Origin of the sequence: Pseudomonas sp. B28(2017) (assembly GCF_002113025.1) — a bacterium.
Taxonomy (GTDB): Bacteria; Pseudomonadota; Gammaproteobacteria; order Pseudomonadales; family Pseudomonadaceae; genus Aquipseudomonas.
Window position 1 is genome coordinate 111,834 of record NZ_NEJH01000003.1, and the last position, 451,601, is coordinate 563,434.

General features: G+C 60.2%; 420 protein-coding genes, 1 other RNA gene, 5 pseudogenes and 1 riboswitch (2 of these 427 cut by a window edge). Of the genes and pseudogenes, 225 read left to right on the top strand and 201 right to left on the bottom strand.

The annotated features are described in order from the left end of the window. The 21 genes and pseudogenes from yidC to CAF65_RS09860 form a co-directional block, all read left to right on the top strand. On the top strand, positions 1–86 hold the end of the coding sequence (gene yidC / locus CAF65_RS09760) for a membrane protein insertase YidC (protein ID WP_085716108.1). It extends 1,594 nt beyond the left edge of the window; 86 of the gene's 1,680 nt are visible here — the last part of the coding sequence; its start codon lies off the left edge, out of view; its stop codon occupies positions 84–86. Positions 87–165: 79 nt separating this feature from the next. Next, positions 166–1,536 carry a tRNA uridine-5-carboxymethylaminomethyl(34) synthesis GTPase MnmE gene (mnmE, locus tag CAF65_RS09765; RefSeq protein ID WP_085716109.1) on the top strand — a complete coding sequence of 457 codons (1,371 nt, stop codon included), beginning with the start codon at positions 166–168 and terminating at the stop codon, positions 1,534–1,536. A gap of 550 nt (positions 1,537–2,086) precedes the next feature. Then, positions 2,087–3,985 carry a tRNA uridine-5-carboxymethylaminomethyl(34) synthesis enzyme MnmG gene (gene mnmG / locus CAF65_RS09775; RefSeq protein WP_085716111.1) on the top strand — a complete coding sequence of 633 codons (1,899 nt, stop codon included), beginning with the start codon at positions 2,087–2,089 and terminating at the stop codon, positions 3,983–3,985. Then, positions 3,982–4,626 carry a 16S rRNA (guanine(527)-N(7))-methyltransferase RsmG gene (gene rsmG / locus CAF65_RS09780; RefSeq protein ID WP_007969895.1) on the top strand — a complete coding sequence of 215 codons (645 nt, stop codon included), beginning with the start codon at positions 3,982–3,984 and terminating at the stop codon, positions 4,624–4,626. The genes mnmG and rsmG overlap by 4 nt, the downstream gene beginning before the upstream one ends. An 18-nt stretch (positions 4,627–4,644) precedes the next feature. Next, positions 4,645–5,442, top strand: coding sequence for a ParA family protein (locus CAF65_RS09785; protein ID WP_007969897.1), 798 nt, complete (start codon positions 4,645–4,647; stop codon positions 5,440–5,442). A gap of 9 nt (positions 5,443–5,451) precedes the next feature. Then, positions 5,452–6,324 carry a ParB/RepB/Spo0J family partition protein gene (locus tag CAF65_RS09790; protein ID WP_085716112.1) on the top strand — a complete coding sequence of 291 codons (873 nt, stop codon included), beginning with the start codon at positions 5,452–5,454 and terminating at the stop codon, positions 6,322–6,324. 148 nt (positions 6,325–6,472) lie between these two features. Continuing rightward, positions 6,473–6,880, top strand: a complete 408-nt coding sequence (locus tag CAF65_RS09795; RefSeq protein WP_007985054.1) for a F0F1 ATP synthase subunit I — start codon at positions 6,473–6,475, stop codon at positions 6,878–6,880. A gap of 16 nt (positions 6,881–6,896) precedes the next feature. After that, positions 6,897–7,766 (top strand): F0F1 ATP synthase subunit A, encoded by an 870-nt coding sequence (atpB, locus tag CAF65_RS09800; protein ID WP_085716113.1) that lies wholly within the window; start codon positions 6,897–6,899, stop codon positions 7,764–7,766. Between the two features lie 133 nt (positions 7,767–7,899). After that, the gene (atpE, locus tag CAF65_RS09805; RefSeq protein WP_003097235.1) at positions 7,900–8,157 is read left to right on the top strand and encodes a F0F1 ATP synthase subunit C; all 258 of its coding nucleotides are present in this window, start codon (positions 7,900–7,902) and stop codon (positions 8,155–8,157) included. 58 nt (positions 8,158–8,215) lie between these two features. Next, the gene (locus tag CAF65_RS09810) at positions 8,216–8,686 is read left to right on the top strand and encodes a F0F1 ATP synthase subunit B (RefSeq protein WP_007969903.1); all 471 of its coding nucleotides are present in this window, start codon (positions 8,216–8,218) and stop codon (positions 8,684–8,686) included. 12 nt (positions 8,687–8,698) lie between these two features. After that, positions 8,699–9,235: a F0F1 ATP synthase subunit delta gene (locus CAF65_RS09815; protein ID WP_085716114.1), complete on the top strand. Its 537-nt coding sequence runs from the start codon at positions 8,699–8,701 to the stop codon at positions 9,233–9,235. 21 nt (positions 9,236–9,256) lie between these two features. Next, positions 9,257–10,801, top strand: coding sequence for a F0F1 ATP synthase subunit alpha (gene atpA, locus CAF65_RS09820; RefSeq protein WP_085716115.1), 1,545 nt, complete (start codon positions 9,257–9,259; stop codon positions 10,799–10,801). 50 nt (positions 10,802–10,851) lie between these two features. Beyond that, positions 10,852–11,712, top strand: coding sequence for a F0F1 ATP synthase subunit gamma (atpG, locus tag CAF65_RS09825; RefSeq protein WP_085716116.1), 861 nt, complete (start codon positions 10,852–10,854; stop codon positions 11,710–11,712). Between the two features lie 27 nt (positions 11,713–11,739). Next, entirely contained in the window at positions 11,740–13,116 is a 1,377-nt protein-coding gene (gene atpD / locus CAF65_RS09830) for a F0F1 ATP synthase subunit beta (RefSeq protein ID WP_085716117.1), read from the top strand. 45 nt (positions 13,117–13,161) lie between these two features. After that, positions 13,162–13,587, top strand: a complete 426-nt coding sequence (locus CAF65_RS09835; RefSeq protein WP_057397313.1) for a F0F1 ATP synthase subunit epsilon — start codon at positions 13,162–13,164, stop codon at positions 13,585–13,587. A gap of 113 nt (positions 13,588–13,700) precedes the next feature. Next, on the top strand, positions 13,701–15,068 hold the full coding sequence (glmU, locus tag CAF65_RS09840; protein WP_085716118.1) for a bifunctional UDP-N-acetylglucosamine diphosphorylase/glucosamine-1-phosphate N-acetyltransferase GlmU: 1,368 nt from the start codon (positions 13,701–13,703) through the stop codon (positions 15,066–15,068). A gap of 229 nt (positions 15,069–15,297) precedes the next feature. Further along, positions 15,298–16,074 carry a DeoR family transcriptional regulator gene (locus CAF65_RS09845; protein WP_085716119.1) on the top strand — a complete coding sequence of 259 codons (777 nt, stop codon included), beginning with the start codon at positions 15,298–15,300 and terminating at the stop codon, positions 16,072–16,074. A gap of 1 nt (position 16,075) precedes the next feature. Continuing rightward, positions 16,076–17,908, top strand: coding sequence for a glutamine--fructose-6-phosphate transaminase (isomerizing) (gene glmS / locus CAF65_RS09850; protein WP_085716120.1), 1,833 nt, complete (start codon positions 16,076–16,078; stop codon positions 17,906–17,908). Between the two features lie 555 nt (positions 17,909–18,463). Continuing rightward, positions 18,464–19,096 (top strand): hypothetical protein, encoded by a 633-nt coding sequence (locus tag CAF65_RS27890; protein ID WP_143492091.1) that lies wholly within the window; start codon positions 18,464–18,466, stop codon positions 19,094–19,096. 119 nt (positions 19,097–19,215) lie between these two features. Then, entirely contained in the window at positions 19,216–19,953 is a 738-nt protein-coding gene (locus tag CAF65_RS09855) for a hypothetical protein (protein ID WP_085716121.1), read from the top strand. A 235-nt stretch (positions 19,954–20,188) separates the two neighbouring features. Then, positions 20,189–20,423: pseudogene (locus CAF65_RS09860) on the top strand (MFS transporter); the annotation flags it as partial. 294 nt (positions 20,424–20,717) lie between these two features. On the opposite strand, the gene CAF65_RS09865 reads toward CAF65_RS09860, so the two are convergent. From CAF65_RS09865 to CAF65_RS09905, 9 genes are all read right to left on the bottom strand, one after another. Further along, positions 20,718–21,548: a hypothetical protein gene (locus CAF65_RS09865; protein WP_085716122.1), complete on the bottom strand. Its 831-nt coding sequence runs from the start codon at positions 21,546–21,548 to the stop codon at positions 20,718–20,720. Further along, on the bottom strand, positions 21,545–23,137 hold the full coding sequence (locus CAF65_RS09870) for an AAA family ATPase (protein ID WP_085716123.1): 1,593 nt from the start codon (positions 23,135–23,137) through the stop codon (positions 21,545–21,547). The genes CAF65_RS09865 and CAF65_RS09870 overlap by 4 nt, the downstream gene beginning before the upstream one ends. After that, on the bottom strand, positions 23,124–24,659 hold the full coding sequence (locus CAF65_RS09875) for a restriction endonuclease subunit S (protein WP_218191718.1): 1,536 nt from the start codon (positions 24,657–24,659) through the stop codon (positions 23,124–23,126). The genes CAF65_RS09870 and CAF65_RS09875 overlap by 14 nt, the downstream gene beginning before the upstream one ends. 82 nt (positions 24,660–24,741) lie before the next feature. Then, complete coding sequence (locus CAF65_RS09880; RefSeq protein WP_085716125.1) at positions 24,742–26,337, bottom strand: N-6 DNA methylase; 1,596 nt, start codon at positions 26,335–26,337, stop codon at positions 24,742–24,744. 4 nt (positions 26,338–26,341) lie between these two features. Continuing rightward, complete coding sequence (locus CAF65_RS09885; RefSeq protein ID WP_218191719.1) at positions 26,342–26,773, bottom strand: helix-turn-helix domain-containing protein; 432 nt, start codon at positions 26,771–26,773, stop codon at positions 26,342–26,344. Positions 26,774–26,891: 118 nt separating this feature from the next. Further along, positions 26,892–27,917 carry a DUF2955 domain-containing protein gene (locus CAF65_RS09890; protein WP_085716127.1) on the bottom strand — a complete coding sequence of 342 codons (1,026 nt, stop codon included), beginning with the start codon at positions 27,915–27,917 and terminating at the stop codon, positions 26,892–26,894. Continuing rightward, positions 27,907–29,025, bottom strand: coding sequence for an HlyD family secretion protein (locus CAF65_RS09895; protein WP_085716128.1), 1,119 nt, complete (start codon positions 29,023–29,025; stop codon positions 27,907–27,909). The genes CAF65_RS09890 and CAF65_RS09895 overlap by 11 nt, the downstream gene beginning before the upstream one ends. Next, positions 29,018–30,529 (bottom strand): efflux transporter outer membrane subunit, encoded by a 1,512-nt coding sequence (locus CAF65_RS09900; RefSeq protein ID WP_085716129.1) that lies wholly within the window; start codon positions 30,527–30,529, stop codon positions 29,018–29,020. Before CAF65_RS09900 ends, CAF65_RS09895 begins: the two co-directional genes overlap by 8 nt. A 14-nt stretch (positions 30,530–30,543) precedes the next feature. Continuing rightward, the gene (locus CAF65_RS09905; RefSeq protein ID WP_085716130.1) at positions 30,544–31,674 is read right to left on the bottom strand and encodes an AI-2E family transporter; all 1,131 of its coding nucleotides are present in this window, start codon (positions 31,672–31,674) and stop codon (positions 30,544–30,546) included. 576 nt (positions 31,675–32,250) lie between these two features. Here CAF65_RS09905 and CAF65_RS09910 point away from each other — a divergent pair. The 5 genes from CAF65_RS09910 (at position 32,251) to CAF65_RS09930 (ending at position 39,396) form a co-directional block, all read left to right on the top strand. Continuing rightward, positions 32,251–33,153: a LysR family transcriptional regulator gene (locus CAF65_RS09910; protein ID WP_085716131.1), complete on the top strand. Its 903-nt coding sequence runs from the start codon at positions 32,251–32,253 to the stop codon at positions 33,151–33,153. A gap of 119 nt (positions 33,154–33,272) precedes the next feature. Continuing rightward, positions 33,273–33,899: a glutathione S-transferase family protein gene (locus tag CAF65_RS09915; RefSeq protein WP_085716132.1), complete on the top strand. Its 627-nt coding sequence runs from the start codon at positions 33,273–33,275 to the stop codon at positions 33,897–33,899. A gap of 63 nt (positions 33,900–33,962) precedes the next feature. Beyond that, a complete protein-coding gene (locus tag CAF65_RS09920) occupies positions 33,963–35,993 on the top strand; it encodes a pyridoxamine 5'-phosphate oxidase family protein (RefSeq protein WP_085716133.1) in 2,031 nt (676 codons plus the stop codon). Between the two features lie 108 nt (positions 35,994–36,101). Further along, a complete protein-coding gene (locus CAF65_RS09925; protein ID WP_085716134.1) occupies positions 36,102–37,298 on the top strand; it encodes a DUF3142 domain-containing protein in 1,197 nt (398 codons plus the stop codon). Beyond that, entirely contained in the window at positions 37,285–39,396 is a 2,112-nt protein-coding gene (locus CAF65_RS09930) for a hypothetical protein (protein ID WP_085716135.1), read from the top strand. Before CAF65_RS09925 ends, CAF65_RS09930 begins: the two co-directional genes overlap by 14 nt. A gap of 3 nt (positions 39,397–39,399) precedes the next feature. Here CAF65_RS09930 and CAF65_RS09935 read toward each other — a convergent pair whose 3' ends face one another. After that, the gene (locus CAF65_RS09935) at positions 39,400–40,029 is read right to left on the bottom strand and encodes a LysE family translocator (RefSeq protein ID WP_085716136.1); all 630 of its coding nucleotides are present in this window, start codon (positions 40,027–40,029) and stop codon (positions 39,400–39,402) included. A 145-nt stretch (positions 40,030–40,174) separates the two neighbouring features. On the opposite strand from CAF65_RS09935, the gene CAF65_RS09940 reads away from it, so the two are divergent. Next, positions 40,175–40,648: an Lrp/AsnC family transcriptional regulator gene (locus tag CAF65_RS09940; RefSeq protein ID WP_007969928.1), complete on the top strand. Its 474-nt coding sequence runs from the start codon at positions 40,175–40,177 to the stop codon at positions 40,646–40,648. Between the two features lie 126 nt (positions 40,649–40,774). Here CAF65_RS09940 and lpdA read toward each other — a convergent pair whose 3' ends face one another. Next, the gene (gene lpdA, locus CAF65_RS09945; RefSeq protein WP_085716137.1) at positions 40,775–42,175 is read right to left on the bottom strand and encodes a dihydrolipoyl dehydrogenase; all 1,401 of its coding nucleotides are present in this window, start codon (positions 42,173–42,175) and stop codon (positions 40,775–40,777) included. A gap of 214 nt (positions 42,176–42,389) precedes the next feature. Here lpdA and hflK (CAF65_RS09950) point away from each other — a divergent pair, with 214 nt between their 5' ends. The 5 genes from hflK (CAF65_RS09950) to cfaB all read left to right on the top strand — a co-directional run bounded on the left by hflK (CAF65_RS09950) (position 42,390) and on the right by cfaB (position 49,754). Next, positions 42,390–44,348 carry a protease modulator HflK gene (hflK, locus tag CAF65_RS09950; RefSeq protein WP_085716138.1) on the top strand — a complete coding sequence of 653 codons (1,959 nt, stop codon included), beginning with the start codon at positions 42,390–42,392 and terminating at the stop codon, positions 44,346–44,348. After that, on the top strand, positions 44,345–45,388 hold the full coding sequence (gene hflC, locus CAF65_RS09955) for a protease modulator HflC (RefSeq protein ID WP_085716139.1): 1,044 nt from the start codon (positions 44,345–44,347) through the stop codon (positions 45,386–45,388). The genes hflK (CAF65_RS09950) and hflC overlap by 4 nt, the downstream gene beginning before the upstream one ends. Next, entirely contained in the window at positions 45,385–46,443 is a 1,059-nt protein-coding gene (gene hflK, locus CAF65_RS09960; protein WP_085716140.1) for a protease modulator HflK, read from the top strand. The genes hflC and hflK (CAF65_RS09960) overlap by 4 nt, the downstream gene beginning before the upstream one ends. After that, complete coding sequence (locus tag CAF65_RS09965; protein WP_085716141.1) at positions 46,440–48,350, top strand: cation-translocating P-type ATPase; 1,911 nt, start codon at positions 46,440–46,442, stop codon at positions 48,348–48,350. The genes hflK (CAF65_RS09960) and CAF65_RS09965 overlap by 4 nt, the downstream gene beginning before the upstream one ends. Positions 48,351–48,569: 219 nt before the next feature. Next, complete coding sequence (cfaB, locus tag CAF65_RS09970) at positions 48,570–49,754, top strand: C17 cyclopropane fatty acid synthase CfaB (protein WP_085716142.1); 1,185 nt, start codon at positions 48,570–48,572, stop codon at positions 49,752–49,754. Here cfaB and cls read toward each other — a convergent pair. Beyond that, the gene (gene cls, locus CAF65_RS09975; protein WP_085716143.1) at positions 49,751–51,190 is read right to left on the bottom strand and encodes a cardiolipin synthase; all 1,440 of its coding nucleotides are present in this window, start codon (positions 51,188–51,190) and stop codon (positions 49,751–49,753) included. The genes cfaB and cls overlap by 4 nt on opposite strands. Before the next feature lie 132 nt (positions 51,191–51,322). Here cls and CAF65_RS09980 point away from each other — a divergent pair, with 132 nt between their 5' ends. Beyond that, positions 51,323–51,844: a DUF3617 domain-containing protein gene (locus CAF65_RS09980; protein WP_085716144.1), complete on the top strand. Its 522-nt coding sequence runs from the start codon at positions 51,323–51,325 to the stop codon at positions 51,842–51,844. Between the two features lie 142 nt (positions 51,845–51,986). Here the strand turns inward: CAF65_RS09980 and CAF65_RS09985 are convergent, their stop codons facing one another. The 6 genes from CAF65_RS09985 to folE2 all read right to left on the bottom strand — a co-directional run bounded on the left by CAF65_RS09985 (position 51,987) and on the right by folE2 (position 56,932). Next, positions 51,987–52,865, bottom strand: a complete 879-nt coding sequence (locus tag CAF65_RS09985; protein ID WP_085716145.1) for a His/Gly/Thr/Pro-type tRNA ligase C-terminal domain-containing protein — start codon at positions 52,863–52,865, stop codon at positions 51,987–51,989. A gap of 195 nt (positions 52,866–53,060) precedes the next feature. Further along, positions 53,061–53,621: a carbonate dehydratase gene (locus CAF65_RS09990; protein ID WP_085716146.1), complete on the bottom strand. Its 561-nt coding sequence runs from the start codon at positions 53,619–53,621 to the stop codon at positions 53,061–53,063. Further along, positions 53,618–54,493 carry a metal ABC transporter substrate-binding protein gene (locus CAF65_RS09995; RefSeq protein ID WP_085716147.1) on the bottom strand — a complete coding sequence of 292 codons (876 nt, stop codon included), beginning with the start codon at positions 54,491–54,493 and terminating at the stop codon, positions 53,618–53,620. The genes CAF65_RS09990 and CAF65_RS09995 overlap by 4 nt, the downstream gene beginning before the upstream one ends. Positions 54,494–54,504: 11 nt before the next feature. Beyond that, entirely contained in the window at positions 54,505–55,371 is an 867-nt protein-coding gene (locus tag CAF65_RS10000; protein ID WP_085716148.1) for a metal ABC transporter permease, read from the bottom strand. Then, positions 55,371–56,039, bottom strand: a complete 669-nt coding sequence (locus tag CAF65_RS10005) for a metal ABC transporter ATP-binding protein (protein ID WP_085716149.1) — start codon at positions 56,037–56,039, stop codon at positions 55,371–55,373. The genes CAF65_RS10000 and CAF65_RS10005 overlap by 1 nt, the downstream gene beginning before the upstream one ends. After that, entirely contained in the window at positions 56,036–56,932 is an 897-nt protein-coding gene (gene folE2 / locus CAF65_RS10010; RefSeq protein WP_085716150.1) for a GTP cyclohydrolase FolE2, read from the bottom strand. The genes CAF65_RS10005 and folE2 overlap by 4 nt, the downstream gene beginning before the upstream one ends. An 86-nt stretch (positions 56,933–57,018) precedes the next feature. Here folE2 and CAF65_RS10015 point away from each other — a divergent pair, with 86 nt between their 5' ends. Next, the gene (locus CAF65_RS10015; protein WP_085716151.1) at positions 57,019–57,870 is read left to right on the top strand and encodes an N-acetylmuramoyl-L-alanine amidase; all 852 of its coding nucleotides are present in this window, start codon (positions 57,019–57,021) and stop codon (positions 57,868–57,870) included. On the opposite strand, the gene CAF65_RS10020 is transcribed toward CAF65_RS10015, so the two are convergent. Continuing rightward, positions 57,867–58,244 carry a glutamine synthetase gene (locus tag CAF65_RS10020; protein WP_085716152.1) on the bottom strand — a complete coding sequence of 126 codons (378 nt, stop codon included), beginning with the start codon at positions 58,242–58,244 and terminating at the stop codon, positions 57,867–57,869. The two genes, CAF65_RS10015 and CAF65_RS10020, sit on opposite strands and share 4 nt — an antisense overlap. Before the next feature lie 142 nt (positions 58,245–58,386). Here CAF65_RS10020 and zigA point away from each other — a divergent pair, with 142 nt between their 5' ends. Further along, complete coding sequence (zigA, locus tag CAF65_RS10025; RefSeq protein ID WP_085716153.1) at positions 58,387–59,592, top strand: zinc metallochaperone GTPase ZigA; 1,206 nt, start codon at positions 58,387–58,389, stop codon at positions 59,590–59,592. A gap of 15 nt (positions 59,593–59,607) precedes the next feature. On the opposite strand, the gene CAF65_RS10030 is transcribed toward zigA, so the two are convergent. After that, positions 59,608–59,964, bottom strand: coding sequence for an NADH:ubiquinone oxidoreductase (locus CAF65_RS10030; RefSeq protein WP_085716154.1), 357 nt, complete (start codon positions 59,962–59,964; stop codon positions 59,608–59,610). Positions 59,965–59,991: 27 nt separating this feature from the next. Here CAF65_RS10030 and CAF65_RS10035 point away from each other — a divergent pair, with 27 nt between their 5' ends. Beyond that, complete coding sequence (locus CAF65_RS10035) at positions 59,992–60,963, top strand: GTP-binding protein (protein ID WP_085716155.1); 972 nt, start codon at positions 59,992–59,994, stop codon at positions 60,961–60,963. Positions 60,964–60,967: 4 nt separating this feature from the next. Here CAF65_RS10035 and CAF65_RS10040 read toward each other — a convergent pair whose 3' ends face one another. Next, positions 60,968–61,381 carry a DUF3301 domain-containing protein gene (locus tag CAF65_RS10040; protein ID WP_085716156.1) on the bottom strand — a complete coding sequence of 138 codons (414 nt, stop codon included), beginning with the start codon at positions 61,379–61,381 and terminating at the stop codon, positions 60,968–60,970. A gap of 119 nt (positions 61,382–61,500) precedes the next feature. Between CAF65_RS10040 and pdxY the strand changes: the two genes are divergently transcribed. Next, positions 61,501–62,373: a pyridoxal kinase PdxY gene (gene pdxY / locus CAF65_RS10045; protein WP_085716157.1), complete on the top strand. Its 873-nt coding sequence runs from the start codon at positions 61,501–61,503 to the stop codon at positions 62,371–62,373. A gap of 55 nt (positions 62,374–62,428) precedes the next feature. Here the strand turns inward: pdxY and CAF65_RS10050 are convergent, their stop codons facing one another. Then, positions 62,429–62,911, bottom strand: a complete 483-nt coding sequence (locus CAF65_RS10050; protein ID WP_007934430.1) for an acyl-CoA thioesterase — start codon at positions 62,909–62,911, stop codon at positions 62,429–62,431. 287 nt (positions 62,912–63,198) lie between these two features. Here CAF65_RS10050 and CAF65_RS10055 point away from each other — a divergent pair, with 287 nt between their 5' ends. Further along, the gene (locus tag CAF65_RS10055) at positions 63,199–64,962 is read left to right on the top strand and encodes a cation:proton antiporter (protein ID WP_085716158.1); all 1,764 of its coding nucleotides are present in this window, start codon (positions 63,199–63,201) and stop codon (positions 64,960–64,962) included. Positions 64,963–64,984: 22 nt separating this feature from the next. On the opposite strand, the gene CAF65_RS10060 is transcribed toward CAF65_RS10055, so the two are convergent. The 4 genes from CAF65_RS10060 to uvrD all read right to left on the bottom strand — a co-directional run bounded on the left by CAF65_RS10060 (position 64,985) and on the right by uvrD (position 69,398). Beyond that, positions 64,985–65,392, bottom strand: a complete 408-nt coding sequence (locus CAF65_RS10060) for an SMI1/KNR4 family protein (protein ID WP_007995855.1) — start codon at positions 65,390–65,392, stop codon at positions 64,985–64,987. A gap of 272 nt (positions 65,393–65,664) precedes the next feature. Further along, positions 65,665–66,543 (bottom strand): Tim44 domain-containing protein, encoded by an 879-nt coding sequence (locus CAF65_RS10065; protein WP_085716159.1) that lies wholly within the window; start codon positions 66,541–66,543, stop codon positions 65,665–65,667. 179 nt (positions 66,544–66,722) lie between these two features. Beyond that, positions 66,723–67,163, bottom strand: coding sequence for an EamA family transporter (locus CAF65_RS10070; protein ID WP_007989639.1), 441 nt, complete (start codon positions 67,161–67,163; stop codon positions 66,723–66,725). A gap of 51 nt (positions 67,164–67,214) precedes the next feature. Beyond that, positions 67,215–69,398 (bottom strand): DNA helicase II, encoded by a 2,184-nt coding sequence (gene uvrD, locus CAF65_RS10075; protein WP_085716160.1) that lies wholly within the window; start codon positions 69,396–69,398, stop codon positions 67,215–67,217. A gap of 256 nt (positions 69,399–69,654) precedes the next feature. On the opposite strand from uvrD, the gene CAF65_RS10080 reads away from it, so the two are divergent. From CAF65_RS10080 to CAF65_RS10090, 3 genes are all read left to right on the top strand, one after another. Continuing rightward, complete coding sequence (locus tag CAF65_RS10080) at positions 69,655–72,525, top strand: bifunctional diguanylate cyclase/phosphodiesterase (protein WP_085716161.1); 2,871 nt, start codon at positions 69,655–69,657, stop codon at positions 72,523–72,525. Between the two features lie 199 nt (positions 72,526–72,724). Beyond that, positions 72,725–73,591, top strand: coding sequence for a transcriptional regulator HexR (gene hexR, locus CAF65_RS10085; RefSeq protein WP_007954250.1), 867 nt, complete (start codon positions 72,725–72,727; stop codon positions 73,589–73,591). Positions 73,592–73,716: 125 nt separating this feature from the next. Further along, positions 73,717–73,926: a PA3496 family putative envelope integrity protein gene (locus CAF65_RS10090; RefSeq protein WP_085716162.1), complete on the top strand. Its 210-nt coding sequence runs from the start codon at positions 73,717–73,719 to the stop codon at positions 73,924–73,926. Here the strand turns inward: CAF65_RS10090 and CAF65_RS10095 are convergent. After that, positions 73,868–74,830, bottom strand: a complete 963-nt coding sequence (locus tag CAF65_RS10095; protein WP_085716163.1) for a LysR family transcriptional regulator — start codon at positions 74,828–74,830, stop codon at positions 73,868–73,870. The two genes, CAF65_RS10090 and CAF65_RS10095, sit on opposite strands and share 59 nt — an antisense overlap. A 190-nt stretch (positions 74,831–75,020) precedes the next feature. Between CAF65_RS10095 and CAF65_RS10100 the strand changes: the two genes are divergently transcribed. The 4 genes from CAF65_RS10100 to CAF65_RS10115 all read left to right on the top strand — a co-directional run bounded on the left by CAF65_RS10100 (position 75,021) and on the right by CAF65_RS10115 (position 80,171). Beyond that, a complete protein-coding gene (locus CAF65_RS10100) occupies positions 75,021–76,436 on the top strand; it encodes an acetyl-CoA carboxylase biotin carboxylase subunit (protein ID WP_060540229.1) in 1,416 nt (471 codons plus the stop codon). Between the two features lie 11 nt (positions 76,437–76,447). After that, positions 76,448–78,256 carry a sodium-extruding oxaloacetate decarboxylase subunit alpha gene (oadA, locus tag CAF65_RS10105; RefSeq protein ID WP_085716164.1) on the top strand — a complete coding sequence of 603 codons (1,809 nt, stop codon included), beginning with the start codon at positions 76,448–76,450 and terminating at the stop codon, positions 78,254–78,256. A gap of 287 nt (positions 78,257–78,543) precedes the next feature. After that, positions 78,544–79,896 (top strand): HipA domain-containing protein, encoded by a 1,353-nt coding sequence (locus tag CAF65_RS10110; RefSeq protein ID WP_085716165.1) that lies wholly within the window; start codon positions 78,544–78,546, stop codon positions 79,894–79,896. Continuing rightward, positions 79,893–80,171 carry a helix-turn-helix domain-containing protein gene (locus CAF65_RS10115; RefSeq protein ID WP_085716166.1) on the top strand — a complete coding sequence of 93 codons (279 nt, stop codon included), beginning with the start codon at positions 79,893–79,895 and terminating at the stop codon, positions 80,169–80,171. Before CAF65_RS10110 ends, CAF65_RS10115 begins: the two co-directional genes overlap by 4 nt. Before the next feature lie 73 nt (positions 80,172–80,244). Here CAF65_RS10115 and CAF65_RS10120 read toward each other — a convergent pair whose 3' ends face one another. From CAF65_RS10120 to CAF65_RS10130, 3 genes are all read right to left on the bottom strand, one after another. Beyond that, on the bottom strand, positions 80,245–80,916 hold the full coding sequence (locus CAF65_RS10120; protein ID WP_085716167.1) for a GNAT family N-acetyltransferase: 672 nt from the start codon (positions 80,914–80,916) through the stop codon (positions 80,245–80,247). A gap of 77 nt (positions 80,917–80,993) precedes the next feature. Beyond that, complete coding sequence (locus tag CAF65_RS10125) at positions 80,994–81,440, bottom strand: GNAT family N-acetyltransferase (protein WP_085716168.1); 447 nt, start codon at positions 81,438–81,440, stop codon at positions 80,994–80,996. A 10-nt stretch (positions 81,441–81,450) separates the two neighbouring features. Next, positions 81,451–82,074: an FMN-binding negative transcriptional regulator gene (locus tag CAF65_RS10130; protein ID WP_057712705.1), complete on the bottom strand. Its 624-nt coding sequence runs from the start codon at positions 82,072–82,074 to the stop codon at positions 81,451–81,453. A 92-nt stretch (positions 82,075–82,166) separates the two neighbouring features. On the opposite strand from CAF65_RS10130, the gene CAF65_RS10135 reads away from it, so the two are divergent. Then, positions 82,167–83,720, top strand: coding sequence for a PLP-dependent aminotransferase family protein (locus CAF65_RS10135; RefSeq protein ID WP_085716169.1), 1,554 nt, complete (start codon positions 82,167–82,169; stop codon positions 83,718–83,720). A gap of 62 nt (positions 83,721–83,782) precedes the next feature. On the opposite strand, the gene CAF65_RS10140 is transcribed toward CAF65_RS10135, so the two are convergent. The 6 genes from CAF65_RS10140 to aspA form a co-directional block, all read right to left on the bottom strand. Beyond that, positions 83,783–84,883, bottom strand: a complete 1,101-nt coding sequence (locus tag CAF65_RS10140; RefSeq protein ID WP_085716170.1) for a polyamine ABC transporter substrate-binding protein — start codon at positions 84,881–84,883, stop codon at positions 83,783–83,785. A gap of 11 nt (positions 84,884–84,894) precedes the next feature. Continuing rightward, entirely contained in the window at positions 84,895–85,926 is a 1,032-nt protein-coding gene (locus CAF65_RS10145) for a histone deacetylase family protein (RefSeq protein WP_085716171.1), read from the bottom strand. Positions 85,927–86,096: 170 nt separating this feature from the next. Further along, a complete protein-coding gene (locus tag CAF65_RS10150; protein ID WP_085716172.1) occupies positions 86,097–87,092 on the bottom strand; it encodes an AraC family transcriptional regulator in 996 nt (331 codons plus the stop codon). A 104-nt stretch (positions 87,093–87,196) separates the two neighbouring features. Next, positions 87,197–88,201, bottom strand: a complete 1,005-nt coding sequence (locus CAF65_RS10155; protein ID WP_085716173.1) for an asparaginase — start codon at positions 88,199–88,201, stop codon at positions 87,197–87,199. Positions 88,202–88,280: 79 nt separating this feature from the next. Next, positions 88,281–89,732 (bottom strand): sodium:alanine symporter family protein, encoded by a 1,452-nt coding sequence (locus CAF65_RS10160; RefSeq protein ID WP_085716174.1) that lies wholly within the window; start codon positions 89,730–89,732, stop codon positions 88,281–88,283. A 498-nt stretch (positions 89,733–90,230) separates the two neighbouring features. Beyond that, a complete protein-coding gene (aspA, locus tag CAF65_RS10165) occupies positions 90,231–91,655 on the bottom strand; it encodes an aspartate ammonia-lyase (RefSeq protein WP_085716175.1) in 1,425 nt (474 codons plus the stop codon). A gap of 180 nt (positions 91,656–91,835) precedes the next feature. Here aspA and CAF65_RS10170 point away from each other — a divergent pair, with 180 nt between their 5' ends. The 5 genes from CAF65_RS10170 (at position 91,836) to CAF65_RS10190 (ending at position 95,522) form a co-directional block, all read left to right on the top strand. After that, on the top strand, positions 91,836–92,753 hold the full coding sequence (locus tag CAF65_RS10170) for a LysR substrate-binding domain-containing protein (RefSeq protein ID WP_085716176.1): 918 nt from the start codon (positions 91,836–91,838) through the stop codon (positions 92,751–92,753). Positions 92,754–92,959: 206 nt separating this feature from the next. Then, complete coding sequence (gene purE, locus CAF65_RS10175) at positions 92,960–93,451, top strand: 5-(carboxyamino)imidazole ribonucleotide mutase (RefSeq protein WP_007971731.1); 492 nt, start codon at positions 92,960–92,962, stop codon at positions 93,449–93,451. Between the two features lie 11 nt (positions 93,452–93,462). Then, positions 93,463–94,545: a 5-(carboxyamino)imidazole ribonucleotide synthase gene (locus CAF65_RS10180; protein WP_085716177.1), complete on the top strand. Its 1,083-nt coding sequence runs from the start codon at positions 93,463–93,465 to the stop codon at positions 94,543–94,545. Positions 94,546–94,652: 107 nt separating this feature from the next. Further along, positions 94,653–94,898, top strand: coding sequence for a GlsB/YeaQ/YmgE family stress response membrane protein (locus tag CAF65_RS10185; protein ID WP_085716178.1), 246 nt, complete (start codon positions 94,653–94,655; stop codon positions 94,896–94,898). 87 nt (positions 94,899–94,985) lie between these two features. Continuing rightward, entirely contained in the window at positions 94,986–95,522 is a 537-nt protein-coding gene (locus CAF65_RS10190; RefSeq protein WP_085716179.1) for a DUF3299 domain-containing protein, read from the top strand. Positions 95,523–95,593: 71 nt separating this feature from the next. Here the strand turns inward: CAF65_RS10190 and CAF65_RS10195 are convergent, their stop codons facing one another. Together CAF65_RS10195 and CAF65_RS10200 are read right to left on the bottom strand one after the other, a co-directional pair. Then, on the bottom strand, positions 95,594–96,493 hold the full coding sequence (locus CAF65_RS10195; RefSeq protein WP_085716180.1) for a D-hexose-6-phosphate mutarotase: 900 nt from the start codon (positions 96,491–96,493) through the stop codon (positions 95,594–95,596). A 67-nt stretch (positions 96,494–96,560) separates the two neighbouring features. Further along, on the bottom strand, positions 96,561–96,965 hold the full coding sequence (locus CAF65_RS10200; RefSeq protein WP_007942704.1) for an acyl-CoA thioesterase: 405 nt from the start codon (positions 96,963–96,965) through the stop codon (positions 96,561–96,563). A gap of 367 nt (positions 96,966–97,332) precedes the next feature. Here CAF65_RS10200 and CAF65_RS10205 point away from each other — a divergent pair, with 367 nt between their 5' ends. The 8 genes from CAF65_RS10205 to CAF65_RS10240 all read left to right on the top strand — a co-directional run bounded on the left by CAF65_RS10205 (position 97,333) and on the right by CAF65_RS10240 (position 108,044). Next, positions 97,333–98,631, top strand: a complete 1,299-nt coding sequence (locus CAF65_RS10205; protein ID WP_085716181.1) for an MFS transporter — start codon at positions 97,333–97,335, stop codon at positions 98,629–98,631. 256 nt (positions 98,632–98,887) lie between these two features. Further along, complete coding sequence (locus CAF65_RS10210) at positions 98,888–99,889, top strand: phosphate ABC transporter substrate-binding protein PstS family protein (RefSeq protein ID WP_085716182.1); 1,002 nt, start codon at positions 98,888–98,890, stop codon at positions 99,887–99,889. A 161-nt stretch (positions 99,890–100,050) separates the two neighbouring features. Continuing rightward, complete coding sequence (locus CAF65_RS10215) at positions 100,051–102,333, top strand: ABC transporter permease subunit (protein ID WP_085716183.1); 2,283 nt, start codon at positions 100,051–100,053, stop codon at positions 102,331–102,333. 15 nt (positions 102,334–102,348) lie between these two features. Beyond that, entirely contained in the window at positions 102,349–104,019 is a 1,671-nt protein-coding gene (gene pstA, locus CAF65_RS10220; RefSeq protein WP_085716184.1) for a phosphate ABC transporter permease PstA, read from the top strand. A gap of 134 nt (positions 104,020–104,153) precedes the next feature. Beyond that, positions 104,154–104,987, top strand: coding sequence for a phosphate ABC transporter ATP-binding protein PstB (gene pstB, locus CAF65_RS10225; RefSeq protein WP_085716185.1), 834 nt, complete (start codon positions 104,154–104,156; stop codon positions 104,985–104,987). Between the two features lie 113 nt (positions 104,988–105,100). After that, a complete protein-coding gene (phoU, locus tag CAF65_RS10230; protein WP_085716186.1) occupies positions 105,101–105,862 on the top strand; it encodes a phosphate signaling complex protein PhoU in 762 nt (253 codons plus the stop codon). Positions 105,863–106,030: 168 nt separating this feature from the next. Next, the gene (locus CAF65_RS10235; RefSeq protein ID WP_085716187.1) at positions 106,031–106,939 is read left to right on the top strand and encodes a response regulator; all 909 of its coding nucleotides are present in this window, start codon (positions 106,031–106,033) and stop codon (positions 106,937–106,939) included. A gap of 208 nt (positions 106,940–107,147) precedes the next feature. Continuing rightward, a complete protein-coding gene (locus CAF65_RS10240) occupies positions 107,148–108,044 on the top strand; it encodes a peptidoglycan DD-metalloendopeptidase family protein (RefSeq protein ID WP_085716188.1) in 897 nt (298 codons plus the stop codon). A 119-nt stretch (positions 108,045–108,163) separates the two neighbouring features. Here CAF65_RS10240 and CAF65_RS10245 read toward each other — a convergent pair whose 3' ends face one another. From CAF65_RS10245 to phoB, 3 genes are all read right to left on the bottom strand, one after another. Continuing rightward, positions 108,164–109,504 carry a hemolysin family protein gene (locus CAF65_RS10245; protein WP_085716189.1) on the bottom strand — a complete coding sequence of 447 codons (1,341 nt, stop codon included), beginning with the start codon at positions 109,502–109,504 and terminating at the stop codon, positions 108,164–108,166. Positions 109,505–109,615: 111 nt separating this feature from the next. Continuing rightward, positions 109,616–110,902: a phosphate regulon sensor histidine kinase PhoR gene (phoR, locus tag CAF65_RS10250; RefSeq protein WP_256578634.1), complete on the bottom strand. Its 1,287-nt coding sequence runs from the start codon at positions 110,900–110,902 to the stop codon at positions 109,616–109,618. Between the two features lie 80 nt (positions 110,903–110,982). Next, positions 110,983–111,672: a phosphate regulon transcriptional regulator PhoB gene (gene phoB / locus CAF65_RS10255; protein WP_003229608.1), complete on the bottom strand. Its 690-nt coding sequence runs from the start codon at positions 111,670–111,672 to the stop codon at positions 110,983–110,985. A 153-nt stretch (positions 111,673–111,825) separates the two neighbouring features. On the opposite strand from phoB, the gene CAF65_RS10260 reads away from it, so the two are divergent. Further along, complete coding sequence (locus CAF65_RS10260; protein ID WP_085716191.1) at positions 111,826–112,209, top strand: hypothetical protein; 384 nt, start codon at positions 111,826–111,828, stop codon at positions 112,207–112,209. An 89-nt stretch (positions 112,210–112,298) separates the two neighbouring features. Here CAF65_RS10260 and ubiA read toward each other — a convergent pair whose 3' ends face one another. Both ubiA and CAF65_RS10270 read right to left on the bottom strand, forming a co-directional pair. Further along, positions 112,299–113,189, bottom strand: a complete 891-nt coding sequence (ubiA, locus tag CAF65_RS10265; protein WP_085716192.1) for a 4-hydroxybenzoate octaprenyltransferase — start codon at positions 113,187–113,189, stop codon at positions 112,299–112,301. After that, on the bottom strand, positions 113,189–113,752 hold the full coding sequence (locus CAF65_RS10270; protein ID WP_085716193.1) for a chorismate lyase: 564 nt from the start codon (positions 113,750–113,752) through the stop codon (positions 113,189–113,191). The genes ubiA and CAF65_RS10270 overlap by 1 nt, the downstream gene beginning before the upstream one ends. Before the next feature lie 199 nt (positions 113,753–113,951). Here CAF65_RS10270 and CAF65_RS10275 point away from each other — a divergent pair, with 199 nt between their 5' ends. The 4 genes from CAF65_RS10275 to CAF65_RS10290 all read left to right on the top strand — a co-directional run bounded on the left by CAF65_RS10275 (position 113,952) and on the right by CAF65_RS10290 (position 116,373). Beyond that, positions 113,952–114,122, top strand: a complete 171-nt coding sequence (locus CAF65_RS10275; protein WP_007995385.1) for a rubredoxin — start codon at positions 113,952–113,954, stop codon at positions 114,120–114,122. 18 nt (positions 114,123–114,140) lie between these two features. Continuing rightward, the gene (locus tag CAF65_RS10280; RefSeq protein WP_085716194.1) at positions 114,141–115,289 is read left to right on the top strand and encodes an NAD(P)/FAD-dependent oxidoreductase; all 1,149 of its coding nucleotides are present in this window, start codon (positions 114,141–114,143) and stop codon (positions 115,287–115,289) included. A gap of 194 nt (positions 115,290–115,483) precedes the next feature. After that, positions 115,484–115,759, top strand: coding sequence for an HU family DNA-binding protein (locus tag CAF65_RS10285; protein ID WP_085716195.1), 276 nt, complete (start codon positions 115,484–115,486; stop codon positions 115,757–115,759). 242 nt (positions 115,760–116,001) lie between these two features. Further along, a complete protein-coding gene (locus tag CAF65_RS10290; protein ID WP_057395891.1) occupies positions 116,002–116,373 on the top strand; it encodes a hypothetical protein in 372 nt (123 codons plus the stop codon). Between the two features lie 153 nt (positions 116,374–116,526). Here the strand turns inward: CAF65_RS10290 and CAF65_RS10295 are convergent, their stop codons facing one another. From CAF65_RS10295 to exbB, 6 genes are all read right to left on the bottom strand, one after another. Beyond that, on the bottom strand, positions 116,527–117,930 hold the full coding sequence (locus tag CAF65_RS10295) for an aminoacyl-tRNA deacylase and HDOD domain-containing protein (RefSeq protein WP_085716196.1): 1,404 nt from the start codon (positions 117,928–117,930) through the stop codon (positions 116,527–116,529). Positions 117,931–118,008: 78 nt separating this feature from the next. Further along, positions 118,009–120,084, bottom strand: coding sequence for an ATP-dependent DNA helicase RecG (gene recG / locus CAF65_RS10300; protein ID WP_085716197.1), 2,076 nt, complete (start codon positions 120,082–120,084; stop codon positions 118,009–118,011). A gap of 9 nt (positions 120,085–120,093) precedes the next feature. Beyond that, entirely contained in the window at positions 120,094–121,023 is a 930-nt protein-coding gene (locus CAF65_RS10305; protein ID WP_008018277.1) for a hydrogen peroxide-inducible genes activator, read from the bottom strand. Between the two features lie 190 nt (positions 121,024–121,213). Further along, positions 121,214–121,963 (bottom strand): energy transducer TonB, encoded by a 750-nt coding sequence (locus CAF65_RS10310; RefSeq protein WP_085716198.1) that lies wholly within the window; start codon positions 121,961–121,963, stop codon positions 121,214–121,216. Beyond that, positions 121,960–122,388, bottom strand: a complete 429-nt coding sequence (gene exbD / locus CAF65_RS10315; RefSeq protein WP_085716199.1) for a TonB system transport protein ExbD — start codon at positions 122,386–122,388, stop codon at positions 121,960–121,962. Before exbD ends, CAF65_RS10310 begins: the two co-directional genes overlap by 4 nt. Positions 122,389–122,394: 6 nt before the next feature. Further along, on the bottom strand, positions 122,395–123,354 hold the full coding sequence (gene exbB, locus CAF65_RS10320; protein WP_085716552.1) for a tonB-system energizer ExbB: 960 nt from the start codon (positions 123,352–123,354) through the stop codon (positions 122,395–122,397). Between the two features lie 188 nt (positions 123,355–123,542). Between exbB and CAF65_RS10325 the strand changes: the two genes are divergently transcribed. Beyond that, the gene (locus CAF65_RS10325) at positions 123,543–124,400 is read left to right on the top strand and encodes an SDR family oxidoreductase (RefSeq protein ID WP_085716200.1); all 858 of its coding nucleotides are present in this window, start codon (positions 123,543–123,545) and stop codon (positions 124,398–124,400) included. A gap of 71 nt (positions 124,401–124,471) precedes the next feature. On the opposite strand, the gene CAF65_RS10330 is transcribed toward CAF65_RS10325, so the two are convergent. The 6 genes from CAF65_RS10330 to CAF65_RS10355 form a co-directional block, all read right to left on the bottom strand. Continuing rightward, positions 124,472–125,212 carry a hypothetical protein gene (locus CAF65_RS10330; protein ID WP_085716201.1) on the bottom strand — a complete coding sequence of 247 codons (741 nt, stop codon included), beginning with the start codon at positions 125,210–125,212 and terminating at the stop codon, positions 124,472–124,474. A gap of 67 nt (positions 125,213–125,279) precedes the next feature. Further along, complete coding sequence (locus tag CAF65_RS10335; RefSeq protein ID WP_003229509.1) at positions 125,280–125,660, bottom strand: RidA family protein; 381 nt, start codon at positions 125,658–125,660, stop codon at positions 125,280–125,282. A gap of 37 nt (positions 125,661–125,697) precedes the next feature. Continuing rightward, positions 125,698–127,803, bottom strand: a complete 2,106-nt coding sequence (gene spoT, locus CAF65_RS10340) for a bifunctional GTP diphosphokinase/guanosine-3',5'-bis pyrophosphate 3'-pyrophosphohydrolase (RefSeq protein WP_085716202.1) — start codon at positions 127,801–127,803, stop codon at positions 125,698–125,700. Positions 127,804–127,860: 57 nt separating this feature from the next. Next, positions 127,861–128,124 (bottom strand): DNA-directed RNA polymerase subunit omega, encoded by a 264-nt coding sequence (gene rpoZ, locus CAF65_RS10345; protein WP_007921129.1) that lies wholly within the window; start codon positions 128,122–128,124, stop codon positions 127,861–127,863. A 167-nt stretch (positions 128,125–128,291) separates the two neighbouring features. Next, complete coding sequence (gene gmk, locus CAF65_RS10350; protein WP_003229498.1) at positions 128,292–128,912, bottom strand: guanylate kinase; 621 nt, start codon at positions 128,910–128,912, stop codon at positions 128,292–128,294. A gap of 12 nt (positions 128,913–128,924) precedes the next feature. Next, on the bottom strand, positions 128,925–129,788 hold the full coding sequence (locus tag CAF65_RS10355; protein ID WP_085716203.1) for a YicC/YloC family endoribonuclease: 864 nt from the start codon (positions 129,786–129,788) through the stop codon (positions 128,925–128,927). 268 nt (positions 129,789–130,056) lie between these two features. On the opposite strand from CAF65_RS10355, the gene rph reads away from it, so the two are divergent. Continuing rightward, the gene (gene rph, locus CAF65_RS10360) at positions 130,057–130,779 is read left to right on the top strand and encodes a ribonuclease PH (RefSeq protein ID WP_057395880.1); all 723 of its coding nucleotides are present in this window, start codon (positions 130,057–130,059) and stop codon (positions 130,777–130,779) included. A gap of 28 nt (positions 130,780–130,807) precedes the next feature. Then, positions 130,808–131,176: a DUF4870 domain-containing protein gene (locus CAF65_RS10365; RefSeq protein ID WP_007996522.1), complete on the top strand. Its 369-nt coding sequence runs from the start codon at positions 130,808–130,810 to the stop codon at positions 131,174–131,176. Between the two features lie 75 nt (positions 131,177–131,251). On the opposite strand, the gene CAF65_RS10370 is transcribed toward CAF65_RS10365, so the two are convergent. Then, complete coding sequence (locus CAF65_RS10370; protein ID WP_003229491.1) at positions 131,252–132,031, bottom strand: exodeoxyribonuclease III; 780 nt, start codon at positions 132,029–132,031, stop codon at positions 131,252–131,254. An 81-nt stretch (positions 132,032–132,112) separates the two neighbouring features. Between CAF65_RS10370 and pyrE the strand changes: the two genes are divergently transcribed. After that, positions 132,113–132,757: an orotate phosphoribosyltransferase gene (pyrE, locus tag CAF65_RS10375; RefSeq protein ID WP_027616815.1), complete on the top strand. Its 645-nt coding sequence runs from the start codon at positions 132,113–132,115 to the stop codon at positions 132,755–132,757. Positions 132,758–132,842: 85 nt separating this feature from the next. Here pyrE and argB read toward each other — a convergent pair whose 3' ends face one another. From argB to coaBC, 4 genes and pseudogenes are all read right to left on the bottom strand, one after another. After that, on the bottom strand, positions 132,843–133,748 hold the full coding sequence (gene argB, locus CAF65_RS10380; RefSeq protein WP_007996521.1) for an acetylglutamate kinase: 906 nt from the start codon (positions 133,746–133,748) through the stop codon (positions 132,843–132,845). A gap of 17 nt (positions 133,749–133,765) precedes the next feature. Then, positions 133,766–135,142: pseudogene (locus CAF65_RS10385) on the bottom strand (phosphomannomutase/phosphoglucomutase); the annotation flags it as partial. A gap of 265 nt (positions 135,143–135,407) precedes the next feature. Further along, positions 135,408–135,863 carry a dUTP diphosphatase gene (dut, locus tag CAF65_RS10390; RefSeq protein ID WP_007975171.1) on the bottom strand — a complete coding sequence of 152 codons (456 nt, stop codon included), beginning with the start codon at positions 135,861–135,863 and terminating at the stop codon, positions 135,408–135,410. Between the two features lie 5 nt (positions 135,864–135,868). Then, positions 135,869–137,077 carry a bifunctional phosphopantothenoylcysteine decarboxylase/phosphopantothenate--cysteine ligase CoaBC gene (coaBC, locus tag CAF65_RS10395; RefSeq protein WP_085716205.1) on the bottom strand — a complete coding sequence of 403 codons (1,209 nt, stop codon included), beginning with the start codon at positions 137,075–137,077 and terminating at the stop codon, positions 135,869–135,871. A 135-nt stretch (positions 137,078–137,212) separates the two neighbouring features. On the opposite strand from coaBC, the gene radC reads away from it, so the two are divergent. Next, on the top strand, positions 137,213–137,887 hold the full coding sequence (radC, locus tag CAF65_RS10400) for a DNA repair protein RadC (RefSeq protein ID WP_085716206.1): 675 nt from the start codon (positions 137,213–137,215) through the stop codon (positions 137,885–137,887). A gap of 124 nt (positions 137,888–138,011) precedes the next feature. Here the strand turns inward: radC and CAF65_RS10405 are convergent, their stop codons facing one another. Next, the gene (locus CAF65_RS10405; RefSeq protein WP_085716207.1) at positions 138,012–139,598 is read right to left on the bottom strand and encodes an ABC transporter substrate-binding protein; all 1,587 of its coding nucleotides are present in this window, start codon (positions 139,596–139,598) and stop codon (positions 138,012–138,014) included. Between the two features lie 446 nt (positions 139,599–140,044). Between CAF65_RS10405 and rpmB the strand changes: the two genes are divergently transcribed. Together rpmB and rpmG are read left to right on the top strand one after the other, a co-directional pair. Next, positions 140,045–140,278, top strand: a complete 234-nt coding sequence (gene rpmB / locus CAF65_RS10410) for a 50S ribosomal protein L28 (RefSeq protein ID WP_003177273.1) — start codon at positions 140,045–140,047, stop codon at positions 140,276–140,278. Positions 140,279–140,289: 11 nt separating this feature from the next. Next, positions 140,290–140,445, top strand: coding sequence for a 50S ribosomal protein L33 (rpmG, locus tag CAF65_RS10415; RefSeq protein WP_003177274.1), 156 nt, complete (start codon positions 140,290–140,292; stop codon positions 140,443–140,445). Positions 140,446–140,623: 178 nt separating this feature from the next. Here the strand turns inward: rpmG and CAF65_RS10420 are convergent, their stop codons facing one another. After that, positions 140,624–140,986 (bottom strand): cupin domain-containing protein, encoded by a 363-nt coding sequence (locus tag CAF65_RS10420; protein ID WP_057395874.1) that lies wholly within the window; start codon positions 140,984–140,986, stop codon positions 140,624–140,626. A 222-nt stretch (positions 140,987–141,208) separates the two neighbouring features. Here CAF65_RS10420 and CAF65_RS10425 point away from each other — a divergent pair, with 222 nt between their 5' ends. Together CAF65_RS10425 and CAF65_RS10430 are read left to right on the top strand one after the other, a co-directional pair. Beyond that, the gene (locus CAF65_RS10425; protein ID WP_085716208.1) at positions 141,209–142,702 is read left to right on the top strand and encodes an aldehyde dehydrogenase; all 1,494 of its coding nucleotides are present in this window, start codon (positions 141,209–141,211) and stop codon (positions 142,700–142,702) included. Positions 142,703–142,888: 186 nt separating this feature from the next. After that, positions 142,889–144,034: an MFS transporter gene (locus CAF65_RS10430; protein WP_085716209.1), complete on the top strand. Its 1,146-nt coding sequence runs from the start codon at positions 142,889–142,891 to the stop codon at positions 144,032–144,034. Here the strand turns inward: CAF65_RS10430 and CAF65_RS10435 are convergent. Together CAF65_RS10435 and CAF65_RS10440 are read right to left on the bottom strand one after the other, a co-directional pair. Beyond that, complete coding sequence (locus tag CAF65_RS10435) at positions 144,031–145,605, bottom strand: phospholipase D family protein (RefSeq protein ID WP_085716210.1); 1,575 nt, start codon at positions 145,603–145,605, stop codon at positions 144,031–144,033. The two genes, CAF65_RS10430 and CAF65_RS10435, sit on opposite strands and share 4 nt — an antisense overlap. A 60-nt stretch (positions 145,606–145,665) precedes the next feature. Beyond that, on the bottom strand, positions 145,666–147,099 hold the full coding sequence (locus tag CAF65_RS10440) for a PLP-dependent aminotransferase family protein (RefSeq protein WP_085716211.1): 1,434 nt from the start codon (positions 147,097–147,099) through the stop codon (positions 145,666–145,668). Positions 147,100–147,278: 179 nt separating this feature from the next. Here CAF65_RS10440 and CAF65_RS10445 point away from each other — a divergent pair, with 179 nt between their 5' ends. Further along, entirely contained in the window at positions 147,279–147,524 is a 246-nt protein-coding gene (locus CAF65_RS10445) for a DUF1127 domain-containing protein (protein WP_085716212.1), read from the top strand. Positions 147,525–147,669: 145 nt separating this feature from the next. Here CAF65_RS10445 and CAF65_RS10450 read toward each other — a convergent pair whose 3' ends face one another. Then, positions 147,670–148,998: an FAD-dependent oxidoreductase gene (locus tag CAF65_RS10450; protein ID WP_371919005.1), complete on the bottom strand. Its 1,329-nt coding sequence runs from the start codon at positions 148,996–148,998 to the stop codon at positions 147,670–147,672. A 126-nt stretch (positions 148,999–149,124) separates the two neighbouring features. On the opposite strand from CAF65_RS10450, the gene CAF65_RS10455 reads away from it, so the two are divergent. Further along, positions 149,125–149,478 carry a YkgJ family cysteine cluster protein gene (locus CAF65_RS10455; RefSeq protein WP_085716214.1) on the top strand — a complete coding sequence of 118 codons (354 nt, stop codon included), beginning with the start codon at positions 149,125–149,127 and terminating at the stop codon, positions 149,476–149,478. A gap of 122 nt (positions 149,479–149,600) precedes the next feature. On the opposite strand, the gene CAF65_RS10460 is transcribed toward CAF65_RS10455, so the two are convergent. Then, positions 149,601–150,089: an Lrp/AsnC ligand binding domain-containing protein gene (locus tag CAF65_RS10460; RefSeq protein ID WP_007975155.1), complete on the bottom strand. Its 489-nt coding sequence runs from the start codon at positions 150,087–150,089 to the stop codon at positions 149,601–149,603. A gap of 157 nt (positions 150,090–150,246) precedes the next feature. Here CAF65_RS10460 and dadA point away from each other — a divergent pair, with 157 nt between their 5' ends. The 6 genes from dadA (at position 150,247) to CAF65_RS10490 (ending at position 156,510) form a co-directional block, all read left to right on the top strand. Continuing rightward, positions 150,247–151,551, top strand: a complete 1,305-nt coding sequence (dadA, locus tag CAF65_RS10465; protein WP_085716553.1) for a D-amino acid dehydrogenase — start codon at positions 150,247–150,249, stop codon at positions 151,549–151,551. After that, positions 151,523–151,876, top strand: a complete 354-nt coding sequence (locus CAF65_RS10470; protein WP_057712756.1) for a RidA family protein — start codon at positions 151,523–151,525, stop codon at positions 151,874–151,876. Before dadA ends, CAF65_RS10470 begins: the two co-directional genes overlap by 29 nt. A 99-nt stretch (positions 151,877–151,975) precedes the next feature. Then, on the top strand, positions 151,976–153,049 hold the full coding sequence (gene alr / locus CAF65_RS10475) for an alanine racemase (RefSeq protein WP_085716215.1): 1,074 nt from the start codon (positions 151,976–151,978) through the stop codon (positions 153,047–153,049). Between the two features lie 128 nt (positions 153,050–153,177). Continuing rightward, complete coding sequence (locus tag CAF65_RS10480; protein ID WP_008023455.1) at positions 153,178–153,726, top strand: cupin domain-containing protein; 549 nt, start codon at positions 153,178–153,180, stop codon at positions 153,724–153,726. Between the two features lie 182 nt (positions 153,727–153,908). Beyond that, complete coding sequence (locus tag CAF65_RS10485) at positions 153,909–154,331, top strand: cytochrome c5 family protein (protein ID WP_046038983.1); 423 nt, start codon at positions 153,909–153,911, stop codon at positions 154,329–154,331. A 256-nt stretch (positions 154,332–154,587) separates the two neighbouring features. Continuing rightward, positions 154,588–156,510, top strand: a complete 1,923-nt coding sequence (locus CAF65_RS10490; RefSeq protein WP_085716216.1) for an acetyl-CoA hydrolase/transferase C-terminal domain-containing protein — start codon at positions 154,588–154,590, stop codon at positions 156,508–156,510. Positions 156,511–156,638: 128 nt separating this feature from the next. Here CAF65_RS10490 and CAF65_RS10495 read toward each other — a convergent pair whose 3' ends face one another. After that, a complete protein-coding gene (locus CAF65_RS10495) occupies positions 156,639–157,211 on the bottom strand; it encodes a xanthine phosphoribosyltransferase (RefSeq protein ID WP_057712760.1) in 573 nt (190 codons plus the stop codon). Between the two features lie 55 nt (positions 157,212–157,266). Beyond that, the gene (rep, locus tag CAF65_RS10500) at positions 157,267–159,276 is read right to left on the bottom strand and encodes a DNA helicase Rep (protein ID WP_085716217.1); all 2,010 of its coding nucleotides are present in this window, start codon (positions 159,274–159,276) and stop codon (positions 157,267–157,269) included. 264 nt (positions 159,277–159,540) lie between these two features. On the opposite strand from rep, the gene CAF65_RS10505 reads away from it, so the two are divergent. Further along, positions 159,541–161,214 carry a bifunctional diguanylate cyclase/phosphodiesterase gene (locus CAF65_RS10505; RefSeq protein WP_085716218.1) on the top strand — a complete coding sequence of 558 codons (1,674 nt, stop codon included), beginning with the start codon at positions 159,541–159,543 and terminating at the stop codon, positions 161,212–161,214. Positions 161,215–161,259: 45 nt separating this feature from the next. Here the strand turns inward: CAF65_RS10505 and CAF65_RS10510 are convergent, their stop codons facing one another. Then, positions 161,260–162,657, bottom strand: coding sequence for a NorM family multidrug efflux MATE transporter (locus CAF65_RS10510; protein ID WP_085716219.1), 1,398 nt, complete (start codon positions 162,655–162,657; stop codon positions 161,260–161,262). Between the two features lie 158 nt (positions 162,658–162,815). Here CAF65_RS10510 and CAF65_RS10515 point away from each other — a divergent pair, with 158 nt between their 5' ends. Next, positions 162,816–163,736 carry a LysR substrate-binding domain-containing protein gene (locus tag CAF65_RS10515; RefSeq protein ID WP_008022081.1) on the top strand — a complete coding sequence of 307 codons (921 nt, stop codon included), beginning with the start codon at positions 162,816–162,818 and terminating at the stop codon, positions 163,734–163,736. A 124-nt stretch (positions 163,737–163,860) separates the two neighbouring features. On the opposite strand, the gene CAF65_RS10520 is transcribed toward CAF65_RS10515, so the two are convergent. From CAF65_RS10520 to CAF65_RS10570, 11 genes are read right to left on the bottom strand one after another with little or no spacing between them, the layout of a single operon-like run. After that, positions 163,861–165,324, bottom strand: coding sequence for a VWA domain-containing protein (locus CAF65_RS10520; protein WP_085716220.1), 1,464 nt, complete (start codon positions 165,322–165,324; stop codon positions 163,861–163,863). Between the two features lie 57 nt (positions 165,325–165,381). After that, the gene (locus CAF65_RS10525; RefSeq protein WP_085716221.1) at positions 165,382–165,888 is read right to left on the bottom strand and encodes a hypothetical protein; all 507 of its coding nucleotides are present in this window, start codon (positions 165,886–165,888) and stop codon (positions 165,382–165,384) included. Between the two features lie 4 nt (positions 165,889–165,892). After that, entirely contained in the window at positions 165,893–166,630 is a 738-nt protein-coding gene (locus CAF65_RS10530) for a hypothetical protein (RefSeq protein WP_085716222.1), read from the bottom strand. A gap of 34 nt (positions 166,631–166,664) precedes the next feature. Further along, positions 166,665–168,209, bottom strand: a complete 1,545-nt coding sequence (locus tag CAF65_RS10535; RefSeq protein ID WP_085716223.1) for an SUMF1/EgtB/PvdO family nonheme iron enzyme — start codon at positions 168,207–168,209, stop codon at positions 166,665–166,667. After that, on the bottom strand, positions 168,199–169,422 hold the full coding sequence (locus CAF65_RS10540) for an ABC transporter permease (RefSeq protein ID WP_085716224.1): 1,224 nt from the start codon (positions 169,420–169,422) through the stop codon (positions 168,199–168,201). Before CAF65_RS10540 ends, CAF65_RS10535 begins: the two co-directional genes overlap by 11 nt. Further along, entirely contained in the window at positions 169,406–170,107 is a 702-nt protein-coding gene (locus CAF65_RS10545) for an ABC transporter ATP-binding protein (RefSeq protein ID WP_085716225.1), read from the bottom strand. Before CAF65_RS10545 ends, CAF65_RS10540 begins: the two co-directional genes overlap by 17 nt. Positions 170,108–170,117: 10 nt before the next feature. Further along, a complete protein-coding gene (locus CAF65_RS10550) occupies positions 170,118–172,097 on the bottom strand; it encodes a vWA domain-containing protein (protein WP_085716554.1) in 1,980 nt (659 codons plus the stop codon). Between the two features lie 11 nt (positions 172,098–172,108). Continuing rightward, entirely contained in the window at positions 172,109–173,134 is a 1,026-nt protein-coding gene (locus tag CAF65_RS10555) for a hypothetical protein (protein WP_085716226.1), read from the bottom strand. Positions 173,135–173,137: 3 nt separating this feature from the next. Next, positions 173,138–175,849 carry a putative virulence factor gene (locus CAF65_RS10560; RefSeq protein ID WP_085716227.1) on the bottom strand — a complete coding sequence of 904 codons (2,712 nt, stop codon included), beginning with the start codon at positions 175,847–175,849 and terminating at the stop codon, positions 173,138–173,140. Then, complete coding sequence (locus CAF65_RS10565) at positions 175,846–178,911, bottom strand: virulence factor SrfB (protein ID WP_085716228.1); 3,066 nt, start codon at positions 178,909–178,911, stop codon at positions 175,846–175,848. The genes CAF65_RS10560 and CAF65_RS10565 overlap by 4 nt, the downstream gene beginning before the upstream one ends. A gap of 17 nt (positions 178,912–178,928) precedes the next feature. Then, entirely contained in the window at positions 178,929–180,308 is a 1,380-nt protein-coding gene (locus CAF65_RS10570) for an SrfA family protein (protein ID WP_085716229.1), read from the bottom strand. Between the two features lie 266 nt (positions 180,309–180,574). Between CAF65_RS10570 and CAF65_RS10575 the strand changes: the two genes are divergently transcribed. Next, positions 180,575–181,786 (top strand): aldose 1-epimerase family protein, encoded by a 1,212-nt coding sequence (locus CAF65_RS10575; protein ID WP_085716230.1) that lies wholly within the window; start codon positions 180,575–180,577, stop codon positions 181,784–181,786. A gap of 7 nt (positions 181,787–181,793) precedes the next feature. Here CAF65_RS10575 and CAF65_RS10580 read toward each other — a convergent pair whose 3' ends face one another. Both CAF65_RS10580 and CAF65_RS10585 read right to left on the bottom strand, forming a co-directional pair. Further along, on the bottom strand, positions 181,794–183,287 hold the full coding sequence (locus CAF65_RS10580) for a YifB family Mg chelatase-like AAA ATPase (protein ID WP_085716231.1): 1,494 nt from the start codon (positions 183,285–183,287) through the stop codon (positions 181,794–181,796). A gap of 271 nt (positions 183,288–183,558) precedes the next feature. Continuing rightward, positions 183,559–183,819 carry an accessory factor UbiK family protein gene (locus tag CAF65_RS10585; RefSeq protein ID WP_057398697.1) on the bottom strand — a complete coding sequence of 87 codons (261 nt, stop codon included), beginning with the start codon at positions 183,817–183,819 and terminating at the stop codon, positions 183,559–183,561. A gap of 420 nt (positions 183,820–184,239) precedes the next feature. Here CAF65_RS10585 and glnK point away from each other — a divergent pair, with 420 nt between their 5' ends. The 4 genes from glnK to sutA all read left to right on the top strand — a co-directional run bounded on the left by glnK (position 184,240) and on the right by sutA (position 187,015). Then, entirely contained in the window at positions 184,240–184,578 is a 339-nt protein-coding gene (glnK, locus tag CAF65_RS10590; protein ID WP_002555808.1) for a P-II family nitrogen regulator, read from the top strand. 35 nt (positions 184,579–184,613) lie between these two features. Continuing rightward, positions 184,614–185,951 (top strand): ammonium transporter, encoded by a 1,338-nt coding sequence (locus CAF65_RS10595; protein WP_085716232.1) that lies wholly within the window; start codon positions 184,614–184,616, stop codon positions 185,949–185,951. A 213-nt stretch (positions 185,952–186,164) separates the two neighbouring features. Then, positions 186,165–186,590 (top strand): secondary thiamine-phosphate synthase enzyme YjbQ, encoded by a 426-nt coding sequence (locus tag CAF65_RS10600; protein WP_085716233.1) that lies wholly within the window; start codon positions 186,165–186,167, stop codon positions 186,588–186,590. 101 nt (positions 186,591–186,691) lie between these two features. Beyond that, positions 186,692–187,015 (top strand): transcriptional regulator SutA, encoded by a 324-nt coding sequence (gene sutA, locus CAF65_RS10605; protein WP_007980816.1) that lies wholly within the window; start codon positions 186,692–186,694, stop codon positions 187,013–187,015. A 100-nt stretch (positions 187,016–187,115) separates the two neighbouring features. Here the strand turns inward: sutA and CAF65_RS10610 are convergent, their stop codons facing one another. The 6 genes from CAF65_RS10610 to CAF65_RS10635 are packed head-to-tail and all read right to left on the bottom strand — an operon-like array spanning position 187,116 to position 191,729. Then, positions 187,116–187,823, bottom strand: coding sequence for an HAD family hydrolase (locus tag CAF65_RS10610; RefSeq protein ID WP_085716234.1), 708 nt, complete (start codon positions 187,821–187,823; stop codon positions 187,116–187,118). Next, positions 187,820–188,719, bottom strand: a complete 900-nt coding sequence (gene xerC / locus CAF65_RS10615) for a tyrosine recombinase XerC (RefSeq protein WP_085716235.1) — start codon at positions 188,717–188,719, stop codon at positions 187,820–187,822. Before xerC ends, CAF65_RS10610 begins: the two co-directional genes overlap by 4 nt. Positions 188,720–188,721: 2 nt before the next feature. Beyond that, positions 188,722–189,447, bottom strand: a complete 726-nt coding sequence (locus CAF65_RS10620; RefSeq protein ID WP_085716236.1) for a DUF484 family protein — start codon at positions 189,445–189,447, stop codon at positions 188,722–188,724. A 13-nt stretch (positions 189,448–189,460) separates the two neighbouring features. Next, positions 189,461–190,291 (bottom strand): diaminopimelate epimerase, encoded by an 831-nt coding sequence (gene dapF / locus CAF65_RS10625; RefSeq protein WP_008015513.1) that lies wholly within the window; start codon positions 190,289–190,291, stop codon positions 189,461–189,463. 4 nt (positions 190,292–190,295) lie between these two features. Beyond that, entirely contained in the window at positions 190,296–191,543 is a 1,248-nt protein-coding gene (lysA, locus tag CAF65_RS10630) for a diaminopimelate decarboxylase (RefSeq protein ID WP_008015512.1), read from the bottom strand. A gap of 9 nt (positions 191,544–191,552) precedes the next feature. Next, entirely contained in the window at positions 191,553–191,729 is a 177-nt protein-coding gene (locus CAF65_RS10635) for a lipoprotein (protein ID WP_007992225.1), read from the bottom strand. Between the two features lie 307 nt (positions 191,730–192,036). Between CAF65_RS10635 and cyaY the strand changes: the two genes are divergently transcribed. The 3 genes from cyaY (at position 192,037) to rnk (ending at position 193,135) form a co-directional block, all read left to right on the top strand. Further along, positions 192,037–192,369 carry an iron donor protein CyaY gene (cyaY, locus tag CAF65_RS10640; RefSeq protein ID WP_085716237.1) on the top strand — a complete coding sequence of 111 codons (333 nt, stop codon included), beginning with the start codon at positions 192,037–192,039 and terminating at the stop codon, positions 192,367–192,369. A gap of 4 nt (positions 192,370–192,373) precedes the next feature. Then, positions 192,374–192,598, top strand: coding sequence for a DUF1289 domain-containing protein (locus tag CAF65_RS10645; RefSeq protein WP_085716238.1), 225 nt, complete (start codon positions 192,374–192,376; stop codon positions 192,596–192,598). Positions 192,599–192,724: 126 nt separating this feature from the next. After that, the gene (gene rnk / locus CAF65_RS10650; protein WP_085716239.1) at positions 192,725–193,135 is read left to right on the top strand and encodes a nucleoside diphosphate kinase regulator; all 411 of its coding nucleotides are present in this window, start codon (positions 192,725–192,727) and stop codon (positions 193,133–193,135) included. A 7-nt stretch (positions 193,136–193,142) separates the two neighbouring features. On the opposite strand, the gene CAF65_RS10655 is transcribed toward rnk, so the two are convergent. The 3 genes from CAF65_RS10655 to CAF65_RS10665 all read right to left on the bottom strand — a co-directional run bounded on the left by CAF65_RS10655 (position 193,143) and on the right by CAF65_RS10665 (position 196,948). Continuing rightward, positions 193,143–195,986, bottom strand: coding sequence for a class I adenylate cyclase (locus tag CAF65_RS10655; protein WP_085716240.1), 2,844 nt, complete (start codon positions 195,984–195,986; stop codon positions 193,143–193,145). Between the two features lie 193 nt (positions 195,987–196,179). Further along, positions 196,180–196,425, bottom strand: a complete 246-nt coding sequence (locus tag CAF65_RS10660; protein ID WP_085716241.1) for a TIGR02647 family protein — start codon at positions 196,423–196,425, stop codon at positions 196,180–196,182. Positions 196,426–196,651: 226 nt separating this feature from the next. Next, the gene (locus tag CAF65_RS10665; RefSeq protein WP_085716242.1) at positions 196,652–196,948 is read right to left on the bottom strand and encodes a hypothetical protein; all 297 of its coding nucleotides are present in this window, start codon (positions 196,946–196,948) and stop codon (positions 196,652–196,654) included. Positions 196,949–197,072: 124 nt separating this feature from the next. Between CAF65_RS10665 and CAF65_RS10670 the strand changes: the two genes are divergently transcribed. After that, complete coding sequence (locus tag CAF65_RS10670) at positions 197,073–197,732, top strand: glutathione S-transferase family protein (protein ID WP_085716243.1); 660 nt, start codon at positions 197,073–197,075, stop codon at positions 197,730–197,732. A 133-nt stretch (positions 197,733–197,865) separates the two neighbouring features. Here CAF65_RS10670 and argH read toward each other — a convergent pair whose 3' ends face one another. Further along, positions 197,866–199,260, bottom strand: coding sequence for an argininosuccinate lyase (argH, locus tag CAF65_RS10675; RefSeq protein ID WP_007978825.1), 1,395 nt, complete (start codon positions 199,258–199,260; stop codon positions 197,866–197,868). Positions 199,261–199,707: 447 nt separating this feature from the next. Here argH and CAF65_RS10680 point away from each other — a divergent pair, with 447 nt between their 5' ends. From CAF65_RS10680 to CAF65_RS10710, 7 genes are all read left to right on the top strand, one after another. After that, a complete protein-coding gene (locus CAF65_RS10680) occupies positions 199,708–200,454 on the top strand; it encodes a LytTR family DNA-binding domain-containing protein (protein ID WP_085716244.1) in 747 nt (248 codons plus the stop codon). 138 nt (positions 200,455–200,592) lie between these two features. Next, the gene (hemC, locus tag CAF65_RS10685) at positions 200,593–201,534 is read left to right on the top strand and encodes a hydroxymethylbilane synthase (protein ID WP_085716245.1); all 942 of its coding nucleotides are present in this window, start codon (positions 200,593–200,595) and stop codon (positions 201,532–201,534) included. Further along, the gene (locus tag CAF65_RS10690) at positions 201,531–202,298 is read left to right on the top strand and encodes a uroporphyrinogen-III synthase (RefSeq protein ID WP_085716246.1); all 768 of its coding nucleotides are present in this window, start codon (positions 201,531–201,533) and stop codon (positions 202,296–202,298) included. The genes hemC and CAF65_RS10690 overlap by 4 nt, the downstream gene beginning before the upstream one ends. 16 nt (positions 202,299–202,314) lie before the next feature. After that, positions 202,315–203,475 carry a uroporphyrinogen-III C-methyltransferase gene (locus tag CAF65_RS10695; RefSeq protein ID WP_085716247.1) on the top strand — a complete coding sequence of 387 codons (1,161 nt, stop codon included), beginning with the start codon at positions 202,315–202,317 and terminating at the stop codon, positions 203,473–203,475. Then, positions 203,472–204,710, top strand: coding sequence for a heme biosynthesis protein HemY (locus tag CAF65_RS10700; RefSeq protein WP_085716248.1), 1,239 nt, complete (start codon positions 203,472–203,474; stop codon positions 204,708–204,710). The genes CAF65_RS10695 and CAF65_RS10700 overlap by 4 nt, the downstream gene beginning before the upstream one ends. 263 nt (positions 204,711–204,973) lie before the next feature. Beyond that, positions 204,974–205,525, top strand: a complete 552-nt coding sequence (locus CAF65_RS10705; protein WP_085716249.1) for a disulfide bond formation protein B — start codon at positions 204,974–204,976, stop codon at positions 205,523–205,525. Between the two features lie 177 nt (positions 205,526–205,702). Then, positions 205,703–206,161, top strand: coding sequence for an Rsd/AlgQ family anti-sigma factor (locus CAF65_RS10710; RefSeq protein WP_057712794.1), 459 nt, complete (start codon positions 205,703–205,705; stop codon positions 206,159–206,161). A 59-nt stretch (positions 206,162–206,220) separates the two neighbouring features. Here CAF65_RS10710 and CAF65_RS10715 read toward each other — a convergent pair whose 3' ends face one another. Next, positions 206,221–206,886, bottom strand: a complete 666-nt coding sequence (locus CAF65_RS10715; protein WP_085716250.1) for an FKBP-type peptidyl-prolyl cis-trans isomerase — start codon at positions 206,884–206,886, stop codon at positions 206,221–206,223. Positions 206,887–207,078: 192 nt separating this feature from the next. On the opposite strand from CAF65_RS10715, the gene CAF65_RS10725 reads away from it, so the two are divergent. Next, the gene (locus CAF65_RS10725) at positions 207,079–208,182 is read left to right on the top strand and encodes an AlgP family protein (protein ID WP_085716252.1); all 1,104 of its coding nucleotides are present in this window, start codon (positions 207,079–207,081) and stop codon (positions 208,180–208,182) included. Here CAF65_RS10725 and CAF65_RS10730 read toward each other — a convergent pair. Further along, a complete protein-coding gene (locus tag CAF65_RS10730; RefSeq protein WP_085716253.1) occupies positions 208,179–208,643 on the bottom strand; it encodes a TIGR02444 family protein in 465 nt (154 codons plus the stop codon). The two genes, CAF65_RS10725 and CAF65_RS10730, sit on opposite strands and share 4 nt — an antisense overlap. Before the next feature lie 50 nt (positions 208,644–208,693). Here CAF65_RS10730 and CAF65_RS10735 point away from each other — a divergent pair, with 50 nt between their 5' ends. From CAF65_RS10735 to CAF65_RS10755, 5 genes are all read left to right on the top strand, one after another. Next, positions 208,694–210,604, top strand: coding sequence for an ATP-binding cassette domain-containing protein (locus CAF65_RS10735; RefSeq protein ID WP_085716254.1), 1,911 nt, complete (start codon positions 208,694–208,696; stop codon positions 210,602–210,604). After that, the gene (locus CAF65_RS10740) at positions 210,604–211,185 is read left to right on the top strand and encodes a mechanosensitive ion channel family protein (RefSeq protein WP_085716255.1); all 582 of its coding nucleotides are present in this window, start codon (positions 210,604–210,606) and stop codon (positions 211,183–211,185) included. Before CAF65_RS10735 ends, CAF65_RS10740 begins: the two co-directional genes overlap by 1 nt. A gap of 135 nt (positions 211,186–211,320) precedes the next feature. Then, complete coding sequence (locus tag CAF65_RS10745; RefSeq protein ID WP_085716256.1) at positions 211,321–211,953, top strand: LysE family transporter; 633 nt, start codon at positions 211,321–211,323, stop codon at positions 211,951–211,953. 162 nt (positions 211,954–212,115) lie between these two features. Further along, on the top strand, positions 212,116–214,014 hold the full coding sequence (locus CAF65_RS10750) for a cytochrome c/FTR1 family iron permease (RefSeq protein ID WP_085716257.1): 1,899 nt from the start codon (positions 212,116–212,118) through the stop codon (positions 214,012–214,014). Between the two features lie 104 nt (positions 214,015–214,118). Beyond that, on the top strand, positions 214,119–214,574 hold the full coding sequence (locus tag CAF65_RS10755; RefSeq protein WP_085716258.1) for a YaiI/YqxD family protein: 456 nt from the start codon (positions 214,119–214,121) through the stop codon (positions 214,572–214,574). A 53-nt stretch (positions 214,575–214,627) separates the two neighbouring features. On the opposite strand, the gene elbB is transcribed toward CAF65_RS10755, so the two are convergent. Next, positions 214,628–215,296, bottom strand: coding sequence for an isoprenoid biosynthesis glyoxalase ElbB (gene elbB, locus CAF65_RS10760; RefSeq protein ID WP_085716259.1), 669 nt, complete (start codon positions 215,294–215,296; stop codon positions 214,628–214,630). A 115-nt stretch (positions 215,297–215,411) separates the two neighbouring features. Here elbB and CAF65_RS10765 point away from each other — a divergent pair, with 115 nt between their 5' ends. After that, entirely contained in the window at positions 215,412–216,647 is a 1,236-nt protein-coding gene (locus CAF65_RS10765; RefSeq protein WP_085716260.1) for a sterol desaturase family protein, read from the top strand. On the opposite strand, the gene CAF65_RS10770 is transcribed toward CAF65_RS10765, so the two are convergent. Continuing rightward, positions 216,628–217,260 (bottom strand): DedA family protein, encoded by a 633-nt coding sequence (locus CAF65_RS10770; protein WP_085716261.1) that lies wholly within the window; start codon positions 217,258–217,260, stop codon positions 216,628–216,630. The genes CAF65_RS10765 and CAF65_RS10770 overlap by 20 nt on opposite strands. Before the next feature lie 207 nt (positions 217,261–217,467). On the opposite strand from CAF65_RS10770, the gene hemB reads away from it, so the two are divergent. Both hemB and ppk1 read left to right on the top strand, forming a co-directional pair. Continuing rightward, on the top strand, positions 217,468–218,481 hold the full coding sequence (hemB, locus tag CAF65_RS10775; RefSeq protein ID WP_085716262.1) for a porphobilinogen synthase: 1,014 nt from the start codon (positions 217,468–217,470) through the stop codon (positions 218,479–218,481). 18 nt (positions 218,482–218,499) lie between these two features. Further along, positions 218,500–220,722, top strand: coding sequence for a polyphosphate kinase 1 (ppk1, locus tag CAF65_RS10780; RefSeq protein ID WP_085716263.1), 2,223 nt, complete (start codon positions 218,500–218,502; stop codon positions 220,720–220,722). A 107-nt stretch (positions 220,723–220,829) separates the two neighbouring features. Here the strand turns inward: ppk1 and ppx are convergent, their stop codons facing one another. The 5 genes from ppx to CAF65_RS10805 all read right to left on the bottom strand — a co-directional run bounded on the left by ppx (position 220,830) and on the right by CAF65_RS10805 (position 225,386). Beyond that, positions 220,830–222,332: an exopolyphosphatase gene (gene ppx / locus CAF65_RS10785; RefSeq protein ID WP_085716264.1), complete on the bottom strand. Its 1,503-nt coding sequence runs from the start codon at positions 222,330–222,332 to the stop codon at positions 220,830–220,832. A gap of 206 nt (positions 222,333–222,538) precedes the next feature. Next, positions 222,539–223,276 carry an amino acid ABC transporter ATP-binding protein gene (locus CAF65_RS10790; protein WP_085716265.1) on the bottom strand — a complete coding sequence of 246 codons (738 nt, stop codon included), beginning with the start codon at positions 223,274–223,276 and terminating at the stop codon, positions 222,539–222,541. After that, positions 223,263–223,913 (bottom strand): amino acid ABC transporter permease, encoded by a 651-nt coding sequence (locus CAF65_RS10795; RefSeq protein ID WP_085716266.1) that lies wholly within the window; start codon positions 223,911–223,913, stop codon positions 223,263–223,265. The genes CAF65_RS10790 and CAF65_RS10795 overlap by 14 nt, the downstream gene beginning before the upstream one ends. Further along, positions 223,910–224,578, bottom strand: coding sequence for an amino acid ABC transporter permease (locus CAF65_RS10800; RefSeq protein ID WP_085716267.1), 669 nt, complete (start codon positions 224,576–224,578; stop codon positions 223,910–223,912). The genes CAF65_RS10795 and CAF65_RS10800 overlap by 4 nt, the downstream gene beginning before the upstream one ends. 22 nt (positions 224,579–224,600) lie before the next feature. Further along, positions 224,601–225,386 carry a transporter substrate-binding domain-containing protein gene (locus CAF65_RS10805; protein WP_085716268.1) on the bottom strand — a complete coding sequence of 262 codons (786 nt, stop codon included), beginning with the start codon at positions 225,384–225,386 and terminating at the stop codon, positions 224,601–224,603. 256 nt (positions 225,387–225,642) lie between these two features. Here CAF65_RS10805 and CAF65_RS10810 point away from each other — a divergent pair, with 256 nt between their 5' ends. The 6 genes from CAF65_RS10810 to CAF65_RS10835 all read left to right on the top strand — a co-directional run bounded on the left by CAF65_RS10810 (position 225,643) and on the right by CAF65_RS10835 (position 231,797). Then, positions 225,643–226,350 (top strand): FadR/GntR family transcriptional regulator, encoded by a 708-nt coding sequence (locus CAF65_RS10810; protein ID WP_085716269.1) that lies wholly within the window; start codon positions 225,643–225,645, stop codon positions 226,348–226,350. Between the two features lie 121 nt (positions 226,351–226,471). Then, the gene (gene trxA, locus CAF65_RS10815; protein WP_003206727.1) at positions 226,472–226,801 is read left to right on the top strand and encodes a thioredoxin TrxA; all 330 of its coding nucleotides are present in this window, start codon (positions 226,472–226,474) and stop codon (positions 226,799–226,801) included. Positions 226,802–227,049: 248 nt separating this feature from the next. Continuing rightward, positions 227,050–228,309 carry a transcription termination factor Rho gene (rho, locus tag CAF65_RS10820; RefSeq protein WP_003206716.1) on the top strand — a complete coding sequence of 420 codons (1,260 nt, stop codon included), beginning with the start codon at positions 227,050–227,052 and terminating at the stop codon, positions 228,307–228,309. A 141-nt stretch (positions 228,310–228,450) separates the two neighbouring features. Then, complete coding sequence (ubiD, locus tag CAF65_RS10825; RefSeq protein WP_085716270.1) at positions 228,451–229,917, top strand: 4-hydroxy-3-polyprenylbenzoate decarboxylase; 1,467 nt, start codon at positions 228,451–228,453, stop codon at positions 229,915–229,917. After that, positions 229,917–230,885: a CDP-6-deoxy-delta-3,4-glucoseen reductase gene (locus CAF65_RS10830; protein ID WP_085716271.1), complete on the top strand. Its 969-nt coding sequence runs from the start codon at positions 229,917–229,919 to the stop codon at positions 230,883–230,885. The genes ubiD and CAF65_RS10830 overlap by 1 nt, the downstream gene beginning before the upstream one ends. Before the next feature lie 243 nt (positions 230,886–231,128). After that, a complete protein-coding gene (locus CAF65_RS10835) occupies positions 231,129–231,797 on the top strand; it encodes a gamma-glutamylcyclotransferase (protein WP_085716272.1) in 669 nt (222 codons plus the stop codon). On the opposite strand, the gene glpT is transcribed toward CAF65_RS10835, so the two are convergent. Together glpT and CAF65_RS10845 are read right to left on the bottom strand one after the other, a co-directional pair. Beyond that, the gene (glpT, locus tag CAF65_RS10840; protein ID WP_085716273.1) at positions 231,773–233,122 is read right to left on the bottom strand and encodes a glycerol-3-phosphate transporter; all 1,350 of its coding nucleotides are present in this window, start codon (positions 233,120–233,122) and stop codon (positions 231,773–231,775) included. The two genes, CAF65_RS10835 and glpT, sit on opposite strands and share 25 nt — an antisense overlap. Positions 233,123–233,325: 203 nt before the next feature. Then, positions 233,326–234,303 carry an NADPH:quinone oxidoreductase family protein gene (locus CAF65_RS10845; protein ID WP_085716274.1) on the bottom strand — a complete coding sequence of 326 codons (978 nt, stop codon included), beginning with the start codon at positions 234,301–234,303 and terminating at the stop codon, positions 233,326–233,328. 150 nt (positions 234,304–234,453) lie between these two features. Here CAF65_RS10845 and CAF65_RS10850 point away from each other — a divergent pair, with 150 nt between their 5' ends. Further along, positions 234,454–234,861 carry a flagellar basal body-associated protein FliL gene (locus tag CAF65_RS10850; RefSeq protein ID WP_085716275.1) on the top strand — a complete coding sequence of 136 codons (408 nt, stop codon included), beginning with the start codon at positions 234,454–234,456 and terminating at the stop codon, positions 234,859–234,861. Between the two features lie 142 nt (positions 234,862–235,003). Here CAF65_RS10850 and CAF65_RS10855 read toward each other — a convergent pair whose 3' ends face one another. After that, the gene (locus CAF65_RS10855) at positions 235,004–235,456 is read right to left on the bottom strand and encodes an EVE domain-containing protein (RefSeq protein ID WP_085716276.1); all 453 of its coding nucleotides are present in this window, start codon (positions 235,454–235,456) and stop codon (positions 235,004–235,006) included. A gap of 195 nt (positions 235,457–235,651) precedes the next feature. Here CAF65_RS10855 and CAF65_RS28455 point away from each other — a divergent pair, with 195 nt between their 5' ends. Further along, a complete protein-coding gene (locus CAF65_RS28455; RefSeq protein WP_178076680.1) occupies positions 235,652–235,807 on the top strand; it encodes a hypothetical protein in 156 nt (51 codons plus the stop codon). Positions 235,808–235,842: 35 nt separating this feature from the next. On the opposite strand, the gene CAF65_RS10860 is transcribed toward CAF65_RS28455, so the two are convergent. The 5 genes and pseudogenes from CAF65_RS10860 to CAF65_RS28700 form a co-directional block, all read right to left on the bottom strand. Then, complete coding sequence (locus CAF65_RS10860) at positions 235,843–236,448, bottom strand: 5-formyltetrahydrofolate cyclo-ligase (protein ID WP_008015434.1); 606 nt, start codon at positions 236,446–236,448, stop codon at positions 235,843–235,845. Positions 236,449–236,534: 86 nt separating this feature from the next. Then, a non-coding RNA gene (gene ssrS, locus CAF65_RS10865) (6S RNA) lies at positions 236,535–236,713 on the bottom strand. Between the two features lie 30 nt (positions 236,714–236,743). Next, complete coding sequence (locus tag CAF65_RS10870; protein ID WP_015097304.1) at positions 236,744–237,061, bottom strand: cell division protein ZapA; 318 nt, start codon at positions 237,059–237,061, stop codon at positions 236,744–236,746. Then, positions 237,058–237,267 (bottom strand): TIGR02449 family protein, encoded by a 210-nt coding sequence (locus CAF65_RS10875; protein WP_007982902.1) that lies wholly within the window; start codon positions 237,265–237,267, stop codon positions 237,058–237,060. Before CAF65_RS10875 ends, CAF65_RS10870 begins: the two co-directional genes overlap by 4 nt. Positions 237,268–237,292: 25 nt before the next feature. Then, a pseudogene (locus tag CAF65_RS28700) lies at positions 237,293–237,427 on the bottom strand (outer membrane lipoprotein carrier protein LolA); the annotation flags it as partial. 34 nt (positions 237,428–237,461) lie between these two features. Between CAF65_RS28700 and CAF65_RS10885 the strand changes: the two are divergent. The 9 genes and pseudogenes from CAF65_RS10885 (at position 237,462) to gcvH (ending at position 246,542) form a co-directional block, all read left to right on the top strand. Further along, positions 237,462–238,019, top strand: a complete 558-nt coding sequence (locus CAF65_RS10885) for a YecA family protein (protein WP_085716278.1) — start codon at positions 237,462–237,464, stop codon at positions 238,017–238,019. Positions 238,020–238,045: 26 nt separating this feature from the next. Then, positions 238,046–239,380 carry a Xaa-Pro aminopeptidase gene (gene pepP / locus CAF65_RS10890; protein ID WP_085716279.1) on the top strand — a complete coding sequence of 445 codons (1,335 nt, stop codon included), beginning with the start codon at positions 238,046–238,048 and terminating at the stop codon, positions 239,378–239,380. Then, complete coding sequence (gene ubiH, locus CAF65_RS10895; protein WP_085716280.1) at positions 239,377–240,564, top strand: 2-octaprenyl-6-methoxyphenyl hydroxylase; 1,188 nt, start codon at positions 239,377–239,379, stop codon at positions 240,562–240,564. Before pepP ends, ubiH begins: the two co-directional genes overlap by 4 nt. Positions 240,565–240,602: 38 nt before the next feature. Then, positions 240,603–240,713 (top strand): annotated as a pseudogene (locus CAF65_RS28705) (tetrameric acyl-CoA thioesterase); the annotation flags it as partial. Positions 240,714–240,722: 9 nt separating this feature from the next. Continuing rightward, positions 240,723–241,940: a 2-octaprenyl-3-methyl-6-methoxy-1,4-benzoquinol hydroxylase gene (locus CAF65_RS10905; RefSeq protein WP_178076687.1), complete on the top strand. Its 1,218-nt coding sequence runs from the start codon at positions 240,723–240,725 to the stop codon at positions 241,938–241,940. Between the two features lie 176 nt (positions 241,941–242,116). After that, complete coding sequence (locus tag CAF65_RS10910) at positions 242,117–243,121, top strand: extracellular solute-binding protein (RefSeq protein ID WP_085716282.1); 1,005 nt, start codon at positions 242,117–242,119, stop codon at positions 243,119–243,121. 128 nt (positions 243,122–243,249) lie between these two features. Continuing rightward, positions 243,250–244,866 (top strand): iron ABC transporter permease, encoded by a 1,617-nt coding sequence (locus CAF65_RS10915; protein WP_085716283.1) that lies wholly within the window; start codon positions 243,250–243,252, stop codon positions 244,864–244,866. Positions 244,867–245,020: 154 nt separating this feature from the next. Next, positions 245,021–246,103, top strand: coding sequence for a glycine cleavage system aminomethyltransferase GcvT (gene gcvT, locus CAF65_RS10920; RefSeq protein ID WP_085716284.1), 1,083 nt, complete (start codon positions 245,021–245,023; stop codon positions 246,101–246,103). Between the two features lie 49 nt (positions 246,104–246,152). After that, a complete protein-coding gene (gene gcvH, locus CAF65_RS10925; protein WP_085716285.1) occupies positions 246,153–246,542 on the top strand; it encodes a glycine cleavage system protein GcvH in 390 nt (129 codons plus the stop codon). A gap of 47 nt (positions 246,543–246,589) precedes the next feature. Here gcvH and CAF65_RS10930 read toward each other — a convergent pair whose 3' ends face one another. Next, entirely contained in the window at positions 246,590–247,732 is a 1,143-nt protein-coding gene (locus CAF65_RS10930) for a DegT/DnrJ/EryC1/StrS aminotransferase family protein (protein WP_085716286.1), read from the bottom strand. A gap of 155 nt (positions 247,733–247,887) precedes the next feature. Here CAF65_RS10930 and gcvP point away from each other — a divergent pair, with 155 nt between their 5' ends. After that, positions 247,888–250,761: an aminomethyl-transferring glycine dehydrogenase gene (gene gcvP, locus CAF65_RS10935; protein ID WP_085716287.1), complete on the top strand. Its 2,874-nt coding sequence runs from the start codon at positions 247,888–247,890 to the stop codon at positions 250,759–250,761. Positions 250,762–250,955: 194 nt separating this feature from the next. Here the strand turns inward: gcvP and CAF65_RS10940 are convergent, their stop codons facing one another. From CAF65_RS10940 to CAF65_RS10960, 5 genes are all read right to left on the bottom strand, one after another. Continuing rightward, a complete protein-coding gene (locus CAF65_RS10940; RefSeq protein ID WP_085716288.1) occupies positions 250,956–251,273 on the bottom strand; it encodes a DUF2388 domain-containing protein in 318 nt (105 codons plus the stop codon). Positions 251,274–251,341: 68 nt separating this feature from the next. Then, a complete protein-coding gene (locus CAF65_RS10945) occupies positions 251,342–251,791 on the bottom strand; it encodes an NfeD family protein (RefSeq protein ID WP_085716289.1) in 450 nt (149 codons plus the stop codon). A gap of 8 nt (positions 251,792–251,799) precedes the next feature. Beyond that, positions 251,800–252,720, bottom strand: coding sequence for an SPFH domain-containing protein (locus tag CAF65_RS10950; RefSeq protein WP_085716290.1), 921 nt, complete (start codon positions 252,718–252,720; stop codon positions 251,800–251,802). Between the two features lie 82 nt (positions 252,721–252,802). Beyond that, positions 252,803–254,587, bottom strand: a complete 1,785-nt coding sequence (locus CAF65_RS10955) for a GspE/PulE family protein (RefSeq protein WP_085716291.1) — start codon at positions 254,585–254,587, stop codon at positions 252,803–252,805. Positions 254,588–254,677: 90 nt separating this feature from the next. Beyond that, positions 254,678–255,016: a hypothetical protein gene (locus CAF65_RS10960; protein ID WP_085716292.1), complete on the bottom strand. Its 339-nt coding sequence runs from the start codon at positions 255,014–255,016 to the stop codon at positions 254,678–254,680. 125 nt (positions 255,017–255,141) lie between these two features. Between CAF65_RS10960 and CAF65_RS10965 the strand changes: the two genes are divergently transcribed. Next, positions 255,142–255,606, top strand: a complete 465-nt coding sequence (locus CAF65_RS10965) for an Lrp/AsnC family transcriptional regulator (RefSeq protein WP_008015415.1) — start codon at positions 255,142–255,144, stop codon at positions 255,604–255,606. A gap of 97 nt (positions 255,607–255,703) precedes the next feature. On the opposite strand, the gene CAF65_RS10970 is transcribed toward CAF65_RS10965, so the two are convergent. Next, positions 255,704–257,071, bottom strand: coding sequence for an inorganic triphosphatase (locus CAF65_RS10970; protein ID WP_085716293.1), 1,368 nt, complete (start codon positions 257,069–257,071; stop codon positions 255,704–255,706). Positions 257,072–257,228: 157 nt separating this feature from the next. On the opposite strand from CAF65_RS10970, the gene argE reads away from it, so the two are divergent. Both argE and argA read left to right on the top strand, forming a co-directional pair. Next, positions 257,229–258,377: an acetylornithine deacetylase gene (gene argE, locus CAF65_RS10975; RefSeq protein WP_085716294.1), complete on the top strand. Its 1,149-nt coding sequence runs from the start codon at positions 257,229–257,231 to the stop codon at positions 258,375–258,377. A gap of 259 nt (positions 258,378–258,636) precedes the next feature. Next, positions 258,637–259,935 carry an amino-acid N-acetyltransferase gene (argA, locus tag CAF65_RS10980; RefSeq protein WP_007978929.1) on the top strand — a complete coding sequence of 433 codons (1,299 nt, stop codon included), beginning with the start codon at positions 258,637–258,639 and terminating at the stop codon, positions 259,933–259,935. A 57-nt stretch (positions 259,936–259,992) separates the two neighbouring features. Here argA and tauA read toward each other — a convergent pair whose 3' ends face one another. Further along, positions 259,993–260,982 carry a taurine ABC transporter substrate-binding protein gene (tauA, locus tag CAF65_RS10985; RefSeq protein WP_085716295.1) on the bottom strand — a complete coding sequence of 330 codons (990 nt, stop codon included), beginning with the start codon at positions 260,980–260,982 and terminating at the stop codon, positions 259,993–259,995. Between the two features lie 364 nt (positions 260,983–261,346). Between tauA and CAF65_RS10995 the strand changes: the two genes are divergently transcribed. The 10 genes from CAF65_RS10995 to coaA all read left to right on the top strand — a co-directional run bounded on the left by CAF65_RS10995 (position 261,347) and on the right by coaA (position 271,712). After that, the gene (locus CAF65_RS10995; protein WP_085716297.1) at positions 261,347–262,687 is read left to right on the top strand and encodes an OprD family outer membrane porin; all 1,341 of its coding nucleotides are present in this window, start codon (positions 261,347–261,349) and stop codon (positions 262,685–262,687) included. A gap of 412 nt (positions 262,688–263,099) precedes the next feature. Then, positions 263,100–264,443 (top strand): OprD family porin, encoded by a 1,344-nt coding sequence (locus tag CAF65_RS11000; protein WP_085716298.1) that lies wholly within the window; start codon positions 263,100–263,102, stop codon positions 264,441–264,443. Positions 264,444–264,734: 291 nt separating this feature from the next. Further along, entirely contained in the window at positions 264,735–265,373 is a 639-nt protein-coding gene (locus CAF65_RS11005) for a peroxiredoxin (protein ID WP_085716299.1), read from the top strand. Positions 265,374–265,701: 328 nt separating this feature from the next. Continuing rightward, positions 265,702–266,295 (top strand): NADPH-dependent FMN reductase, encoded by a 594-nt coding sequence (gene ssuE, locus CAF65_RS11010; protein WP_085716300.1) that lies wholly within the window; start codon positions 265,702–265,704, stop codon positions 266,293–266,295. An 89-nt stretch (positions 266,296–266,384) separates the two neighbouring features. Continuing rightward, positions 266,385–267,350: a sulfonate ABC transporter substrate-binding protein gene (locus CAF65_RS11015; protein ID WP_085716301.1), complete on the top strand. Its 966-nt coding sequence runs from the start codon at positions 266,385–266,387 to the stop codon at positions 267,348–267,350. A gap of 25 nt (positions 267,351–267,375) precedes the next feature. Continuing rightward, entirely contained in the window at positions 267,376–268,524 is a 1,149-nt protein-coding gene (gene ssuD, locus CAF65_RS11020) for an FMNH2-dependent alkanesulfonate monooxygenase (RefSeq protein WP_085716302.1), read from the top strand. 9 nt (positions 268,525–268,533) lie between these two features. Further along, the gene (gene ssuC, locus CAF65_RS11025) at positions 268,534–269,316 is read left to right on the top strand and encodes an aliphatic sulfonate ABC transporter permease SsuC (RefSeq protein ID WP_085716303.1); all 783 of its coding nucleotides are present in this window, start codon (positions 268,534–268,536) and stop codon (positions 269,314–269,316) included. Next, positions 269,313–270,119, top strand: a complete 807-nt coding sequence (ssuB, locus tag CAF65_RS11030; RefSeq protein ID WP_085716304.1) for an aliphatic sulfonates ABC transporter ATP-binding protein — start codon at positions 269,313–269,315, stop codon at positions 270,117–270,119. The genes ssuC and ssuB overlap by 4 nt, the downstream gene beginning before the upstream one ends. Before the next feature lie 33 nt (positions 270,120–270,152). Beyond that, the gene (locus tag CAF65_RS11035) at positions 270,153–270,368 is read left to right on the top strand and encodes a molybdopterin-binding protein (protein ID WP_007967989.1); all 216 of its coding nucleotides are present in this window, start codon (positions 270,153–270,155) and stop codon (positions 270,366–270,368) included. Positions 270,369–270,758: 390 nt separating this feature from the next. Further along, complete coding sequence (gene coaA, locus CAF65_RS11040; protein WP_085716305.1) at positions 270,759–271,712, top strand: type I pantothenate kinase; 954 nt, start codon at positions 270,759–270,761, stop codon at positions 271,710–271,712. A gap of 32 nt (positions 271,713–271,744) precedes the next feature. Here coaA and CAF65_RS11045 read toward each other — a convergent pair whose 3' ends face one another. From CAF65_RS11045 to CAF65_RS11055, 3 genes are all read right to left on the bottom strand, one after another. After that, the gene (locus tag CAF65_RS11045; protein WP_085716306.1) at positions 271,745–272,383 is read right to left on the bottom strand and encodes a TetR/AcrR family transcriptional regulator; all 639 of its coding nucleotides are present in this window, start codon (positions 272,381–272,383) and stop codon (positions 271,745–271,747) included. Between the two features lie 91 nt (positions 272,384–272,474). Next, the gene (locus CAF65_RS11050) at positions 272,475–273,227 is read right to left on the bottom strand and encodes a carbonic anhydrase (RefSeq protein ID WP_085716307.1); all 753 of its coding nucleotides are present in this window, start codon (positions 273,225–273,227) and stop codon (positions 272,475–272,477) included. A gap of 203 nt (positions 273,228–273,430) precedes the next feature. Then, positions 273,431–274,807: a glutamine synthetase family protein gene (locus CAF65_RS11055; RefSeq protein ID WP_008015393.1), complete on the bottom strand. Its 1,377-nt coding sequence runs from the start codon at positions 274,805–274,807 to the stop codon at positions 273,431–273,433. 278 nt (positions 274,808–275,085) lie between these two features. Between CAF65_RS11055 and CAF65_RS11060 the strand changes: the two genes are divergently transcribed. The 8 genes from CAF65_RS11060 (at position 275,086) to CAF65_RS11095 (ending at position 283,851) form a co-directional block, all read left to right on the top strand. Further along, a complete protein-coding gene (locus tag CAF65_RS11060; protein ID WP_085716308.1) occupies positions 275,086–275,445 on the top strand; it encodes a gamma-glutamyl-gamma-aminobutyrate hydrolase family protein in 360 nt (119 codons plus the stop codon). A 38-nt stretch (positions 275,446–275,483) separates the two neighbouring features. Beyond that, the gene (locus CAF65_RS11065) at positions 275,484–276,842 is read left to right on the top strand and encodes a glutamine synthetase family protein (protein ID WP_085716309.1); all 1,359 of its coding nucleotides are present in this window, start codon (positions 275,484–275,486) and stop codon (positions 276,840–276,842) included. A 59-nt stretch (positions 276,843–276,901) separates the two neighbouring features. Then, positions 276,902–278,266 (top strand): aspartate aminotransferase family protein, encoded by a 1,365-nt coding sequence (locus tag CAF65_RS11070; RefSeq protein WP_085716310.1) that lies wholly within the window; start codon positions 276,902–276,904, stop codon positions 278,264–278,266. Between the two features lie 171 nt (positions 278,267–278,437). After that, positions 278,438–279,547 carry a polyamine ABC transporter substrate-binding protein gene (locus CAF65_RS11075; RefSeq protein ID WP_085716311.1) on the top strand — a complete coding sequence of 370 codons (1,110 nt, stop codon included), beginning with the start codon at positions 278,438–278,440 and terminating at the stop codon, positions 279,545–279,547. Between the two features lie 187 nt (positions 279,548–279,734). Continuing rightward, complete coding sequence (locus CAF65_RS11080; protein ID WP_085716312.1) at positions 279,735–280,832, top strand: polyamine ABC transporter substrate-binding protein; 1,098 nt, start codon at positions 279,735–279,737, stop codon at positions 280,830–280,832. 72 nt (positions 280,833–280,904) lie between these two features. Continuing rightward, positions 280,905–282,047: an ABC transporter ATP-binding protein gene (locus CAF65_RS11085; protein WP_008015388.1), complete on the top strand. Its 1,143-nt coding sequence runs from the start codon at positions 280,905–280,907 to the stop codon at positions 282,045–282,047. 35 nt (positions 282,048–282,082) lie between these two features. Continuing rightward, positions 282,083–282,964 carry an ABC transporter permease subunit gene (locus CAF65_RS11090; RefSeq protein WP_371919006.1) on the top strand — a complete coding sequence of 294 codons (882 nt, stop codon included), beginning with the start codon at positions 282,083–282,085 and terminating at the stop codon, positions 282,962–282,964. Continuing rightward, on the top strand, positions 282,961–283,851 hold the full coding sequence (locus CAF65_RS11095) for an ABC transporter permease subunit (protein ID WP_085716314.1): 891 nt from the start codon (positions 282,961–282,963) through the stop codon (positions 283,849–283,851). The genes CAF65_RS11090 and CAF65_RS11095 overlap by 4 nt, the downstream gene beginning before the upstream one ends. A 154-nt stretch (positions 283,852–284,005) precedes the next feature. Here the strand turns inward: CAF65_RS11095 and CAF65_RS11100 are convergent, their stop codons facing one another. Continuing rightward, positions 284,006–286,405 carry a penicillin acylase family protein gene (locus CAF65_RS11100; protein ID WP_085716315.1) on the bottom strand — a complete coding sequence of 800 codons (2,400 nt, stop codon included), beginning with the start codon at positions 286,403–286,405 and terminating at the stop codon, positions 284,006–284,008. Between the two features lie 85 nt (positions 286,406–286,490). Next, a complete protein-coding gene (locus CAF65_RS11105) occupies positions 286,491–287,090 on the bottom strand; it encodes a DUF6436 domain-containing protein (RefSeq protein ID WP_085716316.1) in 600 nt (199 codons plus the stop codon). 96 nt (positions 287,091–287,186) lie between these two features. On the opposite strand from CAF65_RS11105, the gene CAF65_RS11110 reads away from it, so the two are divergent. Further along, positions 287,187–288,134 (top strand): alpha/beta hydrolase, encoded by a 948-nt coding sequence (locus CAF65_RS11110; protein WP_085716317.1) that lies wholly within the window; start codon positions 287,187–287,189, stop codon positions 288,132–288,134. A gap of 59 nt (positions 288,135–288,193) precedes the next feature. On the opposite strand, the gene CAF65_RS11115 is transcribed toward CAF65_RS11110, so the two are convergent. After that, complete coding sequence (locus CAF65_RS11115; protein WP_085716318.1) at positions 288,194–288,946, bottom strand: DUF2059 domain-containing protein; 753 nt, start codon at positions 288,944–288,946, stop codon at positions 288,194–288,196. A gap of 108 nt (positions 288,947–289,054) precedes the next feature. Between CAF65_RS11115 and CAF65_RS11120 the strand changes: the two genes are divergently transcribed. Then, entirely contained in the window at positions 289,055–289,687 is a 633-nt protein-coding gene (locus CAF65_RS11120) for a 2OG-Fe(II) oxygenase (protein ID WP_085716319.1), read from the top strand. Between the two features lie 2 nt (positions 289,688–289,689). After that, the gene (locus CAF65_RS11125; protein ID WP_085716320.1) at positions 289,690–290,175 is read left to right on the top strand and encodes a DUF523 domain-containing protein; all 486 of its coding nucleotides are present in this window, start codon (positions 289,690–289,692) and stop codon (positions 290,173–290,175) included. A gap of 73 nt (positions 290,176–290,248) precedes the next feature. On the opposite strand, the gene CAF65_RS11130 is transcribed toward CAF65_RS11125, so the two are convergent. Beyond that, positions 290,249–290,833, bottom strand: coding sequence for a transporter substrate-binding domain-containing protein (locus CAF65_RS11130; protein WP_085716321.1), 585 nt, complete (start codon positions 290,831–290,833; stop codon positions 290,249–290,251). Between the two features lie 135 nt (positions 290,834–290,968). Here CAF65_RS11130 and CAF65_RS11135 point away from each other — a divergent pair, with 135 nt between their 5' ends. After that, positions 290,969–291,394 (top strand): DUF4399 domain-containing protein, encoded by a 426-nt coding sequence (locus CAF65_RS11135; protein ID WP_085716322.1) that lies wholly within the window; start codon positions 290,969–290,971, stop codon positions 291,392–291,394. Between the two features lie 126 nt (positions 291,395–291,520). Here the strand turns inward: CAF65_RS11135 and serA are convergent, their stop codons facing one another. Further along, a complete protein-coding gene (serA, locus tag CAF65_RS11140) occupies positions 291,521–292,750 on the bottom strand; it encodes a phosphoglycerate dehydrogenase (protein ID WP_007995536.1) in 1,230 nt (409 codons plus the stop codon). Between the two features lie 362 nt (positions 292,751–293,112). Between serA and CAF65_RS11150 the strand changes: the two genes are divergently transcribed. From CAF65_RS11150 to CAF65_RS11165, 4 genes are all read left to right on the top strand, one after another. After that, positions 293,113–294,507, top strand: coding sequence for an FAD-binding oxidoreductase (locus CAF65_RS11150; RefSeq protein ID WP_085716324.1), 1,395 nt, complete (start codon positions 293,113–293,115; stop codon positions 294,505–294,507). A 37-nt stretch (positions 294,508–294,544) separates the two neighbouring features. Further along, entirely contained in the window at positions 294,545–295,210 is a 666-nt protein-coding gene (locus CAF65_RS11155) for a fumarylacetoacetate hydrolase family protein (RefSeq protein WP_015097256.1), read from the top strand. A gap of 191 nt (positions 295,211–295,401) precedes the next feature. Continuing rightward, positions 295,402–296,328 carry an SdiA-regulated domain-containing protein gene (locus tag CAF65_RS11160; RefSeq protein ID WP_085716325.1) on the top strand — a complete coding sequence of 309 codons (927 nt, stop codon included), beginning with the start codon at positions 295,402–295,404 and terminating at the stop codon, positions 296,326–296,328. Between the two features lie 118 nt (positions 296,329–296,446). Then, positions 296,447–297,364, top strand: a complete 918-nt coding sequence (locus CAF65_RS11165; protein ID WP_085716326.1) for an SdiA-regulated domain-containing protein — start codon at positions 296,447–296,449, stop codon at positions 297,362–297,364. 128 nt (positions 297,365–297,492) lie between these two features. Here the strand turns inward: CAF65_RS11165 and rpiA are convergent, their stop codons facing one another. Beyond that, positions 297,493–298,167: a ribose-5-phosphate isomerase RpiA gene (gene rpiA / locus CAF65_RS11170; protein WP_085716327.1), complete on the bottom strand. Its 675-nt coding sequence runs from the start codon at positions 298,165–298,167 to the stop codon at positions 297,493–297,495. 273 nt (positions 298,168–298,440) lie between these two features. Here rpiA and ilvA point away from each other — a divergent pair, with 273 nt between their 5' ends. Together ilvA and CAF65_RS11180 are read left to right on the top strand one after the other, a co-directional pair. After that, positions 298,441–299,955, top strand: coding sequence for a threonine ammonia-lyase, biosynthetic (gene ilvA, locus CAF65_RS11175; protein ID WP_085716328.1), 1,515 nt, complete (start codon positions 298,441–298,443; stop codon positions 299,953–299,955). Positions 299,956–299,994: 39 nt separating this feature from the next. Continuing rightward, positions 299,995–300,420, top strand: a complete 426-nt coding sequence (locus tag CAF65_RS11180; protein ID WP_085716329.1) for a DUF2269 domain-containing protein — start codon at positions 299,995–299,997, stop codon at positions 300,418–300,420. A gap of 120 nt (positions 300,421–300,540) precedes the next feature. Here the strand turns inward: CAF65_RS11180 and CAF65_RS11185 are convergent, their stop codons facing one another. Continuing rightward, on the bottom strand, positions 300,541–301,197 hold the full coding sequence (locus CAF65_RS11185; protein WP_085716330.1) for an HAD family phosphatase: 657 nt from the start codon (positions 301,195–301,197) through the stop codon (positions 300,541–300,543). A gap of 143 nt (positions 301,198–301,340) precedes the next feature. Here CAF65_RS11185 and CAF65_RS11190 point away from each other — a divergent pair, with 143 nt between their 5' ends. Next, entirely contained in the window at positions 301,341–301,820 is a 480-nt protein-coding gene (locus tag CAF65_RS11190; RefSeq protein WP_003229203.1) for an RNA pyrophosphohydrolase, read from the top strand. Between the two features lie 22 nt (positions 301,821–301,842). After that, complete coding sequence (ptsP, locus tag CAF65_RS11195; RefSeq protein WP_085716331.1) at positions 301,843–304,122, top strand: phosphoenolpyruvate--protein phosphotransferase; 2,280 nt, start codon at positions 301,843–301,845, stop codon at positions 304,120–304,122. Positions 304,123–304,249: 127 nt separating this feature from the next. Here ptsP and CAF65_RS11200 read toward each other — a convergent pair whose 3' ends face one another. Then, a complete protein-coding gene (locus tag CAF65_RS11200) occupies positions 304,250–304,999 on the bottom strand; it encodes an NRDE family protein (RefSeq protein ID WP_085716332.1) in 750 nt (249 codons plus the stop codon). A gap of 134 nt (positions 305,000–305,133) precedes the next feature. Here CAF65_RS11200 and CAF65_RS11205 point away from each other — a divergent pair, with 134 nt between their 5' ends. The 3 genes from CAF65_RS11205 (at position 305,134) to CAF65_RS11215 (ending at position 307,832) form a co-directional block, all read left to right on the top strand. Continuing rightward, positions 305,134–305,916 carry a sulfite exporter TauE/SafE family protein gene (locus CAF65_RS11205; RefSeq protein ID WP_085716333.1) on the top strand — a complete coding sequence of 261 codons (783 nt, stop codon included), beginning with the start codon at positions 305,134–305,136 and terminating at the stop codon, positions 305,914–305,916. An 83-nt stretch (positions 305,917–305,999) separates the two neighbouring features. Beyond that, on the top strand, positions 306,000–306,812 hold the full coding sequence (gene lgt / locus CAF65_RS11210) for a prolipoprotein diacylglyceryl transferase (protein WP_085716334.1): 813 nt from the start codon (positions 306,000–306,002) through the stop codon (positions 306,810–306,812). Positions 306,813–306,860: 48 nt separating this feature from the next. After that, positions 306,861–307,832: a thymidylate synthase gene (locus tag CAF65_RS11215; protein WP_085716335.1), complete on the top strand. Its 972-nt coding sequence runs from the start codon at positions 306,861–306,863 to the stop codon at positions 307,830–307,832. 124 nt (positions 307,833–307,956) lie between these two features. Here CAF65_RS11215 and cadR read toward each other — a convergent pair whose 3' ends face one another. Beyond that, the gene (gene cadR / locus CAF65_RS11220) at positions 307,957–308,406 is read right to left on the bottom strand and encodes a Cd(II)/Pb(II)-responsive transcriptional regulator (RefSeq protein WP_057398803.1); all 450 of its coding nucleotides are present in this window, start codon (positions 308,404–308,406) and stop codon (positions 307,957–307,959) included. A 93-nt stretch (positions 308,407–308,499) separates the two neighbouring features. Here cadR and CAF65_RS11225 point away from each other — a divergent pair, with 93 nt between their 5' ends. The 7 genes from CAF65_RS11225 to CAF65_RS11255 all read left to right on the top strand — a co-directional run bounded on the left by CAF65_RS11225 (position 308,500) and on the right by CAF65_RS11255 (position 317,583). Continuing rightward, a complete protein-coding gene (locus tag CAF65_RS11225) occupies positions 308,500–310,761 on the top strand; it encodes a heavy metal translocating P-type ATPase (protein ID WP_085716336.1) in 2,262 nt (753 codons plus the stop codon). A gap of 16 nt (positions 310,762–310,777) precedes the next feature. Beyond that, positions 310,778–311,641, top strand: a complete 864-nt coding sequence (locus tag CAF65_RS11230) for a LysR family transcriptional regulator (RefSeq protein WP_008020013.1) — start codon at positions 310,778–310,780, stop codon at positions 311,639–311,641. Between the two features lie 229 nt (positions 311,642–311,870). Continuing rightward, positions 311,871–312,947, top strand: coding sequence for a putative 2-aminoethylphosphonate ABC transporter ATP-binding protein (locus CAF65_RS11235; protein WP_085716337.1), 1,077 nt, complete (start codon positions 311,871–311,873; stop codon positions 312,945–312,947). Continuing rightward, on the top strand, positions 312,947–314,671 hold the full coding sequence (locus tag CAF65_RS11240; protein ID WP_085716338.1) for a putative 2-aminoethylphosphonate ABC transporter permease subunit: 1,725 nt from the start codon (positions 312,947–312,949) through the stop codon (positions 314,669–314,671). Before CAF65_RS11235 ends, CAF65_RS11240 begins: the two co-directional genes overlap by 1 nt. Positions 314,672–314,721: 50 nt before the next feature. Further along, complete coding sequence (locus tag CAF65_RS11245; RefSeq protein WP_085716339.1) at positions 314,722–315,747, top strand: putative 2-aminoethylphosphonate ABC transporter substrate-binding protein; 1,026 nt, start codon at positions 314,722–314,724, stop codon at positions 315,745–315,747. A gap of 145 nt (positions 315,748–315,892) precedes the next feature. Further along, on the top strand, positions 315,893–317,026 hold the full coding sequence (locus CAF65_RS11250) for a TIGR03364 family FAD-dependent oxidoreductase (protein ID WP_085716340.1): 1,134 nt from the start codon (positions 315,893–315,895) through the stop codon (positions 317,024–317,026). Continuing rightward, on the top strand, positions 317,026–317,583 hold the full coding sequence (locus tag CAF65_RS11255) for a phosphonate degradation HD-domain oxygenase (protein WP_085716341.1): 558 nt from the start codon (positions 317,026–317,028) through the stop codon (positions 317,581–317,583). Before CAF65_RS11250 ends, CAF65_RS11255 begins: the two co-directional genes overlap by 1 nt. A 128-nt stretch (positions 317,584–317,711) precedes the next feature. On the opposite strand, the gene CAF65_RS11260 is transcribed toward CAF65_RS11255, so the two are convergent. After that, positions 317,712–319,088 carry a GTPase/DUF3482 domain-containing protein gene (locus CAF65_RS11260; RefSeq protein ID WP_085716342.1) on the bottom strand — a complete coding sequence of 459 codons (1,377 nt, stop codon included), beginning with the start codon at positions 319,086–319,088 and terminating at the stop codon, positions 317,712–317,714. Then, positions 319,081–320,451, bottom strand: a complete 1,371-nt coding sequence (locus CAF65_RS11265) for a DUF2868 domain-containing protein (RefSeq protein WP_085716343.1) — start codon at positions 320,449–320,451, stop codon at positions 319,081–319,083. Before CAF65_RS11265 ends, CAF65_RS11260 begins: the two co-directional genes overlap by 8 nt. 85 nt (positions 320,452–320,536) lie before the next feature. On the opposite strand from CAF65_RS11265, the gene CAF65_RS11270 reads away from it, so the two are divergent. Beyond that, a complete protein-coding gene (locus CAF65_RS11270) occupies positions 320,537–321,049 on the top strand; it encodes a dihydrofolate reductase (protein ID WP_085716344.1) in 513 nt (170 codons plus the stop codon). A 107-nt stretch (positions 321,050–321,156) separates the two neighbouring features. On the opposite strand, the gene CAF65_RS11275 is transcribed toward CAF65_RS11270, so the two are convergent. Then, complete coding sequence (locus CAF65_RS11275; protein WP_085716345.1) at positions 321,157–322,548, bottom strand: L-cystine transporter; 1,392 nt, start codon at positions 322,546–322,548, stop codon at positions 321,157–321,159. A gap of 240 nt (positions 322,549–322,788) precedes the next feature. On the opposite strand from CAF65_RS11275, the gene CAF65_RS11280 reads away from it, so the two are divergent. Further along, the gene (locus CAF65_RS11280; protein ID WP_085716346.1) at positions 322,789–323,844 is read left to right on the top strand and encodes a phosphorylcholine phosphatase; all 1,056 of its coding nucleotides are present in this window, start codon (positions 322,789–322,791) and stop codon (positions 323,842–323,844) included. 202 nt (positions 323,845–324,046) lie between these two features. On the opposite strand, the gene ilvD is transcribed toward CAF65_RS11280, so the two are convergent. Continuing rightward, entirely contained in the window at positions 324,047–325,888 is a 1,842-nt protein-coding gene (gene ilvD / locus CAF65_RS11285; protein WP_085716347.1) for a dihydroxy-acid dehydratase, read from the bottom strand. Between the two features lie 281 nt (positions 325,889–326,169). Further along, positions 326,170–327,366 carry a class I SAM-dependent rRNA methyltransferase gene (locus tag CAF65_RS11290; RefSeq protein ID WP_085716348.1) on the bottom strand — a complete coding sequence of 399 codons (1,197 nt, stop codon included), beginning with the start codon at positions 327,364–327,366 and terminating at the stop codon, positions 326,170–326,172. Between the two features lie 176 nt (positions 327,367–327,542). Between CAF65_RS11290 and CAF65_RS11295 the strand changes: the two genes are divergently transcribed. Then, positions 327,543–328,412: an HDOD domain-containing protein gene (locus CAF65_RS11295; RefSeq protein ID WP_085716349.1), complete on the top strand. Its 870-nt coding sequence runs from the start codon at positions 327,543–327,545 to the stop codon at positions 328,410–328,412. Between the two features lie 42 nt (positions 328,413–328,454). Continuing rightward, a complete protein-coding gene (gene mutM, locus CAF65_RS11300) occupies positions 328,455–329,267 on the top strand; it encodes a bifunctional DNA-formamidopyrimidine glycosylase/DNA-(apurinic or apyrimidinic site) lyase (protein ID WP_085716350.1) in 813 nt (270 codons plus the stop codon). A 124-nt stretch (positions 329,268–329,391) separates the two neighbouring features. On the opposite strand, the gene CAF65_RS11305 is transcribed toward mutM, so the two are convergent. The 5 genes from CAF65_RS11305 to CAF65_RS11330 all read right to left on the bottom strand — a co-directional run bounded on the left by CAF65_RS11305 (position 329,392) and on the right by CAF65_RS11330 (position 334,194). Continuing rightward, positions 329,392–329,643: a YfhL family 4Fe-4S dicluster ferredoxin gene (locus tag CAF65_RS11305; RefSeq protein WP_003176712.1), complete on the bottom strand. Its 252-nt coding sequence runs from the start codon at positions 329,641–329,643 to the stop codon at positions 329,392–329,394. Between the two features lie 220 nt (positions 329,644–329,863). Continuing rightward, complete coding sequence (coaD, locus tag CAF65_RS11315) at positions 329,864–330,343, bottom strand: pantetheine-phosphate adenylyltransferase (protein ID WP_007939322.1); 480 nt, start codon at positions 330,341–330,343, stop codon at positions 329,864–329,866. 115 nt (positions 330,344–330,458) lie between these two features. After that, positions 330,459–332,054 carry a GMC family oxidoreductase gene (locus tag CAF65_RS11320; protein ID WP_085716352.1) on the bottom strand — a complete coding sequence of 532 codons (1,596 nt, stop codon included), beginning with the start codon at positions 332,052–332,054 and terminating at the stop codon, positions 330,459–330,461. Positions 332,055–332,189: 135 nt separating this feature from the next. Further along, a complete protein-coding gene (locus CAF65_RS11325; protein WP_085716353.1) occupies positions 332,190–332,735 on the bottom strand; it encodes a twin-arginine translocation pathway signal protein in 546 nt (181 codons plus the stop codon). A 28-nt stretch (positions 332,736–332,763) separates the two neighbouring features. Continuing rightward, positions 332,764–334,194 (bottom strand): coniferyl aldehyde dehydrogenase, encoded by a 1,431-nt coding sequence (locus CAF65_RS11330; RefSeq protein WP_085716354.1) that lies wholly within the window; start codon positions 334,192–334,194, stop codon positions 332,764–332,766. Positions 334,195–334,339: 145 nt separating this feature from the next. On the opposite strand from CAF65_RS11330, the gene CAF65_RS11335 reads away from it, so the two are divergent. After that, positions 334,340–335,011, top strand: coding sequence for a TetR/AcrR family transcriptional regulator (locus tag CAF65_RS11335; protein WP_085716355.1), 672 nt, complete (start codon positions 334,340–334,342; stop codon positions 335,009–335,011). Positions 335,012–335,045: 34 nt separating this feature from the next. Beyond that, entirely contained in the window at positions 335,046–335,900 is an 855-nt protein-coding gene (locus tag CAF65_RS11340; RefSeq protein WP_085716356.1) for a sulfurtransferase, read from the top strand. A 55-nt stretch (positions 335,901–335,955) separates the two neighbouring features. Here the strand turns inward: CAF65_RS11340 and CAF65_RS11345 are convergent, their stop codons facing one another. The 5 genes from CAF65_RS11345 to CAF65_RS11365 form a co-directional block, all read right to left on the bottom strand. Beyond that, positions 335,956–336,798 (bottom strand): AraC family transcriptional regulator, encoded by an 843-nt coding sequence (locus CAF65_RS11345; RefSeq protein WP_085716357.1) that lies wholly within the window; start codon positions 336,796–336,798, stop codon positions 335,956–335,958. 3 nt (positions 336,799–336,801) lie between these two features. Next, entirely contained in the window at positions 336,802–337,800 is a 999-nt protein-coding gene (locus tag CAF65_RS11350) for a hydrolase (RefSeq protein WP_085716555.1), read from the bottom strand. A 56-nt stretch (positions 337,801–337,856) separates the two neighbouring features. Further along, the gene (gene rsmD / locus CAF65_RS11355; RefSeq protein ID WP_085716358.1) at positions 337,857–338,471 is read right to left on the bottom strand and encodes a 16S rRNA (guanine(966)-N(2))-methyltransferase RsmD; all 615 of its coding nucleotides are present in this window, start codon (positions 338,469–338,471) and stop codon (positions 337,857–337,859) included. Positions 338,472–338,607: 136 nt separating this feature from the next. Further along, positions 338,608–340,098, bottom strand: coding sequence for a pitrilysin family protein (locus tag CAF65_RS11360; protein WP_085716359.1), 1,491 nt, complete (start codon positions 340,096–340,098; stop codon positions 338,608–338,610). Continuing rightward, positions 340,091–341,446 carry a pitrilysin family protein gene (locus CAF65_RS11365; RefSeq protein ID WP_085716360.1) on the bottom strand — a complete coding sequence of 452 codons (1,356 nt, stop codon included), beginning with the start codon at positions 341,444–341,446 and terminating at the stop codon, positions 340,091–340,093. The genes CAF65_RS11360 and CAF65_RS11365 overlap by 8 nt, the downstream gene beginning before the upstream one ends. Before the next feature lie 343 nt (positions 341,447–341,789). Between CAF65_RS11365 and ftsY the strand changes: the two genes are divergently transcribed. From ftsY to rpoH, 4 genes are all read left to right on the top strand, one after another. Then, positions 341,790–343,253, top strand: coding sequence for a signal recognition particle-docking protein FtsY (gene ftsY / locus CAF65_RS11370; protein ID WP_085716361.1), 1,464 nt, complete (start codon positions 341,790–341,792; stop codon positions 343,251–343,253). Then, positions 343,250–343,921: a cell division ATP-binding protein FtsE gene (ftsE, locus tag CAF65_RS11375; RefSeq protein ID WP_007975383.1), complete on the top strand. Its 672-nt coding sequence runs from the start codon at positions 343,250–343,252 to the stop codon at positions 343,919–343,921. Before ftsY ends, ftsE begins: the two co-directional genes overlap by 4 nt. Continuing rightward, entirely contained in the window at positions 343,918–344,940 is a 1,023-nt protein-coding gene (gene ftsX, locus CAF65_RS11380) for a permease-like cell division protein FtsX (RefSeq protein WP_085716362.1), read from the top strand. Before ftsE ends, ftsX begins: the two co-directional genes overlap by 4 nt. A 112-nt stretch (positions 344,941–345,052) precedes the next feature. Further along, positions 345,053–345,907: an RNA polymerase sigma factor RpoH gene (gene rpoH, locus CAF65_RS11385; RefSeq protein ID WP_085716363.1), complete on the top strand. Its 855-nt coding sequence runs from the start codon at positions 345,053–345,055 to the stop codon at positions 345,905–345,907. A 202-nt stretch (positions 345,908–346,109) separates the two neighbouring features. Here the strand turns inward: rpoH and mtgA are convergent, their stop codons facing one another. Then, positions 346,110–346,832 (bottom strand): monofunctional biosynthetic peptidoglycan transglycosylase, encoded by a 723-nt coding sequence (gene mtgA / locus CAF65_RS11390; protein WP_085716364.1) that lies wholly within the window; start codon positions 346,830–346,832, stop codon positions 346,110–346,112. Between the two features lie 74 nt (positions 346,833–346,906). On the opposite strand from mtgA, the gene CAF65_RS11395 reads away from it, so the two are divergent. The 4 genes from CAF65_RS11395 to trmB all read left to right on the top strand — a co-directional run bounded on the left by CAF65_RS11395 (position 346,907) and on the right by trmB (position 349,149). Then, positions 346,907–347,287: a DUF423 domain-containing protein gene (locus CAF65_RS11395; RefSeq protein ID WP_085716365.1), complete on the top strand. Its 381-nt coding sequence runs from the start codon at positions 346,907–346,909 to the stop codon at positions 347,285–347,287. A gap of 71 nt (positions 347,288–347,358) precedes the next feature. Beyond that, positions 347,359–347,559, top strand: a complete 201-nt coding sequence (thiS, locus tag CAF65_RS11400) for a sulfur carrier protein ThiS (RefSeq protein WP_007953386.1) — start codon at positions 347,359–347,361, stop codon at positions 347,557–347,559. Between the two features lie 60 nt (positions 347,560–347,619). Beyond that, positions 347,620–348,414 carry a thiazole synthase gene (locus CAF65_RS11405; protein WP_008019974.1) on the top strand — a complete coding sequence of 265 codons (795 nt, stop codon included), beginning with the start codon at positions 347,620–347,622 and terminating at the stop codon, positions 348,412–348,414. Positions 348,415–348,423: 9 nt separating this feature from the next. Then, a complete protein-coding gene (trmB, locus tag CAF65_RS11410; protein WP_085716366.1) occupies positions 348,424–349,149 on the top strand; it encodes a tRNA (guanosine(46)-N7)-methyltransferase TrmB in 726 nt (241 codons plus the stop codon). Between the two features lie 141 nt (positions 349,150–349,290). On the opposite strand, the gene CAF65_RS11415 is transcribed toward trmB, so the two are convergent. The 10 genes from CAF65_RS11415 to CAF65_RS11460 all read right to left on the bottom strand — a co-directional run bounded on the left by CAF65_RS11415 (position 349,291) and on the right by CAF65_RS11460 (position 356,209). Beyond that, positions 349,291–349,614 carry a DUF3392 domain-containing protein gene (locus CAF65_RS11415; RefSeq protein ID WP_008019970.1) on the bottom strand — a complete coding sequence of 108 codons (324 nt, stop codon included), beginning with the start codon at positions 349,612–349,614 and terminating at the stop codon, positions 349,291–349,293. Positions 349,615–349,623: 9 nt separating this feature from the next. Beyond that, positions 349,624–350,826: a radical SAM family heme chaperone HemW gene (hemW, locus tag CAF65_RS11420; protein ID WP_085716367.1), complete on the bottom strand. Its 1,203-nt coding sequence runs from the start codon at positions 350,824–350,826 to the stop codon at positions 349,624–349,626. Next, complete coding sequence (rdgB, locus tag CAF65_RS11425) at positions 350,823–351,419, bottom strand: RdgB/HAM1 family non-canonical purine NTP pyrophosphatase (RefSeq protein WP_085716368.1); 597 nt, start codon at positions 351,417–351,419, stop codon at positions 350,823–350,825. Before rdgB ends, hemW begins: the two co-directional genes overlap by 4 nt. Further along, complete coding sequence (locus tag CAF65_RS11430; protein ID WP_085716369.1) at positions 351,416–351,850, bottom strand: DUF4426 domain-containing protein; 435 nt, start codon at positions 351,848–351,850, stop codon at positions 351,416–351,418. Before CAF65_RS11430 ends, rdgB begins: the two co-directional genes overlap by 4 nt. Positions 351,851–351,876: 26 nt before the next feature. Then, the gene (gene metW / locus CAF65_RS11435; protein WP_057398144.1) at positions 351,877–352,497 is read right to left on the bottom strand and encodes a methionine biosynthesis protein MetW; all 621 of its coding nucleotides are present in this window, start codon (positions 352,495–352,497) and stop codon (positions 351,877–351,879) included. 7 nt (positions 352,498–352,504) lie between these two features. Beyond that, positions 352,505–353,644: a homoserine O-acetyltransferase gene (locus CAF65_RS11440; RefSeq protein WP_085716370.1), complete on the bottom strand. Its 1,140-nt coding sequence runs from the start codon at positions 353,642–353,644 to the stop codon at positions 352,505–352,507. A gap of 110 nt (positions 353,645–353,754) precedes the next feature. Next, positions 353,755–354,051 (bottom strand): DUF167 domain-containing protein, encoded by a 297-nt coding sequence (locus CAF65_RS11445; RefSeq protein ID WP_085716371.1) that lies wholly within the window; start codon positions 354,049–354,051, stop codon positions 353,755–353,757. Positions 354,052–354,055: 4 nt separating this feature from the next. Beyond that, positions 354,056–354,646 carry a YggT family protein gene (locus CAF65_RS11450; protein WP_085716372.1) on the bottom strand — a complete coding sequence of 197 codons (591 nt, stop codon included), beginning with the start codon at positions 354,644–354,646 and terminating at the stop codon, positions 354,056–354,058. Between the two features lie 10 nt (positions 354,647–354,656). After that, a complete protein-coding gene (gene proC / locus CAF65_RS11455; protein WP_085716373.1) occupies positions 354,657–355,475 on the bottom strand; it encodes a pyrroline-5-carboxylate reductase in 819 nt (272 codons plus the stop codon). A 35-nt stretch (positions 355,476–355,510) separates the two neighbouring features. Continuing rightward, entirely contained in the window at positions 355,511–356,209 is a 699-nt protein-coding gene (locus tag CAF65_RS11460) for a YggS family pyridoxal phosphate-dependent enzyme (RefSeq protein WP_085716374.1), read from the bottom strand. A gap of 56 nt (positions 356,210–356,265) precedes the next feature. On the opposite strand from CAF65_RS11460, the gene CAF65_RS11465 reads away from it, so the two are divergent. Then, complete coding sequence (locus CAF65_RS11465; protein ID WP_085716375.1) at positions 356,266–357,300, top strand: type IV pilus twitching motility protein PilT; 1,035 nt, start codon at positions 356,266–356,268, stop codon at positions 357,298–357,300. 85 nt (positions 357,301–357,385) lie between these two features. On the opposite strand, the gene CAF65_RS11470 is transcribed toward CAF65_RS11465, so the two are convergent. Beyond that, on the bottom strand, positions 357,386–358,006 hold the full coding sequence (locus tag CAF65_RS11470; RefSeq protein WP_085716376.1) for a C40 family peptidase: 621 nt from the start codon (positions 358,004–358,006) through the stop codon (positions 357,386–357,388). Between the two features lie 251 nt (positions 358,007–358,257). On the opposite strand from CAF65_RS11470, the gene CAF65_RS11475 reads away from it, so the two are divergent. After that, positions 358,258–358,677, top strand: coding sequence for an NINE protein (locus tag CAF65_RS11475; RefSeq protein WP_085716377.1), 420 nt, complete (start codon positions 358,258–358,260; stop codon positions 358,675–358,677). Positions 358,678–358,771: 94 nt separating this feature from the next. On the opposite strand, the gene CAF65_RS11480 is transcribed toward CAF65_RS11475, so the two are convergent. The 9 genes from CAF65_RS11480 to gshB form a co-directional block, all read right to left on the bottom strand. Next, positions 358,772–359,170, bottom strand: a complete 399-nt coding sequence (locus CAF65_RS11480) for a hypothetical protein (RefSeq protein ID WP_085716378.1) — start codon at positions 359,168–359,170, stop codon at positions 358,772–358,774. 62 nt (positions 359,171–359,232) lie between these two features. Then, the gene (locus CAF65_RS27910) at positions 359,233–359,448 is read right to left on the bottom strand and encodes a hypothetical protein (RefSeq protein WP_143492093.1); all 216 of its coding nucleotides are present in this window, start codon (positions 359,446–359,448) and stop codon (positions 359,233–359,235) included. Between the two features lie 322 nt (positions 359,449–359,770). Then, positions 359,771–361,042 (bottom strand): dihydroorotase, encoded by a 1,272-nt coding sequence (locus CAF65_RS11485; RefSeq protein WP_085716379.1) that lies wholly within the window; start codon positions 361,040–361,042, stop codon positions 359,771–359,773. After that, a complete protein-coding gene (locus tag CAF65_RS11490) occupies positions 361,039–362,043 on the bottom strand; it encodes an aspartate carbamoyltransferase catalytic subunit (RefSeq protein WP_085716380.1) in 1,005 nt (334 codons plus the stop codon). The genes CAF65_RS11485 and CAF65_RS11490 overlap by 4 nt, the downstream gene beginning before the upstream one ends. 27 nt (positions 362,044–362,070) lie before the next feature. Continuing rightward, a complete protein-coding gene (gene pyrR, locus CAF65_RS11495) occupies positions 362,071–362,574 on the bottom strand; it encodes a bifunctional pyr operon transcriptional regulator/uracil phosphoribosyltransferase PyrR (RefSeq protein WP_008019953.1) in 504 nt (167 codons plus the stop codon). Positions 362,575–362,653: 79 nt separating this feature from the next. Next, positions 362,654–363,091 (bottom strand): Holliday junction resolvase RuvX, encoded by a 438-nt coding sequence (ruvX, locus tag CAF65_RS11500; RefSeq protein WP_085716381.1) that lies wholly within the window; start codon positions 363,089–363,091, stop codon positions 362,654–362,656. Beyond that, a complete protein-coding gene (locus CAF65_RS11505; RefSeq protein ID WP_043302493.1) occupies positions 363,091–363,663 on the bottom strand; it encodes a YqgE/AlgH family protein in 573 nt (190 codons plus the stop codon). The genes ruvX and CAF65_RS11505 overlap by 1 nt, the downstream gene beginning before the upstream one ends. 103 nt (positions 363,664–363,766) lie before the next feature. After that, positions 363,767–364,666, bottom strand: coding sequence for an energy transducer TonB (locus tag CAF65_RS11510; RefSeq protein WP_085716382.1), 900 nt, complete (start codon positions 364,664–364,666; stop codon positions 363,767–363,769). A gap of 64 nt (positions 364,667–364,730) precedes the next feature. Then, the gene (gene gshB / locus CAF65_RS11515) at positions 364,731–365,684 is read right to left on the bottom strand and encodes a glutathione synthase (RefSeq protein ID WP_085716383.1); all 954 of its coding nucleotides are present in this window, start codon (positions 365,682–365,684) and stop codon (positions 364,731–364,733) included. A 268-nt stretch (positions 365,685–365,952) separates the two neighbouring features. Between gshB and pilG the strand changes: the two genes are divergently transcribed. From pilG to madM, 15 genes are all read left to right on the top strand, one after another. After that, positions 365,953–366,357, top strand: coding sequence for a twitching motility response regulator PilG (gene pilG / locus CAF65_RS11520; protein WP_085716384.1), 405 nt, complete (start codon positions 365,953–365,955; stop codon positions 366,355–366,357). Between the two features lie 57 nt (positions 366,358–366,414). Beyond that, positions 366,415–366,780: a twitching motility response regulator PilH gene (gene pilH / locus CAF65_RS11525; protein ID WP_085716385.1), complete on the top strand. Its 366-nt coding sequence runs from the start codon at positions 366,415–366,417 to the stop codon at positions 366,778–366,780. A 10-nt stretch (positions 366,781–366,790) separates the two neighbouring features. After that, entirely contained in the window at positions 366,791–367,330 is a 540-nt protein-coding gene (locus tag CAF65_RS11530; protein WP_085716386.1) for a chemotaxis protein CheW, read from the top strand. A 65-nt stretch (positions 367,331–367,395) separates the two neighbouring features. Continuing rightward, positions 367,396–369,456: a methyl-accepting chemotaxis protein gene (locus tag CAF65_RS11535; protein ID WP_085716387.1), complete on the top strand. Its 2,061-nt coding sequence runs from the start codon at positions 367,396–367,398 to the stop codon at positions 369,454–369,456. Between the two features lie 37 nt (positions 369,457–369,493). After that, the gene (locus CAF65_RS11540; RefSeq protein ID WP_085716388.1) at positions 369,494–375,418 is read left to right on the top strand and encodes an Hpt domain-containing protein; all 5,925 of its coding nucleotides are present in this window, start codon (positions 369,494–369,496) and stop codon (positions 375,416–375,418) included. Next, the gene (locus tag CAF65_RS11545) at positions 375,411–375,869 is read left to right on the top strand and encodes a chemotaxis protein CheW (RefSeq protein ID WP_085716389.1); all 459 of its coding nucleotides are present in this window, start codon (positions 375,411–375,413) and stop codon (positions 375,867–375,869) included. Before CAF65_RS11540 ends, CAF65_RS11545 begins: the two co-directional genes overlap by 8 nt. 188 nt (positions 375,870–376,057) lie before the next feature. Beyond that, a complete protein-coding gene (gene mdcA / locus CAF65_RS11550; RefSeq protein WP_085716390.1) occupies positions 376,058–377,728 on the top strand; it encodes a malonate decarboxylase subunit alpha in 1,671 nt (556 codons plus the stop codon). Further along, positions 377,728–378,618 (top strand): triphosphoribosyl-dephospho-CoA synthase, encoded by an 891-nt coding sequence (locus CAF65_RS11555; protein WP_085716391.1) that lies wholly within the window; start codon positions 377,728–377,730, stop codon positions 378,616–378,618. The genes mdcA and CAF65_RS11555 overlap by 1 nt, the downstream gene beginning before the upstream one ends. Next, positions 378,618–378,917 carry a malonate decarboxylase subunit delta gene (locus tag CAF65_RS11560; RefSeq protein ID WP_085716392.1) on the top strand — a complete coding sequence of 100 codons (300 nt, stop codon included), beginning with the start codon at positions 378,618–378,620 and terminating at the stop codon, positions 378,915–378,917. The genes CAF65_RS11555 and CAF65_RS11560 overlap by 1 nt, the downstream gene beginning before the upstream one ends. Then, complete coding sequence (locus CAF65_RS11565) at positions 378,910–379,761, top strand: biotin-independent malonate decarboxylase subunit beta (protein WP_085716393.1); 852 nt, start codon at positions 378,910–378,912, stop codon at positions 379,759–379,761. Before CAF65_RS11560 ends, CAF65_RS11565 begins: the two co-directional genes overlap by 8 nt. After that, positions 379,758–380,561 (top strand): biotin-independent malonate decarboxylase subunit gamma, encoded by an 804-nt coding sequence (gene mdcE, locus CAF65_RS11570; RefSeq protein WP_085716394.1) that lies wholly within the window; start codon positions 379,758–379,760, stop codon positions 380,559–380,561. Before CAF65_RS11565 ends, mdcE begins: the two co-directional genes overlap by 4 nt. Continuing rightward, positions 380,555–381,175, top strand: a complete 621-nt coding sequence (locus CAF65_RS11575) for a malonate decarboxylase holo-ACP synthase (RefSeq protein ID WP_085716395.1) — start codon at positions 380,555–380,557, stop codon at positions 381,173–381,175. Before mdcE ends, CAF65_RS11575 begins: the two co-directional genes overlap by 7 nt. After that, positions 381,172–382,083 (top strand): malonate decarboxylase subunit epsilon, encoded by a 912-nt coding sequence (gene mdcH / locus CAF65_RS11580; protein WP_085716396.1) that lies wholly within the window; start codon positions 381,172–381,174, stop codon positions 382,081–382,083. The genes CAF65_RS11575 and mdcH overlap by 4 nt, the downstream gene beginning before the upstream one ends. Positions 382,084–382,144: 61 nt before the next feature. Continuing rightward, positions 382,145–382,561: a malonate transporter subunit MadL gene (gene madL / locus CAF65_RS11585; RefSeq protein WP_085716397.1), complete on the top strand. Its 417-nt coding sequence runs from the start codon at positions 382,145–382,147 to the stop codon at positions 382,559–382,561. 1 nt (position 382,562) lies between these two features. Continuing rightward, positions 382,563–383,327 carry a malonate transporter subunit MadM gene (gene madM, locus CAF65_RS11590; protein ID WP_085716398.1) on the top strand — a complete coding sequence of 255 codons (765 nt, stop codon included), beginning with the start codon at positions 382,563–382,565 and terminating at the stop codon, positions 383,325–383,327. Between the two features lie 103 nt (positions 383,328–383,430). Here madM and CAF65_RS11595 read toward each other — a convergent pair whose 3' ends face one another. Continuing rightward, the gene (locus CAF65_RS11595; RefSeq protein ID WP_085716399.1) at positions 383,431–384,345 is read right to left on the bottom strand and encodes a LysR substrate-binding domain-containing protein; all 915 of its coding nucleotides are present in this window, start codon (positions 384,343–384,345) and stop codon (positions 383,431–383,433) included. Between the two features lie 131 nt (positions 384,346–384,476). Here CAF65_RS11595 and CAF65_RS11600 point away from each other — a divergent pair, with 131 nt between their 5' ends. After that, positions 384,477–385,094 carry a hemolysin III family protein gene (locus CAF65_RS11600; RefSeq protein ID WP_057398173.1) on the top strand — a complete coding sequence of 206 codons (618 nt, stop codon included), beginning with the start codon at positions 384,477–384,479 and terminating at the stop codon, positions 385,092–385,094. A 2-nt stretch (positions 385,095–385,096) separates the two neighbouring features. Here CAF65_RS11600 and CAF65_RS11605 read toward each other — a convergent pair whose 3' ends face one another. Further along, the gene (locus tag CAF65_RS11605) at positions 385,097–386,008 is read right to left on the bottom strand and encodes a LysR family transcriptional regulator (RefSeq protein ID WP_085716400.1); all 912 of its coding nucleotides are present in this window, start codon (positions 386,006–386,008) and stop codon (positions 385,097–385,099) included. 109 nt (positions 386,009–386,117) lie between these two features. On the opposite strand from CAF65_RS11605, the gene CAF65_RS11610 reads away from it, so the two are divergent. The 3 genes from CAF65_RS11610 to CAF65_RS11620 are packed head-to-tail and all read left to right on the top strand — an operon-like array spanning position 386,118 to position 388,669. Next, on the top strand, positions 386,118–387,359 hold the full coding sequence (locus CAF65_RS11610) for a D-amino acid dehydrogenase (protein ID WP_085716401.1): 1,242 nt from the start codon (positions 386,118–386,120) through the stop codon (positions 387,357–387,359). A gap of 27 nt (positions 387,360–387,386) precedes the next feature. Next, positions 387,387–387,737, top strand: coding sequence for a RidA family protein (locus CAF65_RS11615; protein ID WP_085716402.1), 351 nt, complete (start codon positions 387,387–387,389; stop codon positions 387,735–387,737). Positions 387,738–387,766: 29 nt separating this feature from the next. Continuing rightward, the gene (locus tag CAF65_RS11620) at positions 387,767–388,669 is read left to right on the top strand and encodes a transporter substrate-binding domain-containing protein (RefSeq protein ID WP_085716403.1); all 903 of its coding nucleotides are present in this window, start codon (positions 387,767–387,769) and stop codon (positions 388,667–388,669) included. Position 388,670: 1 nt separating this feature from the next. Here the strand turns inward: CAF65_RS11620 and CAF65_RS11625 are convergent, their stop codons facing one another. Continuing rightward, the gene (locus CAF65_RS11625) at positions 388,671–389,390 is read right to left on the bottom strand and encodes a 16S rRNA (uracil(1498)-N(3))-methyltransferase (RefSeq protein ID WP_085716404.1); all 720 of its coding nucleotides are present in this window, start codon (positions 389,388–389,390) and stop codon (positions 388,671–388,673) included. Between the two features lie 143 nt (positions 389,391–389,533). Further along, a complete protein-coding gene (locus CAF65_RS11630; RefSeq protein ID WP_085716405.1) occupies positions 389,534–390,940 on the bottom strand; it encodes an adenosylmethionine--8-amino-7-oxononanoate transaminase in 1,407 nt (468 codons plus the stop codon). 223 nt (positions 390,941–391,163) lie between these two features. On the opposite strand from CAF65_RS11630, the gene CAF65_RS11635 reads away from it, so the two are divergent. The 3 genes from CAF65_RS11635 (at position 391,164) to CAF65_RS11645 (ending at position 394,345) form a co-directional block, all read left to right on the top strand. Further along, entirely contained in the window at positions 391,164–392,906 is a 1,743-nt protein-coding gene (locus CAF65_RS11635) for a flavin monoamine oxidase family protein (protein ID WP_085716406.1), read from the top strand. Between the two features lie 261 nt (positions 392,907–393,167). After that, positions 393,168–393,719, top strand: a complete 552-nt coding sequence (locus CAF65_RS11640; RefSeq protein WP_085716407.1) for a cytochrome b — start codon at positions 393,168–393,170, stop codon at positions 393,717–393,719. Between the two features lie 32 nt (positions 393,720–393,751). After that, a complete protein-coding gene (locus CAF65_RS11645; RefSeq protein ID WP_085716408.1) occupies positions 393,752–394,345 on the top strand; it encodes a YceI family protein in 594 nt (197 codons plus the stop codon). A 179-nt stretch (positions 394,346–394,524) separates the two neighbouring features. Here the strand turns inward: CAF65_RS11645 and CAF65_RS11650 are convergent, their stop codons facing one another. From CAF65_RS11650 to ahcY, 4 genes are all read right to left on the bottom strand, one after another. After that, entirely contained in the window at positions 394,525–396,381 is a 1,857-nt protein-coding gene (locus tag CAF65_RS11650) for a DEAD/DEAH box helicase (RefSeq protein ID WP_085716409.1), read from the bottom strand. A gap of 223 nt (positions 396,382–396,604) precedes the next feature. Next, entirely contained in the window at positions 396,605–397,420 is an 816-nt protein-coding gene (locus tag CAF65_RS11655) for an ABC transporter substrate-binding protein (RefSeq protein ID WP_085716410.1), read from the bottom strand. A 193-nt stretch (positions 397,421–397,613) separates the two neighbouring features. Next, positions 397,614–398,459 (bottom strand): methylenetetrahydrofolate reductase [NAD(P)H], encoded by an 846-nt coding sequence (gene metF / locus CAF65_RS11660; protein WP_085716411.1) that lies wholly within the window; start codon positions 398,457–398,459, stop codon positions 397,614–397,616. A gap of 159 nt (positions 398,460–398,618) precedes the next feature. Beyond that, complete coding sequence (gene ahcY, locus CAF65_RS11665) at positions 398,619–400,028, bottom strand: adenosylhomocysteinase (RefSeq protein ID WP_085716412.1); 1,410 nt, start codon at positions 400,026–400,028, stop codon at positions 398,619–398,621. A 23-nt stretch (positions 400,029–400,051) separates the two neighbouring features. After that, positions 400,052–400,154, bottom strand: a riboswitch (S-adenosyl-L-homocysteine riboswitch). A 198-nt stretch (positions 400,155–400,352) separates the two neighbouring features. On the opposite strand from ahcY, the gene CAF65_RS11670 reads away from it, so the two are divergent. The 3 genes from CAF65_RS11670 to CAF65_RS11680 all read left to right on the top strand — a co-directional run bounded on the left by CAF65_RS11670 (position 400,353) and on the right by CAF65_RS11680 (position 402,157). Further along, positions 400,353–400,754, top strand: a complete 402-nt coding sequence (locus CAF65_RS11670; protein ID WP_008019918.1) for an acyl-CoA thioesterase — start codon at positions 400,353–400,355, stop codon at positions 400,752–400,754. Between the two features lie 136 nt (positions 400,755–400,890). Then, positions 400,891–401,724: an EamA family transporter gene (locus tag CAF65_RS11675; RefSeq protein ID WP_085716413.1), complete on the top strand. Its 834-nt coding sequence runs from the start codon at positions 400,891–400,893 to the stop codon at positions 401,722–401,724. Between the two features lie 49 nt (positions 401,725–401,773). After that, positions 401,774–402,157: an MAPEG family protein gene (locus CAF65_RS11680; RefSeq protein WP_008019915.1), complete on the top strand. Its 384-nt coding sequence runs from the start codon at positions 401,774–401,776 to the stop codon at positions 402,155–402,157. A gap of 116 nt (positions 402,158–402,273) precedes the next feature. On the opposite strand, the gene CAF65_RS11685 is transcribed toward CAF65_RS11680, so the two are convergent. After that, the gene (locus CAF65_RS11685) at positions 402,274–403,458 is read right to left on the bottom strand and encodes a murein transglycosylase A (RefSeq protein ID WP_085716414.1); all 1,185 of its coding nucleotides are present in this window, start codon (positions 403,456–403,458) and stop codon (positions 402,274–402,276) included. Between the two features lie 128 nt (positions 403,459–403,586). On the opposite strand from CAF65_RS11685, the gene CAF65_RS11690 reads away from it, so the two are divergent. After that, on the top strand, positions 403,587–404,036 hold the full coding sequence (locus CAF65_RS11690; RefSeq protein WP_085716415.1) for a cytochrome c: 450 nt from the start codon (positions 403,587–403,589) through the stop codon (positions 404,034–404,036). 130 nt (positions 404,037–404,166) lie between these two features. On the opposite strand, the gene CAF65_RS11695 is transcribed toward CAF65_RS11690, so the two are convergent. From CAF65_RS11695 to CAF65_RS11710, 4 genes are all read right to left on the bottom strand, one after another. Continuing rightward, entirely contained in the window at positions 404,167–404,562 is a 396-nt protein-coding gene (locus CAF65_RS11695; protein ID WP_085716416.1) for a DUF1090 domain-containing protein, read from the bottom strand. 97 nt (positions 404,563–404,659) lie between these two features. Further along, the gene (gene ligB, locus CAF65_RS11700; protein ID WP_085716417.1) at positions 404,660–406,339 is read right to left on the bottom strand and encodes an NAD-dependent DNA ligase LigB; all 1,680 of its coding nucleotides are present in this window, start codon (positions 406,337–406,339) and stop codon (positions 404,660–404,662) included. Positions 406,340–406,527: 188 nt separating this feature from the next. Continuing rightward, entirely contained in the window at positions 406,528–407,718 is a 1,191-nt protein-coding gene (gene metK / locus CAF65_RS11705; protein ID WP_085716418.1) for a methionine adenosyltransferase, read from the bottom strand. Positions 407,719–407,736: 18 nt separating this feature from the next. Further along, positions 407,737–408,732: a metalloregulator ArsR/SmtB family transcription factor gene (locus CAF65_RS11710; RefSeq protein WP_085716419.1), complete on the bottom strand. Its 996-nt coding sequence runs from the start codon at positions 408,730–408,732 to the stop codon at positions 407,737–407,739. Positions 408,733–408,993: 261 nt separating this feature from the next. Here CAF65_RS11710 and tkt point away from each other — a divergent pair, with 261 nt between their 5' ends. From tkt to fba, 6 genes are all read left to right on the top strand, one after another. Further along, a complete protein-coding gene (gene tkt / locus CAF65_RS11715; RefSeq protein WP_085716420.1) occupies positions 408,994–410,991 on the top strand; it encodes a transketolase in 1,998 nt (665 codons plus the stop codon). 117 nt (positions 410,992–411,108) lie between these two features. Then, entirely contained in the window at positions 411,109–412,167 is a 1,059-nt protein-coding gene (gene epd, locus CAF65_RS11720; protein WP_008019900.1) for an erythrose-4-phosphate dehydrogenase, read from the top strand. Positions 412,168–412,191: 24 nt separating this feature from the next. Further along, on the top strand, positions 412,192–413,355 hold the full coding sequence (locus CAF65_RS11725) for a phosphoglycerate kinase (protein WP_085716421.1): 1,164 nt from the start codon (positions 412,192–412,194) through the stop codon (positions 413,353–413,355). Positions 413,356–413,390: 35 nt separating this feature from the next. Continuing rightward, the gene (locus CAF65_RS11730; protein WP_085716422.1) at positions 413,391–413,612 is read left to right on the top strand and encodes a hypothetical protein; all 222 of its coding nucleotides are present in this window, start codon (positions 413,391–413,393) and stop codon (positions 413,610–413,612) included. Between the two features lie 56 nt (positions 413,613–413,668). Next, the gene (locus tag CAF65_RS11735) at positions 413,669–413,998 is read left to right on the top strand and encodes an MliC family protein (protein WP_085716423.1); all 330 of its coding nucleotides are present in this window, start codon (positions 413,669–413,671) and stop codon (positions 413,996–413,998) included. Positions 413,999–414,233: 235 nt separating this feature from the next. Beyond that, positions 414,234–415,298 carry a class II fructose-bisphosphate aldolase gene (fba, locus tag CAF65_RS11740; protein ID WP_007981624.1) on the top strand — a complete coding sequence of 355 codons (1,065 nt, stop codon included), beginning with the start codon at positions 414,234–414,236 and terminating at the stop codon, positions 415,296–415,298. A gap of 183 nt (positions 415,299–415,481) precedes the next feature. Here fba and CAF65_RS11745 read toward each other — a convergent pair whose 3' ends face one another. After that, positions 415,482–416,150 (bottom strand): polysaccharide lyase family 7 protein, encoded by a 669-nt coding sequence (locus tag CAF65_RS11745; protein ID WP_085716424.1) that lies wholly within the window; start codon positions 416,148–416,150, stop codon positions 415,482–415,484. Between the two features lie 323 nt (positions 416,151–416,473). Between CAF65_RS11745 and CAF65_RS11750 the strand changes: the two genes are divergently transcribed. From CAF65_RS11750 to CAF65_RS11760, 3 genes are read left to right on the top strand one after another with little or no spacing between them, the layout of a single operon-like run. Next, on the top strand, positions 416,474–418,597 hold the full coding sequence (locus CAF65_RS11750) for a bifunctional diguanylate cyclase/phosphodiesterase (RefSeq protein WP_085716425.1): 2,124 nt from the start codon (positions 416,474–416,476) through the stop codon (positions 418,595–418,597). Between the two features lie 45 nt (positions 418,598–418,642). Further along, positions 418,643–419,149, top strand: a complete 507-nt coding sequence (locus CAF65_RS11755; RefSeq protein WP_085716426.1) for a M48 family metallopeptidase — start codon at positions 418,643–418,645, stop codon at positions 419,147–419,149. A 50-nt stretch (positions 419,150–419,199) separates the two neighbouring features. Beyond that, positions 419,200–419,496: a helix-turn-helix domain-containing protein gene (locus tag CAF65_RS11760; RefSeq protein ID WP_085716427.1), complete on the top strand. Its 297-nt coding sequence runs from the start codon at positions 419,200–419,202 to the stop codon at positions 419,494–419,496. A gap of 124 nt (positions 419,497–419,620) precedes the next feature. Here CAF65_RS11760 and CAF65_RS11765 read toward each other — a convergent pair whose 3' ends face one another. After that, complete coding sequence (locus CAF65_RS11765; protein WP_085716428.1) at positions 419,621–420,073, bottom strand: GNAT family N-acetyltransferase; 453 nt, start codon at positions 420,071–420,073, stop codon at positions 419,621–419,623. Between the two features lie 257 nt (positions 420,074–420,330). On the opposite strand from CAF65_RS11765, the gene CAF65_RS11770 reads away from it, so the two are divergent. Beyond that, entirely contained in the window at positions 420,331–421,068 is a 738-nt protein-coding gene (locus tag CAF65_RS11770; protein ID WP_085716429.1) for an ABC transporter substrate-binding protein, read from the top strand. Positions 421,069–421,140: 72 nt separating this feature from the next. On the opposite strand, the gene yccS is transcribed toward CAF65_RS11770, so the two are convergent. The 9 genes from yccS to betI form a co-directional block, all read right to left on the bottom strand. Next, positions 421,141–423,324 carry a YccS family putative transporter gene (gene yccS, locus CAF65_RS11775; protein WP_085716430.1) on the bottom strand — a complete coding sequence of 728 codons (2,184 nt, stop codon included), beginning with the start codon at positions 423,322–423,324 and terminating at the stop codon, positions 421,141–421,143. Positions 423,325–423,545: 221 nt separating this feature from the next. Continuing rightward, positions 423,546–424,724, bottom strand: coding sequence for an NAD(P)/FAD-dependent oxidoreductase (locus tag CAF65_RS11780; RefSeq protein WP_085716431.1), 1,179 nt, complete (start codon positions 424,722–424,724; stop codon positions 423,546–423,548). A gap of 148 nt (positions 424,725–424,872) precedes the next feature. Further along, entirely contained in the window at positions 424,873–426,210 is a 1,338-nt protein-coding gene (dbpA, locus tag CAF65_RS11785; protein WP_230853210.1) for an ATP-dependent RNA helicase DbpA, read from the bottom strand. Positions 426,211–426,315: 105 nt separating this feature from the next. Then, on the bottom strand, positions 426,316–427,743 hold the full coding sequence (gene mdtD, locus CAF65_RS11790) for a multidrug transporter subunit MdtD (protein ID WP_085716432.1): 1,428 nt from the start codon (positions 427,741–427,743) through the stop codon (positions 426,316–426,318). Between the two features lie 126 nt (positions 427,744–427,869). Continuing rightward, positions 427,870–429,207 carry a TldD/PmbA family protein gene (locus CAF65_RS11795; protein ID WP_085716433.1) on the bottom strand — a complete coding sequence of 446 codons (1,338 nt, stop codon included), beginning with the start codon at positions 429,205–429,207 and terminating at the stop codon, positions 427,870–427,872. Continuing rightward, a complete protein-coding gene (locus tag CAF65_RS11800) occupies positions 429,207–430,649 on the bottom strand; it encodes a TldD/PmbA family protein (protein ID WP_085716434.1) in 1,443 nt (480 codons plus the stop codon). Before CAF65_RS11800 ends, CAF65_RS11795 begins: the two co-directional genes overlap by 1 nt. Positions 430,650–430,949: 300 nt before the next feature. After that, the gene (gene betA / locus CAF65_RS11805) at positions 430,950–432,650 is read right to left on the bottom strand and encodes a choline dehydrogenase (RefSeq protein WP_085716435.1); all 1,701 of its coding nucleotides are present in this window, start codon (positions 432,648–432,650) and stop codon (positions 430,950–430,952) included. A gap of 178 nt (positions 432,651–432,828) precedes the next feature. Beyond that, complete coding sequence (betB, locus tag CAF65_RS11810) at positions 432,829–434,301, bottom strand: betaine-aldehyde dehydrogenase (RefSeq protein ID WP_085716436.1); 1,473 nt, start codon at positions 434,299–434,301, stop codon at positions 432,829–432,831. A gap of 62 nt (positions 434,302–434,363) precedes the next feature. Continuing rightward, positions 434,364–434,957: a transcriptional regulator BetI gene (betI, locus tag CAF65_RS11815; RefSeq protein ID WP_085716437.1), complete on the bottom strand. Its 594-nt coding sequence runs from the start codon at positions 434,955–434,957 to the stop codon at positions 434,364–434,366. 380 nt (positions 434,958–435,337) lie between these two features. Here betI and CAF65_RS11820 point away from each other — a divergent pair, with 380 nt between their 5' ends. Continuing rightward, positions 435,338–437,278, top strand: coding sequence for a BCCT family transporter (locus CAF65_RS11820; protein WP_256578637.1), 1,941 nt, complete (start codon positions 435,338–435,340; stop codon positions 437,276–437,278). A gap of 198 nt (positions 437,279–437,476) precedes the next feature. Here the strand turns inward: CAF65_RS11820 and choV are convergent, their stop codons facing one another. From choV to CAF65_RS11835, 3 genes are all read right to left on the bottom strand, one after another. Further along, positions 437,477–438,655, bottom strand: coding sequence for a choline ABC transporter ATP-binding protein (gene choV, locus CAF65_RS11825; RefSeq protein WP_085716439.1), 1,179 nt, complete (start codon positions 438,653–438,655; stop codon positions 437,477–437,479). After that, positions 438,652–439,497 carry a choline ABC transporter permease subunit gene (choW, locus tag CAF65_RS11830; protein WP_085716440.1) on the bottom strand — a complete coding sequence of 282 codons (846 nt, stop codon included), beginning with the start codon at positions 439,495–439,497 and terminating at the stop codon, positions 438,652–438,654. Before choW ends, choV begins: the two co-directional genes overlap by 4 nt. Positions 439,498–439,563: 66 nt before the next feature. Next, positions 439,564–440,511 carry a choline ABC transporter substrate-binding protein gene (locus CAF65_RS11835; RefSeq protein WP_085716441.1) on the bottom strand — a complete coding sequence of 316 codons (948 nt, stop codon included), beginning with the start codon at positions 440,509–440,511 and terminating at the stop codon, positions 439,564–439,566. Between the two features lie 435 nt (positions 440,512–440,946). Between CAF65_RS11835 and CAF65_RS11840 the strand changes: the two genes are divergently transcribed. Together CAF65_RS11840 and CAF65_RS11845 are read left to right on the top strand one after the other, a co-directional pair. Further along, positions 440,947–442,323: an L-serine ammonia-lyase gene (locus CAF65_RS11840; protein WP_085716442.1), complete on the top strand. Its 1,377-nt coding sequence runs from the start codon at positions 440,947–440,949 to the stop codon at positions 442,321–442,323. A 541-nt stretch (positions 442,324–442,864) separates the two neighbouring features. After that, entirely contained in the window at positions 442,865–443,968 is a 1,104-nt protein-coding gene (locus CAF65_RS11845; RefSeq protein ID WP_007975492.1) for a GlxA family transcriptional regulator, read from the top strand. A 101-nt stretch (positions 443,969–444,069) separates the two neighbouring features. Here CAF65_RS11845 and CAF65_RS11850 read toward each other — a convergent pair whose 3' ends face one another. From CAF65_RS11850 to CAF65_RS11875, 6 genes are all read right to left on the bottom strand, one after another. Next, complete coding sequence (locus tag CAF65_RS11850; RefSeq protein ID WP_007995656.1) at positions 444,070–444,336, bottom strand: hypothetical protein; 267 nt, start codon at positions 444,334–444,336, stop codon at positions 444,070–444,072. A gap of 365 nt (positions 444,337–444,701) precedes the next feature. Then, positions 444,702–445,865, bottom strand: a complete 1,164-nt coding sequence (locus tag CAF65_RS11855; RefSeq protein ID WP_085716443.1) for a gamma-butyrobetaine dioxygenase — start codon at positions 445,863–445,865, stop codon at positions 444,702–444,704. Positions 445,866–445,878: 13 nt separating this feature from the next. Next, positions 445,879–446,355, bottom strand: coding sequence for a thioesterase family protein (locus CAF65_RS11860; protein WP_085716444.1), 477 nt, complete (start codon positions 446,353–446,355; stop codon positions 445,879–445,881). A 124-nt stretch (positions 446,356–446,479) separates the two neighbouring features. After that, entirely contained in the window at positions 446,480–447,445 is a 966-nt protein-coding gene (locus CAF65_RS11865) for an L-carnitine dehydrogenase (protein WP_085716445.1), read from the bottom strand. Between the two features lie 52 nt (positions 447,446–447,497). Next, complete coding sequence (locus tag CAF65_RS11870) at positions 447,498–448,385, bottom strand: 3-keto-5-aminohexanoate cleavage protein (protein WP_008019488.1); 888 nt, start codon at positions 448,383–448,385, stop codon at positions 447,498–447,500. Between the two features lie 94 nt (positions 448,386–448,479). Then, the gene (locus tag CAF65_RS11875) at positions 448,480–449,424 is read right to left on the bottom strand and encodes a choline ABC transporter substrate-binding protein (RefSeq protein ID WP_085716446.1); all 945 of its coding nucleotides are present in this window, start codon (positions 449,422–449,424) and stop codon (positions 448,480–448,482) included. 209 nt (positions 449,425–449,633) lie between these two features. Between CAF65_RS11875 and CAF65_RS11880 the strand changes: the two genes are divergently transcribed. After that, positions 449,634–450,578 carry a GlxA family transcriptional regulator gene (locus CAF65_RS11880; RefSeq protein ID WP_085716447.1) on the top strand — a complete coding sequence of 315 codons (945 nt, stop codon included), beginning with the start codon at positions 449,634–449,636 and terminating at the stop codon, positions 450,576–450,578. Between the two features lie 128 nt (positions 450,579–450,706). Here CAF65_RS11880 and CAF65_RS11885 read toward each other — a convergent pair whose 3' ends face one another. The 3 genes and pseudogenes from CAF65_RS11885 to CAF65_RS11895 all read right to left on the bottom strand — a co-directional run. Continuing rightward, the gene (locus tag CAF65_RS11885; protein ID WP_085716448.1) at positions 450,707–451,123 is read right to left on the bottom strand and encodes a DUF3010 family protein; all 417 of its coding nucleotides are present in this window, start codon (positions 451,121–451,123) and stop codon (positions 450,707–450,709) included. A gap of 33 nt (positions 451,124–451,156) precedes the next feature. Beyond that, the gene (locus CAF65_RS11890; protein ID WP_085716449.1) at positions 451,157–451,480 is read right to left on the bottom strand and encodes a helix-turn-helix domain-containing protein; all 324 of its coding nucleotides are present in this window, start codon (positions 451,478–451,480) and stop codon (positions 451,157–451,159) included. Continuing rightward, positions 451,464–451,601: pseudogene (locus CAF65_RS11895) on the bottom strand (type II toxin-antitoxin system RelE/ParE family toxin); it runs 118 nt beyond the window's last position. Before CAF65_RS11895 ends, CAF65_RS11890 begins: the two are co-directional and overlap by 17 nt.

Below are 451,601 nucleotides of genomic sequence, written 5' to 3' on the forward strand. Positions count from 1 at the left end.
ACTGGGTAGTGAACAACTGCCTGTCGATCGCCCAACAGTGGTACATCACACGTAAGATCGAAGCGGCTACCAAAGCAGCTGCCTGATTTACACTGTGGATAACCACTCAAAACGCCCCCTAGTGGGGCGTTTTGCTATCTGTCACTTTTGTCTGGATACCGGTTTATGAGCGTTCCTCGTGAAACCATCGCAGCCGTCGCCACCGCTCAAGGTCGCGGCGGTGTAGGCATCGTGCGTATTTCCGGGCCGTTGGCCAGTGCTGCGGCCAAGGCCTTCAGTGGTCGCGAACTCAAGCCGCGATTTGCCCACTATGGTCCGTTTCTCGGTGAAAACGGCGAGGTGCTGGATCAGGGCATCGCGCTGTATTTTCCAGGGCCAAACTCGTTCACCGGCGAAGATGTGCTGGAACTCCAGGGTCATGGCGGCCCGATCGTTCTGGATATGTTGCTCAAGCGCTGCCTTGAACTGGGTTGTCGTCTCGCCCGACCGGGGGAATTCAGTGAGCGCGCCTTCCTCAACGACAAACTGGACCTCGCTCAGGCCGAGGCGATTGCCGACCTGATTGAAGCCAGTTCCGCCCAGGCTGCGCGAAACGCGTTGCGCTCCCTGCAGGGTGCATTCTCGTCACGTGTGCATAACCTCACCGAGCAACTGATCGGCCTGCGAATCTATGTCGAAGCGGCCATCGATTTCCCGGAAGAGGAAATCGACTTTCTCGCCGATGGCCACGTCCTGAGCATGCTCGACAAAGTTCGCGACGAGTTATCCACCGTCATGCGCGAAGCCGGGCAGGGCGCCTTGCTGCGAGACGGTATGACCGTGGTCATTGCCGGCCGTCCGAATGCCGGTAAATCCAGCCTGCTCAATGCACTGGCCGGGCGTGAAGCGGCGATCGTGACCGAAATTGCCGGCACCACCCGGGATGTGCTTCGGGAACATATTCACATCGATGGTATGCCCCTGCATGTGGTGGATACCGCCGGACTGCGCGATACCGATGACCATGTGGAAAAAATCGGTGTCGAGCGAGCCTTGAAAGCCATTGGCGAAGCGGACCGGGTGCTGCTGGTGGTCGACGCCACGGCTCCGGAAGCCCTCGATCCATTCGCACTATGGCCGGAATTTCTCGAAATCCGTCCCGATCCCGCGAAAGTGACCCTGATCCGTAACAAGGCCGACCTTACGGGCGAAGCCATTGCCATCGAGGTCAGCGACGATGGCCACGTCACCATCAGCCTGAGCGCCAAGTCCGGTGGTGTCGGCCTGGAGCTGCTGCGCGACCACCTGAAGGCCTGCATGGGCTACGAGCAAACGTCCGAAAGCAGTTTCAGTGCTCGCCGGCGACACCTGGAGGCGCTAGGTCATGCCAGTGCTGCTCTCGAACATGGTCGCGCCCAATTGACCCTGGCCGGTGCCGGTGAGTTGTTGGCCGAGGATCTGCGCCAGGCTCAGCAATCGCTGGGAGAAATCACCGGCGCCTTCAGCTCTGACGATCTGTTGGGGCGAATTTTCTCCAGCTTCTGCATCGGTAAGTAGCCCTCCTGTTGTTCACAGACAGGCCATTCGCGCCTGTCTGCTCCCTCCTTTTCTGAATAATCCTTCCAGTGCCGAGCGGAATTTGTCTGCTTGAGCGGAATTCCTGCACCTGAATTTCGCGCAAACAGGACTTTTCTGTGGATTAAGCCCTGTGAATAAACGCCGCTAAGGTCAGTTGATAACAGGGCCCGAAAACTGAACATAACCGCCTCTGTGGATAACAACCCCTTTCATCCACAGGCTTACACCGGTTATCCAAGGGCCTCATTGGCACATGAACACAGGGTTTTGAATCTCTGTACACATTGAAAATAAAGGGCTGTGTAGATCTATCCACAGAAAGGCATGTGCATAGAAATAAACATAAAAACAAAGATTTAATAAATTTCTCTCTTTTTAATTTCTATAACTCCGACTTTTCCACAGCTGGTTAAATTTTGTGCAAAGGGTTCTTTAGGAGGGGCGAAGTCCCTATACTTGTCGACCAGGTCCGAAAACCTGAGCTCAAACTATTCCTGAATTACCTACTTAAGCAGGCACGAGGTGCGTGGTGGATTTCCCTTCCCGTTTTGAAGTGATCGTCATCGGCGGCGGTCATGCCGGTACCGAGGCAGCACTGGCCTCAGCACGTATGGGGGTTAAAACCCTGTTGCTGACGCATAACGTGGAAACCCTCGGTGCCATGAGTTGCAACCCGGCCATTGGCGGGATCGGCAAAAGCCACCTGGTCAAGGAAATCGATGCCCTCGGCGGCGCGATGGCCATGGCTACCGATAAAGGCGGCATCCAGTTTCGCGTGTTGAACAGCCGTAAAGGCCCCGCTGTGCGAGCAACCCGCGCACAGGCAGACCGGGTTCTGTACAAGGCCGCTGTCCGCGAAATCCTGGAAAACCAGCCGAACCTGTGGATATTTCAACAGGCTGCAGACGATCTGATCGTCGAGCAGGAACAAGTCCGTGGTGTTGTTACCCAGATGGGCCTGCGTTTCTTCGCAGATTCCGTGGTATTGACCACCGGCACGTTCCTCGGTGGACTTATCCACATCGGTTTGCAGAATTTTTCCGGTGGTCGTGCCGGTGATCCACCATCGATCGCGCTGGCTCATCGTCTGCGTGAACTGCCATTGCGTGTGGGTCGTTTGAAAACCGGTACTCCACCGCGTATCGACAGCCGGTCTGTGGATTTCTCGGTGATGACCGAACAACCGGGCGATACACCGATCCCGGTGATGTCGTTCATGGGCAACAAGGAACAGCATCCACAGCAGGTAAGTTGCTGGATTACCCACACGAATGCGCGCACCCACGAAATCATTGCCGCGAACCTCGACCGTTCGCCGATGTATTCCGCTGCCGGTGAGATCGAAGGCATCGGCCCGCGTTACTGCCCGTCAATCGAAGACAAGATCCATCGCTTTGCCGACAAGGAAAGCCACCAGGTCTTCATCGAACCGGAAGGCCTGACGACAAACGAGCTGTATCCGAACGGGATATCCACATCCCTGCCGTTCGACGTGCAACTGCAGATCGTGCAATCGATCCGCGGCATGGAAAACGCGCACATCGTGCGACCGGGCTACGCCATCGAGTATGACTACTTCGACCCGCGTGACCTGAAGTACAGCCTGGAAACCAAAGTCATTGGCGGGCTGTTCTTCGCCGGGCAAATCAACGGCACCACCGGTTACGAAGAAGCCGGCGCCCAAGGTCTGTTGGCTGGAACCAACGCTGCACTGCGTGCACAAGGCAAAGAAGCCTGGTGCCCGCGTCGCGACGAGGCCTATATCGGCGTATTGGTCGACGACCTGATTACCCTCGGTACCCAAGAGCCGTACCGGATGTTCACCTCCCGTGCCGAATACCGTCTGATTCTGCGTGAAGACAACGCCGACCTGCGCCTGACCGAAAAAGGCCGCGAACTGGGCCTGGTGGATGACGTGCGTTGGGCGGCTTTCTGCAAGAAACGCGAAAACATCGAACTGGAAGAGCAGCGTCTGAAAAGTACCTGGGTTCGCCCGGGCACTGAACAAGGCGATGCGATCGCAGAAAAATTCGGCACGCCGCTGACGCACGAATACAACCTGCTCAATCTCTTGAGCCGTCCGGAAATCGACTACGCTGGTCTGATCGAAGTGACCGGTGACGGGGCAGAAGATCCACAGGTGGCCGAGCAGGTCGAGATCAAGACCAAATACGCCGGTTACATCGATCGTCAACAGGACGAAATCGCCCGCTTGCGAGCCAGCGAGGATACCAAACTGCCTGTGGATATCGATTACACGAATATTTCCGGTCTCTCCAAAGAGATCCAGAGCAAGCTCGGTGCGACCCGTCCAGAGACTTTGGGCCAGGCTTCGCGTATCCCGGGCGTAACGCCGGCAGCCATTTCGCTGTTGATGATTCATTTGAAAAAACGCGGCGCGGGCCGTCAGTTGGAGCAAAGCGCTTGAGTTCGTTGGTCACTTCGCAACATGCAGAAGAGTTATCCACAGGCGCCCGCCAGCTTGGCGTCACGCTGACAGAAACCCAGCACGCGCAACTGCTGGGCTATCTGGCCCTGTTGATCAAATGGAACAAGGCTTACAACCTCACCGCCGTGCGTGATCCGGACGAAATGGTGTCCCGTCATCTGCTTGACAGTCTGAGCGTGATGTCATTCATCGAAAACGGACGCTGGCTTGACGTCGGCAGCGGCGGCGGCATGCCTGGCATCCCGTTGGCCATCCTGTTTCCAGAGTCCCAAGTGACCTGCCTGGACAGCAACGGCAAGAAAACCCGCTTTCTGACTCAGGTCAAACTCGAACTCAAACTGGATAACCTGCAAGTTATCCACAGTCGCGTCGAAGCGTTCCAGCCTGCCCAGCCATTCAATGGGATCATCTCCCGTGCGTTCAGCAGCATGGAAAACTTCAGCAACTGGACTCGCCACCTCGGCGATAGCGAAACACGCTGGCTGGCAATGAAGGGCGTTCATCCGGCCGATGAGCTGGTAGCATTGCCGGCAGACTTCCACCTCGATAGCGAACACGCCCTGGCCGTACCTGGTTGCCAAGGCCAACGCCATCTGCTGATACTGCGCCGCACGGCATGATTGGGAACACAAGCAAGAATGGCTAAGGTATTCGCGATTGCGAACCAAAAGGGTGGCGTGGGTAAAACCACCACCTGCATCAACCTCGCAGCATCCCTGGTCGCGACCAAGCGCCGGGTGCTGTTGATCGACCTTGATCCACAGGGCAACGCCACCATGGGTAGCGGTGTGGATAAACATGGCCTGGAAAACTCGGTCTATGACCTGCTGATCGGCGAATGTGATCTGGCCCAGGCCATGCACTTCTCTGAACACGGTGGTTACCAGTTGTTGCCGGCCAACCGCGACCTCACCGCGGCCGAAGTGGTGCTGCTGGAAATGCAGATGAAGGAAAGCCGTCTGCGCAGCGCGTTGGCGCCGATCCGGGAAAACTACGATTACATCCTGATCGACTGCCCGCCGTCGCTGTCGATGCTGACCCTCAACGCACTGGTTGCCGCCGACGGGGTAATTATCCCCATGCAGTGCGAGTACTTCGCACTCGAAGGCTTGAGCGACCTTGTGGATAACATCAAGCGTATCGCTGAACTGCTGAATCCGAACCTCAAGGTCGAAGGCCTGCTGCGTACGATGTACGACCCGCGCCTGAGCCTGATGAACGATGTCTCGGCGCAGCTCAAGGAACACTTCGGCGAACAGCTCTACGACACCGTCATTCCGCGCAACATCCGTCTGGCCGAAGCACCAAGCTACGGCATGCCGGCGCTGGCGTACGACAAAGCATCGCGAGGCGCCGTTGCCTATCTGGCATTGGCGGGCGAAATGGTTCGTCGTCAACGCAAAAACTCACGCATCGCCGCTGCTCAGGCAACTTAAGGAATCCCCATGGCCGTCAAGAAACGAGGTCTCGGACGTGGACTGGATGCTCTGTTGAGTGGTCCGACTGTCAGCTCGCTGGAAGAACAAGCGGCGCAAGCCGATCAGCGTGAGCTGCAACACCTTCCCCTGGATCTGCTCCAGCGCGGCAAATACCAGCCGCGACGTGACATGGACCCGCAGGCGCTCGAAGAGCTGGCGCAGTCGATCAAGGCCCAGGGCGTCATGCAGCCCATTGTGGTTCGCCCGATCGGCAGTGGCCGTTTTGAAATCATTGCCGGCGAACGCCGCTGGCGCGCCAGCCAGCAAGCCGGGCAGGAAACCATCCCGGCGATGGTTCGCGATGTACCCGATGAAACAGCGATCGCCATCGCCCTGATCGAGAACATCCAGCGCGAAGACCTGAACCCGATTGAAGAAGCGGTAGCCCTGCAGCGCTTGCAGCAGGAATTCCAGCTGACTCAGCAACAGGTGGCCGAAGCCGTGGGCAAGTCCCGGGTGACCGTGTCTAACCTGCTGCGGCTGATCTCCTTGCCGGAAGTCATCAAGACCATGTTGTCCCACGGCGACCTGGAAATGGGTCATGCCCGTGCTTTGCTCGGTTTGCCGGACAATCAACAGGTTGAAGGGGCGCGACATGTTGTCGCACGCGGACTGACCGTGCGCCAAACCGAGGCACTTGTTCGCCAGTGGTTGAGTGGCAAACCGGAGCCTGTCGAACCGGTAAAACCGGACCCGGATATCGCCCGCCTCGAGCAGCGCCTGGCCGAGCGCCTAGGCTCTGCGGTGCAGATTCGCCACGGTAAGAAGGGTAAAGGGCAGTTGGTGATTGGTTACAACTCCCTGGATGAGCTTCAAGGCGTACTCGCACATATCCGCTGAAACATTTCCTCATGTAGCGCGCAATCGGAAATCACTACCTGACAGTTGAATAGGGGCTGAACCGCCCCTATACTCTGCGCGCATTTTGTCGGCACAAATTATGCCAAGTTATTGAATTTCGGCAGCCGGCCATTGGAGAGCAAAAGTGATGGAAACCCGCACGCCAAACCGCTTGCCGTTCCATCGACTGGCAGTTTTTCCGGTGTTAATGGCTCAATTTGTCGTTCTGCTCATTGCCGCTTTGGCGCTCTGGCAACGGTATGGAGTCGTTGCCGGGTACTCGGGACTTTGCGGAGGCCTGATAGCCTTGCTTCCCAATGTTTATTTCGCTCACAGGGCATTTCGGTTTTCCGGCGCCCGGGCAGCTCAAGCCATCGTCCGGTCATTTTATGCCGGCGAGGCGGGCAAACTGATTTTGACGGCGGTGCTTTTTGCATTGACGTTCGCAGGTGTGAAGCCATTGGCGCCGCTGGCTGTATTCGGCGTCTTCGTGCTGACCCAACTGGTCAGCTGGTTCGCTCCCCTGCTGATGAGAACAAGACTTTCGAGACCTTAGGGCGTTTGAGGCAACCATGGCAGAAACAACCGCTTCGGGCTATATCCAGCACCACTTGCAGAACCTGACCTTCGGTCAGCACCCTACCGGCGGCTGGGGCTTTGCCCACACCGCAGCAGAAGCCAAGGAAATGGGCTTCTGGGCTTTCCACGTCGATACCCTCGGCTGGTCGATCGCATTGGGTCTGATCTTCGTTCTTCTTTTCCGCATGGCGGCAAAGAAAGCGACTTCCGGTCAGCCAGGTGCTTTGCAGAACTTCGTTGAAGTTTTGGTCGAATTCGTCGATGGCAGCGTGAAAGACAGCTTCCATGGCCGTAGCCCGGTGATTGCACCGCTGGCACTGACCATCTTCGTCTGGGTGTTCCTGATGAACGCCGTCGACCTGGTACCGGTCGACTGGATTCCTCAGCTGGCCATCCTGATCTCCGGCGACCACCACATCCCGTTCCGCGCCGTGTCGACCACCGACCCGAACGCTACTCTGGCCATGGCCTTCACAGTGTTCGCGCTGATCATTTTCTACAGCATCAAGATCAAGGGCCTCGGTGGCTTCATCGGCGAGCTGACCCTGCACCCGTTCGGTAGCAAGAACATCTTCGTTCAAGCCCTGCTGATCCCGGTGAACTTCCTGCTGGAATTCGTGACCCTGGTCGCCAAGCCGATCTCCCTGGCTCTGCGTCTGTTCGGCAACATGTATGCCGGTGAGCTGGTCTTCATTCTGATTGCTGTGATGTTCGGCAGCGGTCTGCTCTGGCTCAGTGGCCTGGGCGTCGTTCTGCAGTGGGCGTGGGCTGTGTTCCACATCCTGATCATCACCCTGCAGGCATTCATCTTCATGATGTTGACCATCGTCTACCTGTCGATGGCGCACGAAGAAAACCATTAAGGCCAGTCTCGACTAGTCTGATGTCCTTCCCGGTCAAACGGGAAGGGGCTCCTTACCGGGCCTCTGAAACGATTTGTTTTACCGCTTTAATCTAAAAAACCTAAACCATACGACGTAAAAGTCGGGAGGAAAGATGGAAACTGTAGTTGGTCTAACCGCTATCGCTGTTGCACTGTTGATCGGCCTGGGCGCACTGGGTACCGCAATTGGTTTCGGCCTGCTGGGCGGCAAGTTCCTGGAAGGCGCAGCGCGTCAGCCAGAAATGGTTCCAATGCTGCAAGTTAAAATGTTCATCGTTGCCGGTCTGCTCGACGCCGTAACCATGATCGGTGTTGGTATCGCTCTGTTCTTCACCTTTGCGAACCCGTTCGTTGGTCAAATCGCTGGCTAATTACTCGGATCTTCCGGGTAATTTGGTGTGATGGACAACGTAACTGCGAGGTGTTGGCGTGAACATTAATGCGACCCTGATTGGCCAGTCCGTTGCGTTCCTGATTTTTGTACTGTTCTGCATGAAGTTCGTATGGCCTCCGGTCATCACGGCACTGCACGAACGTCAAAAGAAGATCGCTGATGGTCTGGACGCTGCCAGCCGAGCAGCTCGCGACCTGGAGTTGGCCCAAGAGAAAGCGGGTCAGCAACTGCGCGAAGCGAAAGCTCAGGCAGCTGAAATCATCGAGCAAGCCAAGAAACGCGGTACCCAGATTGTCGACGAAGCCCGTGAACAGGCTCGCGTCGAAGCTGACCGTGTGAAGGCTCAGGCTCAGGCCGAGATCGAACAGGAGCTGAACAGCGTCAAAGACGCGCTGCGCGCCCAAGTGGGTAGCCTGGCCGTTGGCGGTGCTTCGAAGATCCTGGGCAAGGCAATCGATCAAAACGCGCACGCAGAGCTGGTTAACCAACTGGCTGCTGAAATCTAAGCGAGGGCGATCATGGCAGAACTGACCACGTTGGCCCGACCTTACGCTAAGGCGGCCTTCGAGCACGCTCAGGCCCACCAGCAACTGGCCAATTGGTCAGCCATGCTCGGCCTGGCAGCAGCGGTGTCGGAAGACGACACCATGCAGCGCGTGCTCAAGGCCCCGCGACTGACGAGCGCAGAAAAGGCCGCCACGTTCATTGACGTGTGCGGCGACAAGTTCGATGCCAAGGCACAGAATTTCATCCACGTTGTTGCCGAAAACGAGCGCCTCCTGCTTCTGCCGGAGATCGCCGCTCTGTTCGACCTGTACAAGGCCGAGCAAGAGAAATCGGTAGACGTAGAAGTGACCAGTGCTTTCGCATTGAACCAAGAACAGCAAGACAAACTCGCCAAGGTTCTCAGTGCACGACTCAACCGGGAAGTGCGCCTGCAAGTCGAGGAAGACAGTTCCCTTATCGGGGGCGTTGTCATCCGCGCCGGCGACCTGGTTATCGATGGCTCGATTCGCGGCAAAATCGCGAAACTGGCCGAAGCATTGAAATCTTGAGTTTGAAGGGGCAGCAGAGCAATGCAGCAACTCAATCCTTCCGAAATTAGTGAAATTATCAAAGGCCGCATCGAAAAGCTCGATGTGACCTCCCAAGCCCGTAACGAAGGCACTGTCGTCAGCGTATCTGACGGTATCGTGCGGATTCACGGTCTGGCCGACGTTATGTACGGCGAGATGATCGAGTTTCCGGGCGGCGTCTTCGGTATGGCCCTCAACCTGGAGCAAGACTCCGTAGGTGCCGTTGTGTTGGGCGCATACACCAGTCTGGCTGAAGGCATGAGCGCCAAGTGCACTGGCCGCATCCTGCAAGTTCCGGTTGGTAAGGAGCTGCTGGGTCGCGTTGTCGACGCATTGGGTAACCCAGTTGATGGCAAAGGCCCGCTGAACAACACCGAGACCGACGCGGTCGAGAAAGTTGCTCCAGGCGTGATCTGGCGTAAGTCGGTAGACCAGCCTGTACAGACTGGCTACAAGGCTGTCGATGCCATGATCCCTGTCGGCCGTGGCCAGCGTGAGCTGATCATCGGTGACCGTCAGATCGGTAAAACCGCTCTGGCGATCGACGCGATCATCAACCAGAAAAACAGCGGCATTTTCTGCGTATACGTGGCAATCGGTCAGAAACAATCGACCATCGCCAACGTTGTTCGCAAGCTGGAAGAAAACGGCGCCCTGGCCAACACGATCATCGTGGCTGCCAGTGCTTCGGAATCTCCTGCGCTGCAATACCTGGCTCCGTACTCCGGTTGCACCATGGGCGAATTCTTCCGCGACCGCGGTGAAGACGCGCTGATCGTTTATGACGATCTGTCCAAGCAAGCAGTGGCTTACCGCCAGATTTCCCTGCTGCTGCGCCGTCCACCAGGTCGTGAAGCTTACCCAGGCGACGTGTTCTATCTCCACTCCCGTCTGCTGGAGCGCGCATCCCGCGTTTCGGAAGAGTACGTAGAGAAGTTCACCAACGGCGCAGTGACCGGCAAAACCGGTTCCCTGACCGCACTGCCGATCATCGAAACCCAGGCTGGCGACGTTTCTGCGTTCGTTCCGACCAACGTGATTTCCATCACCGACGGTCAGATCTTCCTGGAGTCGGCCATGTTCAACTCGGGCATCCGCCCTGCAGTGAACGCCGGTGTTTCGGTATCCCGTGTGGGTGGTGCCGCTCAGACCAAGATCATCAAGAAGCTGTCCGGTGGTATCCGTACCGCTCTGGCTCAGTACCGTGAACTGGCGGCATTCGCCCAGTTCGCTTCTGACCTGGACGAAGCGACCCGTAAGCAACTTGAGCATGGTCAGCGCGTAACCGAGCTGATGAAGCAGAAGCAATACGCGCCAATGTCGATCGCCGACATGTCGCTGTCGCTGTATGCCGCTGAGCGTGGGTTCCTGACTGACATTGAAAACGCCAAAGTCGGCAGCTTCGAGCAAGCGCTGATTGCTTACTTCAACCGCGATCACGCCGAATTGATGGCGAAGATCAACGTGAAGGGTGACTTCAATGACGAAATCGACGCTGGCCTCAAAGCCGGTATCGAGAAGTTCAAGGCCACCCAAACCTGGTAAGCCGCAGCGGGGGCCGCGAGGCTCCCGCTTGCTAACCTGATAGGTGTTACATGGCAGGCGCAAAAGAGATTCGCAGTAAGATTGCGAGCATCAAAAGCACGCAAAAAATTACCAGCGCCATGGAAAAAGTGGCGGTCAGCAAAATGCGCAAGGCACAAATGCGCATGGCTGCTAGCCGTCCTTATGCGGAGCGCATCCGCCAGGTTATTGGTCATCTGGCCAACGCCAACCCGGAATATCGCCACCCGTTCATGATCGACCGTGAAGTAAAACGCGTCGGTTATGTCGTAGTGAGCAGTGACCGTGGTCTGTGTGGTGGCTTGAACACCAACCTGTTCAAGGCTCTGGTCAAGGACATGGCGGTAAACCGCGAAAACGGCGTCGAGATCGATCTGTGTGTGGTTGGTAGCAAGGGTGCGGCTTTCTTCCGCAACTTCGGCGGTAACGTCGTTGCAGCTATCAGTCACCTGGGTGAAGAGCCGTCGATCAACGATTTGATCGGCAGCGTCAAGGTGATGCTGGATGCCTATCTGGACGGCCGTATTGACCGCCTGTCCGTGGTGTCCAACAAGTTCGTCAACACCATGACGCAAACGCCTACCGTGGAGCAGTTGATTCCACTGGTGGCAACCCCGGATCAGGAACTCAAGCACCACTGGGACTATCTCTACGAACCGGACGCCAAAGAGCTGCTTGACGGCTTGATGGTGCGTTACGTGGAGTCGCAGGTCTACCAGGCGGTGGTCGAGAACAACGCAGCTGAACAAGCTGCGCGGATGATCGCGATGAAGAACGCTACCGACAACGCCGGTGATTTGATCAGCGAATTGCAGCTGGTCTACAACAAGGCGCGTCAGGCTGCGATCACCCAAGAGATCTCGGAAATCGTCGGCGGCGCTGCCGCGGTTTAACGGTTCAAATATTCAGAGGATCCAGCTATGAGTAGCGGACGTATCGTTCAAATCATCGGCGCCGTTATCGACGTGGAATTTCCACGCGACAGCGTACCGAGCATCTACGACGCCTTGAAAGTTCAAGGCGCCGAAACCACTCTGGAAGTTCAGCAGCAGCTGGGCGACGGCGTGGTTCGTACCATTGCGATGGGCTCGACCGAAGGCTTGAAGCGCGGTCTGGACGTCAACAACACTGGCGCAGCCATCTCCGTACCGGTCGGTAAAGCGACCCTGGGCCGGATCATGGACGTACTGGGCAACCCGATCGACGAAGCTGGCCCGATCGAAACCGAAGAGCGTTGGGGCATCCACCGCGCTGCGCCGTCGTTCGCAGAGCAGGCAGGCGGCAACGACCTGCTGGAAACCGGCATCAAGGTTATCGACCTGGTTTGCCCGTTCGCCAAGGGTGGTAAGGTTGGTCTGTTCGGTGGTGCCGGTGTAGGCAAAACCGTAAACATGATGGAACTGATCCGTAACATCGCCATCGAGCACAGCGGTTATTCCGTGTTCGCCGGTGTGGGTGAGCGTACTCGTGAGGGTAACGACTTCTACCACGAGATGAAGGATTCCAACGTTCTGGACAAAGTGGCACTGGTTTACGGTCAGATGAACGAGCCGCCGGGAAACCGTCTGCGCGTAGCCCTGACCGGTCTGACCATGGCCGAGAAGTTCCGTGACGAAGGTAACGACGTTCTGCTGTTCGTCGACAACATCTATCGTTACACCCTGGCCGGTACCGAAGTATCCGCACTGCTGGGCCGTATGCCTTCGGCGGTAGGTTACCAGCCGACCCTGGCTGAAGAGATGGGCGTGCTGCAAGAGCGCATCACTTCGACCAAGCAAGGTTCGATTACTTCGATCCAGGCGGTATACGTACCAGCGGACGACTTGACCGACCCGTCGCCAGCGACCACCTTCGCCCACTTGGACGCCACCGTCGTTCTGTCCCGTGACATCGCTTCCCTGGGTATCTACCCGGCGGTAGACCCACTGGACTCGACTTCGCGTCAGCTGGACCCGAACGTGATCGGCAACGATCACTACGAAACCGCTCGCGGTGTACAGTACGTTCTGCAGCGTTACAAGGAACTGAAGGACATCATTGCGATCCTGGGTATGGACGAGCTGTCGGAAGCTGACAAGCAGTTGGTAAACCGTGCTCGTAAGATCCAGCGCTTCTTGTCGCAGCCGTTCTTCGTGGCTGAAGTCTTCACTGGTTCTCCAGGCAAATACGTTTCCCTGAAAGACACCATTGCTGGCTTCAAAGGCATCCTCAACGGTGACTACGACCACCTGCCAGAACAAGCGTTCTACATGGTTGGCGGCATCGAAGAAGCGATCGAGAAAGCCAAGAAACTGTAATCCCGGCGCCCGGCAACGGGCGTTCATTTAGGTTGAGGCAATCAGATGGCTATGACAGTCCATTGCGACATCGTCAGCGCGGAAGGGGAAATCTTTTCCGGTCTGGTCGAGATGGTGATTGCGCACGGTGCACTGGGTGATCTTGGTATCGCCCTGGGTCACGCGCCGCTGATCACTAATCTGAAGCCAGGTCCGATCCGCCTGGTCAAGCAGGGTGGGGAAGAGGAGGTGTATTACATCTCCGGTGGTTTCCTCGAGGTTCAGCCGAACATGGTCAAGGTTCTTGCCGACACCGTGCAACGTGCTGCCGACCTGGACGAAGCCTCCGCTCTGGAAGCCGTCAAGGCTGCCGAGAAGGCTCTGCACGACAGAGGCGGGGAGTTCGACTACGGTTCTGCTGCCGCACGCCTGGCCGAGGCTGCAGCTCAGCTGCGCACCGTCCAGCAGATCCGCAAGAAGTTCGGCCATTAAGGCTGCACTTGTTGTGTGATTGATTAAAAAGGGTAGCCTCGGCTACCCTTTTTTCTTTTCCGATTTTTACAACCCGGTCGCAGCCGCTGACCACCCAGGATTGGTAGCCAGTCATGTCTCTCGAAATCGTTATTCTCGCTGCTGGCCAAGGCACGCGCATGCGTTCTGCTTTGCCGAAAGTCTTGCACCCGATTGCCGGCAACTCCATGCTCGGTCATGTTATCCACAGCGCCCGGCAACTTGATCCACAGCGCATTCATGTGGTGATCGGTCATGGTGCCGATGCCGTACGCGAACGCCTGGCGGCGGATGACCTGAACTTCGTCCTGCAGGATAAACAGCTGGGCACCGGTCATGCCGTCGCTCAAGCAGTGCCGTTCATTGAGTCCGACACCGTGCTGGTGCTCTACGGCGATGTGCCGTTGATCGAAGTCGACACCCTGCAGCGCCTGCTCAAGCAGGTGGGTCCACAGCAGTTGGGCTTGCTGACCGTCGAACTGGATGACCCGACCGGTTACGGCCGTATTGTTCGTGATGCCGCTGGCAAGGTTGCGGCCATCGTCGAACAGAAAGATGCCAATGACGCCGAACGCCAGATCACCGAAGGCAATACCGGCATTCTGGCGCTGCCTTTTGCCCGTCTTGGCGACTGGATGAGCCGTCTGTCCAACAACAACGCCCAGGGTGAGTACTACCTGACCGACATCATTGCCATGGCAGTGAGCGATGGTCTGGTGGTGGCCACCGAGCAACCGCACGACGCCATGGAAGTGCAGGGTGCCAACGACCGCAAGCAACTTTCCGAACTGGAGCGGCATTATCAATTGCGCGCCGCTCGTCGTTTGATGGCTCAAGGTGTGACGCTGCGCGACCCGGCTCGTTTCGACATTCGTGGTGAAGTCACGGTCGGGCGCGACGTACTCATCGACATCAACGTGATTCTCGAAGGCAAGGTCGTCATTGAGGATGACGTGGTGATCGGCCCGAACTGCGTGATCAAGGACAGCACCCTGCGCAAAGGCGTGGTCATCAAGGCCAACAGCCATATCGAAGGTGCCATTCTGGGTGAAGGCAGCGATGCCGGCCCGTTCGCGCGTCTGCGTCCAGGTAGCGTGCTGGAAGCCAGGGCGCATGTGGGTAACTTCGTCGAGCTGAAAAACGCCCACTTGGGCGAAGGCGCCAAGGCCGGTCACCTGACTTACCTGGGCGATGCCGAAGTGGGCGCGCGCACCAACATCGGTGCCGGCACCATCACCTGCAACTACGACGGCGCCAACAAGTGGAAAACCGTGTTGGGCGAAGATGTGTTCATTGGTTCCAACAACTCGTTGGTAGCGCCTGTGGATATCTCGGATGGCGCGACCACTGCGGCCGGTTCGACCATTACCTCGACTGTGGATAAATCCCAGTTGGCGATTGGGCGTGCTCGCCAGAAGAACATCGATGGCTGGAAGCGGCCGGAGAAAATCAAGAAGGGCTGAGTTATCCACAATCCCTTGCAGGAGCGAGCCTGCTCGCGATGGACGTCAACGATGACGAGGTCAGTCTGAATAAAAGCTGCGCCTCTAAGTCCATCGTCGGAACGCCGCCCCGAGCCGAGCTCGCTCCTACAGGTTATCCACAGCTCTTTTTATCGCATGGCGCTTGACGAAGTTTCGCTGATAGGTTCTGATTGCTTCCGATATCTTTCGAAACGAAACTTACCAGCTCATGTCGAAGCGCAACACACCTCAGCGTCGTCACAACATCCTCGCCTTGCTCAATCAGCAGGGCGAAGTCAGTGTGGATGAGTTGGCCAAGCGCTTCGAAACGTCAGAAGTTACGATCCGCAAGGATCTGGCGGCACTTGAAAGCAATGGCCTGTTGCTGCGTCGTTACGGCGGGGCGATCACCATGCCTCAGGAGCTGGTGGCCGACCTGGGTCAGCCGGTTTCCAAGTACAAACAAGCCATCGCCCGTGCCGCCGTCGCGCGGATCCGCGAGCATGCGCGCATCATTATCGACAGTGGCAGTACCACCGCCTCCATGATCCCGGAACTCGGGCAGCAACCCGGTCTGGTGGTGATGACCAACTCGCTGCACGTCGCCAATGCCCTGAGCGAACTTGAGCACGAACCGGTGCTGTTGATGACCGGTGGCACCTGGGACCCGCATTCCGAGTCCTTTCAGGGGCAGGTTGCCGAGCAGGTACTGCGCTCCTACGATTTCGACCAGCTGTTTATCGGCGCCGATGGCATCGATCTGGTTCGCGGTACAACTACCTTCAACGAACTGCTCGGACTGAGCCGGGTCATGGCCGAAGTCGCCCGTGAAGTGGTCGTGATGGTGGAGGCCGACAAGATCGGCCGCAAGATTCCCAACCTGGAGCTGCCCTGGAGCAGCGTCCATACCCTTATTACCGATGAACGCCTGCCACTTGAGGCTCGCGATCAGATTCAGGCCCGCGGCATCACTTTGGTTTGCGCGGCTGTCAGTCAGGAGAAATAGCATGTGTGGAATTGTCGGCGCAGTCGCAGAACGTAATATCACCGCCATCCTCGTCGAAGGCCTGAAACGTCTCGAATACCGTGGGTATGACAGCGCTGGCGTGGCGGTCTACACCAACGATGAAAAACTCGAACGCCTGCGTCGTCCGGGCAAGGTCAGTGAGCTGGAGCAGGCATTGGCCACCGAGCCGCTGGTCGGTCGTCTGGGCATCGCCCACACGCGCTGGGCCACCCACGGTGCACCGTGCGAACGCAATGCCCACCCGCATTTCTCCGGTGACCTGTCAGTGGTGCACAACGGCATCATCGAAAACCACGAAGCCCTGCGTGAACAACTCAAGGCCCTGGGCTATGTGTTCACCTCGGACACCGACACCGAAGTCATCGCGCACCTGCTGAACCACAAACTCAAGGATCTGCGCGATCTGACCGTGGCCCTCAAGGCGACCGTCAAAGAGTTGCACGGTGCTTACGGCCTGGCAGTGATCAGCGCGCAGCAACCGGATCGCCTGGTTGCGGCCCGCAGCGGCAGCCCGCTGGTGATCGGCCTGGGTCTGGGGGAAAACTTCCTGGCATCCGACCAGTTGGCCCTGCGTCAGGTCACCGACCGTTTCATGTACCTGGAAGAAGGCGATATCGCCGAAATCCGCCGCGACAGCGTGCAGATCTGGGACGTTGACGGCAAGGCCGTCGAGCGCGAGGCCGTGCAATATCGCGACGGCGCCGAAGCCGCTGAAAAGGGCGAGTTCCGCCACTTCATGCTCAAGGAAATCCACGAGCAACCGTCCGTGGTGCAGCGCACCCTGGAAGGTCGCCTGAGCCAGAACCAGGTGCTGGTACAGGCATTCGGCCCACAGGCGGCCGAGTTGTTCGCCAAAGTGCGTAACGTACAGATCGTCGCCTGTGGCACCAGTTACCACGCCGGCATGGTCGCGCGTTACTGGCTCGAAGAGCTGGCTGGCATTCCGTGCCAGGTCGAAGTCGCCAGCGAATTCCGCTACCGCAAGGTGGTGGTGCAGCCGGACACCTTGTTCGTGACCATTTCCCAGTCCGGCGAAACCGCCGACACCCTGGCCGCGCTGCGCAACGCCAAGGAGCTGGGCTTCCTCGCCAGCCTGGCGATCTGCAACGTCGGTATCAGCTCGCTGGTGCGTGAATCCGATCTGACCCTGTTGACCCAGGCCGGTCGCGAAATCGGTGTGGCATCGACCAAAGCCTTCACCACTCAACTGGTTGGCCTGTTGTTGCTGACGCTTTCCCTGGGTCAGGTTCGTGGCACTCTGGACAAAGGTGTCGAAGCGACGCTGGTCGAAGAACTGCGTCGTTTGCCAACCCGTCTGGGTGAGGCGCTGGCCATGGACAGCACCGTGGAAAAAATCTCCGAACTGTTCGCCGAGAAACACCACACGCTGTTCCTCGGCCGTGGCGCGCAGTTCCCGGTAGCGATGGAAGGGGCACTCAAGCTCAAGGAAATCTCCTATATCCACGCTGAAGCCTATCCGGCCGGCGAGCTGAAACACGGTCCGTTGGCGCTTGTGGATAACGACATGCCAGTGGTGACCGTGGCACCGAACAACGAACTGCTGGAGAAGTTGAAGTCCAACCTTCAGGAAGTCCGCGCCCGTGGTGGTCAGTTGATCGTCTTTGCTGACGAGAAAGCCGGCATGACCAACGGTGAAGGCACCCACGTGGTGCACATGCCGCACATCCACGACATCCTGTCGCCGATTCTCTACACCATCCCGCTGCAGCTGCTGTCGTACTACGTTGCCGTACTCAAAGGCACCGACGTTGACCAGCCGCGCAACCTGGCGAAATCGGTCACCGTGGAATAAGTTATCCACAATGAAAAACCCCTGCTTTCAGACAATAAAGTCTGTCTCGCGATAATAAAAACTGTCTCACTGGTCGGAGGGTCACACACAGGCGACCCTCCCCGCAGCCGACGCAACCCGCCTCTGGTGACTCCACATTTGGATTTTTGCCTTTAAGTGCAGTGTCGCGGTTAGGAGCGCTTAGTTCGCAAGAAAGTGAAGTTATCTTAAAAATTCAAGACGATGAAGCTCTGAATTCATTTGTCTCAAGGAATCGGCTTGTTTTACGTCAGGAAATATACAGCGAAGACCAACTTAAACTTATAAATGGAAAATATTAGTGAAAGAGCGATCTCATTCTCATCGCGTCCGCATTGGGCTGGACAGGCTGTTACGGATTTAACAAACTACTACGTTTACACACTAGTTATTTTAAAACGGCCTTACTGATGCATCGCGTAGGCCGAGCCTATCTGCGGACACATTACAAAAATAGGGATGACTGTAGTCTTGATGTTTACGTTAAAGATCAAGCCATTGCTCTGAGTGTCGAGTGCGTAAAAGATGATTTAGAAAATGGAGGTTATTCGTACTGGCGGCGTAGCCATAAAGTGTTGTGTAAAGTCTGTGCTGTACATAATGTTTTGCTTGTGCGGGATTGCCAGTTCTGTAAAAAACTGTTTTTTAAGTTCTCATAGCTCTTATGTTTTATGGAATGGATGTCCTTGCGGAAAATCTATCTTAGAAAGCGAAGTGACTGTCAATGAAAATGTTTTCGAGTTAAAAAAAGCTACGCTCTACCTAGATGTCCTTACTTATGGCTTTCGCGTCACAAGCTCTATCGCGCATAAGGCCATCTTACGTCGACTGATTGCCGATGGGTGTGATAAACCAAGATGGCGTAATCAGATTGGTGATAGATATAAAGACTCATCTCCCGAAATGGCCAAGCGTTTTATGATCTTTACCATGGATTGGTGGTTACAAGGTCACCAAGTATTGGCAGTCAACGAATGGCTTCTTTTTGATATGGTACTAATGCTTTTTTCGTCTTTTAAGGAGTTTTTAGATTGGATCGGGGTTCAGTCAATGTACTTTCCCCATGCAACAACATGGGCATCTTACCAAGTAGGCCGTGGGTACGATGAGAAGCCAATCTTTGCTAGCGAAACAATAACTTGCAGTGGATCTGTTGAAGGTGTTTTCTAGTATGGTGTTTTATTGATTATGGCTGGAGTTGGTAGTCTTACTATTGAAAATTCATAAAATAATGAATTTTCAATAGTGATCAATACGTGCTTTACGGTATCGATCAATGGAGAGTAGAAATGAAAAATTTTCTCACGGATAACAAGATTTATTTTGAGACTTGTGTTTCTGTACTGCTAGCGATTATGGCTATCATGGTTTCGATTAACGCTAACTTTATAGCCAAAGCCCAGTTGTCCTTAGCAAACGATGCTCAAAGGATTGCTACACTCCCTTATCTTCCAAATATAAAAGCTCGTTTTAAATTTGTAGCTTCGGAAAGTGGAGTTCGAAAGGACAAATTGGAGGTTACTAACTCCGGTGATGCGATGTACGAGTTGCGTGCTGTCCCTATAGCGTTTTTAGAGCTGCGAGAGCTGCAGGTTGTTCCAATGAGCGAAACTTACAAAAAAAACTCGCATCTCAATAAAACTCTTATACCCCTAGAGGGGTATTTCCCAAACGTCACATGGGTTGATGGTAGCGACAAAGATTTTGTGCTATACCAAGATATAGAAAATACAGACCTCTTGGAAGACAGGCTAAATGCTTTCTCCAAAAAGTATGATAGTGAGGATAAACACGTTATAGGTGGCATTAAGAGATATTTAGTCGTCTCCTATAAAGACCGGTTTAAAGCACAACATACCGACTATTTTGAGTTTGACCCTATGGGTGAAGGAGTACTCATGGATAGTTCTGAAGGTGAGGGGATCTTCAACAGTTATAATGAATATTCTCGGCAGAAAGTTAAGCTGAACTATAAATTGTCTACACCAGAAGACATTGGTGTTCTGTGGGTTAAGCTGAAAAGCTAGATATACAGTCGGATTTGCCTATCGACGAATTTTGATCGGGTCTGCCCCTAAAGTAACGGCATCAATTATTGACTTTCTTGAGTCGTCGGTAGCAGCAAACTGGTAATGAAGCACAGTGAAAGAAATCCGCACAGCACGCCAAGCAGTATGGATTCCCCAAAGGTTTCTAAAACGAAAGCTGCGGCAATAAAAACGGGCCTGGCGAGCAGTCCCATCCGAGCTGTTGTAGTAGGCGGTGCTGTTCGGAGGACTAATGGTCTTTGGTGTGCTGTTCGCGGTGAACTCGTCGTTGCACAGCTATCTGATCGTGTCCTATGCCAAGGAAGACGGTGGATCGCTGGACGTGGGTTTTATACATGTCGAACGCCATAGGGCGGTTGATAGGCACAGTGCTCTCCGGCTGGATGTATCAAGATTGCATTGCCTCGCAATATGCTTGGCGAATGACCGCTTCCGGACGATTTTGTTGAAAAAGTCGGCTTTATTCCTACGGTGCCCGAGCTGGAGCGAGTTTTTCAATAGCGTCGACCGCTAGCTAGCGGCCTGCCGTCGCGAGCGGCAAGGTTCTGATTTTATTGGTTTCAAGGGAATTTGTATCGAAATTAGCGAGTTTATGTCTTTTGCATACACTCGCTATTTTCGATACATAAGGTGTGACCAGCGTAACTGCTTGACCGCGCTTAACAGGAATAGGTCACGGCCATCGCCCTATCCGATGACCCAAAAGACGGCCTCCTGCCCAAAGCGGATACAGGTTGCTTAATTTAAGGCGCAATGTCTTCGGGTTGAGCGCAGAACGGCCCCGCCCCCATAGCGAACATTTTTGCCCTGGCAGCGCGTGCATATGGCGCACTAGACATCGTGGCCGAACGCATTTGCTCCTGAAGCCTATCCACAGCCGCCATGTCGACGTCCGCGCCAACGATGTCCATCAAGTTCCTATAGTTGTTCTCCACCTCTCGCATCACACGCTTGCGAGCTGTTACTAGATTGCCGAGATTTAGACCATACAACTCAATGGATATTTTGGCTCGGAGTTGCTTAGCCTGCCCCAAGCAAGTCTCGCTTGCCACGGCTCGCCCGTCGTCGGCATTTATGTCGATCAGCGCCACATCACTTCTTACAGTTGGGTCTAGTAGTACTGGCCTTTCATGGCCAAGGAATCGGCTATCCCAAGAGGCACACGGACTACCTTCCATTAGTGGAAACCAACTCCCTTTTCCAACGGTTTGATCTGTGGCCTCATCAGTACTCAGCCGGTTGGATCGGCCAGCAGAGTATCGGAAGTTCTCGAATGAAAACGCTAGCCAGGGATAACCATCGTCTTCTCGGGCGTCAGTACGCTTAGCGGCTTTCTTTGGACGAAAGTGGTCCACATCAAAAAATGATTGTGGATCGTTACTTTCGGAATACCAGCATTTACCGTAAGACATTTTGGCTAGATGCTTCGCGAATGCCCGCCAAATATGTGCTTTTTTTTCGATGAATGTCTTTCGCTCTGCCTGCGGCTTCTCTTCCAGTTCAGCTTGTGCTCTAGCAGCGACAGCTAATAGCTTTGGCGGGATTACGCCCGGATCATTCCTAACAAATATCAAGGCTTGGCCCCCTCCTTGGTTAACTTCTCGATCAGCATTTTCATACCTTCATGTCGACGCTCGATCTCTCCAGGGGACAAGGGAGGGCGGTCAGCGTACCGCACATCATGCCAAGCTAGCAGAAAGTCCTGATACAGCGGTTCACGGTCCTCGAAAAGGAATCCACGGCGTGCAAGATCGTCGTTTAGTTGAATCAGTAGTCGTTCATCAGCGTCCGATTTATGAGGCGCCTGAGCCAGAGCATTTCGATCGTCTACCAAACGTTGCGTTTCGATATCGAGACTTGTCGGCATTCCAAAAATTTCAGTGAGCGTGGCAGTGAATCCCATGCCTTTTGGATCGGCGTACGGCGCAGACGCGGTGACTTTTCCATCTGAAGCCTGCGTAATCACTCGTATTTCATCACGAGACAGGGCCGAAATCGTCAGGGGATTGTGAGAAGTCAGCACGATATGGCAGTGATTTTTCTCAGCTGTGATCCCTGTCCATTCTTCGATTAAGTTCAGGTAGCTATGTTGCCAATGTGGATTCAGATGGGTGTCGGGCTCATCCAGCAAAAACAGTGTGCGCTTACCACGCGACACACGAATGAGGCCTAACACCATTAGTAGCTGCCGCTCACCATCTGACAGGTCGGCAAAGCCAACGTCGCCGCTGGCATCGTTACTGCGTGTCACCCAAACCTGTATTTCGCGGATTAGGTCGGAAATATCCATCGCTTCCAAGGCATAGAACATCTCGCGTTCATCCTTGAAGAGTTCTGCCATCCGCTTGAGACTTTGTAGCGAAGTCAGGAAGGTTGCGTACTGGGATTCGACTTGTTTCTTATCTCGGTAGTCGTCTACAGAATTACCCTCCAAGGAAATGGGGTGAAACGCAAAGTTCTTGAACTGCCGGGCCGCGCGACCGGCCGGACCGCCGGCTCCCCATAAGTCCTCAGCCAGGGCCTTCTTGCCTTTTGCGAACCAAGGCTCGCGAAACAATGCCAGAAGAGAGTGAAATCCGGTGATGCCTAGTCGAGTAGCGAGTTCGGAAGTGACTTTTTTATCTGGGAAGGCGAACAACGCCATCAGAGCCAATACTCCGTGGATTGGGCGACAGTAGAACAGTCGCCTGGCTACTTGAGCTTGCGCCACCTTTTTATCGTCATCCTCCAGCTTCACGTCATCGTAATAGCGGCGCTGGTGACTGTCGAACAGCGACTCCAGCCGGCGACTGCCGCCAGAGTAGTAGCCAAACACCAGGTCTGGAAACCACTCCGACTTCCGCTTCTCGAAATCGGTTCTCTTGATCTCTTTGCCGTTGACACTGATTGCAGGCTCATCCGGTAAGTTGCTCAAACTCACTCTCGGTGGATTGGATATCGTTCGGCCTTGGGGTTGAATACGGTATTCCACTCGGTAACGGAACCGCGGCTCATTGCGCCGCATATCAACCCAGCGGAAGACCTGGGTGATCGCCTCGATTAAATTGGACTTCCCGGCACCGTTCTGTCCGATAAGTACCGTCGTGAGATGTCGCTCGTCGAAGTCCACCTCTAACTGCTTCAAATTCTTGAAGCCATCAATGTAAACCTTATCCAGCCGCATGATTAGGCTCCAGCATGGTCTCGTTTTCCTTCACATGACCCTGTGCCACCTCCCATGCCAGCTGTTTGTAAAAGTCCCCCACAGGTAATTCAGCCACCTTGAACAGCGCTCCGGCGCTGGCCGGTGCGCCCATACGGAGTAGATGTTCGGCTAAATAGGGCTGGCCCATTACGTCTTGGTCTTGGCGGTTTTTTGTCATGGCTGCGGCTTTGTTTGGTATACGAGGTGGACGACTCTGTCGTGGTTGACGGGCCTTAGGGCTATTAGCTACCTCGGCGTGTGTTGCCGCGATTCGGGCAAGCAAAGCGCTTGCAGGCTCGTCGGTGGGATCTTGTGGAACCAACTCGCCAAGAAAAGCCTTGGCTAGCGTCAACGGCGCTAGCTGGCGGGACAGCGTGATAGCAGCACCGTAGCGGCTCTCGATCTGGTCGGCGATAGACAGTAGCTCTTTGGCCCGCCGGACGATTTCAGTCTGCTCCTCCAACGAAGGGCACGAAATCATTACGCTTTTAAGAACTGCTAGATTGATGTTCTTTTGGGCCGTTGCAGGAGCGAGCGCTTCCAGATCGTCCTTTACCACATCGATGGACCATTTCACGAACTCAACTAGGCATTCGGAAGGGTTTGCGACAAAGCCGACAACGCTATCTGGAAAGCATGCAGGGTATTCAAGAATGGCTGTGTCTGCGATGTTAGCTGCGATCGTTATGCACAACGTTCCAGCAGGCCATAAGCGGCTCTGCAGCAAGCCGAATTCGCTATACGTCTGATGGTGCTTCGTGATGAGACCGCCAGACTGTGCAACATCTCCTGTCTGCACAAATGGGTACACACCACCGTAAAGGCGGGGATCGTTTCTTGGTCTGTGCTTTGACTTACCCCGTCCGATCTCGCCCAAGCTTGTGAGCGGCTGAGCGGGCCATGTAGACGACCAATTTCTCTCGGCTCTGATTTCTTCAGTGAGATCCCCCGTAGTCGCCGCCCTCAATACCGTATGCCTAAACCGTTTGAGCATCGCTGGGATGGAATCCAGTCGCTCATTGCAGCTTTGGATACGGGATAGAAGGATATCTAATTGGTCGGCGATTCGTTTTTGCTCTGCCTCGGGGGCGAGCGGCGTGACATAGCTGCGCACGTCCTTTGAACGTACGGCCGGATACAGCGCGCCCTGCACCAGCTCAGACATCGCGTTTACAAACGCGTCAGTCCGCACTGTATAAGCTAGCCAGCGGGGGTCGATTCCTGCTCGTGGCCTTAGTACATCGAAACCCGTCGATGCAATCTGTCCGTCAAAAATCTCCGGGACCAACGCAACTGCATTCAAGTTCGGGCGAGTCATAGATACCAAGGTATCGCCAGCTGCGACTTTCTTGCGAGCACGATTCGGAGCATCTTTGCCTAGCATTCGCTGAGGGTTTTGGATGACCTTTGCAGTCCGATCGATGGCGCCGATGTCAATGTAAACGAATGACTCATCATCTTGGGGAATGTATTGATCGGGCACATCGGTGATGTCACTCAATGCTGCGCGAGTCCACCCACTCGGAAGCTCAGGGCTTATCGGGTCCATGTATTAATTCCGCTGTGGGGTAAATCATTCCATTTCATGGCTGCGCTTCGGCCATCATGGCGGCAAACTGCTGATCATTGGAGAGGTCATCAATCAACGCATCAGGATTTTCGCCCAGATCTGCAATCAGGGTAAGTAAATCGCTCACCGCTGCATTCAGTTCACACAGAATCAAGGCTGCCACTGTGGCCGGTTGCTCTTCTTTCTTCTGGGCAGTGTCGGCACTGTCGTCTTTGAGCCAGCTTATGTCGAGGTTGTCGCCGCGCAATGCAATCTGCTCACGCGAGAATCGGCGCCAGCGACCGTATTCCCCCGTATCTACGCGCTTTGCTAGCGCTGCGGAACCAGCGCACGGATCGTCACCGAATACGTCCTCGAACTTGTCGCGGGCCTGTGCAGTCGGGGCATCTTGAGCCGTACGAAAGTAGTCGCGCGTAAAGGGTGTGCGTTTGCCGAATTGAGGCATATTGGCGCGCATGTCGTAGATCCACACTTCCTTTGTGCTGTCTTTGTTGGTTTCGCAACGGGTAAAAAACAGTACGTTGGTCTTTACACCGTGGGCGTAAAAAATACCAGTGGGCAAGCGCAGGATAGTATGCAGATTGCACTTATCCATCAGCTCTCGACGAATGTCCGTGCCAACATTGCTCTCGAATAACACGTTATCTGGAAGCACCACAGCGGCACGCCCACCCGGCACTAGTGCACGATAGATATGTTGTAAGAAGGCGAGTTGCTTGTTGCTCGTGTCAAATGCTAGATCGCTTCGTGTGGGAAGTCCGCCGCCTTTCTTAGTACCGAAAGGTGGGTTCGAAAGAATCAGTGTAGCTGGCGGCAGTTTTTTATAATCATCACTTAGCGTGTCGCCATAGGTCACTCCACCGTCGATTCCGTGAAGGAGCATATTCATCAGAGCTAAGCGATGTGTGTCTTGCACCAATTCCATACTGTGAAATGTCTGGTGGCTGTACTTATTCTGTGCTTCGTCGCTGAGACTGCCAAAGTCATTGTGCTGCTTTAGGAAATTGTTGGCCGCGATTAGAAAGCCGCAGGTGCCCGCTGCTGGATCTTGAATCACATCTCCCAGCTGAGGCTTCATCACAGCGACAATACTGTCGATCAAGTGCCTAGGAGTGAAGTACTGGCCGGCACCGCTTTTTTTCTCACCAGCATTACGCTCCAGCAGGTCTTCATACAGATCTCCTAGGTCATCACGATTTACGTTGTACCAGTCTAGACTGTCTATGTCGGTCACGAGCTTGCTCAACGTAGTGGGCTTGGTAATGAACGTATTAGCGTTGGCGTAGATCTCCTGTACGGCTCCCCGGCCGTATAGACCATAGTCCAGTAACATCTCTTTGTAGATGGCCAATCGGTCCGACGCAGAGGCGCAGATAAGGTCGTTCCAGCGCGTGCCTGGCTGTTCAACTTTAGGGGAGCTCTTTTTGGGCACGATTGGTTTCCAAACCATGAGCCGATCTTCCTGACGAGTTTCCTTCATCATTTTTAGGAAAAGCAGGTAGGTCAATTCGCCTAGGTACTGGTGGTAGGTAACGCCGTCGTCGCGCAGCACGTGACACAGTGACCAGAGTTTGGCACCTATATCGAGTGCGGCAGAGTGGTTGGACATGGTTTCAGGATTCAGTTGTGGAGAGGGTTGGAAGGATTGAAATGGCGGGGATGGGCGTCGACGGTAAGGTTAGCGTCAAGTCCTGCGCCTTGTAATCGGCGGCAACATGGTTGAGGTCACTTTCTAAACTCAGGGCAACTAACACACGTACGTACGCCCCCATGGTGGCGCCAGGATGCCCTGCCTCAACCTTGTAGAGCGTGGTTCGCGAAATTCCGGCCATCTGCGCCACCACAGCATTGCTGAGCTTGCGCCGTTTACGGGCATATCGGAGCCGATCTCCTAATTCGGAGAGCAGATGCAATTCCTGGGGCAAGACTGTGGGTGGTCTGCGGGGCATTTTGTAGTTTTGGCTGGAGGAAAAAATTTGTCCATAATAGCGTAAAAATTGAGATGGAATCAGTAGCTTCCACAACTGATTATGATTGATCGACATTTATCTGAACCCACAGCCCGCGAGCGGGATTAGTTGACCGCTACAAGGCTGCGGATTCTCTGCTTCTGGTGAGACAGACTTTATTATCTGATTCCACCCTACTCAGGGGGGGCTTTTTCTAGGCGGAAATAATGCGCCGTTGCCGCCGCCTATCGAGCAAATGGACCATGGCGCAGGCGTACAAGGTCACCAGAATGAACAACCCCATGCGGATGGCGAAGGCGGTGTAGACGTCCTTGCCCGCCGCACTGTCCTGTACCGATTGGCCGAGCAGGATGATCAGGGTCGCCAGGCTGTTGAGCCAGAACCCTGGCGGCTGCCGGCTCCGGGCCAGGCCGTAGAGTTTTCTGGCCACCAGCAGGCCGAACAGCAACATCCACAGAAAAAACATCCACAGGTTGACGAACAGGCTCAGCGCGCACCAGAAAACAATCGCCATCAGGCCACCGAGCAGGGTCGAGCCGAGCAATTCCTGGCCGGCGGTGCGGGCGCTGGTGGCGCAGCTCTGTTGGCCGAGGCTGACGGCTTTCATGATGATCGGCAGGTAGCTGGCCGGGTCGACCATGGCCAGCAGGAAAGTTGGCAGCACCACCAGCGTGGCACGTAGCGCCAGCCAACCGCTTTCGATTGGAGAAAGGCTCGGGCCGGGTTTGGCCGCTGGGGCACTGGCGGGGTCGGGAAACAGCCAATGACTGATAGTCAGCGTCGAGACTGCCAGGAACAGGCCCTTGACCAGGGCTACGATCACCTCAAGCGCCAGGGAGAATTCAGCGGTTCCGGCCGCACTGATCAAGGTCAGGCCCACCACCAGGAAAGTCGCCACTAGCGGGTTCCCGCCACGCAGGCCATAACCGAATGCCAGGAACAGACACAGTCCGACCAGCAGCACGCCAGTGAACGGGTAGTAACGCAGCAGGGGAATGAGCAGCAGGCCGCTCCCGGTGGTCAGCAGCAGGATCAGGACCAGGCCCAGGCTGGCCTTGAACGGCAACGGTCGGTTCATCGCTGCCAGCATCATCAACGCCAGCATCGGCGCGAGGAATGGGATAGGCAAAGCCAGGCCGAAGCTCGCCGCCAGGCACAGCGCAGTGCCGAAGCCAAGGCGCAGGGCGCGCTGAACGCGGGCCGGGCGCTCAATACGCATAGGACATCCAGCTCATCAGGCGCAGGAACAGGCGACCCAGGATATTCAGCGGGTTCCCTTCACTCGGGAACGCCATGACTTCGGCCTGGCCGCCGGCACGGATGCCCTGGGGACTGGTCAGCTCACCCGGTTCGAACTCGATGATGACCGGAAATCGCTGGGCAGGACGTAGCCAATCGCGGCTGTTCTCCACTTTCGGCAGGCTGCCCGGCTGGGTGCTCTGACCGACTTCGACGCCATAGCCGACGCTGCGCACATGGCCTTTGAAAATTCTCCCCGGCAGGGCGTCGAGGACGATGGACACCGGCGTCCCGGGCTGGACACTTCCCAGGTTGTTTTCGGTCATGTCGGCGCTGATCCAGACATCGTGGATGGCGATCAGGGTCATCACCGGCGCACCGGCGGAGGCGAACTGGCCGACATCGGTGCGCAAATCGGTGATCAGGCCGGCCGAACGCGCGTGGATTTTCGTATTGCTCAAGTCCAGCTCGGCTTTTTCAAGATTGCTGGCGGCGCTGAGCAACTGGGCGTTCTCTGCTTCATTACCACCCTGTTGTTCGCGTGCACGTTGCACTTCGGCCTTGGCCGCGGCGACCTGGCTGATGGACTCTTCCAGGGTGGCACGGGATATTTCCAGGCGTCGTAGCGAGATGGTGCCCGGGTCTTCGCGGTACAGGCGTTCGAGCCGCTGGATGTCCTGGCGTGCCTTGAGCTCATTGGCCTGGGACGCGCGCAGTGACGCTTGCTTGGACTCGACACCGGCAGTGTTGGCGCCCACCTGGCGACGGGTCGACTCAAGGTCGGCGCGGGCGCGGTCGACGGCAATCTGGTACTGCTCCGGATTGACTTCAAACAACAATTCGCCGGCCTTGACGTCCTGGTTGTTGCGTACGTGCACCTTGGTCACCCGGCCGGATACTTCGGCTGCTACCGGCACAATGAAGGCCTGCACCCGTGCCTGTTGCGTGTAGGGGGTGTAACGGTCGGCCATCAAGTACCAGACCAGGCTCAGGATGATCAGCAGCACGACCCAGTTGATCGCCTTTTTGGCCGGGTCGGCGGTGGGGGCCGAGGCGTTCTCGGCGGCCGGTTGTTGGCTGTCACTCATGGGCACTTTCCTTCGGTTCGTCGAGCAGATCGCCCCAGTCGGTTCGTTGTTGCATCTGTTTGCGGGTGGCCGGGTCGATCATCGGCTGGTCGCTGTACCAGCCGCCGCCGAGGGCCTTGTAAAGGGCGATCAGGCTGTTGACGGCGGTGCCACGGTTCACCAGGTAGATATCCTGTTGGGCAAACAGGGCGCGCTGGGCGTCCAGCACGCGCTGGAAATCCGAATAGCCTTCGCGGTATTGGGTATTGGCCAGGGTCACCGAACGTTCGGCGGCCACCGATGCATCGCTGAGGATCCGGTCACGCTCCAGCGCCTTGATCAAGCCTGTTGCAGCATCGTCAGCCTCGCGGGCGGCCTGGCGCACACTGTCCTGGTAGACAACGATCAACTGCTGCAAGCGCGCATCCTGCACGCGGACGTTGTTGGTGATCCGGCCATGGTCGAAGATGTCCCAGCGCAGGCTGGGGCCTGCCACCAGGTCGAGGGTATTGGACGCACCGTTGAGCGAGCTGGCGGACCAGACGATGCTGCCCAGCAGGCTGATGGATGGGTACAGATCGGTCTCGGCCACACCGATCAACGCCGATTGCGCCGCCACTTGCAGCTCGGCAGCGCGAACATCGGGGCGCCGCACCAGCAGGTTGGCCGGCACATCCTGTAAGACCGCAGCATCGAGCAGTGGCACCACACCAGTGTTGCGATCCAGGTCAGGGATCGAGCCGGGAGGCTGGCCGATCAGGGTGGACAACGCGTTGCGCAAACTCGCCACCTGACTCTCGAAGTCCGGGATGGTGCTCAGGGTGCCCAGGTACTGGGTCTTGGCCTGTTGCAGGTCGAGTTCGGCTTCGGCCCCGCTTTTGAACAGGCGCTCGGTGATCTCGTAGCTGCGTTTTTGCAAGGTGGCGTTACTGCGGGCGATGTGCAGGCGTGCCTCGGCGGTGCGCAGGGCGTAGTAGGTTTGCGCCAGTTGCGCGTGCAACAGCACCAGGACATTTTCATAGTTGGCCTGGGCGGCAAACCAGGACGCGTCGGCAGACTCGATGGCTCGGCTGAAACGCCCCCAGAAATCCAGTTCCCAACCGATATCGAAGCCGGCGCTGTATTGCCAGAAATGTGTGTCCTGAGGGTTGGCACCGCCCGATTGTCGACGGTTCAGGTACAGGCTGTCGGCGCTGGCCTGCTGCAATTGTGGGTAGCGTCCACTCAGGGCAATGCCCAATTGTGCGCGGGACTCCATGACCCGTAGGCCAGCGACCTGCAGGTCGGCGTTATGAGCATCGGCTTCGGCAATCAAGTGGTCCAGAACCGGGTCGTCGAACACATGCCACCATTGGCGGCTATCCGGTTGCGCGCGTTTTTGCCCGGCGATTTCCAGGGCCGGGCTGTTCCAGTGTTCGATCCAGGGCTGGGCCGGTGACTGGAAATCCGGACCCAGTTGCACGCAGCCCCCCAGGACGACGGTCCCGCAGATCAGCAGCCGGCTGATGCGAGCAGGGCGTGGCATCAAGCGCAAACTCCTCAGAGGGGACGCTGATCGTCGAGTGCCTCGATTTGCGGTGTCTCGTTCTGTACCTCGGCGGACGGTTGGTCCTGGACCCATTGCCAGAACAGTTGGTAACCCACCGCCAGCGCGACCGGCCCGATGAACAAACCAATGAAGCCGCCGCTCACCATGCCGCCCAGGGCGCCAATCAGAATCACCGGCATCGGGACATCGACGCCACGACCCAGCATCAATGGCTTGAGGACGTTATCGGCCATCCCGGCAATCAGGCTGTAGATAGCAAACACGATAGTGGCCAGGCTGGTCCCTTCGGTGGCGAAGACATAGGCGATCACCGGAAGGGTCACCAGCAGCACTGGCAATTGCATAATCCCCATCAACAGCGCAACCATCGCCAGCAGGCCGGCACCGGGGACGCCCATGAGGACGAAGCCCACGCCCACCAGCAGCATCTGGATAAACGCGATGCCAACCACGCCTTGGGCGACCGCGCGGATGGTTGCCGTGCACAGCTCGGTGATGCGCGGGCCGCGCTCAGGTCCGGAAAGGCGCGAGGTGATGGCCAGTGTGCTTCTTTGGCCGTTTTCGCCATAGGCCATGAGCACACCGGCAATGATCAGGGCACCGATGAACAACAGGAAGCCCACGCCCACGTCGGCCATTTTGCCCAACAAGGTCAGGCCGACGGACTTGAGATACGGCATCAGCTTCATCAGCACGCTGCTCATATCGGTGGCGGCTTGCATCCAGTAGCCATAGAGCGGTTTGCCAATGAGCGGCAGGGAAGCGACCTTTTCGCTGGGGAGCGGAATCTGCAGCGTATCGGACTTGAGGATCGCCAGCGCGCCCTGTACCGACTCACTGATCGAGGTGCCCAGCAGATAGATCGGCACCATCAGCAAGGCCAGGGCGACCACCACGATCAGGGTGGCGGCATGACCGTCCTTGTTGACCAGCTTACGCTTGATGAGCGCATGCAGCGGATACAGGGTGATGGCCAGGATCACCGCCCAGAGCATGAGGTTGAGGAATGGGTGGAAGATCTGGAAGCAGAACAGCACCAGCACGGTAATCAACCCGGCGCGTATCAGTACATCGAGCAAACCACCGGACAGTGCTCTTGCGGAAATGTTTGTGCGCAGCATTCTCGAACTCCCTGCGTGTCATCAGATTAGCCAGCTAGTTGAAGTTCACTCTTCCCTACTCAGTGAATCTTGAAAGCAGAATCGATGGACAGCTGTCCAAGTGTTCTCAACTAACGCCTTATTTCATGTAGGGAAAATTCAACGAGGTACCTACTAAGACTCAATAGGTAACAGGGTGGTTTGTAGTATAGGAGCAGTCGTATATTCCGCCTGTTTACACAGGCTGGAATTGCGCTGCAGTGGATGGAGTCCGCTGACGAGCCCTTGCCTGGAAACGGGTGGGGAGCCAAGCCAATGGCGCTTTTTCCCTGTCAGGCATTAGCCCTTGCAGCGGACGGGGCCGGATAATTGCGAACTGTCTCACCCGCCGCAAGAAAATAATCCTCAATAATTATCAATAATCCCCGGGCCGCTCTTTGAGGGTTGTGACACGCTTCGTTTTTACAGTGGAAGCGCTAGAGTGCAGTAGCCCATTGATTTACTTGATGGTCGGGCGCCCAACTAAATTGTTGAACGCCTGCGCCTGACATTCCGGCCTTCGGTTGCGATTTATCTATCTGAAATGAGGACATGCCTATGGACCGCTTCCAGGAAATGCTGGTCTTCGCTGCCGTCGCCCAGGAACAGGGTTTTTCGGCGGCGGCGCGGCGTTTGGGTCTGTCGGCGGCCAGTGTCACCCGGGCGGTGGCGGCGCTGGAGAAGCGCATTGGTACGCAACTGCTTACGCGCACGACGCGCAGCGTGTATTTGAGTGAGGCCGGTCAGCGATATCTGGAGGACTGTCGGAGAATTCTTGCCGAGGTGCAGGAAGCCGAGGACTCGGCAGCGGGCAGCCACATCCATCCTCGTGGGCAACTGACCATCACCGCTCCGGTTTTGTTTGGCGAGCTGTTTGTCACGCCGCTGATGGTGAGCTACCTGACGCAATTCCCCGAAGTCTGCATCAACGCGCTGTTGGTGGACCGGGTGGTGAGCGTGGTCGAGGAGGGTGTCGATGTGGCCATCCGCATTGGCGAACTCCCTGACAGTAATCAGCATGCGATCCGTGTGGGTGACGTGCGGCGGGTGATCTGCGCCTCGCCACGGTTTCTGGCCAGCCATGGTCGGCCCCGGCACCCACAGGAACTGGCCCACGCGCCAATCATTGCGACATCGGCCATAGGCCAGCTGCGGAGTTGGCCATTCATTGACGACGGCGAAACCTTGAGCGTGCGGGCTGAACCGCGGCTGGTGGTGACAGCGAATCAGGCAGCCATCACGGCGGCCAGCTTGGGATTGGGCTTCACGCGGGTGCTGTCTTATCAAGTCGCGAGCAAGGTGGCTGCCGGAGAGCTGGAAATCATTCTGGCGGACTTCGAACTGCCGCCGTTGCCCATCCATGTGGTCTATCAGGGCGGACGTAAAGCGCCGGCCCGAGTGCGCAGTTTTGTTGATTTCGCGGTGAACACGCTGCGCGAGCATCCAGCGCTCAAGCGTTGAGTTATTTCACCCGGTGAAATAATGGATTGCGTTTGCTGGTGATTCTGTTGCTTTGGTTGAGGGTAGAAGATACGACCCATCTCTCCCCTGAACAGCAGCACTCACCCGAGGTGTCGACCATGCAAGCGATCAAACTCTACAACTTCCCACGTTCCGGCCACGCTCATCGTGTCGAGTTGATGCTGTCCCTGCTGAAATTGCCGACCGAATTGATCTTCGTTGACCTCGCCAAGGGCGAACACAAGCAACCGGCGTTCCTGGCGCTCAATGCTTTCGGTCAGGTGCCGGTGATTGATGACCAGGGCGTGGTGTTGGCCGATTCGAATGCGATTCTGGTTTATCTGGCGCAAAAGTACGGCAACGGTCGCTGGCTGCCGGCTGACCCGGTGGGTGCCGCCAAGGTCCAGCGCTGGTTGTCGGTGGCTGCCGGTCCGATTGCCTTCGGTCCTGCCAGGGCAAGGCTGATCACGGTGTTTGGCGCGCCTTACAACGCTGAAGAAGTGATTGCCTACGCTCACACCGTGCTCAAAGTGATCGATCACGAACTGGCCAATACTCAGTACCTGGCTGGCAGCGAGCCGACGGTGGCCGACGTCGCGGCCTACAGCTACATCGCCCATGCGCCCGAGGGCAATGTGTCGCTGGACGAGTACGCCAACATTCGCGCCTGGCTGGCCCGCATCGAAGCCTTGCCGGGTTTTGTCGGCATGCCACGCACCATCGCCGGTTTGCAAAAAACTGCCTGATGCCCGCAGCCCGGAGTTGCCGGGCCGCCCCGTTCTGCGCCAGTGGCGCAGGGGAGAAGCCGTATGGACCGTTCACCCTGGCATGCCGGCGAGAAACAATTGCAGGCGCATGTGGGCGTTGCCGAACGAATGGAGGTGTTCGGTCGTAAGGTGATTCGCAGCGAGATGCCGGATCAGCACCGCACGTTCTATCAGCAATTGCCGTTCATGCTGTACGGAGCGGTGGATGCCGACGGTCATCCCTGGGCCAGTATCCTTGAAGGCCAGCCCGGTTTCGCACAATCGCCAGAACCGGGCCTGCTGCAATTTCGCAGCCTGCCTGCACTTGATGATCCTGCGCAGTTGAGCGACGGCTCGGCCATCGGCTTTCTGGGCATCGAGCTGCATACCCGTCGCCGCAATCGCATCAATGGGCATGTTCGTGCCATGACAACCGGTGGTTTCGCGGTGGCGGTGGATCAGTCCTTCGGCAATTGCCCGCAGTACATTCAGTTGCGCCAGTTTCACTCGGTGCCACTGGCCGACCCTTCGACGCGTGTCGCGCAACATTTCAGCGAACTGGATGATGCGGCCAAGGCCATGATCGCCGAAGCGGACACATTCTTCGTTGCCAGTTATGTGGATGTCGATGGCGAGCGCTCGGTGGATGTGTCTCACCGTGGCGGCCAGACCGGTTTTGTACGTGTGGAAGGCAATCGCCTGACCATTCCGGATTTCGCCGGCAACCTGCATTTCAACACCTTGGGCAACCTGCTGCTCAATCCCCGGGCCGGGTTATTGTTCATCGATTTCAATACCGGTGATTTGCTGCAGCTCAGCGGGCGCACCGAAATCATCCTGGAGGGCCCGCAGGTCGAGGCGTTCCAGGGCGCCGAGCGTCTGTGGACCATCGATGTCGAGCAAGTCGTACGGCGCCCGGCCGCCCTGGCGTTGCGCTGGCGCTTCGACGGCGTGTCACCCACCAGTTTGCTCACTGGTACATGGGAGCAGGCCACGGCGCGTTTGCAGGCCAAGGCTCTGGGTGATCAATGGCGGCCGTTGCGGGTGGCGCGGATTGAAGCGCAAAGCCACAACATTCGCTCGATTTACCTGGAGCCCGCCGATGGGGCCGGATTGCCACTGTTTCAGGCCGGGCAGCATTTGCCCCTGCGCTTCAACATTGACGGTGATGTGCACATTCGCACGTACAGTTTATCGAGTGCGCCGTCCGATGATTTTTTCCGCATCAGCGTGAAGCGTGACGGGCGGGTGTCTACGCATTTGCATGAGCAGATTCGTGTCGGCGACCTGCTGGAGGCGCGGGCGCCACAAGGGCATTTCACCGTGGCGCCCCATGAGCGTCGGCCACTGGTGTTGCTGGCGGCCGGGGTGGGCATCACGCCCCTGTTGTCGATGCTGCGGGAGGTGGTTTACCAGGGATTGCGTACCCGCCGTATCCGCCCGACATGGTTTATCCAGAGTTCGCGCACGCTGGCCGACCAGCCGTTTCGCCACGAACTGGATCGCTTGCTCGAAGACGCCGGTGACGCGGTGCGGCTAGTGCGTTTGCTCAGCCAGCCGGAAGCCTGGGCGATACAAGGAGAGGACTTCGACCTCTGTGGGCGGATCGACGTCGCGCTGCTCAAGGAACTGCTGACAGTCGAGGACTACGATCAGCCGGATTTTGTCGTCTGTGGCCCCGGCAGTTTTACCCAGGCGCTGTACGACGGCCTGCGCGAGTTGGACATTCGCGACTCGCGGATTCACGCCGAAACCTTCGGCCCGTCCACCTTGCGTCGGCGCCCGGACCCTGATGCAGTGGTCATCGAGCAACCGCCAGCCGCCGCCACGTCCGTGCCGGTGGTATTCCAGCGCTCGGCCAAGGAAGCGCGCTGGCAGCCAGAGGGCGGCAGCTTGCTGGAGTTAGCGGAAAGCCGTGGCCTGCGTCCGGAATTCAGTTGTCGCGGCGGCTCCTGCGGCACCTGCAAGACGCGCTTGATCAGCGGTCAGGTGCATTACCCACTGCCGCCAGCGGAGGTTCCGGATGACGGACACGTGCTGATTTGCTGTGCGATTCCGGCCCAGGGAGCGCAGCCGTTGGTGCTCGATATCTGAAGGAAGATTGCTGACGAACATTGCCCGTCGGTTGATGGCTGAGTAGGGTAGGGGCAGAACGAACAGGGCCGCACAGGCCCTTTCTGCCTTTCAGGAACAGGCGTTTCAATGGTTTTTTTCACTCGCTCGATCGCCTTGCTAATAGCGCTGGCGCTGACCACCGGTTGCGAAAGAAAGGACGCACCGCCGCTGGATCAGCAACTCTACGTCTGGCAGCGGCAGTGGACGCCGGCCCACGAGGCCGCCCTCAGGGACAGCCGTGCAGACTTTTCGACGTTGCGGGTGCTGGCCTTGCAGGCCTTCCCCAAGGCGGGCTGGAGCCGAGCCCGAGTGGATTGGCAGTTGCTCAAGCGCGATGGCCGGCCGGTGATTGCGGTGGTTCGCCTGGATGGACAGCTCAAGGCGCTGGACCAGGAAGAGATCACAGCGCAAATCCGCCAGGTGATCAGCGATTGGCAGGGACAAGGGTTGAACCTCGCCGGTGTGGAAATCGACCACGATGCGGGTAATGCCCGGCTGCCGGCGTACCGCGAATTTCTTGCGAATTTGCGTGAAGCGTTGCCGACTTCGCTGCCGCTGAGCATCACCGCGTTGCCGTCCTGGCTCGACAGTCGCGAACTGCCGGCGTTGTTATCCACAGTCGACAGCAGCGTGTTGCAGGTGCATGCGGTGAGCGATCCGCGTCGCGGTTTGTTTGATGCCGATCAGGCCCGGCAATGGGCGAAGGCCTGGAGCCGCGTCACGACAAAACCGTTCTATCTGGCGCTGCCAGCCTACGGCGTGGCGTTGCTGCCGTCGGCGGGCGGCGCGCCTGTTGTGGAAAGCGAAGTGACCGTGGAGCGTGAAGGCCTGCGCCGGGAATTACTGGCCGATCCGCAGTCATTGCGCAGCCTCGGCGCCGAACTGCGTGCCGATCCACCGAAGCATCTGGCGGGCCTGATCTGGTTTCGCCTGCCACTGGCCAACGACCGTCGGGCCTGGAGTCTGACCACCTTGCGCGCCGTGGCTCGCGGCGATGTCCTCGACAGTCGATTGACGCTGAAACTCTCGTCCGACAATGGCCTCTATGACATTGGCATCAGCAACCAGGGCAATCTCGACAGCGCTTGGCCCGAACGCCTGACATTGGCGGTCAGTGGTTGTGAGGGGGCCGATGCCCTGGCCGGTTACGCGTTGCAACAGCGTTCGGATCTGCTTACCTTCACCCGCTTGCGCGACGGTCGAATACCGGCCGGCGGACAGCGTGCCATTGGTTGGGCTCGCTGCGCACACATTGATCAAGGAGGTTCGAATGTTCACCCGTAACTGGCCGCGTCATTTGCTTTGCCTGAGCCTCAGCCTGCCGCTGGGTTCGGCGCTGGCCTGCGGCCCGGACTTTCCCATGCGCCTGCTGGATAACCGTGGCCAGTCGCTGGCGGAACTGCCGGAAGGCAACTTCGGCTTCGAAATCAACCGGCTCGGCCACGCCATCAAAGGATTGAAGAACGTCACCGCTGGCGCCAACTACAGCGATGAACCTGACCTTGCAGCGCAGCGGGATCAGGCTGAGCAGGCGGGTCTTTCCGCTGAGCAACAAGTGTTGGTGAAACACCTGCGCAGCCTGACCAATGCACGTCAGGTTGAAACCGAAGGGGCGCAACTGCCGCCCGAGCTCAGGTTGTACCTGGCGGGCGCCGTGGCATTTGGCGTGGGCGATTCGGCCCTGGCTGCCGGGTATTTCAAGCAAGTGCTGGCCTTGCCCGCAGAACAACGGGCTTCGCGCAGCACCTGGGCGGCTTACTCACTGGGGCGCGCGTTATTCACCATGAGCGTCGAAGCCGACGCGAATCCGGACTTGCTCGAACAATCCCGCAAGGCCTTTGAGCAAACCCGGCAACTGAGCATCGACGGCTTCAGCGATCCACTTGAGCTGGGTGTCGCCAGCCTCGGCGAAGAAGCCCGGGTGGTGCGCACCGCCGGGGACTGGAACCGTGCCATCGAGCTGTACGCCACGCAAAATCTGCACGGCTCCACGGTGGGCTACAACTCGCTGAAGCTATTGATGACGGACTTGATGACGCTGCCGGATGATCAAGTGGCCGAGTTGCTCAAGGGCCAGCCCGTGCAGCAGTTGGTGACCGCATCGCTGATCAGCCGGTTGGGCTGGTCATTCGGCGATCAACCTGCTAACGAACAAAAAATGATCAAGCTGCTGCAACATAGCACCCGTGGCAGTCTCGAAAACGCCGACCGCCTGGCGGCGATGAATTATCAACAGGGCGATTACGCCAGCGCCAAGGTTTTCCTCGAACATGCCGGCGATGGTGGATTGGCCTGGTGGTTGCGGGCAAAACTGGCGGTGCGCGAGGGCGATAAAACCGCGGCCGCCGCAGCCTATGCCAAAGCGGCCCAGGCCTTCCCGCAGAATGAATCCTGGGGTGAGCGACGGACTCCGGACTTCGATTACGAAACACTGCAGCCCAAATGCCGTGTCGAGGGAGAAAGTGCGATCCTGGCCCTGCAACGCGGGGATTACCTGCAAGCCTTCGATCAGTTGTATCGCAGCCAGAGCATTTACTGGTTCGACGCCGCCACCGTGGCCGAGCGCGTGTTGACCCTCGAAGAGCTCAAGCACTACGTCGACACACAAGTGCCGGCCCCGCCGCCGCTCAGCCAGCAGGACCGCGACAACTACGTGCCCTTGCCGGTGGCGGCGAGCCTGCGCAATCTGTTGGCGCGGCGTTTGTTGCGCGAGGGGCATTACGAGCAAGCGCTGGCTTACTTCGACAATGACGGCTTGCGGCACAAGGCCAAGCTGTATGGCGAGCAACGTCTGGCGGCTGATTCGGCCTGGTGGCCGACTCGTCGCGCCGCAGCGCTGTTCAATGCGGCCTGGACGGCACGCGAGTGGGGCATGGACATTCTGGGCTATGAAATGGCGCCGGATTACGCCACGTTCGGCGGTAACTACGTTCTCGAAAGCGCCGAACTCAAGGTCGGTCCATTAGTGGCCGAGGACGAAGTGAAGCGTCAGCAGGCCAGCGCTGCCCGGCCTGATCAGCGTTACCACTATCGCTTCGTGGCCACGGCGCTGGCGAACAAGGCGGCGGATAACTTGCCTCACACCAGCCAGGCGTTTGCGGCGGTGCTGTGCGAGGCTTCTGGGTGGAACAGCAGCCTCGAGGAGCAAAGTGCGATTTATCAGCGTTATGTCAAAGAAGGGCCTTATGTGGAATGGGCCGCCGATTTCGGCCACCAGTGTCCGTATCCCGACTTCGAGAACGCCGACAAGCGCTACGTGACCCAAGTCACCGACGCTGCGCGTTCGGCCTTGCGCCCGTACAAGAGGCCGTTACAGGTTGGTGGCGTACTGGCGGTGTTGGCAGCCGCGCTGTTGTTCAATCGCCGCCGCAAGGCGCAGTGAGGTTCAGGCCTGCTGCACAAAGGTCAGCCGTACGGCGAAACCGATCAACAGGCTGCCGAACAACCATTGTTGCAGGCGCTGGGCTGAGGGGCTGCGTTGCAGCCAACGGCCGAGCGCTGCGCCAACCAGAGCGTAGGCGCTGTCGAACAGCAAACCGACACCGACCAGCACCACGCCCAACGTCGCGAATTGTCCTAGCACCGCTCCGTCCTGAGGATTGATGAACTGCGGTAGCAACACCGAGCAGAACAACAGTGCCTTGGGATTGAGCAGGTTGGTCAGCAGTCCGCGTCGAATGGCGGCGCCCCAGCGCGGTTTTTCGCCGGTTGCGTCGGCGCTGGTGAGGCTCGGCAGCATTGTGGTTCGCAGGCACTGAATGCCGATCCACAGCAAGTACGCGGCACCTGCCAGGCGCACCACGTCGAAGGTCCAGGGCGCAGCCTTGAACAGTGCCGCCAACCCCAGCGCCGCCAATGCCACATGGCAACCCCGGGCGATGCCCAACCCCACGGCCGTCGCCAGCGCGGCGCCTTTGCCCTGGCGGGCACCGGTCTGCAACAGCAGGATCATGTCTGGCCCCGGCAATAGATAGACCACCGCCAGCGCCATGAAAAACAGCCAGAGCCCCTGCATGTTGCACCCCATTCGTTGTCGATTCGGTCGTGTCAGTCTAGGGCTGGAGGGCAGGGCAGGTGCTTGCGTTGTTGGCTTCTATCGGCTTCTGTCTTGGCATAATCTGCCACTTATTCACACTTGAACCATCAGGATCTGCCAAACCATGAAACTCGATGCCTACGACCGCAAGATTCTCGCCGCGCTGCAACGGGATGGTCGCCTGAGCAATGTGCAACTGGCAGACGAGATTGGCCTGTCTGCATCGCCTTGCTTGCGCCGGGTGCGGATGCTTGAAGAGGCTGGGGTTATTCGCGGCTACCAGGCCAACCTGGATCGCGATGAAGTGGGGTTGGGGCTGACGGTGTTTGTCGGGGTCAAGGTCGAACGTCATAACGACGAACAAGCCGAAGCCTTTCGCCTCGCGGTGACGGCATTGCCCGAGGTCATTTCGGCGTTTCTGGTGTCAGGGGAATCGGATTTTCTGCTGCAAGTGGTGGTGCCGGACTTGCGTGCCTATGACCGGTTTCTCACCGGGCGTTTGTTGAAGTTGCCGGGTGTGAGCGACATCCGCAGCAACTTTGCGATTCACACGGTGAAGGCCCCGGGGGCGTTGCCGTTGGAGCATTTGCCTCTTTAAACCACATATACTGCTATCGCGAGCAGGCTCGCTCCCACAGGTACAGCGCAAACCATGTGGGAGCGAGCCTGCTCCGGGCGGCGATCCGACGATGGCGATAGATCTGTCACCCAAGTCCTCCGGGTCTTACATCTGCGTCGCCATTCCCTCCACATTCATCGCCGCCTGACGCAAGGCCTCGGAGCGGGTCGGGTGTGGGTGGCAGGTCAGGGCGATGTCCTCGGCCGAGGCGCTGAATTCCATGGCCACGCAATACTCGCCAATCATTTCACTGACGCTGGGGCCAACCAGATGCACGCCAAGGACTTCGTCGGTGCGCTCATCGGCCAGCACTTTGGCGAAGCCTTCGGTTTCGTGGTTGATCTTCGCCCGACTGTTGGCGGTAAAGGGAAATTTGCCGACCTTGTATGCCCGGCCTTCAGCCTTGAGCTGCTCTTCGGTCTTGCCGACGCTGGCCAGCTCCGGTTTGGTGTAGACCACACTGGGGATCAGGTTGTAATTGACCTCGCCAGCCTTGCCGACCATCTGTTCGACGCAGGCCATGGCTTCGTCCTCGGCCTTGTGGGCGAGCATGGGGCCGGAGGTCACGTCACCAATCACCCAGACCCCGACGGCTTCGGTGCGATGCCCCTTGTTGGCGAGCATGCCGCGCTTGTCCGTGGCGAGGCCGACGTTCTCCAGGCCCAGGCCCTTTGTATAAGGTCGGCGCCCGATGGCCACCAGCACGTAATCGGCTTCAAGCAATTGCGCGGTACCGCCTGCGGCAGGCTCGATGCTGAGCTGCACGCCGGTGGCGGAGGTGGTGGCGCTGGTGACTTTTGAACTCAACTTGAAACTCAAGCCTTGTTTGCTCAGGGAACGCTGCAGGGTTTTGCCGGCTTCGATGTCCACACCGGGGCAGATCCGGTCGAGAAACTCGACCACCGTTACCTGCGCCCCCAGGCGCCGCCATACCGAACCCAGCTCCAGGCCGATCACGCCGGCGCCGATCACCACCAGATGCCTGGGTACCTCGGTGAGTGCCAGGGCGCCGGTGGAGTCGAGGATGCGTTTGTTATCGATGTCCACACCGGGCAGGGGAGTGGGTTCGGAACCGGTGGCGATGATGATGTCCCTGGCGCTCAGTTCGGTCTTGCCGCCAGCACTATCGGTCACGGTGACTTTGCCCGGTCCGTCGATGTGGCCCCAGCCTCTGATCCAGTCGACTTTGTTTTTGCGGAAAAGAAACTCGATGCCCTTGGTCAGCCCGGTAACGCTTTCATCCTTTTGCCTCATCATCTGGGCGAGGTTGAGCACGGGTTTGACTTCGATCCCCAGATTGGCGAATTCCGCGCCCATGGCTGCGTCGTACAGTTCGGAGGCATGCAGCAACGCCTTGGATGGCATGCAGCCGACGTTCAGGCAGGTGCCGCCAAGTGTGGCGCGTCCTTCCACGCAGGCGGCTTTCAGACCCAGTTGTCCGGCGCGGATCGCCGCGTTGTAACCGCCGGGGCCACCGCCGAGTATCACGACGTCATAAGTGCTCATGGATGTACTCCTGGATCGAAAGGGAAAGAGATCGGTAAAAGTAGTCCCTGAATAAAATTACGAACGTAATATGTGCATTCCGCAGCATTTCGGTCAAGGCTTCAGGTAAGCGACAGGTTGGGCATCCTTAGATAGCGCGCTTGAGTACGGAAATTTCACCTTTATCGTTATATCGTAACGAATTGTCATGTAAGTGAAGACATTCTGGGGTGGTATGCAAGTCGATCTCGATGCTGATGAAACGCCGCTAGCCGGGTTGCCGCGCTTTCAGCAGGCGTTCATTCAAGGGCGGCGTTTGCGCCAGTTCGCCATCGGTGCGGGCGTACTCGCGACTGTGGCTGTGCTGCTGGCGCTTTTTGCCGGGCTGTTTACGTCGCAAACATTGTGGCCAGCGTTGCTGCTGAACCTGAGCATGGCGTTTGTCGTGTTGATGGCGGGTGTGCAATCGGCCTGGTGGGTGGCCCAGTGGCGTGCCCGCGCCATGAATCCCGTGGTGCCGATGGTCGTTGTCGACGAACCTGTCGCCCCTGCCGGGTGGTATGAACGTTTGCTGGACCGGATCGGCCAGCAATCTCGGCACTTGCTCGGGCAAATCGGCGCGCCGACGCTGTGGCTTGGCGGTTGGGCATTGCTGGCGATATTGGGCATAGAACAGGCCTGGAATCTCACTTTACCCCCGGCAGTGTTGGGTCTGACGGCCACTGTCGGAGCGGCATGCGCATTGCTGTTGGCGTTCGGCCTGTTGGTGATGGAGCGTCATCTGGCGCAGGAAAACACCGCGCAATGGCCCGAAGCCGCCGCGTTGGCGCAATTGACTCGTGTGACGATCATCAGCCTGGTACTCGGTGCTTTTTGTCTGTTGTTTGCCGATGAAACGTCGGTATGGCCCGTACGCCTGGCGGTGTTGATCGGCCTGCTGCCGGGGCTGGTGGCGGCAGAACTGTTGCTGCGCGCGGTGTTGTCATTGTTCAGCCCGCGCCGCGAACGCCTTGAGCCGGAGCTGCTGGCGCGCAGTTTTGTCGCTGACATGCTGCGCTGGCCACCCCAGCCATTGCTGGCGTTGCAGCACGAATTGCATAACCGCTTCGGCATCGATCTGCGGCAGATCTGGGCCTTCACTTATATGCGTCGGGCGTTCCTGCCGGTGTTGGCGGTGGTTGCGCTGGTTGGCTGGTCACTGACCGGCATTCACGAAGTTGCGCTGCAAGGGCGTGGCATCTACGAGCGATTCGGCAAGCCAGTGGAGGTGTTTGGCCCCGGTTTGCATGCCGGCTTGCCATGGCCATTGGGCCGGGTGTTGAGCGTCGAGAATGGCGTGGTTCACGAGTTGGCCACCAGTGTTGGCGAAACCTCGGCCCCCGCTCAGGCCGACCCTGCCGAAGGCCCGGCCCCGGCGATTGCCAATCGCCTGTGGGACGCCAGCCACGTGAACGACAAATCCCAGGTGATCGCCAGCAGCCGAGCCGACAAGCAGAGCTTTCAGATCGTCAACATGGACGTGCGCTTCGTCTATCGCATTGGCCTCAGCGATGAGGCGGCGTTGGCCGCGACCTATAACAGTGCCGATGTGCCGATGTTGATCCGCAGCACTGCCAGCCGAATCCTGGTTCACGACTTCGCTTCCCGCACCCTCGACGGTTTGCTTGGCGAGGACAGGGTAGGGCTGGCGGAAGAAATCGGCCGCGCCGTCCAGGCTGACCTGCAAAAACTCGACAGCGGCGTGGAAATTCTCGCCACGGTGGTCGAGGCGATTCACCCGCCGGCCGGTGCAGCCAACGCCTATCACGGCGTGCAAGCGGCGCAGATTGGTGCACAAGCGTTGATCGCTCGGGAACGCGGCGCCGCTGCCGAGGCCACCAACCAGGCGCAGTTGCAGGCCAGCATCGCCCGCGATCAGGCGACGGCCAGCGCCCGTGAAATCAATGCTGGCGCCCAAGCGGCAGACCTGAAATTCAACGCCGAACAGAAAGCCTTCGCCAGCGCCGGTCAGGCTTTTGTGCTGGAGCAATATTTCAGTCAGTTGTCCCAGGGTTTGGCCAATGCCAAATTGCTGGTTCTTGATCGTCGTCTGGGCGGCAGCAGCAATGCGCCGACCATCGACCTCCGTACGTTCACGCTGCCGGTTGACCCTGCGCCGTCGCGTAAAACCGCTCAGCCAGGAGCTGCCAATTGAGCCAGTCCCATACTCACGATCACGATGACCACGCCGGCGACGATCACGGCCATGGCGGGCATCACCACCACGGCCATCACCATCATCACCACGGCGATCCGCAGGAGGCCGGTCCATTCCCGTGGCGTCGCATGGGGTGGGCTGCATTGCTGGTGGCGTTTGCAGTCGCTGCCGCAAGCCTGGTGCAGGTGCGTTCGGGTGAGGCCACGGTGATCACACGCTTCGGCAACCCTTCACGAGTCTTGCTGGAACCAGGGTTGGGCTGGCGCTGGCCGGCACCGTTCGAGGCGGCGATTCCGGTGGATCTGCGGCTGCGCACCACGTCCAGTGGTTTGCAGGATGTCGGTACCCGGGACGGTTTGCGCATCATCGTCCAGGCTTACGTGGCGTGGCAGGTACAGGGCGATCCAGACAACGTGCAACGTTTCATGCGCGCGGTGCAGAACCAGCCCGATGAAGCCGCGCGGCAGATTCGCACCTTTGTCGGCTCCGCACTGGAAACCACCGCCAGCAGTTTTGATCTGGCGAACTTGGTGAATACCGATGCCAGCCAGGTGCGCATCGCCGATTTCGAAGCACAACTGCGCAAGCAAATCGATCAGCAACTGCTCACCACTTATGGCGTGCGCGTGTTGCAGGTCGGTATCGAACGATTGACGCTGCCTTCGGTGACGCTCACCGCGACCGTTGACCGGATGCGTGCCGAGCGTGAAACCATCGCCACTGAACGCACGGCCATCGGCAAGCGTGAAGCTGCGCAAATTCGTTCCGCCGCCGAGCGCGATGCGCGAATTGTGCAGGCCGATGCCACGGTGAAAGCGGCGGATATCGAAGCGCAATCTCGGGTCGAAGCGGCGCAGATTTATGGGCGTGCCTATGCTGGATCGCCGCAGCTCTACAACCTGCTGCGCTCACTCGACACGCTGGGTACGGTGGTGACGCCCGGAACCAAGCTGATTCTGCGCACCGACGCCGCACCGTTCCGGGTGTTGGTTGACGGTCCGCCGAGCCTCGACAACAAGTCCGGATCGCAGCCATGAGTTTGGTTCCACGTGGAACAAATGAGTTGAGCAGCCCCTGGATTCAGGCCGGGCGATTGGCGTTTATTGCCCTGTACGCAGTGACGGTATTGGCGGCGTTAGCGTGGGCGTTTTCCAATGTGCGGCAGATCGATCCACAAAATCGCGCCGTGGTTTTGCATTTCGGCGCGCTGGATCGCATCCAGAATGCCGGGCTGTTATTGGCTTGGCCGCAACCGTTCGAACAGGTGATTTTGTTGCCGGCGGCGGATCGGGTGATCGAGCGGCGAGTGGACAGTCTGTTGCGCAGTGGTGTCGCGATGCAGGCAGATCGCGTGGCCAGTTTTGCCACGCCCATCAGCGATACCCTCGCAGGCTCCGGCTATCTGTTAACGGGGGATGCCGGTGTGGTGCAACTCGATGTGCGGGTTTTCTACAAAGTCACCGAGCCTTATGCGTTCGTGCTTCAGGGCGAACACGTGTTGCCGGCGCTGGATCGTCTGGTGACCCGCAGCGCAGTAGCGCTCACCGCCGCCCGGGATCTGGACACCATCCTGGTCGCTCGTCCGGAATTGATCGGCGCCGATAACCAGGCGGCGGAACGACGCGAGCGCTTGCGTGGTGATCTGGTGCAGGGCATCAATCAACGGCTGGCGGAACTCACTGCAACAGGGCAAGGCTTGGGGATCGAAGTGGCGCGGGTGGATGTGCAATCGAGTTTGCCAAGCCCTGCGGTGAACGCTTTCAACGCAGTACTGACGGCCAGCCAGCAAGCCGATAAGGCCGTCGCCAATGCGCGCACCGAAGCCGAGAAGTTGACGCAGTCCGCCAATGAGCAAGCCGACCGTACCCTGCAAGTGGCCCATGCCCAGGCGAGCGAGCGACTGGCCAAAGCCTCGGCAGATACCGCCACAGTGTTGAGCCTGGCCAAGGCGCAGCAGCAGGGGACTGACCCGCAAATGCTGCTGCGCATCTATCGCGAGCGGATGCCGAAAATTCTCGGCCAGGCCGGCTCTGTCACGACGGTCGATCCCAAAGACGATTCCCGCCTGATCATTCAGGGAGCAACACAATGACTGCGCAAACCGCCACCGCGCCGAGCATGTTGTCTTCGGCAGAACAACGTAGCGCCGCGCGCCAACTGACCCTGGCCATGCTCGCATTGGGCCTGCTTGCGCTGGGCCTGATCTGGCGATGGCTGGCGCCGGAGCAGTCCGGTGTCAGTCAATTGCTGCTGGGGTTCGCCTCGTTGCTGGTCGCTGTGCCGGTCATGCGCTCGGCCTGGTACAGCTTGCGTTATCCAAGCCTGCACGGCATCACCGATCAATTGATTGCCCTGGCCATGCTGGGTGCCTGGGCCACCGGCGATCTGCTGACGGCGGCGCTGTTGCCGATCATCATGATTTTCGGCCACGTGCTGGAAGAGCGCAGCGTGATCGGCTCCCAGGAAGCGATTCACGCACTGGGCAAACTGACCCGCAGCCACGCACGCAAGATTCAGGCGGACGGCTCCATCATCGAAGTCGACAATGGCACGCTCAAGGCTGGTGATCGGGTCGAGGTGCGCGCCGGGGACCGGGTGCCGGCGGATGGCCGGGTGTTGTCCGGTCAGGCCAGTCTGGACACCGCCTCCATTACCGGCGAGTCGGTACCGATCGAGGCTGGCGTCGGCATGTCGGTGTTCGGTGGTGCGATCAACCTCGACGGTCTGCTGCGAATCGAAGTGACCCGCACCGGCCAGGAGTCGACCCTCGGTAAAGTCATCGCCCTGATGCAAAACGCCGAGCGCTCCAAGCCGCCGATCACTCGTCTGCTGGAGCGTTACGCCGGCAGCTATATGGTGCTGGTGTTGCTGCTGGCCGCCGTGACCTGGTTCATCACCAACAACGCTCAAGCGATGCTCGCGGTGTTGGTCGCAGCCTGTCCTTGTGCATTGGTGTTGTCGGCACCGGCCACGGCGATTGCCGGTGTGGCCGTAGCGGCACGTCACGGCATTTTGATCCGCAGTTCTGCGTTCCTTGAAGAGTTGGCAGACCTCACCTCCCTGGTGGTCGATAAAACCGGGACGCTGACCTTCGGCACCTTGCGCCTGCAATCCATCGACAGTCCGCTTGAGGACCGCAGCCATGTCCTCAAGCTGGCTGCCAGCCTTGGTTCGGCCAGCAGTCACCCGGTCAGCCGAGCGCTGGCGGGATTGGTGACCCAAGAGCATTTCCTGCTGCTTTCCGACATCCATGAGCGCCAGGGCCTGGGCGTGGTGGCGATGACCGGGCAGGGCGAAGCGGCGCTCGGCCGACCGGAGTTGTTCGCGCAACTGGGCATCAGCACAACAACGGTTCCCGATCACGACGGTCCGATCGCAGGGTTGGCACTCAATGGTGAGTTCCTTGCGTGGCTGTTGCTGGCCGACAGCGTCAAACCCGAGGCGCAGTTTGCCTTGAGCGAGTTGCGTGACCTTGGATTGGGTCGCCAGTTGTTGCTCACCGGTGACCGGCACAGCGTCGCGCAAACGCTCGCCCGGGATGTCGGGATCAGTGACGTCGAAGCGCAAGCGCTGCCCGAAGACAAACTCAACCGTGTGCTCAAGGAGATCGATAGCGGCTTCCGGCCGATGGTGGTCGGCGATGGCATCAATGACTCACTGGCCCTCAAGGCTGGTGTGGTCGGTGTAGCCATGGGCGCCGGCGGCGCAGACATCGCCCTGGCATCGGCGGATATCGTGCTGATCGGCAGTGACTTGCGCCGCCTTGGCACCTGCGTGCGCCTGAGTCGTCAGTGCCGCCAGACGCTGCAGGTGAATGTGATCATCGGACTGGGCTGGACCTTGGCGATCGTGGCCTTCGCCGCGTTCGGCTGGCTTGGCGCTGCCGGGGCGATGATTGCGGCGCTGCTGCATAACCTCAGCACCTTGTTGGTGTTGGGCAATGCCGGTCGTTTGCTGCGGTTCCAGGAGCCACTGCTCAAACTCAAGGATGAAGCCTGAAGGCGAATGCTCTAAATCGGGTAATCGCGGGGACTTCAACTTTTTAGAACTGTGCCCGCGGTTCGTAGTCATTGAATATGAGGGCACATCATTTTGTGCGTTCGCGGCGGCAGGTGTAGGCGTCGCGAATCATTGGAAACGGCTATTAATTCGATAGCCAGCTATTTTTCAAAGATGGTCTACCCTCTGATCAGACGTCTGAAACAAGGGGGATTCTCCATGCTCTCGCAACTTCCACCGGCCTTACAGAATCTGCAATTACCGCTTCGCCTCAGACTCTGGGATGGCCATGAATTCAATCTGGGGCCGACGCCCAGCGTCACGATTGTGGTCAAGGACCCACAAATGGTCACCCAGTTTAACCATCCAAGCCTGGACGCTCTTGGCGCTGCATTTGTCGAAGGCAAACTTGAGCTTGAAGGCTCCATCAGCGATGTGATCCGCGTCTGCGATGAATGGAGCCAGGCGTTGCTGGATGAAAGCGACGACAATCAGCCGGTTCGTAGCGCCCACGACAAAGAAATGGACGCCAAGGCGATTTCCTACCACTACGACCTTTCCAATGCGTTCTATCAGCTGTGGCTCGACAGCGACATGGCGTATTCCTGCGCTTACTTCGAGACCGGCAGCGAAAGCCTCGAGCAGGCCCAGCAAGCCAAGTTCCGTCATTTGTGCCGCAAGCTGCGCCTGCAGCCCGGCGAATATCTGCTGGATGTGGGTTGCGGTTGGGGCGGATTGGCGCGTTACGCGGCGCGAGAGTTTGGCGCGAAAGTGTTCGGTATCACCCTCAGCAAGGAGCAGTTGGCCCTGGCCCGGGAGCGCGTAAAAGCGGAAGGCCTGGAGGACCTGGTCGAACTGCAACTGCTCGACTATCGCGATCTGCCGCAGGATGGCCGTTTCGACAAGGTTGTCAGCGTCGGCATGTTCGAACACGTTGGCCACGCCAATCTTGCCGAGTACTGCAAGACCTTGTTCGGCGCGGTGAAAGACGGCGGCCTGGTGATGAACCACGGGATCACCGCCAAATACACCGATGGCCGTCCAGTGGGACGCGGTGCCGGTGAATTCATCGAAAAATATGTATTCCCCAACGGCGAGCTGCCGCACCTGTCGATGATTTCTGCCGAGATCAGTGAGGCCGGGTTGGAAATCGTCGACGTCGAGAGCTTGCGTCTGCACTACGCCCGTACGCTCGATCACTGGAGCGAACGCCTGGAAGACAACCTCGAAGCGGCCTCCAGACTCGTACCGGAGCAAGCCCTGCGCATCTGGCGGCTGTACCTGGCCGGTTGCGCTTACGCGTTCGCCCGCGGCTGGATCAACCTGCACCAGATTCTCGCCGTGAAGGCCCACGCCGATGGAAGTCATGAACTGCCATGGACCCGGGACGATATCTACCTCTAGAGAATCGGTGAAATAAGGCGGGCGACCCGCATGCCGAGCTGTTGGACGCGGCGGGTCTCCCGGCCTTCTTCCTTGGCGATTTCGTGGGCGTTGGCAAAGTCATCGTTGAGCATCTGTTCCACCTCGGCGGCGAACGCGCTGTCAACGGTCAGCAGCATCACTTCGAAATTCAGCCGGAACGAACGGTTGTCCATGTTGGCGCTGCCGATGGCGCTGATTTCGTTGTCGATCAACACTACTTTCTGGTGCAGGAACCCAGGTTCGTAACGGAATACCCGTACTCCGGCGCGCACTGCTTCGAAGGCGTAGAGGCTGGAGGCGGCGTAGACGATCCGGTGGTCGGGCCGGGACGGCAACAGCAGGCGCACATCCACTCCGCGCAGTACCGCCAGGCGCAACGCCGCGAACACGGCTTCGTCGGGGATGAAGTACGGGCTGGTAATCCAGACCCGCTCGGTCGCCGCGTGGATGGCCTCGACAAAGAACAATGAGCAGGTTTCGCAGGCATCGGCCGGACCGCTGGCGAGTAACTGGCACAGTACGCCGTCTTCCGGATAAATCTCGGGCAGGATCAGCGGCGGCAGTGCACGAGCGGCCCAGAACCAGTCCTCGGCGAAAGATTCCTGCATGCACGCCACCACTGGCCCGCGTACTTGCACGTGGGTATCGCGCCAAGGGGCCAGGGGCGGTTTCTCGCCCATGTATTCGTCACCGACATTGTGCCCGCCGACGAAGCCGAGAATGCCGTCCACCACCACGATCTTGCGGTGGTTGCGAAAGTTCACCTGAAAGCGATTGAGCCAGCCACTTCGGGTGGCGAAGGCTTTGACCTCGACCCCGCCATCACGCAAGACCTGCACGTAGCCGTGGGGCAGGGAGTGGCTGCCGATTCGGTCATACAACAGGTAAACCGCCACGCCTTCGGCGGCTTTCTTCAACAGCAGAGATTGCAGGCGTTGGCCGAGGCGGTCGTCGTGAACGATGAAGAACTGGATCAGCACGGCTTCCTTTGCCCGGCTGATGGCATCGAAAATGGCCTCGAATGTCGACTGACCGTTGATCAACAGCCGCATCTGGTTATTGGCCAGGCAAGGCATGTGTCCGAGCCTGGGCATTGCTCTGAGTGAGGCGTATGCGGCAGAAGCGCGGGCGGTGAGTGCTTCTTCCACCCAGGGCCGCCAGTTGAGTTCGGAGACAGCCTTGCGCATTTCCTCGTTGGCCTGCCGCCGGGCCTTGATATAGCCATCAAAGGTGCTGCGGCCGAACACCAGGTAAGGGATCAGCGTGAGGTAAGGGATGAAAAGCAGCGACAGGGCCCAGGCGATCGAGCCTTGGGCGGTACGGACGGTCAACACCGCGTGTATGGCCGCGATCATGCCCAGTGAGTGCAGCAGGGCGATGGTATAACCGAAGATATGCGGTCCAAAATAATCCATGGGGGCTGCCTTGCTCCTGAAGATTCAATGCTTAACAGACCATGTTCCGTGCAGAATGTCGCTAATTAATTGGCCCATGAACCGAAGCGTGCGGCCGACGTCTAACGGCCACTACTGATCAGGAGTTACTCGATGAACGTTCGTCTGCTGGGTTTGGCCATGGCATTTGGGTTGGCACTTCCTGTGGCGGCTCACGCGCAAATGTTGCAACCAGGATTGTGGGAGCTGACCACGAGCAACATGAAGGTCGATGAGCAGAATATGCCGGACCTGCAATTGATCCTGGGTCAGCTTCAGAGCCAGATGACCCCTGAGCAGCGCGCACAGCTGGAAAAGCAGGGCATCACCATGGGGGGCAAAGGGATCCGGGCGTGCCTGACCCCGGAGCAGGTCAAGACCGATAACATTCCGCTGACCGATCCGCAGTCGGGCTGCAAGCAGGAAATCACCGACCGCTCCGGCAATCAGTGGAAATTCCGCTTCAGCTGCCCGAGAGCCCAGGGTGCGGGCGTGGCGACATTCGTCAGTGATCGCGAATTCACCACCAAGGTCAACGGGACGTTCAATGCCACCGGCATTCAGCAGAAAGGCAGCCTCGAATCCCGCGCCGTCTGGTTGGGGCAGGATTGCGGCACGGTGAAGCCAAGAGCCTAAAAGCTTCGTCGGAACGCCGCCCGGAGCCGGCTCGCTCCCACAGGTGATTGGTGATTGACACACAATCAATGTGGGGACGAGCCTGCTTGCGAAAGCGTCCCCACTGCCTGCCTAGGGGGCGACTCAACCATTCACACGCCCCCTAGATCCCCGGCCGACTCAACCATTCACACGCCGCCTCGACGGCCATCCGGCCAAAATCCTCCCCTGTGCGACTGCGCACACTGACAAAGCCCCCAGCCTGTTCTTTTTCGCCAACCACCAGCAGGTACGGCACGGTCTGGCTGTGCTGGCGAATCTTGTAGCCGACCTTTTCGTTACGCAGGTCGGCCTTGGCACGCACGCCCCGTTGGCGCAAGGATTCGGTCACCGCTTGTGCATAGGTCGCCTGGCGGTCATCCATGCTCACAACGACCACATGGGGTGGAACGCGCCAGTGTTGCAGTTCCTGGTGGCTGGACCAGCATGTGCCGTAGATTCGTTGTTGTAACGTTCCGCTGATGTGATCGAGGGCAAACGCCTGCAAGACTTTGGTGGTGGGGACGTGCGGTCCATGGCTCTGGTATTCGGTGTCTCCCAGGCGGTACAGCGACATTTTTTCTTGCGGTAGCCGACGCCGGATCGAGTGATTGGTCGCGGCCAGCGATTGCATGCGCGCCTCGATGAGGGGCAGGTCCGCCGGAGTCAGCGGACGCTCGACTGAGAACTCGTAAAAGAAACCGTCGCCCAATTCCTTTCCCGCGCGCATTTGCGCATGTGGGTGCAGTTGCTTGACCGCCATGGCCAGCATCAATGCACAGGAGCGGCGCAGGATCTCCAGGCCGTCCGGCTCCCTGGGGGTGACAATGCTGACCCGGGCATCCGCCTCGATCATGTATTCGCAGTCCACCAGTACACCATCGACTCGGCCCGCTACGGCCGCGCTGGCCAGTTCGGGGCCGATGCTGGCGGCTACTTCGTGCACGGACAGCGGCTGGTCGTACTCACGCAATGAACCATCGGGCAGGGTGATCTGGATCATGGTCGGCGTACTCTGGTGCTTCTAACGAGCGTTATCGCATAAACCGTAGGGGTGCTGTCATTAAAACGTTTGTCGTGCCAGGCAATTTGTCCTGACGTGATGGCTGGTTTTGGCCACCAGTGTGGTGATCGGCAAAATCTGTTGCGCGACCTGCTCCAGCAGCGCGGGCATTGCGAATCAGTACGCTGCTCATGGTCAGAACTCGTTTTGCAGGGCTTTGTAGCCGCGCACCAGATCGACGTTGGTGCGCGCTACGTCTTCGGAAAACTCCGAGGCACTCACGCTCACCGGCGGATATTGCGAGAGGTCGGTGTTGGGACCAATCCGCGTGGTAGAAGGCACGTAGAAGGCTGCAGGCAGGTCACGTCCATCAACCACCGAGTTGTGCCGTACCACGCAACCGTCACCGACCACGCAGTTGAACAGCACGCTGTTGAAGCCTACGAACACTCGATTGCCGACGGTGCAAGGGCCATGCACGATCGAGCGGTGGGCGATGGAACTGAATTCGCCAATGGTCACCGCCGCACCGGATTTGGAGTGGATCACCACGCCGTCCTGGATGTTCGAGTTGGCGCCGATGGTGATCGGTTGCATGTAGCCTGTGTCATCGACTTCGTCAGCGCGTATCACCGCGTAGGGACCGACGAAGACGTTCTCGCCGATCACCACTTTGCCGCAGATGATCGCCGTCTTGTCGACGTAGGCCGACTCGGCAATCAGCGGTAAATCGCCGGAAGGATTCTTGCGGATCATGGCTTGCTCAACGCGTTGTACAGGGTGTTGAGGTTGTATTCGAACAACCCGGTGAAGGTGCTGGCCGGACCGCTCGCGGCAAGGGCATCGGAGTACAGCGTGCCGCCGATCCGCGCGCCGCTTTCTTCGGCGATCTGCTTGAGCAGGCGCGCGTCCTTGATGTTTTCCATGAACACCGCCTTGACCTTGGCCTGACGAATCTGGGTGATCAGTGCGGCCACCTCGGCGGCTGAAGGTTCGCGCTCGGTGGACAGGCCTTGAGGCGCCATGAACTCGATGCCGTAGGCTTGGCCGAGATAACCGAAGGCATCATGGGACGTCACGATCTTGCGGTTGCCCGCTGGCAGTGAGCCGAGTTTGGCCTTGGCTTCGGCGAGCAGGGCGTAGACCTGTTTCAGGTACGCCTGACTGTTGCGCTCATAGTCGGCGGTGTTCGCCGGGTCAGCGGCGATCAGCGCCTTGGTGATGTTGGCGATGTACAGCTCGGTGTTCGCCAGGTTATGCCAGGCATGCGGGTCGGGAACGGTTTCGCCGTCTTCATCCAGGCTACGCGGTATGACACCGTGGCTCGCGCTGATGACCGGCGCCGAGGTCTCGGTGCTGGTCACAAGGCGATCCAGCCAGGGTTCGAAACCCAGGCCGTTCTTGATGATGAGCCTGGCTTTGAGCAGCGCTTTGGCGTCGTCCGGTGTCGGCTCGTAGGTGTGGGCATCGGCGTCCGGGCCGACCATGTTGGTGATCTGGATGTGATCCTTGCCGACCTGACGGGTCATGTCAGCAAGGATGCTGAAGCTGGTGACCACCTGAAGTTTTTCAGCAGCAGACAGCGACATCGACACCATCAAACTGAACAGCACGAGTAAAGCGCGCATCGGGTAACACCTCATTGGGATGTGAGCAAAGGCGGGCGGCGCAGCAAGCCGTGCACCGGTCCGAACACCACGGACAACAGATACCCGGCGCCCGCGACCAACACGATTGCCGGCCCACTGGGCAGCGAGTAGTAGAACGAGACCAACAGGCCGAGCCACACCGAGAGGCTGCCGAGTAAAGCGGCGACGATGATCAGTACCGGCAAACGGCGACTCCAGAAACGCGCCGCAGCGGCAGGCAACATCATCAAGCCGACCACCATCAATGCACCGATCGCCTGGAAACCGATGACCAGGTTCAACACCACCAGTGTCAGGAACACGCCGTGGGCCAGTGGACCGAGTCGGCTGACGGTTTGCAGAAAAAGCGGGTCGAGGGTGTCGAGCAGCAGTGGTCTGTAGATCAATGCCATGGCCATCAGACTCAGGCCCGAAACCCAAAGCATGCCGGTCAAGGTTGGGCCATCGACCGCCAGCGCCGAGCCAAACAGCAGGTGCAACAGGTCAAGGCGTTTGCCGGCGATGCCGAGAATCAGTACGCCACTGGCCAGGGAAATCGGGTAAATCGCCGCGAGGCTGGCGTCCTCTCGCAAGCCGGTGCGTCGCGTGATCCAGGCGGCAAGGCCCGCCATACTCAGGCCGGCTCCGAGGCCACCGATGGTCAACGCCGGGAGGCTCAACCCGGCAAACCAGAAACCCAGCGCAGCACCGGGAAGAATGCCGTGGGCGACGGCATCGCCGATCAGGCTCATGCGCCTGAGGATCAGGAACACCCCCAAAGGCGCCGTGCTGCATGCCAGGACCAAACCGCCGAGCAGCGCCCGACGCATGAAGACGAATTCATGGAACGGTTGCCAGAGATGCGCTGCAGCGATCATCAGGCCACCTGCGATGGAGGTTGTTGGCGGATCAGCTCGGCGCTCGGGCCGAATACACAACCGCTGCTTTTGATCAGCAATGTGTGTGGGATGTGCTCGCGGACAGCGGCGAGGTCGTGGCACACGATCATCAGCGTCCGGCCTTCGAGGTGCCACTGATGTATGTGTTTCCAGAGCAATGCCTGGCCAAGTTCATCGAGGGCCGCGTGGGGTTCATCGAGCAACAGCAAGGGCGCTTCGGTCAGGCTTAATCGGGCGAGCAGGGCGCGTTGCAATTCACCGCCGGAGAGGGCCATCAAGGGGCGATTTTCCAGTCCGTTCAGGCACCAGTTTTCAAGGACGGTTGCCAATCGTTGGTTGCGGATTTCCGCTGATTGTCTGTTGCCCCAGAAACCGGCGGCGACCAATGCTTGAAGGCTGATCGGGAATTGCCTGTCCAGGTGTTGTTGCTGAGGCAGGAACGACACACCGCCCCTGCGTGGAACACCCAGGCTTACCTTTCCGGCCAGAGGTTTCTGCAGGCCAGCGATGACCTTCAACAGACTGCTTTTCCCGGAACCGTTCGCACCGATGATGGCGGTCAGGCTGCCCTTCGGCAGTTCGAAGTCCAGCGCCGGTGTGAGTGGCTGTCCCGGTGCGCCCCAGCGCAAGGCGTGGCAACCAATCATGCGGCCTCCCAGTTGAACCGGCTTTCGGCTACGGCGTCATGGGCGTGCAGGCTTTCGGCGTGGATCACACGAATGTGGAAGGCATTGATGCCTGTGGAACGTTTCAGGGCCAGATTCAAACGGCGTGCGGCGTCTTCACAGAACATCAGGTTCTGACCATTGGCCAGGGCGAAGGCTTGTTCGTCGGCGCGTTTAACCGCTGTTTGGACGGCTGTGCCGAGTGCGGCTTCGGCGTCGTTGATGACGGCGATCAGAGGCAATTCATCCAGAAAATCAGCCAGCCGTACGCACAACTTTGCGCTGCTGCGTTGGCTGTGAGGTGTGGCGACGATGCCGTTTGTGGAGCCGAGCCACGCTAAAACGTCAGCATGTTGCAGCGGCTTGTTGGCGAAATCATCTACGAATTGCTGCTGAATCAACTGTCGAGAAAGGGCCGCGGAGCACGGACAGGTTGAGGAATAAGGCAGGTCGATTTTTAGTTCCACGTGGAACATCGCGTTTTTCAAACGCGCTTCGATGCTCACCGGATAACTTTTCCAGCCCGCCAATGGGCTGATCAACGCAGGCCTTTTCAGCAGCATATCGGCGTGAATGGTTAAGTGAGCGCTGCTGGACAGCCCTTCGTGGCTCTCAAGAAAGCGCTGCAAAACCCGCCGCAATAAGGCCGGTGAAAGGTTTTCCTGCTCCAACAACTCAAGCGCCAGGTAGAGCCGTGACATGTGAATGCCGCGCGCATTGCCATCGTCGAGGCTCACGCCGGCATCGGCCTTTGCATGCAATCGTTGGCCATCAAACAAAACAGGAAGAGCAATGCCGCACATGCCCACCCACTCCAGTGGCAGGGCTTGGCGTGAGGCCTGCGCGGCGATATCCGGCAGAGTCAGCGCATTCATGAGCAGGTCCATCGTGGGAGTTGGCTTGGTATGTTATAGTATAACAGTATAATCGACGATGCCTTTTTCATGAACAGGCTTTCAGCATGCACAGACGCCACTTGCTCAACCTGATTCTGGCCAGCGCGGCCTTCGCTTTACCCTTCGGCGCGACGGCTGCGCAAATACGTAACGCACGGCTTTGGCGCTCGGATGGAAGGCTCAGGCTGGTGTTCGATCTGAGCGGACCCGTGCAATACAAGACCTTCTCGCTGAGTACCCCGGAGCGGCTGATCATCGACCTCAGTGGCGTCAGCCTCAGCGGTGATTTCAGTCAATTGGCCCTGGGCGATTGCGTGATTCGTTCGATTCGCTCCGGGCATTTCGGCAAGGGCGATACGCGGATCGTCCTCGACCTCAGTGAGCCGGTGCAGCTCAACAGCTTCCTGTTGCCGCCTCAGGATGGGCAGGGACACCGGCTGGTTCTCGATCTGAAAACTACCGCGGCGTTGTCATCAGCGACTCCGGCAGCGCCTGTAGTGGCCACGGCCAAGCCCCATCCCATGCGCGACATCATCGTGGTGGTCGACCCTGGTCATGGCGGCAAGGATCCGGGGGCGATCGGGGTCATCCTCGACATGTCGATGAGTGCCACCGTCGCCGCCAGTCTGGAGCTGGGCAGCACCGTACTCGGTAGCTTGGCGGGTATCACCACGTTGCATCAGAAACGCGTGGAACAGGCAGGATTCGCAGTGTTGAAGTCGCCTGATGTGCCGTCGATCCTGGTGGAAACCGGCTTCATTTCCAATGCCCGCGACAGTCAGCGGCTGGTGACCGCACGTCATCAGCAGGCGGTAGCTGACGGCCTGTTCGAAGGCTTGCAGCGCTATTTTCAGAAAAATCCGCCAATCAACAGCTACCTTGCCTGGCAGCAGGCAAAGAAAAACAGGCAGGCCTAACAGCCAGCGATCCGGCTGCAGGTGAACCTGGCGCTGCTGCCGCCGGAGCTGGAAAACCGGTTGATCGTGGTCCAGCCGACGCGCTGGTTGTAGCCAACCCAGGCCTCGCCATCGGAAGCGATGCCGGTGAAGAACGTAAGCTGGCCGTAGCGGCTGTTGGTCTGCGCCCAATAGCGTTTGCCGGCCCTTTCGAACCCACGCAGATAGATTGTGCTTCCGGCGGTGTTGACGCTGTAGGCGTTGCCATCCGCATCCACGCAGGCCAGCAGGTTGGCGCTGCGGGTGCACCTGGCCAGGCTCGGGACCTGGGCCAGCGTGTCAGCAGCAACCAGCAGGGAAAGTATGATCAATGCGGGTTTAAGGGCGTTGCGCATGAGCTTTCTCACGAGGGGAGCGGCGTTCAGCATCCTGTCCTTTGCCCTGCTGAGCAAGAGGGGATGGTTTGTTTGTTGTGTTACAGTATAACATTGTGTAAGCCCGACACAGCGACCGGGCATCCCTGTGAGGAATATGCAGATGTCCAATCGACTCCCCGTGACCGTTCTCTCCGGCTTTCTTGGTGCCGGAAAAAGTACACTTCTTAATTACATACTACGTAACCGCGATGGTTTGCGGGTTGCGGTCATCGTCAACGATATGAGCGAAATCAACGTCGATGGCGCCGAAGTCCAGCGCGATGTCAGCCTTAATCGGGCTGAGGAACGGTTGGTGGAAATGAGTAACGGGTGTATTTGCTGTACGTTACGTGAAGATTTGCTGGAGGAAGTGAGTCAGCTCGCCAGGGAGGGGCGCTTCGACTATCTGCTGATCGAGTCCACCGGTATTTCCGAACCGCTGCCGGTGGCGGAAACCTTCACCTTCCGCGATGAACACGGCCAGAGCCTCAACGACATCGCACGTCTGGACACCATGGTCACGGTGGTCGATGGCATTAACTTCCTGCTTGATTATCAGGCTGCCGAAAGCCTGGCCTCCCGAGGAGAAACGCTTGGGGAAGAAGACGAGCGCTCGATTACCGATCTGCTGATTGAGCAGGTCGAGTTCGCCGATGTGATTTTGCTCAGCAAGGTCGACTTGATCAGCAGCCACGAACGCGAGGAGCTGATCGCCATACTTGAACGGCTCAACGCCCGGGCGGAAATCATTCCGATGGCGATGGGCGAAATCCCTTTGAATAAAATTCTCAACACCGGTCGTTTTGACTTCGAAAAGGCTGCCGAGGCTCCGGGGTGGTTGCAGGAGCTGCGCGGCGAACACGTGCCGGAAACCGAAGAATACGGTATTGCGTCCAGCGCTTACCGGGCTCGGCGGCCGTTCCACCCACAGCGTTTCTTCAACTTCATCGACGGTTCCTGGGACAACGGCAAACTGCTGCGCTCCAAGGGCTTTTTCTGGCTGGCGAGCAAACACATGGACGCCGGCAGCTGGTCCCAGGCCGGTGGTTTGATGCGCTATGGTTTTGCCGGGCGCTGGTGGCGTTTCGTACCGAAAAGCCAATGGCCACAGGACGCGGAAAGTACCGCCGGGATCATGAAAAACTGGTCCGCCGATAGCGGAGATTGTCGCCAGGAACTGGTATTCATCGGCCAGAACATCGACTTCACGCAGCTCACGGCTGAACTGGACGCATGTCTGCTGACCGATGAGGAAATGGCGCTGGGCGTAGAGGGCTGGCGTTTGCTGCCTGATCCATTCGGCCCTTGGTACGAAGAGGCTGCCTGATCTTCTCTTGGTGCTTCAAGGCTTGAGCCAGGTGCCCTGGCTGCGGGTCTCGCAGTACGGCTGTAAATACGCCGCGTCAGTGGCAACGCCGTAATAGTGAATATCCTGTCGGTAGGGCATATTGGCGACTTGGGCATTGCTGCAGATACCAAATGCGCCACTGGGGCATTGATCGACATACCGGACCTCGACTTTCTGCCCCGCCAGTTCAGGTTGGCAGAAACCGTCGGCGAAGAGTTTTGGCGGGATGTTGCGGTTCTGCTGACAAACCTGGACATCAAGACGTTCGGCCTGGCTGTGAACCACACAAGCCTGGGCCAGCGCCTCGCCTGAAACGAGTGCCAGGAGCAACGACAAGCCAATCAACCGCATCCATCACCTCCTCAGAAATCATCGACCATGCTGCAGAACATCCCCACTCATGTCATTGCCGGCCCGTTGGGCGCCGGCAAGACCAGCCTGATCAAGCACCTGCTGGCCCAGCGTCCGGCTGGCGAGCGCTGGGCGGTGTTGATCAACGAGTTTGGCCAGATCGGTCTCGACGCTGCGCTCCTGACCCGGGACGCCGATGGTATCGCACTGGGCGAAGTGGCCGGAGGCTGCTTGTGTTGCGTCAATGGCGCACCGTTCCAGATTGGTCTTGGGCGTTTGTTGCGCAAGGCACAGCCGGATCGGCTGTTCATCGAGCCCTCAGGGCTGGGGCATCCGGCGCAATTGCTCAAGCAATTGAGCGAAGCGCCGTGGCAAGGCGTGCTGGCTGTTCAGCCTTGTGTGCTGGTGTTGGACGCCCAGGCACTTGCTGCTGGCAAACCGCTGCCGCAGGCGCAACAGCAAGCGCTGAGCCATGCGGGATTGTTACTGTTGAACAAATTTGAAGGTATCGAAGAAGAAAGTCGCCAGCGAATCGCCGCACAATTGCCGCCGGCCCCCCTGTACTGGACGCAACAGGCGGTTTTACCCTTGAGCGAGTTGCCGGGGCTGAAAGCCAAAGCGCTGGACGGTGTGGATAACTTCGTGGTACCCAAGGGATTGGCGCAGATGCCGGCTGTCTGGACCGATCCCGCGTTGCCCATTTGCTTGAGTCAGGAACAGGACGGTGGCTGGAGCATCGGTTGGCGCTGGCACTCAAGCCAGGTGTTTGATGCCGTCCTGGTCTGCCGCTGGCTTGAAAGCCTTGGCTGGAAGAGGGCGAAGCTGGTTATCCACAGTGTCGAAGGGTGGGTCTCGGTGAATGCGGTGGATAACTCGGTGCTGGATTGGCGGCCCAGTGAATGGCGGCAGGATTCGCGTATCGAGCTGATTTTCAGTGAACCGCAGAATGCAGAAAGACTGCAGAGTGAGCTGGCAGCGTGTCGATTCGAACCGGGTTAATGGCTCAAGGTCGCCACTTGGTATGTTCCTGACGCCACTGGCTCAGCTCGATCACTTCAGCGCGAGGCTTCACCACCTCGACCGGAGGTTCGGTTTCGTCGAATGGAACCGGGTAGGGCGCCAACTCAATCTGTGCGCTGTGGGCGCCGAACTGGGTGATAGTGCCGTTGTGGCGGGTTTCACCGGTCACGGTGAATTCGAAGTTGTACACGCGGGCCAGGCGTCGCCGACCACTGGCATCCCTGATGAACGCGATTCTTTTCAAGGCCACGTTGCCGTCCAGCAATTCGATCCCGAGTTTGCTGCAATGCTGTTTCACCCGCTCCAGCGCACGCTCGCGCAAGCCGTGGTTGTGCCAAAGCCATGCGCCGGCAGTGGCGAAAAGCATCAGCACGAATATATTTCCAAGGGTCAGCATCAACAGGGTGCTCCAACAAGATAGTGTCAGCTTAACTGCGTCGCTGGTCTGTCGTACAGGCTGCGTTTAGTCGCATACTGCGCGGCTAGAATTTCAATCGTTTTACGGAAATCCACCGCATGAAACGTACACCGCATTTGCTCGCTATCCAGTCCCACGTGGTATTTGGTCACGCCGGCAACAGTGCCGCGGTTTTCCCGATGCAACGGGTCGGGGTGAATGTCTGGCCGCTCAACACCGTACAATTCTCCAATCACACCCAGTACGGTCAGTGGGCCGGTGAAGTGCTGGCGCCGCACCAGATACCGGACCTGGTCGAAGGCATCGCGGCGATTGGCGAGTTGGGCAACTGCGATGCGGTGCTCTCCGGTTACCTCGGCAGTGCGGCCCAGGGCCGGGCGATCCTGACGGGAGTGGCGCGGATCAAGTCGATGAATCCCAAGGCGCTGTACCTGTGTGACCCGGTCATGGGGCATCCGGAGAAGGGCTGCAGTGTTCCGGCGGAAGTCAGTGATTTCCTGTTGGAAGAGGCCGCCGCCGTGGCGGACTTCATGTGCCCGAACCAACTGGAGCTGGACAGCTTCTCCGGACGCAAGCCGCAATCGCTGTTCGATTGCCTGGCAATGGCGCGTGCACTGTTGGCGCGCGGCCCGAAAGCAGTGCTGGTCAAGCATCTGGACTACCCCGGTAAACCGGCAGAGGTCTTCGAGATGCTGCTGGTGACGGCTGAAGGCAGCTGGCATTTGCAGCGCCCGTTGCTGGCGTTTCCACGTCAACCGGTGGGTGTGGGCGATCTTACGTCCGGGTTGTTCCTGGCGCGTGTGCTGTTGGGAGACAGCCTGGTAGCCGCGTTCGAGTTCACGGCATCGGCGGTGCATGAAGTGCTGCTGGAAACCCAGGCGTGTGCCAGCTACGAGTTGGAACTGGTTCGGGCCCAGGACCGGATTGCCCATCCTCGGGTACGGTTCGAAGCGACTGCGATCAGCCTTTGACTCAGCGTTGCCCCCATTCGCGAGCAGGCTCGCGAATGGGGGGGCACAACAGAATTCAGGCGTCGCCCTTGATTTCCTGATAGCGCTTTTCCAGCTCCTGGCGAATCTGCCGGCGCTGCTGGGCCTGCATATAGCGGCGCTTGTCTTCGCTGTTCTGCGGTTGCAGCGGTGGTACCGATGCAGGTTTACGCTGGTCATCCACCGCAACCATGGTGAAGAAGCAACTGTTGGTGTGGCGCACCGAGCGCTCGCGAATATTCTCGGTCACCACTTTGATGCCCACCTCCATGGAGGTGTTGCCGGTGTAGTTGACCGAGGCGAGAAAGGTCACCAGTTCGCCGACATGGATCGGCTCACGGAAAATGACCTGGTCCACCGACAGGGTCACCACATAGCGGCCGGCATAACGGCTGGCGCAGGCGTAGGCCACTTCGTCCAGGTATTTGAGCAGGGTGCCGCCGTGAACATTGCCAGAGAAGTTGGCCATGTCTGGGGTCATCAATACCGTCATCGACAGCTGGGCGTTTCCGGGTTCCATAGCATTCTCACGGGTCAAGGCCAGGTTTGAGGGATGCACCTCTGCGGGTGCCTCAGCGGTTTTTTCAAACCAACAGTTATCGGGACGCCGGGTGCGGAGTCGCCGTCACGCCGGATCGATCTGTTTCCATATATTGCACCGCCTTTCTGCCAGAAGTCGCGGTGTTACCCTGCAAAAAAGCTCTGCCTCAAGGGCATTTCCTACGCGTAATCCAGATTTTTGTTCTGCTCGATCAGACTTTTCCTGCGTCCGGGGATCGAGCAAGGCCATCCAGGGAGTCTCACGCCATGCATGCCATCAGTTTCATTCAGGATCTGGCAGTGATCATGTTGATCGCAGGTGTGGTAACCGTGGTTTTCCATCGTCTGAAACAACCGGTGGTGCTGGGATACATCGTCGCCGGTTTCATCATTGGCCCACACACCCCGCCATTCGGCCTGATCCATGACGAAGAAACCATCAAGACCCTGGCCGAACTCGGCGTGATATTCCTGATGTTCTGCCTGGGCCTGGAGTTCAGCCTGCGCAAGTTGTTCAAGGTCGGTGCCACGGCATTCATCGCGGCGTTCCTGGAAATCGTGTTGATGATCTGGATCGGCTACGAGATTGGTCGCTGGTTCGACTGGAACACCATGGATTCATTGTTCCTCGGCGCGATCCTGGCGATTTCCTCGACCACCATCATCGTCAAGGCGCTTAACGATCTGAAGTTGAAGAACGAGCGATTTGCGCAGTTGATTTTCGGTGTGCTGATCGTCGAAGACATTCTGGGCATCGGCATCATCGCGTTGCTGTCCAGCATCGCCGTCAGCGGTACGGTCAGCTCCGGCGAAGTGTTTTCTACCGTCGGCAAATTGTCGCTGTTCATGATCGTCGCATTGGTCATCGGCATTCTGATGGTGCCGCGGTTGCTGGCCTACGTGGCCAGATTCGAGAGCAACGAAATGCTGCTGATTACCGTGCTGGGCCTGTGTTTTGGCTTTTGCCTGCTGGTGGTCAAGCTTGAATACAGCATGGTTCTCGGGGCGTTCCTGATCGGCGCGATCATGGCTGAATCCCGGCAACTGCTGAAAATCGAGCGCTTGATTGAACCTGTTCGCGATCTTTTCAGTGCGATTTTCTTTGTGGCCATCGGGTTGATGCTCGATCCGGCGATCCTGATTCAATACGCCTGGCCGATCGCCGTAATCACCGTAGCCGTAGTGCTCGGGAAGATGTTGTCCTGTGGCCTTGGTGCGTTTATCGCCGGCAATGACGGACGCACCTCGCTACGAGTCGGGATGGGTCTTTCACAGATTGGCGAATTCTCTTTCATCATTGCGGCACTGGGCATGACGTTGCAGGTCACCAGTAACTTTTTATACCCCGTGGCTGTGGCGGTTTCGGTGATCACGACCTTGTTGACGCCTTATCTGATCCGCGCGGCTGATCCATTGTCGATCAAGCTCGCCGGCGCCATGCCGGAACGCCTGGGGCGGGTGTTGGGGATGTACGGCGAATGGCTGCGCAGCATCCAGCCTCAGGGTGAGGGGGCGTTACTGGCATCCATGATTCGGAGGATTTTGCTGCAGGTGGGAGTCAATCTGGCGCTCGTGATTGCGATCTTCTTATCGGGTGCGTTCTTCGCCGAGCGCATGTCGGCTTACCTGCAAGGCTGGATCAGCGATCCGAGCTGGCAGAAGGCATTGATCTGGGGTGGGGCGTTGTTGTTGTCGCTGCCTTTTTTGATTGCGGCGTACCGCAAGCTGAAAGCGCTGTCGATGTTACTGGCGGAAATGGGCGTTAAGCCAGAGATGGCCGGACGCCACACGCAGCGAGTGCGCCGGGTGATCGCCGAAGTGATCCCGATCCTGTCGCTGCTGGTGATCTTTTTGCTGCTGGCAGCCTTGTCGGCCAGTATTCTGCCGACCAACAAGTTGCTGGTACTGATCGTCGTGGTCGCGGCCGCTGTCGCGGCGCTGCTGTGGCGCTGGTTCATTCGCGTGCACACGCGGATGCAAGTGGCGTTGCTGGAAACCCTCGACAATCACAAAGAGTCGTCCGGACATTGACCGCCTTGCGGCGTTGACTGGATCAGCTTTCCAGCCAGACGTCCCGCGCCCAGTGCCATACCGACTCCCAGGACTCTTCGGTGATCAGCTCTTCTTCGCCCGACCACAGCACTACGGTGCCGTCTTCTTCGACGCAGTAGTAGTTGTCGCCGTCCTGGCAGATAGGGATCAGATCGCGTGGTACGCCAGCATCCCAGGCATTTGCGGCCACATCAGGCAGGTAGGTATGCGATTGCGGGTCAGTGACGGTCACCGGTTCAAGGCTGCCGTAAACCACATCGCTGACGGTCAGCAGGAATTCCTTGAAGACGAACGGAATGTTGATGAAGAGTTCTTCTTCGACCTCTACCAGTTGATCTTCGTCGGGCAACTCCAAGGGGACCGGTACCGGTTCGTTGGCTTCACGCAGTTGTTCGATGATTTCTTCCACGTCCGGGATCCTCTTGCTTGTATGGCGCGGTTTATATGGGGCGGTTTATACAGTAGCTCGCTATAGATGCAACCGCGAAATAGAAAACCCCAGCCGAAGCCGGGGTTTTGTTTACTGCAAGTGAAGTTCTGTCCGGAACGTGCCTGCGCGTCGATCATACTGCGTTAAAAACAGGCTCGGAATGCTCATTGACTAAAGTCAACTCCGCTTCCTCGCCTGTTTTTGCCTTGTCTGATCTTAGCTTGGCACCTTCCGAACAGAACTACGCAGGATCAGCCGTTCTGGCGGATACCGGCCACCAGCCAAGGCTGGTTTTCGCCCTGGGCGCGCTCCATGTTCCAGCTTTCGCTGAAGACTTCGCCCTGGTCAAAACGCGAGGTTTTCGACACGCCAGTGAAAGTCAGGGTGGCGATGGTCTTGTCGGCGCGATCGTCCACACCGTCCAGTTGTACATTGAGGTTATCAATGTAGGTGGACTGGAAACCGTCGCCCAGGTCGGCACGTTCGCGCTTGAGGAATTCCAGCATTTGCGGAGTGACGAACTCGGCAATCTTGTCCATTTCGCTGGCGTCCCAGTGCTGTTGCAGGGACTGGAAGTGATTGCGTGCCGCCTCGACGAAGTTCCTTTCGTTGAACCAGACTGGAGCATTGATCACCGGACGAGCGGCAACAGGCGCTGCCGAACCACCGAAGATCGAACCGCCGGCAGGCTTCTGTTCGAACACTTCACGCTGCATCGGCGCGTGGCCGGCCGGAGCGTAATGCTCCTGCTGCTTGCGACGACGGGCGGCGATAAAACGGAAGACCAGGAACGCAATGACGGCCATGATCAGGATGTCGAAGATCTGCATACCCTGGAAGCCGTCACCCATGAACATGGATGCCAGCAGGCCACCGGCCGCGATACCGGCCAGAGGGCCGAGCCAGCGCGAAGCGCCACCGGCTTTGGCAGCGGCGCCAGCGGCACCGGCAGCACCAGCGGACGCTGCGGCGCCACCCATGCCTGGAGAAGAAGGAGCCATCTGGCTGGTCTGGTGAGTTGGCGCAGCGCCTGCGCTTTTGCCACCACCGAAGCGCTTGGCGGCATTGACGTCGAGACTCATCGTCAGGCCGATGCACAACGCCATGGCGATGCTAAGAAAACGTTTCATAAAGGGAATTCCCATTTGTGGAAGGCACGCGCGCCATGTTGCACAGCTGAAGTGTTACTGGCTAGCGGCAGAGTGTTTCGGGCTTTTGCCTGACAGGTCGTGTTCAGCTTCAGTCAACGCAATAAGGCCTTTTGACTTTGATATGTCAGATGAGTGGATAAGTTTTGTAGGTCGTTCGCCTAACGTCGCAGGGCCAGCATGACGACACCGGCCGTGATCAGACCGATTCCGCCCCATTGGCGCAGGTCGAGTTTTTCTCCCAGCAGAACCACGCCCAGTATAGCGACGAGCACCACGCTGAGTTTGTCCACCGGAGCGACCAGTGAAGCCGGACCGACCTTGAGTGCACGGAAATAGCAGATCCACGATGCACCGGTGGCCAGGCCCGACAACAACAGGAACAGGTAACTCTTCGCAGAGATCGATCCCAAAGACTGATATTGGCCCGTGGCGTACAAAATCAAGGCCAGGCTGACCAATACCACGATCGTACGTAGCAGGGTGGCAAAGTCGGAATTGACGTTTTCGATGCCGACCTTCGCGAAAATGGCGGTCATCGCCGCGAACGCCGCCGATAACAGGGCCCAGAATGTCCAGGAAGAAAAAAAGCCTGAGCCCATGTTTTGGCGCCTTTAGTCAGATCAACACACAGAAAAGCATCCGGCGTGTCCTTAAATGGCTTCCAGTTTGGCATAACCCAGCATCAGCCACTTGCTGCCTTCGCTGAAGTTCACCTGTACCCGGGCCTGAGCCCCGGCGCCTTCGAAGTTGAGGATCACGCCGTCACCGAAGATCGAGTGGCGCACAGTCTGACCCAGGCTGAAGCCGGTTTCCGGAATCTCGCTGCCGCTGAACAGGTTGCTGCCACTCATCGACTGGTTCCCACCGAACGGACGGCTGACGCTATTGGACAGCCGCACCTCCTGAATCAGGCCTTTCGGAACTTCGCGCACGAAGCGCGACACCTTGTTGTAGGTTTCGCTGCCATACAGGCGGCGGGTTTCGGCGTAGGTCATCACCAGATTCTGCATGGCCCGGGTGATGCCGACGTAGGCCAGACGACGCTCTTCCTCAAGGCGGCCAGGTTCTTCCAGGCTCATCTTGTGCGGGAACAGGCCTTCCTCCATGCCCACCAGGAACACGTAAGGGAATTCCAGGCCCTTGGCGCTGTGCAGGGTCATCAATTGAATACTGTCTTCGTGCTCGTCGGCCTGGGTATCGCCGGCTTCCAGCGACGCATGACCGAGGAAGGCCGCGAGTGGCGTCAGGTCTTCGTCTTCTTCGCTGTTTTCGAAGTTGCGCGCGGCGCTGACCAGTTCCTCAAGGTTTTCTACCCGGGCCTGGCCTTTCTCGCCTTTTTCCGCTTCGTGATAGGCGATCAGCCCCGACTGCTCGATGACGGTCTGGGTCATCAGGTGCAGCGGCATTTCCATGCACTTGGCGGCGAGGTTTTCGATCAGTTCGATAAACGCGCCGAGGGCGCCGGCTGCACGACCGGTCAGGCCTTTGTTGGCTACCAGTTGGCGCATCGCTTCCCACATCGACACATCGCTGTGGCGTGCGTGGTCGCGGATCGCTTCGACGGTTTTCTCGCCGATGCCACGGGCCGGCACATTGATGACCCGTTCCAGTGCGGCGTCGTTACCCCGTCCTTCGAGTAACCGCAGGTAAGCCATGGCGTTCTTGATTTCGGCGCGTTCGAAGAAGCGCTGCCCGCCATAGATACGGTAGGGAATGCGCTCGCGCAGCAAGGCCTCTTCCAGAACCCGCGATTGGGCGTTGGAGCGGTACAGAATCGCGATATCGCTTCGAGACAAGCCGGTTTTCAGCGCGCTTTCGATGCTTTCGACAACGTAGCGTGCTTCATCGTGTTCGTTGAAGGCGGCGTACAGGTTGATCGCTTCGCCGTCGCCGCCGTCTGTCCACAGCTCTTTGCCCAAGCGCCCGGTGTTGTTGGCGATCAAGGCGTTGGCAGCCTTCAGGATGCCGGCGGTGGAGCGATAGTTTTGCTCCAGCCGAATGGTTTCGGCGTCCGGGAAGTCTTCGGAATACTGGTAGATGTTCTCGATTTTCGCGCCGCGCCAGCCGTAGATCGACTGGTCATCGTCACCCACCACCATCAGGCTGTCGCCACCCTTGGCCAGCAGGCGCAACCAGGCGTACTGCACGGCGTTGGTGTCCTGGAACTCGTCCACCAGAATGTGCCGGAAGCGTTTTTGATAGTGAGCGAGCAGGCCTGGGTGATCGCGCCACAGATCGAGGGCGCGCAGCAGCAATTCGGAGAAGTCGATGACACCCGCACGCAGGCAGGCGGCCTCGTAGGCTTCATAGATGCCGCGCATGGTCGCCAGGAACAGGTCGCCGCTGGCTTGAATGTGTTGCGGGCGCAGGCCTTCGTCTTTCTGCCCGTTGATGAACCATTGGGCCTGACGGGCCGGCCAGCGCTGTTCGTCCAGGCCGAGCTCGCGGATCACCCGCTTGACCAGCCGTTGCTGGTCGTCGCTGTCGAGAATCTGGAAAGTCTGGCTCAACCCGGCTTCCTGCCAGTGCGCCCGCAACAAGCGGTGCGCCAGGCCGTGGAAGGTGCCAACCCACATGCCGGCCGGGTTGATACCCATCAACTGCTCGATGCGCTGGCGCATCTCGGCAGCAGCCTTGTTGGTGAAGGTCACCGACAGGATGGAGTGGGGCGAGGCGTTTTCGACCTGGATCAACCAGGCGATACGGTGCACCAGCACTCGGGTTTTACCGGAACCAGCACCGGCCAGGACCAACTGACGACCCACGGGGGCTGCTACGGCCTGGCGTTGGGCATCGTTGAGGGAGTTCAGCAGAAGGGAGAGATCATCGCGCATCGGGGCATTCTAGGGGGCCGCGACACACCGGGCAAACTCCGCTTCGCTTTAACCGATGAAAGTTATGCGAAGGACGACCGGTCGGTCATCGGCTGCGGGCGCTGGCGGGGCGTGTCTTCAGCGTTTTCAGGGGCGTCGGCGGCTGAAAATTTTGGCGATTTATTGATCAGCAGCAGTTTGGTCCGGGCAATTGCTTGTGTATGCTCCGAGCAGTTTCGGGCTCATGCTCATCATTATAAGAACAAGAACATCGCCTATGACCCTCAGCTTCGACCTGTCGGGCCCCATCGTGGAACCCCGGGAGATCCGTAAACAGTACGCCTTGGAAATGGCGGTCGAACGCACGCGCCTGTTGTATCAGGGCTCGCTGCTGCCCACGTTGTTCATGCTGATCAATGGCCTGGTCTGCGCCGGTTTGCTCTGGAGTCCGCAGCGCTACTTCCTGGTCAGTGTCTGGCTGGTGTGGTTGTTGTCTCTGGTGGCATTGCGGGTGATTCAGGTCGCAGCCTTCGATTCGGCAATTCCCAATCGTCAGGCCCATCCCATTTGGCGACGGATGTTTTGGCTGGGCTCGGGCCTCACCGGTCTGACCCTGGCCGGTGCCGGCATTGCCTTGGCTCCCGCTGATAACTTCATTCAGCAAGCCTGGGTCTTCGGCCTTATCGGTGCCGCAGCGCTCTCGGCCAGCGTGGCTTACGCGGTCAGTTTGCCGGCTTTTCTGTCGTTCACCTTGCCCTGCCTGCTGCCGGCCATCGCCTATATGTTTTTTGGGGGGGACGAACAGCAGCAAGGTTGGGGCTGGTTCGGGCTGATTCTACTCGGTGCATTGAGCGTGGTTGCCTGGCAGGTCAATCGATTGATCGATCGCGGCTTGATGCGACGCTTTCAGAATCAGGCACTGATCGAGCATCTGCAGCAGGCGCAAAATTGCAGTGATCAGCTCAATCAGAAGCTGGCCAGGGAAATAGAACAGCGCCGACGCGCCGAGGACGAGTTGCGGGAGATTCAGATCGACCTGGAAAACCGTGTCGCTCAGCGCAGCCTGGAACTGGACGCCGCCAACCAGGCGCTGAGCAAGAGTGAGGCGCGTCTGGCGTTGGCATTGAAGGCCAGCGAATTGGGGTTGTGGGACTGGAACCTGCAAACCGACGAAGTCCATCACACGCAGATTCAGGAATTGTTTGGCCTGGAGCCGGAACAGGTCACGGCATTACTGCGGCACCTCAAGCCGCGCCTTCATCCCGAAGATCTTCCTGCGCTGAAAAGGGCGCTGGTCGAGCATATGAAGGGCCGCACCGAGGACTACCAAATCGAGTATCGCGTACGACATGGCGACGGCCACTGGGTCTGGATCGAGGACCGTGGGCGGGCGGTCGAACGTGCCGAGAACGGCCGGGTGATTCGCATGGTCGGCACTCGCCGCGACATCAGCGTCAGCAAAGGCCTGGAAGAGCAGCGGCAACTGGCGGCGACCGTGTTCGAAGCGGCCAGCGAAGGGATCGTGATTTTCGATCCGGACTACGCCCTGATCGCGATCAATCAAGCCTTCAGTCGAGTGACCGGCTATGACATCGAGGACATGATCGGTCGCAATGTCGTTGAGTTGCCATGCAGTCGCGATGCGCGTCGGCATTACGCCGCAATACATCAGGCGCTGGAACAGCAAGGCAGCTGGCAGGGCGAATTGGTGGAAACCCGCAAGAACGGCGAGATGTACCCGCAATGGCTGCAACTGAATGCTGTACGCGATACCCGGGGAAATGTCAGCCATATTGTGGGCTTCTTCGCTGATCTCTCCGCCCGCCGGGAATCCGAAGAGCGAATGCGCTATCTGACCCATTACGACGAACTTACCGGTCTGGCCAACCGCTCGATGTTCCGCGAGCGACTCAGCGAGGCTCACCAGCGAGTGAGACAGGGCGGTTATCGCAGCCTGGCGTTGCTGCACATCAATCTCGATCGGTTCAAGCAACTCAACGACAGCCTGGGGCATGAAGTCGCCGACCAGTTATTGCAGAAAATGGCCCGGCGACTGGTGAATGCATTGCCTGAGGCAGACACCATCGCGCGCCTGTCCGGTGACGAATTTGCCGTGCTGTTCAACTCCTACGGCAACCTTTCGAGCCTTGCCCGGGTGGCAACTCGTCTGGCGAGCAAGTTGCGTTTGCCGTTGACCATTGAGGGGCATGAACTGGTGGTCAGCGCGTCGATGGGTATCAGCTTGTTGCCGGACAGCGCCCGGGAAATATCTGCATTGGTCAGTCAGTCGAACATGGCCATGCAGCACGCCAAACACCTGGGTGGTAATAATTTCCAGTTCTACACCGATAGCCTGCAAGCCAGCACGCTGGAGCGATTGCAGCTGGAAAACCATTTGCGCAGGGCCGTCGAAGAGCAACAGCTGAAGGTGTTTTACCAACCCAAGCTGTGCCTTGCCACGGGCAAGTTGAATGCCGCCGAAGCCTTGGTGCGCTGGGATCATCCAACCATGGGGCGCGTGCCGCCGGGGGACTTCATCGGTCTGGCTGAAGAAACCGGATTGATCGGCCCGATCGGTGAGTTCGTGTTGCGTCAGGCCTGCTGGCAAGCCTGTGAGTGGCAACGGCAGGGGCTTGAGCCGATCCGGGTGTCGGTCAATCTGTCGGTGCATCAATTGCGCCAGGGCAAGCTGGTCAGCCTGGTGCGACAGGTCCTGGAGGAAACCGGGCTGGCACCGCACTATCTGGAACTGGAACTCACCGAAAGCCAGTTGCTGGACAGCGTCGAACACATCATCGCGACGTTCCAGCAGTTGCGGGATCTTGGGGTGAAGCTGGCCATTGACGATTTTGGCACCGGTTACTCATCCCTGAGCTATCTCAAGCGGATCCCGGTGGATTACGTGAAGATTGATCAGGCGTTTATCCGTGGCTTGGGTGAGAGCAGCGAAGACGCGGCGATTACCCGGGCCATCATTGCCATGGCTCACGGCCTGTCGCTGAAGGTCGTGGCGGAGGGGGTGGAACGGGGAGAGCAGCTTGAGTTCCTGAAGGCCGAGCGCTGCGATGAAGTACAGGGCTACTTGATCAGCCGCCCGGTCGAGGCTGAGACGTTGGCCGGTTTGCTGCACGCGCAAGCCGCAAGCTGACGAGGATATGCAAGGCGCTTTTGTCCTTTAAAACGTGCACCCGCTGCACCTGGACAGGCGCCAGAGTGCTACATGAAGCGCGGGCACCTGAAATCGAGGGATTCGGTAACGTATTGAGCAGGCAAAAAGCCAATTCATGTAGTATAACTACAAGCGTGCTACATCCCCGGCACCTGCCAATAACAAAGAGTCCAGCCCTTTGAATCTGCTGCAACACATCGCCCAGTCTCGCCACCTGTTACGCAAGTCGGAGCTCAAGGTCGCCGACCACGTGCTGCTTGATCCTGCGGCCGTGATGCACAGCTCCATGGCCGACCTGGCCCACAGCGTGGGTATCAGTGAGCCGACCATCGTGCGTTTTTGCCGTGCCATCGGTTGTTCCGGCTTTCAGGACCTGAAGCTGAAGTTGGCCCAGAGCCTGGCGGCAGGTGCGAGCTTCGGTCAGTTTGCGATCCATGAAGATGATTCGGTCGCCGACTACAGCCTGAAAATCTTCGACACCACCCTGCATACGCTGATGGAGGTTCGCGAGAAACTCGATCCGCTGGAATTGCAGAGGGCCGTGACGCTCATGTCCCAGGCCCAGCGCGTCGAGTTCTACGGCTTCGGCGCCTCGGGTGCGGTCGCGGCGGACGCCCAGCACAAGTTCTTCCGCTTGCTGCTGACGGCAGCGGCGTATTCCGACCCGCACATGCAGGCGATGTCGGCCGTGACGCTCAAGCCAACCGACGTGGCGATCTGCATTTCCCAGTCCGGGCGCTCCAAGGATCTGCTGATCACCGCCAATCTGGTGCGTGAAAGCGGTGCTTCGCTGATCACCTTGTGCCCGAGCCAGACACCATTGGCCGAGCTGTCCACGGTCAATCTGGCGATCGATGTGCATGAAGACACTGAAATCTATACGCCGCTGACGTCGCGTATCGCCCACCTGGTGGTGATCGACGTGCTGGCGATGGGCGTGGCCATGGCGCGTGGCCCGAGCCTGGTCAACCACCTCAAGAGCGTCAAGCGCAGCCTGCGCAGCTTGCGGTTGTCGCCCAAGTCGGTGAAAGCGCTGGACGACTGATCTGAAGACCGCCACAGGTGCAGCGGTGCCCAACCCATCTTCATCGGTCTGTAACCATCGAGCCGCCAAACCGTCATCCCCGGTGCCTATCCTGAAACTCCCGTACTCGCCTTGGGAGACTCGAAATGGCCATGCCTTACGAAGAACGCAACAGCGCTGTCAAAACCCGTCGTCAGCAAGAAGATCAGCGCCGCATGGAATTCCGTCGCGCCATTGAAGATCGCTACGAACGCCGTCAGCTTCTGGCCGAAATTGGCGATTTTCCGGAGTTGGAACTCAACTTCTGGCAGGCATCTGCCTCGACTTCCCGTCGAAACGCTCAACCAGCGCGCTGATTTGAAGCCGTTCGCTACGGATAAACGCCAGGAAGGCGTGAGCCACCGGTGACAGGCGTTTCGCCTTGGCCTGCACCAGGCACCAACTGCGAAACAGTGGCAGCTCTTCGACGGGTAGCTCGATCAGCCCACCGGTTGCCAGCTCAAGGTTCAGGGCGTGGCGCGTCAACAGCGCAACGCCCAGGCCTGCCAGTACACATTCACGCTGGGCTTCGGCAGACGAGACTTCCTGAGTCTGGTTGAAGTGCACACGTTTCTCTTTGAAGTATTCTTCGCACGCAAGCCGCGTCCCGGACCCAGGCTCACGCAGCAGCAGTGTGTAGGGCTCGAGATCCTGCAAGCGCAGCGGCCCCATATGACACAGCGGGTGATCTGGTGGCGCCACGGCGACGATCGGGTTGTTCAGGAATGGCAGGAATTCCAGGCCCATGTCCTGGGGCACCATGGACATGATCACCAGGTCGTCACGGTTGTCCGACAAGCGCCGAATGACCTGGCCGCGATTGACCACCGTCAGTTGCAGGTTCACCTCCGGGTGCTGGCGTTTAAAGGCGGCAAACAAGTGCGGTACGAAATACTTGGCGCTGGATTCCACCGCCAGTTTCAGTTGCCCCTGCAGCGAGCCCTGCATGTCGGACAGCTGCATGTCGAGGTTTTCCAGGCGTCCGAAAATATCCCGGCTGGCCCGCTGTAACGCTTCAGCCGCTTCGGTCATGTAGAGTTTTTTGCCGACGTAATCGAACAAAGGCTGGCCAATCAGCTCTTCAAGTTGACGAATCTGCAGGCTGACGGCAGGTTGTGTGAGCGACATTTCCTCGGCCGCGCGACTGTACGACCGCAAATCACAGACCTCGTTGAAGATCTGCAATTGCCGCAAAGTCATGCGCATCAATGACTTACGCATTATCTAGTCACTCTCGTCGCTGGCTGGAGAATCAACTATAAGTCTTTACTTATGCGCGACCCAATAATTATTCATTTTTGTTAATCCCTTGTGGGCGCTAGTGTGGACCTGCGACCAAATTGAAACATTTGGTCACGCGTCGACCTGGTCTAGCAGGTCGTGGGTACCACCGGCTCAAGGGAATTTCCAAGTGATAACAAAGATCCTGATCGCCAACCGTGGTGAGATTGCCGTACGAATCGTGCGTGCCTGCGCCGAAATGGGCATTCGCTCGGTCGCGATCTATTCCGATGCCGACCGCCATGCCTTGCATGTGAAGCGTGCGGACGAGGCCCACAGCATTGGTGCCGAGCCGCTGGCCGGTTACCTGAACCCGCGTAAGCTGGTGAACCTGGCCGTGGAAACCGGTTGCGATGCATTGCACCCCGGTTACGGTTTCCTTTCGGAAAACGCCGAACTGGCGGAGATCTGCGCCGAGCGCGGGATCAAATTCATCGGTCCATCGGCTGAAGTCATTCGCCGCATGGGCGACAAGACCGAAGCACGCCGCAGCATGATCAAGGCGGGCGTGCCGGTGACTCCAGGCACCGAAGGCAACGTCTCGGGCATCGAAGAGGCCCTCACCGAAGGCGATCGTATCGGTTACCCGGTGATGCTCAAGGCCACCTCCGGTGGTGGTGGCCGCGGCATTCGTCGCTGCAACAGCCGCGAAGAGCTTGAACAAGCGTTCCCGCGAGTGATTTCTGAAGCCACCAAGGCATTTGGTTCGGCGGAAGTGTTCCTGGAAAAATGCATCGTCAATCCGAAACACATCGAAGCGCAGATTCTTGGCGACAGCTTCGGCAACGTGGTGCACCTGTTCGAGCGTGACTGTTCGATCCAGCGCCGCAACCAGAAGCTGATCGAGATCGCCCCGAGCCCGCAACTGACCCCGGAACAGCGTGCCTATATCGGCGACCTGTCGGTGCGTGCGGCCAAGGCCGTGGGTTATGAGAACGCCGGTACCGTGGAGTTCCTGCTCGCCGAGGGCGAGGTGTACTTCATGGAGATGAACACCCGGGTGCAGGTGGAACACACCATCACCGAAGAAATCACCGGCATCGACATTGTCCGTGAGCAGATCCGCATCGCCTCCGGCCTGCCGCTTTCGGTAAAGCAGGAAGATATTCATCACCGTGGTTTCGCGTTGCAGTTCCGGATCAACGCCGAAGACCCGAAAAACAACTTCCTGCCTAGCTTCGGAAAGATCACCCGTTACTACGCCCCCGGCGGTCCTGGCGTGCGTACCGACACGGCGATCTACACCGGTTACACCATTCCACCGTTCTACGATTCCATGTGCCTGAAACTGGTGGTGTGGGCGCTGACCTGGGAGGAAGCGATGGACCGTGGCTTGCGCGCCCTCGACGACATGCGTTTGCAAGGGGTCAAGACCACCGCCGCGTATTACCAGGAAATCCTCCGCAATCCGGAATTCCGTAGCGGCCAGTTCAACACCAGCTTCGTTGAAAGCCACCCTGAACTGACCAACTACTCGATCAAGCGCAAACCCGAAGAGCTGGCCCTGGCCATCGCCGCCGCCATCGCCGCCCACGCAGGCCTGTGAGGAATAGAACAATGAGCAAGCAAATCCACGTTACCGACACAATCCTGCGCGACGCCCACCAATCGCTGCTCGCGACCCGCATGCGCACCGAAGACATGCTGCCGATCTGCGACAAACTCGACAAAGTCGGCTACTGGTCGCTGGAGTGCTGGGGCGGCGCGACCTTCGACGCCTGCGTACGCTTCCTGAAGGAAGATCCGTGGGAGCGTCTGCGTCAACTGCGCGCTGCGCTGCCGAACACCCGTCTGCAAATGCTTCTGCGTGGCCAGAACCTGTTGGGCTACCGCCACTACAGCGACGACGTGGTCAAAGCTTTCGTTGCCAAGGCTGCGGTCAACGGTATCGACGTGTTCCGTATCTTCGACGCCATGAACGACGTGCGTAACCTGCGCGTGGCCATCGAAGCGGTGAAAGCCGCCGGCAAACACGCCCAGGGCACCATCGCCTACACCACCAGCCCGGTGCACACCATCGAGGCTTTCGTGAACCAGGCCAAGCAAATGGAAGCCATGGGTTGCGACTCGGTGGCGATCAAGGACATGGCCGGCCTGCTGACCCCGTACGCCACAGGCGAACTGGTCAAGGCACTGAAAGCCGAGCAGTCGCTGCCCGTGTTCATTCACTCGCACGACACCGCTGGCCTGGCTGCGATGTGCCAGATGAAGGCCATCGAAAACGGTGCCGACCATATCGACACCGCGATCTCCAGCTTCGCCTGGGGTACCAGCCATCCAGGTACCGAGTCGATGGTCGCGGCCCTCAAGGGCAGCGAGTTCGACACCGGCCTGAACCTGGAGCTGCTGCAAGAGATCGGTCTGTACTTCTACGCCGTGCGCAAGAAGTACCACCAGTTTGAAAGCGAATTCACGTCGGTCGACACCCGTGTTCAAGTCAATCAGGTGCCGGGCGGGATGATTTCCAACCTGGCCAACCAGTTGAAAGAGCAGGGCGCCCTGAACCGCATGAGCGAAGTGCTGGCGGAAATCCCGCGTGTGCGTGAAGACCTCGGCTTCCCGCCGCTGGTGACCCCGACTTCGCAGATTGTCGGCACCCAGGCGTTCTTCAACGTGCTGGCCGGCGAGCGCTACAAGACCATCACCAACGAAGTGAAGCTCTACCTGCAAGGTGGCTACGGCAAGGCGCCGGGCACCGTGAACGAACAACTGCGTCGCCAGGCCATCGGCAGCGAAGAAGTGATCGACGTTCGCCCGGCTGATCTGCTCAAGCCGGAAATGGCCAAGCTGCGCGCCGATATCGGTGCACTGGCCAAGTCTGAAGAAGACGTGCTGACCTACGCCATGTTCCCGGACATCGGCCGCAAGTTCCTCGAAGAGCGTGCGGCTGGAACCCTGACTCCGGAAGTGCTGTTGCCGATTCCGGAGGCCGGAAAGGTGGCCTCGGCGGGCGGTGAAGGTGTGCCGACCGAGTTCGTCATCGACGTTCACGGTGAAACCTACCGCGTCGACATCACCGGTGTTGGCGTCAAGGCCGAAGGCAAGCGTCACTTCTACCTGTCCATCGACGGCATGCCGGAAGAAGTGGTGTTCGAGCCGCTCAACGAGTTCGTCAGCGGCGGCAGCAGCAAGCGCAAGCAGGCCAGCGCGCCGGGCCATGTCAGCACCACCATGCCGGGTAACATCGTCGATGTGCTGGTCAAGGAGGGTGACACCGTCAAGGCAGGCCAGGCCGTGCTGATCACCGAAGCGATGAAGATGGAAACCGAAGTCCAGGCTGCCATCGCCGGCAAAGTCACCGCCATTCACGTGGCCAAGGGCGACCGGGTGAACCCGGGCGAAATCCTGATCGAGATCGAAGGCTGAGTTAACGGCCTCGATTCAACGCTTTAAACCTCGGGGGGGCATGTGCTCCCCTTTTTTTATGCCTGCAACTCCTTTCCTGGGCGCGCGCATTTTTTCTGATGTCTTCCCGACAGTACCTAGGCGTCACTGCTAAAACTGCATTATTTTGCAGTTTGACGGCAGAGGATTACCTTTCATATGCATTTTATTGCGTATGCCAATGCTATTGATTCGCCTAGGATGCATTATATTGCGCTTATACTTGGTGAAGCTCTTCAAAAAGTGCATTTAAATGCAGGTGGAAAAGCATGTACAGCCTGACATTGCAGACTTTTACGGCGGGTGAATGGTCCGACGCTATGGTCTTGAGCTTTGATAACCCTGAAAAGGGTTTCGAAAGCCGGTGCAATTTTGGTTACGAAACGGGTTATCTCGTCGATAACCATGAAGCCATCGGATCCCCGTTCTCCAAGGCTGTGAGTGCAAGATTCCCATTGGATTGGGAAGGTCGGCGATCCAACGCGCCAGCATTCGTGCATGACATTGCACCTGCCGGGGCTGCAAAACGATTTCTTCTCGCACGCATAGGGCAAGACAAACCCGCTGACATCAGTGCCGACCTTTACCTGTTGGGCAGGAATACACCGGCACCTATCGGCAACATGCGAATCAAAGAATCTGCCGAGGCGGTTGATGAGCGTGAGCCTATTGGGTTTGAGCGTCAGGATGTCATCAGTCGAGACAACCGTTTTCTCGAATACGCCTATGAGCTGGGCGCTGCGATTGGCGGTGCGACAGGCGCCGGAGGTGAGGCACCGAAGCTTTTGTTGGCCGAAAACAAGACCGGCCTCCTGTATCCGGACGCAGTGCTGGAAGACCGGGATGTCACCCAGCATTGGTTTGTGAAGTTTGCCCGCAATAAAGGTAACCAGACTGATCAAGATATCCTGCGAAGCGAATACCACTACTACAAAGCTCTCCAGGCGCTGGGTATCGAAACAGTCGCAGAGGAAGGATTGGCGTTAGAGGAAGCGAGCAAACCCAGCTTGTGGATGCAGCGTTTTGATCGTCAGGTAATAGTCCAGGGTGTAGAGCGTTTGGCGGTAGAGTCGATTTATTCGCTGGCGAATGTCACCAAGCCTGGAAGTGCGATGAACCACATGGAGGTTATCCGCATGCTTGCCGGGCTCTGGCGCGAAGTGGGGCAGGCGGATCGGATTCCGGATCTTGTTGCCGATTATCTGCGTCGGGATCTGCTCAACAAAATTCTCGGTAACTCGGATAACCATGGCCGCAACACCGCAATTATCCGGGATATGGATTCGTTTCGTTTGGCGCCGATTTATGATTTGGCGCCAATGGTGATGGATGACGAAGGTGTGACCCGCACGACCAAGTGGCCAAAAGAGTTGGAGAGGGCAGGCGATGTCGATTGGCGCGGAGTCTGTCGAGCATTGGCGAATATCGCTGATCCGGAAGATCCATTGGCAGCGTTGGCTGACGCACCAGACTCTTTCGAGCGCTTGCGGGAGGATGCACAACGTTTGGTGGCACTTCCCGATATTTTGACCGCCAGTGGATTGCCCGCCACGACGATGAATCACCCGCGCATTGCATTGAAAGATCTGGAGCAACGTTTGAAAGAGTGGGATCTGAAATGAGCATGACCGTTGCCGAGCGCACGGTGCTCATAGAAAACATTCAAGAAGGACTCACCCAAGGTTCGATTGAAATAGGTGAAGCCGTCCGGCGCTTGCGAGTGGAAGTGACCGGCCTGCATCAGACTCAATTTGCCAAGATGTGCAAAATCTCGGTTCGCACTTTGGTGCATATCGAGCATGGGGAAGGAAATCAGACGCTGAAGTCACTTAATGCAGTATTCCGCCCGTTTGGATTGAAGATGGGGGTGGTACGCGTTCGACGTGATATCAGCTGAATCAGCACCGATCATTTGTAGGCGCCGGCTTGCCGGCTCCTACAGAGATCAGGTGTTGCTGATCCTCAATTGATTAGCCGCGGCACTCGGAAAGCGTTTTTACCTGTCCCGAATCACTCTGGTTTTCATCGCTCAACCAGCGCTCAAACCCCGCCGCAATCGCCGGCCATTCCGAGTCCAGAATCGAATACCACGCCGTATCCCGATTTTGCCCCTTGACCACCATGTGCTGGCGGAACACCCCTTCAAAACTGAAGCCCAGCCGCTCAGCCGCGTATTTGGATCGGGCGTTGGCGTTGTTGCACTTCCATTCCAGGCGACGGTAGCCCAGGGCAAAGGATTCCCTGGCCAGCAGGTAAACCGCCTCGGTGCTTTTCGGCGAGCGCTGCATCGGGGCGCCGAAGGTGACGTGGCCGATTTCGATGCGGCCCTGGGCCGGGACGATGGACATCAGGCTGAGAATGCCCTGGACCTCGCCGCTGGCGCGGTCGATCACGCTGAAGAAATACGGGTCGCTGCTGGTCGCGTGGTTGTCCAGCCAGTCGTTGAAGACGCTGCGCTCCGGGAAGGGACCGTAAGGCAGATAGTCCCAGAGTTTCGGGTCGGCGCCGGGGCCTTGCAGGGCTTTGAACAGCTCGTCGCCGTGGCGCGCCGGGTCGAGTTTTTCCAGGCGGATGTAACGCCCTTCGATCAGTTGAGTCGTGGGGGCCGGGACGCCTTTCCAGTCGGCGAGTGAAATCGACATGCTGTTCTCCTTGAACCTAGGGGGGTGTTCTCAATTAGTTTCCCCGCCGCGCCGGGGAAACTAATTGAGAACGCCCCCTAGATGGCTTTGCGAAACTGGATGAAACCAGGTCGTTCGGCGATGCGCTCGTAGAGCTGGATCGCGGTGGCGTTGGTTTCGTGGGTCAGCCAGTGGACCTTGTTGCAGCCGTCGGCCTTGGCTGTGGTGTAGACGAACTCGATCAACTGGCGGCCGACGCCGGTGCCACGGGTTTCCGGGACCACCAGCAAGTCTTGCAGGTAGCAGGAGTTTTCGATGGCCCAGTTCGAACGATGGTAGATGAAATGCACCATGCCCACCGCTTTGCCATCGGCCCAGGCGAGGGCAGCGTGGGTCGGTTCGTTCGGTTCGAGCATGCGCTGCCAGGTGCTTTGGGTAACGGCATCCGACAGTTCGGTTTTGTAGAAGCGCAGGTAGGCTTGCCACAGTGGTAACCAGGCCGCGTGATCGTCGGCGGTGACCTGGCGAATGTCGATTTGACTCATGGTGACTTCCTTAGCGCATCAATTGGGCGAGGGTTTGGTCGTTGACGTCGGGGCTGGCGGCCAGGCCTTTGCGCACGCCGGCGATGTCGGCGGGGCTGCGGTTCTGGCTGAGCTTGCGCTTGCCTTCCAGACGGTCGATGGGAATGGCGAAACCGACGATGGCCTTGAGCATGCCGTCGATGTAATCGGCGGGGGCATCGGCCACTGACCACGGTTGGGCGCGGCCAGCTTCATGACGATCGGTAAGGGTGCTGACGATGTCGAGCAGCCGCCCGCCATCGCTGAAGGTTTCGGCTCGGCCATAGGCGTGTACGGCGACGTAGTTCCAGGTTGGCACGACTTTGCCGTGTTCGGCCTTGCTCGGGTAGAAGCCGGGGCTGACGTAGGCGTCGGCACCGGCAAAAATCAGCAGGGCTTCGGCGCCGTCGCGCAGGTCTTTCCACTGTGGATTGGCTTTGGCCAGATGCCCGTACAACGTGCCGTTCGAGCCTTGTTCGCAATGCAGCAGTACCGGTACATGGCTGGCTTGCAGACCGCTTTCACCGTGAGTCACCAATATGGCGAGACGGGTGGCGAGGATCAGTTCATGCAGTTGGGACAACTCGTCGATGGCAAAAGCGCGTGGCGTGTACATGGAGATATTTTCCTTGGCGAATGTCTGCATCCTAGGCAGGCTATTGGTCTGTTGTAAGAGCCATTAATGACCAATTTCATAGGTCCATTTTGATGACTAGCGAACCACTGTCCTTGACCTTCAACCCGGCGGGTATCGAGCTTGATCGTCGTCAGGGGCTGAGTCTGCAGCTCTATCAGGCATTGCGGATGCGGGTGCTCGACGGGCGACTGGCCAGCGGCACGCGTCTGCCGGCCAGTCGGGATCTGGCTGCTGCGCTGGCGATTTCCCGCAACAGTGTAGTGCGTGCCTACGATCAGCTTTACGCAGAAGGGTTTATCGAGGGGCGGGTAGGCGACGGGACTTACGTCGCGCAATTACCCCAGGCAACCTTGCCGGCCAAAAAACTATCCACAAAAGTATCCACAGGGTTTTCAACAGGCTTACCCACAGCTTTATCCACAGATTGGCTTGATTTGTCTGTGGATTCATCCAGCAAAGTTACCCACAGGGACGCCTTGACCCGCGTTGAAAAGAACCATTTACCCATGCCGCCCAGTGGTCCGCCCAGGGCTTTTCGGGTCGGTGTTCCGGCGTTCGATCTGTTTCCGTTCGAGGTCTGGGCCAAGCTGAATGCGGCTTTCTGGCGTAAACCGGATTTCCAGCAGTTGTGCTACGGCGACCCGGCAGGCGATGCGCGCTTGCGGGGGATGATTGCGGCGTATCTACGCAGTTCGCGGGGTATGCAGTGCACGGCTGAACAAATTGTGATCACCAGTGGCGCGCAGCAGGGAATCAGCCTTTGTGCACAGCTGCTGGTGGAGCCGGGCGACGGTGTGGCGATTGAGAACCCGGGGTATCGGGCGGCAGGGCATGCGTTCGCCGTGGCGGGGGCGCGACTGCACGGGGTGTCAGTGGACAGCGAGGGCATCAATTGCAGCGAACTTGCAGGGCTCGATGATTGTCGGCTGACCTATGTCACACCGTCACATCAGTACCCCACCGGCGTGGTCATGAGCCTGGCGCGACGCCTGGAATTGCTGGCCTGGGCCGAGCGCACCCAAGGCTGGATCGTCGAGGATGACTATGATGGCGAGTACCGATACAGCGGCGCGCCACTGGCACCTTTGGCTGCGCTCGATCGTCACGGGCGGGTGTTGTATGTCGGCACGTTCGGCAAAGTCGCCTTTCCAGCATTGCGCCTGGGTTATCTGGTGCTGCCGCCAGCGCTTGTAAACGTGTTCGCGCAGCGCAGAGCGGTGGATGTGCGGCATTCGGAAGTGAGTACTCAGGCGGTAATGGCCGAGTTCATGGCGGCCGGGCATTTTCAGCGGCACATCAGGCGTATGCGGCGTGCGGCACTGAGTCGGCGCAATGCATTGCTCAATGGTTGGCCTGCGGATATTCCAGGCATCGGCAAGTTGCCCACTGTTGCCGCGGGGTTGCACATGACAGTACTGGTCGACAGCGTGGCACGTGAACGTGAGTTGATTGAGTTGGCGGGCAGTGTCGATGTCGAGGTCAACGGCTTGAGCAGTTACTGGTTGCCGGAGTCCGCAACCCCGATGGATCAACGCGCCGGTCTGGTGCTGGGTTTTGCCGCGGTGCCCGAAAAGGCGATCGAGGCGGCATTGCAACGGTTGCGGGCGGTGTGGCGTGCTGGCTGAAGCGCGGGCAAAAAAGACCTGCGCAAACGCAGGTCTCGATGACGACGGGAACGAGGCGGTTGTCAGGTTCCGGACTTGATCTTGGTCCAGGCCCGGGTCCGCGCACGTTCGGCATCGCGCGGCAGCGGTTGCAGGGTGTAGAGCGTGCCCATCGCCGTTTCGGTTGGGTACAGGTTCGGGTTATTGCGGATTGCCGGATCGACCAGTTCCGTGGCGTCCTTGTTCGGGTTCGGGTAACCGACGAAGTCGCTGACCGGTGCGATCACCTGGGGTTGCAGCAAGTAGTTGATGAAGGTGTAGGCGTCCTCCGGGTTCTTCGCGCCTTTGGGGATAGCGAGCATGTCGAACCAGATCGGCGCGCCTTCCTTGGGCAGGCGCATGTCGACGACCACGCCGTTCTTGGCTTCCTTGGCGCGGTTGGCGGCCTGGGAAAAGCTGCCGGAGTAACCGACCGCCACGCAGATGTCACCGTTGGCGATATCGGCCATGTACTTGGAAGAGTGGAAGTAGGTGATGTACGGGCGGATCTTCATCAACAGCGCTTCAGCCTTGTCGTAGTCCGCAGGCTTTTTGCTGTTGGGGTCAAGGCCCAGGTGTTGCAGGGCCAGCGGCAGGATCTCCGACGGCGAGTCGAGCAGGGCGACGCCGCACTGTTTGAGCTTGCTGATGTTCTCTTCCTTGAAGATCAGGTCCCAGCTGTCCACCGGGGCGTTGTCGCCGAGTACAGCCTTGACCTTGGCTGGGTTGAAGCCGATCAGGATGGTGCCGTACATGTAGGGCACGGCGAATTTGTTGCCCGGGTCGTTGGCCTCGATCAGCTTCATCAGCTTGGGATCGAGGTGGTTCCAGTTCGGCAACTTGCTGCGATCCAGTGGCTGGAACACGCCGGCTTCGATCTGCTTGGCGAGGAACACGTTGGACGGCACCACCACGTCGTAGCCGGAGTTGCCGGTCAGCAGCTTGGCTTCAAGGGCTTCGTTGGTATCGAAGATGTCGTAGACCAGTTTGGTCTGGGCGTTCTGCGCCTTGAAATCTTCCAGGGCCTTGGGAGTGATGTAGTCGAACCAGTTGTAGACGCGCAGCGTGCGTTCTTCTGCGTGCACGGCACCACCGAGCAGCGTGGCGCACAGCGCGGGAGCGATAAAGCGCTTGAGTCTGTTCATTGTTGTTTTCCTCACTGAGCGCTTTCAAAGCCTTCGAGTACGTTCACGGCGTTGATGCCGATTTCTTCCACCGCATAACCGCCTTCCATCACGAACAGCGTTGGTCTGCCGAGGCCTGCAATGCGCTTGCCCATGGCCAGGTAATCCGGGCTGTCGAGCTTGAATTGCGAGATCGGATCGTCCTTGAAGGTGTCGACGCCCAGGGACACGACGATGATGTCGGCACCGTAGTTGTCGATCTCTTTGCAGGCTTGCTCCAGCGCCGCACTCCAGGTGTCCCAGCCCGAGCCTGCGGCCAGCGGATAGTTGAAGTTGAAGCCTTCACCGGCACCTTCGCCCAGCTCGTCTTCATAGCCGAGGAAGAACGGAAACTCGGCTTCCGGGTGACCGTGGATCGAGGTGAACAGCACATCGCTGCGCTCGTAGAAAATCGACTGGGTGCCGTTGCCGTGGTGGTAATCGACGTCGAGGATCGCGACCTTTTTATGGCCCTGATCGAGGAATGCTTGCGCTGCGATGGCGGCGTTGTTGAGGTAGCAATAGCCGCCCATCAAATCGCTGGCGGCGTGGTGTCCCGGTGGACGGCACAGGGCGAAGGCACTGCGGGCGCCGCGCTGGATTTCCGCCTGGGCGGTCAGCGCCACTTGCGCTGCGCTGTACGCCGCCTGCCAGGTGCCAGCGGTGATCGGGGCGCCCCCATCGAAGCTGTAGTAACCGAGTTCGCCATGCAGGCTGGTGGGCTTGATTTGGCGCAGGGTACGAGCGGGCCAGGTGTAGGGCAGCAGGTCACCGTCGGTGTTGAATTCGATCCAGCGTGCCCAGGCACCCTTGAAGAACTCGAGGTAGTCGCGACTATGGATGCGCGCAATCGGCTCCAGGCCGAAATCCTTCGGTGCTTCGACGGGCCCCAGGTCCTGGTTTTTTACCCGTTGCAGCACGTGGTCTGCACGCGATGGCATCTCGAAGCAGGGCTTGAGTTGACCATCGATCAATTCACAACGGCCGTGGTGCAGGTGGTGATCATCCGAGTAGATCGTCAGCATTTCTTGTTCTCCGCAGGCTGATTCGGTTGAACACAGTCTTGCGGCGCGCAGGGTTTAGGAGAACGGCAGGAAAGGCCAAAAGGGGATCGATATGGCCAAAACATTTGACCGAAATTCGCCCCTTGATGGCGCGATGGCGCACTGACCTTGGGCTTGGAGCACAGGGGGTGTCAGTGCGGCCTGAACTGACTCGGCGCTACACCGCTCCAGCGCACAAAGGCATGGCGAAAACTGGCGGTCTCGCTGAAGCCCAGGGCCTCGGCGATTTGATAGATCGGCAGTTGATCCTCGCAAAGCATTTGCTTGGCCTGCTCAAAGCGCAGTTCGTCGAGCAACTCCTGATAGCTGCAACCCATGTCCTTGAGATGCCGGCGCAAGGTCCGCGCCGAGCAATTCATCTGCTCGGCCAGGCCCTCCAGCCCTGGCGCCGCATTCAATTGCGCGCTGAGCAATTGGCGAATCCGCCCGAGCCAGGCCTGGCGCCCGGTGAACTCGATGTTCTGTTTGCGGCAGCGTTCGGCCATGGCTTGATGGGTGATCACATCGGCCAGCGGCAACGGCTGGTCGAGCCAGCGCTTGTCAAAGGCGAAGGCATTGTTGCGCGCGCCAAAGTGCAAAGGGCAATCGAAGTGTTCGGCGTAGCTTGGCTCGTAGTCGGGCGCGGCATGTTCAAAGCGTGCGCCGAGCAAGGGCAGAGGATGGCCTAGCAGGTCGTCGCAGGTGACTTTCAGCGACACCAGGCAGAATTCGGCGTTGAACACCGCCATGGCCGGGCTCTCGCGGTAATCGGCGGCCGCGAACCAGATGCGCTCGCCATCGTCTTCAAGGCTCAGTTCGAAAAGTGTTCCCAGCAGCGCCGGATAGCGCATTGCCAGACGCAAAGCGTCACCGAAGGTGGCACTGGTGAGCAGGGCGTAACCGAGTATGCCGTAGCAGGAAACGTGCATCCGCCGGCCCAGTTCCAGGCCGATGTCACGCTTGAGGGCGACGGCGTTGGCACAGACCTGCATTTCCTGATTGGTGGTGATGCGTGTGTCGGCGCGGTTCAGATCCGCCGCACTGATGCCGCTTCCGGCCAGCAGTGCCTCACTGGACAAGCCGTCGGCCTTGAAGGCGTTGAGCACCAGGGAGACGGCGTTGAGGGTGGTGAGGTGGGAATGGAGCATGGCGGCTTCCAGCCTTGGGATAGCTGGAACACAGCAAGTTATATGCCGAGCGTTGGAAACTGTAGGAGCAGCCGGTCGACGCTCCTACAAGGATTGGTACTGTGTCAGCTCAATTCGCCGCAGAGGTCGAGTTCAACGAGACGGCGAATCTCGGCAGTTTCGAGCCCGGCTCCCAGCAAACCATGCAACTTGCCAAACGCTGCCTCACGGGTCATGCCGCCACCGGATAGCACGCCAACGCCACGCAACCGGCTGCCTGCCTCGTAGACATCAAGCTTGACGCCACCTTCGTGGCATTGCGTGACTGCGACCACCACCACGCCCTTGTCCCGTGCACGGCCAAGGCTGGCGAGAAACCCTGGGTTGTCGCTCGGACCGGTACCGCTGCCGTAGCACTCCAGCACCAGGCCCTGAATGCCGCTGTCGAGCAAGCCATCCAGCACCTCGGCGCTAATGCCGGGAAACAGTGGCAGCACCGCGACGTTCGCCAATTGTCTGGGGTGGTTGTAATTCAACGGTGTTGGTAGCGAAGGCACTTTCACGCCGCCGCCCTGACGTTCCAGTCGCTTGAACGGATGACGGCCAAAACTGCGTACCTTGGCGCAACGGGTCGGGTCCAGCAGTTCGCCATGGAAGTACAGGTGCACGCCCGGCGCGAGGCCATGACCCAGTGCAACCAGCGCACCGCCGAGGTTTTCCCAGGCGTCGCTGTCGGTGACGCCGGCCGGCAGCATGGAACCGGTGAAGCACACGCGGGCATGCAGGCCGAGCAGTTGGAAGCTCATGGCGGCCGCACTGTAGGCCAGAGTGTCGGTGCCATGCAGGATCAACACGCTGTCGCAGCCCTGAACATCCACCGCATCGACCACCGCTTCACGCAACTGCTGCCAGTACGTCGGGGTCATGTTGGCGCTGTCGATCAGCGGCGACATCTCGCGAAAGCGCCACTGTGGCACCACCAGCTCGGGTTGGCTGTGCAGATACTCTCGCATCCGCGCTTCGAAACCGGATGCCGGGGCCAGGCCATGGGCGCTGGCCTGCATGCCGATGGTGCCGCCGGTATAGAGCACCATGACGTGCTGGGCGGCAGGGTAAGTCGAGGAATTCATGGAGACTCTCCGAGAACAATGACTTCCCTTGTGGGAGCGAGCAGGCTCGCTCCCACAAGGGAAGGTGCACTTTAACCGATCAGCGTTGCGCTGCGGGTACGCCTTGCGGCTCAGCTTCAGCCTTGGTGGCGGCGGCTGGCGGGTTCGCCGGCCAGGCTTTCAGGTCCAGATCCAGATCCGGGAATTTGCTCGAATCGAATACCGGTGTGGTGATGCCAGCAGCGCGCTGGTCATCGTAGTCACGCAGGATGCGCATGCCGACCTTGAACAGCAGGAACAGCGCGATCAGGTTGACGAACGCGAGCATGGTCATGGTGATGTCGGCGAAGGCGAACACCGTGCCGAGGTTTTCGATGGCGCCCCAGAAAATCAGGACCAGTACCAGTGCGCGATAGCCCATCAGCGCCTTGCTGTTTTCACCAATCAAAAAGCGCAGGTTGCTCTCGCCCAGGTAGTAGTTGTAGAGGATCGAAGTGAACACGAACAACGCCAGGGCCACGGAGATGAACATCCGGCCCCAGTCACCGACCACGGCGGCCAGCGAGTTCTGGGTCAGGGCAATGCCGTCGCCTTCGAAGCCCGGGGTGTAGAAGCCCGAGAGCAGGATCAGCAGTGCGGTGCAGGTGCAGATCACGAAGGTATCGAGGAACACGCTGAACGCCTGCACCACACCTTGTGCCACCGGGTGCTCGACCGACGCAACCGCCGCCACGTTCGGCGCACTGCCAAGGCCCGCTTCGTTGGCGAACACGCCACGCTTGACGCCCATGATAATCGCGCTGCCGATCAGCCCGCCGAAAGCCTGGTCGAGGCCGAAGGCACTCTTGACGATGGTCATCAGCATGCCCGGCACCTGGTCGAACTGCAGCACGATCACATAGATGGTCACGCCGATGTACACCAGGGTTTTCACGGGTACCAACAGGTCAGCGACCTTGGCGATGCGCTTGATCCCGCCGATGAACACCAGGCCCAGCAGTACGGCCAGGCCGATGCCGGTGTAGGTCGTGTCCAGACCGAACGCGTTGTTCAGCGAGTGCGTTACGGCGTGGGATTGCAGGCCGTTGAACGCGAAGCCGAAGGTGATCAGCAGCAAGAATGCCATGATCATCCCCAACCAGCGTTTTTGCAGGCCGTGCTGGATGTAGTAGGACGGGCCGCCGCGGAACGTGCCGTCCGAATCGGTGCGTTTGTAAAGCTGGCCGAGGGAACACTCGAAGAAGCTGCTGGACATGCCGACCAATGCAGTCACCCACATCCAGAACACCGCCCCGGGCCCACCGAGGGTCACGGCGATGCCGACACCGGCAATGTTGCCCGCACCGACGCGGCCGGCGAGGCTGAGCATCAGGGCCTGGAACGAACTGAGTTGCCCGGCGCTGCTTTTGAGGCTGTCGCGGAACACCGCGAACATGTGGAAGAAGTGACGCAGTTGAACGAAACGCGAGCGGATCGTGAAGTAGCTACCGAGCCCGACAATGAGCGCGATCAGTACTTTCCCTGAGAGGAAGTCGTTAATGACTTCGAGCATGGATTATTCCTCGCTGTTTTTTGTGTAGGCAAATGCTGGCCGGGTAGACACATCGAGTTACACCCCTAGGCGCGCGGCACAATGGGCGGTTCGAAGTTCGTCCCGGTTTCATATTGCGGGTTTGTTATTAGTTCGGGTTTCGCATGGGTTGTGGCCTCGCTACCGACGACCGCTCACGCGAAGAGGGGCGGCACTATACCGATGACAGTGCCGTCCGTCTGCACGGTTGTGGTGCATTCGGTGAGGTGAAGCCTTTGAAATACCTGACATTTTTGCTGTCAGGCTATTGTGGGTGCGAGCCTGCTCGCGATTCAGGCGCCACGGTTTTACAGCTACACCGTGTCATCGTTTATCGCGAGTGGGCTCGCTCCCACAGAAGACGTTTGTCCGTTCAAATGGTTAAAAAAAAGGGCCTGGAGATTGATCTCCAAGCCCTCAAAAGGTGAGAGGTGTCTAGTCCCTCGACCTGGTGAGCGGTGCTACAGGTAACGCGTCGGGTTATGCCTTCAGAGGCACCAGACGCGGAGCAATCATGTTTTCCGGGCGCAGGATGTCGGCGAGCATGGCTTCGTCGAGCAGACCTTCTTCGCGCACCAGTTCCAGCACGCCGCGGCCGCTTTCAAGCGCGATACGGGCGATGCGGGTGGCGTTTTTGTAGCCAATGTACGGGTTCAGAGCGGTGACCAGGCCGATCGAGTGTTCGACCAGTTCACGGCAGCGCGCTTCGTTGGCGGTGATGCCGACGATGCAGTGCTCGCGCAGCATGTCCATGGCGCGTTGCAGCAGGCGGATCGAGTCGAGGATCTTGAAAGCGATCAGCGGCTCCATCACGTTCAGCTGCAGTTGGCCGCCTTCGGCTGCCATGGTCAGCGCCAGATCGTTACCAATGACCTGGAAGGCCACCTGGTTCACGGCTTCCGGGATCACCGGGTTGACCTTGCCTGGCATGATCGAGCTGCCTGGCTGACGCGCTGGCAGGTTGATCTCGTTGATGCCGGTGCGTGGGCCGCTGGACAGCAGGCGCAGGTCGTTGCAGATCTTCGACAGCTTGACTGCGGTGCGCTTGAGCATGCCGGAGAACAGCACGAAGGCGCCCATGTCGGAGGTGGCTTCGATCAGGTCGGCGGCTGGAACCAGCGGTTGACCGCTGATCAGGGCCAGACGCTGTACGGCCAGGGCCTGATAGCGCGGGTCGGCGTTGATGCCGGTGCCGATCGCGGTGCCGCCCAGGTTCACTTCGGTCAGTACTTCCGGGGCCAGCGTCTTCAGACGTGCCAGGTCTTCGCCCATGGTGGTGGCGAACGCACGGAATTCCTGACCCAGGGTCATCGGAACGGCGTCTTGCAGCTGGGTACGACCCATCTTCAGGACGTGGTTGAATTCTTCACCCTTGGCTGCGAATGCCTGAATCAGGCTGTCGAGGCTGGCGAGCAGAGCGTCGTGACCGAGCAGCAGGCCCAGACGGATCGCCGTCGGGTAGGCGTCGTTGGTCGACTGCGCCATGTTCACGTCGTCGTTCGGGTGCAGGTACTGGTACTCGCCTTTCTGGTGACCCATGGCCTCCAGCGCGATGTTGGCGATCACTTCGTTGGCATTCATGTTGGTCGAAGTGCCAGCGCCACCTTGAATCATGTCCACCACGAACTCTTCGTGGAAGTCGCCGCGGATCAAACGTGCACAGGCTTCGCTGATGGCGGCGTGCTTGGCTTCGCTCAGGTGACCCAGCTCGCGGTTGGCGTCAGCGGCGGCCTGTTTGACCATGGCCAGACCGACAACCAGTTTCGGGTAGTGCGAAATCGGAACGCCCGAAAGGCGGAAGTTATTTACCGCTCGCAGGGTCTGGATACCGTAATACGCTTGAGCCGGTACTTCGAGAGCGCCAAGCAGGTCATTTTCTGTGCGGAATGATGCAGCGGAGGACATGATAGAAATCATCTCAATATGGACCCGGTCTGTGCCGGAACGCTGTGAATGCTAGGCTTGTGCAGAATTTTGGGCCAATGCTGTTAAACACTAGCCTATGCATATTCGGCATAATGCCCGTGTGACGCCGTGTTGGCGGCAAGCGTGTGACCTAAATTGGTGCGTGTCCGGGAGGACGTGATGAATCTGGAAAGCAAATGGCTGGAGGACTTTAGTGCCCTGGCCGCCACCCGCAGTTTCTCCCAGGCCGCCGAGCGGCGTTTCGTGACGCAGCCCGCGTTCAGTCGGCGGATCCGAAGCCTTGAAGCCGCGCTGGGGCTGACCCTGGTCAACCGTTCGCGCACACCGGTGGAACTGACAGCGGCGGGACAATTGTTCCTCGTAACCGCGCGCACCGTGGTCGAACAACTGGGCGAAGTGTTGCGTCATCTTCATCATCTGGAGGGCGGGCAGGGTGAAGTGATGCAAGTCGCCGCCGCACATTCACTGGCACTCGGGTTTTTCCCGCGATGGATCGCTCAACTGCGCAACGAAGGCTTGAACATCGCTACGCGCCTGGTGGCGACCAACGTCGGCGACGCGGTGCATGCGCTGCGTGAAGGTGGTTGCGATCTGATGCTGGCGTTCTACGACCCGGATGCGGCGATGCAGATGGACCCGGAGATCTTCCCGTCACTGCACCTGGGACACACCGAAATGCTGCCGGTGTGTGCGGCGGATGCCGATGGCAAGCCGCTGTTCGATCTGGAAGGCGAGGGCAGCGTGCCGCTGTTGGCCTACAGCGCCGGTGCGTTCCTCGGCCGTTCGGTGAACATGCTGCTGCGTCAACGGGCGCTGCGCTTCACCACCATCTACGAAACCGCCATGGCCGACAGCCTCAAGAGCATGGCGCTGGAAGGCCTGGGCATTGCCTGGGTGCCGCAACTCAGTGTGCGCGCCGAACTGGCGCGCGGTGAACTGGTGGTCTGTGGCGGCCCGCAATGGCATGTGCCGCTGGAGATTCGTCTGTATCGCTGCGCTTTGGTGCGCAAGGCGAATGTGCGGTTATTGTGGCGCAAGCTCGAAGGTGGGGCGGCACAGGGCGCAACCGGCTCCTGAGGCTGACCTTTGAGTCAATAAAACCGGGCTTTTGCGGCAGATGACAGATGGTCGCAACGGGGGCTGTTTATCTGCCTCATTGAGGTATACTGCGCGGCCTTCGGCCGGTTACGACCGGCCATAATTCGTACATTCAAGCCACGCTTTTTGCGTGGCTTGTTGTTTTTTGACGCGCCTGCGGGCGCCCAGAGAGAAGAGGCACGACGATGAGTGCACTGGTTGGCGTGATCATGGGCTCCAAGTCCGATTGGTCCACCCTTAGCCACACCGCCGATATGCTGGAAAAGCTCGGCATCCCTTACGAGGTGAAAGTGGTCTCCGCCCACCGCACCCCGGACTTGCTGTTCCAGTACGCCGAGGAAGCCGAGGCGCGTGGCATCGAGGTGATCATTGCCGGTGCCGGTGGCGCGGCCCACTTGCCTGGCATGTGTGCGGCCAAGACCCACCTGCCGGTGCTGGGCGTGCCGGTGCAGTCGGCGATGCTCTCGGGCGTCGATTCGCTGCTCTCCATCGTGCAGATGCCCGCGGGCATTCCGGTCGCCACCCTGGCCATCGGCAAGGCAGGCGCGATCAACGCAGCGCTGCTGTCGGCGAGTATCCTTGGCGCCAAGCACCCGCAGTTCCACGCGGTGCTGAAAACTTTCCGTGCTGAGCAGACAGACAGCGTCCTGGAAAATCCAGACCCACGCATCGCCTGAGGTTGTTGACGATGAAGATCGGTGTAATCGGTGGCGGCCAACTCGGTCGCATGTTGGCGCTGGCGGGCACTCCGCTGGGCATGAACTTCGCTTTTCTGGACCCGGCGCCGGATGCTTGCGCAGCCGCGTTGGGTGAACACCTGCGAGCCGATTACGGCGATCAGGATCACCTGCGCCAGCTGGCCGATGAAGTCGATCTGGTGACTTTCGAGTTCGAAAGCGTCCCGGCGGAAACCGTCGCGTTCCTCTCGCAGTTCGTCCCGGTCTACCCGAGCGCCGAGGCCCTGCGCATCGCCCGCGATCGCTGGTTCGAGAAGAGCATGTTCAAGGACCTGGGGATTCCTACCCCGGCGTTCGCCGACATTCAGTCCCAGGCCGATCTGGATGCCGCCGTGGCTTCCATCGGTCTGCCGGCGGTGCTGAAAACCCGCACCCTGGGTTACGACGGCAAGGGTCAGAAAGTCCTGCGCACGCCTGAAGACGTGGTCGGCACTTTTGCCGAGCTGGGCAGCGTGGCCTGTCTGCTGGAAGGCTTCGTGCCATTCACCGGTGAAGTCTCGCTGATCGCCGTGCGTGCCCGCGACGGTGAAACCCGCTTCTACCCGCTGGTACACAACACCCACGACAGCGGCATCCTCAAGCTGTCCGTGGCCAGCACCGATCACCCGTTGCAAGCCCTGGCCGAAGACTACTCCAGCCGTGTGCTCAAGCAGCTGGATTACGTCGGTGTGATGGCGTTCGAGTTCTTTGAAGTCGACGGTGGCCTCAAGGCCAACGAAATTGCCCCGCGCGTGCACAACTCCGGGCACTGGACCACCGAAGGCGCCGAGTGCAGCCAGTTCGAGAACCACCTGCGGGCCGTCGCCGGTCTGCCATTGGGTTCGACCGCCAAGGTCGGTGAAAGCGCGATGGTCAACTTCATCGGTAAAGTGCCGGAGACCGAAAAAGTCCTGGCCATCGCCGATTGCCATCTGCATCACTACGGCAAGGCGTTCAAGGTCGGCCGCAAGGTCGGTCATGCCAACCTCCGTTGTGCAGACCGCGAGACGCTGACGGCCCAGATTCTCAAGGTTGAAGCACTGATCGCCGAATAGTTTCATGTGGCAGCGGTGGAACCATTGCGGTTGCACCGCTCTCTCATGGCAGGATGCCAAAGTCTGTCTAGGCTTTGGCATAACCACTCCATATTGAGGGAAATGCCATGGGAATTATCGGAACCATTTTTATCGGCTTGATCGTCGGCCTGCTGGCGCGGTTCCTGAAACCGGGCGATGACAGCATGGGCTGGATCATGACGATCCTGCTCGGTATCGGTGGTTCACTGGCGGCCACCTACGGCGGCCAGGTCCTGGGCATCTATCAGGCCGGTCAAGGCGCAGGCTTTATTGGCGCACTGGTCGGCGCCGTGATCCTGCTGGTGATCTATGGGCTGATCAAAAAGAACTGATCCAGGCGACAAAGCCCTCTGCGCCAAAGCGGCCGGGAGGGCTAGAATGCTCGGCGTTTCCTGTTCTTCCCTTTACCGAGCACCTTCATGCGCCGTCTTTTGTTGACTCTTGTTTTACTGGGTTCGGGCCTTGCCCATGCCGGCGAACTGCCGGAAACCGACTGGCTCGAATTGATGCCCAAGTCGGACCAGAAGGCCCTCGAGGCCATGCCTGAAATCGACCACAACTCCCCTGAAGCCAATGGCACTTTCACCGACAAGGGTGGGATGAAACAGGCCAAAGGCTTGCCGGCGGTGATGTACTCGACCAAGACCGTTGCGTCGATGAACGACAAGAACATCCGCATTGGCGGTTATCCAGTGCCGCTGGAGTCCGACGCCAAGGGTCGCAGTACGTTGTTCTTCCTGGTGCCATACCCGGGCGCCTGCATCCACGTGCCACCACCGCCGCCCAACCAACTGGTGCTGGTGCGCTATCCCAAAGGCCTGAAGCTGAACGACATCTACACGCCGTTGTGGGTCACCGGCACGCTGAAGATCGAGAAGGTCAGCAATGACCTGGCTGATGCGGCGTATGCGCTGGATGCAGAGAAGGTGCGGGTAGTGAAAGAGTCTGATCTGTAGCGCGCCGTCAGATGGCATGACACAAAAAACTGTGGGAGCAAGCTCGCTCCCACAGTGATTTATGGTGCTGTTTAGAGCGACTGGCTACCGATACTCACGCCCAGCGTATGGCTGGCATCCGGTGCCAGGTTCACCACATCGTCCATCACGTTCGCCGTCTCGATGCACAGCATGCGCTGCCAGCCGTCGTCGGCCATGTCGCTGAACGCCGCGGCGCGGTCGACCCATGGGTTCCAGATCACCGCCGTGCGCGATCCACTGCTGGTCAGTGCGATACGTCGCTCCCAGGCCGGATCGACGATGCTCAACTGCGGCGGGGCGTCGAGGTAGATGCGGTCGGTCTCCCCGGTAAAGCGCAGGTCACCGGTCTGGGTAACGGTTTTCCAGTTGTCCAGGGTTTCGATGTAGTTGAGGCCGTCCACGCCTTCGACGTGTACGTCGCGCACATCGCTGACGGCAAAGTAACTGTGCAGCGCCTGGCTGATGCTGACGGTTTCAGCACCCCGGTTGTGGCTGGTCAGATGGATGTGCAATTGCTCGTCGAGGCGAATGCTCAGCGTCAAATCCACCTGGTGCGGCCAGCCGGGAAAGCCGCCTTCGGGGTAGGGCAGGAGGAATTCGACCTTCAGGCTTTCGCCTTCGGCTTCGATGCCGCCCAGCTCCCAATCCATCGCTCGCACGAAACCGTGAGCGGCCGGTGCTTCCTTGCTGACACGCATCGCCTTAACGCTTTGCGGATTGCGGTCAAAGACGCCAAACCACGGCCAGCACACCGGCACACCGGCACGGATGCTCTTGCCAGTCTTGAACACGGCCTCGTCGTTGAGCCAGATCAGCGGCGGCTGGCCGGCCAGTTGATAACTGAGGATGTGCGCGCCTTGCTGGGCTACCAGTAATTCGGCCTGACCGTGGCGGATGCGCCAGCAGTTCAGTTCATCCAGCTTTACGGCTTCAACATTGGGCGTGCTCATGGGACAGCTCTCGATCAGTAACGTGGACGACTATCGACCGCAAAACGGCTACCAGGTTTAAAAGCTCTTATCGAGCCCTGGGCGGAACCGAACGGGTGCGACCGCTGCCATCGATGGCAACGAACACAAACACCGCTTCCGTTACTTTACGCCACTCGCTGGACAGTGGATCGTCGCTCCAGACCTCGACCATCATCTTGATCGAGCTGCGGCCGATTTCCAGAGCCTGGGTATAAAAGGAAAGCTGCGCGCCCACCGCCACCGGAACCAGAAATGCCATGCGGTCGATCGCAACGGTGGCAACGCGTCCGCCGGCGACCTTGCTGGCCATCGCGGTGCCTGCCAAATCCATCTGCGCCACCAGCCAGCCGCCGAAAATATCGCCAAAGCCGTTGGTTTCGCGAGGGAGCGCGGTAATTTGCAGGGCCAGGTCGCCTTGCGGGATCGGATCTTCTTGTTCGAGCTCTATCATGCCGGGGGTGCCTCTGACCCGTGACTCTTCGTTGGTACTGCTGGTGGTAGCCGTCTTCGGGAAAAACGATTCACCACCGAACATACTACGTTCGTCACGTTTTCCATAAGGCGCCTAAAGGGAAACTCTGCGAAATCGCCTACCTATGAACCTGACAGGCGTTTTCGCACAGCAACCCTCAAAAACCGGAGCAAGGCTGCGAGTATATCGGTCGGTAGACTCCACGACGACCGTCCGGTTCTCATTTTGACCGTCAAAAACGCACCTCTATGTGCTTTTTCGAACAATTTGCTATCGTGCCGGACCTGCTCAAACCTCCGCCAGCGTTGTTGAGGTTGCAGATCCGACTATAAGAGAAGCCCTTGCCATGACCACAGCGCCCTCGAGCATCGCGCAGCCAGATCAACCCGCACGTCCGCTGACCCGCAGCGACTACAAGACTCTATCGCTGTCTGCCCTGGGCGGTGCGCTGGAGTTCTACGACTTCATCATCTTCGTGTTCTTCGCCACGGTGGTGGGCAAGCTGTTTTTCCCGGCGGACATGCCCGAGTGGCTGCGTTTGATGCAAACCTTCGGCATCTTCGCCGCTGGCTACCTGGCACGGCCGCTGGGCGGCATCGTGATGGCGCACTTCGGCGACCTGCTTGGCCGCAAGAAAATGTTCACCCTGAGCATTTTCATGATGGCCGTGCCGACGCTGATCATGGGCTTGTTGCCGACCTATGCGCAGATCGGCCTGTGGGCGCCCATCCTGTTGCTGTTGATGCGGGTGATCCAGGGCGCGGCCATTGGCGGTGAAGTGCCGGGAGCGTGGGTCTTCGTTTCCGAACACGTTCCGCAACGGCATGTCGGCTACGCCTGTGGCACCCTGACCAGCGGTCTGACGGCGGGCATTTTGCTCGGCTCGCTGGTCGCAACGGCGATCAACAGTCTCTATACCCCGGTGGAAGTGTCGGATTACGCCTGGCGGATTCCGTTCCTGCTTGGCGGCGTGTTCGGTCTGTTCTCGGTGTACCTGCGTCGCTGGCTGCACGAAACCCCGGTGTTTGCCGAGCTGCAACTGCGCAAGGCCCTGGCCGAGGAGGTGCCGTTGCGGGCGGTGCTCCGCGACCATCGAGGTGCCATTGCCATTTCGATGCTGCTGACCTGGCTGCTGTCTGCCGCCATTGTGGTGCTGATCCTGATGACCCCGACCGTGTTGCAGACGGTCTACCATTTCTCGGCTACTACTGCCCTGCAGGCCAATAGCGTGGCAATCGTGCTCCTGAGCTTTGGCTGCATCATCGCCGGCGCACTGGCGGACCGCTTCGGCGCCGGACGGGTCTTCGTGTTCGGCTGTACTGCATTGCTGGCCAGCTCCTGGGCCTTCTATCACAGCCTGGCCGATCATCCCGACTGGTTGTTCCCGATGTATGCCCTGACCGGTCTGCTGGTCGGCACCATCGGCGCGGTGCCCTACGTGATGGTCAAGGCCTTCCCGCCCGTGGTGCGTTTCAGCGGCCTGTCGTTCTCCTACAACGTGGCCTACGCCATCTTCGGCGGCCTGACACCCATGATCGTCAGCCTGTTGCTCAAGGAAAGTGCGATGGGGCCTGCTTACTATGTGGCGGTGTTGTGTGGGGTCGGGATCCTGGTCGGCGCCTGGCTCTGGAAGAGGGGGCGTTAAGCCGGTTCCATGTGTTGACGGCACTGACGCCTTCGTCGGATCGCCACCCGGAGCAAGCCCGCTCCAACAGGGGTTCTGTGTTCAACGCAGATCTTTTGTGGGAGCGGGCTTGCTCGCGATGAAGGCGACGCGAAACCTCCTGTATCAAGCGAATAATGGCCTTTCATCCAATTGTCATATTTCAGCCATAGAGTGTTCACACGGCCTGCTGATACTTGGCCCCGACTTAACACACCCTATCTGCTAGGAGTAAGGCATGAAACTGAAGCGTTTGATGGCGGCAATGACTTTTGTCGCTGCTGGCGTTGCGACTGCCAACGCGGTTGCCGCTGTTGACCCTGCTATCCCGAGCTACACCAAGACCACTGGTGTGTCGGGCAACCTGTCCAGCGTCGGCTCCGATACCCTGGCCAACCTCATGACCCTCTGGGCTGAGAACTACAAAAAAGAATACCCGAACGTAAACATCCAGATTCAGGCCGCTGGCTCCGCCACCGCGCCACCTGCGCTGACTGAAGGCACCTCCAACCTGGGCCCGATGAGCCGCAAGATGAAGGACACCGAACTGGCTGCCTTCGAGCAGAAGTATGGCTACAAGCCAACCGCCATCCCGGTTGCCGTGGACGCCCTGGCTATCTTCGTTCACAAGGACAACCCGATCCAGCACCTGACCATGGAACAAGTCGACGCCGTCTTCTCGTCCACTCGTCTGTGCGGCGCTAAAACCGAAGTCAAGACCTGGGGCGACCTGGGCGTGACCGGCGACCTGGCCAACAAGCCGGTTCAACTGTTCGGTCGTAACTCGGTATCCGGCACCTACGGCTACTTCAAGGAAGAAGCCCTGTGCAAAGGCGACTACAAGGCTAACGTGAACGAGCAACCAGGTTCGGCTTCGGTCGTTCAGTCGATCAGCTCCTCGCTGAACGGCATCGGTTACTCGGGTATCGGTTACAAAACCGCTAGCGTGAAAACTGTAGCCCTGGCCAAGAAAGGCACCACCGAGTTCATCGAAGACACCGAAGAAAACGCCCTGAACGGCAAGTACCCGCTGTCCCGCTTCCTGTATGTCTACGTGAACAAAGCCCCGAACAAGCCTCTGGCTCCGCTGGAAGCCGAGTTCGTGAAACTGGTTCTGTCGAAACAGGGTCAGGAAGTTGTAGTGAAAGACGGTTACATCCCACTGCCGGCCAAAGTAGCTGCCAAAGCTCTGGCTGACCTGGGTCTGGCGGAAGGCGGCGCTGAAGTCGCAAAAAAGTAACAAATTGAGTCCGAGGTGAACCCTCGAACTCACATGGGGGCGGCAGGAGCCGCCCTCATACACCTCAAATTCTCTATCCGCTGCTGGTTACCGCTAGCGGCGGATTTGTTGCGTCACTGCATTGTCATCTTTCTGTCATACAGGATCGCTAGGGTGTGCGCATGAATGATCTGGCCAATTCCAACATGACTACTAATCCCCCCAAGCGAATTGACTTCAATACGCCTGAGCTACAACGCAAGCGCCGCATGCGCGCGCTCAAAGATCGCCTGACCCGCTGGTACGTCCTCGTTGGCGGCCTCGCTGTGCTGGGCGCGATCACCTTGATCTTCTTCTTCCTTGCCTACGTCGTTGCGCCCCTGTTCCAGGGTGCCAGCCTGACCGCCAAAGACGCCATCACGCCAGCCTGGATGCAAGACGCCGGCAAGCCTTTAATGATCTCCCTTGAAGAGCAGAACCAGGTGGCCATGCGGGTTTCCGACAAGGGCCAGGCTCTGTTCTTCGATATCGACAGTGGCGCCGAACTCAAGCGCGTCGATCTGCCGATTCCGGCCGGTACCACCGTGACCTCCATCGGCGAAGACCAGCCGGGTCACCCGCTGGTTGTCGTGGGCCTGTCCAACGGTCAGGCACTGGTGTTCCGTCACACCTATAAAGTCAGCTACCCGGAAGGCAAGAAGACCATCTCGCCAGCGGTCGAATACCCGTACGGCGAAACACCCATCGCGGTGAACGAAGCGGGCGGTGCGCTGGAGCACGTCAGCCTCAACGCCAACGATTCGACCCTGATGCTGGTCGGCGCCACCGGTTCGCAACTCAATGTTCTGTCGCTGACCAGCGAAGAGAACATGATGACCGGCGAAGTCACCAACGAGCAGAAGCGTATCGACCTGCCGCAGATGAACGAGCCGGTGAAGAACATTTTCGTCGACCCGCGTCAGCAGTGGCTGTACGTGATCAACGGGCGTGCCCAGGCCGACGTATTCAGCCTGCGCGACAAGAGCCTCAATGGTCGCTACAAACTGCTTGAAGACGGTGAAGCGCAAGTCACCGCCAGCACCCAGCTTGTGGGTGGTATCTCGCTGATCGTCGGTGACTCCAAGGGCGGTCTGGCCCAGTGGTTCATGGCTCGCGATCCGGATGGCGAACAGCGCCTGAAGCAGATCCGCACCTTCCAGATGGGCACCACACCGATTGTTGAAATCACTGCCGAAGAGCGCCGCAAGGGCTTCGTTGCCCTCGACGCTTCCGGCAAGCTTGGCGTGTTCCACAGCACTGCCCACCGCACCTTGCTGGTGGAGCCGGTTGCAGAAGGCCAGGGCATTTTCGGTTTGTCGCCACGGGCCAACCGCGTGATCGTGGAAGCCGGTGGCAAGTTGCAGCCGCTGCTGCTCGACAACCCGCACCCGGAAGTGTCGTGGAGCGCACTGTGGAGCAAGGTCTGGTACGAGAACTACGACGAGCCTAAATACGTCTGGCAATCGACCGCCGCCAACACCGACTTCGAACCCAAGCTGAGCCTGTCGCCGCTGACCTTCGGTACCCTGAAAGCCGCGTTCTACGCCATGCTGCTGGCCGCTCCACTGGCCGTTGCCGCTGCGATCTACACCGCGTACTTCATGGCCCCTGGCATGCGCCGCAAGGTCAAGCCGGTGATCGAGCTGATGGAAGCGATGCCGACGGTGATCCTCGGCTTCTTCGCCGGTCTGTTCCTCGCGCCTTATGTGGAAGGGCATTTGCCAGGCATCTTCAGCCTGCTGATGCTGTTGCCGATCGGCATCCTGGTTGCCGGTTTCACCTTCAGCCGCCTGCCTGAGTCGATCCGCCTGAAAGTCCCGGATGGCTGGGAAAGTGCGCTGCTGATCCCGGTGATCCTGTTTGTGGGCTGGCTCTCGCTGTACATGAGCCCGTTCATGGAAAACTGGTTCTTCGGTGGCGACATGCGCATGTGGATTTCCCACGACCTGGGCATTACCTACGACCAGCGCAACGCCCTGGTGGTCGGCCTGGCCATGGGCTTCGCGGTCATCCCGAACATCTATTCGATCGCCGAAGACGCCGTGTTCAGCGTGCCTCGCGGCCTGACCCTGGGCTCCCTGGCCCTCGGTGCCACGCCGTGGCAGACCATGACCCGCGTGGTGATCCTCACCGCCAGTCCGGGCATCTTCTCGGCGCTGATGATCGGCATGGGCCGTGCGGTCGGTGAAACCATGATCGTGTTGATGGCCACCGGTAACACCCCGGTCATGGAAATGAACCTGTTCGAAGGCCTGCGCACCCTGGCCGCCAACGTCGCGGTGGAAATGCCCGAATCGGAAGTCGGCGGCAGCCACTACCGCGTGCTGTTCCTCTCGGCGTTGGTGCTGCTGTTGTTCACCTTCGTCATGAACACCCTCGCAGAACTGATCCGTCAGCGTCTGCGCAAGAAATACTCGTCGCTTTAAGAAAGGTAGAAGTCTGTGAAACAGAACTCCCTGAATGGATGGTTCAAGAGCGGCGCCCCCGGCGTCTGGATCAGCGGTGGCGCGGTGTCCATCGCGGTCATCATGACCATTGGCCTGCTGGCAGTGATTGCCGTGCGCGGCCTGGGTCACTTCTGGCCGGCGGATCTGATCCACGCCAGCTACGACGTACCGGGCCAGGGCCAGCATCTGGTCATCGGTGAAGTGGTGCAGAAGGAAGAAGTACCCCGTGCCCGCTTGAAGAGTGCCGGCTTGCCGGTGCCTGACGAAGGCCCGGAGTTCATGACCCGCGAGCTGATCAAGGTCGGTAACCGTGACCTGAACGGCAACGACTTCACCTGGATCGTTGGCGAGTGGCTGACCAACCAGACGACACCGTCAGAGCTGATGGCGATCGAGCGTCGTGAGTGGGGCAACTTCTACGGTTACCTGGTCAACGTCAAACAGGATGGCAAGGTCATCGCTGAGGGCGAAGCCGCATTGCCTGAGTTGCAGGCCCGTGTCGACCGCGTGAACAAGCTGGCTGCACAACTCAAGAACCTGGAAAAAACCGACATCGGCGCGATCAACGCCGGTCTCGAGCGCATCCGCTTGCACGGTCGCAAGCTTGAGTTGGAAGGCAAGCTGGACGCCACCGCACAAGCGGACATGGAATCCGAGCGCGCCGAGCTCAATGCGCGCTATCAGGATGTTGAAGCGCGCCTGAGCGACCTGCACGCTCAGTTCAACCGCGACAGCCTGACCGCCCGCGATGCGAACGGTAAGGAAGTCGAAATCGGCATCGGCAAAGTGGTTCACGCCTATCAGCCGAACGCCATGAGCACGACCACCAAGATCGCTTTCTACTTCAGCAAGGTCTGGGAGTTCCTGAGCGACGACCCGCGTGAAGCGAACACCGAAGGCGGGATCTTCCCGGCCATCTTCGGCACCGTGATGATGACCTTGATCATGGCGATGATCGTGACCCCGTTCGGCGTGCTGGCGGCGGTATACCTGCGTGAATATGCCAAGCAGAACACGCTGACCCGGGTGATCCGCATCGCGGTGAACAACCTGGCAGGTGTACCGGCCATCGTTTATGGCGTGTTCGGTCTGGGCTTTTTCGTCTACGTGCTGGGCGGCTCGCTCGACCGTCTGTTCTTCCCGGAAGCCTTGCCGGCGCCGACCTTCGGCACACCGGGTCTGCTCTGGGCTTCGCTGACCCTGGCGTTGCTGGCGGTGCCGGTGGTGATCGTGGCCACCGAAGAAGGTCTGGCGCGGATTCCTCGTACCGTACGCGAGGGCTCGTTGGCCCTCGGCGCGACCAAGGCGGAAACCTTGTGGAAGATAGTGTTGCCGATGGCCAGCCCGGCGATGATGACCGGCATGATCCTCGCCGTGGCCCGCGCTGCGGGTGAAGTGGCGCCGCTGATGCTGGTGGGTGTGGTGAAACTGGCGCCGTCGCTGCCGGTGGACGGTAACTACCCGTACCTGCACCTGGACCAGAAGATCATGCACCTGGGCTTCCACATCTATGACGTCGGTTTCCAGAGCCCGAACGTCGAAGCCGCGCGGCCGCTGGTGTACGCCACGGCGCTGTTGCTGGTGCTGGTGATCGCCACGTTGAACCTGTCGGCCGTTTATATCCGTAACCACCTGCGCGAGAAGTACAAGGCGCTGGATAGCTGATGTTTATGTGGCACTGATTTCTCTGTGGGAGCGAGCCTGCTCGCGAAGCTTTTGGCGCCAATGACTGCCCCTTCGCGAGCAGGCTCGCTCCCACACAAAAAACGAACCGAATTTGTTAGCACAGGGAGCCTCCCATGCAGCACGAAGCACATACCCACGGCATCAACATGTCGGCGCTGGGTCGCGACAAACAGAGCCTGAGTCTCGAGCAGGAAACCGTGGCCATCGAAGTGCCGGGCCTGAGCCTGTTCTACGGCGAAAAACAAGCGCTGTACGACGTCAGCATGAACATCCCGAAACAGCGCGTGACCGCCTTCATCGGCCCGTCCGGCTGTGGCAAGTCGACGCTGCTGCGTACCTTCAACCGCATGAACGACCTGGTTGATGGCTGCCGTGTCGATGGCGCGATCAACCTGTACGGCAGCAACATCTACCGCAAGGGCGAAGACGTGGCCGAGCTGCGTCGTCGCGTCGGCATGGTGTTCCAGAAGCCGAACCCGTTTCCGAAAACCATTTACGAAAACGTGGTTTACGGCCTGCGTATCCAGGGCATCAACAAGAAGCGTGTCCTCGACGAAGCCGTCGAGTGGGCGTTGAAAGGCGCGGCACTGTGGGACGAGGTCAAGGACCGTCTGCACGATTCGGCGCTGGGCCTGTCCGGTGGTCAGCAGCAACGTCTGGTGATCGCCCGCACCATCGCCGTTGAGCCGGAAGTGTTGCTGCTCGACGAACCGTGCTCGGCACTCGACCCGATCTCCACGCTGAAGGTCGAAGAGCTGATCTACGAACTGAAATCCAAGTTCACCATTGTGATCGTTACCCACAACATGCAACAGGCGGCGCGGGTTTCCGACTACACCGCGTTCATGTACATGGGCAAACTGGTTGAGTTTGGCGACACCGATACGCTGTTCACCAACCCGGCGAAGAAGCAGACCGAAGACTACATCACGGGTCGATACGGCTAGCCGTACAGCCGCAAGCGTCAAGCTTCAAGCGGCAAACAAGAGCGGTTCGGGTACGACACACATCAGCTTGCAGCTTGTAGCTTGCAGCTCACAGCTTTTGCGGAGCAGACAACATGATTTCTAAGGAAGGCCTTACACATCACATCTCCCAGCAGTTCAACGCCGAGCTTGAGGAAGTGCGCAGCCACCTCCTGGCCATGGGCGGGCTGGTCGAGAAGCAGGTCAACGACGCGGTGACCGCGCTGATCGAGGCCGACTCCGGCCTGGCCCAGCAGGTGCGCGAGATCGATGACCAGATCAACCAGATGGAACGCAACATCGACGAGGAATGCCTGCGCATTCTGGCCCGTCGTCAGCCGGCGGCATCCGACCTGCGCCTGATCATCAGCATTTCCAAATCGGTGATCGACCTGGAGCGCATCGGTGACGAAGCGACCAAGATCGCCCGTCGCGCCATCCAGCTGTGCGAAGAAGGTGAAGCGCCTCGTGGTTACGTCGAAGTGCGCCACATCGGTGACCAGGTGCGCAACATGGTCCGCGATGCACTGGACGCCTTTGCCCGTTTCGACGCTGAACTGGCCTTGTCGGTGGCGCAGTACGACAAGATCATCGACCGCGAATACAAGACCGCCCTGCGTGAGCTGGCGACCTACATGATGGAAGATCCACGTTCTATTTCGCGGGTTCTGAGCATTATCTGGGTGCTGCGTTCGCTGGAGCGTATCGGCGACCACGCGCGCAATATCTCGGAGCTGGTGATCTACCTGGTACGCGGCACCGACGTGCGGCACCTGGGCCTCAAGCGCATGAAGGAAGAAGTTGAAGGAACCAGTGGCGAAACCGCTAATGTTCCGGGCAAAGCTGACGATAAGTAAGGTTGCCCAAGTAAAGCGCCCGGCCTATTGGCCGGGCGTTTTTGTTTGCGGCACACGAATTCGAAAAGCAGCACCCGCGAACGAAAAGTCCGGCGTGACTGAAGGTTTTTTGGCAAAGTGCCATCAGCAAAGCGGTATGCTGGCCGGGGTTTTTTAAAGGGGTGGTGGATGAGTAAGGTCAGTGTGTTGGTCGTGGACGACGCGTCGTTCATTCGTGACCTGGTGAAAAAGTGCCTGCGCAATTATTTCCCGGGCATGCGGATCGAAGACGCAATCAATGGCAGAAAGGCCCAGGCCATGCTGGCCAAGGAAGCATTCGACCTGGTCCTGTGCGACTGGGAAATGCCGGAAATGTCCGGCCTGGAACTGCTGACCTGGTGCCGCGAGCAAGACAACCTCAAGGCCATGCCCTTCGTGATGGTGACCAGCCGTGGCGACAAGGAGAACGTCGTCCAGGCGATCCAGGCCGGGGTATCCGGTTACGTCAGCAAGCCGTTCACCAACGAGCAACTGATCACCAAGGTCAAGCAGGCGCTGCACAAGGTCGGCAAACTCGATGCCTTGATCAACGTAGCTGCGACCAAAACCAGCCCTGCATTCGCTAACGACTCCCTCGCCGCCTTGACCGGTGGCAAGGCACCGGTCGCCACGCCAACAGCCGCGCCGGCACCTGCACCGTCCAAAGGCTTGCTCAACAATCCGCCGGTCAAGGCGCCTGCGGCCTCCTCGGCACCCACCAGTGGCCGTGGTCAGGGTCAACTGCGTTTGCCGAACGGCATCGCGCAATGCGTGATCAAGGCCTTGAGCCTCAAGGAAGCCCTGTTGGTGGTGAAACGCACCGACACCTTGCCGCAAGTCCTCGACAGCGCCGTGCTTGACCTGGAGCAGGGTGACAGCGCCGAAACAGCCCGTCTCAACGGCTACCTGCACGCCATCGTTGCCCACGAGCCGAAGCCCGACAGCGACTGGCTGCAACTGACCTTCCGCTTTGTCGATCAGGATGCGCAGAAGCTCGATTACATTTCCCGCCTGATTGCGCGTGGTACGGCGCAGAAGCACTTCATTCCTGGCGCTTGATCTAGCGTTGCCTGCCAGTCCGCTTTCGCGAGCAGGCTCGCTCCCACATCTGGAATGCGTTCTCATGTGGGAGCGAGCCTGCTCGCGAAGAGGGCGTCACTTCTACCGCGCATCTGTTGAACACCCTTTCTGAAACATCTGTCGACTACTCGGGTCCATTGCAGCTGCTAGGCTCAAACCCAGGTCTCCCTCAACAGAATCCTTGCCCATGTTCACGCGCCTGCTGTTTTTATGTGGCCTGTACATGGTCGCCACCTCGGCCGTGGCCATGACCATCTACAAGTCCAAAGATGCCTATGGTGTGGTTTCCTACAGTGACCGCCCCAGCAAAGGCGCCCATGTGTTCGTTTTTCGCGATGGCATGGTCGAGCACCTCGAGCGCCAGGTGCGCCTCGTCATCATGAAGAAGAACGGCGTACACAGCGTGTACGTGCGCAATGACCTGTATGCGCCGGTAGAGGTCGAATTGAGTTTCAGCGGGGTGAAAAATGCCAGCGGGGCGCCGGGGCGAACGATTCGGCGCGTGATTGCGCAACGCACCAGCATTCGCCTGGCGCAGCTCACGGCAACCAACGCTGGACGGCCACTCGCCTACGTTCCGAAGTTCAAGTACTCCCTGGGCGACCCTTCAGGGCCCACGGTGGGCTATCGGTACCCATTGCCCTGGCGTGGCGGGCCGTTCCGGATCAGTCAGGGGGCCAATGGGCCCTACAGCCACTTCGGGCCCAAGAGTCGTTACGCCATAGACATTGCGATGCCCGAAGGCACGCCGATCATTGCAGCTCGAGGCGGTGTGGTGGTGAAGACCGAAAATCGCCAGAGCGGCCGCGGCACCGATGCATCCGGCAATTTCGTGCGGGTGCTGCACGATGACGGGACCATGGGCGTTTACCTGCACCTGAAGAAAGGTTCGGTCTGCGTTCGGGAAGGTCAGCGGGTAAAGGTAGGCAGTGCATTGGCATTGTCCGGCAACACCGGCAACAGCACCGGGCCGCATTTGCACTTCGTGGTGCAGCGCAATACCGGGCTGGGGCTGGTGTCGATTCCGTACCAGTTCAACCAGCCGGTAAGCGCGCTGCCCAACTTTGCGTTGGGCAAGCAGTGATGCGTTGTCTGGTTTGACGTCTTCGCGAGCAGGCTCGCTCCCACAGGACAGGTACTGCGCACGTCCTTGTGGGAGCGAGCCTGCTCGCGAAGGGATTGACTCGAATCTGGCTCAGTCCATCAATCGAGCATCAACACCTTGGCCAGAACGATCTTCGGCCCTTTCATCTTCTTGATGATGATCCTCAGGCCTTCGACTTCCAGCACTTCTTCCTCTTCCGGAACTCGCTTCAGGCTCTCATAGACCAGCCCGGCAAGGGTTTCGGCTTCGACGTGGTCGAGGTCGATGCCCAGCAGCCTTTCGACCTTGAACAGCGGCGTATCGCCCCGCACCAGCAGCTTGCCCGGCTGATACGCGAGGATCCCGCGTTCGGCCTTGCGGTGTTCGTCCTGGATGTCGCCCACCAGCACTTCCAGCACGTCTTCCATGGTCAGGTAGCCGATGATGTTGCCGTCGGCCTCTTCGACCACGGCGAAATGCGAGCCGCCCTTGCGGAACTGCTCCAGCAACTGCGACAACGGCATGTGCCGCGACACGCGCTCCAGAGGGCGAGTCAATTCGGCCAGGTTGAACGACTCGGGAATGTGGTCCAGTGCCGCCAGTTCCAGCAGCAGATCCTTGATGTGCAGCAGGCCGACGAATTCCTGGCGTTCGCTGTCGTACACCGGATAGCGGCTGAATTTGTGGCGACGGAACATCGCCAGGATCTGCTTGAGCGGCGCGTTGTACTCCAGGGTCACCAGGTCTTCCCGGGAGTTGGCCCAGTCGACCACTTCCAGCTCGCCCATTTCCACCGCCGAGGCCAGCACGCGCATACCCTGGTCGCTCGGGTCCTGGCCACGGCTGGAGTGCAGGATCAGCTTCAGCTCTTCACGGCTGTAGTGATGCTCGTGATGCGGGCCGGGTTCACCTTGCCCGGCGATGCGCAGGATCTGGTTGGCGCTGGCGTTGAGCAGGTAGATGGCCGGGTACATGGCCCAGTAGAACAGGTACAGCGGCACGGCGGTCCACAGCGACAGCAATTCGGGTTTGCGGATGGCCCAGGATTTCGGCGCCAGCTCACCGACCACGATGTGCAGGTACGAAATGATGAAGAACGCCGTGAAGAACGAAACCGCTTTGACCACTTCAGCGGAATCTACACCCACGGCACTCAGTACAGGCGCCAGAAGGTGCGCGAACGCCGGTTCACCGACCCAGCCCAGGCCGAGAGAGGCGAGGGTGATACCCAGTTGGCACGCCGACAGGTAAGCATCGAGCTGACTGTGCACGGTGCGCAGGATGTGCCCGCGCCAGCCGTTTTTATCAGCGATGGCCTCGACCCGGGTCGAGCGCAGTTTGACCATGGCAAATTCCGCCGCAACGAAGAATCCGTTGAGCAAAACCAGGATCAGAGCAAAAAGAATCATGCCGAAGTCGGCGAAAATTGTAGCGAGGGTCAAGCCAGGGGAAGGGTCCATGATGGAGTTTTGCGGGTTCCGTGTGTTCGAAAGGGAAGTGGAAATCGCGCCTGAAAAGGCAGGCACAAGTCAGCCAATGTAGCGACTGACTGAGTGATTGCCTAGTGGGTATCAGTCGGCGGTGCTGATAACCCGTGATTTGGTGACCTGGGCCGGGGCAAAGTGGCAGGTAAAAGTACTGCCGTGACCTGGTACGCTGCTGATTTCCATTCGGGCCCGATGTCGTAACAAAACGTGTTTGACGATCGCCAGCCCGAGGCCGGTGCCCCCGGTATTGGAATTGCGGCTGGAGTCGACGCGATAAAAGCGTTCAGTCAGGCGCGGCAGGTGTTTGCTATCAATGCCGATTCCGGAATCCTGCACGCTCAGGTGCGCGCCTTGGTCATCGCCCCACCAGCGAATGCGGATGTTGCCTTCGGCCGGGGTGTATTTCACCGCGTTGAACACCAGGTTGGAAAACGCGCTGCGTAACTCCGCCTCGCTGCCCTTGAGCAGAATCGTCGGGTCGGCCTCCAGGGTGATGTTCTGGTTTTTCTGGCCGGACAGTTGCTGCGCATCGCTCTTGATCGATTGCAGCAGGCCGTCGATCGGCACCGGCTGGTTGTCCGACGGGTAGTCGGTGGCTTCCAGCTTGGCCAGCAACAACAGGTCGTTGAGCAAGGTCTGCATGCGTCCGCCTTGCTGCTGCATCTGCTGCAAGGCACGGCCCCAGCGCGGGTTTACCTCGTCGATGTTATCGAGCAAGGTTTCCAGGTAACCGCAGATCACTGTCAACGGTGTGCGCAGTTCATGGGAAACGTTGGCGATGAAGTCTTTGCGCATCTGTTCCAGTTGATGGATGCGTGTCACATCGCGCACCAGCATCAAGTGTTCGTTGTTGCCATAGCGAGTGATGTACAGCTGGATGCGTACACGGTCGTTGGTCGGCGAGGGGATTTCCAGCGGCTCGGAGTAATTCTCTTGCTCGAAGTATTCCTTGAAGCGCGGATGGCGCACCAGGTTGGTCACCGGTTGGCCGCTGTCCTGTGGCGTCTTGAGGCCCAACAGGGTTTCGGCGGCGCGGTTCCACCATTCCAGGTTGCCGTCGGTGTCGAGCATGATCACCGCGTCTTTCAGCGCGGCGGTGGATTCCTGAACCCGGTCGATCACCGCTTGCAGGCGTCCGCGTACCCGTTGGTCGCGGCGTTGCAGGTGGTAGATGCTGTCGAACACCTCGCCCCACAGGCCGTAGCCGTCGGGTGGTGCTTCATCGGGTTTGTGCAGGCGCAGCCACTCGTGCAATCGCAGCAACTGCTTGAGGGTCCAGGCCAGGTAAAGACCCAGGCCTGCAGCAAGGCTCCAGCCGTAATAGCCGGTGATCAGGCCGATCACCAGGCAGGCGGTGACCAGCAGCAGCATGTGGCGAATCAGGGTGCCATGCCAGTTTTGGTTCACTTGACGCGCGTCCTTGTCAGCTTGTCGGGCGGTAAAGGTCCGGGTCAGGCTTTGGTAGAAAAGCGGTAACCGGTGCCGCGCACGGTTTGTACCAGATTTTCATAAGCGTCGCCGAGGGCTTTGCGCAGGCGTCGAATGTGCACGTCGACGGTACGCTCTTCGACATAGACGTTGCCGCCCCAGACCTGATCCAGCAACTGGCCACGAGTGTAGGCGCGCTCCTGGTGGGTCATGAAGAATTGCAGCAGGCGGTATTCGGTCGGGCCCATCTCGGCAGGACGACCGTCGATGGTCACGCGGTGGCTGATCGGGTCCAGCAGCAGGCCGCCGACTTCGATCGGCGCTTCGCCATCGGTAGGACCGGCACGGCGCAGCACGGCCTTCAGGCGCGCGACCAGCTCACGGGGGGAAAACGGTTTGGTGATGTAGTCGTCAGCGCCGACTTCCAGGCCCTGGATCTTGTTGTCCTCTTCGCCTTTGGCGGTGAGCATGATGATCGGGATGTCCCCGGTCAGTTCATCACGCTTGAGACGACGGGCCAGCTCGATACCGGACGTGCCGGGCAGCATCCAGTCGAGCAGGATCAGGTCCGGTTTGCGGTCGACGATAATGGCATGGGCCTGCTGGGAGTTTTCCGCCTCCAGGCAGTCATAGCCGGCCATTTCCAACGCAACGGCGATCATTTCGCGAATAGGCGCTTCGTCGTCGACGATCAGAATGCTCCTGCCAACCATGCCCTTAATCCTCTTGTCATTTAACTGTCTTGCGCCGCATTAGATAACGGAATTATTGCAGTCGTGTGACAGTATTTTAGTCAGCCGGTGATTGTCGCGAACCTGAACTAAGCTCTAAGTTCGAATCCTGACAACCACAAAAGGAAGGTTTCCATGAAACACATTGCTCAAACCTGGAAGGCTCTGCTGGTCACGGCTGCGCTAACGCTGCCGACACTGGCCTTCTCCGCCGAGCCGGCGATGATGAAAGACGGGATGATGGTCGATCACAAGGGCATGACGGTGTACACATACGACAAGGACTCAGGCGGTAAGTCGATGTGCAACGGCGAGTGCGCTGAATATTGGCCGCCAATGATGGCGCCGGCGGGCGCCAAGCCCGAAGGCAAGTGGAGCACGATCAAGCGTGACGACGGTAAGATGCAGTGGGCCTATGACGGCAAACCGCTTTACACGTTCATGAAGGACAAAAAACCCGGTGACATGGCAGGCGACAATATGAAGAACGTCTGGCACGTCATGCACGAGCATAAATAAGCGATTCGCCTGCGCGGTAAACAGTTCGCAGCCTGCGGTCGCCCCATCCCCCTGTTGGAGCTGGCGCAGGCTGCGATCTTTGCCAGCGGTCAATGCAACGCGTAATCCAGCACAATCCCGACGAAAATCGCCAACCCGGCCCAGTGGTTGTGCAAGAACGCCTTGAAGCAGCGCATGCGGTCCCTGTCGCGGGTGTACCAGAATTCCCAGGCAAAACAGCCGGCGGCCACCAGCAAGCCAAAGTGGAACCACATCCCCAGCTCGAATTTCGACCCCGCCAGCAACAGGCAACCCAGTGCCAACCCTTGCAGGGTCAGGATGATCACCCGGTCGGCTTCGCCGAATAGAATCGCCGTGGATTTCACACCGATCTTCAGGTCGTCGTCGCGGTCGGTCATCGCGTAATACGTGTCGTAGCCCACGGTCCACATCAGGTTGGCGATCCACAGCAGCCATGCGACAGCCGGCAGTTCACCGGTTTCTGCGGTGAACGCCATCGGCATCCCCCACGAAAACGCGGCGCCCAGCACCACTTGCGGGTAATAGGTGTAGCGCTTCATGAAGGGATAACTGAACGCCAGCGCCAAACCGCCCAATGACAGCCAGATCGTCGCGGCATTGGTGCACAGCACCAGCAGGAAACTCACGCCCATCAGCAGTGCGAAGAACACCAGCGCCTCTTTGGAGCTGATCTTGCCGCTGACCAGTGGCCGTTGCTCGGTACGCTTCACATGACCATCGACCTTGCGGTCCGCCCAGTCGTTGATCACACAGCCACCGGCGCGGGTCAGCACCACGCCAAGGACGAAGATCACGATATTGGCCGGGGATGGTGAGCCCTTGCCGGCAATCCACAACGCCCACAGCGTCGGCCACAGCAGCAGGTAAATGCCGATCGGCTTGTCCATGCGGGTCAGTTGAATGAAGTCCCAGGCCCGAGGGTTCAAGCGGTTCAATGACTTGAGCAGGCTTTGGTACATCAACGGTTCTCCGGTTGGACGCGGGCGGCCTTCCACAGGGGCGGCAGGAAAATTTCGGCCACCAGCACGCTCAAGGCGCCGCGATCGAAACGCGAACGGCGGCCCCACAGCTCAGGCGACTGCGCCTCGGCGGGCAGCCACGCTTGCGGATAATGGCAAACCTCGATGGCCCGGCGCTGGAAGGCATGATCGCAAAACAGCAATTCGCCCAGCGAGCGGCTACCCAGCTCGTCCATGTGCAAGCCGTCGCCTTGCAATGCACTGCGTGACGCCACGCTGCGCGCAAACACCCACGCCTCGCCATGACCGCGCAAATATACCTCACGCACCCAGCCCTCACTGCCTTCGGCCAGGTCCAGCGCCGCGCATTCGTCGGCGCGCAAAGGCTGCCAGCCTTCGAACATTGGCAAGACGCTGAAGGCATCATTCGACAGATGAATCAGACGTCTGGTCAGCGAGCCTTCGTCGAACAGCCAGTCGAGGGTGGAAGCATCGGGGAGGGGCGCCAGTTCGCTGCGGGAGAGCCAGAGCGGAGCTGGAGAGGGGGATTCTGTGTGATGCACAATGAGTCATTATTGGCAGCAAATGAGGCGGCGAGCTTAACATGTCAGCCGCCGATATCGATTGAATTGGCCTGCCGTTGCGCCGAACAGACTTGCATCTGACGGTCCCGATCAGTACAAAACGCGCTGGGTTGGACGGCAGTGCTACAACCATCGACCGTCCGGCCGGCAAAACGCCTGAACCCTGAGGAAGTACTTGATGAAAAAGTGGCAATGTATCGTATGCGGCCTGATCTACAACGAAGCCGACGGTTGGCCGGATGACGGCATTGCGCCGGGCACCCGTTGGGAAGACGTCCCGGCAGACTGGCTGTGCCCGGACTGCGGTGTGGGCAAAATGGATTTTGAAATGATCGAAATCGCTGCCTGAACAATTGAGGAGTAAGGAATGAACGCACCTGTCGTAATCATTGGCACCGGCCTGGCTGGCTACAACGTGGCCCGCGAGTTTCGCAAACTCGACAGCGAAACCCCGCTGCTGCTGATTACCGCCGATGATGGGCGCTCCTACTCCAAGCCGATGCTCTCCACCGGTTTCGGCAAAAACAAGGATGCCGACGGCCTGAGCATGGCCGAGCCCGGTGCCATGGCCGAACAACTCAAGGCTGAAATACGCACCCACACCCGCATCAGCGGCATCGACCCGGGCCACAAGCGCCTGTGGATTGGTGAAGAAGCGGTGATCTACCGCGACCTGATCCTGGCCTGGGGCGCCGAAACCGTGCGCGTACCCATTGAAGGCGACGCGGCGGATTGCGTATTCCCGATCAACGACCTGGAAGATTACGCACGCTTCCGTGCAGCGGCCGCTGGCAAGCGCCGTGTGCTGCTGCTCGGCGCCGGCCTGATCGGCTGCGAGTTCGCCAACGACCTGACCCTGGGCGGCTACGAAGTGCAACTGGTTGCGCCATGCGAACAAGTCATGCCGACCCTGTTGCACCCGGCGGCCGCGGCTGCGGTGCAGGCTGGCCTCGAAAGCCTCGGCGCGCGCTTCCACCTCGGGCCGGTGCTCAACCGCCTGCAACGCGTGGCAGATGGTCTGGAGGCGCACCTGTCCGATGGCCAGGTGATCCCGTGCGACGTGGTGGTCTCGGCCATTGGCCTGCGCCCACGCGTTGATCTCGCGGCGGCGGCCGGTCTGCAGGTCAACCGCGGTGTCATGGTTGATCGGCACCTGAAAACCTCCCACGCCAACATCTACGCCCTGGGTGACTGCGCCGAGGTCGATGGGTTGAACCTGCTGTACGTGATGCCCCTGATGAGCTGTGCGCGAGCGCTGGCGCAAACTCTGGCCGGTAACCCGACTGCCGTCACCTATGGCCCGATGCCGATCACCGTCAAAACCCCGGTGTGCCCGTTGGTGGTGTCCCCGCCACCACGGGGCGCAGAAGGCATCTGGACAGTCGAAGGGCAGGGCGCCGACATCAAGGTTTTATGCCGCGATGCCGCGGGCAAACTGCTCGGTTATGCCCTCACCGGTGCCGCCGTGATGGAAAAACTGGCCCTGAACAAAGAGCTTCCGGCCCTGCTGGCATAAATACTGGACGTTCTGTCGGAATCACCCCCCTTTTGCCCTAACAAAGGCCGCGCCGATACTGGCGCGGGGCCTCACTGCGTGCCATCCTCACTCCCGTCTGCCGCAGAGTAGAGCACCTGCGGCGCTTTGGGCGCTGCTCCGCAGAGGGCAGCACGGACATAACAACAACAAACCGTCAAAGGGGCTTCACTCATATGCGTAAACCAGAACTCGCTGCAGCCATTGCTGAAAAAGCAGACCTCACCAAAGAACAAGCCAACCGCGTTCTCAACGCCGTTCTTGAAGAAATCACCGGTGCCCTGCACCGCAAAGACAGCGTGACGCTCGTGGGCTTCGGCACCTTCCTGCAACGCCATCGCGGTGCCCGCACCGGCAAAAACCCGCAAACCGGTGAACCCGTCAAAATCAAGGCCAGCAACACCGTTGCTTTCAAGCCTGGGAAATTGTTGAAAGATAGCGTTAATCCGTAATCCTTTTCCCCAACCCGCGTAGCGGGGAGCGGAATAAAAAATGGGCACGCCAACCAGGGTTGGGTGCCCATTTTTTGTGGGGGCGTGTGAAGTGGCCTGGAAGGAGGTTTTGATAATTGTGACTTGGTAGTCATCGTGCTGGTAATGGTCCTGATCTTCCTCTAAAGCAACTGGATACTGGCGTTATAGCCCGAAGCCGTTAAACTGCCCCAGCCGTTCATTTTCCTTCTGAGGCTGTGCGCATGAAATTTCGTTTTCTGCTGTGGATGCTGGGTTTGTTGATGGGTAAGGCCAGCCGGACCAATCCGGCGTTTCAGCAGCAGTTGGGTGACAAGGACCTGGTGTTTCAGCTGCAGACCCTGGACGGGAAAGTGGCGCGGCATTTCCGTGTGAAGGACCAGCGCATTACCAGCCAATCGGGTGTGCATGCCGAGCCTGCGTTTGCGATTGCCTTTAAAGACGCCGCGTACGGCTTTGCCACGATGCAGGCGAAGAACAAGCAACTGGCGTTCATGACGGGGATTCAGGACAAGTCGATTCAGATCAAGGGCAACCCGGCGCTGGTGATCTGGTTCCAGGGGCTGACGAAGTATTTGAAGCCGAAGAAGGTGTAGGAGCGAGTTTGCTCCGGGCGGCGTTCCGACGAGAAACTCAAGCCCCCCGCGTTTATCCAGGATGCACGCGTCATCGTTGACGACTTTCGCGAGCAGGCTCGCTCCACAAGATTTTGGTGATCCTTGTGGGAGCGAGCCTGCTCGCGATGCTTTTCAGCCTTGAGTGAATTGCGAAGCCAGTTCGCGCAGCAGCACTTCGGCTTCGAGGACTTTGCTGACGACGTCGTTGGCTTTTTCGCGGCTCAGGCCAAGGCGTTCGAGCAGGGCGTCGGGGATGTCCTCGTCGGGGCCGGAGCCGATGCCACGGCTGCGCAACAGGCGCACCGACAGGCAGACCAGGTTCGGGTATTCGGCGTAGGCGCCGTCGTAGGCCGGGTCGTGCTGGAAGCGCAGGGCGGTGGCCAGCTCTTCGGGCATGTCCCAGTAACGCATCAGCCACGAGCCGATCTGTTCGCGGCTGATGCCCAGCAGGTGTTGTTCCACAAAGCTGTGGCACAGGTGCGGGTTGACCTCCAGGTGGCGGCAGATCAGCGAGAAGTGCGGTGGGAATACATGTGCCAGCAGCAGATAACCGAAGTTGTGCAGCAGGCCGGCCAGGTAGGTCAGGCCGGCTTCCGGACGTTGGGCGCGTGGCATGGCACGGGTCAGGCCTTCGATGACGGCGGCGGTGTAGATCGATTGCTGCCAGTACGGTGTGGAGTGTTGCGGGTGGTCCTTGGGCAGGCTCAGGGTTTTACCCAGGGCCAGGCCCAGCGCGAGGTTGATCACCAGATCGAAGCCCAGCACGCGCACGATGGCGTCTTCCACCGAACGGATCTTGCCCGGAGAGGCGTAGTACGGCGATCCCGCCCAGCTCACCACTTGTGCGGCCAGCGCCGGGTCGGTTTCGACCACGCCGGTGATGTCGTCGATGGTGGCGTTGGGGTCGACGCGCAGTTTGATGATTTTTTGCGCGGTTTCGGCCAGCGGCGGAATCTCGATGGTCGCCTCCAGACGTTGCTGGATGCGCCGCGCGGTGAACGCCTGGACGGCCTGGGTGATTTCCTCGCGGTCGTCATCGGGGCGGTCGAGGTTGGGGCGAATGCTGGTCAGGTTTTCGCCAAAGTTGGCGGCGCTGGCCTTGGTCAGCATGGTCGTCTTGAAATCTTCGCTGGAGATTTCCAGCAACACGCCCGGCTCACCGGAGTTGATCAGCAACTTCGGCTCGCGCAGCAGGCTTTCGTCGTACAGGCACGGTGAACTGGTGAGCGCCGGCAGGCCCGGCAGCAAGCTGAGGTTGTGCTTGCCGAGCATTTTTGTCAGGCGTTCGGTGGGTACGGCGGTGAGGCGGCGACCGGTGAGTTCTGTCAGGCGATTGAGATCCAGCAACTGGCTCTGCGAAAACAGCACCATCAACGCGCCGACGCTGTCATCCAGCAGAACGGCCTGCACTTTGCGCGCGGCATTCAGGCCGTGATGATCCAGCACTTCCTCGTAGGCAATGCCCAACTTGCCCAGCATCAGCCGAATAACCGACGGAGCGTGCGGGGTGTCGGGAGCGAAGGCAACCTCGGTCATGGTCTGTATCCGTACTAAAACAATTGCAGGAGTATAACCAGCTTGCTTGGGGCCACGCCTCAGAAACCGTGAAGGTTGTCACACTTGGCCGTATTGTTGGCCATGACGCAGCCATCGATCGAGTAGCGGGCTGACGTGGGCCGGCCAGCGCTCGAGCAATGCCTGGGCGGCATCCCGCACGGCGGGCAACAAATCGGCATCGCGCATCAGGTCGGCGACCTTGAATTGAAGCAAACCGGTCTGGCGCGTGCCGAGCATTTCACCGGGGCCGCGCAGTTCGAGGTCTTTTTCGGCGATGACAAAGCCGTCGTTTGTTTCACGCATGATACCCAGCCGTTGACGACCGATCTGCGACAGCGGCGGATGGTAGAGCAGCACGCAATGGCTGACGGCGCTGCCCCGGCCGACGCGGCCACGCAATTGGTGCAGTTGCGCCAGGCCCAGGCGTTCGGGGTTCTCGATGATCATCAGGCTGGCGTTGGGCACGTCGACGCCCACCTCAATCACCGTGGTCGCAACCAACAGCTGCAGATTGCCGGCCTTGAATTCGGCCATCACCGCGGCTTTTTCCGCAGGCTTCATACGGCCGTGGATCAGCCCGACCTTCAGCTCGCCGAGGGCGGCGGTGAGGTCCTCGAAGGTGGTTTCGGCGGCTTGGCAGGTCAACTCTTCCGACTCTTCGATCAGGGTGCACACCCAATAGGCCTGACGCCCTTCGGCGCAAGCGCTGCGTACCCGCTCGATGACTTCGACCCGTCGGGTGTCGGTGATCAGCACGGTGTTCACCGGCGTTCGACCGGGGGGCAATTCGTCGAGGATCGAGGTGTCGAGATCGGCGTAGGCGCTCATGGCCAGCGTGCGCGGGATCGGCGTGGCGGTCATGATCAACTGGTGCGGGCACATGCGCCCACCGACACCCTTCTGCCGTAAGGCCAAACGCTGCTGCACGCCGAAACGGTGCTGTTCGTCGATGATCACCAGCGCCAGGTTCTGGAATTGCACTTCATCCTGGAACAGCGCGTGAGTGCCGACCACCATCGGCGTGCCGTTGGCGATTTGCTCCAGTGCGGCCGTGCGGTTCTTGCCCTTGAGCTTGCCGGCGAGCCACGCGACTTCGATGCCCAGCGGTTCGAGCCAGCGCTTGAAGGTTATGAAGTGCTGCTCGGCGAGAATTTCGGTGGGCGCCATCAGGGCCACCTGATGACCGGCCTCCAGCGCTTGCAGCGCGGCGAGTGCGGCGACCACGGTTTTACCGGCGCCGACGTCACCCTGGATCAGCCGCAGCATCGGTTCGTGCTGGCTGAGGTCGTAAGCGATTTCGTTGCCGACCCGTTGCTGGGCGCCGGTCGGGTTGAAGCCGAGGTTGGCCAGGTATTTGGCTGGCAGCCTCGTTGCCTTGGGCATCGCTGGCGCACGCAGGGCGCGCATGCTTTCGCGCAGGCGCTGTTGCGACAGTTGATGAGTCAGCAATTCTTCGAAGGCCAGGCGGTGCTGCGCCCAGTGGTGACCGAGGGCCAGTTCATCGACGTCGGCATCGGCGGGCGGGTTGTGCAGGTAGCGAATCGCATCGGCCAGCGGCGCCAATTGGTAGTCCCGGGCCAGTTCGTTCGGCAGCCAGTCGGGCAGGCTGCTGGGGCCGAGCAGGGTGAGGGTCTGCATGCACAACTGGCGTAAGCGCTGTTGGGTCAGGCCTTCGGTGAGCGGATACACCGGGGTCAGGGTTTCATCCACGGGCGGCGGCTCGTCACCGTTGATGGCACGGTATTCCGGGTGGTAGATCTCCAGCCCCGAAGCACCGGGCCGCGCCTCGCCGTAGCAGCGAATCCGCGTGCCGCGTTTGAGGCCTTCTTTCTGCGCGTTGCTGAAATGGTAGAAGCGCAGGCTCAAGCCCCCGGTACCATCCTGCAACCGAACCACGAGGCTGCGCCGCCGCCCCATGACCACATCAGCGCCGCTGACGGTGCCTTCGATGACGGCGTCCTGACCGGGCCGCAACGCGCCGATCGGGACCACGCGGGTGCGATCCTGATAGCGCAGGGGCAGGTGAAACAAGACGTCCTGGAGGTTTTCCAGGCCGACCTTGGCCAGTTTCTCGGCCATGGCTTCACCGACACCCTTGAGTGCCGTCACCGACACTTGCGACAACTCGCTCATGGCCGTTGCTTAGCCAACAGCGACTTGCGCCGCTGGCTTGGCCACCGAGCACAGGCGAATGGAGTCGGCGAGGATTTCAATCGCTTTCGGGCGCGGGAAGCTGGCGCGCCAGGCAATGGCCACGGTGCGGAACGGTACGGGTGCCGACAACGGACGCACTTCGATCACGCCTGGGGCGTAGTGATGGCTGTCGACCGCGGACAACGGCAGGATCGAAATACCCAGGCCGGACGCGACCATGTGGCGAATGGTTTCCAGGGAGCTGGATTCCACCGTGGTGTGCTTGGCGCCGTCGTTGCCTTTGGTCAGGGTCGGGCAGGCTTCCAGCACCTGGTCGCGGAAGCAGTGACCTTCGCCGAGCAGCAGCAGGCTCTTGTCGTTGAGCAGGCTGGCGTCTATGGATTCTTTTTGCGTCCACGGGTGCTGGGCCGGCATCAGTACGTAGAACGGCTCGTCGTAGAGTTGCAGGGTCAGCACATCGGCTTCGCTGAACGGCAGGGCGATGATGATCGCGTCGAGCTCGCCGTTGCGCAGTTTGTCGCGCAGCACGTGGGTGAAGTTTTCTTCGATGTACAACGGCATCTGCGGGGCTACCCGGTGCAGTTGCGGAATCAGGTGTGGGAACAGGTATGGCCCGACGGTATAGATTGCGCCGACTTTCAGCGGGGCGGTCAGTTGGTTCTTGCCGGCCTGGGCCAGTTCGCGGATGCCCTGGGCTTGTTCCAGTACCTTTTGAGCCTGGGCCACGATGCCTTCGCCGACCGGAGTCAGGCGCACGGCGCTTTTGCTGCGCTCGAAAATCAGCACACCGAGTTCGTCTTCAAGCTTTTTCACGCCCACCGAAAGGGTCGGCTGACTGACGTGGCAACGCTCGGCGGCGTGGCCGAAGTGCTGCTCTTGGGCGAGGGTAACGATGTAGCGTAATTCTGTGAGGGTCATAGCAAGCGTCCATGAAGTTGCGGGCCAAGCATACCGGCTGCAATCGATAGACGCACGTTATCAGACTGAGAGTGTGTAGGAGCGAGCCAGCTCGCGAAAAACCTGAGACCGCCGTGGGGTGTCAGGCTCGCCGCGTTATCGTTGACGACCATCGCGAGCAAGCTCGCTCCTACAGTGGTTCGGCGGTGCTTTACCGCCGGCGTTTTTCCAGCGAATACACAAACGGTGCAACGATTTCGATGGAGCCATTGGTCAGCATGTCGGCCGGTGGCTTGGGCAGCGGTTGAGCGCGGCGGATCATTTCCAGGGTAGCCCGGTCCAGATCGGCCGTGCCCGAGGCGCCTACCAGCTCAAACGACAACACATTGCCTTCGGCATCCACCACGAAGCGCAGACGGTTCATCCCTTCCTTGCCCCGCGCCTGTGCACTGGCCGGGTACTTTTTGTACTTCTGCAAGTGCGCCAGCAGCGTGCCTTGCCAGCTGGCCTTGGCTGCCAGTTGAGCCGGCGACGGGCCTGGGGCAGGCTGGGCGGATTTCTCCGTTGGCGCCTGAGTCTGTTGCGTTTCGGCCGGTTTTTCTTCGGCCGGTTTTTCCTTCGGCGGTTCGGGTTTCTTCTCTACCGGCTTGGGCGGCTGTGGCTTCGGCTTTGGCTTGACGGGCTTGGGCACGGCAATTTCAGCTTTCGGCGCTTCAGCGAGCTTGGGGATCGGCAGTTCTTCAACCGGAGCCGGTGGTTGCGGAGGGGTGACGACCTTCGGCGGAGCAGGCGGTGGCGGGGCAGGAATCGGTGCCAGTTCGACCAGCATTGCCTGAGGGGGCAATTCGATGGGCGGACGGGCGGACCAGTTCAGCGCCAGCGCAATGGCCAGCGCGTGAACACCCAGCACCACGGCCAGGCTACCGCTGTAACGCGTCAGCTTATGGCGCGTCGTGATCATTTCTTGACTGCCGACTCGAGACCGACCAGACCGACCTTCAGGTAACCCGCCGAGCGCAGGTTATCCATCACATTCATCAGGTCGCCGTAATCCACGCCTTTGTCGGCCTGGAAGAAAATCGTCGTGTCTTTCTTGCCCTGGGTCCTGGCGTCGAGCGTGGCGCCGAGTGCTTCAGCCTTCACTTCGTCTTCACCGAGGAACAGGCGCTGGTCAGCCTTGACGCTGAGGAACACCGGTTTCTCTGGTCGCGGCGCCGGTTTGGCAGTGGAAGCGGGCAGGTCGACCTTGATGTCCACGGTGGCCAGCGGGGCTGCCACCATGAAGATGATCAACAGCACCAGCATCACGTCGATGAACGGCGTGACGTTGATTTCGTGGTTTTCGGACAGATCGTCGTCTGCCCCTTCTTTCAAATGCAGGCCCATGGCCGATTACCCCACTTTCACCATGTGCGGTTGCGAGCTGCGCTCAGGCTGGTGATCGAGGTCGCGACTGACCAGCAGCAGGACTTGCGCCGAAGCGTCGGACACCTGCGCCTTGTAGCCGGCGATGGAGCGGGCGAACACGTTGTAGATCACGACTGCGGGAATCGCCGCGACCAGGCCCAGCGCGGTCGCCAGCAGGGCTTCGGCGATGCCCGGGGCCACGACGGCGAGGTTGGTGGTCTGGGTTTTGGCGATGCCGATGAAGCTGTTCATGATGCCCCACACGGTACCGAACAGGCCGACGAACGGCGCAGTGGAGCCGATGGTCGCCAGTACGCCGGTGCCGCTGCTCATGTTGCGACCGCAGGCCGCGACCAGGCGCTCAAGGCGGAAGCTGACGCGTTCCTTGATGCCTTCTTTCTCACGGCTGTTGACCGACAGGCGCATCTCTTCGAGAGCGTCATGAACCAGCAGGTTGGCCAGGGTGCCTTCCTTTGCTGCAGTGGCGCTGGCTTCCTTGAGGGAGGCAGATTTTTTCAGTTGGGCGATTTCACCGCGCAGACGACGCTTGGCGCCCGTCAACTCAAGACCCTTGGCGATCCAGATGGTCCAGGTAATGATCGAGGCGATGGCCAGGCCGATCATCACGATTTTCACGATGATGTCGGCATTCTTGTACATGCCCCACGGCGACAGGTCATGGGCCATGCCCAGCGTGTTGTCGGCTTCGAGGACTTCAGGAGCGTCTTCGCCCAAGACTTCTGCCGGTGCTGCCTGGGCAGGATCGGTCGCGGCCGGGGCAGCGTGATCGGCAGGAGCAGCGGTTGCGGCAGCTGGAGTGGCCGGCGCCTGGGCGTCAGCGAAAGCGGCAACCGGCGCCAGCATCAGGCTGAGGAGCAGGGCGGCCACCGCGCTCCAGGCGCGAGGTCGTTTGGTTGGCGAAGCGGGGAAATGATTGCGTGTCATGCTGGCCGGACCTGAGAGAATAAACGGGTGATGTTCTTCCAGGCCTCGAAAGGCCGAGAACAAAAGTGGGGCGCATTATTGCAAGTAATTCTTGTTAACAGAAGTAATAGCGTCTCTTTTTTTCCTGCATTGCTAGCTGCCTGTCTATTGCCGGCGCTAGTCTGTGGCTTTCCGACGGGAGTTTTCTGATGTCTGCACCTACTGTTTTGATCGCCGGCTGCGGTGATGTCGGCAGTCGCCTGGCTACACAACTGCTGGCGGCAGGATGGGAGGTTCATGGTCTGCGACGCGACGTTTCACGTCTGCCCGTGGGCGTCATCGGCGTTGCCGGTGACTTGTTCAACAAAAACTGCCCGGACACTTGGCCAGTCGGCGCCGTGGATTACCTGGTGTATTGCGCGGCGGCCACCGATCACGATGAAGCCGGTTACCGCGCCGCCTATGTCCAAGGCCTGGAGCATGTGCTGGAGTGGCTGAACGACTACGGACAGGTGCCCAACCGCCTGTTGTTCGTTTCCAGCAGCAGTGTTTACGGACAGCAGGATGGCGAATGGGTCGACGAGACTTCGCTGGCCGTGGCGGCGGGCTATTCCGGACGTGTGATGCTCGAGGCCGAGCAACTTGCCCTTGAAAGCGGCATTCCGGCGAGTATCGTGCGTTTGACCGGCATTTACGGCCCCGGTCGTGAATGGCTGCTGACGCAGGTGCGCCGGGGTTATCGCGTGGCGGTTGAGCCACCGTTGTATGCCAATCGGATTCATGCGGACGATGCCGCAGGGTTGATGGCGTGCCTGCTTGAGGCGGATCGGCGTGGAGTGGCGCTGGATGATGTCTACATCGGCGTCGATGACGAGCCGGCAGCATTGGCCGATGTGGTGAACTGGTTGCGCGGGTATCTGGGTGTGACCGAGTGGGACGACGACGCCAGCGTGCGTCGCACCGGCAGCAAGCGTTGCACTAATGCGCGGGCCAAAGCCTTGGGCTGGACGCCGAAGTATCCAAGCTTCCGCGAGGGTTATGCGGCGATTCTTGAAGGCCGCTGCTGACTTCCAGGCACCGTAAACACTGTGGGGCGAGCTCGCTCCCACAGGTGTTTTGTGGTGCTTTCAAGGGGCGCTTATTGCTTCTCGAGTAACCACTTGCGTTCACCTGGGGTGAACGAGGGCATCTCGTCCGCCTGCGCCGTGTTCACGGCCTGGAAAATCTCCAGCTCTTTGCCCTTGCGCGCAAAGATCCAGGCGTTGCCCTGGCCATTGAGTTGCAGCCACATGTTGTCGTTGCCGCCGCTCATGGATGCGCAATCGCCAGCCAGGCACAACGCATAACGATCGCTGCCTGGCAGGCCGGTCACCTGGCCATCGGCCTGGAATTGAACCGTGCTGCCTTCGCCTGGACCGCTGACGATTGTCCAGCCGCCGCCCATGTAGGCTGAATACAGTGCGCGCTCGAAGCTGGCACCGATCGGAGCGCCGTCCGGCACCGGAATCTGGGCGCGATCGAAAACCTGCTCAGGCTCGTTGTCGCTGGCAGACTGGCTCAGTTGCTTGCCGTCACGCTTCAGTTCGCTGGCCGAACTGCCATAAAAGTCGACTTTCCAGGCGCCGGATTCTTCACCCAGCAGCTTGCCTTCGACGTTTTCAAAACCGTTGGTGTAGCGGGCCTGGCTGGCCTTGGTGTTGATGTCCCACTCCAGGTTCGGGCCATAGGCCTGGAGCGCTTCACGCAGGGGGACGCCTTTGGCTGCAGCATCGATCGCCACCTGGTTGATCCAGGTGCCGCTGATATCACGATCGGCAGGGTTGCTGGCACATCCGCCCAGGAACAGGGCGAGCAGCGAGAGAGCAAGCGCGTTGCGCATGGTGGAATCCTTTCAAGCTTTCTTTACAGCAGAGCAGTCGGCGCAGCCTGGGGCTGCGCCGCACGGATTACTCGATGACCAGGATGGCATCCATTTCAACCTGTGAACCCTTTGGCAGGGCTGCTACGCCGATGGCGGCGCGGGCAGGGTAAGGCTGGTCGAAGTATTTGCCCATGATCTCGTTGACCTTGGCGAAGTGGCTCAGGTCGGTGAGGAAGATGTTCAGCTTGACGATGTCCTTGAACGAACCGCCAGCGGCTTCAGCCACGGCCTTGAGGTTCTCGAACACCTGGACGGTCTGGGCTTCGAAGCCTTCGACCAGTTCCATGGTTTTTGGGTCCAGAGGAATCTGACCCGACATGTAAACGGTGTTGCCAGCCTTGATCGCCTGGGAGTAAGTACCGATGGCGGCCGGGGCCTTGTCGCTGGTGATAACAGTCTTGGTCATTGATGACTCCTTGTAATGAGTTGGCTATGTTGGCGAGCTATGCACGCATGCGGGTGATGCGAATCACCCCGGTCAGGGCGCGCAGTTTCTTGATCACGCGGGCCAGGTGCACGCGGTCGTGCACGCTGACCACCAACTGGACCACGCTGATGCGACCATCGCGTTCGTCCATGCTGATTTTCTCGATGTTGCCGTCGGCGGCGTTGACGCTGCTGGCCAGCAGGGCGATCAGGCCGCGCTGGTGTTCCAGCTCGACGCGCAGCTCGACGTTGAATTCGCCGGTGACATCCTTGGCCCACGAGAGCTGGATGCATTTTTCCGGGTTGTGGCGGATTTCGCTGATGTTGCGGCAGTTGTCCAGATGCACGACCATGCCTTTGCCCGCGGACAGGTGGCCGACAATCGGGTCGCCCGGGATCGGCGTGCAACACTTGGCGTAGCTGAGCACCAGGCCTTCGGTACCGCGAATCGCCAGCGGGCCTTCCGGGCTTGGCAGCTGTTCGCCTTCGCCCAGCAGTCGGCGGGCCACCACATACGCCATGCGATTGCCCAGGCCGATGTCTTCCAGCAAATCTTCGATCAGTTCGAGGCGGTACTCGACGAGCATGGCCTTGATGCGCTCGGCCGGGATCTTCTCCAGCGCGCTGTCGAAACCGTTGAGGACCTTGTTCAGCAGGCGTTCGCCAAGGCTGATGGACTCGGAGCGACGTTGCAGTTTCAGTGCATGGCGAATGTGCGTACGCGCCTTGCCGGTGACCACGAAGTTGAGCCAGGCCGGGTTCGGCCGCGCGCCGGGAGCACTGACGATCTCGACCGTGGAGCCGCTTTGCAGCGGTTCGGACAGCGGCGCGAGGCGACGATTGATCCGGCAGGCGATGCAGCTGTTGCCGACGTCGGTGTGCACCGCGTAGGCAAAGTCGACGGCCGTGGAGCCCTTGGGCAGCTCCATGATCCGGCCTTTGGGCGTGAACACGTAGACCTCGTCCGGGAACAGGTCGATCTTCACGCTTTCGATGAATTCCAGCGAATTGCCGGCGCGTTGCTGCATTTCCAGCACGCCCTTGACCCACTGGCGCGCGCGGGCATGGGTGCCTTTGGGCTGCTCGTCGCCGCTGGATTTGTACAGCCAATGGGCGGCGATGCCGTTGTTGGCCATCTCTTCCATTTCGCGGGTGCGGATCTGGATCTCGATCGGCACGCCGTGCATGCCAAACAGTGTGGTGTGCAGCGACTGATAGCCGTTGGCCTTGGGGATCGCGATGTAATCCTTGAAGCGTCCCGGCAACGGTTTGTACAAATTATGTACGGCACCCAGCACGCGGTAGCAGGTATCGACCTTGTCGACGATGATCCGGAACGCGTAGACGTCCATGATCTCGTTGAAGGCCCGACGCTTGCCGCGCATTTTCTTGTAGATGCCGTAGAGGTGTTTCTGGCGACCGCTGACCTCGCCCTGGATGCCATCGATGGCCAGGCAGTGGCTCAGGGATTCTTCGATCTTGTTGACGATTTCCTTGCGGTTGCCCCGGGCGCGTTTGACGGCCTGGTAGATCCGCGCGGAGCGCATCGGGTGCATGGCCTTGAAGCCGAGGTCTTCGAACTCTATGCGGATGGCGTGCATGCCCAGCCGGTTGGCGATGGGCGCATAGATTTCCAGGGTTTCCTTGGCGATGCGCCGGCGCTTTTCGCCGGACAGCACTTCCAGAGTGCGCATGTTGTGCAGGCGGTCGGCCAGCTTGACCAGGATCACACGAATGTCGCGGGCCATGGCCATGGCCATTTTCTGGAAGTTTTCAGCCTGGGCTTCAGCCTTGGTCTCGAAGTTCATCTGGGTCAGCTTGCTGACCCCGTCGACCAGTTCGGCCACGGTTTCGCCGAATTGCGCTTGCAGCGCCTCTTTGGCAATACCGGTGTCTTCGATCACGTCATGCAGCATCGCAGCCATCAGGCTCTGATGGTCCATGTGCATGTCGGCAAGAATGTTCGCAACCGCGAGTGGGTGCGTGACGTACGCTTCGCCGCTACGGCGGCGTTGGCCGTCGTGGGCTTGTTCGGCGTAGAAATACGCTCGGCGGACCAGGTTGACCTGGTCCTTGCCGAGGTAGGTCGATAAGCGATCGGCGAGGGCGTCTATGCTCGGCATGATGTCTCCTGCCACAAGCTGTGATCCCGCGCCGTGCTACGTCGACCAGGCATAGGCTTAGACGGCCTCGTTGGACTCGTCCTCGAATGCAGCAAAAAGCGGTTCATCTTCAACGATTTCGGCTTCGGCGATAGCTGCGTAGTCGATCAGGCCTTCAGCGATTTCACGCAGGGCGACGACGGTAGGCTTGTCGTTTTCCCATGCTACTTTCGGCTCTTTGCCGCCGGTGGCCAGTTGACGGGCACGCTTGGTAGAGAGCATGACCAGCTCAAAGCGGTTATCCACGTGTTCTAGGCAGTCTTCAACGGTTACGCGGGCCATGGTCTTCCTCGTAGCAAATGCAATATGCGCGCTGCCCGGATGGGCGAGCGGACTCAACAGTTTAAAAAATCACCAGCGATTAGGGAAGCGCTGATTTTTTGACCAAGCCCTTCGACGCGCTGCAAGTGCCAATGTAAAGCCCTTGCAACGGTTTTGGGAAGAGCTGATTAACCGAGCAGTTCGGCCAGCAGTTTGCCGAAACGCACCTGTTGGCGTTTCTGCTGCAGCTGATTGGCGCGGAAAATCGCCTTCAGATCGTCCAGCGCGTGGGCGAAATCGTCGTTGATGATCAGGTAGTCGTATTCGACGTAATGGCTCATCTCGCTGACGGCTTCACGCATCCGGCCGTCGATGATCTCGTCGCTGTCCTGGCCGCGGTTGGTCAGGCGCTGGTGCAGGGCCTGGAGCGACGGCGGCAGAATGAAAATCGAGCGTGCCTGCGGCATCAGCTTGCGCACTTGCTCGGCGCCTTGCCAGTCGATTTCAAGGATCAGGTCGTGACCTTCGTCCAGTGTCTGCTGCAGGCGGCTTTGCGAGGTGCCGTAAAAGTTGCCGAAGACTTCCGCGCGTTCGAGGAAGTCGCCGTGCTCGCCCATTTTCACGAACTCTTCGCGGGTCACGAAGTGATAGTTCACGCCGTCCACTTCACCCGGACGCATGGCACGGGTGGTGTGGGAAATCGATACGCGAATCTCCGGATTGGCGTCGGTCAGGGCCTTGACCAGACTGCTCTTGCCCGCGCCCGATGGCGCGGAAATGATGTACAGGGTGCCGGTGCTGTGGGTCATGTCGGGGTAGCCTTACTCAATGTTCTGCACTTGTTCGCGCATCTGCTCGATCAACACCTTGAGGTTGACCGCAGCCTGGGTGCTGCGCGGGTCGAAGGCTTTGGAGCCCAGTGTGTTGGCTTCGCGGTTGAGTTCCTGCATCAGGAAGTCCAGGCGCCGACCGGAAGCGCCGCCGGATTTGAGTACCCGGCGAACTTCGATGATGTGAGTACTCAGGCGATCCAGTTCTTCGGCGACGTCGCTTTTTTGCGCGAGCATGACCATTTCCTGCTCCAGGCGCTGCGGATCCATCTCCGCCTTCATGTCGGCGAAGCGGTCGAGGATTTTCTGGCGCTGGGTGGCGAGCATTTGCGGGACCAGTTCGCGCAAGGTCACCACGTCTTCTTCGATGGAGCTCAGGCGCTCGTTGATCAGCCGCGCCAGCTCCGCGCCTTCGCGCTCACGGCCGGCCTTCAGCTCTTTGAGACCCTGATTGAACAGTGCCAGCGCTTCGGCGTTCAAGGCTTGCGGGTCGGTGGCGTCGCCAACCAGTACGCCGGGCCAGGCCAGGATTTCCAGCGGGTTCAGTGCTGCCGGGTTGTTGATCAGGCTGGCGATGGTCTCGGCGGCGGCGACCAGTTGTGCGGCGCGCTCCTGATCGACTTGCAGTGCTTTGCCGGTGTTTTCTTCGGTGAAGCGCAGGGTGCATTCGAGCTTGCCCCGCGATACACCCTGGCGCAGGGCCTCACGAACAGCGCCCTCGAGGTCGCGAAAGGACTCCGGCAGGCGCAGGTGGGGCTCCAGGTAGCGGCTGTTGACCGACCGCAGTTCCCAGCTCAGGGTGCCCTGGACGCTGGCTTTTTCGACGCGGGCGAAGGCGGTCATGCTGTGCACCATGGCGGTACCTCGCAATGCAGATCGGCACAGAACCGAGGTTCCGGGAATCCGATATCAATGAATTAAAGCCGACTGGCAGCAAAGGCGCAGGATTGTAGCGCAGTGGCGCGGATGCGCCCAAACACAGGGTGTGACAAAGAGCGGCAGGCCTTCGCCGGCGCGCGGTACAGAGCCATCGGTCGTCGGCGGATTTTTTTAGAAGTGCCCAGTGGCGGCCGTCGGCTCTATAATGCTCCGCAGTTTTCCGTCCCCAGTACAGGTATTCCCTATGATACGTCCAAGTGGTCGCGCTGCCGATCAGCTCCGCTCGATCCGCATCACCCGCAACTACACCAAACACGCCGAGGGTTCTGTGCTGGTCGAGTTCGGTGATACCAAGGTCATCTGCACCGTCAGCGTTGAACCGGGCGTACCGCGTTTCCTGAAAGGCCAGGGCCAGGGTTGGCTGACGGCCGAGTACGGCATGCTGCCGCGTGCTACCGGCGAGCGTAACCAGCGTGAAGCCAGCCGTGGCAAGCAGGGCGGTCGCACCCTGGAGATCCAGCGCCTGATCGGTCGCTCCCTGCGCGCCGCGCTGGACATGTCCAAACTGGGCGACATCACCCTGTACGTCGACTGCGATGTGATCCAGGCTGATGGCGGCACCCGCACTGCTTCGATCACCGGCTCCATGGTTGCGCTGATCGATGCCTTGAAAGTCATCAAGAAGCGTGGCGGCCTGAAGGGCGGCGACCCGGTCAAACAGATGATCGCCGCTGTTTCCGTGGGCATGTACAAGGGTGAGCCGGTGCTCGATCTCGACTACCTGGAGGATTCGGCCGCCGAAACTGACCTGAACGTGGTGATGACCAGCGCTGGCGGTTTCATCGAAGTCCAGGGCACTGCCGAAGGCGCGCCGTTCCAGCCTGAAGAGCTGAACGCCATGCTGGAGCTGGCCAAAAAAGGCATGAACGAAATTTTCGAACTGCAAAAGGCCGCACTGGCCGACTGACCGAACCGCTCCAGGCAAGGAGGACATCATGAGTGACGAACAACTACCGCTGCCCACGCCGAGCCAAGAGGTGCGTCAGTGGGCGATGTTTTGTCACTTGTCCGCCTTGCTGGGGATCTGGATTCCGTTCGGCACGATCATTGGCCCGCTGATTCTCTGGCAGATGAAGCGCGAGATGGACCCGTTCATCGATGCCCAGGGCAAGGAAGCGTTGAATTTTCAGATCAGCGTCGCGATCGCCTCGGCTATCTGCTTCCTGCTGATGGTGGTGATTATCGGGTTCTTCCTGTTTGGCCTGATCGCCATTGGTGCGTTGGTGCTGACCATCATCGCTGGCGTGAAGGCTAATGAAGGGCAGCCTTATCGATATCCGTTTACCTGGCGGTTGATCAAATAACGATCGGCAAGGGGCGGCGTCGCCCACAAAAAAGCCGACCCTGAGGTCGGCTTTTTTGTGTCTGCGAAACGACGCTTAAATGGTCAGCGTCCAGTCATAGTCCACGATCAGCGGTGCGTGTTGCGAGAACCGCGGCTGGCGTGGCAAGCGTGCGCTGCGTACGAAGCGGCGCAGGCCCGGGGTCAGCAGTTGATAGTCGAAGCGCCAACCGAGGTTGAGCATCTCCGCCTGTTCGTTGTCCGGCCACCAGCTGTACTGGTCGCCTTCACGGCTGACTTCTCGCAGGGCGTCGACATAACCCATGTTGCCGACAATCTCGTCCATCCAGGCACGTTCAGGTGCCAGGAAGCCCGGAGATTGCTGGCTGTCGCGCCAGTTCTTGATGTCGAGCTTCTGCTGCGCCACGTACAGCGAGCCACAGTAAATGTACTCGCGACGTTTGCGCCGCTGCTTGTCCAGGTACTTACCGAAGTCGTCCATGAGCTTGAACTTCTGGTTCAAGTCCTCATCGCCGTTCATCCCCGAAGGGAGCAGCAAGGTGGCAATACTGACTTTGTCGAAATCTGCTTGCAGGTAGCGCCCGTAGCGGTCGGCCGTCTCGAAACCGAGACCGCTGATGACAGCCTTCGGTTGCAGCCGCGAATACAAAGCCACGCCGCCTTGGGCAGGGACTTCAGCATCGCAGGCATAAAGGAAGTAGCCATCCAGTTGGAAGGCTGGGTCATCCAGTTCAAAGGCGGAGGCACGGGTGTCCTGCAGGCAGATGACGTCGGCATTCTGTGCTTGCAGCCAACTGAGCAAACCACGCTCGACTGCAGCCTGAATACCATTGACGTTCACACTGATGATCCGCATAAATGGCCCCAAAAATCGCGTGCGTGTATGATACACGGCGTCAAGCTAATTAGCTAAATCCGTGGTATTTGGGGTTTTTTCATGCAAGCGTATCAGCGCGATTTCATCCGTTTTGCCATCGATCGCGGCGTTTTGCGCTTCGGTGAGTTCACCCTGAAGTCCGGGCGCACCAGTCCTTACTTCTTCAACGCGGGCCTGTTCAACTCGGGTTCGGCCCTGGCGCAGCTGGGGCGTTTCTACGCCGCCGCCATTGCCGAGAGCGGCATTTCGTTCGACGTGCTGTTTGGGCCTGCCTACAAAGGCATCCCGCTGGCTGCGACTACCGCTGTCGCGCTGGCCGAGCATCACGACCGTGACCTGCCATGGTGCTTCAACCGCAAGGAAGCCAAGGCCCACGGCGAAGGCGGCAGCCTGGTTGGCGCACCGCTGACCGGTGAAGTGCTGATCATCGACGACGTGATCACCGCTGGCACCGCCATCCGTGAAGTGATGCAGATCATTGCCTCCCAGGACGGCGCCAAGGCGGCAGGCGTGCTGATCGCCCTGAACCGTCAGGAGCGTGGCAATGGCGAGTTGTCGGCGATCCAGGAAGTCGAGCGTGACTTTGGCATCCCGGTCATCAGCATCGTTTCGCTGAACCAGGTGCTGGAATTCCTGGCGGACGATCCGCAGCTCAAGCAGCATCTGCCAGCCGTGGAAGCCTATCGCGCGCAGTTCGGCGTCTAACGCACACCGCCTCCTGCAGGGATCTCTGGCAAAAAAAGCCCCCGCTCAGCCAGGCTGAGCGGGGGCTTTCTGTGTGCGCTATCGCTTAGTGGCGCTTGCGATTGCTGATCAGGGTGCCCACGCCGGTATCGGTGAAGATTTCCAGCAGGATCGCGTTTGGCACGCGGCCGTCGATGATCAAAGAGCTGCCCACACCGCCCTGGACCGCTTCCAGCGCGCAACGGATCTTCGGCAACATGCCGCCGTAGATGGTGCCGTCGGCGATCAGTTCGTCGACCTGTGCAGTGCTCAGGCCGGTCAGGACCTTGCCCGACTTGTCCATCAGGCCGGCGATGTTGGTCAGCAGCATCAGCTTCTCGGCTTTCAATGCTTCGGCGACTTTACCAGCCACCAGGTCAGCGTTGATGTTGTACGACTCGCCGTTGGCACCGACACCGATGGGCGCGATCACCGGAATGAAGTCGCCCTTGACCAGCAGGTTCAGCAGGTCGGTGTTGATCCCGACCACTTCGCCCACATGGCCGATGTCGATGATTTCCGGGGTGGTCATCTCCGGGGTCTGGCGGGTGACGGTGAGCTTCTTCGCACGAATCAGCTCGGCGTCCTTGCCGGTCAGGCCGATGGCGCTGCCGCCATGACGGTTGATCAGGTTGACGATGTCCTTGTTGACCTGGCCGCCAAGGACCATTTCCACCACATCCATGGTCGCAGCGTCGGTGACGCGCATGCCGTCGACAAAGTGACTCTCGATCGACAGTCGCTTGAGCAGGTCACCGATTTGCGGACCGCCGCCGTGAACCACCACCGGGTTGATGCCCACGGCCTTCATCAGCACGATGTCGCGGGCGAAGCCGGTTTTCAGCTCCTCGCTTTCCATCGCGTTGCCGCCGTATTTGATCACCAGTGTCTTGCCGACATAACGGCGGATGTAAGGCAACGCTTCGGACAGGACCTTGGCGGTGTTGGCGGCGGCTTCGCGTTCGAGGGTCATTCAGGGCTCCGGGTGAATCAGAACGGTAGTTGGAGATCGGGTGCAACGCGCTTGAGCTGGATGCGGAACACATCCTTGATGCGTTGCAGTTCAGCCTCGTCATCGGCCTCGAAACGCAGCACCAGCACCGGTGTGGTGTTGGATGCGCGTACCAGGCCCCAGCCTTTGGCATAGTCGACTCGCACGCCGTCAATGGTGGTCAGGTCGGCGCCTGCGCCCCACTGTGCGTCGTGCAGTGCATCAATGATGCTGAATTTGCTCTCTTCGGTCACATGGATATTGATTTCCGGCGTAGAAATATCGTTAGGGAAGGTCGCGAACAGCTCTTCCGCCGAGGATTTTTCCTTGCTGAGGATCTCCAGCAACCGCGCGGCGCTGTAAATGCCGTCGTCGAAACCGAACCAGCGCTCCTTGAAGAAGATATGCCCGCTCATTTCGCCGGCCAACAAGGCGCCGGACTGTTTCATTTTCTTTTTGATCAACGAGTGACCGGTCTTCCACATTAGCGACTGGCCGCCGTATTCCTTGATCAGCGGGATCAGGCGGCGGGTGCATTTGACGTCGAAGATGATCTCGGCGCCAGGGTTGCGCGCCACGACGTCGCGGGCGAACAGCATCAGCAGGCGGTCCGGGTAGACGATGCTGCCGGTGTTGGTCACCACGCCGACGCGGTCGCCATCGCCATCGAAGGCCAGGCCGATGTCAGCCTGGGTTTCCTTGACCTTGTTGATCAGGTCCACGAGGTTTTCAGGCTTGCCCGGGTCCGGGTGGTGGTTCGGGAAGTTGCCATCCACTTCGCAGAACAGCGGGATGACTTCGCAGTTCAGCGCTTCGATCAGTTGCGGGGCGATCACGCCGGCCGCGCCGTTGCCGCAGTCGACGACCACTTTCAGGCGTCGGGCCAGCTTGATGTCCTGAACGATTTCGGTGGTGTAGCGGTCGAGGATCTCGACCTGGGTGATGCTGCCCTGGCCACTGCTCAGGTTGTTGGTCTTGAGGCGGTCGTGCAGGGCCTGGATCTGTTCGTTGGCCAGAGTGTCGCCGGCAATGACGATCTTGAAGCCGTTGTAGTTCGACGGGTTGTGGCTGCCGGTGAGCATCACACCGGATTTGCCGGCGAGCACGTTGGCGGCGTAGTAGAGCGCCGGAGTCGGGACCAGGCCGACATCACTGACGTGGCAGCCGCTGTCGGCGATGCCTTTGATCAGTTGTGCGACCAGCTCCGGGCCGGACAGGCGGCCATCGCGACCGACGGACACGTTCGGTTCGCCCTGGGCCAGGCTCTGGGAGCCGACGGCGCGGCCGATCCAGTAAGCGGTTTCAGCGTTCAGGAACTCTGGAACGGTGCCGCGAATGTCATAGGCGCGGAAAATGCTGTCAGGGAACTTGGGTGCGATGTTGGCCGGGGTGTTCATCTGTGGAAATGCTCCATCTCGAAAGTGGCTGGACAGGACGCCGAGTCATTCGACGGCAGGTTCAAACTGAAGGGTATGACGGCGTTTTCCACAGAGAGTTCGTGGTGTGAAAGGGCCATGACGCCCCCGACGGCAAGGGTTTGGCCAGGCAATGCCTTGATTTTCGGTGCTAAACCTTGCAGATGACAATTTGAATTTTGTGGCGAGGGAGCTTAATCCCCCGCCACAGAAGAGCGTGACCGGATCAACGAGTACCGGTATGGCCGAAACCGCCAGTGCCGCGCTCGGTTTCAACAAACTCTTCAACCATCTCGAAGTGAGCCTGCACCACCGGCACCAGCACCAGTTGCGCCAGGCGCTCGCCGACCGGCATGGTGAATTCGGTCTGGCCACGGTTCCAGCAGGAGACCATCAATGGGCCCTGGTAGTCGGAGTCGATCAGCCCCACCAGGTTACCCAGCACGATGCCGTGCTTATGGCCCATTCCCGAGCGCGGCAGAATCAGCGCTGCCAGGTTCGGGTCACCGATGTAGACCGACAGACCGGTGGGGATCAGCACGGTTTCACCCGGCTTGATCACGGTGTCCTGTTCCAGCATGGCACGCAGGTCGAGGCCGGCGGAGCCCGGTGTGGCGTATTGCGGCAGCGGGAATTCGGTACCGATGCGGGGGTCGAGGATCTTGGCTTGCAAAGCGTGCATGTAAATTAAACCTGGTTCAGACGTTCGGCGATAAAAGCGATCAGCTGGCGAGCAATCTTGCTCTTGCTGGTCTGGGCGAAGAGTGTGGCGTGAAGCTCACGGTCGATGACGCTGCAGGCGTTTTCTTCGCTGTTGAAGCCAATGCTCGGGTTGGCGACGTCGTTGGCGACGATCAAATCGAGATTCTTGTCTTTCAACTTGCGTGCAGCGTAATCGAGCAGGTGCTCGGTCTCGGCGGCGAAACCGACACTGAACGGGCGGTCGGGACGGGTGGCGATGGTGGCCAGAATGTCCGGGTTGCGCACCATCTGCAGCAGCAAGCCGTCGCCGTTCGTAGGATCTTTCTTGAGCTTCTGTGGGGCGACGACTTCCGGGCGGTAATCCGCGACTGCTGCCGAGGCGATGAACAGGTCGCAAGGGATCGCCGCTTCGCAGGCGGCCAGCATGTCGCGGGCGCTGACCACGTCGATGCGGGTGACGCGATCCGGGGTCGGCAGATGCACCGGGCCGGTGATCAAGGTCACGCGGGCACCCGCTTCCACGGCCGCTTCGGCCAGGGCAAAGCCCATTTTCCCGGAGCTGTGGTTGGTGATGTAACGCACCGGGTCGATGTTTTCCTGGGTCGGGCCGGCCGTGATCAGCACGTGTTTTCCGGTCAGTGCCTGACGCTGGAAACAGTCGGCGGCGCACTGGGCCAGTTCAAGGGCTTCGAGCATGCGCCCCAGGCCGACGTCGCCACAGGCCTGGCTACCGGACGCCGGGCCGAAGACCTTGATGTCGCGGCTTTCGAGGGTTTGCAGGTTGGCCTGGGTCGCCGGATCGCGCCACATCGCCTGGTTCATGGCTGGCGCAACGGCGACCACTGCGTCGGTGGCCAGCACCAGCGTGGTCAGCAGGTCATCGGCAATGCCTTGGGCCAGGCGGGCGATCAGGTCCGCCGTGGCAGGGGCGATCAGCACCAGGTCGGCCCATTTGGCCAGTTCGATATGCCCCATGGCCGCTTCGGCCGCCGGGTCCAGCAGGTCCAGGTGGACCGGGTGCCCGGACAGGGCCTGCATGGTCAGCGGGGTGATGAATTCTGCGCCGCCTCGGGTCATGACCACGCGCACTTCGGCGCCCTGATCGATCAGGCGGCGAACCAGGTCGGCGCTCTTGTAGGCTGCGATGCCGCCGCCGACGCCCAGAACAATGCGTTTCCGATACAGCCGCTGCATAGGCCTGCCTTTCAATTCGTTGGTGACATACGTGGCGAAACCCCCTCCCCAGGGTGAATTCGCCCGCAAAAAAGATGGGCTACGATATCACAGCGACCGCTATGGAACAGCGGTGCCCACAGACAGGGAGGTGCTATGAGTATTCGCGATTGGCCGGCGGCGGAGCGGCCGCGGGAGAGGTTGCTTGAACAGGGCTCGGGAAGTCTTTCGGACGCCGAACTGCTGGCGATTTTTTTACGAACGGGCGTGGTGGGCAAAAGCGCGGTAGATCTGGCGCGGCACCTGTTGAATCAATTTGGCAGCCTGCGTTCGCTGCTTGAGGCCGATCAGGAAACGTTCAGCAAGCAACTGGGGCTAGGTCCGGCGAAATTTGCCCAACTGCAAGCTGCTCAAGAAATGAGCAGGCGTCATCTGGCCGAGCGTGCGCGTCAAAAATCGGCACTGGAGAATCCACAAGCGGTTCGCGAGTACCTCAAGTCGATGCTGCGCCACGAGCCACACGAGGTATTTGGTTGCCTGTTTCTCGATTCCAGGCATCAGGTACTGGCGTTTGAGACGCTATTTCGCGGCTCCATCGACAACACCAGCGTTCATCCGCGAGAGGTGGTCAAGCGCGCCTTGGCCAACAACGCAGCGGCATTGATCCTCTGCCACAACCACCCGTCGGGTAACTCCGACCCCAGCCAGGCCGACCGAGTGCTCACCAAGCGCCTGCAAAAGGCGCTGGAGTTGATTGACGTGCGGGTGCTGGATCACTTCATCATCGGCGATGGCGACCCGTTGTCGATGGCTGAGTATGGGTGGATGTGAATGATTCACTGTCGGAGCGAGCTTTGCTCGCGATGGCGGTCGGGGCACCGCTTTCATTCAGGCAACCCCCGTCATCGTTGAAGTCCATCGCGAGCAGAGCTCGCTCCTACAGGGTTTCAGCCGTTTATTTCAGGTTCACCCTGGAGTAGTCCTGCCGACCGAACGGGCTGACCGAATAACCCTCGACATCCTTGCGTGTCAGCGCAAAGGCCGTCGGGTGGGCCAGGGGCAACCACAGGGCCTGCTGCTGGATCTGCGTCTGGGCCTGTTCGTAGAGCTTGCTGCGCACACCTTGCTCGCCAGTGGTCTTGCCAGCACTGATCAGTCTGTCCAGGTCCTGGTTGCAGTAGCGGGCGAAGTTGGTGCCGGACTTGACCGCGGCGCAGGAAAACTGCGGCGTGAGGAAGTTGTCCGGGTCGCCGTTATCGCCAGCCCAGCCCATGAACAGCAAGTCATGTTCACCGGCCTTGGCGCGGCGGATCAGTTCGCCCCACTCGATCACCCGGATCTCGGCCTGAATGCCGATTTCCGCGAGGTCAGACTGCAGCAGTTGGGCGCCAAGGCTCGGGTTCGGGTTCAGCAGGCTGCCCGACGGGCGAGTCCAGATGGTGGTCTGGAAGCCGTCCTTGAGCCCGGCCTTGGCCATCAATGCCTTGGCCTTCGCCACGTCATGCGGATAGCCCGGCAGGCTTTTGGCGTAGCTCCAGGTGTTGGGTGGGTAGGGGCCGTTGGCGGCTTCGGCAGTGCCTTCGAACACGGCTTTGAGATAGTTGGCCTTGTCGAACGCGAGGTTGATGGCCTGACGGACTTCAGGTTTGTCCAGCGGCGGGTGCTGGCTGTTGATGCCGACGAATGCGGTCATGAACGCGTCAGTCTTTTCGACTTTCAGGGTCGGCTCTTTCAGCGCTTCCTGTACGTCCAGAGGCTTGGGCGACAGGGCGATCTGGCATTCGTTACGGCGCAATTTCTGCAGGCGCACATTGGCGTCCGGCGTGATGGCGAAGATCAGCGGATCTACAGCGGGTTTGCCACCGAAGTAATCCGGGTTGGCCTTGTAGCGAACCGAGGCGTCCTTCTGGAAACGGGTGAACACGAATGGCCCCGTACCGATTGGCTGACTGTTGAGCTTCTCGGGCGTACCGGCCTTCATCAATTTTTCGGCGTATTCGGCCGAATAGATCGAGGCGAAGCCCATGCTCAGGGTCGCCAGGAAGGTCGAGTCCGGGTGGTCGAGGGTGAAACGCACTGTCTGCGGATCGAGGGCGTCGATTTTTTTGATCAGTGCAGGCAACTGCATCGATTGCGCGTGCGGGAAGCCGCTCTGGGCGACTTTGTGCCACGCATTGGCCGGGTCGAGCATGCGGTCGAAACTGAAAATCACGTCTTCGGCGCTCAGGTCGCGCGTCGGGGTGAAGTACTCAGTGCGATGGAATTTCACCTGCGGGTGCAGTTTGAACACGTAGATCAGGCCGTCGGCGCTGACGTCCCAGCTGTCGGCGAGGCTGGCGACCACTTTGCCACTGGCCGTGTCGAAGTCCACCAGGCGATTCATCAATACATCGGCGGAGGCGTTGGTGGTGGTCAGCGAGTTGTACTGCACCACGTCGAACCCTTCGGGGCTGGCCTCGGTGCAGACGCTCAGGGCGGCGGCAAAGGCCTGTGGGCTCAGCAGAAGCGGGGCGAGCAACAACGGTAGGGCAGCGAGGCGCATGGTCGGTTCCTTTACAGATCGAAGGCCCATCTGCAAGTGCAGTCTGGAAAAGGCTTACCCTAGTAGGCTCTTTTGCAAATGACTATCCCCTTTTTCATTTTGAGGAGACTATAGGCGACTGATTTTGCTGGGCAGCGATTGAGCAAAACCCCTGGTTGGCTCGATGAGCAGATTTTCTGCGACGAGCGGTCGCCTTCGACGATAGCCTTTGTCCAAGGCGCTCGGAGCCCGGAAAACGGGGTTTTTGTTAATTCAACGCACACGGAATGTTGTTGCTCTCCAGTCTTTCTGGTATAAAGCAGCGCTCTTTTCTAGGGGCCCGGTTCCTTCACTGTAGGTGTAGCCGGTAAGACCTCTAAAGAATCGCGGCGCCTGGCGCCACAATGACTAGAGATTAAGCGGCCAACCCATGCCGGGTTGGGCATGTGGTTTTAGAGGGCTGAGGCATGTCTAGAGTATGTCAAGTTACCGGTAAGGGTCCGGTGACTGGGAACAACATTTCCCACGCAAACAACAAAACCCGTCGTCGTTTCCTGCCGAACCTGCAGCATCACCGCTTCTGGGTTGAAGAAGAGAAACGTTTTGTGCGTCTGCGCGTATCTGCCAAAGGCATGCGCATCATCGACAAGCGTGGCATCAGTGTCGTGCTGGCCGAACTTCGTCGCGATGGCAAGGTTTAAGGGAGCTAATCATGCGTGAATTGATTCGTTTGATTTCGAGCGCCGGTACTGGTCACTTCTACACTACCGACAAGAACAAGCGTACTACTCCGGACAAAATCGAGATCAAGAAATATGATCCGGTTGTTCGCAAGCACGTGATCTACAAAGAAGGCAAAATCAAGTAATTGATTTTTCTCTCTTACGAAAAAGGCCCGTATCGCGAGATACGGGCCTTTTTTGTTGCCTGCGGATTATGCAGTGCCTGTCAGGGCCCCTTCGCGAGCAGGCTCGCTCCCACATTGTCCGTTACCACCTGTGGGAGCGAGCCTGCTCGCGAAAGCGTCGGCCCAGGCACGCGATTTGTCAGGCCTTCTGTTCAAACGCCACATAGATCTTGCGGCATGGCTCCAGCACTTCCCAGGTGCCGCGAAAGCCTGCCGGGATCACGAAGCGATCACCCACACGCAGCGTCTTGGCATTGCCGTCGAGGTCACGTATCACGGAAACCCCCTGCACGATTTCGCAGTATTCGTGTTCGGTGAAGTTCACCGTCCACTGGCCGACAGCCCCTTCCCATACGCCGGCGTTCAATTGGCCGCAAGGGCTGTTGTAGTGGTTGTACACCACTTGCTCGGGATCACCCTTCAGTACTTTGGTCGGATCCGGGCGATAGCGTTCGGCGGCGGTGGTGGCCTGGCTGAAGTCGACGATATTCTGGATGCTCATTGTTGTATTCCCTCGTTATTGTTGGTATCGCCAAAGTCTATGTTTATTAAAATGAACATCGCAAGGCCGTTTGCCGGCGTTATGTCAAATATATTGAAACTTCACCTGCCACTGGTTTAGGGTGGTGGTTGCCTTGGGCCGACAAGCAGGCTGGCCGGGCAGAATTCCTGACAGCGCCCGCGAAGAACGCGGGTGTCGTATCAATAAGAGGAGGACACTCGCATGACCACCCTGACCCGTGCCGACTGGGAACAACGTGCCCGCGACCTGAAAATCGAAGGCCGCGCCTATATCAATGGCGAATACACCGACGCCGTTTCGGGCGAGACCTTCGAGTGCATCAGCCCGGTCGATGGCCGTCTGTTGGGCAAGATTGCCAGCTGTGACGCCGCCGATGCCCAGCGCGCGGTGGAAAACGCCCGCGCCACATTCAATTCCGGTGTCTGGTCGCGCCTGGCGCCGACCAAGCGCAAATCCACCATGATCCGTTTCGCCGGCCTGCTCAAACAGCACGCCGAAGAGCTGGCTCTGCTTGAAACCCTGGACATGGGCAAGCCGATCAGTGATTCCCTGTACATCGACGTTCCCGGCGCGGCGCAAGCCCTGAGCTGGAGTGGCGAAGCCATCGACAAGATCTATGACGAAGTAGCGGCCACCCCGCACGATCAACTGGGTCTGGTGACCCGTGAGCCGGTGGGTGTTGTCGGCGCCATCGTGCCGTGGAACTTCCCGCTGATGATGGCGTGCTGGAAACTGGGCCCGGCGCTGTCCACCGGTAACTCGGTGATCCTCAAGCCGTCCGAAAAATCACCGCTGACCGCCATCCGTATCGCTGAACTGGCTGTCGAAGCCGGCATTCCGAAAGGCGTGCTGAACGTATTGCCGGGTTACGGTCACACTGTCGGTAAGGCCCTGGCCCTGCACAACGATGTCGACACCCTGGTGTTCACCGGCTCGACCAAAATCGCCAAGCAACTGTTGATCTACTCCGGTGAGTCGAACATGAAGCGCGTCTGGCTCGAAGCCGGCGGCAAGAGCCCGAACATCGTGTTCGCCGATGCACCGAACCTGCAGGATGCTGCCGAAGCCGCTGCTGGCGCTATCGCCTTCAACCAGGGCGAAGTCTGCACCGCCGGTTCGCGCCTGCTGGTGGAGCGTTCGATCAAGGATAAATTCCTGCCGCTGGTGATCGAGGCGCTGAAGGCCTGGAGGCCGGGCAATCCGCTGGATCCGGCGACCAATGTTGGCGCGCTGGTCGATACCCAGCAGATGAACACCGTGCTGTCCTACATCGAGTCCGGTCATGCCGATGGCGCCAGGTTGGTGGCCGGTGGCAAGCGTACGCTCCAGGAAACTGGTGGCACTTACGTTGAACCGACCATTTTCGATGGCGTGAGCAACGCGATGAAAATCGCCCAGGAAGAAATTTTCGGCCCGGTACTGTCGGTCATCGAATTCGACAGCGCCGAAGAAGCCATCGCGATCGCCAACGACACGCCGTACGGCTTGGCCGCCGCGGTCTGGACTGGCGACATTTCCAAGGCTCACCTCACCGCCCGCGCACTGCGTGCCGGTAGCGTGTGGGTCAACCAGTACGATGGCGGCGACATGACCGCTCCGTTCGGTGGCTTCAAGCAGTCCGGCAATGGTCGCGACAAGTCCCTGCACGCGTTCGACAAATATACCGAGCTGAAGGCGACCTGGATCAAGTTGTAAGCCGTTAAGGGAGGTCTGTTGTAGAGCAGGCCTCCCGAACGACACAGATCCCTTGTGGGGGCGAGCTTGCTCGCGATAGCGGTGTAACAGTCGACTTCAATGTTGAATGTTGCTCCGTCATCGCGAGCAAGCTCGCTCCCACAATGTTTTGTGTTGTACATAAAAATATCCACAGGAGCGTGGAGTATGCGTTGGGCGACTTATTTCGCCGTTTTGGCATCTGTCTTGAGTGTCGGCCTGGCCCTGGGTGTCAGCATGCCGCTGGTGTCGTTTCGCCTGGAGAGCTGGGGCTACGGCTCGTTTGCCATTGGTGTGATGGCTGCGATGCCGGCCATCGGCGTCCTGTTGGGGGCGAAAATCTCCAGCCATCTGGCGGCACGATTCGGCACGGCCAATCTGATGCGCCTGTGTCTGTGGGGCGGGGCGGTTTCGATCGGTTTGCTCGCACTGTTGCCGAGCTATCCGATCTGGTTGGTGCTACGGCTGATGATCGGGGTGATCCTGACCCTTGTATTCATCATCGGTGAAAGCTGGATCAATCAACTGGTGGTCGAGCAATGGCGTGGGCGGCTGGTGGCATTGTATGGCAGCAGCTACGCACTGAGTCAGCTGGCAGGGCCGGTGTTGCTTGGTTTCCTCGGTACCGAGCGCGATTATGGCTTTTGGGTGGGTGTCGGCTTGTTGATGGCGGCTCCATTCCTGTTGCTGGGGCGCAGTGGTGCGCCAAGCAGCGAGGCCAGCAGCGTGACTTTGAATGATTTGCTCGCTTTCTGTCGTGGCTTGCCGGCGATTGCCTGGGCAGTGTCATTGTTCGCCGCGTTCGAGGCGATGATTCTGACGCTGTTGCCGGTTTATTGCCTGCGCCAGGGTTTCACCACGGAGATCGCCCTGGCGATGGTCAGTACGGTGGTGGTCGGTGATGCCGTGCTGCAATTGCCGATTGGCGCGTTGGCCGATCGCTTGTCGCGACGCGCGTTGTTCACCGGTTGTGCGGTGGTTTTGCTGATGTCGAGCCTGGCGATTCCGATGCTGATCGACACGCTGTTGATCTGGCCATTGTGGGTGCTGTTCGGCGCCAGCGCCGGCGGGCTGTTCACCTTGTCGCTGATCCTGATCGGCGAGCGTTATCGCGACGACGCACTGGTACGCGCCAACGCGCATATTGCCCAGCTTTGGGGGATTGGTTGTTTGATCGGGCCGTTGCTGGCGGGCGCCGGCAGCCAGTGGATCAGCGGTCATGCGTTGCCGTTGCTGATGGCGGTGGGGGCCTTGGGCGTGTTGATCGTGGTGTCGCGGCAAGGGGCGTTTGGTGCGCTTGCCGAGCCGGCCTAGAGCATTTTCTCCAGGCCTACCGTATTGCTCAGCCACGCATTGAATCGCCGCCACCAACTCCCTGGCTCCTTGGTCAGGGTGTGCTTTTTTCCATCGTCTTCGGTGGTCCAGACGATTTGATCGTTTTCCAGCTCCACCTGGTAACTCAGGGCTGGCGCCATACCCTGCAGTGCCAGTTCGCGGACCCCGGCGGCCAGCTCCGGACTGTCCACCAGCACGCCGACTTCGGTGTTCCACAGCACCGAGCGTGGATCGAAATTGAACGAGCCGATAAAGGATTTCTGCTGGTCGAAGATCATCGCCTTGCTGTGCAGGCTCGAGTCAGAGCTGCGATAGGGGCTACTGGAAAACAGATGTGGCCCGCTTCCGCCGCCGCCTTCCTCGCCGGGTTGGCGGCGCAATTCGTAAAGCTTCACGCCATGCTCCAGCAGCGCCCTGCGGTAGGGCGCGTAACCACCATGTACCGCGGGAACGTCCGTGGCTTGCAGTGAATTGGTGAGCAAACTCACCGAAACGCCAGCGTCGGCGCGCCCGGTCAGGTACACCAGGCCTGGCTGACCGGGCACAAAGTAGGCCGAGATCATGATCAGCTCTTTGCTGACGTTATCGAGTTCAGGTGCGAGTTGCGTGGTCAGCAGCAACTGCGGATCGGGCTTGCCCTTGGCCAGTACCTTGCTCGGCGCATCCCACAATGCCTGGTTCCAGGCCCAGATCAGCTCGCGGCGCCAGATGTCCAGGCGCGGGTGCGTGGTGAAGGTCATCAGGTGTTTGTAGAGCGCGTGATTCTGTTTGCGCATTTCCGCCAGCGACTCTTCCAGTCGGGTGCGGGTGTTTTCCAGATCCTGGGGGGTGGGTTTGCTCGACAGGAATTCGTCGATCGGCTTGCTCAGGGCGCTGTTCCAGTACTGGTCGAAACTGTGCCCGAGTTGCTCGGCAACCGGGCCGACGCAGAGCATGTCGATGTCAGTGAAATTCATCTTGGTCTCGGCATCGTAATACTCGTCCCCCAGATTTCTCCCGCCGACGATGGCCATGCTGTTGTCCGCCAGCCACAACTTGTTATGCATGCGTCGATGTTGTTGCGACAGGTTGAACAGCCGGCCCACGGTACGCGTCAGGCCGGTGCTGCGGCCAAGATTGAGCGGATTGAACACACGGATCTGGATTTTCGGGTGCGCGGCGAGGGTCGCAATGACCCGGTCCAGGCCGTCGCTGGTGGTGTCGTCGAGCAGTACCCGTACCCGCACGCCCCGGTCGGCGGCCTTGAGCAATTCTTCGATCAGCATGCGTGTGCTGATGCCGTCGTGCACGATGTAGTACTGCAAGTCGAGACTGCTTTGGGCGTTGCGGATCAGTTCGGCGCGGGCGGTGAAGGCCTCGGTACTGTCCGATAGCAGGCGAAAGCCTGATTGTCCCTTGTAAGGGGCGGCCTGCGCCTGGACCGAGCGGCCGAATGCGGAGTCTGAAGCCGGCAGCGCCTGGCTGGGTTCGCGTCGAACGTCGAAGCTGGAGCAACCGCCCAGGAGCGTGGCGAGCAGCAGAAGAGCAAGCAGGGGCTGTCTGACTCTCACGTAGGGTCGTTCCGTTTGGCTGCGCAGATAGGCATATGGACGCCGATTCCCGAATAAAAGTCAGTCGCTGAGCTGATCGGTTTCCGCCAGCAGTTTGATCGCTGTCGCGCCGACCTTGCGCACTGCGTCTTCGATCTGCGGCGTTGGCTTGGCAGCGTAGTTCATGCGCAGGCAATTGCGGTACTTGCCCGAGGCGGAAAAAATACTGCCCACGGCAATCTGTACGCCCTGGTCGTGCAATGCGCGATTCAGTTTCAGGGTGTCGAAGCCTTCCGGCAACTCCACCCACAGCATGAAGCTGCCTTGCGGGCGACTGGCGCGGGTGCCGGCCGGGAAGTAGCGGGTTACCCAGTCGATCATCATGTCGCGATTGCGCTGGTATTGCGTGCGCATCCGCCGCAAATGCGGTTCGAAGTGGCCACCTTTCAGGAACTCGGAAATGGCGATCTGCGGTTGTGGCGCGGTGGAACCCGTGCTGATGTATTTCATGTGCAGCACCCGTTCCAGATAACGGCCCGGTGCGACCCAGCCGATGCGCAGGCCCGGCGCCAGGGTCTTGGAAAACGAACTGCATAACAGGACGCGACCGTCCTCGTCGAAGGATTTGATCGTGCGCGGACGCGGATAGGTGTAGGCCAGTTCGCCATACACATCGTCCTCGACGATAGCCACGTCAAACCGCTGCGCAAGCGTCAACAACGCACGTTTTCGCGACTCGGGCATGATGTAGCCCAGCGGGTTGTTGCAGTTGGGGGTCAACTGTATGACCTTGATCGGCCACTGCTCCAGGGCCAGTTCCAGCGCTTCGAGACTGATGCCGGTCAGCGGGTCGGTGGGGATTTCCAGGGCTTTCATGCCCAGGCCCTTGAGGGTCTGCATGGCGCCGTGGAAGCTCGGCGAGTCCACCGCCACAATATCCCCCGGCTCGCAAATCGCGCGAACGCTGGTGGACAGCGCTTCATGGCATCCAGTGGTGACCACCAGATCGCTGGCGCCCAGTTGGCAGCCGGAGTCGAGCATCAGGCGAGCGATCTGTTCGCGCAGTTCGAGGTTGCCGTGAATGTTGTCGTAATACAGGCCGGGCATGTCCTGCCGCCGGCTGATTCGCGCCAGGTCGCGCAGCAGCGGCTTCATGGTCGGGCTGGTGATGTCCGGCATGCCGCGCCCCAATTGCACCACGTCTTTGCGCGGCACTGCGCGAATCAGTTCGAGTACCTGATCCCATTGAGAGATGTCCACCGGGCGCTGGGCCGGGCGACCGACGGCCGGCAAATCCGGAAGCTCGCGACTGGCAGGAACAAAGTACCCGGACTTGGGCCGTGGCGTGGCCAGCCCGCTGTCTTCCAACACCCGATAGGCCTGTTGCACTGTGCTCAGGCTGACGCCGTGCTCGACGCTCAGCGCCCGTACCGAAGGCAGCCGGTCACCGGGGCGATAGAAGCCCTGTTCGATACGCGTGCCGAGCAGCTCGGCGAGGTTGACGTAAAGGGTCATGGTGCAGCCTCGATAGGGATGATTCGGTTAACCAGTACAGATAGGGCAAAAAATCGGGATTCAGTGGCGGAATCGGCAAGTCTGTATGGATTTAATACAGTTGCTTTGAGTCTGTAATGCTTTTGTGCGCCCACGCATCATGGAACCTCTGGCTACCCAAGTAAACAGGAGCATCCAAGATGAACGGTTTGAGCGATGTGCGGCTGACGTTACACAGTCAGGAACTGGCAACAGGGCAGAACAACGGCACGCGGGAGGCGGGCATGCCTAGTGCGCCGTCCGGCCTGAGTCGCTGGGACCAGTTCTGGCGTCGCCTGCACACGCGCAAGGCGTTGCTGTCGTTGACGGCCGACCAGCTCAAGGATGTCGGGCTGACGCGGGAGCAGGCGCAGGAGGAGGGGCTGAAGCCTTTCTGGCGGATCTGAATTTTGCGCTGTTCGTTATGGCCTCATCGCGAGCAAGCTCGCTCCCACAAGGAACGGTGGTGAACACAAATCTTGTGAACACCGCCAAACACTGTAGGAGCGAGCTTGCTCGCGATAGCGTCGGCAAAAAGACGCAGGGAATCTTTCAGACCAACTCTTTAAGCTGATGCCACAACATCCCCAGCGCCAGCAACGGCGAACGCAAATGCTTGCCGCCGGGGAAGGTGATGTGCGGCACCTTGGCAAACAGATCGAAGCCGCCGCTGTGTTGGCCGCTGATGGCTTCGGCCAGCAGCTTGCCGGCCAGGTGTGTGGCATTCACGCCATGACCGGAATAGGCCTGGGCGTAGTACACGTTCGGCTGGTCCTTGAGTCGCCCGATCTGCGGCAGGCGATTGGCGCCGATGCCGATCATGCCACCCCATTGGTAATCGATCCTCACTGCGCCCAATTGCGGGAAGACATCCAGCATTTTCGGACGCATATACGCGGCGATGTCTTTCGGGTCGCGGCCCGAGTAGTGGCAGGCGCCGCCAAACAGCAGGCGCCGGTCCGCCGAGAGTCGGTAGTAGTCCAGCGCCACTCGCTGGTCACAGACCGCCATGTTCTGCGGCAACAAGGCGTGGGCCTGTTCTTCGCTCAGTGGTTCGGTAGCGATGATGTAGCTGCCGGCGGGCAGGACTTTACCGCTGAGTTCCGGGTTGAGGTTGTTGAGGTAGGCATTGCAGCCCAGTACCAGGGTATTGGCGCGCACCGCCCCCCCGGCGGTATGGACTTTGACCTCGGGGCCATAGTCGATGCGGGTCACGGCCGACTGCTCGAACAACTGGACCCCCAGTCGTTGTGCTGCTGCGGCTTCGCCCAAGGCCAGGTTCAGTGGATGCAGGTGTCCCGAACCCATGTCGATCAGGCCGCCGACGTAACGCGTGGAGCCGACCACGGTGTGCATCTCGTGGGCTTGCAACAAGCGGGTCTCATAGCGATAACCGAGGCTGCGCAGTTCTTCGGCATCCTCGGCGAAACCTTCCAGGTCTCGAGGTTTGTTGGCGAGGTCGCAGTAACCCCAGGTCAGGTCACAGGGGATCTGGAAGCGCTCGATCCGTTGCCGGACGATTTCCACCGCTTCCAGGCCCATGAGTTTCATTTGCCGAACACCGTCGACACCGATGACGTTGGTGAACTGATCGAGGCCGTGGCCGACGCCTCGAATCAGTTGCCCGCCATTGCGTCCACTGGCGCCCCAGCCGATTCGATGGGCTTCAAGCAACACCACGCTGAGGCCACGCTCGGCCAGCTCAAGCGCGGTGTTCAACCCCGAAAAACCACCGCCAACCACGCAGACATCGGCCAGCACTTCGCCTTTGAGCACTGGAAGCTCGGGCTGCGGCAGACTGCTGGCGGCGTAGTAGGAGGCGATGTGGTCCGGAGCAGGCTGCTGAGCACGGGGGGGCATGTGCGTGATCCTGGTGTTGATGTTTAGAAAACTTGACGGAGCATAAGCCGGACCTTCCCGGCCGGGCAACATTGGTCGGCTGGTGCTGTCTGGATCGGGGCTTTTGCGTCAGAATTGCGTTCTATTCCGCTTTTGGTCACCGCTGCAATGAGCTGCAACAGCCAGACAATTCGTGCATTGCGACAACAGATTCCCTCGTTCGAGTGCGTTCCCGGCTGCCATGACTGCTGCGGGCCGGTGACTACATCGCCCGAAGAAATGTCGCGTCTGCCGCGCAAGACTCGCGCCGAGCAGGATGCCGCCATGGAAGAGCTCAACTGTGTGCACCTGGGGCCGAATGGTTGCACGGTGTATGACGAGCGGCCGCTGATCTGCCGGTTGTTCGGCACCACCAAGACCTTGCCGTGCCCCAATGGGCGCAGGCCAGTAGAGCTGATTCATCCGCGGCTGGAGCAGCAGGTGTTCGAGTACATGGCATCGAACCGGCAGGTGTTGGTATAGATAGACAGACCGAGTCGCTGCCTTCGCGAGCAGGTTCGCTCCCACATTGGATTTGTGATCGACGCAATTTCCCTGTGGGAGCGAGCCTGCTCGCGAAAGCGCTCGAAAGGTCGCCGCTTACCTCAATCCGGAATCGGCAGCGTCAGGCTCTCCTTCACTTCTTCCATCACGATATAACTCTTGGATTCGCGCACGTGGGGCAGCTTGAGCAGGATGTCGCCCAGCAGTTTGCGGTACGAGGCCATCTCGGAAATCCGCGCCTTCACCAGGTAGTCGAAATCCCCTGACACCAGATGACACTCCAGCACATGGGGCAATTTCAGCACCGCACGTCGGAACTCTTCGAAAGTATCGCCGGATTTGTAATCCAGGCTGATCTCGACGAATACCAGCAGGCTACCCTTCAGGTGCTGCGGATTGAGCCTGGCGTTGTAGCCCATGATGATCCCTTCGCGCTCCAGACGCCGGACCCGCTCAGTACAGGGCGTGGTCGAGAGCCCGACCTTTTCCCCAAGCTCCGTAAAGGAAATCCGCCCGTCCGCTTGCAGGATCCGCAGGATGTTGCGGTCGATCTTGTCCAACTCACGTTTAGTCTGAGTGTTGGTACGCATAGGGGATGCGCCTCCGTGAAAAGGGTTCTTGCCGAGAATTGTCGCCAAATATAGGCGCTTATATAGTGAAAAGCACTGGCAAATCTTTTTTACACTGCGCGCATCTGAAGCTCTGAACAACAAACGTCAGCGGTTAGCCGCGATGAGGGATATGAAAATGCGCGTCATGGTCTTGGGTAGCGGCGTCATCGGTACCACCAGTGCTTATTATCTGGCCCGTGCCGGGTTTGAAGTGGTGGTGGTGGACCGGCAGCCGGCTGCTGCCATGGAGACCAGTTTCGCCAACGCCGGGCAGGTCTCGCCGGGTTATGCCTCGCCGTGGGCGGCGCCGGGTGTGCCGCTCAAAGCCATCAAGTGGCTGTTGCAGCGCCACGCGCCCCTGGCAATCAAGGCCACTGCCGACATCGACCAGTACCTGTGGATGGCACAGATGCTGCGCAACTGCACCGCCAGCCGTTACGCGGTGAACAAGGAGCGCATGGTCCGTCTGTCCGAGTACAGCCGTGACTGCCTCGATGAGCTGCGCCTGGAGACCGGCATCGCCTATGAGGGCCGCAGCCTCGGTACCACCCAACTGTTCCGCACCCAGGCCCAGCTCGACGGCGCCGCGAAAGACATCGCCGTGCTGAAAGAGTCCGGCGTGCCGTTCGAACTGCTCGACCGCGAAGGCATTGCCCGCGTTGAACCGGCGCTGGCCAGCGTCACCGACATCCTCGCCGGTGCCTTGCGCCTGCCGAACGACCAGACTGGCGATTGCCAGATGTTCACCACCAAGCTTGCTGAGATGGCCGCGAACCTCGGTGTGCAATTCCGTTTCGACCAGGATATTCAGCGCCTCGACTTCGCCGGTGACCGCATCAACGGCGTGTGGATCGACGGCAAACTGGAAACCGCCGATCGCTACGTGCTGGCCCTCGGCAGCTACTCGCCGCAGCTGCTCAAGCCGCTGGGGATCAAGGCACCGGTGTACCCGCTCAAGGGTTACTCCCTGACCGTGCCGATCACCAACCCGGCGATGGCACCGACCTCGACCATTCTCGACGAGACCTACAAGGTCGCGATCACCCGTTTCGACAACCGCATCCGCGTCGGCGGCATGGCTGAAATTGCCGGTTTTGACCTGTCGCTGAACCCGCGTCGACGCGAAACCCTGGAGATGATCGTCAACGACCTTTATCCTCAGGGCGGCGATCTGGCCCAGGCAAGCTTCTGGACCGGCCTGCGTCCGACTACGCCGGACGGCACCCCGATTGTCGGTGCCACCCCGTTCAAGAACCTGTTCCTGAATACCGGTCACGGCACGCTGGGCTGGACCATGGCCTGTGGTTCCGGTCGCTTGCTGGCTGACCTGATGGCCAAGAAAAAGCCGCAGATCAGCGCCGAAGGCCTCGATATTTCCCGTTATGGCAACAAAACCCAGGAGCCTGCAAAGCATGTCAGTCCAGCGCCAGCTCACCAATGAGCGCATGAGTCAGATCGTCACCCATAACGGCACGGTTTACCTGGCCGGACAGGTGGGCGATGACATGAACGCCGGGATTGAACAGCAGACCCGTGAAACTCTCGCCAACATCGAGCGGTTGCTCGATCTGGCCGGCACCGACAAGCACAATCTGTTGTCTGTGACGATTTACCTGAAGGACATCGACGCGCATTTCGAAGGCATGAACGCGGTATGGGACAAGTGGTTGCCAAAAGGCGTCGCCCCGGCCCGTGCCACCGTTGAAGCGAAATTGTGCGAACCGGAAATCCTGGTCGAGCTGTCGGTTGTCGCCGCTCTGCCATAAGCCTGTCAGAAAAGATCCCTCTCCCGGTGCTGCTGGCGGTTCACGCCGTCAGCCAGCGCCGGTTTTTCTTCCCGATAACCCGACCAGAAGTCTGCCGCCATGCGTCCTGCCCGTGCCCTGATCGACCTTCAAGCCCTGCGTCACAACTACCAGATCGCCCGTGAACTCACGGGGGCCAAAGCCCTCGCGGTGATCAAGGCCGATGCCTATGGCCATGGCGCGGTGCGTTGCGCTCAGGCGCTGGAAGCCGAGGCGGACGGGTTTGCCGTGGCCTGTATCGAAGAGGCGTTGGAGCTGCGGGCGGCAGGTATTCGTGCACCGATCCTGCTGCTGGAAGGCTTTTTTGAAGCCGACGAGCTGGCGCTGATCGTCGAGCATGATTTCTGGTGCGTGGTGCATTCGCTGTGGCAGCTCGAAGCCATCGAAAAAGCCGCGTTGAGCAAACCGATCACCGTGTGGTTGAAACTCGATTCGGGCATGCATCGCGTGGGGCTGCACCCGGCGGATTATCAAGGGGCCTATCAACGGCTGCTGGCCAGCGGCAAGGTCGCGAAAGTGGTGCTGATGAGCCACTTTGCGCGTGCCGACGAACTGCACGAACAGGCCAGCGCCGAACAGGTGGCGGTATTCGAAGCGGCACGCAAGGGCTTGTCCGCCGAGGTCAGCCTGCGTAACTCGCCGGCGGTGCTCGGTTGGCCGCAGATTCCGAGCGATTGGGTGCGCCCGGGCATCATGCTCTATGGCGCCACGCCGTTCGAAGAGGCCAACGAAGTGGCCGCACGCCTGCAACCCGTGATGACTCTTGAGTCGAAAGTGATCAGCGTCCGCGAACTGCCGGCTGGCGAGCCGGTCGGTTACGGCGCCAGATTCATCACTCCCAAACCGATGCGTATTGGTGTGGTGGCGATGGGTTATGCCGATGGCTACCCGCGTTTGGCCCCGACCGGCACCCCCGTGCTGGTTGCCGGGCAGCGCAGTCAGTTGATTGGTCGGGTGTCGATGGACATGCTCTGTATCGACCTGACCGATGTGCCGCAGGCCGGTCTCGGTTCGACCGTCGAGTTGTGGGGCAAAAACATCCTCGCCAGTGATGTAGCCATAGCTGCCGGCACCATTCCCTACCAGATTTTCTGCAACCTGCGCCGAGTGCCACTGCTCTATTCCGGGGCTTAGTGCGCAAGGCTCCAGACCGGAAGTCGCCTCGCTGAGCAGGATTCAGGTCAAGGTGTTGTAAATACTGAACGCTGTCGCCATGATAACGCTCACTATTCCAACATTCCTGAATCCTGGAGGCGCTAGCTTTGGACGTCGGTGAACGACTGCAATCCATCCGTAGGCTCAAAGGCCTTTCCCAGCGTGAGCTCGCCAAACGGGCGGGGGTCACCAACAGCACGATTTCGATGATCGAAAAGAACAGCGTGAGCCCTTCGATCAGTTCGCTGCGTAAGGTGTTGGGCGGGATTCCCATGTCCATGGTCGAGTTCTTTTCCGAAGAAATCCTGCAGGAAAAACCGACTCAGATCGTCTACAAGGCCAATGAGCTGATCGACATTTCCGATGGTGCCGTGACCATGAAGCTGGTCGGTCGGGCGCACCCGAGCCGGGCGATCGCATTCCTCAATGAAATCTATCCGCCAGGCGCTGACACCGGTGACGAGATGCTCACCCATGAGGGCGAGGAAACCGGCATCCTGGTCGAAGGAAAACTGGAACTGGTGGTTGGTCTCGAAACTTTTGTCCTCGAAGCCGGCGATAGCTACTACTTTGAAAGTACCAAGCCACACCGTTTCCGGAATCCGTTCGATGTGCCGGCGCGACTAATCAGCGCAGCCACGCCGGCGAATTTCTAAGAAAAGAGGCGTCCTGCCAGCATCGCAGAGGCGCCCGGGCCGTTTTTCCGCCGCAGCCTAAGACCCTTACGACTTTGGGGTTGTTTCAGTGCGACGGGCTAACCGCTATACTTGCGCCCGCCTGCGAACCGTGGCCGTAGGCGTGACTAGCCACCATTGAGGGTGAACGCGTGAACCTAATTATGAAAATGCTGGCTGCACCAGCAACCGTACTGGCCCTATGGGCTGTCAGTGTCAGCGCTCAAGCTGCGACCAACGACGATATCGCCAAACGCCTTGAACCGGTCGGTCAGGTCTGTGTTCAGGGTAAAGAGTGCAAGGGCATGGAAGTGGCTACTGCCGCTGGCGGCGGTGGTGGTGCGAAAACCCCGGATGAAGTGATTGCAAAACATTGCAACGCTTGCCACGGCTCAGGCTTGTTGGGCGCACCGAAAATCGGTGATGCCGCCGCCTGGAAAGACCGTGCCGATCACCAGGGCGGCCTCGACGGCATCCTGGCCAAAGCCATTACCGGTATCAACTCGATGCCGCCTAAAGGCACCTGCGCCGACTGCTCCGACGCCGAGCTCAAGGGCGCCATCCAGAAGATGTCCGGCCTGAAATAAGCCTGAGCCTTCCTGCTGAAAAGCCGCTTTCGAGCGGCTTTTTTGTGCCCGCGACTCCTGTAGGAGCGAGCCTGCTCGCGATGGTCGTCAACGATAACGCTGGAAACCTGGCACCCCGCGGTGCTCTCAGGTTCTTCGCGAGCGAGCTCCTGCAGGGGGCCAGCGGCGACCGATTGGCATTGACAGGCTGTTCATTACAGCAAAGACCCGGCAAGCTCGGTCCAGGCCCAAGTCATGGAAAGTGAGGGAGGACCCGATGGTTCAGCTGTGCTCTATCGAACAGGCAGTCGATGACGTCTTGGCACGGTTGCCGGTACATATCCACATGGGCTTGCCTCTGGGGTTGGGTAAACCCAACCACTTCGTCAACGCGCTGTACCGGCGCATCGCACAGTTGCCCGAGCGTCAGCTGACGATCTATACCGCGCTGTGTCTGGGGCGTCCGCCCTTGGGCGATGGCCTGCAAAAGCGCTTCCTCGAACCCTTTATCGAACGGGTTTTCGGCGATTATCCAGAGCTGGAATTTCTCGCCGACCTGTGTCGCGATGATCTGCCGGGCAACATTCACATCCAGCAGTTCTTCATGCAGCCCGGCAGTCTGCTCAACAGTGCCGCGGCGCAACAGGATTACGTCAGCAGCAACTACAGCCATGCGGCCCGGGACATCAACGCTGCCGGGTTGAACCTGGTGGCGCAATTGGTGGCCAGCCATGCCGAACATCCCGACCGCTTGAGCCTGAGCTGCAACCCGGACGTCACCCTCGATCTGTTGCCGATGATTGCCAAGCGCCGCGTCGCTGGAGAAACCATCCTGATGGTCGGCCAGGTGCACAACGATCTGCCCTACATGCCCGGCGATGCGGAACTCGGTATCGACACCTTCGACCTGCTGATCGACCAGAAGGACAACACCACGCTGTTTTCCACGCCGAACATGCCGGTGGGGGGGCAGGACCATTTCATCGGCCTGCACGCCAGCACCCTGGTGCGCGATGGCGGCACCTTGCAGATCGGCATCGGTTCCATGGGCGATGCGCTGACGGCGGCACTGCTGGCGCGACAAGCCGACAACGACGGTTACAGAGCGTTGCTGGCCGAGGTGAACCTCCGCCAGTGGGCGCCACTGATCGAGCGCGAAGGCGGCATCGAACCGTTCGCCAAAGGCCTGTATGGCTGCAGTGAAATGTTCGTCAACGGCTTATTGGTATTGGCGGATGCCGGGATCGTGCGGCGCAAGGTTTACCCGGACGTGGCAACCCAACGGCAGGCGAATGTCGGCACCCTGGATGAGGCTGCGCAAACCGATGGCATTTCTGTGCATGGCGGCTTCTTTCTCGGCCCGCGCACTTACTACGAACGCTTGCGCGAATTACCGCAAAGCAAACGCCTCGAATTCAACATGACCCGCATCAGCTACATCAACGAGCTCTACGGCCAGGAAGAGCTCAAGCGCTTGCAACGCCTGGATGCGCGATTCATCAACACCGCGTTCACCGTGACCTTGCTCGGTGCCGCGGTGGCGGATCAGCTCGAAGATGGACGTGTGCTCAGCGGCGTAGGCGGGCAATACAACTTCGTGGTTCAGGGCCATGCACTGCAAGGTGCGCGCTCGGTGTTGCTGCTGCGCAGCTGGCGTGAGTCTGGTGGCGACGTCAGTTCGAACATCGTCTGGGAGTACGGGCACTGCACGATCCCACGACACTTGCGCGACATCGTGGTCACCGAATACGGCATCGCCGATCTTCGCGGCAAAACCGATGCGGCAGTGATCGAGGCCTTGCTCAACATCAGCGACTCGCGTTTTCAGCCAGGATTGATCGAGCAGGCGCAGAAAATCGGCAAATTGCCCAAGGGCTTCCGTCTCGATCCGCGCTTTGCCGATAACAGTCCGCAGCGTTTGCAGGCGATTCAGGCGCGGCATCCGCATCTTTTTCAGGAGTATCCGCTGGGCTGCGATTTCACCGAGGTCGAGCGCGATCTGTTGCGGGCACTGAACTGGCTCAAGAGCAAGTTCAAGCTGAGCGAGGTGCTGGAATTGGGCAAGGCAGCGCTGGATGCGCCGCAGGCTTCGGAGTTTTCAGAGCATCTGGAGCGGATGCAATTGACCGATCCGGAAGGCCTGAAGGAAGACCTGTTTCAGCGGTTGCTGCTCACTGGCCTGAAAGCCACCGCGCAATAACTGGCCACCCAAAACAACTGTGGGAGCGAGCCTGCTCGCGAAAGCGGTGTATCAGTCAATGTTGAAGTCGACTGACACTATGCATTCGCGAGCAGGCTCGCTCCCACAGGGGGAAGTGCGGTGTCGGGTTATTCGATAAAGGTCACGACACCACCGGCCAACGACTTCACGCGAGCCAGCGACTCAACGCGATAACCCTGCGAGTCCAGCTCCGCACGACCACCCTGGAACGACTTCTCGATCACGATGCCCAGGCCCGCCACGGTGGCGCCGGCCTGTTTGATGATCGAAATCAGTGCCTGGGACGCCTTACCGTTGGCCAGGAAGTCATCGATGATCAGCACGCGGTCGCTGCTGGTCAGGTGGCGCGGGGAGATGGCCACGGTGCTTTCGGTCTGCTTGGTGAACGAGTAAACGGTCGCCGACAGCAGGTTTTCAGTCAGGGTCAGGGACTGGTGCTTGCGGGCGAAAATCACCGGCACGCCGAGGTTCAGGCCGGTCATGATCGCCGGGGCGATGCCCGAGGCTTCGATGGTGACGATCTTGGTGATGCCCGAATCCTTGAACAGCGTGGCGAATTCGTCGCCGATCAGCTTCATCAGGGCCGGGTCGATCTGGTGGTTCAGAAAGGCGTCGACTTTCAGGACCTGGTCGGAAAGCACGATGCCTTCTTCGCGGATTTTCTTGTGCAGTGCTTCCATGAAGCTTTCCTCTACTGGCGCCTGTGCGCCGAAGGTCAGATAAAAGTGGTCAATTCTAGCGCTTTAACATCGCGCGTATATCCGCCAGTGCGTTGTTGCCTCGCACGGCCTTGACTTCGGTCGGTGTGTCGTCGTTGCCTTCCCAGGCCAGATCGTCCGGCGGCAACTCATCAAGGAAGCGGCTTGGTGCGCAATCGATGATCTCGCCGTACTGCTTGCGCTTGGCGGCGAAGGTGAAGGCCAGGGTCTGGCGCGCGCGGGTAATGCCCACGTAGGCCAGGCGACGTTCCTCTTCGATGGTGTCGGCTTCGATGCTGGAACGGTGCGGGAGGATTTCCTCCTCCATGCCCATGATGAACACGTAGGGGAATTCCAGGCCCTTCGACGCATGCAAGGTCATCATCTGCACGCCTTCGGCGCCGTCTTCCTCTTCCTGCTGACGCTCCAGCATGTCGCGCAGGACGAGTTTGCCGATGGCGTCCTCGACGGTCATTTCTCCGTCTTCGTCTTTTTCCAGGGTGTTCTTCAGCGCCTCGATCAGGAACCAGACGTTACCCATGCGGTAGTCGGCGGCCTTGTCGCTGGAGCTGTTGGTGCGCAGCCAGTTCTCGTAGTCGATGTCCATGACCATGCTGCGCAGGGCCGAGATCGGGTCTTCGCCGGCGCACTGCTCGCGCACCCTGTCCATGAAGCGCTTGAAGCGCGACAGGCGATCGGTGAAGCGTGAATCCAGATGCTCGCCCAGGCCGATCTCGTCGGTGGCGGCGTACATCGAGATCTTGCGCTCGGTGGCGTAGTTGCCCAGCTTCTCCAGTGTGGTCGAGCCGATCTCGCGGCGCGGCACGTTGATCACCCGCAGGAAGGCGTTGTCGTCGTCCGGGTTCACGATCAGGCGGAAGTAGGCCATCAGGTCCTTCACTTCCTGACGTCCGAAAAAGCTGTTGCCGCCGGACAGGCGATACGGCACCTGGTGATGCTGCAATTTCAGCTCGATCAGCTTGGCCTGGTAGTTGCCGCGATAGAGGATCGCGAAATCGCTGTACGGGCGGTCGGTGCGCAAGTGCAGGCTGAGGATTTCCATGGCCACGCGCTCGGCTTCGGCGTCTTCGTTACGGCAACGGATCACGCGGATCTCGTCGCCGTGGCCCATTTCACTCCACAGCTGCTTTTCGAATTCGTGGGGGTTGTTAGAGATCAGCACGTTGGCGCAACGCAGGATACGGCTGGTGGAGCGGTAGTTCTGCTCCAGCATCACCACTTTCAAGGAAGGGTAGTCTTCCTTGAGCAGCATCAGGTTTTCCGGCCGGGCACCCCGCCAGGCGTAGATCGACTGGTCGTCGTCGCCTACCACGGTGAACTGGTTGCGTTTGCCGATGAGCATTTTCACCAGCAGGTACTGGCTGGCGTTGGTGTCCTGGTATTCATCGACCAGCAGGTAGCGCACCTTGTTCTGCCACTTTTCCAGGATGTCGGCGTGCTCTTCGAACAGCTTCACCGGCAGCAGGATCAGGTCGTCGAAGTCCACCGCATTGAACGCCTTGAGCGTGCGCTGATAGTGGGTGTAGACGATGGCGGCGGTCTGTTCCTTGGGGTTGCGCGCGTTTTCCAGGGCCTGGGCCGGCAGGATCAGGTCGTTTTTCCAGGCGCCGATCATGTTCTTGATCTCGTCGACGCCGTCGTCGCCCGAGTATTCTTTCTGCATGATGTCGGTCATCAGGGCCTTGACGTCGGTCTCGTCGAAAATCGAGAAGCCCGGTTTGTAGCCCAGCCGCACGTGCTCCTTGCGGATGATGTTCAGGCCCAGGTTGTGGAACGTGCAGACTGTCAGCCCGCGACCTTCACCGGCACGCAACAGGGTGCCGACCCGTTCCTTCATCTCGCGGGCGGCCTTGTTGGTAAAGGTCATGGCGACGATGTACTGGGCGCGGATGCCGCAGTTCTGGATCAGGTGCGCGATTTTGCGCGTGATCACGCTGGTCTTGCCGGAGCCAGCGCCGGCGAGCACCAAAAGAGGGCCGCCGACGTAGCTCACGGCTTCCTGCTGCCGGGGATTGAGTCGGGACATAGGTAAATTCAGGAGTCAGTCACAAAATGGGCCGGCATTTTAACAGGCTCAGCGAATTGTGCTGCTCTGTCCGACTTGTGACGTACCACGCTATCTGTAATTGCCGGTTTTGTTACTTTCACGCAGGATGCGCAATGTATTTGCGGCTAATGTTCGTAATTCCAGATACAAAGGGCTCGTTTGGATAACTCATGTCGTTGTCATTGGTTATCGGAACGGCATAATGCCCGTCGCCTACATCTTTGCAGAGTCTAGGGAGCTAGCTTGTCTACGCCTGTCGAACCCTTGCGTTTGCTGCTACTGGCCGAAGAGCCAGCGTGGGCAGCGTTGTTGCGCGAGTGTCTGGCTCCTATGGGTAACTCGGCCGTGCTCATCAGCGCGCCGAGTTGGGAGTCGGTCAGCAGCCTGTTCGATGACAACCGCAACGCGGTGTTATTGACTATCCCGCAACTTCAACCGGCGCCGGGCCGTTGCAGCCTGCCGACGGTGTTGCTGCTCGACCATGAGCCGCTGATCCCGCCCGACGGTGTGAGTGACTGGCTGGTGCGCGATCTGCTCGATCCCGGCATGTTGCGCCGCTGCCTGCGGCATGTGCGCGAACGTGGCGTCCTGGAAAACACCCTTCAACGCTTGGCCGAGCAAGATCCGCTGACAGGCATCGCCAACCGCCAGGGTTTCCAGACCCTGCTGACAGCGCGGCTGGCCGAAAGCGACGGTCGTGGCCTGGCCCTCGGTCACCTCGACCTCGACAATTTCCGCTACGCCAACGACGCTCTCGGCCATCAGGCCGGTGACCGCCTGATCCTGCAGGTGGTGGCTCGGCTCAAGAGCCAGCTCGAGGCCGGCGATCAACTGGCACGCCTGGGCAGCGATGAATTCGCTCTGCTGATCGACACCCGTCGCGCTCCCCAACGTGCCGAGTGGATGGCCGAGCGCATCAGCGAAGCGCTGGCCGAACCTTATTGGGTCGACGGCGAAAGCCTGTTGATCGGTTCCAGCCTGGGTATTGCTCACGCCCGGGCCCAGGCCGGCGCCGATCCGCTGATGTGGCATGCACATATCGCCATGCAGCAGGCCAAAAGCACCCAGGGCTGTACCTTTCACATTTTCAACGAACGCATAAACCGCAATGCCCGCAGCATCGCCGATCTCGAAACCGAGCTGCGCCGGGCGCTGCGCCGCGATGAGCTGGAACTGCATTACCAGCCACGCCTGAATCTCGAGGACGGGCAAATCGTCGGCCTCGAAGCCCTGGTGCGCTGGCGCCATGCCGAACGCGGTTTGTTGCCACCGAGCGAGTTTGTGCCGCTGGCTGAGCAAAGCGGTCTGATCGTGCCGCTGGGCTACTGGGTGATATCCCGGGCCTTGCGCGATATGCAGGCGTTGCTTGAGCTGGGTTTGCCGCCGTTGCACATGGCGATCAACCTGTCGTTCCGGCAGTTTCAGGACGGCCAGTTGCTGTCGACCCTGAGTCGCTTGATTGCCGAGCGCGGCGTCGAAGCGCAGTGGCTGGAATTCGAACTGACCGAAACCGCCGTGATGCGCCGCAGCGATCTGGTCAAGCAGACCATGGACGCCCTCGGGCGCCTCGGTGTGCGCTTCTCCCTCGACGACTTCGGCACCGGGTTTTCATCCTTTGTGCACCTCAACAGCCTGCCGATCACCTTGCTGAAAATCGACAAGAGCTTTGTCGGTGGCATGGAACAGCGTGAGGAAAACCGCAAACTGGTCCACGCGATGATCAATCTGGCGCACAACCTCAACCTTGAGGTGGTCGCCGAAGGTGTGGAGACGCCGGAGCAACTGGAGCTGTTGCGCGGGTTTGCCTGTGATCAGGTGCAGGGGTATCTGATCAGCAAGCCATTGCCGCTGGCTGAGCTGGTGGACTATTTGACGTTTGGCTCCAGTCAGCAGCCGGTGCTGGAAATCGTGGGCTGAGAGGTTGCCACGGAGCCCTGTAGGAGCGAGCTCCTACAGGGGATTTCAGTCAGGCTGAGGGACCTCGAAGCGCTGCTCTGACGTCGTGTCGCGCTTGATCATTCGCTTCATCTTCCACTCAAATCCCAGCGTCAGGCTCACCGCCGCACATGCCAGGCCCAGCGCCAGCCCCCACCAGACGCCCGTTGGACCCCAATGCAAGTGGAACGCCATCCACCACGCGGCCGGAGCGCCAATCAACCAATAGCAGCCCAGGCCGACGAGGAAGGTGGTCTTGGCATCCTTGAGCCCGCGAATGCAGCCCATGGCAATGGTTTGCGTGCCGTCGAACAGCTCGAACCACGCCGCCACCGCCAGCAGGCTCACGGCGAGGTTGATGACATCGCGAAACGCCGGGTCGTTGTGGTCGAGGAACAGGCCGACCAACTGGTTTGGCAGCAGCCAGAAGACCATGGCGAAACACAGCATCGCCGCCGCCCCGAAGGCAATGCCAACCCGCCCGGCCAACCGCGCATCCAGCAGTTGCCCGGCGCCGTAGTGCTGGCCGATGCGCATGGTGATGGCATAAGAAATACCCGCCGGGACCATGAAAGCCACCGAAACGATTTGCAGGGCGATCTGGTGTGCACCCAGCTGCGTGCTGCCCATGGTGCCCATGCACAGGGCGGCGAAGGCAAACAGCCCGACTTCCACCGCGTAGGTGCCGCCAATCGGCAGGCCCAGACGCCACAGTTCCTTCAGGTACTGCCGGTTCAGGCGCGACAGGCCCTGACGCAGCGGATAGGCCTCATAAGCCGGATGCCGACGAATGTGCCACGCCAACGCAAGCGCCATGAGGTTGGCGACAATCGCCGTGACCAGCCCGATGCCCATCAGTCCTGGTTTCGGCAGGCCGAACATCCCGGTAATCAGGGCATAGTTGAGCAGGAAGTTGGCCACGGTTCCGCCCAGGCTGATGACCATCACTGGCGTCGCGCGGCCAATGGCGCTGGTGAAGCCGCGCAGGGCCATGAAGCTCAGGTAGCCGGGCAGGGCGAACGGCAGGAAGATCAAAAACTGCCCGGCCATCTGGACGTTGCTTTCGGTCTGGCCGAACAGCAGTAGCACTGGTTTGAGGTTCCACAGCAGCAGCCCGGCGACCAACGCCATCAGCCATGCCAGCCACAACCCGGCCTGGGTCAGCCGGGTAGCCCCGACAATATCGCCGGCACCCTGACGGATCGCCACCAGTGTGCCGACTGCCGCGATCACGCCGATGCAGAAAATCGACACGAACGAATAGGTCGCCGCGCCGAGCCCGCCACCGGCCAGCGCCTCGGGACTCAGGCGCGCCATCATCAGGGTGTCGGTGAGGACCATCAGCATGTGCGCCAACTGCGAGGCAATCAACGGCCCCGCCAGCCGCAGGATGGCCCAGAGCTCAGTACGTGCTGGATGCTGCATGGTCATCACGCTCGATTATCAAAGGAAACAGGAAAGCGTCGATTCTCGGCGCTCTGCGGGGATTGCACAAAGGGATAAAAAGGATGGGTAGCATGAGTCAGACTCATGCTGGTGAGTTTCTGGTACGGTAGCCGGATTGCCCTATAGGAGCTGTCCTCTTGTCTCGTCGTCTTCCTCCCTTATATGCCTTGCGCGCATTTGAAGCGGCGGCGCGGCATAGCTCGTTTACCCGCGCCGCCGAAGAGCTGTCGATCACTCAGAGCGCCGTCAGTCGACACATCCGCACGCTCGAAGAGCATTTTGCCTGTCGGTTGTTTCACCGTAGCGGGCGCAACTTGCAACTCACTGAGTCGGCGCGGTTGATCCTGCCGGGCATCCGTGACGGTTTCACCGCGCTTGAGCGCGCCTGCAATACCTTGCGCGCCGAAGACGACATCCTGCGCATGAAAGCCCCGTCGACCCTGACCATGCGTTGGTTGCTGGCACGCCTCAGTCGCTTCCGTCATCTGCAGCCGGGCAACGAAGTGCAATTGACCAGCGCGTGGATGGACGTCGATTCCGTGGACTTCAATCAGGAGCCGTTCGATTGCGCCGTGATCCTCGGCAACGGGCATTTTCCTCCGGACTGGGAGGCCACTTTGTTGTTTCCGGAAGAACTGATTCCAGTGGGCGCGCCGAATCTTCTGAACGATCAGCCGTGGGATGTCGCGCGCCTGGCCAGCACCGAACTGCTGCACCCAACGCCCGACCGTCGTGACTGGCGCAGTTGGCTGGAACGCATGGGCCTGACCGATCAGGTCTCGCTCAAGGGCGGCCAGGTGTTCGACACTCTGGAATTGGGCATGATCGCCGCCGCCCGAGGCTACGGTGTGTCCATGGGTGATTTGTTGATGGTGGCGGAAGATGTGGCGCAGGGGCGATTGAGTTTGCCGTGGCCCACGGCGGTCGCCAGCGGTGAGAATTATTACCTGGTCTGGCCGAAAACCCGCCCCGGAGGTGAGCGTTTGCGCCGCCTCAGCGATTTTCTTTTGGGTGAGGTTCGGGCGATGGATTTACCGGCGGTGGAACACCTGAGTTGAATCGATAGAGCTCAAGCTATACCTCGGTCAATGGTTCAAGTTTGCAGATTTTCCGCCGAAAATCTGCAAACGGAACCTTCGTGCCGGCTCGATGGGGTCATCTCGGTTCAGGATCTATCCCTGGCTAGTCGCACTTGGCATTGCTGGATACTTCCTTGCTCGCCTGTTTCAACAGGTTACCCAACTCAGCCGCATTGGTGCTGTTGTAAACCCGACCTCCGGTGTTTTCAGCGATACAGCGTGACGGGCCGCCAGCACCGATTTTCACCACGTTGACCCGCAGGCGCGGTTGTTCCCTGGCGATTCGACGGGATACCGCGCAAACGTCCTGCCCGCAACCGTCTTCTCCGTCGACGAACATCACGATCACCGCATCGTTATTGCGCCCGTCGACGGTACTCGCCGCGTGGGCCAGGCTGTCGGCCAGCGGTGTACCGTCGTCGGGAACCAGGCCTCGAATCCCGTTGATCAGCCGCGGGCGGTCGCCGAACTTGAACAAACCCTGGTCCGGTGTTCTTTCACAGCCGGCGAAGGTGATCAGGCGTGTGTCGATCTTCGGGTCCAGCCCGTTGATCATGCCGGCGAGCGAGTCCTTGGCGACGTCCATGCGGCTGGGTTTGGCGGTAAGCCGCATCGTGCGGTTCGGGTCCAGGAGCTTGTTGATGTCAGGACCGAAGAACCAGTCCTCGTCGGATTTCACTGACTTGATGTTCAAATCCATCGAACCCGAGGTGTCGAGCACCACCACGAACTGCGGGACCTCTGCCTTCGGCGCTGTTTTGCGGCATGCGAAGTTGTCCAGCGTCGGGGCGGGTGGCGGGGCAGCCACTACCGGTTTTGGTGGGGGAACCGGTTTGGGTGGCGGGGTCGGCTTGGGTTCTGGTGCCGGTACCGGTTTTGGTGGCGGGACCGGCTTGGGTTCCGGTACCGGTTCTGGCGTGGGTTCTGGTGCCGGAACAGGTTTCGGTTCCGGTTCCACGACAGGCTCGGGGACAGGTTCAACCGGTTTCTCAACCGGCGTCACTACCGGTGCCACAGGCGCTACAGGCGGAACCACGACAACTGGTTCACGGTGCAGGAACCACCAGAGCCAGAGCGCCAGAAGCAGCAACAGCAGCGCGAGCAAGGCCGCCGCGATCCACCAGCCACGACGCGACGGCGGCAGGACGGGCACCACCGGCGGCACGACCGGTTTGGGCGGGCGCTGGTTCCAGCGCACCACCAAAGGCTCACCGTTGAGGCTGTAGAGTTTGTCCAGCTCAGGTGTGCCGAGCAGGCTGCGCAGGTCGTCCGCTACCGTCGGTTGACCGCGTTTTTGCAGTTCATCCGCCAACTGTCCGAGGGACGTCTGACGCACTTCATAGGTTTCCAGCAAACGTCGTCGCGCGTCCTCGTTTAGGTCGGCATAGGGCGTGGGTTGGCCACCCAGTTCGGTCCACCATTCCAGCACGTCGCCGCTGCCCATCCGCGGGATGGCAAACAGACTGGCGACAGTCGGCGGAAAGTGTTTCCGGATGAGGGCGACTTTGGCTTGCAGCGCACTCATCCCCTCCGATGTGGCTTGCGCATCCCTGATGACCCGCTGCATGACGACGATTCCTGAAAAAGTGCAGGCATCCGTCGGGATGCCCTGCGGGGTGGAAAGTTACTCTTCGTAGCCGAGGCTGAATTGCAGCTGGTTGACCTTCTTCTGCAACGCTTTGAGCTCTTGCTGCTTGGCCGCCAGCGTCGCTGGCGTTGACTTGGTCGTTGGCGCCGCTTGTGAAGCCTTGAGCTGCTTCTCGAGGTCGGCAATCTGCTTCTGTACCTGGGCTTCATTGCCACGCCGGGCCTTGAGCGAGGTCAGCAGTTGCGCCAGCGACTGGTTCAGCGCCGCCTGGGATTTCTGCTGGCTGGCCAGATCGGTCTTGGTGCTGAGTTGCTGGGCCTGAATGTTCTCGTACACCTGACGGAACATTGCGTTTTGCTGCCGGGACTCGCTCAGGGCCTGTTCCTTTTGCTTGACCTGATCGCTGTAACCACCGGAGTAGTCGCAGTTCATCTTGGTCAGCATGCTGCTGTCGCGATTGGTCGCATCGCATTCGCCGGGCTGGGTCGCGCAACCGCTCAGGGCCAGGACGGCAGTGATGACCATCAGTTGTCGTAGCGTCATGTGCTTACCCCAGGGTGATTGCGGAGCGTTGGCTGTACAGAGCGTCGACTTCCTTCTGCAGGCTGACGACTTTCTGGTTCATTCTCTGAATGTTCATCTCCACCTGCCTGATCTCGGCGCTGGTGCCTTGTGAACGCTCGGCGTCTGCCACTTTGCTGTACTCGGTGACTTTGATTCGCATGTTGGCAAGGTCTTTGCGCAGGCGCGCGATGTCCGAATCGATCCCGGCGATTTGCGCCTGAGCCCTGTTCTTGTCGACTCTCTTGTTGGCGATGTCCTTTTTGATCTGGGCAATTTGCGCATGGTCATCATTGATCACTTGCTGAGCGGTCGCAGTCCGGGCGATCACGTTCTGCGTGTCTTGCTGGACGTCGCTGTTCATCTTCGCCAAGCGGGTGGAGGTGTTGGCGTATTCGGCGCGACGTTGATCCAGGTAATAGTTCGCGCCCATGGCCACGCCACACGCGGTAATACCGGCGGCGATGACGCACACGGTTTTGTTGTTGCTGTTGGACAGTGCGCAAGCGAGGATGCCGACACCGGCGCCGACGGCGCAGGCCTGGTAACCGGACTTGCTGAAGAACTCTGCGTCATTGCCCTGGGTCAGGCGAGGGTCGGCACCGTCGCCTTCGCCTTCGCCCAGCATGGAGCTGCCGGTATTGGCGCAACCGGTCATTAGCAGGCTGCCGGCGACTACGAAAGCGATCTGTAGCTTGAAGCGAGTCCAAAGGCTGCGCGACATGGTGAAACTCCTGGGTAACGGTGTTGATGCATTGTTATTGAGTGACGGTTTTGCAGCTGGTCAGCCAGGCTTCAGTGTCGATTTTCTGCTTTTGCAGGAACGCTTTCTGATTGGCCCAGTGGGTGCGCAAGTAAGGTTTGAGGTCTTGCAGCTGTTTGTTGCGGGTGATGATTTCTTCCATCACCGGGACTTGCGTTTCAAGCAGTGGCTGGCCGTACAAGGTCGCCGATTCCACCAGACTGCTGGCGTAGTAACGGCTGAGCTTGTGCAGGCGATCCTTTTGCTCGTCGAGCTTGCCTTTACGCATGTCGCAACTGGCATCTTTGTCTGCGCTTTCGCAGTTGAGCTTGTAGTTCTTTTGCAGGAAGTCGACGTACTGGCCGTCGTCGAGCATCTTGGTGCACAGGAACGCACCCAGGTTGAGGCTGGCACGGATCGCCTGGTCGCGGGTTTCTTCCTGCTGCTGGTTGCTGGCGCGCAGCTGGTTCTCCAGGGCCTGGAGCTTTTCCTTGAGCGCTTTGTCTTCTACGCCCGAGGCGAGGCTGTTCAGGGATTGCACGGTGCCTTTGTCGGCAGATTCGGTTTCCTTGCTGCCGGTGCCGAGTTTCTTCCAGCTGCTTTCGATGCTGGCGACCCGTTCGCGAGAGGTGAGGGTCGGGGAGACCAGCACCAGTCGCAGGCCGGTGGTCTTGTTTTTCACCTGGCCTTCGGCGTTGTAATACGGCTCTTCCTTACGTAATGCCGTACGCAGGTCGGCCTGCGCGGTCAGGTAGTTTCCGCCACGGACGACGTAGCCGCCAGCCTGACCGTGCTGGCGGTCGAGTTTGTTCAGGCGAAACGGCTCGAACATCATTTCGTCGACGTTACCGAGCATGTCATGCAGGCCCAGCGGGTTGGGCTTTTGCAGACCGGTCAATTGCACTTTGCCGTTGGACGATTGCGCCCCGGCGAACCACTCGTAGGCGTTGATGCCTTCTGGCATCGGGTAGTGCGTGTCGCGGAATTCAGCGGCACCGACTTCCAGCCCGCCGCGCGCGGCGAACTCCCATTCGACTTCGGTTGGCAGGCGCAGGAAGCCTTGCGCGCCGTCTTCCTTGGGCAGCTTGCCGGCGGCGTTTTTGCGCAGCCACAGGTTGTACTTGTCGGCGGCTTCGACGGCTTGCACCCAGCTCACCGCGGTTTGCGGCAAGCGCATCTTGGCGGCGGCTGTGGGGCAGGTTGCTTCAGTCAGTGCGGCGTATTGCAGTTGGCTCATCTCGTACTTGGCCATCAGGTAGTAGCGGGATTTGTCGTTCTTGGCCCCGGTAAAACTGCCGGCGATAAAGGTCGGACGGGTTTGCTCGACATAGCCGTATTCCGCGCCGTCCTGACCGATGTTGATCGGGTAGTCGTCCAGCGGACCGGCGACCGGAATGAACACCTTGCGAAACACCATCGAACCTTCGCAGGGCATCGGCAGCACGACGTCGCTAGCCTCGGGCATCGGGTTGTAATACTTCTCTTCCCAGCCCGCCGCCGAGGCGTCGAGCAAGTAGCCGAGGCTCAGGGGTAACAGCAAGCCAAAACGTTTATAGCTCACGCAGACTCTCCGCAGGTTGGATGTTGATGGCTCGCAGGGCGCCGATCACGGCCACCAGTGCAGCGACCAAAAAGGTCAGGAGCAAGGCGGCCAGGCCGTGCCAAACAGTGATGTGGCAAACGAAGGTGCCGGTGGCCTGGCTGCTGCCGAGCAGGTTATCGAACACATGACTGCCCACGGTATAAAACCCCAGCCCGCCAACGTAGCCGGCCAAGCTCAGTAATAGCGCTTGCAGGACCACGAAACCGCCGACAGCCCTGCGCTTGAAGCCCAGCAGACGCAGGACCGCCAGGCTTTTGCGTTTACGGTCGATGTTGGCCAGGAACGCGCCAACCATCGACGCCACGCAGCCGATCAGCGCCGCCACGGCGATCACACCGAAGATCAGTCCCAGCACATGGTTGATGGCTTTGACGTTGTCGATGTCGGCCAGTCGGCTCGACGTCTCGATGTGTTGTTCGTTGAGCCAGTGTTCCAGCGGCGCGACCTGGTCAATGTCGCGCGCATATACGCGGGCGCGGGCATACAGCGGTTGTAGATTGCCCTGAGGCTTGCCGGTGGCAACGCCGAACCTACTGACCTGATAACCATCGCGAAAACGCTCCAGATCCAGCAGCAGCGATGGGGCGACAAACCCGGCAGCGCGACCGAAGCGGGCACCGTCGAGCACCGCCAGCACCGTCAGCGTCATTTCACCGCGTTCATTGATACCTTCCAGACGGCGCAAGGCCCGCAGTTGCACGCTGTCGCCGGCCTTGGCCTGCAAGCGTTGCGCTGCGCTGGCGCTGAGGATCACTTGATTGCCGACGGGGTTGAGTGACGCCATGTTCAGTTGTGGGTCGCCCGCCTCGGTGGCGATGATCTCCGCGCCTTCGACAAACCGTTGCATGCCGATCAGCAGGTCAGCCTGGGTATTGAGCGAGCGGGTCTGGCCGAGGGCAAAACCGGTCTCGGGGCGCAGGCGTAAACGCTCGATCCAGGCCGTGTCGTAGTTGCCGTTGCTGAGCATCTTCACTTCAAGGTTGCGCGGGTCGCGCAGCAGTTCGTCCTGCAGCTGGCTGACCACTCCGTGTTTGAGCCCGAACAGCAACAACAACGGCGCGATCACCGCCACCAGGGAGGCGGCGATACACAGCGAGACCTTACGGTCGTGCCAGAGGTCTTGCAGTGCCAGTGAGCCCAGCAGGCGCAAGCGATCAGTCCATCGGTTCAAACAGAGTCTCTCCCTGATGGCTGATGGCGCCGAGTCGCGGCAAGCCGAAATTTTTCAGCAAGGCCCAGTCATGAGATACAACGAGTGCACTCAGGCCCATGCTCGACACCAGGCTCAGGAGCAACTCGAACAAACGCCGGGCACTGTGAGGGTCGAGCGCGGCGGTCGGCTCATCGGCCAACAGCAGCAGCGGCTCATGGGCAATTGCCCGAACGCAGGCCACGCGCTGGCGTTCGCCGATCGATAAGGCCTGAGGTTGTTTATCCAGCAACCCTTGCAGGCGCAACACGTCAACGGCGTGGTCGATGTGATCGCTCTTTGCCGGCATCCCGAGCAAACGGCGCGGCAGGCTGATGTTGTCTCGCACGCTCAGGAACGGCAGCAAGCCGCCGCTCTGCAAAATGAATCCCAAATGTCGTGAACGCACCGCTGCAAGAGCAGGCTGGTCGTCAGTGGCCAGCAGTTGGGCGATATCCTGAGCGTGCGTCGGGCCCAGCCGAAAGCGCTCGAGTTCCACCGGCGCGAGCAACAGGCCAATGGCTTCGAGCAGCGTGCTTTTGCCGCTGCCGCTTTCGCCGGTGATGGCGAGGATTTTCCCGGCGCCGACCTGCAAGTGCGGCAGTCGCACGTGATGAGCCTGTGCGCCTTCACCACGGCGCACCAGCAGGTTCTTGATATCGAGCATCGGCGTCTCTTTAAGGCATCATTTCCAGTGGCACGGGGTAGACGTTGTCCCGCGCATCGCTGTCTTTGGCTAAAGCTACCCAACGGTCAACATCGGCGTTGTAACGCTGGTAATGCCGCAGTTTTGTGTTGAGCGTGCGGATGAATTTTTCTTGTGCCAGACCATCCCAGCTCTTCCAGGTCTCTTCATCCAGGTTCAGCACTTCACTCTGATAGGGCAGGTCTTCGAGGTATTCACCGAGGACGCCCATGTCCGCCAGTTTGGCGTTGCTGTTCTGTTTGAGCTGATTGGGATCGGCGCCCATGGTCGCCGCCACCGAGCGCAGGCGATTGAACATTTCCGTAGGTGAAATCAGGCCTTCGTTAGCGGCATCGAGAATCTGCTTCATCACGTCGCTCAAGTCGCTGAGCTGTGACTTGGTCAGCAGCACCCGCACATCGGTGGTCGGAATGTTCTGCTTGATCAGGTCGCGGTCAGTGATCCACGCCTTGAACACTGGCGGGGCTTTGCTGTTGGTCCTCTCGCCGAGATAGGCGAGTTGCATGGCGTGGCCGATCAGCGCTGCGTCTTCGAGCATTTTCTTCTCGGCCGGATCCTGCTTGGCGTTCGCCGCGCTGCCGATGGCGTCTTCGCCCATGTAGGCGGCTTTGACTTGTGTAGTGATCGCCCCGGCCAGTGCGTCGACCTTGCGACCGAATTCCTGCACATCGCCAGCGTTCACCGGGTAGTACAGCGAGGTGTTGGTGCCCGGGTAGGTCGACAGGTTCTGGTACTGCGCCTCAGCCTTGGCGTGGTCCTTGGCCCCGGCCGGGGTTTTCAAGTGCAGGGTGTAAATCGCCACGCCCGGGTTGGCGGCCTCTATACGCACCTGCGCGGCGCTCAAACCGGTCTTCGACAGCTTGTCGTCGCCTTCGATGGCGCCCGCGTCGGTGATCAGTACCACGTAGCGTGCGCCGAACTGGCTCCAGTCGACCTTGTCGATGCTCTCCATGACCCCGGCAAACGAGTCTTCATCGAAGCTGCTGCTCGACACGGTGGCCTGTTTGAGGTCTTTGATCCTGGCGAAAAAGTCGGCGCTGTCTTTCACCTGCGTCGGGTCGGCGTACATCCTGGTGGTGTATTCCAGACCCGGCACCGCCTGGGTGTTGGAGCGGAAAGCCACCAGGCCGAATTTGACCTGTTTGCCGAGATTCTGCGCTTCGATCTTCTGGTAAACCTTGCGGATCGCCTCGCGGGTGCGGTCGATGTAGGGGTCCATCGAGATCGTAGAGTCGATGACAAATACTACGGCCGCACTGAATTCCTTCAGTTGGTTGGCCTTTTTCTCTTCGGCTTCCTTGCTGCCGGCAGCGCTGTTTGCAGCACCGCCCTTGGCATTCTTGTCATCCGGCTTGCTGACGGAGGCGACGTTGAGCAGGCGCGTGCGGAAACCGCTTTCGGTCATGACTTCTTCGCCACTGAGCACCGGCAGCAGGTAGAACTGCTTTTGCAGGTCGACGAAGTATTCAGGTTCTTCAGCCAGTACGCCCGGTGCTTGCCGGCCCTTTTTCAGCGTGGCCCGCAGCGGCGCGACTTTGCTGACCGGGTCCGGTGCATCAAGGATGCCTTCGACGGTGGCGCGGTCCTTGAAGAACAGCAGCCGGTCGCGGTTGGCCGGGTTGGTGAAGGCCAGCGTCAGTTGCATCTTCCAGTCGGTGGTACAGCTGGCAGGCAGCCAGCCAATGGTTTTGCCGTAGCTGTCGGGGCCGACTTTCAGCCACTCGGCGTTGTTTGCTTGCGCGCGCTCGTACACATAAAAGCGGCTGAAGACCGGTTGTGCGTCACCTGCCGCACCGCCCGCCGTCGGGCTGATTTTGCAGCCCGGCGTGGTCAGCACGCGTTGGAACAGGGTCTTTTTACCGGCCTGGATCAGCGGTTTGTCATCGGCCTGGGACAGCGGGCTGATGCACAGCGCCAGTAATGCGGCGCTGCTCAGCAGGAATCGACTCATGGGCGAACGCATCACTTCTGCAACTCCTCGAAACGCTGCTTGGCTTCGGCGTTGTTCGGGTCCTGGGTGAGGATGGTTTCATACCAGTAGGCGGCGGTGGCGTTGTCCGCGGCCGGGAAGCACTCGCTGGCCTTCAGGTATTTAGGGTCGTATTCGCGGGCATAGGCGTTGGCGATCAGCGCGTCACCGGCCTGGGCACGGTTGGCGTACAAGCGCTGGGCGACGCCGCAGTGTTTGCCGGCCTTGGCCTGGTTGATGATCTCCAGCAATCTGGCACTGTCGGGCGCTGCCTTGATGCAGGTCTGGACAAAGGTCAACTCGGGCAGGGTGTTCATGCTGTCGAGGGTGCAGGCTTGAGCCTCGGCGCCGGCGGGTGCGGTGGCAGTGGCTGCAACCGCAGGGGCCGGGGTGCGCTTGTAGAACCAGAATCCGGCGCCCGCCGCCAGCAGCAACACCACAATCAACAGACCGATCAGGCCTTTGTTGCTTTTCTTCACCGATGCGGGAGGCGGCGCGTAGGCGGGCTCGGTGAGCACCGACTCCAACTCTACTTCTGGCTCGGCGGTGGACAGGGTCAGTTCAGGCAGCTCCGGGATCTCCGGTGCCGGTGCCGGTGCCGGTGTGCTCGGCGCCGTCAGTTCGGCACCGCCGTAAGTCGAGCGTGTCTGGCCGCCGGCCGTGGACGGCAACAAGCCGACGCCTGGCCGAACTACGCCTTTGTCAGCGTGGCCTTGGCTCTGTTCGCGCAGTTCGATCTGGAACTGCGAGTTGGCGACGCCTTCCAGCAGTGGGTCAACCACGTTCGGTCCGACCTGCGTTTCCATAGCTTCGCCGTTGGCCGTGAGGTTGAAGCGCGAGACCTTGAACCAGAATGGATTGTTGCTCCAGGCCTTGTGGTCCTGAAGGTAAAAACCGTCCTGGTTGCGCTGAATGGAAAACTCCAGCTGTTCCTCGCCACCTTGCCATTTCTTCACAGTGAGACGGGCCTGGCCAGGCACATTGGGCTCTAACGCGAGCAGGTCGACACGAATTGGCATTGCTTATCTCGCTGCGAAGGCTATGAGCACTTGGCCCAGCCGTTCGTTCTGTTCAGGGGTTATTTCACGTCCGGCACCATGGCCGGCATTGTCCTGCGTGATGTAGGCCAGGCCCGAGAGCCAGTCGCCTAGATACCGTTGCGCCTGATTCGCCGGTTGCGCTGGCAGCACGGGCACTTGTCCCGGGCCAATGTCGGTGTAGAACGAAAACAAAGGCGCCTTGGCTCCGGCGCGGCTGTTCGGGCGCTCGCTCACCGGCTTCTGGAGGTAGCCGAACCAGGACACGAAATCGCGCAGCACACGTTGCACTTCCAGTACCTGGCGTTCGACCAGTTGATCGCGCCGCGCGCCACTTTGCGCGCGCTTGAGGACGGCGCGGCTCAGTTGCCCCGGCAAGTCCTGGCGATAGCCGGCGGTGATCAGTTCATCGACCACCGCTTCCAGCAAGGCCTTTTCCAGCCCCAGCAGGTTGAGCAGGCTTTGCCGGGTGGTCAGTTCACGCAGATGCGCGATCCAGGCCTTGAACGCCGCTTTGGCGAAACGGTGTTCGTTGCTTTGCAGCTCAGGTGCCGGGGTGCCGGTATTACTGCTGACCGGCGCATCTTGGCTCAGGTCGTCACCGAAATCGAAATCGAAACCGGCGTCGTTGCCGTACAGGCTCTGGCTCGGTGTCGGGGCGACCGGCTCGTCGTTCACTGCCGGCTCGTCATCGGTTTCGTACACGCCGCTGAGGTACAGGTCGCGCACCTCTTCACTCGGCATGTCGAGTTGATCGATCAATTCGCCAAGCACCGCAGGGCGACGGCCCAGGCCTGTCAAAATCATTTGCGCCTTGGCTTTCTTGACGGCTGCGGCACTGTCGTCGTCAGCATGGTACCAGGTGCTCAGGCCGTGAGTGGTCAGGCCTTCGAGGCATTCGCTCAATTGCTCGCGGATACGCTGCAATTTGAATTCGATATTGGCCACACCTTTGAAGCTGCCGCTGAAGTGGCTGATGCCACCGTCATCGTTGCGCAGCATTTCTGCCCAGGCGTTGGCCGGGTTCTTGATGTGTTTGCACACCAGAGCGTTGCTGGCGAAGCTGGTACCCAGCGCGCTGACACGTTCCTGATAGATGGCATTGAGGCCGGTTTCCGCACCCGTCACGTCCTGCCCGATGAACGCCGCGTCCATACGCGGTTTGCGCACCAGATAGGTGTTCTGGAACGGTGTGCCGGCCCAGTCGTTCATCCAGCTCAGGCTGCCGAAACGCTCCAGCATGGTCAGCTTGACCATGCCGTTCCAGCTCTCGTCGTACTGATCAGGTGTCAGGCTCAGGGAGTTGGTAATGCGCAGGTCGAGCATGGTCAGCGCCCAGATCAGGCCGGTATCGCGCTTGCTGCGAGCGGCCGAGTCGGCGCCCTGGGTTTTTTCGATCCAGCGAGTCAGCACCGGGCCCACGTCGTTGACGTCGCTCTGCTTGGTCGAACTGGTGCAGACCACCAGTGCGTTCATTTCCTGGTTGTCGGTGTAGCGTTCGAACAAGTAGGCGACCTTGCCGCGCAGGATCAGCTGGGAAACGGAGTTGTCCTTGGTGCAGGTTTGCGGGTCGTTGGAATCGGCGATCTCGTGCAGTTTCTGGCGCCCGCGATAACCGGGGAAGTCCAGCAGGTCGACCTGATTGACGATGTCATCCACCGGCGCTTCGATCAGGCGGAAGGTCATTTCGGCGGTCAGTGCCGCCAGTTGCGCGACCGTAATCACCTGACTGTTTTGCAGGCGATCGCCAACCAGCGGTCGAACATCGATCGGCAAGTCCAGCGGGCTGCCGAAGCGTTCGAGGATGTCGACGTTCATGATGCTGTCGCGCTGGCTGTAGGTGTCGTTTTCGAAACTCACCAAGGCCTTCAATGGTGCGAACACAGTCTCAGGCAGACCCAGCTTGTGCAGCGCGCCGGCCAGTTTCTGGTACACGCGTGTCAACTCGCTTTGCTCGCCCCAGAGGATCGAAAACAGCTCGGCCCGTTCCTGGAAATTCAGGCGTGGCACCAATTGCAACGCTTTGGGCCAGTACAGGGGCTCAAGCTTCTTCACCGAGTTGCGGAAGTTGTCGCGCAGGTAATCCCACAGTGACACCAGATCGTCAGCATTGACTCCCGTTTGCAGCGGGCCGGTTTCGCGGCCTTCGAACGGTTTGAGCACGCGCTGGATGCGCTCTTCGTCGATCTCGTAAGAAATCCTCTCAAGGTCGAAATCCTTGAACCAGGCGTTGGCGAGAATCTTCGCCAGCTCGATTTCCTTGAACAATGTAAGTTCTACCGGGAAGTCCTTGTCCTGACTTTCCGTCGCCCGACGGCTGAAGCGCGTTACCAGGCCGGTGGCTTCCTTGCCACCACCCACCGGGTTGATGTGCTTGATGAAGTCCAGGTGCTGGCCGCCGAAATCGGTTTCCAGTTTGCCGTTCTGACCGGCGGCGAGGGCCGAAATCAGGTAGGACTTGCCGGCCTGGGACAAGCCGAAAAAGCCAATGGTCATCGGTGTGCAGGCCACACGACCGAGGCTTTGAGCCAGGTTGCGAGCGCGGTGCAGGCGGATGTTCAGGTTGTCGGCTTCGCTGTCCAGACGCGGCGCATTGCCGCGCGTCTGGCCAATCCAGTCCAGCGCCTGACCGGCGCCTTCATAAACAGCGGCCCAACCGGCAGAGAGCTGAGTTTGATCGGGGGTCAGGTCTTTCATTTGCGTTTCACACTTCCACTGTCGAGCCAGTACTTGGTCTCGCTCAGGCCGGCGTCGAGCATGGTGTTGAGTTCCAGCTCGAGGTCGCTGCGCGGGTTGAAGTTGACGTTGTTGCAGTTGGATTCGATGTCGCGAACCGAGAGGCGGTCGCTGACCAGATCCTGCTTGCGCGTGTATTTGTCTGCCGGTTTGACCTCAAACCGCACCTTGAGCAGCGGCGCGCTGCCGTTTTCACCGATTGCCCGGGAAAACTTCTCCCGACCCGTCTTGGTGAACCGCAAGGTGTACAACGGAGAGGCGGCCCAGCGGTCAGCGGCCAACTGGCGGAAACCGAGGCGCAGATCGCCGCGCATTTCCAGCTGCGGCGTGTCGGCGGCGTCGCCAACGCCAATTTCAGGCAGCTTGATTTTGTAGTCTTCGGACTGGATATCGCGGTACAGCACGTCGGCATCCTTGATCACGTTGTTCAGGTCGATGACGCCAATGTGCTTGACCGTTGAATACGGCTTGAGCGCCGATGCCCGGAAGTAGAAGTTCGGCACGCTGTGGTTGGCGCACAACAGGCAGAGCATGGCGCCGACCGAGGCGGTGCTTTTCGGGTCGTCGATCCGGCCGCTCTTGTGAAACGGATACCAACCGCCGGTGCGGTAGTTTTGCAGCGCAAGAATGCGTCCCGGTGGCAGCGGCAACACCTTGCGAATGAACGCCTGGATGCCGGGCAGGCGCGAAGGGCGGCCGGTCAGCAGCAAGACATCACACGGGTAATGCGCGACCACTTCACACAGCGCACCAAGAATCTTGGTGATGTTGATCTGGTCGTTGAGGAACGCGGCGTGGAGCTTTTGCAGGTCGAAGCTGATCGGCGCGGCATACAGGTCGAAACCGCTCTGACCGCCGACATCGCGGCGTACGGCGGCGTTGACGTAGTCGAGCACGGTCTTGCTGATCGCGTTGTCACCGAGTAATTGGCGGTAACTTTGCGGAGTGACTTCTTGCGGGACCTGCGGATCGTAATGTTCGTACGCCTTGAGCAGCGCCAGGCCCAGCGGGGCGAACACCTGAAGGTTCAATTGTTGACGCAGGATCATGTCCTGGGCACTGACCGACTCATCGCCACACAGCCGTGACATCAGTGAATTCGGGGCTTTCACGCCAGCGTTCTGCAAGGCTTTTTCGAAGCTCGGCAGGACGAAGTCCTGAACCACGTCCAGCAGGATGTCGTCGCCGGCCACTTTGAAGCCATCGCGAAAACGCTGTTCGGGCACGATGTGCACGTTGCTGCCGCTGCCGGTATTACCCGCGCGGTCGAGGCGATAGTCAGTGATCACCAGGTCGGTGGTGCCGCCGCCGATGTCGATGGTCGCGATGGTGATGCGTTGGCGGTCGGCCTTGTCCGGCCGGGCGATGGTGTCAAAAAACTCTTCCGGGTGACCGGCGAAGTTCTCGTTGACCTCGGTGTACAGGTACACCAACTGGCCGCAGGACGCTTCGTCCCATTCCACGCGGATACTCGGGATCGGCGTGCGCGGGCTGACGGCCTGATCCTGATGTGGATCTTCCTCGCCGGCATGCCAGCCGAGGCTTTTCCACACCAGGCCGATGGCTTGCAGCATGCGTTCGTTGAGGATGCTGCGCTCGGCCTGCGGCATGCCCGGCGGCACGGTCAGGGTAATGCTGTTGAGTTGGCGCGGCACGCGGGTGTGACCCTGGCGCGAACGCTGGGCCGGGCTGTTGATTTGCGACAGCGCCTGGGCCAGTACTTCGGCGAGCATGAAGGTCATTAGCGAGCTGCGTGAATAACGCGGCATGAACACCGGCAGACGATCGTCTTCTTCGAGGCTGTATAGCGCTTCGCCGGTTTCGTTGATCAGGTGCGAGAACGGCGCGGCGGTGGCGTACGGCTCGTTGTCGGTCTTGATGTACGAGCAGTTGAAACGCCAGCCGTGGCCATAGGCGTTCTCGTCCCACAGATAGCGTTTCGGGCTGGACAGGCCAGTGGAGCCTTCGGTGCCGCGACGACGACTGGCCAGACGGCTGGCCTCATTGCCGACACGGGCAATCGTCGCCCATTGGAACGCATCGTGACGGCCACTCTTGACCGAACAGTGGTCCTTGCCGAAATACGCCTGGGCGAATTCCACGCGGCTTTCGAACGGCAGGTTGTAGGTGTGTTCGGGGGTGATCAGGTCGCGCAGTTCCAGCACGTAGTTCTGCTTCAGCCCGGAGCCGGCCTGACCGTGATTTTCGATCAGGATGCCGCAGGTGCGTGAGTTGCCGACGTCCAGCACCAGGTCCACCGGAATAGGTTTGACCAGGCCATTGCTGTCGTTGGCGACCACTTTCAGCTCGGGGATTTCAACTTTCGCCCGGGCCGTTGACTGCTGGGCGGCTGACGGTTTGCTCAACAGGCTGAGCAAGTTGAGGTAGTGCGCCAAGTGATAATTGGCGCGGATATCGATGTCCAACTCTGCGCGCGAACGGTGGGCACTGCCCTCATTGAACACTTCCAGCAGCCATTCGTTGACCCACGGCTGTGCCAGAAACCAGCGGGTTTCGCTAGCCTTGGTCGCCAGTTTGAAAGACACGCCGGAGCTGATGTCTTCTTCGTTTGGCGCCAGATATGCAGTGCCGTCACGCTTGGGCATCACACGGCTGTCGAACGCCATCGTCAGTCGGTGGGTGTTACCGTCGATGTCGGGAGTCGCCAGCTTCACCAGGCGCATGCGCGACCAGTTGGTCGGACCTTCGTCGAAGCGATGCGGGGGCATGAAGCGGAAAAACGGGGTCGGCAGCCAGATACCGTCGAGCAAGTCGAGGCTGCTTTTCATGTCGACGCTGAACGCAGGTTTGGCTTTTTCAACCTTTTCCGGTTCGGGCTCGTAGAAAAAGAAGTCTTTCTCTTCGTTGTACGCCAGGCGGCAGATCAGCCCGCTGATCATCGGTGCGAACTCGCCCGCCGGTTCCTTGCGGGGATCCAGGCGCAGAGCGAAATCCATGAACTGGATGCCGGTGTCGCTGACCAGCGTGACGGTGTCTTCGAATTGAGTGACTTCAGGCAACATGTCGGGTTATTCCGTTTTTATTCGGCCACTTGCCGCATGGACATGGGGAATTGTTCTTTTCCGTAACCGCCGGTGCAGTCCGCGACCGTGGTCGCCCCTTTGCGGCAGTTGACCTTGGGCATGTCGTAAGTGCTGCCATCGCCGCAAACGGCCTGGCCCTGGCTGTCGATGGCCAGGCTGCCACCCTTCATAGTAGCGCTCACCGGCCCGCTACATTTCGAGCCGTCGGCCTGGTGTACAGTGACTTGGCCCTTACCATCCTTGAGCTGGTATTCCAGACGCAGCGGTTTGCCGGTCCGGCGGTCCTGTATCCCGGCGCCTGCGCTGTACTGACCATCGAGAAACCTGGCGGCACCGTCGGCGGCGTCTGGCGGGATGCTCAGGGGAGGGCCGGGTTTTGCGGCTACGGATTTTTCTGCCTCGGGCGATGTGACATCCGGCGGCGCGGTTTTGTTTTCGGGTGGCGCGATTTTGTTTTCGGCTGCCGGGTCTTTGGCTGGGTCTTTGGTCAAGTCGGCGGGTGCTGCGTCAGCCTTGTTACCTTCGACAGCCGGCGCTTCCGCACCCTGTGTTTCGGTTATGGCGGTGCCGGTGCCGGTGCCGGTGCCGTTGGTGACGCCTACGACGGTGCCAGTCACGGGGACGCCATTGAGCGTCGTGACATCGCCGGTCAGTGGCGGCTCTTCCAGCTGTTTTTCCACCGGCACGACGCCCTCGGGCAGCAGGTCTACCGCCACCAACGGAATCGGGACGCACCCTCGCAGGCCGAGCAACAGCCACAAAAGCAGCAGCAGGAACGGCAGCAGCAACAGCCACCACCAGCGACGCCACCACGGACGAGCAACCACCGGTACAACGGGCGCAACAACAGGTGCTTCGACCACGGGTGGCAGCGTGAACGCGGGCGGGACCTGATAGAGGCAGTGCAGGGGATCGCCATTGCCGGTACCGGCATGCTCGAAACCCCAGAAGGTCAGCACTGGTTTGCCTTGCACCAGGTAGACGAAGTTTTCGTCCGGGAAATGAATCACGCGCTTGAGTAGCTTGCCGAACACGGCTTTGTCGCCTTGCTGCTGTTCGGCCGGATCAGTGCCCAGGAAACGCTGGCTCAATTCCTCGAGCGCGGTCTTGAGGGCTTCAAGTTGGCGGCGGGCAGGGGCACGTTCTTCTTCGGTCGCGCTGCTCCACGGGATCACATCGCCGTCGAGAGCGCTGTACCAATCGATCCGGTTGCCGAGTTCATCGCTTTGAGGGATGGCCAGATGATCGACCAAATCGGGGTTCTTGCGGCGAATGGCTTCGCGCAATTGCAGGGCTGCCCGGTAGACCGGTTGACCTGTTTCGCCGAGGGCTGTGAATGACCCGCTCTTACCGCTGCGTAATAGTGCCCCGCGCATTCAAACTCCATACGATCCGTTGCGCAAAAATGACAGACAAATGTGTCTGTACTTGCTCCTGCAATTAGCGGACGACCTTAGTGTCATTATGATATCGCCGTCAATCTGCCGGAGGTTCAAACCTTATGAGACTAACGTAAGCGTGCGGAGGTTGCATAAGGTCAATTTTAATTGGCTTGGGAAGGCTCGGGCGTAAGCTTTTTAAGCTTGCTGAATCGTTTCATCAGCGCTATAAAAAATGCACAACTCCAAGAAAGGCTTTCTCCATGTCCCCGCTCAAACTCGTCATTGCCCTTGGCGCGCTGTCCGCCTCCCACGCCATGGCCTGGGATTACGTCCTGCTCGACAGCGACAAGGCCGCGCAAAACTGGCAGATCACCAGCCAGCAACTCGGTGTGAAAACCGACCAACCCTTTTCCGTGACCCTTCGTACCTTGCACGGCGGTCGGCAGGAGGGCGTCAGCATCGTCGACATCGATAACGGCACGATGAAACTCTCGGTGGTGCCGACTCGCGGCATGAACGTCTTGCAGGCCTCGGTCGGCAATGTGCGCATGGGCTGGGATTCGCCGGTCAAGGAAGTGGTCAATCCGTCCTTCATCGAACTCAACGGTCGCGGCGGCCTGGGCTGGCTCGAAGGCTTCAACGAGCTGGTCGCCCGTTGCGGCTACGAATGGGTCGGTCATCCAGGCATGGATAACGGCGAACTGCTGACCCTGCATGGCCGCGCCGCCAACATCCCGGCCAGCAAAGTTACCCTGCATATAGATGAACAACCGCCTTACGCGATCAGCCTGCGCGGCGAACTCAAAGAGCAGGCGTTCAAGAAAGTCGACTTCTCAGTGATGACTGAACTGGTCACTGAGCCCGGCAGCGTCGCGTTCGCCCTCAATGACACCCTGACCAATAACGGCGACTATCCGAAGGAATACCAGGCGCTGTATCACAGTAACTTCAGCACCCCGTTCTTGGAGCAGGGCGCTCGTTTCGCCGCGCCGGTGAAACAGGTGTCGCCGTTCAACGACAAGGCCAAGGGCGATCTGCCCGACTGGCAAACCTACCGAGCACCGACCAAGGACTACGACGAGACGGTTTACAACGTGGTGCCGTATGCCGATGCCAAGGGCGATACGTTGACCGTATTGCATAACAAGGCCGGCAGCCTGGGTGTTTCGGTCGGCTTCAACACTCAGACACTGCCAGTGTTCTCCCTGTGGAAAAACACCGATACCCAGGGCCAGGGCTATGTCACGGGGCTGGAGCCGGGAACAAGTTTTTCCTACAACCGCCGTTATCAGCGGCCACTGAACCTGGTGCCGACAATTGGGCCGAAGGAACACAAGCAGTTCCGCATCAGCTACAGCTTGTTGGCGGATAAGGCAGCTGTGGATAAGGCGTTGAAGCAGGTGAGCGAGATTCAGGGTGGGCGGGAGACTGAGGTGCGGCAGACGCCGTTGGTTGATCTCACCAAGGGGTGACCGCTGACTAGAGTGTTGTCGGCCGATATTGCAGCGCTTCGGCCAAATGTTCGCGTCTGATCCCGTCGGCTTGTTCAAGGTCCGCCAGCGTGCGCGCGACCTTGAGCAGTCGATGGGCTGCTCGCAACGACAGAGTTAAACGCTCGCAGGCGGATTCCAGCCAGTTTTCATCGGCTGTGGATAACTTACAGTGCCGGCGTAGGCCTGGCAGGTCGAGGAAGGCATTCGCGCAACCTTGGCGTTTGTGTTGCCGTTCTCTTGCATCGGCAACCAGCTCGGCGGCGGTGGCTGTATCGTCGCCGGGTTTTAACGCAGGATTCAGCGCCGTGGCTTCGCGTGCAACCGTCAGGTGCAGATCGATGCGGTCCAGCAGCGGCCCCGACAGTTTGTTGCGATAGCGCTGCACCATGTCCGGCGTACAGGAACAGCGTCCACTCGGCTCGCCAAGATATCCACAGGGACACGGATTCATTGCCGCCACCAATTGAAATCGCGCTGGAAATCGGACCCGATCCTTGGCCCGTGATATCACGATATGTCCGGACTCCAGCGGCTCCCGTAGCACCTCCAATACCTTGCGATCAAACTCCGGTAGTTCGTCCAGAAACAACACCCCGTGGTGGGCGAGGGTGATTTCGCCGGGTTGCGGTTTCGAGCCGCCTCCCACCAGCGCGGGCCCGGACGCCGAGTGATGCGGTTGGCGAAACGGCCGCTGCGGCCAATGGCTCAATGGCAAACAACTGACGACCGACTGAATCGCCGCCACTTCCAGCGCTTCACTTTCGGCCAACGGCGGCAGCAATCCCGGCAGGCGGCTCGCCAACAGCGTTTTCCCCGTTCCCGGCGGCCCGCTGAACAACAGGTTGTGAGCACCAGCGGCAGCGATCAGCAATGCTCGCTTGGCTGCGGTTTGTCCCTGCACCTCATTCAAGTCGGGATAAGGTTTGCTGGCGTAGAGCAAGCCGTTGGAGACATAAGGCTCAATCGGTGTATGCCCATTGAAATGCGCGACGGCCTCAAGCAGATGATCCACGGCAATCACTTTCAATCCCGAGGCGAGGCACGCCTCTTCAGCGTTAGCTCGCGGCACCATCAACCAGCGCCCGGCCTTGCGCGCTGCCAGCGCTGCCGGCAAGACCCCACGAACCGCCCGCACGGCACCTGATAGCGCCAACTCCCCAAGGCATTCCGCATCATCGAGCGTCAATGTCGGCACCTGCACGCTGGCCGAGAGAATCCCCAGGGCAATCGCCAGATCGAACCGCCCTCCATCCTTGGGTAAATCCGCCGGCGCCAGATTCAACGTGATACGCCGCGCCGGAAATTGCAGCCCCGAATTGATGATCGCACTGCGCACCCGATCCTTGCTTTCCTTCACCGCCGCCTCGGGCAGGCCGACCATGGTCAGCGACGGCAAACCATTGGCCAGGTGGACTTCAACGGTGACAGCGGGTGCATCCACGCCAATCTGGGCGCGGCTGTGGACGATGGAGAGGGACATGGTCGTTCCTTGAGCTAAACGGGGGCCGCTTCCTGCGGGTTTTTGAAGGGTAGTCGGGGGAGGAGAGTCTGGTGGGGTGGTTGAGGGGGCAAACTTTCACTGGATGTTGCGGGGGCCGAGTGACCCACGCAAATGCCACCTGTAGGAACAGGCTCGCTCGTGAAAAACCCAAATGCGCCGCTGGTCATCCGGCTTTACGCGTTATCGTTCACGACCTTCGCGAGCAGGCTCGCTCACAGTGGATTGGGCTCCACAGTGAGGATTTGCGGTGTTATTCGGTCGGTGGATTGAGCTTCGCTTCCAGTTCCGCCACTTTCGCTTCGAGGCTTTCGAGGCGGGCGCGGGTGCGCGCCAGTACGACCATCTGGCTATCGAACTCTTCCCGACTCACCAGATCCAGTTTGCTGAAGGCACTTTGCAGCAACATCTTGAACTGGCTTTCGATTTCGGCTTTCGGCAGTGGGGTGTCGCCGCTGAAGAGACGGGAGGCTGTACCGGTCAGGGCGTCGAGGAAGTCTTTGGGCGCGAGCATGAGGAATGTCCTGGTAACAATGGCAGGCAGTGTATCACGCAGTGTCTATAGTCAAATCCGCGGGCAAGGGATGCACGCTTTTCGCGCATGCGGATAGATGGCGTCGCACCGTTGTTGTGCGTAACACGTCGGGTGTTGTCGCGAAGTCGCTGCCATCAGCGGGCAAAGGCTTGAAAACAGTGAAATTTCCAGAGATGGCAAGCTTTCTGCTTAGTCCCTCATGACCCATGCACTGATGCAGTCGCTGTGACGAATGCAGTGCGCCAGACGGAACACGGGGGAGTGTTTCGTGAGGAGCGGTTAGCTGGCGTCGGACGGGCAGGTAAGGCCGACGATGCGTTACAAAGCCAGGCACTGCGCTTAGACTTGAGACGGGTTTGTTTTCCTGGGGCAAGTCCACCAATTCGGGAGAGAGTTTTCATGAAGCTAGTCACTGCCATCATCAAGCCGTTCAAGCTGGACGACGTACGCGAGTCGCTGTCCGAGATCGGCGTGCAGGGCATTACCGTCACTGAAGTCAAAGGCTTTGGTCGGCAGAAGGGTCACACCGAGCTGTATCGCGGCGCGGAGTACGTGGTCGATTTCCTGCCCAAGGTGAAGATCGACGTCGCCATCGACGACAAGGATCTGGACCGGGTAATCGAGGCCATCACCAAGGCTGCCAACACCGGCAAGATCGGTGACGGCAAGATCTTCGTGGTCAATCTGGAACAGGCGATTCGCATCCGTACCGGCGAAACCGATACCGACGCAATCTAAGCCGCCACAAACCCAACGCCCCAGGAGAAAACAATATGACTCTGCGTAAATTCGCAGGGCTAGGAGCCCTGTTGTCCATCGTAATGCCCAGCCTTGCTTTGGCGGCAGACGAAGTGGCGGCCCCGGTCCTCAACTCCGGCGACACCGCCTGGATGATGACCTCTACAGCCCTGGTGCTGTTCATGACCATTCCCGGCCTTGCGCTGTTCTACGGCGGCATGGTTCGGTCGAAAAACATTCTTTCCGTGATGATGCAGTGCTTCGCCATTACCGGTCTGATCAGTGTCCTGTGGGTCATTTATGGCTACAGCATTGCGTTCGACACGACGGGCATGGAGCAGGGCGTCGTCAACTTCAACTCGTTCATCGGCGGCATGGGCAAGGCATTCCTCGCCGGCATCACGCCAGCCAGCCTGACCGGGCCTGCGGCGCTGTTCCCTGAGGCGGTGTTCGTCACCTTCCAGATGACTTTCGCGATCATCACCCCGGCGTTGATCGTCGGCGCCTTCGCCGAACGGATGAAGTTCTCCGCGATGCTGGTGTTCATGGGCGTGTGGTTCACCCTGGTGTATGCGCCGATCGCGCACATGGTCTGGTCCGGTAACGGCGGCCTGTTGTGGGACTGGGGCGTTCTGGACTTCGCCGGCGGCACCGTGGTGCACATCAACGCCGGTGTGGCCGGTCTGGTTGCCTGCCTGGTGCTGGGTAAGCGCAAAGGCTTCCCGACCACGCCGATGGCGCCGCACAACCTCGGTTACACCCTGATGGGCGCGGCCATGCTGTGGGTCGGCTGGTTCGGTTTCAACGCCGGTTCCGCCGCTGCGGCCAACGGTACCGCCGGTATGGCGATGCTGGTGACGCAAATCGCTACCGCCGCTGCTGCACTGGGCTGGATGTTTGCCGAGTGGATCACCCACGGCAAACCTAGCGCGCTGGGTATCGCTTCGGGCGTGGTTGCCGGTCTGGTGGCAATCACCCCGGCTGCCGGCACCGTTGGCCCGATGGGCGCGCTGGTAATAGGTCTGGCGGCAGGCGTGGTGTGCTTCTTCTGCGCAACTACCCTGAAGCGCAAGCTCGGCTATGACGACTCCCTGGACGCCTTCGGCGTGCACGGTATCGGCGGTATCCTCGGCGCAATCCTGACCGGTGTGTTCGCCGCACCGTCCCTGGGTGGCTTCGGCACCGTGACCGACATCGCCGCTCAAGTGTGGATTCAATGCAAAGGCGTTGGCTTCACGGTGATCTACACCGCGATCGCCACATTCATCATCCTCAAGGTGCTGGATGCGGTCATGGGCCTGCGCATCAACGAAGAAGAAGAAGCGGTCGGCATCGATCTGGCGCTTCACAACGAACGCGGCTACAACTTGTAAGTACGCGTGTAAAAAACTTGCCCGGCTTGCCGGGCATTTTTTTGTCTGAAATTTGTCATTGAAGAGCGCGCTGAAAGGTTTTTCCCTACAGGTTTTGCGATGTTTGCGTCGGGTGTTTTTGTGCAGTCGAAGGCTTACAGGAATGAAGGAATATTAGGGTCTTTGTTTTTTCCCAGAGCGCGCTAGAATGCGCCCGAACGTGCGGAGAACTGTATGTGGCAACAGACTCTGATTGCCTTGCGGGCGAGGCCCCGGGGCTTTCATCTGGTAACGGACGAGTTACTCGCCGGCCTGCCTGAACTCAAGGCGTGTCGGGTCGGTCTGTTGCATTTGTGGCTGCAGCATACCTCGGCGTCGTTGACCATCAACGAGAACGCCGATCCGGCGGTACGTCGCAACTTCGAACGGTTTTTCAATCGTCTGATCCCACAAGGAACAGGCGGCTATGAGCATAACGACGAAGGCCTGGACGACCTCCCGGCGCACTTCAAGGCCAGCGTGCTTGGCTGTCAGCTCAGTTTGCCGATTTCGGCAGGCCGGCTGGCGTTGGGGACCTGGCAAGGCATTTACCTGGGCGAGCACCGTGATCATGGCGGTGCCCGCAAAGTCCTCGCCACCTTGCACGGTGAAGAGGCATAACCGCTGGTCAGCAGCGGCTGTTGATTTTTTTCCGGCAGTCTTCGACAGAGGGCAAAGCTGGGCTATAACTAATCTGCTTTTCGCAAGTCATGAGGTAGAACATGAGCGACGATGATCTGGAAAACGACGACCTCGAAGTAGGCGACGACGACGAAACCGAAGAAGGTCTGGAAGCAGCGGCAGAAGACGTCGCTGAAGACGACGGTGGTGATGCGCCGGTTCCGACCGCCAAAGGCAAGGCCAAGGCAGCGGTATCGGTCGATGAGCTGCCGAGTGTCGAAGCCAAGAACAAGGAACGCGACGCCCTGGCCAAGGCCATGGAAGAGTTCCTGGCTCGTGGTGGCAAGGTGCAGGAAGTGGAGGCCAATGTGGTCGCAGATCCTCCCAAGAAGCCTGACAACAAGTACGGCAGCCGGCCTATCTGAGCCTGCTACCTGCTTGCTGAAAAAGCCCGCCGTCGCTGCGGGCTTTTTCATGCCTGAAACAAAACTTGGAAGTCAGTGGTGATCCCACAGGTTTTTTGGGTCAAGCCGAGACCGCATTCCACCGCGCCAACAACGCCGGTAACTCGGTCAGGCTGCGAATCTCGGCATCTGGCAAATGTTCAGCCTCCCAGGCCTTGCCCGCCGGGTTGAACCAGATTGCACGCAATCCTGCCTGCTGCGCTCCGGCAATGTCATCGCCCGGATGATCGCCGATATGCACCGCGGTTTCGGCGGTTGCGCCGCCGCGTTGCAACGCCTCATGAAACAATCGCGCATCAGGTTTGGCGATGCCGATGTCTTCGGCGCACAACGCAAACTTGAAGTAGTCCGCCAGCCCCAGCCGACGCACATCGGCATTGCCGTTGGTGACCACGCCGAGGGCGTAATGGTTGGCGAGGATTTCCAGAGTCGGTTCAACCTCCGGAAACACATCGATCTGATGGCGAGCGTGCAGAAATACTTCAAAACTCTTGTCCGCCAGATCAGACGCCTCGTCATGCCCATAACCGGACTCTTCCAGCGCATGGAACAGCACACGCCGACGCAGTGCGCTGATGCGGTGCTTGAGGTTGGGCTCGTTGCTCAATACTCGCTCACGAATAGCCCACAGATGCTCCACCGGCACTGCCCCCAGGTTGGGCGCGTGCTCGGTCAGCCATTCACGCAAAACGGCTTCAGCGCTGACGATAACCGGGGCGGTGTCCCACAGGGTGTCGTCGAGGTCGAAGGTGATCAACTGAATACTCATGAATCGTCGCCTTTCATGCGTTTGGCCCGTGGGTGGGCGCTGTCGTAGACCGCTGCAAGATGCTGGAAGTCCAGGTGGGTGTAGATCTGCGTGGTCTTGATGTCCGAGTGGCCGAGCAGTTCCTGCACAGCGCGCAGGTCCTGAGAGGACTCCAGCAAGTGGCTGGCGAAGGAGTGCCGCAGCATGTGCGGGTGCAGGTTCTGCCCCAGTTCGCGCTCGCCGGCCGCCTTGACCCGCACCTGGATCGTCCGAGGGCCGAGGCGCCGGCCTTGCTGGCTGACAAACACCGCATCGTCCGCCGGGTTGGCCATGGCTCGCAGGGGCAGCCACTGTTCCAGCGCCTCGCGGGCCTTTGTCCCTACCGGCAGCAGGCGGGTCTTGCTGCCTTTGCCGAGCACCTGGACCATGCCGTCTGCCAGGTCGAGCTGATCGAGATTGAGCCCCGTAAGCTCCGAAAGCCGCAGCCCGGAGGAGTAGAACAACTCCAGAATCGCCTGGTCCCGACGTGCCAGAAAGTCATCTTCAACCCCGCCTTCAAGCAGTTGCAGGGCGCGGTCGGTGTCCAGGGTTTTCGGCAGGCGGCGTTCGCCTTTGGGCGGTGCCAGGCCGTTGGCCGGATCGTGGTCGCACAGGCCTTCGCGGTTCAGGTAGTGATAAAGCCCGCGAACGGCCGACAGCAATCGTGCCAGGCTGCGGGATGATTGACCTTGGGCGTGCAGGCGGGCAATCAGGCTGCGCAGGCGCTGGATGTCCAGTGCCGCCCAGCTGCCGATGTTCTGTTTGACGCACCAGCCCAGCACTTTATCGAGGTCGCGGCGATAGGCCGACAGCGTGTGCGGCGACACCTGCCGCTCACTGCGCAGGTGTTCGCAGTAAGCGTCCAGTTGCCGTTCCATGTTCAGCGTACCGAGCGCAGGGAGTTGTTGACCCGTGGCAGTACGCGACCCATGACTTCAGCGATGTAGCTCAGGAACAAGGTGCCTACCGAGCTTTTGTAGTGCTGCGGATCGCGGCTGGCGATGGCCAGGATGCCGTGGATGCCCTGGTGGCTGATGGCAACGACCGCGGTGGAACCGATCTGCTTGCGCTGTTCTTCGCCGAACAGGAAGTCCAGTTCATGTTCGCGCAGGCTGCCACTGACGCTTTTTTCTTCCGAGAGCAAGCCGCCGATGGCCACCTGTGCTTCGGCGTGAGTGGCCCAGCGGCCGACCGGCATGGCGTTGTCACCAAGCAGGATGAGGCTGACGAAGGGTACCTGGAATTCCTGGCGCAGGCTGTCTTCGACGCACATCACCACGTCTTCCAGGCTGGCGGCATCCATCAGCGCCAGGATCAGGCGACGGGTCTTGTCGAAGAGACGATCGTTGTCGCGGGCCACGTCCATCAGGTGCGACAGGCGATGACGCAACTCGATGTTGCGGTCGCGCAGGATGGTCATCTGACGCTCCACCAACGACACGGTATCGCCGCGCCGATGGGGGATGCGCAGGGACGGGAGCAGTTCTTCGTGCTCGACGAAGAAGTCCGGATGAGCCTCCAGGTACGCGGCTACAGCCGCCGCCTCCAGGCTTTCGGACGGTGATTCGTCAGCTTGTCGTGCGGGTACCTGGGGCTTGTCGGTCATGGGTTTCGCTCACTCAAAGACGCACTTGTCCTTCATATACGCGTACTGCCGGGCCGGTCATCATCACCGGTTGGCCAGGGCCTGCCCATTCGATGGACAAGCGCCCGCCAGGCAGGTCGATCAATAGCGGCGAATCCATCCACCCCTGGCTGATCGCGGCCACTGCAGCGGCACAGGCGCCGGTGCCGCAGGCCTGGGTTTCCCCGGCTCCGCGCTCCCAGACGCGCAACTGCGCGCGGCTCCGGTCGATGACCTGGAGAAAGCCGACATTGACCCGTGCCGGGAAGCGCGGGTGATGTTCGATTTTCGGGCCCAGCTCATGCACCGGCGCGTTGTTGATGTCGCTAACCCGTACCACCGCATGGGGATTGCCCATGGACACGGCAGCCAGATCGACCGGGGTGCCGTCGACGTCGACCTGATAACTCTTGGCCTGCTCCGGCGCCTGGAACGGAATATCCGCTGGCACCAGGCGCGGGGCGCCCATGTTGACGCTGATCTGGCCGTCGTTACGCACGTCGAGCTCAATGATGCCGCTTTTGGTTTCGACGCGAATCACACGCTTCGCGGTCAGGCGCTTGTCGAGCACGAAACGGGCGAAGCAGCGCGCACCGTTGCCGCACTGCTCCACTTCGGAACCGTCGGAGTTGAAGATCCGATAGCGGAAGTCCACGTCCGGGTTGCTCGGTGCCTCGACGATCAGCAATTGGTCGAAACCGATGCCGGTGTGCCGGTCGCCCCATTGCTTGGCATGCTTGGGCAGAATGTGCGCGTGCTGGCTGACCAGGTCGAGGACCATGAAGTCGTTGCCCAAGCCGTGCATCTTGGTAAAACGCAGCAGCATGGTTTTACTCCGGCAGCAGGCTTTCGCCAGCAAACAACTCGGCTACCGTCTCACGGCGACGCACTTCGAATGCCTGATCACCGTCCACCAACACTTCAGCGGTACGACCGCGGGTGTTGTAGTTGGAACTCATGACAAACCCGTAGGCACCGGCCGAATGCACGGCCAACAGGTCGCCTTCTTCCAGGGCCAGCTGACGATCCTTGGCCAGGAAGTCGCCGGTCTCGCAGATCGGGCCGACGATGTCGTAGGCGCGGGCAGCGGTAGTGCGTGGGCGCACGGCGGTGACGTCCATCCAGGCTTGATACAGCGCTGGGCGGATCAAGTCGTTCATGGCAGCGTCGACGATGGCGAAGTCTTTGTGCTCGGTGTGCTTGAGATACTCGACCTGAGTCAACAGCACGCCGGCGTTGGCCACGATGAAGCGGCCCGGCTCGAACACCAGCGCCAGGTCACGACCATCGAGACGCTCGCGCACGGCCTTGATGTAGTCGGCGGCCAGTGGCGGCTCTTCGTCGCGATAACGCACACCCAGGCCGCCACCGAGATCGATGTGGCGCAGGTAGATGCCGCAATCGCCGAGGCGGTCGACCAGGCCCAGCAGGCGGTCGAGGGCATCGATGAACGGCGGCAAGGTGGTCAGTTGCGAGCCGATGTGGCAATCGACGCCGACCACTTCCAGGTTCGGCAACTGCGCGGCACGCACGTACACGTCTTCGGCGTCGGCGATGGCGATGCCGAACTTGTTCTCTTTGAGACCGGTGGAAATGTACGGGTGGGTGCCGGCATCGACGTCCGGGTTGACGCGCAGCGAAATTGGCGCGCGAACGCCCAGTTCGGCGGCGACCACCTGCAGGCGTTCCAGCTCGTCGGTGGATTCGACGTTGAAGCAGTGCACGCCGACTTCCAGGGCGCGACGCATGTCGTCACGGGTCTTGCCGACGCCGGAGAACACGATCTTGTCGGCGCTGCCGCCAGCGGCCAGCACGCGTTCCAGCTCGCCACGGGAGACGATGTCGAAACCGGCGCCCAGACGCGCCAGGACATTCAGGACGCCCAGGTTGGAGTTGGCCTTGACCGCGTAGCACACCAGGTGCGGCGTGCCGACCAGCGCATCGGCGTAAGCCAGGTATTGGGCTTCGATGTGCGCACGGGAGTAAACGTAAGTGGGCGTCCCAAAGCGCTCGGCGATGGCAGACAGGGCAACACCTTCCGCGAACAGTTCACCGTCACGGTAGTTAAAAGCGTCCATGAGGTTCCCTTATTGGTAGACGTCGTGCTTGTGTGCTTTCGAGGCAGGCTGCTGTTGCGACGACTTGGCCTGCTCGGCAGGGTCCTGGTCTTCATCAGGCAGGTAGAGCGGGCCTTTTTGACCGCAGGCCGACACAAGGCAGGCGACCGCGAGGAGCGCAGCAAGGGAAGAGATCAGGCGCTTCATGGCGAAATCCTTGAAAATGCATTAATTGCGCCGGAGTATACCGGCCACCCGGCGGCTTGCCTATGCAACGGACCGCCCGTCCGGCGGGGCTTGGCCCGATGCCGGTCGGTATCATGCAATCCCGGTGGGAGCGAGCCTGCTCGCGAAGGCGTCGTGTCAGGCGACATCAATGTTGAATGTCAGTCCGCATTCGCGAGCAGGCTCGCTCCCACAATGGGTCCCTCGGTCGTTATCCTTTGCAATCGATAGAGCTCGGTCGTATCTTGCGGCGCTTGAGCCTGATCAGACACTTTTTGAGGTTGCCGTAATGAGTTTGTCCGAAGCGCGTTTCCATGACCTGGTCGATGCCACCCAGCAAACCCTGGAGGACATCTTTGACGACAGCGATCTGGATATCGATCTGGAGAGCTCGGCCGGTGTGCTGACCGTCAAGTTCGAAAACGGCACTCAGTTGATCTTCAGTCGCCAGGAGCCACTGCGCCAGCTGTGGCTGGCCGCGGTGTCCGGTGGTTTCCACTTCGACTACGACGAAGAGAGCGAGCGCTGGATGTGCGACAAGAGCGAAGAGCAGTTGGGTGAAATGCTCGAGCGCATCGTCAAGCAGCAGGCCGGTGTCGAATTCGATTTCGAAGGCTTGTGAGATCGTGACCCAGCCTGCGCCTGTCCGTCCGCCCAAGCCGCTCTACAGCAATGTCAGCCCGGCGGTACCGTCGCCGTGCAGCGGCGTGTGTCGGCTGGACGAGCTGAAAGTCTGCCTGGGCTGCTTCCGCCATGTCGAAGACATCCGCGAATGGCGCTCGGCCGATGACGAGCGCCGGCGGGTGATTTGTGCGCAGGCCGCGCAGCGCAAACAGGGCTCCGGGCCATGACTTGTATATTTTTTGAGCTGTGATAGTGTCCAGAAACGCCTCAACCCATCGAGGCTTGTGAAAACCCCGCCTTTTTCTGGCGGGGTTTTGCTTTTTTCGTGCAGAAGAAAGGAGTCTGCCCAGATCATGACCGCACCTTCCATCACCCTTACCCGTCTGGACGTCCAGCGTCTGGAGCGTCTGATCGACAGCCTGGACGAAACGCTGCCGGGCGTTATTGCGCTGCAAACCGAACTGGACCGCGCCGATGCCGTGGTCGGCCACGAAGAAGTGCCGGCGGATGTCGTGACCATGAATTCCCGTGTGCATTGCCGGGAAGAAGGCAGTGGCAAGGACTACCATCTGACCCTGGTGTACCCCAAGGATGCGAATGCCGACGAAGGCAAGATCTCGATCCTGGCGCCGGTAGGCAGTGCGCTGCTCGGCCTGAAGGTTGGCCAGCATATCGATTGGCCGGCTCCGGGTGGCAAGACCCTGAAACTGACCTTGCTGGAAGTCGAATCGCAACCAGCCAACGGTGGCGACTACAACGTTTGACCCTGCCTCAGACCTGCCCGAGCGCCTCGTTCAATCCGCGCTCAAGGTCAGCCTTGTAGCGCAGGTACAGATGAGTGGAACTCTGTCCTTCGCCGAGCAGGCCTGACAGGTCGAGGTCGGTGATGTAGCAGCGGTAGCGTTCGGTTTCCCGGCGCTGCCCGACGATTTCCCGGGCGACCACGCTGAACAGCTGGTCGCCATGCTCCAGTTCGGAAAACTCCCGTTGATTGCAGTACAGCGTCACCTGCACCTGACCCGGTGCGGCTTTGCCGACGATCGCCTGCACGTCGTAGAACGGTTCGTTCACCGGTGTCTGTGGTATCGGCCGGGCTTCGATGCGGCGTGCTCGGCCAGGGCCTGACGGCAGCAACTGGCAATACAGGGTGTCGAGGTTCAGCGGATGGGCTGCGTCCATCGGCAACAAGGCATCGCGCCGGTACTGGATCGATTGCAGGAAGCGCTGCAGCGGCACCAGCAGGCTTTGCTCGTCGTGCCAGGGCAGGCGTTGCTGCCACAGCGCATTGAGCTCATCGAGCACGTACAGATCGGCCTGATCTTCGTTGACCCGGTAGAACACTTGAATGCAGTCCGGCTGGCCCGTGGGCAGGAACAGCGCAAGGTCGTGGTCTTCCAGTGCCTTTGGGTCCAGGTGAAGCGGGCTGTAGCTCGCCATTTCCTCACCGAGGTAATCGATCAGCGCCGGCAGAGTGGCCAGTGCGATGTGCTGGACCTGGCCCGGCACCAGCTCCAGCACGTGGTAGTGCTGCTGGACCTGGATCAGGTAGCGATGATTGAGCCGGCTCAGCAGCAGGTTCTGCGCGGTATCGAAGATTTCTTCCACCCGTTGGGCGATGAACTGCGCGCGGTTATGGCAGAAGCAACGCACCCGCAACTTCGGCTGTTGCGGCCCCGCCGGCAGGTTGTTGAGGTAGTCGCGGATGCAGTTGAGCAGGGCGTTGGGGCCGTCGTAGTGAGCGACCAGCACTTCGTTCCAGCTATTGAGCGTGACCTGGTCCAGGGTCAGCACCAGATTTTCCCGGACGCCGGCATAGCTCAGGGAGTCGGTGCGCTCGGTGGTCATCAGGATATTCAGGTCGCGATGGTGCTTGAGCGGATCGATGCCGACGTTCACCAGAATCAGCACTTCACTCGGCACGCTGGCGCGCAACAGAGGTTCTTCGGCGACGGTGGGCAAGGGCAGGGCGATGGTCTGTTGCAGGCTGCCGAGCAGGTTGAACAGTTCGAATTCGCTCAGGTCGCTGGTGCCGGGATGCAAGGCCAGGCGGGTGCTGCTGTCGATCACGCCATTGCGGTGGCACCAGGTCAGCAGTTCCAGCAAGTGACGGCTGCGTTTGATCGGTGCGAAATGCTCCCACTCCAGCGCCGTCAGGCTGCCGTTGTACAAGCCCCACTGGCCGTGTCCCGGTTCTTTCTTGTTCGGTGCGTGCACCAGCGTCAGGGTGTCTTCGGCCAGATCCGGGGCGATGCCGGGGTTGATGAACTCGACTTTGCCGGCCTTGCGCTCGAAAGCTGCATACAGTCGGCGACCGAGGACACTCAGGTCGCGCTTGTTGATGCGACTGACCGTTTGTTCGTGACGGGCAAACTGGGTGAGGAAGCGATAGCTGTAATTCAGCTCGTTGACCAGTGCCCGCCGCTCGGAGCTGACCTGGCGGACTTTCCACTGGCTGCGGCTGTCGAGCAGGGCCAGTTGCCGCTGATCCCAGTGCCATTCGTGGGCCAGGCGCTCAAGTAATGCCCGTTGCCAGTTCTGGGTGCGGCTGCTACCGGTCAGTTTGCGATTGACCTTCAGGTACAGCGCGCGCCGCACCAGTTCCAGGCGCTCGGGTTCGTTGCGGGCGAGCAAGTACTCTTCGATGCGCCGGTACACCACGACGTACGGATCCAGCTCGTCGAGGTCGAGGCGGTTAGCGAACACCGCTTGCTTGAAGCGCAGGCTCAGGCAATGGACCCTGGGGTGTTCGCTGGCGTAAACCTCGGTCAGCAACAGCTTGAGCACCGACTTGTAGGGCGACTCGATGCCTTTGAACAACTGCCAGAGCCCGGCACCGATGAATTCGCCGGGCGGGATGAAGGCCAGGTTGCCGAGGTCGAGGGTTTCATCGGCGCGGATAAAGCGTTTGGAGATCAAGGTATGGGTGTAGCGGTCGTAGCTCGACTCCTCATAGACCGGCACCAGCCACCAGATCGGTGTACGCCCGGCCAGCCAGATCGTGGTGCGGTAAAACTCGTCCAGCAACAGGTAGTGCTGGGTGGTGCCGCAATCCTCCGAACTCAGCTGGGTATCGCGCTCGCCATGGACGAAACGGGTCGGGTCGATCAGAAAAAAGTGCGCTTCGGCGCCCTGGCTGGCGGCCCAGGCTTCCAGCAATTGGCATTTTTTTCGCAGTTCGGCGAGTTCGCTCTCGGTCAGGTCCGCCCCATGGCAGACCCACACATCCATATCGCTCTGGTCGGCTTGCGCCAGAGTGCCGAGGCTGCCCATCAGGAACAGTCCGTGAATCGGCCGGGGCGGGTTGCTGCCGTGGCGCGGCTTGTAGGAAAACGAGCGGGTCAGGCGCTGGGCTTCAGCGAGGACATTGGCATCCGGTTCGAAATTCGACAGCCCGGCGGGCGTACTGCCGGAAACGTAGCCGGGCAGCAGCGGATGATTAACGTGGAAAAACAGCGGCAGCAATGTCAGGACCCATTGCTGGCGGCTCGACAACCCTTCCATGGCGCGAGCCATGCGTCCTTCGTTGAGCTTCAGAAAGCGCGCGCGCAGCTGGCTGAGAACCTTGCGGTCGATTCCCTCGTCCAGATCAGGGCGGATTTCATGGGTGCGGGTCATGTCAGCTCAAACCGGCTCGCAGGGCTCGGACGTGGGAGTCTCAGGTGAGGGGCAGTTTAGCGCCTCGGCCACGGGACTTTTAAGCTGATTTTGTATTTCTGGCGTCAGATTTTTATCGCGTGGCGAAAACGGGCAACAAATTGCGCCCGCGGAAATCCTTTTACAGGGGTTTCCGTGGGCGATGCGGGGGAATTCAGGCTGTTTCTTCGGCTTTCAGAATGGTGAGCACGGTTTGCACACTTTGCGCGGCGTCACGACCCAGGCTAGTGAGATAGCCGCCATCAGGCTGGTCGATCAGTTCTTTTTCAAATAGGCGTTTGGCAGCGGCAATGGCTTTCGGGGCAGCGGTTTGATGAATTTTCAAACCTTCCTGGGAACTGTCCAGGTTGAAGAGTGCGAGGATTTCCAGTTCGGCAACCAACTCAGGGGTAAGCGACATAAGGACTCCAGACTTTCTAGGAATTGGGCGACAGCGCCCCTAAGGTGAACCCGCTTGTCCGGCATGTCCAGTGCTCGCGACAGGGTTTTTTTGGTTGGGGTGGAAATTGACTTGCAGGAGCGAGCTTGCTCGCGATGGTCGTGAACGATGACGCGTAAGCCAGATGTCCCGTGGCACTCTCGGGTTTTTCGCGAGCAAGGCTCGCTCCTACAGGGGGGGCGTGGATTTATTGTTTTTCCGGCGGCAGCTCGGGCAATGCGCGCAGTGCAGCTTCGTACCATTCGGTGTTGAACGCGCGGTCTTCTTCGAGGATCGCGTCGATTTCTACCGCCAAAACGTGGGCCATCAAGTTGAGGATCTCTTCCCGCTCGTAACCCACCAGCGTCAGTTTGTTGAAGGTCGCCTTGGCCGCTGGCGGGTTTTCGCTTTCGATTTGATTCTCGATGGCTTCGATCAGCGTGTTCTCGGCGAACTCTTCTTCGTCGATGTCGTCTTGGTTGGTATCGGGGGTCGGCTCGCTCATGGCAGGCTCCTCAGGGAAAGGTGGCCAGTTTACCCGCATTCAGCCGCGTGATGCTGCTGGCAAGAATCCCGGCAGCGTTCTATAAACAGGCACTGCCCACCCCGCATGGTCTGGAGGCTTTGTGATGATCAAGCTTTATGGATTCTCCGTCAGTAACTACTACAACATGGTCAAACTGGCGTTGCTGGAAAAAGGACTGCTCTTTGAAGAAGTGCCGTTTTACGGCGGCACCAGCCCCGAAGCACTGGCCATCAGCCCGCGTGGAAAGGTCCCGGTGCTGCGCGTAGAACAGGGTTTCATCAATGAGACTAGCGTGATCCTCGAATACATCGAGCAAAGTCAGAAAGGCACACCGCTGTTGCCAAGCGATCCGTTCGAGCGCGCTCAGGTGCTGGCACTGGCCAGGGAAATCGAGCTGTACATCGAATTGCCGGGGCGAGCCTGCTTCGCCGAAGCGTTTTTCGGCATGACCGTGCCGGAAGCGATCAAGGAAAAAACCAAGGCCGAACTGTTGCTGGGGATGGCAGCACTGGGCCGGCATGGCAAATTCAGCCCTTACGTGGCTGGCGACAGCTTGAGCTTGGCGGATCTGTATTTCCTGTTCAGCGTGCCGCTGGCGTGTGGGGTCGCCAAGAAGTTGTTTGGCATCGATCTATTGGCCGAGATGCCGAAGGCCAAGGCGCTGCTGGAGTTTTTGGGGGGTAATCCGAATGTGCAGCGTGTGGCGGCTGATCGGGAAGCGGCGATGCCGGCGTTCATGGCGATGATTGCTGCCAAAAAGTAGTTTTGTGGCGTTCTGAAGTCAGTCATCGCGGGCAAGCCCGCTCCCACAAGGATCCAGTGCTTGCCAAAAATCTATGGCAAACAAAGAAACCTGTGGGAGCGGGCTTGCTCCGGGCTGCGATCCGACGAAGCTTTTAGCGGCTGGCCAGAAGTGCCTGGCCGCGCGCCACAGCAGCCTTCACTTGCGCCGGTGCGGTGCCGCCGATGTGATTACGGGCATTGACCGAGCCTTCGAGGGTCAGCACGGCGAACACGTCCTGATCGATCTGGTCGCTGAACTTGCGCAGTTCTTCCAGACTCATTTCCGCCAGGTCCTTGCCGCTGTCCACGCCGTACTTCACGGCATGTCCCACGATTTCATGGCAATCACGGAATGGCAGGCCGCGACGCACCAGGTAGTCAGCCAGGTCGGTGGCGGTGGAGAAACCGCGCAGGGCCGCTTCGCGCATCATCGCGTGCTTGGGCTTGATTGCCGGAACCATGTCGGCGAAGGCCCGCAGCGAATCGCGCAGGGTGTCGGCGGCGTCGAACAGTGGTTCCTTGTCTTCCTGGTTGTCCTTGTTGTAGGCCAGGGGCTGACCTTTCATCAGGGTCAGCAGGCCCATCAGCGCGCCGAATACGCGGCCGGTCTTGCCGCGCACGAGCTCCGGCACGTCCGGGTTTTTCTTTTGCGGCATGATCGAGCTGCCGGTGCAGAAACGGTCGGGCAGATCGATGAACTGGAATTGCGCGCTGGTCCACAGCACCAGCTCTTCGGAGAAGCGCGACAGGTGCATCATCGCGATGCTGGCGGCCGAGCAGAACTCGATGGCGAAATCGCGATCGGAGACGTTATCCAGCGAATTGCCGCCAACCGCGTCGAAACCCAGCAATTGTGCGGTGTATTCACGATCGATCGGGTAGGTGGTTCCGGCCAGCGCCGCGCTGCCCAGCGGCATGCGGTTGGTACGTTTGCGGCAGTCGACCAGGCGCTCGTAGTCGCGGCTGAGCATTTCGAACCAGGCCAGCATGTGGTGCCCGAACGTCACCGGCTGTGCAGTCTGCAAGTGGGTGAACCCCGGCATGATGCTGGCGGCTTCGCGCTCGGCCTGCTCCAGCAGGCCTTTTTGCAGGCGGGTGATTTCGGCCAGGATCAGGTCGATCTCGTCACGCAGCCACAGACGGATGTCGGTGGCGACCTGATCGTTACGGCTGCGGCCGGTGTGCAGTTTTTTACCGGTCACGCCGATACGGTCGGTCAGTCGCGCCTCGATGTTCATGTGGACGTCTTCGAGGTCGATGCGCCAGTCGAACTGGCCAGCCTCGATTTCACCCTGGATGGTCTTCAGACCATCGATGATGCTGTCGCGCTCGGCATCGGTCAGCACGCCGACCTTGGCCAGCATGGTGGCGTGGGCGATCGAGCCCATGATGTCGTGGCGATACAGGCGCTGGTCGAAGGTGACGGAGGCGGTGAAGCGGGCGACGAAGGCGTCGACGGGTTCACTGAAGCGGCCGCCCCAGGACTGATTGGTCTTGTCAGTGCTCATGAATTCGCTCGTATCGGCTTGATGAAAGAAGGCGTTGAACGCTGGCGCGGATAATAACAGGGTTGCCAAGCCTGTCGCTGACACTGGTCGACACGTTTTTTTGTGTAGGAGCAAGCTCACTCCTGCACTGGCGCAACGATATTTTTCAATTGAGCAATAACGTCCCGGCAACCGTCTACAGTTGGACAATAGGATCAGCGCACTTCTCGGTGCAGCCGCTGACCAGAAAAAGAGTGGGGTGTTCATATTGCGTGTCAGCAAACCCTGTGGCGATGTGTCGCCAATGCGGGCCTGGGCCGCCAATCACCTGGCAGATGAAAATTTAGCTGCCCGACCAGCGGCACTTTTTGACGCTCGGGCTAGTCTTAGCGTGGATCGCGGTGACAGACGTCACTTCACCTGTCTACGCTATCCTTGTGCGAGACTCACGCAGGAATCCAGCGCAATATGAATGTCCTGATCGTTGATGACGAACCCTTGGCCCGCGAGCGCCTGAGCCGAATGATTGGCGAACTCGAGGGTTACAGTGTCCTGGAGCCTAGTGCCACGAATGGCGAAGAGGCGTTGGCGCTGATCGACAGCCACAAGCCGGATATCGTATTGCTTGATATCCGCATGCCCGGCCTTGATGGCCTGCAAGTGGCTGCGCGGTTGTGCGAACGCGAAACTCCCCCCGCCGTGGTGTTCTGCGCCGGGCCCGATGAATTTGCCGTGGAAGCCTTACAGGCCAGCGCCGTAGGCTATCTGGTGAAACCTGTGAGAACTGAACAATTACATGACGCATTAAAGAGAGCCGAACGCCCCAGCCGTGCCCAGCTCGCCGCCCTGACCCGCCCCGCTGCCGAAAGCGGCAACGGCCCGCGCAGCCATATCAGCGCCCGAACCCGTAAAGGGATCGAGCTGATTCCGCTGGATCAGGTGGTGTACTTCATTGCCGACCACAAATACGTGACCTTGCGCCACGAAGGCGGCGAGGTGCTGCTCGATGAGCCGCTCAAGGCCCTCGAGGACGAATTCGGTGACCGTTTCGTGCGTATCCATCGCAATGCACTGGTCGCTCGCGAGCGTATCGAGCGACTGCAGCGCACACCCCTGGGGCATTTTCAGCTGTTCCTCAAAGGCCTCAACGGTGATGCGCTGATCGTCAGCCGGCGCCACGTGGCTGGCGTGCGCAAGATGATGCAGCAGCTTTAAACAGCTGTCCGCAAGCGAATTTCACACCCGATTGCCGGACATCCGGGGCCAGGGAGGCCGAGTAGTATCTGATACAAGTCAAAGCGGATTTGGCTGAGCTGTTATTATCTGCCGTATCTATTCAGTACGGATTGATCCATGTCCTCTCGCCAGATCCGCATCGCCACCCGCAAAAGCGCACTCGCCCTGTGGCAGGCCGAATACGTCAAAGCCCGCCTTGAGGCAGCTCATCCGGGCCTGCTGGTGACCCTCGTCCCCATGGTCAGTCGTGGCGACAAGTTGCTCGACTCACCGCTGTCGAAAATCGGCGGCAAGGGCCTGTTCGTCAAGGAGCTCGAAACCGCGCTGCTGGAAAATGAAGCCGACATCGCCGTGCACTCCATGAAGGACGTGCCGATGGACTTCCCCGAAGGCCTCGGTCTGTTCTGCATTTGCGAACGGGAAGACCCGCGCGACGCCTTCGTTTCCAACACCTACACCAGCCTGGACGAGTTGCCCCAGGGCAGCATCGTCGGCACCTCTAGCCTGCGCCGCCAGGCTCAATTGCTGACCCGTCGTCCGGACCTGGAAATCCGCTTCCTGCGCGGTAACGTCAACACCCGCCTGGCCAAGCTCGATGCCGGTGAATACGACGCCATCATCCTCGCCGCTGCCGGCCTGATCCGTCTGGGCTTTGAGGGTCGCATCACATCGGCCATCAGTGTCGACGACAGCCTTCCAGCCGGTGGCCAGGGTGCGGTGGGGATCGAATGCCGCAGCGCCGACAGCGAAATTCATGCGCTGCTGGCGCCCTTGCATCACCAGGATACCGCCACCCGCGTGACCGCCGAACGTGCCCTCAACAAGCACCTCAATGGCGGTTGCCAGGTACCGATTGCCTGCTACGCCGTGCTGGAAGGTGAGCAGGTCTGGTTGCGCGGGCTGGTCGGTGATCCGAGTGGTGGCCGACTGCTCAGTGCCCAGGCTCGTGCGCCGCGTGGCGATGCCGAGGCTCTTGGTGTGAAAGTGGCCGAAGACCTTTTGAGCCAGGGCGCCGACGTGATTCTGAAAGCGGTCTATGGCGAGGCTGGTCACGAGTGACTGGCTGGCGCTTGCTGCTGACGCGTCCCGCCGATGAGTCGGCGGCGCTGAGCAGTTTTTTGGCCGAGCAGGGGATATTCAGTAACAGTCTGCCGCTTTTGGACATCGTGCCCCTTGCGACCACTGACACAATGCGCCAGGTGATTCAGGTGCTGGATCAGTTCTGCGCCGTCATCGTGGTCAGCAAACCGGCCGCCCGGATTGGCGTCGAACTGCTTGAACGGTTTTGGCCAACGCCGCCCGCTGTGAAGTGGTTCAGCGTCGGCGCGGCGACTGCGCAGATCCTCGAGGATCACGGATTGGACGTGAGCTTCCCGGCAGAAGGCGATGACAGTGAAGCCTTGCTCGAACTTTCCCGACTGCGCGAGGCTATCGCACAACCCGATGCGCGAGTGCTGATCCTGCGCGGGGAGGGCGGGCGCGAGTTGTTGGCTGAGCGCTTGCGTGAGCTTGGTGCCAGTGTCGAGTATCTGGAGGTGTACCGCCGGGCATTGCCGGTTTACCCGCCGACAGCGCTGCCGGAACGGATCCAGGCGGAACGCCTGAACGGGCTGGTGGTCAGCAGTGGACAAGGTTTTGAGCACCTGCATCAGTTGGCCGGCGACGCCTGGCCGCAATTGGCGCGGTTGCCGTTGTTTGTACCAAGCCCCAGGGTTGCCGAGCTGGCGCGTGCCGCCGGGGCCAAAACAGTTGTGGATTGCCGCGGTGCCAGTGCCGCGGCCTTGCTGACGGCGTTACGGGAGCATCCCGTGCCCGTTTTCTAATGCAAAGGATGGATACGTGAGCGAAACAGCCTTGCCGAAAGATGACTCGCGACAGGTGCTTGATACACCTGTTGATGCTCCTGTTGATGAAATGCCGCCACCACCTGCTGCCGTGCAGCGTCGAGGCAATGGTCTGGCTATCGTCGCGCTGCTGCTGGGCGCGGCCGGTGTCGCGGTGGGCGGTTGGGGTGTCTGGCAGGTGCGTCACCTGCAGGCCAATAGTCAGCAGCAACTGAACCAGGTTCAGGCGTTGAACGACCAGGCGCAGAACCTCAAGCTCAATGAGGAGCGCTTGAGCGCGCGCCTGGCGCAATTGCCTGCCGCCGATGAACTGGAGGCACGCAGTCGCCTGGTGATCCAGCTGCAAGGTGATCAGCAGCGTTTGAACCAGCGTCTGGAAACCATACTTGGCGCGAGCCGCAAGGATTGGCGTCTGGCCGAGGCCGAGCACCTGCTGCGTCTGGCCAGCCTGCGACTGTCCGCCTTGCAGGACATCAGTAGCGCTCAGGCACTGGTTCAGGGGGCCGACGAGATACTGCGCGAGCAGAACGATCCAGGCGCGTTTGCTGCTCGCGAGCAAGTAGCCAAGACCCTGATTGCCTTGCGCAGTACCGAACAACCGGATCGCACCGGGCTGTTTTTGCGTCTGGGCGCGTTGCGCGATCAAGTGGCCAGCCTTACCGAGCTGGCGCCGGAGTACAAGGACCGTGGTGATTCGTTGCTGGGCCTGACTGCCGATGGCGACGGTGCCAGTCGCTGGGCGCAATGGTGGGATCAGATTTCGCGCTACATCCGTATCGATTTCAATGCCGATAAAAACGTTCGCCCATTGCTGGCCGGCCAGAGCCTGAGTCAGGTGCGCCTGGCCCTGAGCCTGGCGCTGGAGCAAGCACAGTGGGCCGCACTCAATGGTCAGGCTGCGGTTTACTCCCAAGTGCTGGACGAAGCGCAGGGGATCCTCAAGGGCAACTTCAATCCGGACAACGCACAAAGCAAAGTCATGCTTGAGCAGGTGGCCGAGTTGAGCAAGCAGCCTGTCACCGTTGTCACGCCGGATATGACTGGCACCCTGAGCGCGGTGCAAGGGTATCTGGAGCGGCGCAACGTCAACGCCGAAGATTCGGTCAAGCCACTGGCCAAGCCTGCCGCGAACACAGCGCCGGAGGCCACGCCATGAAACGCCTCTATGTGATCGTGTTCCTCGTGATCGCTGCCGCCGCTGCGCTGGGGCTGGCGATTGCAGAACATTCCGGTTACGTGCTGATTGCCTACAAGACCTTCCGCTATGAGTCGAGCCTGTGGGCTACTTTGGCGCTGGTGGCTGTACTCTGGCTGGTGATCTGGGGCATCAAGTCGCTGGTCGAACTGGTGATGGCCTCCAGTGGTGTGGTCAATCCGTGGTCACGACGTAACCGCAGCCGTCGGGTACAGGTGGCGATCGAACACGGTCAGCTCGACCTGGCCGAGGGTCGCTGGGCCAGCGCGCAACGTCACTTGCATCGGGCTGCCGAAGCCGAGCGCCAACCGCTGCTTTACTACCTCGGTGCCGCCCGTGCCGCAAACGAACAAGGCAATTACGAAGAAAGCGACAACTTGCTGGAGCGTGCCCTGGAGCGTCAGCCTCAGGCCGAGTTGGCAATCGCTTTGAGCCACGCCCAGTTGCAGACCGACCGCGGTGATACCGAAGGCGCCCTCGCCACCCTGCACGCCATGCGTGAACGCCACCCGCATAACGCACAGACCCTGCGTCAGTTGCAGCGCCTGCTTCAGCAGCGTGGTGACTGGTCGGCAGTGATTCGCCTGCTGCCGGAGCTGCGCAAGGACAAAATCCTGCCGACGGCCGAGCTCGCCGAACTGGAGCGTCGGGCCTGGGGGGCGAACTTGTCTCTTGCGGCGCAACGGGAAGAAGACGGGACGGTGGGACAGCAATCGCTCGAGCGTGCCTGGCAACAACTGACCTCGGCACAGCGTCAGGAGCCGCAACTGGTGCTTGCGTATGCCGAACAACTGCGTCAGTTGGGGGCTCAGGTCGAAGCTGAAGAAGTGCTGCGCACTGCTCTCAAGCGCAGCTACGACAGTCACCTGGCACGGCTTTACGGACTGGTTCGCGGCAATGATCCGGCCCGCCAGCTGCAGGCTGCCGAAGGTTGGCTCAAGGAGCATCCGGCCGATCCGGGCCTGCTGCTGACACTGGGTCGTTTATGTCTGCAAAGCAGTTTGTGGGGCAAGGCCCGGGACTACCTGGAAAGCAGCCTGCGAGTACAACGCAATCCGGAAGCCTGTGCGGAGCTGGCGAGGTTGTTGGCGCAAATGGGCGATACCGAGCGCAGCAACCAGCTGTTTCAGGAGGGTCTGGGTTTGTTGGATGAGCGCTTGCTCGCGGCCCCTCTGCCAGTGCCAGCCCGCGCTTGACCCATTCGCTGGCGCCAGACTCAGGCGTCCGGGCGATGACCTGCGGCGAGGCAGAAATCTTCCTCGCCGCAGTACGATGATTGGTTGAAATTCAGCTGCCAAATTTCGTCGCAGACAAAGTCCTACAGAGGATTACTTTTTATCCTCTCGCCTGCGTCGGGGTTTCTCTACACCTTTGCTGAAGTCTCTGTGGGCGCTTGCCTTGAAAGGCCGTCGCGCTTTCCTCTACCGTAACGGTCTGTCACTACTTTTACGGAAAAGCCATGTCTTTGGCCTACTCACGCTCCTTGTTTTTCATGGCTTTCGTTGCGGGTGCCCTGGCGATGGGCGTTTCCTGTTATCTGGAATATGCAGTGGGTCTGCGGCCTTGCGACTTGTGTCTTGTGCAACGGTTTTGTCTGGCGCTCTTTACCGGTGTCTGCCTGATGGCTTCGATCCATGGCCCCGGCCGCATCGGAAACATTCTGTATTGGCTGCTCGGTCTTGGTTGCAGCCTGGCCGGCACTGTCACGGCGTGGCGACAGGTTCTGCTGCAAAGCCTGCCGGCGGAACCGGCTGCGGCGTGCTCGACCCATCTGGCGGAACTGTTGGCCAGTTCGCCGTGGCTATCCGTAATACGGCAAATGTTCAAGGGCGCAGCCGGATGTGTGGAAATCTCCTGGACGCTGTTCGGTCTGAGTCTCACAGAGTGGAGCCTGCTGTTCTTTGTCGCGATGTTGGTTCTGGCCGTTTACCAGTCGTTGCAACTGGTCTGGATCAGCTTTCGGCGACCACTCAGCGGCGAGTCGTCGCCCCGGGCCTTTGCGGGCGATTAAACACTTGTATGAACATTATCGCCTGCGTACCTTGAAGCCAGTGTCGTGCGGGCATAATCTGGCCCGCACGTGTCATTGGAATTATGTTGCTCGATGACGCTCTGCCTGACCGCCCACCGACGTAACAAGAGGCGAGCGGGCATAGAGCAGCTGACCCACAAGGGAAGAGAGATCACCATGCTCGAAAGTTGTCAGAATGCTCAGGAACGCTGGGGTGGAGTGCACCTGCTGATCGATCGCTGGTTGCAGGAACGACACGAACTGATCGGGGCCTATGACGCTCTCGGCGCAAAGCCTGAGGCGCTGGGTGAGAACCGCAAGCCTTTGCAGGAATTCTGCGGCGTGTTGGTTGATTATGTATCGGCCGGGCACTTTGAGATCTACGAGCAACTGACGGGGGAGGCCAAGGCCTTCAACGACAAGCGTGGCCTGGAACTCGCCGAGACGATCTACCCGCGGATCGACGTCATCACCGAAAAGCTGCTCGCGTTCAATGACCTGTGCGATGCAGGAAAGTGTGTCGCCGAAGAGTTCAAGACACTCGGCGGACTACTGCATGAACGCTTTGAGCTGGAAGACTGCCTGATCGAAGTGCTGCACACTGCCCACAAGGAAGCCGATTCGGTTCAGGCCTGAAGCGCTTCCGGCAAGACCCCGAAACGGCGTGCCAAGGCACGCCGTTTTCGTTTGTGTCGTTAGCTGGTTGCACCGCGCAATTCAACTTCGAACACCAGTGGAGTGAACGGTGCGATCACGTCACCGGCACCTTCGGCACCATAGGCTTGGGCCGATGGGATCACCAGTCGCCATTTCGCCCCGACCGGCATGTTTTGCAATGCACTGCGCCATCCGGCGATCACGCTGTCGAGACTGAACCATTGAGGCTGACTGTTCTGATCGAACACCGTGCCGTCGGGCAGGCGTCCGATGTACAGCACCTGCACCTTGCCGTTCGGTCCTGCCTTGACGCCAGCACCTGGCGTCAATTCGGTCAGCAACACGCCATCAGCCAGTTCGCGCACGCCGGGTTTGGCTTTCTCTGCGGCGAGAAAGCGCTGTTCTTTTTCCAGTGCCATTTCGCTTTGCGGCTCGGCTGACTGCATGGCGATCCGTGCTTCATGCTCGGTCAATATCTGCTGGATTTGCTCATCCTTCAGCGCCAGCGGCTTGCCCTGATAGGCCTGCTGCAATCCTTCGACCAGTGCCTGGAGTTGCAGGTCGGGAGCCTCCTGGCGCAAGCGTTCGCCAAGGCTCGCACCCAGGCTGTAAGCGAGATCGTGGGCTTCATTTTCCTGTGTTGTTGCGGCGGCCTGGGCCACCGAAAAAAACGCGCACAGCGATAAAAAAAGGTAGCGCGACATGGGCACTCTCCGACCTGAATTGCGGGCGATTATGCCAGTGAGAATGCGCGCAACGGTGAACTGCTTTTGCTTCGACGCAGAAGTTTTTCAGTCCTTTGCAACGCAACGCTTTCGATAGTGTCAACATGCCCTAGCGGCGGTTGCAGCAGAGGTCTAGTATGAGCCGCACTCACTTCAGCCAGGAGGTAAACCATGTCGGCCACCAAGAAGCCAGTAAACACTCCACTGCATCTGCTCCAACAACTCTCGAGCAGCCTGCTCGAGCACCTGGAAACCGCTTGTTCCGAAGCCTTGGCTGATGCTGAAAAACTGCTCGCCAAACTGGAAAAGCAGCGCGGAAAAGCGCAAGAAAAACTGCACAAGTCCCGCACCAAATTGCAGGACGCTGCGGCGGCCGGAAAAGCCAAGGCACAAGCCAAGGCCAAGGACGCAGTGGCCGATCTCGAGGCGCTGCTCGATGCCCTCAAGAATCGTCAATCGGAAACCCGCGGCTACATTCTGCAACTCAAGCGCGATGCCCAGGAAAGCCTGAAACTGGCCCAGGGCGTCGGTCGTGTACAAGAGGCTGTCGGCAAGGCGTTGTCCCTGCGCGCGGCCAAACCTGCTGCGGCACCTGCGAAGAAAGCCGCCGCCAAGCCTGCTGCTGCAAAAGCACCGGCCAAGCCTGCTGCTGCCAAACCAGCAGCGAAAACTGCCGCCGCCAAACCGGCTGCGAGAAAACCGGCTGCTGCCAGCGCCGCAAAACCTGCAGCTAAAACCACGGCTGCCAAGCCAGCCGCTGCACGACCTGCCGCTGCACGACCTGCCGTTGCAAAAGCTGCCGCTGCCAAACCAGCTGTGGCTAAAACCGCTGCCGCTAAACCGGCTGCAAAACCGGCCGCTAAACCAGCCACCCGGACCGCCGCGGCGAAACCTGCTGCCAAGCCGGCTGCCAAACCCGTCGCTGCCAAACCAGCGGTAAAACCAGCAGCCAAGCCAGCGGCTAAACCTGCTGTAAAAGCGGCTGCCAAACCAGCCGCAAAACCGGTAGCAGCCAAACCTGCCACTGCCGCCAAGCCAGCCGCTGCAAAACCAGCGGCCAAGCCAGCCGTGGCTAAAACCGCTGCAAAACCAGCGGCCAAACCTGCAGTGAAAAAGCCGGTTGCCGCCAAGCCAGCCACCGCACCGGTCGCCAAGCCAGTCGTACCGACTGCGCCAGCAGCCCCTGCTCCGGCAGCAACTACCTCGACAGTCGCGCCAGCACCAACGTCTGCCGCAACTTCGAGCGCTGTAACCACCCCAACCAGCGCTTCCTAAGTGCCGGTTACCGCGACGCGCAGCTGATGCAGCGCGTCGCGGTGCAGGTGGGCGGCCTCAGCCGCTGCACCTTCCAGCCAGGCCGCCAGATCGGTCTCGGCACCTTGCGGCCAACTCTGCGCCGCTCTCTCCAGCCGCAACAACAGATGCCGCTCGGCTTCCAGTTCGAGTGCCTTCACTTGTTCGCGCAGGGTATGCAAATCGGCGTCTTCCGTAGCCTCGGCCTTCCATTGCGTGCGCAAGGCGCGTAACGGTCGCACGACATTGGCGTCCCAGGCGACGGCCACACTGCGCAGTTGCTGCAAACGTTGCTCATCACAGGCAACGCCCCGTTGTCCCAGCCACGCTCCACACAGCAACAGACACACGTTGACCCCCGCCGACTGCAATTGCAGGCATGCCTGCTCAACGCCCGGACGGGCATAAGCGGTCAGGGAAAAGCTCCACAGGTCAGAGGACATAGTGCTACTCGCGCCAGTTGCGAGCGAAGCTGGTAGACTCCGCCGCCATTATGATTCGACTTCAGAACCTGACTTTACAGCGTGGCCCGCAACGTCTGCTAGAAGACGCCGAGCTGACCCTGCACGCCGGCCAGAAAGCCGGCCTCATCGGTGCCAACGGCGCCGGCAAATCGAGCCTGTTCGCCTTGCTTCGGGGCGAGCTGCACCCGGACTCGGGTGATTGCTTCCTGCCGGCCGACTGGCGTATCGCCCACATGCGCCAGGAGGTCGACACCCTCGAACGCCTGGCGGTCGACTACGTGCTCGATGGCGACCTGCGCCTGCGCCAGGTGCAACGCGACCTGGCGGCAGCCGAAGCGGCCCATGATGGTGCCGCACAGGCCCGCCTGCACTCGGAACTCGATAGCGCCGACGGTTACACCGCCGACGCCCGGGCGCGCAAGTTGCTGGCCGGTCTTGGGTTCACCAACGAGCAGATGGATCGTCAGGTCGGGGATTTCTCCGGTGGCTGGCGGATGCGCCTGAACCTGGCGCAGGCCTTGATGTGCCCATCGGACCTGTTGCTGCTCGACGAACCGACCAACCACCTGGACCTCGACGCCATCATCTGGCTCGAAGAATGGCTCAAGAGCTATCCAGGCACCCTGATGCTGATTTCCCACGACCGGGACTTCCTCGATGCCGTGGTCGACCACGTGGCACACGTCGATCAGCGCAAGATCACCCTGTACCGGGGCGGCTACAGTGCCTTCGAGCGCGCCCGTGCCGAACGCCTGGCCCAGCAACAGCAGGCCTATGAGAAGCAGCAGGCGCAACGTGCGCACATGGAAAGCTACATCGCCCGCTTCAAGGCCCAGGCCACCAAGGCCCGTCAGGCCCAGAGCCGGATCAAGGCACTGGAGCGGATGGAAGAGCTGACCGCTGCCCACGTCGATTCGCCGTTCGACTTTGTCTTCCGTGAATCGCAGAAAATTTCCAGCCCGCTGATCGACCTGTCCGATGCCCGCCTGGGCTACGGCGAGAAAGCCGTGCTGGAGAAGGTCAAGCTGCAACTGACCCCGGGAGCGCGAATCGGTCTGCTCGGACCTAACGGCGCCGGTAAGTCGACCCTGATCAAGAACCTTGCCGGTGAGCTCTCGCCATTGGCTGGCCGCTTGAGCCGTGGTGAGAACACCGTGGTTGGTTACTTCGCCCAGCATCAACTCGATTCTCTGGACTCCAAGGCCAGCCCGTTGTTGCACTTGCAGCGCCTGGCACCGACCGAGCGCGAACAGACCCTGCGTGACTTCCTCGGCGGTTTCGACTTCCGTGGTGCGCGAATCGACGAGCCGGTGCTGAATTTTTCCGGTGGTGAAAAGGCGCGCCTGGCATTGGCCTTGATCGCCTGGGATCGACCGAACCTGTTGCTGCTCGACGAACCGACCAACCACCTGGACCTGGAAATGCGCCTGGCGCTGACCATGGCCCTGCAGGAGTTCAGTGGTGCGGTACTGGTGGTCTCCCACGACCGTCACCTGCTCAAAAGCACCACCGATAACTTCTACCTGGTGGCGGACGGCAAGGTTGAGGAGTTCGACGGCGACCTGGAGGACTACACCCGCTGGCTGGTGGATTATCGCCAGCGCAATGTCCCGGTCAGTAACACACCGGTCAACCCGGACAAGACCGACAAGAAAGCCCAGCGTCAAGCCGCCGCTGCGTTGCGCCAGCAACTGGCGCCGCACAAGCGCGAAGCTGACAAGCTTGAAGCCGAGCTGGGCAAGCTGCACGAAAAGCTGGCGAAAATCGATGCCAGCCTCGGCGACAGCGATATCTATGAGCCGGCGCGCAAGAACGAATTGCGTGATCTGCTGGCCGAACAGGCCAAGCTGAAGGTGCGTGAGGCGGAGCTGGAAGAAGCGTGGATGGAAGCCCTGGAGTTGCTGGAAAGCATGCAGGCGGAGCTGGAGGCACTGTCCTGATGGACGCCTTCAAACTGCCGTTGCCGGCGGTGTGGGCCGAGCCGATCTGGCTCGGCGTGCAAATCCTGCTGATCCTGTTGGCCGGCTACTTCGCCCAGCGCTTCGTCGCCCGGTTCCTGACCCGCCTGGGTGAACGCTATCCGTTCCCGCCGCAACTGCTGATGCCGCTGCGGGGCGGTTTGCGCTGGCTGATCATGGGCAGTGCGCTGATCTTTGTGCTGGAACGCCTGGGCGTGTCGGCCACGGTTCTCTGGACGGCGCTGTCGGGTTTTGTCGCGGTTGCGGCAGTGGCGTTTTTCGCCATGTGGAGCGTGCTGTCGAACCTGCTGTGCGCGATCCTGATTTTCACCGTCGGCCCGTTTCGCCTGGGCGACGTAGTCGAGTTGGTGGACACCACCGACAAGCCCGGCGTCAAAGGCCGGGTGGTGGCGATCAATCTGCTGTACACCACGCTGGTCGAGGCCGAAGAGCTGGGTACCGGCAGCGCCATGGTGCAAGTGCCTAACAGTTTGTTCTTCCAGCGTTCGGTGCGGCGTTGGCGCGGGACGGATGTTCTTCCTGCCAATGGGTTTGAGAAGTAAGCCTTCTGCTGTCCGATAGATTGCCTTCGCGAGCACGCTGGTCGGCAGTCGACATATCCTGCAAAAAATCGGTAGTCATCCACTCAAAGTCGCATTAGCTTAGACGTCTGTCACGAATCTGCGTCGAGGTGTGCAATGGAGCTTCAAACATGGCTGGCGTTTTTTGCCGCCTGCTGGGTGATCAGCCTGTCCCCCGGTGCCGGCGCCATTGCGTCGATGTCCAGCGGTCTGCAGTACGGTTTCTGGCGCGGTTACTGGAACGCCCTGGGCCTGCAACTGGGCCTGGCTTTGCAGATCGCCATCGTCGGTGCCGGTGTCGGCGCCATTCTCACGGCTTCGGCCACGGCCTTCTACGCCATCAAATGGTTTGGCGTGGCGTATCTGGTTTACCTCGCGATCAAGCAATGGCGTGCACTACCCGGCGATATGAGCGATGACGCGGCGGTGCGCCAGATTGGCAAGCCGATGGCCCTGGTGTTCCGTGGGTTCCTGGTGAACATCAGCAACCCCAAGGCGCTAGTGTTCATGCTGGCGGTGTTGCCGCAGTTCATCGATCCCCATGCGCCACTGTTGATTCAGTACGTGATCATCGGTGTGACCATGATTTGCGTCGATCTGATCGTCATGGCCGGCTACACCGGTTTGGCGTCCAAAGTGCTGCGTCTGCTGCGCACGCCGAAACAGCAAAAACGCATGAACCGGACCTTTGCCGGGCTGTTCATCGGTGCTGCAGCGTTTATGGCGACGCTGCGCAGAGCCGCGGCGTAAATCGACCGAAACCCGAAAAGGCGACCCATGCGGTCGCCTTTTTTATTGGCGTATCAGTACCTTGGAGAGCCCTCGAATTCGCAGGAAGTCCCAACAAAGCTTGAGCGAAACCCGTTGGGCGTTAACAATATGTAACTTCGCTTTTCAAATTGAGACTCATTCATGATAGCCCCCTCCCGTTTCCTGGCCTGGCTGTTGCTGCCGCTGCTCGCGGCGAGCAGCGTTCAGCTACTGGCCGCCCCCGCCGAAGGTGCGCCTCAGGCGCTGCACTTGCTCGATTACATCGGCGCGGATTACCCGGACACGGTGCAGGCGGGCAGCATCATGGATCAGGCTGGGTTTCACGCGCAGCAAGAGTCGGTCAAGACGCTGGGAAGTCTGATGGCGGCCATGCCGGCCAAACCGGAAAAAGTTGCGCTGGAGCAAAGCCTGGTCACGCTGGGAAGTTCCATCAGCACCCGTCAGGACGGTGCCGACGTCGCGCGCCAGGCCCGGCAACTGGGGGCGAAGCTGGCCGTGGCCTATGAAGTCAGCCAGGCCCCGGTCATCACGCCGGACCCGGCGCGTGGCGCGCCGCTGTACGCTCAGCATTGCTCGGTCTGCCATGGCGATACAGGCGCTGGCGACGGCCCGGCAGGTGTCGGCATGACGCCACCGCCATCCAATCTGCGCAATAGCACACGACTGGATCGACTGAGCCTCTATGCGATCTACAGCACCTTGGGTCTGGGCGTTGAAGGGACGGACATGCCGGCCTTTGCCGATCAATTGGATGATCGCCAGCGTTGGGACCTGGCTACCTATATCGCCAGCTTCAGTGTCGACCTGGCTACAGCTAATGCCGACAAAACCTACAACATCGCCGACCTGGCTCGTCAGACCCCGGCTGAAGTGCAGGCCGTCGAAGGCCCGCAAGCCGCCGCGACCTTCCGTGCCCAGCGAGCGCAACCGCCGCAGGTCAAGCGTGGCCCGGCGCAATTGCTCGACTACACTGCAGCCACTCTGGACAAGAGCATCGCGGCGTACCGCGCCGGTGAACATGATCAGGCTTATGACTTATCGGTAGCGGCGTATCTGGAAGGCTTCGAGCTGGTTGAAAGCTCGCTGGACAACATTGACGCCAACGTGCGTAAAGACACTGAAAAATCCCTGATGGCTTATCGTCAGTCGTTGCAGGACGGCTTGCCGGTGAGTGACGTCGAACAGCGCCTGGAGGCGGCCAAGGACAGGTTGAAGACATCGGCCGGGCTGCTGGGCAACGACGGTTTGAGCTGGTCGCTGAGTTACATATCCGGCTTGCTGATTCTGCTGCGCGAAGGTCTGGAAGCGATTCTGGTGCTGGCGGCGATCCTTGCTTTCCTGCGTAACACGGGTCAACAGGCGGCGGTGCGCAGCGTCAACGTCGGTTGGGGCCTGGCGTTTCTGGCGGGGCTGGGCACCTGGGCTCTGGCAGCCTATGTGATTGATGTCAGCGGTTCGCAGCGCGAATTGCTGGAAGGCGCGACGGCGTTGTTTGCCAGCGTCATGGTGCTGTGGCTGGGTGTGTGGATGCATGACCGTCGTCACGCGGCGGCCTGGCAGGATTACATCAAGAGCAGCCTGGTAGGTGGCGGTGGGCGTTTCGGCTTTGCGACTCTGGCGTTTTTCTCGGTGTATCGCGAGCTGTTTGAAGTGATTCTGTTCTACGAAACCCTGTGGTTGCAGGCAGGTCCTGCGGGGCACAACGCGGTACTGGCCGGTGGAGCCACGGCGCTGGTACTGCTGATCGGCCTGGCCTGGGTGATTTTGCGCGGTTCGGCGAAGTTGCCGCTGGCGCTGTTCTTCAGCATCAACGCCGGTCTTTTGTGCGCCTTGTCGGTGGTGTTCGCCGGGCATGGCGTGAAGGCGCTGCAGGAAGCCGGGATCTTCGGCACGCGGCCGGTGCCGTTCTTTGAGTTCGACTGGCTGGGGATTCATGCCGATGCGTATTCGTTGAGTGCTCAGGCGGTGGCGATCATTGCGATTGCCGTGTTGTATGGCCGTAGCCGGGTGGTTGAGAAGCAGCGGGTGGTGGCTTCATAAAGCATTCGCTGCGCTCACTTTCGCGAGCAGGCTCGCTCCCACATGGACGATGTGTATTCTGTGGGAGCGAGCCTGCTCGCGAAGCTTTTTAGAGAGGTAAAAACATGCGTGTCTGGATCGATGCCGACGCCTGCCCGCGGGCAGCCAAGGATCTGGTGGTGAAGTTCGCCCTCAAGCGCCAGTTCGAAGTGGTGCTGGTAGCCGGGCAGCCGCTGATCAAGCCAGGTCTGGCGCTGGTCAAGCTGGTCGTGGTGCCGAGCGGTCCGGATGCAGCCGATGATTACCTGGTCGAGCACGCAGTTCCCGGTGAGTTGGTGATTTGCAGCGATGTACCGTTGGCCGACCGTCTGGTGAAGAAGGGCGTGGCCGCACTGGATCCGCGCGGGAAGGAATTCGATGCGCAGAACATGGGGGATCGGCTGGCTGTGCGCAACCTGTTCACCGATTTGCGCGAACAGGGGCAAATGGGCGGAGGGCCAGCGCCGTTCGGCGACCGTGAGAAGCAGGCGTTTGCCAATGCGCTGGACCGGATTTTGACCAGGCTCACACGCAAAACCTGAATTTTGTAATGATCCCTGTGGGAGCGAGCAGGCTCGCTCCCACATTGACAGTGTTATGTATCATTCTCGTGGGTCAGTTCGAGCACGCGGTCGACCAGTTTGTTGATCCCCGATGCCGCTTCACTGATCGATTGCGCCAGCATGTAAGCCGGGGTGCTCACCAGTTTGCGTGCCTTGTCCTCGACGATATCACTGACCGCGCAATCGGTATGGGTTGCGCCCATCTTGTTCATCGCAGCGGCGGTGTCGGTGTCGTTGCCAATGGTGCAGGTGACGCCAGGGCCGTAGATCTTTGCCGCCAGGGCCGGGGAAATGCACATTAACCCCACCGGTTTGCCGGCCTCGGCGAAGGCTTCAGTCAAGGCCAGCACATCCGGCTGAACGGTACAGCCGGCGCCTTCGATGGCGAAGTTGGACAGGTTCTTGGCCGAGCCGAAGCCGCCGGGCACGATCAGCGCATCGAAGTCATCGACGTTCGCGTCACGGATATCCTTGATGTTGCCCCGGGCGATCCGCGCCGACTCCACCAGCACGTTGCGCGATTCGGGCATTTCTTTGCCGGTCAGGTGATTGATGACATGCAACTGCGCAATGTCCGGTGCGAAACACTGCACCTGTGCCCCGCGTTGATCCAGACGCAGCAGGGTGATGACGCTCTCGTGGAGCTCGGCGCCGTCGTACACGCCACAACCGGAAAGGATCACTGCAACTTTTTTGCTCATGGGCTTTTCTCCAGATTCATGACGTTAAATGTCCACTAATTTGTCACTCGTTGCCATAGGGTTAATTCAAGGTTGCACATAGCATCGATCCTCAAGATTCCGGTCAGGGCGCGTCATGGACTTCATTCTGTATGCGGTGCCGTTTTTCTTTGTGCTGATCGCCGTCGAGCTGGTGGCCGACCGCTGGCGCGGGATGAGCAATTATCGGGTGGCGGACGCAATCAACAGCATCAGCACCGGCGTGCTGTCGACCACCACGGGGCTGCTGACCAAAGGCGTGGGGTTAGTGACCTACGCGTTTGCCCTCAATCATCTGGCGCTGTTCGAGTTGTCCGCCGAAAACATCTGGACCTGGGTGTTCGCCTTTGTTTTCTATGACTTCTGCTACTACTGGCTGCACCGCATGGGCCACGAACGCAACATCCTCTGGGCCGCGCATTCGGTGCATCACCAGAGCGAGGACTACAACCTGTCCACGGCGTTGCGCCAGACCAGCACCGGATTCCTGCTGAGCTGGATCTTCTATCTGCCGCTGGCGGTGTTCGGCGTACCGCTGCTGGTGTTTGTGAGCGTCGCCGCGCTGAACCTGCTGTATCAGTTCTGGGTGCACACCCGGCACATTCCCAAGCTTGGCTGGTTCGAATGGTTTTTCGTCACGCCATCCAATCATCGGGCTCACCATGCACAGAACGCTCTCTACATGGATCGCAACTACGGCGGCGTGTTCATTATCTGGGACCGTCTGTTCGACTCGTTCCAGGAAGAAGACGACAACGAGCCGGTGATCTTCGGCGTGACCACGCCGCTGGCGAGCTGGAATCCCGTGTGGGCGAACGTGCAGTTCTACGCACAGTTGTGGACAGATGCCCGGCGTGCCGAAAGCACCTGGGACAAGCTGCGGATCTGGTTCATGCGCACCGGCTGGCGCCCGGCGGACGTGGCGGCCAAATACCCGATGAACAAGCCGGACCTGACCCGGTTCCGCAAATTCGAGGTTCCGCTGGACGGGCGTCAGCAGTTCTACATCCTGTTGCAGTTCTGCGCGTACATCGCGCTGGGCAGCTACTTGATGAATCTTGAACCGAGGCTGCCAGTCGCCGCCCAGGTGTTGGGCTGGGGGGCGGTGGCGTTCGGTCTGTTTGTGCTGGGCGTGGCCCTGGAGAATCGCCCGTGGGCGTTGAGGCTGGAGTTGGTGCGGCTGGCGTCGAATCTGCCTTTGGTGTGGCTGGCCCCGATATTGGGGCTGTGGCCGGCTAGCGCGCTGGGCTGGGTCGGCCTGCTCAGTTACAGCCTGTTGAGCGGCATCGGTCTCTACTACTGCAGAAACCGCATCACTCGGCTGGCGTCGTAGGGTCTTCGGTTTTGATTCTTTCGGTTTTCAGCGCTTGTTCGTCGGCGTAGACCTGCCTGGCCAGGCGGGCATTCTTGAAGCGCCGACGCAGCCATAGCACGAAGCCCAGGACCAGCAGGGCGCCGAGCACCCAGAGTTCGTACTTCTTCACACTGCCGAGCATGCCTTCGAGCACTGCGCCGAAATGGTACGCGGCCGCCGCCAGGGCAGCGGCCCAGATCGCCGCGCCAATGCCGTTGAGCAGCAGGTAGCGGCCCGGCGGATAGCCTGAGAGCCCGATGGCCACCGGCATGACCGTACGCAAACCGTAAACGAAGCGGAAGCTCAATACCCAGATATCCGGATGCTTGCGAATGTGTTCCAGCGCCCGGTCACCCATCATCTGCCAGCGCGGCTTGCGCGCCAGCAGCTTGCGGCCGTGCTTGCGCCCCAGGAAATACCACAGTTGGTCGCCGGCGTAGCTGCCGAAGAAGGCCACGACCACCACCAGGTTGATGTCCATGTATCCACGGAACGCGAGGAAGCCCGCGAGTACCAGGATGGTTTCGCCTTCGAAGAATGTGCCTAGAAAAAGGGCAAAGTAGCCGAAGTCATGCAGAAATTGTTGGAGCATTGTCTGGGTGCTGGCGAAATGAACGCGCAGCCTAACCCTTCGGACACATTCAGGAAAGTGTCCAAATGTGTCTCGACGTGAACATTTCCTACAACGACAATGGAATGCGGCTACGTGTCGCGGGATGCACACAACTGTCATCTGTTCGTCATAATGGCCGCTTATAACTGTCACGCTCGCCCGTAAGCGCGGGCTCAGGAGTCTGCCGTGAGCTTTACCCCCGCCAACCGTTTGTTCCCTGCAACCCGCCTGCGCCGCAACCGTCGTGACGACTTCTCGCGTCGTCTGGTCCGTGAAAACGTCCTGACCGTCGATGACCTGATCCTGCCGGTGTTCGTACTGGACGGTGAAAACCGTCGCGAAGCGGTGGCTTCGATGCCGGGTGTCGAACGCCTGACCATCGACCTGTTGCTGGAAGAGGCGGCCAAGTGGGTCGAGCTGGGGATTCCAGCGCTGGCACTGTTCCCGGTGACGCCAGCGGAGCTCAAGTCCCTGGACGCCGTCGAAGCGTGGAACCCGCAAGGCATCGCCCAGCGCGCGACCCGTGCCCTGCGTGCGCAATTCCCGGAGCTGGGTGTGATCACTGACGTCGCCCTGGACCCGTTCACCACCCATGGCCAGGACGGCATTCTTGATGAAGAAGGCTACGTGCAGAACGACATCACCGTCGATGCACTGGTCAGGCAAGCCCTGTCCCACGCCGAAGCCGGCGCTCAGGTCGTGGCGCCATCGGACATGATGGACGGTCGCATCCAGGCGATCCGCGAAGCCTTGGAAGTGGCCGGTCACGTCAATGTACGGATCATGGCCTACTCGGCCAAGTACGCCAGCGCCTATTACGGCCCGTTCCGCGATGCGGTCGGTTCGGCGCTGAACCTGGGCAAGGCCAACAAGGCCTCCTATCAGATGGACCCGGCCAACAGCGACGAAGCGCTGCACGAAGTGGCGGCGGACTTGTCAGAAGGTGCAGACATGGTCATGGTCAAGCCAGGCATGCCGTACCTGGACATCCTGTGCCGGGTAAAAGAAGAATTCAAAGTGCCGACGTTTGTGTATCAAGTCAGCGGCGAATACGCCATGCACATGGCGGCGATCCAGAATGGCTGGTTGAGCGAAGGGGTTATCCTCGAGTCCCTGACCGCTTTCAAACGTGCAGGGGCTGATGGCATCCTGACATACTTTGCCGTTCGTGCCGCTCAATTGTTACGAGAGCAAAAATAGCCCTCCCAGGAACATTCGATGAATACCGAAGTACTCACTGAAGTTGCCGTAAAAGACGCTCAACCTGTGGTGGAGCAAGTCGACGAGACCCCGCCGGAGCTGGAGCCAGCTCCGCCCGCGGCGGTCGTCGAAACCGCTGCGACCGCGCCAGCGGTGGCTATTCCCGGCCTGGATGACAGCAGCCTGTACATCCACCGCGAGCTCTCGCAACTGCAGTTCAACATCCGCGTGCTGGAACAGGCGCTGGACGAGTCCTACCCATTGCTGGAGCGGCTGAAGTTTCTGTTGATCTTCTCCAGCAACCTGGACGAGTTCTTCGAAATTCGTGTCGCCGGCCTCAAGAAGCAGATCACTTTCGCCCGTGAACAGGCCGGCGCCGATGGTCTGCAACCGCATCAGGCTCTGGCCCGCATCAGCGAACTGGTCCACGGTCACGTCGATCGCCAGTACGCGATCCTCAACGACATTCTGTTGCCGGAACTGGAAAAACATCAGGTCCGTTTCATTCGCCGCCGCTATTGGACAACCAAGCTCAAAACCTGGGTCCGCCGCTATTTCCGCGACGAGATCGCGCCGATCATCACCCCGATCGGCCTCGACCCGACGCACCCGTTCCCGTTGCTGGTGAACAAGAGCCTTAACTTCATCGTCGAGCTCGAAGGCATCGACGCCTTTGGCCGCGATTCCGGTCTGGCGATCATCCCGGCGCCACGCCTGCTGCCGCGCATCATCAAGGTGCCGGAAGAAGTCGGTGGCCCTGGCGACAACTATGTATTCCTGTCGTCGATGATTCACGCTCACGCCGATGACCTGTTCCAGGGCATGAAGGTCAAGGGCTGCTACCAGTTCCGTCTGACCCGTAACGCCGACCTGGCGCTGGACTCCGAAGACGTCGAAGACCTGGCCCGCGCTTTGCGCGGCGAACTGTTCTCCCGTCGCTATGGTGATGCGGTGCGACTGGAAGTGGCCGACACGTGCCCGAAACACCTGTCCGACTACCTGCTCAAACAGTTCAACCTGGGCGAGACCGAGCTGTATCAGGTCAACGGTCCGGTGAACCTGACACGGCTGTTCAGCATCACTGGCCTGGACAGCCAGCGCGAGCTGCAATACCTGCCGTTCACCCCGCAGATCCCGAAACTGCTGCAGAACAGCGAGAACATTTTCAGTGTGATCAGCAAGCAGGACATCCTGCTGCTGCACCCGTTCGAGTCGTTCACCCCGGTGGTCGACCTGCTGCGCCAGGCCGCCAAGGACCCACACGTGTTGGCGGTGCGCCAGACCCTGTACCGGTCCGGCGCCAACTCGGAAATCGTCGATGCGCTGGTGGATGCGGCGCGTAACGGCAAGGAAGTCACCGCGGTGATCGAACTGCGGGCGCGGTTCGACGAAGAGTCCAACCTGCAACTGGCCAGCCGCCTGCAAGCGGCCGGTGCGGTAGTGATCTACGGTGTGGTCGGCTTCAAGACCCACGCCAAGATGATGCTGATCCTGCGGCGCGAGGCCGGTGAAATCGTGCGTTACGCACACCTCGGTACGGGTAACTACCACGCTGGCAACGCCCGTCTGTACACTGACTACAGCCTGCTGACCTCCGACGATGCCTTGTGCGAAGACGTCGGCAAGCTGTTCAGCCAGTTGATCGGCATGGGCAAGACGCTGCGCATGAAGAAATTGCTGCATGCGCCGTTCACCCTGAAAAAGGGCATGCTCGACATGATTGCCCGCGAAACCCAGTTCGCCCTCGACGGCAAACCGGCGCACATCATCGCCAAGTTCAACTCGCTGACCGATCCGAAGATCATCCGTGCGTTGTACAAGGCCAGCCAGTCGGGCGTGCGCATCGATCTGGTGGTGCGTGGCATGTGCTGCCTGCGGCCGGGCATCGCCGGGGTTTCCCACAACATCCACGTGCGCTCGATCATCGGTCGCTTCCTGGAACACACCCGGGTCTTCTACTTCCTCAATGGCGGCGAAGAACAGATGTTCCTCTCCAGCGCCGACTGGATGGAGCGCAACCTCGACAAGCGTGTCGAGACTTGCTTCCCGGTGGAAGGCAAGAAGCTGATCATGCGGGTCAAGAAAGAGCTGGAGCTGTATCTCACCGATAACACCCACAGCTGGAGCCTGCAGTCTGACGGTCGTTATATCCGTAACACGCCGACCGGCAACCAGAACCCGCGTAGCGCCCAGGCGACATTGCTGGAGCGTTTGGGCAGCCCGATTCTGGCTGTTCGGTAACGTGGGCGAGGTATAAAAAATGGCGATCCCTGCGGATCGCCATTTTTGTTTACACCGCCGCCCCCTGTTGTAGGAGCGAGTTCGCTTCTACAACAGGGGGCGGGTTTCTAGCGAGCGTTGAGGACGATATCGACCCGTGTCAGCCATTCCGCCTCGATGGCGAAGTCGGCCTGGGTCAGCTGGTTTTCATCCAGCCAGTTTTCCGGGAAAACCACTTCCAGGTGGTTGTCATTGGCGTTCAGTTCCACCTGGGGCATTTGCTGGGTGCCACGGATGTGGTGGAACAGAATCGCAAAGCGCAGCAGCACGCACAGGCGAATCAGCTTGGTGCCGTCGTCGCCGAACTCGGCGAACTTGTCCTTGGGAATATTGCGTCGGTGGCCGCGTACCAGCAGCGCGAGCATCAACTGGTCTTCGCGGGAGAACCCGGCGAGGTCCGAGTGCTCGATCAGGTAGGCGCCGTGCTTGTGGTACTGGTAGTGAGCGATGTCCAGGCCCACTTCATGGACCTTGGCCGCCCAGCCGAGCAGTTCGCGCCAGACGCCGTCTTCCAGATCCCAGTCCGCAGCCACCTGATCGAACGCATGCAGCGCCTTGCGCTCGACGCGTACCGCCTGTTCCTGATCGACGTGGTAGCGCTCCATCAGCGAAGTGAGGGTACGTTCACGCACGTCTTCGTGATGATGGCGGCCCAGCAGGTCATAGAGCACGCCTTCGCGCAGGGCGCCTTCGCAGTGATCCATGCGTTGCAGTTCGAGGGAGTCGAAGATCGCTTCGAGGATCGCCAGGCCGGCCGGGAAAATCGCCCGGCGATCAGGCTTGATGCCTTCGAAATCGATTTTCTCGACATCGCCCAGCTTGATCAGTTTGCGCTTGAGCCAGGCCAGGCCTTCGGCATTGACCTCGCCCGAGCCTTGACCGCCAGCCTTCAGTGCCAGGCCGATGGCACGGATGGTGCCCGAGGAGCCGATGGCTTCATCCCAGGTCAGGCGGTGCAGGGCGTGCTCGATGCTCATGATCTCCAGCCGCGCCGCGGTGTATGCCTGGGCGTAACGGGCCGGGGTGATCTTGCCGTCCTTGAAATAGCGTTGGGTGTAGCTGACGCAACCCATCTGCAGGCTTTCGCGCAGCAGCGGTTCGAAGCGCTGGCCAATGATGAATTCGGTACTGCCGCCGCCGATGTCGGCCACCAGGCGCTTGCCCGGAGTGTCGGCGAGGGTGTGGGACACGCCGAGATAGATCAGGCGCGCTTCTTCGCGGCCGGAAATGACTTCCACCGGGTGGCCGAGGATTTCTTCGGCGCGATGGATGAATTCGGCGCGGTTGCGCGCTTCACGCAAGGCGTTGGTGCCGACGATGCGAACGGCGCCGGTGGGCATGCCGCTGATCAGTTGGGCGAAGCGCTTTAGGCAGTCGAGCCCGCGCTGCATCGATTCTTCGTTGAGATGGCGCTCTTCGTCGATACCTGCGGCCAGCTGAACCTTCTCCCCGAGGCGCTCGAGAATGCGGATTTCAGCGTTCTGGGCCTTGGCCACGACCATGTGAAAACTGTTGGAGCCCAGGTCGATTGCGGCGATCAGGGACAGATTCTTGGCTTGGGATTGCGGCATGGTCTGGGGTCTCGGTCGATAACCTCGACATCGTGCCACGATCAACGGCTGCCGCCAACGCGCAGTGTTCAATGCATTGATCCAGCACAGAAAAGACGGTGACCGCTGCGCGGTCAATCGCGAGCAGGCTCGCTCCCACAAGAATTTCGCCATCCTGTGGGAGCGAGCCTGCTCGCGAAGAGGGTGTCACAGACACTTGAGCTCTTTCAGGCTGTCGCCTCCACGGTCCCGATGAAATTCGCCAGCTCAGCGGTCTGCGGCCTGGCAAACAGCACTTTCGGATCCCCCACTTCATGCACCTTGCCCTGGTGCATGAACACCAGTTTGTCGCCAACCTCCCGGGCGAAACGCATTTCGTGGGTGACCATGATCAGCGTCATGCCTTCCTTGGCCAGTTGCCGGACCACGCTCAGCACTTCGTTGACCAACTCCGGGTCCAGTGCCGAGGTGATTTCATCGCACAGCAACACTTTCGGCGACATCGCCAGGGCGCGGGCAATCGCCACCCGCTGTTGCTGGCCGCCGGACAGTCGATCCGGAAAGGCATCGAACTTTTCGCCCAGCCCGACCCGTTCCAGCATTTGCCGCGCCAGTTCGGTGGCCTTGGCCTTGGGCACTTTTTGCACCACTTGCGGTGCGAGCATGACGTTCTCACCGACGGTGAGGTGCGGGAACAGGTTGAACTGCTGGAACACCATGCCGACTTTCTGCCGCAGGCTGCGCAGGTCGGCGCGGGCAGCGTCCAGGTATTCGCCGTCGACTTCGATCACGCCGTCGTTGATCGACTCCAGGCCGTTGAGGGTGCGCAGCAAGGTCGATTTACCCGAGCCGCTGCGGCCGATGATCGCCACCACCTGGCCTTTCTCGACGCTCAGGTCGATGCCTTTGAGCACATGGTGATCGCCGTAGTATTTATGCAGGGCGGAAATTCTAAGCAGAGGCATGCAGTCTCCTTTCCAGATAGCGCGCACTGAGGGACAGGGGGTAGCAGAGCAGGAAGTAGCCGAGAGCGACGAGGCCGTAAACCATGAAGGGTTCGAAGGTCGCATTGGCGAGCATGCCGCCGGTCTTGGTCAGCTCAGTGAAACCGATGATTGAGGTCACGGCGGTGCCTTTGATCACTTGCACCGAGAAGCCCACGGTCGGCGCCACGGCAATGCGCAAGGCCTGCGGCAGGATCACATGGCGCAGTTGCTCCAGCGGATTGAGCGCCAGGCTCGATGAGGCTTCCCACTGGCCATTGGGGATCGATTCGACGCAACCGCGCCAGATCTCCGCCAAATAAGCACTGGTGAACAGCGTCAACGCGATCGCCGCCGCCATCCACGGCGAAATCTCCAACCCGGCCAGCGCCACACCAAAAAACACCAGGAACAGCTGCATCAGCAGCGGCGTGCCCTGGAACAGTTCGATGTAAGTGCGCGCAAAGCTGCGTAGCAGGGATTTATCCGAGATGCGCATGACCATGATCAGCAAGCCGATCAGCCCGCCGCCAATGAATGCCACCAACGACAGCGCCAGCGTCCATTGCAGACCGGTGAGCAGGTTGCGCACGATGTCCCAGAAGGTGAAATCACTCATCGGCCGCTCCTTGCGATGAACTGCTGGCCGATCCAGTTCAGGAACTGGCGGATCAGTAACGCCATGCACAGGTACAGCAGCGTGGTCAGGGCGTAGGTTTCAAAAGCGCGGAAGTTGCGCGATTGAATGAAATTTGCAGCGAAACTCAGCTCTTCGGTGGCGATCTGCGAACACACCGCCGAGCCGAGCATGACGATGATGATCTGGCTGCTCAGGGCCGGCCAGACTTTGTCCAGTGCCGGCAGCAGCACGACATGGCGGAATGCTTCGAAGCGCGTCATCGCCAGTGCCGCCGCGGCTTCCAGCTGACCCCGGGGGATCGCCTGGATGCCGGCGCGGATGATCTCGGTCGAATAAGCGCCGAGGTTGATCACCATCGACAGCACCGCTGCCTGCCATTCGGAGATCTGCACCCCCAGTGACGGCAAGCCGAAGAAGATGAAAAACAGCTGCACCAGAAATGGCGTGTTGCGGATCAACTCGACGTAGACCGCGAAAATCCCCGCGAAAGGCCGGATGTTCCACGCCCTCACCAGCGCTCCGACGATGCCAAGACTTATGCCGAGCACAGCGCCGATGGCTGTCAGCTCAAGAGTGAACAACGCACCGCGCAGCAATAGATCGGTGTTGTGCACCACCGGCGAGAAATCGAACTGATAGGCCATAAAACGTCTCCAGCGCGACGAATCAGAGATCGGCCGGCAGCGGCTCTTTCAGCCAGGTCAGGGAGTTCTTTTCCAGCGCGCCGTCGCTCCTGGCGGTCACGAGGATCTGGTTGACCTTGTCGAGCAGCTGCGGCTCGTTCTTGTTCACGCCCACATAGACAGGCGAATCCTTGAGTTTCACTTTCAGCGCCGGCACGCGTTTCGGGTTCTTCTCGCTGATCGCGACCATCACTACGTTGCCGCTGGCGATCAGGTCGACTTGCCCGGCCAGGTACGCGGCGATGGTCGAGTTGTTGTCTTCGAAGCGCTTGATGGTCACGCCTTCGGGAGCGACCTTGGTCAGCTCGATGTCTTCGATGGCGCCACGGGTGACGCTGATGGTTTTGCCCTTGAGATCGTCCAGACCCTTGATGTCGGCGTCTGGCGGACCGAACACCGCGAGGTAGAACGGTGCATAGGCACGGGAGAAGTCGATGACCTTCTCGCGCTCCGGGTTTTTGCCGAGGCTGGAAATCACCAGGTCGACCTTGCCGGTGGTGAGGAACGGGATGCGGTTGGTGCTGTTGACCGGCGTCAGTTCGAGTTTGACCTTGAGCTGGTCGGCCAGCAGTTTCGCGGTGTCGATATCGAGGCCGCGGGGCTTCATGTCCGGGCCGACCGAGCCGAAGGGCGGGAAGTCCTGGGGCACGGCAACCTTGAGGACGCCGCGCTTGACCACATCCTCCAGACCGTCGGCGTGGGCGGGTGCCTGGCTCAGTATCAGGCTGGCAAACAGGGCTGCGAGGAGGGCGCTGTAACGCTGGGTCATGGCAAATCTCCGAATCGGCAAGAAGTGATTTCTGCGGATCGACAGAGCACGGGCCATGCCAAGATAGGATTTTGGGGGCGCCAGAGCGCGGTTTTGCTGGCCTTTAACGGTCTTACTGGTCTGAACAGTCAGGTTGTTTTTCGCACCCCGATAGCGCATCCGTGAAAACTGTCGAACCCCCATGGGGCACGACTTGCCGGGGATCGCGAATAGCTTTACAACTGGGCGCACTTTGGCCTGGTTCGTCTGGAAAACCATGAATTCGATCTCCCGCGCCGTACCCGAAGTGGCGCTGCAAGCCATTCGCAAACTGATAACCGAGCAGGGCTTCGGGCCGGGGGATGCCTTGCCCTCGCAACGGGACCTGGCGCTGCAACTGGGCGTAAGCCGGGCTTCTTTGCGCGAGGCGTTGTCATCCCTGAGTGCGCTGGGCGTCATCAGCATCCAGCCGGGCAAAGGTGTGTTCGTGCAGGCGCCGGTGGAACTGCCGCGAGGCGAGGCGGCGCCGGGCTGGCCGTTCGCGGCGCAGGCTTCGCCGCTGGATATCTTCCAGTTGCGTTATGCGCTGGAGGGGTTTGCCGCGGGGCTGGCGGCCGTGACCTTGAGCACCGATGAACTCGATGCGCTGGAGGACAATGTCGCCGCCATGCGCAACGAACTGAAAGCTGCTGATTTCGAAGCGGCGGCGCGCCTGGACTTCGAATTCCACCGGCGCATCCTGCTGGCCAGCGGCAATCAGGCAATGCTGAGTATCCTCACCGCCAGCGCCGATATCTTCCTGGAAAGCCAGAAACTACCGTTCATCCGGGCCGAACGGGCCATGGAAACCTGGCAGGAACACCGCAAGATTCTTCGCGCACTGGCTCGCCGAGCCTCTGGCGCTGCGCAAAAGGCCATGCAAGAGCATGTGCGCAACGCGGCGTTGCGCACCGGAATCGCCTTCGTCGCTCCCGCCCCGGTGTGACCCGGGCTATACCCAAACTCATGGAAAGCCATAGCGAGACTCAATCAACTGCACCTTCCTGAACGAGGGAAGGGCGGCTATGATGGGCCACGTTTTTTTGCTTACAACCCTGGAGAATTCCATGAGCAGCGATCTTATCAAACACGTTAGCGACGCTAGCTTCGAGGCCGACGTACTCAAGGCTGAAGGCGCTGTACTGGTCGATTACTGGGCTGAGTGGTGCGGCCCTTGCAAAATGATCGCTCCTGTCCTGGACGAAATTGCCGAGACTTACAAAGGCAAGCTGACCGTTGCCAAGCTGAACATCGACGAAAACCAGGAAACCCCGGCCAAGCATGGCGTGCGCGGTATCCCGACCCTGATGCTGTTCAAGAATGGCAACGTTGAAGCGACCAAGGTCGGCGCACTGTCGAAGTCGCAACTGGCTGCTTTCCTCGACGCCAACATCTAAGCGTCGCTGTAAGTGTCCTGAAAAAAGCCCCGCAAATAGCGGGGCTTTTTGCGTATTCAGGGCTAGACGCTCCTGATACTCAGGTGGTACATTCGGCCCCGCACTGGTTTCTCCATTGCCCCCTGCTAGCCGTCGCCGACGCACTCCTTTTCGAATAAGTACGCGATCCTGTCGCCTTCTCCGCGGCGCGGCCTCATTAAGCCAAAAGCTTAATTTCCCCCCTCCATAAATGATTACGTCATTCCTATATGAATCTGACTGAACTCAAGCAAAAGCCGATTACCGAACTGCTCGAATTGGCCGAACAGATGGGCATAGAAAATATGGCCCGTTCGCGCAAGCAGGACGTGATTTTCTCCCTGCTCAAGAAGCACGCGAAAAGCGGTGAGGAAATCTCCGGTGATGGCGTGCTGGAGATTCTCCAGGACGGCTTCGGCTTCCTGCGCTCCGCTGACGCTTCCTATCTAGCCGGCCCGGACGATATCTACGTCTCGCCGAGCCAGATCCGTCGTTTCAACTTGCGCACCGGTGACACCATCGTTGGCAAGATCCGCCCTCCAAAGGAAGGCGAGCGTTATTTCGCGCTGCTCAAGGTCGACACGATCAACTTCGACCGTCCGGAAAACGCGAAAAACAAGATTCTCTTCGAGAACCTGACCCCGCTGTTCCCGACCGTGCGCATGAAGATGGAAGCCGGTAACGGTTCCACCGAAGATTTGACCGGTCGTGTCATCGACCTGTGCGCCCCGATCGGTAAAGGCCAGCGCGGTCTGATCGTTGCACCGCCGAAAGCGGGCAAGACGATCATGCTGCAGAACATCGCCGCGAACATCGCGCGTAACAACCCTGAAGTTCATCTGATCGTGCTGCTGATCGACGAACGTCCGGAAGAAGTAACCGAAATGCAGCGCACCGTGCGCGGCGAAGTGGTTGCCTCGACGTTCGACGAGCCGCCAACCCGTCACGTGCAGGTTGCCGAAATGGTGATCGAGAAGGCCAAGCGCCTGGTCGAGCACAAGAAAGACGTGGTGATCCTGCTCGACTCCATCACCCGTCTGGCTCGCGCCTACAACACCGTAATCCCGAGCTCCGGCAAGGTGCTGACCGGTGGTGTCGATGCCCACGCCCTGGAGAAGCCGAAGCGTTTCTTCGGCGCCGCGCGGAACATCGAAGAAGGTGGCTCGCTGACCATCATCGCCACCGCGCTGGTTGAAACCGGCTCGAAGATGGACGAAGTGATCTACGAGGAATTCAAGGGCACCGGTAACATGGAACTGCCGCTGGATCGCCGTATCGCTGAAAAGCGCGTCTTCCCGGCCATCAATATCAACCGTTCCGGCACCCGCCGCGAAGAGTTGCTGACTGCCGACGACGAGCTGCAGCGCATGTGGATCCTGCGCAAGCTGCTGCACCCGATGGATGAAGTCGCTGCCATCGAGTTCCTGGTCGACAAGTTGAAAACGACCAAGACCAACGATGAGTTCTTCCTGTCGATGAAACGCAAGTAAGTCGAGCAGGTACAAGAAGCCGGGGAAACCCGGCTTTTTGCTATCTGATTTTTGATCAAATGCCAGTTCGTGGTTCTGAATGGAGGGCTTCGGCGCTAAACTGCCAGCCCCCGAACGCCACGGCCAACACGAGGCTCACGCATGCAGTATCGCGACTTGCGCGACTTTATCAGCGGTCTGGAACAGCGCGGCGAACTCAAGCGCATCCAGATTCCGGTGTCCCCAGTGCTCGAAATGACCGAAGTCTGCGACCGCACCTTGCGCGCCAAAGGCCCGGCCCTGCTTTTCGAAAAACCTACCGGTTATGACATTCCCGTGCTCGGCAATCTGTTCGGCACCCCCGAGCGCGTCGCGCTGGGCATGGGCGCCGAAGCGGTCAGCGAGCTGCGCGAGATCGGCAAGCTGCTGGCGTTCCTCAAGGAACCCGAGCCGCCGAAAGGCCTGAAGGATGCCTGGTCCAAGCTGCCGATCTTCCGCAAGATCATTTCGATGGCGCCGAAAGTCGTCAAGGACGCGGTGTGCCAGGAAGTGGTCATCGAAGGCGACGACGTCGACCTGGCCATGTTGCCGGTGCAGACCTGCTGGCCGGGCGATGTCGGCCCTCTGATCACCTGGGGTCTGACCGTCACCAAAGGTCCGAACAAGGATCGCCAGAACCTTGGCATCTATCGTCAGCAAGTGATCGGCCGCAACAAGGTGATCATGCGCTGGCTGAGCCACCGTGGCGGCGCACTGGATTTTCGCGAGTGGTGCGAGAAGCATCCCGGCCAGCCGTTCCCGGTATCGGTCGCGTTGGGTGCAGACCCGGCGACCATCCTCGGTGCCGTGACCCCGGTGCCCGACAGCCTTTCCGAATACGCCTTCGCCGGCCTGTTGCGCGGTAACCGCACTGAGCTGGTGAAGTGCCGCGGCAACGACCTGCAAGTACCGGCCACCGCTGAAATCATCCTCGAAGGCGTGATCCATCCGGGCGAGATGGCCGATGAAGGCCCGTACGGCGACCACACCGGTTACTACAACGAGGTCGACAGCTTCCCGGTATTCACCGTCGAGCGCATCACCCACCGGATCAAACCGATCTATCACAGCACCTACACCGGTCGTCCACCGGATGAGCCGGCGATCCTTGGCGTGGCATTGAACGAAGTGTTCGTGCCGATCCTGCAGAAGCAGTTCCCGGAGATCACCGATTTCTATCTGCCGCCCGAAGGTTGCTCGTACCGCATGGCCGTCGTGACCATGAAAAAGTCGTATCCCGGTCATGCCAAGCGGGTAATGCTCGGTGTCTGGTCGTTTTTGCGACAGTTCATGTACACCAAGTTCGTTATCGTCACCGACGACGATATCAACGCCCGGGACTGGAACGACGTGATCTGGGCCATCACCACGCGCATGGACCCCAAGCGCGATACGGTGATGATCGACAACACGCCGATCGACTACCTGGACTTCGCTTCGCCGGTGTCCGGCCTGGGTTCGAAAATGGGCCTCGATGCCACACATAAATGGCCGGGCGAAACTACCCGCGAGTGGGGCCGGGTCATCGTCAAGGACGATGCCGTGACCCAGCGGATCGATGCCATCTGGAATCAGTTAGGAATAGATTGATGCGTGTAACCTTGCAGCCCTCCGGAGCAGTGCTTGAGATATTGCCCGGCGAGCGGATTCTCGATGGCGCGCGACGATTGGGCTACGAATGCCCGCAAAGTTGCCGCAACGGCAATTGCCACGTCTGCGCGGCGCTGCTGGTGGAAGGACGGGTCGAGCAGGCTGGCGATGTGCGCGACCATGGCGAGTTCTACACTTGCATAGCGGAGCCGCTGGAAGACTGCATCGTGCTGTGGGATGGCGTGCTCGCGCTGGGAGAACTGCCGGTGCGCAGCTTGTCGTGTCAGGTCATTGAGTGCAGGGACGTGGGCGGCGACACCTGGCGCGTGCGTCTGCGGGCTCCTGCCGGCAAACCGCCGCGCTACCACGCTGGTCAGTATCTGATGATCGAACGCGAGAGCGGCGAAAAGTCGGCTTTCTCCCTCGCCTCGGCACCGCATGCGGGGCGAGACCTGGAAATCCATGTACTGGCTCGCGAAGCCAGTGCGCTGAGCCTGATCGAACAGCTTCAGCGCAATAGCATGGTGCGGGTCGAGTTGCCGTTTGGCGATACCCACCTGGCAGAGTTGCCGGACGGTCCGCTCGTGCTGATCGCCGCCGGCACCGGCATGGGACAGATCCACGGCCTGATCGAACATTGCCGGGCTTCGGGTTTCAAGCATCCGGTGCACCTGTATTGGGGCGTGCGTCGTCCAGAAGACTTTTATCAAGTCGAGCATTGGGACGAATGGCTGAAATTGTCCAACCTGTTCCTGCACAAGGTCGTCAGCGATCAATGCGGCTGGAAGGGACGTTGCGGCATGTTGCATGAAGCGGTGTGTGAGGATTTCCCTGATCTCAAGCCGTTGCACGTGTACGCCAGTGGTTCTCCGGCCATGGTCTACGGCACACTGGATGCGCTGGTGGAAGCGGGAATGGACGCTCACCAGATGCGCGCCGACGTATTTGCCTACGCACCTAGATCCTGATCCTGCCCCTCCATACTGTAGGAGCGAGCTCGCTCCTACAGGATTTTAGGTTTATAACTCTCTATATAGCCCATCGGTATTTATAAAAATTTATAAATGTCGGTAGGTTATATCTCGTTCAAGTGATTAATTAAGAGCTGCGCCAAGGCACTTAAATTACTTGAAAACATATGTGCCTTATTGTTTCTGCAGTGCGTTCTATTTAGTAACTGTTTACCCGCGGGGAGCTGAACGCTATTCGCCATGAGCGCCATCGAATCTGCTTTTTTGAATCTGGCTTACCCTCCACGGCTCGATCTGGGGCCGCAGCTCACTCACGAACAATTGCTCAGCTCGATGCAATCGACCATGGCCCGCCATAAGGGTGGGCCGGTGTGGCTGTTTGCCTACGGGTCGCTGATCTGGCGGCCTGAATGCACAGCGGTTGAACGGGTTCGTGGCCGGGTGCATGGCTACCATCGCGGGTTGTACCTGTGGTCCCACGAACATCGCGGCACGCCGGAAATGCCCGGCCTGGTGTTTGGCCTGGATCGCGGCGGTTCTTGCAGCGGTTTCGCCTATCGCTTGCCCGAAGAGCAACTCGAAGCATCGCTGTACGCACTTTGGCAGCGCGAGATGCCATTTCCGTCCTACCGCCCACACTGGCTTAACTGCCGTCTCGAAGATGGCAGCCAGGTACAGGCCTTGGGCTTTGTGCTGGAGCGACACTTGCCCAGCTATGCCGGCAACCTGCCGGATCATGTGCTGAGCCACGTGTTCGAAAACGCTTGCGGGCGCTACGGCACCACTCGCGATTATGTCGAGCAAACCGCCCAGGCCCTGCGCAGCCACGCCATGCCAGACCGGAATCTGGAGGCGCGGCTCAAGCGCTGTAAATCAAAGGCCGATCAAGCGAGCGCTGCGCGGCCCTGACTGGCGATTTGTTTGTGCCGCAGCGTCGGGGCCAGGAAGGCCATTGCCAGCAGGCAGGCGCCGACCAGCAGCACGAAGCCGCCGTCCCAACCGAAATGGTCCACGGTGTAGCCCATGGCGGCACTGGCCGCGACCGAACCACCCAGGTAACCGAACAGACCGGTAAAGCCCGCTGCCGTACCCGCAGCTTTCTTCGGAGCCAGTTCCAGCGCCTGCAGGCCGATCAGCATGACCGGGCCGTAGATCAGGAAGCCAATCGAAAGCAACGCGATCATGTCGACCATCGGATTGCCGGCCGGGTTGAGCCAGTAAACCAGCGTCGCCACAGTCACCAGCGCCATGAACACCATGCCGGTCAGGCCGCGGTTGCCACGGAAGATCTTGTCCGACATCCAGCCGCACAGCAGCGTGCCCGGGATACCTGCCCACTCGTAGAAGAAATACGCCCAGGATGTTTTGTCTACGGTGAAACCCTTGGCTTCCTTGAGGTAGGTCGGTGCCCAGTCCAGCACGCCGTAGCGCAGCAGATAGACAAACACGTTGGCCAAGGCGATGTACCAGAGCATTTTGTTGCGCAGCACATATTTGACGAAGATTTCCTTGGCGCTGAATTCCTCTTCGTGGCTGGCGTCGTAGCCTTCCGGGTAGTCGTTCTTGTATTGCTCGATCGGCGGCAGGCCAACCGATTGCGGGGTGTCGCGCATGGTCACAAAGGCAAACACCGCTACCGCCAGCGCCACGGCTGCCGGCACGTAGAACGCGGCGTGCCAGTCATTGAACAGGCCCATGCCGATCAGGAACAGCGGGCCGATCAGGCCGCCGCCGACGTTGTGCGCCACGTTCCACACGGACACCACGCCGCCGCGTTCCTTCTGCGACCACCAGTGCACCATGGTCCGGCCGCTCGGTGGCCAACCCATACCCTGAGCCCAGCCGTTGATGAACAGCAGAATGAACATCATGGTCACGCTGGACGTCGCCCAAGGCGCGAAACCGAAAATGAACATCACCCCAGCCGAAACCAGCAGGCCGAACGGCAGGAAGAAACGCGGGTTGGAGCGGTCGGACACCAGGCCCATCAGAAACTTCGACAGGCCGTAGGCAATCGCAATGGCGGACATCGCCAGGCCCAGCTGGCCACGGGAGTAGCCCTCATCGATCAGGTACGGCATGGCCAGGGAGAAGTTCTTGCGCAGCAGGTAGTAACCCGCGTAGCCAAAGAAGATACCGGCGAAGATCTGCCAGCGCAGGCGTCGGTAGGTGCTGTCTATTTTTTCTTCAGGCAATGGAGCCTGATGTGCGGCAGGACGAAAGAAAGCAAACATTCAAGAGCTCCAGATTTCTTGTTTTGACTGCGGATGCGAATATTACAGTTTCGTTACCGAAAATAGCACCCGTTCTCATTGGCAAGCAGCGGAAATGTTGGAGATTGCATGTTCCTTTATGAACATGTCGCTCAGTTATAAATGAGGGTCGGTATGGGGATGACGGAGCCAGGTCGCAGGGCTGCGACCTGGCTAGAAAATAATCAGCGAACTTGCACAACAACCTTCCCGACGGCCTTGCGCTGGCCAAGATCATTGATCGCTTGCGCCGCATTGCCCAGCGGATAGACCTGCGACACCAGTGGCTTCAATTTGCCTTCGGCAAACCAGCCGAACAATTGCTGGAAGTTCGCGGCATTATCCTGTGGCTGGCGCTGGGCGAAGGAGCCCCAGAACACCCCGAGTACTGCGGCACCCTTGAGTAGCGCGAGGTTCACTGGCAGTTCGGGAATACGCCCGCTGGCGAAGCCGACCACCAGCAGGCGGCCATTCCAGGCGATGGCGCGGATGGCCTGGTCGAACAGGTCGCCGCCCACCGGGTCGTAGATCACGTCGGCACCTTGGCCGTCGGTCAGGCGCTTGATTTCGTCCTTGAGGCTGTTTTCGCTGTAGTTGATCAGTTCATCGGCGCCGGCGGCCTTGGCCACGGCGAGCTTTTCCGCACTGCTGGCCGCGGCAATCACCCGGGCGCCCATGGCTTTGCCGATTTCCACCGCGGCCAGGCCGACACCGCCGGAGGCACCAAGCACCAGCAGGGTTTCGCCCGGTTGCAGGTTGCCGCGCTGCTTGAGGGCGTGCATCGAGGTACCGTAGGTCATGCTGAAGGCGGCGGCGGTGTTGAAGTCCATGGACGGCGGGATCGGCAACACGTTGTAGCCCGGTACGGCGACCTGTTCGGCAAAGCTGCCCCAGCCAGTCAGGGCCATGACCCGGTCACCGACTTTCAAGTGGCTGACTTTTTCACCCACGGCGCTGACCACGCCTGACGCTTCGCCACCCGGAGAGAACGGGAAGGGCGGCTTGAACTGGTATTTGCCCTCGATGATCAACGTGTCGGGGAAATTGACTCCGGCGGCGTGCACATCCAGCAGGATTTCATTCTTCTTCGCGACAGGACTGGCGACGTCTTCCAGCACCAGCGATTCGGCAGGGCCGAAGGCTTTGCACAGCACGGCTTTCATCAGGGCTATTCCTTTGGGAGTGATGGCCGATAAGTGTAGGTGTGTGGGTCGATGGGTCAACGAGCATGCCCGGCCCTGATAGTCAGCCATAAGCTTGTGCTTGTGCGACGGGTCGTTATGCTAGGCCGCAAACCGGATAAGGAGCGAATTGTGAAAGCGTGGATCATGTTGTTGCTGGCCCTGTCTCTGCCTGTGGCAGCGGTGGCCGAAGAAACTAAAGAGGATACAGCTCCGAAAGTCAGTTACATCACCCTGAGCCCGCCGTTCGTGGGTAACTACGGGCTGGACGGCACGCCGAAACTGAAGGTCTACAAGGCCGATGTGGCGTTGCGGGTGACCGGTGACGAGGCTGCCAAGGCAGTGAAGGCCAATGAACCTCTGATCCGCAATCAATTGGTCGCGCTGTTCGCCCAGCAGACCACCGAGACGATGAACAACGTCGAGGCAAAAGAGAAGCTGCGTCAGGAGGCGCTGAAACAGACTCAGCAGGTGATGAATGATGAAACCGGGAAACCGGTGGTTGAGGATCTGTTGTTCAACAACCTGATCATTCAGTAAGGCTTTCGCTGCTCTTGCGGGCCTCATCGCGAGCAGGCTCGCTCCCACAGTGGATTTATGTTGAAACACAACCTGGTGTTCACCGCAAAACCCTGTGGGAGCGAGCCTGCTCGCGAATGCATTCTGGCAGGCGCCGAGAAACCTAAGGCTTGAGCGCGATCACCGCCGCCCACTGCTCTTGCGTTACCGGCATCACCGAAAGCCGCGAACCTTTCTGCACCAACGGCAACTCGGCCAGCGCCGTCTGTTGCTTCAGATAATCCAGCTTCAGCACTCGGGCAAACGTCTCGACATGCGCGACATCGATCGCGCTCCAGGCGTTTTTCTCCGGGGTGGCCTTCGGGTCGAAATAATGGCTTTCCGGCTCCAGTGCCGTCGGGTCCGGATAGGCGGCTTCGACAATCCTGCCGATCCCGGCGATGCCCGGCTCGGGGCAGCTGGAATGATAGAAAAAGAACTCGTCCCCCACCGCCATGGCCCGCAGGAAATTGCGTGCCTGATAGTTGCGAACCCCGTCCCAGCGCGCTTTGCCGAGCTTTTCCAGCCCTTTGATCGAGAGTTCGTCAGGCTCGGACTTCATCAGCCAATAGGCCATGTCTTTTGCTCCTTGCGTGGTGATTGAGCAGCTTGTCGGCGATTTTATGACAAACCGACAGTCGGTTGACGTCAGCATTTGCGCAGCGGTTCACGTTGTCGCAAAATGCCGGCCTTTCAAGCTTGACGCTGCTGCACGGCCTGCAAACGGAAACCGCTGCTGTCATCGTGTTGATATGCCTTTGGGGGGCAATCGATGAAACGCAAACCGGATTTACTATGGATTTTGGTCATTTTGTTTGGCCTTGGCGTCGTGACCACCGGCTATGCCCAAAGCCTGTGGGCCAACAAGACCGATGTGCCGGTCGAGCTCGCCCAATTGCAGCAACAGTCGACAGCCTTCAAGCGCTGATCCTGTTGCCATGGCGCCACTGATCGAAGTGGTGCCTACCCTGCGTAATACCAGGCCTTGTCTGTCACCGTTCCTTGCAGCGGCACATCCCAGCTCGCCTGAGCCAATCGCTCCACCTTCTGACATTCATGGGCAAGCCCCAACAGCGTAGGCTTGCGCCAGTCTTGCCGTCGCGCCAGGTAGGCCAGGCTCCGATCGTAGAAGCCACCCCCCATCCCCAGGCGTCCGCCGACATCGTCAAAACCCACCAATGGCAACAGCACCAGGTCCAGCGCCCAGATTCTGCGCTGCCGGGCGAGGTTGGCCCGTGGTTCGAGGATGCGAAAGCGGTTGGGTTTGAGTTTTTCTCCGGGCCGGATGCGCTGGAACACCATTTTGGTTCGCGGCCAGGCACTCAGCACCGGCAGGTAGGTGGCCTTGCCCCGGCGCTGTGCGGCACGCAGCAACAGGCGCGGATCAATTTCACCGTCGGTCGGAAGATAGAGCGAGATGTGTCTGGCGCGGCGGAACAGCGGTTGCTGGGCCAGTTGCTTGTACAGCCCGCGAGCGGCCTGGCGCTGCTGGCTCGGCGTCAGTGCGCGGCGGGCGTTGCGCAGCATGCGTCGAAGTTGCGGGCGGGGAAGCAGCGCAGGTTCGGTCATGGATTCGGGCTTCGGCAGGACGGATATGCAAAGCGTACCCGTAAAAACGCCGATGCCGGTATTTAAACCGGCATCGGACTGGAATCAGGCTCCCCGAATGTGTCGCTGTCGACTTAGCCCTTGAACCCGAAAGTTCAAGGTGGAAGATGCAGTAGGCTTTAAGGCTTTCCGTCTAGCGGACATGCACACCAGCCCAACGTGCAACCTCCAGGGTATAGCAAATCGGCTCAGGGACATCGCCAACTGGCAAGCACCCCAGGGAGTGATTCGAGTATACCTCAAGCCGTCGCGCGAATCAGCCTTTGGTGACGTCCGGATCGGTGGCAAGCACCAGATCGACGCGATCGAGCAGATCGCGAACCTGCTCACGAGTCGATCCGCTGACCTGTACATCCGGGCGATCTTCCTTGTGCAACAGATCGTGGGTGATGTTCAGCGCAGCCATCACGGCGATACGGTCGGCGCCGATGACTTTGCCGCTGCTGCGGATTTCGCGCATCTTGCCGTCCAGATAACGGGCGGCGCTGATCAGGTTGCTGCGCTCTTCCTGAGGGCAGATGATCGAATACTCTTTGTCGAGGATCTGCACGGTGACGCTATTGCTTGAACTCATGAGTCTTGCTCCAGGGCCTTGAGGCGCGAAATCATCGATTCGACCTTACGCCGGGCGATTTCGTTTTTTTCAATGAGGTGCGCGCGTTCCTCGCGCCAGGTCTTTTCCTGAGCTAGTAAGAGTCCGTTTTGACTCTTAAGTTGCTCGACTCGGGTAATCAGCAGTTCGAGTCTGGCCATCAGCGCTTGCAGGTCGGTATCTTCCATTGTCTTCACTGTCTGATGGGGGGCGGACTGTAGGAGCGAGCTTGCTCGCGATGAACCTGAGAGCGCCGCGGGGTATCAGGTACCCAGCGTTATCGTTGGCGACCATCGCGAGCGTGCTCGCTCCTACAGGGGTAGTCGATGTAGGATACAAGGCCTTCATTCTAGACATAGCGCCGTCTGGCGCCTAGCTGCCCATGCCCATTCAGAATTCCCCGTACCAAGCCTTCGCCACCCTGCTGACTTCCAGTGGTTACAACGTCTCGCCTGCCGAACTGCACGGCCTGCTGTTCGGCCGCAGCTGCGCCGGTGCCGGTTTCGATGCCGAAGGCTGGCTGATCGACGCCGCCGAACTGCTCGAAAGCGAGCCGCAGGACAACGTTCGCAGCGCCCTGATCGGCCTGCAGGAAATGGTCAAGGGCGAGCTCACCGGCGATGACGTGACCGTCGTGCTGCTGCTGCCGACCGACGATGCTCCGCTCACCGAGCGTGCTGCCGCACTGGGCCAATGGTGCCAGGGTTTCCTCAGCGGTTTCGGCCTGAACTGCCGTGACAGCAGCATGCTGAGCACCGAGGCCACAGAAGTATTGCAGGACCTGGCCGCCATTTCCCAGGTGCAAGACGCCCTGGAAGAGTCCGACGACGGGGAAAACGACTATATGGAAGTCATGGAATACCTGCGCGTCGCACCGCTGCTGCTGTTCTCTGAAACCAGAAAGCCGGACGCGCCGGCTGCCAAACCGTCGTTGCACTAATCAAAGCCAGGGAACGCCATCTGCCCATGATCCACATCCCGAAATCGGAATACAGCCGTCGCCGCAAGGCCCTGATGGCGCAGATGGAACCCAACAGCATCGCCATCCTGCCCGCCGCCGCCGTGGCCATTCGCAACCGTGACGTCGAGCACGTTTACCGCCAGGACAGCGACTTCCAGTACCTCAGCGGTTTTCCCGAACCCCAGGCCGTACTGGTGTTGATGCCGGGGCGTGTGCATGGCGAATACATCCTGTTCTGCCGTGAGCGCAACGCCGAGCGCGAGCTGTGGGATGGCCTGCGCGCCGGGCAGGAAGGCGCGATTCGCGATTTCGGCGCCGACGACGCCTTTCCGATCACGGATATCGACGACATCCTGCCGGGCCTTATCGAAGGCCGTGACCGGGTGTACTCGGCCATGGGCAGCAACCCCGAATTCGACCGCCACCTGATGGAGTGGATCAACGTGATCCGTTCCAAGGCCAACCTCGGTGCCCAGCCGCCGAACGAATTCGTTGCCCTGGATCATCTGCTGCACGACATGCGCCTGTATAAATCGGCGGCGGAAGTGAAAGTGATGCGTGAGGCGGCGCGGATTTCCGCCCAGGCGCACGTGCGGGCGATGCAGGCCTGTCGCGCCGGGCTGCACGAATTCAGCCTGGAAGCCGAGCTCGATTACGAGTTCCGCAAGGGCGGGGCGAAGATGCCGGCCTACGGCTCGATCGTCGCGGCGGGGCGCAACAGCTGCATCCTGCATTACCAGCAGAATGACGCGGTGCTCAAGGACGGTGACCTGGTGCTGATCGATGCCGGATGCGAGATCGACTGTTACGCCAGCGACATCACCCGGACCTTTCCGGTCAGTGGCAAGTATTCAGCGGAACAGAAAGCGATTTACGAATTGGTGCTGGCCTCCCAGGAGGCCGCCTTTGCCGAAATCGCCCCGAACAAACACTGGAATCAGGCGCACGAGGCCACGGTCCGGGTCATCACGGCCGGGCTGGTCAAGCTGGGGCTGCTGCAGGGCGACGTCGACGAACTGATCGCCGGTGAAGCCTACAAGGCGTTCTACATGCACCGCGCCGGCCATTGGCTGGGCATGGATGTGCATGATGTCGGCGAATACAAGGTCGGCGGCGAGTGGCGCGTGCTGGAGGTCGGCATGGCGCTGACCGTGGAGCCGGGGATCTATATCGCCCCGGACAACCAGAGCGTGGCGAAGAAATGGCGCGGCATTGGCGTGCGCATCGAGGACGACGTAGTGGTCACCAAAACCGGCTGTGAAGTATTGACGGGCGGCGTGCCGAAAACCGTCACCGAAATCGAGGCCCTGATGGCGCAAGCGCGGACACAAGCGGCATGAGTCGAGTCAACCTGGCAATCATCGGTGGCGGGCTGGTTGGTGCAAGCCTGGCACTTGCACTGCAGGCCGGCGCCAAGGCCCGGGGCTGGAAGATCGTGCTGATCGAGCCGTTCGCCCCTGGCGATACGTATCAACCGAGTTACGACGCCCGTTCTTCGGCATTGTCCTTCGGCTCGCGGCAAATCTATCAGCGGTTGGGCATCTGGCAGGAAGTCTCGCGCCGTGCCGAACCGATCAAGCAGATTCATGTGTCTGACCGTGGGCGTTTCTCCACCGCCCGGTTGTCGGCGATGGAAGAGGGCGTTCCAGCGCTGGGTTATGTCGTTGAAAACGCCTGGCTCGGCCAATGCCTGTGGCAAGGCCTGGACAAGGATGTGATCAGTTGGCGTTGTCCGGCGGAGGTCACCCGCATGGAGCCGCTGACCGATGGCTATCGCCTGACCCTCAACGATGAAACCACCCTGGAATGCGACCTCGCGGTGCTCGCCGATGGTGGCCGCTCCGGCCTGCGCGAACAATTGGGGATCGGCATCCGCAAACGTCCGTACAACCAGAGCGCGCTGATCGCCAACATTACCTCGAGCGAAGCCCACAACGGCATGGCTTTCGAGCGTTTCACCGACGAAGGCCCGATGGCATTGCTGCCGCTGCCGGAAAACCGCTGTGCACTGGTCTGGACCCGCCTGGGCATGGACGCGCAACGCCTGGCGGCACTCGATGAGCGCAGCTTCCTCAGCGAACTGCAGGGTGTGTTCGGTTATCGCCTTGGCACATTGAAGCAGGTCGGTGCGCGGCATCTGTATCCGCTGACACTGGTCGAGGCCGAAGAACAGGTGCGTCCGCATCTGGCGGTACTCGGCAACGCGGCGCACAGCCTGCATCCGATTGCCGGCCAGGGGTTCAACCTGTCCCTGCGCGATGCTCAGGCCCTGGCCGATGCCTTGCTCGCCAGCGAAAAACCATTGGGCGACTTCGCCACGTTGCAAGCCTATCGCGAACGCCAGCGTCTCGATCAGAATCTCACCGTGGGCTTCTCTGATCAGGTCACGCGCCTGTTCGGCAGCACCCAGCCGCTGGTGTCCCTGGGGCGCAACATCGGCTTGCTCGGCCTCGATCTGCTGCCACCGGCCAAACGCTGGTTTGCCCGACAGGCGATGGGGCTGGGTACCCGTCCAGATGCATGACTGGCTGATCCGCCGTTTTGGCAAGGCACGACTGATAAAAATACCTGGCGCAATTGCAGGTCGACATTCATGACGGCGCCGGCCACCTGGTGGCGCAGGTCGGGAAACCCCTTTACGTGCGGCTCAAGCCGCTAGAGAGACAGGCTTAAAGCATGGAAATGCGTGCAGATCTGCTGATTGTCGGGGCTGGAATGGTCGGCAGCGCCCTGGCGCTGGCGTTGCAGGACAGCGGGCTGGAAGTCCTGTTGCTGGACGGCAGCCCCATGAGTGTCAAACCCTTCGACACTCAGGCCGCGTTTGAACCGCGGGTGAGCGCCTTGTCGGCCGCCAGCCAGCGGATTCTCGAACGCCTTGGTGTCTGGGATGGCATCGCCGGGCGGCGCAGCAGCCCCTACACCGACATGCAGGTCTGGGATGGCAGCGGCACCGGGCAGATCCACTTCTCGGCGGCCAGCGTGCATGCCGAGGTGTTGGGGCATATCGTCGAGAACCGCGTGGTCCAGGATGCCTTGCTTGACCGCCTGCACGACTGCGACCTGGGGTTGCTGGCCAATGCACGGCTGGAACAGATGCGCCGCTCCGGCGATGACTGGCTGCTGACCCTGGCCGATGGCCGCACCTTGCGCGCACCGCTGGTGATCGCGGCGGATGGCGCCAACTCGGCGGTGCGGCGCCTGACCGGGGTTGCGACCCGCGAATGGGATTATCTGCACCATGCCATCGTCACCAGCGTGCGTTGCGCCAAGCCGCATCAAATGACGGCCTGGCAGCGTTTTACCGACACCGGCCCGTTGGCGTTTCTGCCCCTTGAGCGCGACGGCCAGCAGGATTGGTGTTCGATTGTCTGGTCGACCACGCCCGGCGAAGCCGAACGTCTGATGGCGATGGATGAACAAGGTTTCTGCAAGGCGCTGGAGCGGGCCTTTGAAGGTCGGCTCGGCGAAGTACTGGGCGCCGACCCGCGCCTGTGTGTGCCCCTGCGCCAGCGGCATGCCAAGCGTTATGTGGCTGAAGGCCTGGCGTTGATCGGCGACGCGGCCCACACCATTCACCCGTTGGCCGGGCAGGGGGTGAATCTCGGATTCCTCGATGCCGCCGTGCTGGCCGAAGTGTTGCTGCAAGCGGCAAACCGTGGCGAACGCCTGGCGGATGTGAAAGTCCTCAGCCGTTACGAGCGTCGGCGCATGCCTCACAACCTGGCACTGATGGCGGCGATGGAAGGCTTCGAGCGCTTGTTCCAGGCCGATCCGTTGCCGGTGCGCTGGTTGCGCAATACCGGGTTGAAAATGGTTGAGAAAATGCCGGAAGCCAAGGCCTTGTTCGTGCGTGAAGCGCTGGGGCTGACCGGGGATTTGCCGGCGCTGGCCAAGGCCTGAGATTTTTGTTGAGGTTAAAGGCCCCATCGCGAGCAAGCTCGCGATGGCGGCAGTTCAGCCACCCAATATTCCAGCTTGTGCAACATCCGGTAACTCCTCCGCAAGCGGGTTCGATTGAGAAGCTAAATGTGAGTCCTTATCATTTGGCCTCATTTTTCAATCGAGGGACCGCTCCCATGTTGGCACCGAAGCGTCTACTGACTGCACTGGCCTTGACCCTGATCGGTAGCACCGCCGCCCAGGCCGCTGATGAGGTGGTGGTCTATTCCTCGCGAATCGACGAGCTGATCAAGCCGGTATTCGATGCCTACACCGCCAAGACCGGCGTGAAGGTGAAGTTCATCACCGACAAGGAAGCGCCCCTGATGCAGCGGCTCAAGGCCGAGGGCGCGAATACGCCGGCCGACCTGCTGCTTACCGTCGATGCCGGGAACCTCTGGCAAGCCGAGCAGATGGGCATCCTCCAGCCGTTCACCTCGAAAACCATCGACGCCAACATTCCGCGGCAATACCGGGCAGCCTCCCATGCCTGGACCGGCCTGAGCCTGCGGGCGCGGACCATCGCCTACTCCACCGATCGGGTGAAACCGGGTGAATTGACCACCTACGAAGCGCTGGCCGACAAGCAATGGGAAGGCCGCCTGTGCCTGCGCACGGCGAAGAAGGTCTATAACCAGTCCCTGACCGCGACCATGATCGAAGTGCACGGTGCCGGTAAGACCGAGGAAATCCTCAAGGGCTGGGTCAAGAACCTGTCCACCGACGTGTTCTCCGACGACACCGCGGTGCTGGAAGCGATCAATGCTGGCCAGTGCGACGTCGGTATCGTCAATACCTACTACTACGGGCGCCTGCACAAGCAGAAGCCAGACCTGCCGGTGAAGCTGTTCTGGCCGAACCAGGCTGATCGTGGCGTACACGTGAACCTGTCGGGTATCGGCCTGACGCAACACGCGCCGCATCCGGAAGCGGCCAAGGCCCTGGTGGAGTGGATGACTACGCCTGAAGCGCAGAAAATCTTTGCCGACGTGAACCAGGAGTTCCCGGCGAACCCTGCCGTTCATCCATCCGAAGAAGTGGCGGCCTGGGGCAAGTTCATTGCCGATACCTTGCCGGTGGAAGTGGCGGGCAAGCGCCAGGCTGAAGCGATTCGCATGATGGACAAGGCTGGCTGGAACTGAGTCAGCCGTTATGCTGCGCCCCGCCTATGCGGGGCGTTTGTTTTTGCATTGCGCGCCTCTGACGCTGTAGGAGCAAGCTCGCTCCTGCAGCGTCGAACTCATCCATTAGATAGTAGAGAACCAAGCCTGTGGCCCATCCCGCCCAACGCCGCTGGTATCCAGTCGTCTTCGCTATCGCTGCGCTGGTCCTGTTGCCCCTGAGCGTCCTGCTGCTTTCCTGGCAAACCATTGACGTTCAAATCTGGTCCCACCTGTGGGACACGCAGATGCCGCGCCTGCTGGGCAACACACTGACGCTGGTGCTCGGTGTCGGTGCGGGTGTCACCCTGCTGGGCGTCAGCCTCGCCTGGCTGACCAGTCTCTGTGAATTCCCAGGCAGACGCTGGCTGGACTGGGCATTGATGCTGCCCTTTGCGATTCCAGCCTATGTGCTCGCGTTCGTGTTTGTCGGCCTGCTGGATTTCGCCGGGCCCGTGCAAACCCTGCTGCGCGAGTGGCTCGGTAGTGGTCTGCGGCTGCCGCGCGTGCGCTCCACGGGCGGTGTGATTGTGGTGCTGGTGCTGGTTTTCTATCCCTATGTATATCTGCTGGCCCGCACGGCTTTCCTCGCCCAGGGCAAGGGCCTGATGGAAGCCGCGCGGGTTCTTGGCCAATCGCCCTGGCACGCGTTCTGGCGGGTCGCATTGCCCATGGCGCGGCCGGCCATCGGTGCGGGCGTGGCCTTGGCGCTGATGGAAACCCTGGCGGATTTCGGCGCAGTGTCGGTGTTCAACTTCGATACCTTCACCACGGCCATCTACAAAACCTGGTACGGCTTTTTCAGCCTGTCTTCCGCCGCGCAGCTGGCCAGCCTGTTACTGCTGGTGGTGATGCTCGTGCTGTACGGCGAACGGCGTGCTCGCGGGGCCAACCGGGCGGGCAACGAGCGACCACGGGTCAAGGCGCTGTATCACCTGCGAGGCGTCAAGGCGCTGGCAGCCATGACATGGTGCGGGCTGGTATTTGCCTGCGCCTTTGTCATTCCAATGCTGCAACTGATGGTGTGGTTCTGGCAGCGTGGGCGCTTCGATCTCGACGAGCGCTACGCCGGGTTGATCGTCCATACCTTGTACCTGGGGGCGATGGCGGCGTTGATCACCGTCAGCGTCGCCCTGTTACTGGCGTTTGCCAGGCGACTGGCGCCCACCCGGGTCATTCGTTCCGGGGTCAGTCTGGCCAATCTGGGTTACGCGTTGCCGGGTTCGGTGCTGGCGGTGTCGATCATGCTGGCGTTCAGTTACCTGGATCGCGAGCTGGTGATCCCGCTCTCGAACTGGCTCGGTGGCGCGGGCAAGCCGCTGCTGCTGGGCAGTCTGTCAGCGTTGTTGCTGGCCTATCTGGTGCGCTTCATTGCGGTGGCCTACGGGCCACTGGAAAGCAGCCTGGCGCGTATACGGCCATCTTTGCCCGAAGCGGCACGTAGCCTTGGCGTCAGTGGGCCGCGACTGTTTTTCAAAGTGTATCTACCGTTGTTGTTGCCCGGCACCTTGAGCGCTGGGCTGCTGGTGTTCGTCGACGTGCTCAAGGAAATGCCCGCGACCCTGCTGATGCGCCCGTTTGGCTGGGACACGCTGGCGGTGCGGATCTTTGAAATGACCAGCGAAGGAGAATGGGCGAGGGCATCTTTGCCGGCCTTGACGTTGGTGCTGGTCGGCCTTTTACCGGTCATCGGATTGATCCGGCGCTCAGCACATCGAAACAGCTAGGTGTCAGTCCTACACCTTGCGGCTACAATGCGCGGCATTCGGTGCGGTCCGTCTGACAGACCAGGTAGCTGAAATCGGCTGAAGGCCCTTTTTCAAGGCATTCAGTCCGTGCAGCACTTGCCCGCACCTTCGCCACGCCCGGAAGGAGAAACCCATGGGACAGCGTACGCCTCTGTATGACCTTCATCTCGCATTCGGCGCGAAGATGGTCGATTTTGGCGGTTGGGACATGCCTCTGCATTATGGATCGCAGGTCGAGGAACACCACCAGGTGCGCCGCGATTGCGGTGTTTTCGATGTATCCCACATGACCGTAATCGACGTCGGCGGCGCCCAGGCCAAAGCCTGGCTTCAGCATTTGCTGGCCAATGATGTCGAACGCCTGCACAGCCCCGGCCGTGCGTTGTACAGCACCATGCTCAACGAGCGTGGCGGCATCGTCGACGACATGATCGTCTATCGTCTCGATGAGGGTTATCGCCTGGTGGTCAATGCCTCCACCCGCGATCAGGACATGGCCTGGATGCAAGCGCATCTCGACGGTTTCGACGTGCAACTTCGCGAACGTTCCGAGTTGGCGATGCTGGCCATTCAGGGTCCCCACGCCCGGCAAAAAATTGCCGAGCTGGTCAGCCAGCCCCGCGGTAACCTGATCCAGCTCCTCAAGCCCTTCGAAGGCCTGTCCGATGGTGACTGGTTCATTGCGCGCACCGGTTATACCGGCGAAGACGGCCTGGAAATCATTCTGCCCGCCGATCAGACGCCAGGATTTTTCAACGATCTGGTCGGCGCCGGGATTTCTCCCATCGGCCTTGGCGCGCGGGATACATTGCGGGTCGAAGCCGGCATGAACCTTTACGGTCAGGACATCCAGCAGGATATCTCACCTTTGGCCTCCAATATGGCCTGGACCATTGCCTGGGAACCTGCCACCCGGCAGTTCATCGGGCGCAAGGCGCTGGAAGCCGAGCAGGCTGCCGGTGTACAGCAAAAACTGGTCGGTCTGGTCCTTGAGGAGCGCGGTGTTTTGCGCGCTCATCAGGTGGTCCGCATCGCCGATGTTGGCGAAGGGGAGATCACCAGTGGTAGTTTCTCTCCTACGCTTAGCAAGTCGATTGCACTGGCGCGCGTGCCGATGGCAACTGCCGACCGCGCTGAAGTGGAAATCCGTGGCAAGTGGTACCCGGTACGAGTGGTCAAACCGACCTTCGTCCGTCACGGCAAAACCTTGATCTAATCTATTCCGGCGGGCACGACCGCTGACCTATTTCCTGAGGACACAGAACATGAGCAATATCCCCGCCGACCTGCGTTTTGCCGAAAGTCATGAATGGGCGCGCCTGGAAGCCGACGGCACCGTCACCGTGGGCATCAGCGATCACGCGCAGGAAGCGCTGGGTGATGTGGTGTTCGTCGAGCTGACTGAAGTCGGCAACGTATTTGCCGCTGAAGATCAGGCTGGTGTCGTTGAATCGGTCAAGGCCGCTTCTGATATCTACTCCCCGATTGCCGGCGAAGTGATCGCGGTCAACGAAGCGCTGAGCGGTGAGCCTGAGCTGCTCAACTCCGATCCGTACGGTGCCTGGATCTTCAAGCTCAAGCCAAGCAACGCTGCAGACCTGGAAAAACTGCTGGATGCCGCCGGCTACAAGGCTGCCATTGGCGAAAAGCCCTGACGCAACATCCCAAAGCCCCGATCCGTCGGGGCTTTTTCATTGCGGGCTCAGGCGTCGCGCAAAACCGCTTTCACCGCCGCCACCGAACGCTCGACATCCGCTTTACTCATTGCCGTGAACATTGGCAACGAGACAATCAGCCGGCCGACCCGCTCGGCGACCGGGAACATGCCTTCCTTGAATCCGCGCTCGCGGTAAAGGCTCAACAGGTGAATCGGCGGGTAGTGATAGCCGATCCCGACACCCATTGCCTGCATCTGCTCCATGAACGTCGCACGCGCCGCTTTGCCATCCGTACGCTCCGGCAGTACCAGCTGGAACAAATGCCAGTTGCTGTGGGTGAAATCCGCTGGCGGCAGTTGCGCTCCGTACTGAGCTTCGAAATTGTCGCCAAAGCAGGCGAAATAGTGCCGGGCCAGGTCGCGGCGATGAGCGGTGATCGCTTCGATATGGGCAAATTGCCCCAGGCCAATGGCTGCGGCGACGTCGGTCATGTTGAACTTGCCACCCAGCACATCGACGTCCAGGCCATCGAAGCCGTTGCGGGTAACGCCCTGCAGCCGGTATTTCTCTGCCAGTCGTACTTCTTCGGCCGTATTCAACACCAGGCAACCACCCTCGGAGGAGGTGACGTTTTTGTTCGCCTGGAAACTGAAGGACACGAAATCACCGGTCGAGCCAATGCGCCGGCCGTTCCAGCTGGAGCCCAATGCCTGGGCCGCATCTTCGACGATCCGCAGACCGTGCTTTTTCGCGAGGGCGTACAACCGCGTCATGTCCACGGGCAACCCGGCGAGATACACCGGGATGATGGCTTTGGTGCGGGGGGTAATCGCCGCTTCCAGTTGATCCAGATCGATATTGCGGGTCACCGGGTCGATGTCGGCAAACACCGGGGTGGCGCCGACTTCCAGGATGACGTTAGCGGTGGCCACCCAGGAAATAGGCGTGGTGATCACTTCATCGCCCGGCCCGACCCCGGCAATACGCAAGGCGATTTCCATGGTGCAGGTGCCGGAATTGAAGGTGCGCACCGGGCGCCCGCCGAAATACTCCGAGAGTTGCGCTTCGAAGGCCTGGACCTTGGGGCCGCTGGTGATCCAGCCCGAGCGCAATACGTCGCCGACAGCGGCAATCGTGGCTTCATCGATGGTGGGTTTGGAAAACGGCAGGAACGGCAGTTGGCTCATGGATACAGATCACCCGATCAGCGGACATTAGGTTGACGCCGCACATGATGATCCGGATTGGATCGCCGCGCTACGTCATCCACGCGGATATCGACTGCTATGCTGGTTTGACCGTGTTGCATCGACGCTGAGCGCCAGTCAAGAGAGAGCCCGTCATGTCCCAGTTGCCATCCCTGAGCCAGTTACGCGACCCCAATGCCTTTCTGCGCCGCCACCTCGGCCCCGATGCCGTCGAGCAACAGGCGATGCTCGACAGCCTCGGCCTGGGCAGCCGGGTCGAGTTGATCGAGCAAACCGTACCGCCAGGCATCCGCCTCAACCGGGCGCTTGACCTGCCCCCGGCACTCGATGAAGAAGCCGCGCTGGCCAAGCTTCGCGGTTATGCCGAGCAGAACCAGGTCTGGACCAGCCTGATCGGCATGGGCTACCACGGCACCCTCACACCGGCCGTCATTTTGCGTAACGTGCTGGAAAATCCCGGCTGGTACACCGCGTACACACCCTATCAGCCGGAGATCGCCCAAGGGCGGCTCGAAGCACTGCTGAATTTCCAGCAACTGACCATCGACCTGACCGGTCTTGAGCTGGCCAATGCCTCGCTGCTTGATGAGGCCACTGCCGCGGCGGAAGCCATGGCCCTGGCCAAGCGGGTCGCCAAGTCCAAAAGCAACCTGTTCTTTGTCGACGAAAACTGCCATCCGCAAACCATTTCCGTGGTGCAGACCCGCGCTGAAGGCTTCGGCTTCGAGCTGATCGTCGACACTGTGGATAACTTGAAGCAGCACCAGGTGTTCGGCGCGCTGCTGCAATACCCTGACACCCACGGCGAGATCCACGACCTGCGGCCGCTGATTGATCACCTGCACGCGCAACAGGCCCTGGCCTGCGTTGCCACGGATTTACTGAGCCTGTTGTTGTTGACCCCTCCGGGTGAACTGGGCGCCGATGTGGTGTTCGGCTCGTCCCAGCGATTTGGCGTGCCCATGGGCTACGGCGGGCCCCATGCGGCATTTTTTGCCAGCCGCGATGAATACAAACGAGCGATTCCCGGGCGGATCATCGGTGTTTCGAAAGATGCGCGGGGCAACACTGCGCTGCGCATGGCCTTGCAAACCCGCGAGCAACACATCCGCCGGGAGAAGGCCAACTCCAACATCTGCACGGCTCAGGTGCTGCTGGCCAATATCGCCAGTTTTTATGCGGTCTATCACGGCCCGGATGGGCTCAAGCGGATCGCCCAGCGGGTTCACCGGCTGACTTGCATCCTTGCCGCCGGGCTTGAGCGCAACGGCATTACCCGGGTCAACCGGCACTTCTTCGATACCCTGACGCTGGAGGTCGGCGGAACCCAGACCGCCATCATCGAAAGTGCCCGGGCCGCGCAGATCAATCTGCGCATTCTCGGGCGCGGTCAATTGGGCTTGAGCCTCGACGAGACCTGCGACGAAGGCACCGTGGCGAAGCTGTTCGACGTATTTCTGGGGGCCGATCACGGACTCAGCGTCGAGGATCTGGATGCCGAAGTCTTGCCTGGCGGAATTCCCGACGGATTGGCGCGAACTTCGCCTTATCTGCGCCACCCCGTGTTCAGCGCCCATCACAGCGAAACCGAGATGCTGCGCTACCTCAAACAACTGGAAAACAAGGACCTGGCGCTCAATCAATCGATGATCCCGCTGGGCTCCTGCACCATGAAACTGAACGCCACCAGCGAGATGATCCCGATCACCTGGCCCCAGTTCGCCAACCTGCACCCTTTCGTGCCGAAAGAACAGGCTGCCGGGTATGGGTTGATGATCGAAGAACTGGAGCGCTGGCTGTGCGCGATCACCGGTTTCGATGCGATCTGCATGCAGCCCAACTCCGGCGCCCAGGGCGAATATGCCGGGCTGCTGGCGATCCGCAAATACCATGAGAGTCGGCATCAGGGCGGTCGTGATATTTGCCTGATTCCTTCGTCGGCTCACGGCACCAATCCCGCGTCGGCGCAAATGGCCGGGATGCGCGTGGTGATCGTCGAGTGTGACGAGGCGGGCAACGTCGACCTGGATGACCTCAAGGAAAAAGCCGCGCAGGCCGCAGAAAAACTCGCCTGCCTGATGGCGACCTATCCTTCGACCCATGGCGTGTATGAGGAAGGTATCAGCGAAATCTGTGAAGTGATCCACCAGCATGGCGGTCAGGTGTACATGGATGGCGCCAACCTCAACGCTCAGGTCGGACTGGCGCGGCCGGCCGATATTGGCGCCGATGTCTCGCACATGAACCTGCACAAGACTTTCTGCATTCCTCATGGTGGCGGTGGGCCGGGCATGGGGCCGATTGGCGTCCGGGCGCATCTGGCACCGTTCGTGGCCAACCATCCGGTGGTGCCGATCGAAGGGCCGCACCCGCAAAACGGTGCCGTCAGCGCAGCGCCCTGGGGCAGCGCGAGTATTTTGCCGATCAGCTGGATGTACATCGCCATGATGGGGCCGCAATTGGCGGACGCCAGCGAAGTGGCGATCCTCGCCGCGAATTACCTGGCGCGGCATTTGTCGGGAGCGTTCCCGGTGCTGTACACCGGGCGCAACGAACGAGTGGCTCACGAATGCATTCTCGACCTGCGACCGCTCAAGGCATTGACCGGTATCACCGAAGAGGATGTCGCCAAGCGCCTGATGGATTACGGCTTCCATGCCCCGACCATGTCATTTCCGGTGCCAGGGACGCTGATGGTCGAACCGACCGAAAGTGAATCGAAGGCGGAGCTGGACCGGTTTATCGGAGCAATGCTGAGCATTCGCGCAGAAATCAACGAAGTGCAAAATGGAAACTGGCCGGCTGAAGAAAACCCGTTGAAAGGTGCGCCGCACACATTGGCCGATATCACCGGAGTGTGGGAGCGGCCATACAGTATCGAGCAAGCGGTCACGCCGGACGAGCACACCAAGGCTCACAAATACTGGCCGGTGGTGAACCGGGTGGACAACGTGTATGGGGACCGGAACCTGTTTTGTGCGTGTGTGCCGGTGGATGATTACCGTTGATCTCCCAGGCAACACATAACCATTGTGGGAGCGAGCCTGCTCGCGAAAGCGGCCTGACAGTCTACAAAGATGTTGAATGTGCTGGCCTCATCGCGAGCAGGCTCGCTCCCACAGGTGGCTTGGTGAATTTGGAATCTGTGTATGCAGCGCAAAAAAATGCCGCTCATGTGAGCGGCATTTTTTGCGGGTATTACTTATTCCGAAGCCACGGCATTCTTCGCCAGGATCGCGTTCGCCAGTTCCATGTCCGTGGCTTGCAGGCCCGGGTTGGCGGCGCGGACTTTCTGTATGGCCGATTCCAGGTACGGGCCGCGGATACCGCCGTCGCTGGCGACGAAACTGCTGGCGTCGTCCTGTGCCGCGACGATCAGCTTGTTATCCCTGGACGTCAGATAGCTCGAACCGGTGGTTGCGCCGGATGTAAGAACGTTACGCCAAAAAGTATCGGCCATCGCCGAACCGACAGGCAAAGACAACAGGGCGACGGTAGCGACAGCAAGTTTGAAACGCATGAAAGGGTGACTCCACTGGGTTAACTACGCCCTTGGATTGCCAACCCCCAATCGAGTTCCGTGGCCGCCTATTCCGCCGCTTCGACCAGCAGGACTGCGCCTTGCTGGCCAACCACCCGCACACGGCTGCCAATGGCAGTGTCCGGTCCACGGGCCATCCACACGCCGTCGGCCACCTTGATTTTGCCGCGGCCGTCGACGATCGCTTCATGCACTACGAAGGTTTTGCCGATCAGTTCCTGGCCACGCAGATTCAGGTGCGGCTGATCGCTCGGGCGCGTGGCCGTGCGCTGACGCCGCCACCAGTACAACGCGGTGGCGATCGACAACAGGCCGAACAACAGAAATTGCCATTCCCAGGACAGGCTCGGCAAGAGAAAGGTCAATACGCCCACGGCTGCCGCCGCCATGCCGATCCACAACAGGTAGCCGCCAGCGCCGAACACCTCGAGAATCAACAGCACCGTGCCCAGCGCCAACCAGTCCCAGAACGAAAGGTGCTGCAAAAATGCCCACATGACGCGCCTCAGGCTTTCTTGTTATCGAAAGTGGCCTTGACGATTTCGCCAATGCCGCCCACTGCACCGATCATCGAGCTGGCCTCCAGCGGCATCAGGATCACTTTGCTGTTGTTGGCCGAAGACAACTTGCCCAGCGCATCGATGTACTTCTGCGCCACGAAGTAATTGACCGCTTGCACGTTGCCGCTGGCGATGGCCTCGGACACCACTTTGGTAGCCTGGGCTTCTGCCTGGGCTTGTCGCTCGCGGGCTTCGGCCTCCAGGAAAGCGGCTTGCCGGCTGCCTTCGGCTTCGAGGATCTGTGCCTGCTTCTTGCCTTCTGCGGTCAGGATCGCTGCAGCACGCAGGCCTTCAGCTTCCAGAATTTGCGCACGCTTGATCCGCTCGGCTTTCATCTGCCCCGACATTGCCGCCATCAGGTCGGTGGGCGGGCTGATGTCCTTGATTTCGATCCGGGTAATCTTGATGCCCCACGGCGCGGTCGCTTCATCGACGGTGCGCAGCAGTTTTTCGTTGATGGCGTCACGCTGGCTGAGCATGGCGTCGAGCTCCATCGAGCCGAGCACCGTACGGATGTTGGTTTGCAGCAGGTTGCGGATGGCGTGTTCGAGGTTGTTGACCTCATAGGCGGCCTGGGCCGTGTTGACCACCTGGAAGAAACACACGGCGTCGATCTGCACCGTGGCGTTGTCGGCGGTGATGACTTCCTGTGGCGGAATATCCAGCACGCTTTCCATCACGTTCATCTTGCGACCGATGCGGTCCATGACCGGAACGATGACGTTCAGCCCCGGCTTGAGCGTGTTGGTGTAGCGCCCGAAACGCTCGACGGTCCATTCAAAGCCCTGGGGCACGACCTTGAAACCCATGAACAGAATGGCGACCACCAAGCCGACAAAAAGCAAAAGCACACTACCGATCTGCATAACGATTCCTTGTTGACGTGTGGATCTGTGGAGTTGCACTCGCTGGAGTGTAGCGGGGCCATGCCGGATAGGAACAGCCGGCTCAGTTCTGCTCGCTCTGGGGTGTCACTCGCAGAACTTCCTCGATGGTCGTCAACCCGGCGGCGACCTTTTGCGCCCCAGACAGCCGCAGGCTGCGCATGCCTTCCTTGAATGCCTGCCGCCGCACGGCCAGTAGATCGGTATCGGGACTTATCAACGCTTTGATGCCATCGCTCAGTTGCATGATTTCGTAGACCCCGGCGCGACCGTGATAACCGGTGTCGCGGCATTCCAGGCAACCGACGGCACGCTGGGCATTGCCCGGCAATGGTGCCTGCCAGGGGCGGGTCAGGGTTTGCCAGTCGTCTTCGCCCAGCGTCAGCGGCGCCTTGCAGTGCGGGCACAGGGTTCGCACCAGTCGCTGGGCCATGACGCCAAGCACCGTGGCCTTGATCAGGTAATGCGGCACGCCGAGTTCCAGCAGGCGACTGATGGCACCGGGTGCATCGTTGGTGTGCAGGGTCGACAGTACCAGGTGCCCGGTGAGCGCAGCCTGGATCGCCATTTCCGCGGTTTCAAGGTCGCGGATCTCGCCGATCATGATGATGTCCGGGTCTTGCCGCATCAGCGCGCGCACGCCGGTGGCGAAGGTCAGGTCGATATTGTGCTGGACCTGCATCTGGTTGAACGCCGGCTCGACCATTTCAATCGGGTCTTCGATGGTGCAGAGATTGACCTGCGGCGTCGCCAGTTTTTTCAGGGTGGTGTAGAGGGTGGTGGTCTTGCCCGAACCCGTCGGCCCGGTAACGAGGATGATGCCGTGGGGCTGGCGGGTCATGTCCTGCCAGCGGCGCAGGTCGTCGACAGAAAACCCGAGCTGATCGAAGTCCTTGAGCAGGACTTCCGGGTCGAAGATCCGCATGACCATTTTTTCGCCGAAGGCGGTGGGCAGTGTCGACAGACGCAGTTCGACTTCGCCCCCGTCCGGGGTCTTGGTTTTCACCCGGCCGTCCTGGGGTTTGCGTTTCTCTGCGACGTTCATGCGCCCCAGGGTTTTCAGGCGACTGACGATGGCCATGGTGACCTGGGGCGGGAATTGATAGACGTTGTGCAGCACACCGTCGATGCGAAAGCGCACCGTGCCTTCCTCGCGCCGGGGTTCGATGTGGATGTCGCTGGCGCGTTGCTGGAACGCGTACTGGAATAGCCAGTCGACGATATTGACGATGTGTGCGTCGTTGGCGTCCGGCTCCTGGTCGCTGGCGCCGAGGTTGAGCAACTGTTCGAAATTGCCGAGGGTACTGACTTGCGGGTCGGCGCTGTTCGCCCCGGTGACCGATTTGGCCAGGCGGAAGAATTCGACGCTCAAGCGCTGGATCTCCACCGGGTTGGCCACCACGCGCTTGATCGGCAATTTGAGCACATGGGTCAGGTCAGCTTCCCAGCCGCTGACATAAGGCTGGGCGCTGGCCACGGTCACCGCATCGCGATCGATCGCTACCGCGAGGATCTTGTGGCGCTGGGCGAAGGCATAGGACATCAGCGGGGTTACGGCCGCGACGTTGATTTTCAACGGATCGATGCGCAGGTAAGGCTGACCGGCCTGCCGGGACAGCCACAGGGTCAGGCTTTCGAGGTCCAGCGGTTTGCCGGGACGGCTGAGGTCGTCCAGTTGTTGGCTGGCGATGAACTCCAGCGGATGCATCTGGCCATGGGTGGCGTTGCGGCGGCGGGCATTGAGCGCGTGTTCGGCCGAATCCTGGCTGATAAAGCCCTGGGCGACCAGTTCGCGCAGCACATCATTGAGATCCAGCCAGCGGTCCTGAAGGGCGATTTGTACGGACATGCGGGCTCCTTTTGAACGACAGTCCGCAAAGGATAGCCGTGGCCCGACTGACCGCTGGGCCACTACCCGATAAAGCCATTTCGGCGTTTTTCAGCCCGCCGCTTGAACCGCTTCGGCCCATGCAGGATCAGCTTCTTGCAGCTCCACCGAGCAGACGCTGATCAGGTTGCGAAGTTTTTCCGCAATCACTTGCGCACGGTGCCAGCTTAAACCGTCGATGACGATCTCGATGACCAGCCAGTCGTCCTGGCGCTGCACGTTGACCTGTTCCGGCGTGAGCAATTGCAAGGCGAACAGGTTGAGGGCGCGACACAGCAGGTCGGGTTCTGCCTCGGCCAGCATTTGATAGCGAACGCGGCAATGGGCGTTGCCGACGTTCCAGACATCGGCACGGGCAGGTGGGGTGTTCACGGCTTCGAGATACGGCATGGTCAGGCTCCAGAATAACTGGAGAAATGTTTACATCCTGTGCCGGGCATTTCTTCTCTATGATTGGCAACATTGCAGGAATTTAGAATTAATCAATTCGCTTGACGATCAGAAAAGGGTTTTTTATGCAGAGCGAGCTGGATAGCTACGACCGCAAGATCCTCGCCTTGCTGCAAGAGGATGCTTCGCTTTCCAGCGCGCAGATCGCCGAGCAGGTGGGGCTCTCGCAATCGCCGTGCTGGCGGCGGATTCAGCGGATGAAAGAGGAGGGCATTATTCGCGGCCAGGTGACCTTGCTTGACCGCAAGAAAATCGGCCTGAACACGCAGATCTTCGCCGAGGTGAAACTCAATGCTCACGGGCGTTCGAACTTCACCGAATTCACCGAGGCGATTCGCGGCTTTCCGGAAGTGCTGGAGTGCTACGTGTTGATGGGGGCGGTGGATTTCCTGCTGCGGATTGTCACGGCGGACATCGAGGCGTATGAGCGCTTCTTCTTTGAGAAGCTGTCGATGGTGCCGGGGATCCAGGAGGTCAATTCGATCGTGGCGTTGTCGGAGATCAAGTCGACTACCAGTTTGCCGGTCTGAGATTTTGCGGTGAATGTGCCGGCCTCTTCGCGAGCAGGCTCGCTCCCACAATGACCGCATAAATCCTGTGGGAGCGAGCCTGCTCGCGAAGGCGGTATTACAGACGCAGCAACATTTTCCAGGCACGGGTCTGATACACCGCAATTGCCTGCTGCTTGCGCGCATCCAGGACTTCATCGGTGATCGATTCGTTGGCCAGTTGTGCCAGCTTGTTCAGCTCACCGTACAGGCGATCCATTTCCGGGATCTCCAGCACGCTACGCGCATGGTGCAGCCAGACCTGGATGCGTTCGATGCGCGGCAGTTGCTCGGCCAGGTCTTCCGGCTGTTGCTGGTAGCGCTGCAATTGCAGCGAGTTGGCTTCTTCGCCCAGCAGGCGCGGCAACCAGCTGCCCAGTTGCGCAGCGCCCTGGCGATTGCCACGGGTGTTGCGGTCGGCGGCCCAGGTGTGGGCCAGCAACCAGCGCGAGGTGCTCAGGGAGAACAGGCCCCAGCGCGGGTCTTCGAGTTCTTCGAGGAACTGCTCGGGTGCGGCCTTGCGCACGTCTTCATCATCCAGGCCGGCCTGGACCAGCGGACGCCAGTCCTCCAGCAAGGCATCGAGGGCGATACGCAGGTCGTGGGTTGACTGACGCGGAGCGGCCTGGCCCAGGCTGCTGATCAGCGCGCGCAATTCCGCGAGGCTTTCGACCCAGTCCTGCAACAGGCGCCAATGGCCGTTGAAGCGATACTGCTCGGCCAGACGCTGGCTGCTGCCCAGCAAATGCCAGCACAGTGCGGCGAACGCGTCGTCCAGCGGCGTTTCGGCGGTGATCTGCGGCGCCGGCAGGCTCAACGAATAACTATGGGCGTCGTACAAGCGATAACCGCGCTCGGCCTTGCTGATGTCGCATGGCATCAGGGCCAGTTTCTCGGCCAGCTCGGCGGCCAGTTCCAGCAACGCGGCCGGCTCGCCTTCACGCAGTTCCAGTTCCAGCTCGCAGATTTCTTCTTTCTGCTTGCCGACCACGACGTGACCCAGGTCCAGCGCGGCTTCGATGACCACTTTGGTCTTGCCACGACCCCAGGCGATTTCCGCGCGTTCGCGGACGAAGTCGGTGGTGAAGATTGGCTTCAGGGTTTTCTTGTCAAGTTCGGCCAGTTCCTCGGGCCAGCATTCGCCGTCGAGTTTCTTCAGGTCAAGCTTGGCTTTGGGCAGGTTCCAGTCGTACTCGTTACGTACCGACAGACCGGCGACGCTCTGGCCGCGGGTCTTGAGGGTCTGGATCACTTCGTCGCCATCCTTGCGCAGGCGCAGGGCGACCTTGGCCTGGGCCAGGTCACGCTCGGGCGTGTCGAAGTACTGGTTCATCAACTCACGGCGTTCCCAGCCACTTTTGTTGCGTTTTTTCAGTAATGGGTGCTCGCGCAGGGCGGCGAGGGTTTCGCGGCTGACGCGGAGTTTGATTTCGGTTTCTTTCTGCATGGCCGGAAAATCCAGGATCGGGAGCGCAGCCGGGGGAATGTGTGGCTGCCAAGGTCGTGCAGTGTACAGGACTCAAGGTTAGTACGCGCCGCGACGGTTTATTCCTGTCATCGGTTGGTTCTATGATGGACCTCAATTCGGGAGCCGGGAGTCAGCGATGCCATTGCCGTCGATGAAAGAACAATTCGCTGCGCTGATCGCTGCACCGTCCGTCAGTTGCACCCAACCCAGTCTCGATCAGACCAACCGCCCGGTCATCGATCTGCTGGCGACGTGGCTCGGTGAGCTGGGTTTTACCTGTGAGATCCAGCAGGTCAGCCCCGGCAAGTTCAACCTGCTGGCCAGTTTCGGTTCCGGCCCCGGCGGCCTGGTGCTGGCCGGGCACAGCGACACTGTGCCGTTCGACGCTGCGCTGTGGCAAACCGACCCGCTGAAGCTGACTGAAGTCGACGGTCGTTGGGTTGGCCTGGGCAGTTGCGACATGAAGGGTTTTTTTGCCCTGGCGATCGAGGCAGTCATACCGCTGCTCGATCAGCCGTTCAAACAGCCGTTGCTGATTCTCGCCACCTGCGATGAAGAAAGCTCGATGGCCGGCGCTCGCGCACTGGCCGAAGCGGGACGACCGCTGGGGCGGGCGGCGGTGATCGGCGAGCCGACCGGGCTCAAGCCGATCCGCATGCACAAAGGCATCATGATGGAGCGCATCGACATCCTCGGTCAGAGCGGCCATTCCTCCGACCCGCGCCTGGGCCACAGCGCCCTGGAAGCCATGCACGATGCCATCGGTGAACTGCGTGGCCTGCGCTTGTTATGGCAGCGCGAATTTCGCAATCCACAGTTTGGCGTGCCGACGCCCACGATGAATTTCGGCTGCATCCATGGCGGCGACAATCCCAACCGCATCTGCGGCCAGTGTTCGCTGGAGTTCGATCTGCGGCCGCTGCCCGGCATGGACCCCAAGGTCCTGCGCGCCGAGATCCTGCAGAAGCTCAAGCCGGTTGCCGAGCGGCATCAGGTCAAGATCGATTACGCGCCGTTGTTCCCCGAAGTGCCGTCATTCGAGCAGGCCGAGGACGCAGAGCTGGTGCGCCTTGCCGAAAGGCTTACCGGCCACAGCGCCGAAGCAGTGGCATTCGGCACCGAAGCACCTTATCTTCAGCGCCTTGGCTGTGAAACGCTGGTGCTTGGCCCGGGTGATATCGCCTGCGCCCACCAGCCGGGGGAGTACCTCGAAATGTCACGTTTGCAGCCTACGGTGCATCTATTAAGGCAACTGATCGAGCACTATTGCCTGACACCCCTGTAGGAGCGAGCTTGCTCCGGGCGGCGTTCCGACGATGGACGTTAACGATGACGAGTATTGCCTGAAAGAACGCGGCGACCTCAAATCCATCGCGAGCAAGCTCGCTCCTACAGGGTTTTGCAGTTAAATTGCCGATGTCCCAACCCGTATTCATGAGGAGAGCGCGCGTGTCGCCAAGCCTGTTCCGACGATAACCATCAGCCCGCTGTGCGTTTTCAGTTTCGCCCTTTTTTCGGCTGCTATTTATTACAGGCCCAGGTTCATGCCCGAATACGTCAATTGGCTTCGTCACGCTTCGCCTTACATCAACGCCCACCGCGATTGCACCTTTGTCGTCATGCTGCCCGGCGATGGCGTTGAACACCCGAATTTCGGCAATATCGTCCACGACCTGGTGCTGTTGCATAGCCTGGGTGTGCGTCTGGTGCTGGTTCACGGCTCCCGGCCGCAAATCGAAGCGCGCCTCGCCGCCCGTGGCCTGACCCCGCATTACCACCACGGCATGCGTATCACCGATGCCGCGACCCTGGAGTGCGTGATCGACGCGGTTGGCCAGTTGCGCATTGCCATCGAGGCTCGCCTGTCGATGGACATGGCTTCGTCGCCAATGCAGGGCTCGCGCCTGCGGGTAGCCAGCGGCAACCTGGTGACGGCACGGCCAATCGGCGTGCTTGAAGGCGTCGACTATCACCACACCGGCGAAGTGCGCCGGGTCGACCGCAAGGGCATCAATCGTCTGCTGGACGAGCGCTCCATCGTGCTGCTGTCGCCGCTGGGCTATTCGCCGACCGGGGAGATTTTCAACCTTGCCTGTGAAGACGTCGCCACCCGTGCGGCCATCGACCTGGGTGCGGACAAGCTGCTGCTGTTCGGCGCTGACCTGGGCCTGATCGACGAGCACGGGCGCCTGGTGCGCGAACTGCGTCCGCAGCAAGTGCCGGCGCATCTGCAACGGCTGGGCAGTAACTATCAGGCTGAATTGCTGGACGCCGCTGCCGAAGCTTGCCGTGGCGGTGTGGCCCGCAGCCATATCGTCAGTTATGCCGAAGACGGTGCACTGTTGACCGAACTGTTCACCCGCGATGGTGGCGGTACGCTGGTGGCCCAGGAACAGTTCGAAGTGGTACGCGAAGCGGCCATTGAAGACGTCGGTGGTTTGCTGGACTTGATCAGTCCGCTGGAAGAGCAAGGCATCCTGGTGCGCCGTTCCCGCGAGGTGCTGGAGCGCGAGATCGAGCAATTCAGTGTGGTTGAACGCGAAGGCATGATCATCGCCTGTGCAGCGCTGTATCAGATTGCCGACTCGGATGCGGGTGAGCTGGCCTGCCTGGCGGTGAATCCGGAATACCGCCATGGCGGTCGCGGCGATGAGTTGCTGGAGCGTATCGAAACCCGCGCACGGGCGCAGGGGTTGAAAACCTTGTTCGTCCTGACCACCCGCACCGCGCACTGGTTCCGCGAACGTGGTTTCGAACCGAGCAGTGTCGACCGACTGCCGTCTGCGCGGGCGTCGCTGTACAACTATCAGCGTAATTCGAAGATCTTCGAAAAAGCCCTTTGATCAGGGTACGGTCCCTGTAGGAGCAGTCGGTCGACGCTCCTACAGAGGTCGGTGGAGTTACTGGGTGACAAACTTCGCGCTGACATACGGCGAATAATCCGGCAGCACCGTTTCAACCTTCCCTTGTTCCTTCAAGAACTTCGCCGTCTCGCCAATGGCCTTGGCCGTGCCTCCGTCCAGCAGCGCGGTGCTCTGTTGTGCCTTGGCATCCGGGAAGGCGGAACCGGCCAATAGCTCCGGTACATCAGCGGCGTTGGCGCCGGTCAGTTTGGCGATTTTCTGGACGGGCACCGAATCAACGGTCCATTGGTCCTTGTGGGCGGCATAGTCGGCGAACGAATCCAGGGTGACCCTGGCGAACTTGGCCACGACCTCCGGATGTTTTTCGGCGTAATCCTTGCGCGCCACCCAGACCTCAAAGGTTGGTGCACCCCATTGGCCTACCTGCGCAGCGTCGGTCAGGGTCTTGCCAGTCTTGCGGATTTCCCCCAGGGCGGGCGACCAGACAAACGCGCCATCAATATCGCCGCGCTTCCAGGCTGCCGCGATTTCCGCCGGCTGCAGGTTCACCACTTTGACTTTCGAGCTGTCCAGGCCCCAGTGTTTCAGCGCACCGAGCAGGCTGTAGTGGGAGGTTGAAACGAAAGGCGTGGCGATGGTCTTTCCGATCAGATCTTGCGGTTTTTCAATGCCGCTGCCGTTGCGTACCACCAGCGCTTCGGCGGCATTGATCTGGGCCGAGACGATGAACGCGACGATCGGCAGGTTGCGCGAGGCGGCAGCGGCCAGCGGACTGGAGCCGAGATTGCCGATTTGCACATCGCCCGAGGCAATCGCCGTGACCACTTCCGGACCGCTGTTGAAGCGCCGCCAGTCGATGGGCTGGCCGATGGTTTTTTCATAAAGGCCATCGGCCTGGGGGACTTTGCTGGGGTCGATTCCGGTTTGATAGCCGACGGTGAGGTTCGCTGCCTGTGCCGTGAAAGAAAATGCCAGCGATACACAAACTGTAACAATTGATCCGGATAGTGCGCGTTTGGTCGTCATGGGATCGCCTTTGGGTAAAGGATTTGTTTCCGATTTATGTAGGAAACTAAACGATCTAAAAAATAGAAAATAAATACCGTTTAGTAATTAGCTTATGGGCAGAACCGTCTATTCTGGGGTAATCGTGCAGTGGGGAGCTAAATTCCTAAACGGTATTAGAAAAGAATCGGGTAATTCTTTTCAGGTTCATGACGAAATCATGACCCTGCAGGGACCAAAAAATCGGGGATTAGACTATGGTCGTAGACACATATGGTTACGATTGACTTATGGGTCACGGTCTGGCGCTAATCGCGCATCTTAGGATTTCGGGCGTCGACTCGAGACCAGGAATACAAGAATTAGAATCGAGAGGAGCTACACAATGAACAAGTCCAACTTGGCTTTGGCCGTGGCCATAGGGGTTTTGGCGCAGCAGGCAGGCGCCGCGGGGTTCCTGGAAGACAGCAAGGCTTCCATCAGCTCTCGCACCATGTATTACGACGCCGATGTGCGCGAAGGTGCGAGCACGCCTGCTAACCGTCAGCGAGAAACCGCAGAGGGTCTGAAGTTCGATTACCTGTCCGGTTTTACCCAGGGTACCGTAGGTTTTGGTATCGACGCCCAGGCTCTGGTGGGTATCCACCTGGATGGCGGCAAGGGACATCACCCGACCGGTAATGCCAACTCCTTCTTCCCTAGCGATGGCAAAGAGGCGGCCGACGAGTGGAGCCGTCTGGATGGCAACGTCAAGGCGCGCTTCTCGAAGACCGAAGCCCACCTGGGTGGTGCTCTGGCACCTAACCTGCCGATCCTGATCGCGAACGACAGCCGTTTGCTGCCGCAGACCTTTGACGGTGGCACCATCACCTCCAAAGAAATCGACAACGTGACCTTCAACCTGGGTCAACTGGAGCACGCGTCGGGTCGTGCCTCCTCGAACCGCACTGGCCTGTCTGTGGCTGGCGCGACTGAGGACAGCAACCAGTTCCGTTACGCCGGTGCCGACTGGAAGGTCACCAAAGACCTCCTGCTGCAGTACTACTACGCGAACCTGGAAGACTTCTACAAACAGAACTTCCTCGGCCTGGTGCACGTCTACCCGATCGCGGCCAACCAGTCGTTCAAGACCGATATTCGCTACTTCGACAGCAGCTCCGACGGCAAGAACGGTGACCCAGGTTTCCGTTTCAACAACAACAACGGTTTCGCCAAGAACCCGGGCGAGGTCGATAACAAGACCTGGAGCGCCACATTCACCTATACCCTGGGTGGCAGCGCGTTCCTGCTCGGCCATCAGCGTGTCAACGATGACGGCGGCTTCGTGTTCCTGAACCAGGGCAGCCTGATCGATGACAAAGGTCGCCAGGAAGGTGCCGGCGGCTCCAGCTTCTACTCGTTTACCGATGCCACGGTGGGCAGCTTCATCCGCGCCGGTGAAAACACCACGTACGGTCAGTACTCCTATGACTTCGCCTCCCTGGGCGTACCAGGCCTGAAAGCTTCGATTGCTTACCTGAACGGCCAGGACATCAAGGCTACCAACGGTGTTGGCAAAGACCTGAGCGAGCACGAGACTGACGCGCGTATTGACTACGTGATCCAAACGGGCGTGCTGAAAGGCTTTGGTACGACGCTGCGTCACGGTACCTACCGTGGCAACACCAGCACCCTTGATCAAGACCAGACCCGTCTGATCTTCAACTACACCTACAGCTTCATGTAATAGCCACAAGAAAAAGCCCCGTCCATTGGCGGGGCTTTTTTTCGTACAGAGCTTTATATTCCATAAACAAAGATGCTATTTCTTTTTTATTCTTTTTAGTTTTTTTATCCGCACACTAAAGTGCGCCTGTCCGACACTCATCCCTGAGCTCGGATTTGGCAATTTCGTCCCTCGACAATCGATCAGGTTCAGGAATCGGCCTTGGTGCCGATACCTCGGTTCTGCCGTGGGAAGTCATATTCCATAGTGATATTAAAAAGGCTCAATAAATTCTTTTTGGCTTTAATGCCATGTATCCTGCGGCCCGCAAAACGACCGGCTTAGACGGTTTGCCGCGAAATTATGCATTCAGGATCCCGGGCAATCGATTCGGGACCAGAAACATCAGAATTAGAAACGAGAGGAGCGAAACATGAACAAGTCCACCCTGGCCATGGCTGTGGCCGTCGGGGTATTAGCCCAGCAGGCAAGCGCCGCGGGTTTTATCGAAGACAGCAAGGCAACATTGGGGCTGCGTAACTTCTACATCAACACTGACTACCGTGACGGTGCCGGTGCCAACAAGAACGAAGAATGGGGCCAGGGCTTCGATCTGCGTTTCATCTCCGGCTACACCCAGGGCACCGTCGGCTTCGGTATCGATGCGATCGGCCTGTTGGGCGTCAAGCTGGATTCGGGTGGCGGCACCAACGGCGCCACGGCGACCTCTTACGGCGGCACGGTTTTCCCGAGTAAATCCAACGGCGAGGCGGTAGATGATTTCTCCAGCCTGGGCCTGACCGCCAAAGCCAAGGTTTCCCAGACCGAACTGAAGCTGGGCACCCTGCAGCCGAAAAACCCGGTGATCGTGACCAACGATGGCCGCTTGCTGCCGCAAACCTGGCAGGGTGGCCAGATCACGTCCGGCGACATCAAGGATCTGACGCTGGTCGGTGGCCAGATCGAAGCCGTCAAAGGCCGTAACTCCAGCAACAATGAGCAGATGTCGATTTCGGGCGCGAACACTCGCGGCACCAAATTCCGCGACAGTAACAAGTTCATCTATGCCGGTGGCGACTACAAGATCACCAAGGACCTGACTGCCCAGTACTACTACGGCAACCTGGAAGAGTTCTACAAGCAACACTTCCTGGGTCTGGTTCACAACTGGGCTATCGGCCCTGGCGTGTTGAAGTCGGACTTCCGTTACTTCAACAGCTCCGACGACGGTGCCAACGGTCACGACCCTCTGTTCTTCAGCACTGGCAACTACAGCGGTGCAGCCAACGGTAAAGGCAAGGTCGACAACAACCTGTACAGCGGCCTGTTCCTGTACAGCGTTGCCGGTCACACCTTCGGTGGCGGATACCAGGTCAGCAACGGCAGCAGCGACTTCCCTTGGCTGAACCAGGGCGACGGTTCGTCGAACTACACCATCACTGACTCGCAAATCCAGAAGTTCGGCCGTGCCGGCGAGAAGACCTGGCAGGCACGCTACTCGTTCGACTTCGCCAAGGTCGGCGTACCTGGCCTGACGGCGGGTCTGGTGTACTTGCATGGCGACGATATCGACACCGTCAACGCCAAGGGTGGCGAGGCGGCCAATGGTGCTTCCGAGTGGGAGCGCGATCTGAGCGTGGCTTACGTCGTTCAGGAAGGTCCGCTGAAGAACCTGGGTCTGGCGTGGAAAAACGCTACCTGGCGCACCGACCTGCCGAACACCCGTTCGCAGGACGAAAACCGCCTGATCGTCAGCTACTCGATCCCGCTGTTGTAATAGCGCTCGCGTAACCGAGACAAAAAAGCCCCGCCCGGTATTGCACCGGGCGGGGCTTTTACATTTTCAAGACGGGTTCACCCCCGTAATCCCGTCTTGAAGTTCCCTCTTTGCAGCAACTCAAGGCCTTCTCGAACCTTGTGGCCGATGTTCGGCGGGTTGTTCGCGCGCGTCCAGTGAACAGATCTTTAATATTTCATTATGATCTAAATAAATCGATATTTATTCTTTTTAATAGATAAAAAACACAGGCACAGTTGAACCCATCAAGCACTCAAAAGGAGCAGCACCATGGGTCTCAGACTTGGCGACATCGCCCCCGATTTCGAACAGAACTCCAGCGCCGGCATCATCCGATTCCACCAGTGGCTGGGCGATAGCTGGGGTGTGCTGTTTTCCCATCCGGCGGATTTCACGCCAGTGTGCACCACCGAACTGGGTTTCACCGCCAGGCTCAAGGAGGAATTCGCGGCGCGCGGCGTCAAGGCTATCGCCCTGTCCGTGGACCCCGTCGAGTCGCACCACAGGTGGATCGAGGACATCAACGAAACCCAGGACACCGTGGTCAATTTTCCAATCCTGGATGACGCCGACCGCAAGGTCTCGGATCTCTACGACCTGATCCATCCCAACGCCAACGACACCCTGACCGTGCGTTCCCTGTTCGTGATCGACCCGAACAAAAAGGTCAGGCTGACGATTACCTACCCGGCGAGCACCGGCCGCAATTTCAATGAAATTCTGCGGGTGATCGACTCGCTGCAACTCACCGACAACTTCAAGGTGGCCACGCCGGCCAACTGGCAGGACGGTGACGAAGTGGTGATCGTGCCGTCGCTCAAGGATGAGGATGAAATCAAACAGCGCTTTCCCAAGGGTTATCGTGCCGTTAAGCCTTACTTGCGCCTGACGCCACAGCCGAACCGGTAAGTCTTCAGCATTTTTGGCGCAACTGATGCCGCCAACGCGAGCAGGCTCGCCCCACAGTTGATCGCGTACCCCTGTGGGAGCGAGCTTGCTCGCGATGGCGCCCGTTCAGACGCAACAGGACTCAAAATTTGTACCCACAAAGCAGGGGATTTCAGGCCGTTTCGACGGCCTGTTTTTTTGCCTGGAAGAAATGAGTTTTCATATCTCATAAAGGCATAACCAAATGAATAAATATGATTTATGGATATATTAATCAGCTGTTAAGGTCACTCCATCGAAGCGAGATCGCAAACCGCGAATCGCCAGCCCTACGCAAGGAATCGTCTGAATGTTGGTTGTTTCACTCGGTGGCAGTCCCAGTCAGCGCTCTCGTTCAGGGGTGCTGTTGGATCGCTCCCGGCAATGGTTACAAGAGCAGGGCGTGGAAGTGGTGAGTTATCAGGTGCGGGACTTCCCGGCCGAGGACTTGCTGCACGCACGCTTCGACAGCCCCAAGGTAATCGACCTGCTGCAACAGATTGAAAACGCCGATGGCCTGCTGATCGCCACACCGGTTTACAAGGCATCGTTTTCCGGAGCCCTGAAAGTCGTGCTGGACCTGCTGCCCGAACGCGCCCTGAGCCACAAGGTTGTTTTGCCAATGGCCACTGGCGGCAGCATCGCCCACATGCTGGTGGTGGATTACGCGCTCAAGCCGGTGCTGTCGGCATTGAAGGCCCAGGAAATGCTGCAGGGGATTTTCGCCGTCGACAGCCAGATCGCTTACGGCGAAGGCAGCGCCCTGGCGCAATTGGCACCGGAGCTGGAGCAACGTCTACATGAAGCGCTGGAGCAGTTTTCCAGCGCCATGGCGCGACGGCCCAAGCCGCTCGATCCGAACCTGTTGAATGACCGTTTGTTGAGTGCTCGCTGGAGCATTTAAGCCTCACCGAAAATTGAAGTACTGGCCTTACTCGCCCGCCAACGGGCAAGCAGGTGCAGCCAAAACCCAACTGCAAAAAGGAGAGCGCCATGCGCCCTGTCATTTTGCGTCGTGGTCTGGTCGCTCTGTTTGCTGCGGCTTTGACCTTCGGCGCCATTACTCAAGCTCAGGCCGAGACATTGCGAATCGGCTATCAGAAATACGGCACCCTGGTGCTGCTCAAAGCCAAGGGCACCCTGGAAAAACGCCTCGCTGCCCAAGGCGTGGACGTGCAATGGACCGAATTCCCCGGTGGCCCTCAACTGCTGGAAGGCTTGAACGTCGGCTCCATCGACTTCGGCGTTACCGGTGAGACTCCGCCAGTGTTCGCTCAGGCGGCCGGTGCCGATTTGCTTTACGTCGCCTACGAACCACCAGCGCCGCACAGTGAGGCGATCCTGGTGCCGAAGGACTCGGCAATCAAGTCGGTGGCAGAGCTCAAGGGCAAGAAAGTCGTGCTCAACAAAGGCTCCAACGTGCACTACTTGCTGGTGCGTGCACTGGAAGACGCCGGCCTCAAATACACCGACATCCAGACCGTATTCCTGCCGCCGGCCGATGCCCGGGCCGCGTTCGAGCGTGGCAGCGTCGACGCCTGGGTCATCTGGGATCCGTACCAGGCTGCCGCCGAACAGCAACTGCAAGCGCGCACCCTGCGTGATGGCCAGGGCATCGTCGACAACCATCAGTTCTACCTGGCGACCAAACCTTACGCGCAAAAGAATCCCGAGGTGATCAAGACCCTGGTGGAAGAAGTGCGGGCGGTGGGCGAGTGGTCCAGGGCCAATCCCCAGGACGTGACCCAGCAAGTGTCGCCACTGCTCGGCCTGTCGACGGACATCACCCTGACCTCGGTGAAACGCCAGGGTTACGGCGCGCTGTTCCTCACGCCTGAAGTGGTCGCCGCACAGCAGAAAATCGCCGACAGCTTTTACCAGCTCAAGCTGATTCCAAAGCAGCTCAGCATCAAAGACGTGATCTGGACGCCGCCGGCTGCCGTGGCCAAAGCCCAATAATTCGATTCCCCAAGGAGACCACTCCATGAGCCTCAATATCTTCTGGTTCCTGCCTACCCACGGCGACGGCCATTACCTTGGCACCGCCGAAGGCGCCCGCGCCGTCGACCACGGCTACCTGCAACAAGTCGCGCAAGCGGCGGATCGCCTGGGTTTCGGTGGGGTGCTGATTCCCACTGGCCGCTCTTGCGAAGATTCTTGGCTGGTGGCGGCGTCGCTGATCCCGGTGACCCAGCGCCTGAAGTTCCTTGTCGCCCTGCGCCCCGGGATCATTTCCCCGACGGTGGCGGCGCGTCAGGCCGCGACCCTGGATCGGCTGTCTGGCGGGCGGGCGTTGTTCAACCTGGTGACGGGCGGTGATCCGGAGGAGTTGGCGGGCGATGGTCTGTTCCTTAGCCACGAAGAGCGCTACCAGGCCTCTGTGGAGTTCACCCGCATCTGGCGCCGCGTGCTGGAAGGCGAAACCGTCGATTACGACGGCCAGCACATCAGCGTGAAGGGTGCGAAGTTGCTCTATCCGCCAATCCAGCAGCCGCGTCCGCCGCTGTACTTCGGCGGCTCGTCGGAAGCCGCGCAAGACCTGGCGGCAGAGCAGGTGGAAATGGTCCTGACCTGGGGCGAACCACCGGCCGCCGTCGCGGAAAAAATCGAACAGGTCCGCGTCAAAGCCGCCAAGCTCGGACGCACCGTGCGCTTCGGTATTCGCCTGCACGTGATTGTGCGTGAAACCAACGATGAGGCCTGGCAAGCCGCGGATCGACTGATCTCCCATCTCGACGACGACACCATCGCTCGTGCCCAGGCTTCGCTGGCGCGTTTCGATTCGGTCGGCCAGCAACGCATGGCCGCATTGCATGGCGGCAACCGCGACAATCTGGAGGTCAGTCCTAACCTGTGGGCCGGTGTTGGTCTGGTGCGCGGCGGTGCCGGCACGGCGCTGGTGGGCGATGGTCCGACCGTGGCCGCCCGCGTGAAGGAGTACGCGGACCTGGGTATCGACACGTTTATTTTTTCCGGATACCCACACCTGGAAGAGTCGTATCGGGTGGCGGAGTTGTTGTTCCCGCACCTCGATGTCGAGCGCCCGGAACTGCCGAAAAGTGCCGGCTACGTCAGCCCGTTCGGCGAGATGGTCGCCAACGACATTCTGCCCAAAGCCGCGTCCCAGAGCTGAGGCGCAGTCATGAAGAAAATCATCCACAGCCTGGCGCCCTGGGCATTGCCGGTGTTGCTGCTGGCGGTGTGGCAGTTGAGTGTGTCGGTGGGCTGGTTGTCGACACGGATTCTGCCGGCACCGATCGCCGTGATCGAAGCCGGCGTGAGCCTGGTGCGCAGCGGCGAAATCTGGACGCACCTGGCCATCAGTGGCTGGCGTGCCGCGTTGGGTTTCATCATTGGCGGCGGCATCGGTCTGACCCTGGGCTTTATAACCGGCCTGTCGAAGTGGGGCGAGCGCCTGCTCGACAGTTCGGTACAGATGATCCGCAACGTGCCGCACCTGGCGCTGATTCCGCTGGTGATTCTCTGGTTCGGCATCGACGAGTCGGCGAAGATTTTCCTGGTGGCGCTGGGCACGTTGTTCCCGATTTACCTCAACACCTATCACGGCATTCGCAACGTCGACCCGGCGCTGGTGGAGATGTCGCGTAGCTATGGCCTGACCGGTTTCAGCCTGTTCTGGCAGGTGATTCTGCCAGGGGCGCTGCCTTCGATTCTGGTCGGCGTGCGTTTTGCCCTGGGTTTTATGTGGCTGACGCTGATCGTCGCGGAAACCATTTCCGCGAGTTCCGGCATCGGCTACCTGGCCATGAATGCCCGGGAGTTTTTGCAGACTGACGTGGTGGTGCTGGCGATCCTGTTGTACGCGGTGCTCGGCAAGCTGGCCGACCTCGCGGCCCGTGGACTTGAGCGTGTGTGGCTGCGCTGGCACCCGGCGTATCAGGTTGCCAAGGGAGGTGCGGCATGATCGCGGAGCAACCTCCACGCCTGTTGCGCGGGATTCCGCTGGCGGTGCGCAAGCTGCAAAAAAACTTTGGTGCGCGGCAGGTGCTGCGTGAGATTGACCTGCACATTCCGGCCGGCCAGTTTGTCGCCGTGGTGGGCCGCAGTGGTTGCGGTAAAAGTACCTTGCTGCGCTTGCTCGCCGGTCTCGACCAGCCAACGGGCGGTGAATTGCTGGCCGGTGCCGCGCCACTGAGTGAGGCGCGGGAGGACACGCGGCTGATGTTCCAGGAAGCGCGATTGCTGCCCTGGAAAAAGATCATCGACAACGTCGGTCTTGGCCTCAAGGGCAACTGGAAGCCGCAAGCGTTGCAAGCCCTGGAAGCGGTGGGCCTGGCCGATCGCGCCGATGAGTGGCCGGCCGCGCTGTCCGGTGGACAGAAACAACGCGTGGCGTTGGCTCGTGCATTGATTCATCAGCCGCGCCTGCTGTTGCTCGACGAACCCCTGGGCGCGCTGGATGCCCTGACCCGAATTGAAATGCAGCAACTGATCGAACGGCTCTGGCAGCAGCATGGCTTCACCGTGTTGTTGGTCACCCACGACGTCAGCGAAGCGGTGGCGATAGCCGATCGGGTGATCCTGATCGAAGAGGGCGAAGTCGGTCTCGACCTGCACGTCGAACTGCCGCGCCCCCGGGTCCGTGGCTCCCATCGGCTGGCGGCGCTGGAAACCGAAGTGCTCAATCGCGTGCTGGCGCTGCCCGGCCAGCCGCCGGAACCGGAACCTGTTTCACCCTTGCCTACGCAATTGCGTTGGGCTCAATAACTCAAGTCTTATCCCACGACAGGAATCAACATCATGACGATCAAAGCCATCAACGTTCGTAACCAGTTCAAAGGCTCCATCAAGGAAATCGTCCTCGGCGACGTGCTCTCGGAAATCGACGTGCAGACCGCGTCCGGCATCGTCACTTCGGTGATCACCACTCGTTCGGTGAAAGAGCTGGAACTGGCGGTCGGCAGTGAAGTGATCGCGTTCGTGAAATCCACCGAGGTGTCGATCGCCAAGTTGTAAGCCGTGCGTGCAAACAACAACCCCGAAGGGTTTGAGCCCTTCGGGGTTTTTTGTGTGCGGAGGACGGTCGTCCTTAGCATAACTGTAAACACAAACCATCTTGCCGAGCTTTGGAAATAAAACCCGGCTATGCGAGGGTTCGAGTAATTATATTTCTTTCAAGATGGTTTCCGGCGATATTGTTTTTTACGGTAATAATTCGACTTTGCATGCCCGGACTCCTTTTGTAAGTAGCCCGAACAAAGTGACTAACAGATTGTTGCATCGAGTGTGGATAAATCCTCATGAACATCGATCCTTTCCCAAAGATTTTGCCAAGTATAGATTTGGATACGACGACCAGATCTGATATGTTCCCTGCTTTCCGTAAGGCATATATACAGGAAGGATATGGCTACGAAACAGGATGCAAAGGCGCATTGGCGACTCAACCGTGGGTATCGAGAATTTGGTCGTGAGCAATGGTCTTCATTTCGGGACGACGCAGCGATGAATCTCTCGCCCGTGGAAATGAATGCACTGATTAGTCCTACTCAGCCGATGACAGCGGATGATGTAATAAAGATATTGCTTCCTTTGTGTCGACTACTGAGTCTTCACCGCGCGTCAGCGCGGTCTGTTTCTCAGGTACAGGCCGAATTTCTTGGCACCCCATCGTGGAAGGTTCCGTATATTATCGGCATATCCGGCAGTGTCGCGGTCGGCAAAAGCAGCTTTGCCAGAGTGTTATCGGCACTCTTGTCATCCTCGCCTGGTTCACCCGTTGTGCAGTTGGTCACCACGGATTCCTTTCTCTACCCCCTTGCAACACTCGAGAAGGAAAACCTTTTACATAGAAAAGGCTTTCCCGAGTCGTACGATAAATTGCTACTTCTTGATTTTCTTCTCTCTGTACGCAATGAAGCAAAGGATGTTCAGATCCCGATATATTCTCATGTCCGCTATGACATCCTTCCAGACAAGAAACAGTTGATACAGTCCCCCGATATCATAGTGTTGGAGGGGTTGAATGTACTGGAAGAGGATAAATTGCAAGGGTTAAGTGTTTTGGACTTTATAGACTTCTCTATCTATATTGATGCTTCGGTAGGCGCTATCAAAAGATGGTATCTCGAACGATTTGTCTATTTGAAGAACACTGCGTTTCAGTCTTCTGAGTCATATTTTAATAAGTTCAAGCACTTGTCGGATGCCGAGGCTGTTTCAATGGCGTCCAATACTTGGGATCGAGTCAATCTGATAAATCTTCTCGAAAATATCCTTCCCACGCGAGACAAGGCAAGCGTGGTTATCAACAAATCAGCTGACCATTCTATCGACAAGATTTTGCTTCGGGTTATTTAAGACGATGGTCTGCACGGACAAGAGTTGGGAGATCAGTTCGTGACAGGCCGTTTGGGCAAATACGGCGGCAAATACAACCCGATGTAAGCATCAAACACCCGCATCCCTTCCTCGGCCATGCGCGGTGTAATCTGCCCGTGCTGCTGCACCGAGCGCGCATACACCCGGTCACCCAGTTCCATGGCCAGGGCGAACACATCGACATCGCTCGGCAATGTCGGCAGTTCGAAGTGATGGTCGAACAGCTTGTGCATCAGGTCGCCCAGTTCGATGTCGTGCTGGCGGTCGGCCTGGGTGACTTCGGTCAAGCCGTGCTGGGCCAGGATGAGTTGGCGGGCGGCGGCGTCCTCTGCGTAGATGTCCAGCATGCGTTGTTCTACCAGTCGCGACAGATCGCGCCAGCCGTTCAAGGCATGGTGATCGATGGGGGCTTGCAGGCAGGCGCGGAAGGCGGCGTGGACATCGGCGGTCAAGGCTTCAAGCAGGGCCGGCACGCTGGCGAAGAAGTGGTAGACCGAGGAGGGCGGTATCTCGGCGCGCTCGGCGACGCTGTAGATCGACAGACTGGCCACACCCTCGGCAGCCAACAGCGTGCGGGCCGCATCGAGTATCGAATCGATCCGGGCCTGGCTGCGTGCGCGGGGTTTGCGGGGGGTGGCTACGCGTGTCATTGGAGTCTCCTGCGGGGCAGCGGGCATTGTACGAGGCAGGTGGCACCTTGTCTGTATGGGCTCCGCTGCCCGAATCAACTGTCAGGACTGTTTAGCCGCCGACGTGCACACTCCGACCGTTCAAGGGTTGAACTGGGCGTGCATTCATCGGATAGAGCGCCTGGAAAGCCTCCAATTGCGCGCGGGAAATTTCCAATGGAGTGGTCAGCACATTCCAGCGCACGCCTTCGGTACAGGGAGGTGTTGTCAGGGAGCCCATGTAGGAATAGGCGTTGTGGTTTGCAGGTAATAGCTGCGCAACGTTCATCGCTTCCAGGTTCGCAGCGCCGCCTGTATTTTTTGGCATGGCTGCCAGGATTGGCTCCAGGGTCGGGTTGTGTGCACCCTCTTCAAACAGCAAGGCCACCACGGCCAGTTCGCCTGCAGCATTGCGGTGAACCAGATGCGCGTCCAGAGGATAGGTGCGCCCCTGGATCATTTCTTCACTTGGCGTATGAAAATGCATTTGCACGAATGAGTACTGACCGGATTCCAGGGTGATGCCTCCGGCATCGACCGGCGTTACCTGAATTGTGTGGCCGTTGTTCGACACAGTGGCTTTGCTTGGCTGATAAGCAACGTTCAATATCTTGGCGTCAGTCTTGACCGCGTCACGAATATCGATGGGCGACTGTGTTTGGCCAGACGAGCAGAGGCTGTACTCGCTCTTCAGTTCACCCCAGTTTTGTGGACCGGTGGGGGCGGAGTAACTCCATGGGGTCGTGTCGCCGGCGGTTGCCCAGGCGGTCGAGCACAAACCGGCGACGGTCAGAGTCATGGCTGTACCCAATAGCTGTTTTTTCATGTTTGTTCTCGTGCGTAGTCAGGAAAGCGGGAAGAGTCCCGGTGTCCGGAGTGTGAGGTGGTGGTCAGGGTGCAGATGTCGTCAGGGTCTGACGAATCCGTAGGTATTTTCCTTGGTTTTTGGTCGTAAGCATTCCATAACAAATCGCGAGCAAAAAAAACGCCGCAGGCTGTGAGGCCGGCGGCGTTTTTCACTGCAACCGCTTACACGGTATGCAGATACCAGTTGTACTCGAGGTCGGAGATGGAGTGTTCGAACTCCTCCAGCTCGCTCTCTTTACAGGCCACGAAGATATCGATGTATTTCGGATCGATGTACTTGGCCATGACTTCGCTGTCGTCCAGCTCGCGCAGGGCATCGCGCAGGTTGTTCGGCAGGCTCTGCTCGTTCTGCTCGTAGCTGTTGCCTTCGACCGGAGCACCCGGTTCGATCTTGTTGACCAGGCCGTGGTGTACGCCTGCCAGGACCGAAGCCATCAGCAGGTACGGGTTGGCATCGGCGCCGGCCACGCGGTGCTCCAGACGCACGGCGTCGGCGGAGCCGGTTGGAACGCGCAGGGCCACGGTGCGGTTGTCCAGGCCCCAGCTTGGCGAGTTCGGCACATAGAACTGTGCGCCGAAACGACGGTACGAGTTGACGTTCGGGCAGAGGAAAGCCATCTGCGCCGGCAGGGTCTCGAGCACACCGCCGATCGCGTGACGCAGTGCGGCGTTCTGCTCGGGATCCTCGCTGGCAAAAATGTTCTTGCCATCTTTATCGAGAATCGAGATATGGACGTGCAGACCATTACCCGCCTGGCCTGGATACGGCTTGGCCATGAAGGTGGTGTCCATCTCATGGTCGTAGGCGATGTTCTTGATCAGACGCTTGAGCAGGACCGCGTAGTCGCAGGCCTTGATCGGGTCAGCCACATGGTGCAGGTTCACTTCGAACTGCGCCGGGGCACTTTCCTTGACGATGGCGTCGGCCGGAATACCTTGCTCTTTGGCACCTTCCAGAATGTCCTGGAGGCAGTCGACGTATTCGTCGAGGTCGTCGATCAGGTAGACCTGTGTCGAGTGCGGACGCTTGCCGGAAACCGGCGAGCGAGGTGGTTGTGGACGACCGTTCACGTTCTCCTGGTCGATCAGGTAGAACTCCAGTTCGAACGCGGCGCAGATGGTCAGGCCCATTTCGTCGAACTTGCGCACCACATTGGCCAGCACTTCCCGCGGGTCGGCGAAGAATGGCTCACCTTCGAGTTCGTGCATGGTCATCAGCAGTTGCGCGGTCGGGCGCTTCTGCCATGGCTCGTTGCACAGGGTATCGGGGATTGGATAGCAGATTCGATCGGCGTCGCCGATGTCCAGGCCCAGGCCGGTGCTTTCCACCGTGGAGCCGTTGATATCCAGGGCAAATAGAGAGGCCGGCAGGTTGATGCCTTTCTCGTAAACCTTGTGGAGGCTGGTGCGTTCGATGCGCTTGCCGCGCACCACACCATTCATATCCGCAATCAGAAGGTCGACGTACAGAACCTCAGGATGTTCCTTAAGGAACGCGTTCGCTTCGTTAAGCTGAACGGCACGCGGGGGTACCGACATGATGCAACACCTTTGTTGTTAAAAATATCAATCATTGATCTTTTCAGATTCCAGTCAACCCGAACGGCATGCCGAAGTCAAGCGAGGCCTTTTTTGCCCTAAAAAAGCGCTCGTGTGGCTTTTTTGAGGCACTTTAGGGCGTTTTCAATCCGCTGGACGCGGCGGCGGCCGCGAGTTTGAGCGGGCCGTGTTGTATTTTTTACGGGGGTGTTGTGTAAAAAAATGAACAAGGCTAAGCTCGAATCAAACCCATAACAGCAATAATACCGGGGTGCTTCATGTCTCGCCTGCCGATAATCGGCGTCACCGACTGCTCAAGACAGCTCGGTCGGCATGCTTGCCACGAAAGTGGCGACACGTACGTCCGCGCCATGGCCTCGATCGTTGCAGGCCTGCCGGTGATTCTCCCATCCCTGACAGAGCGCCTGTCCCCGTCCGTTATTCTGGACGGTCGCGGTGGCACCCCCATTACGGTTACTCCATTCAATATAGAACCGATTCACAATAGCGGCCTGACCATCGTTCAGGGTACCGCTCGCGATTCTGCACGCCCGGCCTCTGCGGCAGTGTTGGCAAACACGATAATCTGCCGCAGGAACGCTCTACAACGCGACGCCGATGCGTCAATCAGCGCCTGACCTTAAAAAGGTCAGACAACTCAAGCCTAGAGGCATTTATGAGTAACAACCTCGACCAGCTCACCGATTGGTTGAAAAACCACAAGATCACAGAAGTCGAATGCATGATCGCCGACTTGACCGGGATTACCCGGGGCAAGATTTCGCCGACCAACAAATTCATCGCCGAAAAAGGCATGCGCCTGCCAGAAAGCGTGCTGCTGCAGACCGTGACCGGCGATTACGTCGAAGACGACATCTATTACGAACTGCTCGACCCGGCCGACATCGACATGATCTGCCGTCCCGACCAGAGTGCGGTGTACATGGTGCCGTGGGCCATCGAGCCGACCGCCATCGTTATTCACGATACCTACGACAAGCAAGGCAACCCGATCGAGCTGTCGCCGCGCAACGTGCTCAAGAAAGTCCTGAAGCTCTATGCCGACAAAGGCTGGCAGCCGATCGTGGCGCCGGAAATGGAGTTCTACCTGACCAAGCGCAGTGACGACCCTGACTACCCGCTGCAGCCGCCGATCGGCCGCTCCGGTCGCCCGGAAATCGGTCGTCAGTCGTTCTCCATTGAAGCAGCGAACGAATTCGATCCGCTGTTCGAAGACGTCTACGACTGGTGCGAACTGCAGGACCTGGACCTCGATACGCTGATCCACGAGGATGGCACCGCGCAGATGGAGATCAACTTCCGTCACGGCGATGCCCTGTCCCTGGCCGACCAGATCCTGGTGTTCAAGCGCACCATGCGCGAAGCTGCGCTCAAGCACGACGTGGCCGCGACTTTCATGGCCAAGCCGATGACCGGCGAGCCGGGCAGTGCCATGCACTTGCACCAGAGCATCATCGACATCGAGACTGGCAAGAACATCTTCTCCAACGACGACGGGACCATGAGCCAGTTGTTCCTGCACCACATCGGTGGCTTGCAGAAACTCATTCCCGAGCTGTTGCCGCTGTTCGCCCCGAACGTGAACTCGTTCCGCCGCTTCCTGCCGGACACTTCGGCGCCGGTGAACGTGGAGTGGGGCGAAGAAAACCGCACGGTGGGCCTGCGGGTACCGGATGCGGGGCCGCAAAATCGTCGGGTGGAAAACCGCCTGCCGGGCGCCGATGCCAACCCTTACCTGGCGATTGCCGCGAGCCTGCTCTGCGGTTACATCGGCATGGTCGAAGGCCTGAACCCGAGTGCGCCGGTGGTGGGGCGCGGCTATGAGCGCCGCAACCTGCGCCTGCCGCTAACCATCGAGGACGCGCTGGAACGCATGGAAAACAGCGCGACCATCGAGCGTTACCTGGGCAAAAATTTCATCACTGGCTACGTCGCGGTCAAGCGGGCCGAGCATGAAAACTTCAAGCGCGTCATCAGTTCGTGGGAAAGGGAATTCCTGCTCTTTGCCGTCTGATACGCCGGGCGCCGCCGTTGCCTGGCGGCGCTTTCACCTGATTTTTCTAGGAGATTCGTATGACCAGCAACAATCCGCAAACCCGTGAATGGCAAACCTTGAGCAGTGATCACCACCTGGCTCCGTTCAGCGACTTCAAACAGCTGAAAGAGAAAGGCCCACGGATCATCACCAACGCCAAGGGCGTTTACCTCTGGGACAGCGAAGGCAACAAGATCCTCGACGGTATGGCCGGCCTGTGGTGTGTCGCGATTGGTTATGGTCGCGATGAACTGGCTGATGCCGCCAGCAAACAGATGCGCGAGCTGCCTTACTACAACCTGTTCTTCCAGACGGCACACCCGCCGGTACTGGAGCTGGCCAAGGCCATCGCCGACATCGCGCCGCAAGGCATGAACCATGTGTTCTTCACCGGTTCCGGCTCTGAAGGCAACGACACCATGCTGCGCATGGTTCGTCACTACTGGGCGATCAAGGGCCAGCCGAACAAGAAAGTCATCATCAGCCGCAAGAACGGTTATCACGGCTCCACCGTGGCCGGCGCGAGCCTGGGTGGCATGACTTATATGCATGAGCAAGGCGACCTGCCGATCCCGGGCATCGTCCACATTGCCCAGCCGTACTGGTTCGGCGAAGGCGGCGACATGACCCCGGAAGAATTCGGTGTGTGGGCGGCCAATCAGCTGGAAGAGAAGATTCTGGAAGTCGGCGTGGACAACGTCGGTGCCTTTATTGCCGAGCCGATCCAGGGCGCCGGCGGCGTGATCATTCCGCCAGAGACGTACTGGCCGCGCATCAAGGAAATCCTCGCCAAGTACGACATCCTGTTCGTGGCTGACGAAGTGATTTGCGGTTTTGGGCGTACCGGCGAGTGGTTCGGTACCGATTTCTACGGCCTCAAGCCCGACATGATGACCATCGCCAAGGGCCTGACTTCGGGCTACATCCCGATGGGTGGCCTGATTGTGCGTGACGAAGTGGTGGACGTGCTCAATGAGGGCGGCGACTTCAACCACGGTTTCACCTACTCCGGGCACCCGGTGGCGGCGGCTGTGGGGCTGGAAAACATCCGTATCCTGCGCGACGAAAAGATTGTCGAGCGCGTGAAGTCCGAAACGGCACCGTATTTGCAAAAGCGTCTGCGGGAACTGAACGATCACCCGCTGGTGGGTGAAGTTCGTGGGGTCGGGTTGTTGGGGGCCATCGAACTGGTCCGGGACAAGGCCACTCGCAAGCGTTACGAGGGCAAGGGCGTCGGCATGATCTGCCGTCAGTTCTGCTTCGACAATGGCCTGATCATGCGAGCAGTCGGCGACACCATGATCATCGCTCCGCCACTGGTGATCACGCCGGCGGAAATCGATGAACTGGTGACCAAGGCTCGCAAGTGCCTTGACCTGACCCTGAGTGCATTGCAGGGCTAAGTGCTAGGCTCAGAGCGAGGGAGCTGCGGCGCTCTCGCTCAAAGCTGTCACAAAGGCCGGTCTTTTCTTGAAAGACCGCCTCGGATCTTGCCAGACTAGCCGCAGTTCCAGTTGCCCGGGTTCGGCCGCTGAACAAAGTGGTTCAAAAAAGAAAAATTTGGAGCATGACGCATGAAGGCATTAGGTAAAAAGCTTGCTGGCAAGACACTTCTCGCCCTGTCCGTCGCGGGCATGATGGCGGGTGCGGTTCAGGCGGACGACAAGGTATTGCACGTCTACAACTGGTCCGACTACATCGCTCCGGACACCATCGCGAACTTCGAGAAAGAGTCGGGGATCAAGGTCGTTTACGACGTATTCGACAGCAACGAGACCCTGGAAGCCAAACTGCTGGCGGGCAAGTCCGGCTACGACGTGGTCGTGCCGTCGAACAACTTCCTGGCCAAGCAGATCAAGGCCGGCGTATATCAGGAGCTGGACCAGTCCAAGCTGCCTAACTGGAAAAACCTGAACCAGGATCTGCTCAAGGCCGTTTCGGTCAGTGACCCTGGCAACAAGCACGCCTTCCCGTACATGTGGGGCTCGATCGGCATCGGTTACAACCCGGAGAAGGTCAAGGCTGCGCTGGGCGTCGACACCATCGATTCCTGGGACGTGCTGCTCAAGCCGGAAAACATCGCCAAGCTCAAGGGTTGCGGTGTGAGTTTCCTCGATTCGCCGACCGAAATGCTCCCGGTCGCGCTGCACTACCTGGGCCTGCCAACCGACAGCCAGAAGAAAGAAGACATCAAGAAAGCCGAGGACCTGTTCCTCAAGATTCGTCCTTCGATCACCTACTTCCACTCCTCCAAGTACATCTCGGACCTGGCCAATGGCAACATCTGCGTAGCGGTTGGCTACTCGGGTGACGTTCAGCAGGCCAAGTCCCGTGCCTCAGAGGCGGGTGACAAGGTCAAAGTCAGCTACGCAATTCCGAAAGAAGGCGCTGGCAGCTTCTTCGACATGGTCGCGATTCCCAAGGATGCCGAGAACGTCGAGGGCGCTTACAAGTTCATGACCTTCCTGCAGAAGCCTGAAGTCATGGCCGGTATCACCAACGCCGTACGCTTCCCGAACGGAAACGCCGCTGCAACGGCTCTGGTAGAAAAAGACATCACCAGCGATCCAGGCATCTACCCGCCAGCCGATGTGCAGGCCAAGTTGTATGCCATCGCCGACCTGCCAGCGGCAACCCAGCGTGAATTGACCCGCAGCTGGACCAAGATCAAATCCGGTAAATAAGCCGGTTTGATGCAGCAGCCTCTTGTCGCCACCTGCACGGTGGCGGCAACAGGTTGAATTAAATGACAAAAGTTTTGCTGGAACGGTTTTTCGAGGGTAAGTTGCGCGCCGGTTTTGTTGCTGGGCAACCACGGTTGTCATGTAACGCGGGGCAGCTTGGGCCCAACTAATTTTAGAGGACCTCCACTTGCCTGTTTTTTCCATGTTGCGCAATGCCATGCTGGTCAGCGCCGGGCTGACGATTGCTGTCAGTGCCCAGGCTGCCGGCACTGTGCATATTTATAATTGGTCCGATTACATCGGCGAGACTACCCTGGCCGACTTCCAGAAAGAGACCGGGATCAAGCCGGTTTACGACGTCTTCGACTCCAACGAAACCCTGGAAGGCAAGTTGCTGGCCGGGCGTACCGGTTATGACGTGGTCGTGCCGTCGAACCACTTCCTCGGCAAACAGATCAAGGCCGGGGCATTCCAGAAACTCGACAAGTCGCAGCTGCCGAACTATTCCAACCTCGACCCGGTGCTGCTCAAGCGCCTGGAACAGAACGATCCGGGCAACCTGTACGCCGTGCCGTACCTGTGGGGCACCAACGGCATCGGTTACAACGTCGACAAGGTCAAGGCTGTGCTGGGCATCGACAAGATCGACTCCTGGGGCGTGTTGTTCGAGCCGGAAAACATCAAGAAGCTGCACAGTTGTGGCGTCGCGTTCCTCGACTCTGCCGATGAAATGATGCCGACAGTGCTCAACTACATGGGCCTGAACGCCAACAGCACTGATCCCAAGGACTACGAAAAGGCCACCGCCAAGTTGCTCGCGGTGCGCCCTTACGTGACCTACTTCCACTCCTCCAAGTACATCGCGGATCTGGCTAATGGCGATATCTGCGTGGCGATCGGTTTCTCCGGCGACATCTTCCAGGCCAAGCACCGTGCCGAAGAAGCCAAGAAGGGCGTGAACATCGCCTACTCGATCCCGAAAGAGGGCGGCGCGCTCTGGTTCGACATGCTGGCGATTCCGAAGGACTCGGCCAACGTCAAACAGGCCCACGCTTTCATCAACTATTTGCTGAAGCCTGAGGTGATTGCCCAGGTCAGTGATTACGTCGGCTATGCCAACCCTAACCCGGGGTCGGACAAACTGATGGAACAGTCCATTCGTACCGACGAAGCGGTTTACCCACCGCAAGAGGTTCTCGACAAGACCTACGTGTCCATCGAGCTACCGCCGAATATTCAACGTTCGATGACCCGCAGCTGGACCAAGGTCAAGTCGGGTAAATAGATTCAAGGCTCAAACTATCCAAGGTTGGCTCACCTTGAGCGAACTGCACTCTTTTTTTCGGGAGTTTCGTAAATGGCAGTTGCCTCCGGCGCCTATAAGAAAGCCCTCGAGGGCGACCAGCAACCTAAACAGGTGCTGGTCAAAATCGACCGGGTCACGAAGAAGTTCGACGAGACGATTGCCGTGGACGATGTGTCCCTGGAAATCAAGAAAGGCGAAATCTTCGCCCTGCTCGGCGGCTCGGGATCGGGCAAATCCACTTTGCTGCGCATGCTCGCAGGTTTCGAACGGCCCACGGAGGGGCGCATTTTCCTCGATGGCGTAGACATCACTGACATGCCGCCCTACGAGCGGCCGATCAACATGATGTTCCAGTCCTACGCCTTGTTCCCCCACATGACCGTGGCGCAGAACATCGCCTTCGGTCTCAAGCAGGACAAGATCCCGAACGCTGAAATCGATGCCCGTGTGGCCGAAATGCTCAAGCTGGTACAGATGAGTCAATACGCCAAGCGCAAGCCGCATCAGTTGTCCGGTGGTCAGCGTCAGCGCGTGGCCCTGGCCCGTTCCCTGGCCAAGCGACCGAAGCTGCTGCTGCTCGACGAACCGATGGGCGCACTGGACAAGAAGCTGCGCTCGCAAATGCAGCTGGAGCTGGTGGAGATCATCGAGCGTGTCGGCGTAACCTGCGTCATGGTGACCCACGACCAGGAAGAGGCCATGACCATGGCCGAGCGCATCGCGATCATGCACCTGGGCTGGATCGCCCAGATCGGTAGCCCGATCGACATCTACGAAACCCCGACCAGCCGCCTGGTCTGCGAATTCATCGGTAACGTGAACATCTTCGAAGGCGAAGTGATCGAAGACGCCGAAGGCCACGCGACCATCACCTGCAAGGACCTGGACCGCCAGATCTACGTTGGCCACGGCATCAGCACCTCGGTGCAGGACAAGTCGGTCACCTACGCGATCCGCCCGGAAAAACTGCTGGTCACCGCCGACATGCCGACTTGCGAGTACAACTGGTCGAGCGGCAAGGTGCATGACATCGCCTACCTTGGCGGCCACTCGGTGTTCTACGTCGAGCTGCCAAGCGGCAAGCTGGTGCAGTCGTTCGTGGCCAACGCCGAACGCCGTGGCACGCGTCCGACCTGGGGTGATCAGGTCTACGTGTGGTGGGAAGACGACAGCGGCGTGGTACTTCGCTCATGAACATGCGCAAACTCAAACGCCGTCTCAATCGAATAATTCCCGGTGGCCGTCAGATGGTCATCGGCATTCCATTCATCTGGCTGTTCCTGTTCTTCATGCTGCCGTTCTTCATCGTTCTGAAGATCAGCTTCGCCGAAGCAGACGTGGCCATTCCGCCGTATACCGAAATCTACAGCTACGCCGAACAGAAGCTGCAGTTGCTGCTGAACCTGGGCAACTACGCGATGCTGGGCGGTGACGAGCTGTACATCGCCGCTTACCTCGGCTCGCTGAAGATGGCGTTTTTCAGCACCATCCTCTGCCTGTTGATCGGCTACCCGATGGCCTACGGCATCTCCGTTGCCCGCAAGGAAGTGCAGACGGTGCTGGTGCTGCTGATCATGATGCCGACCTGGACCGCGATCCTGATTCGCGTTTATGCATGGATGGGTATCCTCAGCAACAACGGTCTGCTCAACGGTTTCCTGATGAGCATGGGCTGGATCGACGAACCGCTGCAGATCCTCAACACCAACCTGGCGGTCTACATTGGTGTGGTTTATTCCTACCTGCCGTTCATGATCCTGCCGCTGTACGCCAACCTGGTCAAGCATGACCCGAGTCTGCTGGAAGCCGCATCGGACCTGGGTTCGAGCACCTTCAACAGCTTCTGGAAAATCACCGTGCCGCTGTCGAAAAACGGCATCATCGCCGGCTGCATGCTGGTGTTCATCCCGGTGGTGGGCGAGTTCGTGATCCCGGAACTGCTCGGCGGTCCGGAAACCCTGATGATCGGTAAAGTGCTCTGGCAAGAGTTCTTCAACAACCGTGACTGGCCGGTGGCGTCTGCCCTGGCGGTGGTGATGCTGGCGATCCTGATTGTGCCGATCATCCTGTTCAACCGCAGTCAGGCCAAGGAAATGGAGGGTAAAGAATGAAGCGCTTCCGTTTCTCCAGCCTGATGCTGGTACTGGGTCTGTTGTTCATCTACCTGCCGATGCTGATCCTGGTGATCTACTCGTTCAACGCCTCGAAACTGGTAACGGTGTGGGGCGGCTGGTCGGTCAAGTGGTACGTCGGCCTGCTCGACAACTCGCAACTGATGGGCTCGGTGGTGCGTTCGCTGGAAATCGCCTGCTACACGGCGGTGGCGGCGGTGGCACTGGGTACATTGGCTGCGTTCGTGCTGACGCGCATCACCCGCTTCAAGGGCCGTACCCTGTTCGGTGGTCTGGTGACTGCGCCGCTGGTAATGCCTGAGGTGATCACCGGTCTGTCGCTGTTGTTGCTGTTCGTGGCCATGGCGCAGATGATCGGCTGGCCGCAGGAACGCGGCATCGTCACCATCTGGATCGCCCACACCACGTTTTGTGCGGCCTACGTGGCGGTGGTGGTCTCCGCCCGCCTTCGCGAGCTGGACCTGTCCATCGAAGAAGCGGCCATGGACCTGGGTGCGAAGCCGTTCAAGGTGTTTTTCCTGATCACCATCCCGATGATCGCGCCGTCACTGGCGGCCGGCGGCATGATGTCGTTCGCCCTGTCGCTGGATGACCTGGTGCTGGCGAGCTTCGTGTCCGGCCCGGGTTCCACGACCCTGCCGATGGAAGTGTTCTCGGCGGTGCGTCTGGGCGTGAAGCCCGAGATCAATGCCGTGGCCAGCCTGATTCTGCTGGCGGTGTCGATCGTGACCTTCATGGTCTGGTTCTTCAGCCGTCGTGCCGAAGAAAGCCGCAAGCGCGCGATCCAGCAAGCGATCGAAGAGGCGGCAGCCGATTCGTGGAAGCAACCGGACGTGCGTCGCGCGCAGGCACCGGAAGCGGCTTGAGCAATGTTGGGTTGGCCTCATGCCCGAGGCCAACCCAAATCCAAATGTGGGAGCGAGCCTGCTCGCGAATGCGTTCTATCAGCCAATATCACTGTGACTGGCACACCGCTTTCGCGAGCAAGCTCGCGATGGGGTCAGCCCGGCCAGCAAAAGTCTATGGCGCAGCCCGCGCGGGAAGCAGCTTCAAGGTGCTGCGGGTATTGGCCGTGACTTCTTCATCATTGAGATGCGCCTGGAAGTACACCCCTTCGATATAGGCTTCGGCCTGATCATCATAGTGACGGTCTAACAGCACGCCGCTCTGGCCAACCGGGTTGACGGTCAGGCTGTGGGCCGGCTCGGCGAAGTCGATCAGGCGCCGGGTCGAGGGGCCGTAGGTAACAGGCCATGGAGCCGGGCCGATCTTCGCCGAGAGGTTGTTCGGCACTTCATGGGTGCCGGGTGCGGCGAAAGGGCCGACATTGAAGATCAGGTCCAGCGGTTTTTGCTGCCCCAGCGGATGGCCATGGGTCAACGTGTGCGCGCTGCCCCACTGCCATTGCGAGGCGTCGGCGCCGAGGGTGCTCTTGAGGTGCGCGATGCTGGCTTGCCAGGCTGCCTTGACCGTGTCGGCAAGGGTTTCCTTGCCGAGGGTGCTGCGGTTGTCCCACCACGGTGAATCGGCAGTGGCGGCCAGGCGGGGGAGCGCGGCGTCGATCACCCGGGTCGAGAGCAGCGTTTCGAAGAAGTCGTTACCCAGCTCATCGCGCATCGTCGCGTCAGCCAGGTTGAACAGGAACTGGTTGAACAGCGTGGCGCTGGTCGAGTCGAGCGGGTAATCGCCTTTCCACTGGGCCAGTTGCTCCACCAGTTTGAGTTCGGCGGGATCCTTCAGCACTTCGCGCAACACCGGCAACAGCGGTGCCAGCAGGCGCGGGCCGTAGGCGGTGGTGGTGCCCAGTTGCAGTTTCTGGCTGTTTTCCAGGTCCCACTTCATGGTTTTGTCGCTGAGCTGGCGATTGAGCTGCTGGCCACGATCGGCAAGGTTGTAATAGCCGGGAATCTCCATGCCGGTTGGCGACACCGGCTGGAAGTTGGCCGAGACGATGTAGCCCCGCGCTGGGTTTTCTTCCTGGGGGTTGGCGCTGAACGGGTAGAAGCCATCCTTGTCTGCCTCGGTGGTGCTGCCATCGAGGATGAACCACGGGCGTACACCCGCCGGGCGTTTAGGCAATTGCGCCGCCGCCCACCAGCCGATGTCACCCTTGGCATCGGCCCAGACGACGTTTAGACCCGGGGCCTGGATTTTTGACGCGGCACCGCGAGCCTTGGCCAGGGTGTCGGCACGATTGAGCTGATAGAAGCCCTCCAGGATCGGGTTCTGGCTTTCGAGAAAAGCCCACCACATGGCAATCGGTGTCTTGCCGACGCCGTTGCCCAAGGCATCGTTGACGATCGGGCCGTGAGGCGACTGGCGCAGCACCAGGTTGACCGGGGCCTGGCCCTTGACCGCGATCTGCTGCTCGCTGGTCGTCATGTCCACCCAATTGCCGCGATACCAGACCTGGTTGGGGTTGTCCGGGTTGACCTTCTCGGCGATCAGGTCGAGGTCGTCGTTCTGGAACATGGTGATGCTCCAGCCGAAATCGTGGTTCATGCCCAGGGAGGCGAACGGCATCAAGGCCTGATAGTGGCCGTAGAGTTCGAAGCCCGGTGCCGAGAGATGCGCTTCATACCACACCGATGGCGCGGAAAAACGGATATGCGGATCACCCGCCAGCAGCGGCTTGCCGCTTTGGGTCCGGCTGCCCGCAACGACCCAGGCGTTGCTGCCCTCGAACTGTGGCAGGCCGTTGTCAGCCAGGGCTTGTTCGCTCAGGCGGGCGAGGGCGCTGAGGTCTTTCCAGTCGGCGCTGGCCAAGGCGGGTGCGGGCCCGTTGAGCACGCCTTTTGGCTGCCAGTCGAGATCGAAGGTGTTCAGGTATTCGGGCCCCAGTTGATCGCGCACGAATGTCAGCAGGGGTTCGGTGCGAAAGGCCGCGGCAAAGCTGTAGGCCATGTACCCGGCAATACTGATGGTGTCCTGGGCGGTGAATGGGCGCTTGGGAATACCCAGCACATCGAACTCCACGGGTTTGGCGTGGTTGTCCTGATACTGGTTGATGCCGTCCAGATAGGCTTGCATGGCGATGAAGGAGGGCGATTGTTTGTCGAGATTCGCCAGGTAGGTTTCGGCACGTTCGCGAATGCGCAGGCTGCGCATCAGTTTGTCGGTGTCGAGCAGTTTCGGCCCGAGCACTTCAGCCAGTTCACCACGGGCCAGACGACGCAGGACTTCCATCTGGAACAGGCGGTCCTGGGCATGCACGTAGCCGAGCGCGCGGTACAGGTCTGTTTCGTTGTCGGCGCGGATGTGCGGGACGCCGCGCTCGTCGTAGCGAACAGTGACGGAGCCTTGCAGGTGTTGCAGTTCCACCATGCCCTGGCGTGACGGCTGCTTGCTGTAGAGGTACCAGCCGGCTCCGGCGGTCAGTACGACGATCAACAGAGCGAGAGCGGTCAGGCTGCGTTTCATGGCGACTCCTTGTTGTTATTGTGATTCCAGGGGCCACTGTGTAACACGGCGCGCCAATTTGGCGCATCGCCCGTAAGAGGGATTCCTATTGTCGTGCCGTTCCCTGCTTCGCGGGATCGACAGGCCACGGGCAGTAACACCCCACGGCCAGTGTGTGCGTGGCACTCACTGCGCGGCCTTCATCCAGCGCTTGCAGTATGGGCTCGATAAAGCTGTTGCTCGAGTTGCAAGTCAGGCCTTCGCTGTACGGGCCGAAGTACGCCAGTTTGCCGCTGCGATCCCAGATCGCCACGGCCGGGCTGGCGGGGATCTGCTCGGAACCGGGCAGGATGTCGATGGTCTTGAGGCTGCTCAAGGTGCTCGGCAACTGGCCATGGCTACCGGGCTTTTGCACGGCATAGAATTCCACGCCATGGGGTGCGTAGCGCTCGACCAGTTCGGCCAGGTGTTGTTGATTGCCGACATTGCACGGGCAGGCCGGGTCCCAGAAATGCACCAGACGGATGGCGCCGGGGCCGGCGAGGGATTCGGGAAGGCGCAGCGGATCACCCGAAAACATCGCCGTGTGCTCGCTGAACGCCCGCAGGTAACGCCCCTGGAACCAGTCGTAGGCCGCCCACAACACGCCGGCACACACCACGGCGAGCAGGCTGGCAAACAGGGTGGTGCGAAGGGGCGGGCGCATCGGTTCAGTCCTCGAAGGCCGGCTAGCTTGCCATGCTTGGCGCGACAGAAGAATATCGCAGGCCTATAAAGTCCGTTTCACGCTCTGGAACCGTCCATGCCGGCTACTTTCGACCCTGATCTTCTACGTGCAGGCTTGCTGCCGCTGGCGGCCGGGCAGCCGTTGTCGGCGCAGGCGCAGGCTTACCAGAAATTTTACGGACTGGATTTTGCGTCGCGTCAGTTGCGCAGCGGTCTTGGGCGATTCGATGTCGATGGTTATGAACTGGTCAGCCAGTTCTGGTGGCCCGAGCGGGCGAAGGCGACGCTGTTTGTCATCCACGGTTTCTACGATCACACCGGGCTCTACCGGCATGTGATCGAGTGGGCGCTGGACCAGGGCTTTGCGGTGATTGCCTGCGACTTGCCGGGCCATGGCTTGTCCAGTGGCGAACGGGCGAGCATCAAGGATTTCGCCGAGTATCAGGACGCGTTACAAGGGTTGTTCCGCGAGGCGCAATCCCTCGACTTGCCGCAACCGTGGCACCTGTGTGGACAGAGTACCGGTGGGGCGATCGTGATCGATCATGTATTGAATGCAGGAGCGAACAGCCCGGCGCAGGGGCAGGTGATTCTGCTGTCGCCGCTGGTGCGGCCGCGGGCGTGGGGTTGGTCGCAACTGAGTTACTACGTGCTCAAGCCTTTCGTCAAAGCCATCGCCCGGCGCTTCAGCGAAAACTCCAACGACCCGGCCTTTTTGCCGTTCCTGCAAGCCGATCCGTTGCAGCCGCTGCGCCTGCCGACAGCCTGGGTGGGCGCGTTGGCGCGCTGGATCAAACGCATCGAGGCCGCACCCATGAGTACCCGCCGGCCGCTGATCGTGCAGGGGCAGGCTGACATGACGGTGGATTGGGAGCACAACCTGGAAGTGTTGCGGGGCAAGTTTGATCGACCGCAGGTGCTGATGCTGCCCGAGGCACGGCATCATCTGGCGAATGAAACGTTGGTGATGCGGCAGGAATATTTCGCGTTTTTGACCAAGAGGATAAAAGGCCGTAATTCCTAGCGACTGTTCCGGCCCCATCGCGAGCAAGCTCGCGATAGCGATCTGTCAGGTGCCGAAAATCACTGGGTCAGGTTCGAATTGCTCTGCCCCACCGCCAACCCCGCCCGAATCGCCGCCAGCGCCGCTTGATAATAAGCCTGGCCTTCTGCCGATTCGGCAAAGGTCGTGAACTCTTCCAGCTCGTCGTCCGACAGGTCGCGATAGACATACAGCAGTGTGTTGTTGAGGTCGCTGCCGATCTGGTCCATCAGGCGCTGGCGCTGGCCGTTGAGCATGCCTTGGGCCTGACCGGCACCGAGCAACCCCGGGATCATCGAGCTCAAGCTGTCTGCAGCAACCCCGGCAATCGCCAGGCTGACTTCAGCGCCGGCCTCTCGAGCGGGCAGGGCTTGTGCCAAATGGCCGATGATCAGCAGGCGGCTGTCGCTGGCCTGCATTTTCGGCAGGCCCTTGGCGTTTTTCGCCAGTTGGTCGCGACGGGTCGCCAGCAACTCGGCGGCGACGATTTTCTTGCCCAGGGGCGATTGGAAAAACGTCAATGCGGGTTTGGGGTCGGCGAGATTCTTGCGCAATTGCGTTTCGGCGCGCTGGTCCACAGCCTGTTGGGAAAAGCGCTGATTGCTGTTACTGACCAGTGCCTGAAACACCGCCGGCGGCAGGCTGCCCTGGTAGCGTTGCTGAGCAGCCGAGAGGGCGTCGTTGAAATGCGCGCGTTGTTCCGGCCAGCCGGCGACCTTGTACAACTGGTCGTGGTCGTCTGCCCAGGCGGGCAAAACGCAGAACATCAGCAGTGATAAAAGCAAACGGCGCATAGGGACTCCAGTCAGCAGGCGACTATTCTCCGTGTGGCATCCGTACTTGTCGAGAATTCGTATCAACCCGCTGCGCGGCTCTGTCGGATTTTCGGACACAGGAATATTATGCGCGGCATGCAAATATCCTCTGATCACCCGCTGCTGTTACGAATCGTCGACGACCTGGCCGAGCACGGCTGGTCGCAGCAGAATATTTTCCTGCCTCAGGACCTGACCCGAGCGCTGGCGGCCGAGTGTCGTAAGCGTGCTGCCGAGGGTGAACTGGCTCCGGCCGCGGTGGGCCGTGGGCCCTCATCGGAGATCCGCGAAGGGATTCGTGGCGACCATATCCAGTGGATCGATCCTGGTCAGGCCGAGGCTTGCGACAGCTATCTGAGTTTGATGGACAGCCTGCGCGAGGCGATCAATCGCGGCCTGTTTCTCGGCCTGGAGGATTTCGAAAGCCATTTTGCGATGTACTCGCCGGGGGCGTTCTACCTGAAGCATGTCGACCGCTTTCGCGATGACGACCGGCGCATGGTTTCGGCGGTGGTTTATCTCAATGACGGTTGGCTTCCCGAACACGGCGGCCAGTTGCGCATGTACCTCGACAATGATCGCGTCCACGATGTGCAACCTACCGGTGGCTGCCTGGTGGTGTTTCTCTCCGGAGAGGTTCCCCACGAAGTCCTGCCCGCGACCCGGGATCGACTGTCGCTGACCGGCTGGTTCCGCCGGCGCGGCAACGAGCCGTTCTGATCATGCAGAAAATTCTCGTCAGCCGCTGCCTGTTGGGCCACCGAGTACGTTACGACGGTGGGGCCAGCGGGCCGTTCGACCAGCTTCAGCAGTGGCTTGATGATGGTCGGGTCGTGCCATTGTGCCCGGAGGTTGCCGGTGGCTTGCCAACGCCACGGCCGGCAGCGGAAATTCCAGGCGGGCAGGGTGCGCAAGTCCTCGATGGCCAGGCATTGGTGATCACTACCGAAGGCGAGGACGTCAGCGCGGCGTTTTTGTCGGGGGCGCATCAGGCGCTGGAGTTGGTGCAAAAACATGGCATCCGCATCGCCGTCCTCAAGGCCAACAGCCCGTCCTGCGGCAATCTGCTGACCTATGACGGGACGTTCAGCGGCGTGAAGGTCAGAGGCGAGGGCGTGGCGGCGGCGCTGCTCAAGCGCCATGGGGTTCAAGTCTTCAGCGAGCTGGAGTTGTCGCAAGCGGCGCAGGCGTTGGCAATGCTCGATTAACGAGCGATACAAGACCCTGTGGGAGCGAGCTTGCTCCCACAGGGTTCATCTTTTACTTCAACTTCCGGATGGCTCAAGGTTTTGGCACCACATCCGCATCCGCCCCCAACCACTTCTGCTCCAGCGCTTGCAGTCGCCCATCATCCTTGATCCGCTGCAATGCGTTTTCCAGGCTGGCATGGAAAGCCGGATTACCCTTCTGAAACGGAATCGCCAGGCTCACGGCCGGGTTGGTCTTGGGCTTCTCTTCTGTCAGCGACTGCACCAGCAGAATGGAACGCGGCTCTTCTTTCTGCGCGATCAATTGCGCATGGGTCTGAATGTAAGGCTCGCTGAAGTCGAAACGATTTTTTAGATCGGGTGTCTCTGCTATGTGGTTGATGGCGATGTCGTATTTGCCGCTTTCAACACCGGCCAACAGATCGTTGGAATCGGTGACGACAAAGTCAGCACGCACATCCAGTTCGTTGGCCAGCATTTGACCCAGTTCGACTTCGAAGCCCGCAAGATTGCCGTCTTCCTTGAAATTGAAGCGTGGGGTATTGGCTTCAAGGGCAATGCGCAATTCGCCGCGGTCGTTCACGTCGTCAATCAGTTCGGCATGAGCCAATGGGCTCAAAAGGGGTAGCAGGCAGATCAGGCCAGGCAGAAAGCGCATGGTCACTCCTTTGAATTTATTATCGCGACCCTCTGATTCAGGCTCGCTTTGCTATGGTTGTCGAGTGCCTTCGACAACAAATGGCTCTGAAGTTGTCATGACCACGCGGATTTTACGGAAAAACTGGAGAAGAGAATGAAAACCTTTATGTCACGTGCTGCTTTGGCTGGCCTGTTGATGGGTGTTTCGGTGCTGGCCAGTGCTGCAACGCCGGCTCCGAAAGGCGCCGAAGTGTCCATTGTTTCTCCCAAGGACGGTGCGACGATTCCACAGACAGTCGTCGTCAAGTTCGCGGTCGAGAACATTGCCCTGGCACCGGCGGGCGATACCACCAAGAACACCGGTCATCACCACGTGCTGATCGACGTCGATGAGCTGCCAGCCGCCGGTGCGCCTATCCCCAAGGATGCCAACCACCTGCATTTCGGCGGTGCACAGACCCAGGCCGAAATAACGCTCACGCCGGGCAAACACACCCTGCAGCTTGAACTGGGCGATAGCAACCACATGCCGTTCGATCCGCCGATCATTTCCGAGAAGATCACCGTCAATGTGAAATAAAAAAAGGGAGCCCCCTTAGGAGGGGCTCCCTTTTTTTACAGCTGCAAACTTCAAGCTATAAGCCTCAAGTCAAAGCAAGAGCGGACTCACTTTGTTGCTTGAAGCTTATCGCTTGCGGCTGTTCTGTTAGAACAGAACCCGACTACGGATAGTGCCGTTGACGTGTTGCAGCTTCTCTTGCGCCAGGTCCGAGTACTCGGCGTCGACGTCGATCACCACGTAGCCGACCTTCTCGTTGGTCTGCAGGAACTGACCGGAGATGTTGATGCCGTTTTCGGCGAAGACTTTGTTGATCTCGCTCATCACACCCGGGATGTTTTCGTGGATGTGCAGCAGGCGGTGCTTGCCAGGGTGAGCCGGCAGGGCCACTTCCGGGAAGTTCACGGACGATACCGAAGTACCGTTGTCGCTGTACTTGACCAGTTTTTCCGCCACTTCCAGACCAATGTTGGCTTGGGCTTCAGCGGTAGAACCACCGATGTGCGGGGTCAGGATCACGTTGTCCAGGCCACGCAGCGGGCTTTCGAATTCTTCGTCGTTGGAGCGTGGCTCCACCGGGAATACGTCGATGGCCGCGCCGATCAGGTGTTTGTCCTTGATCGCGTCCGCCAGGGCGTCCAGTTCGACCACGGTGCCGCGCGCGGCGTTGATCAGGATGCCGCCTTTCTTGATAGCGCGGATTTCCTTCTCGCCCATCATCCACTGGGTAGCGGCGGTTTCTGGCACGTGCAGCGAAACGATGTCAGACATCGCCAGCAGCTCGTGCAGGTTGCCTACCTGAGTGGCGTTACCCAATGGCAGCTTGGTGATGGTGTCGTAGAAGTACACCTGCATGCCCAGGCCTTCAGCCAGGACCGACAGTTGAGTACCGATCGAGCCGTAACCGACGATACCCAGCTTCTTGCCACGGATTTCGAAGGAGTTGGCCGCGCTCTTGATCCAGCCGCCACGGTGGCAGGAAGCGTTCTTCTCAGGGATGCCGCGCAACAGCAGGATCGCTTCGGCCAGCACCAGTTCCGCTACGGAACGGGTGTTGGAGTACGGTGCGTTGAACACCGCGATGCCGCGTTCGCGGGCAGCGTCCAGGTCGACCTGGTTGGTGCCGATGCAGAAACACCCTACAGCCACGAGCTTCTTCGCGTGATCGAAGATCTCTTCGGTCAGTTGAGTGCGCGAGCGAATGCCGATGAAGTGAGCGTCAGCGATCTTTTCCTTGAGCTGGGCTTCCGGCAGAGAACCAGTGAGGTACTCGATGCTGGTGTAGCCCGCCGCCTTGAGGACGTCGACAGCCGATTGGTGGACGCCTTCGAGAAGAAGGAACTTGATCTTGCTCTTATCGAGAGAAGTCTTGCTCATCTGCGTAAACCTGTATCCCGGAGAAAAATGGCAGGGAAGGGAGCGAGTGCCCTGTTTCACACCTACTGTCCCTTTTTGACGGCGTCTGTTGCCGTCAAGCTGTGTTGCCGCTCCTCGCCATAGCGGGCTATGACTCGTCGCGGCGCCTTGCTTGACGACAACAGCCACTCGTCAAAAGAGGAACGTAGGTGTGAAACAGGGCACGGGAGCTGACCCGCACGGCAGGAAAGCCGTCGCCGCAGAACAGCCGTTGGGCACTATGCTGCGGGGTCGGTATGCTAGCATATGCGCCCCGCTAAACACTCATTCCTGCGACGTGAAGCGTTCTCAGGATGACCATGAATTGTTCGAGAGTTCTGTCGATGACCAATCCTGCCCTGATTGATGAGCTGAAGACCCTGGTTGAGCCTGGCAAGGTGCTGACCGATGCCGACTCCCTGAATGCTTACGGAAAGGATTGGACCAAGCATTTCGCCCCGGCCCCGACCGCCATCGTGTTCCCCAAGACCACCGAGCAGGTCCAGGCCATTGTCCTGTGGGCCAATAAACACAAGGTGGCGCTGGTGCCATCCGGCGGTCGTACCGGGTTGTCCGCCGCTGCCGTGGCGGCCAATGGCGAAGTGGTCGTGTCGTTCGACTACATGAATCAGATCCTCGACGTGAACCTCACTGACCGCACCGCCGTTTGTCAGCCGGGTGTGGTCACCGAGCAATTGCAGAACGCGGCCGAAGATAAGGGCCTGTACTACCCGGTGGACTTCGCTTCGGCCGGTTCCAGCCAGATTGGCGGCAACATCGGCACCAATGCCGGCGGGATCAAGGTAATTCGCTACGGCATGACCCGTAACTGGGTCGCTGGCATGAAAGTCGTCACCGGCAAGGGCGATGTGCTGGAACTGAACCGCGACCTGATCAAGAACGCCACCGGCTACGACATGCGACAGCTGTTTATCGGTGCCGAAGGCACCCTCGGGTTCGTGGTCGAGGCGACCATGCGCCTGGACCGCGCGCCGAAAAACCTCACCGCGATGGTTCTCGGCACCGCCGATTTCGACTCGATCATGCCGGTGCTGCACGCGTTCCAGAGCAAGCTCGACCTGACCGCCTTCGAATTCTTCTCCGACAAGGCCCTGGCCAAAGTCATGGCCCGTGGCGATGTGCCGGCGCCGTTCGAATCCGACTGCCCGTTCTACGCGCTGCTGGAATTCGAAGCGACCACCGAAGAAGTGGCCAACCACGCCCTGGAAACCTTCGAGCACTGCGTCGAGCAGGGCTGGGTACTGGACGGCGTGATGAGCCAGAGCGAAACCCAGCTGCAGAACCTGTGGAAGCTGCGCGAATACATCTCCGAAACCATTTCCCACTGGACGCCCTACAAGAACGACATTTCGGTCACTGTGTCGAAAGTTCCAGCGTTCCTGAAGGAAATCGACGCGATCGTCGGCGAACACTACCCAGACTTCGAAATCGTCTGGTTCGGCCACATCGGCGACGGCAACCTGCACTTGAACATCCTCAAGCCGGATAACCTGAGCAAGGACGAGTTCTTCGCCAAGTGCGCCACCGTCAACAAGTGGGTGTTCGAAACCGTCGAGAAGTACAACGGTTCGATCTCCGCCGAGCACGGCGTGGGCATGACCAAGCGTGACTACTTGACCTACAGCCGCTCGCCGGTCGAGATCGAGTACATGAAAGCGGTCAAGGCGGTATTCGACCCGAACGGCATCATGAACCCGGGCAAGATCTTCGCTGTTTGATTTTCGAATTCAAGAGCTACGAACCAGGAGTCGGTCCATGAGCTATCAGCACCAGTATGTCGACGGTACGCGTATTCATTTTCCGTTGGGGAAAGTGGTGTGCATCGGCCGTAACTACGCGGAACACGCCAAGGAGCTGGATAACCCGGTGCCGACCGAGCCACTGCTGTTCATCAAGCCAGGCAGTTGCGTGGTGCCGCTGGAAGGCGGTTTCAGCATTCCGACCGAGCGCGGTTCGGTGCATTACGAAGCGGAAATCGCGGTTTTGATTGGCAAGCCGTTGTCGACCAGGCCGAGTCGTGAAGAAGTGCTCGACGCCATCTCCGGCTTCGCTCCAGCCCTGGACCTGACCCTGCGCGACAAGCAGGCCGAGCTGAAATCCAAGGGTTTGCCTTGGGAAATCGCCAAGTCCTTCGACGGTGCGGCAGTGATTGCTCCGTTCGTGTCCGGCAGCACCTTTGCCGACCTGACCGACATCGGCATCCGCCTGACCATCAACGGCGAAGTGCGCCAGGACGGCAACAGCAGCGCAATGCTCAACCCGATCGTGCCGATGATCCAGCACATGGCCGGCTGCTTCTCGCTGCAGGCCGGGGACGTGATCCTCACCGGCACGCCAGTGGGCGTCGGTCCGCTGAATGTCGGTGATGAGATCGTTCTGGAGTTGCCAGGCGCCAGCCGGTTTACCAGCAGCGTTCGCTAGTCCGGACACTGCTAATCCCTGTGGGAGCGAGCTTGCTCCCACATTGGTTTTGTCGTGGTCTGTAAAAGGCTCAGCCTGTCATTTCCCGTTTTTTTCACATCCTGTCTGGATAATTTCAGGGCATTCGGCCTCTGAGCCGGCCGCAAACTGTGCTATTACCCCTAGCCTGAATTTCTGGAACGCATTCCCCGATGGCCACTTCTCCGCTTTCCACGCTTAAACCTGCTCGCCGCTCACGCTTCGCCCTGCGCTGGCAAATCTGGCTACTGCTGGTGGCCGTTGTCGCCTACGGCGTTGCGTTTTCCATGCACTGGGATGCGCGGGGCGTGCTCTGGGTGAAAGAGCAATTCAAAAGCCCGGCCGAGCGTCAGGCCAGTATCTGGCTTCCGGACTACCGGGCGGTGATCGATGCCAAGCCGTTGCCGGGCATGGAGAAGGACGAAGCATCGGACCTGGCCTATGACCCCCAGACCAAAACCCTGTTTTCGGTCATGGGCAAGAACCCGTTCCTGGTTGAACTGACATTGCAGGGCGACGTGCTGCGTAAAATGCCGCTGGTGGGTTGGAGCAACCCGGAAGGCGTTGCTGTACTGGGTAACGGCCTGTTGGCGATTGTCGATGAGCGCGAGCACCTGATCACTGTTGTCAAGGTCGATGCCGACACCCGCGAACTGAACATCGCCGATTTCCCGAAATACGACCTGGGGCCTTCCAAAGATCAGAACAAGGCCTTCGAAGGTGTCACCTGGGACTCGAGTAATCAGCAGCTGGTGCTGGGCGAAGAGCGTCCGCCGGCATTGTTTACCTGGAAAGGCGACGGCAAGGTCCTTACCGGTGACAAGCTGAAACTGGCCAGCCATGCGCTGGATATGCGCAACCTGTCGGCACTGGCGATCGACCCACGGACCGGTCACATGCTGGTGCTGTCCGCCGAGTCGCACCTGTTGCTGGAGCTGGACAAGAAGGGTGAACAGGTCAGTTTCATTGCTCTGTTGCGTGGCTTCAACGGCCTGAAAAATACCATTCCGCGTGCCGAAGGCGTGGCTATGGATGAAGCGGGCACGCTGTACATGGTGAGTGAGCCGAACCTGTTTTATCGCTTCGAAAAACAGCACTGACGTTTACGATTTGCAGGATTGCCTGTGCTCGGTTGTAGGATCGGGCCTGTGACCATTAAGCTTCAGTTCAGACAGGCGTGATATTTCATCCGCTTGTCTTGACCCTGAGCCCGCCCGAATGCGTCGATTTGCCCGCCCCAAATCCCTGATTCTGATCCTGTCGGTGCTCTCGCTGATCGCGTTGATAGCGATCGCCCAGTACCAGCGCCTGTTCGAGCGCACCTGGTTCAATCTGCAGACGCTATGGCAGCCGGTGAGTTCCCGGTCCATGGGGCTTGACCAATATCAGGTCGTGACCGAAGCGCAGGTGATCGATAGCCAGGTTGAAAACGTTTCAGCACTGACCTACGACCCAGTGCGCAAAAGCCTGTTCACCGTGACCAACAAGCGAAGCGAGTTGATCGAGTTGTCCCTCGACGGCAGGATTTTGCGCCGTGTGGCGCTGGTCGGTTTCGGCGATCCCGAGGCGGTGGAGTTCATCAGCGCCGACACCTACGTGGTCGCTGACGAAAGCCAGCAGCGTCTGATCAAGATTCATCTGGAGCAGGACACGACCTTCGTCGACGCGGCAGACGCCGAACAAGTGACTATCGGCGTACACATGAGCAACAACAAGGGCTTCGAGGGATTGGCTTACGATTCGGTGGGCAAGCGCCTGTTCGTGGCCAAGGAGCGCGATCCGATGCTGATCTACGAGGTACACGGCTTTCCGCGCTTCAACCCTGAAGAATCCTGGGCGGTGCACGTGATCAACGACCCCAAGCGTGATGCCGGGATGTTTGTGCGGGACCTGTCGAGCCTGCAATACGACGAGCGCAGCGGGCATTTGCTGGCGCTGTCGGATGAGTCGCGTTTGATTCTGGAGCTGGATGTGGATGGGCGTCCGCTGAGCACAATGTCATTGAGCAAGGGGAGCCAGGGTCTGCAGAAAAACGTGCCGCAAGGGGAGGGGATCGCCATTGACGACGACGGTACGCTGTACCTCGTCAGTGAGCCGAACCTGCTCTATGTGTTCAAGAAACCAAACCAAAACTGAATCGCACTGCAAAACCACTGTGGGAGCGAGCCTGCTCGCGAAGACGGTCTGTCAGTCGACATCTTTACCGACTGCCCCGGCCCCTTCGCGAGCAGGCTCGCTCCCACAGGTTGATTGGCAAGCCTGATTTATTCGGCGCGCAGGGTCTTCACGCCTTCGCTTGTACCCAGCAGCAACAGATCCGCCGGGCGTGCTGCGAACAAACCATTGGTGACCACGCCGACGATCGCATTGATCTGCGTCTCCAACTCCACCGGATTGGTGATCTGCATGTTGAACACGTCGAGGATGATGTTGCCGTTGTCGGTGACTACGCCTTCACGGTAAACCGGATCGCCGCCGAGCTTTACCAGCTCACGGGCCACGTGGCTGCGGGCCATCGGGATCACTTCCACCGGTAGTGGGAAGGTACCGAGGACCGGCACCAGTTTGCTGGCGTCGGCGATGCAGATGAACGTCTTGGCCACGGCCGCGACAATTTTCTCGCGGGTCAGGGCAGCGCCGCCGCCCTTGATCAGGTTCAGGTGCTCGTCGCTTTCATCGGCGCCGTCGACATAGAACTCCAGGTTGCTGACGGTGTTCAGTTCGTACACCGCAATCCCGTGGCCCTTGAGGCGCGCGGCGGTGGCTTCGGAACTGGCGACGGCGCCATCGAATGCGCCCTTGTGTCGGGCCAGGGCATCGATGAAGCAGTTCGCGGTGGAGCCGGTGCCGACCCCGACGATGCTCTTGTCGTCGAGTTTCGGAAGGATGAAGTCGACGGCGGCCTGGGCCACTGCCTGTTTGAGTTGATCCTGGTTCATGCGGGCTCCGAGGTGCCGAAGAGAGAACGAAAGGCCGGCATTATAGGCTTCGGGGCGGGGAAGGTCATTGCCCAATTGGCAGATCAGGTGCGTTCCCGATTCCTGTAGGAGCGAGCTCGCTCGCGATGGGCGTGAACGATAACGCGTAAAACCAGGCAGCCAGCGGCGCCCTCGAGTTTTTCGCGAGCAGGCTCGCTCCTACAGGGTGGTCGCACGCCTGAAAGCCGGGTTAGACTCCGTGGTCCTGCCCAACCCGCTCAGTGATGCTTTCCGATGCTTGAACAGTACGTCAAAAAGATCCTCACCTCGCGCGTTTATGACGTTGCCGTAGAAACCCCGTTGCAGACTGCCCGCCAGCTCTCCGAGCGGCTGGGCAACAGCATTTGGCTCAAGCGTGAAGACTTGCAGCCGGTGTTCTCGTTCAAGATTCGCGGTGCCTACAACAAGTTGACCCAGTTGAGCGACGAAGAGCGCGCTCGCGGCGTGGTCACCGCGTCGGCGGGCAACCATGCACAAGGCCTGGCCCTGGCGGCGAAGGTGCTCGGTGTGAAAGCGACCATCGTCATGCCCAAGACCACCCCGGAGATCAAGGTCGAAGGCGTGCGTTCCCGCGGCGGTAAAGTGGTGCTGCATGGCGATTCGTTCCCGGAAGCCCTGGCTTACTCGCTGAAACTGGTCGATGAAAAAGGCTACGTCTACATTCATCCCTACGACGATCCCCACACCATTGCCGGGCAGGGCACCGTGGCAATGGAGATTCTGCGCCAGCATCCGGCGCCGCTGGATGCGATTTTCGTCCCGGTGGGCGGCGGCGGTCTGATCGCCGGTATCGCCGCATACGTGAAGTACCTGCGCCCGGACATCAAGATCATCGGTGTCGAACCGGATGACTCCAACTGCCTGCAAGCCGCCATGGCGGCGGGAGAGCGTGTGGTGTTGCCGACGGTGGGCATCTTCGCCGACGGTGTTGCGGTGGCCCAGATCGGTCAGCACACCTTTGACATCTGTAAAGATCATGTCGATGAAGTGATCACCGTCAGCACCGACGAAATCTGTGCCGCCATCAAGGATATCTATGACGATACCCGTTCGATCACCGAACCTGCCGGCGCCTTGGGCGTGGCCGGGATCAAGAAGTATGTCGAGCAGCATGGTGTCAGCGGACAGACCTTCGTGGCCATCGACTCCGGGGCCAACGTCAACTTCGATCGCCTGCGCCACGTCGCCGAGCGTGCGGAGCTGGGCGAGGGCCGCGAAGCCATCATCGCCGTGACCATTCCCGAGAAGCCGGGCAGCTTCAAGGCGTTCTGCGAGGCGATCGGCAAGCGCCAGATCACCGAATTCAACTACCGCTACAACACCGGCAGCGAAGCGCACATCTTTGTCGGCGTACAGACCCACCCGGAAAACGACCCGCGCAGCGCACTGATCGCCAGCCTGAGCGAGCAAGGTTTCCCGGTGCTGGACCTGACCGACAACGAACTGGCCAAGCTGCACATCCGCCACATGGTGGGCGGTCGTGCGGCGCATGTGGTCGATGAAGTGATCCTGCGTTTCGAATTCCCGGAGCGGCCGGGCGCGCTGTTCAACTTCCTCAACAAGCTCGGCGGGCGCTGGAACATCTCGATGTTCCACTACCGCAACCATGGTGCGGCGGATGGCCGAGTCGTTGCTGGCCTGCAAGTGCCCCACGACGAACGCCACCTGGTGCCGGCGGCGCTGGAAGAAATCGGCTACCCGTACTGGGACGAAAGCGACAACCCGGCCTATCAGCTGTTTCTTGGCTGAAGGGCTACGCTGATGGGCAGGTCATAAGGAAATCGAACAATGGAAACGTTAACTGCCCTGAAAGCGGCGCACATGGTGGCAACTGTTGTACTGCTGGCTTGTGCGCTGGGTCTGGGAGTCTGGGTCTTGCTGGCGCGGCGCAAGGGTGATGCGACAGCGGGAAGCCGCACCCTGCAACGGCCACGTGTATTTGTCTGGCTGTTGATGGGGCTGGCGCTGCTTAGCATGCCGTTTACTGGCTGGTGGATGGTGCATCTGGTGGGCTGGCCACTGGGTCAGACCTGGTTGCTGGCCTCCAGCGTGCTTTACACCGTGGCGGCGCTGGCGTGGTTCTGGTTGTTGGTGCGACTGAACAAGCTGCGCAAGGCGCCGGGGGGCGTGGGTAAATTCACCTTTGCCTTGGCGTTGTTCAGCTTTGCCTGCTTTGTCGCCATTGCGGGGTTGATGGGCGCCAAGCCTTTGTAGGAGCGAGCTTGCTCGCGAAAAACTCAAGATCGCCGCAGGGCATCAGGTGCCCCGCGTTATCGTTAACGACCATCGTCGGAACGCCGCCCGGAGCAAGCTCGCTCCTACAATAAGGCGATATCAGCCGCGCAGGCTAATTACCGGCCAGCCACGCTTCTCCGCCTCGGCCCGCAGGTTCGGGTCCGGATCAACCGCCACCGGGTTAGTCACCTGCTCCAGCAACGACAAGTCGTTCATCGAGTCGCTATAGAAGTAGCTGTCTTCCAGCGTATACCCGGTTTCCTCCAGCCAGCGATTCAGCCTTGTCACCTTGCCTTCGCGGAAGCACGGCACATCGGTGCTGCGCCCGGTGTAGCGGCCGTCGACCATTTCACACTCGGTGGCGATCAGGGTGTCGACGCCCAGACGCTCGGCAATGGGGCCTGTGACGAAGCGGTTGGTCGCCGTGATGATCACCAGTTTGTCGCCGGCATCGCGGTGCTTCTTCAGCAGCTCAAGTCCCTTGGGCAGCACGATCGGTTCGATGCAGTCGCGCATGTAATCGCTGTGCCACTGATCCAGCGTGGCCATTTCAGTGCGACCGAGGACTTCCAGGCAGAAGTTCAGGTAAGCCGCGTTATCCAGTTTGCCGGCCAGGTAATCCTGGTAGAACGCATCGTTGCGAGTCTTGTAGGCAACGGCGTCGAGAAAGCCGCGCTCGCAGAGATAGTCGCCCCAGGCGTGATCGCTGTCACCGCCCAGAAGGGTGTTGTCCAAATCGAATAAAGCCAGGCGCATTGCAGTTACCCGCTGAAAAGTCAGTAAAAAGGCGACAAGAATACGGTCTTTTCACAAGAGTGCACATAAGGTAGGAACCTTCGTTGCCGCCTTCACAACCTTTGTGGAACAATGCGGCGACATGCGTTTGCGAGGTTGTTGCCGTGATCGACCCCGATGGTTTTCGCCCCAATGTCGGGATCATTCTGACGAATGACGCCGGCCAGGTGCTATGGGCTCGCCGAATCAATCAGGATGCCTGGCAGTTTCCGCAGGGGGGAATCAACCCCGAAGAGACGCCGGAAGACGCCTTGTACCGCGAGCTGAACGAAGAAGTAGGCCTGGAGCGCGAAGATGTTGAAATTCTCGCCTGCACCCGGGGCTGGTTGCGCTATCGTTTGCCGCAACGTCTGGTACGTACCCACAGCCAACCGCTGTGCATCGGCCAGAAACAGAAATGGTTTCTCCTGCGCCTGATCTCCAACGAGCAGCGGGTGCGGATGGATTTGACCGGTAAACCGGAGTTCGATGGCTGGCGCTGGGTCAGCTATTGGTATCCGTTGGGCCAGGTGGTGACATTCAAGCGCGAGGTGTATCGACGCGCTCTCAAAGAGCTTGCCCCGCGCCTTTTAGCGCGCGACTGACGACGGAGTTCGACCCCGAGCCATGCTCAATACGCTGCGCAAGATCGTCCAGGAAGTTAACTCCGCCAAGGATCTCAAGGCGGCGTTGGGGATTATTGTGTTGCGCGTCAAAGAGGCCATGGGCAGCCAGGTCTGCTCGGTCTACCTGCTTGACCCCGAGACCAACCGTTTCGTGCTGATGGCCACCGAGGGCTTGAACAAGCGCTCGATCGGCAAGGTCAGCATGGCCCCCAATGAAGGTCTGGTCGGCCTGGTCGGCACGCGTGAAGAACCCCTGAACCTCGAAAACGCCGCGGATCACCCGCGCTACCGCTACTTTGCCGAGACCGGTGAGGAGCGCTATGCCTCGTTCCTCGGGGCGCCGATCATTCACCACCGCCGCGTCGTCGGCGTGTTGGTCATCCAGCAAAAAGAACGTCGCCAGTTCGATGAAGGTGAAGAAGCCTTCCTCGTGACCATGAGCGCACAGCTCGCCGGGGTTATCGCCCACGCCGAAGCCACCGGTTCGATCCGTGGCCTCGGTCGTCAGGGCAAAGGCATACAGGAAGCCAAGTTCATCGGCGTGCCGGGTTCGCCGGGTGCGGCGGTCGGCACCGCGGTGGTCATGCTGCCACCGGCGGACCTGGACGTGGTGCCCGACAAGAGCATCACCGACATCGAAGCCGAGCTGGGGCTGTTCAAGACCGCGATCGAAGGCGTACGTGCCGACATGCGCGCGTTGTCCGCCAAGCTTGCCACGCAGTTGCGCCCGGAAGAGCGGGCCTTGTTCGACGTCTACCTGATGATGCTCGACGATGCCGCGCTGGGCAGCGAAGTCACCACAGTGATCAAGACCGGTCAGTGGGCTCAGGGCGCGTTGCGCCAAGTGGTCACCGATCACGTCAACCGTTTCGAATTGATGGACGACGCTTACCTGCGCGAGCGTGCTTCGGACGTCAAGGATCTCGGTCGGCGCCTGCTGGCCTATTTGCAGGAAGAGCGCCAGCAAACCCTGGTCTACCCCGACAACACCATTCTGGTCAGCGAGGAACTGACGCCGGCGATGCTCGGCGAGGTTCCGGAAAGCAAGCTGGTGGGCCTGGTTTCGGTACTCGGTTCCGGCAACTCCCATGTCGCAATCCTGGCGCGCGCCATGGGTATTCCGACGGTAATGGGCCTGGTCGATCTACCGTATTCCAAGGTCGATGGCATCGACATGATCGTCGATGGGCATCGGGGCGAGGTCTATACAAACCCCAGTGACGTGCTGCGCAAGCAGTTCGCCGAAGTGGTCGAGGAAGAGAAACAACTGGCCCTGGGACTGGACGCGTTGCGCGATCTGCCGTGTATCACGGTCGATGGCTACCGCATGCCGCTGTGGGTCAACACCGGCTTGCTGGCCGATGTGGCGCGGGCGCAGAAGCGTGGTGCCGAAGGCGTCGGGCTGTACCGCACCGAAGTGCCGTTCATGATCAACCAGCGCTTCCCGAGCGAAAAGGAGCAACTGGCGATCTACCGCGAGCAACTCGCCTCGTTCCACCCGCAACCGGTGACCATGCGCACCCTGGACATCGGTGGCGACAAGTCGCTGTCGTACTTCCCGATCAAGGAAGACAACCCGTTCCTCGGCTGGCGTGGCATTCGCGTCACCCTCGACCACCCGGAAATTTTCCTGGTGCAGACCCGGGCCATGCTCAAGGCCAGTGAAGGCCTGAACAACCTGCGGATTCTGCTGCCGATGATCTCTGGCACCCATGAGCTGGAAGAAGCCCTGCACCTGATCCACCGGGCCTGGGGCGAAGTGCGCGACGAAGGCTGCGACGTGCCGATGCCGCCGGTTGGCGTGATGATCGAGATTCCGGCGGCGGTGTATCAGACCAAGGAACTGGCGCGGCAAGTGGACTTCCTTTCGGTCGGTTCCAACGACCTGACCCAGTACCTGTTGGCCGTGGACCGCAACAATCCGAGGGTAGCCGATCTTTACGACTACCTGCATCCGGCGGTGCTGCAAGCCTTGCAAACCGTCGTGCGCGACGCCCATGCCGAAGGCAAGCCGGTGAGCATCTGCGGTGAAATGGCCGGTGACCCGGCGGCGGCCGTGCTGTTGATGGCAATGGGTTTCGACAGCCTGTCGATGAACGCCACCAACTTGCCGAAGGTGAAGTGGATGCTGCGTCAGATCAATCTGAGCAAGGCCAAGGAGCTGCTAGAGGAACTGATGACCATCGACAACCCGCAGGTGATTCACAGCTCGCTGCAGCTGGCACTGAAGAACCTCGGGCTGGCGCGGATGATCAACCCGGCTTCGGTCAAGCCCCTCTAAATCTGCGGCGCGCCCTTCGCGAGCAGGCTCGCTCCCACAGAGATCTTCGGTGAACACAGAACCTGTGAACATTGGAGATCAAATGTGGGAGCGAGCCTGCTCGCGAAAGGGGAAGTTCTGACGACTCTTATTCAAGCCTGATCTCCACTTCTCCAAGATGCCCCCCATACGGCCCGAAACTGCGCTCAACCATGAGGCGCGCCCCATCCGCCTGCACAATCAACGCCGTACTCGCCCGCGTTCCATAACTCTGACTGGCAATGAACACGCTCGACAGCAATGTCTCGGTAGCCAGCCCCACTCCGGTATCCGGCAGCTCGGCAAACGGCGCGGTCTGCGCATCGCTCAATAACGCCAACAGCGCCTGAGGCTGTGGATCATCCAGCACTTCGCGCAATGCAGCCTTGGCCTTGAGCAACTTCGGCCAGGGCGTATCCAGCCCGGCATTGGATAATCCGTAGACCCCTGGCGCCAGCATCACCGCGTTCGATTCCCGGGCGTTGAAGTGCCAGAGCTCATGGGTGTTGCCGATCAGCAGGTTAAAACCACCGTATTCCGGCGAACGGTCGACAACGTCGGCTAAATAGTGGTCAATTGGCATTTCCCCGGTGAGAAATCGCGCGACCAGCTCTCCACGAGACTTGCGCCCTGGCGGTCGATGGGGATCGCGGATGTTGGTCAGCGCCGCAAAACGTCCGTTGGCACCGACACCGAGCCAGGTGCCACCGGCCTCAAGGTCGCGCCCGGCATGTACGTGCGGCGCTTCAGGCCATGGCGCCAGAGGCAGGCTGGGGCGGGCATAGAATTCATCGCGATTGGCCGCCACGACCAGCGGCTGGGCATGACCCGGGCGCCAGGCAAAAACAATCAGGCACATAAGAGAGTCCGTGTGTGTTTTTTGCCCACTCTACGCAGACATCACTCATCGATCCATCGCCTTGCACAGTGGAGCTCGAGGCCATGCATCCGTTACCATGCCGCTCCGGTTTTGGGGATACGGGCGGGACGACAATGGAATTTCTGCTCTATCTGGCGCTGGGCGCCTGTGCAGGTGTACTCGCCGGGCTGTTTGGCGTGGGCGGCGGGATCATCATCGTCCCGGTGCTGGTGTTGAGCTTCAAGGCCCAAGGGTTCGATCCGTCAGTCCTCACGCACCTGGCAGTGGGGACCTCCCTGGCGACGATCATCTTTACCTCGGTCAACGCGGTACGTGAGCATCACCGTCGTCGTGCCGTGCTTTGGCCGATCTTCATGTGGATGACTGTCGGCATTCTGATGGGTGCCGGGTTTGGCGCCCTGACGGCGGAAGCGATTTCCGGCCCCAACCTGCAGAAACTCATTGGTGTATTCGCCCTGGTGATCGCCGCTCAGCTGGCGCTGGACGTCAAACCCAAGGCCAGCCGAACCGTACCGGGCAAACTCGGTCTGACCGTGGCCGGCAGCGTGATTGGCTGGGCCTCGGCGATTTTCGGTATTGGCGGCGGTTCGTTGACCGTGCCGTTCCTGACCTGGCGCAGTGTGCCGATGCAGCAAGCCGTGGCCACTTCATCGGCCTGCGGCCTGCCGATTGCCCTGGCCAGTGCATTAAGTTTCATGATTCTGGGCTGGCACGATCCGTTGCTCCCGGCCCATAGTCTCGGTTTCGTTTATTTGCCGGCGTTGCTGGGCATTGCCCTGACCAGCATGGTGTTCGCCCGATTGGGCGCGCGACTGGCCCACAGGTTGTCACCGAAGTTGCTGAAAAGGCTGTTTGCCGCTTTGCTGTTCTGCGTCGGCCTGAACTTCCTGCTCTGACGGGCAGCGCAATCCTGGCTTAATCCTGAGGTGGCAGCGTCGCCCGGGAATTTTTAAGATTTGAACTCTAACGAGGAGTCGCAATGCTGCCTTACCCGCAGATCGACCCGGTGGCCTTGGCCATCGGTCCGCTGAAAATCCACTGGTACGGTCTGATGTACCTGATCGGCATCGGCGGCGCCTGGCTGCTGGCGTCCCGCCGCTTGAACCGCTTCGACCCGACCTGGACCAAGGAGAAACTCTCCGACATGGTGTTCTGGATGTCGATGGGGGTGATCGTCGGCGGGCGATTGGGTTATGTGCTGTTCTACGATCTGCATGCCTACCTCGCCAACCCGACACTGATTTTCGAAGTGTGGAAGGGTGGCATGTCGTTCCACGGTGGTTTCATCGGTGTGATGCTGGCGGCGTTGTGGTTCGGCAAGAAGAACAACAAGTCGTTCTTCCAGCTGATGGATTTCGTCGCGCCAATGGTGCCGATTGGCCTGGGTGCCGGGCGTATCGGCAACTTCATCAATGCCGAGCTGTGGGGCAAGCCGACCGACGTGCCGTGGGCGATGATTTTCCCGCCGTTCAGCGACCCGGCGCAGCTGCCGCGCCACCCCTCGCAGCTGTACCAGTTCGCCCTCGAAGGCGTGGCGCTGTTCCTGATCCTCTGGCTGTTCTCGCGCAAACCGCGACCGACCATGGCGGTCTCCGGGATGTTCGCGCTGTTCTATGGCATCTTCCGTTTCATCGTCGAGTTCGTCCGTGTACCGGACGCCCAGCTGGGCTATCTGGCCTGGAACTGGCTGACCATGGGTCAGGTGCTGTGCGTGCCGATGATCGTCGGTGGTCTGTTGCTGATCTGGCTGGCGTATCACCGCGCCCCGGCATCTCCAGCGGCAGCCGTATAAATTCGAATCCCGCAGCGATGGCTGCGGGTTCAAGGACACAGGTAACTCATGAAGCAATATCTCGAATTGGTCGCCCACGTCATCAAGAACGGCACCAAACAGGCCAATCGTACCGGCGTGAACACCATCAGTTTCCCCGGCGCGATGCTGCGTTATGACCTGCAGGAAGGCTTTCCGGCGATCACCACGCGCAAAATGGCGTTCAAATCGGCCATCGGCGAAATGTGCGGATTCCTGCGTGGGGTGAACAACGCTGCTGAATTCCGCGCCCTGGGTTGCAAGGTCTGGGACCAGAACGCCAACGAAAACGCCCAGTGGCTGGCCAACCCGTTCCGTCAGGGCGAAGACGACCTCGGCGAAATCTACGGCGTGCAATGGCGCAAATGGCCGGCGTACAAGCAGATCCCGGTCAGCAACCAGGCCGCTATCGAGCAAACCCTGAAGCAAGGCTACCGCCAGATCGCCGAAGGTGAGGAAGACGGCCAGGCCTACGTGGTGCTGTACAAGGCCATCGATCAGGTCCGCCAGTGTGTCGATACCATCATCAAGGACCCGGGCAGCCGTCGCATCCTGTTCCACGGCTGGAACTGCGCCCAGCTTGATGAAATGGCCCTGCCGCCGTGCCACCTGCTGTACCAGTTCCACCCGAATGTCGAGACCAAAGAGATCTCTTTGACCCTCTACATCCGCTCCAACGACCTGGGCCTTGGCACGCCGTTCAACCTCACCGAAGGCGCCGCGCTGCTGAGCCTGATCGGTCGCCTGACCGGCTACACGCCGCGCTGGTTCACCTATTTCATCGGTGATGCCCACGTCTACGAAAACCACCTGGACATGCTCAACGAACAGCTCAAGCGAGAGCCGTTCCCGATGCCGAAACTGGTGATTTCCGACCGTGTGCCGGAGTTTGCCAAGACGGGTGTGTATCAGCCGGAGTGGCTGGAGCTGGTGGAGCCGAGTGATTTTTCGCTGGAAGGCTACAAACACCACGCGCCGATGACCGCGCCGATGGCGGTCTGAGATACAGCACCGAGCCAATGTGGGAGCGAGCCGGCTCGCGAATACGGTCTGTCAGTGACTTTGCTATCAACTGACACGACCCCTTCGCGAGCAGGCTCGCTCCCACAGTTGCTTTTCGGTGTTCTCAATGGCCGTGACTGCGGCCTACATGGGAATGCTCCACCTCCGTCGCCACAACCCCGCCGCTCACTTCCAGCCGCTGCAAAATCCCGCATTGATCGACCCCCGGCCGCTCGCCGCAGCGTTGGCGCAGGTCGAACAGTTGTGTCTGCAAGGCCAGCAAGCCGTCGATCCGCGCTTTGACGTGATGGATGTGCTCGTCGATCAGTGCATTGACGCTTTCGCACTGGTCCTGCGGACTGTCGCGAAACGCCAGCAGGCTGCGGATTTCTTCGAGCGTCATGTCGAGGGTGCGGCAGTTGCGGATGAACGTCAGGCGCTCGGCGTGGGCCTGGGTGTAGACGCGATAATTGCCGTCACTGCGGGCCGGTTCCGGCAGAAGGTTTTCGCGCTCGTAGTAGCGGATCGTTTCCACGGCGCAGTCCGTGAGTTTCGCCAATTCTCCAATTTTCATGACGCCAATCTCCAAAACTCCAGAAAGGGTGCTTGACCCTATAGTGGCTACAGGGTCTTTACTTGGCAACAGGCACTCTTATGGACGTAACCAATGAGCGATTCCCTGCATTCCCACAAACCCGGGGCTGAGCACGAGCACAGCCACAAGCTCAAACCCGTGCCAAAACATGACCATGGCGGTCACGGCGACTCCTGCTGCTCATCTAAAGCGGCAGCGCCTGCGCTGGTAAAACTGAGTGAATCGCCGACGCCCGGGGCCCGATTGAGCAGTTTTCGCATCGAGGCGATGGACTGTCCAACCGAACAGACGCTGATCCAGAACAAGCTAAGCAAACTGACCGGGGTGCAGCAGCTGGAGTTCAATCTGATTAATCGGGTGCTCGGCGTGACCCACGATTTGCCCGGTATCGAGCCGATCGTCGAAGCCATCAAGTCCTTGGGCATGTATGCCGAACCGATGGATCAGGGGGCTGAAACCCCGACGCCGGAGCCTCGGAAAAAACCGTGGTGGCCCTTGGCGCTGTCCGGTGTTGGTGCATTGCTGGCGGAAGTTATCCATTTCACCGGTTCCGCACCGAACTGGGTGGTGGCGGTTATTGCACTGGTCTCGATCCTCAGTGGTGGCCTCGGTACCTACAAAAAAGGCTGGATCGCCCTCAAGAACCGCAACCTGAACATCAATGCGCTGATGAGCATTGCCGTGACCGGCGCGGTGCTGATCGGCCAGTGGCCGGAAGCGGCCATGGTGATGTTCCTGTTCACCGTGGCCGAGTTGATCGAAGCCCGATCCCTCGATCGCGCGCGCAATGCCATCGGCGGCCTGATGCAGATGACCCCGGACACGGCAACGGTGTTACAGGCTGACGGGACCTGGCTTGAGCAGGATGTCAAAACCATTGGGCTCGGCACGCGTGTACGGGTGCGTCCCGGTGAGCGTATCGGCCTGGACGGCGAAGTGCTGTCCGGTCGTTCGACCATCGATCAGGCGCCAATTACCGGTGAAAGCCTGCCGGTGGAGAAAACCGTCGGCGACAAAGTATTCGCCGGCACCATCAACCAGGCCGGCTCCCTGGAGTACGCGGTGACCGCCGCGGCGGATAACTCGACCCTGGCCCGCATCATCCACGCCGTCGAGCAGGCTCAGGGCGCACGGGCGCCGACCCAGCGTTTCGTCGACAGCTTCTCGAAAATCTACACCCCGGCGGTGTTCGTCCTGGCCCTGGCGGTGGCGGTGATCCCGCCAATGTTCTTGGGCGCGTTGTGGTTCGACTGGATTTATCGGGCGCTGGTGCTGCTGGTGGTGGCCTGCCCCTGTGCGCTGGTGATTTCCACGCCGGTGACCATCGTCAGTGGCCTCGCGGCGGCGGCGCGCAAAGGCATTCTGGTCAAAGGCGGCATCTATCTGGAGGGCGGTTACAAGCTCGACTACCTGGCCCTGGACAAGACCGGCACCATCACCCATGGCAAACCGGTGCAGACCGATTATCTGTCGCTGGACCCGACCGTCGATGAGTTGGCACCAGCCATTGCCGCCGCGCTGGCCGGGCGCTCGGATCACCCGGTTTCCCTGGCCATCGCCAAAGCGGCTGTGGATAAACAAATCGCGCCGCTGATTGTGGATAACTTCGAAGCCTTGGGCGGGCGCGGTGTGCGCGGCGAGATCAACGGCCAGCTCTACCATTTGGGCAACCATCGTCTGGTGGAGGATCTGGGCCTGTGTTCGCCGGCGCTGGAAGAAAAGTTGTTTGCCCTTGAAAAGCAGGGCAAGTCGGTGGTGCTGCTGCTTGATTCGTCCGGTCCGTTGGCGTTGTTCGCCGTCGCCGATACGGTAAAGGCGACCAGCCGCGAAGCTATCCGGCAACTGCATGACTTGGGCATCAAAACCCTGATGCTCACTGGCGATAACGTCCACACCGCGCAGGCTATCGCTGCACAAGTCGGCATCGACGAGGCCAAGGGCGACCTGTTGCCGGGTGACAAATTGCAAGCCGTCGATGCCCTTTATGCCCAAGGGCATCGGGTCGGCATGGTCGGCGACGGCATCAACGACGCCCCGGCACTGGCACGTTCGGAGATCGGTTTCGCCATGGCCGCCGCCGGCACCGATACTGCGATCGAAACTGCCGATGTTGCCCTGATGGACGACGATCTACGCAAGATCCCGGCATTCATCCGCCTGTCATGGCAGACATCGAGCATTCTCAAGCAGAACATCGCCCTGGCTTTGGTCATCAAGGCGATCTTTCTTGGGGTAACCTTCGCCGGGGTCGCTACCATGTGGATGGCAGTGTTCGCCGACATGGGCGTGAGTTTGCTGGTGGTGTTCAACGGATTGCGCCTGCTGCGCAAGTAAAGGATGAGGGACGGTTGTGCTGAGTGCCGAGCTGAAGGCGTTTTACATGGTGGCCCGCCTGGGCAGCATTACCCAGGCTGCAAAAAAGCTTGGCCTGAGCCAGCCGACGGTGACGACGCAGATCCGCAACCTCGAAAGTCAGTATTCGGTCGAGTTGTTCTACCGTGGCGGCCGGCGTCTGAGCGTCAGCGAAGAGGGCGCGCGGCTGCTGCCGATGGTCAAGGTGCTGATGCAACAAGAAGCCGACATCGAGTTTTTCCTGCGTAACTGCGGTCAGGTCCAGGGCACGCTGCGTATTGCCGCCACGGCGCCGTATTACATCCTCGACCTGGTGAAGACCTTTCGCGAGCGATTGCCGCAGGTTGAAGTTTCGGTGGAAATCGGCAACTCCCAGCAAGTGCTCGAAGCGCTGGAGGAGTACCGGGTCGATGTCGCGGCGTCGTCGCAGTTGCTCGATGACGCGAGGCTGATTCGCCGGGTGCTCGGCAGCGATCCACTGGTGCTGGCGGTGCATCGCAATCATCCGCTGGCGGTTCACGATCACGTACCGCTCGGCGCCTTGGCCGGGCATACCCTGCTGATGCGCGAACCGGGCTCGACCACCCGCCGCCTGACCGAAGAATTGCTGGCCAGTGCCGGGGTGTGTTTCGGCCCGCTGCTGGAAATCGGCAGCCGCGAATCGATCCGCGAAGCGGTGCTGCGCAACATAGGCATCAGCATCATTGCCCGCCAGGAAGTCCCGCACGATCCGCAGTTGCGGGTACTGACCATCGAAAATGCGCCGCAAATCCCGGAATACCTGTATTGCCTCAAGGAGCGTAAAAACGCGCGGCTGCCGGCGGCGTTTCTGGGGTTGGCGCAGGAAATGGCTCCGGCCTGAAGATCTGAGGTGACTGTGCCGGCCTCTTCGCGAGCAGGCTCGCTCCCACAGTTGACCGCACTGCAATGTGGGAGCGAGCCTGCTCGCGAAGGCGCCAGATCAAACAACACAGAGCTTGAAGGCTGAACCAAAAATCCTGAATACCACTATCGGCAGTTTTTGCCTTACTGCCACATGACGGACTCATTACAACTCTAGGATGGCCCCATCTGCTCGATGAGGTCCGTCCATGAACAACTCGATCACCACTGCCCTGGCCAATCCCGGCGCGCCCATGAAAGTACGCGGCGTGCACAAGCGTTTCGGTGCTTTCACCGCGCTGGATAACGTGTCCCTCGACGTGGCGGCCGGTGAGCTGGTGTGCCTGCTCGGGCCTTCCGGGTGTGGCAAAACCACCTTGCTGCGCTGCATCGCCGGTCTGGAAAAGCAGGACAGTGGCGAGTTGTACCTGGGCGACCGCGACGTTTCCCGCCTGCCACCCCAGACGCGGGACTACGGCATTCTGTTCCAGTCCTATGCGTTGTTCCCCAATCTGACTGTCGAAGCGAACATTGCCTACGGCCTCGCCGGTAATGGTCGCGACCAGATTCGCCAGCGTGTCGCTCAGATGCTGGAACTGGTCGGCCTGGGCGGCAGTGAGAAAAAGTATCCCGGTCAATTGTCCGGCGGCCAGCAACAGCGGGTTGCACTGGCTCGCGCTCTGGCCCCGGCGCCTTCGCTGTTGCTGCTCGACGAACCGATGTCGGCCCTCGATGCCCGGGTACGCGAGCACCTGTGCACCGAACTGCGCCAGCTGCAACGCAACCTCGGCATCACCACGCTGATGGTTACCCACAATCAGGACGAGGCCATGCTGATGGCCGACCGCATTGCCGTGATGAACAACGGCAAGGTCGAGCAGTACGCCACGCCGCAGGAAATCTACAATCGCCCGGCCACGCCATTCGTGGCGGAGTTCGTCGGCCAGGGCAACTGGTTGCCGTTCCAGCGCAGCAGCGACAGCCATGCCCTGGTCGGCGGTATGAGCATGCGTCTGGCCGATGGCGGCGCCAAGAGTGCGTCAGGCCGTTTGTTCTGCCGCCCGGAGGCGATCAGCATCAACCCGCTGGTGCACGAGGAAAACCTGTTCCCGGCCAAGGTTCGCGAAATCACCTTCCTCGGCAACCGCTGCCGCATGAGCTTCGAACTCGATCAGTTGCCGGGCCATGCACTGTTGGCAGAACTGGCACCGGAAGCCATGCCGCGTTTGGGCGCTCAGCAGATCATGGTCGCCTTGCCGCCACGCAGCCTGCAGGTGTTTGCCTGATGAGCGCGAACATCGCGCTGCCGCTGCCGCAAAGGCAGGTTCGGCAGATCTCCCGCGCCGAAATCGGTGACCGACTGTTCGTGGTCGGCGGCAAAGTCCTCCTGCTGGTGTTGCTCGGGGTTGCCGTGTTGATGCCGTTGCTGGCGATCTTCTGGCGTGGTTTCAGCGCCGAAGCCGGGCAGGGCGGTGGTTGGGTCGCAGCGAAAGAGTTGGTGACCAGCGAGAACTTTCACTGGTTGCTCGGTAACAGCCTGAAGGTATCCCTCAGCGTCGCAGCCATTGTCGTACCGCTGGCCTACCTGTTTGCCTACGCCCTGCAACGCACGTTGATTCCGGGTAAAGGCATCTGGCGCGGCATTTCGCTGCTGCCACTGATGGCGCCATCGATGCTGCCCGGCATTGCGCTGGTTTACCTGTTCGGCAACCAGGGCATGTTGCGTGGTCTGCTTTCGGACAACATCTACGGCTTCTGGGGCATTGTGCTCGGTGAGGTGATCTACACCTTCCCGCACGCCTTGATGATTCTGCTTTCGGCGCTGTCCCTGGCGGATGCGCGACTGTTCGATGCCGCTTCAAGCATGGGCGCCAGCCCCGCCAAAGCCTTCCGTAGCATCACCTGGCCGGCGACCCGTCAGGCAGTGTTCGCTGCGTTCTGCCTGGTGTTCACCCTGACCATCACCGATTTCGGTGTGCCCGTGGTGGTCGGTGGCGACTATCAGGTGCTGGCGCTGGAGGCCTACAAGGCTGTGGTGGGTCAGCAGCAATTCGGTCGCGGCGCCTTGATCGGCGTGGTGTTGCTGCTGCCGGCGCTGTTCAGCTTCGGGGTCGATGCCTGGTTGCGTCGGCGCCACGGCGACGCCATGAGCGGTCGTGCCCAGGTGTTCAAGCCTGTGCCATCGAAGCTGCGCGACGGATACTACCTGGCCATCGTGCTGCTGATCAGCGCCGCATTGCTGCTGGTGTTCGGCATGGCGGTGTTCTCGTCGCTGGTGAAATTCTGGCCCTACAACCTTTCGCTGTCGCTCAACCATTATCAGTTCAACGACACCGCCGGCGGTGGCTGGCTGGCCTACGGCAACAGCCTGAAGATGGCTTTGGGCACCGCGCTGATTGGCTCCATGCTGATCTTTACCGGCGCCTACCTGATGGAAAAGACCAGGGGGCAACGCGGCCTGAACCTGACCTTGCGCATGCTCAGCTTCGTGCCGATGGCGGTGCCGGGCTTAGTGCTGGGCCTCGGTTACGTCTTCTTCTTCAACCTGACCGGCAACCCGCTGCACGTGTTCTACGGGACCATGACTCTGCTGATCGTTTGCACCATTGCGCACTATTTGACCACCGCGCAAATGACCGCTACCACCGCGCTGCGTCAACTCGATGGCGAATTCGAAGCCGCCGCGCTGTCGCTCAAGGCGCCGCTGTACCGCCATTACCTGCGTGTCACCGTGCCGATCTGCCTGCCGGCGTTGCTGGACATCGTGCGCTACCTGTTCGTCTCGGCCATGACCACCGTCTCGGCGGCGATCTTCCTCTACAGCCCCGACACCATCCTCGCGGCGGTGGCGGTGCTGAACATGGACGACGCCGGCAACGTCGGCGGCGCGGCGGCGATGTCGACCCTGATTCTGTTCACCTCGGTGGGCGTGTCCCTGCTGCTGGCCTGGGCTTCGCGCGGCTTGCTGGGCCGTTCCCAGGCTTGGCGGCAGACAGCGCCCGGTCATTGATTTGCTTCTCCTCAAACCGAAAGACCTCAACTCAAAAACAGGAAAAGATCATGTTCAAGCCCCTGGCCCTGGCCGCTGCTGTCCTCACCGCTTTCAGCCTGAACGCCTTCGCTGCGAAAACCGAGTTGACGGTGTACACCGCCCTCGAAGCCGAACAACTGAAGACCTACAAGGAAGCCTTCGAAAAGGCCAATCCGGACGTCGAGATCAAGTGGGTGCGTGACTCCACCGGGATCATCACTGCCAAACTGCTGGCCGAGAAGGCCCGCCCACAGGCTGACGCCGTGTGGGGCCTGGCGGCTTCCAGCCTGGCGATCCTCGATCAGCAAGGCATGCTGCAAAGCTACGCACCCAAGGATCTTGGCCAGATCGGCGCCAACTACCGCGACGCCGCCAACCCGCCAGCCTGGGTCGGCATGGACGTCTGGGCCGCGACCATTTGCTTCAACACCGTCGAAGCCGAGAAGCAGGGCCTGACCAAGCCAGTGAGCTGGCAAGACCTGACCAAGCCTGAGTACAAAGGCAAGATCGTCATGCCGAACCCGGCATCGTCCGGCACCGGCTTCCTCGACGTCAGCGCCTGGCTGCAAACCTTCGGCGAGAAGCAGGGCTGGGCGTACATGGACGGCCTGCACCAGAACATCGGCCAGTACGTTCACTCCGGTTCCAAGCCTTGCAAACTGGCCGCCGCAGGTGAGTTCCCGATCGGTATTTCCTTCGAGTACCCGGCCGTCCAACTGAAACGCCAGGGCGCACCGCTGGACATCATCCTGCCGAAGGAAGGCCTGGGTTGGGAGATCGAAGCGACTGCGGTGATCAAGGGCACTGCCCACGAGGAAGCCGCGAAAAAACTGGCTGACTTCTCCGCCAGCCCTGAGGCGATGGAACTCTACAAAGAAAACTTCGCCGTGCTCGCTCAGCCTGGCATCGCCAAGCCGCAAACCGAACTGCCAGCCGACTACGAACAGCGCCTGATCAAGAACGACTTCGCCTGGGCCTCGAAGAACCGCGACGAGATCCTCACCGAATGGCGCAAGCGCTATGACGGCAAGTCCGAGAAAGTGGCGGCCAAGTAAGATCTTTATCGGCTGACAGGGCCTCTTCGCGAGCAGGCTCGCTCCCACAGTAGATCTCCAGTGGAAGGAGACTGGGGTAGCCGCCCAATCCAATGTGGGAGCGAGCCTGCTCGCGAAAGCGGTCTTGAATTCAGAGCACCTCTAGATGACACAACACAACGACATGCTGATCGTCGGCGCCGGCATCCTCGGTTTGTCCCACGCGTATGCCGCCGCCAAACGCGGTCTCAAGGTCACGGTTTTCGAGCGCAGTGAAACGCCCCTCGGCGCTTCGCTGCGCAACTTCGGCCAGGCACTGGTCACCGGCCAACCGCCGGGCCCGATGCTGGAGCTGGCCCGCGCCAGTCGCGGAATCTGGGGCGATTGGGCGCAGCTTGCCGGCCTGCAGCTCAAGCGCAATGGCTCGTACCTGTTCGCCCGCACCGAGGCGGAAGAACAGTTGCTGGAAGCCTTCTGTGACGGCCGCGCGGTGGAGCACGGTTACCGTGTCGAGCTGTTGCGCGGTGCCGCATTGCGCGATTTGTACGGCGGCCAGTTCCGCCATCACCGTGCGGCGTTGCACGGCATGGACGACCAGCAGCTGTATTCGCGCGAAGCGATTCCGGCGCTGATCGACTTCCTGCGTCGCGACCTGGGCGTCAAGTTTCACTTTTCCACCCTGGTCCGCGATATCGAACCGGGCCGCCTGTACAGCACCGCCGGCAGCTTCAGTGCCGAGCAGATCATCGTCTGCTCCGGCCACGACTATCAGACGTTGCTGGCCGAGCACATCGCCGAACTCGACCCGCAAATCTGCCGTCTGCAAATGCTCCGCGCCCGACCGCAGATCAACCTCAACCTGCAACACGCGTTGCTCACCGGTTTGAGTTGCGTGCACTACGGCGCCTTCGCCGACTTGCCGGAGGCCGCGGAGGTGCAGGCGGAAATCCTGCGGCACGCGCCGCACCTGCACGAGAACGGCATTCACCTGCTGATCAGTCCGACACCCTATGGCGAGTTGATCATTGGCGATTCGCACCATTACGGCCGTGATCCGTCACCCTTCAATGCCGAGCAGGTCGATGACTGGATGATCGAGCTGGCCGAGCAGACCCTGGGCTGCAAGGTGCAAGTGGTCGAACGCTGGCAGGGTGTCTATGGTTCACGGGGGCCAGGACCGTTCTCGTTCCTGCGTCCGGCAAAAGGCCTGAGCGTGGCGTTGATGCACACCGGTGTCGGCATGAGCGTCGGGCCGGCAATGGCTGAACGCAACGTTGCCACCGTATTGGAGGAAATCTGATGGAGCGCAATGAACAGGTGATTGCCGAGGTGTTCGGTTTGTACGAGCGCTTTGGCGACAGCGACTACATCGGCGAGCCGGTGTCGCAGATCGAGCACATGTCCCAGGCGGCGGAGCTGGCCATGGCCGAAGGCTTCGACGATGAGGTGGTGCTGGCGGCGTTCTTCCACGACATCGGGCATATCTGCGCTGAAAACTCGGAGAACATGGGTGGCTTCGGCGTGGTCAGCCATGAGCGGCTCGGCGCCGACTACCTGCGTCGCGCAGGCTTCAGCGAACGGATGGCACGGTTGGTGGAGTATCACGTTCAAGCCAAGCGCTATCTAACGCTCAAGGAACCGGGGTATTACGAACGCTTGAGCGTAGCCAGCCGCCGGACCCTGGAATATCAGGGCGGGGTGATGACGGCTGAAGTGGCTGAGGCGTTCGAGCGGGATCCGCTGTGTGCCTTGAGTTTGCGCATGCGCCAGTGGGATGAGCAGGCGAAAGAGATGCATGTGCCGGTGATTGATCTTGGGGTGCTGAAGGAAAAAGCGGTGCGACTATTGGCTGCGTAAGTCTCGGCACCGAGTTGCGGCCTTCGCGAGCAGGCTCGCTCCCACATTGGATTTGTGATCGACGCACATCCCCTGTGGGAGCGAGCCTGCTCGCGAAGAGGCCGGTGGCCTCACCACTGTTGCAAGGGCTAAAGCTGCTGCGCCAACGCCTCAACCTGCTCCTGTCGCTCCGCCTGATTCAACTTCGGATGCGGATTCAACGACGACCACAGCGGATGTGCCCGTGCCTTGTTCAGGGCCTCGGGCAGTTTGCCTTCGCGCCAGCTCTTGTCCTGGGGCGTGGCCACCTGAATGCTGTCCATCGCCGCATGTCCACGGGCGTTCAGCGCTTGCAGCAATTGCCGCTGGCGCAGCGCCAACAGGCGCAGCACGTTGTCATCCACCGTCAGTTCGCGCTGGCCCTTGATCTTGCCGAGCAAGCGGCTGCCATAACTGCGTGCGGTTTGCAGGGCTCCGCCGGCGATGGCCCCCGCCAGAGCCGCCGCGCCCAGGGTAATCCCGCCCACCAGCAGGTCGACCCCGGCCCCCGCAGCAGCACCCGCGGCGATACCACCACCCACGCGCACCCCCAGTTGCTTGAGGGTTTCCGGGTTGAACAGGTCATCGCCCCAACGACCGTGGAGCAGCGGCAAATCACCGGCCGCGGCATCCTGCGGACGGAAGGCGTAAAGCTTGAGCAGGGCCTCGACGCAACGCTGCTCACGCTGGCGTACGGCTTTGCGCAGTTCGCTGATCGCCTGCTGTTCCTGCTCGGCGTCACTGACCACGCTGCGCCGGCAAGCCGCGCAATCGATCAGCAATTCGGCAATCAGTCGCTCGGCGCTTTGTTGGCGAGCCAGACGCTGGGCTTGCTGATCGGCGATCAGGCGTTCGAGTTGCGGCCGGGCCGTTTCCAGCAGCAGGGCGAGGCTTTCATAGAGTCGACGTTCGCCATCCTCAGGCGGCGCAACACTGTCGAAGCGCACCAGGGCATGCAGACCCAGCCGCGCCAGCGCTTCACGCCAGGCCGGTTCGCGGTGGTTGGCGCTGCTGACGAAATTCAGCACCGGTAGCAAGGGCTTGCCGCAACCGGCCAGCACTTCCAGCTCGTCGCGGTACTTGGCCAGCACCGGTTCCCGGGCATCGATCACGTAGAGCCCGGCGTCCGACGCCAGCAACTGGCGCAGCACTTTGGCTTCCTGTTCGAACCGTTGCCGGGCTTCGCTACCCTCAAGGAAACGCGCCAGGCGAGCCGGGCCGTCGAGGCGTTCGCCGGGCCGTTCCAGGCGTTCGAGGTAATCGAGCAGGGCGATGGCGTCTTCCAGGCCAGGGGTGTCATAGAGATCGAGCAGTGGCTCGCCGTCCACCGACAACCGTGCGCCCTCGACATGCCGCGTGGTGCTGGGGCGATGGGACACTTCACCGAAGCCGACGTCGCGGGTCAGGGTGCGCAGCAACGAGGTCTTGCCGACATTGGTGTGGCCGACCACGGCGAGTTTCAGAGGCTGCTGGCGGGTGTCAGTCATGACCCGTCTCCAGCCAGTTCATCGGTGCGCAGTCGGCAAAAGGCAGCTCAAGTTGTTGCAGCGCCACGTGCCAGTCGCCGAGACGCTCGGCGTCCAGCGCTTCACCGGGCGGTGCCTGCAACAACCACACGCGGGTGGCGCTGGCGCTGCGGGCCAGTTCGGCAATCAAGGCCAGGCTGCCCCGATCCGGTGAGCGCTGTGGATCGCATGCGATGGCCAGGCGTGCCGGAGGAAAGCGACTCAGTTGTTCGAGGAGTTTGTGCCGCGATTCGCGACTGTCGAGGATGCCGGCGTTGCTCACGTTTTTCGGCAATTGCGGTGGCCACGGGCGTTGGTCATCCAGTTCAATGGCGACCAACAGCGCACCGTCGCTTTGCTGCTTGGAGACACCGCTTTCCACGCGATGCAGTTGGGCCGGTGCCGCATCGCTGACGCCGAGGCGCTCGCTGGTGGGCATCAGGCGTTCGCGCAGTTGCGCGTAACCGGGCAGGTTCAAATCCAGGCGCAGCGCCGTTTGCCTCGTCTTCCAGCGCCACAGGCAAAACAGCGCGAGCAGCAGGCGCGGCAAAACGCCGTAGACCAGCTGTACCCCCACCAGCCAGGCGGCCCAGGCCTGGCGGGCACTTTCGATGTTCAGTGCGGCATCGCCGCTGGCGCGGATCATCTCCTCGGTCGGCACGCTGAAGCCGAGCAGGGCCGGCAGCGCGCCAAGCGCCTGAGTGACGGCGATAAAGGTGTCGGCGCTGAGGATTGTGGTTTCCCAGACGAAGCCGTAGCGTCGGGTCGCCATCAGCGTCAGTAGAATGACCAAGGCGCTGAGCATCGCCAGCAACCACAGGCTGTTGACCAGCACGCCGATGGCCCAGCGATTGAGTTTCTGGCGTTGCAGCAACAGGAGCAGGGCCGGTGCCAGTTGTGCGGCTTTGGCGTCACGAGCGAGTTTTTCACTCAGCCATAGCCACAGTCGCCCGAGACTGGCGCCGTGTTCGCCGGCAAACACCAGCCCCAGGGCCCAGCTCAGCAGCAGGATCAGATTGAGCCCGAGCAGGCTGCCCATGGCCCAGAACACATTCACCGGGTGCAGGCCGTCGCCCATTGCCGTAAAGGCCAGGCCGGCGCCGCTGATCACGGCCAGCGCCGCCATTACGATCAGTGCCAGTCGTGCGCCTTGCAGCCAGTGATTGAGGGCCGCGGTCAGGCCATCGCGTTCAGCCAGCCACAGAGCCCGGCGTTGAATGCGCGACGGCAAATCGCCGCCGGCGCTACGGGCCATCCGGTTGGCTTCAAGGTCTTCCAGGGGGCCGGCGTGTTCTTCGCGCAGTCGAATGGTTTCTGTCAGCCAGAGGGTATTGAGTTCAGTCACGCGGCATCCCGTCGCTTCATTGAGCCCAGAGCATAACCGCTGTGGCGCTTATCGGCGAAAGCGAGGCTCTGGTATCCTCGCCGGCATGACTAAATCACTCCCTCTCAGCCTGATCGCAGCCCTCGGTGAAAACCGTGTGATCGGCGTCGACAACAGCATGCCCTGGCACCTGCCGGGGGATTTCAAATACTTCAAGGCGACCACCCTCGGCAAGCCGATCATCATGGGTCGCAAGACCTGGGACTCCCTCGGTCGCCCGTTGCCGGGCCGCTTGAACATCGTCGTCAGTCGTCAGGCGGATCTGGTGCTGGAAGGCGCTGAGGTTTATCCGTCGCTGGAAGCCGCCGTCGTTCGCGCGGAGGCATGGGCGAAGGAACAGGGCGTCGACGAGCTGATGCTGATTGGCGGTGCGCAGCTGTATGCGCAAGGCCTGGCGCAGGCCGATCGGTTGTACCTGACTCGCGTGGCGCTGAGCCCGGAAGGGGATGCGTGGTTTCCGGAGTTTGATTTGAACCAGTGGAAACTGGTTTCCAACATCGAAAATCCAGCAGTGGATGACAAGCCAGCGTACAACTTCGAAGTTTGGGAAAAGGCTTAAAAGCATCGTCGGATCGCCGCCAGGAGCAAGCCCGCTCTCACAGGATTGAGGTGATTGCTGTGGGGGCGGGCTTGCTCGCGATGAGGCCAGATCAGGCGCTGAAGAATTTAAGCGTGAGCCAACGCCGAATGCTCATCCGCATCCAGCAGCGCCTTATCGGTCTGCTGCATCACCTGGCTGGTAATCGCCCCCGCCGTCATCGACCCACTGACGTTCAACGCCGTACGCCCCATATCAATCAACGGCTCGACCGAAATCAGCAACGCCACCAGTGACACCGGCAAGCCCATCGCCGGCAGCACGATCAACGCGGCAAACGTCGCACCGCCACCCACTCCGGCCACGCCGGCCGAGCTCAGCGTGACGATCGCCACCAGCGTCGCGATCCACAATGGGTCCAGCGGGTTGATGCCCACGGTCGGCGCCACCATCACCGCCAACATCGCCGGGTACAGACCGGCACAGCCGTTCTGGCCGATGGTCGCACCGAACGAAGCGGCGAAGCTGGCGATGGACTGCGGGATGCCCAGACGACTGGTTTGTGCTTCGATGCTCAAAGGAATCGTCGCTGCGCTGGAGCGGCTGGTGAAGGCAAAGGTCAGCACTGGCCAGACCTTGCGGAAAAAGCGCAGCGGATTGATCCCGGCAACCGACACCAGCACGCCATGCACCACGAACATCAGGCCCAGGCCGATGTAGGACACCACCACGAAGCTGCCGAGTTTGATGATGTCTTGCAGGTTGGAGCCGGCGACCACCTTGGTCATCAGCGCCAGCACGCCGTATGGGGTCAGCTTCATCACCAGGCGCACCAGACGCATCACCCAGGCTTGCAGGGTGTCGATGGCGTTGATCACTTTCTGACCTTTTTCGGCATCATCCTTGAGCAGTTGCAGCGCTGCGACACCCAGGAATGCAGCGAAAATCACCACGCTGATGATCGACGTCGGCTTGGCCCGCGCCAGATCGGCGAACGGGTTTTGCGGAATGAACGACAGCAACAGTTGTGGCACATTCAGGTCGGCGACCTTGCCGGCGTAATCGGTCTGGATGGTTTGCAGGCGCGCCATTTCCTGGGTGCCGGCCACCAGGCCTTCGGCGGTCAGGCCGAACAGGTTGGTCAGGCCGATGCCGATCAGCGCCGCAATGGCCGTGGTGAACAGCAGCGTGCCGATGGTCAGGAGGCTGATCTTGCCCAGCGACGAAGCGTTGTGCAGGCGGGCCACGGCGCTGAGGATCGAGGCGAACACCAGCGGGATTACGATCATTTGCAGCAATTGCACATAACCGTTGCCCACCAGATCGAACCAGCCGGTCGAAGCTTTCAGCACCGGGTTGCCGGCACCGTAGACCGTGTGCAACGCCACACCGAACGCCACGCCCAGCACCAGCGCGAGCAGGACTTTTTTCGCCAGGCTCCATGTGGTGTGGCGGGTTTGCGCCAGGCCGAAGAGCAAAGCGAGGAACACCAGCAGATTGAGAATCAGCGGCAGATTCATTGGGACTCCCATGAGACTTGTGCCAGCTACCATCCGGGGCAGCTGCGAACCGGAAAGCCTAACAGCTTGAAAACTAATGAATTAATATCAAAAACGTATGGTATCCGTCGTTTTTGGAATAAGCGGATGTCGCTGTCAGAAATGCAACTGACGCGAAAGGGAAGCGGACGGTCGCTGACAGACGAGGACTGTCACACTTATTTGTTAGCGTCGGTGTCTTTCACTCAGGGAGAAACATCGATGAAGTTCGCACCTAAATTGCTGGCTGCCGCACTTTGCCTGGGCCTTGCCGGCCAGGCTTTCGCAACGGATCTGAAACACTGGCCAGCCGATCAGGCCAAGGCGCTGGACGCGATGATCGCGGCCAACGCCAACAAGGGTAACTACGCGGTGTTCGACATGGACAACACCAGTTACCGCTATGACCTGGAAGAGTCGTTGCTGCCCTTCATGGAAAACAAGGGCCTGATCACCCGCGACAAGCTCGATCCCTCCCTGAAGCTGATGCCGTTCAAGGACACCGCCGATCACAAGGAAAGCCTGTTCAGCTACTACTACCGCCTCTGCGAAGTCGACGACATGGTTTGCTATCCATGGGTCGCCCAGGTGTTCTCTGGCTTTACGCTCAAGGAACTCAAGGGCTACGTCGACGAGATGATGGCGTCCGGCAAACCGGTGCCGGCCACTTATTACGAAGGTGATGTGGTCAAGAAGCTCGACGTCAACCCACCGAAAATCTTCACTGGCCAGCAAGAGCTGTACAACAAACTGATGGAGAACGGCATCGAGGTCTATGTGATGACCGCCGCCTCCGAAGAACTGGTGCGCATGGTCGCGGCCGATCCGAAGTACGGCTACAACGTCAAGCCGCAGAATGTGATCGGCGTGTCGTTGCTGCTCAAGGACCCGAAGACGGGCGAACTGACCACCGCGCGCAAGCAGATCACCGCCGGCAAATATGACGAGAAGGCTAACCTCGGCCTTGAAGTGACCCCGTACCTGTGGACCCCGGCGACCTGGATGGCCGGCAAGCACGCGGCGATCCTGACCTACATCGACGAGTGGAAAAAACCGGTGCTGGTCGGCGGCGACACCCCGAGCAGTGACGGCTACATGCTGTTCCACGATGTCGATGTGGCCAAGGGCGGCATCCACCTGTGGGTCAATCGCAAAGACAAATACATGACCCAGATCAACGGCATGATGGCCAAGCACGCTGCGGCCCAGGCCAAGGAAGGGCTCACCGTGACTGCCGACAAGAACTGGGTGATCGTGAAGCCTGAAGAAATTCAGTAATCAGATCCATGATCCCCTGTAGGAGCGAGCATGCTCCGGGCGGCGTTCCGACGATGGTCGTTAATGATGACGCTGGCTGCCTGATACCCCGCGGCGCTCTGTTGTCCATCGCGAGCAGGCTCGCTCCTACAGGTGAAAGGTGACCGGTAGAAACAAAAATGCCCCGCACTTGGCGGGGCATTTTTTGTTCAACGGTTAAGCCTTACAGCCCGTCGAGCATGGCCTTGTTACGCACCGCACCCTTGTCGGCGCTGGTCGCCAGCAGGGCATAGGCTTTCAGGGCGGTGGTCACTTTGCGTGGACGCACTTCCACCGGTCTCCAGCCTTTCTTGTCCTGCTCGACCCGGCGTGCCGCCAGTTCTTCGTCGCTGACCAACAGGTTGATCGAACGGTTCGGAATGTCGATCAGGACTTTGTCGCCGTCCTGCACCAGGCCGATCGCGCCGCCGGCAGCGGCTTCAGGCGAGGCGTGGCCGATGGACAGGCCGGAGGTACCGCCGGAGAAACGGCCATCGGTCAACAGGGCGCAGGCTTTGCCCAGGCCTTTGGATTTCAGGTACGACGTCGGGTACAGCATTTCCTGCATGCCCGGGCCGCCTTTCGGGCCTTCGTAGCGAATGATGACGATGTCGCCTTCCTTCACTTCGTCGGCGAGGATGCCGCGTACGGCGCTGTCCTGACTTTCGAAGATCTTCGCGTTGCCTTCGAACACGTGGATCGACTCGTCGACGCCAGCGGTTTTCACCACGCAGCCGTCCAGGGCGATGTTGCCGTACAGCACGGCCAGGCCGCCTTCTTTCGAGTACGCGTGCTCGACACTACGGATGCAACCGTTTTCACGGTCGTCGTCCAGGGTTTCCCAACGGGTCGACTGGCTGAACGCGGTTTGCGTCGGAATGCCCGCAGGACCGGCCTTGAAGAAGTGGTGCACGGCTTCGTCGGTGGTCTGGGTGATGTCCCACTTGGCGATGGCTTCTTCCATGCTGCGGCTGTGTACGGTCGGCAGTTGGGTGTGCAGCAAACCACCACGGGCCAGCGAACCGAGGATGCTGAAGATGCCGCCAGCGCGGTGCACGTCTTCCATGTGGTACTTCTGGATGTTCGGCGCGACTTTGCACAGTTGCGGCACGCTACGGGAGAGACGGTCGATGTCGCGCAGGTCGAAATCGATCTCGGCTTCCTGGGCGGCGGCCAGCAAGTGCAGGATGGTGTTGGTCGAACCGCCCATGGCGATGTCGAGCATCATGGCGTTTTCGAACGCCTGGAAGTTGGCGATGTTGCGCGGCAACACCGACTCGTCGTTCTCGCCGTAGTAACGCTTGCACAGCTCGACGATGGTGCGGCCGGCCTGCAGGAAGAGCTGCTCGCGGTCGCTGTGGGTGGCCAGGGTCGAGCCGTTGCCCGGCAAGGCCAGGCCCAGCGCTTCGGTCAGGCAGTTCATCGAGTTGGCGGTGAACATGCCGGAGCACGAACCGCACGTCGGGCAGGCGCTGCGCTCGTACTCGGCAACCTTCTCGTCAGAAGCGCTGGAGTCGGCGGCGATCACCATGGCGTCGACCAGGTCGAGGCCGTGGGCGGCGAGTTTGGTCTTGCCGGCTTCCATCGGGCCGCCGGAGACGAAGATCACCGGGATGTTCAGGCGCAGGGCGGCCATCAGCATGCCAGGGGTGATCTTGTCGCAGTTGGAGATGCAGACGATGGCGTCGGCGCAGTGGGCGTTGACCATGTACTCGACGGAGTCGGCGATGATCTCGCGACTCGGCAGCGAATAGAGCATGCCGTCGTGGCCCATGGCGATGCCGTCGTCCACGGCGATGGTGTTGAATTCCTTGGCCACGCCGCCAGCGCGTTCGATCTCGCGGGCGACCAGTTGGCCCAGGTCTTTGAGGTGCACGTGGCCCGGTACGAACTGGGTGAACGAGTTGGCAATGGCGATGATCGGCTTCTTGAAGTCGTCATCTTTCATCCCCGTGGCGCGCCACAGTGCGCGGGCGCCGGCCATGTTGCGGCCATGGGTGGATGTTTTCGAGCGGTAATCAGGCATGAAGCACTCCGGGCGGCTAATCAGGTATCAAAAGGGAAGTGAGCTTCTATTGACGTCTGGAACACTCAGAAATGGCCGTGTGTCCGGAAGTTGCCGATGACTTTGCGGGATCGCCGCGCGCTTCAGCTTGAGCTCATAAACCCGCCGGGGATGACTGGCGATGAATGTTCGCGATTCTACACGGCTGGCGGCTGGAGGGAATGCCTGTAGGTATTCACGAGACGTGTGGAAAGACGCAACCCTGTAGGAGCGAGCATGCTCGCTCCTACAGGAAAGCGGGGTTAGCTGTTGGGGAGCAACCGGCAAGTAATGCTCTTGATGTAACGCGTCTCGGCAATCGCCGGATGCACCGGATGATCCGGGCCCTGACCGCCGCGTTCGAGCATCTGGATATTGCGATCCAGGTGGCGGGCGCTGGTCAGCAGGATGTTCTGCAGGTCGTCTTCCGGCAGGTGCATCGAGCAGGATGCGCTGACCAGGATACCGTCCTTGGTCAGCAGGCGCATGGCTTGCTCGTTCAGGCGGCGGTAGGCGCCTTCGCCGTTCTTCATGTCTTTCTTGCGTTTGATGAACGCCGGCGGGTCGGCCACGATCACGTCGAAGCGTTCTTCGCTGGCCTTCAGTTCTTTGAGGGCTTCGAACACGTCGCCTTCGATGCAGGTCATTTTTTCGGCGAAGCCGTTCAGCGCGGCGTTGCGCTCGACGCCGTCGAGGGCGAAGGCCGAGGCGTCGACGCAGAACACTTCACTGGCGCCGAACGCAGCAGCCTGCACGCCCCAGCCACCGATGTAGCTGTAGAGGTCCAGTACGCGTTTGCCCTTGGCATAAGGTGCCAGACGTGCGCGGTTCATGCGGTGGTCGTAGAACCAACCGGTTTTCTGACCCTGAATGACCGGGGCTTCGAATTTCACGCCGTTCTCTTCGAGGGCAACCCACTCCGGAACCAGGCCGAACACGGTTTCGACGTAGCGGTTGAGGCCTTCGGCATCACGGGCAGCGGAGTCGTTCTTGAACAGAATGCCGCTTGGCTTGAGCACTTGGGTCAGCGCCGCGATCACGTCGTCTTTATGGGCTTCCATGGTCGCTGAAGCGATCTGCACCACCAGGATGTCGCCGAAACGGTCAACCACCAGGCCTGGCAGCAGGTCGGAGTCGCCGTAGACCAGGCGATAGAACGGCTTGTCGAACAGACGATTGCGCAGGGACAGGGCCACGTTCAGGCGGTGCACCAGCAGCGATTTGTCCAGCGGTAGCTTGATGTCGCGCGACAGTACGCGGGCGCAGATCAGGTTGTTCGGGCTCATGGCAACGATGCCCAGCGGCTTGCCGCCGGCGGCTTCGAGGATCGCCTGGTCGCCGGCCTTGAAACCGTGCAAAGGCGTAGCGGCTACATCGATTTCGTTGCTGTAGACCCACAAGTGGCCGTTGCGCAGACGGCGGTCGGCGTTGGCTTTGAGGCGCAGGCTAGGCAGGGACATGACGTCGCTCCGGAAAAAAGAGCGGGAGTATAGCGTGTTGCGCAAGGCCACGGCATGGTGGATGGACATGCGGTGAACGGGGCCCGCCAGGATGAAACTTCAAGCGATGGGCCGTACAAGGTTTCGGATCCAACTGTTAGAAGCTAGAATCTGCGCCTGACCCAGAGTGTGTACTTATGTCCCAAGAGCTGACTTCCGAACAGATCCAACAAGCCCTGCAGGGCATCAGCGTACCGGCCCAGCCGCAAATCATGGTGGATTTGCAAATGGAACAGTACATGCCCGACCCGGATCTGGAAGTCATCGCCAAACTGATCTCTCAGGACCCGGGCCTTTCCGGTTCCTTGCTGAAAATCGTCAATTCGCCGTATTACGGCCTGAGCAACAAGATCGCTTCGATCCAGCGCGCGGTGAATCTGCTGGGCAGCCGCTCGGTCATCAACCTGATCAACGCGCAGTCGATCAAGGGCGAGATGAATGACGACACCATTGTCACCCTCAACCGTTTCTGGGACACAGCCCAGGACGTGGCAATGACCTGCCTGACCCTGGCCAAGCGCATCGGCGTTGAAAACGGCGATGAAGCTTACGCGCTCGGTTTGTTCCACGATTGCGGCGTACCCTTGATGCTCCAGCGTTTTCCCGAGTACATGGACGTTCTGGAGCAGGCCTATGCCAACGCCAGTGCCGAATGCCGGGTGGTGGACACGGAGAATCAGGTGTTCAATACCAATCATTCGGTGGTCGGGTATTTCACCGCCAAGTCCTGGCGTCTGCCGGAGCACGTGAGTGCTGCGATCGCCAATCACCACAATGCCTTGGCGATCTTCAGCGATGAGTCTTCGCGCAACAGTTCGTTGAAGAACCTGCTGGCGACCCTGAAGATGGCCGAGCACATTTGCGCGTCGCACCGGGTGCTGGGCAATCAGACCGAAGATCACGAGTGGAACAGCATCGCGCCGCTGGTGCTCGATTATGTCGGCCTCTCGGACTACGACTTCGAGACCCTCAAGCAGACGATCCGCGACCTCGGCACTCATCGCTGAGTGTCGGAACTTTCCAGGCCCTGGGCCTGATCAGAGAGCACCATGCCTGAATTGCCAGAAGTCGAAACTACCCGTCGCGGCATCGCGCCGTACCTGGAAGGCCAGCGTGTCAGCCGGGTGATCGTGCGTGATCATCGCTTGCGCTGGCCAATCCCCGAAGACCTCGATGTGCGGTTGTCCGGGCAGCGCATCGTACTGGTGGAGCGGCGCGCCAAATACCTGCTGATCAATGCCGAAGTCGGCACCTTGATCAGCCATTTGGGCATGTCAGGCAATTTGCGTCTGGTGGAGGCCGGGTTGCCGGCGGCCAAGCATGAGCATGTGGACATCGAGCTGGAGTCGGGCCTGGCCCTGCGTTACACCGACCCGAGGCGCTTCGGTGCAATGCTCTGGAGCCTCGATCCGCTCAATCATGAATTGCTGATCCGCCTGGGGCCGGAACCCCTGACCGACCTGTTTGACGGCGAGCGCCTGTTCCAGCTGTCCCGTGGACGTTCGATGGCGGTCAAGCCGTTCATCATGGATAACGCGGTGGTGGTTGGGGTCGGCAATATCTATGCGACCGAAGCGTTGTTCGCCGCTGGAATCGACCCGCGCCGCGAAGCCAGGAGCATTTCCCGTGCCCGGTACTTGAAACTGGCAATCGAGATCAAGCGCATCCTGGCGGCCGCCATCGAGCGCGGCGGTACCACCCTGCGGGACTTTATCGGGGGTGACGGTCAGCCTGGTTATTTCCAGCAGGAACTGTTCGTGTACGGTCGCGGCGGCGAGCACTGCAAAGTCTGTGGCACGGGCCTGCGGGAAGTGAAGCTCGGGCAGCGCGCCAGCGTTTTTTGCCCGCGTTGCCAGAGCTGATTGTCAGTTAGCGCTTCGCTGAGGCTGATGACGCCATCGCGGGCAAGCCCGCTCCTACAGGATTTATGCGGTCCTTGTGGGAACGGGCTTGCCCGCGATGGCGTCGGAACAGGCGCTGGAAGACTTAAGCCTTACCGGTAATCTTGCGGTACTTCTCCATCAACTGCTCTTGAGTCTCCGGATGGGCTTCGTCCAGTGGAATGCAATCCACCGGGCAGACCTGCTGGCACTGCGGTTCGTCGTAATGGCCGACACACTGGGTGCACAGGTTCGGGTCGATCACGTAGATCTCTTCACCTTGGGAAATGGCGGCGTTCGGGCACTCGGGTTCGCAGACGTCGCAGTTGATGCAATCGTCGGTGATGATCAGGGACATGCTAACTCCAGCCGGGGCGGCAGGCCCGGGCGTAATAAACCAATGCGCATAATTGTGCCGTATTGGCGCCTGCGTTGCACGCAGGTGCGACGTACTGTAGGAGCCAGCCTGCTGGCGATGAAACCGAAAACGCGGCGGGGTGTCAGGTTTCCCGCGTTATCGTTGACGTCCATCGTCGGAACGCCGCCCGGAGCCGACTCGCTCCTACAGTTTGCGGGGATTATTTCTTGAAGCGTTCGGTCAGGGCGTCCGCGACCACAGGGTGCACGAACTTGGTGATATCGCCGCCCAGGGCAGCAATTTCACGGACCAGCGTCGAGGAGATGAACGAGTAACGTTCGGACGGGGTCAGGAACAGGCTTTCCACATCCGGCGCCAACTGGCGGTTCATGTTAGCCAGCTGGAATTCGTATTCGAAGTCCGACACCGCGCGCAAACCACGCAGGAACACGTTGGCATTCTGCTCTTTGGCGAAGTGCGCCAGCAGCGTCGAGAAGCCGACGACTTCAACGTTCGGCAGATGTTTAGTGACCTCGCGCGCCAGTTCTACCCGTTGTTCCAGAGGAAACAGCGGGTTTTTCTTCGGGCTCGCGGCAACGGCGATGATCACGTGATCGAACAGGCGCGAGGCGCGTTCGACCAGATCGCCATGGCCCTTGGTAATAGGGTCGAAGGTACCTGGGTACAACACTCGGTTCATCGCGTCGTCCTGGCGGGAATCCGTTGGGGAGTCGGATGGTATCGCAGCCTTCCCGGTCGGCCAAGTCGCCTGTTGGGTAAGAAAGCACTATAGACGATGGGAATAATCGTCATTTTCATGGATTTTTCAAACGTTCGGCCAGGGATGTCGACAGTTGCGCCGTCAGTCCGTAGATCGACAGCTGCGGGTTGGCGCCAATGCTGGTGGGGAACAGAGAGCCGTCGTGGATCGACAGATTGCCCAGTTGATGATGCCGGCCGAGGCTGTCGGTCACCGCGCTTTCCGGGCTTTCACCCATGGCGCAACCGCCCATCACATGGGCACTGCCCAGGCGTGTGCGATACAACTCCAGGCTCAGGCCGTCGATCAGCGTGCGGGCTTCGGCGAGGGTCTTCACGTAACGGGCATCGGCGTGCATCGGCATGACGGCCTTGGCGCCACCGGCAAACTGGATCTCGGCCATGGTAAGGAACGCCCGGCGCAATCCGTCCCAGGCGTAAGGCGAGAGCTGATAATCCAGCACCGGCGTGTCGTCGCTGCGCAATTCGACGCTGCCACCGGGGCTGTCCGGGTGAAACCCGTCCCGCAGCAACGCCAGCATGGCGTGGGTATGGGGCAGGTTGGCCATATGCTGTGAGTTTTCCTGGCCGAAACCACCGAGCAGTGTCGTGGCCAGTGCCGGGTGCAAGGGCGGGACTTCCAGTTTGAAGGACATCTTGCCGGTGGTGCCGTCCTGCCATTGGAAATGGTCGGAATAGATCGACTGCGGCGCGCCGTAGAACGGGTTGACCACTTCGTCGAACAACGCGGCAGACATGTTCACCGGGTGCAGGAACGTACGTTTTCCAAGGCGCTTGTGCGGGTCGGGTGCCCCGGAGCGCATCAGCAAGGCCGGGCTGTTGATGCCGCCACCGGCCAGCACGAAATGCCGCGCCTTGACCGTGATGGTGCGCCCGGTCGGTTCGACGCAGCGTTCATCCATCGCCGAACACTGCAGACCGGTGACCCGGTCGCCGCTGATCATGAGTTTTTCGGCGCGGGCCAGGTAAAGCAGTTCGCCGCCCTTTTCCAGGGTGGCTGGAATGGTGGTGACCATCATCGATTGCTTGGCGTTGGTCGGGCAGCCCATGCCGCAGTATCCGAGGTTCCAGCAGCCGCGAACGTTGCGCGGGATGACGTGCCAGCTGTAGCCCAGCGCCTGGCAGCCCTTGCGGATCACATCATTATTGGCGTTGGGTGGCACCATCCATGGCGCGACGCCCAGGCGTTGCTCCATTTTTTCGAACCATGGCGCCATTTCCGCCGGGCTGTGGCCCTTGACGTTGTGTTCTTTGGCCCAGTGTTCCAGGGTCGGCTCCGGGGTGCGGAAACTGGAGGTCCAGTTGATCAATGTGGTGCCGCCCACCGCCCGGCCCTGGAGGATGGTGATCGCCCCGTCCTTGCTCATGCGGCCGATGCCTTCCTGATAGAGGCTACTGTAGGCCTGGTCTTCGAGCAGCTTGAAGTCGCTGCTGGTCTTGAGCGGACCTTCCTCGATCAACAACACCTTGTAGCCGGCCGCGCTGAGGATTTCAGCCGTGGTGCCGCCGCCGGCACCACTGCCGACGATCGCCACATCCGCTTCGAGTGTCAGGTCCTGGGTCAGTTGCGAGCCATTGTAGGTTTTCCAGCCTCGGGCCATGCCTTCGCGGAACGGATCGGGTACGGGCATCTTAGGGTTCTCTTGTTGTTATGGTTTGGATGCTGTGGTGTTAATGAGATTGCCTTCGCGAGCAGGCTCGCTCCCACAGGGGAGCGCGCAGCTCTTTGAGGGAGTGAGCCTGCTCGCGAATGGGGCGATGCGGTCTTAAACGGTCGGCGGCCCGGGATACCCGCAATGCGCCCACGACTCCTTGCGCCCATACCAGGCCATCATCACCAGTTGCAGCAAGGAGCTGTGGCCCATGCGCAACAGGCTCAACGAGCTGTTTTCCCAGCGATCGAGAAAACGCCGGATATCGTCGGCGCTGGCGTTTTCCCAGCTGCCCCAGATTCCGGTCAACGGTCCGCGGGTCACGGCCATGCCCAGCACATCGAACAGTTGCCGCGTCAGCTTGAGCATTTCCGGCGACAGGTGGGCGAGGCTGTAATCCAGGCTTTTCAGTGTGCCTTCGACAGCCTCAGGCATCCGTTCGGAGGTCACGGCACCCTCGAGCATGACCGGAATCAACGCCCGCAAAAACAGCAGGTCGCCGTTGCGTAACGTGGTGAAGCCACTGGCCGGGACGCTCGACGAACAGCCGCTGAGGCTGGCACCGAGCCCGGCGGTGGCGAGGAAAGCTGTGGCGCCGAGGCTGAATTTAAGCAGCCCGCGCCGTGACAGCGCGGGTGAATCGGACAGGCTTGGGTTCATTGTTGTTATTACCCGACGGTGACGATCGTTAGCGGATGAACAGCTTCTGGATCAGCTTCTGGATGGATTTGCCGTACGGCGGGTAGATCAGCTTCGCCGCGTTGAAACGCTGTTTGATCAACACGCCCTTGGCCTTGCTGAACGTCAGGAAGCCTTCATGACCGTGGTAATGGCCCATGCCCGAGGCGCCGATGCCGCCGAACGGCATGTCGTCCTGGGCGACGTGCAGCAGCGTGTCGTTCAGGCACACGCCACCGGAATGGGTTTCGTGCAGCACGCGCTGTTGTTCGCGTTTGTCGTAGCCGAAGTAATACAGCGCCAGTGGGCGAGGGCGCTGGTTGATGTAGGCAAATGCCTGGTCCAGATCCTTGTATGGCACGATCGGCAGCAGCGGCCCGAAGATTTCGTCCTGCATCACCGTCATGTCGTCAGTGACATTGAGCAGCAGGCTATGGCTCATGCGGCGACCCTGGCCTTGGTCGAACAGCGGCATTAGCAGCGCACCCTTGCTGGTGGCGTCGCTGACGTAACCGTTGAGGCGTGCCAGTTGTCGTTCATTGATGATCGCGGTGTAGTCCGGGTTGTCGGCCAGCGTCGGATAAAACCCGCGGACGGCGCAGCGATAGGCTTCGACGAAACCTCCAACGCGATCCTCCGGCACCAGCACATAGTCCGGGGCCACACAGGTCTGGCCGGCGTTCAGGGTCTTGCCGAAGGCGATGCGTTCGGCGGCGTCCTTGAGCGGCACATCCCGGGAAACGATGGCCGGGGATTTGCCGCCGAGTTCCAGGGTCACCGGGGTCAGGTTTTCCGCCGCGGCGCGCATCACGTGCTTGCCGATGCTGGTAGCGCCGGTGAACAACAGGTGATCGAACGGCAGGCGTGAAAACGCCACGCCCATATCAGCCTCGCCCAGGACCACGCAAACCAGGTCTTCGGGGAAGACTCGCGCCAGCAGTTGCTTCATCAGCAAGCCGGTCGCGGGCGTTGACTCACTGAGCTTGAGCATCACCCGGTTGCCCGCCGACAGCGCGCCGACCAACGGGCCGATGGCCAGGTACAAGGGATAGTTCCACGGCACGATGACTCCGACCACGCCCAACGGCTGATAAACCACTTTCGCCGAAGCCGGCTGGAAGGCAGCACCGACCTTGCGCCGTGACGCACGCATCCAGCCCTTGAGGTGGCGGCTGGCGTAATGAATGCCGTGCAGGCTGGGCATCAGTTCGGCGAGCAGGGTTTCATCGGCGCTGCGATGGCTGAAGTCCTGGCTGATCGCATCGATCAGGGCCTGGCGTTCATTGCTCAATAAATCCTTTAGTGCCTTGAGCCATTGCTGACGCTGCGCAGCGGGTGGCATCGGGTTGGCGGCGTACGCGGCACGCTGGGCGACATACAGGGCCTGAAGCTCGTCCAGTGGCTGCTGTAGATTCTGCAGGTAGGAAATTTCAGCAGTCATGGTCGGCTCCGGATTTATTGTAATAGAGCATTTTTTAGAGTCTATGCTCTAAAAAGTCAAATGACATCCTGGAGCAGCTTTGTTTTATCCGCTCGCGGATAGCTCTAAGATGCCCGTCAACGCACTCTGAATTAAAGCTCAAGCCATGGCCCCACGGATCAAAACCAGCGAGCGTATCGTGCAGAACAGCCTGGAGCTGTTCAATCAACAGGGCGAGCGCAGCATCAGCACCAACCACATTGCTGCCCACATGGACATTTCCCCGGGCAACCTGTACTACCACTTCCCGAACAAGCAGGCGATCATCGCCGTGCTGTTCAGCGAGTATGAAAGCCTGGTGGACAGCTTCCTGCGTCCGCCCCAGGGCCGTGCCGCCACCGTGGAAGACAAGCGCTTCTACCTCAAGGAACTGCTGGCAGCGATGTGGCGCTACCGGTTTCTGCATCGCGATCTCGAGCATTTGCTCGACAGCGATCCGGACCTGGCCGACCGTTATCGGCGCTTCTCCCAGCGCTGCCTGATACAAGGGGCGGCGATCTACGAAGGTTTCGTCGCCGCCGGCATCCTGAAGATGGACAAGGTGCAGATCGAATCCCTGACGCTCAATGCCTGGATCATCCTCACGTCCTGGGTACGTTTTCTTTGCACCACGCGGGAGAACTCCAGCCACTTGAGCGAGCAGGCCATCAAGCGCGGGGTATATCAGGTGCTGGTGCTGGAAGCCGGGTTTGTCACGGATCAGTCCCGCGATACGGTCAACGCTTTGTTCGAAGAGTTCTACGTACCCTTGGCCCAGGCGCTTGAGGAAGTGTCGTAGGATTGAAATCCGATAAAAATCACAGGAGCCCGCTATGCCCATTGCGCAATTGATCAGCCCGCAAGCACTGGACCTGAAAAAGGACCAGCCGGGGCTGGTGATTCTGGATTGTCGTTTTGCTCTCGAAGACCCGGATTACGGCCAGCGCAGCTATGCCGAAGGGCACATCACCGGTTCGAGCCATGCCGACCTTGAGCGTGATTTGAGTGGCGCTGTGGTCAAGGGCGTGACCGGGCGTCATCCGCTGCCCGAGCCAGCGCAGTTGATCGAGCGCCTGCAAGCCTGGGGCATCAATGCCGATAGCGAAGTGGTTCTGTATGACGACGGTCCGGGTGCCTATGCGGCGCGGGCCTGGTGGTTGCTGGCATGGTTGGGCAAGCGCGACGGTGTATTCATCCTCGATGGCGGTCTCAAGGCCTGGCATGCGGCCGGTTTGCCACTGAGTCTGGATGCGCCGGCGATCGCCCGTGGCTCCTTCACCGGCAGTCCTGACATGGCATTGCTGATCAGTGCCGAGCAGCTGCAAAAGCGTCTCGCCAGACCGGAACTGACCCTGCTCGATGCCCGTGCACTGCCGCGTTTCAAGGGCGAAGTGGAACCGATCGATCCGGTAGCCGGGCACATTCCTGGTGCCCAGTGTGCGGCATTTACCGACAACCTGGGCAGTGACGGGCATTTCCTGCCGGCCGCTCAGCTCAAGCAGCGCTTCGCCACCAAACTGGGTGGTCGTTCTCCGAATGATCTGGTGGCGTACTGCGGTTCCGGCGTGACGGCGTGCCACAACCTGTTTGCGTTGTGTCTGGCCGGTTATCCATTGGCTTCGTTGTATGCAGGGTCGTGGAGCGAATGGATCAACGAGCCTGCGCGGGGCGTCGCCACCGGCGAATAAACACCACATAACCCTGTGGGAGCGAGCAGGCTCGCTCCCACAGGGATTTTTGTCGTCATCGAGATCCGGGCAACTGCCGCGCACTGCGATACGCCCCCGGCCCAACCCCATATACCTGCTTGAACTGCCGGCTCAGATGGCTCTGGTCGGCAAATCCCAGTTGCGTCGCGACTTCCAGCGGCAAACAACCACTTTGCAATAACCCTCGCGCCCGGGCGATGCGCTGCTGCATCAGCCAGGTGTGTGGCGGCATGCCGGTGGCCCGGCGGAACACCCGGGCGAAATGGAAGGGCGAAAGGTTGACCGCCGCCGCCAGTGTCTCCAGTGAAGGCGGTGCTGCCAGTTGCGCGTGCAGCAAGTCCTTGGCCAGGCTCACGGCCCGATGTTCCTTGCCGGGTTTGGCGGCATCGGGGACTGCCGCATGGCGCTGTAACAGTGACAGCATCAGTTCGCGCCAGGCGGTTTGCTGTTGCAGTGCGGTGGAGGGGCTTTCCAGCAAGCGGTGCAATTGACAGAAACCGCTCACCAGATCCTGGTCGCGATACAGTGTGGCGCCGAAGGCTGGCGGGTTGTGGGTCGACAGTTCGAGCTCGGCCAACAGCGAGAGTATCTGTTCGCTGTCCGGATAAAACGCCCGGTACAGCCAGCCATCCTCAGTGCCTTTGTGGCCGGTGTGCAATTCATCGGGGTTGATCAGCACCAGCGTGCCGCTGCCCGCCAGGTGTTCGGCGCCGCGATAGCGATAACGCTGGGCGCCGGCGATGATCATGCCGATTACATAGCCGTCATGCACATGGGGGGCGAAGCGATGATCGATGTAGCGGGCGGACAACAACTCGACCCCGGCCAGTGGCGGGGTTTGCCAGAAGTGGATCGACTCGCCTTGGTCCGCGCCCATGATTCAAGCGCGCCCTACGGCGGCCAGCCACGCGGGGATGCGCCGTTCCAGGTAGTAACCCGGCTGCCTGAGCGTGCCGTCGACAAAACCGACATGCCCACCCTTGGCTTGCAGTTCGAATTGCGTGCAAGCGGACAACTCATCGACGTGCGGCAGGCTGTGAGGAAACACGAAGGGGTCGTCGGCGGCCTGGATCATCAAGGTCGGTGTACGAATTTCACCAAGGAAATAGCGGCTGGAGGCCCGGCGATAGTAATCCTCGGCATCGGCGAAACCGTTCAGCGGCGCGGTTACCCGGCCATCGAAATCCCAGAATGTGCGCATGTTTTCCAGTGATCCGAGGGCCGCCAGGGCTGCCAGGCCTTCCTCGCGTCCGTCGTGCTGGAACTGTCGCTGTTTGTTCTTGATGTAGGCGACCATCTCGCGCATGAAATGCGCCTGGTAAACCCTGGAGAAGCCCTGGCCGATGCGGTCGGCGCACTGGTCCAGGCGGAACGGTACCGACACCGCCACGGCCCCCGTCACGCCGCTGTCGCTGCCGGTTTCACCCAAGTGCTTGAGCAGGACATTGCCGCCCAGTGAGTAACCCACCGCATACAGCGGTGCGAGAGGCCGTTTGGCCCGCAAGTGCCTGATGGTTTCGGCCAGGTCTTCACTGGCGCCGGAATGGTAGCTGCGCGGCAGCAGATTGGGTTCGCCCGAGCAACCGCGCCAGTTCAGCGCGACGCTGGCCCAGCCCCGGTCGCCCAAGGCTTTTTGCATACCGGCCACGTAAGGCGAATTCGAAGAACCGGTGAGCCCGTGCAACACCAGCACCAAAGGCGCGTCGGCGCTGTGCGGGCCGTGCCAGTCCAGATCGAGAAAGTCGCCATCTTCAAGCCACAGGCGTTCGCGTTCGCGGCCGATGTGCACGGTTTTACGCCACAGCGGCCCCCACAAGGTTTGCAAGTGCGGGTTGCCGAGGCCGAAGGCGGGGGTGAAGCGTTCTGGCGGATGAGACACGATCATTCTCGATGCAGCGGTGCGTAGTGGGAACGCACCTTTTTCAGGCCGGTCGGTTAACCGGCGATCTCTGCCATACGTTGCCACAACGAGTAGTAGACGCGCCCGGATTTCTGCTCCCGGTGCAGGCGCCAGTTCTGTGGCAGACCCAGGGTTGACGGCGCGGACTCGCTTTCGGTGTACACCCAGGCATCTTCGGCCAGCCATTGGCGCTCTTCGAGCAACTTGCAAACGGCGGGCAACAGATTCTGGTTGAACGGCGGGTCGAGGAACACCAGGTCGTAGGCTGTTGCGGTCTGGGTTTCCAGATAGCGCAGGGCATCCGCGGTCTGGACCTGGCCGTTGGTGCAACGCAGTGTGCCCAAGTGTTCCTTCAGGCTCGATACCGCAAGGCTGCTGGCGTCCAGGGCCTGCCCCATGGCCGCACCACGGGACAAGGCTTCGAGGAACAGCGCGCCGCTACCGGTGAACGGGTCGAGCACCTTGGCGCCCGGCACGTACGGTGCGAGCCAGTTGAACAGGGTTTCACGCACGCGGTCGGGCGTCGGGCGCAGGCCCGGGGCGTCGGGGAAGCTCAGCTTCCGGCTGCGCCATTCGCCGCCGATGATGCGCAGCTGGTTTACGCCATTGTGGACGTTTTTGGCGGGTTTTTTAGGATGAGGGCCTGGCATCAATTATTTCCTGTGCCGCGTTGTTGTCTGAAAGCGGGCCAGGCAAGGCGCAGTCCGCTGGTAATGGTTGTTCCCTTGCCAAGGACTGCAACGAAGCCCGGCGCGGCACAGGAAATAATTGATGCCAGGCCCATTATTAGTGCTCCGGAACCCCGAGCGGTTGCTCGGAAGGTTTATCAGTAGGGGCCGGTAACGGCTGTTGCGGCACGGTCGGGCCAGCGCTGACGATGACCATTTTGTCCGTGCTCAAGTGTTTGTTCATGGCGGCTTTGACCTGCTCGACGGTCAAGGCCTGGGACTGTTGCATGAAGTCTTCCAGGTGGCTCAACGGCAGGTTGTAGAAACCAATGGCGCCCAGTTGGCCGACGATATCGGCGTTGCTGGCGGTGGACAGCGGGAAGCTGCCGGCCAGTTCGCGCTTGGCGTCGTCGAGCTCTTTTTCGGTCGGGCCGGTTTTAAGGTAGTCGGCCAGTACGTCCTGCACCAGTTTGAGGGTGCCTTCGCTCATCTCGGCGCGGGTTTGCAGGTTGATCATGAACGGGCCACGCGCCTGCATCGGCGTGAAGCCTGAATACACGCCGTAAGTCAGGCCACGCTTCTCGCGCACTTCGCTCATCAAGCGGGTGCCGAAGCCGCCGCCACCGAGAATCTGGTTACCCATGGACAACGCTGCGTAGTCCGGGTCGTCGCGGTCGATGCCCAGTTGCGCGAGCATCAGGTTGGTCTGCTTGGACGGGAACTCGATATGGTTGACGCCAGCCTTGGGCTCGACAGGCTGTGCGATTTTCGGCAAGGCCGGGCCTTTTGGCAGGGCGCTGGAAACCTGTGCGGCAATCGTCTCGGCTTCTGCGCGGGACAGGTCGCCGACCAGCGCGATCACCACGTTACCTGCTGCGTAGGCTTTATCGTGGAACGCACGCAGTTGTGCCGCGGTAATCGTCGGTACGGTTTTCGCCGTGCCATCGCTGGCATGTGCGTATGGGTGATCACCGTACAAGCGGTTCATCAGCTCCAGGCTGGCCAGTTTGCCGGGGTTCTGTTTCTGGTATTCGAAACCGGCGAGCATCTGGTTCTTGATGCGGGCCAGCGAATCGGCAGGGAAAGTCGGCTTGCCGATGACTTCGGCAAACAGCTTCAGGGCCGGCTCGCGCTTGTCCCTGGCACTCAGGCTGCGCAGCGAAGCGATTGCCATGTCCTTATAAGCGCCGTTGCCGAAATCGGCACCCAGGCCTTCGAAGCCCTGGGCAATGGCACCGACATCTTTTCCGGCCACGCCTTCGTTGAGCATGGCGTTGGTCAACACCGCCACCCCCGGTGCATTGCCGTCCTGGCTGCTGCCGGCGGCGAAGATCAGGCGCATGTCGAACATTGGCAGCTCATGGGCTTCGACAAACAGCACCTTGGTGCCTTCAGCGGTGCTCCAGGTCTGGACGTCGAGCTTGCGGTGGTCCGGTGCCTTGCCATTGAGTTCGGTGAGCGATTGCAGTTTCTGGCTGGCCTGGGCCTTGTCCAGGGCTTCGCTGGCATTGGTTTGGCCAGGGCGTGACAAATAGAACGCGGCGGAACCGATAACGGCAATGGCGACCAGGCCGATCAGGGCCAGGCGGGAGGGTTTACGCTCACTCATGAGTCGTCTCCAGAGGCAGTACATGGGCGACGCTGAGACGTTCGCGGGTGAAATACAGCTTGGCGGCTTTCTGGATGTCTTGCGGTGTCACGCTTTCCAGGTCGGCCAGTTCGGTGTCCATCAGCTTCCATGACAGGCCGACGGTTTCCAGTTGGCCGATGGCGGTGGCCTGGCTGGTGATCGAGTCGCGCTCGTAAACCAGGCCGGCAATGACTTGTGCGCGAACCCGTTCCAGTTCTTCGGCGGTAGGCGCCGTGGTTTTCAGCTGGTCGAGCAGCTTCCACAAACCGGCTTCCGCTTGGGCGATGGTTTTGTGTTTTTGTGAGTTTGGTGATGCCGACAGGGTAAAGAGACTGTCGCCACGGGTATAGGCGTCGTAACTCGACGAGCCGCCGGACACCAGTTCTTCTCCGCGCTCCAGCTGCGTCGGAATGCGCCCGCTGTAGCCGCCATCGAGCAGCGCCGAGATCAGGCGCAGGGCATTGACCAGGCGTTTGTCATCGGTGGTGGCTATGCCCGGCACGTTGAAGGCCAGCATCAGGCTGGGCAGTTGGGTCTGCACGTGCAGGGTGATCTGGCGCTCGCCGGGTTCGGCCAGTTCCAGCGGTTTTTTCGCGGCGGGCACATCACGCTTGGCGATCGGGCCGAAATAGCGCTGGGCCAGCGCCTTGACTTCGTCAGGCGTCACGTCGCCGACCACCACCAATGTGGCGTTGTTCGGTACGTACCAGGTCTGGTACCAGTGGCGCAGTTCTTCGACCTTCATTCGCTCAAGGTCAGCCATCCAGCCGATGGTCGGCGTGTGATAGCCGCTGGCCGGGTAGGCCATGGCCTTGAAACGTTCGTAGGCCTTGGACATCGGTTTGTCATCGGTACGCAGGCGACGTTCTTCCTTGATGACCTCGATTTCCTTGGCGAACTCGTCGGCAGGCAGGCGCAGACTGGCCATGCGGTCGGCCTCCAGCTCGAAGGCGACGCCCAGGCGGTCGCGGGCCAGCACCTGGTAGTACGCGGTGAAGTCGTCGCTGGTGAATGCATTCTCTTCGGCGCCGAGGTCGCGCAGGATCAGCGAGGCTTCGCCGGGTCCAACTTTTTCGCTGCCCTTGAACATCATGTGTTCCAGAGCGTGGGACAGGCCGGTATTGCCCGGTGTCTCGTAGCTGGAGCCGACCTTGTACCAGACCTGGGAAACCACCACGGGCGCACGGTGGTCTTCACGCACGACTACCTTCAGGCCATTGTCGAGGGTGAATTCGTGGGTGGGTTGCGGGTCGGCAGCCAGGGCCGAAAGGGGCAGGCAAACTGTGCTGAGCAGCAGGCCTGCGGCGCGGCGGGCAAGAGCATTCATTCGTTTTCAAACCTTTGGGGCTGCCCGCTTGTTCTTAGCGTCAGCGGGCGAGAGGGTGCTAGGATACTGATCCGTTTTAGCGGCGGCCACGCCTATCAGGCCTTTATGCTTGATCAGGTTGTATGGGTTTGCGGCCGAAGGTGGATATTTATCTACTAAATTCTACCTTTTCGCCGATTTTGCTGCTTTAGTCCTATGAGAAATCGATTTTTTGAGGCGCCGATGAGCACCTCGACAAAATGTTGCGCGTGAACAAGCTGGGTCAATCGCAGTCTGTTCTGCATCGAATATTTATTTGCCGGGGCGCCATTGGCGCGTCGCTACCGTGAGATAGCCGTCCTCCATGTTTGGTTCCAACGACGACAAGAAGACCCCAGCTGCGGCTGGCGAGAAGAAAAGCCTGTTCGGATGGCTGCGCAAAAAGCCGCAGGAACCCGCCGTCGAACAGCCACAACCCATTCCTGAGCCAGCGCCTGCCGCGGCTCCGGTAATAGAACAAGCGCCCGCGCCGGTACTGCAACAGCAGGCCGAACCTGCCCGAGAAATCATCGGGCAGCCGCTGACTACCGCTGCCGAGCCATGGCTGACCTTGCCCGTGGCAGAAGAGCCGGTGGCGCTGGTCGAGAATGACCTGGCACCCCATGTGACCCCGCCGATCCCGGCCCCGGCAGCGTTCACGCCGGCACCGGTCCATGCGCCGGTGGTCGAGCCGGTGGTGGCACCCGTCGTTGTGGCTGAGTCTGCACCTGCACCGGTTGTAATCGAGCCGGTTGCCCCGCCCGTCGTGGCCCCGGTAGTTCCGATTGTTGCAGCAACTGCTTCCGTCCCCGCTCCGGTCGAAACCCCGGTCGCGTCGGCACGCACCGAAGAAACCAAGGCCGGTTTCTTTGCCCGCCTCAAGCAGGGACTGTCCAAGACCAGCGCCAGTATTGGCGAAGGCATGGCCAGCCTGTTTCTGGGCAAGAAGGTCATTGATGACGAGCTGCTCGAAGATCTCGAGACTCGTTTGCTGACCGCCGATGTCGGCGTAGAAGCCACGTCGGTGATCATTCAGCGTTTGACGCAGAAGGTCGCACGCAAAGAGCTGGCCGACGCCAATGCCCTGTACAAATCCCTGCAGGCCGAATTGGCCGCCATGCTCAAGCCTGTCGAGCAGCCGCTGAAAGTCGCCTCGCAGAACAAGCCGTTCGTGATTCTGGTCGTCGGCGTCAACGGTGCCGGCAAGACCACCACCATCGGCAAGCTGGCGAAGAAACTGCAGCTGGAAGGCAAGAAAGTCATGCTGGCGGCCGGTGATACCTTCCGTGCGGCGGCGGTGGAGCAGTTGCAGGTATGGGGTGAGCGCAACAAGATCCCGGTGATCGCGCAGCACACTGGCGCTGACTCGGCTTCGGTGATCTTCGACGCCGTGCAGGCCGCCAAGGCTCGTGGCATCGATGTGCTGATCGCCGACACCGCCGGTCGCCTGCACACCAAAGACAACCTGATGGAAGAGCTGAAAAAGGTTCGCCGGGTGATCGGTAAACTTGACGCCGACGCACCTCACGAAGTGCTATTGGTGCTTGACGCCGGCACCGGCCAGAATGCCATCAACCAGGCCAAGCAATTCAACCAGACCGTCGAACTGACTGGTCTGGCGCTGACCAAGCTCGACGGCACCGCGAAAGGCGGGGTAATTTTCGCCCTGGCCAAGCAATTCGGCTTGCCGATCCGTTACATCGGCGTCGGCGAAGGCATCGACGATTTGCGTACCTTTGAAGCAGAACCCTTTGTCCAGGCATTGTTTGCCGAACGGGAGCGTTCATGATTCGTTTCGAACAGGTCGGTAAACGCTACCCGAACGGTCACGTCGGCTTGCATGAGCTGAGCTTTCGAGTCCGTCGTGGCGAGTTTCTGTTTGTCACCGGCCATTCCGGTGCCGGTAAATCCACCCTGTTGCGCCTGTTGCTGGCCATGGAGCGTCCGACCAGCGGCAAGTTGCTGCTCGCCGGGCAAGACCTGAGCACTATCAGCAACGCGCAGATACCTTTCCTGCGTCGGCAGATCGGCGTGGTGTTCCAGAATCACCAGTTGCTGTTCGATCGCACGGTGTTCAATAACGTTGCGTTGCCTTTGCAGATCCTGGGCCTGTCCAAGGCCGAGATCGCCAAGCGCGTGGACTCGGCACTGGAGCGCGTGGCGCTGTCGGATAAAACCGATCTGTACCCGGGTGACCTGTCCACTGGTCAGCAGCAGCGCGTCGGTATCGCCCGCGCCATCGTCCACCGCCCGGCCTTGCTTCTGGCGGACGAACCGACCGGTAACCTCGACCCGCGTCTGGCTGCCGAAATCATGGGTGTGTTCGAAGACATCAACCGTCTGGGCACCAGCGTGTTGATCGCCAGTCACGACCTGGCCCTGATCGCCCGCATGCGTCACCGCATGCTGACCCTGCAGCGCGGCCGATTGATCGGCGACGGGGAGGCTGCCGTATGAGTGCTACCCGCAGCCCGAAGGTTTCCGAGCGCGTGGCCCCGAAAGCCGCCGATCCGCAACCGCAAAAGAAAAAACACGACGATGACGACGGGCCGGACTTCGCCACGTTGTTCCGTGCCTGGATCGAAAGCCATCGTGCCAGCCTGGTGGACAGTCTGCGTCGCCTGGGTAAACAACCCATCGGCAGCTTTTTCACCTGCATGGTGATGGCGGTGGCCCTGAGTTTGCCCATGGGCCTGTCACTTTTGCTAAGTAACGTCGAGCGTCTGGGCGGTTCCTGGCAGCGCGCGGCGCAGATTTCCCTGTACCTGGAAATCGAGGCGAGCCCAGCGCAAGGCGAGGCGTTGCGCGATCAGATCAAGGGCATGCCTGGTGTCGCCGAGGCCGAATATGTTGGCCGGGAGCAGGCACTGGAAGAGTTCCAGCAACAGTCCGGTCTGGGCGAGGCGCTCAAGGAGCTGCCGGAGAACCCGCTACCTGGCGTGGTGTTGGTAACGCCGACTGAAGTCGACAAGCCGGCCCTTGAAGCATTAAGACAAAAACTTTCCGAGTTGCCAAAGGTACAGCAGGCGCAACTTGATTTAGTCTGGGTCGAGCGCCTGGCCGCCATCCTCAAGCTGGGTGACCGTTTTGTCTTCGGTCTGACCGTGCTTCTGGTTTCTGCATTACTTTTGGTGATAGGCAATACCATTCGTCTTCATATTGAAAACCGCCGCACAGAGATAGAAGTGATTAAACTGGTCGGCGGCACTGACAGCTATGTACGCAGGCCCTTTCTATATATGGGCGCGCTGTATGGCTTCGGTGCGGGGGTTCTGTCCTGGGGCGTACTGGCGTTCGGCCTTGACTGGCTGAACGACGCGGTGGTGGGGCTGGCCGGTTTGTACGGCAGTGACTTTGCGCTGGCTGGAGTGCCAGTTGCCGACGGTCTGTCTCTCTTGCTTGGCGCGGTGCTGTTGGGGTATATCGGTGCATGGATTGCAGTCGCACGCCACCTGAGGGAGCTTGCGCCTAAGTAGTATCATTTTGCTCGTATTGACCTTTCAGCGTTTTTGGGAACTTGTCTTTCGGTTTCCGGTCAATTTTCGCAGTGCTGAACTGCACGAGTTTGTAAGTCGGAGGTTTTTTCGTATGACCAATTCTTTGCAACCTGCATATGCTCTGGTCCCGGGTGCGAACCTGGAGGCCTATGTGCACACCGTCAACAGCATTCCATTGCTGTCGCCGGAGCAGGAGCGTGAACTGGCCGAGAGTCTCTATTATGAGCAGGATCTGGGGGCGGCTCGGCAGATGGTGCTCGCCCACCTGCGTTTTGTCGTACATATCGCCCGTAGCTATTCCGGCTATGGTCTGGCTCAGGCTGACCTGATCCAGGAAGGTAACGTCGGCCTGATGAAGGCCGTGAAGCGCTTCAACCCGGAAATGGGTGTGCGCCTGGTGTCCTTTGCCGTGCACTGGATCAAGGCGGAAATCCACGAGTTCATCCTGCGCAACTGGCGCATCGTGAAAGTCGCGACCACCAAGGCCCAGCGCAAGCTGTTCTTCAACCTGCGCAGCCAGAAGAAGCGTCTGGCCTGGTTGAATAACGAGGAAGTTCATCGCGTAGCGGAAAGCCTGGGTGTAGAGCCTCGGGAAGTACGCGAGATGGAAAGTCGCCTGACCGGCCATGACATGGCCTTCGACCCGGCTGCCGAAGCGGACGATGACAGTGCATTCCAGTCGCCGGCCAACTATCTGGAAGACCACCGGTACGACCCGGCGCGTCAACTTGAAGACGCAGACTGGAGCGACAACTCCAACCACAACCTGCACGAAGCGCTGGAAGTGCTGGACGAGCGCAGCCGTGACATTCTCTACCAGCGCTGGCTGGCGGAAGAAAAAGCCACGCTGCATGACCTGGCGCAGAAGTACAACGTGTCGGCCGAGCGTATTCGCCAGCTCGAGAAGAGCGCGATGAACAAGCTCAAGTTGTCGATCGCCGCGTAACTGGCGAGCAGGCAAACAAAAACGCCCCGATCATTGATCGGGGCGTTTTTGTTTGTTCCTGCTATTCCTGATCATGCCACGACCCCTTGTAGGAGCGAGCGTGCTCGCGATGGTCGTGAACGATAACGCGTAAAACCAGATGCCCAGCGGCGCCCCTGGGTTTTTCGCGAGCTGGCTCGCTCCTGCAAGGGGTCGTGGCGTGTTATGGGGACCACGGCGCCCGGCGGGAATCGTTGAGCCCAACCAGATAACTGTCACCACCCAGCTGGCTCATCTGCCGCCGTATCCAGCCGGCACGACGCGCGACGTAGGAAGTAGGGTGACTGGCGCTCCACACTCGCGGGTTCGGCAACACTGCCGCCAGCAAGCTGGCCTGTTGGCGGGACAAGGAGCGGGCGCTTACGCCGAAGTGATGCCGGGCTGCGGCCTCTGCACCAAACACCCCATCATCCCATTCGACGCTATTGAGATAAACCTCAAGAATCCGCTGCTTGGGCCAGAGCACTTCAATTAACGCAGTAAACCAGGCCTCCAGGCCTTTGCGCAGCCAGCTGCGGCCGGACCACAGGAACAGGTTTTTCGAGACTTGCTGGCTCAGAGTGCTGGCGCCACGGATCGAACCGCCGCGCTCGTTATGGGCAAACGCTGCCTGAATCGCGCCGATATCGAAGCCCCAGTGCTCGGAGAACTTCTGGTCTTCTCCGGCAATCACGGCGACTTTCAGGTCATCGGAGATCTCGTCCCAGGGTTTCCAGGTCCGTTGCAGGTCAATGGGTTCGCCATCGAACCAGGACTCGATCTTGCGTTCGACCATCAGCGCCGTCCCTGGTGGCGGCACCACGCGAAAGATCAGCACCAGCAATACGCTGCCACCCATGAACCAGAGCACGGCCTTGGTGAAAAGACGAAAATAGATACGCAGCATAGAGATGGCTTGGCCGAACCTGTTGAGCGGGCCATTATACAGACCCTGTTGATCGAGTCTGACTGGAGTTCTGCATGCTGCGTGGCTTTCTGATGCTGGCTGCTTTTTTCGGCTTCACCGGTGTCGGCCTTGGGGCCTTTGCCGCCCACGGCCTGAAGAACCGTCTGACACCTGAATATCTGACGATTTTTCATACCGGCGTCACCTATCATCTGGTGCACACCCTGGCGCTGCTGGGTGTGGCGCTGCTGGCCACGCAGGTTCCCGGTCGTTTGGTCGGCTGGGCCGGCGCATCGTTTGCCGTCGGGATCCTGCTGTTCTCCGGCAGTCTTTACGTGCTGACGCTGACGGGTATCAGCAAGCTTGGCATCGTCACCCCGTTTGGCGGTCTGGCCTTCCTCGCGGGTTGGCTCTGCCTGGGCCTCGCCGCCTGGCGCTTGCCGCTGACCACTTGACGCTTATTGCTGACCTTTAGGTCACGATCGGGCTAGAATGCCTGCCCCTAAAAATGATGGCGGCATCCGGCATGCGCATTCAGTTGAACGGCGAATCCTTTGAACTGCCCGACGGTGAAACCGTTGCGGCCCTGCTGACCCGTCTGGACCTGACCGGACGCCGGGTGGCGGTCGAACTCAATCTGGATATCGTCCCGCGCAGCCAGCACGCAGACACCACGTTGAACGACGGCGACAACGTCGAAGTGGTACACGCCATCGGCGGCGGCTAACGGCCTCGGCCGATTGGCCGCAGAATTCTGCAAGAACCTCACCCCTACAGAGGATTTCCCATGAGCATCGTTCGTAGCGACAAGCCTTTCGTCCTGGCCGGTCGTACTTACCAGTCGCGGTTGCTGGTCGGTACCGGCAAGTACCGTGACATGGAAGAAACCCGTCAGGCCATCGAAGCCTCGGGTGCCGAAATCGTCACTTTCGCCGTGCGCCGCACCAACCTCGGGCAGATCGAAGGCGAACCGAACCTGCTTGAGGTGCTGTCGCCGGATCGCTACACCTTCCTGCCGAACACAGCCGGTTGCTACGACGCTATCGAGGCCGTGCGCACCTGCCGCCTGGCCCGTGAGCTGCTCGATGGCCACAACCTGGTGAAGCTGGAAGTGCTGGCGGATCAGAAAACCCTGTTCCCCAACGTGATCGAAACCCTCAAGGCCGCCGAAACGCTGGTCAAGGAAGGCTTCGATGTGATGGTCTACACCAGTGATGACCCGATCATTGCCCGGCAATTGGCGGAAATCGGCTGCATCGCGGTCATGCCGCTGGCCGGTCTGATCGGTTCGGGCCTGGGGATCTGCAACCCGTACAACCTGCAGATCATCCTCGAAGAAGCCAAAATCCCGGTGCTGGTGGATGCCGGTGTCGGTACCGCTTCCGACGCCACCATCGCCATGGAGCTGGGTTGTGATGCGGTGCTGATGAACTCGGCCATCGCTCACGCCCAGCAGCCGGTCATGATGGCTGAAGCCATGAAACATGCGATCGTCGCAGGCCGCCTGGCCTACCTCGCCGGCCGTATGCCGAAAAAACTCTATGCCAGCGCCTCTTCGCCGCTGGATGGTCTGATCAAGTAAGAGCCATTGATGACTGAATCGAACGACACGCCTATCCAGACGGAAGAAGGCGACGAGCGCCAACACCGCCGCATCAAGAGTTTCGTGATGCGCGCCGGGCGCATGACCGAAGGCCAGCAACGCGGCCTGGAGCAGGGCGCGCCGCTGTTCGTGCTGCCGCTGGCCGACGCGCCGGTCGACTTCGACCAGGTGTTCGGTCGCTCGGCGCCGCGCTCGCTGGAAATCGGTTTCGGCATGGGCCATTCGCTGTTGGAAATGGCAGCGGCGGCTCCGGATCAGGATTTCATCGGCGTCGAGGTTCACCGTCCGGGTGTCGGGGCGCTGCTCAATGGCGTGCTGACCCAGGGTCTGACCAACCTGCGGGTCTACGATTGCGATGCCATCGAAGTGCTCAACCGCTGCGTGGCCGATAACAGCCTCGATCGCCTGATGCTGTTTTTCCCGGACCCGTGGCACAAGAGCCGTCACCACAAGCGTCGTATCGTTCAGGCGTCCTTCGCTGAACTGGTGCGAAGCAAGTTGAAGGTTGGCGGCATTCTGCACATGGCCACCGACTGGGAACCGTACGCCGAATACATGCTGGAAGTGATGAACGTTGCGCCGGGTTACCGCAACCTTGCCGAAGACGGCAAGTGCGTACCACGTCCGGCCGAGCGCCCGATCACCAAGTTCGAACGCCGTGGCGAACGGCTTGGGCATGGGGTGTGGGATTTGAAGTTCGAAAAACAGTCCTAAGCTTCACACAATCCAAACTGTAGGAGCGAGCCTGCTCGCGATGAATCCGAGAGCGACGCGGGCATTCAGAATCCACGCGTCATCGTTGACGACCATCGCGAGCAGGCTCGCTCCTACAGTGGTTTTGTGTTGCTCAAAAACTCAGCGACGGTCGGCTACGACGCCAATCAACACCAGTACCACCAGTAGAACCGGCGCCAGGCTGTAGTTGTTGAACTGGCTCAAGCCGCGCACGACCCATGGTGTGGCGTAGATCAGCGCCGCGCCGCTGCCGATCATGCACAGCAGGGACATCAGCGGCACGCGCAAGGCGCCGGCGATGCTGCCCAGGCGCTGCTCGACCCAGCCTTTGAAATCCGCACCAAACAGCACGAGCAGGCAGCCCACCAGGGCCAGGGCGATTTCCGAGAGGTTGCTGCGGCTCCAGCGGGATACTGTGGCCAGCAGGTCGAGTATCAGATCCATTCGATTTCCTTATGTCAGAAATTTCTGCAGCAAGTCGTTGAGGAACAACTGTCCGCGCTCGGTGGCCGCCAGACGTGACGGTTCGACCTGTAGCAGGCCGCTTTGTTCTGCGTCGCGGCGACCTTCGGCGAGGCTGTCCAGCGTCATGCCCGTGCGTTCCGGGTACAGCCGCGATTCGACACCCTCAGTCAGGCGCAGCGCGTTCATCAGGAACTCGAACGGCATCTCTTCATTGCTCAGCGCTTTCTCGCCGGCCTTAAAGCTTTTCGCCGGATTCAGGTAGTCCTTCGGCAGGCGGGTCTTCCAGGTGCGGATGATGCGCCCGTCCGGATGACTGAGCTTGCCGTGGGCGCCGGCGCCGATGCCAATGAAGTCGCCAAAACTCCAGTAATTGAGGTTGTGTCGCGCTGGTCGACCGGGCAGGGCATAGGCCGAGACTTCGTATTGCACATAACCGTGTTCGGCCAGCAGCGCTTGCCCGGCCTCCTGAATGTCCCACAGCGTGTCGTCTTCCGGCAGCGTCGGCGGCTGGTTCCAGAACACCGTGTTCGGTTCCAGGGTCAGTTGATACCACGACAGATGTGTCGGTTTCAGGGCGATAGCTGTGCGCAGGTCAGCCAAGGCATCGTCCAGGGACTGATTCGGCAAGCCATGCATCAAGTCCAGGTTGAAGTTGTCGAACCCGGCCTGCCGCGCCATGCCGGCGGCGCGTACGGCTTCGTCACCGTTGTGAATCCGTCCCAGGGCCTCGAGCTTTTCTTGCTGAAAGCTCTGGATGCCGATCGACAGGCGATTGATCCCCAGTTTCCGGTACGCCACGAACTTGTCCTGCTCGAACGTCCCCGGATTGGCTTCCAGAGTGATTTCGATGTCGCTGGCAAACGGGATGCGTTGCTCGACGCCCTTGAGCAAACGGCCCAGCGCCTCGGCGCTGAACAGGCTCGGCGTGCCGCCACCGAAGAAGATCGAACTCAGCTTACGACCATGGACGGCGTGCAGGTCCTGGTCGAGATCGGCCAGCAAGGCGTCGACGTACTCTTCTTCCGGCAGCACAGGGCTGGCGGTGTGGGAGTTGAAGTCGCAATAAGGGCATTTGCGCACGCACCACGGGATGTGGATGTACAGCGCCAGGGGCGGTAGCACAGGCAAGGCCGCCCGAGGAGATTGCGCGCCGCCGAAGATCAGCGGCGACGCGGATGATTCAGAAGTCATTTCAATCCCAGACGCTGGCGCAGCAGATCCATTGCACGGGCGCGGTGGCTGATCTGGTTTTTGTCGCCGGGCTTGAGTTCCGCGCTGGAGCAATCGCGCTCCGGCACCCAGAACAGCGGGTCGTAGCCGAAACCGTGTTCGCCGCTGGCCTGGGTCAGGATGCGTCCGTGCCACAAACCTTCGCAGAGGATCGGCAACGGATCATCGGCGTGGCGCACCAGTGCCAGTACGCAGACGAACTGCGCGCTACGCTCGGCTTCAGGTACGTCCTTCAACACGTCGAGCAGCTTGGCGTTGTTCGCCGCATCGCCCCGGCCGTCGGCATAACGCGCCGAGTAGATACCTGGCGCTCCGCCGAGGAAATCCACCGCCAGCCCGGAATCGTCGGCCAGTGCCGGCAGGCCGGAAATGCGCGCGGCATTGCGGGCCTTGAGGATGGCGTTCTCGACGAACGACAGACCGGTTTCTTCAGGCTCGACGCTGCTGAACTCGCCGATCGAGCGCAGTTGCACCGATTCGCCGAGCATGGCCTGGAGTTCCTTGAGTTTGCCGGCGTTATGGCTGGCCAGTACGAGTTGCGTGAAATTCATCATTGGCCGGGGAAAAGCTCTTGTTGGAAACTGATGGTGTTGGTTTTGTCGCCGGTCTGCACCTTGATATCGAAGGTGCGGACTTCCTGCTGATCCACCGGGTATTGCGCAATGTAGTAGATCGCGCCTTGTTCGGTGATCTGTTTGAATTTCAGTGGTACGGTCTGGCTGGTCAGGTCTTTGACCGAGCCGCTCACCTGGGCCATCAGTGGCTTGCCTTCCTTGAGTACCGAAATGTTGATCACGCCCTGGTTCTTGCTGCGGATCAGTTCGGCGGACTTGGCAATGTCCGGGGTCAGGTAGGTGGAGTTGAAGGTGTTGTAATGCACCGTCACGTCACCGAAGGTTTCCTTGCGCTCGCCCTTGATGACGTCGGCGGCCATGGTGGTAACGCTCAGGCAGGCAGTGAGTAGAAATAACGCTAGACGACCCATGATCGTTCTCCTTGCAATAGGGTGGATCAGACCGCGACCTTGTGGTCGGAAAGTCCCGGGCTGCTGACGCGGTAGATTCCGATCTCACCTAACAGATTAGGCCATAGCTTACTGGCCCACCCGTGCCGATGCTGTTGATCCACGGCAAGTCGATCAATGACCTTCGCTTCACGTTCGCGACACAAGGCTTCAAAGTCCGCGAAGGTGCAGAAGTGAATGTTGGGCGTGTTGTACCAGGTGTACGGCAGGAACTCGGAAACCGGCATCCGGCCCTTGCTCGCCAGGTACCAGCGGCAGCGCCAGTGACCGAAGTTGGGGAAGGTGATGATGCACTGGCGACCGACGCGCAGCATTTCGTCGAGGATCCTGTCCGGGTAGTGCACCGCTTGCAGTGCCTGGGTCATGACCACGATGTCGAAACTGTTGCTGGCAAAGTTGCCCAGGCCCTTGTCCAGGTCCTGTTCGATGACGTTGATGCCCTTGGCCACGCACTCGGCGATGTTGTCGGCGTCGTTTTCCAGGCCATAACCGGTGACTTGCTTGTTATCGCGCAGCCAGGTCAGCAGTTCGCCATCGCCGCACCCGAGGTCGAGCACTCGGCTGCCGGCGGGGATCCATTCCTGGATGATTTCCAGATCAGCTCTCATGGCTTTCTCACAGCGTAATGCGGTTCATGTAATTGCCGAATGCCTGCAGATAGCGCGGGATCGGAATCAGGAAGGCGTCGTGGCCTTGCGGTGCGTCGATCTCGAGGTAGCAGACGTCCTTGCGCGCGGCCATCAGTGCATCCACCAGTTCCCGCGAGCGGGCAGGGGAGAAGCGCCAGTCGGTGGTGAACGACATCACGCAGAACTTAGCTTTGGCACCTTCAAAGGTTTTCGCCAGGTTATCGTCGAAGTTCGCCGCCGGATCGAAGTAATCGAGCGCTTTGGTCATCAACAGATAGGTGTTGGCATCGAAGCGCCCGGAGAACTCTTCACCCTGATAGCGCAGGTAGCTTTCAACCTGGAACTCGACGCTGTGGAAGTCGTAGTTGAGCTTCTCGCTCTTCAGCCCGCGGCCGAATTTCTCGCCCATGGAGTCGTCGGACAGGTAGGTGATGTGCCCGACCATCCGCGCCAGCATCAAGCCGCGCTTGGGGATCACGTTGTGTTCCTGGAACGAACCGCCGTGGAATTCAGGGTCGGTGAGGATTGCCTGGCGCGCCACTTCGTTGAACGCGATGTTCTGTGCCGACAGCTTGGGTGCCGAGGCGATGGCCAGGCAGTGACGGATGCGGTCGGGGTAGGTGATGCTCCATTGCATCGCCTGCATGCCGCCGAGGCTGCCGCCGATCACGGCCGCGAACTGAGCGATGCCGAGACGATCTGCCAGACGCGCCTGGCTGTGCACCCAATCCTCGACGGTCAAGACCGGGAAGTCGGCGCCGAACGGCTTGCCGGTCTCGGGGTTGATGCTGCTCGGGCCGGTGGAGCCGTTGCAGCCGCCGAGATTGTTCAGGCTGACCACGAAGAACTTGTTGGTGTCGATTGGCTTGCCGGGGCCGATGCAGCTGTCCCACCAACCGGGCTTGCGGTCGTCGGGGCTGTGATAGCCGGCGGCGTGGTGGTGCCCGGACAAGGCGTGGCAGATCAGCACGGCATTGCTCGCCGTGGCATTCAGCGTGCCGTAGGTTTCGTAAATCAGGTCATAGGCCGGGAGCGAACGTCCACAGGCCAAAGCCAGTGGCTCGCTGAAATGCGCCACTTGCGGCGTCACCAGACCAACAGAATCGGGGGGAAAGGCAGCTGGCATCGACCCTGCTCTCATTGAAATGAGGCGTAAGTCTAAAGACCGCTGGGGTTAGCGGCAAGCAAAGGTCGGGCCTGATTGTTTCCTGTCAGACCGAGGCGCGGCCATCGCGGTCAGCCAGGCTGTCGCACCAGTCCCGGCAAATCCGGCAACTTCTTCGGTGAGCAGATTCGCACCCGTTTCTGCCGGTTCAACTCGCCACTGATCAGGCTGACCTGGCTCTTGGACACGCCAAAGGCCTTGGCCAGAAAGGCTATCAGGTACGCGTTGGCCTTGCCCTCGACTGGCGGCGCGGTCAGGCGGATCTTCAGGCGATCGCCGTGCAGCCCGCAGAAATCATCGCTACGGGCTGCCGGTTGCAGGTGACATTCCAGAATCAGGTCGTCACCGTCCCAGCGAAACCAGCTCACCGGGTCAGATCAGCACGCGGAGGATTGCCGGCATCATGGTCATGGCGGCGAGGTTGTTGATCACCAGCATGTCAATCAGTTTGATCGCCAGGAACGCAAAGATCGGCGACAGATCAAGCCCGCCAAGGTTTGGCAGGAACTTGCGGAACGGCGCCAGGGCCGGTTCGCAGATGTCGTTCACCAGTTCGGCGCCCGGGTTATGGCTGCCCGGGGCGACCCAGGACAGGATCACGCTGATGATCAGGGCAAAGAAGAAAATATTCAGGAACAGCGCGGTCACACCGATGATCGACCAGATCAGCAGTTGCAGCGGGTTGCCGGTAGTGCCGTAGGTCAGCAGCAGGGTCAGGGCCATCAGCGCCAGTTGCACCAGGATCGCCAGCACCAGCGAGGACATGTCCAGACCGAACACGCTCGGGATGATCCGACGCAGCGGCTTGAGCAGCGGCTGGGTGGCCTTCACGGCGAATTGGCAGATCGGGTTGTAGAAGTTCGCCCGCACCAGTTGCAGCACGAAGCGCATCAGCACGATCAGCAGGTACAGGCTGCCGAGGGTTTGCAGCACGTAGACCGCTGCGGTGTTCAATCCAATCATGAAAAGCTCCTTATTGACCCAGTTGTTCGGCCATCTCGGCCGAGCGATGCGCGGCAGCGCCGAGTGCTTTTTCAACCAGGGCTTCAAAGCCATTGGCCTGGAACGACTTGATTGCAGCTTCCGTGGTGCCCGCAGGCGAGGTGACGCGGCGGCGCAGCTCGGCAGCATCGACGTCGCTGGAGACCGCCATGTGTGCGGCGCCCAGTGCGGTTTGCAGCGTCAGTTGCGCGGCGATGTCCGCTGGCAGGCCGAGTTTCACGCCGGCAGCGGTCATGGCCTCGATCAGCAGGAAGAAATACGCCGGGCCCGAGCCGGAAACGGCGGTGACGGCGTCCAGTTGCTGCTCTTCATCGAGCCATAAGGCGATGCCGACCGCGGATAGCAGCTCCTGGGCCTGCTGACGCTGTTCAGCTGACACTTCGGCTGTTGCGAACAGGCCGCTCGCGCCCTGACGCACCAACGCCGGGGTGTTGGGCATGCAGCGCACGATCGGCTGGGCACCGAGCCAGTTGTTCATGCTGGCGCAGGTGATGCCCGCAGCAATCGAAACCACCAGTTGATCGGGCTTGAGACTTGGGCGCAGGGCTTCGCACACGGCTTTCATCGCCTGGGGCTTGACCGCGAGGACGACGACGTCGGCGCCATTGATGGCCTGGGCGTTGTCGGCGAAGGTTTCGATGCCGTGTTCAGCACTCACGCGGGCGCGGGTCTCTTCGCCCGGATCGCTGGCGCGGATCTGTGCGGCTTCCAGACCCTTGGCCCGCAGGCCGCCAATCAGGCTGGCGGCCATGTTGCCGGCACCGATAAAGGCAATACGTGTCTTGCTCATGTCAGGTCCTTATTCAGAAGTGTGTCAGCCATGGTTCATGGCTGGCCGTAGTCGCGGGCACCAAACAGGGCCGTACCGATGCGGACCCAGGTGGCGCCCTGGGCGATGGCCGACTCAAGGTCGTGGCTCATGCCCATGGAAAGTGTGTCGAGCGGCAGGTTCAGGCTGGCTTGCAGGCTTTTGATCAAGTCGCGCACGGCAGCAAACGCGGCATCCTGGGCGGCGCGATCTTCAGTCGGCTCGGGGATGGCCATCAACCCGCGCAACTTCAAGCGCGGCAGGGCGTTGATGGCACTGGCCAGGGCCGGCAGGTCGGCCGGGGTGCAACCGGATTTGCTGGCTTCACCGCTCACGTTGACCTGAATGCAGATGTTCAGCGGCGGCAAATCGGCGGGACGTTGTTCGGACAGGCGTTGTGCGATTTTCAGGCGATCCACGGAATGCACCCAGTCGAAGTGCTCGGCGATAGCACGAGTCTTGTTCGATTGAATGGGGCCGATGAAGTGCCAGATCAAGGGCAGGTCGGTCAGTTCGAGCTGCTTGCCCAGCGCTTCCTGCAGATAGTTCTCGCCAAAGTCGCGCTGGCCGGCGGCGTAGGCTTCACGCAGGTCTTGTGCGGGTTTGGTCTTGCTCACGGCCAACAGCTGGACGCAGTTTTCGGCGCGGTTGGCGGCGAGTGTCGCGGCATGGATGCGCGAACTAACTTCGAGAATGTTGTCTGCTATGGTGGACATCAAGAGGCGCCAGCGGTCTGAAGGTTCGCGGCATTCTACTGGAATTGAGGGGCGCAATGGATATCACCGAACTGCTGGCGTTCAGCGCTAAACAGGGCGCGTCCGACCTGCACTTGTCCGCCGGCCTGCCGCCGATGATTCGGGTGGATGGCGATGTGCGACGCATCAACCTGCCGGCCCTGGATCACCAGCAGGTGCAGGCGCTGATTCATTCCGTCATGAACGACACCCAACGGGTGGACTTCGAGAAACACCTGGAAACCGACTTTTCCTTTGAGGTGCCCGGTGTGGCGCGTTTTCGGGTCAATGCGTTCAATCAGAACCGTGGCGCGGGCGCCGTGTTTCGCACCATCCCGTCAAAAGTGCAGAGCATGGAAGAACTGGGCATGGGAGAAGTGTTTCGCAAGATGACCGACGCTCCCCGTGGCCTGGTGCTGGTGACCGGCCCGACCGGTTCCGGCAAATCCACCACGTTGGCGGCGATGATCGATTACCTCAATACCCATCGCCATCACCACGTCCTCACCATCGAGGACCCTATCGAATTCGTTCACGAGTCGCGCAAATGCCTGATCAATCAGCGTGAAGTTCATCGCGATACCCGTAGTTTCGCCACCGCGTTGCGTTCGGCACTGCGGGAGGACCCGGATGTGATTCTTGTGGGGGAGATGCGCGATCTGGAAACCATCCGCCTGGCGCTGACTGCTGCTGAAACCGGCCATCTGGTGTTTGGCACGCTGCACACCACGTCGGCAGCGAAAACCATCGACCGGGTGGTCGACGTGTTTCCGGGGGACGAGAAGTCGATGGTGCGCTCGATGCTCTCCGAATCGCTGCTGGCGGTGGTGTCCCAGGTGCTGGTGAAGAAGGTCGGTGGCGGGCGCATCGCGGCCCACGAGATCATGCTGGGGACATCGGCGATCCGGAGCCTGATCCGCGAGGACAAGGTGGCGCAGATGTACTCGGCGATTCAATCGGGAGGGGCGTTGGGAATGCAGACGCTGGATATGAGCTTGAAGGGCTTGGTGGCCAAGGGCTTGATCAGTCGTGATCATGCACAGGAGAAGGCGCGGTCACCGGATAATTTTTGATAATCCAGAAACGCCATCGCGGGCTTGCCCGCGATGAGGCCATCATATTCAAAGCAATTCCCGAGGCCGACCCCGGAAGTTCAAATCAGCGCTGAACAACCCGCAACTGATTCGGCTCTTTCGGCAGAACCCGTTTGGCAACCACGTAGTGGTTTTCCCAGTACGGTTTCTTCAAAGTGTCGATGGACACCGACTTGCCACGACGTGGCGCGTGGATGAAACGGTCGTTGCCCAGGTAAATGGCAACGTGATTGACCCGACGGCTCTTGATATTGAAGAAAATCAGGTCGCCCGGCTTCAGGTCGTCGCGATCGACTTTCTCCCCATGACCGCTGGCCATGGCGTTGGAGGTGCGTGGCAGGTCGAACGTGGCGTCGTTGAACGCGTATTTCACCAGGCCGCTGCAATCGAAACCTTTGCTTGGGCTACTGCCGCCCCAACGATAGGGAGTGCCAAGGACGTTCACGGCGCGACTCAGCACGTTGCTGCTTTCCTTGGTGCCCATTGCTGGAACCAGGCCGCTTTTGTCGCTGGCCAGAGTCGGAGCATATTTGGCGGATTTTTTGTCTTTGCTCGAAAGAGCAGAAACATGGGGTTTGGGGGTGTAACCATTAACGTTGGGAAGACGTTGCTCACGATTGGTGGCGTGGGCGGCCAGTGGCATCAAAAGGCAAATGGTTAGCCATGTCTTGAAAAATGAACGCATTAGGCAAGGCTCTTAATAAGTTAGCGCGCAACTTTATAACAGCTTTTTTGCCGCTTCCGAGGCCGTTGGTCGATTCAACCTGGGGGACAATGGCGGCAAAATAGCGGCAAATAGGCGCGATTGTCCGACACAAGTCAGGTGTTACAAGGCTTTGACGGGAGTGAAGGTAGCACCTGCCATACGTCGGGTGCCTGTAAAAAAGTCACAAAGAAATGAAGAATATTTATCTATCGCGCGAATCGAGGTCATTCATGAACCCCTATCAACAGGCTGTCCAGCAGCAAGATACCCACAGCAAAGTGATCGGTTACCTGCTGTGGATTTTCGGTTTTACCGGCGCTCATCGCTTCTATTACGGCAAGCCGGTGACCGGGACGATCTGGTTCTTCACCTTTGGCTTGCTGGGTATCGGTTGGCTGATCGACGTTTTCCTGATCCCGTCCATGGACCGTGAAGCGGACCTGAGGTTCACCGCCGGGCCGATCGAATACAACGTGGCGTGGATTCTGCTGACGTTTCTCGGGGTGTTTGGCGTGCACCGGATGTATCAGGGGAAATGGATCAGTGGGCTGCTGTACCTGCTGACGGGCGGGTTGTTCTTTATTGGCGTGCTGTATGACTTCTGGACGTTGAATGACCAAGTCTCCGTGCGTAACGCACAGAGTCGCTGATTTCTGCGGCGAGGGGGCAGGCCCTCTCGCCGCAGGGTTTACGTCTGGTGATTGATCCAGCTATCCGTCTGCTTGAGTTACAGCCTATGAGTGGTTACTGAAATGCTTTCAGTAATTGAAGCTGAAGCGTTAAAAATGCCATTGTGCTGAAGCTGTATAAGATTGAAATGATGAAGTGGTTTGGGATGGTCCAGTAATTTATGCTGTCGGCGAGAATCGCAAGCGATGCAACTGCAACTATTAATGCTGATATTTTTATCAAGGTTGAATTGGTGTGGCGGGCTTTTCTGTATAAAAATATTTGCATTAGGTGAAATATGAATAACACTAAGCCCGCAATCAGGATTGCGCCTATTGGTATTCCGATTGAGTCTCGATCTATGTCGTAAATGCCTGCGCTCAAATTTCTTTCTATGGTGAATATTGCTACGCTGGAAGTGATCGCTAAAAGTAAAGGGTAGATGTAGTTCAGGTGTTTGTAGAGAGTCTTCATGTGGCTCTTCCTGAGTGTAGAAAGCTCATAAGTAAAGGCTTTTATACCACTTTTCGTTTTAATCAATCATGGAGCATATCCATTGCGGCTGAGGAGATGACGGGGCCATCGCGCAGTGGCGGTGAGTAAGTTTGCCCGTCGTTGGTGATGATGGCTTCACCGGCTTCATGCCAGTCTGCAATCGAGTGGGCTCCCCAGTTGAACCCAGGGTTAACTGTAAAGCCGCCTGATTTTTCCTTAGCTGTTTTTATACTAAATGATGGGTGTTGAATCTGCATTCAATAACTTTGTAGGCTGTTTCTGTATGTTGCGAAGTTCCTTTCGCGCGGGTGATGAGAAGTCAGGAATTTCTGTTCGCTGGATGGTTTTATTCGCCGTCGCTTGTAGAAATGTTCTTGATGCGGATGTGCTGTTTTGGGAAAGACAGTGGAGGAAGGGCAGGAGGGCTGCATGACTTCTGGACATTGAGTGACCAGGTTTCACTGCGTAATGCACAGAGTCGCGGTGCCTTTTAGTAAGTCTCGCGAGCAGGCTCGCTCCCACAGAAGAATGCATTGCAATGTGGGAGCGAGCCTGCTCGCGAATGCAGGCGACGCGGAGTTAGGCCTGGTGACTGATTCGTCCATCCACCAGGGTGTAACGCACCACGCCCGGCAGGCTGTGGCCGATGAACGGGCAGTTTTCACCTTTGGACAGCCAGCTTTCACCCGCCAGGGTCGAGGCCGTCGGGTCGAACAGCACGATGTCCGCCGCACCACCCGCCGCCAGTTTGCCTGCCGGCAGGCGCAAGGCCTCGGCAGGGCCGACGCTCAGGCGTTTCAGTAGCGTCGGCAGGTCCAGCAAGCCGTCTTCGACCAGGGTCATTGCCAGTGGCAGCAGCAGTTCGACGCTGCTGATGCCCGGCTCGGTCGCGCCGAACGGTGCCAGTTTGGCGTCACGCTCGTGGGGTTGATGGTGACTGGAGATGGCCGAGACCACGCCCGATTTCACCGCTGCGCGCAGGCCCTCGCGATCGGCGCGGGTACGTAGCGGTGGCTGGACGTGATAGAGGCTGCTGAAATCGATCAGCGCTTCGTCGGTCAGGATCAACTGGTACAGGGCGACATCCGCTGTGACCTTCAAGCCACGGGCCTGGGCCTGAGCGATCAGGGCTACGCCGCGAGCGCTGGTGAGCTGGCTGAAGTGCGCGCGCACGCCGGTCTGTTCCACCAGCAGCAGGTCCCGGGCCAGGGCCACGGTTTCCGCGGTTTCCGGAATGCCCGGCAAGCCAAGGAAGCTGGCGGTAGGGCCTTCGTGAGCCAGGCCGCCCTCGGCCAGGTCGTGATCCTGGGAGTTGAAAATCACTGTCAGGTCGAAAGTCGCTGCGTATTCCAGCGCCCGGCACAGGGTGCGGGTATTGCGGAAACTCTCCAGGCCATTGCCGAAGGCCACGCAGCCGGCATCTCGCAGTGCTACCAGCTCTGCCAGCTGTTCACCGTCCAGACCTTTGCTCAGGGCGCCAATCGGGAAGACTTTGGTGTTGCCGGCCTCACGGGCGCGGTCGAGGATCAGTTCGGCCACCGCGGAGGTGTCCAGCACCGGTTTGGTCTTCGGCGGGCAGCACAGGCTGGTCACGCCGCCAGCCGCCGCCGCGCGGGTTTCGCTGACAATCGAGCCTTTGCGGCTATAACCCGGCTCGCGCAGGGCAACGTTGAGGTCGACCAGGCCGGGAGCGGCCACCAGGCCTTTGGCGTCGATGGTGTCGACAGCGACAAAACCGGCTGGCGCAGCACCAAGGGCGACGATCTTGCAGGCTTCAATGTGGATATCGGTCACTTGATCCAGGCCACTGGCCGGGTCGATCACGCGGGCGCCGAGAATGCTGAGCTTCACTGGGCTTTCTCCTGCTCGAATTGGCGTTGCGCAGTCTGCCCGCTCATGGCCATGGACAGTACCGCCATACGAATGGCGATCCCGTAGGTCACCTGGTTGAGGATCACCGAGTGCGGGCCGTCGGCCACCGCCGATTCGATTTCCACGCCACGGTTGATCGGCCCCGGGTGCATCACGATGGCATCGGGCTTGGCGCCGGCCAGGCGCGCGGTGGTCAGGCCGAACAGGCGGTAGAACTCGCCTTCGCTCGGCAGCAGGCCGCCGGTCATGCGTTCACGCTGCAGACGCAGCATGATCACCACGTCGACGTCTTTCAGGCCTTCGGTCATGTCGGTGTAGACCTTCACGCCATATTGCTCGATACCGATCGGCAGCAGGGTCTTCGGTGCGATCACGCGGATGTCCGGGCAACCGAGGGTTTTCAGGGCCAGCATGTTCGAGCGCGCAACCCGCGAATGCAGGATGTCGCCGACGATGGCCACCGAAAGGTTTTCGAAGCCGCCCTTGTGCCGGCGGATGGTCAGCATGTCGAGCATGCCCTGGGTCGGGTGCGCATGCCGGCCGTCACCGCCGTTGATGATCGCCACTTGCGGGCAAACGTGTTCGGCGATGAAGTGCGCGGCACCGGAATCGCCGTGGCGCACAACGAACATGTCGGCGGCCATGGCTTCCAGGTTGCGCAAGGTGTCGAGCAGGGTTTCACCCTTGCTCGCCGACGACGTTGACACGTTGAGGGTGATCACGTCCGCCGAGAGCCGCTGGGCCGCGAGTTCGAAAGTGGTGCGGGTACGGGTCGAGTTCTCGAAGAACACGTTGCACACGGTCTTGCCGCGCAGCAACGGGACTTTTTTCACGGCCCGGGCGCCGACTTCGAGGAAGGAGTCGGCGGTGTCGAGGATTTCCGTCAGCAGCTCGCGGCGCAAACCGTCGAGCGAGAGGAAGTGGCGCAGCTGGCCCTGATCATTGAGCTGCAGCGGGCGCTTGGTTTCTAGAGGCGTCATCGCAAGGGGGACTCTCAATAGGGCGAATTAAAGGGCGAGGTCTTGCAGTTCGAGCGCGAGCTCCGGGCCGGACAGCTTCACCCGTTCGTGGGCCGCCAGCGACAGGGTGGCGCCAACCACGTTCGGGCGGATCGGCAGTTCACCGGCGTCCAGGTCCAGCAGGCACACCAGCGTCACGCTGGCCGGGCGGCCGTAGTCGAAGAGTTCGTTCATGGCGGCGCGGATGGTCCGGCCGCTCATCAGCACGTCGTCGATCAGCACCAGGTGCTGGCCTTCGATCTCGAACGGCAGCGCCGAAGGGCGAACCTGCGGGTGCAGGCCGCTCTGGCTGAAATCGTCGCGGTAGAAGGAAACGTCCAGGGTGCCGAGAGGCTCCGCGCTGCCCAGTTCCTTGAGCAGGGCCTGGGCCACCCAGACGCCACCGGTGCGGATGCCGATGAAGCGCGGGTCGCTAATGCCTCGTTTGGCCAGATAGGCGTCAAGTCGAGTCGCCATTTGGCTGATCAGTTCGGCGGGATTGGGCAGGCTCATGGTTGCTCCTTCTTGGGCCCGGGCCGGTTGTGCTGCTGGTGGCTCGGGTTGTAGCTAAGTAGAGGCGCGCAGCGGCTCTTCAGGATTCGAACAGTGCGCCATTCTCGTCGAGCCAGCCTTGCAGCAGCAGGGCGGCGGCAATGGCATCGACCGGGTTATCGCGGTAACTGCCTTTCTGGCCGCCACGAGCCAGGCGTTCGCCCTTGGCCTCGAAGGTGGTCAGGCGTTCATCGTGGGTATAAAAGGGCAGGTTGAAGCGTCCATTAAGGCGCCGGGCGAACTTTTCCGCGCGGGCGCACATGTCACTGGGCGTGCCGTCCATGTTCAGCGGAAGGCCGACGACCACGGCATCGGGTTTCCATTCTTTGATGAGCGCTTCGACCTGATTCCAGTCAGGAATGCCGTTCTGCGCTTTCAGGGTGCACAGCTCGCGGGCCTGGCCGGTCACCACCTGGCCGACCGCAACGCCGATCTGTCTGGTGCCGTAGTCGAATCCGAGAATCAGCCGCAGGGCCATCAGGCGTGCCCTGCCTGGCTGGTGAGCAGGCTGAGGTTGATGCCAAGGTGTTTGGCCGCTGCTTCCAGGCGCAGCTCGCTGCTGGTGTTGAACAGGATGTCGGCGTCAAACGGGCAGGTCAGCCAGGCGTTCTGCGCCAGTTCGGCCTCCAGTTGCCCGGCTTCCCAACCGGCATAGCCGAGGGCAATCAGGCTTTTTTCCGGGCCGACGCCGTCAGCGATGGCGAACAGTATGTCCTGGGTGGTCGACAGGGATAAGTCGTCTTCCAGATCAACGGTTGCCTGGAAAGTCTTGCCCGAAGGGTGCAGGACAAAACCGCGATCGGTCTGCACCGGGCCGCCGATAAAGATCGGCACATGCTGGCAGAGCGCCGGCGGTTCGATATCCGGGCGCAATTGCTCGAGGATATCGGCCAGGTTCAGCTCTTGCGGACGGTTGACCACCAGCCCCATGGCACCATTGGCCGTGTGCTCGACGATGTAGGTCAAGGTGTGCGCAAAGTTCGGGTCGGCCATGTGTGGCATGGCGATCAGGAATTGATGCTTGAGGTAGCTGGGGCTGACGTTTTTCATGTGCGCTAGTGTGGCGTTCGGGGGGCGAACTGACAAGCTGGGGATGCATGGGAAATGCCCCGAAACCCGCCAATAACTCAGATTCCTGTGGGAGCGGGGGTGTTCAATTACTGGAGAGGCGATCGCCGCGGGCAAATTTCCAGGTGCGGATGATCTCCAGTCGGTCAACATCCGACAAATCCCCGGTAAACGGTGCGAATGGCGCTGCCAGCCGGACAATCCGCTGCGCGGCCTGGTCCAGCAGCGGCTGGCCGGAAGACTCCAGCACCAGCACTTCATACAGCGAACCGTCGCGATTGATCGATACCATCAGGCGCAAGTTGCCGTAGATCTGTTTGCGCCGCGCTTCATCGGGGTAGTTGAGGTTGCCGATGCGCTCGACTTTCTTGCGCCATTCGTCCTTGTACCAGGCGCCCTTGTCGCGCATGGTCGAGGCCGCGCTCAGGCGGTGAATGCGCGGGCGTTTGGCGTATAGCTGTTGTTCGGCGGCCAGTTCCGCTTCGAGGCTGGCGATGTCACTGGACAGCTGCTCGCTGTCGAACGTCGGCGCCTGGACCTGGGGTTTGACCTCGGTCTTGGGCTCCTCGGTCCTGGCGGGGGCTTTTTTCGGCTTCGGCGCCACGGTGGTCACGGCCGCCTTCGGTGGCGCTTCCTGCACGTCAGGCTTTGCGGCCGGCGGTGGTGTGACCTTCTGTACCTTGTTGTCCTGGAATGGCGCGACCTCGGTGGTCTTGGGAATCGCCTTTTTATCCAGGGTGCCGCTGCCTTGCTGATTCTCCTGGGCCAGGAAATCGGCTTTCTCAGGCTTCTTTTCGCTTTTGAAGGTGGCGAGGGTGATTTCCAGGGTTTTGCTGATCTGTTTGGGCTCGACCACTGCAAACCCGACACCCAGCAGCAAGGCCAGGTGGATCAGCGCTGCCAGAAACAGGGTAAAACCGAGGCGATCGACCGGGCGCACGCCACGGTGGGCGAGTTCGGCAGGCAGATCGGACGGGAGTGTCATGACAAGGAAACCAACATCGCGTTTTCACAGGCCGCGCATGATAACGCAATGTTGGTTTGGCTAATCAACGAGCCTTGAGCTTCTGATCGATGGCATCCATCAACAGGCCGCCGATGTCGGTGCCGAACGCATTATCGATCTCGCGAATGCAGGTCGGGCTGGTGACGTTGATCTCGGTCAGGTGCTCGCCGATCACGTCCAGACCCACGAACAGCAGGCCCTTTTCACGCAGGGTCGGGCCGACTTGTGCCGCGATCCAGCGGTCCTTGTCGGTCAGCGGTCGGGCTTCGCCACGGCCACCGGCGGCCAGGTTGCCGCGGGTTTCGCCCTGGGCCGGAATCCGCGCCAGGCAATAATCCACAGGCTCGCCGTCGATCATCAGGATGCGCTTGTCGCCGTCTTTGATCGCTGGTAGGTAGGCCTGGCCCATGATCTGCTGGGCACCGAGGGCGGTGAGGGTTTCGAGGATCACTGACAGGTTCGGATCGCCCGCGCGGTGACGGAAAATCGACGTGCCGCCCATGCCGTCCAGCGGCTTGAGGATGACATCGCCGTGTTTGGCGGCGAACTCACGCAGTACGTCGGCGCGGCGGCTGACCACGGTCGGCGGCGTGCACTGCGGAAACAGTGTGGCGAACAGCTTTTCGTTGCAGTCGCGCAGGCTTTGCGGCTTGTTGACCACCAGCACACCGGCGCGCTCGGCCTGTTCCAGCAAATAGGTGGAGTAGACGAACTCCAGGTCGAACGGCGGATCCTTGCGCATCAGGATCACGTCCAGATCGCTCAGCAACGCATCGCTTTCAGCGCCCAGTTCGAACCATTTTTCCGGGTTGGCAAACACCTGCAGCGGACGCATCCGCGCCCGCGCCTGGCCTTCGCCCTGATACAGGTCGCGCTGTTCCATGTAGAACAGCTCCCAGCCACGCTTCTGCGCGGCCAGCAGCATGGCCAGCGAGCTATCCTTTTTATAGGAAATGCTGGCGATAGGGTCCATGACAATCCCGACGCGAACGCTCATGGGTGTTTCCTCGAAATTGGGGGGCTATGTCGATCTCTGTAGGAGCGAGCTCGCTCCTACAAAGGGCCGTATAAAAGTGGCGTCAGAGTGGCGCCGAGTGTGTTCCCGGTCAAGGAAAAACCACCTTGCAAGCCGGCCGATAGATTGGTTTTGGAGACTGTGCTAAAAAGGCTGCCATGTCGTGCTAGCCCTTGAACATCAAGGGTTTCGAGCCGCGTTAACCGGCAAACGGACAATTTGTTTCGCAAAGGCGACGGTAGAGCATTTTATGGAACAGCATCCCAGCGCCTTGAAGGTCATGGTGATCGACGATTCGAAGACGATCCGTCGCACCGCCGAAACGCTGCTCAGGAGCGTGGGTTGTGAGGTCATCACGGCCATCGACGGTTTTGATGCCCTGGCCAAGATTGCCGATAACCACCCCGGCATCATCTTCGTCGACATCATGATGCCGCGTCTGGATGGCTACCAGACCTGCGCCCTGATCAAGAACAACAGTGCGTTCAAGTCCACGCCGGTGATCATGCTGTCGTCCAAGGACGGGCTGTTCGACAAGGCCAAGGGGCGCATCGTCGGCTCCGACCAGTTTTTGACCAAGCCTTTCAGCAAGGAAGAATTGCTTGATGCGATCCAGGCCCATGTTCCTGGTTTCGCTGCCGTTTTGCCGCAGTAGGACACGCACAGTGACGCTCGGCCATCGGGCCCGGCGTCGACAAGAATGGGGAAGACCATGGCACGTATTCTGATCGTCGATGATTCGCCGACCGAAATGTACAAACTGACCGGCATGCTGGAAAAGCACGGTCATGAAGTGTTGAAAGCCGAAAACGGTGCCGACGGTGTCGCCCTGGCCCGCCAGGAAAAGCCCGATGCGGTTCTGATGGACATTGTCATGCCCGGCCTCAACGGCTTCCAGGCGACCCGCCAGTTGACCAAGGACCCGGACACCGGGCATATCCCGGTGATCATCATCACCACCAAGGATCAGGAAACCGACAAGGTCTGGGGCACGCGCCAGGGTGCCAGGGACTACCTGACCAAACCGGTCGATGAAGACACCCTGATCAAGACCCTGAACAACGTGCTGGCCGGTTGATCGTCAGGCCATGAACGAGTCGCTGACGGCTTTCGAACTGCTGCTGCAAATCGACCAGCGCTGTCGGTTGCTGGCGGCGGACTTGCCGTCACAGCCAACCCGGCGGGACAGCTGGAGCGGCATCGGTTTTCGCCTGGGCGAGCACTGGTATGTCGCACCCATGAGCGAAGTCAGCGAAGTCTTGCACGAGCCGCGCCTCACTCAGCTGCCGGGGGTCAAACCCTGGGTCAAGGGAGTCGCCAATCTGCGCGGGCGTTTGCTGCCGGTCATGGACTTGTGCGGCTTCTTCGGGCACGAGCTTTCGGCGGTGCGCCGTCAGCGGCGGGTGCTGGTGGTGGAACATGAAGAGGTTTTCGCCGGGTTGCTGGTCGATGAAGTCTTCGGCCTCCAGCACTTTGCCCTGGACAGCCTGGAGCCGGTGCCGGCAGATGAGTTGAAGGGGACGATGGCGGCGTTTGTCAAAGGCCGGTTTCAGTGTGAGCAGTGCTGGCAGGTGTTCAGCCCGCTTGCATTGACGCAGTCTCAGGGGTTCATGAACGTCGCGGTGTGACAGGAACAACACAGATCCAATGTGGGAGCGGGCAGGCCCGGAAATGGGTTAACAGGCGAGGACCGATGATAAAAGCAAAAGCAGGCAAGCCAATGGAAGGGTCGCGCAGCAGGTCGCAGATTATCGTGCTGTTCATCGCGCTGATCGTCTTCATCATGCTGCTGTTCGCCAATTTCGCGTACCTCAACACCCAGGCTACCTACGACAAACAGTACATCGGCCACGCCGGCGAACTGCGCGTGCTGTCCCAGCGTATCGCCAAGAACGCCACTGAAGCCGCCGCCGGCAAGGCTGCCGCGTTCAAGTTGCTCAGTGATGCGCGCAACGATTTTGCCCAGCGCTGGGGTTATCTGAAGAAGGGCGACCCAGCCACCGGCCTGCCGCCTGCCCCCGTCGCCGTGCGCCCAGAGATGCGCGCGGTGCAACAGGACTGGGAACGCCTGCTGAAAAATACCGACGCGATTCTCTCCAGCGAGCAAACCGTACTGTCGCTGCATCAGGTCGCCGCGACCCTGGCCGAAACCGTGCCGCAGTTGCAGGTCGAGTACGAAAAAGTCGTCGAGATTCTCCTGCAACGGGGCGCCCCGGCGGCCCAGGTGGCGATGGCCCAGCGCCAATCGCTGCTGGCCGAGCGGATCCTCGGCGCGGTCAATACAGTGTTGGCCGGCGACGAAAATTCACAGCAGGCCGCCGATGCGTTCGGACGTGACGCGACGCAGTTCGGCAAGGTGCTCAACGGTATGCTCCAGGGCGACCCGGCGCTCAAGGTCAGCCAGGTCGAAGACCGCGACGCCCGTGCGCGACTCGCGGAAATCTCCGAGTTGTTCGAGTTCGTATCGGGTTCGGTGGACGAAATCCTCGAAACCTCGCCGGAACTGTTCAAGGTTCGCGAATCGGCCTCGAACATTTTCAGCCTGTCGCAAACCCTGCTCGACGAAGCCTCGCACCTGGCCAGTGGTTTTGAAAACATGGTCGGCGGGCGTACCACCGACACCATAGGCGGTTATGTGCTGGGCCTGTTGGCGCTGGCTTCGATCATCCTGATTGGCATGGTGATGGTGCGCGAAACCAATCGCCAGTTGCGCGAAACCGCCGAGAAGAACGAGCGCAACCAGAACGCGATCATGCGCTTGCTCGACGAGATCGAAGACCTGGCCGACGGCGACCTCACAGTGACGGCCTCGGTGACCGAAGACTTTACCGGCACCATCGCCGACTCGATCAATTACTCCGTCGACCAGCTGCGCGATCTGGTCGCGACCATCAACCTCACTGCCGGCCAGGTGGCCGCCGCCGTGCAGGAAACCCAGGCCACCGCCATGCACCTGGCCCAGGCTTCGGAACATCAGGCCCAACAGATTTCCGAGGCCTCCATGGCGATCAACGACATGGCCGAGTCCATCGACCAGGTGTCGGCCAACGCGGCTGAATCGTCGGCGGTTGCCGAACGCTCGGTGGAAATCGCCAACAAGGGCAACGAGGTGGTGCACAACACCATCCACGGCATGGACAACATTCGCGAGCAGATCCAGGACACCGCCAAGCGCATCAAACGCCTGGGCGAGTCATCCCAGGAAATCGGCGACATTGTCAGTCTGATTGATGACATTGCCGACCAGACCAACATCCTTGCCCTCAACGCGGCCATCCAGGCGTCCATGGCCGGTGACGCCGGTCGTGGTTTCGCCGTGGTCGCCGATGAAGTGCAGAGGCTGGCCGAGCGCTCATCCGCCGCCACCCGGCAGATCGAAACCCTGGTGCGGGCGATCCAGACCGACACCAACGAAGCGGTTATCTCCATGGAGCAGACTACGACCGAGGTGGTACGCGGCGCCCGGCTGGCGCAGGATGCCGGTGTGGCCCTGGAAGAAATCGAAGGCGTCTCCAAGACGCTCGCGGCGTTGATCCAGAGTATTTCCAATGCGGCGCAACAGCAGACGTCGTCAGCCGGTCAAATCTCCCTGACGATGAACGTGATCCAGCAGATCACTTCGCAGACGTCCTCGGGCTCCACCGCCACTGCCGAAAGCATCGGCAACCTGGCGAAAATGGCCAGTCAGTTGCGCCGTTCGGTGTCCGGTTTCACCTTGCCGGATGCCAAGGCACAGGTTGTGGACAAAGCTTGAACCGCCCATAGGTGTATGAATGGTAACTGGAGTGGTTATGGGTGATCGGCACGACTATGTGGCCCTCGAGTGGGTCAAGGGCGAGATTGCCGAAACGCTGAAACAGGCTCATCACGCGATCGAAAACCTGCTCGATGACCCGCAGGCGACGCAGGCGCTGGATGATTGCCTGGCGTGCATCCACCAGGTCCACGGCAGTCTGCAGATGGTCGAGTTCTACGGCGCGGCGCTGCTCGCCGAAGAGATGGAACAACTGGCCATGGCCTTGCAGGGCAACCGTGTCAGCCATCGCGACGAAGCGCTGCACCTGCTGATGCAGGCTCTCGGGCAACTGCCGATTTATCTGGACCGGGTGCAAGGTGCGCGCCGCGACTTGCCACTGGTGGTGTTGCCCCTGATCAATGACCTGCGCAGCGCCCGGGGCGAAAGCCTGCTGTCGGAAACCAGCCTGTTCAGCCCGCAATTGCCTGAGTTGCCAGCACTAAACGCAGAAACGCTGGGGCAGCTGGAACCGGCCGAATTGCCCAATGTGCTGCGCAAGCTGCGGCAGATGCTGCAATTGGCGTTGGTCGGGTTCCTGCGCGAACAGGACAACGACACCAACCTCGACTACCTGGCCAAGGTCTTCACCCGCCTCGAAGCGCTGTGCGGTAACGCGCCCCTGAGCCCGTTGTGGCAGGTGGCATCGGCGCTGGTCGAAGGCATGCAGGGCGGTGTGATTGCCAATAGTCCGGCCTTGCGCAGCCTGTTCAAGGATGCCGACAAGGAACTCAAGCGCCTGCTCGAACAAGGCATGCCCGGCATCAACCAGCCGGCCCCTCCGGAGCTGCTCAAGAGTTTGCTGTTCTACATTGCCAAGGCCGAACATCCCACCGGGCAGATGCTGACCATGAAAGAACGCTACTCACTGGACGACGCGCTGCCCGACAGCGCGATGGTCGATGAAGAACGCGCGCGGCTGGCCGGTCCCGACCGTGACGCCATGCGCTCGGTGCTGGCAGCGCTGTGCGAGGAGCTGGTGCGGGTCAAGGAACGTCTGGATCTGTTCGTGCGCAGTGACCGCCAGCACACCTCTGACCTCGACAGTCTGCTGGCTCCGCTACGACAAATTGCCGACACCCTGGCGGTCCTGGGCTTCGGCCAGCCGCGCAAGGTGATCATCGATCAATTGGCGGTGGTGCTCAGCCTCGTTCAGGGCCAGCGCGAACCCAACGATGCCACCCTCATGGACGTTGCCGGGGCCTTGTTATACGTCGAAGCGACGCTGGCCGGCATGGTCGGTACCGTGGAGCCGGAGAGCCAGGACGACAACCGCCTGCCGACCACCGACCTGACGCAGATCCACCAGATCGTGATCAAGGAGGCCCGCATCTGTTTGCAGCAGGCCAAGGACATGATCGTCGACTATATCGACGCCGATTGGGACCGCCAGCATTTGCAGGCGCTGCCGGCCTTGCTGACCCAGGTGCGCGGCGCGCTGGCGATGATTCCGCTGAGCCGCGCGGCGAGTCTGGTCGAAACCTGCAATCACTTCATTCGCGAGCACCTGCTGCTCGAGCCGGGTCAACCGGGGTGGCAGGAACTGGACAGCCTGGCCGACGTGATCACCAGCATCGAGTACTACCTCGAACGCCTCAGCGACGACCCGCAAGCGCAGGGCGAAAACCTGCTCGATGTCGCGGAAAAAAGCCTGGCGAGCCTCGGGTTCTTCCCCAGTGAGCAGCATGTGCCAGTGCTTGATGATGTGCTCAACCCGACCGAAGCGCAGGTTATGCAGATGATGCAGGAGCTGGATGATCCGCAGATCGTCCAGACCTTGGCGGACGTGCTCGCCAGCCCGGTTTCGAGCCTGAATCCGCCCGCAATGAACACCCCGGGCAGCCTGCTGCCGCCGCCCTCGGGCGAAGATCCGGTGGATGAGGAGCTGCGCGAGGTGTTCCTCGAAGAAACCGACGAAGTCCTGGAAATCCTGCGCGAGTACCTGCCGCGCTGGTCGGTCAACCCTGACAACCGCTCGGCCCTGAGTGAGCTGCGCCGTGCCTTCCATACCCTCAAGGGCAGTGGCCGCATGGTGCGCGCCCTGGTGCTGGGCGAGCTGGCCTGGGCCGTGGAAAACCTGCTCAACCGCGTACTGGAAAACAGCGTGGAGCCGGGCGCGACGGTGCAGCAACTGATCGGCGACGTGCTGCATCTGCTGCCGGAACTGGTGGCCGAATACGCCGCCAATGCCCAGCGCCAGCGCAACGATGTCGACCAGTTGGCCGCCCGCGCCCATGCCCTGGCCAAGGGCGAAGAACCGGTGTCCGATGAGGATACGCAAGATGTCGCGGCCCTCGACCCACTGTTGCTGGAGATCTTCCGCAAAGAGGCTGAAACCCATTTGAGCAGTCTCAATCGCTTCCTTGATCAGGCTGCCGAACATGTGCCGTTGCAGGCCAGCGACGAATTGCAGCGCGCCTTGCACACCCTCAAGGGCAGTGCCTCCATGGCCGGTGTGTTGCCGATTGCCGAACTGGCCGTCCCGTTGGATCAACTGGCCCGGGAATACAAGGCGCACCTGATCCCGCTGGATCTGGATGAAGTCGAATTGCTGCTGGAAGCAGAAGGGCTGTTCCGCCTCGGTTTGCGTCAGCTCAAGAAAGATCCGCTGGCGGAAATCCCCGGCGCCCGGGGGTTGACCGAACGAGCCAGGGCGCTGCTGGCCGAGCGTCTGGAAAACCTCCTGAGCACACCGAACACGGGGCTTCGGATCAAGCGCGACCCGCAACTGATCAACAACTTCCTCGCCCAGGGCATGGACATCCTGCTGGACGCCGAAAGCCTGTTGCAGCGTTGGCAGCAACACCCCGGCGAGCGTCAGGAGCTCAGCGCACTGCTGGACGAATTGACCACCCTCGGCGAAGGCGCGCATCTGGCCGACCTGCACCCGGTGGACGAGCTGTGCGAAACGTTGCTCGACCTGTACGGTGCCGTGGAAGAAAGCAGCCTTGCGGTCAGCGAGCGTTTTTTCCATGAGGCACAGCATGCCCACGAAGCACTGATCAACATGCTCGACGAACTGGCCGCCGGCCAGGAAATCAGCCCGCAGCCGCAACGGATCAGGGCCTTGCGCGAGCTGCTCGACGAGAGCCTTGACCCGTCGGCCATGGGCCTGATCCGCAGCGATGGCAGCCGGAGCCTGAGCATCCGCGAGCTGGGTTCTGCCACCGAGGAACTTGAGCGCACGCTACCCCCTGCCCCTACAGGAGAGGGGCGCGAACTGGACGAGGAAATCGTTGCGATCTTCCTTGAAGAAGCGGTGGATATCCTCGAAAGCGCCGGTCAGGCCTTGCAGCGCTGGTTGCGCGACTCGGACAACGCCGCGCCGCTGTCGTCGCTGCAACGGGATTTGCACACCCTCAAAGGCGGCGCGCGCATGGCCGGGGTCGGGCCGGTCGGCAATCTGGCCCATGAACTGGAAAGCCTTTACCAAGGCCTGCTGGAGCGTCGTTACGCCTTCAGCGATTCACTGGCAGTGCTGCTGCAACAGAGTCATGACCGACTGGCGTCGTACCTTGAACAGTTGCACCTCAACCAGCCACTGGACGATTCCCATGAGCTGATCGAAGCCATTCGTGCCTACCGCCAAGGTCATGCGGGAGTCGCCGAGGCGGCCCGGCAGGCGACCGATAACGACTCGGCTGTGCATGATCCGGAATTGCTGGATATCTTCCTCGAGGAAGGTTTCGACATCATCGAAAGCTCCGGGGCGGCGCTGGAGCGCTGGCAGGCCCAGCCTTCGAGTCGTCAGGAAGTGGAAACCCTGCTGCGCGACCTGCACACCCTCAAGGGCGGTGCGCGCATGGTGGAAATCGCCGCGATCGGTGATCTGGCCCATGAGCTGGAGTTCCTCTACGAAGGCCTGTCCACCGGTATGCTGCAACCGACGGAGCCGTTGTTCGCGCTGTTGCAGCGCAGCCATGACCGCCTGGCGCAGATGCTCGACGCGGCCCGCGCCGGTGAGCCCATGCCGCCCGCCGACCGCTTGATCGATGCGATCAAGAACTTCAGCCACCCGGCCGCGCCTGAAACCCCCGCGCCGGTTGCGCCATCGACCACGCCCAAGGCCGAGCCGCTGGCGCCGCCGTCCGATGCCGGGGTGGACATGGTCAAGGTTTCGGCGGAACTGCTCGACGATCTGGTCAACCTGGCCGGTGAGACATCGATCTTCCGGGGGCGGATCGAACAGCAGGTCAACGATGCGCATATCGCCCTGAGCGAAATGGAGACCACCATCGAGCGCATGCGCGACCAGTTGCGCCGTCTCGATACCGAAACCCAGGGGCGGATCCTCAGCCGCCAGCAAGTCGACGCCGAGCGTCTGGGCTACGAAGAATTCGACCCGCTGGAAATGGACCGCCACTCACAGTTGCAGCAACTGTCCCGGGCGTTGTTCGAATCGGCCTCTGACTTGCTCGACCTCAAGGAAACCCTCGAACGCCGCAATCAGGATGCGGAAAACCTGTTGCAACAACAGGGTCGCATCAACACCGAATTGCAGGAAGGCCTGATGCGCACGCGCATGGTGCCGTTCGAACGCATGCTCCCGCGTTTGCAGCGCATCGTTCGGCAGGTGTCCAGCGAATTGGGCAAGGACGTGGATTTCATCGTCGATAACGCCGAAGGCGAGATGGATCGCAACGTTCTCGAGCGCATGGCCGCGCCGCTGGAGCACATGCTGCGCAACGCCGTCGACCACGGCCTGGAGTCCGTCGATGTGCGGCTGGCGGCGGGGAAACCGGCCAAGGGCAAGATCACCCTCGATCTACTGCGCGAAGGCGGTGACATCATTTTCGACATCCGCGACGACGGGGCCGGTGTGCCGCTGGACGCGGTGCGGCGCAAGGCGATCAAGCGCGGTTTGCTGGCCCCGGACAGCGTCATCAGTGATCACGACGTGTTGCAGTTCATCCTGCAACCGGGGTTTTCCACCGCCGAGAAAATCACCCAGATTTCCGGTCGCGGTGTCGGCATGGACGTGGTGCACGAAGAGGTGCGGCAACTGGGCGGCACCATGAGCATCGACTCGGTGCCCGGGCAGGGCGTGCATTTTCGCATTCGCCTGCCGTTTACCGTATCGGTCAACCGGGCGCTGATGGTGCAGTGCGGTGAGGACCAGTACGCCATCCCGCTCAATACCATCGACGGCATCGTTCGCGTCCTGCCCAACGAGCTCGAAGGCTATTTCCGTTTCGATTCGCCAACCTACGAATACGCCGGGCAACGTTACGAGCTGTGCTATCTGGGGGAGCTGCTGAAAACCATCCCGCGCCCGAAACTGTTGGGCCAGAGCCAGCCATTGCCGGTGTTGCTGGTGCAGTGCAACGAGCGGTATATCGCCGTTCAAGTGGATGCCATGGCCGGCACTCGCGAGATCGTGGTCAAGAGCCTGGGGCCGCAGTTTGCGGCGGTGCAAGGGGTGACCGGGGCGACGATTCTCGGGGATGGCCGGGTGGTGTTGATCCTGGATTTGCTGGCGCCGATCCGTGCAATGCAGGCCCGTATCCCCCAGCGTCCGGCGGGGCAGGAAGTCGAGGCCGAACCGCATCGTCCGCTGCTGGTGATGGTGGTCGACGACTCGGTCACCGTGCGCAAGGTCACCAGCCGCTTGCTCGAACGCCACGGCATGAACGTGCTGACCGCCAAGGACGGGGTCGATGCCATGCTGCTGCTGGAAGAGCACATGCCCGACCTGATGCTGCTGGACATCGAGATGCCCCGCATGGATGGCTTCGAAGTCGCGACCCAGGTGCGCAACGACGAACGCCTGCAACACCTGCCGATCATCATGATCACCTCCCGTACCGGACAGAAACACCGTGATCGCGCCATGGCCATCGGCGTCAACGACTACCTCGGCAAGCCGTACCAGGAATCGGTGCTGCTCGAAAGCATCGCCTTGTGGAGCAAGACCCATGCTTGAGCATCGCACCAGCAATCTCACCGGCCTGCTGCTGCCGTTGGCCGACCGTATCCTGATCCTGCCCAACGTCGCCGTTGCCGAGCTGATCGATTACCAGCAGCCGGGGACTTTCGACCTTGACACACCGCCGTGGTACCTGGGGCTGGTGACGTGGCGCGACCGGCAGATTCCGCTGCTGAGTTTCGAGTCGGCATGTGCACAGAAAATCGTCATTGGCGAACGCGCGCGGATCGTCATCCTCAACACCCTCGGCGGGCGACCCGAGCTGAAATTCATTGCACTGCTGGTGCAGGGGATTCCGCGCTCCTGCAAGCTCGATAGCCAGTTGAGTTACGTCGATGTTCCGTTGTGCTCGCTGGAGCAGGCGGCGGTGCAGGTGGGCGAGCAAGTGGCGAAGGTGCCGGATCTGTTGGCGCTGGAGGCGTTGTTGGTGAGTACCGGGTTGACCTGACCGGCCCCTTCGCGAGCAGGCTCGCTCCCACATTTGAATGCGGTCTCTTGTGGGAGCGAGCCTGCTCGCGAAGGCGTCAGTCCAGACAACCATTACCCTGAGCGTAACGATCCACCGCTCTGCTTGATTGATGCCCCCATCCAACACTCCTAAGGTGACCCCCACGACAGCGAACCCGTGGAGTGGTCATGACAACAACAATATCCCCCGACTCGCGATGGACGCGGCGGCGCAGCGAAAAGCAGCGTCGCCTCGAGCTGGTGCGGAGTCTTGCCGACGGTGTGGTGTTGCCCACCGACAACATCGTCGCGGCGCTGGAGGCGTTGATCCTGCCCGGCGACCGTGTGGTGCTCGAAGGCAACAACCAGAAGCAGGCGGATTTCCTTTCGCGTTCCCTGGCCAAGGCCGACCCCGCGAAGCTGCATGACCTGCACATGATCATGCCCAGCGTCGGCCGCGCCGAGCACCTTGACCTGTTCGAACGCGGCATCGCCCACAAGCTCGACTTCTCCTTTGCCGGCACCCAAAGCCTGCGCATCAGCCAGTTGCTCGAAGACGGCCTGCTGGAAATCGGCGCGATCCACACCTACATCGAACTCTACGCACGGCTGGTAGTGGACCTGATCCCCAACGTCGTGTTGTCGGCCGGGTTCATGGCCGACCGCGCCGGCAATATCTACACCGGGCCGAGCACCGAGGACACCCCGGCACTGATCGAACCGGCGGCCTTCAGCGATGGCATCGTCATCGTCCAGGTCAACCAGTTGGTGGACGACGTCAGCGACCTGCCGCGCGTAGACATTCCCGCCTCCTGGGTCGACTTCGTGGTGGTGGCCGACAAGCCGTTCTACATCGAACCGCTGTTCACCCGCGATCCACGGCACATCAAGCCCGTGCACGTGCTGATGGCGATGATGGCGATCCGTGGCATCTACGAAAAACACAATGTGCAGTCCCTCAACCACGGTATCGGTTTCAACACCGCTGCCATTGAACTGATCCTGCCGACCTACGGCGAATCCCTCGGCCTCAAGGGAAAGATCTGTCGCAACTGGACGCTCAACCCGCACCCGACCCTGATTCCGGCGATTGAAAGCGGCTGGGTCGAAAGCGTGCATTGCTTCGGCACCGAGTTGGGGATGGAGAACTATATTGCGGCGCGGCCGGATGTGTTCTTTACCGGGCGCGACGGCTCCCTGCGTTCCAATCGGATGTTCAGCCAACTGGCCGGGCAATACGCCGTGGACCTGTTCATCGGCGCGACTTTGCAGGTGGATGGCGATGGTCATTCCTCCACTGTCACCCGCGGGCGCCTGGCCGGTTTCGGCGGTGCACCGAACATGGGGCACGACCCGCGCGGTCGTCGTCATGGCACGCCAGCCTGGCTCGACATGCGCAACACCGACGTGGCCGAGCCGATGCTCGAACGCGGCAAAAAACTCGTGGTGCAGATGGTCGAGACCTTCCAGGAGGGCGGCAAGCCAACCTTCGTTGAAACCCTCGATGCGGTTGATGTGGCGAAGAAAAGCGGCATGCCCCTGGCACCGATCATGGTCTACGGCGACGACGTTACCCACCTGTTGACCGAAGAGGGCATCGCCTATCTGTACAAGGCGCGCTCGCTGGAGGAGCGCCAGGCGATGATCGCCGCCGTTGCCGGGGTGACTGCCATCGGACTGCGTCACAACCCCAAGGACACTGTACGCATGCGCCGTGAAGGCCTGATCGCCTTGCCCGAAGACCTCGGCATCCGCCGCACCGACGCCACCCGCGAACTGCTCGCGGCGAAAAGCGTGGCCGATCTGGTGGAGTGGTCCGGTGGCCTCTACAACCCGCCCGCCAAGTTCAGGAGCTGGTAATGCACGCACTTAATCTGCAAACCACAGCCCTGAGCCTGGCCGAACGGCTGGCGGACCTGGCGGTGGACGCGCTGATCGACGAGGCTGATCTGTCGCCGAAACCGGCACTGGTCGACCGTCGTGGCAATGGCGCCCACACCGATTTGCACTTGGGGCTGATGCACGCTTCGGCGCTGTCCCTGTGGCCGGTCTTCAAGGAAATGGCTGAAGCAGCCATCGAGTTCGGCGAAGTCGGATTGCCGCTGCGCGAAGCCGTGGGCCGTATCGGTCGCGAAGGCGAGCAAGCGATGCTCGACACCACCGGCGGTGTGAACACCCATCGCGGGGCGATCTGGGCCTTGGGCTTGTTGGTCACGGCCGTTGCGCTGGACCCCAGGTCCACGGCTGCAAGCAGCGTATCGATTCGTGCCGCACGTCTGGCGCTGCTCGACGACCGTCACGCGCCGCGCCCGCTGAGCCACGGCGCTCAAGTTGCGCAGCGTTTCGGCGCACGGGGTGCCCGTGAAGAAGCGCAACTGGGCTTCCCGGCGGTGATGCAGCGTGCGCTGCCGCAACTGCGCCGCAGCCGCGACGAAGGTCATGGCGAGCAAAATGCCAGGCTCGATGCGCTGCTGGCGATCATGACGAATCTGGCCGACACCTGCGTGCTTTACCGCGCCGGCGAAGAAGGGCTGCACACCATGCAACGGGGCGCCCGGGCTGTGCTCGATGCGGGTGGCAGTGCCAGCCTCGGCGGACGTCGCCGCCTGTATGAACTGGACCAACAACTAATCGCGTTGAATGCCTCGCCCGGCGGTGCTGCGGACCTGCTCGCAGCTTGCCTGTTCATCGACCGTATCGAGTCGGACGACGGCCTCATCCTCTGCCATTCAAGAAGGGAAGTGTTTTGATGGAAACTTTATCCTTTGAATTTCCCGCCGGGCAGCCACCACGCGGTCGCACACTGGTGGGTTGTGTCGGCTCGGGCGATCTGGAAGTGCTGATCGAACCGGGTCAGGCCGGCAAGCTGACGATCAACGTGCAGACCTCGGTCAATGGCAGTGAACAACGCTGGCAGCATCTGTTCGCACGGATGTTCGACGGCCAGACGCCGCCGGCGATGACCATCGACATCCACGATTTCGGCGCGACTCCGGGCGTGGTGCGCTTGCGTCTGGAACAGGGCTTCGAGGAGATCGGCCATGACTGACAACGTATCCCTGCTGAACAAGCGCAGCTTCGTCGAACTCGGAGCCCGGCAACGGGCCAAGGCCCTGCTCGACGTCGGGACCTTCCGCGAATTGCTCGATCCGTTCCAGCGCGTCATGTCGCCATGGCTGTCGCGCCAGGGCGTAGTGCCGCAGGCCGACGACGGCGTGGTGATCGCCAAGGGCAGTCTCGATGGCCTGCCCGTGGTGGTCGCGGCCATCGAAGGCGCGTTCCAGGGCGGCAGCCTCGGTGAAGTCGGCGGAGCAAAAATTGCCGGCGCACTGGAACTGGCCGCCGAAGACAACCGCAAAGGCATCCCGACCCGCGCCGTGCTGCTGCTGGAAACCGGCGGTGTGCGGTTGCAGGAAGCCAACCTCGGCCTGGCGGCGATTGCCGACATCCACGCGGCGATTGTCGACTTGCAGCAGTACCAACCCGTGGTCGGTGTGGTGGCGGGCAGCGTTGGGTGCTTTGGCGGCATGTCGATTGCCGCCGGGTTGTGCAGCTACCTGTTGGTGACCCAGGAAGCGCGACTCGGCCTGAACGGCCCGCAGGTGATCGAACAGGAAGCCGGACTCGAGGAATACGACTCCCGCGACAGGCCCTTCATCTGGAGCCTGACCGGTGGCGAGCAGCGCTTCGCCAGTGGTCTGGCGGACGGCTATGTCGCTGACGACGTGGCGCAGATCCGCCAACAGGTCGGTGAATGGCTCAAGCAAGGTTTGCCGGCGCAACCCCGCAGCCGTCAGGCCGGGTTGTTCCTGCAACGCCTGGCGCGACTGGACGCCGAACCGCAAATCGAGCCGTCCGTGGTTCGCGATCTGTACCAAGGAGAACGCCCATGAGTTCGTATTCCCTGCGTGGTTTGAATTGGTTCAACGCCTTGAGTGCCGGGGCGAAACCGGTCGAGGGCTTGCCTGTTTCGCTGAAGGTCGCGGACGGTGCGCTGGGCGATCGGCTTGTGCGTTTCATCGCGGTGGTAGCTGATCCCGAAAACCGCTTCGTCCGTGCACGCAATGGCGAAGTGGGTTTGCTCGAAGGCTGGGGCCTGGCCAAGGCCGTGGATGAAGTCATTGCTGCCGATCAGAACAAGACACAGAAACGCGCCCTGATCGCCATCGTCGACGTGCCGAGCCAGGTTTATGGTCGACGTGAGGAAGCTCTTGGCATTCATCAGGCGCTGGCCGGTGCGGCGGACAGTTATGCCCGTGCCCGTCTGGCCGGTCATGCGGTCATCGGTTTGCTGGTGGGCAAGGCAATGTCCGGGGCGTTTCTGGCCCACGGCTATCAGGCCAATCGCTTGATCGCCCTGCGCGATCCGGGCGTGATGGTGCATGCCATGGGCAAGGCGTCGGCGGCGCGGGTGACCTTGCGCAGCGTTGAGGAGCTCGAAGCTTTCGCCGCCAGCGTGCCGCCGATGGCCTATGACATCGACAGCTATGCCAGCCTCGGGCTGCTGTGGGAAACCTTGTCGGTGGAGCAGATCGAGCAGCCGACTTCGGCGGATCTGGCGCGGGTGACCGAGTGCCTGGGGCAGGCGATGGGTGACATCGCCGAGAAGGGCGCAGATCTCAGCGGTCGTCTTGGTGCGGCCAACCGTGCGGCGTCGAGCAAGGTTCGCCAATTGCTGAGAGCACAGTGGTGAAAGGGTTTCTGGCTCACGACCTGCTGTGGGGCATGAGCCCGCAGCAGTTACCTGCGGATGCGCCTGCGTGGGTGATCGAGTCGATCAGTGCGGGCCAGCCGGTGGTGGTCCGTCGCGCCTTGAGCGCGGTGGGGCAGGTGGCGGTGGGCGTGCGCGGACCGTTGCGCGAACAGCGATTTGCCGCGCAGATGGAAGTCGCCGCCATCACGCGGCAACTACGGCCGGAAGGGCTGTGCCATGTTCAAGGCCAGCGTGATTTCCCGGCGCTACGAGCCTTGGCGCAGTTGCGCTCGCATCTCGATGACAGTGGTTGGGTCTGGGGTGTCAGTGGCAGCGCCGGGTTCGAGTTGGCCAGCGGGTTTGCCGCATTGCACGAGGGCAGCGATCTCGATCTGATCCTGCGTACGCCACGTCCGTTGAGTCGTGCCGACGCGCAGGCGTTGGTGGCCGTTCTTGACACGGCCGTGTGTCGCGTTGACCTGCAATTGCAGACACCGTCGGGTGCCGTCGCCCTGCGCGAGTGGGCCGGTGCATCGTCGCGGGTTCTGTTGAAAAGTGCCACTCAAGCCAGCCTGGTCAGCGATCCGTGGAATCCACAGGAGCAAGCGGCGTGAGCAGCTTGCTGGTGTTCCCTGGCCAGGGCGCGCAACAACCGGGCATGCTGGCGCGTTTGCCTCGGGAAACCTTGGACGAGGCGAGTGACCTGCTCGGTGAAGAAGTGACGCAGCTGGATTCTGCCGAGGCGTTGCAGTCGACCAGGGCGGTTCAGCTTTGCCTGCTGATCGCCGGCGTCGCCGCTTCACGCCAGTTGGGCATGACCCCGGACTACGTGGCCGGCTTGTCAATCGGCGCCTATCCGGCTGCGGTGGTGGCCGGTGCCTTGAGTTTCAGCGATGCGCTGCATCTGGTCAGCCTGCGCGGGGAGCTGATGCAGCAAGCTTATCCACAGGGCTACGGCATGACCGCCATCATCGGTCTGGACCTGGCCGCGGTGGAAGGGCTACTGGCCCGGGTACACAGCGCAGAAATGCCGGTTTATCTGGCCAACATCAACGCCGATAACCAGGTGGTGATTGCCGGTAGCGACGCGGCAATGAGGGCGGTGGCCGAGTTGGCGAAAGGTTGCGGAGCTGGTTTGGCCAAGCGTCTGGCCGTGAGCGTGCCGTCCCATTGCCCATTGCTTGAGACTCCTGCACAACGACTGGCCGACGCTTTCGCCAACGTGTCGCTGCAATCTCCGAGGATGGGTTACTTGAGCGGCAGTCGTGCGCGTCCGCTGATCAAGCCAGAAGCCTTGCGTGACGACCTGGCCTTCAACATGTGCCGCATCGTCGATTGGCGCGGCACGGTACAAAGCGCTTACGAACGCGGGGTACGTCTACAGATCGAACTGCCGCCCGGTGCGGTGTTGACCGGGCTGGCGCGCCGGGTGTTCGAGCAGGGCACCGTGATTGCCTTCGACGGTGCGCGGCTCGATACCTTGCAGGCGCTGATGCTTGAGGAGGGAAGCCGTCACTCCTAAAACCGACTCAGGCTTCGAACAACAAAAACAACATTCGAAATGCACTTTGAGGACTACAACAATGATTATTTACGGTGTGGCGCTGTTGGCGATCTGTACGCTGGCAGGGGTGATCATGGGGGACATGCTCGGTGTGTTGCTGGGGGTGAAGTCAAACGTCGGCGGTGTCGGGATCGCGATGATCCTGCTGATTTGCGCACGGTTGTGGATGCAAAAGCGTGGCGGCATGACCAGGGATTGCGAGATGGGCGTGGGCTTCTGGGGTGCCATGTACATCCCGGTGGTGGTGGCGATGGCGGCGCAACAAAACGTGGTCACGGCACTGCACGGCGGTCCGGTGGCTGTGCTCGCGGCGATCGGTTCGGTGGTGGTCTGTGGTTGCACCATTGCCCTGATCAGCCGGACCCACAAAGGCGAACCCTTGCCCGATGAACCGGCGGATGTAACGACGGTTGGCGCACCGGCAGGAGGTCGCTGATATGTGGGATCTCATCAAGAACGGTCTTGAACACAACGGTCTGGTCACTGCATTCGCTTTCGTCGGCGTGATCATGTGGGTGTCAGTGGTGATCTCCAAACGCCTGACCTTCGGGCGTATCCACGGCTCGGCGATTGCCATCGTCATCGGCCTGGTGCTCGCTTGGGTTGGCGGCACAATGACCGGTGGGCAAAAAGGCCTGGCGGACTTGACGCTGTTTTCCGGCATAGGGTTGATGGGCGGCGCCATGCTGCGGGACTTCGCCATCGTCGCCACGGCATTCGAGGTGCAGGCTACCGAAGCGAAAAAGGCCGGTTTGATCGGCGTGATCGCGCTGCTGTTGGGCACGGTGCTGCCGTTCATTGTCGGCGCGTGCATGGCCTGGGCCTTCGGTTACCGCGATGCGGTGAGCATGACCACGATTGGCGCCGGTGCGGTGACTTACATTGTCGGGCCGGTTACCGGCGCGGCCATTGGCGCCAGTTCCGATGTCGTGGCGCTATCGATTGCCACCGGCCTGATCAAGGCGATTCTGGTGATGGTCGGTACGCCGATGGCGGCGCGCTGGATGGGCCTGGATAACCCGCGCTCGGCGATGGTGTTTGGTGGGCTGGCCGGGACGGTCAGTGGCGTGACTGCTGGTCTGGCGGCAACGGATCGGCGGCTGGTGCCTTATGGCGCGTTGACCGCGACGTTTCACACCGGGTTGGGCTGCTTGCTGGGGCCTTCGCTGTTGTACTTCATTGTTCGCGGGATTGTTGGGTAGATTCAGAAACCGAGTCACACCCTTCGCGAGCAGGCTCGCTCCCACATTGGAATGCATTCCCCCTGTGGGAGTGAGCCTGCTCGCGAATTGCAGCGATGCGATTTCAAACCTGCCGATTGGCATACATCCGGCATTCCGCCAGCAACGCCAGCAGATTCGGATCACGCTCCTTGGCTTTCAGGAACACCACGCCAATGTGCTGCTGCAAGCGGTACTTTTCCTGCAACGGGATCAGCTTCACCCGGTTCTCGTACACCGCTGCAATCCGCCCGGGCAGCAACGCATAACCTACGCCCGAACTGACCATGCTCAACAGCGTGAAGATGTCGTTGACCTGCATCGCCACCTTCGGCTCGAACCCTGCCTGCTCGAATACCCGCTTGCCGTCCTGGTGGGTGGCGAAGCCCTGGGTCAGGGTGATGAAGGTTTCGTCGCGGACCTCAGCCAGGTCGACTTCGGTGCGCTGGGCAAACCTGGAGTCGGCGGGTGTGGCAAGGAAGATGTCGTCGGAGAACAGCGGGATGTGTTCGCAATCCGGATCGTTGACGCTGTCGTCCAGTGACACCAGGGCCGCATCGACTTCCATGTTCTTGAGCTTGTAGAGCAGATCGATGTTGGAGCCCAGAATCAGGTCGATGTTGAGCTCGCTGCGGCGGATCTTCAAACCCATGATCAGCTGCGGCACGGTCTTCACCGTCAGTGAATACAGCGAGCCCAGTTTGAACCGTTCGGCCGAGAACCCGGCGGCCTCACGGGTCAGGCGCACACTTTCGACGACATCCTGAATCAGCTTCTGTGCCCGTTCTTCCAGCACATAGGCGCTTTCCAGCGGCGTCAGGCTCCGGCCTTCGTGCTTGAACAACGGGCAGCGCAGCGCGCTTTCCAGGGAATGGATCGCCCGATGCACGCTGACATTGCTGGTCTGCAACTCGGCAGCGGCGCGCGCCAGGTTGCCGGTGCGCATGAAGGCCAGGAACACCTCGAGTTTTTTCAGGGTCAACTCTTCATCGATCAGCATGGGCCGGACTCTTTTTGGAATGACTCGATTGTGCCCAATTACGCCGGGCCCGTCGTACAGAAACATTGCGCTTTTACGCTGAAGGCCTGAGCCTTGCGCGTTGCGGTAATGAAATTCGAGGTGAGCGACACATGTATCACGGGGAACGATTGAATGCCTGGACGCATCTGGTCGGGGCGGTGGCGGCGTTTGTCGGAGGGGTGTGGCTGATTGTGCTTGCCAGTCTCGACGGCAGCCCGTGGAAGATTGTCAGCATGGCGATCTACGCCTTTACCCTGCTGGTGCTTTACAGCGCGTCGACCGTCTACCACAGCGTGCGCGGGCGCAAGAAAGCGATCATGAAGAAGGTCGATCACTTTTCGATCTATCTGTTGATCGCCGGAAGCTACACACCGTTTTGCCTGGTGACTCTGCGCGGACCGTGGGGCTGGACGTTGTTCGGGATTGTCTGGGGACTGGCGCTGATCGGCATCCTGCAGGAGATCAAGCCGCGTTCGGAAGCGCGGATTCTGTCGATCGTGATTTACGCGGTGATGGGCTGGATTGTGTTGGTGGCGGTCAAACCGTTACTCGCGGCGCTGGGCGGCGCCGGATTTGCGTGGCTGGCATCAGGCGGAGTGCTGTACACGGTGGGGATTATCTTTTTTGCCCTGGACGACCGGCTGCGGCACGCCCACGGGATCTGGCATCTGTTTGTCATCGCCGGGAGCCTGCTGCACTTTGTGGCGATCTGGTTTTATGTGCTTTAAGGCTATACCGGGACCAAGCGATCCAGCTGCTCCCGGGCTCGACGGCTGAATACCTGCAACAGGTCGTTCAAGGTGTGGGGCGGTGGTTCGGCGGCGCGGGTCACTGCGTACAGGGTGATGGGTAGCGGCGGTGCCAGAGGGCGAATCGTTGTGGTGGCGGGAGAGGCGCCAAGGGCGGTGAATGGATCGATCACCGCCAGGCCCGCGCCAGATTCCACCATCGCCCGTGCCAGGGAGTAGGTTTGCACGGCGATGTGTACCCGGGGTGGGGGGGCGACCGCTTCCAGGTAACTGTCGAGCCGCGCGGCCAGCGGATCGGCGCTGGATAAACCGATCAGCGGCGCATCCGCCAGCGCCATCAGCGGTAACGGTTTGCCCGCATCTTCCTGAGGCCAGTAGCCACTCGGCGCCAGCGCCACCAGCACGCCGGACGCCAGCGTCTGGGCCTTGAGCCCCGGGTGATCCGGGCGTTGCAGGGTCAGGGCGACATCCACTTCGCGTATCAACAGGTTCTGCACCAGTTCGCGACTGTGGGCGCTGGAGAGTTCGCAAACGATGTCCGGGTAACGCCCTGTCCATTCGTGAATGGCCGGCGGCAGCAATGACAGGGCCAGCGCAGGGGTGGCACCAATGCGCAGGCTGTGGCCAGGCTCGCGGCGCAGGCTCTGCGCCAGGCGACGCACGCCTTGCAGGCTTTCGCTGACCTTGTCCACTTCGCGCTCCAGCTCCAGCGCTTCCGGAGTTGCCTGCAACTTACCGCGCACCCGCAGGAACAACGGGAAGCCCAATTGCTGCTCGGCGTGCTGCAACACCTTGCTCACCGCAGGCTGCGAGACGTGCAGCAATTGTGCGGCAGCGCTGATTGAGCCGGTCTGGCGGATGGCCTGGAAAATCTCGATATGGCGAAGGCGCATGGCAAGTCCATAACCTTTGTTTATGGGTTTGCCATCTTTATGCATTGTTCAACGACTGTCACCTGGCTCTAACCTCGGTCTCGTCTTCACAACGGTTTTAAGGACGGACATGGCTCAGCGTGTGTGCATCATCGGTGGCGGCGTGATTGGTCTGGCAACGGCCTATGCGCTGGTACGCGACGGCTTCGAGGTGACGGTGGTCGAGGCACGGGACTCGCTGGGCAGCGAAACCAGCTTCGCCAACGGCGGCCAGTTGTCCTATCGCTATGTCGCACCCCTGGCCGACGCCGGTGTGCCTTTGCAAGCCATCGGCTGGATGTTGCGCGGCGATTCACCGCTGAAGCTGCGCCCGCGCTTCGACCTGACCCAGTGGCGCTGGATGGCGTCGTTCCTCGGCGCCTGCCGCCGCTCTGTCAACCGCGAGAACGCCGCGCACTTGCTGCGCCTGGCGCTGTTCAGCCAGGACACATTGAAGTCCTGGCGCGAGGACGATGGGTTGGCGGGATTCCAGTGGCGGCGCAATGGCAAACTGGTGACTTTCCGCCAGAACAGTAGCTTCGAACATGCGCGCCAAGGCCTGGCCGACCCGCAGCAACAGCAGGTGTTGTCGCCGGCCGAATGCGCGCAACTGGAACCGGCGTTGATCGATGCGCCCTTTGTCGGGGCGATCTACACCCCGGACGAAGAGGTCGGCGATTGTCACGGTTTCTGCCAGCAACTGGCCGCTCGACTGAAGGCGTCTGGCCGTTGCGAATTTCTCCTCGGGCAAGCGGTGACTGGCATTCGCCACAGCAACGGCAGTGTCAACGCCATCGAACTGGGCGAGCAATTGCTGCGGGTCGATCAACTGGTGATCGCCGCCGGCCACCGCAGTCCGCTGTTGGCGCTGCCCGGACTGCAACTGCCGCTTTATCCGCTCAAGGGCTACAGCCTGACCGTGCCAATCGGTGCTGGTCACCGGGCGCCGGACGTGAGCATCACCGACTACGACCGCAAGATCGTCTATGCCCGCATCGGCAAGCAATTGCGAGTGGCGGCAATGGTCGACATCGTCGGCTTCGACCCTGCGCCGGACCCCAGGCGCCTGGCGCTGATCAAGCGTCAGGCCCATGACACCTTTCCATATGCCGGCGCCTATGACGAAGCCGTCGAGTGGGCCGGCATGCGCCCGGCCACCCCCAGCGGCGTGCCGTTGCTGGGCGCGACGGCATATCGCAACCTGTGGCTCAACCTCGGCCACGGCGCGCTGGGTTTCACCCTGGCATGCGGTAGCGGGCGCTTGCTCAGCGAACTGATCGGCGAGCGCCGGCCTTCCATCGACCTGCAGGGTTTCAACCACCGGGCCGCCTGAATACTGATTTCTGAGGAGGACACTGCAATGACCATTACCCGACTGCACAGCAACCCGCGCCTGTCTGGCGCCGTGACCTTTGGCGGCCTGGTGTTTCTCTCCGGGCAGGTGCCGGGCGATGCGCTGGATGCGAGCGGCCAGACCCGCGAAGTGCTGGCGAAAATCGATACCTTGCTGGCCGAGGCGGGCAGCGACAAGGATCATCTGCTGAGCGCGACCATTTACCTGAAGAACATCACCGGGGATTTCGCTGCGATGAACGAGGTCTGGTCGGCCTGGCTATCGCCGGGACAGGCACCGAGCCGCACTACTGTGCAGGCCGAACTGGCCCGCCCGCAGGTGCTGGTGGAAATCACCGTCATCGCTGCACGCGCCTGATAAACCAACATCCACAACGGAGAATAACAATGCAGAAAATCACGTTGCTCGCTTGTACGCTTGGCCTGTTGTTCGGCAGTCAGGTTCAGGCCAATGAGGCGCCGCTGACCGGTACCTTGAGCAAGATCGCCAGCGCCAACAGCATCACCCTGGGCTATCGCGATGCTTCGGTGCCGTTCTCCTACGTGGGTGATCGCAGCGGCAAGCCGATGGGGTACTCGGTGGATCTGGCGGGCAAGATCGTCGAGCGCATCCGGCAGCAACTGGCGCTGCCGGACTTGAGTGTGAAGTACAACCTGGTGACCTCGCAGACCCGCATTCCACTGGTGCAGAACGGCACCGTGGACCTGGAGTGCGGCTCCACCGGCGTGACCGCCGAGCGGCAGAAGCAGGTGGCGTTCTCCTACGGTTTCATCTACGTCAAAGGCCAGTTGCTGACGGCCAGGGACAGTGGGATCAAGAGTTTCGCCGACCTGCGCGGCAAGAACGTGGTGACTACCGCCGGCACCACCAACGAGCGCTTCCTGAAAAGCTACAACGTCGATCACAGGATCGACATGTTCGTGATCAGTGCCAAGGACCACGGCGAAGCCTTCCAGATGCTGCAATCGGGCCGGGCGGCAGCGTTCTACATGGACGACGCGCTGCTCTACGGCGAGCGCGCCAAGGCCCATGACCCGCACAAGTGGGTGGTGGTCGGGGAGGAGCAATCGCGGGAGATCTACAGCTGCATGGTGCGAAAGGATGACCCGCAGTTCCTGGCGCTGGTCAACGGAGCGCTGGCGGATCTGTACAGCTCGGGTGAGATCAATGGCATCTACAAACGCTGGTTCGAGCAGCCGATCCCGCCGAAGGGTTTGAACCTTGAGTTCCCGATGACCAGCGAACTCAAGGCGATCATTGCCAAACCGGTGAGTGATCCGGTGCAGTAGCCTAGAAATCACCCCAGAGTTGCTGGGCCACCGCCAGTGCAACAACCGGTGCGGTTTCGGTGCGCAGCACCCGTGGACCAAGGCGGGCGGCGTGGAAGCCGCTGGCCTTGGCCTGATCGACTTCGGCATCGGACAAACCACCCTCCGGACCGATCAGGAATGCCAGGCTTGAAGGTTTGGCATGGCTCACCAGCGGCTCGGCCACCGGGTGCAGCACCAGTTTCAAATCGGCTTGTGCCTGCTTGAGCCAGTCCGCCAACAGCACCGGTGGATGAATCACCGGTACCCGTGAGCGCCCGCATTGTTCGCAAGCGCTGATCGCCACCTGGCGCCAGTGCAGCAGGCGCTTGTCGGCGCGCTCGTCCTTGAGCCGGACTTCGCAGCGTTCGGTGAAGATCGGGGTGATTTCAGTGACGCCCAGTTCCGTGGCTTTCTGAATCGCCCAGTCCATGCGCTCGCCTCGGGACAAGCCTTGGCCGAGATGGATTTGCAGCGGCGACTCGATCTGCCCGGCGAAGCTCTCATCGATCTGCACCACTACGCGCTTCTTGCCGACTTCGACCAGGGTGGCGCGAAACTCGTGGCCGGAACCATCGAACAGTTGCAGCGCATCGCCTTCGGCCATGCGCAAGACACGGCCGATGTAGTGGGCCTGGGCTTCGGGCAACTCGTGCTCGCCGGTGCTCAGGGGGGCGTCGATGAAGAAGCGGGACAGTCTCATTTTGGTTCTCTGTAGTTCATATGTAGTTCATGCCGACGCTTTCGCGAGCAGGCTCGCTCCCACAGTTGAGCGCAATCCCTGTGGGTGCGAGCCTGCTCGCGAAGACGTCAACGCTGACGCCACGGAAGCTCAAGTGAAATCAATCAACCCGGATCACGGAACCCCGGATGGAAGTCCTTCGGCACCGCCACGCTGACGCTGTCACGGGTAGCAATGTCGATCCCTTCGCTGGCCACTTCGGCCAGGAAGTCGATCTGCTCCGGGGTGATCACATACGGCGGCAGGAAATACACCACGCTACCCAATGGACGCAGTAAGGCACCACGCTCCAGAGCGTGCTGGAACACCTTCAGGCCGCGACGTTCCTGCCACGGATACGCTTGCTTGCCGGCCTTGTCCTTGACCATCTCGATGGCCAGCACCATGCCGGTCTGGCGCACTTCGGACACGTTCGGGTGGTCGACCAGATGCGCCGTCGACGCAGCCATGCGCTGCGCCAGGGCCTTGTTGTTCTCGATGACGTTGTCTTCTTCGAAAATGTCCAGGGTCGCCAGGGCCGCCGCGCACGCCAGCGGGTTGCCGGTGTAGCTGTGGGAGTGCAGGAAGGCGCGCAGGGTCGGGTAGTCGTCGTAGAAGGCGCTGTAGACCTCGTCGGTGGTCATGCATGCCGCCAGCGGTAGATAGCCGCCGGTCAGGGCTTTGGACAGGCACAGGAAATCAGGGCGGATGCCGGCCTGTTCGCAGGCGAACATCGTCCCGGTGCGGCCGAAGCCGACAGCGATTTCGTCGTGGATCAGGTGCACGCCGTAGCGGTCGCAGGCTTCCCGCAGCAGCTTGAGGTACACCGGGTGGTACATGCGCATGCCACCGGCGCCCTGGATCAGCGGCTCGACGATCACCGCCGCGACCGTGTCGTGGTTTTCGGCCAGGGTCTGTTCCATGGCCGCGAACATATTGCGCGAATGCGCTTCCCAGCTCATGCCCTCGGGGCGCAGGTAGCAGTCCGGGCTCGGCACCTTGATGGTGTCCATCAACAGCGCTTTGTAGGTCTCGGTGAACAGCGGCACGTCGCCCACCGACATCGCCGCCATGGTTTCGCCGTGGTAGCTGTTGGTCAGGGTGACGAAGCGTTTCTTGTTCGGCTGACCGCGATTGAGCCAGTAGTGAAAGCTCATTTTCAGCGCGACTTCGATGCAGGACGAACCGTTATCGGCGTAGAAGCACCGGCTCAGGCCTTCCGGTGTCATCTTCACCAGGCGCTCGGACAGTTCGATCACCGGTTGATGGCTGAACCCGGCAAGGATCACATGTTCGAGCTGATCGACCTGGTCCTTGATGCGCTGGTTGATCCGCGGGTTGGCGTGCCCGAACACATTGACCCACCAGGAGCTGACCGCATCGAGGTAGCGTTTGCCTTCGAAGTCTTCCAGCCACACGCCTTCCCCGCGCTTGATCGGGATCAGCGGCAGTTGTTCGTGATCTTTCATCTGGGTGCAGGGATGCCACAGCACGGCGAGATCGCGTTGCATCCACTGATTATTCAGGCCCATTTTCACTCTCCTGGAGGCGGTCCGTTACCTGCGCGGACAAACAATCGCGCAAGCCTATGCAATGCGTGCCACGGGGACAACCCATTGTGTCGAATGAGCTACTTTATCCAGGCCGATAGACGTTGCTGGCGGGTGTTTGAAGGCTGACGTATCCTTCGCGGTTCTTGAGCCGCCTGGCTCGCAAAAACTGCTGTTTTTCTCGTGTAATTCCGGAGTTCGCTGAATGTCTGTCGGTTGGCTGCGCGCCTGTGCGCTGGTGATGTTGGGGCTGTTCAGCGTGTCTGCGCTGGCCAAGGATAAAACCGCAATCGTGATCGGCGGCGGCCTGTCGGGCCTGACTGCCGCATACGAGCTGCAGAACAAGGGCTGGCAGGTCACTCTGCTGGAAGCCAAGTCGAGCCTGGGCGGCCGTTCCGGCATGGCCACCAGCGAGTGGATCGGCAACGACAAGACGCAACCGGTGCTGAACAAGTACGTATCGAGCTTCAAGCTGAGCACCACGCCGGCTCCTGAGTTCGTGCGGACCCCAGGCTACCTGATCGATGGCGAGTATTTCTCCGCCGCCGATCTGGCGACCAAACAGCCGGCCACTGCCGAGGTGCTCAAGCGCTTCGACAAGACCGTTGACGATCTGGCTCGCTCGATCGACGACCCGCAGAACCCGGCTGCCAACAACACGCTGCAAGCGCTGGATCAGATCAACGTGTCGAGCTGGCTCGACAAGCAGAACCTGCCGGCCACCGCTCGCCAGTTGATCAACCAGCAGATCCGTACCCGCTACGACGAACCTTCGCGCCTGTCGCTGCTGTACTTCGTGCAGCAGAGCCGCGTTTACCGTGGCGTCTCCGATCGTGACCTGCGTGCTTCGCGCCTGGTCGGTGGGAGCCCGGTGCTGGCCCAGGCCCTGGTCAAGCAGCTGAAAACCATCAAGACCAGCTCCCCGGTCTCGGCGATCATTCAGGACAAGGATGGTGTGACCGTCAAAGTCGACAATGTCAGTTACAAGGCTGACTACGCCGTGCTGGCCGTGCCGCTGCGCGCCCTGAACAAGATCCAGATGACCCCGGCGCTGGACGCCCAGCACCTGGCGGCGATCAAGGGCACCAACTACGGCTGGCGCGACCAGATCATGCTGAAGTTCAAGACGCCGGTGTGGGAGTCCAAGGCGCGTATGTCTGGCGAAATCTACAGCAACGCCGGCCTGGGCATGTTGTGGGTCGAACCTGCCCTGAAAGGTGGTGCCAATGTGGTGATCAACCTGTCCGGCGACAACGCGCGGGTGATGCAGGCTTTCGGCGACAAGCAGATGGTCGATCAGGTGTTGATCCGCCTGCATGCGTTCTATCCACAGGCTCGCGGTTCGTTCACCGGTTATGAAATCCGTCGTTACAGCACCGACCCGTCGACTGGCGGTGCCTACCTGGCCTTCGGTCCTGGCCAGATCAGCAAGTTCTGGCGCCTGTGGGAACGTCCGGTCCAGCGTGTAGCCTTTGCCGGCGAACACACCGACACCCTGTACCCTGGCACTCTGGAAGGCGCGCTGCGCACCGGTCAACGCGCAGCCAGCCAGGTTGAAGACCTGGCGGCGGGCAAGTCGTTCGAACCGGCAAAAGCGGTCCCGGCCGCTGCTACGGCGGGCGCTGGTGCGGTGGCGGCGAAGAAAGGCAATTTCTTCAGCAACCTGTTTGGCGGCTCGGATGACGAGAAGAAGCCAGAGCCGGTCAAGGCACCTGAGCCCGTTGCACCGCCAGCCCCAGCCCCGGCCGCTGCGCCGGCCCCGGTAGAAGCGCCGAAGCCTGCGACCCCGGTAAAAACCGAGCCAGCCAAAAAGACTCCGGCCAAAGCGCCAGTCAAGACCGAGGCTAAAAAAGCCCCGGCCAAGGCACCGGTCAAGAAGGCTGAGCCGGCGAAGAAGCCGGCTGCCAAACCTGCTGCAACCCCGGCAACGGACACCAAGGCGCAGTAAGCCCCAGTCAAAAAAAACGCGGCAGAAATGCCGCGTTTTTTTATGCCCGGAGAAATCCGGGTTAACAATCGAATAAACCCTTTGCGGGAAGTGTTATTGAGCTGGGCTACATTTTTGTATACACATTGGCCTTTAATCTTTTCTTAACTCGCCTGTTTCAGACTCTTTATCGTATTTCTCGATATTTCAAAGCGAAATTTTCGGCTTTAAATCGATAGATAACTCGATAGTCTTGGGCCAGCACTCACAGGGATCTAGGCAATGCAGCTACGTAACTCTACCTCCCGCTACGGCTGGGTCAGCATCTTCATACACTGGAGCGTGGCACTGGCCGTATTCGGCTTGTTCGCCCTCGGGCTGTGGATGGTCGGCCTCGGCTATTACGACCCATGGCGCAAGGACGGGCCGGATCTGCACAAGAGCATTGGCTTGATCCTGCTGGGCGTCATGGTGCTGCGGGTGTTGTGGCGTTTCGTCAGCCCGCCACCACCGACCTTGGCCAGCTACAGCCGTATGACGCGCCTGGGGGCGAAATTCGGCCATGCCTTCCTGTATCTATGTCTGTTCGCTGTGATGATTGCCGGTTACCTGATTTCCACCGCCGAAGGTGCCGGGATTCCGGTGTTCGACTGGTTTGAAGTGCCTGCCCTGGTTTCCGGACTGCCGGACCAGGCAGATAACGCCGGTGCGATTCACCTCTACCTGGCGTGGGTGCTGGTAATTTTTTCCGGCCTCCATGCGTTGGCAGCATTGAAGCACCACTTTATCGATCGTGATGCGACCCTCAAGCGAATGCTGGGTCGCAAAGCCTGAAGTTCAACCTCGACTCTCAAGGAAAATAAAGCATGTTGAAAAAGTCACTCGCCGCTCTGGCAATCGGTTCCATTCTGCTGTCCGCCAACGTGATGGCGGCTGACTACACCGTCGACAAGCAAGGCCAGCACGCCTTCGTCAATTTCAAGATCAGCCACCTGGGCTACAGCTACATCACCGGTACCTTCAAGGACATCGACGGCAAGTTCAGCTTCGACGCTACCAAGCCTGAAGACAGCAAGATCGAGTTCAACGTGAATACCGCCAGCGTTTTCACCAACAATGCTGAACGTGACAAGCACATCTCCAGCAAAGACTTCCTGAAAGTGGCTGATTTCCCTAAAGCCACGTTCGTGTCCACCAGTGTCAAATCCACCGGCAAAAACGCCGCTGGCAAAGACACTGCCGACGTGGCTGGCGACCTGACTATTGCTGGCGTAACCAAGCCTGTCGTGGTCAAGGCCACCTTCCTGGGTGAAGGCAAGGATCCATGGGGTGGCTACCGTGCAGGCTTCGAGGGCACTACCAGCATCAAGCGTTCCGATTTCGGCAAGATGATGGACCTGGGTCCACAGTCCGACGCGGTCGATCTGTACATCACGTTTGAAGGTGTCAAGGCGAAGTAATTTTCGCGCCTGACAAAAAACGCCCCTGATCTTGCGATCAGGGGCGTTTTTTATTGCCGTGCGCTATCTGCCAGATTACGCAAACCCTGTGGGAGCAAGCTCGCTTCCACAGGGTTTTGTACTGATCAAAAAAATGCCCCGGCTCTTTCGAACCGGGGCATTTTTATTTCAGCGACAAATCAGCGATTGCGGGTCAGCAGCGCTGGTTTCTCGCCACGAGGACGGCTTGGCAGTTGATCCAGTTGCTCAGGTGTCAGGAAGCGGTCGGCTTTCGATTCCTTGTGCATGATCTTCGGCGCATTGCCACGCGGGTTCTGTACGGCCGGCTCGGAGCGCGACTGGTCGTCACGGGCCGGGCGGCGATTGCGCGAGTCTTCGCGGCGAGCCTGGCCGTCGCGCGATGCGCCACTGCGTGGGCCGTTGCGCTTGGCCGATGGGGTGCTGGCACCATCGCTGTTGCGCGGACCGTTCTGGCGACCTTGCGGTTTGCCGGAGCGTGGAGCACCCGAACCTGCTGCGGTGCCTTGTCCCGGAGCACCCGGACGGCGACCACGGCCTTGCGCGGGTTTCTGCTGCGGCACGTAGTCGACGCGGTTACCGAAGTTATCGATATCGTCGTCCAGGAACTCGTCCGGGGCACGGTCAGCGGCGGCGCGTGGCGGTTGGCTCGGACGCTGTTCACGGGCCGGGGTGCCTTCGCGAGGCTTTTGCTGACGGGCCGGACGCTCACCGCGTTCACCCGCCGGCTTTTCCTTGCCCTTGTCCTTGCCTTTGTCCTTGCGACCGCTACCGCTGCCATTCGGACCGTCGCCGCGCGGGCCACGTGGATTGCGTGGGTTACGCATGTCCGGACGCTCGCGCACTTCAGGTTTTTCGGCTTCCACGGCGCTGGCATCGAAGCCCATCAGGTCGCCATCGGCGATTTTCTGCCTGGTCATGCGTTCGATGCTTTTCAGCAGTTTTTCTTCGTCCGGGGCTACCAGCGAAATCGCTTCGCCCGAACGACCGGCACGGCCGGTACGACCGATACGGTGCACGTAGTCTTCATCGACATTCGGCAGTTCGAAGTTGACCACGTGTGGCAACTGGTCGATGTCCAGGCCACGGGCGGCGATGTCGGTGGCCACCAGGATGCGCACGGTGCCGGCCTTGAAGTCGGCCAGGGCTTTGGTGCGGGCGTTCTGGCTCTTGTTGCCGTGGATCGCGACGGCGCTCAGGCCGTGTTTGTCCAGGTACTCGGCCAGGCGGTTGGCGCCGTGCTTGGTGCGGGTGAACACCAGCACCTGTTCCCAGGCGCCGGCGGTGATCAGGTGGGCCAGCAAGGCGCGCTTGTGGCTGGCCGGCAGACGGAACACGCGTTGTTCGATGCGCTCGACCGTGGTGTTCGGCGGGGTGACTTCGATGCGTTCCGGGTTGTGCAGCAGTTTGCCGGCGAGGTCGGTGATGTCCTTGGAGAAGGTCGCCGAGAACAACAGGTTCTGGCGCTTGGCCGGCAGACGCGCCAGCACTTTCTTCACGTCATGGACGAAGCCCATGTCGAGCATGCGATCGGCTTCGTCCAGCACGAGGATTTCCACGTGGGACAGATCAACGCTGCCTTGGCCGGCCAGGTCGAGCAGGCGGCCAGGGCAGGCCACCAGCACGTCTACGCCGCGGGCCATGGCCTGAACCTGCGGGTTCATGCCGACACCGCCGAAGATGCAGGCGCTGACGAACTTCAGGTCACGGGCATAGACCTTGAAGCTTTCATGCACTTGCGCAGCGAGTTCGCGAGTCGGGGTCAGGACCAGTACGCGCGGCTGGCGCGGGCCGTGACGCTGGGATTTGTCCGGGTGACCGTTGGGGAACAACCGCTCCAGGATCGGAAGGGCGAAACCGCCGGTTTTACCAGTACCTGTCTGTGCCGCAACCATCAGGTCGCGACCTTGCAACACGGCGGGGATGGCCCGCTGTTGCACCGGAGTAGGCTCGGTATAGCCCGCATCTTCGATAGCGCGGACCAAAGCCTCGGAGAGACCGAGGGAAGCAAAGGACATGAGTAATCCTGTTTTAGTTAGGGCTTGGCCCAATGGGAGTCTTGCCTGGCGCGAATGGCGTTTAAGAAGACGCTATCCCGTCCGGTCCTGCTGGGTCTCGAAGGCTCGCCTGCAAGCGCTCGCGCGGGCCGTGAAGCTGCGCAGTAGCGGGGTTGAGATGCCTTGAACGATTCCGAGCGTCCGGGCGTGAGCCTGGCGGGAAGGCCGGAGTATAACAGAGCAATCACTGCGCGCTGCTTTCCTGCTGCTCAACGGTTTTTTCCGTGGCGGCCGTGGCCTTTTCAGTCTTCACGCTGGCGGCCGGTTCCGCACCATAGCGGGCACTCAGTTCAGCGTAGGCGGGTTCGCGCTTGAAGCGTTTGAGTTCGGCACCGAAACGCTGCACGAGCAGGTCCATGCCTGCATTGCGCCGCACCGCGAGAAACTGGCTTTGCTGGCTGATGATCGTGGGGTTTTCGGTGATCTTGTCGCGGATGCCCAGTTCATCGAGCAAATGCTGGCCGACCCGGCGGTCGGTAATCAGCAGGTCAATCCGCCCGCGCACCAGTTTGCCGAAGTTGGCTTCATGGGTGGGAGCCGGCTCGCGGGTGAACAGCGTCGAATCGCTGAAGTCCTTGCTATACAGATAACCCGGCGAAGTGCCGATGGTCAGGCCGCGCAAGTCATCAAGGGTGCGGAACGGGTGGGGCCGGTCATTGGCGTAGAACATCACGAACTGGACTTCAGACAGTGGTTCGCTGGGGTAGAGCAGGGTGGCATCACGCGCATCGCTGTGAAAGATGTCCAGCGCGCCGTCGGCCTGGCCTGATTCAAGCATCGACAGGCAGCGTTTCCATGGCAGGAACTGCCATTCCACTTCGATACCCAGGCGCTTGAAGACTATGGCGGTTGTTTCGTAGTCCAGGCCCAGGGATTTGCCGTTGTCTTCATACACATAAGGTGCCCACGGCTCCGTGACAATGCGCAGCTTCTCGCCCCAAGCGGCGAAGCTCAGGCAAGTGAAGACAAGCACGGCGGTAAATTGCGTGATCAAAGGCATGTGCTTGAGATTACGACGAGAAACCGGAAAGAGCCAGAAACTGACCGCAGATGCTCTAACTCCGTGGATTGCCGCACATTAATAGTGCATTGAAAGCAAAAGATCGCAGTCTGCGAAAGCTCCTGAAGGAGCTGCCGAAGAATGCGATCCATTGATCTTGCTTGTAGCTTTCAGCTTTGAACTGGCAGTTGTTTCAACGCGGCAACTTCAGGTTATTCCACACCGCCAGGCTCGCTTCAGCCTGGTTCAGCGTGTAGAAGTGCAGCCCTGGAGCGCCGCCTTGCAGCAGTTGTTCACACATCTCGGTGATGACCTGTTCGCCAAAGCGCTGAATGCTCTGGGTGTCGTCGCCGTAGGCTTCCAGTTGCTTGCGGATCCAGCGCGGGATTTCTGCACCGCAGGCATCGGAGAAACGCGCCAGCTTGCTGTAGTTGGTGATCGGCATGATGCCCGGCACGATCGGGATGTTCACACCCAACGCCCGCACGCGTTCCACGAAGTAGAAGTAGCAGTCGGCGTTGAAGAAGTACTGGGTGATCGCACTGTCGGCGCCAGCGTTGGCCTTGCGCACGAAGTTGGCGACATCCTCTTCGAAGTTACGTGCTTGCGGATGCATTTCCGGGTAAGCAGCAACTTCAATGTGGAAATGGTCACCGGTTTCTTCACGAATGAATTCAACCAGGTCATTGGCGTGGCGCAATTCACCACTGGCCATGCCCATGCCGGAAGGCAGGTCACCGCGCAGGGCAACGATGCGCTTGATGCCGGCAGCCTTGTACTGGGCCAGCAGACCGCGCAGGTCGTCCTTGCTGTCGCCCACGCAGGACAGGTGCGGAGCGGCAGGTATTTTGACTTCGCTTTCGAGCTGCAACACGGTGTTCAGCGTGCGATCACGGGTCGAACCGCCGGCGCCGTAGGTGCAGGAAAAGAAATCGGGGTTGTAGGCCGCCAGCTGGCGAGCAGTGGCGAGCAGCTTTTCTTGCCCAGCATCGGTCTTCGTAGGGAAGAACTCGAAGCTGTAGCGACGATCTTGGGACATGGGAACACCCTTGAAAACGCGTAAGCCTGTGAGGCTTGCACATCCCATGTGGGAGCGGGCTTGCCCGCGAAAGCGGTGGGTCAGACGACATGAATGTCGAATGATAAATCGCTTCGCGAGCAAGCCCGCTCCCACAGGGAGAGCAGGCAGCGGATCCGATCAGTAGCGGTAGGCGTGCGGCTTGAACGGTCCTTCGACGGTCACGCCGATGTAGTCGGCCTGGGTCTTGGTCAGTTGAGTCACTACGCCGCCGAAGCCACGGACCATTTCCAGGGCCACTTCTTCGTCGAGTTTCTTCGGCAGTACTTCAACGGTCAGGCGCTCGGCTTTCTGGGCTGGCGACAGGTCGGCGTACTTCTGGCCGAACAGGAAGATCTGAGCCAGAACCTGGTTGGCGAACGAACCGTCCATGATGCGGCTCGGGTGACCAGTGGCGTTGCCCAGGTTAACCAGACGGCCTTCGGCCAGCAGGATCAGGTAGTCGTCGTTCTGTGGGTCGAAATCACCAGCGCCGGTACGGTGGATCTTGTGAACCTGTGGCTTCACTTCTTCCCATGCCCAGTTCTTGCGCATGAAAGCGGTGTCGATTTCGTTGTCGAAGTGACCGATGTTGCAGACAACGGCGCGCTTCTTCAGGGCTTTGAGCATGTTCGAGTCGCAAACATTGACGTTGCCGGTGGTGGTCACGATCAGGTCGATCTTGCCCAGCAGTGCCTTGTCGATGCTTGCTTCGGTGCCGTTGTTGATCCCGTCGATGAACGGCGAAACCACTTCGAAACCGTCCATGCAGGCTTGCATGGCGCAGATCGGGTCGACTTCGGAGACTTTAACGATCATGCCTTCCTGACGCAGGGACTGAGCGGAACCCTTGCCCACGTCGCCGTAGCCGATCACCAGCGCTTGCTTGCCGGACAGCAGGTGGTCGGTACCGCGCTTGATCGCATCGTTCAGGCTGTGACGGCAGCCGTACTTGTTGTCGTTCTTGCTCTTGGTCACCGAGTCGTTGACGTTGATGGCCGGGATTTTCAGCTCGCCCTTGGCCAGCATGTCCAGCAGGCGGTGAACGCCGGTGGTGGTTTCTTCGGTCACGCCGTGGACGCGATCCAGCACCTGTGGGTACTTCTTGTGCAGCAGCTCGGTCAGGTCGCCGCCGTCGTCGAGGATCATGTTGGCGTCCCATGGCTGGCCATCCTTGAGGATGGTTTGCTCCAGGCACCACTCGTACTCTTGTTCGGTTTCACCTTTCCAGGCGAAAACCGGGATGCCGGCAGCGGCGATGGAAGCGGCGGCCTGATCCTGAGTCGAGAAAATGTTGCAGGACGACCAGCGCACTTCGGCACCCAGGGCAACCAGGGTTTCGATCAGCACGGCAGTCTGAATGGTCATGTGGATGCAGCCGAGAATCTTCGCGCCCTTGAGCGGTTGCTCTTCGGAGTACTTGCGACGCAGACCCATCAGGGCTGGCATTTCGGATTCGGCGATGATGGTTTCGCGACGGCCCCAGGCAGCCAGGGACATGTCGGCGACTTTGTAGTCGGTAAAATCTGCAGGCGTGTTGACAGCGCTCATGAAGAGCCTCCATTCGTAATGTATGCGAATGGGCGCCGTTGTGCGTTTAGTGTCGGGCCGATCAAGGCCTGGCAACGCCCCATCCGAGCCTGACAGGTCTAGCCTGCTGCAGCGCCCCTCGGACAGGTGGCGGGAAAACGGTATCCAGTAGAGGTTACCGTTTTGAAACGGGGGCGATTATAGCCGTCTATGCTGATCTTCCAAAGGGTTTCTGCAGGTCAATGTCCGAACGGTAATCGCGACCATAGTCGATGGTGAATAGAGCTCTGGTTCGGGGTCTGCCAAGATACCGTCCATCATTCGGCAAGACGCTCAGGAGTGAATATGAATTTCCACACCCGCAAATGGGTAAAACCCGAAGACCTCAACCCTAACGGCACTTTGTTCGGCGGTAGCCTGCTGCGCTGGATCGACGAAGAGGCGGCGATCTACGCCATCGTCCAGCTGGGCAACCAGCGAGTAGTGACCAAGTACATTTCCGAAATCAATTTCGTCAGCGCCTCGCGCCAGGGCGACATCATCGAACTGGGCATCACGGCTACCGAATTCGGCCGCACTTCGATCACCCTGACGTGTGAAGTGCGCAACAAGATCACCCGCAAGAGCATCCTCACCGTTGAAAAAATGGTGTTCGTGAACCTCGGAGAAGACGGCTTGCCGGCACCTCACGGCCGGACCGAGATCAAGTACGTCAAGGACCAGTTCAAGGATGACGCCAGCGTGTAGGAGCGAGCATGCTCCGGGCGGCGTTCCGACGATGGACTCGAGAACACCGCTGGGTGTCAGGTGCCCGGCGTTATCGTTTACGACCATCGCGAGCGTGCTCGCTCCTACAGAAATCGTGCGGACAAAGGAGTAGGCCGTGCTTGCGACGGCGTTGGTGTTGGTGGCGGCGCTGTTGCATGCGGCGTGGAATACCCTGATCAAGTTCAGTGCGGAGCGGCTGTTGGTGGTGGCCTGCATGGACAGTGTGGCGCTGCTCTTTGTCGCGCTGATGTTGCCGTTCCTGGCCGTGCCACCGCTGGAGATCTGGCCGTGGATCCTGGCATCGGCGGCATTCGAGTTGCTCTATCGCTACTTGCTGATCCAGGCCTACCGGGTCGGTGACCTCGGGTTGGTTTATCCGCTGATGCGCGGTCTGTCACCGTTGGTGGTGCTGGCGTTGACGCTGATCTTTGCCGGGGAGGTGCTGACCCATCAGCAGATTTTCGGAATCCTGCTGATCCCGTTCGGCATGCTGTGCCTGCTCTGGCAGGGCGGCGGCGGTGCGCGCTTGCCGTGGTCGATGCTGCCGGTGGTGGCGTTGATCGGCCTGTGCATCGGTTGCTACACCTACATCGACGGTCAGGCGTTGCGGCGCTGGGCCCATCCGCTGGATTACCTGGTCTGGGTCACGTTGCTGAGTGCCTGGCCGTTTCCGTTGCTGGCCTGGGTGCGCAAGCGTCCGGCATTCAAGTTGTTCTGGCGCGAGCAATGGCGGCTGGGCCTGGCGGTCGGGTTCTGCGTGTTGTTCAGCTACGCTTTGGTGCTGTGGGCGATGCAGATGGGTTCGATTGCCGAGGCCGCAGCGCTGCGCGAGATCAGTGTGGTTCTGGTGGTGCTGTTCGGCATGCGCTACTTGAAGGAGCCATTCGGCCGGCCGCGGCTCCTGGCTTGCGGGCTGGTACTGATCGGCATGCTGGTGATGAAGTTTTGATCGCCTCGATGGAATTCGACTCTCTGTAACCTGAAGAAAGGACGGTGTTATGACGGTGGCTCTGTGGTGCATTTTGATCGCGATTTTCCTGCCGTATGTGTGCACGTGGATCGCCAAGCTCAGTGGCGGGTTCAGGCTGAAAGACAATCATGACCCCCGGGGCTTTCTCGACAATCTGGAAGGTGTCGGCAAGCGGGCGAATGCCGCGCAACTGAACAGTTTTGAAGTGATCCCGGCGTTCGCCGCTGCGGTGATCGTGGCGCATCTGGCCGGCAATGCCGAACTGGTGACGATCAATGTGCTGGCCGTGCTGTTCATTACCAGCCGCCTGCTCTACATCATTTGCTACCTGGCGGACTGGGCGACGCTGCGGTCGCTGGTGTGGTTCGTGGGGATGGCGTTGATTGTGAGTTTCTTTGTGGTATCGGTCTGAAAGATTTTCAGGGTTTTACCGGCCTCATCGCGAGCAGGCTCGCTCCCACATTGGAGTGCATGTCTTCTGTGGGAGCGAGTCTGCTCGCGAAAGTTATTTAACTGCCAATACTGCTCTCAGGGTTTTGTCTTCTCGGCATCAGCCACCTGCGGCACTTGCGGCAACGCAGCACCCTTGGGCCAAAGCATCCAGATCTGCCCCTGTTGTTTCATGTCCCCGGCCAGTTGCCCGGCCGCATCGCCGGTGCCCCAGAACAGATCCGCCCGCACCTCGCCGGCAATGGCGCCGCCGGTGTCCTGTGCTGCCACGGGGCGAATCAGGGCTGTGCCGTCCGGCCTGGTGGTGGACAACCATAACAGGCTGCCCAGCGGAATCACCTTGCGATCCACCGCCGCGCTGTAACCGGCGGTCAACGGTACGTTCAGCGAGCCGCGCGGACCTTCGTTGCTGTCCGGGTTGCGGGTGAAGAACACGTAGCTGGGGTTGCTGCCGAGCAGTTCGGGAATCCGCGACGGATTGGCCTTGGCCCAGGTGCTGATGGCACCCATGGTCACGTCTTCTTTTTTCAACTCGCCCTGTTCCACCAGCCAGCGGCCGATCGGTCGATATGGATGGCCGTTCTGATCGGCGTAAGCGATGCGCAACTGGCGACCATTGTCGAGCTGGATTCGACCCGAACCCTGGATTTGCAGGAACTGCAGGTTCATTGGATCTGTCAGCCAGGCCACGACCGGTGCCTTGACCCCTTTGCTTTCGATGGTCGCCGCATCGTCGTACGGCTTGAGTACGCGACCTTCGAGTCGACCGCGCAGGCGTTTGCCCTTGAGTTCCGGGTAAATGCTGTCGAGGGCGACGACGATCATGTCCTCAGGGACGCCATAGACCGGGACATTGGCAGCGCCTGTCTGGGTCAGGCTGCCGGGATAGACCGGTTCGTAGTAGCCGGTGATCAAGCCGTCGGGATTGTCGTTGGCGGCGCGCAGGCCATAGACATCGAGGTTCTGTTTGAGGAAACCACGAATGTCGCTGGCGGTTTGCGGCACGTTGGCAGCCGCTGCACAGGTACCACCCCAGACCGGGTCGGCCTTGAGGCGGGTACAGGCGCTGCGCCACGAGCCGAAACCTGCGACCAGGTCGTTGTCGGACACAGCTGGCAGCGCTTCCCATGTGGCACTGGAGTAGGTGGCCAGGGCATGGGTTTTCGGTTGTTGATTGTCGCCACCGGTGCAGCCTGCGAGCAGGGCCACCATCGGCAGGGTCCAGGCCAGGCTGTGACGCCATGCCTTGAAACGGCTGTTCATGGAGTGATTCCTTTGTCGGTTGCCTGAGCGCTCCATGCGCTCAAACAACCCTTATTGATAATAGGGCTATTGGTCTTTGCCGAGGACGCGAGGATACTGGCCGCCGTTTCCCGTGACCTGAAGCCACCATGACTCTTAAAAGACTTTCTGTTGTATTGCTGGCCTGCCTGACGTTGTCCGCTTGTGGCGGCATCGACCCCAACTCGCCGCTCGGCCAGCGCAAGAGCATTTTCAAGCAGATGCTCAAGACTGGCGAAGACCTGGGTGGCATGCTGCGCGGGCGCATTCCGTTCGATGGCCCGAAGTTCGCCGAGGGCGCGGTGAAACTCGATGCGCTGTCCCATGAGCCGTGGCAACATTTTCCGCAGGTCCGCGAGGAAGATCACACCAGCGCCAAGAGCGATGTCTGGGAGCAACAGGCGCGCTTCCAGGCCATGGCCCGTGACCTTGAGTCCGCCACCGGTGAATTGGTGATCGCCAGTCAGGTTCAACCCTACAAGGCCAGCAACCTGGGGCCAGCGGTGCAGAAAGTCGAAGATGCTTGCAGTGCGTGTCATAAGGCGTTTCGGGATCATTGACCCAGCGGTGCCCGGTCTGGCGTCTTCGCGAGCAGGCTCGCTCCCACAGGTGAGCGCATGACCCTGTGGGAGCGAGCCTGCTCGCGAAGACTGCTTCGGCAACACCAGGGATCTTTGTTCATTACCTTTTCTATTTATCCAGCTCATCCAGTGCGTCCTGCAATTCCTTGCGGGCATCGGCGAGTTTGTCTTTGCGCTTGTTGATCTTGTCGGGGTCGCCTTTGCTCATGGCCTTGTCGAGGTCTGCCTGGCGCTTGCTGACTTCGTGCCTGGCGTCGAGCACCTTGTTTTCCCGCTCCTTCTTCAGCGAGGCATCGGTGCAGTTCGCTTCGACTTCGCTCAGGGCTTTTTCCAGGCCTGCCTGCTGATCGGCGTTGCCGTGGACCTTGGCCAATTCGATCTGGTTGACGATACCTTGCTTCTTGGCGGCGCAACCGGTCAGCCCTGGTGCTTCCTCGTCCGCCATCAACGGGGTGGCCAGCACGCTGCAAAGGGTCAACAGGGCGAGCGGTGAAAGAAATTTCATAAAAGCTCCATGTAAGAAAGCAAGCGGGCCGCTGTGGCGATGGCTTGTTGGATCCCGGCGGGCCCCTTGGGGTTCCCTCTGAGCGCAGGGCTGACCGCTAAAAGCCGTCAATCCCCGCATCACGTAACGTTTCACTCAAGGCCAGGACTTGCGGATCGCGGAAAAAAGCGTTCAGTTGCGCCGCGCGTCCTGGCCCGATACCCGCCTCGGCCTGCCATTGTTCAATGTCTCGCTGCGCCAGTGTCTGCCACGAGTCGCCGAGATACGTCTGACCTGTCGGCGGCATTCCCAGGGCTTTCAGCCAGTGCGCGAACGGGCGCTGCCTGGCCTGGTTGAAACTGTCTGCAAGGCGAGCCGCGCTGCGCTCGCCCAAACCGCCAATGGTAGCAAGCTCTTGGGCATCGAGGGTCAACCAATCCAGCAGACCGTTCAGGCGACTTGTTGCAAGAAGTTTTTCCCAAGTGCCCGGACCCACATTGGGCAGCGCCAGGCCCTGTTTGCTGCTGAGCCAGGTCAGGCGCGCGAGAAACTGGCTCTCACAGCCCGGAGTCGGTTGCCAACAACTCAAGGAATGAAAGTCCGCTGCCAGCGGCGCGTTCAATTCGGCGCGCTCGGTGCTGCGCAATACAACGCTATCGAGCCTGGGAATGGTCAGCCCGGCCAGGCTGATGGCGACCTGATCACCCGGGCGTATGTCCAGTGTCTGCCAGCGTTGCAACGAACTGACGCTGACGCGTTTGATCTGCCGGTCATCGAGCGTCACCGGGGTCAGCTCGAGTACCGGAGTGATCCGCCCTGTCCGGCCGATCCTGAAGTGAACCTGGCGGACTTCGGCCAGTGCCTGGGCGAAGGGGTATTTCCAGGCGATGGCCCAGTAGGGCGATCTCGCCTGCCAGCGCTCGGCGGCTGGACGCTGGTTCTGGCGCAGGACGATGCCGTCGCTGGCAAAGGGCAGGGGGGAGCGATACCAGTGTTCACGCCAGCGTTCGGCCTCGATCACGGAGTTGATTGGTTGGCTGTATGCCGTGGTACTCGGGAAGCCCAGTGCACTCAGTGCCGCGGCGCGCGCGGGCACGCTCGCCGGCCCTTGAGGCCAATCCCAGACAAACAGATCGATGCCGGCGGCCTGTTCGGGGCTCAAGACCTTGCGCGCCATCAGGCCCGCCACCGTGGAGCGAGCGTTGAGGCTGCCGGCCTGGGCTTGCACATGACCGGTCAGGCGCCAATACAGTTCGCCTTGCACGAGCAAGTCCCGGGTCTGGGACAGGCGTTGCGGGATGGCCGGAATCTGCCGTGCCGGAACCGTCCAGTCCTGACCGCTTTTGCCGTCGCCACGGCTGATTGCCTGGGCCAGCAGGCCGTTGCGGTAAACCAGGGTCACCGCCACGCCATCGATTTTAGGCTGGGCCCAGACGTCCACCCGGTCACGCAGCCATTTTTCGACGGCGGGGCGATCGTGCAGTTTGTCCAGGCCGGTGTGGACGATGGGGTGGGGCAGCTTGCCGCGTGCAGTGCGTAAGGGGTCTGCGGGCGGATTCAGGTTGAAGCAGTGGCGCCATTGGGTGAGTCGCGCGCGGGACTGGTCATAGAGTTCATCGGCGACCAGTGAGCGTCCCAGGCGGTGATAGCTGTCGTCCCAGAGGTCGATTTGCTGTTGCAGCTTGCCGACTTCGCTCAAGGCGCGTTCGGATGGCCAGTCGGGGCACTCGGCGGCGTTGGCGGTCAGGTGGGTGAAGGTCAGTAGAGTGGCGAAAAACAGGCGCAGGTCGGGGAGCATCTTGAGCGTCCTTGCTCGGTGAGATGCGTGAAGGCTAGGTCAGTATCAGTTGGCGCAGCGAGGGGGTGTTTTGCCGGGTATTTCCGGTGGCTGTGCTCGCGAAGGCGGCCGCGCGGTCTCAAGCGCAAGGCAATAAAAAGCCCCGCAGGGCGCGAACCGTGCGGGGCCTCGGGTGTTGCGGGGAAGTCTTACAGACCGGCAGCGGCGCGCAGGGCGTCGGCGCGGTCGGTTTTTTCCCAGGTGAACGTGGTGAAGGTGTCTTCGCCAACGGTCTTGGTTGCCGGGGTGCGACCGAAGTGGCCGTACGCGGCGGTTTCCTGATACATCGGGTGCAGCAGATCGAGCATGGTGGTGATCGCGTATGGGCGCAGGTCGAACACTTCACGGACCAGCTTGATGATCTTGTCATCACTGATCTTGCCGGTGCCGAAGGTGTTCAACGAGATCGAAGTCGGCTGGGCAACGCCGATGGCGTAGGACACCTGAATCTCGCAGCGCTCGGCCAGGCCGGCGGCAACGATGTTCTTGGCCACGTAACGACCGGCGTAGGCAGCCGAACGGTCAACCTTCGATGGGTCTTTACCGGAGAACGCGCCACCGCCGTGACGGGCCATGCCGCCGTAGCTGTCGACGATGATCTTGCGACCGGTAAGGCCGCAGTCACCCACCGGGCCGCCGATGATGAACTGGCCGGTCGGGTTGATGTGGAACTGGGTGTCCTTGCTCAGCAGTTCGGCAGGCAGCACGTGCTTGACGATCAGCTCCATCACGGCTTCGCGCAGGTCTTTGTACGAGACTTCAGGGTTGTGCTGGGTCGACAGGACTACCGCGTCGATACCGACAACCTTGCCGCCTTCGTAACGGCAGGTGACCTGGGACTTGGCGTCCGGACGCAGCCAAGGCAGCAGGCCGGATTTACGGGCCTCGGCCTGACGTTGCACAAGCTGGTGCGAAAAGGTGATCGGTGCCGGCATCAGCACGTCGGTTTCGTTGCTGGCGTAGCCGAACATCAGGCCTTGGTCGCCGGCGCCCTGATCTTCAGGCTTGGCACGGTCAACGCCCTGGTTGATGTCAGGGGACTGCTTGCCGATGATGTTCATCACGCCGCAAGTGGCGCCGTCGAAGCCGACGTCGGAGCTGGTGTAGCCGATATCGCAAATCACATCACGAACGATCTGCTCCAGGTCGACCCAGGCGCTGGTGGTCACTTCACCTGCAACGATGGCCACGCCGGTCTTGACCAGGGTTTCCACCGCTACGCGAGCGTGTTTGTCCTGGGCAATGATGGCGTCCAGCACTGCATCGGAAATCTGGTCGGCGATTTTGTCCGGATGCCCTTCAGACACGGACTCGGAGGTGAAGAGGGAGTATTCGCTCATCTCGATGTTTTCCTGAATTTACCGATGGTGAGTGTCGCCAGCCGGTCGCTGAAAATGGCGAACCTGGATCTGGAAACCATTGCGTAAGCCTACGTAGAGACTTTCCCCGGGAGCGAGTCCCGCAGCGGTGGCCCAACGGGCCAAATCGTCCTGTTCAAACCCCAGCCAGAGATCACCGCAGGCCTCCCTGGCCCAACTCTGGTTGTGGCTACATAACTCTGTCACTAACAGGCTACCGCCTGGTTGCAGCAAGTGGGCCATGTGCTTGAGCGCATCGGCCGGCGCGGCAAAATGGTGCAGCACCATGTTCAGTACCACGCAATCGGCCTTGAGGCTGACGCCGTTCAATGCATCGGCCAGTTGCAGGCTAACGTTAGTCAGCTTGTCGCGTTCGCAGACCTGGCGCGCCAGTTCGAGCATCGCGGTGCTGTTATCCAGCGCCGTGACTTGCGAGAAGCGGCGCGCCAGTTCCGGTAGGAATGCACCATCACCGGGGCCGACTTCAATGGCCGTGGCGTCTTTGTCGAAGCTCAACTTGTCGAGCAGGGCCACCACGCTTTCGCGGTATTGCGGCAGGCCGGCGATCAAGTCTTGCTGGGCGCGAAATTTCTCCGCTACCCGTGAGAAAAAGTCCTGGCTGGCGGCCGCGCGTTGCCCATGGACCTGGGCGATGCGCGACTGTACGTCGGTCGGCAGCGTCAGGTTGTCCACTTCTTCGAGCAGGGCTGCGTGCAATTTGCCGCCAAGCAGTTCGGTGTGGGGCAGGGCGCGACGGTAGAAAATCGCGTTGCCTTCGCGGCGCGTTGCCACCAGGCCGGCCTGGGCCAGTACCTTGAGGTGGTGGCTCATGCCTGACTGGCCGATGCCGAAGATCTGCGCCAGCTCCAGCACGCCGAACGAGTCGTTGGCCAGTGCGCGCAAAACATTCAACCGCAGGGGATCGCCGCCAGCCTTGCACAAGGCCGCCAGCTCATCGCAATCGTCATGTTGAATGGAGGGCACGCGTAAATTCATAAGGCCGGCAGTCTAGTCACGGGTCGAAGGCATCGCAAGAGCAATATCAAAAAGTTTTGATATTGCTCGATGGATGGCACTTCCTGACGTTAGGTTCAGTCAACAAAGCCGGAGCAGAAAGGTTTCATCACGTTAATACGTCGTTATCCATTGGAAAAACGTCTCCAGATGACTATCTGTCATTGCCCCGAAGCGGCCCGGTGAGGGAAAATGCTCGCCTTTTTTCCGTTTCGTTTTATTCAAGCCCCCAGGAGAACAGCGATGCCTAGCCGTCGTGAGCGTGCCAACGCCATTCGTGCCCTCAGCATGGATGCCGTGCAAAAAGCCAACAGCGGCCATCCCGGTGCCCCAATGGGTATGGCGGATATCGCCGAGGTGCTTTGGCGCGACTACCTCAAGCACAACCCGAGCAATCCATCGTTCGCCGACCGTGACCGCTTCGTGCTGTCCAACGGCCATGGCTCGATGCTGATCTACTCGCTGCTGCACCTGACCGGCTACGACCTGTCGATCGACGACCTGAAGCAATTCCGCCAACTGCACAGCCGCACCCCGGGCCACCCGGAACTCGGCTATACCCCGGGCGTAGAAACCACCACCGGTCCACTGGGCCAAGGCCTGGCCAACGCCGTGGGTTTTGCCCTGGCTGAAAAAGTCATGGCGGCGCAGTTCAATCGTCCAGGCCACAACATCGTCGACCACCACACCTATGTGTTCCTGGGTGATGGCTGCATGATGGAAGGCATTTCCCACGAAGTCGCTTCCCTGGCCGGCACCTTGGGCCTGGGCAAGCTGATCGCCTTCTACGATGACAACGGCATCTCCATCGACGGCGAAGTCGAAGGCTGGTTCACCGACGATACGCCGAAGCGTTTTGAGTCCTACAACTGGCAAGTGATCCGCAATGTCGACGGTCACGATCCGGAAGAGATCAAGACTGCGATCGATACTGCCCGCAAGAGCGCGCAGCCAACCCTGATCTGCTGCAAGACCACCATCGGCTTCGGTTCGCCGAACAAGCAAGGCAAGGAAGATTGCCACGGCGCCCCGCTGGGTGATGCGGAAATCGCCCTGACCCGTGCGGCGCTGAAATGGAATCACGGCCCGTTCGAAGTTCCGGCCGATATCTACGCCGAGTGGGATGCCAAGGAAGCCGGTCGCGCTGTGGAAGCCGAGTGGGACCAGCGTTTCGCTGCCTACTCCGCTGCCTTCCCGGCCGAAGCCAACGAACTGATTCGTCGTCTAAGCGGCGAGCTGCCGGCCGACTTCGCCGAGAAGGCCGATGCCTACATCGCCGAAGTCGCTGCCAAGGGCGAAACCATCGCCAGCCGTAAAGCCAGCCAGAACGCCCTGAACGCGTTCGGCCCGCTGCTGCCTGAATTCCTCGGCGGTTCGGCTGACCTGGCCGGTTCCAACCTGACCCTGTGGAAAGGTTGCAAAGGCGTCACTGCCGAAGACGCCAGCGGCAATTACATGTACTACGGCGTGCGCGAGTTCGGCATGACCGCGATCATGAACGGCGTTGCCCTGCACGGCGGCCTGGTGCCTTACGGCGCGACCTTCCTGATGTTCATGGAATACGCCCGCAACGCGGTGCGCATGTCGGCCCTGATGAAGCAGCGCGTTATCCACGTCTACACCCACGACTCCATCGGTCTGGGCGAAGACGGCCCGACTCACCAGCCAATCGAGCAACTGGCCAGCCTGCGCTGCACGCCGAACCTCGATACCTGGCGTCCGGCCGACGCCGTTGAGTCGGCGGTGTGCTGGAAGTACGCACTGGAGCGCAAGGACGGTCCTTCGGCCCTGATCTTCTCGCGTCAGAACCTGCAGCACCAAACCCGCAATGCGATTCAGATCGAAGAGATCTCGCGTGGCGGTTACGTGTTGAAGGACTGCGCAGGCGAACCTGAGCTGATCCTGATTGCCACGGGTTCCGAAGTGGGTCTGGCGGTTCAGGCTTACGACAAGCTGACCGAGCAAGGCCGCAAGGTGCGCGTGGTTTCCATGCCTTGCACCAGCGTGTTCGACGCCCAGGACGCCGGCTACAAGCAATCGGTCCTGCCGTTGCAGGTCAGCGCCCGTATCGCCATCGAGGCTTCCCATGCCGACTACTGGTACAAATACGTCGGCCTGGAAGGTCGCGTGATCGGCATGACCACCTATGGCGAGTCGGCGCCTGCGTCGGCCTTGTTCGAAGAGTTCGGTTTCACCCTGGAAAACATCCTGGGTCAGGCTGAAGAGCTGCTGGAAGACTAAGCACGACGCGGTGGTTTCATGACCACCGCGGTCCCCTTGTAGGAGCGAGCCAGCTCGCTCCTACAAGGCTGCGTTGCACACAAGAATTTCGTCTGGCTGCGTATTATCGAGAACCCCATGCCTCAACCGCGTCCCTACAAAGTTGCACTCAACGGCTACGGCCGGATTGGTCGTTGCGTCTTGCGTGCGTTGTTCGAGCGAGGCGACAAGGCCGGGTTCGAGATTGTCGCGATCAACGATCTTGCTGACATGGCCAGTATCGAATACCTGACACGCTTTGACTCCACCCATGGCCGGTTCCCCGGTGAAGTGAAGGTTGACGGCGATTGTCTGCATATCAATGGCGACTGTGTGAAAGTCCTGCGCAGTGCCACCCCCGAAGGCATCGATTGGGCGTCCCTGGGCATCGATCTGGTGCTTGAGTGCTCCGGCGCTTATCACACTCGCGAAGACGGCCAGCGTTTCCTCGACGCCGGCGCCCCGCGTGTTTTGTTTTCCCAGCCGATGGCCAGCGAGACCGATGTCGACGCCACCATCGTCTATGGCGTGAACCAGGATTGCCTGACCGGCGACGAGTTGCTGGTGTCCAACGCGTCCTGCACCACCAACTGCGGCGTGCCGCTGTTGCGCCTGCTGAATCAGGCCATTGGCCTGGATTACGTGTCGATCACCACCATTCACTCGGCCATGAACGATCAGCCGGTCATCGATGCCTACCACCATGAAGACCTGCGCCGCACCCGTTCGGCGTTCCAGTCGGTGATTCCGGTGTCCACCGGTCTGGCGCGTGGCATTGAACGCCTGTTGCCGGAACTTGCCGGACGAATTCAGGCCAAAGCCGTACGGGTGCCGACGGTCAACGTGTCCTGCCTCGATATTACGATGCAGACCGCCACCGCGACCGACGCCACAGAGGTCAACCGGATACTGCGCGAGGCCGCCACCAGCGGCCCGCTCAAAGGCCTGCTGGCCTACACCGAGCTACCCCACGCAAGCTGTGATTTCAATCATGACCCACATTCGGCGATCGTCGATGCCAGTCAGACTCGTGTTTCCGGCCCACGGCTGGTGAACATCCTGGCCTGGTTCGACAACGAATGGGGTTTTGCCAACCGAATGCTGGACGTTGCGGAACACTATCTGCAAATAGCTTCATCCAAAAAAACTGCTCTCTAAACAGCTACCCAGGAAATGCGACCCATGACCGTGTTGAAGATGTCCGACCTCGATCTGCAAGGTAAGCGCGTATTGATCCGCGAAGACCTCAACGTCCCAGTCAAGGACGGTGTTGTCACCAGCGATGCGCGTATCCTGGCCTCGCTGCCGACCATCAAGCTGGCCCTGGAAAAAGGCGCGGCCGTGATGGTCTGCTCGCACCTTGGCCGTCCGACCGAAGGCGAGTTCTCGGCTGAGAACAGCCTCAAGCCAGTCGCCGACTACCTGAGCCGCGCCCTGGGCCGTGAAGTGCCACTGGTGGCTGACTACCTGGGCGGCGTTGACGTCAAGGCCGGCGATATCGTGCTGTTCGAAAACGTGCGGTTCAACAAAGGCGAGAAAAAGAACGCTGACGAACTGGCCCGGCAGTACGCTGCCCTGTGCGACGTGTTCGTGATGGACGCCTTCGGCACCGCGCACCGTGCCGAGGGTTCGACCCACGGCGTGGCCAGGTTTGCCAAAGTCGCTGCTGCCGGCCCGCTGCTGGCTGCTGAACTGGATGCACTGGGCAAGGCCCTGGGCGCTCCGGCCAAGCCAATGGCTGCCATTGTTGCCGGCTCCAAGGTGTCGACCAAACTCGACGTACTGAACAGCCTGAGCCAGATCTGCGACCAGTTGATCGTCGGCGGCGGCATTGCCAACACTTTCCTGGCCGCTGCCGGTCACCCGGTTGGCAAGTCGCTGTACGAGCCGGACCTGCTCGACACGGCTCGCGCCATCGCCGCCAAAGTCAGCGTACCGCTGCCAGTGGACGTGGTGGTTGCCAAGGAATTCGCTGAAAGCGCCGCTGCAACCGTGAAGCTGATCGCTGACGTCGCTGCCGACGACATGATCCTCGATATCGGCCCGCAGACTGCCGCGAATTTCGCCGAGCTGCTGAAATCGTCGAAAACCATCCTGTGGAACGGCCCGGTTGGCGTATTCGAATTCGACCAGTTCGGTAACGGCACCAAAGTGCTGGCCCAGGCCATCGCAGACAGTGCTGCGTTCTCCATTGCCGGCGGTGGCGACACCCTGGCTGCCATCGACAAGTATGGCGTGGCCGAGCAGATTTCCTACATTTCCACCGGTGGCGGCGCATTCCTCGAGTTCGTCGAAGGCAAGGTTCTGCCAGCCGTTGAAGTCCTGGAAAGCCGGGCCAAGGCCTGAGGGTCGCCCGTTTGACCAGGCAAGGGAGTGTTGACATGGTCAAGATGTTAGCGCTGTTGATCGTCGCGGGTTCACTGGCGGCTTGCGGGAGCAGCCCGAAAGCCACGCCGGAGCCCGAGGCGCCGGCGTCACGCAACGGCTGTTATCAGGCGGACTGGCAGGCGGAAACCAACCCGGTGCTCAACAAGCGCTCCGGGCCCGAGGGTCTGGACAAATACGAGACCCAGGAACCCGCCAAGGAACATGGCTGCCCTTGACGGGTCTGACTCTTTACTCAGGGCTGGCGGCGTGCGCTGTCAGCCGAGGGACACGGATGAAAGGTTTTATCGCCGTTACGGCGCTGGCGCTGTTGGCTGGTTGTGCTCAGTTGAACCTGTTCCAGTCGTCCGCACCTGTGGATAACTGGACCACCTGGACCTGCGACAGCCAGGCCAAAGTGGTTTGGCGTTACACCGACGACAGCCTTAGGGAAGTCGACGTGCGCCTGGGCGGTGCCGATCAGGTCTACCGTTTGAAGCAGGAGCCGGGTGCATCGGGTTCGCTGTACAGCAATGACATGCTGGCGTTTCACATAAAAGGTGAGGAAGGCCTGGTTTACTGGGTCGCCACCAATGATTTGATTGGCCGTGGTTGTCACCTGTAGGAGCGAGCATGCTCGCGATGGTCGTTAACGATAACGCGGGATTTCTGGATCAACGCGTTGCCCTTGAGTTCATCGCGAGCAAGCCCGCTCCTGCAGGGGGCCGACGTTTTCAGAACTGATGCAACACCAAATTCGCAGCCCGGGCTTAACCCCCGATCTGCAATAACTTGAATAGCCGCCGCCGCTACGGCAGGCTGGCACGATTAACGACCCTCAACCGGGAGAGATACACACAATGGCACTTATCAGCATGCGCCAGATGCTGGACCACGCAGCCGAGTTCGGCTACGGCGTTCCAGCCTTCAACGTCAACAACCTTGAGCAGATGCGCGCCATCATGGAAGCCGCTGACAAGACTGACTCCCCGGTGATCGTCCAGGCTTCGGCCGGTGCTCGCAAATACGCCGGTGCACCGTTCCTGCGTCACCTGATCCTGGCAGCCATAGAAGAGTTCCCGCACATCCCGGTGTGCATGCACCAGGACCACGGCACCAGCCCTGACGTCTGCCAGCGCTCCATTCAACTGGGCTTCAGCTCGGTGATGATGGACGGCTCCCTGGGTGAAGACGGCAAGACCCCGACCGACTACGACTACAACGTCCGTGTGACCCAGCAGACCGTGGCCATGGCCCACGCCTGTGGCGTTTCGGTAGAAGGCGAGCTGGGCTGCCTGGGTTCGCTGGAAACCGGTATGGCCGGTGAAGAAGACGGCATCGGCGCCGAAGGCGTTCTGGATCACAGCCAGATGCTGACCGACCCGGAAGAAGCCGCTGACTTCGTAAAACGCACTCAGGTTGATGCCCTGGCCATCGCCATCGGTACCAGCCACGGCGCCTACAAGTTCACCAAGCCGCCTACCGGTGACGTGCTGGCCATCGACCGCATCAAGGAAATCCACAAGCGCATTCCGAACACTCACCTGGTGATGCACGGTTCGTCTTCGGTTCCGCAAGAGTGGCTGGCGATCATCAACCAGTACGGCGGCGACATCAAGGAAACCTACGGCGTACCGGTTGAAGAAATCGTCGAAGGCATCAAGCACGGCGTACGCAAGGTCAACATCGACACCGACCTGCGCCTGGCATCCACTGGCGCCATGCGTCGCCTGATGGCCACCAATCCGAGCGAATTCGACCCGCGTAAATTCTTCGGCGCCACCGTGACCGCCATGCGCGACGTGTGCATCGCTCGCTACGAAGCCTTCGGTACTGCCGGCAACGCTTCGAAGATCAAGGCGATCTCGCTGGAAGGCATGTATCAGCGTTATCTGAAGGGTGAGTTGAACGCTAAGGTCAACTAAGCCTTTCGCGTTTGAGACCCACAAAAAACCCGCAGAAATGCGGGTTTTTTGTGGGCGGTGATTCATGTTCAGCGGCGATCATTGTGGGAGCGAGCCTGCTCGCGAAAGCGTCAGGCCAGTCAATATCAATGTTGAATGTCACGGCGCATTCGCGAGCAGGCTCGCTCCCACAACGTTCTAACATTACTTGTTGTGATCGATATCCAGCCTGCTGAAGGTCACTTTCCCGCCTTCAGTGGTGTATCCGGTGTTGTCCTGCACATAGACCCCGGCCTTGAAGTACAGCGGTTTTTCGCGCCAGCTTGTGCTGATTTGCGTATCCCACTGATAGCCGGCCGCGCTGATGCCCAACGCACCGCCGGGGCTGAGGTGAATGAGATAGTTGAACTCCTGATCGAGTTTCACCCCCGTCGCCACGACGATCACCCGGCCCGCATCGTCATCGGGATGCATCCGGACCTTGGCGACGATGTTGCCGGTGGCTGTACTGGTCTTGTATTGGTATTCGACCTTCACCAGCGGTTTCTGGCTTTGAAAGGCATGGATCTGGCCGATGACGATTTTCCCGGAACTGGGCACCTGGTTAACGGCCAGCGTGGCATGCAACAAATTATCGGCATCCGGGTAATACCAGTTGTGCAACGTGCCGTTGCTGTAGGTTTCACGCAGTTCGGTGCGCGGATAAATCGCGTTCTCGGTACGGGAGCCGGTCACGGGCGACCAGAAAAACAACGTGCCAGTGTCGGAATGGAAGTATTGATCCTTGAAACCATTCACCAACTTAGAGGTTTCGACGGTGTACGGCGGGCTGCCGACGGGGACGCTGAGGTTCCAGGTTGCAAGATCGATCATGTTGGTTCTTCCACTTGATTCATGCTGCACGGACGTGCCAGAGGCTCTAACCCGCACCTTCGGGGCGGCCTTTATAAGCGTAGCGGGAGATTTTGTTAACGCCCGCCTGACAGGTGGCTGACGTCAACATCCTGTCGAAGCGACATCTTTCCCGATTTCCATCGGCCTGAACCATCGACCGTTAGTCGGTAAAAAGACACTATGATTAAATGATGGCTCACTGACACCTTCTGCTTTTGCAGAACCGGGTCTAGAGTGAAAGCACAGTATTTGTCCGGTTTTCACGAGAAGCCGGTCTGACGCCCCGCAATTAGAGAAGCAGCATGGAATGCGCGCAACCCACGCCAGTAGAAGGCAACTCAACCCTTTTAGTCGTCGACGATTACCCCGAAAACCTGATCAGCATGCGCGCATTGTTACAGCGCCAGGACTGGCGGGTCATTACTGCCGCCTCGGGTTTCGAGGCCCTCGGCTTGTTGCTTGAACACGATATCGACCTGGTAGTACTGGACGTGCAGATGCCGGGCATGGACGGTTATGAAGTGGCGCGCCTGATGCGCGGTAGCCAGCGGACCCGCCTCACGCCGATCATTTTCCTGACCGCCAACGAACAGTCCCTGGACGCGGTGATCAAGGGCTATGCCAGCGGTGCGGTGGATTACCTGTTCAAGCCGTTCGACCCACAGATCTTCACGCCCAAGGTCCAGGCATTGCTCGAACACCAGCGTAACCGCCGGGCCTTGCAGCGCCTGAGTCATGATCTGGAATCCGCTCGTGCCTTTAATGCGTCGGTGCTGGATAACGCTGCCGAAGGCATTCTGGTATTGGGTGAGGACGGTCTGATTCGTTTTGCCAATCCGGCAATGTCGCGGTTGCTCAATGCCACGGTGCAGGAACTGCAAGGCAAGGAATTTCTGGACTACCTGCAAAAGCCGCATATCCCGATCTGGGCCGATTCCGAGTTGCTGGCCGGATACAAGCGCGGCGAAACCCTGCGCCTGCACGATGCCCTGTTGCGTACGGCGCCCGGCCAGCAGGTGCCGGTGGCCTTGTCCTGCGCGCCGTTACCTGTCGAGCAACATGCGATGGTAGTGACCGTGCTGGATATGTCGGTGGTGCGTCATCTGCATCAGCAACTGGAATTTCAGGCGGTCACCGATCCGCTGACCGGGTTGCTCAACCGCCGGGGTTTCTACCAGACCGTAGAGAACCTGCTGTTGCGCGGTGAGCGTTCCGACAGTGTCTGGGTTTTGATGTACCTGGACCTCGACGGTTTCAAGCGCGTCAATGATTCGCTCGGACACGATGCCGGCGATCGGGTGCTGCGTTGGGTCTCCGAACAGTTGAAGGCCTGCTTGCGGTCCTTCGACATTCTGGCGCGGATGGGCGGCGACGAATTCACCGCGCTGCTGGATCTGGAGTTCCCTGAGCAGGCGGCGAAAATTGCGGAAAAAATCATCGAACGAGTGTCGATCTGTCAGCAGATCGACGGCCTCGATATCGCCCTGGGTGCCAGCATCGGCATCGCCACATTCCCTGATTGTGGCGCCAATCTGGACGGGATGCTGCGCGCGGCCGACATCGCCATGTACGAAGCCAAGCGTGCCGGTCGCCAGCAATATCGCTTCTACGATCACGATATGAACGGCCGGGCGCGCTCGCGGTTGATGCTGGAAGAAAGTGTGCGCGCAGCCATCGAGAACCGGGATTTCAATCTGGTGTATCAGCCTCAGGTTGGGATTGCCGACGGGCGGATTCGTGGCTTCGAGGCCTTGTTGCGCTGGCAGCATCCGAGCGTTGGCGATGTCCCTCCGGGGCTGTTTTTGCCACTGCTGGAAGAGGCGCGGTTGATCAGTCGTCTGGGCAGCTGGATCTACTATTGCAGTGCCGGGCAACGCAAAGCCTGGGAGACTCTGTTTGCCGAGGATCTGGTGCTCGGCGTCAGTTTGAGCCGTACGCAGTTCGGCATGCCCAACCTGGTCACTGAGCTACGCCAGGTGCTGGAGCGCCATGGCTTGCAACCGCATCATCTGGAAGTCGAGGTCACGGAAGAGGCCTTGATGCACAACCCCGAAGAAACCCGCAAGCAATTGCGCCTGCTGCACAATCTGGGCGTACGCGTGGCATTGGATGACTTCGGGGCCGGGCCGTGTTCCCTGTCGCACTTGCGCGACCTGGCGCTGGATACCCTCAAGATCGACCGGCATCTGATCGCCCGGTTGCCGGAGTCGATACGGGATGCGGCGCTGGTGCGCAGTGTGATCGACCTGTGCAGACAGTTCGGGATGCTGGTGATTGCCGAAGGGGTGGAAACCGTCGCGCAGTATGAATGGCTGAAGGCCAACGGCTGTGAATATGTGCAAGGCTTCCTGGTGGCCCGGCCGATGATGGCCGAAGACACCGGACGGTTTGTCCAGCCGTTTGACTGGAGCGCGCTACCCCGCTGAATTCGCTACACTGGCGACCTTTTAGTGACGTGTATTGCCGCCCCGATGACCGTGTTGAAATATCTCCAGGCCTATCCTGCTACCTTGCAGGCTCAGGTGCGCCAGCTGATCGCCGACGGTCGGCTGGGCGATTACCTGAGCCAGCGTTACCCGCAAAAGCATGGGGTGCAGAGCGACAAGGCGCTGTACACCTATGCCCTGGACCTCAAGCAGGAGTACCTGCGTAATGCTCCGGCCATCGACAAGGTGCTGTTCGACAACCGCCTGGACTTGACTCACCGTGCCCTTGGCTTGCACACCACGATCTCCCGGGTGCAAGGCGGCAAGCTCAAGGCAAAGAAGGAAATCCGCATCGCTTCGCTGTTCAAGGAAGCGCCGTCCGAGTTCCTGAAAATGATCGTGGTGCATGAACTGGCGCACTTCAAGGAGTCGGACCACAACAAGGCGTTCTACAAACTGTGTGAGCACATGCTGCCGGGTTATCACCAAGTGGAATTCGATGTGCGGGTGTACCTGACCTGGCGGGACTTGCCGGCGCCGGCAGGCGCGTAGTAACTGCCGCAGGCTCGGGCTGCGGCCGGACGATTTTTCAGGAGCGTTGGATGGACGTAAGCAAGACCAAGAGCAGCTTCTATCGCCGGTTATATGTGGCATACCTGATCGACAGCGGGCTGGCCAGCAACGTCCCGGCGCTGACCGACGTCACCGGCATGCCCCGGCGCACGGCACAGGACACCATCGCGGCGTTGGCGGATCTGGATATCGTTTGTGAATTCGAGCAGGAGGAGGGCGCGCGCAACCATGCGGGGCGCTATCGGATTCGTGAGTGGGGTGCGATCGATCGCGGGTGGATCGAGCGTAACCTGCGGCAGATCAAGGCGGTGCTGGAGTATCCCTGAAGTCTTTCAGTGATTTAACTGACGCTTTCGCGAGCAAGTCGAATCGTCGCACCGCCGCTCCCACAGTTGATTTGAGTTGTGAACACAATCCTGTGTGGGAGCGAACCTGCTCGCGAAGAGGCCCTCAAGGGCGACGCATCCCGATGTGTGGAATGCCATCCTCCATATATTCCTCGCCCGCCACGACAAACCCGTACCGCCCGTAATACCCCTGCAAGTGCGCCTGGGCCGAGAGGTAGATCGGCGTTTCCGGCCAGCGTTCTTCAATCTGCTTCAACGCCTGCTCCATCAACTCATGTCCAAGCCCGGCGCCTCGTGCGTGTGGAGCAATGATCACCCGACCGATCACTACGTCCCCGCCTTGCAGTTCCGGGTCGAGCAGCCGCAGGTAGGCTACCAGTTGATTGCTGTCCCAGGCCATCAAGTGGCAAGTGTCACCTTCCAGGTCCTGGCCATCCACATCTTGATAAGCGCACTGCTGCTCGACGACGAACACCTCGGCGCGTAGCTGCAAAATGGCGTAGAGCTGCTCCTTGCCCAGGTCGCTGTGGTGTTTGCAGATCCAGTCGACTGTCATGTTTTGATTCCCTGAAAACGTCGTTCCGATACTAAGCGCACTCACGCCAGAAGTCTTTATGGCGGAAGAATCTGTGACATAGGCCAAAATGCCATCATTCATTTCTCGCACGGATGTCTTCTTTGTGTAATCTGGATCGAAGCGCTGTGCTGTGGCTTCGATGAGCTAACGTTTAGCACCCGGGTCTTGCCGGTACGGGGCCTTGGGGTTTTGGCTGAAAACACGTCGGGCAATCCGCCCGCTAAGGATTTTCTGGCATGCCGCGATTGCATCGAGCTTTTGCCTTGATTGGATTGCTGTTGCTGGTTCAGGGAGCGGCGGCAGAAAAACTGCGATTGGTCGCTGATGCCTGGCCCCCCTTTACCGACTCCACGCTCGTCAACGGTGGTCTGGCCACGGACATTGTCAGTACCGCGCTCGCCAGGGCCGGCTATGCCAGTGAGTTCGAACAGGTGCCTTGGGCGCGGGCCTTGATGGGATTGGGCGAGGGTCGATACGACGTGCTGGTCAATGCCTGGTACAACGACGAGCGTACAGAACTCGGCCAGTTTTCCGGCGAGTACCTGCTCAATCGCGTGCGTTTTCTCAAGCGCAAGGACGCGCCCATCGAGTTCAACAACCTGCAGCAATTGCACACGTATCCGATTGCCATCGTGCGCGGTTACGCCTATTCGCCTGCGTTCGACAAGGACGACTCATTGCAGAAAGTCCCTGTGCACAGCTTCGCCATGGCCGTGCGCATGGTCGCGGCCGACCGGGTCAAACTGACGCTGGAAGATGAGTACGTTGCCCGCTACTACCTGGCCCGCGAGTCACCCAAGGTACGCAACGCCGTGGAATTCCTGCCCAAGGCTTTGAGCGAGAACAGCCTGCACATTCTGGTCAGCCTGAAGAATCCGCAGCATGAGCAAATCGTCGCCGGTTTTGACCGAGAGATCGCGGCCATGAAGGCGGACGGAAGTTATGACAAGTTGATGCGCCAGCATGGGATGTGAGTGGACTGATCCGGATTCTGTACTGTTGCTGATGGCCTCTTCGCGAGCAAGCCCGCTCAGACACCACAGATCTCAATCCTCACTCGTATCCTTGATCAAATGCGCCGCCAATGTCCGCAACGGCCCGAGCTGACGGCAAATCAGTGCCAGTTGCGTCTGCACCAGTCGCTGGCCTTCATCGATTTCATCAGGCATCTGTTCCAGTTCATTGGCCAGTGCTTCTTCTTCATCGCTCTGAATCGCAATCGAAGACTTGCTCGCCAGCCCTTGGGCGATCTCGTCGATGCTGGTGGCCAGTTTCACCCCGGCCCCCTCGATCAGGTGCTCGCGCACGCCCGCCGGCAGTTGGGTTTCCCGGTGCGCGCCCAGGCCCGACAGGTAACTGAGTAGCGTGTGGGACAGCACCAGGAAGCGAAAGCCCACATCCGCCTCCTTTCGGAAATGCCCAGGCTCCATCAGCATGTTGGCCAGTGTGGTCGACAGTGCCGCGTCGGCGTTGTGCGCGTTGCGGCGGGCCAGGCGGTAGGCCAGGTCGTCGCTTTTGCCCGCAGCGTATTGCTGCATGATCTGGCGCAGGTAAATGCTGTTGCAGGCCAGGGTGTTGGCCAGCACTTTGTTCAGGCGCCGCCCCTGCCAGTCCGGCAGGAACAGGAACACCGCCAGCCCGGCGATCAGGCTGCCGAGCAAGGTATCGAACAACCGTGGCAGGAACAGCCCGTAACCGTCACCCACCTGGTTGAAGCAGAACAGCACCATCAAGGTGATTGCCGCTGTCGCCAGGGTGTAGCGGGTGGTGCGGTTGGTAAAGAACACCACGCCGGCGGCAATGGCGAAACAGGACTGGATCAGCGGGTTCGGGAACAGGTCGAACAGCGCCCAGGCCAGGGTCAGGCCGATGGCGGTGCCGATGATCCGTTGACCGAGTTTGCGGCGGGTGGCGCCGTAGTTCGGTTGGCAGACGAACAGCGTAGTGAGGATGATCCAGTAGCCTTGGGACGGGTGAATCAAATGCACCATGGCGTAGCCGATGCTCAAGGCCAGGGGCAATCGCAGGGCATGGCGGAACAGCAGCGAGGTCGGCGTCAGCTGCGTGCGCAAGCGAAGCCACACGTCCTTGAGGTTGCGCGGCGAACGGTCAAGCAAGCTGCTGTCGGTGGCGTCGGCCAGGGCGTCAGGGTTGCTCGCATCGCTGAGCAAGCGGTCGAGGGTGCCGAGGTTGGCCGCCAGTGCCCGCAATGAACGCAGCAAGCCGCGCCAGGCCGGGTTGCTCTGGATGCGCAGGTGTTCGAGGGAGGCATCCAGGTCGCTCAGGGCTTCGGCGAAACCGGCATCGTAGGTGAACGATTGACGCATCTGGATCGACTCGGCCAGGGTCCGGCAGGCTTTGCCTTGCTGGCGCAACAGGCGCTGGCAGCGGAACAGCACGTCACTGTGGAAGAAGGCCTCGGCCAGGGCGTTGTAAGGGTAGTGTGAAGAGCTGGCGCGTTCGTGGATGTCCTGGGCGAGGAAGTACAGTTTCAGGTAGCGGCTGACTTTCGACCCTGGTCGGCCGTTACCGACCCGGTGCAGGATGATCTCCTTGGCGGCATTCAGTGCCGCCACCACCCGGCCGTTCTGCTGGGCCAGTTCCAGGCGCCGCGCCTCCACGTCCATCTGTCGGACCGGCTCGAACAGCGAGGATTTCAACTTCAGGTAGAAACCCAGTTCGCGGAACAACCGCGCCAGGCTCTGCTGCACCGGCTGATTGGAAAACAGCGCCTGCCACAACACCGAGAGCAGGCCGTACCAGGCAGCGCCGGCCACCAGCAGCACCGGCTCATGCCAGACATCGGTGACCGCACCGCCACGCTGATCCACGCCGATCATGGTGTAGACCGACAGAATCAACGTCGCCGAGGCTATCGCACCATAGCGCTCGCCGAGGGCGCCGAGCATGGTCAGGCAGAACGCGGCCAGGGCGAAGGCGATGATAAACAACGAGGGATAGGGGAAGAGCAGTTCGACAGACAGGGCGGCAACGGCGAAACACACCAGCGTCACGGCCAGCGCGTTGAGACGGCCCTGCCAGCTGTCGTCGGTCTCGGCCAGGGCGCTGGCGATAATTCCCAGGAACAGCGGGATCAGCAGGCCCATTTCGTCCTGATACCAACACAGCGCCATGGTGCCGGTCAGGGCGATGAATACCCGCACACTGTAGCTGAACTTATCCAGCGCCCAAAGGCGACGCAGAGACTGGCGGAATGAAGTCGATGACATGAAATGCGAAGGCCTTCCGAGGCAATGACGCTAAATTGAGCCACTAATGACGCCGACGCAATGGCGCCGATCACATCAGACAGCAAAATCTGTTCCTTTTCATACACTACAGACCACTGTGGGAGCGAGCCTGCTCGCGAATGCAATCTGTCAGTTAACCTTTATGTTGACTGACACACCGCTTTCGCGAGCAGGCTCGCTCCCACAGGAATTGCGTTGAATCAGACGTATTGCGCAGCCGCGTACCCCGACGCCCAGGCCCACTGGAAGTTGAACCCGCCCAGATGCCCGGTCACGTCCAGCACTTCGCCGATGAAGTACAGTCCCGGGCTTTTCAGCGATTCCATGGTCTTGGACGACACTTCATTGGTATTGACGCCGCCCAGGGTCACCTCGGCGGTGCGATAGCCTTCGGTGCCCGCCGGCACGACTTTCCAGCTCGCCAGTTTTTCCGCGACATCGGCCAGTTCGGCGTGGGTGTACTGCTTCATCGGTTTGGAGACGAACCAGTTGTCCGCCAGCAGGTTGGCCATCTTCTTGGTGAAAATTTCCCCGAGCAGGGTTTTCAACTCGCTGTTGGGACGCTCGGCCTGTTGCTGTTGCAGCCAGCCCGGTACGTCGTGATCCGGCAGCAGGTTGATCTCGACGGTATCGCCGGACTCCCAGAACGACGAAATCTGCAAAATCGCCGGGCCGCTGAGGCCGCGGTGGGTGAACAGGATGTTCTCGCGGAAGCTCTGGTCGTTGCAGCTCACCAGGCAATCCACCGACGTACCGGACAACTCGGTGCACAACGCCTTGAGCTGGTCGGTGATGGTGAATGGCACCAGGCCTGCGCGGGTCGGCAGCAGCTCGTGGCCAAACTGCCTGGCCACCTGGTAGCCGAAACCGGTGGCGCCCAGGGTCGGAATCGACAGGCCGCCGGTGGCGATCACTAGCGATTCGCAGGTGATCTGGCCCATCGTGGTGTCCAGCAGGTAGCCCTTCTCAAGCCTCTCGATGGTCTGGATCGAGGTGTCCAGGTGCAGGCTGACGCCGACCTGATCGCACTCGGTCAGCAGCATTTCGAGGATGTCGCTGGATTTGTTATCGCAGAACAACTGGCCGAGTTTTTTCTCGTGGTACGGCACGCCATGCTTGGCCACCATACCGATGAAATCCCATTGGGTGTAACGGGCCAGGGCTGATTTGCAGAAATGCGCATTCTGCGAGAGGAAATTGCCCGGCTCTGTGTACATGTTGGTGAAATTGCAGCGGCCACCGCCCGACATCAGGATTTTCTTGCCGGCCTTGTTGGCATGGTCAAGCAGCAACACCTCGCGCCCGCGCCCGGCGGCGGTCAGTGCACACATCAACCCTGCGGCGCCAGCGCCAATGATCACGACTTCGGTAGAGCGCAAAACGGTGTCCTCTTGATGTATCAGCACAAAACAGACCTGTAGGAGCAAGCATGCTTGCGATGGTCGTCAACGATAACGCTGGCTGTCTGATGCCCAGCGGTTTTGATCGTCCATCGCGAGCATGCTCGCTCCTACAGGGGGCGTGTTGTTACAGGATGCGCACGCGCAACGAACGGCCCTTGATCTTGCCGTCGTTCAGGCGTTGCAAGGCCTGCTTGGCGACGCCGCGCTCCACGGCCACATAGGCCTGGAAGTCGAAAATCGCGATCTTGCCGACCTGGGCACCGGGGATACCGGCGTCACCGGTCAGTGCGCCAAGAATGTCGCCCGGACGAACCTTGTCCTTACGGCCGGCAGCGATGCACAGGGTGCTCATCTGCGGCAGCAGCGGGCCGCCGCCCTTGGAGGTGAGGTTGTCCACCTGATCCCAGGTCAACGGCGTCTTCTGCAATTGTTCGATGGCTTGTGCACGCTGCGCTTCGGACGGCGCGACCAGGCTGATGGCCAGGCCTTTCTCGCCGGCACGGCCAGTACGGCCGACGCGGTGGATGTGGATTTCCGAATCACGGGCCAGTTCGACGTTGATCACCATGTCCAGCGAGTCGATGTCGAGGCCGCGGGCGGCGACGTCGGTGGCGACCAGCACCGACGTACTGCGGTTGGCGAACATCGCCAGCACCTGGTCGCGGTCGCGCTGTTCCAGATCGCCGTGCAGGCCGACGGCGGAAATGCCTTTGGCAGTCAGGTGATCGACGGTTTCCTGGACCTGTTGCTTGGTGAAGCAGAAGGCTACGCAGGACGCCGGGCGGAAGTGGCCAAGCACCTTGGTCACCGCACTCATGCGGTCGTCCGGGGAAATCTCGTAGAAGCGCTGCTCGATCTGCGTGTCGTCGTGGAACGCCTCGGCCTTCACCTGCTGCGGATTGCGCATGAATTTCGAGGCCAGCTGTTTGATGCCGACCGGGTAGGTGGCGGAGAACAGCAGGGTCTGGCGACGCTCCGGGGCCTGCATGATGATTTCTTCGATGGAGTCGTAGAAACCCATGTCGAGCATGCGGTCGGCTTCGTCGAGGATCAGGGTGTTGAGGCCGTGGAGCACCAGCGAACCCTTGCGCAGGTGCTGCTGGATGCGCCCCGGCGTGCCGACGATGATGTGCGCGCCGTGTTCCAGCGAAGCGATCTGCGGCCCGAGGGACACGCCGCCGCACAGGGTCAGGACTTTGATGTTGTCTTCGGCACGGGCCAGGCGGCGGATTTCCTTGGCGACCTGGTCAGCCAGTTCGCGGGTCGGGCACAGGATCAGCGCCTGGCAACCGAAGTAGCGCGGATTGATCGGGTTCAGCAGGCCGATGCCGAACGCAGCGGTCTTGCCGCTGCCGGTCTTGGCCTGGGCGATCAGGTCCATCCCCTTGAGGATCACCGGCAAGCTTTGCGCCTGGATCGGCGTCATCTGGGCATAACCGAGGGAGTCGAGGTTAGCCAGCATGGCGGCGGACAGCGGCAAAGTATTAAATTCGGTGGCGATGGTGGTCACGGGACTGGCCTGCAAAACAAAATGTCGCGCAGTGTACCAGTCCGATGGCCATTCGCCCTAAGGTTCGATGTGCTGTTCCGGACGTTTGACACGCCGTCCGTCTTGCTTTGAGAGCTGGGAAAAGATCGTCGCGGCCAACATTGCCATGATTCCCACAGTCACAAACGTCAGCTGAAACGCACCCAGGACCGTGTCTACACCGTCGTTTCCGATCTCCGCCGTGAACCCGCCCAGCAGCGCGCCCGCACACGCAACCCCCAGGCTCAGGGACAATTGCGCGACCACCGACAGCAAACTGTTCCCGCTGCTGGCGCTGGCGTCGTCGAGGTCGATCAGGGTCACGGTGTTCATCGCGGTGAACTGCAAGGAGTTGATCGCGCCAAGGATCGCCAGCAGGCACAGCAGCAGCCAGTACGGCGTCTGCTCGCTGACCAGGCCCATGCTCGCCAGCATGATGCCCAGCGCCAGGGTGTTGCCGGTGAGCACGATGCGGTAGCCCAGACGCTCGATCAGCGGCCGCGCCACCCATTTGGCGATCATCGCCGCCGCCGCCAGCGGCAGCATGCTCATCCCGGCCTGGGACGGCGAGTAACCCAGTGCCACTTGCAGCAACAACGGCACCAGAAAGGGCAGGGCGCCGCTGCCGAGGCGGGCGAACAGGTTGCCGAGAATGCCCACGGCAAAGGTCCGGGTCTTGAACAGCGATGGCGCAAACAGCGGATTCTCGATATGACCGGCGCGCAGCCAGTACGCCGCCAGGCAAGCCATGCCGCCGAACAGCAGCAACATCACCCGCAGGTGCGGCAGGTGCAGTTCGCCCAGGCCTTCCATGGCGATGGTGATCAGAATCATCGCCGCGCCGAACAGCACGAAGCCCAGGCTATCGAAACGGGTGCGCTCGGAGCCGCGCAGGTCCGGGATGAACTTCCACACGGCGTAGCAACCGACCAGCCCCACCGGCAGGTTGATCAGGAAGATCCAGTGCCAGGTCAGGTATTGCACCATCCAGCCGCCCATGGTCGGGCCGATCAACGGGCCGAGCAGCCCGGGAATGGTGATGAAGCCCATGATCCGTACCAGCTCCGAGCGCGGGTAGGCACGCAACACCACCAGCCGCCCGACCGGCAGCATCAGAGCACCGCCCAGTCCTTGAATCACCCGCGCGCCGATCAGCATGCTCAGGCTGCTCGACAGTGCGCAGAGCAGCGAGCCGAGACTGAACAGCAGGATTGCGCTGAAGAAGATTTTCCTGGTACCAAAACGGTCGGCGATCCAGCCTGAAGCGGGAATCAGCAAGGCGACCGTGAGCATGTAGGCGATGATCACACCCTGCATGCGCAATGGGTCCTCGGCCAAGTCGCGGGCCATGGCCGGCAGGGCAGTGTTGAGAATCGTCCCGTCGAGGGACTGCATGAAAAACGCGATGGCGACGACCCACGGCACCCAGCGGGCGGTGACGGCGTCGAGAGGTGGGCGGTTGGGCATGGAACCTCTTGTCAGTGTGAATCAGGGCGTCCGTGGTGACTTCTTCGCGAGCAGGCTCGCTCCCACATGGACGGTGAATAACCTGTGGGAGCGAGCCGGCTCCGGGCGGCGTTCCGACGAAGCTTTTTACAGGGTCAACGTCAACCGGCTGACCAGCGCCCCCGGCAGCAGCGCCGACGCCGTCGCCCGCTGGCTATAGGTGCTCGCCGACAGCAACAACTCCCGCTCCGCGGTCAACGCTTCCAGCTGCGAACCGAGCAGGCTGAAGGCGCTGTCATCAAAGCGCATGGTGCTGACCGGCGCCTGAATCTCGCCGTTCTCGACCCAGAACGTGGCAAAGCGGGTCATGCCGGTCAGGCGTGCGGCCGGTTGATCCGAGAAATTCAGGTACCACAGGTTGCTGATGTACAACCCCGTGCCCAGTTGCTTGAGGATGTCAGTGTCAGGCAATAGCCCGGCTTTCATGTTCAGCGCGCTCGGCGATTCACCGCCGCTGGCGCCATTGGCAGTCAAACCGTATTCCGCCGCGCTGCGCGAGCTGACCAGTTGTGCCCCGGCCTTGCCATCGACGATCAACCCCAGGTCACTGCGTGGATAACCCTCATCGGAAAACGCCGGGCTCAGCGAGCCGCTGACTTTTTCATCCAGCGAGACCAGCGGGCTGAAAGCGCTGTCGCCACCGTAGAGCTTTTGCAGCGGGCTGCTTTTGCTGGCAATCGACTGTGCCGAGAAACCACCCCAGCACAGCATGCCCATGATTTCTTCCAGCGCCGCCGGTGCCAGGTAGGCACGGTACTGGCCGGGCGCCAAAGTACGCAGCGGCTGCCCCAGAAATTCAAGCTGCTCGCGGGCTTGCCGGAAGCGCTTGGCAAAGCCTTCGCTGCTCCAGTCGTGCCCGGCGTAGCTGGCTTTCACGGCCTGGCCGTTCTCGTGGAACAGGCTGAAGTCGAAATTGAAACTGTTGGCCTGATGCCAGCCGAAGGCACCCGAAGAACTGGCAAAGCCACGGCTGATCGGCCCGGCAGCGTAGAAACCGACAAGATCCAGTCCTTCGGCGGCCCGGGTAATCTGCGCGACCACCTGCTCGGTGTCCGGCAATGGATGCGACTGTACGTTGTTGCTCTGCCAGCCATTGTGGTTGAGCAGCAAATAAGGATCCTGAGGCAGCAACGGCAAGGTTTCCCGCAGCTGTTGCAGGCCTTCGGTCAAGCGCTGCAGATCAACCTGGGGATCGCCGGTCAGGGTGATGTTCAGGTCGGCATGGCGGCCTTCATTGATCAGCTTCAGGCCGATACTCGCCTGCTGCACCTGACCGGCCTGACGCACCTTGGCGTGATTGAAGCGCACGAAGGCCGACGACTCGGCGGCGTAGCTGAGGGTGAACTGCTCGGGTTCGCGAAGCGCTCCACGCAGGCTGTTGACCAACGCCTTGAATGACGCGGACGAGCTGTTTGAAGGATTCATCAGGCGTCTCCTCCGAATACATCAACATTGCTGAACACGCAGGCCGGTGACGCGTGGCCGACGCGGATCACCTGGTTCGGTTCACCCTTGCCGCAGTTCGGTGTGCCGAGGACCTTGAAGGTACTGACATCGCCGACGGCGCTGAGGCTTTTCCAGAACTGCGCGGAGATACCCCGGTAATTAGGGTTTTTCACCACGCCCTTGAGTTCGCCGTTTTCGATCAGTTGGCCCCATTCGCAGCCGAACTGGAATTTGTTGCGTGCATCGTCGATCGACCAGGAACGGTTGGTCGACATCAGCACGCCGTGTTCGATGCCGCCGATCAGTTGTTCAATGGACTGATCGCCCGGCTCGATGTTGAGGTTGGCCATGCGGTCGATCGGCGGACGGTTCCAGCCGCAGGCACGGCTGTTGGCGACGCCCTCCATGCCGGCACGGAATTGCGAAAGCGCGCCGCCCAGCGGACGCAGCAACAAACCTTCGCGGATCAGGAACTGCCTGGTGGCGGGCGTGCCGTCGTCGTCATGGCCGTAGCTGGCGAGTTCCTCGGGGATCTCCGGGTCGAAGGTCACGTTGAGCAGGCCGGAACCGTATTGCAGACGGCCAAAATCTTCGGCTTTGACGAAACTGGTGCCGGCGTAATTGCGCTCGTCACCGAGGATGCGGTCCAGCTCCAGCGGATGGCCGATGGATTCATGGATTTGCAGCATCATCTGGTCGGGCATCAGCAGCAGGTCGCGCTTGCCTTGCGGGGTGTTTGGCGCCAGCAGCAATTGCAGGGCCTGATCGGCCACCTGGGCACCGGCACCGATCAGCCCGCAGCGGCTGATGACGTCCGCCGCGCCTTGCTGGCCGAAATTCTCGCGACCCAGGCTGCGGGTCTGGCTGTCGTTGCCGTCGTAGGCCGTGACATCCAGGCCGGGGTACACAAAACGTTGGGCCTGGCGCAGTTCAGCACCTGCGCTGTTGAGGTAAATCTGCTGGACGTGGGTGATACCCAGGCTGACTTGCCAGTTCACCAGGCGCTCGTCCTTCGGCACGGCGGCGGATTCGGCGCCGAGTAACGCATAGCAGTCGCTCAGGGACGGGAAGGCCTGGTCGAGGTTGGGCGAAAAGTAATCGGCGCGGTCGCTGGAAACAGCCTGCTCGCGCAGGTCCAGCAAGGCGTGGGGCTTGAGTCGACGGGCCTGGAATTCGGCGCGTTCGAGGGCGGCTTGCAGGCCTTTTTGCGACAAATCACTGGTCGCCGCATAGGCCTCCACGCCATTGACCCGCACCGTCAGCATCGCCCCTTCGTCACGGCTCAGGCTCGGCGGTTCGGCGACGTTTTTGCGCACCGACAGGTACTGCCCGGATTCGCGCACATAACGCAGGGAAAAGAATTCAGCACCCGTACGCAAGGCAGCGAAGCGCTGCTTGAGCTGGGGGTAGAAATCGAACATTCGTGAACCTCCTGGGTATGGAGTGGCAGCGCAGCGGTGTTGCGAGAGAAGAGGTGAAACGTTTGCGTGGCGCTAGAGTAGGCCTGCGTGGGGGGTGGGATCAAGGATGGGGCGGTGTGGGAGGGGATTACTGTGTTGTTCTCAGGGCCTCTTCGCGAGCAGGCTCGCTCCCACATTTGATTTCCGGTGTTCACAGATATTGTGTTCACTGAAGATCCTCTGTAGGAGCGAGCCTGCTCGCGAATAGCCTTGATGCGGTGTAACGGTGTAACGGTGTAACGGTGTAACGGTGTAACGGTGTTACGCGGTTTGGCTCACTTCCCGCACCGGCTTGCCCTTCACCGGCGCTCCACCCGCCACATAGTAAGTGGCTGTGCTGCGCGGCAACGGCTTGCGACCACGGATCTTGTCGGCGATTTTCTCGGCCATCATGATCGTCGGCGCGTTGAGGTTGCCGGTGGTGATGATCGGCATGATCGAAGCATCGACCACACGCAGGCCTTGCATGCCATGCACGCGACCCTGGCCATCGACCACGGCCATTTCGTCGGTACCCATCTTGCACGAGCAGGACGGGTGGAACGCGGTCTCGGCGTGTTCGCGGATGAACTTGTCCAGTTGCTCGTCGGTTTGCACCTCGATGCCCGGGCTGATCTCGCGGCCACGGAAGGCGTCCAGTGCAGGTTGCTGCATGATTTCACGGGTCAGGCGAATGCCGTCGCGGAATTCCTGCCAGTCCTGCTCGGTGGCCATGTAGTTGAACAGGATGCTCGGGTGCTGGCGCGGGTCCTTGGACTTGACCTGGATACGCCCGCGGCTTGGCGAACGCATGGAACCCATGTGCGCCTGGAAGCCGTGCTCTTTCACACCATTGCTGCCGTTGTAGTTAATTGCCACCGGCAGGAAGTGGTACTGGATGTTCGGCCATTCGAATTCCGGACGGGTACGGATGAAACCGCCGGCTTCGAACTGGTTGCTGGCGCCGATGCCGGTGCCGTTGAACAGCCATTCGGCTCCGATGGCCGGCTGGTTGTGCAAAAGCAGCGACGGGTACAGCGACACTGGCTGGGTGCAGGCGTATTGCAGGTACAGCTCAAGGTGATCCTGCAGGTTTTCACCGACACCCGGCAAATCGTGGACTACCGGAATGTCGAGGCTTTCCAGCAGTTTTCTCGGACCGACGCCGGAGCGTTGCAGGATCTGCGGCGAAGCGATGGCGCCGGAGCACAGCAGCACTTCCTTGCGCGCTTTGACTTCAACGCGCTCCTCAGCGGCGCCGACCAGATAACGCACGCCGACCGCGCGCTTGCCTTCGAACAGGATCTTGTCGGTCAGGGCGTGGGTGACGATGGTCAGGGTCGAACGCTTTTTAGCTGTGTCCAGGTAGCCGCGAGCGGTGCTGGAGCGACGGCCTTTAGGCGTCACGGTACGGTCCATCGGGCCGAAACCTTCCTGCTGGTAGCCGTTCAAGTCTTCGGTACGCGGGTAACCAGCCTGCACGCCCGCTTCGACCATGGCGCTGAACAGCGGGTTGTTGCCAGCTTTCGGCGTGGTCACGCTGACCGGACCGTCGCCACCGTGGTAATCGTTCGGGCCGATGTCACGGGTTTCCGCCTTGCGGAAATACGGCAGGCAATCAAGGTAGGTCCAGTCTTCCAGGCCCGGCAGTTTCGCCCAGCCGTCGTAGTCCATGGCGTTGCCGCGGATGTAGCACATGCCGTTGATCAGCGAAGAGCCGCCGAGGCCCTTGCCGCGACCGCACTCCATGCGGCGACCGTCCATGTGTGGCTCCGGATCGGTTTCGTAGGCCCAGTTGTAGCGACGGCCTTGCAGCGGGAACGCCAGGGCGGCCGGCATTTGTGTGCGGAAGTCCAAACGGTAGTCCGGGCCGCCGGCTTCGAGCAGCAGGACGGTGACGCCTGCGTCTTCGGTCAGACGGGTCGCCAGGGTGTTACCGGCGGAGCCGGCACCGATGATGATGTAATCGAATTCTTGGGACATTGAATGCACCCTCTTTGAAGTTGGTCAGGTCAGGCCATGGCGAGTGCTGCGCACTCGATTCGCGGGCAAGCCCGCTCCCACGGGGTCGGGGTGACCACAGATTTGGTGGACGACACCAAACCTGTGGGAGCTGGTTTGCCAGCGAAGGCGGCCTTACAGGCAATACAAGGCTCGGTTCTTAGAACACCGAGACGTAATCGCCCAGCTCTACCTGTACCGATTTGATGCGGGTGAAGTTGTTCAGCGAGCTGATGCCGTTCTCACGGCCTACACCCGACTGCTTGTAGCCGCCAACCGGCATCTTCGCGTCGGACTCGCCCCAGGCGTTGATCCAGCAGATACCGGCTTCCAGCTGATGAATCACGCGGTGCGCGCGGTTCAGGTCGCGGGTAACGATACCGGCGGCCAGGCCGAAGTCGGTGTCGTTGGCGCGGCGGATCACCTCTTCTTCGGTTTCGTAGGTGAGGATCGCCATCACCGGGCCAAAGATTTCTTCACGGACGATGGTCATGTCGTCGGTGCAGTCGGTGAACACGGTCGGCGCGACGAATGCGCCTTTGGCGAATTCGCCGTCGGTCAGACGCTCACCGCCGCACAGTACGCGGGCGCCTTCTTCTTTGCCCTTGGCGATGTAACCCAGCACGTTTTCCATGTGGGCGAAGCTGACCAGCGGGCCGAAGTTGGTGTTTTCGTCTTCCGGGTTGCCGATGCGGATGCGCGCAACGCGCTCAACGATCTTGGCTTCGAAGGCGGCTTTCAGGTGGCTCGGCACGAACACGCGAGTACCGTTGGTGCAGACCTGACCGGAGCTGTAGAAGTTGGCCATCATCGCGGTGTCGGCGGCGCGATCGAGGTCGGCGTCGTCGCAGATGATCAGCGGGGACTTGCCGCCCAGTTCCATGGTCACGTCTTTCAGCGAGGAAGCCGAGGCGCTGGCCATGACTTTCTTGCCGGTGTCGGTGCCGCCGGTGAAGGAGACTTTCTCGATACGCGGGTGCTCGGTCAGCCAGGTGCCGACTTCACGGCCGCTGCCGGTCAGGACGTTGAACACGCCGTTCGGCAGGCCGGCTTCGGTGTAGATCTCGGCCAGTTTCAGGGTGGTCAGCGAGGTGACTTCACTCGGCTTGAAGATCATCGCGTTACCGGCGGCCAGGGCCGGTGCGGATTTCCACAGGGCGATCTGGATCGGGTAGTTCCACGCGCCGATACCGGCCACGATGCCCAGCGGCTCGCGACGGGTGTAGACGAACGAAGTGGTGCGCAGCGGAATCTGCTCGCCTTCGATGGCTGGCACCAGGCCTGCGTAGTATTCCAGCACGTCGGCGCCGGTGACGATGTCGACGTATTTGGTTTCGGAGAATGCTTTACCGGTGTCCAGAGTTTCCAGAGCCGCCAGCTCGTCATTGCGCTCGCGCAGGATTTCCACGGCGCGACGCAGGATGCGCGAACGCTCCATGGCGGTCATCGCAGCCCAGATTTTCTGGCCCTTTTCGGCACTGACCACAGCGCGCTCGACGTCTTCCTTGGTCGCACGTTGTACTTTTGCGAGGACTTCACCGTTAGCCGGGTTGATGGCTTCGAAAGTGGCGTCGCTGCTGGCGTCGCTGTACGCACCATCGATGTAGAGTTTTTGCAGTTCGAAACGGGCCATATTGTCCTCGCAAGTGCATTGGTTGTTGGCGCGATTCAGGTGTCGAGCGTTCTATGTGTGCTCTAACTCACCTGCTTGGCCAGTTGTAGATCCATGTATTCGTAAGCGATCCGGTGCGCCTGCTCGGTGTCGAAAGAGTCTCCCGACAGCGCGCCGCGCAACCACAAACCGTCAATAAGGGCTGCCAGGCCACGGGCTGCACTGCGCGCATCTTCGAGCGGCAGTACGCGGCGGAACTGGCAGCACAGGTTGGAATACAGACGGTGATCGTTGATCCGCTGCAACCTGTGCAAAGACGGGTGGTGCATGCTGGTGGCCCAGAAGGCCAGCCAGGTTTTCATTGCCGGGCCATTGACCTGGCTGGCGTCGAAGTTGCCTTCGATGATCACCTGAAGGTGAGCCCGCGGGCTGTTGTCCTTCAGCGCCTGACGGCGCGCGGTGACGTTCTCGCTCAGGACACTCATCAGGTACTGCGCCGTGGCAGCTATCAGGCCGTTCTTGTCCTGAAAGTAGTGACTGATGATGCCGTTCGAGACACCGGCCAAACGGGCGATCAGCGCAATGCTGGCGTCCCCCATTCCGACCTGATCGACGGCCAGCAAAGTGGCTTCGATCAATTGCTGGCGGCGGATGGGTTGCATACCGACCTTGGGCATCTTGCACATCTCCTTGGGCCTTGCGGCAGACGTCAGACGGCTACCGGCTTGTGGGCCAGTCTATTTTGTTTTGATTGAACGTTCAATCAACAAAGAATAAGATCTGCGACAAATCGTCGCTGCTTACAGATTTTCCTACGTGTAAATGGCGGCAAACCGACATCCGAAACGGCTCGAAGCCTTTACGCCATGGCGTCTCAAGGGCTTCGGGCTTTTTTCGGGCTGTCTTTATATCACCCGCCGGTCGGCTGCCCACTAACCGATTGGTCGGGTAACTCGTTTGTCTTGCGTTCTTCTCTCGCACTGCCCGGAGCATCTGTGCCATGAGTTCTGCCTCGCTAATAAAGACCCCACCCGAGAAGGTGACGGTCAACGGTTGGGTGTTCTACACCTCTACCGCGTTGATTCTGTTGTTGACCGCCATTCTGATCATCGCCCCGCAAGAGGCCGGCAGAATGCTGGGTACGGCGCAAGCCTGGTTGTCCCGCAGCTTCGGCTGGTACTACATGGTGGTGATTGCCGCCTACCTGATTTTTGTCGTTGGCCTGGCGTTTTCGTCCTACGGCAAACTCAAACTCGGCAGCAAGGACGACACCCCGGACTTCAGCTACGGCGCCTGGGCGGGGATGCTGTTCTCCTCGGGTATCGGTATTTCGCTGCTGTACTTCGGGGCTTCCGAGCCGCTGGACCACTACTTCAACCCGCCGGAAGGCGTGGCCGGCAGCAACCTTGCCGCCCGTCAGGCGGTGCAACTGACCTTCCTGCATTGGGGCCTGCATGGCTGGGCGATCTATGCGCTGGTCGGCCTGGCCGTGGCGTACTTTGCCTATCGGCATAACCAGCCGCTGGCGTTGCGCTCGGCGTTGTACCCGCTGGCGGGTGAGCGTTGGGTGAAGGGCGCGGCCGGGCATGCGGTGGACGGCTTCGGCATGTTCGTGACCCTGCTGGGTCTGGTGACCAACCTGGGGATTGGTTCGCTGCAAGTGTCGTCGGGGCTGGAAAACCTGTTCGGCATGGAGCACAGCAACACCAACCTGCTGATCGTGATCATCGTGATGAGCACCGTGGCGACCATCGCTGCCGTGTCGGGCGTGGAAAACGGCATCCGTCGTCTGTCCAACCTGAACATCGTGCTGTTCAGCGGCCTGCTGATTTTCGTCCTGTTGTTCGGCCCGACCCTGCACCTGCTCAACGGCTTCGTGCAGAACATCGGTGACTACCTGAACGGTGTGGTGCTTAAAACTTTCGACCTTTATGTGTACGAAGGCGACAGCGAGAAGTCCGACCGCTGGTTGGGCCTGTGGACCCTGTTCTACTGGGCCTGGTGGATTTCCTGGGCGCCATTCGTTGGCATGTTCATCGCGCGTATTTCCCGTGGTCGCACCGTGCGTGAGCTGGTCGCCGGCGTGTTGTTGATTCCGCTGGGCTTTACCCTGGCGTGGCTGTCGATCTTCGGCAACTCGGCCCTGGACCTGGTGATGAACCACGGGGCGGTAGAACTCGGGAAGACCGCGCTGGAACAGCCGTCCATGGCAATCTACCAGTTGCTTGAGCATTACCCGGTGTCGAAAGTGGTGATCGGCGTGTCGATCTTTGTCGGTTTTGTGCTGTTCCTGACCCCGGCGGATTCCGGCGCGGTGATGATGGCCAACCTGTCCTGCAAGGGCGGCACCGTCGACGAAGACGCGCCGCACTGGCTGCGGATCTTCTGGTCGGTGGTGATCACCCTGGTGACCATCGGCCTGCTGTTCGCCGGCAACTTCGAAGCCATGCAAACCATGGTGGTGCTGGCCGGTCTGCCGTTCTCGGTGGTGCTGGTGTTCTTCATGTTCGGCTTGCACAAGGCCATGCGCCAGGATGTGCAGATCGAACAGGAACAAGCAGAGCTGGCGGCACGCGGTCGCCGTGGTTTCACTGAGCGTTTGACTCAACTGGACCTGCAACCGAGCCAGTCGGTGGTCCAGCGCTTTATGGATAAGCACGTGACTCCGGCGCTGGACGATGCGGCTGTGCAGTTGCGTACGCAAGGGCTGGAAGTGCAGACGCTGCTGGGCAAGTCCAAGCGTTGCATGGGCCTGCGGATCGAGATGGAAGAGGGCAACCCGTTTGTCTACGAAGTGAGCCTGGACGGCTACCTGGCCGCGCCAACCGAATCGGCTCAGTCCGATGAGGCGCGTCAGCGTTACTACCGCGCCGAGGTGTACCTGCACAACGGCAGCCAGGACTACGACTTGATGGGCTTCACCCAGGATCAGATCACACGTGACGTGCTCGACCAGTTTGAAAGCCATCGGCAGCTTCTTGGCCGGGTTTACAGCTGAGTTCTGAACTGATGCGGTGTTTGTGTCTGAAGCACCGCATCAGCTTCTTCGCGAGCAGGCTCGCTCCCACATTGGAATGCTTACCCCTGAGGGAGCCAGCCTGCTCGCGAATGGGCCATTAGCCTTGACGCTGCATCTCTCTATACCCCACAAACAAAAACGCCGCGATACTCTCGCGGCGTTTTTGCATCTGTTGCCTTACCCCAGGTTCTTGCCGAGCAGTGCGTGATACAGCTCGCTGTCGCCAAGAATCCCCACCACATGATTGTTATCGTGCAGCACCAGCTTGTTGCCGGTCTGATAACGAATCTGCAGCGCGTCGCGCATGCCGATGTTGGAGTCCACCAGTGTCGGCTTGCGTTCCAGGCCTTCGACGGCTTGCCCCGGCATCCAGTTCTGCAGGTCCATGCTCGAGCCGTTCTTGCGTGCGCCTTTGATGGTGTTGCCTTCAGCCAGGTCCAGCCACGAATCGCCACCCGGATCGAGGCATACCGAGCCGTTGATGCGTTTGCAGTTGTCCAGGGTGCGCATCAGGCTGCGACCGCACAGTACGTTCAGCGGATTGGTATGGGCCACGAAGGTCCGCACATAATCGTCCGCAGGGTTGAGGACGATTTCTTCCGGTTTGCTGTACTGGATGATCCGGCCGTCTTTCATGATCGCGATACGGCTGCCCAGTTTCAGGGCTTCGTCGAGGTCGTGGCTCACGAACACGATGGTCTTGTGCAGCTTGCGTTGCAGTTCCAGCAATTCGTCTTGCAGGCCTTGGCGGATCAGCGGGTCAAGGGCCGAGAACGGTTCGTCCATCAACAGGATGTCGGCGTCCATCGCCAGCGCACGGGCCAGGCCCACGCGTTGTTGCATACCACCGGACAGCTCGTTGGGCTTCTTGTTGCGCCACTGGGTCAGGCCCACCAGCTCAAGCTTGTCATCCACCAGCTTGCGGCGTTCTTTCTCGGGACGACCCTGCATCTCCAGGCCGAAGCTGATGTTCTCGCGAACGGTCAGCCAGGGCATCAGAGCGAACTTCTGGAACACCATCGCAATGCGCTTGGTGCGCATCATTTTCAGTTCGGCGGAAGAACAGGAAGCAATATCGATCTGCTTGCCTTCGTGCTCGACGAACAGCTTGCCGCGGCTGACGGTGTTGAGGCCGTTGATGCAACGCAGCAAGCTGGACTTGCCGGAGCCGGACAGGCCCATCAGCACGCAGATTTCACCTTTTTCGATATCCAGGCTGGCTTTTTCAACGCCGACAATCTGCCCGGTCTTTTTCAGGATTTCGTTGCGGGTCAAGCCTTGATCCAGCAGCTTGAGAGCTTCGCGCGGATCCTTGGAGAAAATGACATCGACGTTATCGAAGCGAATAATGCTCATGCGTCACCCCCTACTTTGGCGTCGGGTTGTTTGCAGATACGGTCGAGCATGATCGCCAGCAGTACGATCGCCAGGCCTGCTTCGAAGCCCAGGGCGATATCAGCGGTATTCAGTGCGTTGACCACCGGTTTACCCAGTCCATCGGCGCCTACCAGTGCCGCGATCACCACCATCGACAACGACAGCATGATGCACTGGGTGATGCCGGCCGCGATGCTCGGCATGGCGTGAGGCAGTTCAATCCGCGTCAGCAGTTGGCGACGCGAGCAGCCAAAGGCCTTGCCGGCGTCCATCAATTCTTCCGGGACATCGCGGATACCCAGGTAGGTCAGGCGGATGGGCGCGGCAATCGCGAACACCACTGTGGAGATCAGACCCGGGACCACACCCAGCCCGAAGAGGGTCAGGGTAGGAATGAGGTAAACGAAGGTCGGTACGGTCTGCATCAGATCGAGTACCGGACGCATTAAAGTGTAGAACATCGGCTTGTGCGCCGCGACGATGCCCAGCGGCACGCCGATGACCACGCAGACCAGGGTGGCGAACAACACCTGGGCGAGGGTTTCCATGGTTTCCTGCCAGTACCCCAGGTTGAGGATCAGCAGAAAGGAGGCAACGACAAACGCGGTCAGGCCCCATTTACGTTGAATGAAGTGTGCCAGTAGCGCGATCAGGCCGATCAGTGCCAGCGGGTTGAACCAGGTCAGCGCAAACGTCACGCCGTGGATCATCGTTTCCAGTGACACGGCGATTGCGTCGAAGGTGCTGGCGCCGTGTTGCGTCAACCATTCAACGAAGCCCGCTATGTACTGGCCTAAAGGGATTTTCTGATCAATCAGCATGGTAGTGAACGTCCGCATGCAAGGAAATAAACAGCCCGGACGGCCGGAGCCGTCCGGCATAAGCGATTACTGGTTGAGCTTGGCTTTCACGGCTTCCAGGCCAGGTTTACCGTCAGTGGTGGTCACGCCAGCGAGCCAGGTATCGAGCACCTGTGGATTCTTTTTCAGCCAGGCCTTGGCGGCCGCGTCAGGCTTCATCTTGTCGTCCAGGATGTTGCCCATGAGTTCGCTTTCCATGTCGACAGTGAACTCCAGGTTTTTCAGCAGTTGGCCCACGTTGTTGCATTCCTCGGCGTAACCCTTGCGGGTGTTGGTCGCCACGGTGGCAGCACCGAAATCCGGGCCAAAGAAATCGTCGCCGCCGGTCAGGTATTGAATCTTGAAGCGCTTGTTCATCGGGTGCGGCGCCCAGCCGAGGAAGACCACGGCGGTGTCGCGTTTCTGCGCACGGTCGACCTGCGACAGCATGCCGGCTTCGCTGGACTCGACGACCTTGAAGCCCGCGTCCTTGAGGCCGAAGGCGTTCTTGTCGATCATCGTCTGAATCAGGCGGTTACCGTCGTTGCCAGGCTCGATGCCGTAGATCTTGCCGTCGAGCTCTTTCTTGAACTTGGCGATGTCGGCGAAGTCATGCAGCCCTTTGTCGTACAGCGCCTGGGGAACGGCGAGGGTGTACTTGGCGCCCTTGAGGTTGGTGCGCACGGTGTCCACGGTGCCGGCATCGCGGTAGGCTTTGATGTCGTTTTCCATGGTCGGCATCCAGTTGCCGAGGAACACGTCCATGTTCTTGCCGTCGGCCAGGGACTTGTAGGTCACGGGCACGGAAATCATGGTGGTCTTGGTCTTGTAGCCGAGGGCGTTGAGTACGACGCTGGTGGTCGCGGTTGTCGCGGTGATGTCGGTCCAGCCGACATCGGAGAAATTTACGGTACTGCACTGCGCCGGTTCTGCGGCTTGCGCCAGAACCGGCAGACTAAGCATGGCGGCCAACAACAACGACGGGGAACCTTTCATGGATGGACTCCTTGGTGTTTTTTTTGGCAGTGTTCCGACTGGACCACCGCACTTATAGGTTGCGGTTGGATGGCGTTCTGGAGACAGCTCTACCACGGCGCCTTGCAATCGAGTCGATATGATCATGTACCAGTGAAAATCTGACGCCTACAGGGTGCGTCGTATCCAGTACAGGGATGGTCGCATCCAGTGTCGGTGACGTCGTTTACAGATTTTTTCAGCCCATTTTCTCGCTCTGAACCGCAAAAAAACGGCGAAAACACGGCGTAAAAGACACGCGGCGTTGGTGGGCATGAGTGCGTCGGTTAGAGACGTCGAACAACACGATAAAAGCTTGATGATGCGGTCATCTCGGCGGATTGCAGCTTCAGCGTAGCAGCTCCGTTACCGTGCGCTTTTGCGCGCACAGTGGGCCCATCCAGGAGTTCGGCAGTAATGGCTATCAGTGTTTTCGACCTGTTCAAAATCGGCATCGGTCCTTCCAGTTCGCACACCGTGGGGCCCATGCGGGCGGCGGCGTTGTTTGTGCAGGGCTTGCGCGAGCGTGGTTTGCTGGAACAGGTGCGGCGTGTCGAAGTCCAGCTGTTCGGCTCGTTGTCGGCCACCGGCATCGGCCACGGCAGTGACAACGCGGTGATCATGGGTCTGATGGGCGAGTGGCCGGATGCGATCGATCCGTCGCAAATCGGCATCCGTATCCAGGCCTTGCGCGAAACCCATACGCTGTTGCTCGACGGTCGGCTGTCGGTACCGTTTATCTGGGCCAGGGACATGCGGTTGATCGACGAAAACCTGCCGTATCACCCCAATGCCATGACCCTGATTGTCGAAGATGACCATGGTGAGTTTCATCGCGATACCTATTATTCGGTCGGCGGCGGTTTTGTCGTCGATCAGGCACAAGCCTCCAGCGGTGTGGTGGACCTGGACCGCACCGTGCTGCCGTACGATTTTTCCAGCGCTGCCGAGCTGCTGGAGCTGTGCAAAAAACACAACCTGCGTGTGGCTGAGTTGATGATGGCCAACGAGAAAGTCTGGCGCAGCGAAGAGGAAATCCGCAGCGGCCTGATGAAGCTCTGGCGCGCCATGCAGGATTGCGTCGAACAGGGCCTGAAACACGAAGGCATTCTGCCCGGCGGGCTGAACGTGCGCCGCCGCGCGGCCAAGCTGCATCGCAGCTTGCAGGAATTGAACAAGCCCAACGTGATCGGTTCGACCTTGAACGCCATGGAATGGGTCAACCTGTTCGCCTTGGCGGTCAACGAAGAAAACGCCGCCGGCGGGCGCATGGTCACGGCACCGACCAATGGCGCGGCGGGGATCATTCCGGCGGTGTTGCATTACTTCATGAAGTTCAGCGAAGCGGTGACCGATGCCAATGTCGTCGACTACTTCCTCGGTGCGGCGGCGGTGGGAATCCTGTGCAAGAAGAACGCCTCGATCTCCGGTGCTGAAGTCGGTTGCCAGGGTGAAGTCGGATCGGCCTGCGCCATGGCGGCGGCCGGGCTGGCGGAAATTCTTGGCGCCACACCCGAGCAACTGTGCAACGCGGCGGAGATCGGGCTGGAACATAACCTCGGCCTGACCTGCGACCCGGTGGGTGGTCTGGTCCAGGTGCCATGTATCGAGCGCAATGCAATTGCGGCGGTCAAGGCGATCAATGCGGCGCAAATGGCGTTGCGCGGCGATGGCCAGCACTTTATCTCGCTGGATCGGGTGATCCGCACCATGCGCGATACCGGTGCCGACATGCATGACAAATATAAGGAGACATCGCGGGGTGGGTTGGCGGTGAGTGCTGTGGAGTGTTGAAACCGAGTTGCCCCAATCGCGAGCAGGCTCGCTCCCACAGGATTCGGTGTGGAATAGAGAAATTGGCCACACCATAAATCCACTGTGGGAGCGAGCCTGCTCGCGAAGGTGGCAGACCAGTCAAAACTGCGCTCCAAGTGAACACCCGCTCGAAACCGCGCCGCCTTTTAGTGCGTCGCTCACAGATAAATCGTCTTGCCAGCGGTCGGAGTCATTCAAGGCTTCGACCATTCGTCACCCGTGCCTGCGGTGACACTCTTTTCCAGCTGCTCGTAGCCCTGTTCCCACAAGTGCTACCGAATTGCTCACAGCTTGTGGGCCGGGGCGCTTGCCAGCCCTGATGGCCATTTAAATCCCCACTCCGTGCACGTCATATATAGACACATTCCGACGTCGTTTTTAGGAGTTATTGAACGCGCATTCAAATTTAGGCATGGCAATTGCTCTGTCATTACAAAGCCCGTCTCCCACGCGAGAACGATGGCAATAAAAAGAGCCTCCGCCTGAGGCCATCACCCGCTTTGTGTGAGGAGATACCGCGATGACGACGTTCAACTCCGGGGCCCAACCCCAGAACCGTGCGCCTCAATCCATCGGCTTTCTGCTGCTGGACAATTTCACGCTGATTTCTCTGGCCTCCGCAGTGGAACCCCTGCGCATGGCCAACCAATTGTCCGGTCGCGAGCTGTATCGCTGGACCACCCTCACCGTCGATGGCGGTCAGGTCTGGGCCAGTGACGGTCTGCAGATCACCCCCGACGCCTCCATGCACAAAGCCCCGCCAATGGACACTGTCATCGTCTGCGGCGGTATCGGGATTCAGCGCACTGTTACCCGGGAACACGTTTCATGGCTGCAAAGCCAGGCTCGCCAGTCTCGCCGCCTCGGCGCAGTGTGCACCGGCAGCTGGGCCCTGGCCTGCGCCGGTCTGCTCGACGGCTTCGATTGCAGCGTGCACTGGGAATGTCTGGCGGCGATGCAGGAAGCTTTCCCGCGGGTAGCCATGAGCACCCGTCTGTTCACCCTTGACCGTAACCGTTTCACCAGCTCGGGCGGCACCGCGCCGCTGGACATGATGCTGCACCTGATCAGCCGCGATCACGGCCGTGAACTGTCGGCAGCCATTTCGGAAATGTTCGTCTACGAGCGCATCCGCAACGAACAGGATCACCAGCGTGTGCCGCTCAAGCACATGCTCGGCACCAACCAGCCAAAATTGCAGGAAATCGTTGCGCTGATGGAAGCCAATCTCGAAGAGCCGATCGACCTCGACGAACTGGCGGTGTATGTCGCGGTGTCCCGTCGTCAGCTCGAACGCCTGTTCCAGAAATACCTGCACTGTTCGCCGTCGCGTTACTACCTGAAACTGCGTCTGATCCGCGCGCGGCAATTGCTCAAGCAAACACCGATGTCGATCATCGAAGTGGCGTCGGTGTGCGGTTTCGTGTCCACGCCGCACTTCTCCAAGTGCTACCGCGAGTACTTCGGCATTCCGCCGCGTGACGAGCGCGTTGGCTCCAACACTACCCAGCAAGTGGCAATGATGCCGCTGCCGCAAGCGCTGGTGCTGTCGCCGTTGTCCGGACCGTTGTCGGCGCTGAGCCAGGCGCGTAACGAGTCGACGTTTGCCAGCGTAAGGCTCTAGTCAGAGGCGCCCTCATCGCGAGCAGGCTCGCTCCCACAGTTGACCGAGTTCCAACAGAGGAATGCGGTCGAATGTGGGAGCGAGCCTGCTCGCGAATGGATTTATCGGCCTGTGTGGCTCTGTTGATACTCCGCCAATGCCGGCAACAACTGCTTGTCGATTGCCTGGCGCACTGCCGGCAGGATGGTCGCGCTGCTGGTGTACATCTGCTTGACCATAGTCCGCAGGGTCATCGCCCGCACATCGTTCAAACCCCGTACCGCACACTCGCAGGCCTGCTCTGCGGTGGCGCCGGTGGGCACTTCGAAACCCAATGACTTGAGCTGGCCCAACAGGTCTTCCTGGTCTATCAAATCGGCGTGCATCATGACGCAATCCTTCTTCAGGGAACGGTGTCGTGGTTCGATTCTGGTGGGGGTGCCGGGTGTCGGCAAGGACGATTTGTCGCAATGGCTCAATTGGTTATGAACATGTCGTTTTCGGCTAACCTGGTCCGCAGGGGAGTGGGCACACTGGACTCAGCTCGCTTCACGAAGGTTTGGTCACCCTCGCATGGCAGCTCCTCAACAGTACCCTCTGCCTCGATCCTGTCACGGCTTGATCGGGGTTTTTTTTGTCTGTGAATCATGGTTTTTTGTTGGTTGATAGGCCGCATTCACGAGCAGGCTCGCTCCCACAAGGACTGTGCAAAACCTGTGGGAGCGAGCCTGCTCGCGAAGAACGATGACGCGGTCTAGCGTTGCAGCACCAGGATGCGCGACAACAACTCATCCCGGTCGACATAGCAGCCCTGGAAATGCCGCGCGCCGGTGGCGGGGTCGAAGGCGTTGCGGGCATGCAGGGTGCGGCGATTGTCGAAGCACCACAGCTCACCGGGATTGAGCCGCTGTATCAACCTGAATCGAGGCTCGCGGGTCATCGCGATAAAGCGCCGGTAGGCCTTGTACAGCCTGGGCATCTGCTCTACCGAGGCATCGAATGGCCCGCGCAGAAAGTTCGCCATGCGGATTTCCGATACCTGCCCCAACGCGTTCAGGGCAATGATCGGCGCGAGACAGCGGTAGTCGCTGTGACGGTCCTTGTTGCGAAACTCCACGGGGATTTCGCAGAGGTTTTTGAAGGATTCGGGGTCTTCCCGGCGCAAGGCGTCGGCAATGGCAAAGCCGTCGACAAAAATGCTCTCGCCACCCTCGGCGTCATTGACCAGGCAATGCAGGAATTGCAGCCCCGGTTGCAGCTCCCTGGTTGGCAAATCGCTGTGCAGCGGCAGGTTGAAGGCGGTGTAGGCATTGCTGTCGGCATCGGCCTTGGATTGCACGTTGAACAGCACGCCGAAATTGCTCTCGCGGATGAAGGAAATCCGTTGGGCGATCAGCTTCAGAGAGCCGGGTTCGGTGGGTACGCCACGGACCTGGGTCAATCCGACATCCCGTACCGCCAACAACCATTGCAACAAGGCGTCGGAGTCGTTCATCAGCGCTTGATACTCGAACACCGGCAACTGCAAATCGCTGTGCCAGAGCCTGGCTACGGGCTTGCGCTGCTGGCGTTCGGCGCGGGATTCATCGTCATAGGCGTGGGCGCGCAGCCAGCCGGGGTCGAAGCGGCTGCAGTGGCCGTCCTGCCAGACAACCGCCAGGCAGCCATCGTTGTCGATACTGACGTTATCGGCCATCAGATCTTGAGCCACATCGACGATTTCCAGCACTTGCTCGCGGGTCACGGTGTAGACGCACTGCGGGCACGGGCAATTGTCCCGTAGCCATTGATGGTGGAAAGGGCTGACACGATCGTCGGCCCACCTCACCAGAACACGGTCCGCCAGGGTCTGCACGCCAGTCAGCGCGCTGATCAACGGATAGGTACGAAAGTCGGCAAATGCAGCGGCGGTGTTCATGGCGATCTCCTTGTTATTTTTTTGTGGGTAGTGCGATCACTCGGCCAATGTACGCGGGTGTTGGCAGGTCCGCCTGTTCGGCGACGATGGCTTGCAGTCGGCTCAGGGACTGCTCGCTGAACGGTGCCGAACGCGGCCCGGCGAGATCCACGTGCAGCAGCATCTGTTCGTTGCCTGCAAGTTCCTGGGCATCACCGAGCAGATGCAGGCTGTGATAGAGGTGCACGCGCTTGCTGTCGTGGGCGATGATCTGGGTGTGCACTTCGACTTGGGCGTCGAGCTTAACTTCGTGCAGGTAGTTCAGGTGCAGTTCGAGGGTGAACAGCGAGTTGCCGCTGGCTTCCCGGCTGTTGCTGTCCAGGCCCAGGCGATCCATCAGCGCGTCGGTGGCGTAGCTGAAAATCAGCAGGTAGAAGGCGTCGCGCAGGTGGCCGTTGTAGTCGACCCAGTCGGGGATGATGGTGGTCTGGTAGGTGGTTAGGGCGGGCATGATGTTAGTTCCAACATTGATAGTGACTGGACTGCCGCTTTCGCGAGCAGGCTCGCTCCCACAAGGACCGCGCATAACTTATGGGAGCGAGCCTGCTCGCGAAGGGGCCGGGCCTGCTGACCGATTACTCGCTGAAGGCCATCCCATGCTTCTCTTTGGTGGTCTTCACCGCCTCCAACACCGCCAGCAGGCAGTCATCACGATAGCGCTCCAGCGCTGAAATGCTGTGTTTACCCAGTTGATCGCTGGTGCCATCGACCACGTCGTCGATCAGCTTGTCGGTCAGTTCCGGTGCCGGCAGGTAAGTCCACGGCAACTGCAATGCCGGACCAAACTGCGCCATGAAGTGACGCATGCCGGCATCACCACCGGCCAGGGTGTAAGTCAGGAACGTGCCCATGAACGACCAGCGCAAACCGGCGCCGAAGCGGATTGCATCGTCGATTTCGCCGGTAGTCGCCACACCGTCATTGACCAGGTGCAACGCCTCGCGCCACAGCGCTTCGAGCAGGCGGTCGGCGATGAAACCCGGTACTTCCTTGCGTACGTGCAACGGGCGCATCCCCAGGGATTCATAGACTTTCATCGCCGCTTGCACCGCTTCCGACGCGGTGTTCTTGCCACCGACCACTTCCACCAATGGCAGCAAATAAACCGGGTTGAACGGGTGACCGACCACGCAACGTTCCGGATGCGTGGCGCTTTCGTAGAACTCGCTCGGCAACAGACCGGAGGTGCTGGAACCGATCAGCGCATTGGGCTTGGCCGCCGCGCTGATTTTGCTGTGCAGGTCCAGTTTCAGCTCCAGCCGTTCCGGGGCGCTTTCCTGGATGAAGTCGGCATCGCGCACGCACTCTTCGATGGTTGCGACAAAGCGCAGGCGATCCTGCGATGCACCCGGCGCCAGGCCCTGTTTTTCCAGTGCGCCCCAAGCGTTGGCGACACGCTTGCGCAGGGCTGCTTCGGCACCGGGGGCCGGGTCCCAGGCCACTACGTCCAGGCCATGGGCGAGGGCGCGTGATACCCAACCGCTGCCGATGACACCGCTGCCCAGGGCGGCGAAGGTTTTGATTTCGGTGATAAAGCTCATGGCGATTTCCTGAATTTGGCTCGGAAAAAAACTGGGGGAAAAGGTGCTGGGATTAACCGCGTTGGGTCAGGCCCATTTTCTTGCGGCCTTCAGCCGGCGTCAGCACGCGGGCACCGAGGCGGCTGAGGATTTCCGTGGCGCGCTCGACCAGTTGGCCGTTGGTCGCCAGCACGCCCTTGTCCAGCCACAGGTTGTCTTCCAGCCCGACCCGCACGTTGCCGCCGAGCAACACCGCTTGCGCTGCCATCGGCATCTGCATGCGACCGATACCGAAGCCGGCCCAGACCGCGTCGGCCGGCAGGTTGTCGACCATGGCTTTCATGGTGGTGGTGTCCGCCGGTGCGCCCCAAGGGATACCCAGGCACAGCTGGAACAACGGGTTGTCGAGCAAGCCTTCCTTGATCATCTGCTTGGCGAACCACAGGTGGCCGGTGTCGAAGATTTCCAGCTCGGCCTTCACGCCCAGCTCTTGAATGCGTTTGGCGCCAGCACGCAGTTGTGCCGGGGTGGACACGTAAATGGTGTCGCCGTCGCCGAAGTTCAGGGTGCCGCAATCCAGGGTGCAGATTTCCGGCAACAGTTCTTCGACGTGGGCCAGGCGGGTCAGCGGGCCGACCAGATCGGTGTTCGGGCCGAACTCCATCGGGTTCTCGCCCGCGCCGATTTCCAGATCGCCGCCCATACCGGCGGTGAGGTTGACGATGATGTCCACGTCCGCCTCGCGGATGCGTTCCATCACTTCGCGATACAGCGCCACGTCACGGCTGAACTTGCCGGTTTGCGGGTCGCGCACATGGCAGTGAACCACAGTGGCACCGGCCTTGGCGGCTTCCACGGCGGCAGCCGCGATTTGTTTCGGGGTGACCGGCACGTGTGGGCTCTTGGCGGTCGTGTCGCCAGCACCGGTGAGTGCGCAGGTGATGATGACGTCGTGGTTCATTTGGCGGTTCCTTACAGGCGAGTTTTTGGTTTTGGCCAGGCGTGGTGGTCCCGTTCGCAGCCCGTTGGGGCTGCGAGTCGGTGGTTCATCCGGTTTATTTACTGGTCAGTTGCAGGTTTTCAGCGGCCGGTTTGCCATCGAAGGTGGTGACGCCTTCAAGCCAGCGTTTTTTGTCCTGCGGGTGATCCTTGAGCCATTGTTTGGCCGACTCGAAAGCGTCCTTGTGATCCAGCAGCGGCTGCATCATCCGGCTCTCGTCTTCGGCGGTGAACGTCAGGTTGCTCAGCAGGCGACCGACGTTCGGGCATTGTTCGGCATAGGTCGGCGCGGTGACGGTCCACACGGTAGCCTTGCCTTCGTTCGGGCCGAGGGCGTCGTCGCTGCCGGTGAGGTAGGTCATTTTCACGTTGACGTTCATCGGGTGTGGCGCCCAGCCGAAGAACACCACGGCTTCGTTGCGACGTACGGCGCGGTCCACTGCGGCAAGCATGCCGGCCTCGCTGGACTCGACCAGCTGGAACTTGCCGAGGCCGAACTGGTTCTTGGAGATCATTGCCTTGATCTGGGTGTTGGCGCCCGAGCCAGGCTCGATGCCGTAGATCTTGCCGCCCAGTTCTTTTTCGAATTTGGCGATGTCAGCGAAGGTTTTCAGGCCCTTGTCGGCGAGGTAGGTCGGCACGGCGAGGGTCGCGCGGGCGTCTTGCAGGCTTGGGGCTTCCAGGACCTTGACCTGTTTGGCGTCGACGAACGGGGTGATGGTCTGGGTCATCAGCGGGTTCCAGTAGCCGAGGAACAGGTCCAGGCGCTGGTCGCGGATCCCGGCGAAGATGATTTGCTGGGAGGCGCTGGTTTGTTTGGTGCTGTAGCCGAGGCCATCGAGCAATACCTGGGTCATGGCGCTGGTGGCGATCACGTCGGTCCAGTTCACTACACCCATGCGCACGTTCTGGCATGCGGCGGGTTCGGCGGCCATGACACTGGCGCTCAGCAAAGCGGTACCACTGAGTGCAAGAACACAGCTGCTGATCAGTCGTTTCATCTCAGGTTCCTCGGCAGTTCGTTTATTGTGAGTTCCGGTGTCTGCTGCGCCGGTGATGCCAAGTTACGCAGCTAAACGCCCATGAAAGCGCACTGCGGCGACCGACTCTTGCACTGCAGCGACCTGTGCTCTTGAATGCCGCTTGCAACTGGCGTATCAACATCCTCACGCTCCCCGCCCTCTTGCTACTTGCCAATCGAGTGCGCTCCATGTCCCAGGATTTCTACTTCTTGTTGATGCCGGGTTTCTCGGCCATCGGATTTATCTCGGCCATCGAGCCGTTGCGGGTCGCCAATCGCTTTCGCGGCGAGCTCTATCGCTGGCATGTGCTAAGCGCCGACGGCGGGGCGGTGCTGGCCAGCAACGGCATGTCGGTCAACGCCGATGCGGCGTTGGAACCATTGAAAAAAGGTGCGACGCTGCTGGTAGTCGCCGGGTTCGAACCCCTGAAGTTCGCCACCCCGGCGCTGGAACACTGGTTGCGCCGCCTGGACAACGAAGGCGTGACGCTCGGCGCCATCGACACCGGCAGCTTCATCCTCGCCGAGGCGGGTTTGCTCGACGGCCATCGCCTGACCCTGCACTGGGAAGCCATCGATGCCTTCAAGGAATCCTATCCACAGCTCAGCGTCACCCAGGAACTGTTCGAGATCGACCGCCGGCGCATCACCTCCGCCGGAGGCACCGCTTCCATTGACCTGATGCTGGATCTGATCGCCCAGGCCCACGGCCCCGAGCTGGCGATCCAGGTCAGCGAACAATTCGTGCTCGGCCGTATCCGCCCGCGCAAAGACCACCAGCGCATGGAAGTCGCCACGCGTTATGGCATCAGCAACAAGAAGCTGGTGCACGTGATCGGCGAGATGGAGCAGCACAGCGAACCGCCGCTGAGTACGCTGGAACTGGCGGAATCGATCAAGGTGACGCGGCGGCAACTGGAGCGACTGTTTCGGTTGCACCTGAACGACACGCCGAGCAATTTCTACCTGCGCTTAAGGCTGGAGAAAGCCCGACAGTTGCTGCGCCAGACCGATATGAGCGTACTGGAAGTGAGCATTGCCTGCGGGTTTGAATCGCCGTCGTATTTCACCCGCAGTTATCGGGCGAAATACGAGCGGTGCCCACGAGAGGATCGGCGTACCGCCAAGGCATAACCACCCGCAGAACCCCTGTAGGAGCGAGCTCTGCTCGCGAAAAACGCCTGGGCGACGCGTTCATTCAGACGGCACGCGTAATCGTTAACGTCCATCGCGAGCAGAGCTCGCTCCTACAGGGTTGAAAATTACTTTTTCAGGAGTGCCGAACAGGCAGCCTTGTATGCCTCATGCTGATATTTGTTCAGCGTTCCCGGCAGTTCGAAATTGTGCTTCTTGACCTGCGCATTGATGGTCTGCGGCGACAGCAAGGTCACTTCGCAATTCTCCAGCAACTGGAAAACCCCTTCGATCTTGAACGTGGTCGGCCCGCCGGCGAATTCGCCTTTCTTGCTGCGCTTCTTGATCGCGATGCGGTCGATGGAATTCTCACGGACAAACGAAGCGACCTGAGCGGCGAACACTTTGACGTTGGCGGCTTCATCGTCATCGTCCAGGGCAATTTTCTTGGTAGCGAGCGCGACGTGGCTCAGTGCCTGACCATCCAGCGTTGCCACGGCAATGATCGCTTCGCTGCCCTTGATTTCGATGCCGCAGACTTTCATGTTGAATCCCGTTAGTGACAGAAGGTGAGCAGCTTACAGTTCAAGCTGACTGGCGTTGATGCCGAAAGCCGCAGAGATTTTTTCGCGGGTGGCCTTGCGAGGCTTGGCGACCGTTTCTTGCTGGGCGAAAGCCGGCTGGGTAATGCCCATGCGTTTGGCCACTTCATCCTGTGTAAGGTTCAAGTGTTCGCGCCAGGCGCGGATAGGGGTGGCGCCATCGACAATTCGACTCACTACTTCGTGAGGAATAAGGTCGGGCTCGATTTTCTGCGCGATGTATTGCGCGTAGGGAATGACGACGAACGCGGGATTGCCGTTTTCGTCATTGATGATTTGAACGTCAGTAGGTGCGTTCATCGCGTTTTTTGACCTCTTGAATACTGACCACTTTGATCGCGCCGTCCCAGTTGAACATGACCCTGTAATTACCGACGCGCAGTCGATATGCGTAGTCATGACACAACGAGTGCCTTGACCT

What these genes read in the sequence shown, in the direction of transcription:
- CAF65_RS10050 (WP_007934430.1), bottom strand. Translation starts at nt 62,911, where the DNA reads ATGGAACCCGGAAACGCCCAGCTGTCGATGACGGTATTGATGACCCCA.
- CAF65_RS11530 (WP_085716386.1), top strand. Translation starts at nt 366,791, where the DNA reads ATGAACGAGTCGCTGACGGCTTTCGAACTGCTGCTGCAAATCGACCAG.
- CAF65_RS11645 (WP_085716408.1), top strand. Translation starts at nt 393,752, where the DNA reads ATGTTGAAAAAGTCACTCGCCGCTCTGGCAATCGGTTCCATTCTGCTG.
- CAF65_RS10275 (WP_007995385.1), top strand. Translation starts at nt 113,952, where the DNA reads ATGAAAAAGTGGCAATGTATCGTATGCGGCCTGATCTACAACGAAGCC.
- CAF65_RS10145 (WP_085716171.1), bottom strand. Translation starts at nt 85,926, where the DNA reads ATGCTGACGATCTACTCGGATGATCACCACCTGCACCACGGCCGTTGT.
- CAF65_RS11505 (WP_043302493.1), bottom strand. Translation starts at nt 363,663, where the DNA reads ATGAAAAACGTCAGCCCCAGCTACCTCAAGCATCAATTCCTGATCGCC.
- cfaB (WP_085716142.1), top strand. Translation starts at nt 48,570, where the DNA reads ATGCTCTCGCAACTTCCACCGGCCTTACAGAATCTGCAATTACCGCTT.
- CAF65_RS10755 (WP_085716258.1), top strand. Translation starts at nt 214,119, where the DNA reads ATGCGTGTCTGGATCGATGCCGACGCCTGCCCGCGGGCAGCCAAGGAT.
- CAF65_RS11000 (WP_085716298.1), top strand. Translation starts at nt 263,100, where the DNA reads ATGAACAAGTCCACCCTGGCCATGGCTGTGGCCGTCGGGGTATTAGCC.
- CAF65_RS11280 (WP_085716346.1), top strand. Translation starts at nt 322,789, where the DNA reads ATGAAGTTCGCACCTAAATTGCTGGCTGCCGCACTTTGCCTGGGCCTT.
- CAF65_RS10800 (WP_085716267.1), bottom strand. Translation starts at nt 224,578, where the DNA reads ATGGCCTATCAGTTCGATTTCTCGCCGGTGGTGCACAACACCGATCTA.
- CAF65_RS11685 (WP_085716414.1), bottom strand. Translation starts at nt 403,458, where the DNA reads ATGAACAGCCGTTTCAAGGCATGGCGTCACAGCCTGGCCTGGACCCTG.
- CAF65_RS10190 (WP_085716179.1), top strand. Translation starts at nt 94,986, where the DNA reads ATGCGCCGTCTTTTGTTGACTCTTGTTTTACTGGGTTCGGGCCTTGCC.
- CAF65_RS11085 (WP_008015388.1), top strand. Translation starts at nt 280,905, where the DNA reads ATGGCAGTTGCCTCCGGCGCCTATAAGAAAGCCCTCGAGGGCGACCAG.
- CAF65_RS10325 (WP_085716200.1), top strand. Translation starts at nt 123,543, where the DNA reads ATGTCTGCACCTACTGTTTTGATCGCCGGCTGCGGTGATGTCGGCAGT.
- dut (WP_007975171.1), bottom strand. Translation starts at nt 135,863, where the DNA reads ATGCACGCTTTGCAAGCCAAGATCCTCGACCCCCGCATCGGTACCGAA.
- choW (WP_085716440.1), bottom strand. Translation starts at nt 439,497, where the DNA reads ATGCTGATTGATCAGAAAATCCCTTTAGGCCAGTACATAGCGGGCTTC.
- CAF65_RS10370 (WP_003229491.1), bottom strand. Translation starts at nt 132,031, where the DNA reads ATGCGGATCATCAGTGTGAACGTCAATGGTATTCAGGCTGCAGTCGAG.
- oadA (WP_085716164.1), top strand. Translation starts at nt 76,448, where the DNA reads ATGAGCAAGCAAATCCACGTTACCGACACAATCCTGCGCGACGCCCAC.
- CAF65_RS09900 (WP_085716129.1), bottom strand. Translation starts at nt 30,529, where the DNA reads ATGCCACGCCCTGCTCGCATCAGCCGGCTGCTGATCTGCGGGACCGTC.
- ubiD (WP_085716270.1), top strand. Translation starts at nt 228,451, where the DNA reads ATGCAGTATCGCGACTTGCGCGACTTTATCAGCGGTCTGGAACAGCGC.
- CAF65_RS10235 (WP_085716187.1), top strand. Translation starts at nt 106,031, where the DNA reads ATGAGTAAGGTCAGTGTGTTGGTCGTGGACGACGCGTCGTTCATTCGT.
- ubiH (WP_085716280.1), top strand. Translation starts at nt 239,377, where the DNA reads ATGAGTCGAGTCAACCTGGCAATCATCGGTGGCGGGCTGGTTGGTGCA.
- cyaY (WP_085716237.1), top strand. Translation starts at nt 192,037, where the DNA reads ATGAGTTTGTCCGAAGCGCGTTTCCATGACCTGGTCGATGCCACCCAG.
- CAF65_RS10215 (WP_085716183.1), top strand. Translation starts at nt 100,051, where the DNA reads ATGAATGATCTGGCCAATTCCAACATGACTACTAATCCCCCCAAGCGA.
- gcvT (WP_085716284.1), top strand. Translation starts at nt 245,021, where the DNA reads ATGGGACAGCGTACGCCTCTGTATGACCTTCATCTCGCATTCGGCGCG.
- CAF65_RS11165 (WP_085716326.1), top strand. Translation starts at nt 296,447, where the DNA reads ATGCGTCGATTTGCCCGCCCCAAATCCCTGATTCTGATCCTGTCGGTG.
- CAF65_RS10750 (WP_085716257.1), top strand. Translation starts at nt 212,116, where the DNA reads ATGATAGCCCCCTCCCGTTTCCTGGCCTGGCTGTTGCTGCCGCTGCTC.
- CAF65_RS10970 (WP_085716293.1), bottom strand. Translation starts at nt 257,071, where the DNA reads ATGCAGAAAGAAACCGAAATCAAACTCCGCGTCAGCCGCGAAACCCTC.
- CAF65_RS10290 (WP_057395891.1), top strand. Translation starts at nt 116,002, where the DNA reads ATGAAATTTCGTTTTCTGCTGTGGATGCTGGGTTTGTTGATGGGTAAG.
- CAF65_RS11795 (WP_085716433.1), bottom strand. Translation starts at nt 429,207, where the DNA reads ATGAATCCTTCAAACAGCTCGTCCGCGTCATTCAAGGCGTTGGTCAAC.
- CAF65_RS09940 (WP_007969928.1), top strand. Translation starts at nt 40,175, where the DNA reads ATGAAACTCGATGCCTACGACCGCAAGATTCTCGCCGCGCTGCAACGG.
- ligB (WP_085716417.1), bottom strand. Translation starts at nt 406,339, where the DNA reads ATGCTCCCCGACCTGCGCCTGTTTTTCGCCACTCTACTGACCTTCACC.
- mutM (WP_085716350.1), top strand. Translation starts at nt 328,455, where the DNA reads ATGCCTGAATTGCCAGAAGTCGAAACTACCCGTCGCGGCATCGCGCCG.
- CAF65_RS11095 (WP_085716314.1), top strand. Translation starts at nt 282,961, where the DNA reads ATGAAGCGCTTCCGTTTCTCCAGCCTGATGCTGGTACTGGGTCTGTTG.
- ppx (WP_085716264.1), bottom strand. Translation starts at nt 222,332, where the DNA reads ATGCCGCAATCCCAAGCCAAGAATCTGTCCCTGATCGCCGCAATCGAC.
- ilvD (WP_085716347.1), bottom strand. Translation starts at nt 325,888, where the DNA reads ATGCCTGATTACCGCTCGAAAACATCCACCCATGGCCGCAACATGGCC.
- CAF65_RS11055 (WP_008015393.1), bottom strand. Translation starts at nt 274,807, where the DNA reads ATGTCGGTACCCCCGCGTGCCGTTCAGCTTAACGAAGCGAACGCGTTC.
- CAF65_RS10055 (WP_085716158.1), top strand. Translation starts at nt 63,199, where the DNA reads ATGCATGCCATCAGTTTCATTCAGGATCTGGCAGTGATCATGTTGATC.
- CAF65_RS11200 (WP_085716332.1), bottom strand. Translation starts at nt 304,999, where the DNA reads ATGTGCCTGATTGTTTTTGCCTGGCGCCCGGGTCATGCCCAGCCGCTG.
- CAF65_RS11335 (WP_085716355.1), top strand. Translation starts at nt 334,340, where the DNA reads ATGGCCCCACGGATCAAAACCAGCGAGCGTATCGTGCAGAACAGCCTG.
- CAF65_RS11545 (WP_085716389.1), top strand. Translation starts at nt 375,411, where the DNA reads ATGCTTGAGCATCGCACCAGCAATCTCACCGGCCTGCTGCTGCCGTTG.
- CAF65_RS11635 (WP_085716406.1), top strand. Translation starts at nt 391,164, where the DNA reads ATGTCTGTCGGTTGGCTGCGCGCCTGTGCGCTGGTGATGTTGGGGCTG.
- CAF65_RS10460 (WP_007975155.1), bottom strand. Translation starts at nt 150,089, where the DNA reads ATGCGTACCAACACTCAGACTAAACGTGAGTTGGACAAGATCGACCGC.
- CAF65_RS11155 (WP_015097256.1), top strand. Translation starts at nt 294,545, where the DNA reads ATGAGCTATCAGCACCAGTATGTCGACGGTACGCGTATTCATTTTCCG.
- CAF65_RS10715 (WP_085716250.1), bottom strand. Translation starts at nt 206,886, where the DNA reads ATGTCGCGCTACCTTTTTTTATCGCTGTGCGCGTTTTTTTCGGTGGCC.
- CAF65_RS10730 (WP_085716253.1), bottom strand. Translation starts at nt 208,643, where the DNA reads ATGTCCTCTGACCTGTGGAGCTTTTCCCTGACCGCTTATGCCCGTCCG.
- tauA (WP_085716295.1), bottom strand. Translation starts at nt 260,982, where the DNA reads ATGACGACCAAACGCGCACTATCCGGATCAATTGTTACAGTTTGTGTA.
- CAF65_RS10065 (WP_085716159.1), bottom strand. Translation starts at nt 66,543, where the DNA reads ATGAAACGTTTTCTTAGCATCGCCATGGCGTTGTGCATCGGCCTGACG.
- phoU (WP_085716186.1), top strand. Translation starts at nt 105,101, where the DNA reads ATGATTTCTAAGGAAGGCCTTACACATCACATCTCCCAGCAGTTCAAC.
- CAF65_RS10950 (WP_085716290.1), bottom strand. Translation starts at nt 252,720, where the DNA reads ATGCAGATCGGTAGTGTGCTTTTGCTTTTTGTCGGCTTGGTGGTCGCC.
- CAF65_RS10430 (WP_085716209.1), top strand. Translation starts at nt 142,889, where the DNA reads ATGCGTTGGGCGACTTATTTCGCCGTTTTGGCATCTGTCTTGAGTGTC.
- CAF65_RS11540 (WP_085716388.1), top strand. Translation starts at nt 369,494, where the DNA reads ATGGGTGATCGGCACGACTATGTGGCCCTCGAGTGGGTCAAGGGCGAG.
- rpoZ (WP_007921129.1), bottom strand. Translation starts at nt 128,124, where the DNA reads ATGGCCCGCGTAACCGTTGAAGACTGCCTAGAACACGTGGATAACCGC.
- CAF65_RS11655 (WP_085716410.1), bottom strand. Translation starts at nt 397,420, where the DNA reads ATGCCTTTGATCACGCAATTTACCGCCGTGCTTGTCTTCACTTGCCTG.
- CAF65_RS10550 (WP_085716554.1), bottom strand. Translation starts at nt 172,097, where the DNA reads ATGAGTCGATTCCTGCTGAGCAGCGCCGCATTACTGGCGCTGTGCATC.
- lysA (WP_008015512.1), bottom strand. Translation starts at nt 191,543, where the DNA reads ATGGACGCTTTTAACTACCGTGACGGTGAACTGTTCGCGGAAGGTGTT.
- ftsY (WP_085716361.1), top strand. Translation starts at nt 341,790, where the DNA reads ATGTTTGGTTCCAACGACGACAAGAAGACCCCAGCTGCGGCTGGCGAG.
- CAF65_RS11615 (WP_085716402.1), top strand. Translation starts at nt 387,387, where the DNA reads ATGACCATTACCCGACTGCACAGCAACCCGCGCCTGTCTGGCGCCGTG.
- CAF65_RS11320 (WP_085716352.1), bottom strand. Translation starts at nt 332,054, where the DNA reads ATGCCCGTACCCGATCCGTTCCGCGAAGGCATGGCCCGAGGCTGGAAA.
- CAF65_RS11395 (WP_085716365.1), top strand. Translation starts at nt 346,907, where the DNA reads ATGCTGCGTGGCTTTCTGATGCTGGCTGCTTTTTTCGGCTTCACCGGT.
- CAF65_RS10805 (WP_085716268.1), bottom strand. Translation starts at nt 225,386, where the DNA reads ATGACCCAGCGTTACAGCGCCCTCCTCGCAGCCCTGTTTGCCAGCCTG.
- CAF65_RS10600 (WP_085716233.1), top strand. Translation starts at nt 186,165, where the DNA reads ATGTGGCAACAGACTCTGATTGCCTTGCGGGCGAGGCCCCGGGGCTTT.
- CAF65_RS10170 (WP_085716176.1), top strand. Translation starts at nt 91,836, where the DNA reads ATGAATCTGGAAAGCAAATGGCTGGAGGACTTTAGTGCCCTGGCCGCC.
- CAF65_RS09815 (WP_085716114.1), top strand. Translation starts at nt 8,699, where the DNA reads ATGGCAGAACTGACCACGTTGGCCCGACCTTACGCTAAGGCGGCCTTC.
- CAF65_RS10420 (WP_057395874.1), bottom strand. Translation starts at nt 140,986, where the DNA reads ATGAGCATCCAGAATATCGTCGACTTCAGCCAGGCCACCACCGCCGCC.
- CAF65_RS09890 (WP_085716127.1), bottom strand. Translation starts at nt 27,917, where the DNA reads ATGCGTATTGAGCGCCCGGCCCGCGTTCAGCGCGCCCTGCGCCTTGGC.
- glnK (WP_002555808.1), top strand. Translation starts at nt 184,240, where the DNA reads ATGAAGCTAGTCACTGCCATCATCAAGCCGTTCAAGCTGGACGACGTA.
- CAF65_RS09895 (WP_085716128.1), bottom strand. Translation starts at nt 29,025, where the DNA reads ATGAGTGACAGCCAACAACCGGCCGCCGAGAACGCCTCGGCCCCCACC.
- CAF65_RS10955 (WP_085716291.1), bottom strand. Translation starts at nt 254,587, where the DNA reads ATGTCCGTACAAATCGCCCTTCAGGACCGCTGGCTGGATCTCAATGAT.
- ahcY (WP_085716412.1), bottom strand. Translation starts at nt 400,028, where the DNA reads ATGAGCGCTGTCAACACGCCTGCAGATTTTACCGACTACAAAGTCGCC.
- folE2 (WP_085716150.1), bottom strand. Translation starts at nt 56,932, where the DNA reads ATGAATGCGCTGACTCTGCCGGATATCGCCGCGCAGGCCTCACGCCAA.
- CAF65_RS10845 (WP_085716274.1), bottom strand. Translation starts at nt 234,303, where the DNA reads ATGAAAGCCGTGCTGTGCAAAGCCTTCGGCCCTGCCGAATCGCTGGTG.
- CAF65_RS10135 (WP_085716169.1), top strand. Translation starts at nt 82,167, where the DNA reads ATGACTAGCGAACCACTGTCCTTGACCTTCAACCCGGCGGGTATCGAG.
- CAF65_RS10570 (WP_085716229.1), bottom strand. Translation starts at nt 180,308, where the DNA reads ATGCGCGGGGCACTATTACGCAGCGGTAAGAGCGGGTCATTCACAGCC.
- CAF65_RS10765 (WP_085716260.1), top strand. Translation starts at nt 215,412, where the DNA reads ATGGACTTCATTCTGTATGCGGTGCCGTTTTTCTTTGTGCTGATCGCC.
- cadR (WP_057398803.1), bottom strand. Translation starts at nt 308,406, where the DNA reads ATGAAAATTGGAGAATTGGCGAAACTCACGGACTGCGCCGTGGAAACG.
- cls (WP_085716143.1), bottom strand. Translation starts at nt 51,190, where the DNA reads ATGGATTATTTTGGACCGCATATCTTCGGTTATACCATCGCCCTGCTG.
- gmk (WP_003229498.1), bottom strand. Translation starts at nt 128,912, where the DNA reads ATGACCCACAGCACCGGCACCCTGTACATCATTTCCGCGCCATCGGGC.
- CAF65_RS11305 (WP_003176712.1), bottom strand. Translation starts at nt 329,643, where the DNA reads ATGTCCCTGATCATCACCGACGATTGCATCAACTGCGACGTCTGCGAA.
- CAF65_RS11130 (WP_085716321.1), bottom strand. Translation starts at nt 290,833, where the DNA reads ATGCGCTTTCTGCCTGGCCTGATCTGCCTGCTACCCCTTTTGAGCCCA.
- glmS (WP_085716120.1), top strand. Translation starts at nt 16,076, where the DNA reads ATGTGTGGAATTGTCGGCGCAGTCGCAGAACGTAATATCACCGCCATC.
- ubiA (WP_085716192.1), bottom strand. Translation starts at nt 113,189, where the DNA reads ATGTACCAAAGCCTGCTCAAGTCATTGAACCGCTTGAACCCTCGGGCC.
- pepP (WP_085716279.1), top strand. Translation starts at nt 238,046, where the DNA reads ATGATCCACATCCCGAAATCGGAATACAGCCGTCGCCGCAAGGCCCTG.
- CAF65_RS11460 (WP_085716374.1), bottom strand. Translation starts at nt 356,209, where the DNA reads ATGTCCACCATAGCAGACAACATTCTCGAAGTTAGTTCGCGCATCCAT.
- CAF65_RS11060 (WP_085716308.1), top strand. Translation starts at nt 275,086, where the DNA reads ATGTCTCGCCTGCCGATAATCGGCGTCACCGACTGCTCAAGACAGCTC.
- CAF65_RS11880 (WP_085716447.1), top strand. Translation starts at nt 449,634, where the DNA reads ATGTCCCAGGATTTCTACTTCTTGTTGATGCCGGGTTTCTCGGCCATC.
- argE (WP_085716294.1), top strand. Translation starts at nt 257,229, where the DNA reads ATGCCATTGCCGTCGATGAAAGAACAATTCGCTGCGCTGATCGCTGCA.
- recG (WP_085716197.1), bottom strand. Translation starts at nt 120,084, where the DNA reads ATGAGCGAGTTGTCGCAAGTGTCGGTGACGGCACTCAAGGGTGTCGGT.
- CAF65_RS11760 (WP_085716427.1), top strand. Translation starts at nt 419,200, where the DNA reads ATGGACGTAAGCAAGACCAAGAGCAGCTTCTATCGCCGGTTATATGTG.
- fba (WP_007981624.1), top strand. Translation starts at nt 414,234, where the DNA reads ATGGCACTTATCAGCATGCGCCAGATGCTGGACCACGCAGCCGAGTTC.
- CAF65_RS11470 (WP_085716376.1), bottom strand. Translation starts at nt 358,006, where the DNA reads ATGCGTTCATTTTTCAAGACATGGCTAACCATTTGCCTTTTGATGCCA.
- CAF65_RS09880 (WP_085716125.1), bottom strand. Translation starts at nt 26,337, where the DNA reads ATGTCCAACCACTCTGCCGCACTCGATATAGGTGCCAAACTCTGGTCA.
- atpA (WP_085716115.1), top strand. Translation starts at nt 9,257, where the DNA reads ATGCAGCAACTCAATCCTTCCGAAATTAGTGAAATTATCAAAGGCCGC.
- CAF65_RS11745 (WP_085716424.1), bottom strand. Translation starts at nt 416,150, where the DNA reads ATGATCGATCTTGCAACCTGGAACCTCAGCGTCCCCGTCGGCAGCCCG.
- CAF65_RS11800 (WP_085716434.1), bottom strand. Translation starts at nt 430,649, where the DNA reads ATGTTCGATTTCTACCCCCAGCTCAAGCAGCGCTTCGCTGCCTTGCGT.
- yccS (WP_085716430.1), bottom strand. Translation starts at nt 423,324, where the DNA reads ATGTCATCGACTTCATTCCGCCAGTCTCTGCGTCGCCTTTGGGCGCTG.
- choV (WP_085716439.1), bottom strand. Translation starts at nt 438,655, where the DNA reads ATGAGCATTATTCGCTTCGATAACGTCGATGTCATTTTCTCCAAGGAT.
- CAF65_RS11365 (WP_085716360.1), bottom strand. Translation starts at nt 341,446, where the DNA reads ATGAATGCTCTTGCCCGCCGCGCCGCAGGCCTGCTGCTCAGCACAGTT.
- CAF65_RS10810 (WP_085716269.1), top strand. Translation starts at nt 225,643, where the DNA reads ATGAATTCGATCTCCCGCGCCGTACCCGAAGTGGCGCTGCAAGCCATT.
- CAF65_RS09935 (WP_085716136.1), bottom strand. Translation starts at nt 40,029, where the DNA reads ATGCAGGGGCTCTGGCTGTTTTTCATGGCGCTGGCGGTGGTCTATCTA.
- exbB (WP_085716552.1), bottom strand. Translation starts at nt 123,354, where the DNA reads ATGACACGCAATCATTTCCCCGCTTCGCCAACCAAACGACCTCGCGCC.
- CAF65_RS11750 (WP_085716425.1), top strand. Translation starts at nt 416,474, where the DNA reads ATGGAATGCGCGCAACCCACGCCAGTAGAAGGCAACTCAACCCTTTTA.
- CAF65_RS11865 (WP_085716445.1), bottom strand. Translation starts at nt 447,445, where the DNA reads ATGAGCTTTATCACCGAAATCAAAACCTTCGCCGCCCTGGGCAGCGGT.
- CAF65_RS10495 (WP_057712760.1), bottom strand. Translation starts at nt 157,211, where the DNA reads ATGGAAGCACTGCACAAGAAAATCCGCGAAGAAGGCATCGTGCTTTCC.
- CAF65_RS11325 (WP_085716353.1), bottom strand. Translation starts at nt 332,735, where the DNA reads ATGAACCCAAGCCTGTCCGATTCACCCGCGCTGTCACGGCGCGGGCTG.
- CAF65_RS09790 (WP_085716112.1), top strand. Translation starts at nt 5,452, where the DNA reads ATGGCCGTCAAGAAACGAGGTCTCGGACGTGGACTGGATGCTCTGTTG.
- elbB (WP_085716259.1), bottom strand. Translation starts at nt 215,296, where the DNA reads ATGAGCAAAAAAGTTGCAGTGATCCTTTCCGGTTGTGGCGTGTACGAC.
- CAF65_RS10470 (WP_057712756.1), top strand. Translation starts at nt 151,523, where the DNA reads ATGTCAGTCCAGCGCCAGCTCACCAATGAGCGCATGAGTCAGATCGTC.
- ssuC (WP_085716303.1), top strand. Translation starts at nt 268,534, where the DNA reads ATGAAGAAAATCATCCACAGCCTGGCGCCCTGGGCATTGCCGGTGTTG.
- aspA (WP_085716175.1), bottom strand. Translation starts at nt 91,655, where the DNA reads ATGTCCTCCGCTGCATCATTCCGCACAGAAAATGACCTGCTTGGCGCT.
- mnmE (WP_085716109.1), top strand. Translation starts at nt 166, where the DNA reads ATGAGCGTTCCTCGTGAAACCATCGCAGCCGTCGCCACCGCTCAAGGT.
- CAF65_RS10020 (WP_085716152.1), bottom strand. Translation starts at nt 58,244, where the DNA reads ATGCGCAACGCCCTTAAACCCGCATTGATCATACTTTCCCTGCTGGTT.
- CAF65_RS11625 (WP_085716404.1), bottom strand. Translation starts at nt 389,390, where the DNA reads ATGAGACTGTCCCGCTTCTTCATCGACGCCCCCCTGAGCACCGGCGAG.
- CAF65_RS10705 (WP_085716249.1), top strand. Translation starts at nt 204,974, where the DNA reads ATGTCTTTGGCCTACTCACGCTCCTTGTTTTTCATGGCTTTCGTTGCG.
- CAF65_RS27890 (WP_143492091.1), top strand. Translation starts at nt 18,464, where the DNA reads ATGGAGGTTATTCGTACTGGCGGCGTAGCCATAAAGTGTTGTGTAAAG.
- CAF65_RS11850 (WP_007995656.1), bottom strand. Translation starts at nt 444,336, where the DNA reads ATGATGCACGCCGATTTGATAGACCAGGAAGACCTGTTGGGCCAGCTC.
- CAF65_RS10285 (WP_085716195.1), top strand. Translation starts at nt 115,484, where the DNA reads ATGCGTAAACCAGAACTCGCTGCAGCCATTGCTGAAAAAGCAGACCTC.
- CAF65_RS11330 (WP_085716354.1), bottom strand. Translation starts at nt 334,194, where the DNA reads ATGACTGCTGAAATTTCCTACCTGCAGAATCTACAGCAGCCACTGGAC.
- phoR (WP_256578634.1), bottom strand. Translation starts at nt 110,902, where the DNA reads ATGCTGCTGCTGGTCACCGCCTGCCTGGTGATCGGCCTGATCACCGGC.
- CAF65_RS11560 (WP_085716392.1), top strand. Translation starts at nt 378,618, where the DNA reads ATGGAAACTTTATCCTTTGAATTTCCCGCCGGGCAGCCACCACGCGGT.
- CAF65_RS10510 (WP_085716219.1), bottom strand. Translation starts at nt 162,657, where the DNA reads ATGCAGCATCCAGCACGTACTGAGCTCTGGGCCATCCTGCGGCTGGCG.
- CAF65_RS11595 (WP_085716399.1), bottom strand. Translation starts at nt 384,345, where the DNA reads ATGCTGATCGATGAAGAGTTGACCCTGAAAAAACTCGAGGTGTTCCTG.
- CAF65_RS11345 (WP_085716357.1), bottom strand. Translation starts at nt 336,798, where the DNA reads ATGGGCGCGGACCAAGGCGAGTCGATCCACTTCTGGCAAACCCCGCCA.
- ftsX (WP_085716362.1), top strand. Translation starts at nt 343,918, where the DNA reads ATGAGTGCTACCCGCAGCCCGAAGGTTTCCGAGCGCGTGGCCCCGAAA.
- CAF65_RS10635 (WP_007992225.1), bottom strand. Translation starts at nt 191,729, where the DNA reads ATGAAGCGCCTGATCTCTTCCCTTGCTGCGCTCCTCGCGGTCGCCTGC.
- CAF65_RS11430 (WP_085716369.1), bottom strand. Translation starts at nt 351,850, where the DNA reads ATGGGTCGTCTAGCGTTATTTCTACTCACTGCCTGCCTGAGCGTTACC.
- CAF65_RS11490 (WP_085716380.1), bottom strand. Translation starts at nt 362,043, where the DNA reads ATGACGCCTCTAGAAACCAAGCGCCCGCTGCAGCTCAATGATCAGGGC.
- betA (WP_085716435.1), bottom strand. Translation starts at nt 432,650, where the DNA reads ATGTCCCAAGAATTCGATTACATCATCATCGGTGCCGGCTCCGCCGGT.
- CAF65_RS09845 (WP_085716119.1), top strand. Translation starts at nt 15,298, where the DNA reads ATGTCGAAGCGCAACACACCTCAGCGTCGTCACAACATCCTCGCCTTG.
- CAF65_RS09855 (WP_085716121.1), top strand. Translation starts at nt 19,216, where the DNA reads ATGAAAAATTTTCTCACGGATAACAAGATTTATTTTGAGACTTGTGTT.
- ilvA (WP_085716328.1), top strand. Translation starts at nt 298,441, where the DNA reads ATGCTTGAACAGTACGTCAAAAAGATCCTCACCTCGCGCGTTTATGAC.
- spoT (WP_085716202.1), bottom strand. Translation starts at nt 127,803, where the DNA reads ATGCCGAGCATAGACGCCCTCGCCGATCGCTTATCGACCTACCTCGGC.
- CAF65_RS11110 (WP_085716317.1), top strand. Translation starts at nt 287,187, where the DNA reads ATGCCGGCTACTTTCGACCCTGATCTTCTACGTGCAGGCTTGCTGCCG.
- CAF65_RS11050 (WP_085716307.1), bottom strand. Translation starts at nt 273,227, where the DNA reads ATGAAAAAACAGCTATTGGGTACAGCCATGACTCTGACCGTCGCCGGT.
- CAF65_RS11670 (WP_008019918.1), top strand. Translation starts at nt 400,353, where the DNA reads ATGAATTTCCACACCCGCAAATGGGTAAAACCCGAAGACCTCAACCCT.
- CAF65_RS11340 (WP_085716356.1), top strand. Translation starts at nt 335,046, where the DNA reads ATGCCCATTGCGCAATTGATCAGCCCGCAAGCACTGGACCTGAAAAAG.
- CAF65_RS11770 (WP_085716429.1), top strand. Translation starts at nt 420,331, where the DNA reads ATGCCGCGATTGCATCGAGCTTTTGCCTTGATTGGATTGCTGTTGCTG.
- CAF65_RS10200 (WP_007942704.1), bottom strand. Translation starts at nt 96,965, where the DNA reads ATGATAGAGCTCGAACAAGAAGATCCGATCCCGCAAGGCGACCTGGCC.
- CAF65_RS11185 (WP_085716330.1), bottom strand. Translation starts at nt 301,197, where the DNA reads ATGCGCCTGGCTTTATTCGATTTGGACAACACCCTTCTGGGCGGTGAC.
- CAF65_RS09995 (WP_085716147.1), bottom strand. Translation starts at nt 54,493, where the DNA reads ATGCGCGCTTTACTCGTGCTGTTCAGTTTGATGGTGTCGATGTCGCTG.
- CAF65_RS11405 (WP_008019974.1), top strand. Translation starts at nt 347,620, where the DNA reads ATGAGCATCGTTCGTAGCGACAAGCCTTTCGTCCTGGCCGGTCGTACT.
- CAF65_RS10620 (WP_085716236.1), bottom strand. Translation starts at nt 189,447, where the DNA reads ATGACCGACAAGCCCCAGGTACCCGCACGACAAGCTGACGAATCACCG.
- CAF65_RS10295 (WP_085716196.1), bottom strand. Translation starts at nt 117,930, where the DNA reads ATGACCGAGGTTGCCTTCGCTCCCGACACCCCGCACGCTCCGTCGGTT.
- CAF65_RS10670 (WP_085716243.1), top strand. Translation starts at nt 197,073, where the DNA reads ATGATCAAGCTTTATGGATTCTCCGTCAGTAACTACTACAACATGGTC.
- hflK (WP_085716140.1), top strand. Translation starts at nt 45,385, where the DNA reads ATGAGTTTGGTTCCACGTGGAACAAATGAGTTGAGCAGCCCCTGGATT.
- CAF65_RS11860 (WP_085716444.1), bottom strand. Translation starts at nt 446,355, where the DNA reads ATGCCCGCCCTAACCACCTACCAGACCACCATCATCCCCGACTGGGTC.
- CAF65_RS11600 (WP_057398173.1), top strand. Translation starts at nt 384,477, where the DNA reads ATGTATCACGGGGAACGATTGAATGCCTGGACGCATCTGGTCGGGGCG.
- CAF65_RS11565 (WP_085716393.1), top strand. Translation starts at nt 378,910, where the DNA reads ATGACTGACAACGTATCCCTGCTGAACAAGCGCAGCTTCGTCGAACTC.
- rho (WP_003206716.1), top strand. Translation starts at nt 227,050, where the DNA reads ATGAATCTGACTGAACTCAAGCAAAAGCCGATTACCGAACTGCTCGAA.
- CAF65_RS10365 (WP_007996522.1), top strand. Translation starts at nt 130,808, where the DNA reads ATGAGTGACGAACAACTACCGCTGCCCACGCCGAGCCAAGAGGTGCGT.
- CAF65_RS11630 (WP_085716405.1), bottom strand. Translation starts at nt 390,940, where the DNA reads ATGGGCCTGAATAATCAGTGGATGCAACGCGATCTCGCCGTGCTGTGG.
- uvrD (WP_085716160.1), bottom strand. Translation starts at nt 69,398, where the DNA reads ATGCGCGATGATCTCTCCCTTCTGCTGAACTCCCTCAACGATGCCCAA.
- CAF65_RS10195 (WP_085716180.1), bottom strand. Translation starts at nt 96,493, where the DNA reads ATGAGCACGCCCAATGTTGAAGCCGTAAAGCTGGATGAACTGAACTGC.
- CAF65_RS11735 (WP_085716423.1), top strand. Translation starts at nt 413,669, where the DNA reads ATGAAAGGTTTTATCGCCGTTACGGCGCTGGCGCTGTTGGCTGGTTGT.
- CAF65_RS10945 (WP_085716289.1), bottom strand. Translation starts at nt 251,791, where the DNA reads ATGTGGGCATTTTTGCAGCACCTTTCGTTCTGGGACTGGTTGGCGCTG.
- purE (WP_007971731.1), top strand. Translation starts at nt 92,960, where the DNA reads ATGAGTGCACTGGTTGGCGTGATCATGGGCTCCAAGTCCGATTGGTCC.
- rnk (WP_085716239.1), top strand. Translation starts at nt 192,725, where the DNA reads ATGACCGCACCTTCCATCACCCTTACCCGTCTGGACGTCCAGCGTCTG.
- lgt (WP_085716334.1), top strand. Translation starts at nt 306,000, where the DNA reads ATGCTGCCTTACCCGCAGATCGACCCGGTGGCCTTGGCCATCGGTCCG.
- CAF65_RS11045 (WP_085716306.1), bottom strand. Translation starts at nt 272,383, where the DNA reads ATGACACGCGTAGCCACCCCCCGCAAACCCCGCGCACGCAGCCAGGCC.
- atpB (WP_085716113.1), top strand. Translation starts at nt 6,897, where the DNA reads ATGGCAGAAACAACCGCTTCGGGCTATATCCAGCACCACTTGCAGAAC.
- CAF65_RS10280 (WP_085716194.1), top strand. Translation starts at nt 114,141, where the DNA reads ATGAACGCACCTGTCGTAATCATTGGCACCGGCCTGGCTGGCTACAAC.
- CAF65_RS10330 (WP_085716201.1), bottom strand. Translation starts at nt 125,212, where the DNA reads ATGCGCAACGCGCTTGCTCTCTCGCTGCTCGCCCTGTTCCTGGGCGGA.
- CAF65_RS10530 (WP_085716222.1), bottom strand. Translation starts at nt 166,630, where the DNA reads ATGTCGCGCAGCCTTTGGACTCGCTTCAAGCTACAGATCGCTTTCGTA.
- CAF65_RS11135 (WP_085716322.1), top strand. Translation starts at nt 290,969, where the DNA reads ATGAAAACCTTTATGTCACGTGCTGCTTTGGCTGGCCTGTTGATGGGT.
- CAF65_RS10115 (WP_085716166.1), top strand. Translation starts at nt 79,893, where the DNA reads ATGAGCATGACCGTTGCCGAGCGCACGGTGCTCATAGAAAACATTCAA.
- CAF65_RS10745 (WP_085716256.1), top strand. Translation starts at nt 211,321, where the DNA reads ATGGAGCTTCAAACATGGCTGGCGTTTTTTGCCGCCTGCTGGGTGATC.
- alr (WP_085716215.1), top strand. Translation starts at nt 151,976, where the DNA reads ATGCGTCCTGCCCGTGCCCTGATCGACCTTCAAGCCCTGCGTCACAAC.
- atpG (WP_085716116.1), top strand. Translation starts at nt 10,852, where the DNA reads ATGGCAGGCGCAAAAGAGATTCGCAGTAAGATTGCGAGCATCAAAAGC.
- CAF65_RS10160 (WP_085716174.1), bottom strand. Translation starts at nt 89,732, where the DNA reads ATGCTCGAAGTCATTAACGACTTCCTCTCAGGGAAAGTACTGATCGCG.
- atpD (WP_085716117.1), top strand. Translation starts at nt 11,740, where the DNA reads ATGAGTAGCGGACGTATCGTTCAAATCATCGGCGCCGTTATCGACGTG.
- mdcA (WP_085716390.1), top strand. Translation starts at nt 376,058, where the DNA reads ATGACAACAACAATATCCCCCGACTCGCGATGGACGCGGCGGCGCAGC.
- CAF65_RS10150 (WP_085716172.1), bottom strand. Translation starts at nt 87,092, where the DNA reads ATGCTCCATTCCCACCTCACCACCCTCAACGCCGTCTCCCTGGTGCTC.
- CAF65_RS10125 (WP_085716168.1), bottom strand. Translation starts at nt 81,440, where the DNA reads ATGAGTCAAATCGACATTCGCCAGGTCACCGCCGACGATCACGCGGCC.
- CAF65_RS11855 (WP_085716443.1), bottom strand. Translation starts at nt 445,865, where the DNA reads ATGAACACCGCCGCTGCATTTGCCGACTTTCGTACCTATCCGTTGATC.
- betB (WP_085716436.1), bottom strand. Translation starts at nt 434,301, where the DNA reads ATGGCCCGTTTCGAACTGCAAAAACTCTACATCGATGGTGCGTACAGC.
- CAF65_RS10090 (WP_085716162.1), top strand. Translation starts at nt 73,717, where the DNA reads ATGGCCATGCCTTACGAAGAACGCAACAGCGCTGTCAAAACCCGTCGT.
- CAF65_RS11005 (WP_085716299.1), top strand. Translation starts at nt 264,735, where the DNA reads ATGGGTCTCAGACTTGGCGACATCGCCCCCGATTTCGAACAGAACTCC.
- CAF65_RS11250 (WP_085716340.1), top strand. Translation starts at nt 315,893, where the DNA reads ATGACACAACACAACGACATGCTGATCGTCGGCGCCGGCATCCTCGGT.
- CAF65_RS10930 (WP_085716286.1), bottom strand. Translation starts at nt 247,732, where the DNA reads ATGAGCCAACTGCCGTTCCTGCCGTTTTCCAAACCCACCATCGATGAA.
- CAF65_RS10610 (WP_085716234.1), bottom strand. Translation starts at nt 187,823, where the DNA reads ATGAGTATTCAGTTGATCACCTTCGACCTCGACGACACCCTGTGGGAC.
- tkt (WP_085716420.1), top strand. Translation starts at nt 408,994, where the DNA reads ATGCCTAGCCGTCGTGAGCGTGCCAACGCCATTCGTGCCCTCAGCATG.
- CAF65_RS10490 (WP_085716216.1), top strand. Translation starts at nt 154,588, where the DNA reads ATGGTTCAGCTGTGCTCTATCGAACAGGCAGTCGATGACGTCTTGGCA.
- CAF65_RS10260 (WP_085716191.1), top strand. Translation starts at nt 111,826, where the DNA reads ATGAAACACATTGCTCAAACCTGGAAGGCTCTGCTGGTCACGGCTGCG.
- CAF65_RS10210 (WP_085716182.1), top strand. Translation starts at nt 98,888, where the DNA reads ATGAAACTGAAGCGTTTGATGGCGGCAATGACTTTTGTCGCTGCTGGC.
- CAF65_RS10870 (WP_015097304.1), bottom strand. Translation starts at nt 237,061, where the DNA reads ATGAGTTCAAGCAATAGCGTCACCGTGCAGATCCTCGACAAAGAGTAT.
- CAF65_RS10305 (WP_008018277.1), bottom strand. Translation starts at nt 121,023, where the DNA reads ATGACCCTCACAGAATTACGCTACATCGTTACCCTCGCCCAAGAGCAG.
- CAF65_RS11125 (WP_085716320.1), top strand. Translation starts at nt 289,690, where the DNA reads ATGCAGAAAATTCTCGTCAGCCGCTGCCTGTTGGGCCACCGAGTACGT.
- CAF65_RS11710 (WP_085716419.1), bottom strand. Translation starts at nt 408,732, where the DNA reads ATGAATTTACGCGTGCCCTCCATTCAACATGACGATTGCGATGAGCTG.
- CAF65_RS11885 (WP_085716448.1), bottom strand. Translation starts at nt 451,123, where the DNA reads ATGAAAGTCTGCGGCATCGAAATCAAGGGCAGCGAAGCGATCATTGCC.
- CAF65_RS11120 (WP_085716319.1), top strand. Translation starts at nt 289,055, where the DNA reads ATGCGCGGCATGCAAATATCCTCTGATCACCCGCTGCTGTTACGAATC.
- CAF65_RS09905 (WP_085716130.1), bottom strand. Translation starts at nt 31,674, where the DNA reads ATGCTGCGCACAAACATTTCCGCAAGAGCACTGTCCGGTGGTTTGCTC.
- coaA (WP_085716305.1), top strand. Translation starts at nt 270,759, where the DNA reads ATGGCTACGAAACAGGATGCAAAGGCGCATTGGCGACTCAACCGTGGG.
- CAF65_RS11725 (WP_085716421.1), top strand. Translation starts at nt 412,192, where the DNA reads ATGACCGTGTTGAAGATGTCCGACCTCGATCTGCAAGGTAAGCGCGTA.
- CAF65_RS11360 (WP_085716359.1), bottom strand. Translation starts at nt 340,098, where the DNA reads ATGAGTGAGCGTAAACCCTCCCGCCTGGCCCTGATCGGCCTGGTCGCC.
- trxA (WP_003206727.1), top strand. Translation starts at nt 226,472, where the DNA reads ATGAGCAGCGATCTTATCAAACACGTTAGCGACGCTAGCTTCGAGGCC.
- CAF65_RS09920 (WP_085716133.1), top strand. Translation starts at nt 33,963, where the DNA reads ATGGACCGTTCACCCTGGCATGCCGGCGAGAAACAATTGCAGGCGCAT.
- CAF65_RS11235 (WP_085716337.1), top strand. Translation starts at nt 311,871, where the DNA reads ATGAACAACTCGATCACCACTGCCCTGGCCAATCCCGGCGCGCCCATG.
- CAF65_RS10965 (WP_008015415.1), top strand. Translation starts at nt 255,142, where the DNA reads ATGCAGAGCGAGCTGGATAGCTACGACCGCAAGATCCTCGCCTTGCTG.
- CAF65_RS11215 (WP_085716335.1), top strand. Translation starts at nt 306,861, where the DNA reads ATGAAGCAATATCTCGAATTGGTCGCCCACGTCATCAAGAACGGCACC.
- CAF65_RS10770 (WP_085716261.1), bottom strand. Translation starts at nt 217,260, where the DNA reads ATGCTCCAACAATTTCTGCATGACTTCGGCTACTTTGCCCTTTTTCTA.
- CAF65_RS11480 (WP_085716378.1), bottom strand. Translation starts at nt 359,170, where the DNA reads ATGAAGACTCTCTACAAACACCTGAACTACATCTACCCTTTACTTTTA.
- CAF65_RS10445 (WP_085716212.1), top strand. Translation starts at nt 147,279, where the DNA reads ATGAACGGTTTGAGCGATGTGCGGCTGACGTTACACAGTCAGGAACTG.
- CAF65_RS10110 (WP_085716165.1), top strand. Translation starts at nt 78,544, where the DNA reads ATGTACAGCCTGACATTGCAGACTTTTACGGCGGGTGAATGGTCCGAC.
- CAF65_RS11295 (WP_085716349.1), top strand. Translation starts at nt 327,543, where the DNA reads ATGTCCCAAGAGCTGACTTCCGAACAGATCCAACAAGCCCTGCAGGGC.
- CAF65_RS11840 (WP_085716442.1), top strand. Translation starts at nt 440,947, where the DNA reads ATGGCTATCAGTGTTTTCGACCTGTTCAAAATCGGCATCGGTCCTTCC.
- CAF65_RS10795 (WP_085716266.1), bottom strand. Translation starts at nt 223,913, where the DNA reads ATGAGTGATTTCACCTTCTGGGACATCGTGCGCAACCTGCTCACCGGT.
- trmB (WP_085716366.1), top strand. Translation starts at nt 348,424, where the DNA reads ATGACTGAATCGAACGACACGCCTATCCAGACGGAAGAAGGCGACGAG.
- pstB (WP_085716185.1), top strand. Translation starts at nt 104,154, where the DNA reads ATGCAGCACGAAGCACATACCCACGGCATCAACATGTCGGCGCTGGGT.
- CAF65_RS11440 (WP_085716370.1), bottom strand. Translation starts at nt 353,644, where the DNA reads ATGCCAGCTGCCTTTCCCCCCGATTCTGTTGGTCTGGTGACGCCGCAA.
- CAF65_RS11610 (WP_085716401.1), top strand. Translation starts at nt 386,118, where the DNA reads ATGGCTCAGCGTGTGTGCATCATCGGTGGCGGCGTGATTGGTCTGGCA.
- sutA (WP_007980816.1), top strand. Translation starts at nt 186,692, where the DNA reads ATGAGCGACGATGATCTGGAAAACGACGACCTCGAAGTAGGCGACGAC.
- zigA (WP_085716153.1), top strand. Translation starts at nt 58,387, where the DNA reads ATGTCCAATCGACTCCCCGTGACCGTTCTCTCCGGCTTTCTTGGTGCC.
- CAF65_RS11240 (WP_085716338.1), top strand. Translation starts at nt 312,947, where the DNA reads ATGAGCGCGAACATCGCGCTGCCGCTGCCGCAAAGGCAGGTTCGGCAG.
- CAF65_RS10405 (WP_085716207.1), bottom strand. Translation starts at nt 139,598, where the DNA reads ATGCGCCTCGCTGCCCTACCGTTGTTGCTCGCCCCGCTTCTGCTGAGC.
- CAF65_RS11260 (WP_085716342.1), bottom strand. Translation starts at nt 319,088, where the DNA reads ATGACTGACACCCGCCAGCAGCCTCTGAAACTCGCCGTGGTCGGCCAC.
- glmU (WP_085716118.1), top strand. Translation starts at nt 13,701, where the DNA reads ATGTCTCTCGAAATCGTTATTCTCGCTGCTGGCCAAGGCACGCGCATG.
- CAF65_RS10585 (WP_057398697.1), bottom strand. Translation starts at nt 183,819, where the DNA reads ATGCTCGCGCCCAAAGACTTCCTCGACGCCCTGACCGGTACAGCCTCC.
- ftsE (WP_007975383.1), top strand. Translation starts at nt 343,250, where the DNA reads ATGATTCGTTTCGAACAGGTCGGTAAACGCTACCCGAACGGTCACGTC.
- rpoH (WP_085716363.1), top strand. Translation starts at nt 345,053, where the DNA reads ATGACCAATTCTTTGCAACCTGCATATGCTCTGGTCCCGGGTGCGAAC.
- gshB (WP_085716383.1), bottom strand. Translation starts at nt 365,684, where the DNA reads ATGAGCGTTCGCGTCGGGATTGTCATGGACCCTATCGCCAGCATTTCC.
- coaD (WP_007939322.1), bottom strand. Translation starts at nt 330,343, where the DNA reads ATGAACCGAGTGTTGTACCCAGGTACCTTCGACCCTATTACCAAGGGC.
- CAF65_RS09795 (WP_007985054.1), top strand. Translation starts at nt 6,473, where the DNA reads ATGGAAACCCGCACGCCAAACCGCTTGCCGTTCCATCGACTGGCAGTT.
- CAF65_RS27910 (WP_143492093.1), bottom strand. Translation starts at nt 359,448, where the DNA reads ATGCAGATTCAACACCCATCATTTAGTATAAAAACAGCTAAGGAAAAA.
- CAF65_RS10995 (WP_085716297.1), top strand. Translation starts at nt 261,347, where the DNA reads ATGAACAAGTCCAACTTGGCTTTGGCCGTGGCCATAGGGGTTTTGGCG.
- CAF65_RS10855 (WP_085716276.1), bottom strand. Translation starts at nt 235,456, where the DNA reads ATGGCCTATTGGCTGATGAAGTCCGAGCCTGACGAACTCTCGATCAAA.
- mtgA (WP_085716364.1), bottom strand. Translation starts at nt 346,832, where the DNA reads ATGCTGCGTATCTATTTTCGTCTTTTCACCAAGGCCGTGCTCTGGTTC.
- CAF65_RS10080 (WP_085716161.1), top strand. Translation starts at nt 69,655, where the DNA reads ATGACCCTCAGCTTCGACCTGTCGGGCCCCATCGTGGAACCCCGGGAG.
- CAF65_RS11690 (WP_085716415.1), top strand. Translation starts at nt 403,587, where the DNA reads ATGACTCTTAAAAGACTTTCTGTTGTATTGCTGGCCTGCCTGACGTTG.
- exbD (WP_085716199.1), bottom strand. Translation starts at nt 122,388, where the DNA reads ATGGGCCTGCATTTGAAAGAAGGGGCAGACGACGATCTGTCCGAAAAC.
- CAF65_RS09965 (WP_085716141.1), top strand. Translation starts at nt 46,440, where the DNA reads ATGACTGCGCAAACCGCCACCGCGCCGAGCATGTTGTCTTCGGCAGAA.
- CAF65_RS10310 (WP_085716198.1), bottom strand. Translation starts at nt 121,963, where the DNA reads ATGATCACGACGCGCCATAAGCTGACGCGTTACAGCGGTAGCCTGGCC.
- CAF65_RS11255 (WP_085716341.1), top strand. Translation starts at nt 317,026, where the DNA reads ATGGAGCGCAATGAACAGGTGATTGCCGAGGTGTTCGGTTTGTACGAG.
- dbpA (WP_230853210.1), bottom strand. Translation starts at nt 426,210, where the DNA reads ATGCTGGCTAACCTCGACTCCCTCGGTTATGCCCAGATGACGCCGATC.
- CAF65_RS11150 (WP_085716324.1), top strand. Translation starts at nt 293,113, where the DNA reads ATGACCAATCCTGCCCTGATTGATGAGCTGAAGACCCTGGTTGAGCCT.
- CAF65_RS09930 (WP_085716135.1), top strand. Translation starts at nt 37,285, where the DNA reads ATGTTCACCCGTAACTGGCCGCGTCATTTGCTTTGCCTGAGCCTCAGC.
- CAF65_RS11650 (WP_085716409.1), bottom strand. Translation starts at nt 396,381, where the DNA reads ATGTCCTTTGCTTCCCTCGGTCTCTCCGAGGCTTTGGTCCGCGCTATC.
- hflK (WP_085716138.1), top strand. Translation starts at nt 42,390, where the DNA reads ATGCAAGTCGATCTCGATGCTGATGAAACGCCGCTAGCCGGGTTGCCG.
- CAF65_RS11765 (WP_085716428.1), bottom strand. Translation starts at nt 420,073, where the DNA reads ATGACAGTCGACTGGATCTGCAAACACCACAGCGACCTGGGCAAGGAG.
- CAF65_RS09990 (WP_085716146.1), bottom strand. Translation starts at nt 53,621, where the DNA reads ATGATCCGCAAGAATCCTTCCGGCGATTTACCGCTGATTGCCGAGTCG.
- CAF65_RS10740 (WP_085716255.1), top strand. Translation starts at nt 210,604, where the DNA reads ATGGACGCCTTCAAACTGCCGTTGCCGGCGGTGTGGGCCGAGCCGATC.
- CAF65_RS11225 (WP_085716336.1), top strand. Translation starts at nt 308,500, where the DNA reads ATGAGCGATTCCCTGCATTCCCACAAACCCGGGGCTGAGCACGAGCAC.
- CAF65_RS10830 (WP_085716271.1), top strand. Translation starts at nt 229,917, where the DNA reads ATGCGTGTAACCTTGCAGCCCTCCGGAGCAGTGCTTGAGATATTGCCC.
- CAF65_RS11035 (WP_007967989.1), top strand. Translation starts at nt 270,153, where the DNA reads ATGACGATCAAAGCCATCAACGTTCGTAACCAGTTCAAAGGCTCCATC.
- CAF65_RS10520 (WP_085716220.1), bottom strand. Translation starts at nt 165,324, where the DNA reads ATGCAGCGGGTCATCAGGGATGCGCAAGCCACATCGGAGGGGATGAGT.
- CAF65_RS10660 (WP_085716241.1), bottom strand. Translation starts at nt 196,425, where the DNA reads ATGTCGCTTACCCCTGAGTTGGTTGCCGAACTGGAAATCCTCGCACTC.
- CAF65_RS11845 (WP_007975492.1), top strand. Translation starts at nt 442,865, where the DNA reads ATGACGACGTTCAACTCCGGGGCCCAACCCCAGAACCGTGCGCCTCAA.
- CAF65_RS10545 (WP_085716225.1), bottom strand. Translation starts at nt 170,107, where the DNA reads ATGCTCGATATCAAGAACCTGCTGGTGCGCCGTGGTGAAGGCGCACAG.
- CAF65_RS11100 (WP_085716315.1), bottom strand. Translation starts at nt 286,405, where the DNA reads ATGAAACGCAGCCTGACCGCTCTCGCTCTGTTGATCGTCGTACTGACC.
- CAF65_RS09910 (WP_085716131.1), top strand. Translation starts at nt 32,251, where the DNA reads ATGGACCGCTTCCAGGAAATGCTGGTCTTCGCTGCCGTCGCCCAGGAA.
- CAF65_RS28455 (WP_178076680.1), top strand. Translation starts at nt 235,652, where the DNA reads ATGAAACGCAAACCGGATTTACTATGGATTTTGGTCATTTTGTTTGGC.
- CAF65_RS10725 (WP_085716252.1), top strand. Translation starts at nt 207,079, where the DNA reads ATGTCGGCCACCAAGAAGCCAGTAAACACTCCACTGCATCTGCTCCAA.
- CAF65_RS10335 (WP_003229509.1), bottom strand. Translation starts at nt 125,660, where the DNA reads ATGACCAAGACTGTTATCACCAGCGACAAGGCCCCGGCCGCCATCGGT.
- argH (WP_007978825.1), bottom strand. Translation starts at nt 199,260, where the DNA reads ATGAGCACTGACAAGACCAATCAGTCCTGGGGCGGCCGCTTCAGTGAA.
- CAF65_RS09980 (WP_085716144.1), top strand. Translation starts at nt 51,323, where the DNA reads ATGAACGTTCGTCTGCTGGGTTTGGCCATGGCATTTGGGTTGGCACTT.
- CAF65_RS10355 (WP_085716203.1), bottom strand. Translation starts at nt 129,788, where the DNA reads ATGGTGCACAGCATGACCGCCTTCGCCCGCGTCGAAAAAGCCAGCGTC.
- CAF65_RS10710 (WP_057712794.1), top strand. Translation starts at nt 205,703, where the DNA reads ATGCTCGAAAGTTGTCAGAATGCTCAGGAACGCTGGGGTGGAGTGCAC.
- ssuD (WP_085716302.1), top strand. Translation starts at nt 267,376, where the DNA reads ATGAGCCTCAATATCTTCTGGTTCCTGCCTACCCACGGCGACGGCCAT.
- CAF65_RS10525 (WP_085716221.1), bottom strand. Translation starts at nt 165,888, where the DNA reads ATGACGCTACGACAACTGATGGTCATCACTGCCGTCCTGGCCCTGAGC.
- CAF65_RS10040 (WP_085716156.1), bottom strand. Translation starts at nt 61,381, where the DNA reads ATGCTGACCCTTGGAAATATATTCGTGCTGATGCTTTTCGCCACTGCC.
- CAF65_RS09885 (WP_218191719.1), bottom strand. Translation starts at nt 26,773, where the DNA reads ATGTCGATCAATCATAATCAGTTGTGGAAGCTACTGATTCCATCTCAA.
- pdxY (WP_085716157.1), top strand. Translation starts at nt 61,501, where the DNA reads ATGAAACGTACACCGCATTTGCTCGCTATCCAGTCCCACGTGGTATTT.
- radC (WP_085716206.1), top strand. Translation starts at nt 137,213, where the DNA reads ATGAGTATTCGCGATTGGCCGGCGGCGGAGCGGCCGCGGGAGAGGTTG.
- CAF65_RS10015 (WP_085716151.1), top strand. Translation starts at nt 57,019, where the DNA reads ATGCACAGACGCCACTTGCTCAACCTGATTCTGGCCAGCGCGGCCTTC.
- CAF65_RS10580 (WP_085716231.1), bottom strand. Translation starts at nt 183,287, where the DNA reads ATGTCCCTCTCCATCGTCCACAGCCGCGCCCAGATTGGCGTGGATGCA.
- CAF65_RS10155 (WP_085716173.1), bottom strand. Translation starts at nt 88,201, where the DNA reads ATGAATTCCTCGACTTACCCTGCCGCCCAGCACGTCATGGTGCTCTAT.
- CAF65_RS11475 (WP_085716377.1), top strand. Translation starts at nt 358,258, where the DNA reads ATGAACCCCTATCAACAGGCTGTCCAGCAGCAAGATACCCACAGCAAA.
- argA (WP_007978929.1), top strand. Translation starts at nt 258,637, where the DNA reads ATGCCCGAATACGTCAATTGGCTTCGTCACGCTTCGCCTTACATCAAC.
- CAF65_RS10700 (WP_085716248.1), top strand. Translation starts at nt 203,472, where the DNA reads ATGAAACGCCTCTATGTGATCGTGTTCCTCGTGATCGCTGCCGCCGCT.
- CAF65_RS11640 (WP_085716407.1), top strand. Translation starts at nt 393,168, where the DNA reads ATGCAGCTACGTAACTCTACCTCCCGCTACGGCTGGGTCAGCATCTTC.
- CAF65_RS11015 (WP_085716301.1), top strand. Translation starts at nt 266,385, where the DNA reads ATGCGCCCTGTCATTTTGCGTCGTGGTCTGGTCGCTCTGTTTGCTGCG.
- dadA (WP_085716553.1), top strand. Translation starts at nt 150,247, where the DNA reads ATGCGCGTCATGGTCTTGGGTAGCGGCGTCATCGGTACCACCAGTGCT.
- CAF65_RS09870 (WP_085716123.1), bottom strand. Translation starts at nt 23,137, where the DNA reads ATGCGGCTGGATAAGGTTTACATTGATGGCTTCAAGAATTTGAAGCAG.
- CAF65_RS11245 (WP_085716339.1), top strand. Translation starts at nt 314,722, where the DNA reads ATGTTCAAGCCCCTGGCCCTGGCCGCTGCTGTCCTCACCGCTTTCAGC.
- CAF65_RS11275 (WP_085716345.1), bottom strand. Translation starts at nt 322,548, where the DNA reads ATGAATCTGCCGCTGATTCTCAATCTGCTGGTGTTCCTCGCTTTGCTC.
- rsmD (WP_085716358.1), bottom strand. Translation starts at nt 338,471, where the DNA reads ATGCCAGGCCCTCATCCTAAAAAACCCGCCAAAAACGTCCACAATGGC.
- CAF65_RS10185 (WP_085716178.1), top strand. Translation starts at nt 94,653, where the DNA reads ATGGGAATTATCGGAACCATTTTTATCGGCTTGATCGTCGGCCTGCTG.
- CAF65_RS10205 (WP_085716181.1), top strand. Translation starts at nt 97,333, where the DNA reads ATGACCACAGCGCCCTCGAGCATCGCGCAGCCAGATCAACCCGCACGT.
- rpiA (WP_085716327.1), bottom strand. Translation starts at nt 298,167, where the DNA reads ATGAACCAGGATCAACTCAAACAGGCAGTGGCCCAGGCCGCCGTCGAC.
- lpdA (WP_085716137.1), bottom strand. Translation starts at nt 42,175, where the DNA reads ATGAGCACTTATGACGTCGTGATACTCGGCGGTGGCCCCGGCGGTTAC.
- CAF65_RS10095 (WP_085716163.1), bottom strand. Translation starts at nt 74,830, where the DNA reads ATGCGTAAGTCATTGATGCGCATGACTTTGCGGCAATTGCAGATCTTC.
- CAF65_RS11620 (WP_085716403.1), top strand. Translation starts at nt 387,767, where the DNA reads ATGCAGAAAATCACGTTGCTCGCTTGTACGCTTGGCCTGTTGTTCGGC.
- CAF65_RS11870 (WP_008019488.1), bottom strand. Translation starts at nt 448,385, where the DNA reads ATGAACCACGACGTCATCATCACCTGCGCACTCACCGGTGCTGGCGAC.
- dapF (WP_008015513.1), bottom strand. Translation starts at nt 190,291, where the DNA reads ATGCTGCTGCGTTTTACCAAGATGCACGGCTTGGGCAACGACTTCATG.
- CAF65_RS10240 (WP_085716188.1), top strand. Translation starts at nt 107,148, where the DNA reads ATGTTCACGCGCCTGCTGTTTTTATGTGGCCTGTACATGGTCGCCACC.
- CAF65_RS11680 (WP_008019915.1), top strand. Translation starts at nt 401,774, where the DNA reads ATGACGGTGGCTCTGTGGTGCATTTTGATCGCGATTTTCCTGCCGTAT.
- CAF65_RS11555 (WP_085716391.1), top strand. Translation starts at nt 377,728, where the DNA reads ATGCACGCACTTAATCTGCAAACCACAGCCCTGAGCCTGGCCGAACGG.
- rpmG (WP_003177274.1), top strand. Translation starts at nt 140,290, where the DNA reads ATGCGTGAATTGATTCGTTTGATTTCGAGCGCCGGTACTGGTCACTTC.
- metF (WP_085716411.1), bottom strand. Translation starts at nt 398,459, where the DNA reads ATGTCCCAAGATCGTCGCTACAGCTTCGAGTTCTTCCCTACGAAGACC.
- serA (WP_007995536.1), bottom strand. Translation starts at nt 292,750, where the DNA reads ATGAGCAAGACTTCTCTCGATAAGAGCAAGATCAAGTTCCTTCTTCTC.
- CAF65_RS10130 (WP_057712705.1), bottom strand. Translation starts at nt 82,074, where the DNA reads ATGTACACGCCACGCGCTTTTGCCATCGACGAGTTGTCCCAACTGCAT.
- proC (WP_085716373.1), bottom strand. Translation starts at nt 355,475, where the DNA reads ATGAGCAAGACACGTATTGCCTTTATCGGTGCCGGCAACATGGCCGCC.
- CAF65_RS10140 (WP_085716170.1), bottom strand. Translation starts at nt 84,883, where the DNA reads ATGAACAGACTCAAGCGCTTTATCGCTCCCGCGCTGTGCGCCACGCTG.
- rep (WP_085716217.1), bottom strand. Translation starts at nt 159,276, where the DNA reads ATGTCCCGACTCAATCCCCGGCAGCAGGAAGCCGTGAGCTACGTCGGC.
- CAF65_RS10910 (WP_085716282.1), top strand. Translation starts at nt 242,117, where the DNA reads ATGTTGGCACCGAAGCGTCTACTGACTGCACTGGCCTTGACCCTGATC.
- gcvP (WP_085716287.1), top strand. Translation starts at nt 247,888, where the DNA reads ATGTCCCAGTTGCCATCCCTGAGCCAGTTACGCGACCCCAATGCCTTT.
- CAF65_RS10245 (WP_085716189.1), bottom strand. Translation starts at nt 109,504, where the DNA reads ATGGACCCTTCCCCTGGCTTGACCCTCGCTACAATTTTCGCCGACTTC.
- rdgB (WP_085716368.1), bottom strand. Translation starts at nt 351,419, where the DNA reads ATGATGAATTTCACGCAACTCGTACTGGCCAGCCATAACGCCGGCAAA.
- CAF65_RS11450 (WP_085716372.1), bottom strand. Translation starts at nt 354,646, where the DNA reads ATGATTGGATTGAACACCGCAGCGGTCTACGTGCTGCAAACCCTCGGC.
- CAF65_RS11465 (WP_085716375.1), top strand. Translation starts at nt 356,266, where the DNA reads ATGGATATCACCGAACTGCTGGCGTTCAGCGCTAAACAGGGCGCGTCC.
- ppk1 (WP_085716263.1), top strand. Translation starts at nt 218,500, where the DNA reads ATGAATACCGAAGTACTCACTGAAGTTGCCGTAAAAGACGCTCAACCT.
- CAF65_RS10180 (WP_085716177.1), top strand. Translation starts at nt 93,463, where the DNA reads ATGAAGATCGGTGTAATCGGTGGCGGCCAACTCGGTCGCATGTTGGCG.
- phoB (WP_003229608.1), bottom strand. Translation starts at nt 111,672, where the DNA reads ATGGTTGGCAGGAGCATTCTGATCGTCGACGACGAAGCGCCTATTCGC.
- CAF65_RS11205 (WP_085716333.1), top strand. Translation starts at nt 305,134, where the DNA reads ATGGAATTTCTGCTCTATCTGGCGCTGGGCGCCTGTGCAGGTGTACTC.
- CAF65_RS10680 (WP_085716244.1), top strand. Translation starts at nt 199,708, where the DNA reads ATGAATGTCCTGATCGTTGATGACGAACCCTTGGCCCGCGAGCGCCTG.
- rpmB (WP_003177273.1), top strand. Translation starts at nt 140,045, where the DNA reads ATGTCTAGAGTATGTCAAGTTACCGGTAAGGGTCCGGTGACTGGGAAC.
- CAF65_RS10860 (WP_008015434.1), bottom strand. Translation starts at nt 236,448, where the DNA reads ATGACCGAACCTGCGCTGCTTCCCCGCCCGCAACTTCGACGCATGCTG.
- CAF65_RS10070 (WP_007989639.1), bottom strand. Translation starts at nt 67,163, where the DNA reads ATGGGCTCAGGCTTTTTTTCTTCCTGGACATTCTGGGCCCTGTTATCG.
- CAF65_RS11065 (WP_085716309.1), top strand. Translation starts at nt 275,484, where the DNA reads ATGAGTAACAACCTCGACCAGCTCACCGATTGGTTGAAAAACCACAAG.
- xerC (WP_085716235.1), bottom strand. Translation starts at nt 188,719, where the DNA reads ATGGAACGGCAACTGGACGCTTACTGCGAACACCTGCGCAGTGAGCGG.
- ssuB (WP_085716304.1), top strand. Translation starts at nt 269,313, where the DNA reads ATGATCGCGGAGCAACCTCCACGCCTGTTGCGCGGGATTCCGCTGGCG.
- CAF65_RS11160 (WP_085716325.1), top strand. Translation starts at nt 295,402, where the DNA reads ATGGCCACTTCTCCGCTTTCCACGCTTAAACCTGCTCGCCGCTCACGC.
- hemW (WP_085716367.1), bottom strand. Translation starts at nt 350,826, where the DNA reads ATGACTTCTGAATCATCCGCGTCGCCGCTGATCTTCGGCGGCGCGCAA.
- CAF65_RS09915 (WP_085716132.1), top strand. Translation starts at nt 33,273, where the DNA reads ATGCAAGCGATCAAACTCTACAACTTCCCACGTTCCGGCCACGCTCAT.
- mdcE (WP_085716394.1), top strand. Translation starts at nt 379,758, where the DNA reads ATGAGTTCGTATTCCCTGCGTGGTTTGAATTGGTTCAACGCCTTGAGT.
- CAF65_RS10035 (WP_085716155.1), top strand. Translation starts at nt 59,992, where the DNA reads ATGCTGCAGAACATCCCCACTCATGTCATTGCCGGCCCGTTGGGCGCC.
- CAF65_RS11510 (WP_085716382.1), bottom strand. Translation starts at nt 364,666, where the DNA reads ATGACACTCCCGTCCGATCTGCCTGCCGAACTCGCCCACCGTGGCGTG.
- CAF65_RS11180 (WP_085716329.1), top strand. Translation starts at nt 299,995, where the DNA reads ATGGAAACGTTAACTGCCCTGAAAGCGGCGCACATGGTGGCAACTGTT.
- CAF65_RS10455 (WP_085716214.1), top strand. Translation starts at nt 149,125, where the DNA reads ATGAGCTGCAACAGCCAGACAATTCGTGCATTGCGACAACAGATTCCC.
- CAF65_RS10790 (WP_085716265.1), bottom strand. Translation starts at nt 223,276, where the DNA reads ATGCCTCTGCTTAGAATTTCCGCCCTGCATAAATACTACGGCGATCAC.
- CAF65_RS11835 (WP_085716441.1), bottom strand. Translation starts at nt 440,511, where the DNA reads ATGAAAGGTTCCCCGTCGTTGTTGTTGGCCGCCATGCTTAGTCTGCCG.
- hemC (WP_085716245.1), top strand. Translation starts at nt 200,593, where the DNA reads ATGTCCTCTCGCCAGATCCGCATCGCCACCCGCAAAAGCGCACTCGCC.
- CAF65_RS10425 (WP_085716208.1), top strand. Translation starts at nt 141,209, where the DNA reads ATGACCACCCTGACCCGTGCCGACTGGGAACAACGTGCCCGCGACCTG.
- CAF65_RS11115 (WP_085716318.1), bottom strand. Translation starts at nt 288,946, where the DNA reads ATGCGCCGTTTGCTTTTATCACTGCTGATGTTCTGCGTTTTGCCCGCC.
- CAF65_RS11070 (WP_085716310.1), top strand. Translation starts at nt 276,902, where the DNA reads ATGACCAGCAACAATCCGCAAACCCGTGAATGGCAAACCTTGAGCAGT.
- mdtD (WP_085716432.1), bottom strand. Translation starts at nt 427,743, where the DNA reads ATGCCCAACCGCCCACCTCTCGACGCCGTCACCGCCCGCTGGGTGCCG.
- pilG (WP_085716384.1), top strand. Translation starts at nt 365,953, where the DNA reads ATGGAACAGCATCCCAGCGCCTTGAAGGTCATGGTGATCGACGATTCG.
- CAF65_RS11535 (WP_085716387.1), top strand. Translation starts at nt 367,396, where the DNA reads ATGATAAAAGCAAAAGCAGGCAAGCCAATGGAAGGGTCGCGCAGCAGG.
- CAF65_RS10120 (WP_085716167.1), bottom strand. Translation starts at nt 80,916, where the DNA reads ATGTCGATTTCACTCGCCGACTGGAAAGGCGTCCCGGCCCCCACGACT.
- metW (WP_057398144.1), bottom strand. Translation starts at nt 352,497, where the DNA reads ATGAGAGCTGATCTGGAAATCATCCAGGAATGGATCCCCGCCGGCAGC.
- CAF65_RS10565 (WP_085716228.1), bottom strand. Translation starts at nt 178,911, where the DNA reads ATGTTGCCTGAAGTCACTCAATTCGAAGACACCGTCACGCTGGTCAGC.
- argB (WP_007996521.1), bottom strand. Translation starts at nt 133,748, where the DNA reads ATGACCCTCGAACGCGAAGCCGCCGCCAACACCGCCAAGGTCCTGTCC.
- ssuE (WP_085716300.1), top strand. Translation starts at nt 265,702, where the DNA reads ATGTTGGTTGTTTCACTCGGTGGCAGTCCCAGTCAGCGCTCTCGTTCA.
- pilH (WP_085716385.1), top strand. Translation starts at nt 366,415, where the DNA reads ATGGCACGTATTCTGATCGTCGATGATTCGCCGACCGAAATGTACAAA.
- CAF65_RS11695 (WP_085716416.1), bottom strand. Translation starts at nt 404,562, where the DNA reads ATGAAATTTCTTTCACCGCTCGCCCTGTTGACCCTTTGCAGCGTGCTG.
- CAF65_RS10905 (WP_178076687.1), top strand. Translation starts at nt 240,723, where the DNA reads ATGCGTGCAGATCTGCTGATTGTCGGGGCTGGAATGGTCGGCAGCGCC.
- CAF65_RS11730 (WP_085716422.1), top strand. Translation starts at nt 413,391, where the DNA reads ATGGTCAAGATGTTAGCGCTGTTGATCGTCGCGGGTTCACTGGCGGCT.
- rph (WP_057395880.1), top strand. Translation starts at nt 130,057, where the DNA reads ATGATACGTCCAAGTGGTCGCGCTGCCGATCAGCTCCGCTCGATCCGC.
- CAF65_RS10595 (WP_085716232.1), top strand. Translation starts at nt 184,614, where the DNA reads ATGACTCTGCGTAAATTCGCAGGGCTAGGAGCCCTGTTGTCCATCGTA.
- madM (WP_085716398.1), top strand. Translation starts at nt 382,563, where the DNA reads ATGTGGGATCTCATCAAGAACGGTCTTGAACACAACGGTCTGGTCACT.
- CAF65_RS11075 (WP_085716311.1), top strand. Translation starts at nt 278,438, where the DNA reads ATGAAGGCATTAGGTAAAAAGCTTGCTGGCAAGACACTTCTCGCCCTG.
- coaBC (WP_085716205.1), bottom strand. Translation starts at nt 137,077, where the DNA reads ATGCAGCGGCTGTATCGGAAACGCATTGTTCTGGGCGTCGGCGGCGGC.
- epd (WP_008019900.1), top strand. Translation starts at nt 411,109, where the DNA reads ATGCCTCAACCGCGTCCCTACAAAGTTGCACTCAACGGCTACGGCCGG.
- CAF65_RS10940 (WP_085716288.1), bottom strand. Translation starts at nt 251,273, where the DNA reads ATGCGTTTCAAACTTGCTGTCGCTACCGTCGCCCTGTTGTCTTTGCCT.
- CAF65_RS10440 (WP_085716211.1), bottom strand. Translation starts at nt 147,099, where the DNA reads ATGACCCTTTACGTCAACCTCGCCGAGCTGCTCGGCACGCGTATCGAA.
- CAF65_RS11415 (WP_008019970.1), bottom strand. Translation starts at nt 349,614, where the DNA reads ATGGATCTGATACTCGACCTGCTGGCCACAGTATCCCGCTGGAGCCGC.
- CAF65_RS10960 (WP_085716292.1), bottom strand. Translation starts at nt 255,016, where the DNA reads ATGCCGTATCTCGAAGCCGTGAACACCCCACCTGCCCGTGCCGATGTC.
- CAF65_RS09985 (WP_085716145.1), bottom strand. Translation starts at nt 52,865, where the DNA reads ATGATCCAGATCACCCTGCCCGATGGTTCATTGCGTGAGTACGACCAG.
- CAF65_RS10655 (WP_085716240.1), bottom strand. Translation starts at nt 195,986, where the DNA reads ATGACCCGCACCCATGAAATCCGCCCTGATCTGGACGAGGGAATCGAC.
- ruvX (WP_085716381.1), bottom strand. Translation starts at nt 363,091, where the DNA reads ATGGCCCTGCGGCTGATTCTCGGATTCGACTACGGCACCAGACAGATC.
- CAF65_RS11270 (WP_085716344.1), top strand. Translation starts at nt 320,537, where the DNA reads ATGACTAAATCACTCCCTCTCAGCCTGATCGCAGCCCTCGGTGAAAAC.
- metK (WP_085716418.1), bottom strand. Translation starts at nt 407,718, where the DNA reads ATGAGCGAATACTCCCTCTTCACCTCCGAGTCCGTGTCTGAAGGGCAT.
- CAF65_RS11290 (WP_085716348.1), bottom strand. Translation starts at nt 327,366, where the DNA reads ATGTCCCTGCCTAGCCTGCGCCTCAAAGCCAACGCCGACCGCCGTCTG.
- CAF65_RS10005 (WP_085716149.1), bottom strand. Translation starts at nt 56,039, where the DNA reads ATGATTGGTTGCCACGCCTTGCGCTGGGGCGCACCGGGACAGCCACTC.
- CAF65_RS11605 (WP_085716400.1), bottom strand. Translation starts at nt 386,008, where the DNA reads ATGCGCCTTCGCCATATCGAGATTTTCCAGGCCATCCGCCAGACCGGC.
- CAF65_RS09925 (WP_085716134.1), top strand. Translation starts at nt 36,102, where the DNA reads ATGGTTTTTTTCACTCGCTCGATCGCCTTGCTAATAGCGCTGGCGCTG.
- glpT (WP_085716273.1), bottom strand. Translation starts at nt 233,122, where the DNA reads ATGTTTGCTTTCTTTCGTCCTGCCGCACATCAGGCTCCATTGCCTGAA.
- CAF65_RS10555 (WP_085716226.1), bottom strand. Translation starts at nt 173,134, where the DNA reads ATGCCAATTCGTGTCGACCTGCTCGCGTTAGAGCCCAATGTGCCTGGC.
- betI (WP_085716437.1), bottom strand. Translation starts at nt 434,957, where the DNA reads ATGCCCAAGGTCGGTATGCAACCCATCCGCCGCCAGCAATTGATCGAA.
- CAF65_RS10485 (WP_046038983.1), top strand. Translation starts at nt 153,909, where the DNA reads ATGAAAATGCTGGCTGCACCAGCAACCGTACTGGCCCTATGGGCTGTC.
- CAF65_RS11105 (WP_085716316.1), bottom strand. Translation starts at nt 287,090, where the DNA reads ATGCGCCCGCCCCTTCGCACCACCCTGTTTGCCAGCCTGCTCGCCGTG.
- thiS (WP_007953386.1), top strand. Translation starts at nt 347,359, where the DNA reads ATGCGCATTCAGTTGAACGGCGAATCCTTTGAACTGCCCGACGGTGAA.
- gcvH (WP_085716285.1), top strand. Translation starts at nt 246,153, where the DNA reads ATGAGCAATATCCCCGCCGACCTGCGTTTTGCCGAAAGTCATGAATGG.
- CAF65_RS10835 (WP_085716272.1), top strand. Translation starts at nt 231,129, where the DNA reads ATGAGCGCCATCGAATCTGCTTTTTTGAATCTGGCTTACCCTCCACGG.
- CAF65_RS10575 (WP_085716230.1), top strand. Translation starts at nt 180,575, where the DNA reads ATGTCCCCGCTCAAACTCGTCATTGCCCTTGGCGCGCTGTCCGCCTCC.
- pyrR (WP_008019953.1), bottom strand. Translation starts at nt 362,574, where the DNA reads ATGAGCCTGCCCAATCCCGCCGAACTGATCAGCCAAATGGCGACTCGA.
- CAF65_RS10665 (WP_085716242.1), bottom strand. Translation starts at nt 196,948, where the DNA reads ATGAGCGAGCCGACCCCCGATACCAACCAAGACGACATCGACGAAGAA.
- CAF65_RS10875 (WP_007982902.1), bottom strand. Translation starts at nt 237,267, where the DNA reads ATGGAAGATACCGACCTGCAAGCGCTGATGGCCAGACTCGAACTGCTG.
- CAF65_RS11755 (WP_085716426.1), top strand. Translation starts at nt 418,643, where the DNA reads ATGACCGTGTTGAAATATCTCCAGGCCTATCCTGCTACCTTGCAGGCT.
- pyrE (WP_027616815.1), top strand. Translation starts at nt 132,113, where the DNA reads ATGCAAGCGTATCAGCGCGATTTCATCCGTTTTGCCATCGATCGCGGC.
- CAF65_RS11875 (WP_085716446.1), bottom strand. Translation starts at nt 449,424, where the DNA reads ATGAAACGACTGATCAGCAGCTGTGTTCTTGCACTCAGTGGTACCGCT.
- CAF65_RS10000 (WP_085716148.1), bottom strand. Translation starts at nt 55,371, where the DNA reads ATGATCGCTGCAGCGCATCTCTGGCAACCGTTCCATGAATTCGTCTTC.
- CAF65_RS11890 (WP_085716449.1), bottom strand. Translation starts at nt 451,480, where the DNA reads ATGAACGCACCTACTGACGTTCAAATCATCAATGACGAAAACGGCAAT.
- atpE (WP_003097235.1), top strand. Translation starts at nt 7,900, where the DNA reads ATGGAAACTGTAGTTGGTCTAACCGCTATCGCTGTTGCACTGTTGATC.
- CAF65_RS10885 (WP_085716278.1), top strand. Translation starts at nt 237,462, where the DNA reads ATGCCCATTCAGAATTCCCCGTACCAAGCCTTCGCCACCCTGCTGACT.
- CAF65_RS10030 (WP_085716154.1), bottom strand. Translation starts at nt 59,964, where the DNA reads ATGCGGTTGATTGGCTTGTCGTTGCTCCTGGCACTCGTTTCAGGCGAG.
- CAF65_RS09835 (WP_057397313.1), top strand. Translation starts at nt 13,162, where the DNA reads ATGGCTATGACAGTCCATTGCGACATCGTCAGCGCGGAAGGGGAAATC.
- madL (WP_085716397.1), top strand. Translation starts at nt 382,145, where the DNA reads ATGATTATTTACGGTGTGGCGCTGTTGGCGATCTGTACGCTGGCAGGG.
- ptsP (WP_085716331.1), top strand. Translation starts at nt 301,843, where the DNA reads ATGCTCAATACGCTGCGCAAGATCGTCCAGGAAGTTAACTCCGCCAAG.
- CAF65_RS10560 (WP_085716227.1), bottom strand. Translation starts at nt 175,849, where the DNA reads ATGAAAGACCTGACCCCCGATCAAACTCAGCTCTCTGCCGGTTGGGCC.
- CAF65_RS09785 (WP_007969897.1), top strand. Translation starts at nt 4,645, where the DNA reads ATGGCTAAGGTATTCGCGATTGCGAACCAAAAGGGTGGCGTGGGTAAA.
- CAF65_RS10735 (WP_085716254.1), top strand. Translation starts at nt 208,694, where the DNA reads ATGATTCGACTTCAGAACCTGACTTTACAGCGTGGCCCGCAACGTCTG.